This window comes from Marinobacter sp. BW6 (genome assembly GCF_008107725.1).
Classification (GTDB): Bacteria; Pseudomonadota; Gammaproteobacteria; order Pseudomonadales; family Oleiphilaceae; genus Marinobacter.
In genome coordinates this window covers 230687-692059 of sequence record NZ_VIRN01000064.1, presented here as the reverse complement: position 1 = coordinate 692059, position 461373 = coordinate 230687, and the positions used below count along the sequence as shown (strand labels likewise).

Sequence of the window (461373 nt, the reverse complement as noted above, 5' to 3'; positions counted from 1 at the left end):
GTGGGCCATCCGGAGTGAAAACAGGTGGGCGCGATGTGGCATAGCAGGGCTCGTTAATTGCAACTTTTACCTACAAACTATATGCTCATCATATCTGTATTCAATGTTAATCTGATTAACATACTTCGAAATCACCAGAGGTGAAGAACAACCCTATGGAAAACCGCACTGCCCGCCTGACGTTGCTGATCGATCCGGAAAAAAAGGCCGCCTTTGAGGAACTGTGCAAGCAGGAGGATGTAACACCCTCCCAGAGAGTACGCCAATTTATTCGGGAATATGTGGAAGAAAGATTGGGGCCGGACTGGCGCGAAGAACGCAAAAAAAGATCCTGACCGCGGTCGAAACGTAAGGACTACCATGAAACGTCTGTCGCCAGTCATGCTACTAGCCACACTGTCTGCCCTGAACGGATGCACCGCCATGCCTTCATCAAAAGTCCCGGATGCAATACTGACGGCACCGCAAACCCAGTACGATGCCCGGATAACAGACCCGGACAGCAACACCGCCCTGACTCTGGAACAGCTGGCGCAACGACTGACAGAGACCGATGTGGTAGTTGTTGGGGAATACCATGGACACCATGGCTCGCATCTTCTGCAATCCCGGCTTCAGACTGCAATGTATCAGCTTCGGCCAGCGCAAATTCTTACCATGGAACAGTTCAACCTGGACCGTCAGGATGAGCTAAATCGGTATCTGCAGGGAGAAACCGGCGAGACCGAAATGATTGAGGATGCCAGTGCCTGGGACAATTATCGCGCCTCCTATCGGCCACTGGTGGAGTTTGCACGCCGGCAGAATCTGCCCGTGATCGCGGCCAACGCACCAGCAGACGTTGTCCGCTGTGTCGGGCGTAGAGGCCCGGACTATCTCGACCGCATCTCAAACACTTTGAGACAGGAACTACCCACCGATCCCTTCATGGACACCCTTGCCTACCGGGAAAAGTTCATGGCTGCCATCGGCACCAGCCACCAGGCCGACAACACCATGAGCGAACGGATGGAGAATACCTACAAGGCTCAGTTGCTCCGGGACAACACCATGGCCACTCGCATTCTTCAGGCGCGGGCAGAGCATCCGGGACACCAGGTGCTGCACCTGACCGGCACGTTTCACAGTGAAGACGGCCTTGGAACCGTAGCACTGCTTAAACAGCGGGCACCGGAGATCTCTGTTGCCGTTGTCAGTCCGGTATTCTGGCGGTTGGAGGACAGCAAACAGCCACTGGAGCAGAATCGCGCTAAGGGTGATTTCATCTACTTTATCCAGCCCCTGCCCGATGAATTCCAGGACGCCGATCGGGAACGCGAAGCCATGAAGGCCCGCTTCCGCCAATCAACCGACAAGACCTGTGACTAGAAATCGCCGCTACCGGCCTGACAGGCCAGATTCCCGCTTAAGGGCCTCATCAAACATCGAAAGATCCTGATCGCTGAACAGGACAAACCGAACGAGATGAACAGACTTGAGTTCCTCCAGGGTGTCGGCAACCGCCTTCATGGCTACTGCGGCGGCATCCCGCACAGGATAACCAAAAACCCCGGTAGAGATGGCAGGAAAGGCAATGGACGCCAGCCCATGGCGGTCCGCCAGCAACAGGGCGTGATTGAAACACTCCGCCAACAAACGGTCCGATGGCTCATCGACCCCATAAACCGGCCCCAGGCAATGGATGACATGCTGGTTCGGCAGGTTGTGGGCAGAGCTGATTACGGCCTGGCCTGGACTTATGGGCGCCAGCGCCCGGCACTCCTCTGCCAATCCAGGGCCGGCGGCGCCGTGTATGGCGCCCGCCACGCCACTGCCAGGCAACAACTCGGCATTGGCAGCATTCACGATGACATCCATATCCTGCTGCGCGGCGATGTTGCCTTTGACGCACTCAACTTTCACAGCCGTCATGATTCCTCTCTTTTCGCTTGGGACGTGACACGCTAATCTTGATCATGACCTTCAGGATAGCAGCCATCAACCGGACGCTTTTCGGAACTTTCCGGTGACGTAATACAGGGACACCCCATGAAGCTTCTTGCCTCACTGATTCTCGGCATCAGCGCCATTATTTCCGCCGCCCTGATTGGTAATGGCCTTACTGACCTGCGCACCGGCGACCGCTATGTCACCGTCAAGGGTGTGGCAGAACGGGAGGTGAGTGCGGATCTCGCCTTGTGGCCCATCCGCTTTGTTGCGACCGGGGCATCACTGAGTGGGGCCCAGGACAAGGCCAGAAGCAGCCGGGATGCGATCATGGCGTTCCTGAAACTGCAGGCTATTGACGAGGATGCGGTCGAGCTCCAGCGCCTGGATGTAACCGATACCCGGGCCAATCCCTACCAGGCCAATAATGGCGAGCAGAAATTCATCATCAGCCAGACCCTTATGGTTCGCAGCACCGATATCGACCGAATCCGACAGGCGGCCCAGGCGGTCAGCGAACTGGTGGATTCAGGGGTGGTGCTATCTTCAGACTACGGCCCATCGGGCCCGACCTATCTGTTCAACCGCCTCAACGATATCAAGCCCGAGATGATTGCCGAAGCTACCGCGTCGGCTCGGGAAGCGGCCGCCCAGTTTGCCCAGGATGCCCAGGCGGAACTCGGGGGCCTGCGACGCGCCAATCAGGGCGTTTTCCAGATTCTCGCCCGGGATCAGGCGCCGGGCATCATGGAAGGGCAGCAACCGGTGAAGACCGTTCGGGTGGTCTCGACCGTCGAATACTATCTCAGGTAGCCCGCAGGCCTACTGGGTGGCCACCATCTCATCGGTCACCTGATACTCCCCCTGCAGCCAGCGCAAAATCTCACTGGCTGCAGGGTGGTCAAAAGCGTCGTAAGTGTGTTGCAGACTCTGCCGCTTTTCATCGCTGATCCGGCCAAGGCCGGCATCCTGCAGCACCAGTAAATCCGCATGCAACTGCGCAGCCAGCTCCCTGCCCAATACCTCCCGGGCCACGTGTCGGAACGCCTGACCGTATTGATAAAAGGGTCCGAGCCGATAGGATTCCGCCAGCGTAATCGCCGGGATTGCCGTCAAGGTTGGCTGCAGAGCCGGGTTGATACCATGGCCGGCCAGGTGCGCCGCGTTCGCCGCGGGTCGTCCGGTGAAGGCGCGCAGATGCAGGTGTTGTGACATCCGGTCACCATCGTTAACCGGGTAATTGTCCCAGAGTACCGGCTTGCGCCCGAGCAGATCCCCGATCCGTTTCAGATGGCCTGGAGAGACTTCCCGGGAACACACCTCCTCCCCGGTCCAAAACACATTCACCGAATGGTCCAGCTTGCGTCCCAGGGTTTCCAGGTAGTCCACCGGGCGCTCACCGAACACCCGGTCCAGCACCGGATCATCAGAATAGTAGCTGGGACAGACACTCAGATGCTTGATCTCGGTGTGTTCACGGATCCAGTGCACAATGTCCACCTGGGTGCTGGCCAGATCCGGAGTATCGGCCCGCATGTCGTCGAACAGAATCGCCAGCTCATCAATGCCAATACGTTCCAGTAAGGCGAGTTTGTTCGTCAGGGCTGCACGAGCCTCGTCGTCAAACCGATTGAATATCTCAAACGGGCTCAACCCAACCCCGAAACGCACCCCCTCATGCCGGCAGAAGCGCGAAAATTCCGCCAGTTCAGAGGCCGTTGCCGGTGGGTGGGGCTGCTGCCATTTGCGACGCAGGAAGGCATCGGCTTTAGGGGCATAAAGGTAAAACCCATACCCATGGGGTGCCAGAGCGCGGACCAATTGCCGGCGCTCCTGCCAGGTCCACATGGGACCGTAGAATCCTTCAATGATGCCAAGTGTCGTTGTCATGGCCAATTTCCGCTCCGCTGGTTCCCGGGCCCGGGTCAGGCACCCCACAACCTCCAATTTTGACTAGACTTACCGGTAATGCCAACTACAAACGATCCGCACGGCAAGGAGCAATTCAATGGAAATAAAAACCTTCGAGGACCTCATCGAATGGACGAGGCAACTGCATGCGCATCTGGCAAGGTGTCTGAAGGAGTCCGCAAAGCTCAACAACGATGAACGGTGCAGCGCATTACTCGACTATGTCGCCGGTCACGAAGCCATGCTCGAAAAAGCCGTTAAGGAGTTCGAGAAGCAGGCTGATCCCAAAGCCATGAACACCCGCATGTACGACTACCTTAATCACAAGCCAATCAAGGCCAGTGCCGACTCCTACACCCACTATGCCTCAATGTCATTTACAGACATCGCGAAAGAGATCTTCCAGTTCCATGATCAGGTGATGGATCTTTACGATTCACTGATCGGCAAGGCCGAAATCCCCGAAGCCAAGTCACTGCTTGAGGATTTGCTGTCCCTCGAAGAGCACGAGGCCATGCGGCTTTCGAGCCAGATCAGCCGGATGGACGACCTCTGATCCGTCGTACGACCAAGGTCGTACACCAAGCGGTTTTTGATTTCGTTTGTTAACGATAATTGCTAACGTGAACTAGCATCAAGAGTGGTTTTGCCCCAAACAGGGGAGGCCCTCGACCCACAAAAAAGATAAGAGGATAGAAGAGCAATGAAGATCCGTTCTGTTCTTTCCGCGGCTGTGCTGGCTGTGGCAACAACATTTGCCACCACACAGGCGCTCGCCCAAGAGACCTTTACACTCCGCCTTGCAGAAACCTGGGGACCAAATTTCCCGATTTTCGGTGACACCACCAAGCGGTTTGCCGAAAACGTCGAGAAAATGTCTGACGGACGCCTGAAAGTCCGAATCGATTCGTCCAACAAGCACAAAGCGCCCCTTGGCATCTTCGATATGGTCAAGGCTGGCCAGTACGACATGGGCCACTCCGCTTCCTACTACTGGAAGGGCAAGGTTCCAGAGACCCTGTTCTTCACCAGCATGCCGTTCGGCATGAATGCAATGGAGCAGTATGCCTGGTTCTACCACGGCGGCGGCATGGAGCTGATGCAGGAAGTCTACGAGCCCCACAACATGCTGTCTTTCCCGGGTGGTAACACCGGCGTTCAGATGGGCGGCTGGTTCCGCAAGGAAATCAACTCGCTGGAAGACCTCCAGGGTCTGAAGATGCGCATCCCCGGTTTCGCCGGTGAAGTCTTCGCAGAAGTTGGCGTTAACCCGACCAACATTGCTCCGGGCGAGCTGTACACAGCCCTGGAACGCAACACCATTGACGCGGTTGAGTGGGTAGGCCCGGCGCTGGATCTGCGTCTCGGTTTCCAGCAGATTGCTGACTACTACTACACCGGCTGGCACGAGCCCGCTACCGAACTTCAGTTCCTGGTAAACAAGCGGGTTTGGGAAAAGCTGCCGGCGGACCTGCAGGAAATCATGCGTGTCGCCATGCGCACTGCCTCCTACGACATGCTGGTTCACTCCCAGCACGCCAACGCCGAAGCCTGGGCCAACATTCGCGAGGAATATCCGAATGTCCAGATCAAGCGTTTCCCGGATGACATCTTCGACGCAATGTACGCGGCCAACAACAAACTGCTCGACGAAGCAGCGGCCGAAAGTGACATGGCAGCCAAGATCATCGAGTCCCAGCAGGACTACCTTGAGAAGAGCCGCGCTTACACCAACATTTCTGAGCGCGCCTACCTCAACACAATGGCAGAAGTCGAGTAAGATATAGGCTTTAACGGAGCCGGGATCGCTCTAGCAGTGATCCCGGTTTTGTCGTTTATAGCAACTGAAAAAACGCCAGTCCGCCTGGCGGGAGATCATCAATGCGGTGGATTATCAAACTGGACGACGGGCTTGCCCGGTTGTCCGTGTTCTGCGGCTGGGTTGCCTGTGTCGCAATGATACTGATGGCAGCCAACGTCTTTTACGACGTAGTGGCCCGCTACGCCTTTAACAACGTTTCGATCGGCATGCAGGAAATGGAATGGCACCTTTACTCGGTGGTATTCCTGCTTGGTATCCCGTACGCGCTAAGGACAGATGGCCATGTTCGGGTCGATGTTTTCTACACCCGCTGGAGCAACAAGGCCAAGGCCTGGGTCAACCTGATCGGCGCGTTCATTTTCGTCATTCCATTTGCCTATCTGATTGGCATTTACGGCTACGACTTTGCGATTGACTCCTACCAAATGGGTGAAGGCAGTGGCGACCCGGGCGGCCTGCCCCATCGGTGGATCATCAAGTCCGTGATCCCGGTCAGCGCCTTTTTCATCGGTGTAGCCGGCCTGAACATGGCTACGTACGCCCTGCGCGTAATGGCTGGCGACAAGGAATATGAAGGTGAACACAGCGCAGGAGGGCTCGCATGATCGGTATGATTATGTTCGGCGCGGCTCTGCTGCTGCTGATGCTGGGCTTCCCCGTAGCATTTACCTTCGGTGGCGTTGCGCTGTTTTTCGGTATTTTCGCCGAAGGCATGGATCTCTTTGCCTTCATGCCCTATCGCATCATGAGCGTGATGCAGAACACCGTACTGATGGCCGTTCCCCTGTTTATTTTCATGGGCGTGGTGCTCCAGCGGACGCGGCTGGCAGAACAGCTGCTGACGTCCATGGGCCGGCTGTTTGGCGGACTACCCGGCGGCCTGGCCATTTCGACCATCCTGGTCGGTGCGCTGCTGGCGGCTTCCACCGGTGTCGTGGGCGCCAGTGTTGTCGCTATGGGTCTGATCTCGTTGCCGGTCATGCTGGCGCACAAATACGACAAGCGGCTGGCCACTGGGACCATCTGTGCCTCCGGCACCCTCGGTCAGATTGTTCCGCCCTCGATCATTCTCATTATTCTGGGCGATGTCCTTGGCCTTCCGGTTGGTGATCTGTTCAAGGCCGCAGTTTGGCCAGGCGTTGTGCTGGTAGGCCTCTACATCACCTACATTCTGGTCCTGACCAGGCTCAAGCCTGAAACCGCCCCGGCGATGCCGGATGAACCCGGCGTTTCCCGCAAGAAGGAAGTCCTCAACGCCCTGCTGGCCATCATTCCGCCGCTGGCACTGATTGTGGTGGTTCTGGGATCGATCTTCACCGGCATTGCCACACCCACTGAATCATCCGCTCTGGGTGGCGTTGGTGCCGTGGTGCTGGCCATTATCTACCGCCAGTTCTCCTTCAAGATGGTGTGGGATGCATCCAAGGACACCGTCAAGGTGACCGCCATGGTCTTCGCGATCCTGATTGGTGCCACCGCCTTCTCCATGGTATTCAGCTACACCGGTGGCGACTACCTGCTGGAAGAGTGGCTGCTCCAACTGCCAGGTGAAAAATGGGGCTTTATCATCCTGGCCATGGCGGTCATCCTGGTACTGGGCTTCTTCATCGACTTCGTTGAGATCTCCTTTATCATCGTGCCGATCCTGGCGCCAGTGGCTGAAGCCATGGGTATCAACATGCTCTGGTTCGCCATCCTGATCGCGATGAACCTGCAGACCAGTTTCCTTACACCACCGTTTGGGTTCTCGTTGTTCTATCTGAAAGGCGTCGCACCACCGGAAGTGCGAACGACGGACATCTACAAAGGCGTCCTGCCCTTCATCCTGATTCAGGTGTTTGTTCTGGCGCTGATCGTGATCTTCCCCGAATGGTTCGGCATGAGCTCCTCTTACTAATCCAACCAGAATACCGGGCCTCAGGGCCCGGTATTTTTTTGCGCTCTCTCTACTCTTCGGTTTTTCTATCCGCATCATAGCTTTCCTCTATATAGCCCCAACCTGACAAAACCTGACTGTTTTCTATACTGAACGGACAACCGGCGATTCTCAGACTGGTATTCGGGAACCCTGGCGCGCGAACGGCGACAAAACATTGATGTTGAGGTTATCAAGGGAGAGCGGAGTCCATGAACCAGAGCACTGCCCAGAAAACCCGTGACAGCGGGCAAGAATCCAAAAGCCACGTGCTGACCTTGCCACTGGAAAACACCCACGTGGACCGGTCACCGCACACCTACGAGCGTTGGCTGATTGCCAAGCTGATGCGCATGGCAGGCTCGCCACCGCTCCGGTTCCGGCTCTGGAATGGGGATGTGATTGAACCGGAGGGTCAACACTCGCAATTTACTCTGCATCTGACCGACCCCAAGGCGCTTTACGCACTGGTCACCAACCCCAACCTGGCATTCGGGGATCTTTACAGTTCCGGCCGACTGGAGGTAGAGGGAGACCTGCCGGACCTGATGGAGGCTCTTTACCGTTCGGTTCACCAGGCGCGCCAGAAATGGCCGAAATGGCTGGAAGCGCTGTGGCGCAATCACAACCCCCGCTCCACCGGCATCTCCGAGGCAAAGGAAAACATCCATCACCACTACGACCTGGGTAACGAGTTCTACCAGCACTGGCTCGACAGTGCCGAAATGCAATACACCTGCGCCTATTACGAGAGCCCCGACCTGACACTCGAACAGGCCCAGTTGGCAAAGCTGGAGCACGTTTGCCGCAAGCTCCGACTCAAACCGGGCATGACCGTAGTTGAGGCTGGTTGTGGTTGGGGCGGGCTGGCCCGCTACATGGCCCGCAATTACGGCGTCAAAGTTCATTCCTATAACATCTCACGGGAACAATTGGTCTATGCTCGTGAAGAAGCCCGCAAGCAAGGGCTAGATCATCTGGTGGAATACGTTGAAGACGACTACCGCAATATCAACGGCCAGTATGATGCCTTCGTATCTATCGGGATGCTGGAACACGTGGGTAAGGAAAACTTCAAAGCTCTGTCCGAGCTGATCAAGCGAAGCCTGAAACCCGATGGCATCGCCCTGCTACACAGCATTGGCCGCAATCGCCCTATGCTCATGAATGCCTGGATCGAAAAGAGAATCTTCCCCGGCGCCTACCCACCGAGCATCGGTGAATTCATGGAGATCTGCGAGCACGGTGATTTTTCGGTGCTGGATGTAGAGAACCTGCGCCTGCATTACGCCCAGACACTGAGCCACTGGATGGAGCGGTTCAACGAGAACGAAGACAAGGTAACCGCCATGTATGACGGCCACTTTACCCGTGCCTGGCGCATGTATCTGGCCGGCTCCATCGCTGCCTTCCGGGCAGGCTCCCTGCAGCTATTCCAGGTGGTCTTCAGCCACGGTGATAACAACAAACTGCCGCAAAGTCGACAGTATCTCTACGACTTCCCTGCCGCACCTGAGGAGGCCTGATGGACTATTACGACCTGATCATCGTCGGCGCCGGCCCTGCCGGCTCCACCCTGGCCAGCGCCCTGGAAAACAGCGGCAAAAAAGTGCTGATCATCGACAAGCAGGACTTCCCACGGGACAAGACCTGTGCGGGCTGGGTGACCCCCGCCGTCATGGAAACCCTGAAGCTTAATCCCGATGAGTACTCAAAGGAGCGAACCCTCCAGCCCATTCGTCGTTTCCGCATCGGGATGATGGGTCAGCCGGCCGTGGAAAACGATCATGGCGATGTGGTCAGTTATGGCATCCGACGGTGTGAGTTCGACGACTACCTGCTCAGCCGTGTCAACGGCCCCAAGCAGCTGGCCACGCCGGTCAAATCCATCGTCCGTCGAGAGGGCAACTGGGTGGTCAACGACACCTGGGAAGCGCCCCTGGTGGTCGGGGCCGGCGGCCACTTCTGCCCGGTTGCCAGATTGCTTGGCGAAGGCCCCGGCAGCCATGAGACCGTGGTGGCCGCCAAAGAGGTTGAGTTTGAAATGACGCCGGAGCAGGCCTCAGCCTGCGAGGCCCGCGGCGATACACCGGAGCTCTGGTTCTGCCGCGATCTCAAAGGGTACGCCTGGGTGTTCCGTAAGGGCAATTTCCTGAATATTGGTCTGGGCCGGGAAGACAACCACAAGCTTACCGGGCATCTGGAGGCCTTTGTTGAAACAATGAAGTCAACGGGGCGTATTCCGGCGGATCTGCCGGGCCGTTTCAAGGGCCATGCCTATCTTCTATACGCCCATGCCGACAGGCCACTGGTGGACGACGGTGTCATGTTGATTGGCGATGCTGCTGGCCTCGCCTATACCCAGAGCGGTGAGGGCATTCGGCCAGCAATCGAATCTGCACTGCTTGCCGCGGATGTCATTCGGAATGCGCCGGACTATTCAGCGTCCTCATTGCAGGTATACGGCGATGCCATTGCCGAACGCTTTGGCACCCGGGCCTCGGAGGCAGATCAGGGCTGGCAGGTGCCTGACTGGGTCAAGATGCCGCTGGCCAGTAGCCTGATGCGCTCGCACTGGTTTACAAGAAAGGTGGTAACAGAGAAGTGGTTCCTGCATCAGGAAGTGCCGCCACTGCAAGTCGCAGTCTGAGGATGGCAACAAAAACCCGGAAGCGCCAATACCGATGCTCCCGGGTTGCTTTCGGGCCCTGAACTCAGTTCGCCGTCAGTTCGATGACGTCAATACCGTACAGGGTGGTGGTTCCACTGATTTCATTACCCACCGCCAGCAATGGCTGCCCATTTGGGCTGTCTTCTGCGGCGATAAATGCGACACCTTCCGGTCCAAGATCACCGGCCATACCCGCCTGCAAATCCGCATCCGACACCGAAAAATCACGGTTATTCAGGTACTGGACGAACTCCGGATTCTGGGGGTTGGTCACGTCGTAGACCATAATCCCGCCAATCCGCTCAAGACCGATAAACGCAAAGGTCTGTCCGTTGATCTTGCCAACCGTTACCGCCTCCGGCTCAGGCCCCTTGTCATCAGAGCGGTTATCGAAATTGTTCTCGTCATTGGTGGCATTGAAATTGTCCGGCAGGAGACTGGCGGTGATGCGTTCGAACTCGCTGCCACTGTCGAAGACCCGCTTGCCATCGGCTGACCAGATGGAGAATGACCGGGCGCCATAGGTGTAAATTTCGTTGTATTCGCAGTCAACCTCTACATCCGTAGCCAGATCACTGGGATCACAGCCATTGCTAACGCCCATGGTAGAGGTCACCTTGATCCGACCAAGGTTCTCATCCAACTGAAGATCAGCCGCATTCGGAAAAGCCGCGGCATCCAGGGTCAAATCACCCAGTCGGAACTCTTCGGAGAAACCATCATAATCCCTGGAATCTCCTTCATTGGCGGTGATGTAGTACGTCTTGCCATTGTAGCCGTAGCTGGTCATCGAATCCGGCATATACATGCCCTTGACCGGCCAGTTCCGGATATTGATGCCGCTGTCCCGATTACTGGCGTCCAGCTCGTTGCCAATCACACTGTGGTCTTTGAAGCCCAGCGGAAGGATCGCATTGATCACACCGGCTTCAATATCGAGTTCGGCAACCGCATTGTTTTCCTGCAGGGCGACCCACGCGGTCTGGTTGTCCAGTGAGACGGCAATGTACTCCGGCTCCATGTCCTGAGCCACGGATGCGCCCGGGCCAAACACCCGGACACCGCTGGCTTTCAGGGCTACCTCGTCGGCATTGAACCCTTCGAAACCCGCGGTGGTTACTGTGGCGCCGGCAACGCCCGCCGACAGATCAATAATGCTGACGGATCCGACCGGGTCATTGGTGTAGTCGTCGCTGGGCTCACCCTCGTTGGCGACCAGCACTTTCATACCGTCACGGGTAAAGGTGACCATATCGGGGAGCGCGCCAACAGTGGCCTCGCCGACTTTGCCAAGGTCTGTGGTGTTGTAGAACACGACTTTACCGTTGTCCTGCTTGGTTTCCGCCTCAATGGCCACCGCCACCAGGTCGCCGTAGACAGCCACGCTGTTGGCCGAAGCGCCCTCGGCCGTGGCATCAATGGTCTGCAAAAGAACCGGCTGGGAGGGATCCTGAATATCGAGCACGTCCACGGTGGATGCCCCGGCATTCACAACGAACAGACGCTGATTGGCCTTGTCGTGGGCAAGGATCTCGGCAGCCCCCACGTCAAATACATCGCCGGGGGCCTTATAGGTTCCCAGCACATTGAGTTCGATCAACGATTTACTGGTGCCGTTTGCCCCATCCGCGCCATCGTTACCGTCATCGGTACAGGCGCTCAGGCCCAGCATGGAAGAAACTATGGCTGCGGACAGCAGGGTTTTTCGGAACATGACAACGTGCCTCTGGGTTAGCTTGATGTAGAGAATCCCTACACACGCTAGGTCAAAGGCGTGACATTTCGGCGTCAGTTCCGAGTCACTAAGGTTACGAATTGATGAAAAGGACAAAAAATGGCGACCCAGAGGTCGCCATTCATTCAGTTCGCTCGACTCAGTGACCGAGATAGCTGCGATACATCCAGACCGTCTTCTCCTGCTGGGAAATGTAGTCGCTCATCAGGGCAACGGTGCCCTCATCTTCCGCTTCACCGGCCAGGCTGAGCAGTGCACGCTGTTTGCCGATCAGCTTGGCAAAACTTTCCACGATGTTCCCCATCGCTTCCTTGCCGTCGGACACATCCTTCCGCTCCGGCACTTCAGAGCGCTCAATGTAGGTGCTGTAAGCGTGAGCCGGTCGATGGCCCAAAGTGAGCACACGCTCGGCAATCTCATCAATCTTGAGCAGCAGGTCGTCGTAGAGCTCCTCGAACTTCACGTGCAGCTCGAAGAAGTTGTCGCCCTTGATGTTCCAGTGATACCCACGCACGTTCATGTAAAAAATCTGGTAGTTGGAAAGCAGATCATTCAGAGAGTCAGCGAGCTTTGCCGTTTTCTCGGTATCAAGACCAATAAAATTCTTACCCATAACGCATCTCCTTGGCAGTTATGTATTTGCGATTGCTGGAACTATAAGCCCAATCGCCGAACGCGAGGAAGTTTAGTTTGCTAATCTCGGCGATAGTAATGCTGCATAACTCTATGTGAACCGCCAAAAAGATAGCTCCACGCTATCGAACTTCTCAATGCAATTCATTTAACACTCATTCTCACCCGGCGTTTAATTGCAGTATCAACGATCGATACCGGAGACAACCATGAGCGCGTTAAAACTGTTCGTACACAACCATGGCACGAATGGCGACCAGTCGCTGATCAAGACGGTAACTTTCGCCCTCACTCATTTCACCGTCGCCTTTACCGTGGCTTACCTGCTCACTGGTGACCTCCTGATCGGAAGCCTGATCGCCATGGTAGAACCGGCAATAAACACGGTGGCCTATTTCTTCCATGAAAAGATCTGGGCCCGCCGTCAGCGTGATACAAGGGCTTCAACGGCACCTGTAATTCACACCCAGGCCCACACCTGTTGATTCCGATCAAGGGTCGGTTCAGACGCCCGGCCCACAATCGGTGCAGCCCTCTTCTGGCGCCGGTCCGATATTGAGGTTGCGGTTTAGATCTTTCAGGGCAGTCCTCAATCCTTCCTCAATGACCGGATGGTAAAACGGCATTTCCAACATTTCGGTGACCGTCAGTCTTCGCTGGGCGGACCATGCAAGCAGATGGGCAATATGCTCCGCCGCCGGGCCAAACATCTCCGCGCCCATAAAGAGCCCACTGCCATGTTCACCATAAACTCTCAGTAAACCCCGGTTTTTGCCGATCACCCGACTGCGGCCCTGATCCTCGAAGGACACCTCTCCCACGGCGAAACAGCCTCGACAACGCTCGTTCACTTCGTGAATGGTCAACCCGACCGTCGCAATCTGCGGATCGGTGAAAACCACAGCCAACGGCGTCCGGCGAAGGCCGGTTCGTACCTCCGGGTATGAGGCAGCATTGTCGCCCGCGATCCGGCCCTCGTCGGCCGCCTCATGCAACAGCGGCAAACTGTTATTGGCATCGCCGGCGATGAATATGTGGCTCTGGCCACAACGCAGGGTATGGGGATCAAACAGGGGCATGCCCTTTTCATCCAGCTCGATACCGGCATTCTGGATGTCCAACCCGTCAACGTTGGGCCGACGCCCGGTTGCCGCTAACAGGTAATCGAAGGTTTCCGTCGTTTCACCGGCAGTGCCATTCGCAAAGGTAATGGCAACACCGTCTTCGACTCGCTCAACTTTCGTTACATCCGAATCCGGGGCCAGCGGAAATTCGTTGTTAAACATTTTCAGTGCGTAGTCTCGAATGGTGTCATCCTGGATCGGACCGACCGCGCCGCCAACCCCGAACATACGGACCCGCACGCCCAGTCTGCTAAGGGCCTGCCCAAGCTCAAGACCAATTACGCCCGGACCGAACACCGCGACCGAGTCGGGGAGATCCTGCCATTCGAAGATATCGTCGTTTACCACCAGCCGGTCCTTGGCTTCAGTCAGAAACCCGGGAATGTTGGGCCGGGAACCGGTCGCGATGATGATCCGGACGGCCTCAACCTCGAGGTTGCCGTCAACCATCAGGCGATTCGGGCCGATAAATCGGGCGTGGCCCTTCAGACGGTGCGCTTCCGGAAACTTCTCAACCGAGTCAATCACCGAAGAGACGAAACGGTCCCGCTCAGTTCGCACCCGTTCCATAACCCGCGTGCCATCAATCCTGATACCTCCGGCAGACACACCAAAGAGATCCCCAAGCTGCATCTGATGGGCATTTTCGGCGGCGGCAATCAGCAATTTGCTGGGCATACACCCGACTCTGGCGCAGGTGGTCCCGTACTGATTGCCCTCGATTAACACGACCTTGTCAGTCGCTTTGCGCACACGCTGGTAAGCCACCATACCGGCGGTACCAGCTCCGATAATGGCAACGTCTACGGCTCGCTTTTCCATACAAGGTCTCCAGACAGGCATTCCCGGCATCGGGGAACAGGGAAGATTGGGAAGGGTGTGAACACAGTATAGAAGCCGTGGCAAGTTTCACCCACAGCGTGAAAAAAGCATGGATTCGGCCTATGCTGTCAGACTTTTCAGCCAACGGCAGGCACAGGAAAGGAGTTGGGGATATGCAGAGTTACTGGCCGGAATTTCTGACAGTCGCCCTTGTCCACTTGCTGGCAGTGGCAAGTCCGGGGCCGGATTTTGCCGTGATGCTCAGACAGGCACTCTGCCAGAGCCGGAGGAACGCGCTGCTAACGGCCATCGGCATCGGTGGTGGAATTCTTGTGCATGTTTGCTATTCCCTATTGGGGATTGGCCTGCTGATCCAGCAATCGATCATGCTCTTTAATGTGCTCAAGGTACTGGGAGCCCTCTACCTTGCCTGGATTGCCATACAGTGTCTGCGGGCCCGGGCCGGTGGCGTTCATGTGGATCAGGACCCGACCGGTGGACAATCCGGTCTCGCAGCCCTGCGACTGGGCTTTCTGACCAATGCTCTGAATCCCAAGGCAACGCTGTTTTTTGTCTCCCTGTTCTCTGTTGTGATCAGCCCCGGCACGCCCATCGCGCTCCAGGCCGGCTACGGCATTTACATGGCCCTGGCCACCGGGCTCTGGTTTGCCATGGTTGCCGTTTTCTTTACCCTGCCCCGGGTCCGCCGGGGGTTTAACCGGTTTGGCCACTGGCTCGACCGGCTGATGGGAGGCGTTCTGTTGTTGCTGGCCGGCCAACTGCTGCTGTCTACAGTGAGCGGATCAGAGCCTCCGTCTGGGCCCATCCCAGACACGGATCGGTAATCGAACAGCCGTAACGCAGGTCTTCGCCATCGTCCTGGCGGCCCGGCTCCAGGAAGCTTTCCAGCATCAGGCCGCGGATATGGCGGTTGCCGGCACGGCGCTGGGCTATCACTTCCCGGGCGATATCCAGCTGTCGCTCGGCCTGCCTACAAGCATTATCATGGCTACAGTCCACCATCACCGTTGTGGACAATCCCGCTTCCACCAGGCTGCCAACGGCTTGCTCAATACTTGCCGCATCGTAGTTGGTAATGCCGCGACCACCGCGCAACACCAGGTGGGTGTCAGGATTCCCCCGAGTGGTAATCATGACCGGCGCCCCGGTAGCAGACACGCCAAGGTGATGATGGGGATGCGAGGCCGACTTCATGGCATTGGTTGCCGCGGCAATGCCGCCATCCGTGCCGTTCTTGAAGCCGGTCGGCATCGGCAGTCCACTGACCATTTCGCGGTGAACCTGCGACTCGGTGGTCCGAGCACCAATAGCCGTCCAGCTCACCAGATCTCCCAGGTAATCCATGGCGAAGGGGCTCAGAGCCTCCGTGGCCAGGGGCAACCCCATGGCGGCCAGGTTCAGCAACAAGCGGCGGGAACGGCGCAGCCCTTCATTCAGATCTCCCGCTCCGGTGCGCTCAGGATCGTACAGCAGCCCTTTCCAGCCGACCGTGGTTCGGGGCTTCTCCAGATACGCCCGCATAACGATCAAGAAACGGTCACTGACCTCATCCGCCAGCGCCTTCAGCTTCTCCCCGTACTCAAGGGCAGCCACTTCGTCGTGGATGGAGCAAGGCCCCATCACGATCAGGGTTCTGCAGTCGTTACCTTGCAGAATCCCTCGGATTGCCTGCCTCTGCTCGTCTACCCGCCGGACGACAGAGTCGCTGGCAGGCATCTGCAACTTGAGCTCCGCCGGCGTTGGCAGAACCACTTCCTCTCTGTGGCTGAGTGGTGACTCCGCTTCCTGGTGCGACAGCTCAGTGTTCAAGGGCATGTTCATGTCAGTGTTTCCGTTTCCCTGGGTCAGAATCAAAAAAGCCCCGGCTGGGCTACCAGTCGGGGCTTTTTGAGTCCGGTGGCAGCCTGGGTGTTCTGCCGGGCTGCCTTCCTCGTTATTCGGTCGATGAAGATGCTATGGGCGGCCCCGGCTCTGGCTAAAATAAAAGCCATAACCAAACCACCAGAAAAACACAGCAGCGACTGCAGCCGCCGGCTTGGTGCCGAAAGCTTGCAAAACATTCAATTGACAGGTCGCGTGTGTCGTCTTCATGCTTTTCAATATATACCCCCGGTTTTCACCTTGGCAACCCGTGTGTCGGAGTTTTTTCAATACCGACGGAAGGATTGGGAGCACTCAATGGCCATTTTTTTTCGAAGATACCCTCTGCAGCTTGTTCTGGTTCTATTGCTGGGGCTTTTTTCCAGCCAGGCTCTGGCCCAGGCGGAATCCCGCGTTTACCAGCTCAATAACAGACCGGGCGACGATGTGGCCGTGCAGATCCGCGAACTCTATCAAAGCTCGCCGATGACCGTGACCGCCCGAGGCCAACAATTGGTGGTGCGCGGTGAACCTGACCTGCTGGACGAAATCGGACGGCTTGTTGAGACACTGGACGTGGCGCCAGTCCAGATCCGCATCACCGTTCGCTCCAGAACAGATAGCGGCGGCAAGCGCTCAGGTGCCGGCATTTCCGCTTCCGGAGGTCAGGCCGAAATATCGGCGGAGCGTCGGGTTACCACCACCGGCAGCGCCCAGGAACGAACACTGATTATGCAGGATGGCCAGTCGGCGCACATTACCTCAGGCCAGGTCCGGACAATTCCGGTTGCCGTTCGCGGTGGCCGGAACCCTGCAGCCTTCCTGCAACAGGTCGAGACTCGCAGCGGGTTCCTGGTCAGCCCCCAGGTAATTTCCGATCAGGCGGTAGAATTGAGCATTGTCTCATTCGAAGAGGAACCGGCAAACCTGGACGGTTATGAAACGGAGGCCGTCGTCACCATTCGGCGGGTGGAACCCGGACAGTGGGTGTCACTCGGCAGCACAGCGACCCGGTCAACCCAGGAACGGAGCGGCATTACTTATCAGGTGAACAGCAGTCGGTCCGATAATCGGAGCTTTGAAGTGCGGGTCGATCTTCTGCCCTGACGTCAGGCGTGTCGTTTGCCCAGAAGAATCTGCTTGGCTTCATTAAGTTTGGCTGCCAGGTAGTCGTTTCCGCCGCGGTCCGGGTGAAGCTTTTGCATCAGCCGGCGATGAGCCATCACGATCTCCTCTTCGGTACAGCCGGCTTTCACACCGAGGATATCGCAGGCCTCACGCTCTGACATCTGGCCAGTGAGATCCGTGCCCGGGCCAGAGTGATCGTTCGTCTGCCCTCGCCTTTCTCCCCGCTGCTTCCCTCCCATGAATCGGTTGATCTCCGGAGCAAATTTCAGCAAGGCTGGAAGCTTGCGCAACAGCGGAATCACGGCTGCCACAGCCGCGGTAAGTACATGAATCCGACCGGTCAGCACCATGAACACCAACAAGGCGCCGCCAATCACCAGGACAACTTTCCAGGTGGCCGCCTTTTTCTTTTCAGCGGATAACGCGCCCCACTGTTTCAGAATCACAAACACGGCGGCTGCCAACGCGATTCCCAGAATCCACTGCATGGTTGATCCTCACCCTGAATATCGTCGTAATTCTGTCACCGACGCCTGCTATATTACCAGTGTCCCGTGCGTAAACCGTTTACCGCGAATGCCACCATGACATTCATCAAAATCAGTGCCTCCAAGCCTAGATAGAAATACCTACAACCCGGTGACAATCGCGACCCCGATTTTGTAGGATGCTATGCTTCCCCAAATCTGACACAGATCCTCAGGACCCGAACCATGCGCACTGCTACCCGCTTTCTGATTGTCATTATTTTTCTCGGCGTAGTGCTCGGAGGCATCTTTGGCTACAAGTTCTACCAGTTTGGCCAGATGCAAGAGCAGATGTCCCAGCCCCAGCCACCGGCCCAGATTTCCGCAATTGAGGCCCGTCGCGAAGCCTGGACGCCGGCCATCAAGGCTGTAGGCAGTGTTGAAGCCGTCAACGGCATCCAGGTGGCGAATGAAGTGCCCGGCGTCATCGAGACCATCAATTTCGAATCCGGGGACCTGGTCAAGCGCGGCGACGTGTTGATCCGGATTGATGCAGCTATCGACGAAGCTGCCTTGCGCACCCGCCGCGCCGAGGCACAACTGGCCGAGCAGGAATTCAAGCGGGTGTCCGATCTGCTGCCCAAGCGCGCAGTCTCCCAGTCCCAGTACGATGAAGCCAAGGCCAACTTCGACGCTGCCCGCGCACGAGTTAACGAAGCCGAGGCCCAACTGAGCAAGAAGATCATTCGTGCGCCTTTTGATGGCACGCTGGGTATCCGGATGGTCGACCAGGGCGAATATATTGCCACCGGCACTCCCATTGTCGAGATCAACATGCTCGATCCGATCTATGTTGACTACACCCTGTCGGAGAAGAACCTGCCGAACGTGAAGACCGGCTACCCGGTAGTCGCTACCGTCGCAGCGGTTCCGGAGCAGGATTTTGAAGGGTCCGTCAGCGCCATCAATACCTCGGTTAACCCGGAAACACGAACGGTCAGAATCCGAGCCACACTCTCCAACCCGGACAACCTGTTGCGCCCGGGTATGTTTGCGACTGTTCTGACCCAGCAGCCTGAGGACAACGAAGTTGTGACCGTCCCGCGCACCGCCATCTCCTACAACACCTACGGCGACTTTGTGTTTGTGGTCAAGGAAAACGAAGAGGGCAACCTGGTCGTTAATCGCCGCACGGTAACCACCGGCGAAACCCGCAATACCCGTGTTGCCGTTCTGTCCGGGCTGGAGGCCGGCGAAACCATCGTCGAGAAGGGCTTGCTGCGTCTGCGAGCCGGACAGAAGGTTGCCATCCAGGAAGAAGATCAGAAGCAGGGGGCATCTGAGTAATGCGCTTCACTGACATATTTATCCATCGTCCCGTACTGGCGACGGTGGTCAGCCTGCTGATCCTGCTTCTGGGCGCACGGGCGGCCATGGAAATGGAAATACGGCAGTATCCGGAGCTCGAAAGCACCACGGTGACCGTGACAACGGCCTATCCTGGTGCCAGCTCTGATCTGATCAAGGGTTTCATTACCACCCCTCTGCAGCAGGCAATTGCCGAAGCCAGCGGCATCGACTACCTGACGTCCACCAGCTCCCAGGGCACTTCCACCATCGAAGCGAAGATGGTTCTGAACTATGACGCCAACGCGGCCCTCGCAGAAATCCAGGCCAAGGTGGCGAGCCAGCGGAACGTGTTACCGGCGGAAGCCCAAGACCCGGTGATCACCTCCACGACCGGTGACTCGACGGCCCTGATGTACATCGCCTTTTACAGTAACGAACTGGCCGTACCCCAGATCACCGATTATCTGACCCGTGTTGTCCAGCCCCGGCTTCAGGCACTGTCCGGTGTCGGCAAGGCAGAATTGTTGGGCCGTAAATTCGCATTGAGGGTGTGGTTGGATCCGGAACGTCTTGCGGCGGTGGATATGACACCCCAGGAAGTGGTCGCAAAGCTTCGCGCCAACAACTACCAGGCCGCTGTCGGAAACACCAAAGGTACCTATACCGAAATCAGCATGACCAGTGACACCGATGTCGCTGACCCGGACGCGTTCCGCAACCTGGTGGTCAAGCAGTCCGATGGCACACAGATCCGACTGCAGGACATTGCCCGCGTTGAGCTGGGCTCTGAAACCTACAATCAGCTGGCGCTTTATAAAGGCCAGCCGGCCACCTATGTAGCCATTGAACTGGCTCCCGGGGCCAACCCGCTGACGGTCGCCGGCCTGGTGAAGGACGAGCTGCCCGATATCGAAAGCCAACTGCCGTCCGGGCTGGATGTGCGTCTGGCGTACGATGCCTCTGACTTCATCGAGGATTCCATCAACGAGGTTATCCAGACGCTGCTGGAAGCCATGATCATTGTTCTGGTAGTGGTATTCCTCTGCCTCGGTTCGGTGCGGGCCTCAATTGTGCCCTCTGTTGCAGTTCCGCTGTCACTGGTCGGCGGTGCCTTCATCATGCTGATGTTCGGTTTCTCGCTGAACCTGCTCACCTTGCTGTCCATGGTATTAGCCATCGGCCTTGTGGTGGACGACGCCATCATTATGGTGGAGAACGTGCACCGGCATATCGAGCAGGGAGAATCCCGTTTTAATGCCGCTATAAACGGTGCCCGGGAAATGGCGATACCGATCATCGCCATGACCACAACCCTGGTTGCCGTCTATGCGCCCATCGGTTTCATGGGCGGACTGGTCGGCTCACTGTTTACTGAGTTTGCCTTCACCCTGGCCGGCACGGTGGTTATTTCCGGTATCGTGGCCCTGACACTCTCGCCGATGCTGTCGGGTATGGTTCTGAAGCCCCATGGTAACCCGGGGAAATTCGAGAATCTGGTCGAACGTTCTTTCAACGGAATCGCGTCCGGTTACAAATCGACGCTGTCGTCCCTGATGCAGACCAAATCGGTGGTGATCTTTTTTGCCCTGGTAGTGCTTGGCTCTATCTACTTCATGGTCATGATGAGCCAGAATGAACTCGCGCCCACCGAGGACCAGGGTATTCTGTTCTACCAGGGGCTCGGCCCACAAACCTCTACCCTCGATTACCTGACCGAACATGGTGACGAGGTTCAGGAGCGCATGTCGACGGTTCCGGGCTACAACGAAGACTTCATGATCATCGGTATCACCGGCCCTAACGCCGTGTTCGGCGGCTTCAAGATGGCGCCCTGGAGTGAACGGGAGATCAGCCAGTTTGAAGCCCAGCCGAAGCTGGATGCGGAGCTCAAGAACGTCACCGGCCTCCAGACTGCCGTCTTCCCGCGACCCTCCCTGCCCGGCTCAGGCGGTGGCCTGCCGTTCCAGTTTGTGATCACCACCGGCAGCAGCTATGAGCAGCTGGATCAGGTAGCGGATGAACTGCTAGGCAAAGCCATGGGCAGCGGTAACTTCATGTTCCTGCAGAAGTCCATCAACTTTGACCGCCCAATCACGCGCATCAACGTCGACCGGGACCGGGTGGCGGATCTGGGCCTGTCCATGCAGGACGTTGGCCAGAGCCTGTCGAGCATGCTGGGTGGCGGTTACATCAACCGGTTCAGCATGGAGGGACGTTCCTACCAGGTTATTCCACAGGTTGATCAGAAGTTCCGACTGGATGCCCAGGCGCTCAATGAGTATTACATTCGTGCGGATAACGGTGATCTGGTGCCACTGGGCAGCGTGGTCAGCTTCAGCCAAGACGTTGAACCGTCTAACCGCACCCAGTTCAACCAGCAAAACTCCCTGACACTCCAGGGTGTGGTCATGCCTGGCGTGGCCGCAGGCACCGCCATGGACTTTATGGAGCAGACCTCAGCAGAAGTCTTTCCCCAGGGCTTCAGTTACGACTACACCGGTCAAAGCCGCCAGTTGGCTACCCAGGGCAGCGCTCTGATGGTGACCTTCTTCCTCTCGCTACTGGTGATTTACCTGGTTCTGGCAGCCCAATTCGAAAGCTGGCGGGATCCGTTCATCATTCTGGTATCGGTACCCATGTCGGTGGCGGGAGCCATGGCGTTCATCGTGCTTGGTTTCGCCACCATGAACATATACACCCAGGTCGGCCTCATCACACTGATCGGGGTGGTATCGAAGAACGGCATCCTGATTGTCGAGTTCGCCAATCAACTGCAGAAGGATCGCGGGCTTAACAAAGTGGATGCGGTGATTGAAGCGGCGGCAATTCGCCTGCGGCCAATCATCATGACATCCCTGGCGCTGATCTTCGCCATGGTGCCACTGCTGATAGCCGTTGGCCCGGGCGCGGAGAGCCGCTTTGCCATCGGCCTGACCATCAGCGCCGGACTGGGTATTGGTACCCTGTTCACCATCTTTGTGTTGCCAGCGTTCTATATTCTGCTGGGCCGGGATCATCACGGTTCAGCTACCGAGGAATATGGCAAAGGGTCAGAACTTGAGGATAAGTCGGCTCCGGCCCACTGACCCGATCTAATACACCAGCCCCGGCCACGGAAACGTGAGCCGGGCTTTTTTGCTCTACGGGTCAGGACGACGCAAGATCAGGCTCGCCCAAAACCCTCTCGCCAGTCCCGCTACCCTGCAGGCTTCGCCGCCATTGCACCGTTTCACTGGGCAGCTCCCCGAAATGCTCCCGGTACATGGCTGCGAAACGGCCAAGGTGCGAGAAACCTTCATCTGCGGCATACCAGGAGATGTGTGGAACCTCACATTGACAGTCAACCAACCGCTCGCGGACCCGTATCAAACGTGCTCTCTGATAGAAACGATAGGGCGTGATGCCGGTTTCCCGCTTCATCAGGTAGTAGAGGTTACGCTCGCTCACCCCGGCATAACTCGCCAGCTCCTGAAGATCAAACTCCCAGGAAGGATCCACCATAATTCTCTCAACCACCCGCTGCAATCGGCGGTCAAGAGTCCGCTCTGAGCAAACCGCCGCCTTCTTGGGTGTCCAGGGTGATTTAATGGAATTGAAGAGACGAGTGGTCAATTGCCGGGCCTGAACATCATCACGAACGAATGGCAAACGTTCGAGATAGCAGCCGATCATCGCTTCCAGAATGGGCTGCCACTCGCCGAATGATTGCGGTAGCACATTATCCAGCGCACCATTTCCGGGCCTCAGCATCATAACCTCTGTCTCGGGTGCCAGACGGAGTTCAAACCTGTCTTCAGGACGAGCGAGGAACAGCCGATCCAGGGGGCGCCAGCCTCCTCCCCGAGTGGCAATTTCAGGATTTCCGGCTCTCGGCAAAAGCAGCACCGGATTCGATGCACGGCAGCCGGACACATCCATGCCTTTGCTGGCCCTGAGCGAAATCACATGCCCGCATTCACTGGCAAGCACCGACAGAGCACCTACACGACCGCTGCCCGAATGCAGGCGGCAGTTCATGTCGTCGCAGCCTGACAGCTCACGGAGCGCGGCAAGCCATTCATCCAATGAGGAATTGTTCAGCTTCAGGTATGCGCCCAGATCCAGGTTCGAAGATGTATGTCCCATAAATCCCTGCGTGGAAAGGTTGGGATATTTCTATAGGATGTCAGATTGTTCCACTAGCCATATCTTGCAAAACCTTACATTTCCTAGGGACATTTACCGTTATATTGACATTAATCAATCAGATCATCTTCCCATGCCCCCCAGGGGGCCGGTCGTGCCATCAGGTACCCCTGGCCCCGATGGCAATTCAGTTCCTGGAGTTTGCTGCGCTGCTCTTCGGTCTCGATTCCCTCCGCCACCACCTCCAGGCCAAGTGCCTCGGCAATCCCGAGGATCGCAGAGACGATCCGGGAATCGCCAGACTTACCGCCAAGGCGCCAGATGAATTGCCGGTCAATTTTCAACACATGCAAAGGCAGGGTATGCAGATAAGCCAGTGAGGAGTAGCCCGTCCCAAAGTCGTCAATGGCGACTACCACTCCTTGTTCACCGAACTCCCGCAGACGATTCAGGCACTGTCTCGAAAGGTTCATCAGGTGGGTTTCAGTAATCTCGATTTCAGGTGTCCAGCCAACACCGCGGATGCGGTCAAACAGTGGCTCCAATAAGGCTTCCAGCCGGGAATCGGTGATCTGGCGCGCAGAAATATTGATCGCCAGGCCAAGCCTCTGAGGCAGCTCGCCCAAGCGCTCAGGAAGATCGGCAAGTACACAGCGCACCAGGTGCTCGGTCAGTTCATGAATATGCCCCCGCTGCTCTGCAATGGGGACGAAATCCGCGGGCGATACCGTGCCGAATTCCGGGTGATTCCAGCGCAACAGTGCCTCCAACCCGGCAACCTTGCCAGTCGCAAGGTGGTACTGGGGCTGATAGACCACGCTGAATTCCTCCGGAGCAGTCTTCAAGGAGGCGATCAGCGCCTCAGACAGGCGTTGTCTGTGCCGCCCCCGCTCATTGTCCACAGCACTGTAAATACGGTAGCAGGCCCGGCCCGCCATTTTGGCCGAATACATGGCCCTGTCTGCGTTCTGCAACAGCTCCGCGCCGGTGCGGCCATGGTCAGGATATACCGCGGCACCAACAGAAGCAGACAGGAAGTACTCCCGGTAACTCACGATAATGGGCGCCTGAAAGACCTGTGTCATGCGCTGACAAACGCTCTCCAGATCGTCATCATTTTGCAGCTCGATGATGACCGCGAATTCATCTCCGGAGAGCCGCGCAACCACATCGCCCTTCCGCAGAACACTCTGGATACACTGGGCGGCCTGTTGCAGAACCTGGTCGCCACATTCGTGCCCGTGCAGATCGTTAATAGACTTGAAAAAATCGAGGTCCACATACAGCACAGCAAAACAGCCACCGTCACGCTCCCGCTGGGATACCCGAGCCTTGAGGAATTCCTGGAACAGAGAACGGTTGGGCAGCTGCGTCAGCGTATCGTAATAGGCCAGCGAGGCCAGGCGCTCATCAGCGGCGGCAATATCTCCGACATCGGTAAAGATGCCGGCAAAGAACTGTCGTCCCGCTCTCTGCACGGGATATATGGTCAACCATTGGGGATAGGTCTCGCCATTCTTGCGACGATTCCAGATCACCCCCTCCCAACGCCCCTGATCACTCAGACTCTTCCACATGTCCTGATAGAACTCAGGCGAATGCAGCCCGGAGCTCAGTACCGAAGGCGCCTGACCAAGCACTTCTTCTGCGTGGTAGCCGGTTACAGAGCGGAACATACGGTTCACGTAAGCAATTCTGGGTTCCGTTGTTGACAGCATGATTGCCCTGGGATGGTTATCCACCAGGGCCATGAAATCTTGTTGTTGTAATGCCTGCATGCACTGCTCACTCCTTTTCAGCAGCCCCTGAATCTGGTCCCACCAGCTCCAGTCACCAGCATAAGCAGTATCTGTCGCCAACCTAGCCACATATTGCAAAACCACGATTGTTACGACCAAAGCACAAGAAAAAGTGAAGAAACGTTCAATTATTGCAATAACCGGATATCGAACAGACTCAAGGCAGTCGATAGTTGGTCAACGCGATAACCACCGCTACAGAGGCAAGGACACTTCATGAGAATCAACGAACCCGTCAGCCAAAAAGAACGGGGATACCCAGAACACTATCACCTGATTACCACCACCGACCTCCGGGGCAAGATCACCGCCGCCAATGAAGAATTTGCCGAAGTGGCTGGCTATTCGATTGACGAACTGGTCGGCCAGCCTCACAACCTGATTCGGCATCCCGACATGCCATCGGGAGCCTTCGAGAACCTTTGGCAAACCATAAAATCCGGCGAATCCTGGCGCGGCATCGTGAAGAACCGCTGTAAGAATGGCGATCATTACTGGGTGGACGCCTTCGTAACGCCAATACGCAAAGATGGAGAGATTGTTGAATTCCAATCGGTTCGCACCCTTCCCCGACCCGATCAGGTTGCCCGGGCGGAGAAACTGTACGGGGCCTGGAATCAGGGCAAAGTGCCCAGGCGGTACCTGGCGATCAGCCCACCGCTGTCACTGAAACTCGGCTGCCTCTATGGAATTCTGGCAGCCGCTATTCTAGGGTTCGGCCTCTCTGAGCTGACTCTGCCCCACCTGCTGGTTTTGGAGGGTCTGGTGCTCTCGGTGTTTGCGGTACTTTTCTGGCTGACCCTGCCAATGATGCGCAACGCCAGAGCAGCCTGCTGCGAAGCTCACCCAGCCATGCCCTGGGTCTATACCGGCCGTCGGGATGAAGGAGCCTGGATCGAATTCGATCGTCAGAAGCGCGACGCGGTCCTTAGGGCGGTCTCCGCCCGCATGCACGCCAATGTCGGCACACTCCATGGCCGAAAACAGCGAACCGTGGAATGGGTCGCAAACTCGGTCGCCAGCATCCGCAACCAACAGGATGACATCAAGGACATAACCCGGGCTTTCGAGGAACTGGCGGAAAGCGTTCGCCGGGTCAGTGAACTGACCGCCCGTACCCACGAGGCAACAGACGATGCACGCCAGTCAGCCGGCCAGTGTCGCGGCCAGATGACGTCCATGAACAAGTCATTGTCGGAGCTCAGGGACCAGTTGTCCGTCGCCAACGAACGCATGCAGGCGCTGTCTGAGAAGAGTGATGCGATCGGGATGGTTCTGGACGTGATATCGGATATCGCGGAGCAGACCAACCTGCTGGCTCTGAATGCCGCCATCGAAGCCGCCCGGGCTGGCGACTCGGGCCGCGGATTCGCCGTGGTCGCCGATGAGGTGCGGGGACTTGCCCAGAGAACCCACGAATCGACCCGCAAGATTGATGAGATGATCGGCGCCTTGCAAACCGAGACCCGGGAAGTGGTTGAGGTGATCAACAACGGCGCCCACTGCTGTCAGCAAACCGCCGGAATCGCCAGTGAAGCCAGCGAAACTCTGGAGGCAACCCTCAGGGATGTCGATGTCATTGCCTCTTGCACCCATGAGGTGGCCGGCGCGACCGAGCAACAGGCCGCACTGAGCGTTCAGGTGGAGCGCCAGGCAGCACGGCTTCTGGAGCTCGGCAACCGCTCGGTCCAGAGCAGCGAAAACGCCCGTGAAGAATCGGAACACCTCGGCAATAACGTGGATCAGGCCCAGTTGCTGACCAGTCATTTCCTGCAAATGCTGTGTGATCGACTGTTACCGGCGCCGGTGCCAGAGAACCGTCAACGATTCCCCGAGCCGACACAATAAGGTAGGCTGGCGATCAACCCTCTGACCAACCGTGGAAGATCGCCGAAACCGTGACTCTTGGAACCCTCTTCTGGCTGTTCGTGGCCGGATTCGCTGTCTGGTATTGGTGGCGCGCCAAAGCCATCAAGGATTTCGTGCTTCAGGCCGCGCGCCGCTACTGCAAAAGCATGGACGTGATGCTGCTGGATGATGCCGTATTCCTCCGTGGCCTCTGGTTCAAACGCGACGATCAGGGCCGGATCCGCGTATGGCGCCGGTTCCTGTTCGATTTCACGTCTACCGGTGAAGAGCGCTACACCGGTCGCATCATCATGCTGGGCCAACGCATCCAGCACATGGAACTGGAACCCCACCGGTTTTCCTGAATACGCAGCCTCCCTGTCCTCACCCATTTGGGCGATTCCTGATCACGCCTTTCGAACCAATAATCGACAACGCATCGACGACCGTCGGCTGCCTGATGTAGCCGTCAACAAAAACAACAGGAGTCAAACATGCGTATTCGATTTACCACAGCAATTCTGCTGGGGCTGGCCTTGCTGTCCGCCTCGTTCTTCACTCACGCCGGCTATACCCAGACCCGCCATCCGATTGTGCTGGTTCACGGTGTCACGGGGTTCAACACCATTGGCGGCCTCGTAAACTACTTCCACACCATCCCATGGAATCTCGAGCGCAGTGGCGCACGGGTCTATTCCGCCAGCGTTTCCTTCGTCAACAGCAGTGAGCAGCGGGGCCAGCAACTGGCGAACTACGTCAACAGTCTCGGCCATTCCAAAGTCAACCTGATGGCCCACAGCCAGGGAGCGCCTACCTCCCGGGTGACTGCTGCCCTGATCCCCCACCGGATTGCCTCAATCACCTCCATCGACGGCGTCAACAAAGGCTCCAAAGTGGCCGACGTAGTCCGAGGGATCCTGCCCCCGGGTAGCTATGTTGAGGGCGGCGCCAATGCCATCGCCAACGCTCTGGGTGATCTGGTCAATGCCTTGTCCGGAGCGGACAACCCTCAGAACGGGCTGGCAGCGCTGGAAACCCTGACCACACCCGGCACCACAAGCCTGAATGATGCCCTGGGCTGGAAGGGGGTGAACCGGAATAGCTGCGCCGGCACCAGCGAGGACGTTTGGATCAACGGTAACCGCATCAAATTCTTCTCCTGGACCGGACGGGGCGTGTGGACCAATGTTTTCGACATCACCGATCCGTTCCTGGGCGTTACCGCCCTGGCCTTCGGCAGCGAGCCCAACGACGGCCTTGTGGGCGTCTGCTCCACCATGATGGGCCGGGTGATCGGCACCCACTACGACATGAACCATGTGGATGCCATCAACCACCTCCTGGGTGCCCGCTCCCTCTGGACCAACCCGATCACCCTTTACCGCACCCAGGCCAATCGGCTTAAGAATCGCGGGCTTTGAGGTGACCATGAAACGGACATCCATCGAAACCCGTCGATGGCTGTTTCCCAGCGCCCTGTCGGCCATTCTGGCCGGCAGTGGTCTCTGGTACGGCCTTGTCGGAACACCCCAGACAGACGCCAAAATGGCGGTTTCAAAGCCAACGCAGTCGGCCACCCTGGAGAATTCTCCGACACAGCCGACCGAATCCAGCGCTAAACTGGCCGCCGACAACGGTACTCAAGGGCCGGAGCAAGCAAAAACGCCGGAGTCACTCGGACCACAACCGTTTGCAGCCTCCCTTTCTGGCACGGAAATCGACGGAGCACTGACAGCCGATGCCAGCGGTGACTTGATTATCAACCTCCAGGTTCGGGACTTCTTCGATTACTTCCTCAGTACGGTAGGCGAAGTGTCTCCGGAAACCGCCATTCAACAGATCGAGGCAATGGCCCGGAACCACCTACCTCAGCCCGCTTCTGACCAGGCGCTGGCTTTGCTTGATGAGTACCTGGCCTATAAGCAGGCGTCACTGCAGGTCATGCAAACGCGCCTTGACCCTGCCAGGGCAGGCGATCCCGGCTATCAACTGGCAGCCCTGGGCGATGCCCTGACACAGCTGAAACAGCTGCGTGCGACCACCTTCAGCTCCGATGCGCACCAGGCCTTCTTCGGACTCGAAGAAGCCTACAGCGAATATACTCTTGCAACCCTTGCCATTCAGCAGCGCACGGACCTGAGCGAACAGGGCAAACAGGCTCTCGTTCAATGGCACCGCAACCAGCTTCCGGCACAACTGAGGGCAACCGAACAACACCTTCATGCCAGCAGCCAACAGCAACAGGCCCGGACAGCTGCTATTGAGTCTGCTTCTTCTCCAGAGGCAGCCGGACGGCAGCTTGCGGAACTGGGCGTGAATCAGGAAGGCGTCGAAAGCGTCGTCGGTTATCTGAAGCAGCGGGAAGGTTTTGACCAGCGTTTTCAGGACTTCCGGGAAGCGATGGACCGCGAAGGCTCATCAGGCCTGGCAGAGGCCGATCTGGAGAAGCAGCGGGAAGCGCTATTGGAGCGACATTTCCCCGAGGAACAGGACAGGATCTGGGCACGACTGAAAATGCTGGGCAACGGCTGACCAGAATGTGCTCGGGTTCCCGACGACTCGGGATGAGCCAGCTACAATCCAGAGACTTGCCCGACACTGGACACGGCCATGACGACCGAGCAGATCAGACAGCAGCAGGCAACCGGGTTCCGCAACCTGCGTTTCGCTCCGGTCCTAGAAGAAGCCTACCGGCAATCCCGGGCCAGCCTGATACGACAAAGGGCCCGACCGGTTTCGGTGGCCGGGCTGATCCTGTTTTTGATCTACGCGATTATGGACGCGCTGACCCTGCCGCCCGAGCTGGCAACCATCACGGTATCCATCCGGCTCGCCATCACCTGCCCGGTCATTGCCGTAGTGGTCTGGCTCGCCCACCGTACGGTTCCCTCCGACAGTACCTTTGAACGCATCTATACGCTCGCCTATCTCCTCGGTGGTCTAAGCGTTGTGGCGATCATCGCGGCAGCGCGGCAAATTGCGTTTCCACTGCCCTACGAGGGCATGATCCTGATGCTTATGTTCGGATACTTCGCCATGGGGCTGCCATTTTTCAGCGCGTCCATGGTCTCACTGGTGCTGGTGATCAGCTACCTGCTGACAGAGCTCTGGAGCGGAATGTCCGGCTCTGCCATTGCAACTAATCTGTTCTTTCTGACGACAGCCAACGTCATCGGCATGGTAGGCGCCTGGACCAGCGAATACCGCCACCGTGCGCACTTTCTGGACCGCCAGTTACTGAATCGAATGCACCAGGCGGCCCGTGACGAAAGCCGACGAAAAACCGAACTGATTACGGCAGCCAGCCATGACCTGCGCCAGCCTCTGAACGTGATCGACATAACGCTCGAAAGCTTGACGCCGGGCAAAGGCGGCTCAGGGGCAAACTCCGCCACCAGGCAGTTAAAGGACATGATCCGACACCTTCGCCGCCTGCTGGGCACCGTCTTCGACAGCGCCAGACTGAACGAGGGCATGATACAGGCCGATATCCGCCCCACGCCACTGGCGACGATTTTCCGGGATATCGGCGATCTACTGGCTGATTCTGTTGTCACCAGTGAGGTAAACGTCGAGATTGATCACAGCGCAGGCAACCTCCGGGTCATGGCCGATCCTTCCCTGCTGTCCCGTGTGCTTCAAAATCTTGTGTTCAATGCAGTGCAACACAGCGGTGGCAGTACCATTAACCTGTCTGCGCAAGGTCTGGACACTCAGGTGCTGCTGGAGGTCTCGGATAACGGCATTGGCCTGCCAGACGAGCTGAACGATACCCTGTTCTCACCTTACGTCAGAGGACAGGGCCAAACTGATTACCCGGGCCTGGGTCTGGGCCTGACTATTGTTCGGGAATTCGTTGCCCTGATGCGGGGAACCTGTGGCGTAGAAACTGAGCCGGGCCAGGGTTCGGTGTTCTGGGTACGTTTACCATCGGCCGTCACAACCACCCGCGGGCCCGAGCCAGATTCACGCACTCTGTCCGGTTGTGAACACCAAGCTGGGTGAAGATCGCCTTGAGATGGGTTTTCACCGTGTGTTCGGTCAGATTCAGACTCTGGCAGATGCGTTTATTGGGAAAGCCCTGCGCCAGTAGCAGGAGGACGTCCATTTGCCTCGGTGTTAACAACAGATCCGGCGCTACCCGTTGATCACCGCCCGGGAAATAACCCTCGCCACGACTGACAGACCGAACCATACTCACCAATGCCGACCGCCCGGCGGATTTCGCCAGAAAGCCACTGGCACCGGCAGCCCGTGCCGCCCGCACCGTCGCCTCGTCTTCGCTGCTGGAAATAATCACCACCGGGGGTGGTTTCCGGTAGCGTGCCAACCTTGGTAACAAGGCCAGCCCCGTCTCACCCTGAAGAGCAATATCGAGCAGGACAAGCTGAAAATCGTCCTGGCGGGCCAAAAGACTGGAGGCAAGCTGAACGGTGCTGGTCGTGATAACGGATTCGGCCAACCCCTCCTGCCGGATAAGACCCGCCAACCCCTGGGAAAACAGGGCATGGTCATCAACCAGCAACACCTTTTTCAGGGCTAGCGGCCGATTGGGACAAGCAACAGGCTGTCCCGATTCTGATGTGATGGCATCCATGGATTAGCCTCTACCCGCTGTGTTTATTTTTGTTACGGCGGAGCTATCACTATAGGCCAGCCGAGCCTTGCACTCCGCGGACTGCTTAACACTTTTTTACAGATTCCACTGAGCCGACCCCATGGTGCGCAGCCGATGAAACACAATTGTCATATTTTTGAATCATCCTTCTCGGCTCTCAATTACCTGTCTGGTAAAGGTTTTTCTAAAAATGCCGCGACTCACACGGATGACTGTCACACTATCGGGATTGCTACTGCCGGCCGTTCTGGCGTTTCAGGCCCAGGCCTATAATCTGGAAATTCACGGTTCCAATACCGTCGGCGCTACCCTGGCCCCAATGCTGGTTACCGGTTACCTGGCCGAACATGGCGACGAGCAAGTTGCATCCAGGGGCACAGGCGTGGAGAACGAACAGGTCCTGCAAGCGCCAGCGAACAAACTGGCGAGGGAGGTGCTGGTTGCGGCTCACGGATCAAGCACCGGCTTCAAGGCGCTGGCCTCCGGCCAGGCTGACATCTGGGCCTCTTCCCGCCCGGTAAAGCCGCGGGAGGCAGAACAATTCCGGGTCCGGGCGGACCTCACGGCGCCGGAGAGCGAGCACGTCATTGCGATTGATGGGCTGGCCATTCTGGTACACCCGTCCAACCCTGTAAGCACAATGAACATTGAAACCCTGGGCCGGGTATTCGCTGGCCAGATCCGTAACTGGTCCGAGCTGGGCGGACCGGACCGGTCGATCCACCTTTACGCCAGGGATGACCGTTCCGGAACCTGGGACACTTTCAAATCCCTGGTCCTGGGGAAACAGCTGGAACTCGGCAGCAACGTCAAACGCTACGAATCCAACGATCAGCTATCGGATGACGTTAGCCGGGATCCCTCAGGCATTGGTTTCTCTGGCCTGGCCTCGGTTCGAGACAGCAAACTGCTGGCCATCTCGGAAGGCAATGCACCGGCACTCCGACCTAACCAGCTCACCGTCGCCAGCGAGGATTACCCGCTGTCACGGCGTCTGTTCATGTACACACCCGGGAGCGACGTTCCACCTCTTGCCGCCGGCCTGATCGAATTTGCCCTTGGCCCGCAGGGCCAGGCGCTGGTTGCCGAGTCCGGATTCATCTCACAGAACCCCATCGCGGTAAAACCGGAGTTCGACGACTCGACCCCCGAGAGCTTTCGCCGCCTGACCGGCAACTATCACCGCCTGACAGTCAATTTCCGCTTCTCCGAAGGCCGGACCAAGCTCGATAACAAGGCCCGCCGGGACCTGCAACGACTTCAGCAGTACCTGATCCAGAACGGCCGATCGGCCGACGACCTGTTACTGATCGGGTTCGCCGACACCCAAAGCCACGAACTACGGGCCCAGATGATCTCCGAGCTTCGCGCCCTGTCGGTCCGCAAGGCTCTGCAGGAGGTGGACGTTCCCGACGTTGCCTACACCGGTTATGGCCAGTACATGCCGGTCGGCGGCAGTGGCAGCCCTCGCAATGGTCGCGTGGAAGTCTGGATCAAATCCCGCTAGTCGATACCAAAGTCTGACTCACAACTGCGGCAATCACTTATCCGCTGCAGCATCACAGCTATGTTTGGGTTTTCTATACTGAAGGATCACTTCCAACCAACAGACAGGGACAATGGACATCCAAAACGACCACCGTTACGCGATCAACCTCAACGTTCGGGGCATTCAGCCCTCGGCCACCCTTCGTATCAATGAGCTGAGCAACCAGCTCAAATCCGAGGGCAAGGACATTATCAAACTCGGGCTGGGACAATCCCCCTTCCCGGTTCCTGATCGCGTAGTGGACGCTCTCAAGGAGCATGCCCACGAGAAGGACTACCTGCCAGTAAAAGGCCTCAAAGGCTTACGCGAGGCTATTGCAGGTTATATCCGCCGAAGTGAGCGCATGCACTGTACCTGGGAAGACGTGCTGATCGGCCCGGGCTCCAAGGAGCTGCTGTTCATGCTTCAGCTGGCTTACTACGGGGACCTGCTGATCCCTCGCCCCAGCTGGGTTTCCTACGCCCCCCAGGCCCGGATAATCGGTCGCTCGGTGCACTGGCTGCCAACCCACGCCGAGAATAACTGGCAGCTTACCGCCGAGGAACTCGACATCATTTGTCGCGATGACCCCTCGCGTCCCCGCATCCTGATTCTGAACTACCCGTCCAACCCGACCGGCTGTACCTACACTGACGACCAGTTGCTGGCCATTGCCAACGTCGCCCGCAAATACAAACTTATCCTTCTGTCGGATGAGATCTACGGGGAGGTGCATTTTGAAGGCAGGCACAAATCCATCGCCCGTTACTACCCGGAAGGCACCATCATCAGTACCGGCCTGAGCAAGTGGGCCGGCGCCGGTGGCTGGCGCCTGGGCACATTCATCTTCCCCCGGGAGCTCCGGACGCTGCAGGACGCCATGGCGATTATCGCCAGTGAAACCTACACGGCAACCAGCGCCCCCATCCAGCATGCAGCCATCGCGGCTTTCAACGGGGGTGACGACATCGACGAATACCTCAAACAGTCCCGCCGGGTGCTGAAGGTGGTTGGCGAGTACATGCATCGTCGACTGAGCGAAATGGGCGCGGTGGTTCAGAAACCGGAAGGGGCGTTCTACCTCTTCCCGGACTTCTCGGGGTTCCGGGAACAGCTGGCCAGCAAGGACATCAAGACCAGCCAGGCCTTCTGTCAGGCCCTTCTGGAAAGCACCGGCGTGGCTATTCTGCCTGCCAGCGACTTTGGCTTCGTGCCGGATCATCTGGCAGCGCGCCTGGCCTTTGTCGACTTCGACGGCGCCGAATCCCTGGCGCTCGCCGGCGGCGACTATGCCGAACAGGAACTGGGCGACGACTTCGTGAAACAGGCGTGCCCGCGACTCGTCACGGCCATGGACAAGATGGATCAGTGGCTGAACAGCCTCTGATCCTGCCGTGCTAGACTGGCGCCCTCATTCTCTAACGGGATATCAACGGGGGCGCCATGTCTGATTCTGTTTCTCTACTCGAGATTACCGACTTTGCCGAAAACCTGGCCCGGGAAGCCGGCGAACTGATTCGCCGCGAGCGGGACAGCAACACCCTGCGCACCGACTACAAGCATCAGACCGAACTGGTAACCCACGCCGACGTGATGGCCGACGAATTCATCACCGGAGCCATCCGCAAACGCTTCCCCGGCCACCGAATTCTCTCCGAAGAAACCATGCCGGACCTTAGCCAGGCCGAGGAGCTGGACACCCCCCTCTGGATCGTGGACCCCATCGATGGCACCGTGAATTATGCCTACGGCCATCCCCAGGTAGCGGTTTCCATTGCCTATGCTGAAAAAGGTCGCGTTCAGGCCGGAGTGGTGCATGCGCCCTTCCCCGGCGAAACCTTCCGGGCGACTCGCTCCGAAGGTGCTACCCTGAACAACCGCCCGATCCGCCACAGCGGCGCCACCGTGCCCCGTGATGCCCTGTTTGCCACCGGCTTCCCCTACACCAAGGACGCCCTGGAACCGCTGGTCAAACGCCTGGATGCCATGATTCACCAATGCCGCGACCTGCGCCGTATAGGTTCCGCGGCACTGGATATCTGCTGGGTGGCCTGTGGCCGACTGGATATCTACTATGAAAACGTCAGCCCCTGGGACTTCGCGGCCGCCCGCCTGATCGCCCTGGAAGCAGGCGCCACAGCTGGCCATTTCAGTGAAGTGCCTGAGGGCTACCCTGCCGACCTCTGGGGCCGCGATATCCTGATCTCGGCGCCGGCTCTCTGGGAGCCTGTTCGGTCTATCCTTCGGTCTGCCTCGGGGTACGACTGATTATGCTTGTGATTGCCTTCGGGGGTTGTCACTAACCTGTTAACTTCGGGGCGGGCACAGGACGGGAACCCGCTCCGACATCGCTACGGTGATATCGCGAATTCATCTGGAGAAATTTGGTAGGTCGGATTAGACGAAGTCGTAATCCGACACAGTGAAAGTATTCCAAAAGTGTTTTGTTGGATTACGGCTTCGCCTAATCCAACCTACAGGCTTCGTGATTCTATCATTGGAGAGATATCGGAAAGCCCTTCCTGCCCTCGCCTAAACTCCAGGCCAAGCAGGCTAGGAATCTTTAAGAGGCGAACGAAAAACTCAACCCCAAACACCCTCGGCAACCAACCCCCAACTCTCGTCGAAGTCAGTGGAAGGCAACCGTGAGAACGACGAGCGGATAAACCGCTGAATCCGGCCTTCCACGAACACCAGGACGAAATCTGCGCCTCGAGCGGATGTGGTTCTTGGCCGCAGGCCCTGGCGGATCTCGCCTTCCTTGAGGGTTTGCCGAACCTGGGTTTCCAGGCGCTCGAAGAACTGGGAAGCACGTTTGCGCAGAGTGTCGTTTTCGCCCATCAGCGCGTCTCCGGTCAGCACACAGCACAGGCCAGGGTTGCGCTCCGCGAACACCAGTACCAGGTGCACCAGTTGCTGGAGGCGAACCCGCACGTCCTCCTGCTCCTGCAGGATCACCTGACAGCGGGAGAACACGGCCTCTTCAGCGAACTCGATGAGCGCCTCGAACATTTTCCGCTTGCTGGGAAAGTGACGATATAAGGCCGCCTCAGTAACGCCAACGGATTTGGCGAGGCCGGCGGTGGTGATGCGGGCACCCGGATCGGTCTCAAGGAGTTCCACAAGAGCATGGAGAATCGCCTCTCGGCGACTGGGTTTCTGATCAGTCATGGCAGGACAGCAGCGCTCTGATTTATCGTTTTCGGGGCCGGTCGTTCAATGCCGGCCCTCAGTTATCGTTAGTCAGGATTGTGCCCGAGATCAGAAGAAGGTGCCATCAATGGGCGAGGATGCGCTGGCATAGAGCTTCTTGGGCATCCGGCCCGCCAGGTAGGCTTCCCGGCCAGCCTCGATAGCCAGGCGCATGGCATTGGCCATCCTGATCGGGTCTTTGGCCTGGGCAATCGCGGTGTTCATCAATACGCCGTCGCAGCCCAACTCCATGGCGATGGTGGCGTCAGACGCGGTGCCGACACCGGCATCCACGAGCACCGGCACATTGGCGTTCTCGACGATCAGGCGAATGTTGTACCGGTTCTGGATACCCAGCCCGGAGCCTATTGGCGCGCCAAGCGGCATGATAGCCACACAACCCATGTCTTCCAGGCGCTTTGCCAGCAGGGGGTCATCCGAGCAGTAGACCATCACCTTGAAACCATCCTTGATAAGCTCCTCGGCGGCCACCAGCGTTTCGGTCATGTTCGGGTAAAGGGTCTTCTCTTCACCAAGGACCTCCAGCTTCACCAGATCATGACCATCCAGAAGCTCACGGGCCAGCTTGCAGGTGCGTACGGCATCTTTCGCGGTGTAGCAACCGGCCGTGTTGGGCAAAATGGTATAGCTGTCCGGGGAAATCACATCCAGCAGATTCGGCTCATCGGGATTCTGCCCAAGATTGGTACGGCGAACCGCAACGGTGACAATTTCCGCACCACTGGACTCGATGGCGTGACCGGTTTCCATCATATCTCGATATTTGCCGGTGCCGACGAGCAAACGGGATTGGTAGACCCGCCCGGCAATTTCGAGCGGTTTGTCTTCTGGAAGCTGGAATTCGGATGTCTCTGTCATAGTGTTCCTGAATAATTTGAATACTGAAGGATGGAAACCGCCGTGGTTGGCGGGTTTAGCGGACCGCCCTGTTCAGCCGCCGCCAATCGCGTGCACAACTTCAACACGGTCACCATCGCTCAGGGTAAATTCCGGGTGCCGGCTTCGTGGGACTATGTCCTCGTTCACCTCAACCGCCAGCCGCTTGCCTGCGAGAGCCATCTTTTCAATCAGCGTGGCAATGGTTGCGCCGTTCGGCAGCTCCATTGCATTGCCATTTACCTGAACCTGCATCGTGACTCTTGAACCTCTGTATTCATCACTTGTTCCGGCTTAGGCCGGCGGTTATTAACAGCGCCCAACCCACCATGAAGCATACTCCGCCCAGGGGAGTTATCGGACCGATCCAGCGGATGTCTGTCAGCACCAGCAAATAAAGACTGCCGCTGAACAACAGGATGCCGGCCAGAAAAAAACCCGCCGACCAACCCAGCAACTTTCTGGGGAGGCTCTGTCCGGCCAGCAATGCCAACAGAACCAGCGCTACGGAATGGTACATCTGATATGTGACGGCGGTCTGGAAAACTTCAAGGCTACGTTCACTGACCAGGTTGCGCAGCCCATGTGCCCCAAAGGCGCCAGCCATCACCGCCAGAAGCGCCAGGAAGGCTCCCGCAACCAGCGGAAACCCAAGCACACGGCCGGTCGCCTCTTGTACGGACTCAGCAGTCACAGTGGATCTTTTCTCCTGAATCCAGGTTCATCATGGTCAATGCGCCGCCCCAGACACATCCGGTATCCAGGCCTATAAACCGGTCGCTGCCGGTTTTTCCTTCCAGGGCTGCCCAGTGGCCAAACACCACTCGGACATCGTCATTCCGAGGGAAATGAAACCACGGCTCGAAACCTTCAGGGGCGCTGTCGACAGCTTCCTTGGCCGCCAGCTCCAGGGTGCCATCCTCAGCAATAAAGCGCATGCGGGTGAAATAATTGGTAATGACCCGCCAGCGGTCCATACCTTGCAGGGATTCGTCCCAGCGTTCGGGCTGGTTCCCGTACATCTGGGTGAAGTATTCCTCTGCTGCATCGCCCCGGATCACCGCTTCCACTTCCTGAGCACACGCCATGGCCTCGCCGACAGACCATATATGAGGCAAACCGGCGTGGGTCATCACCAGATTCCGGACTGGATCCTGAACGCACAGATTCTGCTGCCGGAGCCAATTCACCAATCGGTCGTAATCAGGTGCTTCCAGAATATCGGCAAGGGTGTCTTTGCGGCGCGTCTGATGACCACCCAGGGACACCGCCAGCAGATGCAGGTCATGATTGCCGAGCACCACCACCGCCGAATCACCAAGGCTTTCGATATACCTCAAGGTTGCCAGTGAGGACGGCCCACGATTGATCAGGTCGCCCGCTACCCACAAACGGTCACGAGAAGGAGAGAAATCCACTTTGTCCAGGACATCCCTCAGGCGTTCGTAACAGCCCTGAATATCGCCTATGGCGTAGTCAGTCATCACTTACCTCGTTGGCCGGATTAGTTGAGCCCTTCTCATCAACCAGCAGGTCTGCAATGGTCACGTAATCGGCCAATCCGAGGTTCTCGGGGCGCAGGCCATCATTGATGCCCAGACTCTGGAGCTGCTCGACCGACACCATACCGCCGAGCGCCTTGCGAAGGGTTTTCCGGCGCGCGTTGAACGCCGTGCGGACCACTGCCTGGAGCGTCACCAAATCCTTTGCCGGGTGGGGCAAGGTCTTGTGAGGTACCAGCCGGACAATAGCCGAATCCACTTTGGGCGCCGGGCGGAAAGCGCCAGGGCCCACCTCAAACAACGGCTGCACCCTGCAGAAGTACTGCGTCATGATGCCAAGGCGCCCGTAATTGTTGTCGCCCGGAACCGCGGCCATCCGCTGCACCACCTCTTTTTGCAGCATGAAGTGCATATCCTGCACAACGCCCGCCTGGGACAGCAGGTGGAAGATCAGGGGCGTCGATATATTGTAAGGCAGGTTACCGATGATCCTCAGGGGACGATCAACCATGAGCTGACTGAAATCAAACTTTAGTGCATCCGCCTCGTGAATCCGGAACTCGGGGTAGTTGAAGAACTTGGTGCGCAGCACCGGTATCAGGTCACGGTCCAGCTCCACAACCTGGAGCCTCGGGTTCACGGCCAATATTTCTTCGGTCAACGCGCCCAGGCCGGGCCCAATTTCCACGATGGAGTCATCGGGTTTCGGATGAATCGCACGGATGATCTGCTCTATGACCCCTGGATCATGCAGGAAGTTCTGGCCAAACCGCTTTCTGGCCTGATGGCCGGCTTTGTTACTCACGAACGGGTCTCTTCCATTGCAGATTTGCGACAACGAGCCATTTGCTCGCCCACCTTAAGGGCCGTATGCAGGCTGCCGGCATCAGCCCTGCCGGTTCCAGCCAGATCCAGAGCCGTACCATGGTCCACGGAGGTGCGGACAATTGGCAGTCCCAGGGTAATGTTCACAGCACGACCAAAGCCCTGAAACTTCAGTACCGGCAAGCCCTGATCGTGATACATGGCAAGAACCGCATCGGCCTGATCGAGCCAGTGCGGTGTAAACAGGGTGTCGGCCGGCAACGGCCCGGTCAGCGAGATTCCCTCGGCCCGCAGAATCTCCAGGGTTGGCTCTATGGTGTCGATTTCCTCCCGACCGAGGTGACCGCCTTCACCGGCATGGGGGTTCAGGCCTGTTACCAGTATTCTCGGCCCGGCAATCCCGAAGAACTTTTTCAAATCGGCATTGAGAATTCGCGTCACCTGGGTCAGGCGCTCCCGGGTAATGGCGGCAGATACGTCCTTGAGCGGTAAGTGGGTGGTTACCAGCGCGACGCGCAGCTCTTCGGTCGCCAGCATCATGACGACCCGCTCAACTCCGCAAAGGGCCTGCAGAAACTCGGTATGGCCACTAAACGCAATGCCGGCGTCGTTGATTACGCCTTTGTGGACAGGCGCCGTCACCATGCCGTCAAAATCTCCGCTCAGGCAGCCGTTGGCAGCAACTTCCAGCGTCCTGAGAACATAAGCACTGCTGCCGGTCTCAAGCCTGCCGGCCTCGTAGCTGGCGCACCCCTCCACATGCAACACCGACAACATGCCAGCTTCCATATGCGGCGACTCTCCGGGCCGCCACGGACGCAGCTCAACTGACAGGTTCAGTTGTCGCGCACGGGCTTCCAGCAACGGCCTGCTGGCAACCACGACGACACCAGCAGTCCGGGGCTCAAGCGCCAGCTGCAGGCACAGCTCGGGGCCGATGCCAGCGGGCTCGCCGGCTGTCAGCGCCAGCACTACGGGATTACTCATCAGGATACCGGCTCTTCTTCTGCCGGCGCGTCCTTCGCGTACTCGCCCTTGAACTCGATGAAGGCCTCATCGCGGATTTCCTGGAGCCAGTTCTGTAATTCGGTCTCGAATTTGCGGCGATAGATGGCCTGGCGAGCCTCGGCGTCGCGCACTTCGCCGCTGATGTCCTTTTGGCGGCGCTCCTGAACCTGCAGGATATGCCAGCCAAACTGGGAGCGGAACGGCCCGCGCAACTCGCCGATATCGGCATTCAGCATGGCCTGTTCAAACGCCGGAACCATCTGCCCAGGACTCACCCAGTCCAGATTACCGCCGTCGGAACCGGACACCGGGTCATCAGAATACTCCCTGGCCAGGGCACTGAAGCTGGCTCCGTTCTGAAGCTGTTGGTACAGGTCCCGGATCAAGGTTTCAGCCTGGCTGTCGGTGGTTGCTTCGGAAGGCCGAATCAGGATGTGACGGACACGATGCTGCTGTATCACCTGCTGCTGCTCGCCACCGCGCTTGTCCATCACCATCACCAGGTGGAAGCCACTGTTGTTCTCCAGAACTTCCGACGGTTCACCCACCGGCAACTCCGGTACAACCGGGGCAACCAGAGACGGCAGCTGGCCTTCCCCACGCCAGCCCATATCCCCACCTTCCAGGGCGTTACTGGCATCGGACTCGGCAACGGCTACCTCGCGGAAATCACGGCCACTGGCAATCTCATCGCGCAGACGCTCGGCCTTTTCCCTGGCCGCATCCACTTCCGCTTCATCCGACGGATCGTCAACGCTGACAAAGATATACGCCAGCCGGTACTGAGCGTTATCGCCACCCCGGGCCTCCAGGCTTTCCAGGTAGTTTTCAACTTCCCGATCGGTTACCCGAACGCGGTTGCCTACCTGGCGCTGCTGAACCCGACTGGTCAGCATCTCTTTACGGATCTGCTCGCGAGCCTGGTTATAGGTCACGCCTTCGACAGCCAGCTGGTTTTCAAACTGCGCCAGGGTCATACCATTGCGCTCGGCAATGTTGGCCATGGTTTCGTTCAGCTCGTTATCGCTGATGCGCATGCCGGCGCGGTCGGCCATCTGCATCTGGATCGATTCGGTGATCAGTTGGTCAAGCACCCGCTCTTCCAGGACCTGCCGCGGCGGCAGCGCCGTGCCCTGTGCACTGAGACGACTGGTAATAGTGCTGATTCGCGCCTCCAGCTCGGTCTGCAGGATGACATCCTCATCGACGATGGCCACCACCTGATCCAGCAGCTTACGCTCGGCCTGAACAGACAGCGGGGCCAGAACGGCAAGAAGAACCAGTAACGTTTGTACACCATGGCGAAGGGTCGCCTTCATAATCACCTCTGCAAATAGAATTTGAGCTTTTCTCGCGTTTTGGGGGCCTTAGTCCAGGATCCATTCAGGGAGTTCCAAAACGACGACGCTCCCTTTCATCAAAACCGTAAATGGCCTCGGAAATACTCGATGAGGCACCATCGCTGCCGCCAAGGCCCTTCAGCTGGATCTGGAACAGTATGCGGCTCTCAAGCTCCCGGTCATCGGTCAGATAGTTCTGGTGCACCACCTGAACACTCCAGCAGCAGTTATTGTATTCCAGCCCGGCAAGGGATCCGACAGTCCGGTCAAGATCCGAATCATAGACCCAGCGGCCGATCAGACTAACACGGTCCGATACCGGGAAAACCGCCGCTATATCGGACTGTTCCAGTTCATCCCTGCTGTACGTGTGCCCGACGCTAGCCAGGTAGCGATAATCACTGGAGTGGAAGGTCAGCTGGCTCCGGCCTTCCTCGGTATTGCCGGTATCTGGATCCCAGAGGCCGGACGACCGGATCTCCAGAGTATCGAGCGGGTTAAGCACCACTTCACCCGCTAGCGGTGAACGGCTCCGGGTGCCGGCACCTTCACCAAACAGGGTCACCTCGCGATCCTCAAAATACTGGACCTGGCCAATACTGAACCGGGCACGCTCTGCCCCGGTGAGCAGGTCATTGAAACGGCTGGTCAGGGCAACCGTCAACTGGTTGGCATCGCCCACCCGGTCACCGCCGGTAAAGCGGTCAGGGCGAAACAGCTGTTCAAAACGAAAGGTCTGAAGGTCGGTATCGAAATCCGGGATGTCGTTCTGGTCCGGATCGGCATCGGCCCAGGCGTAATAGAGCCGGGGCTCCAGAGTCTGGTTGTAGGGCACATCAAACAGGCTGCTCTGTCGGTCGAAATACAACCCGTTATCCCATTCGGCAACCGGCACAGTGCGATCAAAGGTACCATCGCCCAATTCGTAGTCATCCAGATCGTAGCGGGTGTAATCAAGGCTCACCGACGGCCGGCTGAACCCCCACAAGGCCCGCATCGGCAACGCCAGCTCCGGCCGCGCCCGGAAACGCTGGCCATTGGCCCGGTCCAGACCGGTCAGTGCTTCGTTCTCCCGGTAAAACACTGTGTACTGGCTTTCCAGATTGGCCTCCACAATACCGGCACCGGTCTGCCCCGCGTAGATGACTTCCGGCAACTGGGCATAGGGCTTGTCCACATCGGCTATGCGATCACTGATGGTCTGGTAGTCATTGAGGTAGGCATCGAAATACTGCTTGTCGCTTCGGTAGGTCACCCCGCCCTTTCTTTGCAAATGGGTTGCCTGGTTGATCTCCAGGCTGCGGTTCAGATCGCTGAGATAGTCCTCGTCGCTCACCACGGAAAAATCTCCGTAGCCCCGCCAGCCACGACCCAGGGCAGCGCGAGTGGTGGCATCGAGGGCCCAGCGCTCACCGGACTCACCGGGATTTTCCTCCCGGAACGCCGAATCATTGCCGATGTACCCAAGCTGCAGGGTAGTTTCCCCGAGAGAGCTGAGGTACCGGCCTTCGACTTCGTTGAACAGGCCCCGGCCATGAATGTACTGGGGCGTCAGCGTCGCGTCGTAATGGGGTGCCAGATTGAAGTAGTAGGGCACGGCAAGAAAGCCGCCGCTGCCGGCACTGGAAGAGCCGAACTGCGGGTAAAGGAAACCGGACTTGCGGCGATCATCAATGGGAAAGCTCGCCCACGGCCAATAGAACACCGGCACATCCAGGACTTCCAATCGAACGTGTTTCGCGGTACCAAATCCTTGCGCCCGATCCAGCCTGATATCCGAGGCAACAATGGCCCAGTCATTCTGGCTGGGGCCACAGGTGGTCAGAAAGCCATCTTCAATGACTACTTGTTCCTCGCTGATGCGCGACAGACTGCCTGCACGACCGCGCATTTCCGGACCATGAAGCAGGAATGTCGCAGTGTTGATGTCCAGGCGCCCACTATCGACGTCGTAGTTCGCGTTCTCACCAGTGAGAAGGAAGCCGTCGCCGCGACTGACCAGCGGCCCCTGCACCGATACTGCGCCCTCCTGCTGGCTGTAGCGGGCCTCTGAACCGGTTACCTGAAAGCCGCCCTGGCGAATGCGGACATCACCCTGAAGAAACAGCGTCCGGTCAATCTCGTAGCGGGCGTTCAAGCCGCTGGCTTCCAGCGGTTGCTCAGAATCGCTGCCAACGGCAAACGCACTGCCAACGCCATTAGTGCGACCGGAAGGCAGATACCCCCCTTCGCAGAAAAGGGGCAACGAGGACCGGGCCTCGGCTGGCAGCTCTGCTCTGGGCCGCCAGTCTATTTCCGCCGCTGACGGCGGTGTCTCGGCATACCCATCCGTAACGCCCAACCCAACAACCACGGCCAGCAACACACGGCCATTCCGGCTCTGCCACCGGCTTTCCGGCGATTGCAGTGGGCGTTCGGGACATGGCACGGTGGCTGGATCCTGTTCCGGGTGAATTGGAGGACGGGCAATATAGACCGCTGCCTAGTTTACACGTGCCCTCAAGGGTTGTTAACGGAAACTCCGCTGCAAAACCGATTTACCCTCTTTATACTCGTCTGCTAACTTTCGCTGTCAGCGACAACTTATTTTCAGGATCGCAACCCGAGCTATGGATACCCGCCTGCAGTTGCTGACCAACTGGGTCAGACAGTTCCCCGGCTTCGAACAGTGCGAAGCCGAACCGGTCTCCGGCGATGCCAGTTTTCGCCGCTATTTTCGAGTCTGGCAGCGCGCCAATGAGGCGATGGCTTCCGGTGGTGCCGTGCCTTTTATTGTCATGGACGCTCCCCCGGAACATGAAGACTGCGAGCCCTTCGTGGCCATCGCACGGCACTGGCACCGCCAGGGGATTGCCGTACCGGAGATCGTCCAGGCCGATCTGAAGGAGGGCTTCCTGCTGCTGGAGGATTTTGGCGACCGGCTGATGCTCGGCCAGTTGAACGCCGATTCAGCAGATCAGCTCTACCGGAATGCCCTGGCAGAGTTGACCCTCATTGCCCGCCAGCCTTCGCCCGAGGAATACCCCCTACCGCCCTACGATGCCACCCTGCTTGAGCGGGAAATGGCGTTGTTTCCGGACTGGCTACTGGAGCAGCATCTGGGCATGAGCCTCGAAAACAGTGAGCGAGCCCTGCTCGACACCACTTTTTCCATGCTGCGGGAAAGCGCATTGGCCCAGCCGGAAGTGACCGTTCATCGGGACTATCATTCCCGCAATCTGCTGGTCCGCCCGGACAAACCTCGACCCGGCGTCATCGACTTTCAGGACGCTGTCACCGGGCCGGTCACCTATGACGTCGTGTCGCTGCTGAAGGATTGCTACATCCAGTGGCCGGAAGAGCGCATCTGCGAGTGGCTGGAAGCGTATCGCCAGAGCAGCAGTGCCGCAGGCCTCCACCGGGCTGATCCGGAAACCTTCCGACAGTGGTTTGAGCTGATGGGCATGCAGCGCCACCTGAAGGCCGCCGGGATTTTCGCCCGGCTGTCCATCCGGGATGGCAAGCACAGCTATCTCAATGATATTCCCCGAACCGTTCAGTACCTGATCGTTGCCAGCAGCCGGCAGCCGGCCCTGCGCCACTTCCACGAATGGCTCAGCGACACGGTCATGCCCCGGATCTCGGCAAGCATTGGCCCGGCACCCGGCCAGGAGAATCCACCCCAGTGAAAGCCATGATTCTCGCCGCCGGCAAAGGTGAGCGCATGCGGCCACTGACTCTGGCCACACCAAAACCACTGCTCAGAGCCGCTGGCAAGCCTCTGATCAGCTACCATCTGGAGCACCTGCGCCGGGCAGGAATCCGTCACGTGGTTATCAACCACGCCTGGCTGGGAGACCAGATTGAAGAAACCCTGGGGAATGGCGACCAATTCGGACTGTCCATTCAATACTCCCGGGAAGGCGAGCCCCTGGAAACCGCTGGCGGCATCGTGCGCGCCCTGCCCCTGCTTGCCGATGAGGAGTCTGACTGGTTTATCGTGATCAATGGCGATATCTGGAGCGATTTCGACCTGTCACAGCTGACTCCGACGGTTGACGCAGACGCCCTATTGGTTGTCACCGACAACCCAGCACACCACCCTCAAGGTGACTTTAACCTGACCGATCTGGGGTCGCTGATTGACGATGGCCCGGATACGCTGACTTTTACCGGCATCAGTCTGTTGCACCGGCGCCTGTTCGAGGGCCTGACCGACCAGGCCGGAAAGCTGGGACCGGTGTTGCGCAACGCTATGCGCGAAGGCCGCGTGAAGGGGCTTTACCATCCGGGACAATGGGTTGACGTCGGCACCCCGGAACGCCTGCAGGCGCTGGATCGGCGACTGGCCGACAGGGAACCCGAAAACCATGACCGGCAGTAAGAGACAACCGGCGCTGCCGGCCCGGATGGAAGCCGAGTTCTCAAGCCTGATGCGGGAACTCTCGGCCTGCGGCCACCAGGCCCCGACTCTTATTGAGCGCGCCCACCTGCCCCGCTGGTGCCGGCGCCCCCTGTTCTTTTTCCTGGGTTACATCGCCAAGGCAGAGGGACGGGTGACTGAAGCCGACATTGGCCATGCTGAATCCCTGATCAAAGCCATGAGGCTGTCGAAGCGTCAGCGCCAGCGTGCCATTGACTGGTTCCAGCAGGGCAAGTCGGCCGAGCAACTGCCCTTCGTCCGCGGGCTGGCCATGCGCCTGTCCCGCCGTCTATGGCCAGCCCCGGCCCTGAAAGCCGCTATCTGCCTGTGCCACGCCAGTCAATTGAACGGCCGGCCCGGTAGGTCCAGACGCTACCGCTGCGAAGATGCTATCGACCAGATTGGTTTGCCTGTGACCGTCAGCGAGGACATTTTCGACAGCTATGCCAGCAAGGTCTGGACCCGGCACAGCGAGAACCTCTCCATACCCACCAGTTATCAGCAGGCCTGCGAACTCTTGGGAGTTACCCGACGGGATTCACTGGAGGTGATTAAACGGGCCTACCGCAAGAAGGTATCCGAATGCCATCCGGACAAGCTCGCCCAACAGCAGGTTGATGCCCGCGATCGAAGTCTGGCCAAGGAACGTCTGCTCAACTATCAGCAGGCCTGGGATCTGATCAAGCGCCACAACACCTTCCGCCAACCCTAGGGCTAGCGGGATTCCAGCCAGGCGGCAACGCGGCTGGCCACCCCGTCGCCCAGGCCTACCGGTGCAGGACTGAGCCAGGGAATCGGTTGTCGCTCAAAGCCACTCATCCCGGCGCGACGCAACCTCATCCCCATATTCCAGTCCGTTGGATTATCGACGGCTCCGGAGGGATAAAGCTCTAGCAATACAGTGCCCAGCGACGCCAGACGTTCCGGCAGCTCTGGCTGGTCAACGGGGTAAAACTGGGGAGCCACCCAGATAAGCGCGTCGGCATCGGCCCCCTCCAGTAAATAGTTGGTCACGTGTATGCTGGCTCGCCCGACCCCCAGAACAGCCGATGCTTCATAGCCCCGCTCAACCAACATAGCCAGTCCTGCCTGGAGCGCCTGGCTGATCCGGCCTCTGTAGCGCTCCTCAAGATCATCGGCATTCTCTGAGGCCATGACATCAATCATTACCGATTCCGAGGCTTCCTGCTCGACCGCACCCGGTTCAGCCGCCGGCTCCTCTAACGCGGGCCGCATCAGGACCTCGGTCAGAACCGGCGAGGGCGCCTCCAGGCCGAGCGTGAGCACGGCCCAGCCCCTGGAAGCCAACCCCGTTGCGATTGACCCAGTCACCCCGGAAGCGGCGGTTTCGCCTTCGTCCGACAGCACCAGCACCGCGCCACGGGCCGGCAACCTCGCTTCCGGGTAGAACAGCCCTAATGCCCGCTCGTTCTCCTCAAGCTCCAGCCACACCGCCGCCTCGGGAAAGGTCTGGCTCAGGGAGCGTTCGCCGGTTCCCGTCCAGACCAGGGACCGACTCGCAGACTCCGAGGCCGGTGCCGTCGTTCCTTCCGTCTCGTCCGCCGGCCCACCCTGTTCCTGGCCGAAAGCGGTGGACGTCAGCGTAAACAACGACACAAAGGCAAAAACCCAAAGCAGGCCAGGCCGGTAAATCTCGAATCTCTGCACAGATACTGATCCTTTGACTGCGAAAAAACGCGACTGAACTGTTAGACTAGCAGCCATTCTGAATGTGCGGCAGGGACCGCTGACCACGCCATTATCCATTGTTGTGAGAGAGCCGTCATGAACCCTTACCTGATTGCCCCATCCATCCTGTCCGCCGATTTCGCCCGTCTTGGCGAGGAAGTCGACAACGTATTGGCCGCCGGCGCCGATGTCGTGCACTTTGATGTGATGGACAATCACTATGTACCCAATCTCACCATTGGCCCCATGGTCTGCGAGGCGCTGCGCAAGCATGGCGTGACGGCCCCCATTGATGTACACCTGATGGTATCGCCGGTCGACGACCTCATCCGTATGTTTATCGACGCCGGCGCCAGTTACATTACCTTCCATCCGGAAGCGTCCAACCACATTGACCGCTCACTGCAGCTGATACGCGACGGCGGCTGCCAGGCCGGCCTGGTATTTAACCCGGCCACGCCACTGCATTATATGGATCACGTGATGGACAAGCTGGACATGGTGCTGATGATGTCAGTGAATCCCGGCTTCGGCGGCCAGAAATTCATTCCCGGCACCCTCGACAAACTCCGGGAAGCCCGCAAGCGCATAGATGCCAGCAACTTCAATATCCGGCTCGAAATCGACGGTGGCGTGAAGACCGAGAACATTCGGGAAATCGCCGAGGCCGGTGCCGATACCTTTGTGGCAGGTTCTGCCATCTTCAACACCGATGACTACAAAACCACCATCGATGCCATGCGCGAAGAACTGGAACAGGCCCGCAGGGTGATCAGCCAATGAGCCTGGCGGGTTTGTTCAATCCCCGCTGGCCGGGCGTTGCCCTGTTCGATCTCGACGGCACCCTGGTGGACAGTGCACCGGATCTGGCGGCCGCCGTGGACCAGATGCTGGCGCATCTTGGGCGCTCACCGGCGGGTATTGACCGGGTACGGAACTGGGTAGGCAATGGCGCCAGCGTTCTGGTGCGCCGGGCCCTGGCCGGCCAGGTGGACTGGGAACCGGCGAAGCCGAAAGACGACGCCCTGTTCAACGATGCCCTGGCGATTTTCTATCACGCCTACGGCTCCATCAACGGGCAGCATTCAGTGGTCTATGCCGGTGTCGAGGCCTGCCTCACGCACCTGAAGAACCAGGGCTGCCGACTGGGCATCGTCACCAACAAGCCGGAACAATTTGTGGCGCCGCTGCTTGAGCAGATGGGACTGGACCACTGGTTTGATCTGACCGTGGGTGGTGACACCCTCCCGGTCAAGAAACCTGACCCCGCGCCCCTGCTTCATGCCATGGAGACACTGGGGGGAACCCGCGGAACCACGGTAATGGTAGGCGATTCCGGGGCGGATATTAATGCCGCACTGGCAGCAGGCATTCCCTGCGTGGCCGTCCGTTACGGATACAATTATGGGCCCGCCGTGGATACCCTCGGTGCCGATGCGGTTGTTGATTCGCTGGCCGAGCTTTTGTAATCTCACAAGGAACTTACATTGAGCATGTCTTTACGGGAGATTCCTGCCGTGCAGGGACTGAATCTGACTGCAGCGCGAGGCATCCTGACTACCCGCGCAACACGATGGTGGCGATGGCGCACCGGCTGAGCAAGCCCGGAGGCTGACTGGCACCTGCCCGTATAGCCCGCAGCACCTGACGGAAGCGCAGGCTTCCGTCCACAATGCAGATCAGATTTCAGGAAACCGCACCATGACACCCGAGCAATTCGCCGAGCTCGCAGACGCCGGCTTTAACCGCATCCCTGTGTACCGCGAGGTTCTCGCCGACCTCGATACGCCTCTGAGCACCTATCTCAAACTCGCCAGCGGGCCCTACTCCTATCTGTTCGAGTCCGTCCAGGGCGGCGAGAAATGGGGCCGTTATTCGATCATCGGTCTGCCCAGCCACGAGGTGCTGAAGGTCTTTGACCACCGAGTGGAAATCAGCCGCGGCGGCGAGATTGTCGAAACCGAGGAAGTGGACGATCCGCTGGCCTTTGTCGAGGCCTACCAGAAACGCTTCCATGCACCGGACCTCGACGAGCTGCCACGATTCAATGGCGGCCTGGTGGGCTACTTCGGCTACGACACCGTGCGCTATATCGAGAAACGTCTACGCAAGAGCTGCCCGCCTGATCGCATCGGTACGCCGGACATCCTGTTGATGGTGTCCAACGAGATCGTGGTATTCGACAACCTGCGGGGCAAGCTGCATCTGATTGTCCATGCCGATCCGGCCATTGAGGGCGCCTTCGAAAAGGCACAGAGCCGCATTGACGAGCTGGAGAACCATCTGCACCGGCAAACCGCTGACGCGCCCCGGACCCCCGAACACCTTCGTGGCAAGGCCGTGGACGAAAGCGACTTCATCTCCGGCTTTACCCAGGACAAATTCGAAGCCGCGGTGGACAAGATCAAGGGCTACGTGCTGGATGGCGATGTCATGCAGACAGTGATCTCACAGCGCATGTCGATTCCCTTCGAGGCGCCACCGCTGAATCTGTATCGGTCGCTTAGGGTGCTGAATCCGTCCCCTTACATGTATTTCCTGGATCTGGGTGATTTCCACATCGTGGGCTCCTCCCCGGAAATCCTGGCCCGGGTTGAAGACGAGGAAGTGACGGTTCGGCCGATCGCCGGCACCCGCAAGCGCGGCGCCACCGATGCCGAGGACAAGGCGCTGGAAACAGAGCTGCTGGCCGACCCGAAAGAGATCGCCGAGCATCTGATGCTGATCGATCTGGGCCGTAACGATGCCGGCCGGGTGTCGGAAACCGGCACGGTCCGGCTGACCGACAAGATGATCGTGGAGCGCTACTCCCACGTGATGCACATTGTCTCCAACGTAACCGGCCGGCTGAAAGACAACACCAGCTGCCTGGACGTGCTGCGCGCCACCCTGCCCGCCGGCACCCTCAGCGGTGCGCCCAAGATCCGGGCCATGGAGATTATCGACGAACTGGAGCCGGTCAAGCGTGGGGTCTACGGCGGCGCCGTGGGCTATCTGTCGTTCAACGGCAACATGGATACCGCCATTGCCATCCGTACCGCCGTGATCAAGGACAACACCCTGCACATCCAGGCCGGCGCAGGCGTGGTGGCCGATTCGGTGCCCCGCCTCGAGTGGAAGGAAACCATGAACAAGGGCCGCGCCATTTTCCGGGCGGTGGCCATGACCTACAACGATTTCGACCACTGAGGCGGAGGAACAGATTATGTTGCTGATGATCGATAACTACGATTCCTTCACCTACAACGTGGTGCAGTATCTGGCCGAACTGGGTGCCGACGTGCAGGTGCACCGCAACGATGAAATTACCATCGAACAGATTGAAGCCCTGAACCCGGAACGGCTGGTGATTTCCCCCGGCCCCTGCACCCCGAACGAGGCTGGCATCTCCATGGACGCCATCCGGCACTTCGCCGGCAAGCTTCCGATACTGGGCATCTGCCTGGGCCACCAGGCCATCGGCCAGGTCTACGGCGGTGACGTCATCCGCGCCGGCCGGGTCATGCACGGCAAGGTGTCCCCGGTATTCCACAAAGACACGGGCGTGTTCCGGGGACTGAGCAACCCGCTGCAGGCGACCCGCTACCACAGCCTGGTGATCGACAAGGCCACCCTGCCCGACTGCCTGGAAGTGACCGCCTGGACCCGCAACGACGACGGTTCCATCGAGGAAATCATGGGGGTTCGCCACAAGACGCTGCCCATCGAGGGCGTGCAGTTCCATCCGGAGTCTATTATGACGGAACAGGGCCACGAGCTGCTGCGCAACTTTCTGAGAACACAATAAGAGGCCGACACATGGACATGAAAGAAGCTCTCAACCGCATTGCCTCCAACCTGGACCTGTCCCGGGAGGAAATGAAGGACGTGATGCGCATCGTCATGAACGGCGAGGCCACGGACGCCCAGATCGGCGCGTTTCTCATGGGGTTGCGTCTGAAAAGTGAAACCATCGATGAAATTACCGGCGCCACCGAGGTGATGCGCGAGCTGGCCACCAAGGTGACGGTCAAGGCCGAGCCACTGGTGGACATCGTCGGCACGGGCGGCGATGGCGCCAATCTGTTCAACGTCTCTTCAGCTGCCTCGTTTGTTGTAGCGGCTGCCGGCGGCTTTGTTGCCAAGCATGGTAACCGGGCGGTGTCGTCCAAGAGTGGTAGTGCCGACCTGCTGGAAAAGCTGGGGATCAACCTGAGCATGAAACCGGAAGAAGTGGCCCGCTGTGTCGAGGAAATCGGTGTCGGCTTCATGTTTGCCCCGGCCCATCACGGCGCCATGAAACACGCCATTGGCCCCCGCAAGGAACTGGGCTGCCGGACCATTTTCAACATCCTGGGCCCGATGACCAACCCGGCGGGCGTTAAACGCCAACTGGTGGGCGTGTTCAACCGGGAGCTGTGCCGCCCGATGGCGGAGGTGCTGCATCGCCTTGGGGCCGAGCACATCATGGTCGTTTGCTCCAAAGACGGCCTGGATGAGATCAGTCTGGCGAGCGCCACCCACGTGGCGGAACTGAAAGACGGCAAGGTCACCGAATACGACATCACCCCGGAGGATCTTGGCATCAAGAGCCAGGCTCTGGTGGGCCTGACCGTGGACACCGCCGACGACTCACTGAATCTCATCAAAGCAGCTTTCGGTCGTGGTCACGACGAAATGGCCGAGAAAGCCCGGGACCTGATTGCCCTCAATGCCGGCGCAGCGATCTATGTCGCTGGTTTGGCCAAGACGCCGAAAGAAGGTGTGGATATGGCCCTCGACGCCATGGGCTCTGGTCTAGCTGCCGGCAAGATGTCAGAGCTGGCTGATTTTTCCCAGTGTTTTTGAGCCTTTCAAAACGAAGGCAATAACCAAGCTCGACGGGTCGGTGGCGGGGACCTTTCCAAAACTGTCGTCAGCCATAGATGGCTGACGCCAAGCCCTACAGGGACGTATTCACGGGCGTGTTTTGGAAAGGTCCCCGCCACCGGCCCAATCACCTGATTTGCAGGCCGCTAATGACTGAACGACATTTGGACAAGACGCCGACGATTCTTCGAAAGATTGTTGATCGGAAGTGGGAAGAGATCGACGAGCGGAAACCGAGGGTTTCCATTGCAGACCTGAAAGCCATGGCTGGGGATCAACCTGCAGCCAGAGGCTTTGCCGACGCTCTGCGCAGCCGAATTGAACAGCGGGCTCCCGCTGTCATCGCAGAAATCAAAAAAGCTTCACCAAGCAAGGGCATTCTTCGGGATCCGTTCGAACCAGCAGTGATTGCCGAGAGCTACGAGAAAGGCGGCGCCGCTTGTCTGTCGGTACTCACCGACCGCGACTTCTTCCAGGGCCACGAAGACTATCTTGTCGCTGCCCGCAATGCCTGCAGTCTGCCGGTGATCCGCAAGGACTTTATGGTCGCGCCCTATCAGGTCTACGAAAGCCGGGCCATCGGCGCCGACTGCATCCTCCTGATTGCTGCGTGCCTGACCAAAGACCAGATGCAGGAACTGGAAGGTATTGCCCATGAGATCGGGCTGGATGTGTTGGTCGAAGTGCACGATGGAGAGGAACTGGACGATGCGCTGACGCTGACGACTCCTCTGGTTGGCATCAATAACCGCAATCTGCATACCTTCGATGTGTCGCTGGACACCAGCTTCGATCTGCACGAGTGGATTTCAAAGGATCGGCTGACCATTACCGAAAGCGGCATCATGACCAGAAATGATGTGGACGCCATGACCAGCCGTGGGATTTACGGCTTCCTGGTGGGCGAATCGTTCATGCGGGCGGAAGAGCCTGGTTCGAAACTAAGGGAATTGTTTTTCCCGGCAGGCTGACTCTCTTACCACCATCAGGCCTCAGGCTCAGCCAATGCCTCTTGCAGAAGCTCGAGCAGATGCGCCGGCATGCCTTCGGCCAGCTTTAGTGCCGCCCCGTGTCCCCGGGGCGACATCTTGCCCCAGGTCCGGCGGACGATGCGTAGCCACTTCTCCCGGTCGTAGTCCGCTTTTTCCTCGTAGAATTCCGCGAAATATCGTTCCAGGAACACCATACAGGCAACGTCTTCCAGCAGCTGGGTGTCTTCATCCTGCCTCAGCTGCCGCTTCGTCAGGATGGTCTCCACCCGCTCGCACTCCTCGGGCGGATAGCCACAGCCAGCCATGATTTCCGCAGCCCGACTGCCGTGCATCCGGCCACAGGCCTGGCGCCACTGGTAATAGGCTTTACGACCTTCCGGATAGCCCTTCCGCGGCATGGTCCAGCGCTCGATGTGCTGGGCCCGGCAGGCGATCTGCATGCGTTCGGAAGGGTCGGATTCAAGCTCGAACAGCCAGCGGGTCATATGCAGGCTGTAAGCGTATTCCTTCGGCAGACGTTCGTTGCCAAAAGACTCCTGATTGGGATCGGCCTGATTCGCTGTGTCGATCGCCGCCAGCGCACACTGGAGTCTTGAATCCGTTGTGGTCATTAAGGTCTCTCTTCCAGTTTTGGGGTAGCCTGGGCCTCATACCTGGGCAGAGGGGCGTTCCTTGATGCGGTCATACCAAGCCTGCAGGTTGGCCTGCTCCGGCTTGATCCGAATACCCACCACCCGGGCAAACGCCACCGTCGTGAAGGCATTGATATCGGCGGCGGTGAACCGGTCGCAGCAGATGTATTCTTTTCCGTCGAGCTGCTTGTCGAGAAAGTGCATGAACTTCTCCACGCTCTTGCCACACTCTTCGCCCCATTCCTTGATCGGGTTCATCCGGTCCTTGAAATAGCCGGTGGTGTGCTGGAAACACATACCAGTGGGCATAAAGAAGAACAGCTCGATCCAGCGCAGCCATTGTTCAAGCTGCGCCTTTTCCAGCGGGGTATCGCCCAGCAGGCTCGGCGTATCCGGGTAGCTTTCTTCGAAATAGCGGCAAATTGCCATGGTCTCGGCGATGGCGGTGCCATCATCCAGCTCCATCACCGGCACTTTCTTCATCGGATTACGGGCGACAAATTCCGGGGTCAGGTTTTCGCCCTTCTGCAGGTCGATTTCGATGAATTCGGCCTTGTCCAGCAGGCCCTTCTCGGCCATAAACATACGGACGCGACGGGGGTTGGGGGCGGTTTTGGTTTCGAAGATTTTCATTATTATCAGCTCCGTTCCTTATCAATGCCGGCTTTGGCGTTTGAAAACGAGAAGACTGACCGGAAAGAAGAGTTGCGTCAAGCAACCGGCGTTACCGGGGCAGCCAGTTGCGGATCTGCTGGATAATCCACTCCGGATCGTCGAGGGGAAGGTCATGGCCCGCATCCGGGTGCAGTTTCATGGTCCATTGCCAGCGATCCTCGAACGCGGCACTGCAGCGCCAGTGAACAATACGGTCGCCCCGGCTGGCCAGCAACAGGGCGTCTGACATCGGGCGTTTTTTACCGGGCTTGTAGCGGGCCGCTGCCGTCAACTGGTTGATGGCATTCCGGGAATTGACCGGGCGTTGCCGCTGAATGCTGTACCACTGCTTGGCCAGTGACAAGGGAACCTCACGATTGGAGGTGAGCCGAAGAATGTCGCGCTCGCGATCGAACAGCTCTCGGCGCCCCAATAGTCGCAGCACCCTGGGCCAGGCCCCGGGACGCATGCGTTGCCAGGGCGGGCTGAAGCCGGAACTGGTGTTGATCAGAACCAGATTCTGAATCTGGCCCTCGGGGGCATGCTGGGCCCAGTCCAAAGCCACCATGCCGCCCATCGAGAGTGCCAGGATGCTGAAGGGACCGGGTATATGGCTGACTTGCCTGGAAACCTTCTCCCGGATAGCCGCCACGGTTGACGGGCTGCTTTCCCGATAGTGCACACCTGTGCCAGGCAGGTCCACCGTGTGGAACTGGTGATCCGGAAAAACCTCCCGCAGCTGAGACGAAAAGCTTCCCCAGTGCGCGTGTTCCCGCGTGAGCCCCCGCAACAGAATCCAGTGCATACAAACGTTCCGATTGATGAATGCCCAGACCCACTGAATCGCTAGTGAGAATCGCGATACCAGTGCATGATCGCGGCTTCCCTCAGCATGGACTCCTCTTCCCGAACCGGCAACCAGTTTTCGTGGCTGGCCGCGGCGTTAACCAGGAAGTCCATCCAGGCCAGATGGCTGCGCAAAACCCGCTTGTGACGATGAGGCACCAGGGGATTGAAAAAACCATCCAGCCTCAGTAGCTGACGCGGGCGTTTTCGGATCCATCGCCAGGAACCCATCTCCAGGGTGAGAGGCAGGAAAACACCGGTGTTTTCACGATTGACCTGTTTGTAGAAGTAGTCCCACAGATCTCCGTGAGTGAGATAATGACGGGACTGAGGTTCGAAACGATAATCATGGTTGGGATAAGCCTGCTCCCAGATCAGCTTCAACGCCATGACCGAAGCGATTCGACGCATGGGTCGGCGCCGGTAGGCATAGGGAAACCAGATCTGATCCTGCATACCGAAACCGGAGTGGCAGTCCAGCGCTACACTAAACGGCCGCCCCGACAGCAGCTCCTTTATCACCGCTTCCAGGGCCTGGTTTTCGGGTTCCATACCCTGCTCAGGGTCTCCGGTGTACCAGGGCAAGCGAGGAGAGAACCGCTGCCCGCCAAGCAGGAACGCGCTTCGGTCCTGAGCAGTGATGGGCGCATTACGCATCAGATCCACGCCATTGGGATTACTGCGCTGATTCAGGTACATGCCGCCCGGATTGAGAATAGGCAACAGGGTAATCCGCACTTTCTGCAACAACCCCGCCAGATGTTCGTCCCAGGTCACTCTGGCGAGCAGCGACTTCAGCCAGGCCATCACCACCTGGCTGCCAATGCGCTCAAGCCCGTGCACACCACCAACAAGCAGTACCGCCGGCACATCCGGTCGGGATGAGCCAATATCAACCCGGTAGATAGGCAGTGAGAGATCCTTTATCGCGACCCGCTCAATTACTTGCGTGGTTATGAGTTCCGGCGCCTCTGCCAGCAGGCGTTCAAGACCGACCATCTCAGGCAGAAAGGTACGCAACAACCGGCGCTGCCGGCCGTCGCGACTGGCCTGCTCAACGGTAATCGATGTGTGCAGTGTCAGATCACGAAGCTCTGTCATGGCTTTTTCCGGCTTCCAAAACCGGGAGTTTAGCCCGCCATTGCTGCATTTTTTTGACAGTGAACTCCCTAAAAATATGTTCTTTTTGGTGACAGTTTTTGTTAACACCCTTGTAACTTGTTTATGGATGGTTATCCTATTAGCTACGTACTAACCGAGACGTCCCCGTTTTGCTGTATCACATTCGTGATCTGAACATCGCTTTCTACCCGATCTCTTTCGATCGCGACCCCGTAGTACCCGCTAAATTCGCCAAGCAACATAAACCCTAAAAAGGAGACGCGACTATGCGAAAGCTTACGTCTGCAGCATTGCTTTGTGCACTTTCAGCTCCCGGCCTGGCTCAGGCTGAGTGTGGAGAAGTTTCCATTACGGAAATGAACTGGGCATCCAACACCGTCGTTACCAACGTGGCCACCTTCATCATGGAACAGGGTTACGGCTGTGACGTCACCATTGTTCCTTCCGATACCGTCCCGGCGGTAACCTCGGTTGCCGAGAACGGTGAACCCGACATTGTTACCGAGCTATGGCTCAACTCCGCGGGCGAAGCCTATCTGCGTCTGGAAGAACAGGGCAAGGTGGAGCGGCTCGGCAAGGTTCTGGATCCGGGCGGCGTTGAAGGCTGGTGGATTCCCACATACCTCGCGGAAGAGCATCCGGAACTGAAGACCATAGAGGGCATCATGGCCAATCCTGAGCTCGTTGGCGGCCGTTTCAACAACTGTCCGGACGGCTGGGGTTGCCGCGTTGTCAGTGACAACCTGGTTCGCGCACTGGATCTGGAAGAGTCCGGCATTGACGTCTTCAACCACGGCTCTGGTGAAACGCTGGCATCTTCCATGGCTTCTGCTGTCCAGAACGAAGAGCCCTGGTTCGGCTACTACTGGGGTCCGACTGTTCCCCTCGGCAAGTACGACATGACCCGGGTTGACCTCGGCGAGATCAAGCCAGACGTGCACCAGAAAAACCAAACGCAGGACATCGACAACCCGGGCGTATCGGACTTCCCGGCGGCGACGGTTCTGACGTCCATAACCACCAGCTTTAAAGAGCGCGAGCCGGAAGTGGCCGAGATGCTCAGCAAGCTGACGTTCAAAACCGAGACCATGAGCGCAATACTTGCCTGGATGGATTCCAACAACGCTTCGGGCGAGGAAGCTGCGGTTTACTACCTCAGCAACAACAGTGACGAGTGGTCAACCTGGCTGAACGACTCTGCGAAAGAGCGGCTGGCCAAGATTCTTAACTGATTGACCTGCCCCTCCCGGGGCATCCTTGGGGATGTCCCGGGCCGTTTCCCGAAAACCGTTCTGATTTCAGACGTGCGCAGGAGAGACTGACCGCCCATGGCAACCTACGATTCCCTATTTTCTTCGTTAGGCCTTGAACAGTGGTGCTCGGAGGGTAAAAGTACCGGCCCCATGTCAATGGCTGACTTGCTGAACAAGACCAAGGGAGAGAGCGCCGAACCGGCCTCGATATGGGAACTCCCCTTCCCATCCATGGACGCCCTGAACGAATCCTGCGCCGCTTTTCCCCAGTCCCGGGAACTGACCAAGGGCCTGGAACAGGGATTTCTGGCAATAAAGGACAGTCTCAGCCTGGTTCTCGATCCGTTAACCCAACCGCTCAGCTGGTTTTTGGATGGGGCACTTTACGCCATGCTGAACACGCCCTGGTGGATCGTGATTCCACTGTTATTGGCGGTTGTTTACCTTGTCACCAAATCCTGGAAATTGATGCTGTTTGTTGGCGGCAGTATCGTGCTGCTGGCGTTCATCGACCATTATGATTACGCCATGCAAACCCTGGCGATCATATTCGTCTGCGCCTTCCTCTGTGTGTTGCTCGGTGTACCCATAGGCATCGCCATGGCCCGCAGCAATTCGTTGCAACGAATGATCATACCGGTTCTGGACATGCTCCAGACCCTGCCACCCTTTGTGTACCTGATCCCGCTTATCTTCCTGTTCAGTGTCACCGAGTCAAAGCTCTATGGTATCGCCATCATCCTCTACGCTATTGTTCCGGTCATCCGGCTGACCAACCTGGGTATCCGACTGGTGGACAAGGACGTAATCGAGGCTGCAGACGCCTTCGGCATGACACCCCGACAGAAACTCTACAAGGTGCAGATTCCACTGGCGCTGCCCAACATCATGGCCGGGGTCAACCAGACCATCATGATGAGTCTTGCCATGGTCGTGATTGCATCCCTGGTGTCCGCACCCGGGCTTGGCGTTCTGGTCCTCCGGGGTATCCGTAATCTGGAACTCGGTGTTGGCCTGGTATCTGGCCTTGGCATCGTAATCCTGGCGGTTATTCTCGACCGGGTTACCAAGGCGTCCCTGGCGCGCATCAACGTGTCTCAGAAGCAGTGAGGAAAGCCACCATGGCGAAAAACATCAAGATTTCGATCCGAAACCTGTACAAGATCTTCGGCCCGACCCCGGATGTTGCCCTGGAACATGTCCGCAAAGGCATGGGCAAAGCCGATCTGCTGGAACAGCAGAGACACGTCCTCGGTCTCAGGGATATCAACGTGGACATGAAAGATGGCGAAATCACCGTCATCATGGGGCTCTCGGGCTCCGGGAAATCCACTCTGATCCGGCACCTCAACCGACTGATCGACCCCACCGCCGGGGAGATCCGCGTCGACGACGAAGACATCATGAACTATACCGGGGAGCAGCTGCGCAAGCTGCGCCGGGAGCGCATGTCGATGGTGTTCCAGAAGTTCGCCCTCCTGCCTCACAAGACGGTTCTGGAAAACGCCGGCATGGCCAAGGATATCCGCGGCTACACCACAGCAGACTTTGAGGCCGATGCCCGCAAATGGCTCGCGCGGGTGGGCCTGGAAGGGAACGAATATCAGTATCCCCACCAGCTGTCCGGCGGCATGCAGCAGCGTGTGGGCATTGCCCGGGCACTGGTATCCGATGCGCCAATCATGCTGATGGATGAGGCGTTCTCGGCCCTCGACCCCCTGATACGTTCAGATATGCAGGACCTTCTGCTTGAGCTTCAGGAAGAACTGCAGAAGACCATCGTGTTCATCACCCACGATCTGGATGAAGCACTGAAACTGGCGGATCATCTGGTCATTTTGAAAGACGGTGAGGTGGTCCAGCAGGGGGATCCCCAGGAGATTCTGCTCAACCCCGGAGATCCGTATATTGTCGACTTCATCAGTGATATCAACCGGGCCCGGGTTCTCAGGGTTCGGTCTGTCATGAGTCAACCGGACGACGGTGACACGGACTTTGCCGGCGATATCGCCGAGAACGACAACCTGGAGTCGGTACTTTTAAAGTCAGAGGGCGACATGGCCCTGAATTTCCGCGTGGTAAGGGACGGCGAGCACATTGGCACACTGCATATGAAGGACCTGGCCCGTGCACTGGTGCCAACGGCAGCGTCCGCTGAAAGGAATAAAAACGCGGCGTAGTTCACTCCCGGACATTACAAACGCATTGCCAGGGTCTATGCTTTAGGTGCAGCCGTCGTTCGCGGCATACCGGTTTTATCACCATGGCAAAGACCCTGGCCTTCTTCCTGGCACTTTTTCTCGCCGGCTGTTCGCAGCCGGAAGACCCGCCAGACCTGGTTCCTGAAACAGTCGCCAAGGCAGCAGAACCCGCCCCGACACCGGCCCCGATTCAACCTCGTCAGAGTATCGTCGTTGCCGCAGACCCCTGGTGCCCGCACAACTGTGACGCAGGCTCCGAGCAGGAAGGCTATATGATCGACATCGCCAGGGAAGCCTTTGGCCTGGCTGGAATTGATCTGGAGTATGTCAACATGAGCTGGGCAAGAGCGCTACAGCAGGCCCGAGACGGCCATGTAGACGCGGTTGTCGGCGCACTGCCCGGCGATGCTCCGGATTTCGTGTTTCCCGATGCCGCCATTGGTTACTCCACCATTGCGCTCTACACCCACCCGGATAACAACTGGCAATATACTGGCATCGAATCGCTTGAAACGCTCACTCTGCTGGCGATAAACGGCTACGCCTACTCTCCGGATCTGGACGACTATATCGTCCGTTACCAGAACAGTCCCGAGCGGGTCTGGATTCTGTCCGGCCCCGCGCCTTTGAGCAGGGCTATTGAACTACTGGAACAGAGGCGCTCCGATGTGTTCCCGGAAGACCGCTATGTCATGGAAAGGCAACTGAAGCTGGACCGCAGCGAGACCTTGAAAATGGCCGCGGTGATACATGAGTCACCTCTTTATATTGCTTTTTCACCTGTTGGCAAGGACTCTCCCGAACTCGCAGCGCTCCTGTCAGAAGGAGCAAAAGCCCTGCAGCGTTCAGGGCGGGTAGCGGAAATACTGGCCCTTTACGGACTTCCATGGTCGGACTGAAAAGCCCGTATCGTCCCGCCGTTGGCTGTCGACAGAAGCAGCTCGCCGTGTTGGCCGATACGCACTGACGTCACCTGATCCAGCAGGGTGAGGAACCGATCCTCCTGATTCATCAGCGCGGGCGCGCAGGCCATCCGGGTTGATGCCAATGGCCCGATGGCAATGCCTTCGCCCCTGAGCTGATAGCTGCCGGTGTATCGGTTGCACGAAGCCCGACCGGCGATCCGGTTACCTTCAAGAAACTCAATGGTGATCCGCGAACGGTCAATGATGCCTGTGCCCGCAAGATCTTCAACAACCCAGACCGCTCCCTGAAAGAGGCGTTCGCGCTCGCCGCCACAGCCGGTGAATTCATCACTACCGACCACCAGGCGCACCTGCGCCGGGTATTGAGCTCCGGACATGCTGTCTTGACAGAGCTGTCTGGCCACCGTGAGCCTGATGGGCAGATCATCCAGGGTGGCCGCAAATTCCCGGCCGTGCCGGTTGGCTACTTTCAGTTCAACCGGAACACGGCGGGTCCTCTCTTCCTCGTAGGGGCGCGTTAACAACAGTTCGCCTCCCTCAATCGTCGCGTGCCAGAAAGGCTCATTGCCCCGCGCCTCAAACGGCATTTCCAGATCCCCGGCCTGCAAACATTCCGGATACGTTTGCCCCTGTATTGTCAGGGTCGCTTTTTCACCCTTACTCCAGAAGCGGGTCTGGTCATTGCCGGGGGCAACATACAATGCCCCCGAGGCGCTTACGTCGGGTTTAAGCAGAACCCTCCGATCCAGATAATCAACACTGATCAGATCACTGTCGTCACTACCGGATACGGCTATATCGAGCTGCCCGCACGCATAGCTGCCGGAAAACGGCTGGCTGGTTTCGGGTAGTGAGGAGCAGGCAGAGATGGCAAGGCCCGCCGCAGTGACGACGGACAACATCAAAACTCGTCGTGAGTACATGGTCAGTTCCCTTTAGGCATGTTTTCGGTCTTAAGTTTAAAACCCAACGACTGATGAGGCCACCGTGAGTATTCGACGAGGCTTCTTATACCGCCTCACCGGCAGTATGCTAGAACTCTGATTCAAGGAGATGACCTATATGGCGCTGAAACTTTACCAATTTGCCATTTCGCACTACTGCGAGAAGATCCGTTGGGCTCTGGACTACAAAGGGCTCAACTATGAAACGGTGAACCTGCTGCCCGGACAGCATGTAAAAACCATCCGGAAGCTGACCGGCGAGGCATCTTCGGTTCCAGTGCTGGAACACGATGGCCAGGTGGTTCAGGGATCAGCCGCCATCCTGGATTATCTGGATCAGACCTTCCCAGAGCATTCCCTGACACCAGCGGACCCGGAAATTCGCGAACAAGCTCTGGCCTGGGAGCGTCGGCTCGACGAGGAAGCGGGCCCGGCTATTCGCTGCTACTCCTACCACCACTTTCTGAAACGCCCCAAAATCGTGGTGCCGATGCTGGCTGCTGGTACGCCGTTCTATAACCGGATACTGCTTAGCCTGGCTTTCAGCCGGGTTGATGAAGTGATGCGCCAATGGATGAAAATCAACGAGAAAACGTCTGAAACGTCTCGGCAAGTGATGGAGGAATTACTCACCGAGCTTGCCGCTATATACGCTGAACGCCCTTTCCTGGCTGGCGACCAGTTCACCCGTGCTGACCTGACCGCGGCCGCTCTGTTTGCCCCCATGTTCCAGCCAGCACAGTACCCAGTGCCCTGGCCAAAATCTGCCCGGATTCCCAAAGACATCAAAAATTGGCTGCACCAATGGCAACCGCAGATCCGGACTCTGGAAAAGATCTACGGTGATAACCGTCAGCCAAACTGAGGCAACCGTGGCGGAATTCGTTAGCCAATCTGGCGTGAACCGACAGTCCGTTCCCCGGGTTACGTGCCAGAATAAGCGAACAGGATCAGGAAACCGGCAGGAACTCGATGGTTTTAACCGACATGATGCTGGCCGTACTGGAAGAAAGCGGTCTGCTTGCCCTCTGGAAGGTGGCGTCTCCCTGGCTGGCGCTGGATGAACGCCAACTGATTTTTGTGGTCGCCACCCCCATCTTCGTGGCCGTTACCCTGTGGGAGTATCTGAAGATTCGCCACGATCCGCAGCTAATGGATACCCGTGAAGCGTTCAGAAACTTTGCCCTTGGCGCCGGTTACCAGGTTACCGAGCTGCTCTTCGCCGGACTGATTGCGTTTCCTGTCTACGCCCTTTGCTATCACTATCGGCTATTTGACCTGGAGCTGAACGGGCTCACAGTCCTGCTGACCTTCCTGGGCGTGGATTTCTGTTTCTACTGGATGCACCGGGCCAGTCACAGGGTACGCTGGTTCTGGGCAGCCCATGTGGTACATCATTCCTCCGAGCGCATGAACTTCTCCACCGCCATGCGCCAGAACGCCACTAACATCTTCAACGGAATGTGGGTCTTCTACCTGCCTCTGGCAATGCTCGGCCTCAACCCCGTGTGGATCGGTGTCGCCTATGCCCTGTCACTGGTATACCAGTTCTTCATTCACACCACCCTGATCGGAAAGCTTCCCGGCTGGATTGAGCAGGTTTTCAACACCCCGAGTCACCACCGGGTTCATCATGGCCGCAATCCCGGCTACATCGACCGCAATTACGGCGGCACGCTGATTCTTTGGGATCGCCTGTTCGGCACATTCGTGGACGAAGACGCGCAACGACCGCCTGAATATGGCATCACCCGGCCAGTCCAATCCAATAACCTGATTGTGCTCTGGACACACGAATACGTGGACCTGTTCCGCGACATGGCCCAGCCCGGCAGATTATTGTCTCGCCTCACCCATTTGTGGAAACCGCCGGAGTGGCAACGCCCGGCAACGGAGAAAAATAACAAGGAACCGGGCCGTGACAATGAACGAACTTCCCCTGACCCTCGACGCACCTGATGGCCACCGGATAACCGGAACAATCTTCACTTCTGCCAACCCTGTCGCCATTCTCGTGATCAGTCACGGAATGGCAGAACACGGTGACCGTTACAGATCGCTGGCTCAATGGCTCAGCGAGAGCGGCATGGCTGTTGTCACCTTTCATCATCGTGGCCACGGGCCTCACTGCCCTTGGGAAAAGCGCGGGCACTATGCGGACCGGGACGGATGGGCCAACGTGATCGACGACCTGCACCAGGTGGTTGAATTCAGCCGCTCCAGGTTCGCTGGCCTGCCCCTGCACCTGCTGGGCCACAGCATGGGATCCTTTATTGCCCAGAGTTACGCACAGGAATACGGCGACACTCTGGACTCCCTGATTCTCAGTGCGACCAATCGCATTAGCCGGCGTCAGCTACTGGCATCCCGGGGTATGATCGGTCTGATCCGCCTGGTCTTCGGCAAGCAGCATCGAAGTCGGCTGGTGGCCCGAATGACCTTCGAGCAGTTCAACCGCACATTCAGCCCTAACCGGACTGGCTCGGACTGGCTGAGCCGCGACCATGCACAGGTGGACCAGTACGTCTCGGATCCGTTCTGCGGATTCGACTGCACTGTCGGCCTCTGGTGGGATTTTATCGGTGGCATGTTGAGTATTTCTCCCTCTACCTGGCGTAAAGACCTGCCCGTTCACCTGTTCTCGGGTACAGCCGACGCGGTGGGCGAAATGGGGCGGGGCGTCCGCCAGCACTTTCAGGCAATCCGGGAGGCGGGTCTGGATAAAGTCACTCTGCGATTGTTCGATGGCGGCCGACATGAGATGCTCAACGAAACCAATCGGGAAGAAGTCTGGGGTTATCTTCGGGCTATGTGCCTGACATCGGATTCGCCGTTGCAGGCAGGTTACCGGGAAGAGTCAACACAGACTCATGCCATCATTGATTGAACCTGTAAGGACACTGAATGGGTTACCTTCGAGCTCGTCACCTGCTCCGGGCCCTGGTATTACTTCTGGCTAGTGCCGGCATGACGGATGCCGTCGCAGGCGACGTCAGCATCGGCATTGCCGCCAACTTCACTGACGCAGCACGTGAGCTGGCCAAACAGTTTGAAGCCGAAACCGGCCACACAGTGTCCGCAAGCTTCGGTTCTACCGGCAAGCTCTACGCCCAAATCAGGAACGGAGCACCTTTCGACGTATTCATGGCGGCCGATGAGCGCAGGCCGGCGCTCATCGAAGCAGAGCAGGCAGGCGTGCCCACCACCCGATTCACCTATGCCAGGGGCAAACTGGCGCTCTGGAGCCCGGCATCAAACGTCTTCGACGATGCCGAGCGCTACCTGGCACAACAGTCCTTCGCCAGGCTCGCCATTGCCAACCCGAAAACCGCGCCCTATGGGCTCGCGGCAAAACAGGTACTTGAACGACTGGACCACTGGCAGACCCTTCAGGGCAAACTGGTTCGCGGCGATTCCATAGCACAGACATTCCAGTTCGTTGCCAGTCGTAACGCCCAGGCCGGCTTTTTGGCCCTGTCTCAGGTAAAATCCTGGACGGGAGAGGAAGGCACCCTCTGGCATGTGCCCGAGGCTTATTACCAGCCCATCGACCAACAGGTCATCCTGCTGAATCGTGGTGCCGACAATCAGGCGGCCGTGGCCTGGATCAACTTCCTCAAATCAGACACCGCCATAGCCATCATTCGGGATTATGGCTACGACACTGACAACTGATGTTTGAAACCTACTGGGACCCGGTCTGGCTGACACTCAGGCTGGCCGCGACAACGACTCTGCTCTTGCTGATTATTGGCACCCCGATCGCCTGGTGGCTGGCCCGCACCCGTCACTGGCTTCGGCAGCCAATTGCTGCGGTCATTGCCCTGCCACTCGTCCTTCCGCCAACCGTGCTCGGTTTCTATCTGTTGCTGGTCATGGGGCCGGAAGGATGGGTTGGACAGATGACCCAATCACTGGGTATCGGGCTACTGCCCTTCACGTTTGAGGGTCTGGTGGTGGCATCGGTCATCTATTCCCTGCCATTTACCGTTCAACCCCTGCAAAACGCCTTTGAAGGCATCGGCGACGGCTTCATGGAAGTTGCCTCAACGCTTCGTGCCGCACCCTGGGACCGGTTCCTGTTTGTTGCGGTCCCACTGGCCCGCAACGGTTTTCTGACTGCGTCGGTACTGACTTTCGCCCATACCATCGGTGAGTTCGGGGTGATCCTGATGATCGGCGGCAACATCCCGGGCGAAACCAAGGTGTTATCGGTGGCCATTTACGATCATGTGGAAGCTCTGGAATACACCCAGGCTCATTGGCTTTCCGCCGGTATGGTCGTGTTTTCCTTCGTGGTTCTGGTGACCCTCTACGCACTGAACGGCAAAGCCCGTTCAGGAGCCATAAGATGACCGCCAGCGATACCATCTGCGCCCGCTTCCAGTGCTCGTTTCCCGGCTTCAGCCTCGACGTCGACCTGAACCTTCCCGGCACCGGCATCACCGCCCTGTTCGGGCGCTCGGGCTGCGGCAAAACCACGCTACTAAGGTGCATGGCTGGCCTCCAAAGCGCCCCGGGTACCATGACCGTTCTGGGCGAACCATGGCAGACCGAGTCGTTCATCCGGCCCGTGCACAAGCGGCCCTTGGCCTATGTATTCCAGGAGACCCACCTTTTCCCTCACCTTAACGTGCGGAAAAATCTGGATTTCGGGTATCAACGGATTTCCCCTGCCGACCGACAGATCGGTTTCGACGATGCCGTTCGCTGGCTCGGTCTGGAATCACACCTGGACCGCATGCCCGCAGGCCTTTCTGGCGGTGAACGCCAGCGAGTCGCAATTGCCAGGGCCCTGCTGACCAGTCCCCGACTGCTGCTGATGGATGAACCCTTGTCCGCCCTGGACTTCAACAGCAAGCAGGAAATCCTGCCCTATCTGGAACGGCTGCACGACACCCTGGCCATTCCGATTATCTATGTGTCCCATTCAACCGCAGAAGTTGCCCGGTTGGCTGACCACATAGTGATGATGGAAGAAGGCCGTGTGGTCGGGCAGGGACCATTGCAGGAAACCCTGGCCAACACAGACAATCCTTTTCGCGTCCAGGACGACGCCGGTGCCTTGCTGGAAGGCCAGATTATCGATCTCGACGACTACTGGCATCTGGCGCTGTTCCGGTTTGATGGCGGCAAGCTCTGGCTGCGACATGACCGACGGGTGAAACCGGGAGACCGGGTTCGGGTACGGGTTCTGGCCCGGGATGTCAGCCTGGCCCTGTCCGAAAACGCCGACCAGAGCATCCAGAACCTGGTGCCGGCAGTCATTGACCAGATTGATCCCGATGTGGCTCCTGGCATCAGTCTGGTGCGGCTTCTGGCCGGACCGACGCCAGTCCTGTCGAGGCTGACTAGCCGAGCAGTCGCCCAGCTCGGCCTTGAGCCGGGCATAAGCGTATGGATGCAGATAAAATCAGCTGCCCTGGTCGCGTGAGACCTTTGGTGCTGCAAGTCGTTCTACTCGGGCCACAAAACGCAAAAGGCCGCTGATTTCAGCGGCCTTATCGTCACAGGACGGGATCGATTGTGAAGGTCAGCGGGTGCCGTAGACCACCATGGTCTTGCCCTTGACCCGGACCAGCCCCTGGTCCTCCAGGGTCTTCAGAACCCGACCAACCATCTCCCGGGAGCAGCCAACGATACGGCCGATTTCCTGCCGGGTAATCTTGATCTGCATGCCGTCCGGGTGCGTCATGGCATCCGGTTCCTTGCAAAGATCCAGTAGCGTACGGGCAACACGACCGGTGACATCCAGGAACGCCAGGTCACCTACCTTACGGGTTGTCTGCCGCAGTCGGGACGCCATCTGCTCGCCGATGAAGTAGAGCACCCTGGGGTCCTGCTGGGCAATCTCCCGGAACTTGGTGTAACTGATTTCCGCCACTTCACACTCAGTCTTGGCCTTCACCCAGGCGCTGCGGGAATCCATGTTGTCAAAAAGCCCCATCTCACCGAAGAAATCACCGGCGTTCAGGTAGGCCATGATCATCTCGCGACCATCATCGTCTTCGATGATAACGGTCACAGAGCCCTTGACGATGTAGAACAGGGAATCGCTCTTGTCCCCGGCATAGATGATTGTGCTCTTGGCTGGGTAACGGCGTCGATGGCACTGCGAAAGGAAATAGTCGAGATGCTTGGTTTTCTGCTCAACCGGCTTGACGATAGTGGCCATAATGCGAGTCGTGCCTCCTCAGATACTGGCGGGTCCCAATGTTTGTTATGCACCCGGCTTTCCGTGCGGGTTCGTTCTTTTTTATTGCAAAACTCCGCAACTTATAACAAGAAGGTCTGTTGCGGGCAACCGGAAAGAGTATACAACATGTATCCGCAATCAGCCTGCCCGGCAACGCCGGTTGTGCTAGCATCCAGCCTCATATCATCGCTATCGGGGCTACAAATGCCCTGACCCCAGATAATCACAAGGGAGAAGCACCATGAAAGCAACCGTAGACTGGACCGGCAACGCCAGTTTCAAGGCCACCAGCGGCAGTGGCCATAGCGTACAGCTTGATGGCCCGCCAGACCACGGTGGCGAGAACCTTGGCCCGCGCCCGATGGAAATGCTGCTGATGGGACTGGGCGGCTGCTCCGCTTTTGATGTCATGAGCATCCTGAAGAAAAGCCGCCAGAACGTAACCGCCTGCCACGCGGAGCTTGAGGCAGAGCGGGCCGACGCGGTACCCGCGGTGTTTACTCGGATCAACCTGCATTTTGTAGTATCGGGAAATGGTCTCAAGGAAAACCTGGTCAAGCGGGCGGTGAGCCTGTCAGCAGAAAAGTATTGCTCGGCGTCCATCATGCTCGAAAAAGCGGGCGTTGAAATCAGCCACAGTTATGAAATTCACGAGGCCGAGCAGGTCGCCGATTAACAGTCCGGATAAACCGCTTCAGGACCTCTTGTGCGCCGAATCTCCAGGGTCCGATGCAGCGGAAATCACGAATGCTAAAATGTCATTGCGAATACTATTCAACGTCACTTGCGGTGTGCATAATACGCACCCTCTCCGCCGGTCTGCGCAAAAGGTGAACAACCCGGTCAGTAGTCGGTGGCGGCCTCGGCAGAGCGCAGCAATGCAGCTCTGCAGTCATTCATCTCCACGATCCGGAGGGGCTGAGCATGGAATCAAAACTCCAGCTGCATGGTTTCAATAACCTGACCAAATCTCTGAGCTTTAACATCTACGACATCTGTTATGCGCAGACCGAAGAACAACGCAAGGCCTACATTGACTACATCGATGAGATGTACAACGCCGAGCGTCTGACCCAGATTCTGACCGACGTCGTCAAAATTATCGGCGCTAACGTTCTGAACATTGCACGCCAGGATTACGAGCCCCACGGCGCCTCGGTTACCATGCTGATTGCCGAGCATGAGCTCACCAATGGTGAAGAACCAGACAACGAAGAATCCCCGGGGCCGCTGCCGGACACCATCGTGGCACACCTGGACAAGAGTCACGTCACCGTGCACACCTATCCGGAGAGCCATCCCCATGATGGCGTGAGCACCTTCCGGGCAGACATCGACGTCTCCACCTGTGGTCTGATTTCACCGCTGAAAGTGCTGAACTACCTGATCCACAGCTTTGATTCCGATGTAGTGACCGTGGATTACCGGGTTCGCGGATTTACCCGCGATGTGGACGGCACCAAGCACTACATTGATCACGACATCAACTCGATCCAGAACTATCTGACCGAGGATACCCAGAATGCGTATCAGATGATCGACGTGAATGTGTACCAAGAAAATCTGTTCCACACCAAGATGATGCTAAAGAACTTCAACCTCGATAACTATGTGTTCGGGGTTAACGCAGGTGAACTTGATCCTGCCGAAGCGCAGTCCATCGAGGACCGTCTGCGCCGGGAAATGCTGGAGATTTTCTACTCCCGCAACGTGGAGTAATCGCCTCCGGTGGTGCCCTGAGACGGGTGCCACCGGTCCTTCAGTTTTTTTGATGTCTCCCGCCAGATTTCTGCGTTTTCTTCTCTCCGCCTATCCCGTTTTAATAAAGCCAAGAGCCAACGATAGGAGGACACCATGACCCTGCGCTCCCTGAAACAGATTATTCCAGCACTGGAAACCTCCGACGGAGCCGGCGTGCGCATCAAGCGTTCCATCGGCCAGCAGCAGAACATTCGCCTGGATCCGTTCCTGATGCTCGACGAGTTCGGTTCAGCCGAGGCGGCCGACTATATCGCCGGTTTTCCGTCGCACCCTCACCGGGGCTTCGAAACCGTGACTTATATGATTGAGGGGCACATGCTTCACGAGGACCATCTCGGGAATCGGGGTGACCTGCGCAACGGCGGTGTGCAGTGGATGACCGCCGGCCGAGGCATCATTCATTCGGAAATGCCCCAGCAGGAAGAAGGCGTGATGCGCGGCTTTCAGCTCTGGCTAAACCTGCCGGCGGCAGAAAAAATGACCGAAGCCGGCTACCGGGACATACAGCCGGAAGATATCCCCGAGATCAGCCTCGAAGGCGGCAAGGTGAAACTGATCGCCGGTTCTGTGGAGATCGATGGCCTGCACCGTGAGGGCGCCGTGGCGGGTGGCAGTACCCAGCCGATCTACGCTGACATCCACATGACACCCGGGGGAAGTCTTACCTTACCGGTCCCGGAAGGTCACAATGCCATGCTGTACCTGTACGAGGGCACCGCCAACCTGGGTGAGAGCTCTCTGCAGCGCAGCGCTGCCAATATTCTGACTGACCAGGGCGACCAGACTGCCCTCAGTGCCGGAGAATCCGGGGCGCGCCTGCTGCTGATTGCCGGCAAACCTATTGGTGAACCGGTGGTTCAGTACGGTCCGTTCGTCATGAACACCCGGGAAGAGATTGAGCAGACACTCCGGGATTACCGGGATGGCCGACTGACCGCCTGACCACTCAGGCAAACGGCTTTCTTGCCATCAGCCGCTGCACCATGGGTCTGACGATAAGGTCCATGGCCAGCGGCATTTTTGTGCCCGGGATCACCAGAGTATCGTGCCGCGACAGACTGCTGCCGGCAATCACCTGCAGCAGATAGGGAAAGTCCACTTCCGACTGGTCCCGGAACCGGATCACCAGCATGCTCTCGTCCTCAGTGGGGACATCCCGAACGACAAAGGGATTGGAGGTGTCCACCAGGGGAATACGCTGGAAATTGATGTGGGTATGGGAAAACTGGGGCACGATATCGTGAACATAGTCATCCATGCGGTTTATGATGGTTTCCACCACCGCTTCCTGACTGTAGCCCCGCTTATGGGTGTCCCGGTGGATCTTCTGGATCCATTCGAGGTTCACAATCGGCACCACACCGATGAGCAGGTCCACGTACTGGGCAATATTACAGGTCTCGCTGACCACACCGCCATGCAGCCCCTCGTAGAACAGCAGATCGGTATCGGCAGGTAAGGACCCCCACGGAGTGAAGGTTCCAGGTTTGTGCCCTGCCTCCACCAGTTTACGATCCTCATCGTGAACATATTGCCGGTACCGGCCATTACCCGTGTGACCGTAATCGTAGAAAAGCGCTTCCAGCTTGTCGATATGGTTGGCAGCGAGCGCAAAATGGTTGCGCTCACCGAACTGGCCTTTGGCCGCCAGCCTTGCCATCTGTTCGCGGTTGTATCGGTGGAAGCTGTCACCGCTGACCATGGCGGCATTCAGCCCCTCACTGGCGAACATCCGACTGAAAATCTGGCCGGTGGTAGTGGTTCCTGCGCCGGAAGAACCGGTAACCGCGATAATGGGATGGCGTTTCGACATGGGAGCAGAGTGCCGGAATCAGACGAGGCTGTCGAGCAGACGGGGTTTCTCCACCACGAAGCCCTGGGCGTAGTCGACACCCAGTTGCCGGAGCATGTCCAGGACATCCCGGGACTCAACCTGGGAAGCAATCACTTCCCGGTTCATGTAATGCGCCATATCCACCATGGAGCGGACCATCGCACGGTCGGTTTCGCTGGTCGTCAACTGGCCGGTAAAGGCGCTGTCGATCTTGATCAGGTCCACCGGTAACGAGCGCATGAACTCGAAGGAGCTGGGGCCACTGCCAAAGTTGCCCAGACAGAACCGACAGCCAAGCTCTTTCATCTCGACGATGAAATCCGCCACCGACTGAACGTCGTTGATCGCTGAGGCTTCAGTAAGCTCAAACCACAGTCTCTCAATGGGCGCATCCTTCTCACTCAGCTTCTCGTAGATGAACTCCAGCAGCGATTGATCGTTCATGGAGTAGCCCGACAGGTTGATGCAGACACCACCGAAATGCCGCGGGTCAGGCGCCTGCTCCCTGAGCCAGTCCAACATGTGGCCGACCACCCAGCGATCCACTGCCTGCATACGGTCATAGCGCTCGGCCATGCGGACAAAATCCCGACCGGTAATGAGGTTGCCATCGTCATCGTACATGCTGATCAGAACCTCATACTGGGCCGCCATGGAGGCCTTGGCGTGCAAAGGTATGATCTTCTGGCAACGCAGCAACATGCGTTCTTCATTCAGATCGCTGAGGCTGGCAACCTTGGCGGCAATCTGTTCCTGGCGAGCCTGATCCTCGGCACCCAACGCATACTCGGAAACTTTTCCATGGCCCTGCTGCCGGGACGCCGCCAGTGCCTGCTCAGAAGCCCGTAACCAGCGTTCGGCACTGACCAGTGCCGGTAATGTGGGGACGACGCCGGCACTGGCCGAAAGACGATAATCCCGGCCACCAAAACTGAACTCGGCGGCCTCCACGGCCCTGACAAGATCCTTTGCCGCATCGCTGGCGCTCTCGGAGGGGACCAGCATGGCAAATTCATTGCCTGCCAGTCTGGCCACGGGCATACCGTCACCGACGTGGCTGCGCAAGATATCCGCAACCCGCTTGAGGGTCTCATCGCCAGCCTGGTAGCCGGCGGTATCGTTCAACAGGCGGAAACGACGAAGATCCAGACGCACCAGGGAGCGCTCGTCTTCCTGGCGTGCCAGCTGCTGATCCAGCATACGTTCGAATTCGCGCCGCCCAAGAAGGCCGGTGAGTTCATCATGGGTGGAGGCCCAGGACAGCTGGTCGTAAACCTTGCGGACCATCCGATCGATACTCTCATCCACCAGGGGCCGCTCATACTGGCCGTCAGGAACGATGATGCCTTTGCGCATGTGCCGGGCCAGGGCCTCAAGCTCCAGTTCCACTACCCGCATGCCCTGGTGATTCACAAAGACAAAACGGCTGAAGCCACGGGCCACCCAGACCAAACGGATATATTGGGGCTCATCCGGTTTTTCCTGGTCCCGGAGCCAGTCACCGGTGCGCAGCTGCTGGGCCCGATTTATCCAGCGCTGAAGGCTCCTCTGTTCCCGGTCCGAAAGCTTCTTGGTATCCGGTTGTTCCGGCTTTGCCGGCGGCACTTCGACCAGCTCAGAGCTTTTTTCCGGGCTGCGAACCAGGAACTGCTTGAGCTCGTCCCGAATCTGCGAAGAGGGCATGTGGTTGCTGGAAATGGAACCGAGGCCATCCTGAATGACTCGCAGCAATTCCGGCAGGTTGATAGAACTATTGGGGTCGTCCGCGAAAGACAGCAAGGAATCAATCACCGCCAGGTAATCCTGCCAGAGCTGACTGTCCGGCCCCTGCCGGATCCAGGTCAGAGAGAGCAGATCCCGCCAGCCACCATCCAGCAGGCTGAGCACCGCCTTAGGTACCTTCCGCCCACCCAGTTTCTGGTCCAGCACATCGGCAACCGCCTGTTTCGATTCGGCTACCTTCTGGGCACCTTCCGCTGCGGCTGTAACGCGCTCGACGTTCCTGCGATACACAAGATTCTGGCGATCGATCAGGGAGTCCAGCTCCTGCACCGTCTGCTCAAAGACCCCGGTGTCCTGCTCGAAATCTGTGGTAATCCGCTGGACCAGCTCATCAACCCGACGCTGAACCACCGGGTTAATCCGGCCCCCCTTGACACCCAATTGCGCCAGCCGGTTCATCACACCCCGAACCGGGCTGTCCTGATCCTCAAAGAACGCGGGGTCCCTCATCACAACTTTCAGAACGGGCACTTCCAGTTGCCGCATACGCTGCTGTGCATACTCACTGAGCTTCGGGCTTTCCACCACGGACTTGAAAAACCGGTCGACCACATCAACGGTTTCCTGTTGCTCTTCATCGAGCCGGTTATCACCGCTTGCCTTTACCTTTTCTACCACCCGCTCCTTCAACGGCGCCAGCTCTTCGACGGCGTCAACAGGCTGTGCCTGCAACTGCTGGAGCTCTCGCTGGAACTCCCCGGAGGACAGTGGCCTGGCGTTGGGCTGAAACGGCAGAGGTTCCGGGTTGCCACGCGCCACGCGGCTCGCGCTGAGCGTATTGAGCAGATTGCGTACGGTTGCGAATGCAGTCTGGGCGGCCTGGGCATAGCCCCGAAACTCGCCGCCCAACATCCCGGGCTTCCTGCGCGCCTGAGCCGTTTTGGCAGCTTCGTCACCCGCCTTCGGTTTCGACTTCGGCGTCGGCTCCGCAGCAGCTTCCTCTGCAGCGGATTCTGGCTGAATCGGCGCCTCCTTTTGCTCCGGTTTTGCCCCGGCCTGCTCGCTCAGATATTTACTGAGATCCAGGTCTGGCAGAACGCCATGGCGGATCAGAATATCGTTGAGTTCCTTATAAAGGGGGCCCAACTGCTGCAAAACCGTCTGCTCGAAAACCCGCAAGCAGATCTTTTCTACCTCTCGGGACGCCTTGAGCTGATTGATTCCATTATGAAACGCTTCGCAGACAAGAGATGGCCCGAGGGGATTGTGGTGCCCCGTGGCATTGGCGATTCCGAGCTTGTCCAACCGAAGCTTGAGCTGCAGCAGGTCACCCCGATACTGGGTATCGGCCTTGGTCACCATCACCCGTATTGTCAGCCAGTCCTCGAATTCGCCCTTGTCGACCACCGACAGCTCGGATCCGGGAAATCCCTTGGGGGCAGGTTTTAATGGCGATTCGAGGCTTCGCGCCATCTGGTGCCAAATGACCCGTTGCCGGGCCTGGATCTGGCCCGAGGCATCCATGTATTCATTCGCCTGCTGGTCGTTTGAGGCTTTCTGGGCCGCCAGCTTCAAACCTTCCACCATCTGCACGAGACAGTCACTCATCAACGGCTCGATGAACCGAATCACCGCCTTGGCAGACTGGTGAAGGACAAACTGGACCTTGTCACTGGGGGCACGGAGAGAGGACCGATCCTGTCGCCGAGAGCCACCGCATTGCTGAAGCATGGCATCAACCGCTTCAGGGTTCGGACGGCTGAAGTTGACCCCCATGGCGCCATCAATACGCCGGACAATGGCGACATGAAGTTCATGGCGGCGGGCACCATCCAGACCCCGGAAACGTAACACCAGCTCCGGCGGCGTGCCAGAGGCAAACGCCCGGTCCAGCTTCTTCGAGGTTTCACTCGAATAGCGAACAAACAGGCCCTCCGCACAGAAATCGGCAATCTGGCACGGCCAGGCCTCACCGGTTCCCAGATCAATCTGAGCGGCAAGTTTGATAGGTTGGCGGGGGCTGCTACGACGTTCTCTCGGATCCATGAACTACCTGATTTCTCGCAAAGCCGGGACAGTCACCGAACACACTGTCCGATACCGACTCACGTCCCTGAAACGATGGCGGATGCCACCGGCTGCTACTATAGAGACCATGGTTGTACTATAGCGGTCTGGCCCCCACAGGCAAACCAATTCACTATAACAACCTGACCCATGAAACAGCTTAGTCAGATCTATCTACTTTTGCTACTGGTAACAACCCTTAACGGCTGTTCGACCATTGGCTACTATTCACAGGCTGTCAGTGGGCATCTATCCCTGATGATGTCCGGGGAACCGGTGGAGGAAGTCTTCTCCGACAATGCAACACCAGAGGAGCTGCGAAAAAAACTCGCTTTGGCACAACAGGCCCGGGAATTCGCCGGACAACGACTGGCCCTGCCAGTTGGCGAAGCCTTCAGCGACTACGTGCAGCTGGACAGACCCTGGGTGGTGGTGAACCTGGTGGCCGTGCCCGAGTTCTCGTTGGAGCCTCACCGCTGGTGCTACCCGATTCTCGGCTGTCAGGCCTACCGGGGGTACTTCAGCCTGGAGGATGCGCGCGCCGAGGAGGCACAATTCCTCAGTAACGGCTTCGACACGTTCATTGGCGGCGTGACCGCCTATTCCACCCTAGGCTGGTTTGATGACCCGCTGCACAGCGGGTTTACCCAACTGTCGGAGGACCGCATGGTGGCTCTGATGTTCCATGAACTGGCCCACAGAGTAGTCTATATCGCCGATGACACGGCATTTAACGAAAGTTTCGCCACCGCAGTGGAGCTTGAAGGGCTCAGACTATGGCTATCGGAGCAGGGCAAACCCGGACAGTTCCGGGAGGCGCTGAGCCGTCTTGCTCGTCGAAACCAGACCCTTGACCTGGTCGAAGAGTTCAGCGCCCGACTGGAGGCACTGTACGCCGGTCAGGACAGCTTGCCAGAAGAAGATATGCGAGACCTCAAGGCGGCCATCTTCGAAGACCTGGCCCGTACCTATCAAAAACTTTCCGCAGACTGGCCCGAACCGGGCCCGTTCGGCCCTGCCCCGGTCAGCCTGAACAATGCCAACCTGGCGCTGTTCCGTCAGTACAACCAGTATGTTCCGGCGTTCCGCCAGATGCTCCGGAACACAGAATACGATTTCCCGGCTTTTTACCAGGCCGTTGAGACGCTATCAAATGAACCGGAACCCCAGAGATCTGAACATCTGGCCGCCCTGTCAGAGCGGTTTGAAGAACACCTTTGAGTTCCGCTGGGTATTATAGGCAGCCAGCTTCGGCCCGGGCAGGGCCTGCACCGTGGAAGGCTGGAAGCCACGCTCCCGAAACCAGTGCTCGGTCTGGGTGGTCAGCACAAACAGCTTTTGGATGCCCTGCCCCCTGGCCAGCTTCTCGACCATCGCCAGAATCTCATCTCCCCGCCCGGCCCGGCGATAATTCGGATCCACGGCAAAACAGGAAAGCTCGCCGGCACCCTCCTCAGGGTAACTGTAGAGGGCGGCACAGCCCACGATGGTGCCGTCGCGCTCGGCCACAACAAAGCGGTCAATTTCGGTTTCCAGCATCTCCCGGGAACGGCGAACCAGAATGCCCTGTTCTTCCAGTGGTTGGATCAGCCCCAGAATCCCGCCGATGTCCTCGACCCTGGCCTGGCGAAACTGCTCGTAGTGATCGCCACTGACCAGCGTTCCGGCACCATCTCGTGTGAAAAGCTCCTTCAGCAACGCGCCGTCATCCACGTAGCTGATGATGTGCGCCCTTCGTACGCCCTTCACACAGGCATCACAGGCCGCCCTGAGCAGATCGGCATCGTGCCCGGTCACCGCGCCGGAAGCCAGACGCTCGGACGCCTGACGCGCCGACAGCTCCCGGATCAGGGCACCGTCCTCTTCCTGTAACCCGGGATCATCAATAAACACAATCAGCTTTTCGGCTTGCAGTGCCGCCGCCACCTGGCTGCCAACATCCTCGTAGGAGAGGTTGAAGGTATCCCCGGTGGGCGAATAGCCCATCGGCGGCAACAGGACAATGTGACCAAGCTCCAGCAGTTTCTCGATACCGGCCACATCGACCCGGCGCACCTTGCCGGTATGGCCAAAATCAATACCGTCCAGCACACCCACGGGCTTGGCGGCCACATAATTGCCGCCACTCACCCGGATCCGGGCATTGTGCATTGGTGAATTTACCAGCCCCATGGACAGGTGACTCTCCAGATAGGCCCGCAGGCCACCGATGGCCTCCATTACCATGCCAAGCTGGTCTTCAGGCGTAATCCGCAGACCTTTTGCAAACGACGATTTCACACCGGCTGTGTCCAGCCGTGTCTGGATCTGCGGCCGGGCGCCGAAGGCAACGACGAGTCGGACGCCAAGACTGCTCAGCAGCGCAATGTCATGGATGATGTTGATGAAATTCCCATGCTCAATGGCATCCCCCGGAATGGTCAGCACCACCGTACGCCCGCGGTGGGCGTTGATGTAGGGGGATGAATGGCGGAATCCATGCAGCCAGTCGTTTGATTTCAATTCGAATACTCCAAGCTTTTTTCTTTACGCGGCCTGCAATTCAGTCTGACGAACACTGTCGGGAGCCCTCTCCAAAACCGTGGAGCGCCAGGGATGGCGCGACCGAGCCCTACAGGGACGTATTTACGGGCGTGTTTTGGAGAGGGCTCCCGACAGTGTTCAGCCCCCCCTATTTGACCCGGACTCCAACCTAAAGGCAAAACTGTCGGATGAGCCCCTGCAGGACCTTCACGGTTGGTTCCAGTTGAGACAGCTCTATGAACTCATCCGGCTGGTGCGCCTGATCAATCGATCCAGGGCCCATGACCAGGGTTTCCAGGCCAAGCTTCTGGAGCCAGGGCGCTTCCGTGGCGAAAGCAACGGCGTGGGCGGTATGGCCAGTCAGTTTCTCACAGGCTTTGACCAGGGCCGCATCGGCCGGGGTTTCGAACGGTGGCACCCCGTCGAATAGGGGCTCGAATTCCAGGGACAGTTCCCGGCGTTCTGCGATCGGCTGGACCCTGCTAAGGATGCTCTGGCGCAGGGTCTCCATGTTCATGCCTGGCAACGGGCGCAGATCAAAGTGCAGTTCGCACTGGGCGCAGATGCGGTTAGGATTGTCACCGCCGTGGATGCAGCCGAGGTTCAGGGTTGGAAACTGTACCTCGAAGTTCGGGTTCCGGTACTTTTCCTGCCAAACCGACCGTAGCGCCAGCAACTCCGAAAGCGCCTCGTGCATCCCTTCCATGGCATTGCGGCCCAGGGCCGGGTTGGAGGAATGGCCGGACTGGCCCTCGAACTTCAGCCGTTCCATCATGATGCCTTTGTGCATGCGCACCGGCTTCAGGCTGGTGGGCTCGCCGATGACCGCGTAGCGGGCCTTGGGCTTGCCAGCCTCGGCCAGCGCCCGGGCGCCATCCATGGAACTTTCTTCGTCGGCCGTGGCCAATATGATCAACGGCTGCTTAAGCTCCTCGCCAACAAAGGCTCTGGCCGCTTCGATGGCCAGCGGGAAAAAGCCTTTCATGTCGCAGGTGCCCAACCCGTACCAGCGATTGTCCCGCTCGGTTAGCGTAAAGGGGTCGCTCTGCCAGCGTTTGTCATCAAAGGGAACCGTATCGGTATGGCCGGACAACACAAGACCGCCCGGTCCGCTGCCCAGGGTTCCGATCAGGTTGAATTTGCCGGGCATGCCGGGCACTTCCAGAATTTCCACGGAAAATCCGAGGGCTTCCAGCCACTCCGCCAGGGTTCGCACCACCGGCTCGTTGCTGTGATCCCACTTCGCCGACGCGCTGCTGATGGAAGGCAGCGATATCAGGCGGGCAAGCATGTCACGAATGCCCGGCACCGCTGCGGAGTTGCTATCGGACTGCGACATAGTTTCCTCTCAGATTCCCACTGGAATCATTGTGCACGGCCACGACGCCATACTTCAAAGTTGGTAATGGCCCGGATCAACATCGGATAGGCGACTTCGCCACCGGCAACGACACGGGCCACTTCAAGCTCACGTTCGCTGACGCTCACCAGCCGCCCCTCTACAACATTGTCGTTGGACAGCGTTACCCGAACCTGCCGATCAATCCATTGCCCGGCGCTCTCAAGTTCCGCCGGGTACCAGCTCTCGGTTTCTGGATCTTCCCTTGGCACCACCGGCTCAACCGCCACGTCCGGTGTTGCCTGAATGAAAGGCTCTGCCTCGGACAGATAGACGTCTGGCACGCCGGCACCATTGTATCGAACCGGCCAGCTCTGGCGCTCGCCATCGCTCTCACCCCCTATGACGGGCACACCGAACAGTGGCTGATCCGGCTGCACGCTCACAGTGACCTCACCGCCCTCAAGCAGCCACTGCCGGTAAAGCGCTTTCAACTGGTCACTGGCCGCCAGGCCCTGGGCTTCAAGTCCGGTGGCCAGCGCCTGCACCGCGCGCCCGGCCCATTCGCCGGTTTCGATTCCGGCTTCGCGGGCACAGTAGGCGGCAATGCGACGCATCAGGCCGCCATCGCGCAGGGTCACACTCATGGGCTCGGAACCACTGGAAACGGTCAGTTCCGAATCCTGAATCCGGATTCGAGCATCAGGCCAGTTCAGTTCAAGACTGCCAGTGCTGATGGTATTCAGCTCAGCATGGAGATTTCCCGGGGACTGGCGTACGAAGCCCTCGCCATCAAGTGCGGTGATGCCCATCCGGATCAGGTCTCCGCTTCCCAGTTGCTGGCGGGGATCTGGCGCACAGGAAAGGACAAACAGCGCCGGATCACCATCGCTGTTGGCGCCCTCTGCGGTAACCCAATTCCGAAGCATTGTCGGGTCAAGGGTCAGGCCAAGGCCATCAAGTCGCAGGTTCCACTGCGCCGGCAACCTGGCCGGCTCGAACAGGGCGGACAGCAAGCTGACAGGTGAGCCGGTATCAAGCTCTACCCTGGCTATATCCAGAGGCTGGGTAAGCTCAAAATCCTGCCAACTGGCGTCCTTGAGAACCAACCGGCCCTCAACGCCGGAACTGATGCTGCCTCGATGAAGCACACCATAGGGTTCCAGTGCCTGCCTGGCTTCGGCCATGCGCTGGTCTGCCAGCCACCAGACACCCGCCTTGAACGCGGCAAAGCCGACCAGAACCAGTACTACCAGCGTCGCAAGCAGGCGCTTCATCCGGAAACTCCTTGTCGGGTGCCGTCAGTTACGGGAAATCAGGGTGCCGACACCCTCATCGGTGAAGATCTCCAACAGGCACGCGTGAGCGACCCTGCCGTCGATAATATGGGACGTGCGGACGCCATTCTCCACCGCACTCAGTGCACACCGGATCTTGGGTAGCATGCCACCATGGATGGTGCCGTCCTCAATAAGGTCGTTTACCTGCTTCGCAGTCAGTCCGGTGAGCACCTTGTCGTCCTTGCTCTTCAGTCCGGACACGTTGGTCAGCAGAATCAGCTTCTCGGCTTTCATGGCCTCGGCCACCTTGCCCGCCACCAGGTCCGCATTGATATTGTAGGAGGCGCCGTCAGGCCCCACACCTATCGGTGCGATCACGGGGATCAGATTGCTGCGGGTGAGCATGTCAATCACGTCCACATTGACACTGGCGACTTCGCCAACATGACCGATGTCGATGATTTCCGGCCGCTCCAGCTCTGGGGAACGGTTGACCACCTCCAGCTTGCGGGCCCGGATCAGATTGGCATCTTTACCAGTGAGCCCTACCGCCATGCCGCCGTGGGAATTGATCAGGGACACGATTTCCTTGTTTACCTGGCCGCCAAGTACCATTTCCACCACATCCATGGTTTCGGAATCGGTAACCCGCATGCCGTTGACGAACCGGGACTGGATGTTCAGGCGCTCCAGCAGCTCTCCGATCTGGGGGCCACCACCGTGCACAACGATCGGGTTGATGCCCACCAGTTTCATCAGAACCACATCACGGGCGAAACTGCTTTTCAGGTCTTCGTTCTCCATGGCGTTACCGCCATATTTGATGACCACGGTCTTGCCGGTAAATCTTTGAATATAAGGCAGGCCGCGGCTCAGTACCGAAGCCACCTGCATTGCTGTTTCACGATCCAGCGCCATGTTTTTGCCTTGTTGATCCTGTATTGAAACTTGCCTGTGAAACTCAGTGACTGCGAATCAGAAATCCGCCACCAGATCCGGCGCTGCCTTCTGCAGCTGGTCCCGGAACACAGACTTGATACGCTCCAGTGCCTCGTCGGTCTCCGCTTCAAAGCGTAAAACCAGCACTGGGGTGGTGTTTGATGCCCGGCACAGTCCCCAGCCATCGGTGTAGTCCACACGGATGCCATCAATCGTACTGATGTTGCCATCACCGAAGTCGCCGGCCTCGCCGAGGCGCGCAATGATGTCGAACTTGGAGCTTTCGGTCACTTCGACATTCAGCTCTGGGGTGCTGATATCGTCCGGGAAATCCTCAAAGACTTCATCGCTGTGCCGGTCTTCAATGCCAAGAATTTCCAGCAGGCGGGCAGCAGAATAGAGACCATCATCAAACCCGTACCAGCGTTCGCCAAAGAAAATATGACCGCTCATTTCCCCGGCCAGAAGAGCGCCAGTTTCTTTCATTTTCGCCTTCATCAGGGAATGACCGGTTTTCCACATGATCGGTCTGCCGCCGGCTTCTGAAATCACACCGGCCAGCCTGCGACTGCACTTCACGTCGTAGAGAACGTCCGCACCGGGGTTCCGGGACACCACATCCCGGGCGAACAGCATCATCAGGCGATCCGGCCAGATAATCTTTCCGGAATTGGTTACCACGCCCAGTCGGTCGCCATCGCCATCAAAGGCCAGACCGATATCGGCGCCTTCCGAGTCAACCCTGGCAATCAGATCCGCAAGATTCGCCGGTTTTCCGGGATCGGGATGATGATTCGGAAAATCACCATCCACATCGCAGTACAATGGAATCACCTCACAGCCCAGCTCCTCGATAAGCATGGGCGCGAGTTCACCAGCAATGCCATTGCCGGCATCGACCACTACCTTAAGTGGTGCTGCTACCGCAATATCGCCAACAATCCGATCCAGATAGGCGCGACGAACGTCCTCGCTGCTCTGGCTGCCCCGACCGTTGGCAAAATCCCCGGTCTGAATGCGCTGATACAGTTTCTGGATGGCCTCACCCGAGAGGGTTTCCCCGCCGAGCATGATTTTCAGGCCATTGTAATTGGAGGGGTTATGGCTACCGGTCACCATGACGCCGGAGCCGGTCTGGAGTTCATGGGTGGCAAAATAGAGGACTGGCGTGGGCACGGCACCCACATGAATCACATTGCACCCGGTGGCCATTACGCCGCGTGCGAGAGCATCCGCCAGATCCGGGCTGGAGTGGCGACCGTCGTAGCCGATACAGAGGCTGTCGACGCCGCGCTCCAGGGCTTCGGAACCAATGGCCCGACCAATCACCTCCACCCCTTCGGAGGTCAGGGTCTCACCGACAATGCCCCGAATGTCATAAGCCCGAAAAATATCCGCGGAAAGCTCTACCTGAGGCAGGGCCACCTCGTCCACATCCGGCGTATCACCGGAACCAAAGACCGTATCGTCGCCACTGCCAAACCCGAGAACATCTTCGTCACCATCGAGCATGTCGATATCGGGCATGTCCTTGTCCTGAAACAGAGGCTCATCGCCGCCCTTGGCAGCACCAGCGCCAGACTTTCCGGAACCGGCTTGCCTGGGCTTTGCGGTTTCTCCGGCCTTGGCGACCCGTTTATCAACCACCTGGGACAATCGGTAGAGCACCTCACCGGTTGAGGCCACCATATCCCAACGGAAGGTCGGCAGTTTTACCCGCTCTCCGCCGAACACCTTGTGGGCCCACTGGATCAGGGCCGTCACGTCCTGGCGCAAACCCTTCTGGGCACCGCCCACCAGGACCCAGACGATGATGGCAGCGATTAGCGCGGGAACTCCTACCAGAATGGCAATCATCACCGTGTCCACCGGCGCTGCGGATGATTTGGCTGGGGTATAGGTCACGGTCCAGTCAGGGTTGGTTAGCCCTCGGGATTCAGCACTCCCGGAGCCAGTGCCTTTACTGACCACTGTGCGGGATGAACCGGACACGGTCTGCACCAGCGCCAGCTGGCCACCAAGACTGGAATTGACCACTTGCAGCAACGGCTGGATCTGGGTGGAGTCGAAAATGATCAGCAGGCTCCCGATGACCGCATTGCTTGTAGGGTTACGGACCGGGGTCGCCATCTGGACAAACCAGCGGTTATCCCGTGGAAACGCATCGGGGAACAGTCGTTGGCCGGTTTCAGCGCGCCGGGCCAGCTCAAGCCCCGAGAAGCCCAGCAGGCCCTCACTGCTGGAGGCGCGCGGAATGTCACGGTAGGGAAACAGATGAACCGCTTCGATGCCGGGCAGTGAATCCGCCAGTTGCACCTCGGTTGCCGGAATCTCGTTCCGGCTGTTCAGGGCCTGAATGACATGGGGCTGCGTGGCCAGACCATTAACGCTTTTCTGGACCTGATCAAAATATTGGTTCAGTCGAAGCGCAGCCGCATCCGCCTCCAGGACTTTCAATGACTCGAAGCGCTCCTTTGCCGACGGCTGGACCACCAGGAAATGAAGCAAGGCAACGGCAATCACACCCGCCAGAACAACGACCAGCGACTGGTTCACCGCCACGGAATTAAGTCGCTTCAGTTTTGTTCCCGAAGAACTGGTTTTTTCCTTTTTCACCGCTTTCTTCGCCGGCTTTTCATCAACGGACGCGTCGGCATCTTTCTTTTTACCCAGCTTCATAGTCCATCCTGCAGTTGTAATTTTATCGTCCTGGACAAGCAGTTACCCGCAAAGTATAGACGCCGGCGCGCGGTTCTGCGTGGCCGGCCCCAGGTCACCGCGTACCGGTGGAACCAAAGCCACCGTCACCACGGGCACTGGCGTCAAATTCCGAAACCACCTCAAAGTCGGCCTGAACAACGGGGACCAACACCAACTGCGCCAGGCGTTCGCCCACGTCCACGGTAAAGCTGGTGCGACCCCGGTTCCAACAGGACACCATCAACTCGCCCTGATAATCCGAATCGATCAATCCCACCAAATTGCCAAGCACAATGCCGTGCTTGTGGCCGAGCCCGCTTCGCGGCAGGATCATGGCCGCCAGAGACGGGTCGGCAATGTGGATCGACAACCCTGTCCTGATCAGTTGGGTATCGCCCGGCTCGAGAGTCAGCGGCTCGTCCAGGCAGGCCCGAAGGTCGAGGCCTGCAGAGCCTTCAGTGGCATACTCGGGAAAGGGAATCTGGCTGCCAATGCGATCATCCAGAATACGTACCTGAAGATTTTTCCTGCTCATGAGAGGTCCTGTCGATTGTGGTACGGGTACGCTTCGCTGAGTCAGCGGGCGGCCTGACCAAGATGTTCACCTATCATCGCCACAAGCTGTCGGGCAATGTTCGTTTTGCTGTCCGGCCCGATTGATGCCTGGCCACCGGGCCAGAAAACGGTTACCGCATTATTGTCACTGTTGAAGCCCAGACCCGGCGCCGAAACGTCGTTGGCCACTATCATGTTCAGTTTCTTGCGTTGCATTTTGTCAGTGGCGTAGTTCGCCACGTCGGTGGTTTCCGCCGCGAAACCCACGGAAAAGGGCGCGCCTTCACGACCGGCAATGGTTGCCAGCGTATCCGGGTTACGCACCAGCGAGAGCGTCATGGCTTCACTGGATTTCTTGATCTTGTCCCCGGCACAGGTCTCCGGCCGGTAATCCGCCACGGCGGCCGTCGCGATGAACAGGTCGCAGCCTTCATCCACTGCACCCGAGGCTTCCCGCAACATGTCCTCGGCTGTTAACACCTGGCGGACGTCGACACCGGTCGGTGGCGCCAGCGTCACAGGACCACTGACAAGAACTACCCGGGCGCCTGCCCTGCGTGCTGCATCCGCCAGGGCATAACCCATCTTTCCGGAACTGTGATTGCTAATGTAGCGAACCGGGTCAATGGGCTCACGGGTGGGGCCCGCCGTAATCACCACCGTCTTGCCGGAGAGGACTCCGTTGCTGGCGCGATCAACGAGACCGAGTATGTCCTCCGGTTCCAGCATTCTGCCCGGCCCGGTATCGCCACAGGCCTGGGCACCCTGTTCGGGCCCCCACAATTCAATCTGGGGATCCTCTGCCAGGAGCCGGATATTCCTCTGGGTGCGGTCATTGCTCCACATGGCCTGGTTCATCGCGGGCACCACCGCAATGGGCGCTTCGGTTGCGCAACAGACCGTGGCCAGCAAATCGTCGGCCATACCCTGGGCCAGACGGGCGATAAAATCGGCCGACGCCGGCGCAATCACCACCTGATCGGCCCATTTGGCCAACTCGATATGCCCCATGCCAGCTTCCGCCTCAGGGTCCAGCAAGGAGGTCCGAACCGGTTCGCCACTCAGTGCCTGGAAGGTCAGTGGCGCCACGAACGCTTCTGCCCCACGGGTCATGACAACCCGCACCTGATGGCCCGCTTTCTTCAGCTGGCGAACCAGTTCGGCGCTTTTATAGGCGGCAATACCACCGGTCACTCCCAGGAGGATTCGTCTGGCGGCCATAGGGGCTCCGTTTCCGCATAAAATGAAAGGCTTATAAGATAGCATGCTCAGGCCGCAGCGACAGCCTGCCAGGCCCGGCATACGTTTACCGATTGTTACTTTTTAAAGTAACCTTTGTAATCCTGAGATGCCCGTCTCGGCGCAGGAAGCGCCGGGGCCGGAAATAACCAATGCAAGGAAGCCAAGATGTCAGACTCCGCCTGGCCCACGGACGAACGTCCGCGGGAACGCCTGCTCGCCCACGGGCCGCAAACCCTCTCCGACGCCGAACTGCTTGCCATATTTTTACGGACCGGCACTACCGGCATGCCGGTTATGGCACTGGCCCGTCATCTGATTGAGGAGTTTTCCGGGCTCCGGGGACTGCTGACAGCTTCCCGCCGCCAGTTCTGCAACGTCAAAGGTCTGGGAACCGCCAAATATGCCCAGGTTCAGGCGGCCATGGAAATGGCCCGACGGGTCATGGACGAACCGCTTCGCCAGGGGGACCCACTGCGCTCGCCCGAAGATACCCGCCGGTTCCTCACCAGCCGGCTCGGCACCTATCCCCACGAAGTGTTCGCCGGCCTGTTCCTGGACAATCGCCATCGTGTCATCCAATACCGTGAGTTGTTCCGGGGCACCATCGACGGTGCTGCCGTCTATCCAAGGGAAGTGGTGCGACAGGCCCTGGAGGACAATGCAGCCGCAGTGATTTTTGCCCATAACCACCCCTCGGGAGTCGCAGAACCGAGCCAGGCCGACATTTCCCTCACCCGCCGGCTGAAAGAGGCCCTTGGGCTGGTGGATATCAGGGTTCTTGACCATATGGTTGTTGGCCATGGTGAGGTAATATCGCTCGCTGAACGGGGTCTGCTGTAAAGCCCGATCAATAAGAGTCCACGTCAATGCCGGAAAACTGGCCAAATTCCCAACAATTTTTTGCGTTGGGGGGCCAGTTCTGGTATAAAAGCGTCCCTTTCTGGCGGCGTCTGGCGAGCAGCGTTCAGTTTAGAGGCGCGAATGGGGGCCTAACGGCTCCTTAGCAACCAGAGACGCATTAAAAACGAATTCGTATTTTAGAGACCATTGCTCAGGTCGGAGGCAAGTATGTCCAGAGTTTGTCAGGTTACCGGTAAGCGTCCGGTATCCGGTAACAACGTTTCCCACGCGATGAACCACACTCGTCGTCGTTTTCTGCCGAATCTGCAGAACCATCGTTTCTGGGTTGAGTCCGAGAAGCGTTTCGTGAAGCTGCGCGTATCCACCAAGGGCATGCGCATCATCGATAAAAAAGGCATTGACGCTGTGCTGGCCGATCTTCGTGCCCGCGGCGAGAAATTTTAAGGAGCCGCATCATGCGCGAGAAAATCAAGCTGGTTTCATCAGCAGGCACTGGTCACTTCTACACGACCAAAAAGAACAAGCGTAACACCCCGGAAAAAATCGAGATCAAAAAGTACGATCCGGTTGTCCGCAAGCACGTTGCGTACAAGGAAGCCAAGATCAAGTAATTCCTGATCCGGCATCCACAAAAAAGCCCGGCCAATGCGCCGGGCTTTTTTGTGGCTTTTCTCCCGCTCAAAACTTTTCAAGATACCCTTCGGGCAGGGCCACATCCATAGCGATGGGCAGGTGATCAGACATCGGATAGCTCACCACTTCCGAACGTCGGATTTCAAGTGAAGGGCTTACCAGAATATGATCAAGAGCCTTCTCTGGCCGCCAGCTTGGAAAGCTGTGAGCAGTGTCTGGCAACGGCACCAGATCGGTCTCCTTCAGGGGTGTCTGGGTAAGCAGGTGCTCGGCGTGGGCATTCATGTCTCCCATCAGTACCACATGCCGGTAGTCGGCAATCAGCTCTCGAATGAATCCCAGCTGACGCTGCTGGGCCGTCTTGCTAAGGGAAAGATGCATCAACACCAGCACCAGGGGATCGTGCTCGGTTCCATACCTGGCGATGATCGCACCCCGCCCCGGAATCAGACCCGGCAATTTATGCTCGGTAACATCCAGGGGGCGATAACGACTTAAAAGGCCGTTGCTGTGCTGGGCAATCTGCCCGAGGTTCCGGTTCAGCTGCTGGTACCAATAGGGAATGCCCGCTGCTTCGGCCAGATACTGCACCTGATTGATATAGCCGCTGCGTAGGCTGCCACCGTCGCACTCCTGCAACGCCACCACGTCGTACCCGCGCAGCAGGGACGCAATCCGGTCGAGATTCTCGATGCGATTGCGGTGAGGCAGTATGTGTTGCCAGCTTCGAGTGAGGTAATGGCGGTAGGACGAGGTATTGATACCCACCTGGATGTTGAAGGTCAGCAGACGAATATGTCGCTGTGGCTCAAACTCGGGAACATGCTCGGTCCCTGAGCTGGCACCCCTGGGCCCACCGGCCGGCTTCAGGATGCCATTCAACTGTCTTCGGATATGCTTGTACATATGGCGGTCTCAACCGGCCGGCTGCTTGTTGGACTCGACTCTGGCGTCTGGGCGCGGTTTTACTCCGCTTCGCCCCGCTCTTTGGCAACAAGGTAGTCCACCACGTCCAGAACGGCCTCATGGCTGCCGGCCATAGATGCACTGACTGTGTACTTGCCATTAACCAGCATAGTCGGAGTTCCGGTGATCCGCGCGCCGCGGATTTTCGACTGGGCTTTCTGCATGCGAGCGTTCACACCAAAGCTTTTGTAGTTGCTGACAAATTCATCCGGATCGACGCCATAATCCGCCACAAAATCAGCAAGTGCTTCCGGCGTATTCAGAGGCCGGCGCTCACCAGCAAGCGCATCGAACAGGGCATCGTGCACCTTGTCCAGCTCGCCCATGGCCTCAAGCGCATAAAAGGCGTAGGCGTGGGGTTCCCAGTTTCTTCCCAGTGCAGCAGGAATCTTTACGTAATTGACGTAGTCAGGGGCATTGGCCGCCCACTCCTCAACCAGGGGCTTGAAGTTGTAACAATGGGGGCAGCCATACCAGAAGACTTCCGCTACCTCGATCCCCGAGTCGCTGTCGGTTCTTACCGGGTTATCCAACCGGTTGTAATGGGTTCCTTCTTTCCACTCTGCGGCATGGGCAAGGCCAGAGACAGACAGCGCCAAAAGGAGCAGGAAGGCCGTTCTGAAGGATCGAAACATGAAGAATCTCCGGTTATCTGTATGTCGTTTTGGGAGGATTATGACCCAGCGTACCTGAAAAGTTCCACAGGTCGGCAGTTACAGAAACGAAAGGCAACAAAAAACCCCGCATCAGGCGGGGTTTTCGGTACAGACCGGCGGTTTCAGTTCAGGCCGGAAATGTAGCTGGAGACCGCTTCGATCTCGGCATCGGTCAGCTTTGACGCTACATCCATCATGATCGATGCGTTGGCGCCAGAATCCCGAGTACCATCGCGGTAGGCATTCAACTGCTTGATCAAGTACTCTGCGTTCTGACCGCCGAGCGCCGGGTAACCGGCCGGCTCGTTGCCGACACCTTGCGGATTATGACAGCCGGCACAGGCTGGGACACCAGTCGCCATGTTGCCGCCACGGTACAATGCCGCACCCTGATCAACGAGATCCGGATCGGCCTGGCCAACAACCATTTCCTGGGCACTGAAGTAAGCTGCCAGGTCCTGCAGATCCTGATCGTTCATGTTGTCGAGAATGCCGGTCATTTCCGCGATATTCCGCTCTTTATCCTTGATCAAAACCAGCTGGCGATACAAATATTTTTCGCCCAGACCGGACAGCTTGGGATAAGCCCCCATAATGGGCTTGGCACCATTCTGGCCGTGACAACCGGCACATACCGCTGCGTTCTGTTCGCCTGCTTGAGGATCTCCCGCCCCGTGCGCCATCGCTGTGAGGCCAACGCCGAGAACTACTCCTGCGATCAGTTTTTTCATGCTCGCTCCGCTTCTCTCATCTTTTAAGGGTATTCTTCGTTGTGCAGCCGGCAGGCGCTGACCAGTCAGGCTCAAAACCGGGGCTGACAGCGGTCGCGCGCAGCGCGCCGCCCGGAATTGGTGTAGCATTATACATTAATCCCTGATAACTGAAATCCAAAGGAAAGCCAACCGCTGTGGACCCTGATCTGACTCAAAAAAGCCTCTCTTTTAACAGCGCCCGATTTCTCATCAGCGCTTCCCGTCTGGATGAGTGCCCGCCCGATTTCGGTGCCGAAGTCGCCTTTGCCGGCCGCTCCAACGCCGGGAAATCCAGCGCACTCAATGCGATCACCGCCAACGGCAAGCTGGCCCGGACCAGCAAGACACCCGGACGCACACGACTGATCAACTTTTTCTCTCTCAATCGCGAGCATTGTCGTCTGGTCGATCTGCCCGGATACGGCTACGCCAAAGTGTCCAGGGACATGAAAGACGACTGGCAACAACACCTGGGCCACTATTTGAACGACCGACGCTGCCTGCGCGGCCTGGTTTTGGTGATGGATATCCGCCATCCGCTGACCGATTTCGACCAAATGATGGTGGAATGGTGCGAACATAACAACCTGCCGCTGATGATTCTGGCCACCAAGGCAGACAAATTAAAGTTCGGCCAAGCCAAAACCGCCATGCTGGGCATTGCCAAGAACCTCAAGGCTTACTCCTGCGTGGAACACCTGATCATGTTTTCTGCAACATCAAAACGGGGCGTGGACGAATGCCGGGAGGCGTTGATCGAGTGGCTGGAGGGCGATGTCGGAGAACCAGAGACCACACTCTGAAGGCATAAAAAAACCGGCCTGCCAGATAGCAGACCGGTGAAACGTCAGGGTTTGCGACGTGCTAAAACCTGAGATCGCACTCAGGAGACGCAAGGAATGTCCGAATTCCCAACGTCACTCCCTATGACTGCGATATTCGATAAAAGTTCCAAAATAGATCGATTTTTAACCAGGTCTTCGGGTTTCACGTACACGAGTCTTCACCGGACTCCCCTTTTTCATGAAGCGCCGGGCGATATTTCTCTCTCAGCGCCATTACACGCTCGCGATAATCCGGAGTCAGATAGGGAATTTCCAGGGTGAGCACCTGATAGATGCCCTGTTTCAGCTCCGTGAGCGTTAGGCAGGCAGATTCCTCGGCCGCATGGGCCGTTTTCAGGAACGCCATCCAGTTGGTAATCACCAGCCACACGTTCAGCGACATGGCAGATCGAAGATCTTCTTCCTGGGGTTCAATAATACCCGCTTCCGCCAGCTTCTCGAAGATTCGACTGATGGATGCCAGACAGCGGTTGGTGAAATCTCGATAGTCCTGCCGCAGCCTCTGATCACTGTCCAGAAGGTACTCCAGGTCCCGGTGGAAGAACCGGTAACTCCAGAGACCGTCGAAGACCGACTCCAGATAAAAGGTCATGTCGTCCAGGGTCATGGCCCGCTCTTCCGGAATATCAAGGTAGAAATCCACCAGTTTTTCGTATTCCAGGAAGATCTCGTAAATGATGTCCGACTTGTTGCGGAAGTGGTAATAGAGGTTGCCCGGCGAGATGGCCAGGTGCGCGGCGATGTGATTGGTTGTGACGTTGCGCTCGCCCCGTTCGTTGAAAAGCTCCAGGCTGGAGAGCAGTATTTTATCTCTTGTCTTCATAGACCCGTCGGCGTTTGTTGTTGTACAGCTCACAGATGGCCTGATTCGCCACCCGCCTCCGCTTGACTCACTAGAGTATATACTCTAATAATACCCTCAGACGCAAATTGAACACTTTTTCGCCAGTCGTTCAATACCTGAAATAACAGGCCGCCGACGCAATCTGATCGGGACCAAAGAGGAGGAAACATCATGGGAGCCACTGTCGTCCAGCTCACCGAGAGCAAGAAACAGATCCAGCACACTCATCGTGTGTTTGAGGATCAGAAAAAGGCGTTCCGTAACAATCCCATGCCTTCTCTGGCCGAGCGGCAGGAGAACCTGAAACGTCTCAAACGGGTACTGCTGGGCAACCAGGACCGACTTCTGGATGCCATCGACCGGGATTTCAGTTGCCGTTCGAAAGATGAATCCCTGATTGCCGAAGTCATGCCATCAATCCAGGGCATCAACTACACACTGAAAAACCTGAGCGGCTGGATGAAACCGTCCAAACGACACGTATCCGTGCTATTCCAGCCCGCCAGCAACAAGGTCCACTATCAACCCAAAGGTGTCGTGGGTGTGATCGTGCCCTGGAACTACCCCCTGTATCTGGCGGTGGGCCCGTTGGTCGCATCCCTGGCTGCCGGCAACCGCACCATGATCAAAATGTCGGAATACACACCCCACACCTCGGCCCTGTTCAAGGAACTGATCGAAGCCAGCTTCCCGGAAGATCTGGTCTCAGTGATTAATGGCGAGGCCGACGTGGCGGCGGACTTCTCGTCGCGGCCGTTTGATCACCTGCTGTTTACCGGCTCCACATCGGTGGGCAAGCTGGTCATGAAGGCGGCAGCGGAGAACTTGACACCGGTCACCCTGGAACTGGGCGGCAAGTCCCCGGCCGTGGTCTCTCCGGATGTGCCCATGGAAGACGCCGCCCAGCGGATTGCCTTCGGCAAGGCGTTCAACGCTGGCCAGACCTGTGTGGCGCCGGACTACGTGCTGTGCCCCGCCGACCGGGTACAGTCGTTTGTCGACGAATTCCGCGCCCGCTTTTCCGAGATGTATCCGAGCCTGCGGGACAACGACGATTTCACCGCCATCATCAATGAGCGGCAATACGATCGTCTGCAGGGTTACCTTGAAGACGCCCGGGACAAAGGTGCCGAGCTGGTGGAGATCAATCCGGCCCGGGAAAACCTGAAGGATGGCACCCGCAAGATACCTGTGACTCTGGTTCTGAAAACCACGCCGGACATGAAGCTGATGCAGGATGAGATCTTTGGTCCGATTCTGCCGATCGTCAGTTACGGCAGCATGGACGAGGCCATCCATTACATCAATGATCGTCCGCGGCCGTTGGCGCTGTACTTCTTCGGGTACGACAAGACCCAGCAGCAGCATGTGGTGGATAACACCCACTCTGGTGGCATGTGTATCAACGATTCGCTGATGCACGTTGCCCAGGATGATCTGCCATTTGGTGGTATCGGCGATTCCGGCATGGGTCACTACCATGGCCGCGAAGGGTTCCTGACCTTCTCCCATCACCGGGCCATTTTCACCAAGCAGAAATTCAACAGCGGCAAGTTTGTCTATGCGCCCCATGGCACGACTGCGCACAAGATGGTTTATAAGTTTTTTATCCGCTAATTAGCCCTTTGCCTTCGCCCCTCTGGGCTGGCAGAGGCAGGTTTTGTAAAGGCACCGAACTAAAATAATAAGAGACGGATCCATGAACGATCATCCACCCCCTTCCAATTCTCGCGATTTCACAAATCTCGACCGCCGCAGCTTCCTGAAAACCGGACTGGGCGGTGCGCTTTTTCTGGGAACCGTCAGTGTTACTGCCGGGCTGAGCGGATGCGCCACGCAGCCGGCGGGCCGGCTCAGTGCGGTCGGCACCCGGATGGATGCCAGCTACCAGTTCCGGTTCTTGACCGCGGACGACATTGCGCTGTTCGAAGCCCTGCTGCCCGCCATGATCGGCCCGGGTTTGCCAGAGCAGCCTCAGGCCAGAAATACAGCAATTGCCGGGACGATTGAGCGTATTGACGCCGGTATCCACAAGTTTGGACCGGCCAACCAGAAGGAACTGCGGCGGCTCTTTGATCTTCTGAACTTCGGGCTGACCCGGGTGACCGTGGCCCGGGTCTGGTCCAGCTGGCCGAATGTAACCACGGCGGAAGCGGACGCTTTTCTGGAGCGCTGGCGCACCAGCCGCATCGGGCTTTTCAACAATGGCTACATTGCGCTGACCAAGATCAGCAACGTGGCATTTTATGGCTATCGGGATTTCTGGCACCTGTCCGGCTATCCCGGACCACCGCAGTACGCGGTCGACGCATTGCCACAATTCCAAAACGCCTGATTGCCAGCTGATCTGACGGAGCACAAACATGTCATTGACCGATCGTATTGCCCGGGGCCTGGAATCAGGCTGGAACGTCACCGATAGCGCCCTCCTGACGCAAAATCTGACCACGGAAGCGGACGTTATCGTAATCGGAACCGGTGCCGGTGGCGGCACCACCGCCGAGATCCTGGCCCGCAGTGGGCTGTCCGTGATCCTCGTTGAGGAGGGCCGACTCTACTACCAGAAAGACTTCAAGATGGACGAGCAGACCTCTTATGCCAACCTCTATCAGGAAGGCATGAGCCGGGTAACCCGGGACGGGGCGATCGCCATTCTGCAGGGCCGCTGCGTAGGCGGGTCCACCACCGTGAACTGGACCAGCAGCTTCCGGACCCCGGCGCCCACCCTCAATTACTGGGCCGAGCAGTTTGGCCTGGACGAACTCCGGCCGGACGCCATGGCGCCCTGGTTCGATGGCCGGGAAGAACGCCATTCCATGGCGCCGTGGCAAGTCGACCCCAACGTCAACAATGACATCTTGCGCCAGGGCTGCGAGAAACTGGGGTACAGCTGGCAGATCATTCCGCGCAATGTGAAAGGCTGCTGGAACCTGGGCTATTGCGGCGTCGGCTGCCCGACCAACGCAAAACAGGGCGCCCTGATGACCACCATTCCGGGGGCGCTCGATAACAACGCCCGGCTATTCCACAGCCTGCGCGCCGACCGCCTGGTCATGAACCAGGACCAGATCGACCATCTGGAAGCCTCTGCGTTTGCCGATGATGGCGTCACCCCAACCGGCATCAAGGTCAATCTCAAAGCCAGACACTTCGTGGTCGCCGCCAGCGCCATTGGCAGTCCCGGCCTGCTGCTTCGCTCCGAGATTCCGGACCCGAACCAGCGGATCGGCAAGCGCTCGTTCATCCACCCGGTCAATGCCACCGTCGCCCAGATGCCGCAACGGGTCGACCCATACTACGGCGCGCCACAATCCATCTACTCGGACGAATTCAACTTCCGCAACGGCGTTGACGGTCCGGCTGGCTACAAACTTGAGGTGCCACCGCTGCACCCAGGCATGTCCAGCGGCGTCATCCCCGGCCATGGCGAAAACCAGATCAACAACATGGCCGGCCTGCCCCACATGCAATCTGTTATCGCCCTGCTCCGGGACGGCTTCCACCCCGAAAGCCCCGGCGGCACGGTCTCCCTCCGCGACGACGGCAGCCCGGTACTGGACTACCCGGTCAGCGACTACCTCTGGAAGGGCATCCGCGAAGCCTTCCACACGATGGCCGAAATACAGTTCGCCGCCGGCGCCGAAAAAGTCCGCCTGATGCATCTGGATTCCGACTGGTACACCAACTGGGCCGACGCCAAAGCCGCCATCAACCAGCTCCCCATGGCACCCCACCGGGTCCGCCTGTTCACCGCCCACCAGATGGGCGGCTGCGCCATGGGCAGCAATCCGCAAAACTCGGTCGTCAACGGCTTTGGTGAACATCACCACGTTGGCAACCTCAGCGTCCACGATGCATCGATCTTCCCGACCAGCATCGGGGCAAACCCGCAGCTGTCGGTGTATGCGCTGGCGGCAAGAAACAGCACGAGGCTTGCACAAAGACTGTCTTGATCAACCGGCTAACGCTGCCCGTCGGGGAGACTGGCACTGGCACACCCGCACAGCAAACATGCATTTACCAATGCCCCGGCTGCCAACTACAGGTGGCCAAAAAATGCTGCTATCCTTGGCGCTTGTAAAGAAAGGAGCTGTGCATGTCCAAAGTCATCTACCCGGGCACCTTCGACCCCATCACCAACGGCCACACCGACCTGATCGAACGGGCCGGCCGAATGTTTGATGAAATCGTCGTCGCCATCGCCTACAACCCCAAGAAACAGCCACTTCTCGATCTGGAAGAACGCTGCGAACTGGTCCGCCAGGCGACCGCGCACCTCCCCAATGTCACCGTCACCGGCTTCAGCAACCTGCTCGCCGATTTTGTCCGTGAACAGGGCGCCACCGTGATCCTTCGCGGCCTCCGGGCGGTGTCGGATTTCGAGTACGAATTCCAGTTGGCCGACATGAACCGCCGGCTCGCGCCGGAAGTCGAGAGCGTGTTCCTGACACCGGCCAACCACTTGTCCTACATCTCCTCCACGCTGATCCGGGAAATTGCATCCCTGGGCGGCGACGTCTCGGAATTTGTCGATCCGGCGGTAGAAGCTGCCTTGAAAAAGAAGTTCAGCTGAACCTGAAGCCAAAAAAGCCCCGACCAGCGGGGCTCTTCATGGAGCTGAACCAGAGGGTTCAAAGCAACGGCGGCAACGGAATCTCCACCCCGTTCACGTCCAGCACAAGATCGTTCATACTGGCGTCAAGCACCAGCCGGTCGCCTTCCTCTACCAGCAGCCCCTGTTTGATCAGCGGCGCCAGCTGCAACCGGAATTCCGGGTATTCCTCCGCGAGCGCAAGTGGCAGACTAAGATCCATTTCTCCGGTCAACTTCTGCATCACCATCAGCATTTCGTCTTTCTGATCCGCTGTCAGCTCCGGATGGGCTATGCGGGCGCTGCCCTCCACCACGCCTTCCGGGGTGGTTACGGTCAGTTCCGGGAAACCCACCGAGAAGCCGGCAGCGGCGAGGTCACGTACGGCCGTATTTACCTGCTGCATGGCAGTCATCTGTTGTTCAAACTGCTGTGAACCACCGGAGCCCTGGCTAATGGCCAGTGCCTGCATGGATGACAGGCTCTCGGTCAGGCCGCTCCAGGCGGCTACATCCAGCCCCGACAATGCGAACACCAGCCGCTGGGGTCCATACCGCTCATCAGCCGCAGAAACGCTGGCAACCTCGAAAGTCATTCGTGAATCCAGGCGTTCGCCGTCATTGACCGGCTCGCTGCTGCTGCGAACCGAAATCTCCTCAAGCCTGAACGGCGCTTCCGCAGCCGGGGTCACTTCAAGCGATTCCACGACAATCTCGCCAGAACCGGTCCAGACCTCACCGGTCAGATGGCTCATGGTCTGCTCCAGGCGGAAGTCGCTGACCCGAATATCGAGGTCCGGGCCAGATAGGGTTACCGCTGGCCAGACCATCAAGGCATCGGCCTGAGAACCGGCGTCGCTGATCTCAATTCGTGCCAAACCGCCACTCGAGGCCAGGGTCTCCCCGGAATCCGGGTCCGTTAAGGTCATCTGGGGCGCGTCGAGCTCAAGCACTGCGGTACCCCAGAGACGGGTTTCCAGGGTCAGCCTCGGCTCCTCACCGGAGAACCAGTCCGTATCGCCGGCGGACCAGCCATCCTCAGGCTGGAAATCCATCAGACTGCCGGTCACGCCATGAGTCACATTGGCGCGATAGGCAAGCCTTTGGGATTCGCCGGTTTCCGGATTGATCAGGTTCACCGAACCGCTGAACCGGGCACCTAGAATACCCCTCTCATAGTTATCCGTTTCCATGCGTAGGAAAGGCTGCGCACTGTTTACCTCCGCTGTTGCCTGCTGCCACTGCTGTTCAGTAACGTATCCCACGGCCCAGGGCAGGCCGCCAGCTACAGCCAGCACACCGGCGCCAGCAATCATCCATTTTGCGTTCAAACGCGTTCTCCAGTTCGGGAATCAGGTCTTTCCGGTCAGCCGTTCCAGCAATACCAGCTGTGAGGCAAGGCGTTCTTCACCTTCTGCGGGCTTGTTCTGAATATAACTGCCGTCCGGTTGCAGCACCCAGGACTGACAATTGTCGGCCAGGTAGGTATCCAGGTCTTCTCTGACCCGGGCGGCCAGATCAGGATCATCCAGAGGAAAGGCGGTTTCCACTCGGCTGAGCAGGTTCCGTTCCATACCATCGGCACTGGAACAGTACACATCCGGACGGCCATTGTTGCCAAAATAGTAAACACGGGTGTGCTCCAGGAAACGGCCAATGATCGACCTCACCCGAATATTCTCGGAGAGGCCCGGCACCTCCGGCCGCAGACAACAGATGCCGCGGATGATCAGATCGATTTTCACGCCGGCCTGAGACGCCCGGTAAAGCGCCTTGATCAGCTGGATTTCCGTCAATGCATTGAACTTGAAGATAATCCGGCCTTTCTCGCCATAGCCTGCTTCCCGATCAATCAGGCTCAGGAGCCGTGGATGAAGGGTGAAGGGCGAATGGAACAGCTTCTTGATCTTCAGGGCCTTACCCATACCGGTAAGCTGCTGGAACAGCTTGTTGACGTCGTCGCTGATGGACTCATCGCAGGTCATGAAGCTGTAATCGGTATACAGACGGGCGTTACCGGCATGGTAGTTACCGGTGCCCAGGTGCACGTAGCGGCGCAGCCGTCCCTCTTCACGCCTCACAATCAGAATCATCTTGGCGTGGGTCTTGTAACCAACCACGCCGTAAACCACGATCACGCCCGCTTCCTGCAGCCGACTGGCCAGCTCGAGGTTCTCGGCCTCACTGAACCGCGCACGCAACTCGATAACCGCGGTAACCTCCTTGCCGCGGCGGGCCGCATCCGCCAGCGCCTCGACAATCTCCGAGTCTGCCCCCGTCCGATATAGGGTCTGGCGAATCGCCAGAACCTGAGGATCCTTGGCGGCCTGGCGCAGCAGATCAACGACCGGGCTGAAATTTTCGTAGGGGTGCAACAGGAGAATCGGGCGCTTGCGAATGGCATCGAACATCGATTCCTTGCTGCGTATCAGCTTGGGAATCGACGGCGAAAAACCAGAATAGGTGAGGTCCGGCCGGTCCACCAGCCCACCGACAGCCATCAATCGGGTCAGGTTCACAGGGCCATGGACCTGGTAAAGATCGCGCTCGGTCAGACCGAATTCCTTCAGCAGGAACTGAACCAGCTCTTCCGGGCAGTTGTCGGCAACCTCAAGGCGCACGCCGTCGCCAAAACGGCGGCTTAACAGCTCACCACGCAGGGCCGAGGCCAGGTCTTCCAAATCGTCTTCAAGTTCAAGGTCGGCGTTACGGGTCAGCCGGAACTGATAGCAGCCTTTCACCTCCATGCCTGGGAAGAGCTCGTCGGCATGGGCGTGGATCATCGACGACAGGAACACCAGGTTTTCGCCACCATTGCAGACATCATCAGGCAGCCGGACCAGGCGCGGCAATGAGCGTGGAGCCGGCACAATTGCCATGCCGGTTTCCCGCCCGAAAGCGTCCTTGCCGTCCAGCTCAACAATGAAGTTCAGGCTTTTGTTGACCAGACGCGGGAACGGGTGCGAAGGATCCAGCCCGATGGGGCTGACCACCGGCAGAATCTCCTCTTCGAAATAAGTGCGCACCCACTCCGCCTGCTCCGGCGTCCACTCCCGGCGCCGGACAAAGTGAATGTTCTGCTGTTCCATCTCGGGAATCAGCACATTATTGAGTATGTCGTACTGCTCGCGAATGTACTCGTGAGCAACACGGCTGATCTCCGCCAGGGCCTGGTCCGGCATCATACCATCGGCACCAACGGTCTCACGGCCATATTTCATCTGCTGCCGCAGACCGGCCACACGGATCTCGAAGAACTCGTCCATGTTGCTGCTGAAAATGCAGCAGAAAATCAGACGGTTGATCAACGGGTGAGTGGTATCCAGGGCCTGTTTGAGCACACGGTAATTAAACTGGAGCTGGCTCAGTTCCCGGTTAAAGTAATTTTCATTGGCATCCAGGTTGATTTCCTCACCAACCGGGGGCACATCCACCGGCGCAGGCACACTCCGGTCATCCCCTGCCGTCTGATTCTTCGCCGTTTCCGTTGTCATGATTCCTCGATCCCAGTGTGTTCGCCACCGCTGGCGAATGATTTTGGCCTTATCCGCGCTGACGATCCCGCATCAGTCGGGCCGCGCGCACGGCAAAGTAGGTCAGGATTCCGTCGGCCCCGGCTCTGCGCATGGCCATCAGGCTTTCCATCATCACCGCATCCCCGTCCAGCCAGCCGTTCTGGGCTGCGGCCATATGCATGGCGTATTCGCCGCTGACCTGGTAAACGAATGTCGGTACCCGCAATTCCGTCTTCACCCTGTGCACGATATCGAGATACGGCATACCGGGCTTGATCATCACCATGTCCGCGCCTTCGGCCAGGTCCATAGAGACCTCATGCAATGCCTCGTCGCCGTTGGCCGGATCCATCTGGTAGGTCGCCTTGTTACCTTTGCCGAGATTGGCGGCCGAGCCTACCGCATCACGGAAAGGTCCGTAATAGCTTGATGCGTACTTGGCAGAATAGGCCAGGATCCGTGTGTTCACATGGCCGCCGTTTTCCAGGGCTTCGCGAATGGCACCAATACGGCCATCCATCATGTCAGACGGTGCGACCACATCAGCGCCGGCGTCGGCATGTGAGAGCGCCTGATTGACCAGTGCCTCGACGGTTACGTCGTTGAGGACATAACCGTCATTATCGATGATGCCGTCCTGTCCATGGGTGGTGAACGGGTCCAGCGCCACGTCTGTAATCACCCCGAGTTCCGGGTGGGCCGATTTCAGGGCTCGAACTGCTCTCTGCGCCAGGCCATCGGAGTCCCAGGCCCCGGAGCCGGACAAATTCTTCTTCTCAGCCGGAACCACCGGGAACAGGGCAATCGCCGGAATACCCAATTCCACCAGCTCTGCCGCCTGCTCAACCAGGAGATCAATACTCAGACGCTCCACTCCCGGCATCGAGGGCACCTGTTCCCGCTGGCCCTCACCCTCCAGCACGAACACCGGATAGATCAGGTTGTCCGGCGTAAGCTGGTTTTCCCGCACCAGGCGACGTGAGAAATCGCTGGCCCGGTTACGGCGCAAGCGGGTGGCAGGAAAAGTACGGGGAGTCGGAATCGGCACTGACAACCTCCTGAATGGCTGAACAAAAAAGTCTGATGGGCCATCTCGGCATCCGCCGGGCGCCCTTTGCGCCATCATACACGGCCAACGCCGCTGGTTGCAGACTCCCTCAACAGGATGAAGCGATTAAATGACAGGGAGATTACCGGATCGAATCCAGCGCCTGCGCACGAATCCGTTCTGCTTCATTGAAGTGACTGGCTCTGAGTCGCTCAAGCGCCTGCTGACGTTCCGGCTCTGCGAGCCCGGAGGACAACAGCCGGTCCCGCTCCTGTGAATAGACTTGCCAGCGGCGGTCCCAGTCCTTTTGCTCCTCCTCAAGGCGACCAAGTCGGTCTGCCGCAGCTTCCCCAAAAGCCTCCTGACGCCAGGCATTGAGAGCCCGTGGATCGTCTGCCAGCTCCCGGCGCACCTGTTCATAGTCTGCAAACCGCCGAGTTTCCTCTCTGGCCTTGCGGAGGGGTTCCGGCAGGGAAGACTCAGCCTGTCGAAGAGCCTCTGCTCTCTGCTCATCGGTCAGGCTGTCATCGCTTGCGATCCTGAGCTTTTCAATCTGGAAACGGTCCACTGCCTCATCGTCGGCAAAGAAAGCGTCGGCGGTATCGGCGTCCAGCCAGGTCCGTCGGAGCGCCTGGATCTCTGCCATCCTCCGCTGCATTTCACCGGCGCCAAGCCCGGACACCTCCCCATAGCTTTGCTCCAGCTCAGAAACCGCCAGCTTGTATTCCAGATAGTTTCCCAGGGTTGCCAGGGCCTGGGATCTCGCCGGCTCTTTCAGGGCCGACAGAGCCGTTTCTATGCGCGCCACCAACTGTTCCAGCGATTCCTCTCCCAGAGCTGACAGGAAATACTCGAACAGCTGCCGCAGATGCGGGGTCGGGATGAGATTGCCGAGCCTGTCCGTCCGGGCCCACCCCTCCGGGACCGACGTGCCTGTCAGCGAGGCCGGCAACTGATCGGGAATATTAATCGAAGACGCTTTATTCACAAGATCAGAGGGAGCAGTAGCGGCGCCCTCGGGCGCGGGTACCGACATGGAAGGTTCGGCGACGGACACCGCATCAACCGGCCTGCCAGCTCCACCCGGGTCTGGGCCCATCAGCCAGAAGCTGCCAACAGCTGCTATTATCACCAGTAAAACAAGGAAAAGACGGATAGGGGACTTCATGGTCAAAGGGAGTCCGGATCATCGGGTGACTGGCGACTTGCCCCGGTTAACGGCGCAAAATCATACTGGACGAGGATAATCGACGCTGACAAGTCATACCGAGACAGGGATCAAAAACGGAGCCGGGGCGAACCGCCCCGGACTACCGTGTCAACATTCAGAGGGAACGGTTGTTAAAACCCACTTCCATCTTGCGCGGCGTGTCAGAACGGAAGGAGGTATCAACTTCCTGAATTTTCCCGCCCTGGCTCAGGAACGCTTCGATGTCTGCCTGCAATCGTGCACGAACACGCGCACGGCCGGCTATGGAATGGTTGTCGTCACTGTCGCTGGTCCAGCTTCCGGACGGCTCCAGGTTGCTTTCGTCGAATTCACTCATATTTTTTTCTCCATCAACGAAAACAGATGGACGAGTGTTGCGACCCCGCAGGGAACTTCACTCCGTATCGGCGAACGACCACCTGCGGCTTCGCCTTGGCGTCTTTATAATCTGCTTTTGGTGGCCACGCTATTTACCGGCAATGCTTTTTTTGTAATTTTTTGTAACCAATAACAAGGCATTGAATTGCATGCGGAAATTTTATATCAGTCAACACTTAAAAAATTGACACAAAGAATGAATGATGATTCACTACTTATAGGGAGCCGGAATGGCCTATCGGGAAACGGAGAAAATGCGCCAGCGCAAGGCCGAGGCGCGTAAACGGATCGTGGAGTGCACTTACGAGTGCGTTGCTGACGGAGGCTTTCGCAGTGCCAGAATAACCCGTATCGCCGGTCTGGCCGGCGTCGCGACAGGAACTATCTACCGGCATTTCGAGTCCAGAGAGGATCTGTTTGCGGAAATTTTCCGGCTGGCAACCCAGCGGGAAGTCGACAAGGTAGCCGAAGCCCTGGCTTCCGAAGGTACCGGAGGTGAAAGGCTGGAACGGGCCCTGCAACAATTCGCTGAACGGGCGCTGAGAGCCCCCATGATGGCCTGGGCACTGATCGCAGAGCCGGTCGACCCAAAAGTGGAGGAAGAGCGCCTGGCGTACCGCAAGGCCTACGCCAACCTTTTCGAGAAAGCGATCCGCGACGGCATCGAGGAAGGATGTATTCCGGATCAGGACGCTCGCCAGAGCAGCACCTGCCTGGTAGGCGCCATCGCGGAAAGCCTGGTTGGCCCTCTGTCACCGACCCAGACCAGCCAATCGAACAGCGCAACACAAGACAACAATGACCCGCTGGTCAATTCCATCATCCGCTTTTGTATGCAGGGGTTGACCGGTACCAGGAGATAGCTATGATCGCGCCGCAGCCCCGGCCAGAGATGCCATCAAAGGACCAGGAAGATCGCTACCTGGCCAACACCCACGAGGTCTTCAACCAGCCTCTGGCTTTGGAGGACTACAATCTCTTCGAGCAGGATGTTGCCCTCCAGGAAGCCACACTCCGCGAAGGCGCCGGCAAAGCCGCCGAAGACCTCAAGGCATTCGGAGCTCTGGCCGGGGCTGCGGAAACTATTGACCTGGGTTTTCGCGCCAACGCCAATAAACCAGCGTTCAATACCCATGATCGGTATGGCCACCGAATTGATGAAGTGGACTTCCATCCGGCCTATCACAAACTGATGCGCATTGCCTTCGATAATGGTCTTCACAGCAGTCCGTGGAGCCATCCCGGCCAGGGAGCCCATGTAACCCGGGCGGCCAAGTACTATATGCACTCCCAGGTGGAGGCCGCTCACTGTTGTCCCGTCACTATGACCTTCGCCGCCATCCCGTCGATCCGGAAACAACCGGAGCTGGCAGCGGACTGGGAAGCCCGGATACTGGCCGACAGCTACGACCCCCGCAACCTGCCGGACAGCCAGAAAACCTCGGTCACCATTGGCATGGCCATGACCGAGAAACAGGGCGGCAGCGACGTTCGCGCCAACAGCACCAGAGCCTATCCGGTCGGCGCGGGAGGCCCCGGCCAGGCCTACGAACTGGTGGGTCACAAATGGTTCGTCTCTGCCCCCATGTGCGACGCCTTCCTGGTCCTGGCTCAGACACAGGGAGGACTTTCGTGCTTCCTGATGCCCCGCTGGCGCCCGGACGGCACCAAGAATCCCTGGCAGGTCCAGCGCCTGAAGAACAAGATGGGCAACGTCGCCAATGCCTCCAGCGAAGCCGAGCTGCGTGGCGCCCTGGCCTGGATGGTTGGCGAGGAAGGCCGTGGTGTCCCCACCATCATTGAAATGGTGGCCATGACCCGCTTCGACTGCATGATCGGTAGCTCCGCCGGCATGCGTCAGGCCATCGCCCAGGCCAGTCATCACTGCCGCCACCGCAGCGCCTTCGGTGCCCGCCTGATCGATCAGCCCCTGATGCAGAATGTCCTGGCCGACCTGGCCCTGGAGAGCGAAGCGGCACTGGCCTACACCATGCGCATCGCCCGCGCCCTGGACAACCAGGACAAGGAACACGAACGACTGCTGGCCCGCCTGGCGACACCGATCGGCAAATACTGGATCTGCAAACGCACCCCGAACCATGCCTACGAGGCCATGGAATGCATCGGCGGCAGCGGCGTGATGGAAGACTGCATCATGCCCCGACTGTTCCGGGAATCCCCCGTCAACGCCATCTGGGAAGGCAGCGGCAACGTTCAGTGCCTGGACACCCTTCGCGCCCTGCAAAAAGAGCCTGAAACCCTCGACGCCTTCTTCAAGGAAGCCGCTGAAGCCAAAGGCGCCGATCGCCGCTTCGACCAGTTCCTGGCGCAGCTGCAACACGACTTCGCCGACATCAGCGATTTCCAGTACCGTGCCCGCAACCTGGTCGACAGAATGGCCCTGGCCCTGCAGGGCTCCCTGCTCCTGCGACACTCGGATGCCGCCGTCGCCGACGCCTTCTGCGCCTCGAGACTCGAGTCCAGTGGCGGCATGAACTACGGCAACCTGCCCTCGGGCACGGATCCGGCAGCCATTATCAAACGGGCAACGCCTGTAGTAGGGTGAGTCGTTGCTGTTAGCCAGACCTGTCGAATTACGCCTTCGGCTAATCCGACCTTCGGTTAACTTATTACTCGGACAAGTAGGTCGGATTAGCCGAAGGCGTAATCCGACATCTTTTCGGCCCATTTAAACCCTGGCGAACCAGACATGTCAGAAGCCCTGAGAAAACTCCTGCGGGAAGGCCAAAAGCCCCAGCAGCCGGTTATCACGCCGCACGTGGGCGTCCTGACCCTGCACTTCCAGCTCTACGGCTGCGACGACCTCAAAGCCAAGCGCAAAGTCTTCACCGCCTTGAAAGCCGTATGGGGCAAAGAACCCGACCTGGCCGTCGCCGAGACCGCCGACCAGGAGGCTCTCGACTGCGCCACCTGGACCATCGCGGCCCTGGGCACCTCCTCCCAGCAAATTACCCAACGCCTCGACCAGATCGAAAAAGCCATCGAAGAACGCGTGGATGCTGCCATACTGGATATACACCGGGAAATACTCTGACCGTATAACCCGGGCCGGGGGCGTGTGGCGTAACCTGTCGCCAGGCCGTATACTACGCCCCCTCAGGGATGCCAGTGCGCCTGCCAGCGGCAGGCGACCAGAAATTAATGCCGGATATGAATGCCGGCCGTATCCGCAGGGCATCCGGAACCGGCCCTTCGGATGACCACTGATTGTGAGTGGCGCCTATGACCGGAAAGAAAAAATCCGCCCAGGCCTCGGTAGAGGCCATGTATCGCGTATTCACGGTGCCTGAGGCGCCGGAATCGACGCTGAGCCGGATTGACCAGAACATCTCCCGCAATCTTGCAGGCTTCCTGCAGGAGCACATTGTTGCGGTTGAACGGGACCTCTCGGATGTTGAGAAAGACTTCTCCGACTACAGCATCCCCGAGAAGCCCGTCTTTGTGTCTGAACAGGCGCAGTTCCTGCTCGACAAACTGGTGGCCAACTCCGTTCACACCGCCTCGCCGGCCTTTATCGGGCACATGACCTCAGCGCTGCCGTATTTCATGCTGCCGCTGTCGAAGATCATGATTGCCCTGAACCAGAACCTGGTCAAAACCGAGACCTCCAAGGCCTTTACGCCCATGGAGCGCCAGGTACTGGGTATGATTCATCGCCTGGTATACGAGGAGGACGGTGCCTTCTACCGCAAGTGGATGCACGATCCCCGTTACGCCCTGGGGGCTATGTGCTCAGGCGGTACGGTCGCTAATCTCACCGCCCTGTGGGTCGCCCGCAACCGGGCCTTCCCGGCTGAGGGCAGCTTCCGCGGGCTGCATCAGGAAGGCCTGTTCCGGGCGTTGAAATACTACGGCTATGAAGGTGCCGCCATCGTCGTCTCCCGCCGCGGCCACTATTCCCTGCGCAAGGCCGCCGACGTGCTCGGGCTGGGCCGCGAATCCCTGATTCCGGTGGATACCGACGACGAAAACCGCATCAATACCGATGCCCTGCGGGACAAGTGCCTGGAACTGCAGCGCCAGAAGATCAAGGTCATGGCCATCTGCGGCGTGGCCGGCACCACCGAAACCGGCAACGTCGACCCGCTTGATGCCATGGCCGACATCGCCCGCGAATTCGGTGCCCATTTCCACGTGGACGCCGCCTGGGGCGGTCCAACCCTGTTCTCCCGCACCTACAAGCACTTGCTGCGCGGCATCGAGAAGGCCGATTCCGTGACCTTCGACGCCCACAAACAGCTCTACGTGCCCATGGGCGTGGGCCTGGTCGTATTCCGCGACCCGAGTCTGGCAAGCGCCGTTGAACATCACGCCCAGTACATCATCCGTAAAGGCTCCCGAGACCTCGGCAGTACCACACTGGAAGGCTCCCGGCCAGGCATGTCCATGCTGATCCATTCCGGCCTGAAAATCCTGGCCAGAGAAGGCTACGAGATCCTGATCGACCAGGGCATCGACAAGGCCAAGACATTCGCAGAAATGATCGAGGCAGAATCGGATTTCGAACTGGTGACAAAACCGGAACTGAACATCCTGACCTATCGCTACTGCCCGGAAAATGTTCAGGAAGCCCTGGCCTGCGCCGACCCACTGCAGGCGGAAAAGCTCAACACCTGTCTGAACCGGATCACCAAGTTCATCCAGAAAACCCAGCGGGAACGGGGCAAGGCGTTCGTGTCACGGACCCGACTGGAGCCGGCCCGTTACTACAACTTCCCGTGCATCGTGTTCAGGGTTGTGCTGGCCAACCCTCTGACCACCAAAGAAATCCTGGCCGACATCCTTTCGGAACAGAGGGAGTTATCACGGGATGAAGGGATCGAGGATGAGATCAGCATTCTCCATCAGATGGCAGATGCTGTATTAAAACAGGCGACGCCGAACGCGAGACAGGCTTAAAAACGGCGGCAAACACTGGAGCCTGAAGAGTCGGCGGGGGATTCACAGCGTGTTTTTGAACCATTCCCCGCCCGGCTCGCTTCTCCCAAGCCTGCAGACAGAGCCCTAGTAAAGCGCCTCTTCATCATCCAGAACATCGTGGATAATATCCAAAAACATCTTATCCGCCTCACTCCAGTTCTCCGGAATCCGGATGTTGGTGCTGGCACTGATCTCCTGTGCAATCAGCTCCTCGGCGTTCGGCTGACCACGATGCTTGCGAGCGATCTCCATGGATTTAACGGCAATGGTCGGATCGCTCAGAACCTTCTTGATAAAGGTCCTCAGCTCATCAATCATCTTCGCCTGACGGCTTTCAACGGATGAACTCATACTTCACTCCATGGACAAATAGGCTTGAGGGGTGAGACACCCCTTTTTAAAGATAGTATGACCAAACTCGGTATATACAACCAGCCCGGTCAGATCAACAAGCCTCGAAGGGTAAAGAAGAGTATCGCGGCCATAATGGCAGAAGCCGGCACAGTAATAATCCATGCCGCCGCAATGCGTACCAGGTGCGAACGCTTCACCAGCTCTTCCCGGTAGATCTTCTTCAGGCGTTTGCGCTCGGACTTGGACAGAGGTACCTGCTTTTTCTTCTTGGCCCGCTTGAGCAGATTCTCCATTTCCTCAACCGATGCGTTGCGGAAATCATCCAGGAAGGGCTTGAGACGCTCCTGCTCGGCAGGATCATGGTGCTCCATGATCTTGTGCAGCTGGGTTGCATAGTTGGACTTCAGGTACTCACGGAGGAAGCCCACACCGAACACGCCACCAATGGCGATATGGGTGGAGCTGACCGGCAAGCCCAGTTGAGACGCGAGGATTACCGTGAGCGCCGCCGAAAGGGCGATACAGAACGCCCGGGTTTTATCCAGTTCAGTGATTTCACTGCCAACGGTCTTGATCAGGCGCGGGCCGAACAGCATCAGGCCAACGGCCAGACCCAGGGCGCCCACCATCATCACCCACAGGGGAATATTCGCCGACATGACAACCGAATCAGCAGATAGGGCGTCGTTGATGGCTGCCAGTGGACCAATGGCATTGGCCACGTCGTTGGCGCCGTGGGCAAAACTCAGTAGCGCGGCGGCAAAGATCAGCGGCCAGGTGAAGAGGGTATTCACCCCCGCGGAGCTGTTTTCCATGGTTGAGGCCATGCGACCCACCAGGGTACGCATGACAAAGAACACCACGGCGGCGGCGGCAAGACCGATCAGGGTCGCTTCCATAAAATCGACTTTGACGATTTTCTTGACGCCCTTGATCATCAGATAGGTGCCGAAAGCCCACGCCATGATCGCTACCAGCCAGGGCACAAAGGTTCGTGCTGCCGGAATGACCTCCTTGCGGTAAAGCACGGTCTTCTTGATCGCGAACAGGAACAAGGCCGCAAGTGCACCACCGAGAACCGGCGAGATCACCCAGCTGGCGGCAATCTTGGCCATCACCGCCCAGTCAGCGATACCCCATCCGCCGGCAGCGATACCGGCGCCGAGAACGCCACCAACAATTGAGTGGGTCGTGGAAACAGGCGCGCCCATCCAGGTGGCCAGGTTCAGCCAGAGTGCGCCTGCCAGCAAGGCGGCCGTCATCAGCCAGACGAAAGCCCGGCCCTCTTCCAGATTCGAGGGATCGATGATGCCACCCTTGATGGTGGAAACCACGTCACCGCCGGCAATAATCGCCCCGCCGGCTTCAAAAATGGCAGCGATAACGACCGCCGCGCCCAGGGACAAGGCACCAGAACCCACCGCGGGGCCGACATTGTTGGCAACATCGTTGGCGCCGATATTGATCGCCATGTAACCGCCAATGACCGCAGCGGCCATGAGCAACATACTGTTGGGCATTCCCTGACTGAATGATCCGACAGTCAGCCATACACCAAGTAGGAAAAGCAGGCTGATGCCGACCCTGTATCGTTCCGTGGTAGGGCTGGTGAGGAGGGTATCCAGAAATCCGCTTGAACGGGCCATAACAGATCAGGTCTCGTTTAGTCTGTGAGGATTGGGGGCGAGCTCTGTCGCGCGGCAACTATAAATTTTTTGACATGAAAATGAAATAAAACGGTCACATTTCACACAGAGTAAACACATCACAGACGGGACTGCAAAAATTCACTAACTTGACTCATAATTCCGGCGAAAAGCGTCAAAATTATAAAAACACCAAACAAGGTCCCCATGCCTCATCCAACTTCCTCCGGGCAGATCGCTGCCGGCGAACGGGAAGACGCCCAGGTCTCGCGACTGCTCACCTGGCTTTCTGCAACCGCCATCGGCTTTCTGATTGGCATCGGCGCCAAGGCCTGGTTCGCCGGGCACACAACCCATGCCTGGGTACTCTGCTCTTTCATCGGCCTGATTGCCCTGAACATGCTGTACTTTGCCGGCACCGGCAACCGCGCCCGCCAGAAAGCCGGGATGATCGTTATTGTCGGACTGCTTTTCACCTACCTGATCGCCTCCGGCGGCGAGAGCAACACGGGACCACTCTGGTTTTATGTCTTCCCTCCTCTGTTGTTCTACCTGACCGATCTGAAAACCGGCACGGCGGTTTTGCTGTTTTGCTACCTCGTTGCCGTGGTGGTATTCCAGTTTCCCGGCCTCCCGCTGGTATCCGCGGAATACAGCATGGATTTCAAGATCCGTTTTTTTGCCGCCCTGACCTTCGAATCCATTTTCTGTTTCGTGCTTGAAGCCAGCCGCCTGAAGGCACGCAATGAACTTCTGGCGCTTGCCGAAACCCATGAGTATGCGGCACGGACCGACGAACTCACCGGGCTAGCCAACCGCCGTGACATGCACAACCGCCTGACCATGGAGTTTTCACGCTACCAACGCTCTGGCCACCATTTTTCCATTGCCCTGATCGACCTGGATCTGTTCAAGCAAATCAACGACCAGTTCGGCCACGATGCCGGCGACAATGTCCTCCGGGAGTTCTCTGCACTCATGAGAAACGTAATCCGGCAGGCCGATGTCGCGGCCCGGTGGGGCGGTGAAGAGTTTCTTGTCTTATTGCCTGACACCTCCCTGCTGCAGGCCCTTACTCTGGCAGAGAGGTTGCGGTCCGAAGTCTCCAGGCATCCGTTCCGGTTCCGGGATCAGGCGTTACCGGTGACCATAAGCGCTGGGGTTTGCTCTATTGCCAAGGCCCGCTCACTTGACGACCTGCTCAAACAGGCCGACCTGAACCTTTATAACGCCAAAGAAGCCGGGCGCAACCGGATAGCACCGCGGGTCCGAAGCCAGGAGACCTACTCCTCCCCCACGCCCTCTCCTTGAGGCGGCAAAGTACTCCCGCTATGATCGTGCGCCATCGAACGACCGTATGGTCAATTCTCAGGCAGCGAATGGGTAACCTATGACATCAATCAGAATCCTGGTGGGCAGCGTCTATGGTGGCGCGCTCCTGACGGCCAGAACTCTCAAGAAAGAGCTGGAACGCGAGAGCCACCACGTCACTGTGCTGGAGAACCCGGTACTGGATGACATCACGTCGAACAACGATGCGCTTCTGGTATGCACATCCACGACCGGACAGGGTGAGCTGCCGGCCAATCTACTGCCCTTCTACCTCGACCTGCGGGATCAGTTGCCGCAACAACCGGGCCGGCCGTTTGGCATCATCGTGCTGGGTGACAGCTCCTACGGGGACACTTTCTGTGGCGCCGGCGAACTGATGGAAGAAGCGCTTTACGAAACCGCTGCCCGCAAGGTCGGAGACACGCTCAGGATCGATGCCCTGGAAACCATGGAGCCGGAAGCAGAAGCACTGCCCTGGGTCCGGGGATGGCTGGAGCAGATCTGAGCCCTGGCTACAAAAATTTGCCAAACAGGCTCTGCCGGCGACTTGAGCCGCCAAAGACGACACGCCATACTCCTCTGGACAATGACAATTAAGCGGTACGACGTGGCATCCACTCACTGGCTTCGTTTTCTGATAGCTCTGTTGCTGTTATCGGGCCTGGCTGCCCCCTCTCTCGGGGCTGAGGTCTCCTATGTCCCGCAGATCGAATACCTGCGCGCCGCTCCTGATGACAACCTGACGGCTAGCGAGGCCCTGGCCTCCGGCGACTGGCAAGTCCTGCCCGAAGAAAGCCCCAATTTCGGCTACATCCGCGATACAGTCTGGCTCCGCTTTACGGTGGCCCATCCTGCCACCATCAATCTGCTGGAAGTCCGCTACTCACAGCTGGACAGGTTGACCTTCCATCTGCTGGAGAACGGCCGGATCGCCACGCGACTTGAGACCGGGGATCATGTGCCGTTTGAACAGCGGCCCATTCTGCACCGGCATTTTCTGTTCCCCTTCGAGCAGAGTATTGCCAGCGAATACCAAATTCTGCTGGAGGTGCGCACCGAGGGCGCCATGCAGATTCCGGTCAGGCTCTGGAACGCCCAGGCTTTTTTTGAGCATTCATCCACCGAAGACCAGATGCACGCGATCTATTACGGCATCCTGATCACCGTCATTTTCTTCAACCTGTTTATCTTTTCCGCTCTGCGGGAACCGGTTTACCTGCTCTATGTGCTCTCGACGCTGGGCTATCTTCTGCTCATCGGCACGTTGAACGGTGCGGCCTTCCAGTTCTTATGGCCGAAAAGCCCCGGTATCCAGAACCAGATCATGTTGGTGGCTGTGCCCCTGGCGGTACTGTTTACCCTGCTGTTCTCGCGCTCGTTCCTGAAGCTGCGGGAAACCGGTCCGACGCTCAACCGGTTGGTAGTTTTCGCAATATCCTTGAACGCAGCTGTTGCGTTGATGACCTTCTTCGTGGATTACAGCACCGGCAGCCGGCTGACCGTAGCCCTGGCAATACCCAGCTGCCTGCTACTCACCGTGCTGGGACCGGTTCAATGGTGGAAGGGAAACCCGCAGGCCGGTTATTACACGGTGGCCTGGGCGGCGCTGACCCTGGGCAGTGCAATAACGGCGGCCAACAAGTACGGCCTGCTGCCCAACAATTTTGTCACCACCTATGGCATGCAGATCGGCTCGGCTCTCGAAGCGATTCTGCTGACTCTCGCTTTGGCAGCAAGGCTATATCAGGAGCGGCAAGACAAGGTTGAAGCAAGGGAGGCAGAACTGAATGCCCTGGCCGCTCGGCGGTCGGCGGAGCTGAAACTGATGGATCATGCCCTGCACAACCCGCTCACTGGCCTTCCCAATCGGGGCAGTCTGGAGATGATGCTGAACGATCTGATGATTCGAAGCCCGGAGCGGCGCTATGGCGTTGTCATCATCCACCTGAACAACCTGCAGTCGGTCACCAAAACTCTCGGACATCGCAACAGTGACCGCATTCTTGAATTGGCATCCAAGCACTACAACGCAGTCGCGCGGGAACTCCCCGGCGCCATGCCTGTGGAAAAGAGTGACCAGCGTGATTTCTATTTGGCCTCACTCGACCCTCAGACTTTCGCATTCATTGTCGACGCCGATACAACGGGCTCCGTTCCAAGGGCCATTCTCAAGGCCCTGGAAGGCATACGCTATCCGATTGACTACCTGGGCATGCAGATCCCACTGGATCCTAGGCTCGGGGTGGCGATCTTCCCGGAGCACGGCACGGATGCCAACACACTGATCCGCCGTGCGGTGATCGCCGAAGGATCGGATTCTGCGCGAGAGCGGGGCATTGCCTATTACAAGTCCCAGAAAGACTCCTACAGCGCCGACCGGCTGACCATGGTGTCGGAGCTACGACATGCTCTCAACACCAACGAGCTGGCTCTGTTTATGCAGCCCAAACAGAGCCTTAGAACGGACCGGATTGTCGGAGTTGAAGTTTTGATTCGATGGCCCGGGCGGGCAAAACCGATCCGCGCCGATGAGATTGTCATTCTTGCGGAACAGACCGGGCTGATCAAACCACTGACCCGGTGGGTAATTGAGCAATCACTGGAATTGCGCTCACGACTGCTGGAGCGCGGCTGGCCCCTGAACATATCCATCAATATTTCACCCAACAATCTGCGGGAGCCGGACTTTCCTATCTTTGTCCAGCGTCTGATGAACAGTTATCACAGTCATCAGGGCAGCATAATTTTTGAGGTAACGGAAACCTCCATGATGCAGGACCCAGCCAACTCTCTGAGGGCGCTGAACTCACTCAGCGCCACAGGTATCCCGGTGTCGATCGATGACTTTGGGTCCGGCTATTCATCACTGTCCTACATCAAGCAGCTACCCGCGAGCGAGGTCAAGATTGATCGTTCACTGGTCACCGAGCTTACCACTGAGGCGGAAGACCGGGTGATTGTGCAGACTACCATTGATATGTGCCACAGCCTGGGCTATCAGGTGGTGGCCGAAGGCGTAGAGGATGACCTCACCGCCAACCTGCTCAGGGACATGGGTTGCGACATGATCCAGGGTTACCTGCTGACACCGCCCCTGCCCTTCGATGAACTGATGGATTGGTTGGATCAAAACCATAAGCAACCAGACCAGCGCAAGCTGGGGTAACCGCCTAGGACCTCTGACGGATCAGGGCTTCCTGAGTGGTGGATGCCACCAGCACACCGTCCTGATTGAAGAAATTGCCGCGATTGAATCCCCTTCCTGCCGAAGCACTGGGGCTGTCCTTGTCGTACAGCAGCCATTCGTCCATGCGGAAATCCCGGTGGAACCAGATGGCGTGATCCAGGCTGGCCACCTGCAGCCCCTTGCTCATAAACGTCAGGCCGTGGGGGTTCAGTGACGTACCGAGAAACTGGAAATCCGATGCATAGGTCAGCAGGCAGCGGTGCAGCACAGGATCATCCGGCAGATGGCCCTGGGCCCGGAACCAGCTCTGCTTGTGGGGCGGGCGCTTCTCCGGCTTTAACGGATTGACCGGGTTTACCGGCCGGATCTCGATCGGGCGGTCACGGGTCAGGATTGGCCGCATTTTTTCCGGTACCTGGGGCGCCAGCAGTTCGCCCCACTCCTGTTCCGAGCGAAGCGTTTCCGGGTCCGGCGCATCCGGCATGGTCAGCTGATGCTCAAAACCTTCCTCGGCCACCTGGAACGACATGGAACCGGTCAGGATTTCCTTGCCGTCCTGGCGGGCAATCACCCGACGTACCGAGAAACTGCCGCCATCACGGACGCGCTGGACCTCGTAGTCAATGGGCATGTCCTGGTTGCCGGGGCGCAGAAAGTAGGCATGGAGAGAGTGACAAAGGCGACCTTCGACGGTTCGACTGGCCGCCATCAACGCCTGGCCAAGAACCTGCCCGCCAAACACGTTGGGAAAGCCCAGATCCTCGCTGTCACCCTGGAAGTGGTCGTCACCGATGGGCGAGAGATCCAGCAACTCCACCAGTTTCTTGGTTACCTCAAGCATGCCTGCTCCTGTGATTTCGTTAGCACACGAAGGAGTTTTCTACCGCAAGCGGCGAAATTTCGCAATGAAAAGCCGTGGCCGGCCAACAGAAAACAGCCCCGTGGAACCGGGGCTGTCGAATGGAATAGGAGAATCAGCCGTGTATCGGCGGCACTTCCTTGGACAGGGCCTGCTTTTCCATGGCAAAGCTGCCGGTTACCGCAAACCCCAGAACATCGCCCCCGGGGCTCTTGAACAGCGCCTTGACGCTGGTGCCATCCTGCTCAACCTCCCAGCTGCCCTCGGCTTCGGACGGTGGTGGGCAAACTGCCGTGGGGCAACAGGGCGTCTTGATCATCACCGGCATGGTGCCATAGCTCACTTCGGTGCGCTCACCTAGTAACGTTTTGGCAAGCGCCCGGGAACAGGCCATCAGCGGCAACACATAAAGCAGGACGTGACCGTCGACTTCGGCGCAGTCACCGAGTGCGTAAACATCCGGCGCTGAGGTCTCCAGGGCGCGATTGACCACGATGCCTCGGGCCGTTTCAAGCCCCGCAGCCTGGGCCAGATCAATCCGCGGACGAAGGCCAACGGCCGACAATACCAAATCTGCGTCCAGCGCCTCGCCATTGGCAAGGGTCAGGCTGATGCCATTCCCCTTGCGGTCGACCCGGTCAACCACGGTTCCGAGGTGGAAACCAACCCCCAGATTCTCCAGCTCCTGCTGGACGGCGTTGGCCGCAGCCTCGGGCAGCAAACCGGGCATCACACCCTCGGAGGGAGCAATCACGTCCACTTCATAACCGCCGTTTCGGAGATCGTTGGCGAACTCACAACCAATCAGGCCGGCCCCCATGATTGCCACCCGTTTGCCCTCGCCCAGGGCCTTCCGGAAGGCGCGATAATCCATCAGGTCATTGATCGAAAACACGTGTTCCTGGCCATCACCATCAAGGCCAAGCCGGATCACATCGGCGCCCCAGGCCAGAACCAGCTTGCTGTAGGCAAGCCGCTCGTCACCAAGAATCAGTTCGTGGGCGTCGGCATCAATGCCGGTGACCGTGGCAAAGGTCCGGATCCGGACATTCAACTGCTCCGCCATGGCGTCGGTCGCGCCCTGGGCCAGTCCGTCGGCATCCTTTCCCTTGGTGAAGCCTGTGGACAACATGGGCTTGGAGTAACTCACGCCATCGTCGGCGGTCACCATCAGGACCGGTGAATCCTTGTCCTGCTTCCGGATTTCCCGTGCCAGCGAGTAGCCGGACAACCCGGTGCCAACGATAATGATGGGGGCCTGCTCAGTCATAACCGCGTTCCTGTTTTTAACGAACCTTGGCGGGTTTCACCTGCCGTGCCGGGCAATATCAACCGATCTCGATCATCTCGAAGTCTTCCTTACCGACACCGCAATCAGGGCAGACCCAGTCTTCCGGTACGTCTTCCCACTTGGTGCCCGGCTCGATGCCGTCCTCGGGCCAGCCTTCGGCTTCATCGTAAATCAGACCACAAACCACGCATTGCCACTTCTTCATAGGTTTTCTCCCAATATCATCCGGGCGCAATAGTAATTGTCAGACAATCAAACACGCAAGTGTTTTGTTCGCATTACAGATACGAACAACTGTCGAATCAGGCCATCATACCCATCGCCCCGGAATTGACCAATGCCAATGCCGACGGTCCAGTTCGGGGTTTTCTGCCAATAGCCACAATTACAGATCTGACAGCAGGGAACGCCCCTCCCTTCTGTCGCCCCTCTCCGGTATAATCGCCCGTTTTACGACAGGACCGACCGATATGACCGATACCGTCGCCGAAATGAACCAGGTAATGGCCGAAGCCGACTGTCTGGTCGATGAACAGCAGGTACAGACTGCAGTCGGCAACCTGGCCGACGATATTACCGCCCGACTGAAAGACAGTAACCCCCTGTTATTCTGCGTGATGAACGGCGGGCTAATCCTGACCGGACAGCTGTTGCCCCGGCTCCGGTTTCCGGTCCAGGCCGAATACCTGCACGCCACCCGTTACCGTCAGGAAACCACCGGCGGCATTCTTGAGTGGAAGCTGCAGCCCGAAGCCGATATGAACGGCCGCACCATTCTCATTGTCGATGACATTCTGGACGAAGGCACTACCCTGTGTGCGATCGCCGACTACTGCCGCGCCCACGGTGCCAGCGAGGTACTGACGGCCGTTCTGGTCGACAAGCAGCATGACCGCAAAGCCCGCCCGGACCTGAAAGCCGATTTCACCGGCCTGGAAGTGGAAGATCGGTTCCTGTTCGGCTACGGCATGGACTACAAGGGCTACTGGCGCAATGCGCCCGGCATCTATGCAGTCAAGGGTCTCTGACATCGACAGTCGCCTGACCATACCCCCGACGGACTGGTACCAATCGCTTACAGCTGCAGGCCTTCGAAATCCGGCGGTTCACGGGCCTGCACGGCATTGGCTGCAGGTAGAGGGCTCGTTTACCCGGGCCCTGCAGAAGCAATGTAGCCGCTCCTTTCATGTCGAGGTCCGCCGCGAAGGCTTTGCAACGCCGACACAGGAGGAAGCCCGACATCTCGACATCCCTCACCGCCAGTACGCCTGGATAAGGGAGGTCAGCCTCTGTGGTGACAACCAGCCCTGGGTGTTGGCTAGAACCATCATCCCCCTGGACTGCCTGGAAGGTGAGGGACGACGCCTGTTGCACCTGGGCAACCGGCCTTTGGGCGCCTACCTGTTCACCAGCCCCCACTGGCAACGGGGCCCGCTGGAAACCGGTCTCTGCAAACCGGGAATACCCGGCCAGCCGGAATTGGCCCGACGCTCTCTGTTCAGCGGCCACAACAGCTCCCTGCTGGTTGGCGAGTACCTGTTGCCAGCCCTGTTTCAGCGGAACATGCTTTAACCGGCCTCCTGCCACTGGCTATAATCCCACCACTCATTCAATTCTCAGAACACCAGACGGACGCACGCCATGCTGCCTGATGCTGTGCCAGAACCTATCCAGCGCCGGCTGGCTGATTATGCCAGCCTGCTCAGAATCGACCGCCCGATCGGAACCCTTCTCCTGCTGTGGCCGACCTACTGGGCTCTGTGGCTGGCGGGTGATGGCAGCCCCGGGCTTGGCAATGTGATCATTTTCACCCTGGGCGTCTTCTTCATGCGCGCTGCCGGCTGCGCCATCAACGATTTTGCTGACCGGGACTGGGACAAGCACGTCAAACGCACCAAGGACCGCCCGCTCACCGCCGGCCGGGTAAAACCCTGGGAGGCGGTAGCGCTGTTCGCCGGTCTGTGCCTGGTTTCCTTCCTGATGGTGGTTCTGTTCACCAACCCGCTGACTCTTTACCTTTCCTTCGGCGGAGCCCTGCTGGCGTTTATTTACCCGTTCATGAAGCGATACACTCACTTGCCGCAGCTGTTTTTGGGCGCCGCGTTTTCCTGGGCCATTCCCATGGCCTGGGCGGCGGAGGCCGGTGAACTGAGCCAGCTCACCTGGCTCCTTTTCACAGCCAACGTACTCTGGACCGTTGCCTACGACACCTTGTACGCCATGGTGGACCGTGACGACGACCTGAAAGTGGGCATCAAGTCCACGGCCATCCTGTTCGGCGATGCCGACAAAGCAATTATTGGCATTCTGCAGGGTATGGTCGTGCTGATTCTGATCATGGTGGGCCATCGTGCCGAGCTGGGTACGTTCTATTACCTGGGCGTCGTGGCCATGACCTGCCTGTTCGTGTACCACCAGTATCTGGCGCGGGAACGGGAACGCGAGGCCTGCTTCAAGGCGTTTCTGAATAACAACTGGGCCGGTTTCGCGGTTTTTGCAGGCCTGGTGATTGATCTCATCATTGGCTGAACCTGTCATATACTTGTAACACTTGGGCGTTGTAATGCAGCAACAATCCAAGGTCTGACACAGGTTAAAAGCTCATGACTGGAAAAACTGTCCTGATCGTCGATGACGAGGCCCCGATCCGCGAGATGATCGCGGTGGCCCTTGAAATGGCGGATTATGACTATCTGGAGGCAGCGGACGCCCGGGAAGCCCATGCCCTGATTGTCGACAAACACCCGGATCTCGTGCTCCTCGACTGGATGCTTCCCGGCACCAGTGGCGTAGAACTGGCGCGTCGTCTGAAAAAAGAGGAAGCGACCGCCGATATTCCCATTATCATGCTCACTGCCAAGGTTGAGGAAGACAACAAGATCCAGGGTCTGGAGGTTGGTGCCGACGATTACATTACCAAGCCGTTCAGTCCTCGGGAGCTGGTCGCCCGCCTGAAAGCGGTGCTGCGGCGAGCGACACCGCCCGGCGTGGACAGCCCAATTGAAGTGGAAGGCCTGACCCTGGACCCGGTCGGCCATCGGGTCACTACCCAGCAAGGAGCCCTCACCATGGGCCCCACCGAATATCGACTGCTTCAGTTCTTCATGACTCACCAGGAACGGGTATATACTCGCTCCCAGCTCCTGGACCAGGTCTGGGGAGGCAATGTCTATGTTGAAGAACGGACCGTGGATGTTCACATCCGCCGGCTCCGTAAAGCGCTCGGCGACCAGTATGACCACCTGATCCAGACGGTACGGGGAACCGGATACCGCTTCTCGACCAGAGCCGCGTAAGTAACTCCGGCCAGCTGAGCATCAGCCCCGGAACGGACACAAGGCAGTTTTTGATGCAACACAACTGGTCACGATACCTACGCTACATTATCGGTGGCCTGATTGGCTCCACCCTCGTCGGCCTCTACTTTGGTGAGCCCGTCTACGGCCTTACCTTCGGGCTGATTGTCTACCTGTGGTGGACGCTGGTTCAGGCCCGGCGTCTTTACCAGTGGCTGGCCAACCCAAGCGCCACCGACGAAGCGCCTCAGAGCATCGGGCTCTGGGGAGATATCTTCGACAATCTCCACAAACTGCACCAGAACCACCTCAGATCCCAGGACCGGTTGAGGGCCCAGATTAACCGGGTGCAGGAGTCCACCAACGCCATGCGCGATGGTGTGATCATGACCGATTATCGCGGCGCGATGGAGTGGTGGAACGGCTCCGCCGAGTACCTCCTGGGTTTTCGCCGCAACACCGATCAGGGCCAGTACATTCATAACCTGATCCGGACTCCGGCGTTCAAGACCTACTTCGATTCCCGGGATTACCGTGACCCCCTGGAAATACATTCGCCTGCCAAACCGCACATTCACCTGCAGATTCAGATCAGCCTGTTCGGTGATGACGACCGACTGATCGTCGCCAAGGACGTGACCCGCCTGTACCAGCTGGAACAGATGCGCCGTGACTTCGTCGGGAATGTTTCCCACGAGATGCGCACCCCCCTCACCGTCATCAGTGGTTACCTGGAAACCCTGGTGGACAACGCCGCCGACCTGCCACCGAAGTGGCGCCGGGCCATTAACACCATGGCCGCGCAGTCATCACGGATGGAAGCCCTGATCACCGATCTGATCTTGCTGTCACGAATCGAAACCGGCGAACAGACAGTTAACGACACCCTCACGGACGTGGACCAGCTTCTGGCACAGATCTGCCATGACGCCCGGGCGCTCAGCGGCGAAAAACAGCATGAGATTACCGTAAATATCGGCGACCACCGACTACTGAAAGGGGATGAAAGCCAGCTGCGTAGCGCTTTTTCGAACCTGATCTTCAATGCGGTGAAGTACACGCCTGCACACGGTCAGATCACCGTATCCTGGTCCACCAACCGGGAGGGTGCGCACCTCTCGGTAAAGGACACCGGTATCGGCATTGACCCGGTCCATATCCCCCGCCTGACGGAACGCTTCTACCGGGCCGACCCCAGCCGCCATAAGGACACCGGCGGCACCGGTCTTGGTCTGGCAATCGTCAAACACGTGTTGCTCAACCACGATGGCAATCTGGAGATTCGCAGCCGGATTGGAGATGGCAGTGAGTTTATCTGTCATTTCCCCAGGGAACGTTTGGTCGAACGTGTCCCGGAGAAAACGGAAAACTAGCGCACACCTGCCCGGAAACGGGCGATAAACCTCGATAATTCCTCGAGCTTTTTCGGGTCTTCATCGACAAAACGGATGGTGACGCTGACAAAATCGGTGTCCTGACGCTTGTCCACCGCCTGAAGCTGATGTACATAGCCGTTCAGCCGGGCCATCTGACCCTCGCCTGTCTCGATGTCCACCACCGCCTGGTCAAGAATCCCGGGAAACACCTGATCCCGCTTGGCAATCACCCGGACCTCTGTCAGGTTGATATCCTTCACCACCGATTTCAGGGTGCTTTCAGCAAAACGCACAGATGCAAGACTCATCGAACCGCGGGACGATGCCTGTTTGGAGGTTGCAGAAGGGGCTGCCTGCGAGGATGACGAAGGTGTTGGAGAAGCAAGGCTCTCTGCCCCTGGCTCCGACTTACGGGTCAGCAGGTTGGCCGACTCCTTGAAGGCATCAGCGGGGCTGGCCATGGACTTGCCGCCCCGATCCATGGCGTCTTTCAGTTTTCGGCCCATCACCTTGATAATCTTCTTACTAAGTCCGTCAGGGCTGAAGGGTTTGCCAAGGTATTCGGAAACACCCCCCTTGACCGCTTCAATCACGTGATCCTTGTCACCCCGGCTGGTGATCATGATGAAGGGTACGTTTTCGTACTGGGGCTGCTGACGCATCCACTGCAACAATTCCAGACCCGACATCTCGGGCATTTCCCAATCGCACAGAATCAGGTCAAACGCCGTCCGGGACATCAGTGACTGGGCCCGCCGGCCGTTCTGGGCATCGGTTGTCTCGATCACCGGAAAACGCTGGCGCACGGTTCGTTTGACCAGATCACGTACAAAGCTGGCGTCATCCACGACCAGCGCTTTCAGCATTGCCATATTTCAGACCTTCCCCTATCCACAACCCGGTTCTATGGTGCAACTATAGAACAAACGCCCTCGCCATATACCTGTCGGCAACAAAAAGACGACAATCGCCATTTCCCGGGAACCGGCAGGTTAAAGAATTGTCACTCCACCTGGCCCCGGACAGTGTTTCTCCGGCTGGAAAACGCGCTAACATGGGGACAGGATTATCCACCACCATCAGCCTGATAGAGGTTTTGTGTGCTGACCACACCTGCAAGGATTCTTCGCCAAGGCGGCCTTACCCGCGGCTTATTGTTTTCCGGTTTTCTGTCCCTCCTGCCACTGTCTGCCATCGCCCAGGACAACGCTGAAGCTGAGCCGGCGGGGTTTGCCGAGTGCAAGGCCCGGCTTCAGGATCAGGCCATTGCCGCCGGGGTCAGCAGCAAGACCGCCGGCGAGGTGATGGCCGAAGTTCAGCATCTGGCACGAGTGATCGAACTGGACCGGCGGCAACCGGAGTTCACCACGACGTTCGCCGACTATCTGAACCGGCGGGTTAACGATGCCCGGGTAAGCAGGGGCCGGGAACTACTGCAGGAACACCAAAATCTGCTGGCCAGAGTCACCCGCGAAACCGGCGTACCCGCGCCCTATCTGGTGGCGTTCTGGGGCCTGGAAACCAATTTTGGCAGTTATTTCGGCAAGATGCCGGTACCCAGCTCCCTGACAACCCTGGCCTGCGATCCCCGCCGCAGCACCTTCTTCACCGAGCAGCTGATCGCCGCCCTTCGCATCATTGATGAAGGCGCCATACCGGCTGACCAGATGGAGGGTTCCTGGGCCGGCGCTATGGGCCATGTACAGTTCATGCCCACCGTCTTCCTGAAACACGCTGTCGATGCCGATGGAGATGGTCGCAGGGATCTGTGGAACAGCCTGCCGGATGCCATGATGTCGGCCGGCAGGTTCCTGGAATCCATGAATTGGAACGGCGACTATCGCTGGGGGCGTGAGGTGCTTCTGCCCGAGAATTTCGACTATTCCCTGGCGGACGGGCGCCGTTTGCCGCTGGCGGAATGGCGAAAAATGGGAATAACGGATGCCTTTGGCAATGCGCTGTCCCGTGAACCGATTGATGCCGCCCTGGTGGTACCCGCAGGACACCGTGGCCCGGCGTTTCTTGCCTATGACAACTTCCGCGTGATCATGGGCTGGAACCGCTCCGAATTCTACGCCATTGCGGTTGGTCATCTGGCAGACCGGATTGCCGGTGCCGGGAAGTTGCAAAACCCGCCACCCGAGGATGCCCCGGCACTGTCCCGTGACAACATCATCAGCCTGCAGCAAGCCCTGCAGCAACGAGGCTATGAGCCTGGCAAGCCTGATGGCATCATGGGTCCTGCAACCCGGTCTGCCATCCGGCAGTTTCAGACCGCCAACAATCTGGTGGCCGATGGTTATCCCGGCGAGTCGGTGCTGGCAGAGCTGGAGATACCTGCAGGCCAGTGATCCACCAAAGTGCTAGTGGCCTAATACTGCAGGTAACCGTTTTGATGCGAGACTGATCTGACATGGATTCCATAACCCAGGCCGCCCTGGGCGCCTCCCTGGCCGGCGCGGTCGCCGGCAAGACCCTTGGCCGCTCAGTTTTACTGACCGGCGCTGTGCTGGGCACCCTGCCGGATCTTGATGTGGTCATCGACTACGGGACGGCCGTTGCCAATTTCACCCAGCATCGCGGATTCAGCCATTCGCTGTTCATTCTGGCCCCTCTGGCAGTGGCCCTGGCCTGGCTACTCTGGCGCTGGAAACCACAACTAAGTTTTCAGCGGTGGCTTGCCTTGACGGGGCTGATCCTGATTACCCATCCTTTGCTGGACGCCTTCACCACCTATGGCACCCAGCTGTTCTGGCCAATCGGGCCACCCGTGGCCATAAGCAGCATTTTTATCATCGACCCGCTCTATACCCTGCCACTGCTGGCCGGCTGCCTCTTTTTCCTGGCCCGACCACCAGCCAAGTCAGCTGTAATTGCAGGACTGGCTGTGTCCACCCTGTACCTGGGCTGGAGTGTCCTGGCCCAACAGGTCATTACCCAACGGGTGCAACCGGCGCTCGCGGAAGCCGGGCTTGAAAACCCCGATCTGCTGGTTCAACCCATGCCTTTCAACACTCTGTTATGGCGCGCCACGGCTCTGCAGGGGGATCAGCGGGTAGAAATTGTTACCGGCTTTCTGGACGGCGATGCGCCTTTGAATCTTGAATACTTTCCGCGCCGTCCGGATCTGGCGAAGACAGTCTCGGACCTGCCCGAGGCCCAGCGCCTGGAATGGTTTACCCGGGGATTCCTGGATTACGATCAGGTCGACGACCGCATTACCGCCACCGACATCCGGCTCGGCATCCCCGGTGCACACCCTTTTACCTTTGTTCTGGCGACCCGGAATGGTAGCGGTATCGATCCTACGGCGAGCTACCGGACTCCACGCCCCGATGTAAACACAGAAGCACTGGCTCTGCTCTGGTCCCGGATGACTGGAGAAACCCCGGTGCTTTGTCTGGCCAGCCTGAGCTCGCCGGCACCGGGACAACGCTGCTGAATATCATGCGACTGGACCAGTTTATTGCCAACAGCACCGAACTCTCCCGAAAGGAGGCCAAGCGGGCCATCAGCAGGGGAGAGGTAACGATCAATGAACAAATCTGTAAGGGCGCCAACACTCAGTTGGTCGGCGATGAACGGGTAGCCTGGTCGGGCACCCGGCTGTCTTTGCCGGGCGAACGCTATCTGATGATGAACAAGCCAGCAGGTGTCGTGAGCGCGACAACCGACAGCGATCACCCAACGGCGCTGGACCTGTTGCCTGCAGACATTACCCGAAACCTCCACATTGCCGGCCGCCTGGACGCAGACACCACCGGCTTACTGTTACTGACCACCGATGGCCAATGGTCCCACCGGGTCACCTCACCGCGAACCGACTGCCCGAAGACCTACCGGGTAACGCTGAGCGAACCACTGACCGACGCAGCCACACAACAACTGGAACGCGGGGTGGATCTGCACAACGACCCCAAGCCGACGCGACCGGCCCGGATACAGATTCTGGACGGCGGGGTCATTGAACTTACCATTTCGGAAGGACGCTACCATCAGGTCAAGCGCATGCTGGCGGCCGTTGGTAACCACGTCAAGGCGCTGCATCGTGTGCGGATCGGGCAGGTTGAACTGGATAAGGCCTTAAAGCCCGGCGAATATCGGGAACTGACCTGTCAGGAGAAAGACAGCCTGGCCTGAAGCTCAAGTCCGTTCGAAACGTTGCGCCTGAAGATTCTTGCGCACGGCGCCGGCCTCGAACACTTCACCATTCATGGCGATATAGACACCCGGTGGCAGCAATTGCACCGCGGCCCAGGCAAACCCTACATTGAATACCGCATCGGTTCGGCGCATTCGAGCCGGCTGCATGGCGCCGGTCAATACGATGGTCTTGTCCTTCAGGCTGGACAGCACCGCCGCAGTATCGGCCATGGTATCCGTGCCGTGGGTGATAATGATTCGGCCACAATCGCATTCACTGGCCGCCGCCAGTACCTGCTGGCGATCGTCATCGGTCATCTCCAGGCTGTCCTTGCGCATCAGCTCCCGCAGGCGATAGCCCTCATGGATATTGGATTCCGACAGCAACTCCGGCAATAGACTGTGGCCCACTTCGAACTCGCTGTTGGCATCGAAGTAAACCTTATCGATAGTGCCACCGGTGGTGAGGATCTGGATCATAGCGGGATTCCTGTCAGGGTCAGTTCACACTGACCGTGCTGTTGCCTGCGGTCGCGTAGGCTGCGTTCTTTTCCTGCTCGTAACGCCGGGCCGCCGCGGCCACCGAACCCCGGGCTCCGGTGTCCAGCCAGCGTTTGATTCGCCCGGCATCGCCCATCGGCGAGCGGGTGCCCAGTGAATCCAGCAGCACGGTAACCACCTCTTTGCCGTTCATCTTCGAGATCATCACCAGACAGCGCCCGGCCTCGGAGAGATAGCCGGTCTTGCTGAGGGCCACGCCCCAGCTGTCGCGATGAACCAGGGCATTGGTGTTACCGAATGACAGGCTGTAACGGGGCTGGCGGAACTGTCCCCGGAAATAACCGGTCGTGGAGTATTCCCGGATTTCCGGGTAGTCCGCTGCGGCGTTCACCAGCCTGACCAGATCTGCCGCGGTTGAAAGGTTCTCCGACGACAGTCCGGTCGGATCAACAAACCGGGTGCCGGTCATACCCAGGGCCACGGCCTTGGCATTCATGGCCTCGATAAAGGCATCGAATCCACCCGGATGGCTCCGGGCCAGGGTATAGGCGGCAAAATTTTCGGAGGACATCAGCGCGATGCGCAGTACATCTTTACGACGCATCTCTGAGTCGATGCGGATCCGACTGTAAGCGTTCGCGGCGGCGGGCGTATGCCGCTCATGAAAGGTCAGCCATTCATCCAGCGGCTCGCCGGATTCCAGCACAACCAGCGCGGTCATGACCTTGGTGACAGAGGCAATGGGTACGGAACGGTCGGCATTCTTGCCGAAAATCAGCTCGCTATCACCAGTCACAGCAACCGCGGCATTCACCGAAGCTAGCCTGGGTCCACTTTCTGTTTCTGCGTCCCGCTTTTGGGATTCGCCCCCCGTTTGATGGGCCATAAGTGATCCAGGCAGCCAGAGCAACATCAAGATCACGAAAGGGGAAAAGCCGGCGAGTCTCATTTGTACAGATCCTGTGGTTTATTCATGTATCGCGCTACCGGTCCGGAAATAGACTTCGACAGATATGATGGTCAATACTAACTATACCAGCGAATGCTTTGTTTGATCAGGTGAAAAGTTTCTTGCGCCAATTTCACATAGCAAATGCAAGTGAACTGAAAATCCATTAAAATTCTTCCTGATTCATTGAGTTAGAAAACACCACTCAGCGGGAATGTCGCTTCATATGGATGACGGCACACATCAGTCTGAAAAAGCCGTGCTGTCAGAACTCCGAGCCCAGTCCGGGCTGACACCATTTCGACGGTGGCTGCCATTCCTGTTTCTTTTCGCTGCTATGGCATACGGCCTGCTCGCAGCGCTGTTCCATGTACCTGAAAATCCGCTTTCCCCGCTGTCGCAAGTCGGCTCTCCCGCTTCAGCGCCTCAGCCCTCCCGCATTGTTCAGATCGACTATCTGGTTGCCCCTTTGAAACATGTTATCGAGGACGAGAACTGGCGGCAGAAAAACTGGCAAACGGCCCCATCAGAGAACTCGGGCATTGGCTATTACGACGGGCCTGTCACCTTCAAGGTGACCGTGGAAAACCCCGGAACCTCAAACGTCGAACAGTGGGCGCTCGTATCTGCGCCTTACATCGACCGGCTCCGGCCCGCCATTCTCGATGAGAACGGCGTTTTCCAGCGTCTTCGCGAAATGGGAGACGTTTACCCATTCGGTAATCGGCTGATTTCACTACCACCGTGGATCTGGCCAGTTTCATTACCAACGGGCACTTCCACACTATTGTTCGAGGTTCAAAATGCCGGCCCCACGCTGCTTCCCATTACCATTCTGGAACCGAACAACGTTGTGAGCAGCATCGCAGGAACCATGGCCTGGAAGGCGTTCATCACTGGCCTCCTGGTCTTTGCGTTGCTGCTGAACCTCAGCTTCATGATGAAATTCAGGCTCCCGGGGTTGGCGTGGCTGGGCGTTCTCACTCTATCCGTTATTCACGTGCAGCTTGTTATGGAGGGATTCGGGCTCTGGTTAATCTGGCCAAACTTCCCGGAAATTAACGCAGTACTGAACATCAGCCTCTGTCTTTGCCTCATCTCACTTTGCCAAATCACACCAAACTTTATCTACGTCTCCAAGCTCCCGAGACTGCTACTGAATGCGACAAGTGTGCTCGGCCTTTTACATCTGCTGGCAATGCCACTGCGACTTCCGTTGGTCGGTCAGGACTCCTTCCTGATACTTGCTCTGACAGGCGGCTCAATGATTCTGGCCCTGACGCTCAAACAGGCCCGACACGAGGTGTATGCCCGCTACTTTGCGTTATCACTGCTCTGCATTCTCCTGGGTACAATTATCTCGGCGGCACGGACTGTCGGCTGGGCCCCGGTGAACAGCTTTACCGATTCCGCATTCTTTATCGGTGCAGCGGCCGCCTCTCTGATACTGACCAGCGGCATTGGCCGTCAGATACTGGAAGAGCGCAAAAAAAGGCTGGCTTCGGATATCCGGGCCCGCCAGGAACAAAAGCTGCGAACTCACGTTGAGCAAAATTACAAACAACTCCTCAAAACCCACAGTGTTACCGGCAAACCCAATCGGGCCATGTTGGAGGAGTCACTGGATCAGCTTGATAGCCAACAGCAGCCCTACACCGTCGCCATGATTCAATTGAGCCGTTTTAACGAAATCGAGCAGGTGCTCGGCCATCGGACGGCGGAGGATCTGCTCAGAAGTTATCTGTGGGAGCTCGACGGATTCCTGAAACGGATCATGGGCGATCAGCTGATCATGATTGACGGCTACGCTCTCGCCAGCATTGATACCAGCAATCATGCCTTCGCCTTTTACCACAGCGATGCTCCGGACACTTACCCGGAAAAATTGAAAACGCTCATGAACTGGTTGGGAGAGAACTTCCGCGAAGGCCGATTCTCCCTGTCCTGGAGCTCTTCTGTGGGTATTGCTCATGCTCCGGAGCATGGCGTCGATGCGTCAGAAATCCTTTCATCCGCAGGCTTTGCTGCTCTGGATACGCGTCAGCCCCTGACGGTTTACGACCCGGCTATCGCTGACTGGCAGTACCAGCAGCAAATGCTGATGCTGGATATCGAAGAGGCGCTGGGTAATGGCTGCATATGGCTGGAGTACCAACCAACCGTGCGAATACAGGACGCAAGTATCGCCTCAGTGGAAGCCCTGATCCGCTGGCAACACCCGGACTTCGGCACGGTTGCCCCGGATCGATGGATCCCGCTAGCCGAACAGGTCGGGATGATTCACCACGTTACGCTTTGGGTGGTCGAACGCGTCTGTGAAGATATAAGCGCCCTGAAGGCCTGTCACGGAGAGCACATTGCAGTTGCGGTCAATATTTCTACAAACGATCTTACCTACCCGGACTTTCTTGAAAAGGTGAAGGCGATTGTTCACTTCCATGGGGCACAACCTTCCGACCTGATTCTGGAGATTACCGAAACAGCGATGATGGCTGACACAGCCTTGGCACAAGAAGTCATTCGGACCCTTAGCCACAGCGGTTTCAGAATTGCCGTCGACGATTTTGGAACGGGGCACTCTTCGCTGGGAACCCTTGCCGCATTCGAGCTAGACGAGTTAAAAATCGATCGGAGTTTTCTCAGTGACATACTCACCCAACCCGCCCGACAGCGAATATTCCGAGCGGCGCTGGATCTGGGTGAAGCCCTGAACCTGGATGTCGTGGTCGAAGGTGTGGAGGAGGAGGCTATCGCCCGCTGGCTCCAGCAGTTCCCCCGCCTTTATGGCCAGGGATACTACTGGGGAAAGCCAGAAAAACTGACGATTCGAGCGCCAATTTAATCAGGGCAGGTCGGTTACAGCCCCTTTTGAGGCGGAGCTTACCGTTCGCGAATACTTCGCCAGTGTGCCCCTCGTAAAACGCGGAGCCGGCTTTTGCCAGGCCTGGCGCCGACGCTCCAGCTCCTCATCGGTGACATCCAGCTCAATCCGGTTGCTGATGGCATCAATGGTAATGGTGTCGCCATCTTCAACCAGCGCAATGGGGCCGCCCTCGGCCGCTTCCGGTGTGATATGGCCAACCACGAATCCGTGACTGCCTCCGGAAAACCGGCCGTCGGTAATCAAAGCGACGTCGCTGCCCAAGCCCTTGCCCATAATGGCGGAGGTGGGGCTGAGCATCTCCCGCATACCCGGCCCCCCTTTTGGACCTTCATAACGAATGACCAGCACATCGCCGGCCACCACCGTGCCATCAAGAATCCGCTCCTGGGCCTCTTCTTCGGAATGGAACACCCGGGCTCGACCGGTAAAGTGAGTGCCTTCCTTGCCGGTGATCTTGGCTACCGCGCCAGTCGGAGACAGGTTTCCAAACAGTATACGCAGATGGCTGTCCGCTTTGATCGGATTATCAAAGGCGTGAATGATGTCCTGCCCTTCCGGATAGGGCGCAACGTCGGCCAGGTTCTCGGCCAGAGTCTGACCGGTTACGGTCAGACAGTCGCCGTGCAGCAGCCCACGGTCCAGCAACATTTTCATAAGCGGCTGGATACCGCCAATGGCCACCAGCTCCGACATCATGTAGTGCCCGCTCGGGCGCAGATCCGCCAGCACCGGCACCCGCTTGCCAATCTCGACAAAGTCTTCCAGCTCCAGGTCGACACCAACCGTACTGGCCATGGCCAGCAAGTGCAGTACCGCGTTGGTGGAACCGCCCAGGGCGATGACCACCGTAATGGCATTTTCGAAGGCTTTCCGGGTCATGATGTCGCTGGGCTTGATGTCTTTCTCCAGCAGGTTCAGCACGGCCGCTCCGGCACCACGACAATCGGCCGCCTTGATCTCCGACACCGCATTTTGGGCGGAGCTGCCGGGCAGGCTCATGCCCATGGCCTCGATAGCCGAGGCCATAGTGTTGGCGGTATACATGCCGCCGCAGGAGCCCGGCCCCGGAATCGCGGTTTCCTCGATCTGCTTGACCTCAATCAGGTCCAGGTCGCCCCGGGCATGGGCGCCCACGGCCTCGAAAACCGAAATGATATCGGTATGGTTCTCACCGGGCATGATCGTACCACCATAAACAAACACCGACGGCCGATTCAGACGAGCCAGACCCATAACGCAACCGGGCATGTTCTTGTCGCAGCCACCGATGGCCACCAGGCCATCGAATCCCTCACAGCCGGCAACCGTCTCAATGGAATCGGCAATCACCTCCCGGGACACCAGTGAATACTTCATGCCCTCGGTACCATTGGCAATACCGTCCGATACCGTGATGGTATTAAAGATCAGCGACTTGCCGCCCGCTTCATCGGCACCTGCGGCTGACTCTTCGGCCAGCTGATTAATATGCATATTGCAGGGTGTGAGGTTACTCCACGTAGACGCAATGCCGATCTGGGGCTTCCTGAAATCCTCATCGGTAAATCCGACCGCCCGAAGCATGGCGCGACTGGCCGATTTGCCAATGCCATCAACAACCGGTGCCGAATATTTCCGGCGCTTGTCCTGATTCTTGTCTTGCGTCATGGGAGTCTCCTTTTCAGATGCCTTATCCGACCAGACTCTCAGAAACCATGGCATTCGGCAACGTGCACGCGAGCATGCCCACACACTCGCCTACCCGTGAAGGGCCTCAGAAAGATGCAGTTTCGACTGATCTGCATCAATGGCAGCTCACACCGGTGGTTCTAAAATCCACTGACACACTGACGCCATGGAGACATCCCATGCCATTGCCCATTCATACAGCACCGGTGGATCCCACCGCTTCAGACTGTCCGGATTACCGGCGCTGGTGCGATGGCTATGGAGCAATCCAGCATACCGATGCCACAAAACATCAGGTAAGACTTCTCGCAGAACATCTGGTTTCCGCCGGTCACCAGCCTGATTCAGCGACAGTCTATCGGAGGCTCGCAGACCTGGACCGGCTGACCAGCGCCGGGATGTGGCTGGTGGTTCATATGACTTATACCCGCAGGGTCGATGTCTCCGGTCAGCCCCTGGCGCCTCAGGACTTCAAGACCAATCCGGAAGGCCACACCGGCGGCGCACTGAATATGGTACCAGCGTATGCCGGCTATCTGGCGCTGAACAATCTGACCGGACGCACACGAAGCTGGCTGATGGGCCAGGGCCACTGCGTGGCAGCAGTGGACGCCCTGAATGTCCTCACCGGAAACCTTCATCGGGAACAGGCGGAACGTTATCGAGGGCCCGACGGGCTCTCAACTCTGGTGTCCGATTTCTACAGTTACCGGCAGAAGCCGGACGGCACCATGGCCGCCCCCCTTGGCAGCCATGTCAATCCGCACACCGCCGGTGGCATTCTCGAAGGTGGGTATCTGGGATTTGCCGAGCTCCAGTATGCCCACATGCCCCTTCCTGGTGAGTCTCTCGTGGCCTTCCTCTCAGACGGCGCTGCCGAGGAACAACGCGGCAGTGACTGGGTTCCGCGCTGGTGGCGGGCTGAGGACTGCGGCGCCGTAGTGCCCGTCATGATTGCCAATGGCCGGCGTATTGAACAGCGTACCGAGTTGGGCACCCGCGAGGGCCTTGAGCGTTTTGAGGCCCATCTTGAGCATCGGGGCTTCGTACCCTTCCGATTCGATGGAAGGGACCCCGCTGCCTTTGTCTGTGCCATGTATGAAATGGAGCAGGCGCTTGCCACCAATGGAGAGGCCGCTTTGAGGGGCGAAAGCAGCTATCCCATTCGTGTGCCCTATGGCATTGCGGAAACCACCAAAGGCTACGGCTTCTATGGTGCGAGCAGCAATGCGGCCCACAACCTGCCACTGCCCGGAAACCCTCGCATGGACGCCCGTGCCAGGGAGCTGTTTAACGAACATGCAGCCAGATTATGGGTGGCTCCGGACCAACTTCAGAACTGTATCGCTCAACTGAACCAGCACGCCGGGCAATCACGTCCCCTGGAGCGGGATCATGCCCTCGCGACCCGTAATCCGCCGGACCCCATAATCCCCCGGCTACCGGCCAATCCCGACCGCAGTTCCCCAATGAGGGCCGTGGATGACTTTTTCAGGGCACTGGTTGCTGAAAACCCGGGGCTCAGGGCCCGAGTGGGCAATCCGGACGAGCTGGCAAGCAACCGGCTTGGCGGTGTCCTCGAATATCTGAAGCACCGAGTAAACGACCCCGAGAACGAAAAGGAATCGGTCCACGGCAGGATCATAACCGCGCTCAATGAAGAGGCCGTGGTATCAGCCTGTCTGGCTAACAAGGCGGGGTTGAACCTGGTCGCCAGCTATGAGGCTTTCTGCGTAAAGATGCTTGGCGCCATCCGCCAGGAGCTGATCTTTGCCCGGCACCAGAAAGAAGTGGGTCGACCGGCACGCTGGCTTGGTCTGCCGGTTATTGCCACCTCACATACATGGGAAAACGGCAAGAACGAGCAGTCCCACCAGGACACCACCTTCTGCGAAAGCATGCTCGCGGAGATGAACGACGTATCCCGGGTTCTATTTCCGGCCGACTACAACAGCACCCTGGCAACGCTGCCATCGGTGTTCAGTGATAGAGGCAGAATTACCTGTATGGTGATCCCCAAACGGGATCGCCCCTGTGTCTTTGACACCCGGGAAGCAGAACTTCTGGCCAGGCATGGAGCGCTTGTGGTGGACGAGGACACTTCTTCCGGAGAGCCGTTGCTGCTCATGGCCAATGGCGCCTATCAGTTATCAGAGGCTATTCGGGCGTGTGAGCGCCTGCGGGAGACCGGCACCCCCTTCCGGCTGGTCTATCTCCAGGAACCCGGGAGGTTCCGCCAGCCCAGAGATACGATGGAAGCCCAGGTTTGCCTGTCAGAATTCGAAAGGGAGCGCCTGTTCCCCCACCGCATTCACCGGCGGGTTGCACTCACGCATATGCGCCCGGAGGTATTCCGTGGGCACCTCTATCCACTGTTCCCGGAACCGTCACAGGCCCGGGTCCTGGGTTACATCAACCGCGGCGGTACTCTGAATGAGGCAGGCATGCTATTTGCCAACGGTTGTTCCTGGGGCCATGCCCTGGCCGCTTGTGCCAGCGTTATGGACAAGCCCCCGGGTGCATGGCTCTCCAGTGCGGAGCTGGCAGCGGTAGAGGGCCGGGGCGATCCTGCAGTGATTACTCGGGGCCTGCCCTGAGCAAACGATTTCTCAGCGCGGTCTCGATTTCGAGAATCACCAGCAGCACCAAGCCAGCTATAACTGCAAACCCCAGCATTTCAAGGCTGAGCGCCTGTGTGCCAAAGGTATCGTTAAACCAGGGCAAATAGGTGAACAGCAGCTGCAATGCAATCACCGCAACAACCGCCAACAATACAACAGGTGTACCCAGCACCCCACGCAAGGTAATCGACGCTGAGTCCAGGTAGCGCACTGCAAACAGGTAAAACATTTCCATGGCCACCAGGGTATTGACCGCTAGCGTCCGCGCGGTTCTCTCGTCCCCGTAGTGGTGGATTGCCCAGTACCAGGCCGCAAAAATGCCGGCCAGGAACAACAACGAAACAAAGAGCACACGCCAGACCACGAACCCCCGCAAAAGGGATTCATTCCGGGCCCTCGGCGGATGCTTCATGACATCAGGCTCTGCGGGTTCAAACGCCAGGGTCATGGCCAAAACCACCGAGCTGACCATATTGACCCACAGAATCTGCAGGGCGGAGATGGGTAGAGTCAGTCCCAACAACAGGGCAGTGACCAGGCTGATGGACTCGCCGCCGTTAATGGGCAGCACAAAGGCAATGCCTTTTTTAAGGTTGGTATAAACGGTTCGGCCCTCGCGCACGGCTGCGGCAATACTGGCAAAATTATCATCCAGCAATACTACCGAAGACGCTTCGCGGGCCGCTTCCGACCCCTTTACCCCCATGGCGATCCCAACATCCGCCCGCTTCAGGGCCGGCGCATCATTGACCCCGTCACCGGTCATCGCCACAACTCCATGCAAAGCCTGAAGTGCTGCCACCAGCCTCAATTTGTGCTCCGGGCTGGTGCGGGCAAAGACATCCACCTCGCCAACGAGGTCGCGAAGCTGGTCATCATCCAACTGGTCCAGCTCCTTGCCGGTCAGCACCCGTTCGGTGTTTTTTAGCCCCAACTTGCGGGCAATAGCCCCGGCGGTGACCGCGTGGTCACCGGTAATCATCTTTACCCGGATTCCGGCATCGTGACAGTCCGCAATCGCCCGAATGGCTTCCTGCCGTGGCGGATCCAACAGCCCGACCAGACCGAGCAGTTCTGCACCCTGTTCGAGATCCTCAATCGCCAGTTCGCTGATGCCCCGCTCTGACGGTTTCCGGGCCAGGGCCAGAACTCTGAGGCCATCGGATGCCATCTCAGTGATGACCTGCTCCCACAAATCCCGGCGCAATTCACCGGCCTCCCCGGATTCGGCAACCTCGCTGGCACACATATCCAGGATCCGCTCCGGTGCTCCTTTCAGGTAGATCACGCTGTGGCCGTGGTGGTCATGGTTGAGCGTGGCCATAAAGCGATTCTGGGTATCGAACGGAATTTCATCTTTCCTGGGCCAGTCGACGGCACTGCGGTCGGCATCAAACCCGGCTTTGCGGGCGAACACCGAAAGCGCCGCCTCCATGGGATCGCCATTGATCCTGACCCTGCCGGAATCGTGATGGACATGAGCGTCATTGCAAAGCGCCGCTGCCCGCGCGAACTCATCCAGCAAATCTGAGTCCGCCAGTTGCCCCCGCTCTCCGTTCACGGCGCCATCAAAATCATAGCCTTCACCGGTCACGTCCAGCCAGACACCAGACAACACCGCCCGGGTTACCATCATTTCGTTTCGGGTCAGAGTTCCGGTTTTATCCGAACAGATCACCGAGACAGCACCCAGAGTTTCGATGACCGGCATTCGACGGACCACGGCCTGTCGACGGGCCATCTGGCGCACACCGATGGCCAGGGTAATGGTGAGAATCGCCGGCAGACCCTCGGGAATAGCTGCAACCGTAAGGCCAACCACGGCCATAAACAGCTCCCGGAATGGCAGACCACTGAAGACAGAACCACCAACGAAAATCGCAGCGCCGGCGATAATAACGACGATGGACAGGATTCGCGCAAACTTGTCCATCTGTTCCAGTAAAGGGGTTTTGAGTGTCGTGGTCTGGGCAAGCAGGCCGGAAATACGGCCAATTTCAGTACTGGCACCAGTGCGGACCACAACGCCTCGGCCGGTCCCGGTCGCAACCATGGTGCCAGAGAATGCCATACCGGACTGGTCCCCCAACGGGGCATCTGCAGCAACTACCTCTGTCGATTTATCAACAGCCTCGGATTCACCCGTGAGAATAGCCTCGTCGATTTTCAGGTTGTGGGATTTCTCCAGACGAAGATCGGCGGGCACACGATCTCCGGGCTCAAGCAGCACCGTATCACCCGGAACCAGGTTCGCAGCGTCTATCTGATGCTGGCCATCGGACCGCACAACCCGGGCTTTGGGCGCGAGCATGTGACGAATGGCCGACAGGGCCTGCTCGGCCTTCCCTTCCTGGATAAAGCCGACCAGTGTCTGGATAACAACGACGGCGAGAATAACGCCTGCATCTACCCAATGGCCCAGGCTGGCCGTAATCACGGCGGCCCCCGACAGCACATAAATCAGGAAATTTTTGAGTTGTCGGCCCAGCCTCGCCCACGGCCCCTTTGCACGAGCCTCCGACAGCGCATTGGGGCCATGGCTGGCCAGACGAGCGCGAACCTCGTCATCAGACAGAGGCGCCTCTGCTTTCAGTTGCCGCCGGGCATCATCAGGCTGAAGCACATGCCATTCAGGCTCCCGCTGCTCGCGCTCGCTGCGTTTAAGTTCCACCGATTCGGACATGCTTTCAGAGCTCCCTGCCGTTGCAACTTCACCATTTAACCCCGGAGGACGCCCGGAGCGGCTTGTGCTGCATCAAGGACAGGATAGCTAATGGCCGGTCCGTCACCCTATACGGCGGTTACGGGCTCCACAGTACGATTGCCCTGTCCGGGCAACACCCTGCGGGAGGCGGTGCGGGCCGCATCGATCTGATAATCCTTTGACTTGATAGTGTCCACGAAGTACCAGTCCGCTCTCGCTTCTTCCGGAGTGAATGTAACCATCATGTAGCCACGCTGATTCACATTCAGGTAATCCAGATCATCGACCAGCAGACTGATGGCCTGTTCCGCACCCTGAATCATGTCATCAGGGATACCCAGATACTCCTCCAGACCGGGTGATGTAACCGACGCTGTGGCGAACTCCACGCCAATCTGGTCCCCCTGGATGTCTTTCAGATTATTGGCCCAGGCATTATGGGTATCCCCCGCCAGCACCACCAAGTTCTTGTTCAGCGCTTTTGCAGTGCCCAGAACCACTTCCCGTTCATACTGGTAGCCATCCCAGGCGTCCAGGTTGTAGGGGGCAACGGTGTTGATGCGCGCCAATTCCGCGTCGGTCAGGGACGGATCTCCCTGAAGAGCCCGACCCTTGAGTTGAGCGAGTTCCGCGAGGTTTTGCGGCAGGCCTTCAAACTGTTCAGTAGCTATGGCCACCAACAGTTCAGCGGGCAAATTCATTCGGCCCATCAGTACCTGCTGCCCCAACACCTGCCATGTGGCGGTGGAATAGTTCAGGGAAGACTGCAGCCAGAGCAGCTGCTCCGCGCCCAGCAGGGTGCGGTTCTGACTGCCAACATCTACAGTGAAGCGGGCGGCATCCAGCCCTTCTCCTGTGAAATAGTCCATGTAGTCCAGTTGCTGGTCTCGGCCGATAATGCGGGTATCCAGCATGTGCAGGTCCACCAGATTGCCGAACCGGAAGGTCCGGAAAATGGCTTCGTCGCTGCCTTCGATAACCGGGCGGATCGGCATCCACTCGAAATAGGCTTTGAGGGCATTGAGCTTGCGCTCGGTGAAATCTCCCTCTCCGTCGTTATGGTTTTCAGCACCCTCCTCCCAGGTGTCATTAGCCACTTCATGGTCATCCCAGACCACAATGAAGGGCACTCTGGCATGGAGGGACAGAAGATCCGGGTCGGCCCGGTACGCAGCGTAACGCCTGCGATAATCCACCAGTTCAATCAGCTCAAGGTTGTTGTCGTCCGGGAAGGTACGGCCCAGCGCCTGAGCATCTTGCGCCGCATAACTGCTGCTGTCGGAGCTGTATTCATAGATGTAGTCACCCAGATGCACCACAGCATCCAGGTCGCTCTGTTTACTGATTTCCCGGTAGACGTTGAAGTAACCGGCCGGGTAGTTCGAGCAGGACACAACAGCCAGGCGCACGGAATCGATACTGCCCTCTGGCAATGTCCGCGTCACGCCCACCGGTGACTGGCGATCAGTCGTCTGGAAGCGGTAATAGTAGGTTTGCCCGGACGCCAGCCCGCGCACATCAACTTTGACGGTGAAATCATGGGCTTCGGCGGCCTCTGCCGTTCCGGAATGCACCAGATTCTCGAAATCCTCATCCGTCGACACCTCCCAGGCTACGCCGACAGGAGCCCCACCGTTTGCCGGCGCCGCCCTGGTCCAGAGCATGACGCCGTCGGCAAGCGGATCGCCACTGGCCACACCGTGAGTGAAGCTGATTGTGCGCTCGTCGGAACTATCCAGCACACAGCCGGCCAGGCCGGTAGAGACTACCACGGCGCCCATGCCCATGGCGGATGCTTTCAGAAAATCCCGTCGTGTCAGTCGTTTCATTGTCGTGTCTTCCCCTGCGTTCTTCCTTTGTAGCCTCGGCGTCCTTCGATCTTTGCCGTTACTACTCCAACTGAAGAACCTAGTCGGGCTTCGTTAAGAACGCATTGCCAAATTACGACAGGGCGGTGGCAAATCACGACAGGTGCGCGGAAAATGCCGGAAACCATAAAAAAGGGGAACTCATAGCTCCCCTTTTCGCTTAGTTTGAACTCAATCTATCCGCTGATGAAAACAGGTCCCACGCCAAGGTTCCACAGAATGACAGAACCGACCCGGGTTGACACCAGAATCACCAGTGCAACGGTCAGCAGCGCACCTGCGTACATCACCGCACGCTCTTTCTCAATACCCATGACAATCGGCAGCCCGTCGTACATAAGCCATGCGCCATAACAGGACGCAACCAAAAAGACGATGGCGTTGAACCAAGGCACCGGATACAACAGGGCAAAACCCGCCAGGAACAGAGGCGTGCAGGAATAGGCCGCCAAGGCAATGCCGTTGGAGGGCACGTGCTCTTCCTTGGCGCCATAGGTTCTCGCCATCCAGTTAATGGCATAACCCAGCGCAAAGACACCGACGAGCATCGCCAGATAGGTCAGCACACTGAGCTGCATCGCACTGATTTCGGTTAGCTTGATCAGCCGCTCATTACCAACCGTCCAGCCGAAATAGGCTGTCGATATGTAAGCGCAAATGGGTGCAATAGCCGCCAGGATAAAGACATAGGCAACATAAACCCGGCGTGGTGTTTCATGTTCTTTTCGTATGGAAGCCCACTCTTCATCAGGATGGGTGAAGAGACCGAACGCATGTGACAGGAGCATGGACAACCCCCTTCTTCGCTGTTGTTGGTTTTGTAAGTTACGGGATTCGGAGACTGTCAGATCAGCAACCGTTCCTTAATCTTAACTATAGTCAAGAACAGCAATCAGGAAAGGGAAATTCATCAAAAACCGTCCCGGCCGTTGGGGAGGTGCCAGGCGACCGGCGATTGCCGGTCGCCGGAAATCAGGAGAGGCGGGGATCAGTCTCGGCAACCCAGGGGTAATCCCTGTGGCTGTCACGATAGGACAACAGGCTTTCCACACCCGAAAAATCCACCAGATCCCTGAAATCCAGCCAGTCCACCAGGCAGTAAAGACAGATGGCAGGGTAATTCCAGCTTTCGAACTGACCCTCCTCCACCATCGCCACCAGCGTGCGTAGGGTGGTCATGATCCGCTCGCGCTGCAGGTTGTAGAACATCAGGTCCTCGCTGGTATCAATGCCTGATTTTTCTGAGAGCAGCATGGTGACTGCGGAGTCATTGGCACCGTCAATCATGGTCAGCTGGTTTTCCTGATCCCAGGTTAGCGGATCACGGCCCTGCTTGGCACTGACGTATCGCGCGATGATACGAGAATCGTAAAGCTCCTGACCGCCGTCTTCGAGTACCGGAATTTTCAGGGTCGGATTGTTACGCCGCAACTCGTCCCGGCCTTCACCATAGATATTGAGATTGACGAATTCATAGGGCTCTTCATCCAGCAGGATACGAATGCGCCGAACGTAAGGTGAAGTGGTGGATCCGATCAGTTTCATGGTTTCTCCGAGGGTTTCACACTCAGGATCCCAACAGGGATTCAGGGTTTGTGTATGGGTGCCCGGTCGCTTCTGCCACTTCCCTGTAGGTCACCTTGCCTGCAGCCACGTTTAGCCCGGCCCTGAGGTGGGGATCTTCCTTCATCGCCCGGTCCGGACCCTTATTGGCCAGGGCCGCCACAAAAGGCAAAGTCACGTTATTCAGCGCCAGTGTCGAGGTACGCGCCACAGCACCCGGCATATTTGCCACGCAGTAATGTACCACACCATCAACAATATACGTGGGGTCGTCGTGGGTGGTGGCTCGGGAGGTTTCTGCACAGCCACCCTGATCAATGGCAACGTCTACGATAACACTACCCTCCGGCATACGACGGATCATGTCACGGGTGATCAGTTTCGGCGCCGAGGCACCCGGAATAAGAACACTGCCAATCACCAGATCCGATTCCGTGACCGCCTGGTCGAGGGTCTGGGCAGTGGAAAACAGCGTCGTTATGCGGTTACCGTAGAGGTGGTCCAGGTATCGGAGTACCTCCATATTCCGGTCCAGAACTGTAACCTGGGCGCCCAGGCCCACAGCCATGGCAATGGCATTCTGACCGACGACACCACCACCAACCACCGCGACCCGGGCCGGGCTGACGCCCGGTACACCACCCAGGAGCACGCCGCGACCACCCATGGCCTTCTCAAGACAATGGGCCCCGGCCTGAATCGACATACGCCCTGCTACTTCCGACATTGGCGCCAGCAGAGGCAAATGGCCCCCACGATCGGTGACTGTTTCATAGGCAATACAAGTGGCTCCCGACTTCACCAGATCGTCCGTCTGCGCCTTGTCCGGAGCCAGATGCAGATAGGTAAAGAGTGTATGTTCCGGCTTCAGCATTGCCCGCTCTTCGGCCTGGGGTTCCTTGACCTTGACGATAAGCTCGGCAGTGTCGAAAACTTCCTTTGCGGTATCAAGAATCCGGGCCCCCGCCTGGCGATAATCCTCATCGGAAAACCCGATGGCAACGCCCGCGTCGGTTTCCACAAACACCTCATGATTGTGGCCACACAGCTCATGAACTGCCGCCGGCGTCATGCCAACACGGTATTCGCGGTTCTTGATCTCCCTGGGCACACCGATTTTCATAAACAACCTCCAAAACGGTCCGGATTCGCGAGTTTCTGAATGTAGTGTAGTCAAAAGGTCCTATACTGGATTTGCAACTGATTGCATCGGTTTACCGGTTCCGGGCGTAGATGTTCGGACAAAAAACAATCCGACCCAAAAGGAGCAGGACAGATTATGACACCCCTGAAAACTGCAGCGGCTGCTGCAACCCTGTCACTCACTCTCGTAAGCACGCAGGTACTGGCAGAAATGCAAACCAAGACCGTCGAATACAAGGTCGGTGAGACTACCTTTACCGGTTACATGGCCTGGGATGATGATTTCGAGCAGAAGCGTCCGGGCGTGATTGTGGTCCACGAGTGGTGGGGACACAATGAGTTTGCCCGGGACCAGGCAGAACGACTTGCGGCAGCCGGCTACACAGCGTTTGCCCTCGACATGTATGGCTCTGGCAAGCAGGCCGACCATCCAGATACCGCTCAGAAGTTTATGCAGGAAGCGACCAAGGACATGGATCAGGTCAAGGCGCGCTTCATGAAGGCGATGGAAATCCTGCAGAATCATGAAAGCGTTGATGCTTCACGCATCGCCGCACAAGGTTACTGCTTTGGCGGCGCAGTTGTCCTGAATATGGCGCGTATGGGCGTGGACCTGGACGGAGTCGTCAGCTATCACGGAGCTCTTGGCAGCCCGATCACCGCGGAGGCCGGAACCGTGAAGGCGAGGGTTCAGGTCTACACCGGCGGTGCCGACAAGATGGTTCCTTCAGAGCAGGTCGCCGGCCTGGTGAAAGAAATGCAGGACGCGAAAGTCGACCTTACGTTAGTGAGCTTCCCCGGAGTACTCCACTCATTTACCAACCCGGGCGCCGACAAGGTCGCCGAGCAATTCGGTATGCCGATTGGTTATGACGAAGCGGCCGCGAATCGTTCCTGGGACGGCACCATGCGTTTCTATGAGGCCATTTTCGCCCAGTAACAAAAGCACGCTCTCTGAAAACAGGAACCCGGTCTGACGGCCGGGTTTTTGTGCTTCAGAGGGAAGACGCGATGCTGTTACGAACGTCCATCATCAGGTCATCCAGAGGCAGCGTTCCAGAAGCCATCGGGGGATGGATGACGATTTCAATCTCACCAGTGGTGAACACCGCACTTCCCTTGGGCAGACGCTGGTGAGAACCACAGATAGTTACGGGAAGTATCGGAAGCTGGCCATCCTGGGCAATAACGAAAGCTCCCTTCTTGAACGGCAGCAGCTTGCCATCCCATGACCGGGTCCCTTCCGGAAAAATTAGTATGCTGGTGCCATCCGGCAGCTGGTCAACACCCCGCTTGATGCTCTCCAGCGCGTCGCTACCTTTGGAGCGATCAATAAACAGGTTCCGGGAAGCCTCCAGGGCCAATCCGAACAGCGGCACCTTGCGCAGTTCTTTTTTTATAACCCACCGATACTGAAGGCCAAGGGCAAGCACCAGCGCAGGGGGATCAAAGTAGGAAGCATGATTGCTCAGAATCACGTAGCGCTGGCCGGGCTCGATGTTTTCCTCGCCACGCACTTTGAGCCGAATACCGCAGAGTTTCAGTATTATCCAGGCATAAATCTGGGTTCCGTGAAACGCCGCATCACCGCGCTTCCCAGACAGGGCAGTAATCACGATCGGAAGAAACAGGATCAGGGTAAGCAGTATCGCCCAGAACAGGATCCAGGCAGCCTTGAGCAGTCGGAGCATGCAATGATTCCTGGAGATCTCGACATCCGGTTAAACGAGCAGCAGGTCGGTAAAGATTACACAAAGAAGGGAAAATGACAAAAGCGGGGCTTCGTGCAAGGCGTTTTTCAGCCATTAAAAAAGGCAGCCGAAGCTGCCTTTTTGGCGGTTATTGCCGAATCCATCAGGGATTACAGGGCAACAACGTTCTCCGCCTGAGGACCTTTCTGGCCCTGGGTAACGGTGAACTCAACCTGCTGGCCTTCTGCCAGAGTTTTGAAACCGCTGCCCTGAATAGCGCTGTAGTGAACAAAAACGTCCGGGCCGCCTTCACGAGTGATAAAGCCAAAGCCTTTTGCTTCGTTGAAGAACTTAACAGTACCGGTAGTAGTAGACATACTTAAACTTCCTGAAATCAATCATATTATCTGCCGCCATACACCTTCGTGGTGCAAGGTCGACGTTTTACGGAAATACAGAACTCGCGGAATCAAAAACAGGACGGTCACTACTAACTGCGGAGTACGTCTTATTCATGAAATGCTTTGCTGAATCTTTCCTACGACTTCAACTCTACTCCTGAATACGAGGCTTGCCAAGGGCATTTTCAAGAAAATATGTAGGTAGTGGTACCCATCAGCCTTTTACCAGGCCAAACGTATAAATTCCCAATGCAGTCATGAGGATGGAGCCAACAACATGGGCCAGAATTCCGGTAATCGCCATCGCCCATTTGCCTTCCTGTATGGCGGCAAACATCTCAAGTGAAAATGTGGAGAAGGTCGTGAGGGCACCGCAAAGACCGGTGATGGCAAACAGCCGCCATTCCGGCGCCAATGTGGTGCCATGACTGAAGTAACCAATCAGGAGTCCAATCAGCCAGCCCCCACTTAAGTTAGCGACCAGCGTGCCATACGGAACGGCGTGGTAGGTGGTATTGAGCCACAGGCCCAGAGCCCAACGAAGGTTGGCGCCGATCACGGCGCCAACACTCACTGCAAGAAACGACAACCACATGTCAGGGCATGTCTCCTGTTAGGCAGGGTTGTGGTCAATAACAGACTCCTTGTTCTGCGCAAAAGCATCAAACGGGAAGTCATCGACCGTCAGCATTTCCAGCACCACAGTTTCGTACTGGCGCATGAAGTCCGCCTCTTCCTTGGTGTAGACACCGGCCTCAAGCGCCGCTTCAAACCGCTCTTCCGGATGTAGGGCAGTCATGGGCAGCTCACCCTTGGCATAGGCCTTGGTTGCCTTCCGGTAAAGCTGCTCGGCCTTGTCGTAATCTTTCAGCAAACCATTGTAGCGGGCAATCGGGTTTTCCACCGTGCCCTCACCGTTGGTGGTCCATACACTCGCGATCAACTTGTGACGGATCGGCGTATCGGTGGAAATCGCACGAGCCAGCTTACGGGCCAGGTCATCATGGGGGCTGTCCCAACGACGACCCAGCGGCATGGTGATGCCACGCAGAACCAACGCCACCGCGCGGTTCGGCAGGTTCTGCAGAAACTCATCCAGTGCGTTTTCAGTACGGTGCAGCAACAGGCTCAGGCTGTATTCCATCACCTCCTTTTCACCGTCTACCGGCTGGGTTTCGTGCCAGTTCTTCAGCACCATAGACGCCAGGTACAGGTTGGACAGCATGTCCCCCAACCGCGCGGAGATCAGCTCGCGCATCTTCAGCTCGCTGCCCAGAGTGGTCATCGCCGCATCAGAGCACAGACCGAAGGCTGCGCTAAAGCGGGCAACCGCCTGGGCGTACCTGCGGCTCGCGCTGTCGAACGGTACGTCCGCCCGGCCCAGACCCAGGGCCTGGGTAAAGGCGCGAGCCGCGTTGCCGAAGATCAGGCCAGCATGGCCGAAGAAGGCGTCATCGAACGCCTTGATATCATCATTATCCTTGGCCGCCAGCTCCTTGAGCACATAGGGGTGACAGCGGATCGCACCCTGACCGAAGATCATCAGGCTGCGGGTCATGATATTGGCACCCTCAACGGTGATCGAGACAGAAGCGCCGCTGTAGCCAATACCGAGGTAATTGCGGGGGCCCAGTGTCACGGTCTTGCCACCGTGAACGTCCATGGCGTCGGTAAGCACACCGCGCTGGAACTCGGTAAGGTGGTATTTGAGAATTGCCGAGGGAACTGCCGGCTTCTCGCCTTTATCAATCATGTTAGCCGTGTGGTTAACAGCCGCCTGAGAGATATAAGTCTTGGCTGCGATCCGTGCCAATGGCTCCTGCACACCCTCCATATCCGCAACCGGTGTATTGAACTGGCGGCGGATACGGGTAAAGCCACCGGCTGTTCCAACTGAAGAGGCAGCTGCACCGGCCGCACCGGACGGCAATGTAATACAGCGACCCACCGACAGGCATTCAACCAGCATGCGCCAGCCTTGGCCGGCCATCTCCACACCGCCGATGATGTAATCCAGCGGAATGAAAACATCTTTACCCTTGATCGGGCCGTTCAGGAACGGACTGCCTATCGGGCAGTGACGACGGCCGATTTCCATACCCTTCGTATTCCGCGGGATCAGGGCACAGGTTATGCCGTGGTCCTCGGTATCGCCAAGCAGACCATCCGGGTCAAACATCCGGAAGGCGAGCCCGACAACCGTGGCAATCGGAGCAAGGGTGATCCACCGCTTCTCGAAATTGAGCCGGATACCGACCACTTCTTTGCCGTCAACTTTCTGTTTGCACACGATACCCGTATCAGGCAGCGATGTGGCATCAGAGCCGGCCCTGGGGCCCGTCAGACCAAAACAGGGGATCTCGCGGCCGTCAGCAAGACGCGGAAGGTAATGGTTCTTCTGTTCCTCGGTCCCGTATTTCAGGAGCAGCTCGCCAGGGCCGAGCGAATTGGGCACACCCACGGAGACCATCAGCGTCTCGTTGGAAGCCAGCTTCTGCAGAACCGCGGACTGGGCCTTGGCGGAGAATTCGAGACCACCATATTCCTTGGGAATAATCATCCCGAAGAAACCTTCCTTTTTCAGAAAGTCCCAGAGCTCTTTGGGCAAATCCGCCCTTTCAACCGCCACATCCCAGGCGTTGCACATGGAAATTGCCTGAGTGCACTGGTTGTCGACGAACGCCTGCTCTTCCTCGGTCAGGCCGGTGTTGCGATTGATCAGCAGGTTGTGCCAATCCGGCCGCCCGGTGAAAAGCTCACCGTCCCAGCCGACGGTCCCTGCTTCGAGAGCAACTTTTTCAGTGTCGGAAACCTTTGGTGCGACTTTCTTGAACATCGCGAAAATACGGGGAGTGAGCCAGCTTTGCCGGAAACCTGGCAACCCAGCGGCAGCCGTTACGGCGGCGCCGATAAACAGAACGAGGGCCAGCCAACCGGAGGCAAAGATCAGCGACAGCAGCCCGGTGACGGCCATTACGCCAATCGCGGACGTTGCACCAGACTCGCGCCGCATCACAATCAGCAGGCCAGCCAGTGCCACTACAAACAGTATGAAAGTCATCATAGGTTCTCTCTGTCATCCATGGTTCGGGAATGTCGAAGACTATAAACCGTTACGTTTACGGTACCGCATCAGATGAGGGCTGACCAGCAAATGCCGCACAGTCAGCCAGTTACGGTCATCCCATCGTTTGTTATGCGGTCACGATCACGCGAATGCCTTCCAACGCCAAGCTGGCATGACCTATGGCATCCTTCGCGGCCTCGAACTGGTTGCGGAAAAAGTCGATTTCCTCCTCACGGATCGCCGGATTCACTTTCTGCAACGCCTCCAACCGCCGGATTTCCGGTTCAAAACTGACGGACAACTGCTCCAGTGCCTGGGCTTTCAAGGGCTCCAGGTGAGGCTCCGACAACCGCTCAACGTGATCCACCATGGTTTCAACCTGCGGGCGGATCTGGGGCACGATGGCCTGGGCGGTGCGCCGGCGGATATTCGAGCACAGGTCGTTCAGACGATCGTGCGGCAGAGCCCCCGACAGTTCCTTGCCATTCACGTCAACCAACAGCCGCAACGGTGAAACCGGCAGGTAGCGGGTCAACTGCAGGGCTTCTGGCGCCGGGCAGTGCACGGTAAACAGGGCTTCCATCAACAGCGTTCCCGGAGGCAGAGCCTTTACGGAAAGGCTGGCAAGCGCTGCCTTGCCGAGACCGGAACTGGTGACCGAGTCCATCACACCGGTGACCATCGGATGCTCCCAGCTCATGAACGCCAGATCTTCCCGCTCCAGGGCGTTCTTCCGATCCCAAGTCACGGTCACCCCGTCTTCGGGCAACTCGGCGACATGGCCGGCCTGATATTGTTCGCCGGGGCGCAGAATATCGGAGTGATCGGCATGGTCCTCGACATCCACCCCGAGTATGTCGAAGGCTTCCATCATGTAATCGCGAACCCGAGCCTCCCCTTCTTCGTCTTCAATGGCGGCAATCAGCTCCTCCGCCACTTCCGAGCGACAGGAATTCAGCTCGATGAGAGCATCACGCCCATTCTGCAGCAGCGTTTTAAGCCGTTTTGACTCTTCCGCGGAGGCGTTCACCAGCTCATCAGTGACATCAGCGTCGCCATCGATGGCCTGCTGCCATTGCGCCTCGACGGCTTCCTGAACCGCAACACCCACGGCGCAGCTCTCTGCAAAGGCGTTCAGACCCTCATGGAACCAGCGGAACTGGACCTCCTGACTGGTATCACGCAGATAGGGAACGTGAATATCAATGGCTTCTGTCTGGCCGATCCGGTCCAGCCGTCCGATGCGCTGCTCGAGCAAATCCGGGTTTGCGGGCAGATCGAACAGCACCAGGTGATGGGCAAACTGGAAGTTACGGCCTTCGCTGCCAATTTCAGAACAGATCAGCGCCTGGGCACCCTGTTCCGTGTCTGCGAAGTAGGCCGCAGCCCGGTCTCGCTCAATCAGGCTCAGATGTTCATGGAAAGCGGCACTGCGGATGCCGGCCCGCAACTGGAGATAGTGCTCCAGGGCCATTGCGGTCTCCGCGCTGGCACAGATGACGACGACTTTTGCGGGACGCAGGCTGACCAGTTTTTTCTCAAGCCACGCCACCCGGGGATCGTCCGACAGCCATTGCTCCTCTGGCACCCCTTTTTCTGGCGTCAGCCCCTCAATTCCTGAAGCATGCGCTTCATACATAGCCGGGCACGGCAAGGGCTCCGGATTGGGGCGGCGCTCGGGGAATCCCTGGATGGCCGCCCGGGTGTTCCGGAACAGCACCCGACCGGTACCATGGCGATCCAGCAAGGCATCGATTACCGATTGCCGTGGACTGTCCCCCGTCAGTAGCTGGTCCAGTTCTTCTCCCAGCCATTCCCGCAGCAGTGCCTGGTCCCCGGCTCTGATCTCGGACTCTTCGTCCAGCAGCCGGCGGACAACGGAGTTGATCGTCTCGTACTGTTGCTCCTCTTTCCGGAAGGCTTCAAGGTCGTGAAAACGGGCCGGATCGAGCAGACGCAACCGGGCGAAGTGGCTGGCAATCCCAACCTGCTCCGGCGTTGCCGTCAGCAGCAGCAGCCCCTGACTGATCGCCGACAATTCCTCAACGATCTGGTATTCAGGACTGACCTCCTCCGGGCTCCAGACCAGGTGGTGGGCCTCATCCACAATCATCAGATCCCACTCGGCCTTGAGGGCATCGTCCCGTGCTTTCTGGCTTTTCTTCAGGAAATCGAGGCTGCAGAGCACTAGCTGCTCGCTCTCAAAGGGATTGACCGCGTCTTCGTCGCCGAATATATGGTTCACCAGGGCGTCAACGTCGCTTTCCTGCTCTTTCAGGGCATCGTAGCGCCCCTGATCCACGATCGAGAACCGCAAATTGAAGCGACGAAGCATTTCCACCAGCCATTGGTGCATCAGGGAGTCCGGCACCACGATTAGGGCGCGTTTTGCCCGCCCCGTGTGCAGCTGATAGTGAAGAATCAGACCCGCCTCGATAGTTTTACCGAGACCAACTTCATCGGCCAGGAGCACTCGTGGCGCGTGACGCCGGGCAACCTCATGGGCAATATAGATCTGGTGCGACAGATGCTGGGTGCGCGCACCGATCAGCCCCTGGGCGGGGGACGCCCGCAGACGGTTCATGTGCTGAAGCGTTGCATACCTCAGGCGAAAGGCGCCGTTGCGATCGAACTGGCCCGCGAACAGCCGCTGGTGCGGCGCTGAAAAATTCACAGATCCGGCGAGTTTTACTTCGGAAATTTCATGCAGGTCGGAGCCATCGTCGGCGTGGTACATGAGCACACCGCCGATGTCCTCAACCGCGCGAACCGTGTACCGCTCGCCGCCAAAGGTCTCAATCTCCTCGCCCAGCTGATAGATAATGCGGGACAAAGGGGCGTTATCAATCGCGTAGGTACGCTCCTCATCGGCGGCGGGAAACCCGAGGGTCACCCGGCGCCCGGAGATATCCGTGACGATCCCGAGCCCCAGGCCGGTATCACTGTGGCTGACCCAACGCTGACCAATAACAAATTCCGATGTATCCAAGAAACCTCCAGACCAATTAAGTTCTTGTGGCGCCGTTCTCACGCACCCAGTAAGCCGTTGCCCCGCACACCGCCGCCGGCACCACAAACAGGTTCAGCACCGGCACCATGGCGGCCAATGCCACCGGTAAGCCGAACCCGAAGGCAGACAACCGAGTGTCACCCAGCAAACGACGCAAGGCAGGGAAGCTGACCTTATGGTTATCTGCGGGATAATCCACATATTGCAGGGCCATCATCCAGCTGTTGAAAAGAAACCACAGAACGGCTGCAACCAGGTTAACAACCGGGATCAGACCAATAATGAGCAGACCGATGGCACGGGGCAGGTAATACAGAATCTTCTGAACCTCACGCCAGAGTGCGCGGGGGATATCCTTGATGATGGAGGCCCAGCTGTCGTCAGTGTTCACCTCCTGACCAGTCAGGTGCTTTTCCGTCAGTTCGGCGAGATAACCATAGAAGGGGGAACCAATCAGATTGGCAACGATCACGAAGCCATAGGCCAACATCAACACGATGACCGCGCCGTATAGAATCCAGAACAACCAATCCAGTGCCTGAAGCCAGGCCCAGTCCGGTAACCAAGACATCGCGGCGGCGATCAGGCCTGCGAACAACTCCCCCATAAAAAAGAAAAGCAATCCGAAGAGCAGAATGTTGATTACCAGTGGAATGATGACAAACAGCCGCAGGCCGGGCTGACGAATCAGACGGAAACCCTCACCCAGGTAGCCCAGTCCACGAAAAAAATTACCCTTGAGCATAGCTGGCAGGACCTCCGCTTCAATGACAATGACGGGGCGCAAAGCATATCATGTTGGCAACATTCCCACAGCCCGAGAACGCTCAGTGACTTCCCCGATGGATACTTTGAAACAACAAATGACCAGCCTGTTGCAATACCGCCCCCTCTGGCAGGCAGCCTTTGTGGTTTCCGTGCTGGCCATCGGGTTTCTTGCCACAACCGATAGCCCTCACCCCATACCGTCATCGTCCAACGATAAGGTGAATCACCTGATCGCCTTCCTCGAGCTCACCATCCTGACCCGTCTGGCCTGGCCAGAGCTCCGGGCAATCTGGTTTGCACCTGCGCTACTGGGTTTTGGTCTCGGCATTGAGCTTATCCAGGCAACCCTGCCCTATCGGGAATTTTCCCTGGCCGATCTGGCCGCAGACGGCGCCGGCATTGCCATCGGACTTCTTCCCTGGCCCGGCATCCGGAACGCCGGAAAACCGGATTTGCGAAATTCGCCAGGATCTCTGTGAGATATCTCTCACAAGGACGTGAGATCTTGCGGTGATATCGCGTGCGCAGCGGTGCCAACAACCTGTTAGGAAAAGCGTAACTTACTGATACGTATATTTTATTGAATGCACCTACGTTAAAATCTCGTGCGGCGCGTGCACAATTCACACGTTTGTCAGAATCCAATTGGTATAGTCTTTACATCAAGGATGACAGGGAAATGGATGACGCACTGGATGCACCCCGGCACGGATTGCAGGGAGAGGCAAGGATACATGGACGCCTCGCTTAAGGGATAACTATTCGGATAGCCGGCTCGGATGCCGGCACCATGGAGTGGCTCAAGGATCTCGCAACATGGCTGTTGCCCAATGCGCAAGGATGCGCCGACCTGTTCCGAGAAAGGGTAACCGCATGGTTGCCCTTTATTTTTTGTATCCCCCCTTTTTTCACTCCTGATTCGTTACTGGTTTCTCTCGGCCAGATAGATGCGAACCTGATTGAACTCCTCGAATTCGTTCAGATCCGGCCAGGTCCGGGCCTCAATCGCTGTCTGCCTGCGATAGGCACTATCACCCAACACTTTCATCCGCGAATCCGCCAGTAGCACCCGGGGGGCCGCCTCGCGAAAAACGCCGAGTAACGGTCGATTTTCGGGATCGTAAAGCACATCCGCCGCTGTCACGACATCCAGGTCCTTCGGTCGATCTGCCCAGTCACCGCAAAGTCCAACGGATACGCCGTTGAGAGCCGCGTTGGCACGGGCTGCATACAGGGCCGCCGGGTCAATGTCACAGGCAATAGCTTCCCGAGCTCCCGCCATCGCCGCAGCCACGGCCACTATTCCGGATCCAGAACCAAAATCCAGGACCCGCTTACCCTCGACCCACTTGGGGTTGTCCAGAATCCAGCTGGCGAGCACCTGGCCGCTGGCCCAGCAGAACGACCAGTAGGCAGGTTCGGCGACCACCGCCTGTGCCTCCTCGTGGGATAACGGTCCCTCAAGCACCGTCGGATCAAAGAGATACAGGGCGATTCGCTCACAGCCGGCGGGGCGGGACACGGCAACCCGGCCCCGGGCCAGGGTTTTGCGCAGGTGCTGATTCAGACAGTCCTCTGACATGGGGTATCCAACCTCGAATTTCACGGACGCGCCATTGTACCCAAGCCCCTGTCGGGAAACACGGCGCGGCAAGCAGAAAACAGTCATTTCCGCTATACTGCCGCCTCCATCTGACAACTGGTTTATCGCTGAAATGGCAAGCAGACCTGACACCGACGACTACCTTTCCCTGTTCCTGAACGATGTGCCGCTAATGGACGTCCGGGCACCGGTGGAGTTCAGTCGTGGCAGTTTTCCGAATACCGAAAACGCGCCACTCATGAACGACGAGGAGCGCCACCGGGTCGGCATCTGTTACAAGGAAAAAGGCCAGGACAAGGCCATCGAGCTGGGCCATCAACTGGTATCCGGCGACATCAAGGCCCAGCGAATTGAAGCCTGGAAGCGCTTTGTTGCCCGCCATCCCGAGGGTTATCTGTTCTGCTTCCGGGGCGGCCTGCGTTCCCGGCTTACCCAACAGTGGATCCGGGAGGCCGGCATTGACTATCCGCTGGTCAAAGGCGGCTACAAGGCACTGCGCCGATTCCTGATCGACAGCCTGGAAGCGCAGATCGAATCCGGCGAATTCCGCATACTCAGCGGTCGTACCGGAACAGGCAAGACGCGGGTTCTGAAACAGCTCCCGAATCCGGTGGATCTTGAAGGCCTGGCCAACCACCGGGGCTCTAGTTTCGGACGCCAGGTGACGCCCCAACCCTCACAGATCGATTTCGAGAACCGGCTGGCCGTGGCCATGCTCAAAGCCCATCATTTCAACGGTGGCCCGGTTTACCTGGAAGACGAAAGCCGTCTGGTGGGACGCTGCGCCCTGCCCGAATCCCTCAAGGATCGCATGGCCGAGTCGCCACTGCTGATCCTTGAGCAACCCATGGAGGAGCGCATCACTATCATCCGGGAAGATTACGTCGAGGGCATGTTCGCGGATTACGTGGATCGCGACGGAGCCGACGCAGGCTGGTTGAATTTCCGGGACTATCTGCTGAGCGCCATTGACCGCATCCGCAAGCGCCTGGGCGGAGAGCGACACAAGCAGCTGCGCGGCCTGATGGAACAGGCACTTTCTCAGCAGGAAACGACCGGAGAGACTCTTGCCCACAACGCCTGGATTCAGTCGCTGCTCCAGGACTATTACGACCCCATGTACGACTATCAACTGAGCCACAAACAGGGCCGGATTCTTGTCCGCGGAGGCCCCAAAACCATTCTTGATTGGGCCAGTGAGCGCTCAATTGCGTAAGCACTAACTGAAAATCTTTCCCGCAATATACGCCCCTGACATTTGTCTGCTATATAAAGAAGTAGACGAATCACGTTGTTGCAGGATTTTGTCCGTTAATCCGACACTTATGAAAAATACCAACGAACAAGGAGTCCCTTATGGAAGACCTATTTGGCGCTGACGGAGGTGCCTCGGAACTCATGAATCAGGCCATGTCCCTGGTCATGACTTACGCACCGAAGGTGGTGCTGGCCATTGTCACACTGATTATCGGCATGTGGCTGATAAACCGGTTTGTCGGTGTACTCGATAACAAGCTGGGCAAAAAAGACCCAACACTGAACAAGTTTCTCTGTGGTCTGATCGGGGCAATCCTCAAGATTCTGCTTCTGATCTCCGTGGCCTCAATGGTTGGCATTGCTACCACATCGTTCATTGCCATTATCGGTGCTGCCGGTCTGGCTGTAGGCCTTGCGCTGCAAGGCAGCCTCGCTAACTTCGCTGGCGGTGTACTGATCCTGATATTCAAGCCGTTCAAGGTTGGCGACACAATTGATGCCCAGGGCTATCTGGGCTCCGTCCGTGAAATCTCGATTCTTTACACCATTGTCGACACCTTCGATAACCGCAGGATCGTGATTCCCAATGGTCAATTGGCCAACGCCAGCCTGACCAACCTGAGCGCCTATGAAACCCGTCGTTGCGACATGAGCTTCGGCATCGGCTACGGTGATGACATCGACAAGGCCAAGGCCGTCTGCAAGCGTCTTATCGAAGAGGATGAGCGTGCGCTTAAAGACCCCGAGCCCCTGATCGTTGTTGGCGCCCTGGGTGAAAGTTCTGTCGATTTGACCGTAAGGGCCTGGACCAAGTCCGGTGACCTGTGGCCGTTCTACTGGGACATGCACGAGAAGGTGAAGAAAGCCTTCGACGCCGAGGGCATCAGCATTCCGTTCCCCCAGCGCGATGTGCATATGATTAAAACCGACTGAGATTCGCGACCGATTTCTCATTGATACATCCGGTTACTCGCAAACTGCGTAACCTCAACTAAGCTGACCATTAATGGCGGGGTCTAACGATCCCGCCAGGCCATCGGGGCCAGGCAATCTGAATACGACAGGCTCCGGAACGCTGTCATTGCTGGTAGGAGGTTGTCACGATGCCGGTACAGCAGTTGAAGGAATTCCTCGACGAGGCAGGTGTTGAATACATGTGCCTCTCACACCCCCCTGCATTTACTGCCCAGGAACTGGCCCACCACGTCAAGATTGCTGGCGACCGCGTCGTTAAAACGGTGATCATCGAGCTGGATGGCAAAATGGCGATGCTGGTAATGCCGGCTACGTGGAGAATCCGCTGGGACAGGCTATCCCGCATTCTGGACACCGACTTTATCGATCTTGCGGATGAGCTGGAATTCAAAGACCGCTTCCCGGATTGTGAAGTAGGCGCCATGCCTCCCTTTGGCAACCTGTTCGGAATGACTGTTTACTGTGCGGAAGCCTTGACCGAACAGTCAGAGCTGGCGTTTGCGGCGGGCAGTCACAGTGAATCGGTCCACATGAAAACCGCCGATTTCATCAACCTTGTGCAACCTATGGTACTGAATCAGGGATTCAACAAGCCTGGAGCCCAGAAGCCTGCCTGGCTGGTCAAGGGCCGTCGCCGGCCAGACGACGTTGCCAAACAGCGAGTATCAGGAATGGCCGGGTACTGAGGCTTTTACTGCCGGCTTGATCCCGGTCTCTTGTCTGGCTGCCGTCATCGCGTAAACTGAGGGCATCAGACAGGAAACCGATATGACTCAAGCCTTTGATATTGTGGTAGTTGGTGCCGGCATGGTCGGTGCCGCTCTCGCCACTGGCCTCGGCCAGAATGGCTTCCGCGTTGCCCTGGTTGACCGGGCTCCGCCGCCCGCCTTTGATCCAGACAACGCCCCGGACCTAAGGGTATCTGCACTGAGCGTCGGCAGTGAGCGCTATCTTCAGAATCTGGGCGCCTGGGATGACATACTTCGCATGCGGGCAACGCCCTACAAACGCCTGGCCGTGTGGGATGAAACCCGCTATCCACTGCAGAACCTGATGCCCCGGAAGCTGGCGGAAGTCCAATTCGACGCCACCGAGTTGGGCGCACACCACCTGGGACATATTGTCGAGAATTCAGTCACCCAACAGGCACTTTGGCAAACCGCCGAGGCCTGCCCCCAGGTGACCCTGTTCCATGGCCATGGTGTTGCCTCGCTGGCGCAATCCGGTGACGCAGCCACGGTCTCATTGGAGGACGGCCGCGAGCTAATCGCAACCCTGGTAGTTGGAGCCGATGGAGCCCAGTCCCGGATCCGCGAGCTGGCCGGTATTGGTACCATCCGGAACCAGTATGACCAGCAGGCGATGGTAATCTCGGTTCGTTATCAGGGGCCAGTTGCAGACATTACCTGGCAGGGCTTTCACCCTTCAGGACCACGAGCCTTCCTGCCATTGCACAGTGCCGGTCCGGAACATCCGGGTGAAAGCTGGGGCTCCCTGGTCTGGTACGATTCGCCCGATGAACTGGCACGCCTGAAAACCCTGGACGACAGCACCCTGATGAGCGAAATCCAGTCGTCGTTTCCCGCGAGTTTGCCCTTGCTGACCCACATCGACAGCAAAGCCTCGTTCCCCATCGCCCGCCAGCACGCCAAACAATATCACTCTGGACGAGTTGTCCTGGCCGGTGATTCTGCCCATACCATCAACCCGCTGGCCGGCCAGGGGGTGAACCTGGGATTCCAGGATGCGCAAGCCCTCCAGTCAGCCCTCAAAGAGGCCAAGCGCGCCGGCGATGATCTGGCAAATCCGAAGTGGCTGAACCTCTACGAACAACAGCGCCGGCCGGCGAACCGCAGAATGATGCTGACCATGGATCTGTTCTACCATCTGTTCAGCAACCGGATCCCACCCGTCCACCTGCTGCGCAACCTCGGCCTCGGCGCCGCCCGCGCACTGCCCTTTGCCCGCAACCGTGTGGCACGCTACGCCATGGGCATCGATGAGGAACTTCCAGCCGTGGTCAGGCAGATAGCTTCCCGGATTCCGGGCCTGAATCAGCTTTAACACCGAACAACAATCCCAAGGACAATCCAAAAGGAGCCACCATGTCAGAGACGATTTTCACCAAGATCATCAACCGGGAAATTCCCGCGGACATCCTCTACGAAGACGACATCGCGCTCGCCTTCAGTGACATCAATCCTCAGGCACCGGTGCATTTTCTGGTCATCCCGAAGAAGGCCATCGCCACCATCAACGACATTACCGAAGAAGATCGGGAGCTGGTGGGGCACCTGTATCTGGTGGCTGCAAAAATCGCCAAGGAGAAGGGGTTTGCCGACGATGGCTATCGCGTTGTCATGAATTGCGGGGAAAATTCAGGGCAGACGGTGTTCCACATCCACTTGCACGTTCTTGGCGGCAAACCGCTGGGTTGGCCGCCTTATACCGACAAGATGAAGCAAGCCTGATTTGTTGCTTGGGTCCCGGCAAGCGGCCCAGCAATGCCCAACGATCGCTTTCGTTAACTTAGCAGGCTGACTCCCAGCTCTGATAGGACGGCGTGTGGTGCGGCTTTCCGGGACTGTCTTTCGCCAAGGATGGCGAAAGCCAAGCGACCATGGACGGCTCGAGCGTGTCCCGGAAAGCCGCACCACATGCCGGCCCTCCACCGAAGTTGGATAAATCAGCGGCCGACTACTTTTTCAGCCTCTTCCACCGGCGTGTGACGAACGTCCTCACCTTTGACCATGAAGATTACGTTCTCGGCAATGTTGCAGGCGTGGTCACCCACCCGCTCCAGGGCACGGAGTACCCACATCACGGACATGCACCGTGAGATGTTGCGGGTGTCTTCCATCATGAACGTCAGCAGAGTACGGGCCGCTGCCTGATATTCCTCATCGACGCGCTTGTCTTCCTTCATGATCCGCAATGCCTGCTCCGAATCCAGACGGGCAAAAGCATCCAGCGCATCGTGGAGCATGCTGAGCACGTGGGTGCCGATGTGGCGCACTTCCACGTAGCCGCGCGGGGCCTGGCCTTCTTCCTGCAGCTTGATCGCAAGCTTGGCGATCTTCTTCGCCTCGTCACCCACACGCTCCAGATCGGCGACCATCTTGATGACCGAGATCACCAGACGCAGATCCCTTGCCGTCGGCTGGCGACGGGCGATGATCAGGGTGGCTTCCTCGTCGATTTCCACTTCCATCCGGTCGACTTTCTTGTCGTTGGCGCGGATTTCGTCGGCCAGATGACCATCGCCATCCACCAGGGCCTGAATGGCGTTCTCGACCTGGGATTCCACCATACCACCCATTTTCAGGAACTCGGTCTTGAGTTCCATCAGTTCGTTATTGAACTTGTGGGAGATGTGATCCCCGTAAACTTCGTCCTTCTTCGTAGGCATACTGTTCTTCTCCAAAATTCCTCAGGTCCGGAATCAGCCGAAACGGCCAGTGATGTAGGACTCGGTCAGTTCATGTTCCGGCGAGGTGAATACCTTGTTGGTCTCGTTCACTTCCACCAGGTGTCCCAGGTGGAAGTAGGCTGTGCGGTGCGATACCCGGGCCGCCTGTTGCATCGAGTGGGTCACGATGACGATCGTGTAGCTTTCGGACAGCTCGGCAATCAGCTCTTCCACTTTTGCCGTGGCAATAGGATCCAGGGCCGAGCAGGGCTCATCCATCAGTACCACTTCCGGGCTGACGGCAATAGCGCGGGCAATGCAAAGACGCTGTTGCTGACCACCGGACATACCAGTTGCGTTGGCGTCCAGACGATCCTTCACCTCTTCCCAGAGGCCGGCCTTGCGAAGGCTGTTTTCCACAATCTCGTCCAGATCCGACTTGCGGTTGGCCAGGCCGTGAATGCGGGGGCCGTAGGCCACGTTGTCGTAGATGGACTTCGGGAACGGATTGGGTTTCTGGAACACCATTCCGACCCTTGCCCGCAGTTCCACCACATCCCGCTTGGGGTCGTAGATGTCATGGTCGTCCAGTTGCAGGGAACCCTTCACACGACAGATATCGATGCTGTCGTTCATGCGATTCAGACAGCGCAGGAAGGTGGATTTCCCGCAACCGGATGGGCCGATGAAGGCAATGACTTCGTTGCGGCCAATATCGAGGCTGATCTTCTTGATCGCGGGGGCATCGCCGTAGAACACTTCGACATCACGAAGCTTGAACTTCGGGTCGTCCGAGAACGGCTTACCGACGGTTTTGCCCTCTTCAATGATGGTTTCAGCGGGCTTTGATTCCTGAACTGGCACGGCGACCTCATCCGGTTGGGTAACTTCACTGGCAATGGTTGTATTCACACTATTCATCTTGATTCTCCTTACCACCGGCGCTCGAGACGTTTACGCATCCAGATGGCCAATGCGTTCATACTGATCAGGAAGGCCAACAGCACCATAATGGCTGCCGACGCTCGCTCAATAAAGGCCAGCTCCGGGCTGCCCGCCCACAGGAAGACCTGAACTGGCAGAACCGTGGCCGAATCGAAGAACCCGTCCGGCACATCCACAATGAACGCCACCATACCGATCAGCAGCAGCGGCGCGGTTTCACCCAGGGCCTGGGCCATACCAATGATAGAACCGGTGAGCATGCCCGGCATGGCCAGCGGTAGCACATGATGCAACACCACCTGCATCTTGGAGGCGCCGATACCTTCCGCCGCCTCTCGGATCGAGGGCGGTACGCTTTTGATCGCGGCCCGGCTGGAAATGATGATGGTCGGCAGCGTCATCAACGTCAGAACCAGACCACCAACCACAGGAACCGAACGTGGCATCCCGAACAGGTTGATAAATACCGCGAGGCCAAGCAGACCAAAGATGATGGACGGCACCGCCGCCAGGTTATTGATGTTGACCTCAATGAAGTCGGTGAACTTGTTCTGGGGCGCAAACTCCTCCAGATAGATCGCGGCAGCGACACCGATCGGGAACGACAGGATCAGGGTAACGAACATGGTCAGCAGGGAACCGACAATGGCGCCGAGAATACCTGCCTTGGACGGATCACGGGAATCGCCACCACTGAAGAACACGTCGTTAAAGGAAGTCTCGATAACGCCCCGCTCCTGCAGTTCGTCCACCCAGGCCTTCTGTTGGTCGTTCAGCTTGATCGAATACGCGTCGTCGCCTGCATGCTTCACGTAGACATCCACGTCGGTGTGACTAAGGAACGTCATGGTCCGGGAGGTATCCAGCCACTCGGGATTTGCCTTGAGAGCATCCCGGAGTGCAACTGAAGCATAAGGGTTGATCAGTTCCCGGATCTGCTTCCGGTCCTCTTCGGTTGCCCCGGGGACCTCCTTGATCAGCGCCTGAACCAATGGCTCAACAAAATCAGCCATCTTTATCTGGCGCTCGTCCTTTGGGTCATCCAGATACATCATTTCACCATCCAGTTGCACTTCCATGGTGATGGTGGTTTTGAGGAAGCCGGTGTAACCCTTGCCGATGATATCCGTGAACAGGGTTAACAGGGCCCCGAGAGCAATGGCGATAGCCAATATGCCGTAGGCACGGAAACGGCGCTCCTTACGGTAACGGCGCTTGAGCGACTGGCGGACGATCTCCGCCTGTGAACGTTGATCAGTCATACTGTTCCCGATATTTGCGTACGATTTTCAGTGCAATGACGTTCAGCAACAGGGTTGCCAGGAAGAGCATGGCGCCCAATGCGAAGGCGGCCAGCGTCTTGGCGCTGTCGAATTCCTGGTCACCGGTGAGCAGGGTCACGATTTGCACTGTCACGGTAGTAACCGTTTCCAGAGGATTGGCGGTCAGGTTCGCCGCCAGTCCTGCGGCCATGACCACGATCATGGTCTCGCCGATGGCCCGGGAGACCGCCAGCAGGATGCCGCCCATGATGCCCGGCAGTGCAGCCGGGAAAATCACCTTCTTCATGGTCTCGGACTGGGTGGCTCCGAGCGCCAGAGAACCATCCCGCATGGCCTGGGGAACGGCATTGATCACATCATCCGACAGGGACGACACAAACGGAATAATCATGATGCCCATAACGGCACCCGCGGCCAGGGCACTCTGGGAAGACGCCTCGATACCCATGGAAGCGGCCAGATCGCTGATAAACGGCGCGACGGTCAAAGCGGCGAAGAAACCGTAAACCACGGTGGGAATACCGGCCAGCATCTCCAGCAACGGTTTGACCACGCCGCGAACCTTCCGGCCGGCGTACTCGGACAGGTAAATCGCCGAAAGCAGCCCCACTGGCACGGCCACAACCATGGCAATGGCAGAGATCAAAAGGGTGCCGGTAAAAAGGGGAATCATGCCGAACGCACCCTCAGACGCAACCTGATCGGCCCGAAGAGCAGTCTGGGGACTCCAGTGGCTACCAAAGAAGAATTCGGTGAACGGAACCTTCTCGAAGAATCGGAACGTCTCGAAGGCCACCGAGAAGATTATGCCGACGGTGGTCAGAATGGCCAGGGCCGCGCAGGCGAAAAACACCCATTTGAGAATAGACTCAACCTGCGCACGGGCATTCAGGCGCGGCCGGATTCTCAACCACCCAAGGAAACCAGCCAACACAGCAACCGAGATAACCAGTCCGGACATCAGGAACTGGCTTTGACTGCGCAAGGCCTTCAAACGCTCGGCAGCCTCGGCGATTGGTGCCTCAACAAAACCAGGGGGTAACGCCCCACTGGCCACGTTACTGATTTTACTCAGCAGCAGGCTCGCCTCACCCTCGGTCGCCGGCATCATGCCGTCCGGCAAGCCACCAATCACAATCAGTTGAATGACTTTGCCCTGGAATGCCGCCCATAATCCGAGCACGATCAGCGCGGGAATACCACTCCACAACGCCGCCCGGGCCCCGTAGTAGAACGGAAGGGACTTGAGATGACGAATCCCACCCAGCGGCATTGCCAGCGACCGGGAGCGGGCATACCCAAGCCAGTAGGCTACGATCGCCAGCACCAGAGTCAGTAATAGAAGATTAGCCGGTTGCATGAAAATTCCTGTATTCAACTTCGGATTGGCGCACAGTTTACAGGTTCAGCTCTGTACTGGCACCGGATCCTCCAAACGTGCAAAAGGTGCGGGCCTCCATCGAGACCCGCACCTCTGTTCTTGACCGGACGGCGGTCTTACTTGAGCTCGTCCAGGGTCAGGTTCGGCATGCTTTCTGCCTTGTCCATCAGATCCATCAGCGCAGAACGGGGCGGTACGATCAGGCCAACATCTTTCAGGTAGCCGTTCTGGCCCATCGCTGCGTTGCTGGTGAACTCGCTGACGTACTCCTGGATACCCGGAACGACGCCAACGTGGGCCTTCTTCACATAGAAGAACAGGGAGCGGGCCACCGGGTACTCATCCGCAGCAATGCCTTCTGCGGTCGGAACCATGCCATTCAGGGTAGCGGCCTGGAGACGGTCTGCATTCTCTTCCAGGAAGCTGTAACCGAAGACGCCATACATACCGGTATCACCGATCAGCTTCTGAACAATCAGGTTGTCGTTTTCACCCGCTTCGATGAAGGCACCGTCTTCACGAACGCTTTCACAGATGGAAGCGTGTTCGTCTTTGCTCAGGCTGGCAGCTTCAGGCAGCTCATCGCAACCGGCAGCCAGGGCCAGCTCGTTGAACGAGTCACGGGTACCGGAAGTCGGGGGAGGACCCATAACACGGATCGGCTTGTTCGGCAGGCTGGAGTCAACATCGCTCCAGTTCTCATTCGGGTTCTCAACCCACTTGCCATCTACCGGAACCTTTGAGCCCAATGCGAGGAACAGCTGCTCCAGAGTGATATCCAGGTTTTCCGCGTTCTTGGAGCTGGCAATCACAATGCCGTCTGAACCAATACGGAACTCGGTGATGTCTTTAACGCCGTTGCTCTGGCACAGCTCGAACTCGGAGGTTTTCATCCGACGCGAAGCATTGGTGATGTCAGGATGCTGGGTACCGATACCCTGGCAGAACAGCTTGAGACCGCCGCCTGAACCAGTGGATTCCAGCTTGGGCGTGCTGAAGTCGGTCTTGGTGCCGAAGCGCTCGGCAACAACCGTGGCGAACGGATAAACAGTGGAAGAACCCACGATGCTGATGGTGTCACGGGCCATGGCCGGTGCAGACATGGCGGCTACGGAGCCGGCCAGCGCAACAGTCGCGAGTGCTTTGTTCAGTTTCATCACGTCAAGTCTCCATTATTCGGTTTGGACGTTGTGTCGGATGTGTTTTACCGATGAATGCAGACTAAAGGCACTCTGTGACAACTTTGTTACAGTTTCTGAAATATAGTCTGGAATGTTCAAATTTGCTTGCAGCGGCGCTTCAGCCCGCTACCATGCGAGTTAAAACAATTCCAGGCTCGCAAGAAGGCAGTACTATGACAGCGCTAGACGATGACAAACCCATGCCCCGTGGCGAACTCACCCTGCAGATAATCCCGCTTCCTGCCGACACCAATGCCAATGGCGATGTCTTCGCCGGCTGGCTGGTAAAACAGATGGATCTCGCCGCCAACACCATGGCCGGACGGATTTCCCAGGGCCGTAACGCCACCGTGGCCATGGACCGAATGGAGTTCCTGTCACCGTTACGCGTGGGATCTCAGGTAGGTTGCTACTGCGAACTCGTCGATATCGGTCGCAGTTCCATGAAAATCAGCGTGGAAGTGTGGACCCTTGACCGTACCGCCAAGAATCCACGCAAGGTAACCGAGGGCCTGTTCGTCTACGTCGCCATTGATGAGCACGGTCGTATCCGCGAGGTGCCGGAGCAGGTTCTCTGAACCTTCACCGCTCTATTTCCAACCATGCAGAAGGCGGGCGTAATTAAGACGCTCCCAGGTTCGGGCATTGGGGGCGTTCGCCATTGACAGAACGCCCCGTGCTTCGGCCAGCGAGCGGTATCCCATTCCGGATAGCCGAGCAGTCATTTCCCGGGTAATCCTCGACAGGGCGCCGGCACCCTCCGAAAGCACGGCCGAGACCACCTGCACTGCAGAAGCCCCCGAAAGAATCGCTTTTGCCGCATCGTCACCACTATGAACGCCACCTGAAACCGCCATCTCCAGCGTTGTCTGGCCATACAACATGGCGGCTGCGTGTAACCGCAAGGGCAGCTCGGCACTGGTCGACAGCACCACCTCCCGGCTTAACTCCAGCTCATCCAGATCCATATCCGGCTGATAGAACCGGTTGAACAACACCACGCCCCGGGCCCCTGACTCTTCGATACCAGCGACGAACGCAGGCAAGGCCGAGTAGAAAGGCGATAACTTGACGCTGACCGGAATGCTCACCTGCTCAGCCACTGACCTCACAACCGAAAGTTGCCTCTGTTCCAGTGCCTCCGATGTTTCCTCCGGATCCGAGGCCAGGTCGTAGAGATTCAGTTCGATGGCATGGGCGCCCGCCGCTTCCAGCTCACGTGCATGCCTGGTCCAGCCACCCGCTGAAATACCGTTGAGCGAGGCAATCACCGGCACCCCCAGTGAGTGTCGCAACAGCTCCAACCGCTGCAGGTAGCTGTCCGATCCCATCTCGAACAGTTCGGATTCGGGGAAAAACGATCGGGCCTCGGCGTCCATGTTTATCCGCGAATCAATAAACCGATGGGCCGCCATCTGCTCCTCCACCAACTGTTCCTCAAAAAGGGAATGCATCACCACGGCACCGGCGCCAGCGTCGACACAGGCTTTCAGCGCGTCCAGGTCATCGCTGAGGGGGCTGGCACCGACCACCAGGGGCGAGCGAAGTTCCAGCCCCAGCCAACGGGTTGCCAATTCAGTCATGACGTTCACCCTTTTCGTTGTCAGCGTCGGAAGTTTCGTGGGGCTCAAAGTGGATCCCCGCCAGCTGCTTGTAGAGCTCACGCTGCTCAGTCGCCGCCTCAGAAGCTGCGGCCACCAGCTGTTCGTAGCGTTGGGGGGCCCGCAGCTCCAGCATCCGGAACCGTGCTTCTTCCTGCATGTAGGCTTTCATGGTGACTTTCTGGCGCAGAGAGTCCAGTTGCAGGGGCGGCAGCCCTTCGTGGATGCGTCGGGGATCAAACCGGTACAGCGGCCAGGCCCAGCTGTCTACGGCTCGCTTCTGCTGTGCCGGCGAGTGCACCAGGTCATAACCGTGAGCGATGCACGGGCTGTGGGCGATGATCAGTGCCGGGCCGTCAAAGCTCTCGGCTTCCTGAAGGGCCTTGGTGGTGTGGTTGCTGTGGGATTGCATGGCAATCTGGGCCACGTAGACGTGACCATAACTCATGGCCAGCAGGCCCAGATCTTTCTTGCGGGTGGCCTTGCCGGCAGCGGCGAACTTGGCAATCGCCCCCATGGGTGTCGCCTTGGATTGCTGACCGCCCGTGTTGGAATAGACTTCGGTGTCGAGTACCAGCAGTTTCAGGTTCTGACCTGAGGCCAGGGCGTGGTCGAGACCGCCATAACCAATATCGTAGGCCCAGCCATCGCCGCCAATTACCCAGACACTCTTCGGGCAAAGCTCGTCGGCCAGACTCTCCAGCTCCCGGGCCTCTGGCGTTTGCTTGTCCGCCAGCCAGTTCCGGAGCTGCTCAATCGCTGTGCGTCTGGATGCCATTGCCGACTCATCAACGGTGGTGCAGGCACTGGTCAGCTCCGGGTAGAGCCCGTGGGGTAGTTCTTCCCGGAACCCTTCCAGTAACTGCCGGGCCCGACCGACAAGCTTGTCCAGCCCCAGACGCATACCCAGGCCCAGTTCCGCCGCGTCCTCAAACAGCGAGTTGTTCCAGGTAGGACCACGGCCGTCGGCGTTCACTGTATACGGAGTGGTCGGCAGATTGCCGCCATAGATCGAGGAACAGCCGGTGGCGTTAGCGATCAGCAGACGGTCACCCACTAGCTGGGTCAGCAGCCGGATGTAGGGTGTCTCTCCGCAGCCGGCACAGGCGCCGGAATATTCGAACAGGGGAATCAGCAGCGGCAGGGACTTGAAGTCCCGGGGGATACGATCTCTGGGCACATCCGGCAATTGCCGGAAAAACGCCAGGTTCTCTGCCTCCACCTCACGGTGCGATTCGATCGGCTGCATATTAATGGCTTTGCGTTTGGGCTGGGTGCGGTCCTTTGCCGGGCAGACCTCGACACACAAGCCACAGCCGGTGCAGTCATCTGGCGCTACCTGAATCCGGTAATCCAGACCTTCCAGTTCAGACGTCTGGGTTTCCGACACCACCTCGAACGCCTCCGGCGCCCCTTTGACCGACTCGGGCTCAAACACCTTGCTGGTGATCGCGGTATGCGGGCAAATCATTGCGCAGAAGTTGCACTGCACACAGAGGTCGGACTCCCAGATGGGTATTTCCAGGGCGATGGTTCGCTTCTCGTACTGGCTGGTTCCCGTTGGCCAGGTTCCATCCGGCGGGAACGCGCTGACCGGCAGTTTGTCCCCCTGCCCTTCCAGCAACAGGCGAGTGACTTTCTGCACAAAGTCCGGGGCATTCTCGGGCACCCTCGGCGGTCGGGTACGAGTTGCCGTTACCTTATCCGGGACCGGCACCTCGTGCAGGTTATCCAGGGCCGAGTCCACCGCTTCCACGTTGCGGCGCACCACCTCCGGCCCGCGGCGGCCCCAGGTTTTGCGAATGGATTCCTTGATGTGGGCAATGGCCTCTTCCCGGGGCAGGATATCCGCCAGGGCGAAGAAGCAGACCTGCATCACGGTGTTGATCCGCCGTTCCAGACCAGCCTTTTCCGCCACCTCGGCGGCATCAATCACGAACAGCCGGGCCTTGCGCTCGACCAATACCCGCTGGACCTCGACCGACAGCCGATCCCAGACCTCTTCCTTTGACCAGGGCACATTGAGGAGCACCGTGGCACCCTCGGCAGCGTGTTCAAGCACATCAAACCGCTCCAGAAACTGGGGCGCGTGAATGGCCACGAACTGGGCCCTGTTGATCTGGTAACTGGAGCGGATGGGCAGCGGCCCGAACCTCAGATGGGAGACAGTGGTAGCGCCGGATTTCTTGGAGTCATAGACAAAATGGCCCTGGGCGAACAGCTCCGTGCCCTCTCCCAGGATCTTGATGCTTGCCTTGTTGCTGCTGACAGTGCCATCCGCACCCAGACCGAAGAACAGCGCCCGGCGGGTTTTCGGGGATTCAATATCCAGTTCGTTGTCCACGTCCAGCGAGAGATGGCTGACATCGTCGCGCACGCCAACGGTGAAGCGGGTTTTCGGTGCTGCCGCTTTCAGTTCGTCAAAAATGGCGCAGACCATGGCCGGCGTAAACTCCCGCGAGGACAGTCCATATCTGCCGCCGATCACCCGGGGCAGCACCTTCCGATCCCCTCGGCTCCAGGCTTCCATCAGGGCACCGCTGACTTCCAGTAACAAGGGCTCACCCTGGGCGCCGGGTTCCTTGGTGCGGTCCAACACCGCGAGATGTTCGACGGTATCGGGCAAAGCGTTGAGGAACCGCTCCGTGGCGAAGGGCCGGAACAAACGAACCTTGAGCAGCCCCACCTTCTCGCCCTGCTCCAGCAGCCACTCCACCGTTTCATGGGCGCATTCGGCGCCGGAGCCCATCAGGATAACCACCCGGTCGGCCTCGGGGTGGCCGACATAGTCGAACAGCCGGTACTGGCGGCCGGTAATACCGGCGAAACGGTCCATCACGGCTTCAAGCTTTTCCGGGAACACCTGATAGAAAGGGTTGATGGCCTCCCGGGCCTGGAAAAAGGCGTCCGGGTTCTGGGAGGTGCCTCGAACTACTGGCCGATCCGGTGTCATCCGGCGGCTGCGATGTTCTTCCACTCCTTCGTGCGAGACCAGCGTCTGCAAATCCTCGTCACTGAGCGCTGCAATCTTGGAAATTTCATGGGAAGTCCGGAAGCCGTCGAAAAAGTGCATCACCGGCACCCGGCTTTCGAGGGTTACGGCATGGCCGATCGCAGCCATATCCTGAGCTTCCTGAACCGAGCCCGACGCCAGCAGGGCAAAACCGGTACCGCGGGCACTCATTACGTCGGAATGGTCGCAGAAGATGGACAGGGCGTGGGTGGCAATGCTGCGGGCCGCAATGTGCATGCAGAACGGCGACAACTCACCGGCAATCTTGTACAGATTGGGCAGCATCAACAGCAGCCCCTGGGAGGCGGTAAAGGTCGTTACCAGCGAGCCAGCCTGCAGAGCTCCGTGCATCGCCCCAGCGGCACCGGCCTCGGACTGCATTTCAACGACACTGGGCACCTGCCCCCAGAGGTTGGGTTTGCCCAGAGCCGCCCAGTCATCGGCGTGTTCGCCCATAACCGAGGCGGGCGTAATCGGATAGATGGCAATGGTCTCGCTCAGGCGGTAAGCCACCGAGGACACCGCTTCATTGCCGTCGAGGGTATGGAACTCCATGGCCACGACTCCCTGTGATGAGGCCGACAGACAGTTCTGAGTCTAGTATCGACGAGGACAACCGCAAGGGGGCGGGTTTGATCTGAGACAGGTTTGGGGAAGAAACAGGATCAGGACTTGCCCACCCCGTTTTTGATCAGACGGTGAAACAGGGACAGGTAGTCGCCGGCCAGGCTGGATGCCCGCCAACCTTCTGGCGGACAGGCTGACGCCCTTTTCTCCAGAAGGTATTCAAGGCAATCGGCGGCTGCTTCAGCCTCTCGCTCCGAATCCTGTTCATGGCTCCCATAGCGACACGAGTCCGGCACGTATTCCTGATAGGCCAGCCGGTCCGGCGCCAGGGGAACGCAACCTGAAGCCATGGCTTCGAGCATCGACAGACCCTGGAAATCGTGCAGTGCCGTGGAAACCACAATATCCGCCTGGCGCAGCAGCTGATCATAGTGGTCACGGCTTTCCAGGAATCCCCAGTGTTCGATGCAAGAATCAAACTGTTCCCGGATCCGGTCAAATGCCTTCGGATAACTGCGAAACCGCTCGCCCACCACACTCAGCCGGAACGGCACCGAGCGCTGTTCCAAAACCTGCAGGAAATTCAGCAGGCGATCGGGCCCTTTGTCGTATTCCCAGCGATGGTTCCAGAGCAGGTGCGGACAGAACCGGTCCACCAGTGAGGGGCGATAGGTAAACAACCGATCTTCAATCGGTACTGGTATGACCCGGGACTTCTGACGCAGAGTTTCGATCAGTCCCTCGGGCACTCTGTCAGGCAGTTTCTGGCAGAAAGAATCGACGCCGTCCAGAAAACTGTCCCGGTTCCAGCCACTGTTGAACACCACGCAATCGGCAGAAAGCGCGCTGTAGAGGTTCACCATCTGTGGGTCTGCACTGCTGTTCTGACCACGGGACACCGGAAAGGCGAACTGGTTTTCGTGCATGTACAGCAGGCAGGGTGTACTGGCCAGGCGCGGATGCAGGCCGCGCAGAGTTGCCAGATCCACCATGGACGTAGCGACAATCAGATCCCAGCGTTCCTGCAGGAGCGGCTCATTCAGCCAGCTCAGTGGATTGCCTCGGATGCGCCAGCGAAAGAACCGCGCCGGCAATACCAGACTGTGCCATTCAAAACCCGAAAACAGGGCGGTCAACTGTTCGCGCCAACGCCTGTGGCTGGCAGCATCGTAACCGGAAAGCATAAGGATTCTCGGTGCTTCGCCACGAGGGTTATGCAATGGAGGTCCAGCCATAATAGGATTGGGTTAGGGGGAGAGCGTAAGAGCCTAGCAAAGGCCCAAAACCAGATCAAAAGCCTTTTCAGTACAGAGCTACTCCACAGTAGCCATCCATCGACAGTTGGATTTCGAAGTAAAGCCTTTGGCGGACAATCTAAAGTATCCTTTCAGGCAGCTATTCGCCTTCAGGTTATGAGGTTTCATTAACAAAGGTGCAAACTGGCAATGCTTGATTACTTTTCTGATCTTGCCACCTGGCTGACCTACGACATTCTTGGACTGGATCCGGCCACAAAGGCAGGCACTTCAATTCATTTTTTCATTGAGGACACCACCAAGATTTTATTCTTGCTGGTGGTGATGATTTACATCATTGCCCTCGCCCGCGCCACACTGGACCTAGAGCGAGTACGTGCCTACATACAAAGCAAAAACCGCCTTGCCGGCTACGTTTTTGGTTCCGGCTTCGGGGCGATAACACCGTTCTGCTCCTGCTCCAGCATCCCGCTGTTCCTGGGCTTTACCAGCGCCGGGATCCCCCTGGGCATCACCATGGCATTTCTGTTCACATCGCCAATCATCAATGAAGTTGCAGTGATCATGCTCTGGAGTCTGCTGGGCTGGAAGTTCACTCTCGCTTACGTGGTGGTCGGCATGACCGTTGGCATTGTTGGCGGGATGATACTCGACAGCCTGAGAGGCGAGCGCTGGCTCAAAGACTTCGCCGCCAAAGCCTATCAGAAGGCCGCAAAGGCAGCTCATGAACAGCCGGATAACACAGAGGTCCCCGAATCCCGCAAGATGACGTTTGCCGAGCGCCATCAGTTCGCAAAAACTGAACTCGGTGAAATCGTCGGGCGAATCTGGAAGTGGGTATTGATCGGCGTCGGCTTGGGCGCGGCCCTGCACGGCTTCGTACCCGAAGGCTGGTTTGCCGACAACCTGGGTTCCGGCCAATGGTGGAGCGTGCCGGCGGCGGTTTTCGCCGGTCTCCCGCTCTATTCCAACGCCACCGGCGTCATTCCGGTGATGGAGAGCCTAATCGTCAAGGGACTGCCAGTGGGCACCACTCTCGCCTTCTGTATGAGCACCGTGGCGGCCAGCTTTCCCGAGTTCATCATGCTCAAACAGGTGATGACGTTTCGCCTCCTTGCGCTGATTTTTGCAATCCTGCTGGCCAACTTCATGGTGGTGGGCTGGGTCATCAATGCCATAGAACCCTGGCTATTTGCCGGGTTCTGAAGGCAAATTCAGTGTTAACGAATATCAGGAGAAAACCGATGAAGACCTTTGAAGTGCTGGGAACCGGCTGCAAAAAGTGCGTAAAGACAGCCGAAAGTATCGAACGCTTGGCCAAAGAACTGGGGCAGACCGTGAACGTAGAAAAAGTAACTGATCCGGCCAGAATTATGGAGTATCAGGTCATGGCGACGCCTGCCGTAGCGGTTGACGGCAAGTTGGTGCATAGCGGTTCCATTCCCGGACGAGATGAGATCGCCGGCTGGCTGGGATCATGATCTTTCGGGGGTAGAAGGTTTTCTTCCGAGCGACCACAAACCCAGCACTGGCCCGGGAACCAACACAAGCACTACCCATGCTCCCAGCTGCCCCCAGAGGCCGCTGGTGAGCCAGATGGCCGGCAATGTCAGGCCAAACCCGACCGCATTCATGACTGCCAACGAGGACCCTACAGATTCACGAGGCGCGGTCTCAGCCGCCAGTGCTGAAAACTGCGGCGAATCCGCGATCACGGCAACACCCCACACAAGTAGCAACGCAATCAGAAAAATCGGGGGCATGCCGCTCAGCCAGGGATATAACAGACAAACGGCACCAGATACCATCAGCGCCCGCCGGGCCACCCACTCGCTGCCCAGGGTTCGACTGAGCCGTCCGCCACCGACGCAACCCGCGGCGCCAATGCCAATCACCGCGAACGACAACCAGGGAACCAATGCATCACCCTGCCCCAGGCGCTGAAGTTCCCGGCCGATGAGCAGGGGCGTTAACGTCCAGAAGGCATAAAGCTCCCACATATGACCAAAGTAACCGCCGGCCACCGCCCGGAATCTCGGGATACGCAAGGCCGCCAGACCCTGGCTGAGGGGCAGCCGGCCACTACTTTTCGGCAGGTGCGGCCCGTCGCCAAGCAGGAAAACAAGCAGCCCTCCGGCCAGGGCGAGGCAGGATGCTGCCATCAGCGGCCACTCCCAGGGCATACCCTGGGTTGCGCCTCGCATCATGTGTGGCAAGGCAGTACCCAGGGTAAGCATGCCCACCAGCCAGGCCAGTGCCGCACCGGCGTATTTTGGAGTCCAGGCGATGACCATTTTCATGCCCAGAGGGTAGATGCCAGCCAGGCAAAGACCGGTGGCGAATCGCAGGAGAAAATCGACCGGTGGCCAACCTGCGGCGACAACAAAACCGCCATTAACCACGGCACCCAACAGACTCGACAGAGCAAAGATACGGCTCGCGCCAAAGCGGTCTGCCAGGCCGGTCACAGCGATGGTCAGGGTACCCGCGATAAAGCCTGCCTGAACCGCCAGCGTCAACCGGCCCAAATCGGTTTCTGTCAGGCCTAGTTCCCTCGACAGTGACAACCAGACACCGTTGATACTGAACCATAGCGAGGTACCGAAAAGCTGGGCCAGAACAATCACAGGGAGGGGATAACGTCGTAGCAGGTCGATCATTGTTGTTGTCTTTTATGCGAACGATGGATTAAGCCTAGCCTCGCGATGCCTGCTTCGCCCATGCGACTTTGGTACCTGGTTGACATCGAGCCCTACCCTCAGGGTTTTACCAATCGATCCAGCCGCAAACGCTCCCGGTCATCGAAGAGTTTGCGGCCTCCCCACGAAACCGCCATCAAAGCGCCGAATCCGGTGCCGACGGTAATGATCAGCATCACCAGAATCTGGTATTTCACCGCCACCGCCGGCGGGCTCCCCGCGAGAATCTGGCCAGTCATCATGCCCGGCAGACTGACAATACCGGCGGCGGCCATGGCGTTGATTGATGGCATCATGCCACTGCGCATGGCCTCCCTACGGATATCCTCCATCGCCTGCTGCCAGGTCTGGCCCAGCATCAAACGGTTCTCAATGACCGCCCGCTGGCGCCAGACCGATTCATTCAATCGATCCAGCGCCAGACTCACGCCAGTCATGGTGTTGCCAAGCATCATACCTAACAAGGGAATGGCGTATTGCGGGGCGTACCAGGGCTCGGGGCCAATCACCACAGTCAGGGCCAGCACCGTAACCGTGAAGGACGACACGAACATTGCACTGGTGCCGATACTGAACGCCCACCATCCCCGCAGGCGTCGGCCTTGTCGAGCCACTACCTCCCGGCCAGCAACCATCAGCATGACCAGCGCCAGCAGGGCAATCCAGTAGAACTCAGATGACGCGAACAGCGCTTCCAGTACCAACCCGATCAACGCCAACTGAATGACCGTGCGGAGTGCGGCGATCAGAAGACTTCGGGTGACGCCGAGCCGGGCCAGATACCCAGTTGCCGCCAGCGCCAGTACCAGCAAGGCCGCAAGCCCCAACTTCCACCAGGCCAGATCAATCACTTCCATGGTCGCGCTCCAGCCTGGTGCCAAGGATCCGGTAATGGGCGTCGGCCACCCGATGAATCTGGGCCGGATCATGGGCGACCCAGAGCACCGCGATCTGCCGACGACGGATCTCGTCAAGTAACCAGGTTTCAATGACTTCCGTACTGTCGTTATCCAGATTGGCGGTGGGCTCGTCCAGCAACAGAGCTTCCGGCTGAACGGCAAGGGCCCGCCAAAGCGCAAGGCGCTGTCGCTCGCCCGAGGACAGTCGACTCACAGACCAGCCCATCACCCCGGGCGGAAAGCCCAGAGCGGAGGGGAGTCTCGAGGCCGAATCACCCGAAAAATGACCACCCACGTCATCAAACCACCACTGACTGTCTGCGGGCACCATCACCACCCGGCTTCGCCACGTGTGGGCAGCAACATCGAACTGGGCTGTATCACCCAGAGAAACCCTGCCTCCGTGCGGCTCCAGGTCAGCCACGGCCCGTAACAGGCGACTCTTGCCGCTCCCCGAAGGGCCGGAAATGCAGAGAACCTGTCCACTTGGCACTGTCAGGGACAGGTTATTGAGAGTCCCAACACTGAGACTTTCCAGCACAAGATCTGTCAAGATACTATCACCAGGGCTCGCCAATATTTGTCACGAACATACCATTGCACAGTGTCCTGCCAACAACCAGCCGCACAGGCCAGGGATGTATGAAGTTTCGACCTTTTATAGCGTTAGCTCTCGGATCGGCACTGTTCGCCTCTCCGGTTGTCGCCGACGTCAGCCTTTCACCGTTTGCAGGGGTTCGGGCAAGTAGTTCGGTGGACATCAAAACCGCCGGTGCCAGCACCTCAGACCAGATCGACTTCCGGGATTCCGCAAGCCAGGGGCTGGTATTCAATTTTGATCTTGCGGAGCCCGGCAAGCAGGGGGAACTTTATTTCGGTCGGCAGCACACCTCGGCCAGGCTCGACAACGGCCTCTTCGCCCCGGGCGTCGAATCCATCGACCTGACGATCTACCAGCTCCAGTTCGGCGGGCTGTATTTCCCGGGTGGCAACAACTACGGCGGATTTGTCTCCGGCGTGTTCGGGGTGACCCGGCTGGAACCGGACGATTCCAGGTACGAAACCCACCACCGGGCAGCCCTGTCCCTGGGTGGTGGATATCAGTTCTTTCTGACTGACCACCTGCGCCTCAGACTGGATCTGCGCGGCGTTTACACCGCCCTGAATTCGGGTGGCTCCGCATTCTGCTCCGGCGGGTGCGAACTCAGCTTCGACAGCAGCGGCTACTTGCAGGTGGAAGCTGGTGCCGGGTTGGTCATTCGCTTCTGACGGGAACTCAAGCCACAACTGGTCGCCGCTCGGGCAACAGCACGGACAGCAACGCTGCCATGGTCACCAGACCCGACGATATCCAAAGACAGGCCTCCAGGCCCCAGGCCTGGTAGACCCAACCGGACAGGATCGTTCCCAGCAGCCGGCCGGCGGCATTGGACATGTAATAGAAACCCACATCCAGCGACACACCATCGCCTCTCGCGTAACTGACAATCAGGTAACTGTGCAGCGACGAGTTGACGGCAAACAGCACGCCAAACAACAGCAGACCACCAACAATCACGAACTGGGCTGACCAGCCCGCCGTCAGGCCAATGGCTATTGCTGCGGGAATCAATGCCAGTGCGGCCGCCCAGAGCACAGCAGGCTGTTTGCCTTCCATGTTGCCGGTTATGCGCGGCGCAACGGTCTGAATAAAGCCATAACCGATAATCCAGGTGGCCATAAAGCCACCCACTTTCCAGAAGTCCCAGCCAAAGACCGTGTGCAGGTAGACGGGCAAAGCCACCACAAACCACACATCCCGAGCACCGAACAGAAACATGCGGGCCGCAGACAAAACATTGATGGCCCGGCTCTTGGAGAGGATCTCGCTGAACTTCGGCTTGGCCTTGCTCTTGCCCAGATCCTGCCCCAGCAGAAACAGGCTGGCCAGCCAGACCAGTCCCAGCGCCACCGCCATGATAATGACCGCACCCGTAAAGCCTGCAGCCATCAAAAGCACACCACCGAGGAAGAATCCCACGCCCTTGAGGGTATTCTTGGAGCCGGTCAGAATGGCCACCCACTTGTACAATGTGCCCTGCTGCTCATCCGGCACCAGCAACTTGATACCGCTCTTGGCGGACATCTTGTTCAGGTCCTTGGCAATCCCGGAGAGCGCCTGCGCGGCCATTACCCAGGGCACCGTCAGCATCGCCGCTGGCACTGCCAGCATAGCCAGCGCCACAATCTGCAGAAACAGCCCGATGTTCATGGTGCGGTTCAGCCCCATACGGGCGCCCAGATAACCACCCACCAGATTGGTCACCACCCCGAAAAACTCGTAGAAGATGAACAACAGGGCGATTTCGAGGGGCGAATAGCCCAACTGGTGGAAATGCAGCACCACCAGCATCCGCAGGGCACCATCAGTGAGTGTAAAAGCCCAATAGTTACCGGTGATCACCAGGTACTGTCGGATGGCAGCGGTCATATCAGGCAGAACCCACTCTGCGAGCCAGTTCCGCGGTGCGGTTGGCGTAGCCCCACTCGTTGTCGTACCAGGCGTAGATCTTCACCTGGGTGCCGTTAACTACCATGGTGGAGAGGGCATCAACTATGGAAGAACGCGGGTCGGTCTTGTAATCGATCGATACCAGCGGTCGCTCCTCGTAACCCAGGATGCCTTTGAGCTCACCTTCAGCGGCTTCTTTCAGCAACTGATTTACCGCCGCACGGTCGGTCGGTGCTTCCACCTCAAACACGCAGTCGGTCAGCGACGCATTCGTCAGTGGCACGCGCACGGCGTGGCCATCGAGGCGCCCTTTCAGTTCCGGGAATATTTCGATAATTGCCGTGGCTGAACCGGTACTGGTGGGAATCAACGAACTGCCGCAGGCCCTCGCCCGGCGCAGATCCTTGTGGGGCGCATCGATAATGGTCTGGGTATTGGTCAGGCTGTGAATGGTAGTGATGGAGCCGTGCTTGATGCCAAGTTTCTCATGAATCACCTTCACCACCGGTGCCAGGCAGTTGGTGGTGCAGGACGCGGCAGTGACAATGCGGTCATTGGCCGGGTCGAAAATATCATCGTTCACACCGAGGACGATATTCTTGGCGCCCGGCTCTTTCACCGGTGCCGTCACCACCACCCGTTTCACGCCCTGGTCCAGGTAGGCCTGCAGCGCACTGACCTTCTTGTTCACACCACTGGCCTCAATCACCAGATCGCAGCCGGACCAGTCGCTTTCACCGATGGTTCGGTTATGAGTCACCCGAATACGCCGGCCCTCAATAACGATCTCCGTTCCATCCGCGGTTGCTTCCTGGCTCCAGCGACCATGGATGCTGTCAAAGTTAAGCAGGTGAGCCAGGGTGGCGGCATCTGCGCCCGGATCGTTAATGGCAATAAACTCCATGTCCGGCCAATCCCAGGCCGCCCGCAACGCCAGCCGACCGATTCGGCCAAATCCGTTAATTCCGATCTTGATCTTGCTCATGATGCGCTCCTGATGAACCTCTTCCGTCGTTTTGATCGCCAGCGGATTACAGGCATTGGACAGACGGACGGTCTGCCATGGTCTGCAATCGCGCAAGCGGGTTCTCTATCAATCGGCCGTTATGGCTGGCGGTTTCATCCAGCACCCGGGCCAGCCACTGAGGAATATCGGGATTAACAGAATAGTAAATCCACTGGCCCCGACGCTCCGTTGCCAGCAGACCAGCCTCCCGTAACGTCGCCAAATGCCGGCTGACCTTTGGCTGAGGTGCTTCAAAGGCTTCGGTAAGTTCGCAGACACAAAGCTGTTCCTGGCTGCGAATCAGCAGCAAAGCTGCCAGGCGGAAGTCGTCGGCCAAGGCCTTGAACACGGCGACCGGGTCATAGCTGGCGGGTTTCGGTCCGGTTTCTTTCTGGTGCACCAGCGCAAACAGCGCAATGCGCTCTCTGATTTCCCTGAGAGTGAGTGCAAAGGTAGCGTGGCGGTTTGCCGGTACCGGATCGGCAAAATCCCAGGCAATCTGCTGGGCCGGCTGGCAGACTGTGCCGCACTCATCGGCTGCTTTTTCGCAAAGGGTAATGACATAATCCCAGTATTGCTCCCGAACCTCCGCCAATTGCTTGCTGTGCAATCCTTCCGTAGCAACACCGGCTTCCTCAAGCACCTGTAATGCCATCGGGTGGGGCCTGGTTGGCTCGGTGCCGGCGCTGGCCACTTCAAACCGGTCTCCGGCCATGTCCCGGAGCAAGGCTTCTGCCATCAGGGAACGGGCACTGTTGGCGGTACAGACGAACAAAACGCGGCGCTTCATATCTGAACTTCCGTATATTCGGCTTTATGAATATCTATTTTTGTGCATAATAGATCCAGCGTCGCCACGAGTAAAGGAATCCTCCAGCACAATGAGCACCAACACAGAAATAAACCAGGCAGAAGACACCCGCGAAGGAATGGACCTGTTCGGCAGGTATCTGTCGGTGTGGGTGGCCCTTGCCATCATCGCCGGCGTAGCCCTCGGCCAGCTCGCGCCCGTGGTACCGGAAACCCTTTCCCGTTTCGAATACGCGCAGGTCTCCATTCCGATCGCCATTCTGATCTGGGCGATGATTTTCCCGATGATGGCGCAGATTGATTTCAGTGCGGTGGTCGGTGTACGAAAAGAACCGAAAGGCCTGGCGATCACTACTATCGTCAACTGGCTGATCAAGCCCTTCACCATGTTTGCCATTGCCTGGTTCTTTCTGATGGTGGTGTTCGAACCCTGGATCGCGCCGGAGCTGGCCAGCGAGTACCTGGCCGGCGCGATCCTGTTGGGTGCGGCGCCTTGCACCGCCATGGTGTTCGTGTGGAGCTACCTGACCAAAGGCGATGCCGCCTACACCCTGGTTCAGGTATCGCTGAACGACATCATCATGCTGTTCGCCTTTGCGCCGATTGTTGTTTTCCTGCTGGGCATTTCCGACATCCAGGTACCCTGGGATACCGTGCTGCTGTCTGTAGTCCTGTATATCGTGATTCCGCTAACGGCCGGCTACCTGACCCGCCGCGCACTGATCTCGCGCCACGGCCAGCAGTGGTACGACGACGTCTTCATGAAGCGGCTCAGCCCGGTCACCCCGGCGGCATTGATCGTCACCCTGGTGCTATTGTTCGCCTTCCAGGGCGAAGTAATCCTGAACAATCCCCTGCACATCGTGCTGATCGCCGTGCCATTGATCGTTCAGACCTTCCTGATTTTCTTCCTGGCCTACGGCTGGGCAAGGCTCTGGAAAGTTCGCCACTGCATTGCAGCTCCGGGTGCCATGATCGGTGCCAGCAACTTCTTCGAACTGGCCGTAGCCGCCGCCATCGCCCTGTTCGGCCTGCAATCCGGCGCCGCCCTCGCAACCGTCGTCGGAGTTCTGGTGGAGGTGCCACTGATGCTGGTGCTTGTGCGTATCGCCAATAAAACCCGGGATCGTTTCCCGGCATAATTCGCGGCTGCCAACGCCGGACATTGGTTACGGCGTTGGCCTCATTCGCATTATCTGTTCAGCTCACCCCCACCCTGCTAATATCGCGACCACATTTCTGACGCACTGAATCTGACGGAATCCACGCAATGGACGTTTTCCAGGCCCTATTCCTTGGCCTACTCCAGGGACTGACCGAATTCCTGCCCATCTCCAGCTCCGCCCACCTGATCCTGACCCCGGCATTGTTCGGCTGGACCGATCAGGGCGTGGGCTTCGATTTGTCCGTGCATGTCGGGACCTTATTGGCGGTTGTGCTCTATTTCCGGCAGGACGTCTTCGGTATTGCCCGGGACGGACTGATTTCTGTCAGCCGCCGTAAAATCATTGGCCAGGGCGCCCTGGCGTGGTATCTGGTGATCGGCACCATCCCGGCTGGCCTCGCCGGCCTGGCGTTGTTGGACATGATCGATAACGAACTGCGAGCCGTGGAAGTCATCTTCTTCACCACCCTGTTTTTCGGTCTGCTCCTGGGCGTTGCAGACTGGCTGCCCAAACGCCAGCGCACCCTGGACAAGCTCAACTGGAAAGACGCCGTCCTCGTCGGCATCGCCCAGGCCATGGCCCTGGTCCCCGGTACGTCCCGCTCCGGCGTTACCATCACCGCCGGCTTGTTTCTGGGCATGAGCCGGGAAACTGCCTCCAGGTTCTCTTTCCTGCTGGCAATTCCCATCATCGTGCTGGCATCGGCCGTTAAACTGCTGGAAGTGGCGACTTCGGATGTTGTGGTGGACTGGAATGGCTTCCTGATCGGCGGAGTGACCTCATTCCTGATGGCCATCACAGCGATTCACTTCTTCCTGAAGTGGCTGAACAAGGTGGGGATGTGGCCGTACGTGATTTATCGGATCGCATTGGCGGGTGTGATTTACGCCGTTCTGATGTAGGCCTGCTTACAATTAGCAGGCCTCGAGAGGCGCATAAGCCAGAACCAGCCACTTGGCGCCCTCATCAAAGTTCACCTGCACCCGAGTATGGTGCCCGGTACCCTCGGAATTCATCACGATACCCTCGCCAAACTTGGGATGACGCACCCGTTGCCCCAGGCTGAACCCGGATTGCTGGGCCGAATCCTGGCTGAACATGCTTTCGTTAGGGCGCTCCACCATAGCCGGCCGAGTCACCGTGTTTCGCAGGCGCACTTCCTGCAGACAGTCGCCCGGAATCTCCCGAACGAACCGGGATAACGCATTAAACTTTTCCTGCCCGTACAAACGCCGGGATTCGGCGTAAGTAAGCACCAGCTTTTTCATGGCCCGTGTTATGCCGACATAAGCCAGGCGACGCTCCTCTTCCATGCGGCCCGGCTCCTCCAGGGACATGCCGTGGGGGAACAGCCCCTCTTCCACGCCGGCCAGGAACACCAGCGGAAACTCCAGCCCCTTGGCAGAGTGCAGGGTCATCAGCTGAACGCTGTCTTCATGGTCCTCGGCCTGGGATTCACCAGCATCCAGAGCCGCCTGGGCGATGAACTCCGACAGCGCGTCCACGCCATCCTCTACCTCGTAATCAGACAGGGCATTCACCAGTTCCTCGAGGTTCTCCACCCGGGCCTGACCCTTCTCACCTTTCTCGCTGGCGTGATAGTCCTTCAGGCCGCTGTTTTCGATGGTCTGCTTCATCAGACCATGCAATGAAGCCTCGCCCACCATTTCGGAGAGGCCCTCAATAATGGCGATGAAAGACTGCAACCCGGTTTTGGCCCGGCCTTTCACCTGCCCGGCTTCCAGCAGACGCTCGGCGGATTCCCACAATGAGATACTTTGCTCGGTCGCGTATTCACGGAGCTCTGCGAGACTCTTCGCACCAATGCCGCGAGGCGGCACATTGACCACCCGTTCGAAAGCCGCATCGTCCCGCCGATACTGGACCAACCTCAGGTACGCCAGAGCATTGCGGATTTCCTGGCGATCATAGAATCGCAGGCCTCCGTAGACCCGGTAAGGAATACCCTGGCGCATCAGCGACTCTTCCAGCACTCGGGACTGCGCATTGGAGCGATAGAGAATGGCGGATTCACTGCGCAGGTTACCGTCCTGCACCCAGGCGGAAATGCTGTCGGCAATGTAATTGGCTTCGTCCTGTTCGTTGAATGCCGCGTACAGGCTGATCGGCTCGCCTTCCGGGCCGTCGGTCCAGAGCTCCTTGCCCAACCGGCCCTGGTTGTTGGCGATTACCGCGTTGGCCGCCCTCAGGATCATCTGGGTGGAGCGGTAGTTCTGCTCCAGACGCACCAGCCGGGCATTGGGGAAATCCCGCTGGTACTGCTGGATGTTTTCGACCTTGGCACCCCGCCAGCCGTAGATAGACTGATCGTCGTCCCCCACCACCGTCATTGGCACGCGATTGCTGGCCAGCACCTGCAACCAGGCATATTGAATGGTGTTGGTGTCCTGGAACTCGTCCACCAGGATGTGCTGGAACCGGCTCTGGTAATGGGCCAGCAGCTCCGGGCGATGCAGCCAGAGTTCGTGGGAACGCAGCAGCAGCTCGCCAAAATCCACCAGACCGCCCTGCTGGCAGAGCTTCTCGTACTGGCGATAGATCTTCAGCATGATCGACAGGAAATGGTCGCCCGGATTCTCCTGGATGTGATCCGCCCGCAGCCCTTCGTCCTTCTGGCTACTGATAAACCACTGGGCCTGCTTTGGCGGCCACTTGCTCTCATCAATCTGGTTTTCCCGCATCACCCGCTTGATCAGCCGCAACTGATCGTCACTGTCCAGCACCTGGAAGTTCTCTGGCAGGCCGGCGTCTTTCCAGTGCGAGCGCAGCAGACGGTGCGCAATGCCATGAAAGGTGCCGAACCAGAGGCCGCGAGCTGGAATGTCCATCATCTGCTCAATGCGGTAACGCATCTCCTTGGCGGCCTTGTTGGTAAACGTAACCGCCAGGATGCCAGTGGGCGGCACCCGATCCACGGTCATCAACCACGCAATCCGATGGACCAAAACGCGGGTTTTGCCGCTGCCCGCGCCGGCAAGCACCAGCAAGTGGTCATTCTGGGCAGTTACAGCTTCGCGCTGGGCATCGTTCAACGGATCGATGATGTGGGAGACGTCCATAAAGAATTGGTTCGCTACTGGTTAAATAAACAGGTCTGAGAGTATAACAGGAGAAATGCGGGATTTCTTTTGGGCTTGGGTTAGCCCTTTTCTTGACGGGGAAAGCACGAGGGCGGGGCTCTGTTCAGGACACGCTACGAGCACATCCATGTGCGCTTGGCTGTGGCCATCCCTGGCCACAGACAGTCCTGAACAGAGCCCCGCCCCCGCGCTTATCTCGCTTCGGAGATGGCTTCTCTATTAAAAGCCTCTTGGTACAGTCTGCGCTTCAACAAACTCGAACAGACCTTCCAGGCCACCTTCACGGCCAATACCAGAGGCCTTCATGCCACCAAACGGCGCTTCCGGCGTCGGGCCGGTGCCAGTGTTCCAACCGCAGTGACCAAAGCGAAGGCCGGCAGCAACGCGTTGGGCACGCTCGGCATCGTTGGTGAACACGTAGGAGGCCAAACCAAACTCGGTGTCGTTACCGGCTTCGATGACTTCCTCTTCCGTGCGGAACAGGGCCATGGGCACCAACGGACCGAAGGTTTCTTCCTGATAACAGCACATATCCCGGTTTACGCCGTGCACCACGGTGGGCGGGAAGAACAGGTCGTTGCCCAGATCTTCCGGTTTCTTGCCGGCAACCAGGGTCGCGCCTTTTTCAAGGGCATCCTGTACGTGACGTTTAACCTTGTCATAGCCGGCCTGGTTGATCAGGGGGCCAAGATCCACGTCGCCGTTGATACCGTCGCCGACGGTCATCTTGTTGACCCGCTCGGCCAGCTTCTCACCGAAGGCATCGGCCACTTTCTCATGCACGAAGATCCGGTTGGCACAGACGCAGGTCTGGCCCCCACCGCGGAATTTGTTGGCGATGAGGTTGTCGGCTGCGGCATCCAGATCAGCATCGTCGAAGACGATGAACGGCGCATTGCCACCCAGCTCCAGGGCCAGTTTCTTGACCTGTTCCGCTGTATCGACAATCAGCTTGCGGCCCACTTCGGTGGAGCCGGTAAAGCTGAGCATGGGCACATCCGGGCTCTCGCAGAGAACCTTGCCGATCACGCTGGCTTTACCCATCACCAGGTTAACCATGCCGTCGGGTATGTCGGTGTGCTTGTCCATCAGGCTGAACAGGGCAATCATGGTCAGCGGGGTTTCGCTGGCCGGTTTGATCACCGATGGGCAGCCTGCCGCCAGCGCAGCCGAAAGCTTCTTCGCGATCATGCCAATGGGAAAGTTCCAGGGCGTGATCAGGCCCGTGACACCGATGGGCCGGTAGTGGACAGTCCAGGTGCAGTCCTTCGGTTTTTCCGGGATGGTGTGGGCATCCAGGGCCTGGATGTGCTTGGAGCAATAATCGAAGAACCCGGCGGCGTAATCCACTTCACCCTGGGCCTCCTGCAGCGGCTTGCCATGCTCCATGCACAGGATCCGACCGACTTCCTCCTTGTTGGCCTTGAGTGCGTCCCGGATGTCTTCCAGCCACTTACGGCGGGTCTCGATGCTGTAGGGACTGGTCAGTCGCAGTGCCGACTTGCCGGAAGCAACGGCGGCGTTCACTTCGTCTTCCGACATGGATGCGACCTGGGCGATCACCTTGCCCGTTGCCGGGTTGTAAACATCGAAGGTGTTGCCATGCTCATTATCAGTCCAGCGACCACCGATATAGCCGGTCAGCTTTTCCAGCAGGGGTGACTCGATCATCTCGGCTCCTCTTCTGTGATTGGCTCCGCCCCCGTGTGGGGCGCAGTCCAGGTAATCTGGTTGCGTCAGTGTTTTATGTCTTTCATAGTGGATGTTGTATCCCACCCTGTAAAGTCAAGGGCAGGCTTTTGATCATCGCCTGAGTGTGCCTATACTCGGGGGATCAGACACCCAGGAGACCGGACAATGAAGGCATTTTTCCATCCCGCACAGGATGAGCACATTCCACAGACGTACTTTACCCGGGGACAGATGCGCCAGCCCCAGGAGATCCCTGCTCGAACCGGTGAAATGCTGGGCGGACTGAAAGAAATGGGCATCTCCGTGCTACAGCCCGCCGACCAGGGCGCGGGGCCGATCTCAAAAGTTCACGATCTGGGCTACTTGCGTTTTCTGGAATCCGCCCATCGGCGCTGGAAAGCGATGGATGACTGGGGCGAGGAAGTTATCTCGAATATCTTTGTGCGCTCCCCCAACCATCTGACTGGCATCCTGGCGGAGGCTGCGCGGTACCAGGCCGATGGCAGTTGCCCGATTGGCGAGCATACCTGGCATGCCGCCTACTGGTCGGCCCAGAGTGCACTGGGTGCCGCCGACGCGCTGATTGCCGGCGACCGCACTTCCTACGCTGTCTGTCGCCCGCCGGGGCACCATGCGCGCCGGGATGCCGCAGGCGGGTTCTGCTACCTGAACAATGCCGCCATCGCCGCCGAGCACATGAAAACACGGTTCCCCAGGATCGTGATCCTGGATACCGACATGCACCATGGCCAGGGCATTCAGGAAATCTTCTACGATCGAAGCGATGTGCTGTACATCTCCATCCATGGCGACACCACCAACTTCTACCCGGTCGTCAGCGGCTTTGAGAACGAACGTGGTGAAGGGGAAGGTTTTGGCTACAACATCAACATGCCGATGCCCCACGGATCAACGGAAGACGATTTCTTCGCAAAACTGGATGAAGCCCTGGCGGCCATCAAACTTTTCCAGCCGGATGCCCTGATACTCGCCCTCGGTTTCGATATCTACAAGAATGATCCCCAGGCCAAGGTGTCGGTATCCTCGGAGGGTTTCTGCAAGCTTAGCACCCATGTGCGTCAGCTGGGGCTGCCGACGCTGGTAGTGCAGGAAGGCGGTTACGATCTGGAGGCTCTGAGCGAGAACGTCCAGCAGTTCTTCAAAGGTCTGGCAGGCTGACGCATCAGGCTGCGGGCACGTAAACCTTCACGTTTTCGTGCCCTTCGGCCTTCAGATGCCCGGCGTGCATGCGGCTCATCGTGCCGCGATCGCAATACAGCAGGTACTGCCGGTTTGCTGGCAACTCCGGAAGCTGCTGATTCAGCTCATAGAACGGGATCTTAAGAATTTCATTGTTGGTCAGCTTCAGCGGAGACTGTTCGCCCTCGGCGGGATGACGGACGTCAATAATCACGTCCTCCACCGACGGCGTCTGAACCATTTCCACTTCCTCAGGGGTCACGGTCGTTTCCAGCAAACGGCTTACCGGCGTTTCCTCCCGGGCCTGAATTGCGTTAGCAAGCACTGACGTATCCATCTGGGCCTCGTCTTCCTCGACGCGGTGGAGCTTGGCGCGGGTCGCCGGTTTCTGGGAGATCACGCCACAGTATTCGGGCATATTGCGGGCATAAACCTCTGTGCCAATTTCCCGGGCGATACGAATGATGGCCTCTTTGTCCATGGACACCAGGGGCCGCAAGACCACCTCGTCACTGGCCCGATCCACCACATTGAGGTTGCTCAGGGTCTGGCTGGACACCTGGGCCACGGCATCCCCTGTCACCAGACCCACTGCGTTGTTCTTGCGGGCAATCTCGGCCGCCGCCATCAGCATCTGGCGCTTGAGCACTACGCCCCAGTGGCGGTGACTCACCGAACGCATGATTTCGGCGACGACACCCTCGAAGGGCACCGAGATAAACTTCGCGCTGTGGGAGGCGCCATAGCGATCCCACAGGTAGTGGACTACCTGGCGCACACCGACCTCATGGGCTGTGCCCCCGAGGTTGAAAAACAGGAAGTGATTGCGCAAACCCCGACGCATCATCAGGTAGGCGGCCACGGACGAATCATAGCCCCCGGAAATCAGGGTTAGCACATTTTCGACGCTGCCCAGGGGGTAACCGCCCAGCCCCCGGTGCTTACGATGGGCGATGTGATAGCGATCGTCGTTGACCTCAATCCGCACCTCAACCTGCGGGGATTTGAGATCGACTCCACTGGCACCCGATGCCTGAATAAGCGCGGCACCCACCGTCCGTTCCAGATCGATGGAGCGGAAACTGTGCTCACCGTGACGGCGGGCCCTGACTGCGAAGGTTTTGCCAGTCAAACGGTCGGCAAACGCCTCAACGGCTCTGTCAGCAACGTCGTCAAGGCTGACAAACGGAAACGCTCCGATTTCCTGAATCGTGGAAATACCCGGTATGCGCAGAAGCACCTCAAGGGCGGGCCCGGACAGCCCGCGGCCGTCAGGTACCTCCACGTCTACCCTATCCCAGCTGCCTTCGACCCGAATCTCCGCATCCAGCCGGGCCAGCAATTTTCGGATGTTCTGCCGCAGGTGTCGCATCTGCTGACGGCGGACAGGTTTACTCTTGATAGCAACTTCCGGAGCGGGACGAATAAGCAGTTTCATAAATCGGAATTTTGTCGGGTGGCGTATTGTCATGAAAGGCCTTAGTCTACTCTTTTGAAGGCGTGCCTCAAAATCGGGCATTTCCGCAACATCCAGGAGTTTCACCGTTAATGCAGGAAACGACCATCAATGCCCTGGTTTCCCCCGAGGGCAGCCTTGAAATTCTTTCCAATCATGAGGTCAACCGCCTCAAGGACCGCAGCGAGGGAGGCCTGTATCGGCTGTTTCGCCAGTGTGCCCTGGCGGTTCTGAATACCGGGGTAGAAACCGACGACTGTCAGGCATTGATGGAATCCCATGCTGACTTTGACGTCCGTCTGGTTCCTCAGCCACGGGGTCTCAAACTCGAACTGATCAACGCGCCCGCACATGCGTTCGTTGATGGACAGATGCTTCGAGCGATCCGTGAACACCTGTTCTCGGTTCTCAGGGATATCATCTACTCCCATTCGATTCCCCAGTCAGCCGCAGGTTTCCGGCGGGACGACCCGGAAGACCTCACCAACTACGTTTTCCACATCCTGCGCAATGCCCGGGTACTCCAGGCGGGAAGACAACCGGATCTGGTCGTTTGCTGGGGTGGCCACTCAATCGGGCATGACGAATACCAGTACAGCAAGGATGTAGGTCATCAACTGGGGCTGAGAGCCCTGAGCATCTGTACCGGGTGTGGCCCGGGGGCCATGAAAGGCCCTATGAAAGGCGCAACCATCGGCCACGCCAAGCAGCGGGTCAAGAACGGCCGCTACATCGGCATCACCGAACCGGGCATTATTGGCGCAGAAGCACCGAACCCCATCGTCAATGAGCTGGTGATCATGCCGGACATTGAGAAACGGCTGGAGGCCTTCGTGCGCTGCGGGCATGGTGTCATTGTTTTCCCGGGCGGTGTCGGCACCGCCGAGGAAATTCTCTACCTGCTGGGCATCCTGCTGCATCCGGACAACGCCGACCTGCCCTTCCCGGTGGTGTTTACCGGCCGACAGGAGAACGCGGAGTATTTCGAGATGATCGACAAGTTCATCCGGAACGCCCTCGGGGACGAAGCTGCCAGCAAGTACGAGATTATCATCGACGATCCGGTGCGGGTGGCCCAGACCATGAAAAAGGGCATGAAGGAGGTCGAGACGTTCCGGCGCGCCATGCAGGATGCGTATTATTTCAACTGGATGCTGAAGATCGACCCGGTGTTCCAGTTACCGTTCGAGCCCAATCACGACAACATGCGGGCGCTGGAGCTGCATCGGGATCAGCCGGTGCACCTGATCGCCGCGAATCTGCGGAAAGCGTTCAGCGGTATCGTTGCCGGGAACGTCAAGGAAGGTGGTATACGGCAGGTTCAGGAGAAGGGGCCGTTCGAGATTGCTGGCGATCCGAGCCTGATCAAACCCCTTGAGGCCATGCTGGAGCAATTTGTCACCCAGAACCGCATGAAACTACCTGGCTCTTCGGCCTACAGACCAAGCTATCGCATAGTCAGCGGAGCGGCCTGAGCCGCTTCGCTGACACGGTAAAACTTACTTGCCGCCGTCTGCGGGAAGACTGGCGTAATAGGCCGCCAGGTTGGCGATATCGGCGTCACTCAGGGCAGCAGCCTGACCCTGCATGATGGCCGCCTGGCCGCCGGACCGCTGCTTGTTCTTGTACGCCTTAAGGGCAGATACCAGGTACTGCTCATTCTGGCCCGCCAGGTTCGGGTAAGTCGGGATTTGCGCCAGACCGTTCTGGCCATGACAGGCAGCGCACACAGCCGCCTTGGCCTTACCCGCTTCGGCATCCGCAGCAGAAACTACAGCAGGCACTGCAGCGCCAAGCGCAAAAATTCCCGCAACAGCGTAGTGTTTCAGATTCATTGTCATTACCCTCTCATCATCGTTTTCAAGATTTTCAGCCCGGTTTGGAAGCCGGACAGTAAACTGACTAGCACTTATAGCACAGAGCCGGGGAACCTCAAATGCGATAGGTCAAGGACTTCCTTTCGACGTTCGTCCTCTTTTCTGTTCTGGCTATTAGAGTGAAAGTACGTTCGATTCCGTATGCAAGATCGATTTCATTATCCGGAGATAACGTCAATGTCTGTAGAGGCCCAGGAACTTGCCTGTCGCGAAGGCCATATCGGAGTTCTGACGCTGAACTCCCCGGGCACGCTTAATGCACTTTCCGAGCAAATGATCCAGCAGACCCAGGACATTCTGGATCGTTGGGCCAATGATGACCGGATCTGCATCGTGGTTATTCAGGGAGCAGGCGAAAGAGCCTTCTGCGCCGGCGGTGATATCCGCGAACTTTACGATGCGATTCTCGATCCGGAAGACAGAGAGAAACCGATACGCTTTTTCAGCCGCGAATACCGGATGGACTACACCATCCATCGTTTTCCGAAGCCGGTATTGGGTATAGCCCACGGCGTGGTAATGGGCGGTGGTCTTGGTGTGTTTTCCGGCTGCCGGTATCGGTTGATAACACCGGATGTCACCCTGGCGATGCCCGAGATCGCCATCGGTCTGTTTCCGGATGTGGGTGCCAGCTGGTTTCTGAAACGGCTGCCCGGTCGACTCGGCTTGTTCATGGGCTTAACCGGCGCTCGCCTGAACGTAAGCGATGCACTGCGGGTTGGCCTCGCGGACATGGCGATTCTGCCGGAAGATCGGGACCGCCTGCTCGACCGCCTGGCGTCGGAACGCTGGACCGGGCAGACTGCCGCGGACGACAACCGCCTGTTCCGCTTGCTGAATCAGTTCCAGACACCGGATTACCGGGCACTGCCGTCCAGCCACCTTGCAAAGCACGAACAGCGAATTGCCCGGCTCAGCGCTGGCGATGAACTACCCGAAATCGTCGACCAATTGCTCACGGCGGAGGTGGACTGCGACTGGTGGCATGCATGCATGAATACGCTGAGGACCGGCTGCCCGGTGTCCGCCTGGCTGGTCTGGAGCCAGTTACAAAAAGCCCAGCAGATGTCCCTGAAGGACGCCTTCCGTATGGAGCTGGCCATGGTCTCGGAATGCATCCGCCGTCCTGACCTGGCAGAAGGCATACGGGCTCTGGCTATCGACAAGGATCGCCACCCCAAATGGAGTTATCCGGGCGTTGCCGATGTCCCGGAAGATGTCGTCGCGGCCCATTTCACCCCGGAGTGGGATGACGAGACCGATCCGATGGGCCTGGAATAGCCCCCGGACACTAGAGTTGAGCGCCCGCCTGCACCAACAACATTTCCAGATCCCGATTGTTGGTGGTGCGAGCGATGTCCAGCGCGGTCTGGCCGTCCTTGGCCCGGTAATTCACATCGGCCCCCGCGGCCACCAGCCGTTCCGCGGTCAGCAAGTCACCATTGGCGACTATCTTCATAAGCAGTGACTCTCCGCCCTGGCTGACATTGACGTTGGCGCCGGCTGCCAGTAGCACTTTGACCACCGATAGATGGCCGTTCTCTGCTGCCCGCATCACAGGGGTATAGCCGTTGCGGTCGCTGGCGTTTACATCGGCGCCGGCGGACAGCAGCAGCTGCACGCGTCTCTTTTCACCATTCCCGGCAACTGAAATCAAAAGCGCATCAGCCTCGGCCAGCGCCTCGGGGCTGAGAGTAACCGGCTGGCGTTGGGAAGCGCAGCCAGACAGAAAAACAAAAAGCGGAAGCAAAATCAGCAAAACACGGAGGGCGCCGGTTCCCTTGGCCATAACAAACAGTCTCTATGGAGTCTCGGTGGAAAGATAGGTGGACCTATTCTGGGCAGACACCATCGGAAATTAAATCGAGCGAGTCACAAACCCGGGCCATCCTTGAGACGATCGCGAACCAGCAGCCTCAGCCGGTCTTCACCTTCTCTTTGCCCCAGGCACAGCTTTTGAGCCTGAAGCGACGACCATGGCCAACCCTGCAGTACGCTGCCGCACCACACGGCCAGGTCTTCATGGTCCCTCAGCCACGCCATGGTTCCCCGCGCCTGGCTCAGCTTCCGCAGAACCGGAACCATAACCTGAAACCCCCGGTGGCCGTTGGCGAAATTACGAAGATCCCGCAGATCATCACTATCAAGCCCGGGCCCCGGGGGCAGATCGGCCGTTATCTCCGCCAGCAGATCCGGTTCCAGCCCGGGCCAGTTGTCGGGCAACAGGGTAAGCCAGTGGCCGGCGAGTCGTTTGCGAATGCGCCCTTCCAGATCCAGGGCCGTCTGAGAGATGCCTTTGATCATCTGCAACGGATATTCCCCACTGGTGGCTTCCTGCTGCAAGCCGACCCTGAGCACATGAAGACCGCAGGTCTGCCAGAAGGCCAGCAGGTCGGTGCTGCCGCCAAAGCTGGTTCCAAGATAATCAACACCTTGCGCGACGCTATACGCCAGTGCGGCCTCGACCAGGCTTCGGCCAATAGCCTGCCGCCTGACGTCGTCTGAGATCGCAATGCGCACCACACGAAGACCTTCCAGGACAGCGGCTTCCGGATAGCCGCTGTGGCTGGCCAGCGATTGCGGCAGGAGATGTCCGCGAATTCGACGGGTGCCCAGGCTGACCTGTTCGGCCAGCTCCGGTGAAAGGCCACCTTCGAGCGCACACCAGAGGATTCCAACCGTCCGGTCACCAATCCGTGCACGCCAGCTCCGAGCAGCCGGATCGTCCAGCCATTGCCGAAGATCGGCCGGACTGGTCCGGTAATGGGCATCCACCAGCAAACCAAAGGCATGAGACAGCGCCTCATCGCCGGCAGTTGCCGGGTGCCAGGCTTCGATGACCAGCTCTCCGGCGCTGCTTTCGGTTTTTCGGGGTGGCACACTGCCATCGGCAGCCAGCAGAAAGAGCTGACTGACCAGTGCTTCCAGCGGATCATTCACGGCCCAGCGCACCGGCTCGGTCAGTGTCATCGCCTGCCAGTGAGGCGTCGACTGTTCAAGTACCTGTCGAAAGCGTATGGCGAAGCCCCGGCCGGCGCCCTCGTAGCCATGCACCGTGGTGGCAAATGCCACCCTGGGCCAGCCCAGCAGAACCGATTTCAGCAGGGATGCCTGGACCGCAGCGGCCTCGTCCACCAGAACCACCTCGGCCTCCGGTCGCAAGGCCAGAAGCTCCCTGACCGGAATAAACCTCAGGCGCCCGCCCGACCGGGTTGTCAGCGTACCGGCGCTGACATGGTCCAGCTGATCTGAGAGAGCTTCCCGGGCGTGGCGGAACAGGGTGTCTACATTCTGTTCCGATGGCGCAGTAACAACGATTTCCCGCCTGCCTTTCTCCAATAACTCCGCCGCAGCCATTCCCAAAGCGGCAGACTTGCCCCGCCCCCGGTCTGCGGTCACAACCAGCGGTCGGCGTCTTCGGCCCAGGCCAAACCGGACCAGGCGCTGAACCAGTTGTTCCTGGTCACGGGTTGCGCCGATTCGGAAGCTTTGCTCCGGTACAGCGGGAATGGCGGGCACGGTTGATGGCAATTTGCCCGGAGAGATCCGGATCACGGCTTCATGATCGACAAGAATATCGGCCATACGGGCCGCAAAGGGATGCTCTCCACCATGGTCAAGACCGGTCCTCGGGTAGTCCGGGTCAGCAAACCGGTGCCACTCATCCAGCGGCGGCATCAACCAGAACAGCAAGCCGCCGGCGGTCAATGCCCCCGAGAGAGCAGCGAAGGCATCGGGCGGGTTTCCCTGCCAGCCGTCCCAGATAATCAGGGAGACTTCCCGGCCAAGCCATTGTCGGGCCTCGCCCGGGACAATCCGGGTCAGGCGCGGATCGGGGCACTGGCCCGTAGGCCCGGTCCAGAGGCTGGTTTGAAGCTCGAGTTCAGATAGCAGGGCAGAAAGCCACTCGAGATTTTTTTCCCGACTACCTTCAAGCAGGACCAGACGGCGTTCGCCATTGGCGGCAAGACTGGCCTGCAGAGTGCGCCAGACAGCGGCATCCGGCGCGGCGTCGGGTCCAGGATGACTCATCAGCTAAGGTCGGCACCATGGGCTTTGAGGTCGTCGAGGGCGCACTTTTCCAGAGCGGCCTGGTGCGTGGCGCGCAGGCGGACTCGTGGCGCGCTGCCGGCTTCGAAGGCTTCCTGCCAACGAGCCGCGCACAGGCACCAGCTGTCACCCGCTTTCAGGCCTTCGAAGCCGAATTCCGGTCTGGGGGTGCTGAGGTCATTGCCCTGGGCTTTGGAGAATTCAAGGAATTCGTCGGTGACCACGGCGCAGACGGCATGCAGACCAAAGTCATCCGGGCCGACGTTGCAGCAGCCATCGCGGTAGAAGCCGGTGATCGGGTCTTTGCCGCAGGTTTCCAGTTTTTCGCCCAGTACGTTTACCGATTCGGACATTTCCATGTTTAAGACCTTTTAGCTTTCATGTTTTGATCGCAATTATGCGGGAGCGGTATCCGCTCTACCAGCAGGCCGTTACAATACCGGCCATGCCGACCGAACCCCAAATTCCCGATAGCACCAACCTGCCGGATTACCTTACCGATGAACAGCGGGCGATTATTACTGCCGGCTATGAGCATTCGGTAATTACCGCTGTGGCTGGCAGCGGCAAGACCTCGACGCTGGCGTGGCGTATCCGGTATCTGCTGGAACAGGGCCATGATCCGGACCGGATGCTGGTGTTGATGTTCAACCGGAGCGCCCGGGTGGATTTTGAGCGCAAGCTGCAGGACGTTTGCGCTCAGAACGGGCTGGCGCTGCCGGAGATTCGGACGTATCACGCCATGGGCCTCCGCCTGTATAAACGGTTTGTGCGGGAGGGTTATCTGCCAGGATTCTCAGAGAAGATTCTGACCGAGCAGGAGATCAGTTTTCAGGCCTGGCAATTGACGCGGCGGCTGGCGCCGGAGGATCTGGCGGATGAGATACGGCGCAACAAGAAGGATTTTGTCGAGACGGCGACGGGGTTTATTGATCTGGTGAAAACAACCCTTTCACCGGCAGAGATTGTGTTTGAGGAGCTGGGGTATTCCGACAAGCACAAGTATCTGGTCGATCTGTTCCACAGTTTTGAGCAGTGGCGGAAAAGCCAGGGCCGGATCAGCTACGCCGACATGCTGTACGAGCCGGTGATGGCGATTCACCAGAATCCTCCGTTGCAGCGGCTGGTGGGCAACAAGATGGATCTTATTCTGGTGGATGAGTACCAGGACACCAATGAGATCCAGCACCTGCTGCTGCGCTACGTGGCTGGAGACCGGGCCCGGGTGACGGTTGTTGGCGACCCGGACCAGACAATCTACGAGTTCCGGGGCGCAAAGCCCGAGTTTATTCTCAAACGGTTCAGCGATGAGTTTGAAAGCCCGCTGGAGCAAACCCTCAGCTACACCTTCCGCTACGGTCACCGGGTGGCGTTGCTGGCAAACCATCTGATCTGCCATAACACCGGGCGCAAGGATGTGCTTTGCCATTCCCACCCTTCCACTCCCGGCACAGAGATCACCCTGCATCGGGCGGAGAGCGATGCCGATACGGTGCTGCAAATTCTACAGGGCCAGTCAGAACCGGCCCTGGCCGGCACCGCCATTCTGTTCCGGGTCTGGAGCCAGAGCGTACCCATTGAGCTGAAGCTGCTGGCGCGGCAGATTCCCTATCGGATTGATGCCGGCAAGGGCGCCCTGTTCAGTCGGGAAGTGCAGGCCATCACCGCCTTGTTGATGGTGGTGACGGGAAAGCTGGAGAATCTTCCGGACGAGGATCGGCTGGAACTTGCACGGCAGTTGTTACGTTTTCCCCACGTCGGGTTGAAGGAGTCGGAGCTGGAACAGCTGGCGCGTTTCCTGTCGGGGTTTTCCGGCGGCTGGCATGAACGACTGTTGGCTATGGACTTCGACGCCCTGGCGCCCATGGCCGCTCGCAAGCTCAGGAAGCTGGGCGAGGTGCTTGCCCAACTGCGCAGCTACGGCGGCCCAGTGGCCGGGCTGATCAGTGTCTACGCAGAGCACACCGATCTTTACGAGGGCATCCGCAGCCTGGCGCTGACTCATGAAAGTGCCGAGGAACGGATTGATACCGTGCAAGGATTCCGGCAGTACCTGAAAAGCCTGGATGTCACAGCCGAAGGCGCACTGGAGCATCTGAGAACTCTGAAGCAGCAGGCGGGTGAAAAGCAACTGGGAGGCGTGCTGCTGTCGACCATTCACCGCACCAAGGGGCTGGAATGGCCGACTGTGATCATTCCCGGCCTTCAGGAGAAATACCTGCCTTACAGCCCGCGCCCCCAGGACGATGCCAGAGGATTTCTGGAAAGCGAGCGGCGGCTTCTCTATGTCGCCATGACTCGAACCCGTCAGCAGCTGCATGTGATCACCCGACCGGCCAGCAAGCAACCGCACCTGGATGGCGATCTGGGCCCCAGCCGGTTTGTGGAGGAGTGCTGCTTCGAGCTGGCCGAGGAGTTTGGACACTGGCTGGATGAACGGACCCCGGCCGAAGCTTCAACAATCCGGTTGAGCGCTCCCCTCACGGCGGTCAGCCAGCGCTATGCCGACCGGGAAAGTGTCACCCTGGAAGGCCAGGCCGCAACATCCAAAAGTTCGATGGAACCGCTCTGGCATCACCAGCGTCTTAGCCACGCGATTTTTGGCTCCGGCTCGGTGGTTGCCGAGGATGAAAGCTCGTTCGAAGTGCACTTCGACAACGGCGAGATTCTCAATTTCAGCAAGAAGAGCGCGCATCTGTATTTTACGGCTCTGGCCTGAAACGACTTCCGGCACGTAAACGTACACTGGGTACAATTGCGGACGTAACAATCCGTATCATTTTTTTGTCTTTTTTGGCCTACTGGCCTAAATTCCGGGTATAAAAGCACTTTTCATGAAGAAGTGCGGTACCACAACGACAATGAACAGGAGGTTCTGCATGAACATCATGCGTCCGATTTCCGCGGCTGTACTGGCCGCAACTCTGGCATCCCCGGCCCTGGCCGACCGCCAGGAAACCATCTATATCAATCCGTTTGCCGGCTTCCAGCTATTTGACGACAAACGCGATCTGAGCGAGACCGGGACCTTCGGCGTTGGTGTGGAATACCGCTTCCGCCCCCACTGGTCAGTTGAGGCACTTTACTCACGCGCCGACGCCGATCGCAAATACGTGGCCGGCGAATCCGAATTTGATGAAGTTCGGGTTGATGGTACCTACTACTTTGCAGGCCCAGAGGAGGCCTGGAACCCATACGTTTCTCTGGGCGCAGGCCATGCAGACTTTGGTTCGGACAACAGTGGTGTTCAGACCGCTGGCAGCAACCATGACGAGACTCGGGTCAATGTAGGTACCGGTTTCCGTTACAACATCAGCGATGCCGTATCACTGCGCGGCGATCTCCGCGAGTTCCACGGGATCGATGAGAGCACGTTTGATACCCAAGTCTCTCTGGGCATCAGCTTTGCCTTTGCCCGCACCGTGGCCCAGGCCGCTCCAAAGCCCGCAGACGCTGATGGCGATGGCGTCCCGGATTCAAGAGACCAGTGTCCCGGCACTCCGGCTGGAGCACCCGTTGACAGCAATGGCTGTGAGCCGGATGAGGATCGCGACGCCGTTGCTGACAGTCGCGATCAGTGCCCAAATACCACACGTGGTGCTGAAGTCGACAGCCGTGGCTGTGAACTGGACAGCGATAACGATGGCGTAGTGAACAGCCAGGATCTGTGCCCCAACACCACCGCCGGTGCAGAAGTGGATGACACCGGCTGTGAGGGTGTAACGGAAACCATCCAGACCTTCACCATCGAAGTGCAGTTCCCGACCAACAGCTCTGTGATCGGCAACGCCTACGACAGCGAAATCAGTCGGGTTGCTGACTTTATGCAGGAAAACCCGGAAACCATCGTGGAAATTGCCGGTCACTCCGACAGCCGCGGTGACGCCGACTACAACCAGTTCCTGTCCCAGCGTCGCGCTGAGGCGGTTGCCGGTCGTTTGACCGGACCTCTGGGCATTGATCCATCACGGGTGGAAGCCGTAGGTTACGGTGAAGAGGCGCCAATTGCGTCTAACAACACAGCAGACGGCCGTGCTGCCAACCGCCGGGTTGAAGCGCGCATTCAGATTCGCCGCTAACCACCGGTTGATATCTGAGTGGATTGTTGAAAAGGCGCCCTCCGGCGCCTTTTCTGCTTCTGGAAAAGCGAGAAACCAATGCTCCGACCTATTGGCCTGATGACTATCATGCTTGCCCTGGCAGCGCCGGCAGAAGCTCAGGTTTTCCGCTGCGATAAAGAGGGCAATACCGTGTTCTCCGACCAGCCATGCGGGGAGGATGCAGAATCGGTTGAGCTGAGGGATAACCGGATTGGTGGCAGCTTTGACCAGAACCTCCCGGCGCTGGAGGCCCCGGATTCCCGAGAACAGTCCGAAGAGCAGGAACCCAAGGAAGAGGCCGGCACCTGCCGGTTTATCAACTCCACCGATTTGCGTCGTTATCTGGTCCGCGAGCAGGTCGTCCAGGGCATGACCCGAGAGCATGTGCGCCGGGCCTTTGGCAATCCGCCTGAAACCTACACCAGCCCTCAGGAAGTCTGGATCTACCAGACCCGCTATTACGGCGCGCTGTACGAGCTAACCTATGTGTATTTCAGGGATGGCTGTGTTGACCGGGTGGAGTATCGGAAACCCTGACCGCATCGAGCAGCAGATTCCGGGGCGTCAGTGCCCGGTCGCAGAACTGCCCGAGTTGTACCCGGTAACCCTGCTCCTCCAGGAACAGCGCGTAATCCAGCACCATCCAGAGCTCCAGAGGACGTCGGAATAGATGTCTGACCAGCTCATGGCGGCGAACCTCCGCCAGCCGACGCTCGCCGCACGCAAGCCAGTCATCGAAGTCCACGCTGCCGGGTAATTCGAGGTGTTTTTTCGCCGCCGCCCAGCGGCAAAAAGCCTCAAAGCCCTCATTAACCAGCCGTGCCGGATGAGACGGCACTGGAAGGTATTCGTCCCGCCCTCGCAAGGACCGCTGCAGGCCATCAAAGCCGAGGCGCCACTGACTGATCAGACGGGTCTGTTTACGGACCCGCGCTGGCGCGGTCACTGTTTCCTGAACCGCCAGCCGCAAGTCGGTTCGGCCTGGTTGCAGTGTCTCCCGATAACCCGACGCTCGGTCAGAAAGGGGCTGGTAGATATCCTGGTCGGTCAGGTGGTAACAACAAGGTGAGATACTCAGTCTCGGCAACCCGGCTTCGCTGCCTCGCTTCAGTAACTGCCGATGCAGATCGCCGCAGGCATGGAGTGCAACACCATGGTGACGTTTCGGAAGCGACAGATCCGTTGCCATGACGTCCTGGCAGCGGATCGACACACGATCTCCGAACTGTTGGGCCAGTCGATTGCCGTCCCGCGCCAGCTCCTGATTCCACTCGAAACCCTGTATCTCACCGGGGCAAAGCGGCGCCAGTGTCCGGGACAGATGGCCCTTGCCACAACACCAATCCAGCACAGAATGCCCCAGGGGAACGATAGCTGCGGCAAACGCACCTGACTGCAATCGTTTCCGGCCCGGCATGTCCGTGGCCCGGATTTCCGGCAGGGTCGCCTCCGAAACCTTTTCGGCTGACGGCAAAAGCTGGGGAAGTAGCACCATTTCCGAATAACCTTCCAGGGACGACAGCCACCGGGATGCCCTGGCGGCCAGCTCAACCGGAGCGTCATCCAGGTGCCGGCATTCGTCATCAGTAAGCCCTGCCAGCATTGCGGCCAGTTCCGGATAATGGCGTGTCCACGCTGGTTCCGGTGTCATGAACGGCGCCGGTTGCCAGAACTCCCGGTGCTCAACAAGCCAGTCGTTCAGCTGCTGCCACCGCTGGTAAAAAGATTCCGCGTCGTGGTGTAAACTCGCCGCCGGAGGTAACGTCATGCAACTGGCCTTTGTACTTGTTGAACCCAAGGTTCCGGAAAATGTCGGAGCGGCCGCCCGCGCCCTGTGCACCATGGGCTTCGGCGAACTCTGGCTGGTCAACTCGGACCTGCACACGCGTCCGGAAGCCCACTGGCTGGCCCATGGCAGCGACCACATCCTGGACAATGCGCGCATTTTCCCCGATCTGGCGGCGGTAAGAAACTCCGTAGACCTGCTGATGGGGACCTCAGCCAAGCCACGGCACCAGCGTAAGGACTGGCACACGCCCCCACGCCTGCGGGAAGCATTGGCAACCAAGGGTTCATCCGTGGCCACGGCAGCTCTGGTATTTGGCCGCGAGGACCGAGGGCTGTCCAATGACGAACTGGCGCTCTGCGATCTGCTGACTGGCATTCCCATGAAGGTGGCCTACCCGTCCCTGAACCTGGCTCAATCCGTGATGCTCTATGCCTGGGAAATGTCCGGGCTTTCGGAAACCAAGGATAGCCTGAGCGAGCCTGCCGATGAGAACCGTCTTGGCGCACTCCGCGGCCGACTTGAAACCTTGCTACCGGAGCTGGATACACCGCCCGCAGGGAAGTTATCCCAGTGGGTTTTCGAGCGGCTGCCGTTATTGTCTGATCGGGATATCGGGTTTGTTCATACGCTGTGCTCGAACGTTGAGCGCGTTGTGGAATCTAGTTCTCCAGCGCACTCTGATTCTGAGGATGAGCCAGCCGGATAAGCCTTCCCGGGCCTTTTGCGCGCACCGATTTACTGAAACTACTCCTGGAATCTTCCTGGCCGGAAGGCATCCAGACAGATGGCGGGTTCCTCGCCGTCGATTACCTGGGCGATGACATCAGCACTGCCCGCGGACAGGGTCCAGCCGAAGGTGCCGTGGCCGGTGTTCAAAAAGAGGTTCTCTCTAGTGCCACGGCCGATAATCGCCGGGCCGTCCGGGGTCATTGGGCGGAAGCCGGTCCAGGTTTCGGCAGCATCAAGATCCGCGCAGCCGGGGAACCGGGATTCGACCGACTTCTTGATAGTTGCCAGTCGGGCTTCGGGAATATCCCGGTTGAAATCCGCCAGCTCGACAAACCCTGTGGCACGTAACCGATTGCCCAGACGGGTAGAAACGACTTTGTAGTTGTCGTCATGGATGGTGGAAGCCGGTCCTCGCTCGGGGTCTTTCATAGGAACCGTCAAGCTGTAGCCCTTTACCGGATAGATGGGCAGTTGCAGGCCCAGGGCTTCCACAAGATGGTTAGACCAGCAGCCGGCGCTGATCACGAAGGCATCCGCTTCCAGTGTTTCCATGACCCCATCATTGTTTCTGACAGAAATTGCACTGACTTTGTGGTCATCAGCAATCAGCTTTTCCGCTTCCACGTTGTAACGAACGAGCACTCCCTTTGCCTCGCAGGCTTTCGCCAGCTCCCGGGCGAACTGGTGACAATCGCCGGTACCGTCTGTGTCGTAGCTCAAGGCACCGAAGAGCGGACCGTAGCCGACCATGCCGGGTTCGGCTTCGCGTACCTGTTCCGGGGTGAGCAAACGGGAAGGGATACCCAGCTCGTTCAGCAAGTCATGAGTCGCCCTGTAGCCTTCCAGTGCCTCCGGAGTACTGGCCAGGTGCAGAAGGCCTTGATGGTCGCCATCGAAGGACAGGTCAAGCTCCTTCTCAAGCGCCAGGAACCGTTCCCGGCTGTGGATGCCGAGGCGCAACATGGCGCGGCGATTCAATCCGAACAGCCCTGGCGACCAGGCGTAACGGAGCGTGGAAAACATGAACTTGAGTGTTTCCACAGACGGCGGGAAGCGAAGCTTCAGGGGGCCGTCCTGCTTGAGGATCCAGGGGATGGCCTTGAACACAATCGCGGGATCGGCCCAGGGGTACACCACGCCATAGGATCGCTGGGCCGCGTTGGCCTTGCTGGTTTCATTACCGGCCACGGCATGGCGCTCCAGCACAGTAACCTGGTGGCCTCGGCGATTCAGCTCGTAGGCGGTGGTCATTCCCACCACGCCGCCACCAACGACAACAACGTGCATGCATTCCTCCCCAGTGTTTATTTCACGCCGCTTTTCGCCAGCAGGCGACGGTACTCTTTCAAAACATTCTCGTCTTCTTTCGGGTAATCCGGCGCCAGTTTCTGCAACTGCTCAGCCAGAATGGCCGCGACAATCGCGCGCGCCTGGGGCTTCCGATCACCCGGCACGATAAACCAGGGCGCCTGTTCTGCGTGGGTCGCGGCCATGGCTTCCTCGGCAAACGCTTCGTACTCTCGGCGTTTTTCCCAGCCGTCAATATCCGACTTATCAAACTTCCAGCGTTTGCGCGGTTTGTCGAGGCGTTTCAGCAGACGCTGACGATGCTCGTCCTCAGACAGGTTGAGCCAGACCTTGATCACCATGGTCCCCTCCTGCACCAGGTGATTTTCGAAGTTCCGAATGGACTGGTAACGGTTTTGCCAGTTGTAGCTGTCAGGCGTGTGGACCGGCCATACCCGCTCGGCGATCACTGCTTCATGATGGCTGCGATTGAAAGCGACCATCTGGCCAAAGCCGGGCAGAAACGGCGTAACCCGCCAGAGAAAATCGTGCCGGATTTCGGGGCCCCTGGGCCGGCTGAACGACCAGGCGTGAAAACCGGCGGGGTCCGCGTAGGTTGCCAGGGTGCGGATCAGGCTGTCTTTTCCGCTGGTGTCCGGGCCGTGGGTAACCAATAGAACCGCCCTGGCCTGGTTGGCCCAGAGCCGGCGCTGGTATTCACCGATCTGATCCAGACTGGCTTCCAATCCTGGCAGGGTGGTGTCATCGCCATCCAGAAAAGTCGGGTAATCCCGGAATCTGGGCTTTCCAGGGTCGTAAAGAAAAGAACTGGCAAACGCCGACAGCTTCATCAAGGTGCTCCGTGCAAGTCCCTATTAAGGTAATACAGGTCAACAATCGTACAAGCTGGTAAACTTATGAGCCTGAATTCACAGAATAGCAGCCCAAACGCAGGTTGCGATGGAGTGTAGTACCCGGCAATGAGTAAAAAACGTCGCGAGATTCCCGTATTCGATCATCCGATCATAGAGACCCACTGTCACCTGGATTACCTCAAGGACCGTCCGCTTGAAGAGACTCTGGAACAGGCCCAAGGGGTCAATATCGAGAAAGTGATCACCATTGCGGTGTCCCCGGATAACCTTGCCAGGGTACGAGAGCTCAGCCAGGTTGCCCCCTGGGTCTACGGTACCCAGGGAATCCATCCCCACGATGCTGAAAGCTATTCCGATGACGTAGAAGCCGAAATCCGCGCCCACGCCCGGGACGAGAAGATCGTTGCCGTGGGCGAAATCGGGCTGGATTATTTTTACGACAACGCTGACCGGGACGTACAGCGGGACGTGTTCCGGCGTCAGCTGCAGATCGCCTGTGACACAGACCGCCCCGTGGTTATCCATAGCCGTGAAGCCGACGAAGACACCATCGCCATTCTCGGTGAATTTGAAACCACTTTGAAACGCCGTGGCGTGATCCACAGCTTCACTTCCGGCCCGGGGCTCGCCCGGTATGCTTTGGATCACGGCTGGTGTCTGGGTTTCAACGGCATTACCACGTTCAACAAGGCCGAGAACGTTCGGGACATCGTGCGGATGGCACCCATCGACCAGATTCTCCTGGAAACCGACTCTCCGTTCCTGACCCCGGTTCCCTACCGCGGCAAGGAAAACGCACCGTTTTACCTGCCCTTTGTGGCCGAAAAAATCGCCGAGGTGAAAGAGCTTCCCCTTGATGAAGTAATCGCTAAAACCTACAACAACAGCTTGCGGACGTTTTTCCCGACTGAATGATCAAACGCGTTCCCATCTCCGCACTCAAGGTCGGGATGTACATAACCGACCTGAACAACGACTGGATTCCTCATAACACCCAGCGCAAGCGCGGTGTGATCAAAAAAGAGGAAACCATCGATAAAATCCGGCGCATGGGCGTGGCGTTTGTATACATCGACGCCTCGAAAGGTATCGATACCCAGGACGCCGAGACCGCCACCGAAGTCGATCGGCGCAATGAGTCGGCCCTTCAAAGGGCTGGCGAACTGACGCCGGGCCTGCGCCCCCATGTGCCACTCGCGGAAGAAATGGTGATCGCCCAGCAAGTCCACAGCCAGGCCCAGGGGCTGGTGGGCGAGTTCATGAACCACGCCAAGGTCGGCGGAGCTATCGACGTTGCGCCCATCCATCAATTGGCGGATGAACTCCAACATTCTGTGCTTCGCAATGCCAATGCCCTGAGCTGTCTGGGACGAATCCGGGAGAAAGACAATTATCTGCTGGAACACTCGGTCAACCTGAGTGTACTCATGTCCCTGTTTGGCAATTACCGCGGCCTTTCTTCTGATGTCCTGCACCAGACGATCGTCGGCGCACTGCTCCATGATCTTGGCAAGATCCTTACACCCGATGAGATACTGCACAAACCTGGTCGCCTGACGGCCGAAGAGTTCGAGGTGATGAAACTTCACGCTCGCCACTCACGGGACATCCTCGCCACCACCGAAGGCATTGGTGAGCTCACCGTCATCACGGCGGCCCAACACCATGAGCGCCTGGACGGCACGGGCTATCCGGAAGGCCTTAAGGGCGACGAGATCTCGGAATATGGTCGCATGGTGGCCATCAGCGACGTCTATGACGCGATCACCGCAGATCGGGTTTATCACAAGGGCATGACACCCACACAGGGCCTGAAGAAGCTCTTGGAGTGGAGCGGCAGTCATCTGGACCCCAGCCTGGTCAAACAGTTTATCCGGTGCCTGGGCCTCTATCCGGTGGGCTCTCTGGTACTTCTGGAAAGTGGACGACTTGGCGTGGTAATCGAAGCCAACGAGAGCGACCAGAGACTGCCGACTGTGCGGGTGATGTACCACACCAAATTCCGCATGCCGATCACAGTGGACACCATCGATCTCGCCAAACCGAGCACCCAGGATCGAATCCTCCGGGCGGTGGACCCGGATAAGTATAAAATCGATGTCCGGAAATTCCTCGCGTGAGTAACCGCCGCCCCGCTAGCCCCGGGCTCTGCTAAGCTCAGAGTAACCCCGTTTTCAGTCAATAAGTTCTGACATGACTGCAACTATCTTCCAGATTCTTGGTGGCCTGGCCCTGTTCCTGCTGGCCATGGAAATGATGACCAACGGCCTGAAAAGCGCCGCGGGGCACCAGTTGCGCCATATGCTCGGGCATTGGACCCGCACGCCCCTGCGTGGCTTCGGAGCCGGAGTGTTGATCACGGGGATCGTTCAATCCTCCAGCGCAGTGACGGTTGCCACCATCGGTTTTGTAAACGCCGGTTTGCTGAGCCTGAGTCATTCTCTGGGTGTGGTTTTCGGCGCAAATGTCGGCACTACCATGACCGGCTGGCTGGTCAGCCTGGTGGGTTTCGGATTCAAGATCGAAGCCTTTGCCATGCCACTGCTTGCGACGGGTGTTGCACTGAAACTGCTTGGCCGCGGGCAAAGAAATCAGTCTTTGGGGGAGGCCCTGGCAGGATTTGCCCTTTTCTTTCTCGGACTCTCAGTACTAAAGGACTCTCTCGGACAGCTGACCGTAGGCCTTGATGGCTCCGATGTTCTGGGCGAGGGGCTCGCGCTGCCGCTGTTCGTTCTGTTCGGGTTTCTGGCCACCGTTCTGACCCAATCCTCCAGCGCTGCACTGGCTATCATACTCAGTGCCGCAGCCAGTAATATACTGTCCCTGCAGGATGCCGCTGCTGCAGTAATCGGGGCCAACCTGGGAACCACATCCACGGCCGCTATCGCGGTACTCAAGGCAACCGCAAACGCCAGGCGCCTTGCTCTTGGTCACGTTATATTCAATCTGGTCACCGGTGCTATCGCTATACTGATTCTGCCGGTGATGCTTTGGATGGTGGCAGTCGTGACCGGCTGGCTGGAGTTGGACACTAACGCCGCCATGTCCCTGGCCATCTTCCACACCCTGTTCAATCTGCTTGGCGCTGCCATTATGCTGCCGCTGCTCAGGCCATTCGCTCGAATCCTCGGGCGGATGTTCCGAAGTAAGGAAGAGGATAACGCGGAGCCCCGTTATCTGGATGACACCCTGATCAATACCCCGGAGCTGGCCGTGGGCGCCGTTGACCAGGAAATGAAACGATTGATTGGTCTGACCCGTGGCCTGTTGAGGGTCTGTCTCGACCGGGAGGATCTGATGCCGGAGCAGATTCAGGCAAGGTCAGAAGCGGCGCTGAGCCTCAATAGCGCGGTCACCGAGTATATATCCCGGCTTCGGGCAGAAAAGATGCTACCTGTCACGGTAGATACCCTGACATTGTCCATTCGCACCTGTCGATATCTTACCGAAGCAACCAGCCTGGCGCCTGCACTCCTGAAATTTCGCCAATCCGGTAAACTGCCGCAACTGGCACCGTTAGCACGCGAAATTGAGACATATATCCAGTTGCTGCGCGAGCTGGTGTCGTCTGAGGAGCCACCAGCGCCGGAGACCTTGAACAGAACTGAGCAGATCTACCATCTGTTAAAATCCCGGATGCTCGCCATGATTGTTACCCGCGAGTTGCCGGCCCTTTTAGGGGAAAGGACCCTGGATGACCTGAGTTCGGTGCGGCGCCTCTGCGATCAGTGGTATAAGTCGCTGGACTGGGTACCCTCTACGGAACGACTGAACCGAGATGCTCAGCCGGTAGGTGCAGAAAACCGCACGTAACGGTTACGGCCCCGGTGCTTGGCCTGATACATGGCCTGGTCGGCCTGTCGCAGAAGCTGGTCACCGTCCAGATCTTCTGGCTGCGGGAACAGGGTGTAACCGATACTCGCCGACACTTCCAGGCTGTGGTCGGCTACCCAGACCGGTTCGGCCACGCGCGCCAGCATCCGCCCAAGCAGGCTTTCCAGAGCGGATTCCTCCTGAATATTAGTCACAATAGCCGCGAATTCATCACCCCCGATACGGGCCAGAGTGTCCTCTTCCCGGAGCTCCGAGCGCATTCGAGCGGCGATCGCCACCAGCAACTGGTCTCCTGCGTCATGGCCAAAAGCGTCATTAACTGGCTTGAACTTGTCAAGATCGATATAGACCACAGCTAACTGGCCATTCTGCCTGCGTGCCAGCGCCATGGCCTGGTGTAGTCGGTCAGCAAAGAGAACCCGATTCGGCATCCCCGTCAGGGAATCGTAATGGGCCATGATACGCAGTTTACGTTCCTGCTCCTTGAGCCGGCTGATATCACTGAAAATACCAACAAAATGAGAGACGTCACTGTGCTCACCAAGGACACTGCTGACGGTTACCGATAAGGTAATGGACATACCATCATAGCGTCTGCTGGCGAATTCCCCGGACCAGAAGCCCTGGGCTCGTGCACTGGCAAAAATGCCGCTGCCCTCATCCACCGGTAGTGGCGGTAAACGGCCGATAGCCTGGTTGCGTGGCCGGCCGGTAATCGCCAGATACGCATCGTTCACATCAATCACCATACCGTGATTATCAGTAATGAAAATGGCCTCGCGAGCATACTCGAACACGCTGGCAGCCAGGCGCTGGCGCTGTTCCGCGCGCTTTCTTCGGGTGATGTCGTATAGCGAGCAGAGGATGAACGCCTCCCGTTCGTCCTGGGTGTGGACAGGTGCCATGGTAAGTTCCACCCAGACTTCCGTACTGTCAGAGCGATTCAGAACCCACTCACATTGCTCCACTTGGCCACTGGAAACCCGCGTCAGCATATGCGTCAGTTTATGACGGGAGAATTGTCCATCTGGCTGGTACTCGGGAGAAAAAACAGAAAGATCCTTGCCGATCAACGACTCACTGGAGCGATACCGGAGCAGATCTACGGAAGCACGGTTGGTATCACTGAACCGACCATCCTGAATGATCAGGGCTGGCTGCGGCCAGCCCCGGATCAATTGGCGTAAACGACGCTGCTCCGCTGCGAGCTGGCGCTTGCTCCGGGCAAGCCACAAAGACGAGGTAAACAACAGCATAACCAGGACCAGAATGGTAAATACCCAGAGCCGATATTGGTGCAACGCATCGACCCAGGTTAATTGTGGCACCTGATCGTAGGGTGGCACCCGCAAAGTGCGGGCGAGGTGCTCAACGGCCTGGTAATCCGCAGGTGGCGAAAAGCCGGCAATGCCCACGGCCATCGCAACATCATCCTCGGGTTCGATGGCAAAAAGCGCCGAGGCGATCCTTCGCACAACCCGCTCGTTCACATGGGGAAGCGCCACCAGTGGCCATTCCGGGTATAGACGGGTTGAAACAACGTACGGGAACCCCGACAGCCTCTGACGATTCAGAACCTTCACCCGGGTAAACAGATCGGGGTCCGCCTGTGCCAGCTGTTCCAGGATGCTGGTACGGATGAAACCCACATCCGCATCACCTGACAGTACCGAACGAACGACTCGGTCGTGAGTTCCGAGGAAACGAATCAGGTTCACTCTCCGGATATCAATGCCGGCATCCAGAAGTTCCAGAACCTGAGTCTGGTACCCACCAAGAAAATGAACACCGGGTGAGGCAATAGTTTTGTCATGGAGGTCGGCAAGATGCTCAATGTCGTCGCGTCCGGCCCTGGTAAAAACAACACCGCCAAGACTTGCGGTCGACGATTCTCCGGAGCGCCTTACCAGCGTAGCCAGCACACCGGTCAAACTGCGTTCGCTGCGGATCAGCAGAAAATGACTGGGGTTGGTGAGGAAAATATCCAGCCGGTTGGCGGCAATCGCCCGGCTCATATTCTCCTGGTTGAGAACCTCCAGCCTGATAGTGATGCCGGTTTCCCGGGACAGGTAGTCGGTCAGGGGTTGGTAGCGTTCCTGGAGCACATGGTCTGGCCGATAGGCAAAGACGCCCAGGGTCAGCGTTTCATCAGCATTGGCTGCGGCAATCGCCAGTAACTCCGTGACGACCAGCAGACACAGACTGATAGCAAACCGGCGACCGTTCAAGGGACTCTCGCTGGCAAAAACGAGGGGTCTGACAGACTCTGGATGCCCGGATTCTGATCAATCATCCCTTCGGAAAGCATCAGACGGGAGAGTGACTTGGCCATAGCTTCGATGGGTCCGGCTGCGCTCAGGTAGCGTTGGTTTGCGGCCAGATCCGGCAGCATAACATTGGCTAACGCAGCCCGGACCTCATCCGGGCTGATGCGCTGACGGGTCGCAATTCTGTATACCGAATCGTGCATACTTCGCACCAGATGCTGCAGACCGGTAAAGTGCCCTATCACCAGATCGCGGACGGCGCGGGCATTCCTGTCTGCTGCTTCCCGAGTCACCGCCAGCACATCGAAAATGGTTTCCGGAATGTCACTGCTATCAAAAAGCCGAACGCCACCGGCGTTTTCGATTACCGAAGCTGTTGGCTCGTAGCATACCGAAGCATCCACTTCCCCCCGGGCCCAGGCCTCCGCATGCCGGCTTACCGGCAAATCCACCTTAACGACATCGTTCTGGCCAAGCCCCGCTACCTCAAGGATTTCCATCAGCATAATGCCTGAGACACCCTCCAGCTCCACCGCAATTCGCTGCCCCTTGAGGGCCGACAGCTCCGGGATCGATGGTTTGACCATGAGTACATCAGCACCCGCAGATACATCGGCGACAGCAACCACAACCAGCTCCAAACCTCTGGAACGGACCCGTATGACTTCATCCAGAGTCAGTGCCGCCCCATCAAGCGCTCCGGACAACAACCCTTCCATGGATTCTTTTGCAGATGTACCCGGTTTAAGGCCGACCGTAGGCGGCAGCCAGTTAAAATCGTCGGCGAGATAGAGCGGCTCGTAGCCAACCCAGGGGTGAATTCCGAATCTTAGAGGGCCGGAATCGCTGCAACCCGGCAATCCGGCGGCGGACAGTCCGGCTGCTATCGATAAACCAAGGAATTCACGGCGTTGCATCAGGCTCCGGACCGGGCTAAGACATTAACATTTGTCAATAGAGCTAGTTTACTGTTTCACATACTACCCGTAAAACCGCAACTTGCATTGCACCGCGTCAATTTAACCTAAAGACAGGAATACCCCCATCAGCACCGGCGACAGAAAAGACAGCAAGAAACCGGAGGCGATAGCCACCGGAACACAGGTCAGCCCGCCACTGCTGCGGATTACCGGTAGGGTGAAGTCCATGGCGGTAGCGCCGCCATAACCGATGGCCATTGCCGGTCGGTTGGCGATCAGCAGCGGAATAATGGCCAGCGCTACAATCTCCCTGAGCACATCATTCAGGAAAGCGACACCGCCCCAGGCTGGCCCGAGGGCCTCGCCAATCACAATGCCGGACAGCGAGTACCACCCAAACCCGGAAGCGACCGCCAGGGCGTCATGCCAGGGCAGCCCAAGCCAGGGTATCAATAAAGCCCCGGCCGCCAGGGAGCTGAGCGTCAGAGCCAGGGCAATACCCAGGCCCTGACGATTCATCAGTAGCTTGCGCAACGACAGGCCAGCATTACGCAACTGAAGCCCAATCAGGAACAACAGAAACATCAGAGCCCAGGTGGCCAATTGTTCCGCCATGGGCATGTCCGGCAAGAGATAGTACCCGGCCAGAAGGCCGGCGATGACCGCCACCAGGGGTTTCAGGCCGGCAAGGAACAGCCTTCGGTAACCCGGGTTGACACTGCCTTCCACCCGCTCAACCGACATTGGCTGCCAACGGTGAAACAGCCAGAGCCCGATCATGTTGGCAATAAACAGCACCAATACCAGCGCCAGCACCTGGCCAGCCATGCCGCCCAGCTGCGCCGCCAGCCCCTCCATCTGGCCAAGCCCGAGGCCGAGCAGCAACAGGATAAAGTAGACCAGGCCCTCTACCGTGTAATGGATCATGGTCATGGCCCAGCGATTCTTGAGGGCGATGGCAAACCCCAGGAACAGGGGAGCAAGAATGAGCAGGGCTCCGGTCAGCATGGTGTCCTCAAACAACAGAAGGGATGGATATCAGGTAAGGGGTTTGAACTGGTCGAGGTCGGATTCGGGGCTGGCTTGTTCCGCCTCAGGGGTTCCGATGGTGCGGGCAAGGCGCTGGGCAGAAACGGACCACACCACATAGTCACCGGGCTTTGGATCATAGCCTTTTCCCATCATCGTGCCGGCAACGCTTCTCAGAACCGATTCAGCGCGAGCCTGGGTTGGCCAGGGGCCCCGGCAGAACTGGCCATCAGGCCGCCCCCTATCAGGCCCCGCCAATGCCACCAGCCCCCAATGACCATCGCCAACAGGCCGGATATGCAGCTCAACCCGCTGGCCGTCATTCACCATCACAAGGTCCCGGAGCGGGCTACGGCCGTGGAAATAATGGAGCTTCATGGCGCTGGGCTGTCAGTGCAGAACATGACCTGACCTGTCCTGAACCAGAACCCAGGGCGCGATGACCACCGCCCAGAGCTCCGCATTGCGGTCATACCAGATTTGCGCGGTATCCGGCGCCACTTCGCCCACAAGGCCGTCGTTCATCCATTGTTCGAAACGTGTCTTGTTGTCCGCTGCCAACTGGGTGGCAACCTCAAGCAGATCCAACTCGGGAGCCACCCTGACCACCTGCCCGCGGGCAAAATAGGTCTGTAATTCCTGCCAGTGGATGCGGGAAGTCTCGAGATTCAGCTTGGCTTTCAGTTCGTCCCGGGACGGGGAGGATGACATAGCTACCTCATCAATCAAACATGGCTCGGGCCGGCCAGACTACCGGAAATTAGCCGTGTTCGCACCTTTCCAGAGCAGGCGAGGCACTCCTGTTCTAATCCCGGGCGTCCCGCAGAATCCGTGAAATCTGGTCCGAGAGGGTCATCGGATCGAACGGCTTCGGGATCACACCCAAGGCGCCCAATTCCCGGTATTCGCGAATTTCCGAGTTTTGCAGCCGTGCCGTCATAAAGATCACCGGGATTTCGGCCATCCCATCGAGCTCTCGCAAAGCTTTAAGGGTCGAGGGCCCGTCCATTCCCGGCATCATGACATCCAGTAGAATAAGCTCTGGCTCGAAGCTTGGCGCAGTCTCGACAGCGACCGCGCCGGACTCGCAGAGAGCGGCTTCAAAACCGCCAATTTCCTGGAGAGCGATTTCAGCAATTGCGCGAATGTCGGGATCATCTTCGACGTAAAGCACTCGGGTGATTTCACGGTCGCTAACAGCACTCATACATCAGTCCTTGATTAATTCTTCAGTGTCCATGCCCAGCCTTCTGAGAAGCCTTCGACACTCTTCAGCATCCTGCTTCCCGCCAGCCAGCAAGGCCGCCGCACGCATGGTAATTCTGTCTTCCCGCGTGCAGTCGTTTGGTAAATGGTGCACCGACCCTATCAATTCGCGCAGGCCCAGCGGTAAACGCCACTGCACTTTGAGTCGGTTGCCGTAAGGCTGGGCCCACTGTTTCAAAAGTTGCTCTGCCTCGTCAGCTTCCAGGGTCCCGCCCAAGCTCAGGTATTGGTTCAAAACCTTCAACACTGCCAGCTCTCCTAGCCGACTCAGCAAACCTGCCTTCTGAAGGATAACCGGGGGGGCTTTTAACCGGATTGCCAGCCGATGCGCCTCTTTGCCGACGTCTAAGGCTTCCTCGTGGTGTTTCTTTGCCAGATCGCGGAGCGCATCGTGCTTCAGCTTATTGGACACATCCAGGGACAGCGCCAGGGCCTGATTCAGGGCCAGAGCCACGCCCATTGACGATATCGCATCCCTGAGCGTTTCTACCGGTTTTCCCGTTCGTCGAAACGACGTGCTGTTAGCAACATCCATCAACCGTGCAATAAGACTGGCCTCTTCACGCCAGCGCTCAGCAAGCTGGGCAGGAGACAACTCTTCCTGGCGGTCCATTAGCTCGAGAACATCCGCCGGGTCCATATCGGAGGGTAACTGCACGACTTCTTCCAGAGAATTTTTCAACAATACCGAAACATCTTGCGGCGGCGCGTTCGAGGGCTTAAGCAGCTTTACCAGTCGTTCATGGAGTTGCTGGACATCAAACGGTTTGGTCATGTATCCATCAATGCCGAAATGCGCAGCCTGAAGCACGGAATCACGGTCAGAGCGGCCGGAAACCATCACGATGGGCACGTCCCGGTCGGTTTTCCGGATCTTTTTAACGAGATCAAGACCCGCCCCGTCTGGCAAGTTCCAGTCGGTGATAAACAGGTCAAAAGAGCTGCGACCAACCTGGACGACAGCCTCACCCAACGTGTCAGCGACCTTTACCACTGCACCGGGATACAATCCGGCAACGACGGTCTCGAGCAGCTCGGAAACCAGATCATCATCTTCCAGGATTAGCGCTTTCAAACGACCACCACTCACTGACAGCAAACACCCTTAATCCGGGCGATAAATGGTAACGCCATTGCGCCCCTCCCGCTTCCGATGGTAAAGCGCCTGGTCCGCTGCCTCCAGAGCGTCGTCTCCGTTGACGAAATCATTGATTTCCGAGACTCCCGCACTGAGGGTCACATGAAAAGCGCTGTCGCCAACAGAAAAGGCCAGTTCGGAAAAGCTCTCCCCAATTCCCTTAATGACAGCCATTGCAGCCTGCACCGAACAATCGGGAAGCACCACCGCGAACTCTTCACCACCGTAGCGACCAATGATATCGGTTTCTCTCAGGCGGTTCCGTAACAGATTTGCAAGCGCCCGTATCACAATATCGCCCTGTCGATGACCCCAGGTATCATTGACCTGTTTGAAGTGATCGAGATCAATCATGACAACGCTTGAAGCGTGCCCGAAGCGGCGGCACCGAGCCAGTTCTTTTTCCAGCTCCTGCTTGATCAGGGAATGCTTGAGCAGTCCTGTGAGACTGTCGCGATTCATCAGATCAGAGAGTTGTCGTGCCCGATAGCAACGGATGCGCACTGAACGAACCAGGTAGTCATCCGAAACAGGCTTGACAAGAAACTCGTCTGCCCCCTGGGACAGGGCCTCCAGTTGATTGTCTCGATCGTCCTCGGACGAAAGATAGATGATCGGCAGGCTTAGCCAGCGGGATTCAAAACGGATGAGCCGGGCGAGATTTACACCCGAGTAGGCACCAATCTGGACATCCATGAGTACGATGTCCGGCTGAAACGCGGAGAGCTCTGCCATCAGGCGGTCAGGCCTGGTCAGAGGTTCAGCCTCTATCCCCGCCGAGCGAAGGACCAGACAATAGTGTTCCGCCAGCTCAATGTCGTCCTCAACAATCAGAACGCGACCATTGACGCCAGAGCTTCGCTCAATAGCCAGAGACTCTATACGCTCTGCTAGTTCAGGCACGTTGATCGGCGCTGAAAAAAATGCCGACGCGCCAGCTTTTGCCACAAGGTAGTTGTTATCAAATGTGTCGTCATCGCCTATGGCGACCACCGGTAGCCGGCGACGCGAACCCTCTCCTCTCTGGCTGATAACCAGAGGCATGATTGTTGGTAAGATCGAATCCCGACAAAGAACGGATGCAGCACTGCCACTTTTAGACACAGCGGTTTTCAACGCTTTCTCGTCCCGTTCGTCCACGAATTGACAGATAAAACCGTACCGGGCCAATTCAGCCGAGAGAGAACCGACAGCTCCGCTGGCATCAGCATCAATAAGCAGTATACGAACCTGCATACCGTGGCTGCCATCAATTCGGTTCTCCGCGACCAACGTGGTTTGTTTCGCTGCCGGGTTTCCGGAACTCTCCGCCTTTACCTCAACAAGCTCAGCAAGAGTATCGATACCGTCGGCGAAATCTTCGGGCACCTCAATCGACTGGCGATGAACTTCAGGTGTGTCCCCCAACTGTTCGGCCTGGCTTTTGAGCTTTTTTTCGAGTAAGCGGGCTTCCTGCCCCAGCTTTGGGAGCCCAAAAGTACCTGCCGAGCCGGCCAGCCGATGCAGAGACTGATAACAGCGAATAAGGGCTTCTGCGGAAAGCGTGCCAGACCGGGTCTGTTCCGCATAGGTACTCAATTCCCGGATATCCTCACGTGCCCGTTTGAGAAATTTCTCCCTGAGGGCCTTCAGTTTCTGGGAAACTTCGTTATCTGACTGCGAAACCACTCACTATCTCCCGGCAATTACGGTTTGCCGCTCCGTTTAAATCCATTATTCTCGCTCTAATGAAATCATGTTATGGCCTGCAAGGCTATTACTACTCCAAGGAAGTGCTTTGAAAAGTCTGTCCCTCGGTACTCGCATTGCCCTGATTACCGTCCTCACCAGTGTTGTAACCGTTATAGTTCTGCTGGCAACCGCTTACAACGAGTTACTCGGGGATTTTGAGCGGGTTCTTACCCAGAAACAGCTTGTCGAAACCCAAAGTAGCGCCGACCAGGTCAATCGCTCTCTGGAGGCAAGATTGGTCGCTCTGCAGGCCTTTTCGACGACGCTCACCGATGGTGACAGCCTCGTTTCCCGGCAACAGATCAATAGCCTGCTTGGCCGTCAAACCACCCTGAACGACTACTTCCCGGAAGGCCTGACCATCATGGACGAAAATGCCGTCGCCATTGCGGAGAACATTTTCGTACCTGGGCGGATCGGTACATCCTACGCCGACAGGAGCCACTTCAAACGCGCTCTCACTGAAAGAAAGCCGGTTATCAGCAGCCCCATTATCGGCCGCCGCACCGGCCTGCCGCTGCTGTCATTTGTCGCACCCATCGAAAGTGACGATGGCGATCTACTGGGCTTTGCCGGCGGCATTATCAATCTTAAGGAATCCCAGCTCATTCCTTCCTCCGACAATCAAAACCAACAGGCGCTGTTCAAAGTTCTCGATACCGAACGTTTCATCCAGGTGGATTCACTTGCATCCAATGCCCCAATGCCAGAATTGCCGGCACCGGGTGAAAACCTGATCATCGATGCAGCGCTGTCGGGTGTCACTTCGGGGGTGGTCACCGACCGGGATGGCCAGAGATGGATCTACGCAACAGAACACCTGAGCCGGATAGGATGGATGTTCCTTCGTGCGTTTCCTTACGAACTGGCAACTGAGCCGGCATGGGCATCGTTCCAAAAATTTCTGGCAATCAGCGTCTTCGCTACCCTGTTTCTGGCCGTCGCCGCTTTGGCGCTTACCCGCGCAACAACCCGGCCCTTGCAGCTCATGTCCGAGAAAATCCGTGCAATGTCCGGGGACGGCGCTGTCTCAAGCCGTGTCTCTGAGTCCGGGCCGTCTGAAGTCCGCAACCTTGCAGTGGCATTTAACACCCTCATGGAAGAGCGGGAAGGACTGGACCGGCTGAAGGACGAGTTTGTCTCGACCGTCAGCCATGAACTGCGAACACCGCTCACCTCTGTCAACGGCTCGCTCAAGCTGCTCCGCTCCGGTGCAGCTGGTGAATTACCGCCCAAAGCTAACGCCATGGTGGATGTCGCCTACCGCAACAGCGAACAACTCCAGCACCTGATTTCAGATCTGCTTGATTTCAACAAGTCGGTGGCAGGTCAGATGCCGGTCTTTCCGGAGACGGTCAACCTGCAAAAAGCCATCCGTCAGGCCTGCGAGGGTATTGAAAGCATGGCAAATCATTATCGGGTTCACCTGGAGCAGAATCTATCAAAAGATCAAACGGTTATTGCTGATCCGGCTCGACTTCGACAAATCCTCGACAACTTCATTAGCAATGCCATCAAATTCTCTCCGGCGGGGGGCACCTTAAAAATCTGGTCGAGCCCGGCCCCCCACAATCAGGTAAGAATCACGGTAGCAGATGAAGGCGATGGTGTGCCCGCGACCTTTGTTGACCGGCTCTTCCAGCGTTTCGCCCAGGCAGAATCCGGAACCGACCGTGCCAGGGCAGGAACCGGTCTCGGCCTCGCCATCACCCGGGAGCTGGCGAGATTGATGGGAGGTGAGGTCGGGTACTATCACGAGAATGGAGCGCATTTCTGGGTGGAATTGCCCGCGCCAAAGTCCCGAAGCGAAACCTTTGGAGACAACCATGAAAACGCCTGATCTCCCGCCAGATGAATCCCACCGCCTGTCTGCCCTGGATGAACTGGCACTTTTAGACACAGCGCCCGAGGAACGCTTCGACCGTTTGACCCGACTGGCCGCCCGGTCACTCAGCGTTCCCATTGCATTGGTATCACTGGTCGACAGTAATCGGCAGTGGTTCAAATCCCGTCATGGGCTGGATGCCCCGGAGACTGCACGGGATATCTCATTCTGTGGTCATGCCATTCTGCGGGAAGAGACTCTGGTGATCGAAAACGCCCTTAACGATGAACGGTTCCACGACAACCCTCTGGTGACTGGAGACCCCAGCATACGGTTTTACGCAGGCGCCCCGCTGCACGACCGTCATGGTCACAGGGTCGGTACTTTATGCATTATCGATCGCAAGCCACGCTCCCTCACAGAAGAGGATCAAGCAACCCTCCGTGATCTGGCAGATCTTGTCGAACGGGAGTTCGCTATCGGTGAAATCCGGGACCACCACGATGAACGCAATCGTGCCCTCAACATCCTGACCGAAATCGCCATGGATTTCGACGGCGAAACAGATGAACGGGCCGCAAAAGCCCTGGAGATCGCCTGCGACTACCTTGGTATGGAGACTGGCATCGTCAGCCGGGTAACCGAACACGTCTACACCATTCACTGGAATTTCACCCACCAGGCTGAACCAATCGCCAATGGCACCAATCTGCCACTCGACCAGACTTACTGTGCCCTACTTCTGGATTCGAGCGAGAAGGTGGTAGCCATTGAACATATGGCAAACTCCAATTTCAGCAACCATGCGTGCTATGGGGTTTTCGGGCTTGAAGCCTATATAGCAGCGCCTATCTGGGTTGATGGGGAAATCTTTGGAACCGTTAATTTCTCGTCACGGGCTCAACGCACCCATAAATTCAGTGCCACAGAGAAAATGTTCGTAACGCTTTTTGCAGACTGGGTAGCCGATACGCTCTACCGCATTCAGCAAACCGAAACCCTCAACAAACTGGTAACCCAGGCTCCTGGCATGCTTTACCAATACCGGCTATGGCCGGACGGAAGGAGCAGTTTCCCGTACACCAGTCCTGGTATTCAGAGCATTTACGGCATTGATTCTGAGGAAGCAGCGATAGATGCAACCAAGGCAATTAATCGCGTACATCCGGAAGACCTTCCTGGCGTACTTACTTCCATCCAGAAGTCTTCGGAGTCTCTCGAGGAGTGGCGGCACCAATACAGGGTTAGTCTTGATACCGGCGGCTGGAGCTGGGTTGAAGGGCTTGCTCAACCCGAGGCCCTGCCCGACGGCAGCACGCTTTGGCATGGCTACATCACCAATATCGATGAACGCCGAAAAATCGAAGAGATGAAAAACCAGTTCATCTCTACCGTCAGCCATGAACTTCGAACACCACTCACCTCGATCTCTGGTTCCCTGGAGCTGATTCTTGGCGGCGCAACCGGCCCTATCAGGGAAAAAACCGAGCAGATGCTTGATATTGCCCGACGCAACAGTAAGCAACTCCGCCATCTGATCGATGATCTGCTCGATATTGAAAAGCTGGTCAGCGGCAATGTTACCTTCGAGGTCTCGGTCCAGAAGCTCGACCTTGCAGCTGTGGCCGCCGTTGAAGAAATAGAGCCCATGGCAGATAAACGCGATGTTGAGATCAGACTGAGTATCATCACACCAGACCTTTACGCTCGCTGTGACAGCAGAAAACTCACACAGGCCATGACGAACCTGCTTTCAAATGCCATCAAGTTCTCTCCGAAAGCAGGTGTCGTTGATGTCTGCCTTCGTCAGGCTGGTACTCGGGCAAGACTGGAGGTAACTGATCAGGGACCGGGCGTTCCCAACGCCTTTCGGGATCGGATCTTCCAGAAATTCGCGCAGGCAAATTCATCTTCTTCTCGGTCCAAGGAAGGGACAGGTCTGGGGCTGGCTATCACAAAAGAAATTATGTCTCAGATGGGCGGCGAGGTTGGATTCGAGTCCCATGAAGGCAAAGGCTCAACTTTCTGGCTTGAGCTGGAACTGGCACAGGCGCCCTTATAAGTGGCCATACCAACTAGAGACCGAGCGTTTTTCTTACTTATCTGGTCTGCACGCGCCGTCGTCCTGGCGTTACTACTCCTGGTCGCCATCGTGCTTGACAACGCCGGTACAGAAAGCCACCGAGCCGATGTACGCCAGGAATGGCAGACCCGACTCAACGACTTGAGCCTGAAGCTCCAAGGCACCATTCTTCAGAACGTCCAGACCGTCTGGGGACTTGCCGCCAATGTGGCGGTTCAGCCAAATATCACGGAGACCAGATTCCAACAGCTTGCTTCCGTCATTTTCGAGCTAGCGCCACAGCTTCGTAACATTGGGCTCGCTCCTGACCTTACCATTCGCAACATCTATCCTCTGGCTGGTAATGAGGCCGCCATCGGCCTCGATCTGACCCGGCAAAGCATCTCCCCGGCACAGGTTCAGATGTTGCAGACATCGGGACGAGCCCTTTTTAGCGGTCCCATCAATCTGGTTCAAGGCGGCCAGGGCATGGCTGCTCGCGTTCCGATTTTCGAAAAAGACTCTGGCCGATTTTGGGGCGTTATTTCCGTGATTCTTGATCTTAATCGCCTGTATAACGCGATCGAGTTGCGGTCATTTATGGGAAACGGCCAGCTCGCACTGTTCAGAACCGACGCCACAGAGACCCAAGCCGAACCTTTTTTTGGCGATGTCACAGTTGAATGGCGAGAACCGGTAAAAGCAGAGCTCGATATGTCCGGGGTTAGCTGGACGCTGCGCGCACAACCTGAACAGGGGTGGCCAAATCAGCCCGAGTCACCAATGCTGGTTCGATCTATTCTCGGCTTATTGGTGGCACTGATATTCGCAGTCACCTTCTGGCTGACCAGTCTTCTGCTGCGCGATCATCAGATGCAACGTCGCTTCTGGGGGCTATTTGAACTGGCGCCGTTCGGCATCGGACTGTACGACTCCCACAACAACAGACTCTTGCGTGCTAACAACAGTTTCAAAAATATCTTCGGAAACAAGGCCGATGATCTGAATTTCTTTAACAACCATTACGACCCGGCAGGCCGAGAATGCCCCTCCGTCCGGGATATTGTTGGCGATCTCCAGAGAGACCTGAGTTTTCGCGGGTTGGAGGGGTACTACCCGGGAACAAACGATCAGTTGACCCCGATCCTCCTTCAAGGCCTCACACTGGACACCGAACATGGTGAACCTGTTATCTGGTTGATTGCAGGGGATATGTCAGAGCAAAAGAAGGCAGACCGTGTAAAAAACGAGTTCATTTCCATTGTCAGTCATGAATTGCGAACGCCTCTTACGTCTATTGCGGGCTCCCTGGGATTACTCTCGAACAACGCCGTTGGCGAGCTCCCGCCAAAGGCATCCAGGCTCGCCCAGATTGCCTACCGAAATACCCAGCATCTGGCCGCTCTGATCAACGACCTGCTTGATGTCGAAAAACTGATGGCCGGAAAAATGGTTTTCCAGATGTCTGACTGCCACGTGGCAGAGCTCGTGCGGGAATGTGTGGAAGGGATCGAGAGCTTTTCACTGGAAAAGGGAGTCACGTTGAAAACGGAGTGCCTGCATAATGACATAGTACGGGCGGACCACGGTCGTCTTTGCCAGGCTCTCAACAACCTGCTATCCAATGCCATCAAGTTCTCGTTCGACAACTCTGAGGTGACAGTTTTTACTGAGAAATCAAACGGCGCGATCCAAATTTACGTCTGCAATCAGGGCCGGGGAATCCCCTCTGAGTTCAAGGACAGGATTTTTCAGAAATTTTCACAAGCAGACGCCCCGGATCGAAACTCAAGGGCTGGCACAGGTTTGGGGCTGGCCATCACTCGCGAGCTGATGCATGGAATGGCCGGGGAAGTCGATTTCAACTCTGAAGAAGGCGAAGGCGCCTGCTTCTGGTTGAGCTTGCCACTGGCAGACCAGACTTAATCTCAGGCATCTGGCCGCCAGTGAACCAGGTTTTCTACTTAGCCCCTATAATCGGGGATTAGCCATCCAAGCCTTCCAGCAGACCGGCCATATCGTCGGCGTGTTCCTCTTCCTGAGCCAGGATTTCCTCAATAATCCGCCGGGAAGTAGGGTCCTGGTCTCCGAGGTAGCGGGCAATCTCGCGGTAGCTGTCAATCGCGATCCGCTCCGCCACCAGGTCCTCGACCACCATGTCCCGGAGGGTTTCGCCTTCGACAAACTCCGCATGTGATCTGGTCAGCAGGCCTTCCGGTGAAAAGTTGGGCTTGCCACCCAGCTGCACAATACGCTCGGCCAGCCAGTCCGCATGCTGCTGCTCCTGGTCCGCGTGCTCCAGGAACTCCTGGGCAGCAACATTGGCGTTGATCCCATCGGCACGGAAATAATGGCTCTTGTAACGCAGGGTGCAGACGATTTCGGTCGCCAGCGCTTCGTTAAGAATCTTCACCACATTATCGCGGTTGGCACCATAGCCCTCGGTCAGAGCCCCTTCTTCAATATGTTTGCGGGCCCTTTCGCGAAGGGTTTTGACGTCTGTCAGAAACGGTTGATCGGTCATAATCTCTCTCTCGTTTCTCTCTGGAATGTAACTGAAATTTGGCTTTGCAGATGAGTCTGGCATAGCGGCGGACCGCTATGCCTTACCAACTCATTCAATCAGGCGTTTCGCAGCATCTCTCTCACAACATAATGGAGGATGCCGCCATGCTTGAAGTAAACGGCTTCGTTGGCGGTATCAATCCGCGACTTCAGCTCACAGGTCTCGGTGGAACCGTCCTTGTATTTCACCGTCATCGTCAGGGTCTGGCCCGGCTTGATCTCGCCAGACAAGCCCTCGATGCTGATGGTTTCCTCACCGGTGAGCTTGAGGCTCTTGCGGTCCGTGCCTTCCGGGAACTGAAGTGGCATTACGCCCATACCGATCAGGTTCGAGCGGTGGATGCGCTCGTAGGATTCGGCCACCACGGCTTTGACACCCAACAAGCGGGTGCCCTTGGCCGCCCAGTCACGACTTGAGCCGGTACCGTATTCCTTGCCGGCAATGACCACCAGCGGCGTGCCCTGCTCCTGATACTTCATGGCTGCATCGTAGATCGCCATCTGGTCGCCGGTGGGCACGAATTTGGTGTAACCGCCTTCCACGCCGTCGAGCATCTCGTTCTTGATACGCACGTTGGCAAAGGTACCGCGCATCATGACTTCGTGGTTACCCCGGCGGGAGCCGTAGGAGTTGAAGTCTTTCGGCTCAACACCGTGTTCCTGCAGGTATTTACCGGCAGGAGTGTCCGGTTTGAAGGAACCGGCCGGGGAGATGTGATCGGTCGTTACCGAGTCTCCCAGCATCGCCAGGATGTTCGCATCCTGGATGTCCTCAATCGCATCCGGCTGTTCCTTGAGGCCCTCGAAGAACGGAGGATGCTGGATGTAGGTGGACTTGTCGGACCACTCGTACACCTTGCTTTCCGGCACCTTGATGGACTTCCAGGTGGCATCGCCGTCAAAGACTTCCGCGTACTCCTTGCGGAACATGTCGGTTTTCACCTTCTCTACTGCCTCGGCGATTTCCTGCTGACTGGGCCAGAGATCCTTCAGGTAAACCGGATTGCCATCCTTGTCTGCACCCAGCGGATCTTTGGAGAGATCCAGGCGAACGTTGCCCGCCAGCGCATAGGCCACCACCAGGGGCGGTGACGCCAGCCAGTTGGTTTTCACCAGCGGATGCACACGGCCTTCAAAGTTACGGTTACCGGAGAGTACCGAGGCCACGGTCAGATCACCGTCGCTGATGGCTTTCTCAACCGCGTCCGGCAAAGGCCCGGAGTTACCGATGCAGGTGGTGCAGCCATAGCCCACTAGGTTGAAGCCCAGCTTATCCAGATCATCCTGGAAACCGCCCACTTTCAGGTAATCAGTGACAACTTTGGAGCCCGGCGCCAGCGATGTCTTGACCCAGGGTTTGGTATTCAGCCCTTTCTCAACCGCTTTCTGGGCGATCAGACCGGCAGCCATCATCACGCTGGGGTTTGATGTGTTCGTGCAGGAAGTAATGGCGGCAATGACCACGGCGCCCGGATCCAGCCGGCTTTTCTCGCCGTTCATCTCAAGCGGTTGGCTGGCATGGTGCTCGTAGCTGTCATCGACGCCTACGGCAGTCTGGCCGCCCTCAGACTCAAGATTCGCCTCACGATTCTCCGCCGGTCCCTCGGCCGTTTCCATCAGCAGCTCAAAGGACGACTTCATGTTTTTCAGGGCAACACGATCCTGCGGGCGTTTAGGGCCGGCAAGGCTGGCCTCAACTTCGCCCATGTCGAGCTCCAGGTTGTCGGTATACACCGGCTCATGGCCGGGCTCTCGCCACAACCCCTGGGCCTTGGCGTAGGCTTCCACGAGTTCGAGTTGCTCTTCCTCGCGACCGGTCAGGCGCATGTATTTGATGGTCTGCTCATCCACCGGGAAGAAACCGCAGGTGGCGCCGTATTCCGGAGCCATGTTGGCGATGGTCGCCCGGTCTGCGACCGGCATGTCTTTCAGACCGTCGCCATAGAATTCCACAAACTTGCCCACCACGCCTTTTTTGCGCAGCATTTCGGTCACGGTAAGCACCAGATCTGTGGCGGTGATGCCCTCCCTGAGTTTGCCGGACACCTTGAATCCCACCACTTCCGGAATCAGCATGGAAACGGGCTGGCCCAGCATGGCGGCCTCCGCTTCGATACCGCCAACACCCCAGCCGAGGATGCCAAGGCCATTGATCATGGTGGTGTGTGAATCGGTGCCCACCAGCGTATCCGGATAGGCGATGGTCTTGCCATCCTGGTCCTTGTGCCAGACGGTCTTGCCGAGGTATTCCAGGTTCACCTGGTGGCAAATGCCGGTACCCGGCGGCACCACACGGAAGTTGTCGAAGGCCTGCTGCCCCCAACGCAGGAATTCATAGCGCTCCTGGTTGCGCTCCATTTCGATGGCCACGTTGTCCTTGAACGAGGACGCATCACCAAACTTGTCCACCATCACCGAGTGATCGATCACCAGATCCACCGGCGACAGCGGGTTGATCATGGCCGGGTCCTTACCAGCGGCTTTTACCGCCTCGCGCATGGCGGCCAGATCGACAACCCCCGGCACACCGGTGAAATCCTGCATCAACACACGGGCAGGCCGGAACTGGATTTCAGTGTCGGAATGACGATCCTTCATCCACTGAACCATGGCGTCAATGTGGCTTCTGTCTACGGTGGTGCCATCCTCATTGCGCAGAAGGTTTTCCATCAGCACTTTGAGCGAAAACGGCAGGCGATTCAGGTCGCCGAGGGTGTCCGCAGCCTTGGGCAGGCTGTAGTAATGAAAGGTTTTACCGCCAGCATCCAGGCTGGAAAGGGTATTCAGACTGTCTTTGCTGAGACTTTCGTTCGACATGTGGTGCCTCCTTTTTCGTCGTTATCCGCGTATTCCGGAAGGCTCTTTCGAAGCCCTTTCAGCAACGCATCGACCGGGAAAGCAATCCCATACCGGGCAATAGCCTGATGAAAGGACTCCACAGCGTGAAGTCACCTTTAACTATTGCAGCAATTAACGAGAGTTCAACCGCGGGCCAGTGAATGTTCGGCATCAGCGCGGTGAATATCAGACCAACGTCGGAGAGCCGGGCGACTCTCCGACATCAGTTCCTGGAAGGCTTAGATGCGATAAAGCTTCACCAGTTCATTCAGTTTTTCGGTGACCGACTCAAGCCCCGTCGCCATGGTTCCGACCCGCTCAGCCTCAGACACCACATCGTTGTTGCGGTTAGCGATGGAATGAATATTCTCGTTGATCTGAAGCGACGTTGCTGCCTGTTCCTCCGAGGCCGAGGCAATCTGGTAATTCATTCTGGAAACCTCGTTAATGGCAGCTTCAACCTCGCGGATTGCCTCGCCGGTTTCCCGTATCGCCCGCGTGGATTCCGCAGACCGGGTCCTCCCCATCGCCATGGATGCCTTGGTGGCTTCGGAGATCTCGCTCAGTTCGCCAACGGTCGCTCGAATCTGGTCAGTAAACTCCTGTGTGCGAAGCGAAAGCGCTCGGACCTCATCCGCTACCACCGAGAACCCACGGCCATGCTCGCCTGCCCTGGCTGCTTCAATGGCGGCGTTCAGGGCCAGCAGATTGGTCTGCTCGGAAATCGCGTTGATCGAACCGACCACAGAGGCAATGGATTCAATTTTTTCGCTCAGCTCATCGACCCTGCTGGCGCTGCTTTCGAGCGCTTCATCCGTGGCCTCGGTCAGTTTCGACGCATTGATCATGGCTTCACCACCCCGGCCGGCAGCACTGGACGCATTGCTGGCCGCATCGGACGCTTGCTGCGCGTTACTGGCCACTTCCTGGATACTGGCAGACATTTCGTTGGTTGCCGTGGCCGCCTGATCGGTCTGGACCTGCTGCTCATTGGCGATCTGCGTGGTGGCATCACTGACGCCGGTCATTTCATCAGCGTTTGCGCGCAGTTGCTCTGACAATTCTCTGAGCTTGGCAATCAAGTCAACGAACCGCTCAAGCATGTTATTGAACGAACTGGCGGTCACGCTCTTGTCCGTATCATCAAGACGGGACGTCAGATCGTTGTTGCTGTCGAACCCCCGGATAATCTCGATAATCTGGATAGACTGCTTTTGCTCCGCACCCATTCGAATTGCAAAGAACACAAGAATCGCCGCCTCAAACACCACAAAGGCAGCGTGCAGAAACGCCATTGACCAGCTGCAGTCGTAGTTGTAGATCATCAATGGCATATCACCCAGCGATGCCCCGCTGAGCTGAAGACCTGTTAACACCAGGTGATGAACGGCGATGGTACCCGCCGCCACCACGACCGGCAGCCAATCCCGATAAATGATGACCAGGGCAAGGGCGGCAAAAATGTGGAAGTGCATTTCAATACGCCCCATCTGGGCCTGGATCATGATGGCGGAGAGGAGCATCAGGCAGGCTGCAAACAGCAACGAGAGCGGGCGGGTTCCACGCATGGTGACGAACCCGGCTACTGCAAGACCGCCAACCAGTAACGATGCAACCAGAGCAAAGGTCGTTGTCCCATAGCCCATGGGCACCAGCAATCCGACCACCGGCACATGGGCCAGCAGGATCATCAGCATCTGGCGATCGGTGCGCTCCCGGATTTCAACTTCATAAGATTGACTGTTTACCGCTGTAGTCATGTAGAACTCTCGCTATTGTTTTCTTTCAACAAGCGGCGAATATCCTGTTCAACCAGCTCAAGGTTCAAATCTGGCGTGGTGTAAACCAGCCTTCTATAAAAATCCGATGTCACCACATGCAGTCTTGCGCTGTGGGCGATTAAATCGTTCGCTTCACCACCATTCTTAACGGCAAAATCGTTGTAAGCTGAAGCCAGTTCTTGGGCAGCCCGGTGATTATCCGGCCGGTAGGCCCGGAACGAATGACCAAGTCCCGCGACCGTTTGCCGAAGCGCTTCTGCCGTGTCGTTTTCAGGGTCAAGGGTGACAAACAGGAATTCGACTTTCGCGCCCTTCAAACGCTGGCTCAGATCAATCAGATTGACCAGTTGGACCGGACAAACGGTCCCGCATTGGCGATAACCAAAGAAAATAACGGCAAGTCCATTCTCGGGAGGCCGATAGCCGTTCAGGTTCTCACCGGGCTCATCGATCGCCATGCCGTAGAAGCCGCTGTTGTTGAGCAACGACGGCAGCACGGGGAGCGCGAGCGCCAGCAGGAACGCTGCGGCGAAAAGCAGAATAGTTGGGGTTTTCCTGTTCACGTGTCCTATCCATCAGAGATCGCCGCAAGTTTGCAGAGAAAGTTAAGATCGGACTATAGGTGCATTACACAGCACTACGACCAAACAACTTGCAGTTGCAATCTTTTACGGACGCAAAAAGCGACAGATCAATTTTTGTTGTAAGGAAAAGTAAGCTTTAAGGAGGCTGATTACATCTGACGTTCGCCGTAGAGCTGGGCGTACAACCCCTCCCTGGCAATCAGCTCATCGTGATGGCCTTCTTCAATGATTCTACCGTCCTCGAAAACACAGGCACGACCTGCCTGTTTAACGGCGCTGAGGCGATGGGCAATGATCAGGGTGGTGCGCTGTTTCAGGAACGCTTCAAGGTCCCGATGCAGCTGGAACTCGGTTTCCGCATCCAGCGCTGAGGTGGCCTCATCCAGGATTACTACCGAGGGTTCGGACAGGATCATCCGGGCAATGGCCAGCCGTTGACGCTGGCCGCCAGACAACCGCACGCCCTGACGGCCGATCACCGTATCGAGCTGGTCATGCATGGCCGCAACTGTGGAATCCAGCTGGGCAATTCGCAGGGCGTCCCAGAGTGCCGCGTCGGGCTTGTCCCGCCCAAGAGTCAAATTCTGGCGAACGGTATCGTTGAACAGCGCCGGGTGCTGGAGCACCGTCGCCACATGCTCCCGAAGGCACGGCAAGCCGATACGCTGAACCGGCACGCCATCAATCAGCACCTCACCCTGCTGGGGCGTATACATGCCCAGGATGACCTGAATCAGGGTGGATTTACCGCCGCCACTGGCCCCCACCAGCGCCACCTTTTCGCCGGGCGCCAACTCCAGGTTGATGCCCCGAAGGACCTCTTCCTCGCCGTAGGCAAAGTGGATATTCCGTAGGGTGAGCCCCACGGTATGCCGGTCGCGAAACGGGTTCTCAAGCGCGGGATAGCGGGGCTCTTCTTTCAGTTCCAGCAATCGGTTAATCCGCGCCAGGGCGGCATTGGCGGCGAACCAGGCGTACTGCATGTTCAGCATTTCCTGAACCGGCGTCAGCATAAACCAGAGATAGCCGAAAATGGCGAACATCATGCCGATGCTCAGGTCGCTGAACAGCACGGTGATCATGGCCGCAGCGCGGAACGCATCGACACCGAACTGGAACAGGGCAAAGCTGGCCCGGCTGGCCGCGTCACTGCGCCATTCAAACTGTATGGCGTGGTCACGGACGTTGCGGGCGCGGTCGATCAGCTGGCGCAGGTAATGCTTTTCCCGGTTGGCAGCCCGCAGTTGATGAATGGCATCCAGGGTTTCCGTGAGGTCCCCCTGGAATTCCTCGTAGGCACTGTTTTCCCGCCGCTTCAGTTCCTTGACCCGCTTGCCGATCAGAATCGTGGCGAAGATCACCAGCGGGTTGAACAGCAGAATCAGAAGGGCCAGCTGCCAGTGCACCCAGAGCAGCACCAGAGCGGTACCGAATACCGTGAGACTGGCCACCAGGAAACGGCTGATGGTGGTGCCCAGAAATTGGTCAACGGTATCCAGATCGGTAATAAAGTGACTGCTGATTCCGCCAGAACCGCGAGTCTCGTACTCCGACATGGCAACTCGCTGCAAACGCCCCAGCAGGCGGGACCGGATGCGGAACACCACATCCTTGGAAACCTTGGAAAACTCCCGGGACTGCAAGACGTTGAACGACAGTGCCGCCACACGAAGCAGAAATGCCACCACAACCATCAGGCCGATATAGACCACCGGTGTTTCCCAGCTCCCCGGCAGGAAGGAATCCATAACCGGTAACACCGGGCCAGGCTCGTCCAGCAGCACTTCGTCCACCAGAACCGGCAGCAGCAGCGGCACCGGCACACTCATAACGGTGGCCATGATGGCCAGCAGATTGGCGCGCACCAGTCTGGGCTTGTGCTTGAGCGCAAGACCGAAGATACCCCGCCAGGTGTACTGCTGCCGGGTTCCACGGGTGTCGATACCCGTTACGCTGTTCTGGGGGTGTTCCAAGCAACCTCCGGATAATGAAATGTGCCGGGTTGGATACGCCCGGGAACTCGCAATAGTCTACCTGTTAACTGGTTTGCTGCGCTCAAAACCGACATCTGTCATCATGAGCCAACGATTTTCTGATGGACCAGGACACAAGCACCTGTGAAACACGATTGCCACTACCATCCCGGCGACCCCGCCAAATGGCACTGCGGAGAGTGCCAGATTCACTATTGCAGCCGTTGCATGCCCGATGCCGACACCCGGCAGCGACGCGCGTTGTGCCCACACTGCAGCAAGGCCATGCGCTACCTGGGTGCCGCCACCGAGGTGGTCCCCTTCTGGCAACGGCTCGGTGCCTTTTTCCGCTACCCGTTCCATACCGATCCGCTGATCGTTATCGCCATCTGTACCCTGGTGCCGGTGGTTGCCCCCGCCAACCTGATTGGTGTTCTGATCTGGCTGGTGCTGGCACTGGCCCTGTTCAAGTACACCTATGCGGTGATCAACCACACCGCAGAAGGCCATCTTAAACCGCCGGCCGTGTCCGTCGCCTTCACCGGCAGCGGGTTTGATATTGTCATCCTGCAGTTACTGGTGTTCGTGCTCATGGGCGGGCTGGTTGGCGCTGCCGCCATGCTCGGCGGCCCGGTCCTGATGCTGCTGGCGCTGGCGTTTGTGGTCCTCGCGTTGCCGGCCAGCATCATGGTACTGGCCATGGAGCGCTCGGTTGGCGCGGCGGTGAATCCAATGAATCTGGCGGTGCTGATCTCGCGAATTGGCACTCCCTATTTCCTGCTCTACGGTTACCTGATCCTGCTGACCCTCGCCTCCGGCGCTGCCCAGGACTTTGCCGTCAATCACTTCCCGTTCTGGGTGGCCCAGCCCCTGGCCGGTTTTCTGAACAGTACCTTCACCCTGATCCTGTTCCACATGCTCGGCTATCTGCTGTTCCAGTATCAGGAAGAGCTGGGGTTCGCCTCGGATATCCAGGGTGAAACCAGCGGCCAGGACACCCATCAGCGCGACCGCACCGCCCGCTTCGATGCCGATATCGACATGAACCTGAAAGACGGCAACTACGACCGGGTGCAGAGTATGCTGAAGGAAGCGCTGAAACGGGACCGGGACAATGCCGTGAGAATCGGTCAGCTTTACCAACTACTAACGGCCCGCCAGGACACCGAGGAACTTTACCGCTACCACCCACGCATCCTGGGCTGGCTGGCCGACCGAAACGACGGGGAAGGCATAGCCGGTGTTCTGGCTACGCTCCAGCAGGCGGAGCCCGGCTTCAAACTGGAGGACCCGGACCTGCTGGTGCGCTGCGCCAGGGCCCTGTATCACCGGGGCCAGTTCAAACCGGCCTTACGATTGCTGCAGGATTTCCACAAGCGCTTCCCGGACAGCGAACAGCTGGCCCCAGCCTATCTGCTGGTGGCCCAGACTCTGGCGAACGGTTTGTCCCAGTGGGAAAAAGCGACGGCCTTTCTGACGTTTATCCAGAAAAAGTGCGTGAATCATCCGCTGCATGAGCAGATCACGGTTTATCTGGAACAGGCGCAGAATAAAGAGCCGCTGAAGGGGCCCAAGGCGTCTTTTTCGGTTCAGGAGTAAGACTAGGTCAGTTGGCCTGCAATAATTGACGGTAATGACGAGCCTTGGGCGCCATCTGGCGCTTTTCAAACTCTTCCACCAACAACCGACAGGCCTCGGTTGTCAGCATGTCATCGCCCGTGCTTCTAAGCCGCTCGAAGGCTTTCTCCGCAGACTTGAGATCGTGCTGTTTGAGACTCGTGAACAAGACGCGGTTGTGATCCTCCGGAGCCAATGGCTGATAGCTCTCCCCTTTGCCCAGGTATTCCTGCCAGATGGCAATCATCTGCTCCGGCTGGCGGCGACTAAGGGCGTCGTTCATTAGCTCTTTGGCACGCTCACGGTAGGCGGGCAGGTCCGGTCGGAGTTTGGCCAACTGGTAGAGATGCTCGAGCAGAATGTGGCGTTCCGGGTAGTGCTCACGCAAAGCCTCGAATTGCCGCCGTGCCAGATCGAATTCCATCCGGCCCAGGCTGGCCATGGCCTGGGCGTAGCCGGTGGTAAAGCGGGCATCCTGCTCTTCCTCTTCCGGCTCGAAGAATTCCTCGCGGACCTGCAGCCAGCTCTTGCCCAGCAGCCAGACCAGCCCGGCGCCGGCGATCAGACCGCCCGCATGGGCCATGTAGGCGATACCGGTGGCGCCGGCATACCAGTAATCGTAGATTTCCTTGCCAACCCAGACAGGAAGCAGGGCAATGGCGGGTGCCCGGAAGTAGTTGAAATAGACACCCAGAAAATAGAAGAAACGGATTTTCTGTAACCCGTAGATGGCCACGTACATGCCCATCAGTCCCGAAATTGAACCTGAGGCCCCCACCAATGGCACATAGCTGCCCGCAGAAACTGCGGTAAACATCAGACCTGAAAGGGCACCACATACCAGGTAGGCAATCAGGTACCGGCCGGGCCCGAGGGCTTTTTCAACGGTAAAGCCGAGCAGGAACAGGAAGATCAGGTTCCCGATGATGTGGCCCCAGCCACCGTGTAAAAACTGGTAGGTAATCAGGGTATACAGCGACAGATCGGCAGGGACCAGCCCGAGCTGGTTGGCACTCAGTTTCTGGAGGTACTGCTGCTCGATGGCACTGCGCTGTTCCTGCCAATGCGCCCTTTGTGCTGGCGCCCAGATGACATCCTGATTCTGTCGGAGGTATTGGTAAAACTCCCGATCCATCATCAGGTTGATGGCGAGCCAGAAGTTTTCGTTCTCTTCCCGGAGTTGTTGGAACTGCTGAAGCTCGTAGACCCGGCTTTCTTCCCCCTGAAACTGGATTTGCCGCTGCAGGTAATCCTCGTAGGCCGGCGCCTCCAGCTGATGGAGATCGGCGTCCAGGTATTGCTCAACGGCTTGCTCAAGCTTGCCGCTGTCGTCTCCCTGATAGAACAGAAAAACCAGAAGGCAGGCCATGATCAGGCCAAGGGTGACCCAAGGCGGACGTTTCCAGTTGATGGCGTTTTCGGCGGGGATAATCAGCATGGGCGGTCACAATTCATCATAATCTGTCCCTGAAAGTCTGCTTTTTACCACAGCCGCGCCTTCTTTTCGCGTTCAAATGGAATCCAGCGCAAAGGTCGTTGTGGGTCAATCCCGGAAATGTGGCACACACCACAGAGTCGGAAAAGCCCGAACAACCGGCCCGACTGTCATTGGGACGTCACACAAATGACATTTAATCGCTTCCATCGACGGACTGTGCCGGGACACGTATCGACCTTTCGCCAATTGCCGTTATTCCTGCTCCGGCCAATAGTGAGCGTGAATAACAAGAAAAACCGGATACCGAACCAAGGATTTTTCAGATGACCGTACTTGTATTGGATAACCCGGGCCTGATTGCCAACGCTGCGATAGCCGCAGGCTTCACACCTGCCACCTTCGAGACCGGAGCCCGGCGCCCTCACCGCATGAAGTTCCATTACGGCTTCAATAAACACTCTGTGGACAGCGATGACATTGCATTCCTGCAACAACATGCCGCATACCTGAAGGAACATCCTTCAGTAAGCGTCAGAATTCATGGCCACTCCGACAACTTTGGCTCGGAAGACTACAACCGGTTTCTCTCGCGATTGCGGGCCAATACAGTGGCGCGGATTCTCATGCAGGAAGGCGTTCCGGAATCCCGGATTCTTATGAGTCACTGGGGCTCAGCCCGACCACTGGCAAGACCGGAAGACCGAGCAGCCAACCGGCGCGTTGAGCTCGAATACCTGGCTCTGGACGTGGCTCAGGCGCTCTGAACCGAGGCCCCCGCCAAACAGACCGCCCCGGCTTCCTGTGCAGCGGGGGCGGATGCAGTTTTTGCGAATATGGAAAGCCCAAACGGGACAGAGCTGCCCTTCTCCCGAAATCTAAACTATTCCCATTTTAATGGCATTAAACAGATAACTCCCATTAAGAGTGGAAATTATTATTCCAACAAATCAACGACTTAGTTACAAAAAAGAAAGCAAACTTACGTTTATTTAACGAACCTTTTGCCCCAAATCCTCGTCTTAGTGATGTATCCAGGGTTCAACTACCTGACTAGAGAGGTCACTATGAACGTAAAACCCTTCATCTCTGCCGCACTCATTGGTTCGATGTTTTTTACCGGCGCCGCAATCGCAGCGGGCGGCCCCCGCAATGGCGACGGCGGAGGTCGATCGGCAGACACCGCCACATCGGAAGACCTGACCACCATTGAGGTCAGCGACCTGCAGTTCATGCGGGAAGAGGAAAAACTGGCCCGGGACGTTTATCTGACCATGGACCAGTACTGGGGAGACAGAACGCAGGTCTTTGCCAAAATCGCACTTTCTGAAGAAACCCACACCAGCTCAGTGAATTACCTGTTGGAAAAGTTCGATGTTGAAGATCCGGTCGTGAACGACACGATCGGCGTATTCACCAATGAGGAACTTCAGGCTCTTTACGACGAACTGGTGGCCAAGGGCAAGAACTCGTTTATTGATGGCCTGTATGTCGGAGGTCTGATTGAGGAAAAGGATATGATAGATATCCTGGCCGCCATCAACCAGACCGATGAGCGCGCCATCATCCTGGCTTACTCCAACCTGCTGGATGGTTCAAAAAGCCACCTGAGGGCCTTTGTAGACGTCATTGAGGCCCAGGGTCTGACGTATGAGGCTCAGGTCCTGGATGAGGAGGAAGTGGAGCTGATCCTTGAGGACGAGAGCCAGGTTGAAGACTGATCGGTCGTAGACTCGGGCTCCCATAACCAACAGGGGGCGGCCACTGGCCGCCCCCTGCTTTTTTACCTTTAGCCGTAAACCTGCCAGACGTTCCATAGCAGCATCAACGCTGCCAACAGAATCGCCAGCCAGGTCAGCAGAATACCCACCATTCGGGCCCAGTGGGGGCCGCCGCGACCATTGATCATGCCAAAGGCATGCAGAATACGGCCAACCACTAATCCCATGCCGGTCCAGTAGATCAACCCACTGGCAACGCCGTTTAGCTCAGCGATTGCCAGCATGATCAGGCCAATTGGCGCGTACTCCACCAGGTTGGCATGAGCCCTTACAGCAGCTTCGAAGTCCCGATCATCGGTGATGCCCAGGCCCTTTTTGTATTTCAGACGAAACTTGACGACCTGAGCCGACAACACCAGCAGAAGAATGCCGATGACTGCGGCGAACACTCCGGTTACGGGAACGATCATGCTCAGCCCTTCTTGATTGCACTGACGATCGCGAGGAGTAGCACAGCGCCTACCGTCGCGGTCACCAGCTCACCGACAGCGCCCTGGGCCGCCAGACCCAAAAGCCGGAAAACGAAACCACCAATGAAAGAACCGACAATACCAATACCGATGTTGGCCAGGACGCCAAAACCACGGCCTTTCATGATCAGGCCCGCCAGCCAGCCGGCTACACCGCCAATAATCAGAAACAGAATCAGATTCATCTCTTGCCTCTCCCTGAGGGTCGTTGAACGAAACGATCAGTCCCGCAAGACTGCCCTGTTTACCGAAGTGCTTCAAGCACTTCCAGACGAGGCGATTACAGTGTGGCAATCGTCTCCGACATTTTTTTGTGGCAACGCTCGATCAGCTCCGGAATATCGTCAGCCGTGAGACCCTCGGTTTCAATGGGCGGCAGTACCCGAATGGCCACTGACTCACGCCGGCCGGTCCAGCCGACGGCCTCATCGGCGTACTCCTGAACACAGACCATGGTGATGGGAGCGCCCGATGCTACCGCTGCGTGAAACGCGCCTTTCTTGAATTTCTGCAGTCCCCGACCTCTGCTGCGAGTGCCTTCGGGGAAAACCCAGAGACTTTTCCGATCCCGGGCAATGGCACTGCTCGTGGCCTTCATAACCGCAATGGCCTTATGGGAACGTCCGCGATTGAGGATAACGTTGCCGCCCAGCCAGAACACTTGGCCAAAGAAGGGCACCCACACCAGTGATGATTTGCCGACTGTCACGGTGCGAGGCGGCAACAGGTCGCCCACAACAAACAAATCGTCATTGTGCTGATGATTGGCAATGACGACGGTGGGCCGATCCTGAGGCATGTTTTCCCAGCCTTCCAACGGGCGCTCCATACCCAGGACTGCCCGCCCGAAACGGGCCACAACACGCGCCAGGATACGATTGTTATCCGGATTGAACGGCCTTGCCGCGTAGAACACCAGCGCAAACAGGCAGATGATCGGCACGCTCAGCCACGCCAGCAGTTTTCTGATAATACCCATGCAACCAAACTCTGCAGCCAAATTCTGGCGCACAAGTGTACGCCAACTTTATATTCCGGCAACAGTGTCAATTTGTTCCCTTTGTTTGCCTTTTGCCGAGGCCCTGACGACATATCGTAGCGGTCCGCCGGCGTCGACACTGTCGAACGGGTAACAGGTAACCAGCAGAAGCGTTCCCTCCGGCAAACGCTGGGTATCAATCAGCTCTGAACGGCTGTCCACCACCCGGGCGCCCTCGACAAGGTAACTCTGCCAGCGGCCATTCCGGGCCTGCAAACGAACCTCATTGCCGGTCTCCAGCGCTTTCAGCCTCCGGAAATGCGTATCCCGGTGCCCGGCAATGACCACGGTTCCGCCATCGCCGCTACCGGTTAACCGACCCGGCCCGAAGGCCAGGCTCTCGCCATGGGTATCGGCCAGAACAATCATTGAGTCGTTCAGCTCCGGAATAGCCAGCCGGGCTACCGGCCAGGTGTCCGCCCACGGCCAGGGGCGCGATTCCATCTGCCGGGCCTGGCTTTCCGCCCAGGCGATTTCCAGTAATTCCTGGGCGATAACCGCCTTGAGCGGAATCCATAACCCGAATACCAACAAGGTAGCAGAGCTGGTCAATAACAGAAGCAGCAGCCGTGTCATGAGAATGCCCTCCTCTGCAGCAACACAATCGCCAGGGAGAACATCAGCCCGACCAGCCCGAGCGCGATCAGCAACGGCGCTGATGTCGCCGTCTGCGGATAACGCAGCATGCCGGCCTGGCTGCCCGCTGGCAGAAGAGTGGGCAAATTATCCGATTCCATTGGCGCCTCTGAAGTTCGAGCGGTTGTGGAATCCACCGCCACAAAACTGGTGTAGGCAGACATCAACCCGTGGGTGACTGCCAGTTCGGTAATGCCTGACTTGTCCGGCTCCCCACCCGTGACTTTCGCTTCATCCTCCAGGCTGTCGATCTTCTCACGCGCCCAGTGCCGATGCAGCCCCGTTGCGGAAGCGGCCTGCTGAAGGTCCAATGCCCTGCTCCAGTTCTTGCCACCCGGCAGGCGACCCGATACCTCAAGCTCCCCCATGGGCGGGACTCCCCGAACCACGTGAATCAGTGGTTCGCCCTGAAACAGATCACCAGGGCGCTTCGGGAAAGACTCCTTACCTGTTTTCTGCCCTGGCCAGTCGACCCGAATATCCGTCAAAACCGGCGACTCCATGGCGGAAAACAAGGCCTGCAGAGGACCGTCCACATCAGAAGGCGAGTGGATCGCCGTGTAGGTACCGCGACCCCAGCGGGCGGCCTCACGCATGAAATGCCGGTTTGGCGCAGTACCAATCCCCACCGTGAACAATCGCTGGTTGCCCAGCTGCTGGCGGATCTGGCTGAAAAGCGCTGCCTCATTACCCACTGCGCCATCAGTAATAAAGATCACCTGACGCACCCGCGCCCCGTCTTCAGTCTGGCTTTCACTTTCAAGAGCCCTGGACAGAGCGGGCGCCATCTCCGTACCGCCGTCAGCCCTTAGCCGATCAACATACTGGCGGGCCCGGGCGAGGTTATTGCCGGTGGCCACTTCCGGCTGCATGAACAGGGAATGGGTCTGGCTGTTGAACTGGATCACGTTAAACCGGTCTCGCGGCGTCAGCGTTTCCAGACCGGCCTGAAGGGCACTTCGGGCCTGGCGGATCGATTCGCCCGCCATGGACCCGGAGGTATCGATCACGAAGACCAGATCCCGGGGCAGCGCCATGGTGCCGTTTTCACCTGGCACCAGCATGGCCATGAGGTAGTTCTCCCCTTCCCAGGACTGGTGAAATACCGCTGCGGAGGGTTCCTGCCCGGCGACCGGGCGCCACCGCACCACGAAATCACGATTCATCAGGATCTCGCCGCCATCGGGACGCACCGTGAACGTCTGGCCATCCTGACGGGTAGCAAGACGGTGCGACGGGCTGGAGACACTCTCCAGCGGCAGCCCGGAATCAATCACCAGATTGATCAGCGCCCGGTGGCTGTCGGCCGCCACATCAGCTGGATTTACCGTAAACGGACTGATGGCACCGGCATCCGGCACCTCGGTCGTCGGCAGTGCCCAACCGCCTTGCCACTGATCGGGTGCATTGCGAACTGGCGCTCCCGGCATGAAACGCGGCGTCAGCGTGGTCGGAACAGTGAGCTCGAACACGCCGGCCTGATACTGCACCGGTTGCTGATATTTCAGCTCCACCGACACCGTCTCCCCCGGCGGTATGTTGGCAACTCGGGCAGTGAACAGGTTCGGACGCTGCTGCTCAACATTCGCCGCATGCTGCCCGGCCTCTTTTGCCTTCTCATAGGTCCGACGCGCCGTCTCTTTCGGCTGCACCTTGCCCTCAACGGTCCGCTCCCCCACCTTCATGGTCAGACCATAGACACTGGCCTTTTCGGGCAACGGGAACACGAAAATGCCCTCCCGCCACTGGTCACTGGTATTCCGGAAACTGCGCAGCAACCGGGTGTCGGCAATCAACCCACTGACCTGTATGTCGAACTCGCTGTCCAGCACCAGCGCCGGTTCCTGCCATTGCCCCTGGCCGTCGACAAAATGCAATTGGCCGACGTTGTCTGCCTCATTGGCTTCGGCATAGAGGGGGTGAACAAACAGCATCAGCAAAACTGCCAGCCAGAGGCTGACACCCTCCAGAAAGCGCTTGAACCGCAGTCGCTGGCGTCTGGTAACTGGGGCTGGAGCACAAAGCCTGAGAGGAGAACTGGAAATAATCATGAGAGAATCCTTGTGACTGCATGACTGTGCGAAACACCGCCATTTCAGCAATCCGGAAAGGAACTCCCATGGCAGAAAGCGACAAACCGCCCTCAAAAAATGATGAATTATGGCAACAACGCCCTTCGCCCTTGTTATCAAAACCTGCCGTGGTTAAATAGGCACACACCGGCAAGGGGACGCAGCCGCCACCATGAAGAAACACATTGTACTGATCGAAGACGAACCGGCTATCCGCGACAACTACCGCGCCGCATTCGAGCGCCGGGGCTATCGTGTGACTGCCCATGGCGACCGGTCTTCTGCCTGGCAGGTGCTGCGTCAGTCACTGCCGGACCTGGCCATCATTGATGTCGGCCTGGGCGACGAACCGGAAGGCGGCTTTGCCCTGTGCCAGGATCTGCGGTCACTGTCCCAGACCCTGCCCATCATCTTCCTGACCGCCCGTGACAGCGACATCGATTCCGTCCACGGCCTTCGTCTTGGCGCCGACGACTATGTCACCAAGGACATGAGCCTCGACCACCTACTGGCGCGGGTTACCGCCCTGCTCAGACGGGCCGATGCCTGGTCCGAAGCCCTCCAGAAGCCGGACGAAGTTCTCCAGCGGGGCAAACTCACCCTTAATGTGGATCGCATGACGGTCGCCTGGGAGGAAACGCCCATCGACCTGACCGTCACCGAATTCTGGATGCTTCACTCGCTGGTCCAGCACCCGGGCCATGTCCGCAGTCGGGAGCAGCTGATGGAAGCGGCCAGCACGGTGCTGGACGACAACACGGTCACTTCCCACATTAAACGCATCCGCCGCAAATTCTCGCAGCTGGATGAGACCTTCGATGGTATCCAGACCGCCTACGGCATGGGTTACCGCTGGAACGCCCGTGAGGTCTGAGTCTTGAACCTCAAGCGCCAGCTTTTCGTTGCCAGCCTGCTGATGCTGCTGATTCCCTGGGCAGGCCTGCAGTTTGTCCTGGAGCTGGACGATGCCCTCCGACAACAGGCCCGGCAGCAACTGCAGGCCCAGGCCGTGAGACTGGCCGAGACTGCCGGCGATCAGATCCTCGGCACCCCGGTTGTCAGGGCAGGTGAACCAGCCATCTACGTTGAACCGCTGACCGGCAACCTGAACCTGGATGGTTATGGCGACGACTGGCCGGGGTATGATGAGGAAAACCAGGCAAGAAACTGGCAAGGCCAAACCAGCATCGAAGCCGGAGAACCTTTCCTCCAGTGGCAGGCGGTCACCGACCGACGGAACCTGTATCTGCTGATTCGTGTGAACCAACGACAACCCGTGTTCTTCAACCCGGGCAATCCGGATCAGCCCTATGACCGGCTCAGACTTTGGCTGGAGGCGGCTCCCGGCAGCCTTGCGCCCGAAGCCATCCGCAAATCCTGGCTGCTGCGCACCCCGGCTCCGGGCCAACTTTATGGCCTGGAAGAGTCCAGCCTGCAGCCAGACTACCGCATCTCCGGCTTTTTGCAGGGCACCGGCGAGGGTTGGCAACTGGAAGTGAAACTGCCCATGCCTGCCGACCGTAGCCGCCTCGGCTTCGCAGCATTATGGAGCCAGGACCAGACAACAGGTGTCTCCACGCCGCTCGACCCGTTGCCGGTTCTGGTCAGTCGCAACCTCGCCCTTGAACGTCAGCTGGAACCACAACTGAACCAGGGCCAGCGGGTCCGCCTGGTTGAACCGGCCGGCTGGGTGATCGCACGACAGCAGTCTGGCCCGACCACGACCGCGCCCGAGTTCGATAGCCTCAGCCCGTTACAGGTGGTCGAGCAGATCAGCCTCAATGCGCTCCGGGGTCTGGTCCGCCTCTACCAACCAGAGCCCACCTCAATCGAAACCGGCTCCAACCGTGTTGCAGTTGAAGCGCTCCCGGAATCGGATCTGGTCCGTCACGAAGATGACAGCGTCTGGTTGCTAGCCACCCGGCAGGTATTCGGTGGGCGCACGCTGATTCTGGAGCAGTCACTGGACCAGCTTCTGACCCTGTCCGGCTCTGCCCTCGGCTCGGTCATTGCCCGCAGCACCCTGATTATTGTCGCGCTTACCCTGGTTCTGCTTGGCTATGCCAGCTGGCTCTCCTGGCGGATCACACGGCTGCAGCGCGCTGTGAGCGCCAGCATTGACGAAGACGGTCGGATCACCGGCAGGGTGCCAGGTGCCCGAAGCAAAGATGAATTGGGTCAGTTGCAGCGGCACTTCAGCCTCATGGTGGACCGCCTACACGGCTACAACCGCTACCTGGAAAGTTTCTCCAGGCGACTCTCCCACGAGCTGAAGACACCTGTCGCTGTGGTTCGTTCCTCGCTGGAAAATCTCAGCCATAGCGACTCGGAAGAAGAACGCAGGCAATACATAGAACGGGCCGCCTCTGCCACCGAACGCCTCCGCCAGATACTCCACGGTATGAGCGAGGCCGCACGACTTGAGCAAAGCCTGGACCATGCAGATAAGGAAACGTTTGATCTGGCGGAAGTGGCCGCCGAAGCCACAGCCGCCTACCAGGCCCTCGATAGCAGCCACCAGATCCGTTACTCAGGACCGGATGCGGGCTGTGCGATTACCGGTTCTCCGGAGCTGATGGTGCAGCTGCTCGATAAACTGGTGGACAACGCACGGGATTTCACACCGCAGGATGGGTTGATTGAGGTAGGGCTAACAACCACGCCAGAGAGCCTGTGCCTGTCGGTTTTCAACCAGGGATCAACACTACCGGAAGACGCCTCAACCGACATCTTCAGCCCGTTTGTCTCTATGCGGGACGGACAGGAGCAAGGCCATCTTGGGCAGGGTTTGCTGATCGTCAGCCTGATTGCCGACTACCATGGTGCCCGGGTGGAAGCCCGGAACCACACCCAAGGTGGCATTGACGGCGTATGCTTCCGGGTTATTATCCCAGCCATCCATTCTTGAAAACAGGAACTGCCTGCCGTGAGCGCACGCCTGGACTCCCTCGACATTCATCCGCTTCGTAACGATCTCTACAACGAGCTGCATTCACGGCCGTTTCAGGTCCTGCCGACACCGGCGCGGGTCACCCAGATGGCGGTTCTGACCACACCGGAGCAACGGGCACAGCAGTTCCGGCACCTGCAGGAACTGCACCGGCTGATGGGACACCCGGTGCCGGAAAAAGAGGTGGGCTGTTTTGAGCACACCTTTGGTTCGCTCCGGGTGCGACGCGAGATGCACATGGAATTCGCGTCTTACACCTTTATCAATCTGGACGCGAGCGATGAAACACCCTTTTCCGAGACCGGTATCACCCCGCTACCCGAAGGCTGGCTGGAGCAACTGACTGGAACCGTAATCGCGGCATTCCACCTCGAAGTTCAGCCCGCCGCTGACGGAACCGAGGGCGATCTGGACTATGTGCGCAAGCACTTCGAAGGCATGCGACTGGTTGGCAGTAGCCCGCAGGAGGGGGCCGCCCGGGTATGGGGCACCTTCCGACTGCACAGCGATGGCTTTGGCCGCTTCATGGTGATGAACCACCACATGTCAGACAGCCAACTGGGCCGACTGGCCCAGCGACTGATGGAGATCGAAACCTATCGCCTGATGTCACTGCTGGCGCTACCGGTTGCCCGGGAAATCACCCCGTCCCTGAACGATATGGACGAAAAACTGGCGGTGATCACCCGGTCGCTGGCTGAAAACGAGGATGTGGACGAAGAAAAGCTTCTGGCCCAGCTGACCAACATTGCAGCCCGCATCGAAGCCTTCCGGGCCCATTCCACTTTCCGCTTCTCCGCCACCCGGGCCTATCACCAGCTGGTACTGACCCGCCTGGAAGAACTGCGGGAAGACGAACTCTCAGGCCACCTGACTCTGACCGAGTTCATGACCCGCCGACTGACACCGGCGGTGAAAACCTGCGAAGCCGTGAGCGAACGGCTGGAAGACTTGTCACGCCGTATAGACCGGGCGTCGGACATGATGCGCACCCGGGTGGAACTGGCCATTCAGAGCCAGAACCAGCAACTGCTCAGTTCCATGGACCGGCGCTCCAAGATTCAGCTGATGATGCAGCACACCGTGGAAGGCTTCTCCGTGGTAGCCATCACCTACTATCTGATCGGTCTACTCAAGTTCGGGCTGGATTCGATTTACGAAGCCGGTTTCGCCTTCAACAAGACCCTGGTTCTGGGCATCGCGATTCCTGTCGTAATGGCCCTGGTATTCCTGGGAGTTCGGGTGGTACACCACCACTTCATCAAGATGGCGAAGCGGCAGTAGCCGCCTAGCTGCCCGGCTCCCTGGCTCCGGCAAACTGCCGGTAAAACTGCTGCGCCGTGCGACCGTTGCGCACACCTTTGGCGGTGGCGAAGCGAATCGCCTCCCTGTGCAGGCTGTCGCGATCATCAACGTCTGGAAACAGCGCGTCTACCGCCTGCAGGTATACCTCCTGCGAGAAGGCATAAAATGACAGTTGCAGGCCAAACCGGTCCGCCAGGGAAACCTGCTCCTCAATGGCTTCGGCCGGATGCAGTTCCCCGTCGCGCATCTCGCTCTTTAGATTATCGGACATGAACTCCGGCATCAGGTGGCGGCGGTTGGAGGTGGCGTAAACCCGCACGTTCTCGGGCGGTAGTTCCAGGGAGCCCTCAAGCACGCTTTTCAGTGCCTTGTAACCGGACTCCCCAACATCGAATGACAGGTCGTCGCAGAAAATAACGAACCGGAACGGCAGATCGCAGATGTCATCGACAATTTCCGGCAAGTTCACCAGGTCGTCCTTGTCCACCTCAATCATCCGAAGCCCGCGCTCCTGGTACCGATTCAGCAGCGCCTTGATCAGGGACGACTTGCCCGTGCCTCTGGAGCCCCAGAGCAAGGCGTTATTGGAAGGCTCACCGGCAAGAAAGCGCTCGGTATTGCGGGCCAGGGCCTGTTGCTGTCGGGCGATACCGGTCAGATCCTGCCATTGAACCGGATCGAGCCGGCGGATGGGCCGGAGCCCCGAGCGATGTCGACGCCAGACAGCGGCTGGCGTGGATTGCCAGTCAAAGGATGCAGTTTCGGACATAAACCTCTTTCCTATTCCGAACCGGGCCAGCCTGTGAAACACTGGCCCTGAAAAAACCATGACAACAGGAGACTTTACCCCAAATGGCCGTAAAATCCGTCGCTTTGGTGGCACACGACAACAAGAAAAAAGAACTGGTGGACTGGGTTGCCGAAAACCGCACCCGTTTTGCCCCACTGAAACTCTACGCCACCGGCACCACCGGCCGGCTGCTCCGGGACAACCTGGAGCGGGATGACATCCATTGCCTGCTCAGCGGTCCTTTGGGTGGTGACCAGCAAATCGGCGCCAAAATTGCCGAAGGCGAAATCGACCTGCTGGTGTTCTTCTGGGATCCCCTGGAACCGCAACCCCATGATCCGGATATCAAGGCATTGCTGCGTATTGCCGCTCTCTGGAACATTCCCGTGGCCTGCAACCGGGCAACCGCGGAATTCATTCTGACCTCAGCTTATATGACCGACGATCAGCATCATCCAAAAAAGCCCGACTTCTCCGATTACACCGGCCGCTCGGTCAGCGCCTGATTAATGTGAAATCACGTCGGTTACAGCTACACTAAAGACGAAGCTGTAAAGGATCGCCGGCCTGCCGATGGACACTCGCGCTACTAACAAAAAAACCCGATGCCGGAGCGTGGCCGCGACAATTCTCTGGGCACTCTGCCTTTTGCTGGCATCCCCACTGGCAGTGTCCGAACAGCCGGATGATACCGTTACCGTCGGGATCGTGGGCGACAACAAACCCTACTCTTTCGATGATGGCCCAGGCGCCTCCGGTTTTTCTGTTGATATTCTCCGGGAGGTGGCACGACAGACCGATCTGGATTTCCGATTCCGGGCTGGCAGCTGGCCGGAAATCTACGATGCGTTCCTGCGAGGTGAGCTGGATGTCATCGATGGCATCTCGTTCAGTGCCGAACGCGCGGAAAACATACTGTTCACGGAGCCCTATCACCTCCGCCAGACCTATCTGATGCACAATACCCAGACGCCACTGGGAAAAATCAGCACCCTATCGGATCTCAGGGACCTTCGCGTGGGCGTGGTTCGCGACGTGTACTACCGCGAAGCACTGGTCGCGCAAGGGATGCCCCTGACAAGCTATGATTCCCTCCACAGCCTCATTCGCGCTCTGGCGTTCGGCTGGGTCGATGTCATTATTGGCCCGAGGCTGACGCTTCAATACTATGCCAACAAGGCTGGCTTCGGTTTCCTTGAAATTGCCGGAACCGCGCCCCTGGGAGACCTTGCTACCGAGGATCTTCGCATAGGCGTTCTGAAAGCCAACGACGATCTGTACCAGAAAATCGCCTCTGGTCTGGAGAGTATCCCGGACGAACGAATCGGCGAACTGCTTCAACGTTGGCGAGAACTGGGCGGTGACAGCCTTTCCAGTGATGCCAGCTTTTCCCTGACTCCGGATCAACGTGAGTTTATCGCTGAAACCGGCCCTGTTCGCGTTGGTTTGATGCGGGATTACGCCCCCTACAGCTTTGAAAGCGCCACCCGGATTCACGGGTTGAGCGTTGACGTGCTTGGCCGGATATCGGACCTGACCGGATTACAGCTAATCCCTGTCGAGGGCCAGTGGATAGAACTCCTCCCGCTGTTCCGGGACGGTGAAATTGATGTGCTGGCCAATATGTCCTTCCGGCCCGAACGTCAGGGTTTTACCCGCTTTACCCAGCCGTACCACACCATCCCCAACGTCGCTTTTACGCGAGACCCGGCCTTAAGAATCGAGAGTCTGGAGGATTTGAAAAACCTGCGCGTTGCCCTGGGTTCCGGCATTTATTACGAGGAACAAGTCAGCGACGTGCTCGGTGACAATGCCCGGATATTCACAACCCAGGACGCCATGTTCCAGGCCCTGGCCAGAGACGCAGTGGATGTTGTGCTCGCTGCGTTGCCCAACGGCAACTTCTGGATCCGGGAGATGGGTATCCCGGGCGTCAGAATCGCGGGCGAGCTGGTTATCGAAGGCCAGACCGGGGAAGACCTTCGGTTCGGTGTCAGACCCGGCCTGGCACCTTTGGCCACCATCCTCGATCAGGCCCTGTCGGCAATCACCCCTGAAGAGATGCACACCATCGAGAACCGCTGGCTCGGAGCAAGCGTTGACCTGGAAATTCAGGAAACCGGTGAGGTAACCCTGAACGCCGTTGAGCTGGCCTGGCTTGAGGCCCGAAACAATCAAATCAATACCTGTATCGATCCACAATGGTTTCCTCTTGAGGGGTTGGACACCGAGGGTAAACACGTCGGTTTATCAGCGGAAGTGGTCCGTCTATTTTCGAAAAGGTCTCCGGTTCAGTTCGAGCTAGTCCAAACAGACACCTGGACGGAATCCATCCACAGCATCAAAGAAGGCCGGTGCGACATTTTCACCATGGCGATGAAAACGCCAGAGCGGCTGGAATTCCTGAACTTTACCGAACCCTATCTCGAAGTGCCGACGGTTGTGCTTGGCCGGATTTCAGCGCCCTTCATAGAGCGAGTCGGCGACTTGCGCGGGCAGAGAATCGGCGTTGTCGAGGACTATGCCTTCGCAGAACTTCTGCAAAGCCGCTATCCCTCGTTCAATCTGATCGAAGTCGCCAACGAGCGGACAGGCCTTCGCCAACTGCAAAACGATGAGCTGGACGGCTATATTACAACCCTGGCAACAGCCAGCTATTACATGCAGGAGCTCGGCCTTGCCGATATAAAAGTCATCGGCCGCATTCCCGCCGACTGGTCGCTTTCGGTAGCAACGCGCAAAGATGAGCCCATTGTTCTGGGCATCATGCAGAAGCTGGTATCCAGCCTTACCGCAGAAGAGCGGAAAAATCTCGAACGGCAATGGCGCAATATCCGGCTGAAGCAGTCGATGGATTACACCCTGTTCTGGGAGTTGGCCATTGCGGCGATACTGATTACCGCCCTCCTGTTCTATTGGAACCGGAAGCTCAATCGCCTCAACAGAGACCTGACCAACGCCAACGAAACGCTCGCACGGCTGAGCGTGACAGATGATCTGACCAAACTGGGCAACCGGAGCTACTTTGACCAGGAGTTTCGCAAGAGTTTTCAGTGGTGCCAACGGCACCATTCAGGCTTTGCCGTCGCCATGGTGGACGCCGACCATTTCAAGATGATCAACGATAGCTATGGCCATGAAGCAGGAGACGTCTGCCTGAAAACACTCGCCGACCTGATGCGTGAGCACTTCCGACGCGAAACTGACAGGCTTTCCCGTTTTGGTGGCGAGGAGTTTGTGATTTTTGCCAGCTACGAGGACAGCAGTGAAATCAAGAACAGGCTGGAAAGCTTCCGTCGGGCTGTCGAAGACAGCTGCTCGGTATGCGGCGAGAACAAAATCAATATAACCATCAGCATCGGCCTTGCCACAGGCACGCCAGGCCCCGACGACTCACCCGCAGAATTTCTCAGGCAGGCAGACCAGGCTCTCTATCAGGCAAAACAGAACGGCCGTAATCGGCTGGAAGCACGTTCGGTGGGTTCCTGAGTGGTGCTAGACTGGGTAAAAACAATGGAATAAGGAGAACCCCATGGCACGTATTTACGAGGACAATTCCCTGTCCATAGGCAACACCCCGCTGGTAAAACTGAACCGTGTTAATGACGGCGCCACCATCTGGGCCAAGATTGAAGGCCGAAACCCGGCCTATTCCGTCAAATGCCGGATTGGTTCAGCCATGATCTGGGATGGCGAAAAACGCGGCACCCTGAAGCCTGGCATGACCATTGTCGAGCCCACCAGCGGCAATACCGGTATTGCACTGGCCTACGTGGCCGCCGCCCGGGGCTATAAACTGATTCTGACCATGCCTGCTTCGATGAGCCTGGAGCGCCGCAAGGTGCTGAAAGCCCTGGGAGCGGAACTGGTGCTAACGGAGCCAGCCAAAGGCATGCCTGGCGCCATTGCCAAAGCGGAAGAGATTTACACGTCCGATCCCGACAATTATTTCCTGCCCCAGCAGTTCCAGAACCCGGCCAATCCCCGTATCCACGAGGACACCACCGGCCCTGAAATCTGGGACGATACCGACGGTGAAGTCGATATCTTCGTGGCAGGCGTAGGGACCGGCGGCACGTTAACCGGCGTTTCCCGCTACATCAAAGGCACCAAGGGCAAACAGATCGCCACTATTGCCGTCGAACCCGCCGACTCCCCGGTGATCACCCAGGTGATGAACGGAGAAGATCCCAAGCCATCGCCCCACAAGATTCAGGGCATCGGTGCGGGCTTCGTGCCTAAAAACCTGGATATGGAAATGGTCGATCAGGTGGAGACCGTCACCAACGAAGACGCCATGGACATGGCCCACCGGCTGATGCAGGAAGAGGGCATTCTCTGCGGCATTTCCTGTGGCGCGGCCGTAGTGGCTGCGGTGCGGATCAGCAAGCAGCCGGAATACCAGGGCAAGAACATTGTGGTGGTGCTTCCCGATACGGCGGAACGGTACCTTTCCTCGGCACTGTTCGCCGACCGGTTTGGTGAACAGGAAAACGTTCAGTAAACCCGAAAAGGCGCAGCCTTACGCTGCGCCTTGCTCCTGTCAAAACTGGTATTTCAGGCCGACCCGACCGGTATCGAACTCCGGCCCACTGTTCGTTACCTGGCCGTTGAAATCCTCTTTATCAATGTCGACGTTGTAGCGATTGTATTCCGCGAATGCCGTCAACTGGGGCGTTACCCGGAAATCCACACCGGCACCCACGAAGGGCGACACCTCATCATAGGTTTCACTCTCATTGAACGCATCCACATCGAAAGCGGAAGCAAAGGCACCCGCTTTACCGTACACGCCGAAGCTGTCAGTGAGTGGCAGGCGGCCTACGGCGCCCAGGCCAAAGCCTTTCAGCTTGCCTTCAACGTCATCCTCGCCAAAGTTGCCAAAATCAATGTACTCCGCCTCCAGGGCGAAAAACGAATTGAACTGATAACCCAGGGCGACACCTAGCAGATCATTCTCATCTTCGAACTCCCCACCATGGGACTTGTAGCCACCGTAGCTGCCGCTAATGTAGGGGCCTGACTGGTCTCGCGCCACGCTGTCCTGAGCCATGGCGGCAGGAACTGTGAAAACAGAGGCGGTAAAAAGTGCAGCACTGGTAAAACGGATAGCGGAATTCATAGGGCGTTCCTCCTAATGAGTTCAAATGTCCTTTCATTCCATGGCAATCGAAAGCTGCCTCTCAATTACCTGAACTCACCCTACAAGAAATGATCGCCCAACCGGGTTAAAACAGAACTAAGATCTGGTAATCCGAAATTAACTTTTCAAAAACAATGACTTCGAATTAGAGAGTGGATCCGGGACCTGAAGAGGTTGTCTCATCGGGATCAGCAACGTCAGTGGCTCCGGGCGCATCAGGTTCTGTGGATTCCGCCTGTTTCATCAGCACCATGCCCCCCTCCAAAAGCAATGCTTTGAGCCGGGGATCTTTCTGCTCTGCGATACCCACCGCGAAGGCCATCAAAGCCGCTTCCATGGGGTTTTCTTTGATCAGATTGCGAACGGCATCGATACCTGAGCTTGCCTGGCCATCTTCTGCCTCTCGACGTTTCTTGGCGGCAACCGGGCGTGTCAGGCGCTGGAACACCAGCGCGAGCAAAAGCAGACAAACGAAACCTGCCAACGCCATGGCACCGGCCTCGCCGAGCCATGGGGATAGCGCGAGAACCGCTGCCTGAATAAGCAGATAAAACCCGGAGAGTAGCAGGGCGGTGAGCAAGACCATCGCCAACACCAGGCCGATGACCGCAGCGGCAGCCTTACGCACCGCACCCTGTATCTGAGCGGAATCAAGCATGATCAGCGGTCAAGCATCTTGCCCACCAGAATGCCCGCCAAAAACATGATGATGATACTGAGGAACGGCCGCTCCTCAATCTTGCTCTCAACATCGTGAAACGCTTTATCGCCGGCATCCTTGGCACGGTGCAGGGCCTCATCGCCCCTTTGCCTGACCTGATCGAGAGCCTCACGACTCTCCCTACGGATTTCATCACGCAGACTGCTGATGTTGCTTTTCTGGCTTTCCGATACCGTACGGGTCAGCTTTGCCAGATCCTCGCGCAGTTCCTGAAGATCACGCTTGACCTGGTTATAGTCGTCCTGAGTAGATTTAGCTTCCATGTTCTGCCTCCTTAAACAATATATTTACTGCTAATTTGGCGCTTCCAGTATAAGAACAAGCCCCCGCCCGTGATTGATATTGGCGGAGGCTCTTTCAGAGTAGCACATGAAATTCAGGCACGAGTTACCAGCCTTTAGCTCACCGGCTCGCCTTCGAAGGGCCTCCCGCCAGCCCCATGCAATTGGCGTAAAACGTGGTGGTGGCCGGCCAGTCCGAGAAGATACCGATCACACCGACTTCACCGGCCAGAACATCGATCACGTGAAATATATCGCCGTCATTGTTAATGGCATCGGTCACTGTCTGGTAATACCAGCCACCGCCATTCTCCAGTGGACCGCTGCGCTCAACCGTCCACGCGATAAGGTCCAGACCGGCGGTGCGGGCATTCTCCGCGTACTCCGACGGAACAATCTCACCGTAGCTGTCGAGCGTCAGCATTTTCCAGAGGGCCGGCGCCAGAATATTCACGCCCTGTGCCTTAAGACTCTCCATGTAAGCCAATGACGTGTTTTTCGATGTGGGCGCTGACTGATCAAGGAAAACTGCCTGCCGGCCAAACCGGGGCACCTCATTCACCCAGAACAGCACATCCTCCAGATTGAACGACTGGGGCCACACATTCCCCGGCTCAACTCCGGCATCAATGTAATCCTGGATCATCTGGCGAGCATAATCCTGCTGGCTGTAGTCACCCTCAAACGGCATATCCACCACCGGCGATTTCAGCTCCGGGGTGAACTTTACCCCCAGCGCCTTGAACAGCTCGATGCTTTCCTTATGGGTCATCAGCGTACCCCGGCTGGCATAAAGATCGGTGCGCCAGTCGGCTGTACCAGCCAAATACTCCTCCGGGGTGGTTGCCATGGGGTTGTAGGCATCCATCTTGCCCTTCAGGGACTTGAACTCGGCCAAGGTAATATCACTGGTGCGACACTCCGCCTTGGCCGGAGTACCGGAAGCGGGATCGGCCGGGACAAATGGCTGGGTACACTTGGCGTTCAGCTCGGGCACCGCAACAATGTTGGTGGTTGTGTGCAAGTCGTTCTGGGCGTGCCGGCACACCAGCTTACGGTCCTTGGTAAAGGCCACATCGCATTCAACAATGCCCGCGCCCATCTGCGCGGCGGCAACGTAGGACTCCAGAGTGTGCTCGGGAAACTGCAGAGGGGCGCCACGGTGGCCTATGGAGAAATTCGAACGCTTGAGATGGCGGGTAGTGCAGGACTGCAGGCGCTCCTTCAGCGGGCTCTCATCCATGTTCTCAACCAGCCAGAACGGCCGCGGCCCGAGTTGGATAGGCTGCTTTCCGCCAGCGCGGTTATGCCAGGATTGAGAAGGAACATCCTTCCACTCATCCAGACCGGGTGGAACCCAGGATTCATGATGAGACTTACCCGGCGCAGCTTGCGCCGTTGAGAAGGCAACTGTGCAGAGCAACAGGCCCAGGATCGTGCGTAGCTTCATAACCAGCTCCTTGTGAAATGAATGATACTGCATCATCAGTGTTCACAAGGAGGGTTACGACGGAACGACGTTTTTGTGACGAGGGCGTGATGCTCAGCCGGCCGTTGAGGCTTCGTATTCACGAATCATCGCGAACAGCTGGTCCTTCAGGTTCAGTCGCTTCTTCTTGAGGGTTTCGAGGTATTCATCGGACGTGTTTTCAGCGCCCGTTTCAATGCGATGAACGGCATGGTCCGCCTCATGATATTCATCAAACAGCTTGGCGAAGTGATGGCTGTTGGTCTTCAGCAGATGAATGGCTTCTTTGGATTCCGGCAGTTCGTGAATCAGATCGTGTTTTTCCAGGGACATTCGCGCAGTCTCCGTGACTGTGGGGGATCAGATGTATTTGACTCATCCCAGTGTATGGCTCGCTGTCCTCGTCAGTCTTGATCCCCGTCAAGCGCCGGCAATGATCGAGTAAAGGTAGGCACTATCCTTTACCGCAGGTTTTCCGAACCTTGGCGCGAAACTCTTCGCGAATCTGAGCGTTCTCGGCCTCATTCACATAGACCTTCTCACCCTGATCGTTGAGGTTGTAAAAGGTCGAAACGCTAGCGAGAAATTTAAGACGCGCCCGAAGATTTTTGCACTGTTCAGCACGTTTCTCTGCTTTCTCCTCAGCCTTGGCATTCGCAACTTGCCGCGCCTCACGCTCCTCCTGCTGCTGCTCCAGGAACTCGGTCATTTTCTGGTGGCGTTGCCGAACATCCGCATCCACGCTGGCTGGAGCGGCCTTCACCGCGACTTCACTTGATGCCGCTTTAGCCGGTGGACGGTCTCCAAAGTGGGTCTGGCCGCTGGAATCGACCCATTTGTAGACGCCGGCATTTGCAGCAAGGGGAATAAGGCAAAGAGAAAACAAAACTATGAATGCTTTCAAGAGGACTTCCTTTTCAAACGATTGCTTCCCTGGTGCCTTTACGGGCGAAAGGCTCCTGATTCAGAACAAAACGTTATCACCGAGGCCCCCGAAAACACTATGAACTGTTCAACAAAGGCACCACTTGTGTGTGGGATGCAGGCGTTTGGACTACCCTGCCGTTATGGATAACGATAGAGTTATACGAATGCGTTCGCAAAGCTCCGGGGGGAGACCGGGGAATGACCGATAACCCTCTGATATAGAGCGGAAACGGCGCGGAAGCTCTAGAAGATATACGCCCCCACGAAACTGTCTCAGAGGCGAGTGGGCGTATTTCTCAGGCATTGAGGGCTGGAATCCGGTAGTTAAGCACATGACTCTATTGAACAAAATGTTTCCAATAGGGCCAACGCTGTGAATCTCCCAAATGCGTGATAGGCGAACACGTTCGTATAATTAGCTGTTAAAACGAAAATACAGGAGGTCATATGCAACGGATCGCATCGCAAATTACTCTGCTTTTTCTATCTTTGATCCCCAGTATTGCCCTTGCCGAGAACTCGGCTCCTGATGACTATCTCGCTAAAAAACCGCTGGTATTGGAGGTTCGGTACTGTGAGTGCTTGGCCACCAAAACCGATGGCGCACCCTCCGACCTGCTGCCAAGTTTTCTCAGGGAGTCCAGTCTCTTAAAGGTTAGTGTGTCGAGCAAGGATAATGGCTTTGCTTCTTCAAGAGAGTTGGCCATAGGTTACGAATTCAAGCCAGTTGCGGGCTCGCCCGACCAATTTCAATTCAACTATGCTGGCAATTACAGTACGAGTAATGGGAACAGGGCTGGCAATGGGGAGTTGCTTTTGGTTCAGGGTCAGTGGGTCAATCTTTTCGGCTCACAGCATGAGACCCAAGCTGGATCGCAACACAGCAACGTTGCGGTGCGGCTGGCTAAGCCCGGTGGTTCCTGATGGCAGGTTTTAACAAGTCGATTAAGTTCGTTCCGGCCGTTGGCCTCCACCGGACGTCCCTGTCGGGCCGCCGCTTATCTTCGCGTTGATCGTCCAAACATAGACCATCAATGCCTGATGGCATCCTATTCGCCTTCTTTAGAGCCCCTTAGCCAAAATCAGCCAATGACGCTCGAACAGCGGCTAGCTATACTCGCGCAACAAACAGGACCAAAGTAAAACCATACGGAGATCAACATGAGTGACCTGAAAACCCGCTTCGAAGAAGCCGTCAACTACATCCAGACTGCCGAGGGCGACTTCAAACCCTCGAACGAGATGAAACTGGAATTCTATGCGCTCTATAAGCAGGCTACTGAGGGCGATGTGTCCGGCAAGCGCCCGGGCATGATGGATTTTGTCGGTCGTGCCAAATTTGATGCCTGGGAGAAGGCCAAGGGCATGTCCAGCGATGAGGCCATGCAGAAGTACATCGACAAACTCGAAGCCCTTAAGTAATTGGTTTTCGGCCCAGACTCTGGTCGAAAAATGACCAGAGTCAATCTTCCTGAATAAAGCTTTGCGCTGGTAAATCGCTTGTCATAAGATGCGCGCAAAATAACAATACCAATTCATCAGGAAGAGTTATTTATGGACATCACCGAGGCGCTGGAACAATCCCAGCCAGGCCTTGTGGGCCGGGTCAAGGACGCAATCCACAAGCACAAGCTCAATCAACGCTCAGAGCAAACCTACCTGCACTGGATCACCCGATTTGTGCTGTTCAACGATCTGAAGGATCCGGACGCACTGGCCAATGAAGACCGCCAGCAATTCCTGGAGTACCTGAGAGATCGTATGAGCGTATCCAGGGCGCGGTTCAATCAGGCCAGCCAGGCCCTGACATTTTTCTATGAGGATGTACTGGGCAAGACGTCTGCCGAGAACAATGGCTGCGCCGCTGCCTGATACCTGTCTCAGCGCTCGTTCATATTGACGTTTAGAGCGTCGTAGGTGCGGTTCGCGGGTGGACGGATCACGTAGTTGTTGCTGTGGGTCTGCCCGGGAATGGACTTGGGGTTGCTGAACCGGAACTCCACCGGAATCTGGGAACGGCCAAGATCGGTTCGATTGTCGCCCGGGCGAAGCCCAAGCGGATCCAGGTAAAAGTCGTCCTCCACCCGGGGCTTCAGCGGAACACCTGCGGCCGGCGCCGACAAACCACCCTCGATTACCGTGTTGGCCAGGGTCTCCTCCTCCATGGAATTCAGGTGGATGGTATCGATGGTCGAGCGCTCCTCATACTGAAACGCACTGCCCTGAACGTTGCTCTGCGCAAACGCTCCGCCCGTAAAAACCGGAACCGCAAGCAGGCCCACCACCAGCGGTGTGCTCACCCTGCTCTGGACGTTCCTGGCCCTTCCACGCATACCCATGGCAATTACCCCGGCAGACTATCCTGTCTGCATACAGTTGTGACAAATTTTGATCAGTCTATCGACAAATCACACACGCTGCCCGGCCACTCGCCAATTTTGTGACATCATTCACTTGTCGTCGGCTGGTGCCTGATAGCGGATACCAACCACAAACACCGACTTCCAGCCCTCCGGGGTTCGAACGCCCACTTCATCGTCCAGGCGTTTGCCAATCAGGGCTCGGGCCAGCGGTGAATTGATGCTGAGATAGCCTTTGGTCAGATCAAACTCATCCGCACCTACCAGCCGATAGGTCTGTTCATCACCGTCCTCGTCTTCCACCGTCACCCAGGCACCGAAAAACACCTTGTTCCGGTCATCCGGCAAGCGGTCAACAACGGTCAGCTCTTCCAGGCGTTTACTCAGGAAACGAACCCGACGATCGATTTCCCGTAACTGCTTCTTGCCGTAGATGTACTCGGCATTCTCCGAGCGGTCGCCAAGAGCAGCGGCCTCACGGACGGCCTGGGTGACTTCCGGGCGCTTTACCTTCCACAGATACTGCAATTCATCACGCAAGGCACGTTCGCCTTCCGGAGTGATGTATTTCGGGCGCGGGCCGCCACTACCGGGAACCTGGGTCATTGGTTTCGCAACGTCCTCTGCCAGTTGGGAATCAGAAATCGGAAGGGCATAAAAAAACCCCGTAAAAACGGGGTAAGGCTAGCGCTGTGCTGGAGGGAGAAGCAAGCAACAAATCTGCAGGCTTCCAAAGCTACAGTTTCAATTATGCACATCCTTGATTACACCGGCGTGGCCGAGGAATTACCTTTTAGTCAGGGAAACTACGAGCGCTGGCCTTCGGAATTAGGTTGCAGACTCTAGGATCGAAGCATAGCTTAGGGAGATATTACTTCTTACAGATTCGTTTTTCGGAGAAACCAACATGAATACCCAAACGTTGCTGAACATCGCACTGAATGGCGTGGATGCCCTTGGCTATCGGCTGGACCAGTACGGAATCACCGGCAAGGTCAACCGTCACAACATCGCGGCTTTTCTGGCGGCAGAGCAGAGACACCTGGAAGGTGAATGGGACAGCATTCAGGTACGAGTAAACCGTCGCCGCTCCCAGGTTGAACGGATTACCCACGAGATCGAGTCCCGCAAAGACGCCCTGATCGGCCCGGTGCTGTCGAAGATCAACCGGTTCCGCGCCAGTCAGTGAGTATTTACGCCCGTGGACTGAGAGTCGGTTCGGGGTTCCCCGGTCGCTGACTCCGTCCGCTGTTCGGCCTGGGCCGCGCGAATTCGTTTGCGGGCTTCGGTAAAGGCGGGCATTTTCACAGCCACGGTCAGCCCCGGCGACTCTTCCCCGGGGTGAGTATCGCTCAGTATAATCCGTCCCTGGTGGATTTCCGCCACAGCACTTACCAGGCTGAGCCCCAAACCATTACCCGGTAGTGAACGACTCTTGCCAACCCGGTAAAAGCGCTGGAAAACCTGGTCTTTCTCGGCATCGGGAATACCGATACCACTATCCCGAACTTCAAAGACTGCCTCAGCACTCTCACGCCGAACGGCAACGCCGATGACTCCCTGCTCCGGCGTGTATTTGATCGCATTATCAATAAGATTGCTGACCATCTGAAACAGAAGGTCGCGGTCCCCCTCAATCATCACCCCGCTTTCCAGGGCCTGTTCAAACGACTGGTCTTTATCCTCGGCCAGCGCCTCGTAGAGCTCACAGGCATCAGTTACCAGCTCGTCCAGCGACACCGGTTTCATGTCTGCGGCATTGCCACGGGTTTCGAGCCGGGCGATGCGTAGCAGCGCATTAAAGGTAGCCAATAACTGGTCGGCTTCGGCCACGGCGCGGCCGGCCTGCTCTCTCGCCTCGTCGTTATCCACCGACATCAGGGTGTTTTCAAGCTGGTTGCGGAGTCGGGTCAGGGGCGTGCGCAAATCGTGGGCGATGCTGTCGGAAACGTGCCGGATGCCCTCCATCAGATACACAATCCTGTCCAGCATCTGGTTCAGGTTTTCCGCCAGCTGGTCGAAATCATCTTCGGTGCCACGGGTTGGTATCCGCAGGGACAGGTGGCCGTTCATGATCCGACGTGAGGTGTTGTTGATAACCTCGATACGCCGGGTCGTACTTCGGCTCATCAGGAAGCCACCAAGCAGCGCAAGCGCAAGGGTGATCCCCATACCCCAGTTGATCGCGGTTTCAATCACCCGCTTGAGGCTGGTGAGTTCGTCGACATCCCGCCCGACCAGCAGGCGCAAACCACCCTGAACCTCGAAGATTCGGGCACGGGCCAGGCGTTCTGGACCGCTCCAGCCCACGGATTCATTCAGGGTGAAATTGATCCAACCGCTCTCAGAACGGCTGCCTTCTGGCCAGGTTTCGATATTGCCAGCCAGTTTCAGGAAGTCGTCGGTGGCCAGCAGGTAAATGGATTTGGCGTTGGGGTCGCGGGCAACACGCTCACGGATGATGGTAATCAGGCCGTTTACGCCACGGCCACGATACTGCTCCGCCAGGCCGGCGATTTCCGCTTCAATGGTTTCGTCGGTCTGGGCGGTCATGAACCCCGCCGTACGCCAGTAGATAAAGGCCAGTAAGAGAAATACCGAGGTGGCAAACACCACCATGTACAGCAGGGCTAGCTGGAAGGACGAGGTCCTGAGCTGGCTAAGCAGTTTCACGTAACATGTACCCTGCACCCCGGATGGTCTGCAGTAAGGGTGTATCGAATTCCTTATCGATCTTGGCTCTCAGCCGGCTGATGTGCACGTCAATTACGTTGGTCTGGGGATCAAAATGATAATCCCATACTTTCTCCAACAGCATGGTGCGGGTCACCACCTGGCCGGCGTTGCGCATCAGGTATTCCAGCAAACGGAATTCCCGGGGCTGAACATCAATGTTCTGGCCAGCCCGCTTGACGGTGCGGGCCAACAGATCCATTTCCAGATCCGCCACCCTCAAAACCGTCTCGGTTTCCGCCGACTGGCGATTACGCCGTACCAGGGATTCGATACGCGCCAACAGCTCGGTGAATGAAAACGGCTTGGTAAGGTAATCGTCGCCGCCGCCGCGCAAGCCTTCGACACGGTCGTCTACATCACCCAGGGCGCTGAGAATCAGAACCGGCACCTGGTTTCCCGTGGCACGCACTGTCTTGATGATGGACAGACCGTCCATTCCCGGCAGCATTCGGTCTACAATCATGATGTCGTAATCTTCACTGGCCGCCATCATCATGCCTTCCTTGCCATCGGCTGCGTGATCGACCACGAAGTCGGATTCCTTCAGCCCTTTGACAAGATAATTTGCAACGTCCTGATCGTCTTCGATTACCAGCGCTTTCACCGGCTCTCCTCCCGATAGCGGATTACATTAACCACAAGGGTACGAATAAGTTGGCAACCCGGCCAGTTACGATCTTGTAAGAGGGTGTCGCCAATGGCGACGGTCAGACTTTCCTCGGAAACCAGTCCAGACTGTCACCGGTGGCCCCGGTGGGCCGATATTCCGCGCTCACCCAGCCGTCATAACCCATGGCGTCGATAGCTGCAAAAACATTCGAAAAGTTAATCTCCCCGGTACCCGGCTGGTGTCGTCCGGGGTTGTCGGCAAACTGGATATGGCCAATCCAGGGCAGCAGGCATTCCATCGAACGTACCAGGTCCCCTTCCATGATCTGCATATGGTAAAGGTCGTATTGCAGGCGCGCGTTGTCTGCATCCACCTCCTCAATCAACGCGAGCACCTTGCCGGTGGTATCCAGAACGAAACCGGGCATGTCCACCCGTGAGTTAATGGCTTCCAGGCAAAGTGTGATGCCCTCCTCCGACAGCCTTGCCGCAGCCCAGGAAACATTATCCACGAGCGTTTGCCAGGCAACGTCATCTGCGACGCTCTCCGGCTTCAGCCCTGCCAGGCAGTTCAACTGCCGGCAGCCCAGAGCTTTGGCATAGTCAATTGCCTGATGAACCCCAGCCTGGAACTCCTCAACCCGATCCGGCAGGCAAGCGATCCCCCTCTCACCGGCGTCCCAGTCGCCGGGCGGCAGATTGAACAGCACCTGGGTCAGCTGGTTGTCACTCAACATCTGACTGAGCAGGTCTTTGGGATAGGCGTAAGGGAACAGGTATTCCACTCCCTCAAAGCCGGCGGCACGGGCCATGGCAAAGCGCTCGGGAAAGTCCACTTCCGTGAACAGCATGGACAGGTTGGCAGCAAAACGGGGCATGGCGTGGTTACTCCTTCGGGCCGCGGCCAAGAGAGCCAAGCAGGGCACCGTTCAGATGCTCCAGCTCCAGCAGCAGGCCACTGTGGTCGACATCACTGTGACCATTGGCCACCAGCGACAGGTATTCATTGTGAGTCTGCTGGGCCAGGGGCAGGGTTAACCCTTCTGCGCGGGCCTCATCCAGAATCATCCGCATGTCCTTAAGCTGAATCCGCGCCGGCGCGCCGGGTGCGAAATCCCGGTCGATCATGCGCTGGCCATGCAATTCCAGAATCCGGCTACCGGCAAACCCACCCAGCAACGCCTCCCGCACGGCCGCAAGATCCGCACCGCCTTTCGCCGCAAGCAACAGCGCTTCCGACACAGCACCAATAGTGATTCCAACAATAGCCTGATTGGCCAACTTCGCCAGTTGCCCGGCGCCAACAGGACCGATCCGCGTGCACTTGCCGAGCGCCTCGAACACCGGTCGGGCACGATGCACATCCGTTTCCGAACCGCCAGCCATGATACTCAGGCGAGCTTCTGCCGCGCCCACCGTGCCACCGGACACCGGCGCATCGACATAGCCAGCACCCCGCTCCGCAGCCAGCTGACCATGGCGACGGGCTGAAGAAGGCTGAATCGAGCTCATATCAATCACCAGCGCCCCCGGTTTCAGAGCATCAATCACGCCCTGAGCCACCAACACCTGCTCCACCACATCGCTGTTCTCCAGCATGGTGATCACCACATCGGCATCGGAAACCGCCTCTGCCGGGGATTCGGCAATGGCTGCCTCCGATGAAAAGGGCTCGCACTTGCTGGACGTGCGATTCCACAGCGTCATTGGAAAACCCGCGTTCAGGAGGTTACGGGTCATGGGCGCACCCATCAGGCCGATGCCAAGAAATGCGATATGAGGGAGTTTATTGGTCATTTTTCACGCCTTAACACCAGAAGTAAGAGAAGAAAATTGGGAGGCTTGGTTTTCGATTATACAAACAAAAACGCCACCAACCGTAACCGGTGGTGGCGTTCTTAAGGGCCTTGTCGCAGAGCTAGCCGACCAATCAGGCCGCCTCGGACATCTGCACGCGAATCTTTTTCATCGCATTCTTCTCAAGCTGCCGGATACGCTCGGCCGAGACGCCGTACCTGTCGGCCAACTCGTGCAAGGTCGACTTACTTTCAGACAACCAGCGCTCCCGGAGAATATCCTGGCTGCGCTCATCCAACTGCCCCAGAGCCTGCATCAGCCGACCATTGGAGTCGTCGGACCAGTCAGCATTTTCAAGCTGGGTCGCCGGGTTGCTGCGCGCGTCTTCCAGATAATACGCAGGTGCCTGATAGGCGTTGTCGTCGTCATCGTCTTGCGGACCGTCGAAGGCTGTGTCCTGGGAAGCCAGTCGGCCTTCCATTTCCCGCACAACCTTGGGCTCAACGCCCAGATCCTCGGCCACCGCGTTCAGCTCGTCATGGCTTAGCCAGGCAAGCTTCTTCTTCTGGCTGCGCAAATTAAAGAACAGCTTACGCTGGGCCTTGGTAGTGGCCACTTTCACAATCCGCCAGTTGCGCAGGATAAACTCGTGAATCTCTGCCTTGATCCAGTGAACCGCAAAGGAAACCAGACGCACACCGTATTCCGGATTAAAGCGTTTAACCGCTTTCATCAGGCCAACATTGCCTTCCTGGATCAGGTCGGCCTGTGCCAGACCATAACCCGAATAGCTCCGGGCAATGTGAATCACAAAGCGCAGGTGAGACATGACCAGATGACGGGCAGCTTCCACGTCGCCCTCATAATGCAACCTTTCGGCGAGGTCGCGCTCTTCATCCACTGTGAGCACCGGAATGCGGCTCGCAGCCTGAATGTAAGACTCGAGATTCTGACCCGGAACCAGTCTGTCAACCAGTTGTAAACTCGTACCCATGCTCTAACCTCCGAACCCAACGGCCCATAAATATACCAATTGCTACTTAGACCGCCAAGAACCCTGAAAGTTCCCGAAATCTCCAGTAAAACGTTTCAAATCAACTATCTGGAAATTCCACTGTGGCTTTACTGGCTCTAAACCTACTCCAATACAAGCTGTTTCTTCAATACGGTTTTCCCGCTATCCGGATCATCCTCCTCCGGCAATATCACCCGGCTCCATGTCATCCAGATGACGCTTCACCGCTACCCAGGCGCCTAGCCAGCCTAGCAGCATCGCGACAATTATCAACGCCAGGGCACCATCAAACTGCAGCCCGTCGAGGGAAAAGTCGCTTCGGTACAGGCCCGCCAGCCGCTCTATGGGCCCGCTGAGCCACCACAGTGACAACTGCAACAGAATCAGCGCCACCAGCCCACCACCGAGCCCAAACCAGGCGCCGGTGTACAGAAAAGGCCTGCGGACAAAACTGTCTGTTCCGCCCACCAGTTTCGCAACCAGAATTTCATCACGGCGGCTCTCAATCGAAAGGCGCACGGTATTTCCGATCACCAGTACAACCGCGGCCGCCAGCAGGATCGCCAGCGCACAGACGGCACGGGCCAACAGATCGGTCATGGCATTCAGGCGCTGCAACCAGCCCAGATCTACCTGAACTCTCTCGACGCCCTCCATACCGTCAATAAACCGGACGAGCCCTTCCACACCCTCAGTGGACCGCGCGCCTTCCTCCGGGGTAATCAGCAGGGTGTGCGGCAGCGGGTTGTCTTCGAGATAATCCAGGGCATCTTCCAGGCCCGATGAGGCCCGGAACTCCGCCAGGGCCTGAGCCCGATCAACCAGCTCAACGTCAGCCACCCGACCGTCTCCGGCAATGTCATTGCTCAGCACCCGTGCCCGCTCAAGCGGCACGTCCAGCTCGATGTAAGCGGTCACCCGGGCACTACTCTCCCAACCGGCGCTGACTCCCTGAAGGCTGGTTAGCAGTAACAACAGCGCCACTGGCAAGGCCAGGGCCACCCCCATCACCGTCCAGGTCATCAGACTGGCCACCGGCGTGCGCCAAAGACGACGAGCGCTATCCTCGGCAACCTTGCGGTGATGAGTGAAATAGCTTTCTGCCTGCTCACGCCAGGGCGAACGGGCCTTGTTGGCACCGCGGGCAGATTCTGACCTTTTGCGTGGATCAGCGGCCACTGGCACCTCCACCAATAACCGAGGTGCCGCCGGTAACCAGGCGGCCATGATCCAGCTTCAGCGTCCGCCGTCCCATCTCGTTAATCAGGGCGATATCGTGGGTTGCGATCAACACGGTCACGCCCACCTGGCTGAACTGTCCGAACAGATTCATGATGTCGGCAGACAGGGCCGGGTCCAGGTTACCTGTCGGCTCGTCCGCCAGCAGTACCGGCGGCTTGTTAACCACCGCCCTGGCAATACCGACTCGCTGCTGCTCCCCTCCGGAAAGCTGCATCGGGTTCATTTTTTCCTTCTGCAGCAGTCCCACCTTGTCCAGGGCAGCCCGGACACGCCGGCCCGTGTCTCTGGGAGACGCACCCATAACTTCCAGCGGCATGGCAACGTTGTCGAAAACGGTACGGTCGAACAACAGCTGGTGGTTCTGGAAGACCACGCCGATGTGGCGGCGAATGTAGGGGATCTGACGGCGGGGCAAGCGATTCAGAACCTGCCCACCTACCACGACCTCGCCGGCACTGGGGCGCTCCATCACCATGATCAGCTTCAGCAGGGTACTCTTGCCGGCACCGGAATGGCCGGTCAGAAACGCCAGCTCCCCACGCTCCAGGCCAAAATTGACCTGGCGAAGGGCGGTGTGATCACTGTCATAACGCTTGGTGACCTGACGAAACTCAATCATGGGCGGCTTCCGCGCGGTTATATTCCGGGCTACTCGTCAAACAGGGCGTCCACAAAGGTTTCGGCATCAAAGCTGCGCAGGTCGTCCACCTGCTCGCCAACACCAATAAACCGGATGGGCAACTGCAATTGACGGGCAATGGCAAACACGATACCGCCTTTGGCCGTGCCGTCCAGTTTCGTTAAGGTAATGCCGGTCACGCCGACGGCCTGCTGGAACACCTGGGCCTGGCTGAGAGCGTTCTGGCCCGTGCCTGCATCCAGCACCAACATAACTTCGTGCGGCGCGGATTCGTCCAGCTTCTTCATCACCCGGACGACCTTCTCCAGCTCCTGCATCAGGTTGTCCTTGTTCTGCAGTCGTCCGGCGGTATCGGCGATCACCACGTCGACGCCACGGGACTTGGCAGACTGAATGGCATCGAAAATGACCGAGGCGCTGTCGGCACCGGTGTGTTGGGCGACTACCGGCACGTTGTTGCGTTCACCCCAGACCTGCAACTGCTCGACCGCTGCCGCACGGAAGGTATCGCCAGCGGCCAGCATCACCGACTTTCCTTCGTTCTGGAATTTTTTGGTGAGCTTACCAATGGTGGTGGTCTTACCCACGCCATTTACACCCACCATCAGTATGACGTAAGGGACCTTGCCGGAGTCGATCTGCAGCGGCTTGGTCACGTCCTTCAGCAGACCATGCAGCTCATCCCTCAGGGCCTTGCGCAGGGCTTCCCCATCCTTGAGTTGATTACGCTCCAGCTTTTCGGTGAGCGAATCAATGATTTCGGAAGTGGCGGTGACGCCAACGTCTGCCATCAGCAGCGTGGTTTCGATTTCCTCCAGCAGGTCCTCATCAATTTTCTTGCCAAGCGAGAACATGTCGGACAAGCCACCGGTCAGGCTCGCCCGGGTTTTGCCCAACCCCTTTTTGATTCGCTCGAAAACGCTGACCTGAGGCTCAGGTTCCGGTGCTTTCTGCGGCTCTTCTGCGGGTTCAGGCTCTGGGGCCGGTTCCGGCTCAGCCACCGGCTCGGGTTGCGGCTCGACAGCGGCAGGCGCTTCGCTCTCGGCCTTATCCGGCGCAGGCGCAGGCCCCTTGGCAACTTCCGGCTTGCGCTGAGGTACCGGCTTCGGGCGCGGCGCACGGCTTCGGTTACCAGCGATATCCAGGACAAATACGAGCACAAGAAGGGCCAGAAGGCCGATTGAAATCCACTCTGCCGTCATAAAAGTCAATCCATCAGTCTGAATGGGCGGGACAAAGAAAGCGGACATTCTATCAGACTGTCCCGGTGAAGTGAGGGTCGCCCGGATTATCACGCCAGTCCCGGTTTCCGGTAAGATGCGCGCAGACACCCCGAACCCAGCACACTCCCGGAGCCGCGACTATGGCGCGCCGAAAAGCTGCAAGCCAGAGCCCTACAAAAAGAACGCCACCGAATCGCGGTACGGCTGCGACGCGCAACGACACGGGGACCGGTGAATTGCGAATCATCGGTGGCGACTGGCGCAGCCGGAAACTGCGATTTCCGGATGCCGGTGGCGTGCGACCAACCCCCGCCCGAACCCGGGAAACCCTGTTCAACTGGCTTGCCTTCCATCTTGCAGGCAACGACTGCCTGGACTTGTTCGCAGGCTCTGGCGCTCTAGGGCTGGAGGCGCTGTCCAGAGGTGCCGGACGGGCGACCCTGGTGGATCATACGCCTGCCCTGGCAAAGGCACTCCGGGACAACCTCAGGCTGTTGAAATCCAACAACGGGGACGTGGTGTGCTCAGACGTCGAGAGCTATCTTCGCCAGAGAACCCGACCGCCATTCGACATCGTATTCATGGATCCTCCGTTCCGTCAGGGATGGCTGGAGAAACTGTTTCCGTTACTGGAAGAGCAGGCCTGGATCAAACCCGGCGGATGGGTCTACGTGGAACACGAAAGCGAATTGCCAACCCCGGCCGTGCCTGCCTCATGGCGCCTGCACCGTCAGAAAAGCGCCGGACAAGTCACCTACTCTTTGTTCCGGGTAGCCCCTGGAACGGAACAACACACGCCCTAAAACGAAAAAGGGCCAGATGAAAGAATTCATCTGGCCCCGAATTCAGCAACCTGACTGACTCAGCCAGCAGGACGCAACGAGTATGCCCGGAGATGCTCGGCAAACTCTTCAAGATACCGGATGCCGCTGGCTTCCGCCTCTCGGCACCATTCCATCAGAGCATTCAGTTTATCCTGCGGTTTGAGCCCACGCTGACGCCAGAGCGCCTGCAGCTCGTGGCTCTTCTCGTAGATCTGGCGCAGCACCGCGTTACGCTCCAGCACAGACTCGAGAGTTTCCTTCTCCTTCGGGTGGATCAACGTAATTTCGCGTGACAGCAGCTGCTTGAGCTTCCGGTACCGTGGACGGATCTCATCGTCCATGAGCGACTTCTGCTGGCGCAGCACCGGCTCCATAACGCGCTTTCGGTACTGGCGCATGATATCGAACCGGTTATTGGCAATCGCCTGAACGGTCTCTACATCCACCTCAAGCTTGCCCGGTACATGGTGGGCAATGGGCCGGTAGCCCTTGGGCTTGGCCAGACCGAACAACTGGAACAGGCGGATGTAGCCCCAACCAACATCCACTTCGAACCAGCGACGGGACAGCTTGGAGGAGTTCGGGTAGGTGTGGTGATTGTTGTGCAGCTCTTCGCCGCCAATCAGAAGACCCAGCGGGCTGATGTTACGGGCATTATCAGCACACTCGTAGTTCCGATAACCCATCCAGTGACCAATGCCGTTAACCACACCGGCCGCCCACACCGGGATCCACATCATCTGTACCGCCCAGATCCAGATGCCATGAACGCCAAACAGAGCCAGGTTGATTACCGCCATCAACGCGATGCCCAGCATCTTATAGCGGCTGTAGACATTTCGCTCTACCCAGTCTTCCGGGGTCCTCTGGCCATAGCGTTCAAGCGTTTCCGGGGTGGCCGATTCAGCGTAAAGTTCGGCTCCCTGGAACAGAACCTTGCGAATACCCAACACCACCGGGCTGTGAGGATCTTCCTCGGTTTCACACTTGGCATGGTGTTTACGATGGATGGCCGTCCACTCCTTGGTGTTCTGGGCAGTGGTCAACCACAACCAGAAACGGAAGAAGTGTTTCAGAACCGGATGCAGATCCAGTGAGTTGTGCGCCGAATGGCGGTGAAGATAAAGCGTTACACTGACAATCGTGACGTGGGTCATTCCAAGTGTTACCAGAATGAGCTGCATCCACGACAGGTCAAGAAGACCATTAAACCACATAGAAAATCCTCAAAATCATTATCTTTGGCGCGAGGCCAACCCGCCAACTTTAGCGTACAGCTGTAAGCCAAAACAACAGCATTTGGATGCAAAATTGTTACTGATTACACTTATTCGCTTTATCTCGGAGACTCCCACACGTGCCCGAACTGCCTGAAGTAGAAACCACCCGCCGTGGCATCGCCCCTCACTGCGAGGGCGAAATCATTGCCCGTGTAACCGTGCGCAACGCCAGCCTGCGCTGGCCTGTTCCGGCAGATCTTGGCGAGAAACTGGAAGGTCAGGTCATCAGAAGTATAGACCGACGGGCCAAGTATTTGTTCCTGAACCTGGACCAGGGCTCGGTGATTGTTCACCTCGGCATGTCCGGCAGCCTGCGCATTATCACCGACGACACGCCACCACTGACCCATGATCATATCGACCTGGCGTTACAGTCAGGCGTCATTCTGCGATTCAATGATCCCCGCCGGTTTGGCTGCTGGCTCTGGGCCGACTCTGCCAATGAGCATCCTCTGATCAGCCATCTGGGCCCCGAACCCCTGTCCCCCGAATTCAATGGCACGTACCTGTTCCGGGTGTCCCGCGGAAAAAACACCCCGGTGAAGTCGTTCATCATGGATAATCATGTGGTGGTCGGGGTTGGTAACATCTACGCCAACGAAGCGCTGTTTAAATCGGGCATCCACCCTCGCCGCAAAGCCGGGCGAATCAGCCTGGACCGCTACCACAGACTGGCCGAGGCGATCCGTGAAACCCTCAGCGCCGCCATTCTGATGGGCGGAACTACTTTGCGGGATTTCGTGAACAGCGATGGCCAGCCCGGCTATTTTGCCCAGTCCCTTCTGGTCTACGGACGAGGTGGTGAACCCTGCAAAGAGTGCACAAATCCATTGAAGGAAATCCGAATGAATAATCGCGCGACGGTTTATTGCCCACGCTGCCAGCGCTGAATGCTTACGAGATGGCACATTCAGCAACGAAAAATCGTTTGAAAATGCGCAAATATGATTCATAGTTAACAGAGGATTAACGCCCAAGATATACAATGGGATGGTATTCACTTGATGCGATTCCGGTGCTGTCGTCTTCGAAGACAGTACCTATTAGGGCAAAAAAGCTCAGGAGACAGTACGATGACCCGCAATATTTCCCGCACTCTGGTGGCCACTTTGGCGGCCTGCCTGATGGCATTCTCTTCTCTAGGACATGCCCAGGCTGTGGATGAAACCCCGTCCGCACTGGCCATGACCGGCGATGCCATTTTTGTACGCCCGGCCCTGCTGGCAACCACCATTGTGGGCAGTGCAGTCTACCTGGTATCCCTGCCCTTCTCTCTGCTGGGCGGCAACGCCGATGAAGCCGGCGAAGTTCTGGTGATGGGCCCTGCCAAAGCGACCTTCGTGCGCTGCCTGGGCTGCACCCGCACTGGCAAAAAACCTGAAACGGTTGAACAGGGCAGCAACTGATCCGCGTTCCCCGGGCAGGCCTCCGTACTATCACGGCTTGCCCCGACGAGAGAACTCCGGCAGCCTGAAGAAAATTCTTCGGGCTGTTTTGCTTTATGGTTGACTGGTCTTCTCTCAACACGGTGTTCCTGGATATGGACGGGACACTGCTGGATTTGCATTTCGATAACCACTTCTGGCTCGAACACCTGCCAGCTCGCTACGCCGAGCACTATGACCTCCACCCCCAGGAAGCGAAAGATCGCCTGATTCCGATGATCATGGCTGAGCGTGGTTCATTGAACTGGTACTGCACCGACTACTGGAGCGAGCGGCTGTCCCTGGACATCACCGGCCTGAAGGCGGAAGTGGGCGACCGGATTGGTTACCGGCCCCACGTAACCGATTTTCTGGACGCACTCAGGCACTCCGGGCTTCACTCGGTGATTGTCACAAACTGCCACCCGGATCCCCTGGCCCTGAAGCTCCAGCGCACCGGCCTCGATAAGCGAGTGGATGCCATTGTCTCCAGCCATCAGCTCGGCAAGCCCAAGGAAGACCCGTCATTCTGGGACGACCTCCAGCGTCTGACACCTTACGAAGCCGAAAAGACCCTGATGGTCGATGACAGTTTCCCGGTACTGGAAAGCGCTCTGACTGCAGGCATTGCCCAGTGCCTGGCCGTATTAGCGCCGGACAGCCAGCAAGAGGCCCGAAAACGGCACCCGGAAATTCCCTGCATTCACCACTTCAACGAAGTTCTCCCGGCCCTTCGCCAACGGTCGCCCCTGCCATCCGGCCGATGACAGGGTTATAATTGACCTACAAGCCCATCAGGTGAGGAGACATGACGGCATCAACCGCTGACGACCAACGTGTAAGACTCGATAAATGGCTCTGGGCCGCCCGCTTCTACAAGACCCGGTCCCTGGCCAAGGAAGCGATCGAGGGTGGCAAGGTCCACTACAACAGCCAGCGCTGCAAGCCCGGTAAGCTGGTGGAGACCGGCGCAAAGCTGACGCTGCGCCTGGGCTGGCAGGAAAAAATCGTTATTGTTGATGACATCAGTGACCGGCGCCGCGGTGCGCCAGAAGCTCAAACGCTTTACCACGAAACCGAAGAGAGCGTTAAGAAACGCGAGGACATGGCCTGGCAGCGTAAAACCATGCAGGCGGCGCAGCTTCCTCCGGCCAGACGGCCCTCAAAGAAAGACCGTAGGGATATTCAGCGCTTCCGCGAACAGAACGGCCTCTGAACCCTTTTACATCCCCGCCCTCAGTCAACGTGCAACGACCGGCATTCAGCATTCAGGAGACACAACATGGCATCCCGCGACCAGTTCCAGCGCTTTATTTTTGAACACAGCCAGGTGCGGGGAGCCTGGGTACAATTGAGAGACAGCTATCAGGAAATCGGCAGCCAGGCGCCCTATCCGGACACTGTTCGCGAACTCCTGGGGGAAGCGCTGGTGGCCAGTATTCTGATGAGCAGTACCCTGAAGTTTGAGGGCACGCTGTCCGTTCAGGCCCAGGGGGAAGGCCCGTTGCGCACATTGATGGCCGAGTGCAGCCACGATCGGCACATTCGCGGCCTGGCCCGCTTTGATGAGCATGCGGTCAGCGAAGACAGCTTCCACGATCTGCTCGGTGAGGGCCGTATGGCCATCACCATTACGCCAAACCGCGGCAACCGCTATCAGGGAGTTGTACCCCGGGATCAGGACACGCTTGGCGGCTGTCTTGAGGAATACTTTGATCGCTCTGAACAGATTCCCACCAGCCTGTTTCTGTTCGCCGATGAAAACGGCGCGGCCGGACTGATGCTCCAGCGCCTGCCGGGCGCAACGGAGGAAGACGAAGACCTCTGGGACCGGGTAAACCATCTGGCCCGGACCGTGGAAGCCGGCGAGTTACTGGAGCTGGACAGCGAAACCCTGCTCCATCGCTTGTTCCATGAGGAGACCGTGCGGCTGTTCGACGCCGAACCGGTCGCCTTCCAGTGCAGCTGTTCCAGGGAGCGGACCCTCGGCGCACTGGAAGCCATAGGCAGCGAAGAATGCTACAGCATTCTGGAGGAACAGGGCTCTATCGAGATGGATTGCCAGTTCTGTCACGCTCACTATCGCTTCGATAGAAATGATATTGATCATCTTTTCACCGGTCATACGCTACACTAGGAGCAGGTTCGATTAGCCGGAAAAGCACTGATAGCAAGGCTTTCCGGGCAGTCGTTTTTTACCGGCGTGTCTGGCATAATAGCGCGCCTGAATTGACCCGATTGCTCAGATTTCCGTCAATGTTGGGGGGCGGCCTGAGCAATCACTAAGACATCCCGAGGGCGAGGTCGAAGTGAGCAACACTTATCATGATCTGAGTACAGCACAACTGGTTGAGGTGGCACTGGCACGCGAGGAAGGCCAGCTGGCAGCCAACGGTTCCCTGGTTGTAAAAACCGGTGACCGCACGGGCCGGTCTCCCAAGGACCGTTATATTGTCGAGGAGCCGAGCACCTCGGACGATATCCACTGGGGTCCGATCAACCGTCCTTTCGACGCCGAAAAGTTCGACGCTCTCTGGGACCGTGTTGAAGCTTACATCGCCGAGAAAGACCAGTTCGTGTCTCACGTCCATGTCGGTTCCGACCCGGAACACTATCTGCCCGTTAAAATGACCACCGAGACGGCCTGGCAGAATCTGTTCGGCCGCAACCTGTTTATCCGCCCGGAAAGCTACAACCCGGCTGACAAACAGGAATGGCAGATCCTGAACGCCGCCAACTTCGAGTGCGAGCCCGAGCGCGATGGCACTAACAGCAACGGCTGCGTGATGATCAACTTTGCCAAGCGCAAGGTTCTGCTGGCTGGCATGCACTACGCTGGCGAAATGAAGAAGGCCATGTTCTCGGTGCAGAACTTCCTGCTGCCGGAGAAAGACGTGCTGCCCATGCACTGCTCGGCCAACGTTGGTGAAGATGGCGAGACCTGCCTGTTCTTCGGCCTGTCCGGTACCGGCAAAACCACGCTCTCCGCCGATCCCCACCGCTTCCTGATTGGTGACGACGAGCATGGCTGGGGCCCGGGCACCGTATTCAATATCGAAGGCGGCTGCTACGCCAAGTGCATCGACCTGTCCCGGAAAAACGAACCGATCATCTGGGACGCTATCCGCTTCGGCGCCATCGTCGAGAACGTGACGATCGACCCCGAGACCCGTGAACCGGATTACACCGATGTATCTCTCACCGAAAACTCGCGCTGTGCCTACCCGCTTGAGCACGTTGAAAAACGGGTTATCGAGAACCGTGCTGGTGAGCCGTCTCACATCGTATTCCTGACCTGCGACATGACCGGCGTTCTGCCGCCAGTGTCTATCCTGAGCCGCGAAGGCGCCGCTTACCACTTCCTCAGTGGCTACACCGCGCTGGTCGGTTCCACCGAAATGGGCTCTTCGTCCAAGCTGAAGTCCACTTTCTCCACCTGCTTCGGCGCGCCCTTCTTCCCACGCCCGGCCGGCGTATACGCCGAACTGCTGATGAAGCGGATGGACGAGTTTGGCAGCAAGGTCTTCTTGGTAAACACCGGGTGGACCGGCGGCCCCTACGGCGAAGGTCAGCGATTCAGCATTCCGACCACCCGAGCCATCATCGCCTCCATCCAGAACGGCGACCTGGACGACGTGGAAACCGAGCACCTGCCAACCCTTAACCTGGATGTGCCCAAGCATGTTCCGGGCGTGGATACCGAGCTTCTGAACCCGCGCAACACCTGGGTAAGCCCGGACTACTACGATGGCAAGGCCCAGGAACTGATTACCCAGTTCGTCGAGAACTTCAAGAAGTTCGACGTGGCGGACTCAATCGTCGAAGCCGGTCCGAAATTGAGCTGAGTCGATTCCTGTAAGTAAGAAAAGCGCCCTGCGAAAGCACGGCGCTTTTTTTGTATGATAGGGGGCAACACATTCTAGGAAATGGCTACATGAAACAGCGCCTGAGACGACTCTTCTCTCCCATCCTCAAACCACTGGAATCCGGTAAAGTCGGTCCCAGCTACAAGGATTCACATCGGACTGTCCTGAACGTGGTAGGGGTGTTATTCCTCTTTCTGGCAACGGTTTCTGCCATTGCACTGGTGTACACCGGGAAAGCCGGTGCCCTGATTCCGGTGCTGGTGTTCCTGGGCATTGGGGGCGTGTCGGTGATCGTCGGAACCCTGGGCTCGGATGCCGCCGTTTCGAAGATGTGGGGCAATCGCTAGCGGTCAGGCCACATCTTCGGATCAGGCGTAGAACAGCAAAGGAACAAAGGCCACCAGCACCAGCGAAATCCCCATGGCAATCAGCGGCATGATGATGCGTTCATGACGCTGGTAAAACGTTCCCGTTTCCTGTTGCGCCGCCAGCACTTCCGCCTCTCCGACCACCTGCCGGGTCAGTAGATGATTCAGGGCCACCGGCGGGCTCAGGTAACCCAGCTCGAATGCCACCAGGGTCACCATCCAGAAATGGATCGGATGAATCCCGCTCGAGTAGGCAATCGTGGCAACGGTGGCCGTCACCAGGATCACCGCACCGAACGCGTCCATGATCATGCCCAGTATCACCAGAATAACCACCATTAGCAGCATCGCCGACCAGGCACTGTCAAACGACTGCGGGAAGGCCTCCATCAGGTGAGCCCGTTCGATCACCCCACCGATGCTGACGGACAGCCCCAGCAACAGCAACAGCGCGCCAATTTCCGCCGTGGTATCGTTGGTGGCACCACGAAGACTTCGTTCCAGCCCCTGATGATTGATCTCCCCCGAGGCTTTTCCTTTCCGGTTTTTCAGGCTGACATGCTCATACACAAGGATTGCGAGCATGATCACCGGCAGCAGCCTTGGCGCCGAGAATTCATCCATGCTCACGTCAAGCGCCAAACGATAGAACAGCACCACGGCAGCGATTACCAGCACGTAGGGAATCAATGGTTTGAGCGCCTGCGTCATGGCAGGGAAGGCTTCGGCTGAAGGCGCCAGGTTGAACTCACTCTGGCGGTTCACACTCAGGGCCACGATCGCAAACATAGTGGCGGTCAGCACGAACACCCAGATACCCCAGCCGAACAGTTCGTCGGTGGTGACTTCCCGGTTCAGATAGGCAATCACAACCACCAGCAGGCAGGGCCTTAACACCACGCCCAGGGAGCCGGACATGGCGGTCGCCGCCAGGGCCAGATGGCGACGGGCCCCGGCCGCACGCAACTCACTGTAGATTACTGCGCCGGCGGCGATCACGAAGATGCCGGAAGCACCGGTATACGCTGTTGGCACGGCAGCAACCAGAACCGCCACAACCGCCAGCATTTCAGGCGGCATGCGCCAGGGCCGGAAGACATTGAACACCAGGGTGGCGAGGCGGGTCTGCTTGAGCATCATGCCTACCCACACATACAGACCGACATTCAGGAACATGTCGGACAGCTCCATCATCTTGCCCAGATAGATGCCGATTCCGGAGGCGTGCCCAATCAGGGCGAAATAAGTGCCGGAGATCAGACACATTACGGTGTAGAGGGGCACGGCCAGAAAGGCCTTGTTCAGGCTGCCGCCGTCCTGAAGGTCATTCGGCACCCGGAACAGCCGGTACAGGCTGGCCAACGTCAGGCAGGCAAAACCGACAATCCAGAAATTATGCAGCAACAGCTCTTCCGATGAGACGGCGGTCTCTGAGCCCAGACTGGACTGGCGAAAGATCGCGCTGGAGCCCAGCAGCATGGCGTTGGCAATGGTTTGCAGCGTGTGAGAAACCGTATAGTCCAGCCGGGTCTCCATGGCACGCATGGCGATGTGATGGCGGGTCAGGGTGGCGGTCACCGCACACAACATGACCAGAATCACCAGAATAAAACGCTGGGACTCGAGGCCAAAGGCAATCAGGTCAGCTATGAACAATTCGACAGCCCGATAGGCCTTCACACCCGGTGTCAGTTGCTCCCTGAGACTCTCAAAATTCTGGTGGGCCTCGCGGCAGTCAGTAACCGCCCGTTCGATAGCAAGCCGGACATCGGCCGGGTCCTTTTCTTCGACCCCCAGCAGCGCCGCCATGGGGTCATCCGCCTCGGCATCAGCCGCCATTTCTGCAGCCACCGCTGCCTCAATATCCCGGTTCGGGTCGCAGGTGGGCTGAACCGGATCCATGCGCAATTTGTAGTAGCCACTCCAGAGCTGTTCGCCTCCACGCAACATCTGGTTATGGATGTCACTGCTCGTGGAGAAGATGACCACCGCCAGTAACAGCAGGCATGCGGGCAGTGATGAAAACCACTCCAGCCCGCTACGATGAAAACCGCCCTTCGACATAACTGATTACTCTGGGTAGAAAGTGGTTAAAGCAGATCGTCCAGATCCATGGTTTCGACCTCTTCCCGCTGGTCATCCCAGAAGGTGCCAAGCTGGCCCATGGGCGTACGATGCCCAGTGTTCTCGACCCACAGACGATCAGAAACCGCGACAATCATGTCGGTTGCCATGGCGTCCACGAATCGCCAGTCTTCGTTGGCCGGAGTATTCTCGATGGACTCAGCGTGCTCCCGAATCACGTTCCGTACCATCACCTCGTCCCCCTTGTTCAAAGCCGCGATGGCATGGAATACGTGAGGCAGGCGAACACCTGCCGCATCACCCTGATCGCCGGCAATGGCCAGACGCTCAAAAGCGTCCTCGCCTTCTGGCTCGGCGCCCGGGATCATGGCCCAGACCGTTGCTCTCAGAGCCATAGGCGCACCCCACCATTTCTCATTATCGAGACAGCTGGTGGCCCGGGCGGCAATGGAACCAACGTTGGCCGGCACCCCTATAGAGGAGGTGGACTGGATCTGGGCGTTCAGGGCCTGCAGACCGGACAGCAGGCCGGCCATGTAGATAAACTCGTCCATGTCGTCATCGAAATCCGGACACTCGCCATCGGCAGGATTGCCGTAATAGGCATTATGGTGCTGCCAGGCCGTGTAATAACGCCGGGCGGCAACGGTATGGGCCCGCTTCTGGCGGATCATGGCATCTTCCGCGGCATTCCCGTTCATGGCGTGCAGGGCGGCAAGAGCGGCCAGCTCCTGTTCCCTGGCCTCTTCCTCGGCACAACCGCCGGCAGAGAGGTAAAGCATCACCGCCAGTTGGTCCGGCTCATTGGTGACACGACCGAAAGACATCAGCAATGGCGCGGTTGCCTCGCTCATGGCGCAACCCATGGCCAAATCATTGCTCTCCATCAGAAAGGGCACCGTGTGATCCCGGGAGAAGCCCTGCATCACATCTCCGGTGGTCTTGTACATCACGTGATTCACCGCGCCACAGCCACTCAGGACCATGCTGGCCATAAAAGCCGCCATGAGGTTACGTACATGGCACCCGGAAAAAAGCGCCTTGCGGGAGGGATTCCGGAAATGGGTCATACCTTCTTCACCTTTTCGTTTTTTGTTCTGATGCAGTCCTGCTGCGATCGCACGGGCCAGACTCCGGCGGACAAACCGGTTTGTTACAGACTGTAACCAGGCACGCATTATGGCGTACGACGCCCGGTTTTTATGCGACCGATGCCGCAAATGACGCCGAATGACACACACTTCCCCGCCCGGGGGTTTGCACAATGAGCCCGGAGCCACTATAGATTGAGCAACCGTGAGTCGTTGTGATTCCGGCCAGGACCAGACTGAACCAATAGAAATACAAAAAAGGAGTATCCGATGCGCAAACCTGAACTCGCCGCGGCCATTGCCGATCGCACAGGCCTTACCCGGGACAAGGCCAGCGAAGTGATTACCGCGTTTACCGACCAGGTGTCGGCCGCCGCCTCCCGTGGCGAAGACACCACCCTGATTGGCTTTGGCACCTTCAATATCCGCAGCCGCGAGGCGCGGGACGGACGCAACCCACAAACCGGCGAGACCATTCGCATCCCTGCCAGCAAGACCGTGGGCTTCAAAGCAGGCAAGGCTCTGAAAGACGAAATCCGCTAATCAGGCACAGGCCCGCAGACGCGGGCCTGCTTCACTCCGGCCTCAGGTTCCGGCAACGGAGGCACACTCGGAACGGGCTGCATCTACCCGGCACCGAATCGCTTTCATTAACTTGATGGCCCGCTCATCGTAAACACCGTCTTCCAGTAACGACAGGCGCACCTTTCGCAGCATCTTGTCATATTCGGCGGTGTCTTCCTGGGGAAGCTGCATCCAGACCTCTTCCGGAATCTCCGCCTCTGCCTGGGCGATGATTTCGTAAGCCTCGTCAATGCGCTTGATGGCCTGGTCGCGCACCATCTGGCCGGCGGAATCCGGGAACCGATCGCGGTGGATGATCACCTGAAAATTCATGTACCCCAGAGCATATTTCACCACTGCGCCGTTGGGCTGAACACCCTTGTAAAGTTCCAGCGGGGTGTAGGCGACGGCCGGGGCATAGGCCAGGTCAACGCTGCCGTTATTGAACTTGCCGGCAAAGTTCGCTGAATTGGAGCCCACCACGGATGCGCCCACATGGCGAACCATCCGCACCGATGCCTGATCGTAATCCAGGGTAGCAATCCGTTTACCCTGCAGCTTCTCGACCGAATCGATACTGCGGTCACGGGTGTGCAGGTAAATGGCGCCACCCGGGAACACGCCGGCCACTTCGTAGGGGCCGTCAATCAGAAACGGCCGGGCCTTGGGTTGGCTCAAGGTGTTGTAGAGCAAGCGCATTTCCTCTTCGCCGGGCACAGCTCCCATGGCTTCAAGACTGCCAGTGAACTTGTTGAATTCCCGGGCCCGGGTGCCGGTGAGCAGAACGGCGTCGCACTGCCCTGCCTTGAAGTCTTCGGCGGCAACTTTCTCATCGGTATAGGCACGAAGATCCAGCTTGATGCCGTTTTTCAGGGCCACCGGCTGGAAGGTCTTGGTGATGGCAAACAGGGGGCCATTGGCACCCACCGGGTCAAAAACGCAAAAACTGCGTTCCAGAGGCTCGTTCTGTGCCTGCGCCTGACCCATCGAGGGAAAGACCAGAGTGGCACAGAGGGCAGCCGCCATGGCTACCCGCTGGGGGAGATTTGCTGATTTCACGGGATGACTCCTGGTTATTATTGTCGGGCGCCGGTCCATAGATAGGCACCGGCCAGGCCACGCTTTCCTTGGTCGACCATAGGGCGACGGCTACAAGAATACGTTGGCACTGGTGCCTGCCATCAAGGGTTTTTCAGCAACAGGGGAAGATTCTGTGATGGTGTCGACAGAGGTTCCGCAACCTCTGCCGCACTTTGAGACAGTAAGCCAGGATCAGATCTCTGGCTGAGGCCAGGCCTTTCGACCCTCACTGAGGGTGAGTCGGATGACGCCAGGCAGTTCGCGGTCAATCACCGGAGCATGACGACCGGCCGAAACCAGTGTCGTTGCTCCCGGAGTCCAGAAGGCATCGGGATCGAACAGGCAAATATCGGCCGTTTCTCCCTCCGCGAGCCGGGCCGTCCGGCCAAGCACGGAGGCCGGGCCCCTGGTCAGCGCCCGGATCAGGTCAGCCAGTGCCAGTTCATTCATCTCCACCAGCTCCAGACCCAGCGACAGCACGCTTTCGATGCTGGAAAGACCCGGCTCGGTGGCCGCCATAGGCGCCTGCTTGGCGGCGGTATCATGGGGCTGGTGCTGGCTGACAATGGCATCAATAACGCCTTCCCGGACGCCCGCAATCAAGGCCTTTCGGTCGCTCTCGCTGCGCAGTGGCGGCCGGACATGAAACCGACTGTCAAACCCGGCGAGGGCATCCTCAGTGAACACCAGCTGATGCATGGCCACATCGGCGGTCACCGCGATACCGCGACTTCGGGCATCAGCCAGCATTTCAACGCTGCGAGCGCAGGACAACTGGCTCAGGTGCAAACGAACCCCGGTTTCCTCCGCCAGCAACAGCATTTCCATCACCGCAGCGGTTTCCGCCACTTCCGGAATACCGAGCAAGCCAAGCCGCGAGGTCACCAGACCATCGTGGGCATAGCCGTCGGCGGCCAGGGCCTGGTTCTCCGGGCTGAACATCACCGTCAGACCGAAGGTCTGGGCGTAGGCCATGCACCGGCGCAAAATACGAGCATTGCGCACGCCCCGGGAGCCATTACCGACTGCGACACAGCCAGCTGAAGCCAGGCCAGCCATGTCGCTGAGCAGATCGCCCTCAAGACCCCGGGTAATGGCACCAATGGGCAAAACCTGGATGGGCGACCGGCTGGCAGCACCATCACGAATCAGATGGGTGACGGCACTGGAGTCGTTCACCGGTGACGTTTCCGGCGAGGCACAGACCGTGGTGAAACCGCCATGGGCCGCTGCGAGGGTTTCCGAGGCAATATTACCCTTCTGGCCATTGCCCGGTTCGCGGAGGTTGCAGCAAAGATCCACAAACCCCGGCGTGATCACGCCGTTTTCTGCGCTGATGGTCTCGTCGGCCGCTTCCCGGGCAGCGGCTTCGCCCATCGCCGCAATCCGGCCATCCCGAATCAGCAGTGCGGTGTTTTCCTGTTCGGCGCCCTGACCATCGAACAGTCGGCCTCCGGTGATCTTCAGACTGCTTCCGGATGTGTTGACACTGCTCATGCCTGGCCCCTCTCACTCAGTTTCTGCTGGCGTTCTGCTACCTGCCCCCCCATCGCCATGGACATGACCGCCATCCGGATGGCGATGCCGTTGGTGACCTGGTTCAGAATCACCGATTGCGGCCCGTCGGCCACCGCCGATTCAATTTCAACGCCCCGATTGATGGGACCCGGGTGCATCACGATGCATTCCGGGTGCGCCAGGGCCAGTTTCTGCTGGTTAAGACCATAGAGCCGGTAGAACTCCCGCTCACTGGGCAGCAATGCCCCTTCCATACGCTCTTTTTGAAGACGCAGCATGATCACCACGTCCAGATCCTGCATTCCTCGGTTCATATCGTATTCGACGGTACAGCCCAGACTTTCCACGTCTTTGGGCAACAGGGTACCCGGGGCAATGACGCGAACTTCTTCGGCACCGAGCTCGTTCAGGGCCCGGATCTGGGAGCGTGCTACCCGGGAGTGCAGCACGTCACCGACGATGGCGACTTTCAGACCTTCAAACTGCCCCTTGTGCTGACGAATGGTGAGCATATCCAGCATGGCCTGGGTCGGGTGCGCATGTCGCCCGTCACCGGCGTTGATAATGGCCACCCCCGGGGTAACGCTCTCGGCAATAAAATGCGGTGCACCACTCTGGGAGTGCCGGACCACGAACATGTCGCTGGCCATGGCTTCAAGGTTCAGCAGGGTGTCAGACAGGGATTCACCCTTGGAGGTAGCCGAGGTGCTGATATCCAGATTGAGCACATCCGCAGACAGTCGCTTGGCCGCCAGCTCAAAGGTGCTGCGAGTCCGGGTACTGGACTCGAAAAACAGGTTTACCACGGTCCGGCCCCGGAGCAACGGCACTTTCTTGATGGTGCGTTCACCGACCTCGATAAAGGAATCTGCAGTATCCAGAATGTCGGTCAGCAAGGCGCGGTCAAGGCCGTCGAGGGTGAGAAAGTGCCGCAACTGACCATCCCGGGTCAGCTGCAAGTGGTGCGGGGAAGAGTCGTTCGCGGTCATGGGTCGCCTGTTATCTGATTCGGAGGTTTATTGTCCGGCTTCCTGAAGCTCAATTCGGAGCGGGTCGGGGCCACGCAGCTTGACGCGCTGATGGGACTCCAGCGCCATTGTCTTGCCTGCCACATCCGGCTGGATGGGCAGTTCCCGGGCGCCAAGGTCAATCAGGGTGGCCAGTATAATACTGGCTGGACGGCCATAATCGAAGATCTCATTCATGGCGGCCCGGATGGTCCGGCCGCTCATGATGACATCGTCAATCAGGATGATGTCCCGGCCTTCGGTATCGAAGGGCAGGCTTGAGGGTTTGACCCGGGGATTCAGACCAATGCGGCTAAAGTCATCGCGGTAGAAGGAGATGTCCAGTTCGCCGAACGGCTCTTCGATTCCCAGGCGTTTGCTCAGCACATCCGCCAGCCAGACGCCTCCGGTCCGTATACCGATCAGAACCGGAGATTCCACGCCCCGTTGCTCGAGCGCCTGACTCAGCCCGGCTTCCATCTGGTCAAGCAACTGGTCAATATCAAGCAATGCCGTCATTCGGTCCTCACTGTTGAAAAAAGGTTTCCAGGATCAGCACCGCGGCCCGGTCATCCACACCGTGACGACCAAAATCACGACTGCCTCCGGCGGCCATCACTTCACCCTTGGCCTCGAAGCTGGTGAGCCGCTCGTCCACCATCTCTACCGGCACATGGTAGCGCCCATGCAGGCGCTTGCCGAACTTGCGCGCCCGGGCACACATGTCGTTTTCGGTATCGTCCATATTGAGAGGCAGACCGACCAAGACCAGGTCCGGGCGCCACTCTTCGAGCAGGGATTCAATCTGTTGCCAATCCGGGATACCGTCTCGGGCGGGAATCAGCGCCACCGGTTGCCCGGTGCCCAGCAATTCCTGGCCGACGGCAACGCCAATCCGGCGGGCACCAAAATCAAACGCCATCACGCGACGGCTGGCCGGCTCAGGCATGGCCGACCGATTCACTGAGCTGGTTGAGGTCAATGCCGATCAGCTCAAGCACCGCCTTGTAGCGCTCTTTCCAAGGGGTACGAAACAGGATATCGGTGGTGGCCGGGCAAGTCAGCCAGGCGTTGCTGCCCAGCTCCTCTTCCAGCTGCCCCTCACTCCAGCCGGAATACCCAAGGGCCACCAGGTATTCATCGGGGCCCTCAGCGCGGCCAATGCCCGCCAATACGTCGCGGGATGTAGTCAGCAAAACATCGTCGGTGACCTTTGCCGTGTTCTGCCAGCTGGTTCCGGGAGGATGCAGCACAAAACCCCGTTCCGGCTGCACCGGACCCCCGCTGAATACCGGCAGATCCAGTTCACCCCCTGGCAGATCCAGTTGTTCCAGAATCTCGCCCAGATGGATATCCAATGGGTGATTGATCATCAACCCCAGGGCGCCATCGTCGGAGTGCTCACAAATATAGATGACGCCGCCATGGAATCGCGGATCATCGAGATAGGGTGATGCCACCAGGAAATGGTGCCGCAAGCTGTGGGGAGAATGTTTTGATGCTGTCATCCGGATGTCAGCCCCCGACGCTGGAAGGACCAGGTACGTATGATTTCGAGTTGATCCACCTCTTGCCGCATTTCGTCCGGAAACGGTGCAAAAGGCGCGGCCATCCTGACAATGCGGATTGCTGCATCGTCCAACACGGTACTGCCGGAAGACTGCAGAATAGCCACCTCCTTGATGGTGCCGTCTTTCTTCAGCGACACCAGCATTCTCAGTGTGCCATAGATTCCGGCATTGCGCGCCTCGGTTGGGTAATTGATATTGCCCACCCGGGTTACCTTGCTTACCCAGTTCTGAACATACCAGGCGTTGCTGGACTTGAGCGTGGAGGCAGCGGTAACACGCATCACCCTGGGTTTTCGGGCATAGGCCTGCTGTTGCGCATCGAAGCGGGCCTCCAGGCTGGCAATTTCGAGGCTGCGCTCCATCAGGCTCTTTTTCTCCCGAACCGGCAGAGGTTCCTCTTCCGGCTTGGTGCGCTTCTCAGGCTGCTGAACCTTCTGACTGGACCGACTCTCGGTCTGTACCACCTGCTTTTCCTGACGCGGCTGCGGTTCGGTCTGGGCCGGCGGCTCGGGCTGAACCTGAGCCACCTCCGGCTGGCTGACCTCCGCCGGTTGAGGCGTGGTCATTTCCCGGACCTCTTCCTGAGTACCGCTGCCCTTCTGACTGGTCTGGGCCAAAAAGTCCGCTTTCTCCGGGGCTTGCTCGTCGTCAAACTGCGACAGAGTGATTTCCATCGTCTGGGCGGAGGAACGGGGCGGCTCGGGCGCAAAGGTGATTCCAAGCACCACAATGGCGTGCACCGCCAGCGCCATGAAAAGGGTGAAGGAAAACCGGTCGAAGTCGCTTACCTGAACTGCCATTCCTGATACGGATCCTGTCGTTAAACCTGCCCAGCCGTCATCACCGGGTTATGCCTGGCCCAGGCGCTTTGCAATCGCTTCCATTAATAGGCCACCAATATCGATTCCGAAGGCCGCATCGAGTTCCCGGATGCAGGTCGGGCTGGTGACATTGATTTCAGTAAGATAATCACCGATCACATCCAGGCCGACAAAAATGAGGCCTTTCTCTTTAACCACCGGCGCAACGCGTTCGCAGATTTCCCGATCCCGGGCAGTCAGTTCCCGACCTTCGCCCCGGCCGCCAGCGGCAAGATTGCCCCGATTCTCTCCATGGGAGGGTATTCTCGCAAGGGAGTAGGGTACCGGCTCGCCGTCGATCAGCAGGATACGCTTGTCGCCATCGCTGATTTCCGGAATGTACTTCTGGGCCATGGCCTGGTGGGCGCCATAGTTGGTGAGGGTTTCGATAATGACCCCCAGATTGAAATCGTTCTCCCTGATACGGAAGATCGAATGCCCCCCCATACCGTCCACCGGTTTCATGATGACGTCACCGTGTCTGGCATAGAACTCCCGGAACCGGCTTGCCGAGCGGCTGACCAGCAGCGGTGGTGTCAGGTCCTCGAACTGGGTGGCAAACAGCTTCTCGTTACAGTCACGGAGCGTTGACGCCGGATTGACCACCAGCGCGCCCTGCTGCTCGGCCGCCTCCAGTATATAGGTGGCCATCAGGAACTCCCGGTCTACCGGCGGATCCTTGCGCATGAGGATGACATCCAGGTCGCCCAACGCCCGATCCCGAGCAGCCCCGAAGCTGTACCAGTTTTCCGGATCCATATGAACGGTCAGATCCCGGGTGCGGGCCATGGCCCGACCGCCATCGAGATACAGGTCCGGTTGCTCCATGTACTCGATTTCCCAACCACGGTTCTGGGCTGCCAGCAACATGGCCAGTGAGCTGTCTTTCTTGAAGTGGATATCTTCAATCGGATCCATCACGATCCCGAGTCTGACGGTCATGGGCGTTCCTGCACTCCTGAGGGTTAAAAACACGAACCGGTCTGCAGAGCCGACCGGGCATTAAGTGCTATGCTGTGATCTCAGATGGTATTGTACCCGAGCCGCAAATGCATCCGGAGAAATCCTCAGTCAGTTACGTGACGTTGCGGGCAGAAGTACATTTGGTCACAAACTAATACTTTTTATCCGGCCATTGATAATCTATAAATGAGCGGGGTTTATAGAAGAACCTTAAGGTTTGTGTTAAAACCCCCGTTTTAAAATAACGACAGTCGCTGAGCGCAAGGCAGTTGGACAATGGATGACAACTTCGAGAACTTGAAGATCATGGTGATCGACGACAGTAAAACCATACGTCGCACCGCAGAAACCCTTCTGAAAAAGGTCGGCTGTGAGGTCATCACCGCGACTGACGGCTTTGACGCTCTTGCCAAGATTGCCGATTCCCAGCCGAACATCATTTTTGTTGATATCATGATGCCCCGACTGGACGGCTACCAGACCTGCGCACTTATCAAGAACAATTCCTCCTTCAAAAAGACGCCGGTTATCATGCTCTCCAGCAAGGACGGGCTGTTCGACAAGGCCAAAGGCCGAATCGTCGGCTCGGACCAGTATCTGACCAAACCGTTCAGTAAGGATGAGCTGCTCAATACCATCCGCCAGTACGTTCCACAGGCGGAACAGTAAACCTGCTGACCCCAAGAACCATCGAGGAAACCATGGCCCGCATTCTGATTGTTGACGATTCCCCTACCGAGGTTAAGAAAATTTCCACGATCCTGGAAAAACACCAGCACGAAGTGCTGACCGCCGACAACGGCGCAGACGGTGTTGCCAAGGCCCGTGCCGAGACCCCGGATCTGGTTCTGATGGATGTGGTTATGCCCGGCCTTAACGGCTTCCAGGCAACCCGCCAACTGACCCGCGCACCGGAAACCGCTTCCATCCCGGTGGTGATCGTCACCACGAAGGATCAGGAAACCGACCGCGTATGGGGCACCCGTCAGGGCGCCAAGGGTTACCTGGTCAAGCCGGTTAACGAAGACGATCTGATCAAAACAATCAACAGTCTGATTGCCTGATCCCCAACTGTGGAGTACGCATGTCCGCCCAGGCCGCCCCTTTTGCCGTTCTGACGGATATCGCCGCGCGCAGCCGGTCCATGGCTGCCGGCCTGCCGGAACAACAGGAAGCCGTTGAACTGTGGAACGGCATCGGCTTCGTTCTCGCAGGTGAACGCTACGTTGCCCCCATGGGCGAAGTCACTGAAATCCTCCATGTCCCCCGCTTCACCCACATACCGGGGGTTCGCCCGTTTCTGCTTGGCGCGGCCAATGTCCGCGGCCGCCTCCTGCCCCTGGTTGATCTTGCCGGCTTTTTTGATATCCCCCGCTCTTCCCGAAGCCAGCGGGAGCGGCGCGTACTGGTAGTCGAACAGGGTGATATTTTTAGCGGGCTGGTGGTCGACAGTGTCTTGGGCATGCAGTATTTCGCGACTGACAGTTTCAAGGATTCGCCCGAGGGCGTGCCTGAAAACGTTCGACCGTTTGTCTCAGGCGGTTACGAACGCAACGAGGAAGTCTGGAAAGTGTTTTCGGCCGTCGATCTGCTCGATGACGAACGATTTCTGGACGTCGCACAGTGGTAAGGGTGGTGACAATGGCAGGAACATCACTCTGACCGCCTGAAACCCGAAAAAACAAACTTGCCAATTTCTTGAAGAGGCCGGGAGCCAGAAAATGAAGAACAGAGCCGGAAGACTCAGTATGGGACAGGGAGGCAACAAGCTGGTTGCCGGCCTGATCGCCGCGCTGATCGCACTCACCATCCTGCTCGTTGCCGTGCTGTTCATTATCAACAACGACAGCCAGAACGATCAGGAATACATCGCCAACACCGCCGAGCTGAGGGTGCTTTCTCAGGAGATTGCGAAGAACGCGACTGAGGCTGCCGGCGGAACCGCCGAGGCCTTCAACCAGCTGCGCCGCTCCCGTGACGAATTCCAGCAGCTCTGGACCAACGTAACCGAGGGTAACCCGGAAACCGGTCTGCCGCCGAGTGAACTGGCTCAACAGAGTGGCGTTCAGGAAAACTGGAACACCGTGCGGGAAAACGCCGACAGCATCCTATCTACCCAGGATGCGGTGCTCGGCCTGCATGAGGTCGCCCGGACCCTGAACGAAACCATTCCGCAGCTGCAGGTTGAGTACGACGATATCGTACAGATCCTGCTCGACAACGGCGCACCCGCCGAACAGATTGCACTGGCCCAGCGCCAGTCACTTCTGGCGGAGCGTATTGTTCGCTCGGTCAACAACGTACTTTCCGGTGATGAAGATGCGGTTATTGCGGCCGACCGTTTCGGTCGCGACGCAAGCCTGTTCGGCCGAGTGCTCGAGGGCCAGCTGAACGGCAACCCGGCCATGGGCATCTCCCAGGTAAATGATGAAGACGCCATCTACGGCCTCGAAGCCGTCGATGAACTGTTCCAGTTCGTTTCCCAGAACGTAGACGCGATCCTTGAGGCCTCTCCCGACCTCTTCAAGGTTCGTACTGCGGCCAGCGACATCTTCCAGAATTCCGAGATTCTGCTTTCCGAGCTCTCAGTACTGGCCGAGAACTTCCGGACCCAATCCGGCTCACGACTGGTCAGCCCGACTCTGGCCTTTGCCATCCTGGCAGCCATGGTCGCGATTGTTGTGTTCATTGGTCTGGCTCTTTACCGCGAAGCCCAGGCCCGACTCGCCACGACGCAAGAGCAGAACGAGCAGAACCAGAACGCGATCCTGCGACTGCTGGACGAACTGGCTGACCTGGCTGATGGTGACCTGACTACTGAGGCCACGGTAACCGAGGACTTCACCGGTGCCATCGCCGACTCCATCAACTACGCGATCGACCAGATGCGCGGATTGGTACAGGCGATTCGTGGTACTGCCGTACGGGTAGCGTCAGCGGCCCAGGAAACCCAGGCCACTGCGATGCATCTTGCCGATGCTTCCGAGCACCAGGCCCAGGAAATTGCCGGCGCCTCCGCTGCGGTGAACGAGATGGCCGTGTCCATCGACCAGGTATCCTCGAACGCTGCCGAATCCTCTGCGGTTGCGGAGCGGTCGGTTGCGATCGCGAAGAAAGGCGCGGAAGTGGTACAGAACACCATCCGCGGCATGGACAACATCCGTGAACAGATCCAGGAAACCTCCAAACGGATCAAGCGTCTGGGTGAATCTTCCCAGGAAATCGGTGACATCGTATCGTTGATCAACGACATTGCCGACCAGACCAACATCCTGTCTCTGAACGCCGCAATCCAGGCCTCCATGGCCGGTGACGCGGGCCGGGGCTTCGCGGTTGTTGCGGACGAGGTTCAGCGCCTGGCGGAACGTTCCTCCGCCGCAACCAAGCAGATTGAAGCACTGGTTAAGACGATCCAGTCGGATACCAACGAAGCAGTTATCTCCATGGAACACACCACCGCCGAGGTGGTCCGTGGTGCTCGCCTGGCCCAGGACGCGGGTATCGCCCTCGAGGAAATCGAGAACGTATCCATGTCTCTGGCGGAACTGATCCAGAACATCTCCAACGCCGCACGTCAGCAGTCGTCGTCGGCCGCACACATTTCCAACACCATGAACGTTATCCAGGAAATCACGTCTCAGACGTCTTCCGGTACCAATGCGACTGCGAAGTCTATCGGTAACCTGGCAGAAATGGCGTCCGAGCTGCGGTCCTCCGTTGCCGGCTTCACCCTGCCGGAAGAAGACGTGGCGGATCACGAAGAAGAGGAAGACAGCGACGTTCCGGTGGTGGGCTGATTTCCGTTCCAGGGCTGTTGACGGTTTATGGCACAAATGCATAACAACCTGTCACCTGCCGAGGGCATCTGGTCACTGCGCCGACTCCCGGATATGGACGAGGCGCAGTTCAACCAGTGGCAAACCCTGCTGGAACACCGAACCGGCATAACCCTGTCGGCCGAGCGCCGTTCGTTTCTGGAAACGAATCTTGGCATCCGCATGCGGGAAATCGGCTGCAGCAGCTATCAGGCCTATTACGAAAAAATCGTATCCGGGCCCGATGCGATCAGGGAATGGTCAACGCTGGTGGATCGACTCACGGTTCAGGAGACCCGGTTCTTCCGGGATCCGGACGCTTTCCGCCTGGTTTCCGACTATGTCCTGACACGGCCAAGGGAACAGTTGAAAAAGCGTCCCCTGGAGGCCTGGAGTGTTGGATGTTCCACCGGTGAGGAACCCTATACCCTGGCCATGGTGCTGAATGAATGCATGAGCCAGTTGGCGTTGCAGCCGCTGTTCGGTGTTACGGGCTCTGATATCAGCAAGCCTGTGATCGAAAAAGCCCGGAACGGTCAGTTCAATCCCCGCAAACTGCTGGGAATGGATGAGGACATGAAAGCCCGGTATTTCCGCCCGGCCGAGCGGAATACCGTAGAAATTGTGAACAGCATCCGGGACCGGGTGTGCTTTACCAGACTGAATGTTCTGGATCTTGATAAGGCACCCATGCACGGGATGAACATTATCTTCTGCCAGAATCTGCTGATTTATTTCCGTCGCTGGCGCCGACGGGAAATTGTCAAGCGACTTGCAGAGCGGCTGGCGCCCGGGGGGTTGCTGGTTCTGGGCCAGGGAGAGCTGACCGACTGGCAGCCTCCCGGGTTACAGAGAGTCCCCTCGGAACATGTGCTGGCGTGGATCAAACGCCAGACTGACGAAGAATAACCGGAGTGGTTATGGGCAATCACCATGACAGCATCGCCCTCGACTGGGTTCGGGGAGAGATACAGGACACGCTGACCCAGGGTCAGCATGCACTGGAAGCGTATGTCGAGAATCGTGACGACACCGCGCGCCTGCGCTTCTGCCTGAATTATCTCCATCAGGTACACGGCACGCTGCAAATGGTCGAGCTCTACGGTGCAGCTCTGCTCACCGAGGAAATGGAAAAGCTCACCCAGGCAGTGCTCAACGAAACCGTTGCCAATATCGACGAAGCCGTTGAAGTCCTGATGCAGGCCATCCTGCAACTGCCCCAGTACCTTGAGCATCTGGCCAGCAGCCAGGACGATTTTCCGATGGTGCTGTTGCCGCTGCTTAACGACTTGCGGGCCGCCCGTGGCGAATCTCTGCTGTCTGATACCTCGCTGTTCAAACCGGACCTGGCCCCGTCACGAATCACCGTGACCGGGAAGGTATCCCAGCGCCTGCAAGACCCAACGGTCCTGGGCCACATCCGAAAGCTGCGCCAGATGTATCAGTTTGCGCTGGCCGGCGTCATCCGGGAAGCGGATCTTGATGCCCATTTCGAATACATGCAGAAGGTGCTTCAACGACTGATCCGATTGTGTCAGAAAACCCCCCGGGGCGAGCTCTGGAAAGCGGCCAGTGCCTTTGTGGAAACACTGCAGGCACACGTTAATCCGGTGAATGCGGCGGTTAAATCCCTGCTCCGTGAGCTCGACAGTGAAATTCGCCGACTGACCGACGAGCACGCCGATATTCTTCAGCAGCCAGCGCCGGAAGCGCTGCTCAAACACCTGCTCTACTATGTCGCCCGGGCCCGGGATCTGGATTCTCCCCAGGTCAGTGCCCTGCGGGATGCCTACCAGCTGAACGAAGCGCTGCCCTCAGAAGACGATGTTGACGCCGCCCGAACCCGGGTATCCGGCCCAGGCCGTGATGCCATCCATTCGGTTGTCGGCGCGCTTAATGAAGAACTGGCCAAACTGAAGGACCAGCTGGACCTCTTTGTCCGGTCAGAGCTGCGCCAGAACGGCGAGCTTGAAGACTTGTTGCCGGGATTGCGCCAGGTGGCCAATACCCTGGCGGTGCTGGGGCTGGGTATACCGCGGAAAGTCGTAACCGAGCAGGTCGAACTGGTTGAAAAACTCAGCACTCAGACCGAACAGGTTGACGATGGCACCCTGATGGACATCGCCGGCGCGCTGCTTTACGTCGAAGCCAGTCTCGCGGGCCTGGATAGTGACGGTCAACAGGACTCGTCCGCAGACGAATCCTCAGATGCCCCGGTGAACCTTGGCTCCAGGGAGCTGGGCGAGGCCAGCGGCGCGCTGCTCCGTGAATCCCGAAATACCCTGGAACAGGTTAAATCCGCCATTGTGAATTTCATTGCTTCGCAATGGGATACCCGTGAAATCGAACACGTTCCAGGCTTGCTGCACAGCATTCGCGGCGGGCTCAGCCTGATCCCGCTGGATCGGGTTGCCGGTATGCTGGGCTCGGCTGAGCGCTACATTACCGATGTTCTGCTGGGCAGCAAACAGGTCCCGGACTGGAAGCAGCTGGACATCCTGGCCGATGCGGTCACCAGTATCGAGTATTACCTCGAGCGCCTTGCCGAGGGAATTGGCGAAAACGATTCGATTCTCAGGGTTGCGGAAGACAGCCTCGCGTCCCTTGGCTTCCCGGTCGGGGCCGAACCCACCTGGACAGAAACCGCCGCGGAAGACGTACCCGTTGTTGAGCCGGTTGAAGAGCAGCCGGAAACCGACGTCCCGGCTGCTCCCGAAGAAAGCAAGAGCTCGGATGCGGATCTTCTGGACGATGAGATTCTCGGCATATTCGTTGAGGAAGCCGAAGAGGTTCTCGAAACCATCCATGAGTTCTATCCCCGACTGCGCCAGAATCACGATGATCGTGAGGCTCTGACCGAGGTTCGTCGTGCTTTCCATACGCTCAAGGGCAGTGGACGATTGGTTGGCGCTACCAGTATTGGCGAGCTGGCATGGTCTGTTGAAAATCTGCTGAACCGCGTGATTGACCAGACCGTTCGACCCACCGACGACATGTTTACTCTGGTGGACGAGGTGAATGCCCGTATTCCCTCATTGATCCGTGAATTCAAGCAAGGCCAGACCGCCGGCGACGTGGAAGAGCTCATCAATCGGGCCGAAGCGATGGCAACGACCCGCCGAACAGACGATGAAGTCGTGGCGGAACCGGAAGTCCCCGAGGTAGAAGACACAACCGCCTTTGCGGGAGATGAAGAACAGGAAACACAAACCCCCGTCGAGGACGAAGACACCGCTGAAGCCGTCTCTGAAGCGTCTGATGAAGACGACCTGATCGACGATGAAATACTCGAGATCTTCGTTGAAGAAGCCGGTGAGGTGCTGGACACCATTCGCGAATACCTGCCGATGCTTCTGCGTCAGCACGATGACCGTAGCGCTCTGTCGGAAGTCCGCCGTGCCTTCCACACACTGAAAGGCAGTGGCCGGATGGTCGGTGCACTGGTTGTCGGGGAGCTGGCCTGGTCCGTTGAAAACATGCTGAACCGCGTCATAGACGGCAGCATTTTCATGAACGATGACATTGCCAGCCTGTTGGAGGACGTTACCACCAATCTGCCGGCCTTGGTCGAAGATTTTGAAAAACACCGGGCGCCGTCGGTCGACACCTCCAGCCTGGAAGCACGAGCCAATGCTCTGGCCAACGGCGAGATTCCCGATGCCAGCACGATGCCCGCCGCCGACTCGGATGGCTCAGAAGCCGTGGCTGAGAGCGACACGGGTGCAACCGACGCTGAAACCGGAGTCGCCGACGAAGATGCGGTCGATCCCGTGTTGCTGGATATTTTTGAGAGCGAAACCGAGACCCACCTTCAGACACTCAAGGACTTCCTCTCAGCGGCCGGAGATAAAACCTCGGTTACCTACACCGACGATCTGTCCCGGGCCCTGCACACACTCAAGGGCAGCGCACATACAGCCGGAATCGGCCCGATCGCTGCCGTAATCACACCACTTGAGCGATTCGTCAAGGAATCCCGGGCCCAGAACAAACGTGCCAACCGCGACGTGCTTTCACTGATCGACTCCGCCTGCGATTTCCTCACCCAGGGACTGGCCCAGATCCGTGAAAACCCCCAGGCCTCGCTGCCGGGCACCGAAGCCTTCCTCGAAAAGCTGGATCACCTGACGGATGAAACACTCCGCAGCCACAGTGAGGAGGCTCCGCGCCAGCATCCACAGCAGGCGCCGTCACAGTTGGTTCAACTGTTCCTGAACGAAGGGCTAGACATTGTTCTTGATGCCGACCGGATCCTTGATCACTGGGCGGGCAACCCCGGTGAAATGGAATCGTTGGACCCGCTACGTTCCGAACTGGAGCAACTGACCTCCGGCGCCTCCGAAGCCGGGCTCGGCGACGTTGCGGCGCTCTCGGGTGCACTGAAAGAAACCTATGACGAGGCCGCCAGGCACGACGAAGCGCCAGACGATACTTTCTTCGAGACCGTCCGGGCCGCTCACGAACAACTGATCAACATGATGGACCAGGTCGCAGCCGGGCTTGCCACTGAGTCCAGCGATGACATCGTCGCCGCCCTTGAGGGACTGAAACAGGCGTCGACCCCGGAGAATCAGGCACCAGATGCCTTCGAGCAGGAGTTCACCGGAGACCTCGAGGAAATCGATCTCAGCTTTGAGATGGACGAGACCGAAACGCCGGCAAGCGACGAGCCAGCAGCCGCAGAACAACCTCCGCTTCCGGAAACGTCCGAATCCGATGACGAAATGGATGAGGAACTGGCGGAAATCTTCCTGGAAGAAGCCCGCGACCTCGTAGATAGCAGTGCAGAAGCGCTGCAGAACTGGAGTGAGGATACCCGGAATCTGGATATCCTGCGCCTGCTCCAGCGGGATCTGCATACCCTCAAGGGTGGCGCACGACTGGCGGACATTCCGGCAGTGGGTGATCTCTCTCATGAACTGGAAAACCTTTTTGAAGGGCTGACCGAACAGCGGCTGTCAATCAACGATGAACTGTCCGACTTGTTGTTCCGCTGTCACGACCGTTTGGCGGGCATGGTCGAGAATCTGGAAGCCAAGGAGCCACCACGCCCGGCTCCGGATCTGATCGGTGAAATCCAGGCTTACATGGACAATGCGACCGGAACACGGCCAGTCACCAACGTTGCCAGCCAGGATGACGACTCCGAACCGGATACCAACGAAGAGGAACAGGCTCCGCTCCCGGACGTTGATGAACCGGTCGATTCCGATCTTGCCGCGACAGAAGCCGATCAAACCGCTGAGCCGGAAGATGGTGTTGCCGACCTCTCTCACCTGGATCCCGAACTGGTAGGTATCTTCCTGGAGGAAGCCTACGATTTGATCAACTCCACCGGCAGCGCCCTGCATACCTGGACAGAGGACCCTTCGGATCGGTCCGTTGCTGCGGAACTTCAGCGCGATGTCCACACGCTCAAGGGTGGCGCCCGAATGGCCGGCGTCGAGGCCATCGGCGACCTGACGCATGTGCTTGAAGACCTCTTCGAAAAGGTTGCGGAAGGTCAGCTGGAAGCCAGCGATTACATGAACGACCTGCTGTTTGCCTGCCATGACAGGTTGGCCCAGATGGTCGAGCAGGCAGCCACCCAGAAGCCCTGTCCGCCTGCCGATGAGCTGGTCGCTCGCGTTCAGTCTATCCTTCGGGGCGAGGCAATGCCCACTGATACCCGTGAGGAAGAGCCGGAACAACCGGCAGAGGCTGAACAAGAAGTGTCTGCGGCCGAGGAAGCTCCAGAGGTCTCCAGTTTCAACGAGACCCTGACGCAGGCCAGTGATGACGACTTGATCGGCATCTTCCTGGACGAAGGCCTGGAAATCTACGACGCCATTAACGAGTGTCTCAACCAGTGGCGAGACGAGCCGGAGGAACTGACCGGCCTGACCCAGCTGCAGCAGGAACTGCATACCCTCAAGGGCGGTGCGCGGCTCTCTGACGTTGATCCGATTGCCAACCTGGCAGAGGCCTGGTCGGACGCCCTTGATCCCCTGATCTCCGGGTCCAACAACCAGAAGACGATGCTCGGCCTCAGCGACCGTGCACTTGGCAGCCTGAAAGCCATGCTCAATAGCCTGGAAGAAGGCAACAAACCCTCACCGGATACCAGGCTCATTGAGGAGTTCCAGGCAGCCCATGAGGTTGCCTCCGAGGAAACCGCTGCCCCCCGTGAAGAATCCGAACAGGAAGCGATCGATCCGGAAGTACTGGAAATCTTCCTTGAGGAAGCCGGCGAGATCATGGATCAGCTTGAGCAGCTGCTCGACGATTGGCGCAAAGACCCGGCAAACCACAACTTCAACCAGGAAGCCCAGCGAGCATTACACACCCTCAAGGGCGGTGCCCGTCTGTCCCAGTTGACCCAGCTTGGCGACAAGGCCCACGCGTTTGAAACCCGGTTGATTGATCTGGGCGGCAATGCCCCGGATGAATCACAGTGGCAGGCCATTACCGAAGACCACGACGCCATCATTGCCCTGGTGGCCGATATTCGTAAAGGCTATGAGTCCGGCTCAGGCGTGCCGGAACCGGCAAAGGCCGAACAGCCAGCACAGGCTCCCGCTGCGCCGGAACCGAAGAAGCCCGAAGCGTCGGCACCGCCCGCCAAAGCGGAAAAACCGGTGGCCCCGGCGCCGAAATCAGGGAAATCCCCGGCCAAGGCCCGCAAACAGGCGGCCGACGCCCAGCGCGCAGCCCAGGAAACCATCCGGGTATCCGCGCCGCTGCTGGATGAACTGGTCAACCTCGCGGGCGAAACCAGTATTACCCGTGGTCGGCTGGAACAGCAAAGCAGCGACTTTGGCCATACTCTCGATGAAATGGCCGCCACGATCGAGCGTCTGCGAGAACAGCTGCGCCGGATGGAAATCGAAACCGAAGCACAGATCCTGTTCAGTGCCGAGAAGGAGCACGGTCCGGACTACGGCGACGACTTCGACCCACTGGAGATGGACCGTTACTCATCTATCCAGCAGCTTTCCCGGGCCCTGACAGAGTCCTCTTCGGACCTTGCGGACCTGCGTGAGACTCTGTCTGACCGGGTCCGGGACACGGAAACCCTGCTGGTACAGCAATCACGGATCAACACGGAACTCCAGGAAGGTCTCATGAAGACCCGGATGATTCCGTTCGCCTCGATGGTGCCCCGACTGCGCCGGATCGTGCGTCAGATCAGCGGCGAGCTAGGCAAGAAGGTGGACTTCGATGTCCGCAACGCCGAAGGCGAGATGGACCGGAACATCCTCGAGCGCATGATCGCGCCGCTGGAACACATGCTCCGGAACGCCCTCGACCACGGCATCGAGAACCCCGCAGACCGCAAAAAAGCCGGCAAGCCGGAAACAGGCGAGGTGACCCTGTCCCTGACCCGGGAAGGTGGCGACGTTGTTCTGCGCATGATTGACGATGGCGCCGGTATTCCATCGTCGGTCATTCGCGACAAGGCGATCCGTCAGGGCATGTTGCGGGAAGATGAAGACCTGTCCGAGCGAGAAGTCCTGCAGTTCATCCTGCAGCCAGGCTTCTCGACGGCCCAGGCGGTAACCCAGATTTCCGGCCGCGGCGTGGGCATGGACGTGGTTGCCAGCGAGATCAAGCAGCTCGGCGGCAGCCTGGATATCGATTCTGCAGTGGGCCGCGGGACTACCTTCACCGTGCGCCTGCCGTTCACGGTTTCCGTGAACCGTGCCCTGATGGTTTCTACCGGCGAGGACTTCTACGCGATCCCGCTGAACACCATCGAGGGTATTGTTCGGGTCAGTACCTACGAGCTCGAGGAATACTACAAGCCCGATGCCCCGCTGTACGAATACGCCGGCCAGGAATACCGGCTCCAGTACCTGGGCAGCCTGCTGAACAGTGACCATCATCCGAAGCTGCAGGGACAGGCTCTGCCGCTGCCGGTGATTCTGGTGCGCGGCGCCGAGCAGCCCATGGCCCTGCAGGTAGACAACCTGATGGGCAGCCGGGAGATTGTTGTTAAATCCCTCGGTCCGCAGTTCAGTACGGTCCGGGGTGTTTCCGGTGCCACCATTCTGGGTGACGGCAACGTGGTCGTCATTCTCGACCTGCCAGCGATGATCCGTTCCGACATCCTGTCCGAGCGTCAGCGCCTGGCCAATCTCGAGAAGGCTCGCGAATCGGCCCGTTACGAGGAACAGGCTACCGTAGTCATGGTAGTGGACGACTCGGTAACGGTGCGGAAAGTCACCTCACGACTACTGGAACGCAATGGCATGGAAGTCATCACCGCCAAAGACGGCCTGGATGCGGTCGCACAGCTTCAGGACCATAAACCGGACATTATCCTGCTGGATATCGAAATGCCGCGGATGGATGGGTTCGAGGTCGCCAGCTTCGTGCGCCACGATGACAACCTGCGGGAAATCCCGATTTGTATGATCACCTCCCGGACCGGCGAGAAACACCGCGAGCGGGCCCTGGCCATTGGTGTCAACGAGTACCTCGGCAAGCCGTTCCAGGAGACCGAGCTGCTTGAAACCATCGAGCGGCTGACCGGACGTCAGTGATGACCGGCCAGTCTGGCCGGCCACAGGTCGGGATCGTCTCGGATGTCGTCCTGCAGCGCCATCGGCTGCAGGCCGCGACTGCCAAGTTCGGTCTGGAGGTCCGTTTTTCCGGGGCCCCGGACCGGTTGCTTGGCTATCCGGAATTTCCGGATGCCAGCCTCTGGCTGGTTACCCTTGAGGATGAGGCCGATCACCCGCTACTGTTCGATCACCTGCTTGAAAACACTGAAGCACCGGTGCTGTTCGGACTGGACGAAGCACCCAAACCCGGAAGCACCGAGTATTTTCGCTGGGAAAGACGGCTGCTGGGCAAGCTCGAGCAGCAACTGGGGCATCTGGAGGAGCTGGATTCCGAGGCGACACTGGCACAGCTGGAGCAGGATACGCCGCCAGCAATACCTTCACCGGATCTGCCACACTGGATTCCACCAGCTGTTCCCGGATCGGTAGCCGAGGAAGTCTGGATTCTGGGTGCCTCTCTGGGTGGCCCGGCGGCGGTAAAAACGTTTCTGGATCACCTGCCTCCGAATCTGCCCGTGGGCTTTATCTATGCCCAGCACATTGATGGCAACTTCACCGAGGTTCTGACCCGGGTACTGGGCCGCCACGCCCACTACCAGCTCAAGCGGGCGGAAGAGGGTTATCAGGTTCAGAATGGTGATGTCGTGCTGATGCCGGTAGAGCACGAGTGGAAGCTGGGCGAACAGGGCGCCCTGACAGAGACCAGCAATGCCTGGCCGGGGCCTTACGGCCCTTCCATTGATCAGGTCCTGCTGAATGTCGCAGATCATTACGGCCAGCGCTGCCATGCTATTCTTTTTTCGGGCATGGGCAATGATGGCGCTATTGCGGCACCTTTGCTGAAAGCCTACGGTAGCAGAATCTGGGTTCAGGAAAGCACAAGCTGCGGTAACAGCTCTATGCCCGAATCCGTGGCCGCCACTGGGTGCGCTGGCTTTTGTGGCACCCCGGAGGAACTTGCCCGGGAACTGGTAAAAACCATTGAAGAATCCTGCCTTCTCAAGAGCCGGCAGAAACGAGACTCCGCCTGAGGTAACAAGCAATGAATGACAACAGCCAATCCCTCTCCTGCGTCATGATTCCCATGAGCGGACGGCAACTGTTGCTCCCAAACGTCTCGATTGCGGAAGTGGTGGACTACGCCAGCTCTGACGCGGGCGCCAACACACCGGAGTGGCTGGTTGGCTATCTGGACTGGCGTGGCCTTCAACTCCCCGTGATTTCCTACGATGCAGCGAACGGCGGTTCCCTCACCGTTCCGGGCGACAATCGTGGCCGCATTGTTGTGCTCAATACGATCGGAGACCACCACAAGGAAATTCCGTTTATGGCACTGGTTACCCAGGGTATTCCCAGCCAGGCCCGCCTGACCGAGGAACAGGTCAGGAAACTGGACGGCGAGCCAGGCCCGGCGGATCTCATGCTGGTTGAGGTAGAGGGCGAGAACGCCTGGATCCCGAACCTGGAATTTCTGGAATCCCTGGTTTTACAGTCTCGACACTGACCGTTTTTCGTTCCACTGCCGGGCATGGCAGACCTTCCTGGAAATGTTATAATGTTTCAAATTCTGCAGGATCTCCACCATGTCCGCCCGCGCCATTCCCTATCGGCCCCACAATCACGACGCCTGTGTCAGCCAGGCCCTGAGTGACGCAAGAGCCATTTGCCAGCGCCAGAATGCCCGCCTCACACCCATCCGGGAACGGGTACTGGAACTGATCTGGCAGTCCCATAAGCCTCTGGGTGCCTATGACGTGCTCGCGGAGCTGTCCTCAGATGGTCATAACGCAGCCCCGCCCACGGTTTACCGCGCCCTGGATTTCCTCCAACAGCATGGTCTGGTGCATCGCATTGCCTCACTCAACGCATTTATGGGCTGTACCCACGCGGGTGAAACCCACACCGGCATGTTTCTGATCTGTCGCGCCTGCGGCAATGTTCTCGAATTGACGGCACCATCAGTCTCGGAGGAAGTCCGCAAAGCGGCTTCCGAGGAAGGCTTCCAGGCGGAGAACACCACGCTTGAGATTGCCGGCCTTTGTCCCCGCTGCCAGGTGGAGCCAGACCATGACTGATGCGCTGGTCAGCCTCGAGAATCTCACTGTCCGGCTCGACGAACGGCCCGTGGTTGACCGGGTCAACCTGAAGATTCACCGCGGCGACATCATTACCATCATCGGCCCCAACGGGGCGGGCAAAACCACGCTGATCAAGGCATTGCTGGGCATCCAGAAGGTGTCCGCAGGCCGAGTGTCTGTGGAAAAAAACCTGGTGATTGGCTACGTTCCTCAGCATCTGACTCTTGAGGCCACGCTGCCCCTGAGCGTCAAGCGGTTCATGCTGCTCAGCGGCCGGGCGCTCAGCGAATGTGAGTCCGCTCTAGCCCGCACCGGCGTCGGCCACCTGCTGCACGCCTCGGTACATCATCTTTCCGGCGGCGAGAAACAGCGGCTGTTGTTGGCCCGGGCTCTGGCCCGCAAACCGGATCTTCTGGTACTCGATGAACCGGCCCAGGGGGTCGACATCAATGGCCAGGCATCGCTGTATGATCTGATCCGCCAGCTGCGAGACGACCTGAATTGCGGTGTCATCATGATCTCCCACGACCTGCACCTGGTCATGGCAGCAACCGACAAGGTTATCTGCCTGAACCAGCATGTGTGCTGCAGCGGTTACCCTGCAGACATCTCCCACGACCCGGCCTTCATAGAGACATTTGGCCGACCGGTGGCAGAGTCCCTCGCGGTCTATCACCATCACCATAACCACAGTCACGATCTGCACGGGGATGTGGTGGACGGCAATTCCCAAAATGCCTCATCCGGGCATGGCGGACACACGGAGTGCAGTCATGCCCATCATTGATGCCGTCCTGGACGATTTCTTCTGGCGCGCCCTGATTGGCGGCCTCGGCGTCGCCCTCGTGGCGGGACCACTGGGCTGTTTCGTGGTCTGGCGACGAATGGCCTATTTTGGCGATACCCTGGCGCACTCGGCTCTGCTGGGCATTGCCCTGAGCTTTCTGATCAGCGTGCCGCTGAACCTTGGTGTCATCATCACCTGCGTGATCCTGGCCATGGCGCTGGTGCTGCTATCCCGAACGAAGACCCTGGCAACGGATACCCTGCTTGGCATACTGGCTCACAGCGCGCTGGCCATCGGCCTGGTAACCCTGAGCTTTATGCCAGATGTCCGCGTGGACCTGACCGGCCTGCTGTTCGGGGACCTTCTTGCCATGAGCCGTGAAGACCTGCTGTGGATCTATGGCGGCGCGGCACTGATTCTGGTCCTTCTGGCGGTGCTCTGGCGCGGATTGCTGATGAGCACGATCCACGAAGAACTCGCCCGGGTGGAGGGTGTTGCCGTGGAGCGTCTCCGCCTGGTTCTCATGCTGATGTTTTCACTGGTCATAGCGGTGGCCATGAAAATCGTCGGCGTGCTGCTTATTACCGCATTGCTTATCATTCCTGCGGCGACCGCCAGACGACTGGCCCACAACCCGGAAATCATGGTCGCCATGGCGGTGGCGTTCGGGTTTGTTGCGGTAAGCGGCGGTCTGAGTCTGTCCTGGCACCTGGACACGCCCGCCGGCCCGTCCGTTGTCGTGACGGCTTTCGCCGTATTTCTCCTGGTATACGGCACAGCCGGCAAGGTCCGGACCTGAGCATTTCCCTCTCTTCCAGAGCTGGACTAAAGTAAAGGAGTACAAGTGGTCTGAACTCAAGGTGCAGACCGAGACGCAAAGGACGCCCGGCATGGAAAGCTCAGCTCCAGCCCGGTTCCGCAGACCGGTACTCTGGCCAGGGCTCTGGATCCCCCTGCTAATGGTCACAGCCGGGTTGGTGGTAACCGGAATCACCGCAAATATCGAAGGACGGCGGGCCATGGCCCTCGCTGAAGCGCGCTACTATGCCCAGCATCAGGCTCTGGTCAATCACTTGCTGGCCAACGTCCCGGATCAGCCGGGGCTGATCGACAGCCGCCAGCCCGTCTCGGACTGGCTCCAGACGTTGTTTAGCGACACCCTGCCTGATTCCCTCGGCCTGCGCATTGATACCCTCGAACGACACACCAAGATGCCACTGCTGGAGATACGCACCAACGGTTCGGTGGACCCGACCCGGGCATTGCGTACTGAAGTTTCGCCCCTGGATCAGAACTGGATACTGACCACCGTGCCCTCACCCGGAGGGCTGGAAGAGGTCGCCCGTGCGGCCGCGCAAACTGTCTGGATAGCCGGTTTCGCCCTGTCCGTCTTCGCTGCCTCTCTTGCCCTGCTCCTGAACCGTCGGCTTCATTTGCAGACGCTCCATATTTGTGGCCTGGAACAGAGGGAAATCGGGGCTGACCATCAGATCGCCAACTTTCAGGTCGAGAAGTCGATACTGCGTCGGGCGCTGAATGACAGCGAACAGCGAAGCCGCGATCTGGTGGCACTGTCCGGAGCCGTGATCTGGGAGTTGGACGAAAATGGCAGGATCGGTTTTGTGTCACCCCAAATCGCCGAACTTCTGGATCGAGCGCCCGCCGACCTGGCGGGGCAGTCGCTGGAGGAGCTGGTTGCACCCGACTTTCAGGCCAATTACCGACGGGCCCTGGCGGCCGCTCGCAGTGACAGCTCGATTGAGCGGATCGATCTTCCGCTGCTCTACCGGGATCAGGAAAACGAGGTTCCCGTGGTGCTCAGGGTCCGGGCTCTGAAGGACCCGGTCCACGGCCTTTCAGGCTTCAGGATAAGCACACTGCAACGCTTGGCGGTCTAGTCGAGGGTCTTGTGGGTGCCATCGCAAAGGGGAGCATTGCCCGTTTGTTTGCATCCGCAGAACCAGACCCACTCTTTCTTTTCCGCCTCATACTTAACCGGGGCTATACCGGTTCCCTTATGGGAGCCGTCACAGAATGGCTGGCTGCCACTTCGACCACAGGCACACCAGAAGTAATTCTTTCCTGCCTCCACCATGACAGAGAAAGGCGTCTTGCTGGCGACTACCGGTTTTTCATCGGACATAATCTGTTCCCCAAGTCATGACTGTACCGAACCAGTATAGACACTCTTGAAGAAACTCTGCGCTCAGAGAGGCCTGACGATATCGGGCAGGCGCCCGGTTTCGATGACTTCCATAAACTCATCACCCAGGCGGTCACTCTCGGCAATGGCCGATCGCCAGACACGTTCCCGGCCAGCATCATCGCCGACATAGCGCTCGAAGTCCTTCCGATCCGGGAGTTTACGGTCAGGCAGGGACTCCAGATAGGTTTTCGAAGGTGCAACCAGCAGTACATCCTGCAACCGGGTGGCGTCACCCCTCCTCCAGGGCAGGGATTTGTCGAACCAGCCGGGCACCACCTTATCGGTAAAGTGCGGGTAAAGAACCACACCCGGCTGTTGGTAGGGCAGATCCAGATGATAATCCAGAAGACCACCATCACGATAAACCCCTTCGGGTGCGTCGGGAATATTGCGGACACCGGACATCACCAGCGGGATAGACGCAGACGCCAGAAGGGCAGGCAGCAGGTTCTCGCGGGTCAACGCAACCTCATGACTGGGGAAATCCACCAGCTTCGACACAGGCGCTTTCAGACGAGCGTCGTGGATGATGCCCCGCTCCATAAACCGGCCCAGATGCCGGCGACTGACCATGTTGGCGCTGATGGCGCTCATCAGGCCCAGGCCCAACCGTCCCCGGGCATCCTCTGCCAGCATGCCGAGGCTGCGAACGACCACAATGTTAAGCCGGTACCAGGGGTGGTTCAGGATGGCATCTTCCCGCCCACCGAGCAGCTCTTCCAGAAACAGCACACTCTTACGGCTCACCTCAGCAGCACTGACACCCTTGGCAAACCGCTGGGTGGTATACAGTTCAGCCAACCGGTCGAGCTGGGCTTTCGGGTCATCGGAAGAGGCCACAGCGGCAAAGCGCCAGCTACCAATGGAAGAGCCGATCAGCGACCGCTCCTGGGGAACCCGCGGCAGCCAGTCGCCGAATATGGCCTTATCCAGGCCGCTTATTCCCAGAGCCTTGGGACCACCGGCAGCGCCCGGAATCACGTGCACGTCCTCCGGCGCCAGCGGTTTTTCCTTGAGGCGCTGCAACGCGCGCCGGCCGGCCCGGATGATCAAAGCCGGTTCTCGGGTGTGAATAGCAGTCATAGGGTGGTCCCTGGGCATGTCCCTGAATTAATCTCGCGAAGTTTAGCGAAGTGGACAAGGCCCGGCCAACTGAACAAAACTAATGAGGGCCATAAATGATGCCGTCTACTTCATTAAATGAACGGCCATGCTAGACTTCGAGACTGACCCGCAAGAGGACGCGGGCGGATTCGACTCAGACAGCGGGAGTATGCTGTGAATTTCTCGGTAGCACCCTCTACCCTTGCAACCAACCCGACCCTCGCGGTGCTGGGTTTCAAACGCCAGCTGGTCTACCATCTGCATTTCTGGGCGTTCGTAGCGGTAGCGCCTCTGATCGTAATCCAGTGGCAGCAAGCTCATTTCCTGCTCTCTGCGATACTGCTGCTTTTCGCAACCAACGCGCTTCTGGTGATCGCGTTTCTGAAGTTTCGTGGCACCTATTTCCTTAAAGGCCGCCTTTTCCCGCTACTTGCCGTTGTCAGTGCCGCCTACTCCACGCATATCAATGGCCACGCCGGTCTCTACTGGGCGTACCCTGCTGCCATGGCCCTGTTTTTCCTGCTGCCCCTGAGAGAAGCAATCGGAAGCAACATCATTTTCGTGGTTGTCATGGCTGTCGTCTCCTTCCTGCGCTTTCCCGAGGCCGACTTCTGGCGGATCACCTTTTCGCTTGGCCTGACCTGCCTGTTTGCCATGATCTTCGCCTGGCTGGTGGGCCGGCTTCAGCAGGAGCTCACCCGGCTGGCAACCACAGATCCCCTGACCGGCTGTCTTAATCGGTCGCAGCTGGCCGATATTCTCAACAGCCAGATCCAGATGCGGGAGCGTTATGAGCGGGTTTCCAGCCTCGTCCTTCTGGACCTTGACTACTTCAAGACCATCAACGATCAGTGGGGCCATCTGGCCGGCGACAAGGTGCTTACAGAAATGGCACTGCGCCTGCGATCCCGATTGCGGGAAAGCGACCAGCTGTTCCGGATCGGTGGCGAGGAGTTCATGATTGTTTTGCCGGAAACCCGTCAGAAGGATGCAGACATTCTTGCGAATCAGCTTCTCACCAGCATCAGTGCCCGGCCCTTCCTTGAGAATATCAAGGTGACGGCCAGCGCCAGTGTCGCGGAAGTCAGCAAGGGCGAGACCTGGTCCGTCTGGCTGAACCGGGCAGACCAGGCGCTGTACGAAGCGAAATCCCGGGGTCGCAACCAGGTGGTCAATGCTGCCCGGCCGCTACCGGTTGTAGGCCGGGGTGCCGAAGACATGCCAGATTCCGCATCGGGCTAACGCACGCAACGAACCCGCGGCGTCTACCGATCGCATCGCTTGCGAAACTCTCGATAGGCGCTGAAGACGTCCCAGGGGCACTCAAATTGCGGGTAGTGCCCGATGTTCCTCAGAGTGACTACATCGCCATCGGGTATCAGTTCCCGGTACCGCCTTACCATACCGGCACCAGAGACCGGATCAGCGGTGCCGGAAATCAATCGCATCGGCTGCGTTGCCTTCTGCAGCGCGCCAACCCAACGGTTGCGATGACAACGGCGCTCTTCCATAAACTGAATCAGATGGTGCAGGATGCCTCGCCCATTGTTGTAGGTCAGCAGATACCAGAAGTCCTCCATATCCTGACGATCCGGGGGATTCTGGTTACCGAACAACCGGCGGAAGTTGCGCTCGAAACTGCGTCGGGTAAGGCCTCGGCTGATCAGACCGCCAAAGGGGCTTCTCAGCAGCTTCTGAATCAGCAACGGGTTGTGGACTTCCGGGAACAGGGCACCATTGAGAAAGCAGACACTGGCAATCCGGAAAGGCAGCGCGCCTTCCTGCTCCCGGGCCAGAAGTTCCTGGGCCACACTGCACCCATAATCGTGGACCAACAGGTGCACAGACGGCAGGCCAAGCCCCTCAATCCAGCCCTGGAACAGGTCGGCCTGGTCTTCGATGCTGTAATCGTAGTCGGAAGGCTTGTCGGAAAAGCCGAAGCCCAGCATGTCCAGAGTCAGCACGTTATGCTGCTGAACCAGCATCGGCCAGAGGCGATTCCAGTCCCAGCTCGCGGTGGGAAAACCATGAATCAGGATCAGCGGTTCTCCCGAGCCTGCCATCCGGCTGAAAATGGCATGCCCCTCGAAGCTGAACCACTTACCTCCCTGTTGCCACCCTTCAAGGGTGCCTTCCGCGCGCTCCGCGGCGGAAACCCCACCGACAGTAGGCATCACATCTTCCATGTATTGTCCCCGGCGAACATTCACAGCCTGAAACTTTAGAACAAACCAGCCCCCACTGCCATAGCCCTACCGCCCAAACCACAGGGCGTGACAGCCAAAGTGGTCTTTTCCGACAATGCCTCCGTAAACGTAGAGATGGCGGGCAAATTGCCTTAAGCTTTGGGCCTCGTAAGACACTGCTAACCGGAAAAGACTATGAGCAAACTCCTTGACGACCTCTCCGGGCACTTTCGTGCCATTATCGATGGCCTGGGCGAAGACCCGGACCGCGAGGGTCTGCAAGACACTCCAATGCGCGCGGCCAAGGCCATGCAGTTCCTCACATGCGGGTACCAGCAGGATCTTGGCGACCTGGTGAACAATGCCGTATTCGAATCAGCCATGGACGAAATGGTGGTCGTACAGGACATCGAGCTTTATAGCATGTGCGAGCACCACATGTTGCCGTTCATCGGCAAGTGCCACATCGCCTACCTACCCCAGGGCAAAGTGTTGGGTCTGTCAAAATTCGCCCGCATCGTCGACATGTATGCCCGGCGTCTGCAGATCCAGGAAAACCTGACCCGACAGATTGCCGAAGCGGTCGAAAGCGTCACCGGAGCGAAGGGCGTGGCCGTCGTTATCGAGGCCCAGCACATGTGCATGATGATGAGAGGCGTGGAGAAACAGAATTCCCGCATGAAGACGTCGATGATGCTCGGGCAGTTCCGAAAATCCCAGGCAACTCGAACCGAGTTTCTGACCCTGATCAGCAACAATCGCTGAAGCACCTTACCCTAGGGAGGCCGCATGACAGACGTCCACGGGAATCACCTCGCAAAAGTCCGCATCAAAGATCTTCTCCTGAGAGCCTACATCGGCATAAAGGAGGAGGAAATCAACAATCAGCAGGACGTGTTGATCAACGTCAGCCTGACCTATGATGCGGCCGAGGCGGTCAACCAGAATGAAATCGCGGCCGCCCTGAATTATCGCACCATCACCAAGCAGATCATTCACCATGTGGATGGCAACCGGTTTGCACTGCTCGAACGCCTGACCCACGAGGTCCTGACCATCGTGATGGAGCATGAGGCAGTGCAGTGGGCCGAAGTGGAAATCGACAAGCCACACGCGCTACGCTATGCGGAATCCGTGTCTGTCTGTCTTCAGGCACACCGTTAATTCAGCGAGGTTTCCCAGCACCATGCCCAGCAATACCCCGGACCAGATGCGTGACATCCTGACCACGGTCAGGACCATTGCCCTTGTTGGCGCCAGTGAGAAGACCAGCCGGCCTTCCCACGAGGTCATGGAATACCTTCAGGCCCACGGCTACCGAATCCTCCCGGTGAATCCTCGTCTGGCAGGCCAGACGGTGCTTGGCGAAACCGTTTACGCCGATCTGAATAGCCTGCCGGAACCGGTGGACATGGTTGATCTGTTCCTGGCTCCAGAGCGCACCGATGCGATCATTGACCAGGCCATCGATTTCAATATCCCGGTTGTATGGTTGCAGATAGGTGTTATCAATGAGGAGGGTGCTGCCCGGGCTGAGGCTGCAGGGCTTACGGTGGTGATGGACCATTGTCCGAAACAGGAAATACCCCGCCTTGGCATCCCCAGGGTTTCGCAGCGCCCCTGAAACCTGACCTGAATCAGGAACTGCGTCACACTTTCGGCACTCTTCTGTAACCGGTCTGTCAGGTCTGACATAATCACCGGATATAAACAGAAGACTGGTAGAGCCATGTGGTTCCGACGTAAATCCAGCAAACAGCACCGACAATCAGTATCGGCGCCGACGGCGTTCGCTACCCATTCTGAAATCCCGGTTTCGACCCTCCAGCGTGTGAGGCTCCCGGTGGACCTGCTCCAGCCCGGCATGCGCATTGTCAGTCTGGACAGGCCCTGGACCCAGGTGCCAGTTCTGTTTCAGGGTTTCACCCTGAGTGATGACAGCCAGGCGCAGATTCTGCGGCAGTACTGTGAGTGGGTGCTGGTAGAGGATGAGGAAAAGCGCCTGATTCCCGTGCTTGATCAGATTTCCGCACTCAAGCGGCGAACCACCGAACCACTGCCGGAAACCCGTTCACTCCAGCAGGAACTGCCTCGGGCGCAGGCAACCTGGAGCCGGACCCAGGCCTTTGTGGAAGAAGTCACCCGACAAATCGAAGCCGGCAACGACCTCAATCTCCAGAGCGCTCGCCCCATCATTCGGGAATGCGTCGACAGCGTGAAGGCCAACGCCAGCGCCATGTTCTGGATGAGCCGGATAAAGTCCCGGGATGCCTACACCGCAGAGCATTGTCTCAGGGTGGCTATTTTCTGCGTCGCCTTTGCCCGGTTTTTGGGAATGCCGGACGAGGATCTGGAAACCGTTGGCATGTGTGGACTACTGCACGACCTCGGAAAACTCAAGGTGCCAGACGAGATCCTCAATAAGCCGGGTGCTTTGACGCCTGAAGAACACAGCATCATGCGTCGGCACACAACGCTGGGTTACGAATTGCTTCGTGCCGATCCCCACCTTGATCCGATCATCAGTGATGTCTCCTGTCACCACCACGAACGCATGGATGGCCGCGGCTACCCGAAACAACTGGCAGAGTGGCAGATCAGCCGGTTTGCCCGCCTGGTTTCCATCGTTGACGCCTTCGATGCCATCACCAGCGACCGAAGCTACCGTGACGGACTTCCGGCTTCCGATGCTATCCGCATCCTCTTCAGGAACCGCGGCCAGCAATTCGACGCCACCATGGTGGAAGCATTCATACGAATGGTTGGTGTGTATCCACCCGGCAGTCTGGTAGAACTGTCCACAGGCGAGGTGGCAATTGTGTTGGCGACTCACCCGGGGCGAAAGCTCAAACCCAGGGTGGAGATTTTGCTGGATCGCGATAAGCGGGCAGTAGCACCTCGGGTAGTGGATCTTGGATCGACTGGTTCAGAACCTGGTCAAGGTACGCCGGGTATTGCCCAGCCACTGCCCGATGGCGCCTTCGGAGCCTCGCTTCGGGACCGAATCAAGCAACTGATGGCGGTAGCGGATAAAAATGCCTCATAATTGCGCGGGCGGTGCCAACTGCCTGGCACCACCATTCCCAATCACGGAGTAACCTGTGGATCGACCAGCATCACCCCCTAAAGCTGTTGTTTCGGGCCTTTTGAGCCCGGCGTTTCCGGTGGTGATCTTCCTGGTTTTCCTGGGCCTGGCGGCCGGCCTGCGCTACGGACTGGTCCAACAGGATAAAAGTCAGATAGAAACGAACCTGGCCAACGAAGCCCGGGCTATGACCAACCACCTTGAGCGGGAATTCCTGGTCCACGCCGAGGCGATCCGGCGCATGGCCAAACGCCTGGAGGCAGCCCCTACCCAAACCGAGCAAGAGTGGCGACGGGATGCCCGCAATTATCTCGACGACTTCGGCGTTTACCAGGCCATCGAATGGATTGACCAGAACTTTATTATCCGCTGGCTCGAGCCATTTACAGACAACGAGGAGGTCATCGGCTTCAACGTCGCTTTCAATGAGGAGCGCCGGCAGGCACTTCAACAGGCCAAGGAATCCGGCACCTGGGATCTCTCGGGGATCATTGAACTTCATCAGGGCGGCAAGGGCATGGTGATCTATGCGCCAGTGGGTGCTGGCCCTGAGAACAATGGCTTTATGGCCGGCGTGTTCAGAATGGAAGTACTGGCCCGCCAACTGCTCACTGAACGGGTTCTGGAGTCTTTTCGGATTGAAATCCGCGAGGCCGGCGAATTGAGCTATGAACTGAACGTATCACAGTCAGTTAGTCGCGACTTCTCCCATACCCAGACCGTTAATCTGCCGACACTCGCTTGGACGTTAACCCTGCGCCCATCCACTGAGTGGGTGGAGAACCAGTCTAGCTACTGGCCGGGCATGACGTTCACAACCTTTTTGCTGATGGGCCTGCTGACCAGTCTGACCACGCTGCTTGTGCAGCTCATCTTGAAACGCAATCGCGCCCTGCTGAAGACCCGCCGGGAACTGGATCAGGAAATTGCACAGCGAACCGCCATTCAGAAAGACCTGGCACGACTGGAATCCACCGACACCCTCACTGGTCTGGCAAACCGTCGGTTCTTCATGGAAGATTTGTCCCACACCCTGAATATTGCCGATCGCCAGATGCGCCAGGTGGCGCTGGTCATGCTGGATCTGGACCGCTTCCAGACCCTCAACGACTCCCTCGGCCACCAGTTCGGGGATGAACTGCTGATCAAGGTTTCCGAGCGACTGAACCGTTTGAGCAACGAACGCCTGCTGGTTGCCTACTCCGGCGGCGATGAGTTCATGTTCTGTCAGCAACAAGTAGACGACATTGACGACATTATTCACTTGCTAGGCCAGATCAAACAGTGCTTTGACCAGCCCTTCGATGTTCAGGGGCAATCCCACAGCATTACCGCCACCATGGGCGTGGCGGTTTACCCGCAGAGCGGCCTGGACGCCGATACGCTGCTACGCAATGCGGACATTGCCCTCTACCGGGCCAAGGAACAGGGCAGGAATACCTACCAGTTCTACACCGAAGGCATGCAGGAACGGGAAGTCATGCGTCTGGAGCTGGACAAGGACCTGAGTCAGGCCCTCGCCAACAACGAGTTCGTGCTCTTCTACCAGCCCCAGTTGAATCTGGACACCGGTGAAATTCAGAGTGTTGAGGCGCTGATTCGCTGGCGCCATCCCCGCCGTGGACTGCTGCCGCCGGTGGAATTCATCCCTCTGGCAGAAGAGAGCGGCCGGATTACTGATATTGGTCGCTGGGTGGTAATGGCGGCCTGTCGGCAGCTGGCGGCTTGGCAAGGCACGCCCCAGGAAGGCCTGCGCATCGCGGTTAACCTCTCCGGTCGGGAGCTGGACGACGAAGACCTCGTCGACCACATCCGGGAAGCCCTCGCGGCGGAGAATGTACCCGCAAATCGTCTGGAGGTTGAACTCACCGAGGAGATCTTCATCCAGAATATCGAACACAACCTGAATCAGCTTTCCCGCCTGCACCAGTTGGGTATTCACCTGGCCATTGATGACTTCGGGGTGGGCTACTCCTCTCTCGGTTACCTGCGGGATTTCCCGGTCGATCTGCTGAAAATCGATCGCTCGTTTATCACCGAAGTCACCGAACGCCATGACGATGCGGTGATCACTCGGGCGGTGATCAATCTGGCTCACAACCTGGGTATTGAGGTAGTTGCAGAGGGTGTGGAAACCGAGGAGCAACTGAGTTTCCTGAAGAATCACCGCTGTAACTTTGCCCAGGGTTATCTGATCAGTCGACCGATTCCGGTCTCAGATCTTGAACAGGCACTTGCCTCCGGCGTTCTGGTAGCGGGCATTACCGCCGATTCCGGATTGTAATTGCCGCGACCCATCCCCAAGATAGAATCAAATTCTCCAGGTGATTTTGTATGGCCAGGCAATACCTGACTCCGGAACAGGACGAGAAGCTTCGCCAGTGGGAACGCTGGAACCGGAACTATTTCATTTTTGCGTTTGTGGCGCTGACCATCATTCTGGTGTTCAGCAGTCAACTGGGGTTGTCCAGCGGTGAAAGCTGGGCGCCTCTGGGCGTTCTGATTGCCGCCCTGATCACGCCCATCATTGCTCTGCAGCTGAAGCTGGCATGCCCGGCCTGTGGCCACAAGATTGGCTGGCAGGCGAAGCTGATGGCGCCAGACCAGTGCAAGACCTGCGGTACCTTCCTGCGCTCCCGGAACCAATAGCCCTCCCAGGATTATTCCTCTCAAAAAAGCCTTTGACCTGTGAGTTGCTCACAGGTTTTACGCTATGGTTACCATATGGCGTTTGCCGTGCCGCAGCGGGGTGATAAAGGCTCATGAAAGTTAAAGAGATTGCAGAAGCCGCTGAGGTAAATCCGGATACCGTCCGGTTTTACACCCGCGAGAACCTGCTCAAACCGACCCGTAACCCGGATAACAACTACCAGCAGTACGATGCCGAGGACCTACGCCGGCTTCGGTTTGCCCGAAAAGCACGACAGTTGGGATTCTCCTTGCCTGAGATACGGCAGATTCTGGATCAGGCGGACGATCATCATTCGCCGTGTCCGATGGTTCGGGATGTGTTTCAACACCGGTTGGCAGAAGTTGAGCGGGAAATTCGGGAGCTGCAGCAGCTGCGCAAGCGGATGACCGCTGCGCTGGCAGCCTGGCAGGACATGCCGGATGGCACGCCGGATGGCCATACCATTTGCCGGTTGATTGAACACTGGGATGATCCGGCGCCCTGTTGCGGGGCAAGCGAACAGAACGAGGAGTGATTCTGGATGACTGACATACCTGTTTTACAAACCACTCTCAGCATTTCCGGGGCTTCATGTCAGGGCTGTGCGAAGAAGATTCGCAACGCGCTGGAGCCGTTGACTGGTGATGCTGAGCTGGTTGAAGTCGATCTGGAAAAGCAGACGGTGGCCCTGCCTGAGGGCGTGGATGCCGGTGAGGCGGCTCGGATCGTTACCGAGACCGGTTACCCTGCTGAGCCTTTCGAGGATGACGCCGAACCCGCCAGTTGCTGTTCTTCAGGCAATAAAGGTGAGGCCGATACCTCCCGCCACTCTGAAGATCAGGCAACCGACGCAGATTCCGCTCCGGCTGGTTCTGCGACAGCGACCGGTGCGGACGGGCAGATTCATCTGTCGGTCACGGGTGCCACCTGTGCTTCCTGTGTAAACACCATTGAGAAAGCCCTGATGTCGGTCTCGGGTATCAGCCATGCCCACATGAACCTGGCCGATAACACCGCCACAGCTACCGGCAGTGCCAATCCCGAGGCGCTGGTGAAGGCGGTTGAGAGCGCCGGTTATGGCGCCAGCGTGATTGAGGACGAAGACGAAGCGGATGATCGCAAGCAGGAGGAAGACCGCAAGCAGTACAAGACGCTGCTGGTAAAGATGGCAGTGAGTCTGGGCCTGGGTCTCGGGCTGATGGTCTGGGGTATGGGCTTCGGCACCATGATGGTGACCGACGCCAACCAGGGCACCTGGCTCGGGCTGGGCGTGCTGACACTGATCGTGATGGCCGCCACGGGTGGACATTTTTATACCGGGGCGTGGAAGGCGTTCCGGCACCACAATGCCAACATGGACACCCTGATTGCCCTGGGTACCGGCACCGCCTGGCTCTACTCCATCGTAGTGGCCAGCATTCCCGGTGCGCTGCCGGAGATGGCGCGCCATGTCTACTTTGAGGCCTCGGCAATGATCATCGGTCTGATCAACCTGGGCCAGGCACTTGAGTTGCGAGCTAAAGGCAAGACGTCAGAAGCGGTGCGCCGGTTGCTGGACCTGCGGGCGAAAACCGCGCGGGTGATTCGCGATGGTGAAGAGCAGGACGTTCCAGTCGAGGAGGTGCTCAAGGGCGATCACATCCGCGTGAGACCCGGGGAAAAACTACCAGTCGATGGCGTGATTGCCGAAGGGTCGACCCGCATTGATGAGAGTATGCTCACGGGCGAGCCAATGCCGGTCAGCAAATCGGAAGGCGATGAGGTGTCTGCCGGCACCCTGAATACCCATGGCTCTATTGTTTACGAGGCCACCCGGGTAGGCAGTGACACCGCGCTGGCGCAGATCATCAAGCTGGTGAAAAAAGCCCAGGGTTCCAAACCTGCCATCGGGCGACTGGCGGACAAGATCTCATCGGTGTTCGTACCCACCGTCATGCTGATTGCCGTGGTGGCCGCGCTGGTCTGGTACAACGTCGGGCCGCAACCGGCGGTGGTTCATATGATGGTGGCCGCTACCACGGTGCTTATCATCGCCTGTCCCTGCGCACTTGGTCTGGCCACACCCATGTCGGTGATGGTCGGGGTTGGCAAGGCCGCCGAATACGGCGCCCTGATTCGTCAGGGCGATGCCCTGCAGACCGCGGGCAAACTGGACCTGGTTATTCTGGATAAAACCGGCACCATTACCGAGGGCCACCCTGCAGTCACCCGGATTCATGCCAGCGACGGTGATGAACAGCGTCTGCTGGCGCTGGCCGCCGGTCTTGAGCAGCACTCTGAACACCCTCTGGCCGAGGCCATTCTGGAGAAGGCGAAGGAGGAAACTGTTCAAGCTGAAAAGGTGAACGGTTTTGAGGCCCTGAATGGCAAAGGCGTGCAAGGTCAGTTTGACGGCCAGCCACTGCGCCTGGGCAACAAGCGTTGGTTGGAAAACGAAGGGGTGGCGCTTGGCGACCTCGCCGAGGCCGCCAGCTCAATTACAGATGAAGCCGGCACGCCACTATTCCTGGCATTGGGCACCGAAGCTCTTGGAGTCATTGGTGTTGCTGACGCCATCAAACCCGATTCGAAGGCCGCGATCCAGCGCCTCCACGCGACTGGTATCAAGGTGATGATGGTCACCGGCGATGTCGACGCCACCGCCAAGGCCATCGCCAAAAAGGCCGGTATTGATGATTATCGCGCGGAAGTCTTACCCGAAGACAAGGCCGAAGTAGTCAGCGAAATGCGCGGCAAGGGCCACATAGTCGCTATGGTCGGCGACGGTATCAACGACGCCCCGGCCCTTGCGGCAGCGGACGTCGGTTTTGCCATCGGCACCGGCACGGATGTGGCCATTGAGAGCGCTGGCATCACTCTGATGCGAGGCTCGCTCCACGGCGTGCCCGATGCCATCGAGATCTCCCGGGCCACGGTGAAGAATATTCACCAGAACCTGTTTGGCGCGTTCGTATACAACACTATGGGTATTCCGGTGGCCGCCGGCCTGCTCTACCCTGTCTGGGGAATACTGATGAGCCCGATTCTGGCCGGCGCTGCCATGTCCCTTTCTTCGGTGACGGTGGTGTCGAACGCCAACCGTCTGAGGTTGTTCCGAACCAGCCACCGCTCGGAAAAGAAAGTCAGGAATAGTGATCCAACACAGCAAAAGGAGCGGAACTGATGGAAACACTGCTGGTCAACGTCGGAGGACTTGCCCTGATGGCAGCCATCGTCTGGTGGTTCTGGCTTTCCGGCTCTGACGACACAGGCTCGAGTGAGCATCAACATCACCACTGAGGTACTTGCCATGAAAAAACACACCCTGGCTTTTGGCCTGATGGCAGCACTGGGATTCAGCACCACGGCTCTCGCAGCTGGCGCAGCCCAGAGCATCCACGTTTACAAATCCCCGACCTGCGGCTGCTGTGGTGACTGGATTGATCACCTGGAAGAGAACGGTTTCGAGGTCAAAGCGACCAATACGAACGACATGGGTCGAATCAAGGCGGACGCCGGCCTGATTGCCGGTCTTGGCAGTTGCCATACCGCTTTTGTCGGCGATTATGTCATCGAGGGTCACGTACCGGCCGACGACATCAAACGTCTGATCAGTGAAGCGCCCCAGGCAAGGGGTCTGAGTGTGCCAGGCATGCCCATCGGGTCGCCCGGTATGGAGATGGGCGACCGGAAAGACCATTACAAGGTCATCCTGTTCAACGAGGCAGGACAGACCCGAATCTTTTCCCAACACAATTAAGGTTGGGCGATGAACAGGGGCCGTCTAGAACGGCCCTTGAGATCAATTTTTCTCCAGTCACACCCCAAACCCTGTCCGTTTTCCCTACACACTGGTCAACCAGTGTTCTATCATTGGCGCCCAGAAACCCAGAAAATCCGAGAGGGATCTTCGTTGAGCCTCAGAACCCGAATCCTTGGCCTGGCCGCCAGCCTGATTATTGTGGCATCCGTGGCTTCGTGGCTGGCCTATCGGGAGCTATCCGAAAGCATTATCGAGCGCTGGGGCCAACAGGTCGCGGAGATCCAGGTGCGCTATGACAGCGCCCGTCTGCTGCAGTCCCTGGAGCGCGAGATTGGATTGGCCAAACAAATGGCCAGTTCCTCCGCCCTGATCAACTGGGCCGCCAATCCGGATGGTGCGACGCTCGAATCTGAAGCCATCCGCCAGATGGAAAGTTTTCGTTCCAATTTTCGGGACAACAATTACTTCGTTGCCCTCGTCGAGAACGGCCACTATTACTACAACAACGAGGAAAACGAATACGCTGGCAGCCAGTTCCGATATGTTCTCGATAAGGAGAAACCCGATGACGCCTGGTTTTTCCAGCTGATTGAGGAAGGTCGTGATTTCCATCTCAACGTAAATCCAGACACAGAGCTGGGCGTCACCAAACTCTGGATCGATGTGCTGATGCGCGACGAGGCCGGCGAAATTGTCGGCATGGTCGGTACCGGTCTGAGTCTTGACGCTTTCCTGCAGGATATAGTCGACATCGGCCAGGAAGGCATCACCACCCTGTTCGTGGACTACAACGGCGCCATACAGCTATACCGTGACCGGAACTACATCGATTTCGCCAGCATCATCAAACCCGAAGGTCAGAAGAACACTGTTGACCTGCTATTCGATGATCCCCAGGACAAGCAGCAGATCCTCGGAATGCTGCAACTGCTGAAAAAGCGCGGAGACAGGGCTGGCGAGGTAGAAAGCGGTTTTGTGACTGTCGATGGCCGCAAGCACCTGGCGGGGGTTGCCTTCCTGCCAGCCATTGGCTGGTTCGAGATCACCCTGCTCGACCTCAATACACTCCTGCCAACCAGCTACCTGTGGCCCCTTGTGGCCGTGTTCCTGACGACACTGCTGGTCACACTGGTTTTATTCCACCTGATTATTCAGTCCCGTATTCTCAAGCCCATCATGAGTCTGGAACACGCCGTGGAAAAAGTCCGGGAAGGCAGCTTCGACCTGCCACGGCTGGATAAACCCGATAACGAGATCGGCTGGCTGGCCGATCACTTCGAGAAAATGACCCAGAGCCTGGGTCACTCTACCCGGGAGCTGGAAGAGAAAGTCGCGCAAAGAACGGATGAATTGAACCGTCTGGCCCGGATCGATCCCCTGACTGGCCTGAAAAACCGTCGCGGCCTGGACGAGGTACTGGATGAGGAAATCCAGCGGGCACGCCGCCAGGAAAGCGGCTTTGGCGTAATCTGGCTGGACATCGACCATTTCAAGAGCATCAACGATAACCTTGGTCATCAGGCCGGCGATCAGATTCTGTGCCGGGTAGCTCTCTGGCTGAAAGCCGGCGTCCGCCCCTACGATCATCCGGGGCGATGGGGAGGCGACGAGTTCGTGGTTTTATTATCGCCCTGTGACCACGGCACGCTGGAACAGATTGCCCGACGGATTCGGGAGCTGGTTGAACAGGAGAGCCGAAAAACCGGTACCCCTGTAACGGTCAGCGTAGGGGCCTTCTTTGCTGGACCCGGCGACAGCAGCGACACTATCCTCAGACATGCCGACCGCGCGCTTTATCGCGCGAAAGCCGCCGGCCGTAACCAGGTCTGCATCGACACACTGGATGACGAAGAAGCCCTTTCCGAGGACTGACGGGAAAAGCCGGGGCCCAACACCAGAGGCCCCGGCCAACACCACGAATCAGTAGAGGAATGGCGCCAGAGCCAGTTCCAGGCGAGCCTGGGCCGAGTAGACGTTCGCTACAGGAACTGCAGGCTGCTCGGGCGGCACGGCTGACGGCCAGGCTTTTTGGAGCTCGTCCAGTGCCTTCACGGCATCACGCCAGGCTTCCTTGTTCTGCTTTTTCAGTGTCACCTGGTGGCTATCCAGATAGTCACGTGCGGAACTCACAAAGCCGCGCCCGTCCTGATATTCGTGCACGGCAACAAAGCGCCCTTCGTCCAGCGCCTCGTCATACTCAAGCACGGCCTGCTTGGTCAGCGAGAGGACCACTCTCGAGACGGTTCCGGCACTCTGTGCGCGCTTGCTATCGGCAGCATTGACCGCTTTCTCGAGAGCCACCCAGGCCGCCTGGAACTCCTTATTGATGTCGCTCCAACGCTCAACCCCGCCGGCCTGATTCGCCAACAACTCCAGACGCTCACTCACGTCGTTTTGACCCCGGCTCTCCAGGCCCGGTTCAACCATGCCGTAAAGCTCAACCCAGGGATGGGTCAGATGTGGACGCCCGTCAGCGACTTTGCCTGCCTTGATCAATTCCCGAGCCGCCATCAAATGACCCTGCATCATCTGCAACATGGCAACATAGGCGCCGTCAGAGTCGACAGGAGAAACAGCGGCTGATCCGCCCTCTCCGCCCTCTCCGCCCTCTCCGCCTTCTCCGCCTTCGCCACCGGCGGCAAAGTAACTGAACGCCGCTCCTGCTCCGTGTTCACCGCCTTCACCTCCATGGTGTTCACCGCCTTCACCACCGTGATGTTCTCCGCCCTCACCGCCTTCTGCTGAGCCCGAGGTCATCATGTCGTCGTAATGCTTTTCTTTATGCTCGCTGGCAACAACTCCCGAACTGGCAATTAGCGTAGCCATGCCGATGCCGGTCCAGAGCTTCTGCTTTTCATTCTTCATTCCGTTCTTTCTCCTGTTAAAAACCGCCTGCTGCTCTTCGTCAACAACGGTAGAATTGATGGCATGTCCATAGTGGTGCATGATGCGCCACAGCAAACACTGATTGCAAATTATTCGTATTAAGAGTTGAGCTAACCATGATTATCTGTATCGACCAGATCCTGACCCCTGAACAGCTCAAGCGAATCCGCAACGCTCTGGACGGCGGCCAGTTTCAGGACGGGCGGAGCACAGCCGGGTGGCATGCAAAGCTGGTCAAGAACAACGAGCAATTGAAGGTGTCCGGGGGCCAGGCGGAAGGTCTTCGGGCCGAGGTGGAAAAAGCCCTGACTGAACACCCCCTGTTCCAGATGGCAGTGCGGCCTGCCAAGGTCACACCTCTTATATTCAGTCGCTACCGGGATGGTATGACCTACGGCAATCATGTGGACGATCCCGTGATGGGCCGGGGGGCCGGCAGGTTGCGGACCGATGTTTCCTTCACGCTGTTCCTGGACGATCCTGACAGCTACGACGGGGGCGAACTGGTTACCGAGACCACGGCGGGCGAGCATTTCTACAAATTACCGGCCGGCGCGGCAGTGGTCTATCCGTCCTCAACCCTGCACCGGGTTGATCCGGTCACACGGGGCCAGCGCCGTGTCGCTATCGGTTGGGCTCAGAGCACCATTCGGGAACCAGCCCAGCGGGAAGTGCTATTTGATCTGGACACGGCCCGGCGACAACTGTTTGAACGTGAGGGCAAAACGACCGAATTCGATCTGCTCACCAAATCACTGGCCAACCTCCAGAGATTCTGGGCAGAAATCTGATTTGCGTATTCTGCTATCTGACGCATAGAGCCATAACCGTTATACTCCGCCCCATCATTCATTATTTACCAGCCAGGTTACTTCATGCTCAAAGCCGACGCCCTCAGCCAGTTGCGCCAGCTGAAATCGGATATCAAGGAAAACAAGGTGGTTTTCCCCGGTACTGTCAAAGCCACCAATGGCCGCTTCGGGTTTGTTGCGCTCGAAGAGGGTCGGGATGTCTTCCTGCCGCCCGAGGAGATGCAGAAGGTGCTGCCGGGCGACCGGGTGAACGTCACCGAGCAGGAAGTTGAGAAAGGCAAGACCCAGGGCGTGGTGGACGAACTGCTGGAAACCCGCCTGAATACGTTTGTTGGCCGTTACCTGGTCAAGGGCAAAGGGCACTTTGTGGTACCGGAGACCCCGGGCATCAACCGCTGGATCTTCATCCCGCCCAAAGAGCGAATGAATGCCCAGCCGGACGACTTCATCTACTGCCAGATTCACAAGCATCCGATCAAGGACGGCAAGGGCCAGGCCAAGGTGTTGCGCGTGATTGGCAAGGCCGGGGAACCCGGCATCGAGCGTTCCTTCACCCTCGCAACCTTTGACCTGGCGGACACCTGGCCGGACGCAGTGCGCACACAGGCCGACAGCCTTAGCGAAAGCGATATCGAATCCCGGGAAGCCGGACGGGAAGACCGAACGGATCGCCCCTATGTGACCATCGACAGCCCGGGCACCCAGGACATGGACGATGCCCTGCTGGCCGAACCCAACGCCACCGGCTGGTCGTTGTCGATTGCCATTGCCGACCCGACCGCCGTGATCGACACCGACAGCCCGGCGGAACAGGAGGCGTTCAACAGGGCCACCGCCATCTACTTCCCCGGCGAGCCCCTGCCCATGCTGCCTGACAGCATAAGCACCCGCCTGTGCTCGTTGATGCCAGACGTAAAGCGGCTGACTCTGGTATGCGACCTTCAGGTCAACAACGATGGCAGCCTTGGCGACTACAGCTTTCACCAGGCGGTCATTCAGTCCAAGGGCAAGCTCAGCTACGAGCTCGTTTCCAACCTGATCGAAGGTCGGGAAGACGATGAGATCAAAGCACTGCCGGACACCGTCGCCAACAGTCTGGATCAACTGCACCAAGCCGCGACAGCGCTCAGAAAATGGCGTAGCGAGCACGCGCTGCTGAGCGGCGACCGCCCGGAATTCCGCCTCCGGCTGGACGAAAACAAACGTATCCGACTGATTGAGCCGTCCATCCAGAAAGAAGCCCACCGCCTGGTGGAAGAGTGCATGGTCGCCGCCAATCGCTGCGCCGCGGACTTCCTGACCAACCAGACCGCCGGTCTGTTTATCCAGCATCCAGGACTGCGGGATGATCGCGCCGACAACATCCGGGCGCTGATCGACAGTCACGCACCACACCTGTCCGGGGTTGATGCCCATCAGGCCGAGGGCTTCCGAAAGCTGATGAAGGAAACCGACGCCCTGGAGGCAGAGGTTCCGGTCAAGGCCATACTGTCCCGCCAACTGGCCCGGGCCGAGTTAAGCTTCAAGCCGGCTCCACACCATGGTATGGGACTGGATGCCTACACCACCTTTACCTCGCCACTGCGCAAGTTCTCGGACTTCTACGTGCATCGGCTGATCAAATCGGCGCTGTGGGATACCCCCATGAAAGCCTTGAGTGAGGATCAGCTGGAGGCCCTCCAAGCTGCCCAGATCCGCGCCCGTCAGGCCGCCAACAGTCTCGAAGCCTGGCTCAAGAGTGACTTTGCCAAAACGCTCGGCGAAGAGCCCATGCCCGGCGTTATCAGCCGCACCGTGCCTGCCGGCTTCTTCGTCCGCCTGGATGCCAATGGCCTGGAAGGGTTCGTCAGCTGCAAGGATCTTGATGGCAAGTACAGCTTTGATCCGGTTACCCTGCGCCTGATCCACAACAAGAACGGACGCATCTTCCAACTGGAACAACCGGTAACGGTAAGCTTTTCAGGGGTGGACGAGGAACGCAGGCAAATCAATTTCAAGCTGGTGGAAGCCCAGGAGATCCCGACCGGGACGAGCTCCGACAACGGTTGAAAAACCACACGGGCAGGCGCATCGTATCAATCAGGACATGATCCGATGATGGAGGTGCGCCATGCCCATCACGCCCGATGAATTTCTGAAAAAATACGGTTTCGACAAGGAAGACGAAGAGCGGGACCACAGTCTCCGCCACAACGCCATGGAGCACGCAAAACATCTGCGAAGGCCCCATGCGGGAACGCCCCACGACTGGGAAGAGTGGGAGCGTTACAAGCAGGAACATCCGGATGAAGTGGAGGATGATTCCGACGGCTGATGCCCGATCATTATCGGGCCAGCATCCTTTCCAGCCGTTCGTCTTTGGCCTGCCATTGCTCCCCCAGCCAGTTTTTAACGTTCCGGCGGTGCTCAGCATTCGTTGAGTAGTCCCGGCCTTTCAGATGGTCCGGGATATCAACGGTGTGGATTTCCATTTTGACTTCCTTTACCCGGCCACAGATAAAGTCCCAGAACGTGGGCGCCCCTCCCGGATAGGCGATAGTCACGTCCACCAGCGTCTGAATCGAATCGCCCATGGCGTCTAGCACGAAGGCGGCACCGCCAGCCTTGGGTGTCAGCAGGTGCTTGTAGTGCGATTTCTGTTTATCGTGTTTGGCCTGGGTAAAGCGGGTCCCTTCAACAAAGTTCATCACACTGACCGGGGTATGGCGGAACTGCTCGCAGGCCCGACGCGTTGCCCGCAAATCTTCACCGCGTTTCTCCGGGTGTTTGATCAGGTACTCCCTCGTGTAACGCTTCATGAACGGGAAATCGAGGCCCCACCAGGCAAGACCGATTACCGGTACCCAGATGAGCTGCTGCTTGAGGAAGAACTTGAGAAACGGGGCACGGTGGTTGAAGACCCGCTGCATGGCGAAGATATCCACCCAGCTCTGGTGATTGGCCAGCACCAGGTACCAGCTTTCCCGCTTGAGGTTCTCGGCGCCTTTCACCTCCCATTTCGTGCCATGGGTAAGCTTCATCCAGCCGGTGTTGCAGGCCACCCAGGCTTCGGCGATCCAGATAATGACTTTGGTGCACAGAACCCGGAAGCCGGTGATGGGGATGATGAGTTTCAGGATGGCCGGTATGTAGAGCAGTATGCACCAGAACAGGGTGTTGATTCCCAGCAGAATGGAATTGAGTACGCCGATTACGGGGGCGGGAAGGAAACTGAGCATGGCGATCCTGTTTCTGGTTATTGTGTGCAAATAGGGGCTAATGATAGCAACCACAGGCCTCGTTGGGCAGTGGCCTGAAGTGACCGGTTTGCCCACGGGATTGGACACTTCTGCCATGGTGCTTTGCGCCTCACCATGGATAATCTCGAATTCTGGCCTGCGGGACTCGACGTTCGGTAATCAGTAAAGTGAGCCTCAAATTATCCATGGACATTCCTATGCCCAATCTCTTCAAATCAGCCTCTGACCGCGCTACAGGAGTTACCCGGCAAACAGCCCTTTATGCCGGTAATGCCTTCGACCGGGTGTTCCGGGCCGCCAGTCTGGTTCAGGCCGGACAGACGCCATTCGAAACCCTGCACACCGATGGGCTGGTCAGCCTGCGTTACTATCCGCCGCTGGCCGAGGATTTCATCGAGCTGGAAGGTGAGACCATTCCGGTTGAGAGAACGGCCCATAAGACACCGATTGTGATCGTGCCGCCCCTGGCGGTGAATATGCTGATCTACGATCTGTTTCCCCAGCGCAGTCTGGTTCGGTTTCTGCGTGCCAAGGGGTTTGAGGTGTATCTGATCGACTGGGGCATGCCAACGCGGAAGCACAGTCACTACAACCTGCATACCTACGTGGCCGAGCTGTTGCCAGCCTATCTGAACCGGGTTCGGGAGCACAGCGGTGAGCAGGAGTTATCGCTGCATGGCTGGAGCATGGGTGGCATGTTCACGCTGTTCTATTCCGCCCTCAGCAACGATCAGCACGTTCGCAATGCCATCGTGCTTGGCTCGCCGATCGACAGCCATGCGTCCGGGATTATTGGGCTTCTGAATCAGCGCATGGCAGATGTGGCCGGGTTTATCCGGAAACGAACAGGGTTCCGGCTTCACGATGTCAAACCTCACTGGTTTCATACTCCGGGCTGGGCCAACACCATCGGTTTCAAGCTGACCAATCCGATTGCCAGCGTAATGAGTTACTGGGAGCTGATCATCCGGCTGGGTGACCGGGAGTTTGTCACCAACCACGCCACTACGTCGGCGTTTCTGGATCGTATGGTGGCCTACCCTGGCGGGATCATTCAGGATACGGTGGTTCGCGTCTGGATCGACAACCAGCTGTCGAAAGGTGAAATCCAGATCGGCGAGGATATCGCCAGGCTGGACAATGTGAGTGCCAACTTACTGGCCATCGCTGGAGGCGACGATACGCTCGTGACATCGGGTGCGGCCAAGCGGGTGATGGATCATGTGAGCTCTACAGACAAGACGTTTCGGGTTGTGCCGGGTGGCCATATGGGCATTCTTGCCGGGAGCAAGGCGCCTCGTCAGAGTTGGCTGGAGTTGGCGGAGTGGCTGGCTTTGCGGTCGGACTGATTCTTTGAGCTCGGTGATTGCCGGCAGGTATCGGGGAGGGCTGTCCAAAACACGCTCCTTGCGGCACGTCCCTGTGACGCTTGACTGTCGCCATCCATGGCGACAGACAGTTTTGGACAGCCCTCCCCGATACCTGCCTCCGCTGGCTTCAAAGGTTCTTCAGGGTCTTCTTTAGTTCTGAGAGACTGTCGATCACTGCAGAGGGTTGAATGCCCCAATCCTCGAAAACCTTGTTCCGGTCTCTCTGCACCCAGACTGCCAGCAATCCCGATGCGCGCGCTCCAATCACATCCCAGGCATTGCTCGAAACCAAACACAAAGGCTTCTCCCAACAGCCCGTCGCCCTTCTCGCATAGGTGTATACAGCCGGATCGGGTTTGAAACTCTTGATATCGTCTACCGATACCAGACCTTCAAATTGGTCGAGCAAGTCGTTGTGTCCCAGCACTTTCTCCAGTGCCGGATAACCACCGTTGGAGAATGCGAAAAGCGGATAGTCGCCTCTGAGACTTTTTAACGCTGGCAAGGCATCGTCGAACGCGGGCAGAGACAGGTAGGCCGCCATCAGGGCGTTTTCGCGCTCTTCGGACAGGGTCAGTTTGTGGGTGGCCATGGCGTAGCGCAGGGCTTGTCGGGTGCATACGCCGAAGTCTTCGTAGACTTTCATCAGGCCCTTTCGGAATGAAAACTCCAGTTGCTTCTCCCGCCACAGAGCGGCCACGGCTTCTGCACTGTCGCCGGCATCTTCCGCCAGCAGGCGGGACATGCCCATGGGGTCTACCAGGGTTCCGTAGACGTCGAAAGCCAGGGTCATGGTCATCGGTGGGGCTCCTCATCCGGAATGGCGTTTGGGATCGTATACTGCAACCACAGTATCGGGGTTTGAACGATCACTCAACACAGTCAGCAATGACGACAGTTATGATAAGAGGAGCGAATCTCACTCGCCGGCTATGACTATTCTCAGGAATTTGCTCGTTTTACTGGCACTGGCCTCGACCGCCGCCTGCGCCACCAGCACTCAATTCTACAGCCCCGGGCCATCAACCTTGAGCGCGGAACCGGTTACTGATTTCGACCGCTATGTGGAATCTGTCAAAGCCTATGTCGATACCAATCTGGTTCCGGTGGAAGGGTTTGAGAGAGAACAGCAGGTGTTGTGGAACCTGCCATACAGGCTTGCACCGGCGGCCGGCTGCAGCCCCGGCGATCGCACCGGGCTTTTGCTGGTGCACGGCCTTAGCGATTCGCCTTTTGTGTTCCGTGATCTGGCCCGTTACCTGGCGGATCAGTGCGTTGAAGTCCGGACCCTGTTGCTGCAGGGACACGGCACCCGTCCAGGCGATATGGTGACAGCCAGCGCCGATGTTTGGCGCGATCAGGTACGCAATCACTTCGTCGCCCTTTCCCAGGACGTGGACCTGGCCTTTATCGGCGGATTCTCCCTCGGCGGTGCATTGGCCACAGAATACGCCCTTTCGGAGACCGGACCGCGACCGGCGGGCCTGATTGCAGTCGCGCCCGCCTGGCAGCTTAACGGTCTTCGGGATTACCTCTGGCTGGCACCCATCGCCGACGTTTTTGGTGATTTCGTGGAAAAAGAGCCCGAGCTTAATCCGGTCAAGTACGAGTCGTTTTCCTTTAACGCTGGCAGCCAGATCGGCGATGTCATCTCGTCGGCGCAGAGTCGGATAAGGCAATATGAAAGCCTTGAGATACCTTTGTTTCTGGCGGCAACCGAGGCCGACTCGGTGATCAATCTCGAGTATCTTGTCACGCAGTTCCGGAAGCGGTTCACCAATCCCCGGAACGCCATGATGACTTTTCGGGATACCCGTAAACCCTGGCCCGACGCACAGGCCGATGAACGCATCCGTTTCCTGAACAGCTATCTGCCTGACGCCAATATCCTGGAGTTCTCTCACCAGTCCCTGCTGATTGCGCCTGACAACGAACTCTATGGCCTGGGCGCGCCGCTGCAACGATGTCTGGAACCGAACAACATTTCCCTGGAGGGGTGCCGGGAATTGCCGGAGCAGGATCTCTGGTTCAGCGCCTGGCACGACACGGAGCGGCCAGTATTTACCAGCCGGCTGACCTATAACCCCTGGTTCGATGATCTGGCTCAGGCCATTGGGTCCTTCATCCAGGCAAACGAGTCCAGCAAGGCGCCGTAGCGCCGCCGGAGTCATCGGGTTACACTGCCATTCATGAACCCGATTGATACATTCAACCTGGATTTCCGTGCCCTGAGCACCTTTTTGGCAGTGCTGGATGAAGGCAGCGTGTCCCGTGCCGCGGTCCGGCTGGGTGTTACCCAGTCGGCAGTGAGCCACACGTTGGAACGCCTGCGTCAGGCCCTCGGAGATCCCCTGTTCGTGAAGTCCGGGCGTGGCATTGTGCCAACCCGCTACGCACTGCAGGCCGGCCCGCATATCCGCCAGATCCTGGATGACCTGCAGTCGCTGTCCTCCGGCCCGCCGTTCAGCCCCGCCACGGCTGAGTTCACTTTTACGATTGCTGCCAATGACTACCAGCGGGACCTGCTTTTGCCAGGGCTGGTGCGTACCTTGAGGAGCGAAGCCCCTGGTATCAGTCTCCAGGTGATTCCGTCTGGCATTCCCCGGGCCGACCTGTTGCGAAAGGATGTCTGTGATCTGGTTATTTCTCCGCACGCGCCGGAAGCGACGGACATTATGCAGCGGGGCCTGATGGCCGATCGAATGGTGGTGTTCTATGATCCCGAATACCGGAAACCGCCTGCGGATCTGCCGGAATACCTGAAGGCGGATCATATCGCCTTGTTGTTTGCCACCGGCGAGAAGCCAACGGTGGAGACCGCCATGGACACCCGTGGCCTGGTTCGCCGCAATGTGGTGACAGTTTCCAACTTTTCGGGCCTGCCGGAATTCCTGCGGGGCACGGATATGCTGGCCACGGCGCCGGAAGGCATGAGCAAACACTTACTCCGCGATTTCGCCTGGGTTCCCCTGCCCTTTGATTTCAAACCCTTTACCCTGCTGATGTTGTGGCACCGCCGCAACCAGAACGACCCCGCCCACAAATGGCTGCGTAATCAGGTGAATGCGGTTGCCGCTACGCTCAACGGTCTGAAAAGTTAATCAATTAGTTTTGCTCATAGGTTGTATGAGCTTTGCTGGCGTTATCTTCTGACCTCCCCTCACCTAGACTGCCATTACTCGGCGGTCGGCCAGGTTGGGAAAGGCTTTCCAAAACACGCTACGAGCACATCCATGTGCGCTTGTTTCGGGCCATCCTTGGCCCTCTACAGTTTTGGAAAGCCTTTCCCAACCTGACCTGTCGTAACTCTTTTGGTAACTCTCTGATAACGCATTAGGAAATCCATGCTGACTTTGACCAGTGTCTGGACAACGGTACTTCTCGCCGCCGCTGTGGCCCTTGGGCCGCTGGCGACGGACATGTATTTGCCGGCACTGCCACAAATAGGTTCTGACTTTGGCACCGGTACCGATCAGGTTCAGCTGACGCTGAGTCTGTATATGGTCGGTTTTGCCATTGCTCAGCTGATTTGCGGTCCGTTGGCGGACCGTTTTGGTCGCAAACCGATCATGATCGGTGGTTTCGTCCTTTTCGCCATTGCCAGTATTGGCTGTGCCCTGGCGTCGAACATCGAAACGTTGATTCTGTGCCGTTTCCTGCAAGCGCTTGGTGGTTCTGCCGGCCCGGTTCTGGGTCGGGCGGCAATTCGGGATATCTACACGCCCCGTGAGGCCGCCAAGATCCTGGCAATACTGGCCAGCATCATGGCCCTGGCGCCGGCGGTCGCGCCTACCATCGGTGGCCTGCTGACGGCCAGCCTGGGCTGGGCTTCGGTATTCCTGGCATTGGGCGGTTATGCGCTGGTAATGGCCGTGGTGGTGGCCTTTGGTATTCCAGAGCCCATGCGCCCGGAGCATCGCCAATCGCTGAAGCTCTGCAGCCTGCTGCGGAACTATCGGATCATCGCGAAGGACATCAGCTTCGTCGGCTACACCCTGACCAATGCCCTGATCTTCTCCGGCCTGTTCGCCTTTCTGTCGGGCTCTTCGTTCGTGCTTATTGATTTCCTCGGCGTGCCGACAGAACAGTTCGGTCTGTACTTTGCCTGCATGGTGGCCGGCTACATTATCGGTAACCTGACCGCCGTCCGTCTCGGCCGTCGCCTGCTTCCGGACCAGATCCTGGTTCGCGGTCTGATCATTGCGGTGGCTGGCGGCAGCCTCATGGCCGTGCTGGCACTGAGTGAAGTGTTCAACGTCTGGGCCGTCATTTTGCCTCAGGCCCTGTTCATGATCGGCACCGGGATGGTCCTGCCCCAGACCATGGCCGGCGCCCTGGCGAACTTCCCCACCATGGCCGGCTCCGCCTCTGCCCTGTTCGGCTTCACCCAGATGGCCGTAGCGGCTGTTGCCGGCATGCTCGTGGGTCACCTGCACGATGGCACGTCCCTGGTGATGGCCTTGATCATTGCCGCCTGCGCAGCACTCGCGATGGCCTGTTATCTGCTGCTGGTTCAGCGTTATCCTGCGAAAGGTTTCGAACCACAATCAATAACCAGTAATTGAAGTCTAATGGCCTCAGGGGAAAAGACTCTGATGCTAGGAGGCTGATGCGGGAGGGCTTTCCAAAACTGTCTGTCGCCATGGATGGCGACAGCCAAGCGTCACAGGGACGTGCCGCAAGGAGCGTGTTTTGGAAAGCCCTCCCGCATCAGCCCAACCGCCAAAGCCAACAGGCAAAATCATCCAAAGTGGTCTACACAGAGTACGTAAGACTCTAAACCAGACACCGAGGAGCAAATACCATGAGCAGCGTTAACCTGGACGGCAATCCCATTGAGTTGAGCGGCAAATTCCCCGAGACAGGCGACAACGCGCCTCCCTTTACCCTTACCAACAGCGGGCTGGAAGAAGTCAAACTCGAGAACTGGGCCGGCAAGCGCAAGATCCTGAACATCATCCCGAGCATCGACACCGGCGTCTGCGCCGCCTCCACCCGGAAATTCAACGAAAAGGCCGGCAGCCTGGACAACACCGTGGTCCTCGTGGTCTCCGCCGACCTGCCCTTCGCGGCCGCCCGATTCTGCGGCGCCGAAGGCCTGAAAAACGTCGAAACCCTCTCCACCTTCCGGAACTACAGCTTCCAGCAGGACTACGGCGTCGCCATTCAGGATGGCCCCCTGGCCGGTCTCTGCGCCCGGGCGGTGGTCGTACTGGATGAGAACGACAAGGTCATCCACAGCCAGCTGGTCGATGAGATCAAGGACGAGCCGGATTACGATGCGGCGCTGAAGGTGCTGTGAAGCTTCTTATCTCCCTGAGCGCCGGACATATCACCGGTTTTCGGGGCAGTTGGATGGGGGCGGGCTTCTGAAACCGTGCGGAGCCATGGATGGCGGAGCCGAGCGTACAGGGATGTATTCACAGCGTGTTTCAGAAGCCCGCCCCCAGCCGACTGCATGCTCCAAAACCAGAACCTGTTAGAATCCCCGCCCAAAGCCCGAATCCTAACCGAAGGCCCCTGACGCCCCGTGCAGACCACCACCCAAAACCCATCCCTGGCCCGCCAGCTCTACAGCATGACCTGGCCCATGCTCTTCGGGGTGCTGTCCCTGATGACCTTCCAGCTGGCCGACAGTGCCTTCGTGGGTCAGTTGGGGCGGGATCCGCTGGCTGCACTGGGCTTCACCCTGCCGATGCAGCAACTGATCATCGGCCTTCAGGTGGGTCTGGGGATTGCGACCACGGCGATCGTCTCCCGCACACTGGGTGCTGGCGATGAAATTCGGGCTTACCGGCTGGGCGGATTGATCATTACCGTGGGCGGCAGCCTTGTTTTCGTCATTTGCATGGCGCTGTGGTTCCTGCAGAGCCACATCATGACCGCCCTGGGCGCTGAAGACTCACTACTGCCACTGGTCCGGCAGTACTGGGTCCCCTGGCTGATGGCGGCCTGGACCGGGGCCTTCCTGTACTTCGGCTACAGCGTTTGCCGGTCCCACGGTGACACTAAATTGCCGGGGTACATGATGGTGGCCACGAGCCTGACCAACATCGCCCTGGACCCGCTCTACATCTTTGTTTTCGGCTGGGGACTGCCCGGCGCCGCCTGGGCGACCATCACCTCGTTCGGAATCGGCTGTCTGGTGATCTATCCGAAACTTCTGAAACGCCGCTGGATCCGGTTCGACCTGCGCGAGCTTGCCCTGTGGAAGGCCCTTAAACAGCTCAACGGCATCATGGCCCCGGCCATGGTGAGCCAGCTGATGCCGGCTGTCTCGGCCATGCTCGCAACGGCCCTGGTGGCCGGGTTCGGCTCGGCAGCAGTGGCCGCCTGGGGCCTGGGCACCCGTCTGGAATTTTTCTCTATTGTGGTGGTGCTCGCCCTGACCATGTCGATGCCGCCGATGATTGGCCGCATGCTGGGTGCCGGCGATATCGAGCAGATCCGGAAACTGGTGCGCCTTGCGGTCCGGTTTGTGGTGGTCTGGCAGTTGGCCATTGGCCTCACCTGGGTTGTCGCTTCCGGATTGGTATCGGAGCTGTTCTCCAGCGACAGTGATGTTCAGGAGGTCTTGGCCGGCTATCTGGTGCGGGTGCCTCTCAGTTACAGCGGTCTGGGCGTGTGCATGCTGATGGTGTCGGTTTGCAATGCCCTGGGCCTGGCCATGCGGGCCCTGCTGGTGTCCACCCTGCGCCTGTTCCTGTGTTTCCTGCCCCTGCTCTGGATCGGCAGCCAGGTCAACGGCCTCTACGGGCTGATGAGCGGCGCCCTGGTGGGCAATCTGTTTGCAGGCGCCATGGCTTACAGCTTTTACCGTGCCGGCATGACGCGCCTTAAGGCCGAGATATCCTCAGGCAAAGCGTGAGCGGAAGCTCTCGGGCACCGGCACCACTTCCTTGCGGTGGTAGTTGAAGAAGACGAAGCCATACTTCGCCAGTGCCACCGGCTGGCCGCTCTCGGCCTTGGTGACCCGGAATACGAAATCCCCGCCATACTTGTTGAAGTCCATCAGACCCACTTCAAAGCGCAGCATTTCCGGGAAGAAGGACTCGGACTGGTACATGGTGGCCAGGTCGGTCACGATAATGCCGGTGCCGTCCTTGCTGGCTTCCTGGATGCCATAGCTGACCAGGAACTGGGCCCGGGCCTCGGAGAGCATGGAGATGAGGGCGTCGTTGCCGAGGTGGTTGGCGCCGTTGATGTCGGTGATTCTGACGGGCATCCTGGTTTCGAAGCAGAAGACGTCATCCGGGAATGAGAGTTTGATTCGGGCCACGGGGGTTCCTGTTTTCACTGGGTATCTTGGGGCAAATCATACGCTGTTCGACTTTAGTGTTCATCTCGGGATCTTCTGAGTTAAATCAGTTATCTTGCTGTCAGACCTCTGCGCATCGAGCCTGGTGGAGCGACGGCTGGGAAAGGCCTTCCAAAACGCGCTCCTGGCGGCACGTCCATGTGACGCTTGACTGTCGCCATCCATGGCGACAGACAGTTTTGGAAGGCCTTTCCCAGCCGTCGTTCGTACTTTGTTCGCGCACTGAATAAAAAAGATCGTATTTGGAGTCCTATGGATATTCGCCCTGCTGCCACACTAGTTCTGGTTCGAGATACGGCCGACGGCCTTGAGGTCCTGCTGCTGCAACGTACCTGGGACGCCGTGTTTATGCCCGGCTATTTTGTGTTCCCCGGTGGGAGGGTCGAGGAAAATGAGACCCACGGCCAGGATCATATTATCGGCACCGCAGACGCCGAGATCAGTCAGACCATGAGCGTTGATGAAGGCGGCGCGGACTATATGTTGGCGGCGGTTCGGGAGTGTTTTGAGGAGTCCGGGGTTCTGGTTGCGGTGGATGAGCAGGTCAACCCGATAGCCGGGGATCACCCCGCCCATGCGGACCGGAAATCGGTGTTCGACGGCGATCTGTCTTTGGCCAGTCTGTGCAAAAAACACGGTTTGGCGATTCCCCTGGACAGGTTGGCTTACCTGGGCCACTGGATTACGCCGCCGGGACCGCCACGGCGTTTCGATACGCGGTTTTTCGTGACGCCGGCTCCTGAAGGACAATTGGCCGGGCATGACGGGGTGGAAACCATTGATCATGTCTGGATCCGCCCGGAGCAGGCGCTTGAGGACCATCGGAAGGGCCAGCGGTTGCTGGGACTCCCGACAATCCGGACGTTGCGGGTTCTGAACGGGTTTGAGACCACCGATGCGCTGATGCGCTATGCCCATGCGAACCCGCCCGAGCCGTACCCCGATCAACCATGGCCGGCGATGAAAAAGGGCAAGCCGGTAACGCTGGAGCCGGGAGCGCCTGCCTATGATGAGGCCGCGAAGCTGGATCCGGAAGGTGAAGGCTCGACCCGGGCGGAGATTATTCCCGGTGAGCCGGTTGAAGTCGCGGCCCGGGTCACTCGGCTGACGGCGCCCAACCCGGGCATGATGACCGGGCCGGGTACCAACACTTACATCCTGGGCCATGAACGCTTTACGGTGATTGATCCCGGCCCCGCCAACGAGTCCCATATCGAGCGGATTCTGGAGGTGACCGGTGGGGTGATTGACCAGGTTCTGGTGACCCACACGCATCAGGACCATTCACCGGCGGTTGCTGCCCTGAAAGAGCGCACCGGGTGCCGGGTATTCGGTTGGCCGGCACCCCCGGGTGCCGGCCAGGACCAGACGTTCCGGGCCGACGACGAGCCGGAGCACGGTGATCTGATTGTGACCGAAGCCGGGGTCCTGAAGGTGCTGCATACCCCTGGCCATGCGTCGAACCACCTGTGTTTTCTGCTGGTCGACCAGAACCTTCTTTTTTCCGGTGACCACATCATGCAGGGCTCAACGGTGGTGATTAATCCGCCGGACGGCGACATGAAGGCCTACATCGAATCGCTCTACGAGTTGCTGGCCGAGTCTGTTCGTTACATTGCGCCGGCCCACGGGTTCCTGATGGGGCATCCCGAAGCGGTGATCGACTTCCTGATTACCCACCGCCTGTCCCGCGAACACAAGGTGGCCCGTGCGCTGGAAGCCCTCACTCCGGTGGACCTGAAAGCCCTGACCGCCAAAGCCTATGACGATGTTCCGGCGGCCATCCATGGCCTCGCGGCACGGTCCGCCCTGGCGCATTTGCTGAAACTGGAGGCCGAGCACAGGGCGTTCCGGGAAAACGACCTCTGGCATGCCGTACACGACAGCTAACGCGGGAGTAACGAAAGCACACCAGATTTCGCAAAACACCCATATTGTTAATCGCGTTTCCGGCGTATAAATGTCTTCGTTATAACTTGCCCGGATTTCATGAAAGTGGCATTAAACCTTTGTCACAGCAGTATTCATGACCGCCAGCGGCACTCTATCCTTGAGCGCACACTGACGAACCGTGAGGAAATATGCTGTTTGAGCGGCTTAAAAAACCGTCCCCCCGGATCCTGCTGATCGGCCTGGTTATACCCTGGCTGTCGGCACCGCTTTTGGCCGAAACCGATTCGGCAAAGGCCAGTAAAAAATCCGAAGTGCTGATCGCGGAACTGGCCGAGGACGAGAGCGTCGAAGACGTTGAGCAGTCGGCCCCTCTGCAGACCAAAGGGAAGGACAACAAAGCCCCTAAGCCGAAAGCCCCACAGGGCGGAGCCGGTATCGATACGCCCTCAGCCGGTTCCCGCAAAGTGGCCCCGAATATCGATCTGAAGCAGGTTGCACCACCACCGGAGGCACAGGTTTCTGCGCCCGCTGATACCGATGCGGATGCCGCAGAATCCGAGGTCATGGCAACCGAAGCGGTGGCCGAACCCGAGCCGCAACCCGAGATTCGCAAGGGCAAGGTTTTCACCCTGCTCGACAATGATGTCATGCCGGGCACGTCTACCCGCCTGGCCTGGACGCCCGGCATCCAGATTGCCGGGCTATCCCAGACCACGCCGGTACTGGTGGTTAACGGTATCAACGCCGGCCCCACCCTGTGCCTCACCGGCGCAGTCCACGGGGATGAGCTGAACGGCATCGAAATCATCCGTCAGACCATGTACGACCTGAACCCGGAGAAACTGTCAGGCCGGGTTGTCGGTGTGCCAATTGTAAACCTGCCGGGGTTCCAGCAGGGCAGCCGCTATCTGCCCGATCGTCGGGATCTCAACCGGCATTTCCCGGGCAGCCCCAACGGCAGCCTGGCGGACCGGATTGCCCATTCCCTGTTCGAGAACGTGATTCGCAAATGCGACATGCTGGTGGACATCCACACCGGCTCACTGAAGCGCACCAACCTGCCGCAACTTCGTGCCGACATGAACAACCCGGACGTGGCGGAATTCACCCGGGGCTTTGATCGCATGGCAGTGGTTCACAGCTCTGGTTCTGGGGGCATGTTGCGCACGGCCGCTGTGGAAGCCGGTATTCGCACCGTCACCCTGGAGGCCGGAGAATCCCACCGCATCCAGCAACACCAGATCAGCGCCGGCGTGAACAGCCTCACCAGCCTGATGGAGCGCCAGGGCATGATCTCCCGGATGTTCGTATGGGGCGATCCGGAGCCGGTCTACTACGATTCCGACTGGATCCGCGCGGACCACGGCGGGATCCTGTTCAGCGAAATTGAGTTGGGGGCAAACGTATCGGAAGGGGAGATTCTCGGTTACGTCTCCGATCCGATCACCAATGCCCAGCACCCCATCCGGTCCACCACCGATGGCCGGGTTATCGGTATGGCTGTGGACCAGGTAGTGATGGCCGGTTTTGCCGCCTACCACATTGGTACGGAGGCAGAAGTTCTCGGAGAGTAGTATGCTAGGCTTTTTTCGGGCATCACCAATCTCACAGGAGCCTTTGTGTCTTCCGAGAATGCCGGAGTCTTGTCACGAATTCCCGGCCTGGCCTACATCGGGCTGGTTCTTACCCCGCTTTTCTGGGCCGGCAACGCAGTGGTCGCCCGGGGCACGGTTGAGAACATCCCGCCGCTCTCCATGTCGTTCTGGCGCTGGGTAATCGCTCTGGCTATCCTGCTCCCTTTTGGCCTTCCGGGAATCTGGCGCCATCGGCAGGTTATCCGCCAGCGGTTCGGTTCCATGCTGGCCCTGGCGACCTTCAGCGTGGGGGCGTTCAATACCCTGCTATACCTGGCGGCGACCACAACTACCGCGACCAATATTGCCCTGATTAACGCCACTATTCCCATTTTCGTCGCGCTGCTGGCCTGGGTGCTGCTTGGCGATCGGACCCGTCCGATCCAGGCCCTCGGGATAGCGCTGGCGATAACCGGTATCGTCACCGTTATTGCCCGCGGTGATCTCTCGGTGCTGACCAGCCTTAAGGCCCAGCCGGGGGATCTGATTATGGTGGCGGCGGTATTCAGCTGGGGCCTGTTTTCGGTGTTATTGAGACGACAGGCTGTGCCTCTGCCTGCGCTCACCTTTCTGACCACACAGATCCTGCTGGGAACGCTGGTTGTCCTGCCGTTCTACCTGATGGATCTGGTCTTCTTCTCCGGTGGCTTCAAGCTGTCGGAGAGCACCGCACTGCCGTTGCTGTACTTCGCAATTTTTCCGGGAATCCTCGCCTATGGATTCTGGAACCACGGTGTGCATAAAATTGGCCCGGCCAGGGCGGCCATCTTTATGTATCTGACCCCCGTCTTTGCCTCGATTCTGGCGGGCATTTTCCTGGCAGAATCACTCGGGCTGTTTCATGTTTTCGGCGGTGCGCTGATCCTTGCCGGGCTGGTGCTGGCCACACAAACCCGAAAACGCACCCACTATCCATCCCCAGAGCAACTAGCAAAAGGAGACACCCATGATTGAACGTATCCCAGGAAACTCTCGCAGCTTCTTTTGCCTGGTTCTGGTCCTGTTAACCGCCGGCCTGTCTGCGCCGGCTGCCGCAGCCCCCTGCGACCCGGACGTGGCCACGTGGAACCCTGAGCACTATTACCCCGAAGACGCCGTGGTTTTCCACAAAGGCCACTGGTACGAATCCAGAGAAATGCACAGGGGACTGGAGCCGGGTATCACGTTTGACTGGATCAAACTGGACTCAGTGCCCGATTGCAGCAACCGGCCCGAGAGCGGAAAAAGGGCCGATGCAAACGACAAACAGAATGACGGAAAGCCGGGATTCAATCCGACCGACGAGAAATCCCATCGGGGCGAAACTGCGTCAGGGATGTGTGTAAAGCCGGAACAATGGCTGTTTTCAAAAAGCTACGAAGAGGGCGACCTGGCCAGCCACGGTGGGCAGATCTGGGAAGCCACCGGGCCAACGCGAGGAGACATGCCAGAGATGGACGAGCCGCCGCACTGGAAGCTAGTCCAAGAGCATTGTGCCCTGCAGAATCAGTGATCCGGCCGGTGCTTGCCCAGGGCCGCTTCTATGCGGCCTATGACCTCCTCAAGTACTGATCTGGCGCAGCCGATATTCAAGCGCATAAAACCACTCCCCGGGTCGCCAAAGGAAATACCCGGATTCATGCCCACACCGGCTTCCCGGACGAAAAAACGTTTCAATCCAGCGTCGTCCAGATCCAGTTCGCGGCAATCCAGCCACATCAGGTAGGTGCCCTCAGGCGCTGACACCCGGATGCCGGGCAGGCGCCGGCCAACAGCCTCAACGACATAGTCCCGATTTGTCTGCAGGTAGGCCAGCAGGTCGTCCAGCCAGGGGCCGCCGTGGCGATAGCCGGCCTCAAACCCCGCGATACTGAACGGATTACACTGGGGCAGATGCATGGATTCGAACACGGCCTTCATCGCCTTGCGCCGGTCAGGGTCGGGAATAACCAGGGCCGACAAACCCAACCCCGGCATATTGAAACTCTTACTGGGCGCGACCGCCGTTACCAGCGCGTCTTCGGGGCCAGCCAGGTTCGCCAGCATCGTGTGGCCAGGTTTATCAGGGAACGTGAGGTCGCAATGGATTTCGTCAGACACCACCACCAGCTGGTGCCGGCGTGCGATATCCAGCACCTCCCTCAGCTCCTCCTCTGACCACACGCGACCCACCGGGTTATGGGGCGAACACAGCAGCAGGATTCGGGCATCCGGCCGGGCGGCACACTGCTCAAGGTGATCCAGATCCATGCGGTAGTGACCCGGGTCCCCGGTGTCCGGATCCTCCGGCACCAGCGGGTTCTCGATCACCACCCGGCCACTGTGGCGCACCGAGCTGAAGAACGGCGGATAGACCGGAGGTTGTATGATGACCCCCTCGCCCGCCCCCGCGTAAGCCATGCACGCGGCGTTGATTGACGGCACCACACCCGGTGCCATCAGGATCCATTCCCGCTTTATTTCCCAGCCATGGCGGGCAGAAAACCAGTCAATCATCGATTGATAAAGACTGTCCGGAAACAGGGTGTAACCGTAGACCGGGTGAGCGGCCCGCGCAGTCAACGCACGGGTGACAGCCTCGGGTGCCGCGAAGTCCATATCGGCCACCCAGACCGGAACCACGTCCTCGGTGCCAAAAACCGCCTTGCGGGCATCAAATTTGACGGAACAGGTATTTTCCCGGGAAACCGGATGATCAAACGGACTGGACACAAGAACTCTCCAGGGCAGATAGCATCATTGGAAACCGGTATTGTGGTGTCCCCAACCTGGCACCGCAAGCGTCTCCCCCCAGAGGGCCTCTACGTTTGTCTCCGGCTTTGGTCGAACATTGGTGATTAATACTTGCCCAAGCGGGCCGGTACTTGCGAACCTAACGGTTTATTCAATAAAAACATCTACCCCTTTTTCGGAGCCTGTTTAATGATTGGCCAGATTCTGTCCACCATGTTGCCGGTTTTCCTGATCGCCGGTTGCGGTGCTCTTTACGGTCGTTATCGGACGCCCGACATCCAGGGACTCAACGTTCTCAACATGGAACTGTTTGTGCCCATGCTGGTCTTCGCCGTACTGGCTGACCAGCAGGCGCCACTGCAGGACTACGCCAAACTGGCCCTGGCAGCCACGGTGGTCGTACTCGGCTCCGGGATTGTGCTTTACCCCATGGCGAAGGTTCTCAAACTGAACCTGAAAACCTTCCTGCCACCGATGATGTTCAACAATTCCGGCAACATGGGCATCCCTCTGCTGGTGCTGGCCTTCGGTGATGAAGCCCTGCCGGCCGCCATTGTGCTGTTCATCGTGGAAATGCTGCTGCACTTTTCGGTGGGCCTGTACATGCTCGACCCCCACACGTCCATCGTCAAACGGCTCAAGCTTCCCATCGTGTTTGCCAGTATTGCCGGGCTCTCGGTCAATCTCGGGGGCGTGCCTCTTCCGGAGTGGCTGCTGGAAACCCTGAACATGCTGGGCGGTGTCTGCATCCCGCTGATGCTGTTTGCCCTCGGGGTACGCATGCTTGATATTGATTTCAGTGACTGGAAACTGGGCATGCTGGGCGCCATCGCCTGCCCCGCCAGCGGGCTGATACTGGCCTGGCCGATGATTGCGATTCTCGATCTTCCGGGGATGCAGGTGGCGGCATTGTGGGTCTTCGCAGCCTTGCCCCCGGCCGTACTCAATTACATGGTGGCGGAACAGTACCAGCAGGAGCCACACAAGGTCGCCTCGCTGGTATTATTGAGCAACCTGGGCAGTCTCGTGGTCATTCCGGTTGTGCTCGGGCTGGTGTTTGCCGCCGGCTACGTTTGATCAGAGGAAGGACCCGATGCCTGAAACCGTTGCGGTGGTGCGCGCCTCCCGCCCGAACTTTCTGATACTCGCACCACTGTGTGCCGGCCTTGGTGTGGCCCTTGCCTGGCAGCAGGGCGCATCGCCGGCCCTGATTGACACCTTGTTGGTTCTGATTGGTGCCCTGCTGGCCCATGCCGCCGTCAACCTGCTTAATGAATACGAAGACTTCATCTCCGGTCTGGACCTGATAACCCGGCGCACGCCGTTCTCCGGCGGCAGTGGCGCTCTGCCCGACGTTCCCTCCGCCGCCCGGCAGGTCCTGTTGGCCGCATCCGGTACGCTGGCACTGGTTGTGGCCATTGGCCTCTACTTTCTGTGGCTCCGGGGCCTGCCCATGCTGGTGCTGGGTGCCGCAGGCGTGGTGCTGGTACTTACCTACACCCGCTGGATTACCCGTTCGCCACTGATCTGCCTGCTTGCTCCCGGGCTGGGATTCGGCCCCGTGATGATCCTGGGCAGCCTGATTGCCCTGGGGGCGCGGCTCGATGCTGCGGCCGTTGCGGCCTCTGCCATCAGCCTGCTGTTGGTAAGTGAGTTACTGCTGATCAATCAGATTCCGGATGCCGATGCAGACCGGAAAGTCGGCCGGCGGCATCTGGTCATTACCATGGGCCAGCCGGCCGCTGCCCGCCTGGCAGGCCTGCTGTTACTTGGCAGCTACGGCCTACTCGGCTCGGCAATCTGGGTCGGCTGGTTGCCGACCTGGACGGCCATCGCCCTTGCGCCATTACCGGCAGCGGTCTGGGTTAGCACCAGGCTGCGGGGCGCCCTGAGCAATCCCGCACAGCTGAACACCCTTCTGGGTATCAACGTCGCGGTGCTGTTGACCACTCTCGCGTTGTTGATCTGCGGGCTCAGCCTTTAAACCGGAAGACACTGACCCGCGAACGCAGCTGCCCGGCAAGCACCGCCAGATCCCGACTGGCCCCGGCCACCTGCTCGGAACCGGCTGACGTTTCCACGGTAGCGTCGTGGATGCGGCTTATGTTGCGGTTGACCTCTTCCGCAACGGAACTCTGCTCTTCCGAGGCACTGGCAATCTGGGCGTTCATGTCGTTGATGGCGCCGACTTCATTGCGGATTCTGGCCAGGGCAGCTTCCGCCTCGCTGGTCTTGTCCACCGTGTTACGTGCCAGTTCACGACTGCTTTCCATCACGTTGGTCGCCTCGCCGGCACCGGTCTGCAGGTTGCCGATCATTTCCTGGATCTCCCGGGTGGAATCCTGGGTCCGCGACGCCAGGGAACGCACCTCGTCCGCCACCACCGCGAAGCCCCGCCCGTGAGTACCCGCGCGGGCGGCTTCAATGGCAGCATTCAGTGCCAGCAGGTTGGTCTGTTCGGCGATGGCATTAATCACTTCTATGATCTTCTCGATGTTGGCACTGTCCTCAGACACCCGCTGCACGGTCCGGGTTGCCTGTTCCAGGGTTTCCGCCAGCTCGCCGATGGAGGCAGCGGTTTCCTGGACCACGCGATTCCCGCTTTCAACCTCGGTATCGGCCTTCTGGGTAGCGGTGGCCGCGCTGGCCGCGAAACCGGCCACTTCGTTTACCGTGGCGGCCATCTGGTTGACGGCCGTGGCCATCTGTTCCGCTTCGCTGGCCTGTAGACGGATCTGACGGCTGTTGTTGTCGGAGGTCGCCTCCAGTTCAGAAGACGAGCTGGACAGTTCCTCCGCCGCTGAGCGGACCTCCCGGATAATGCCACCCAGTCGCTCCACGGTATCCTGCAACGCGCCCATCACGCTGTCCGGGTAGCGAGTTTGAATATCCTGGTCCAGCTCTCCGTCGGCCAGCTGACGAATCGCCTGGGCAACATCCTCCGGTTCACCGCCAAGAATCTTCTTCAACCTGCGGATGATTACCAGTGCCACAAGTGCACCCAGAACGACCGCAAGACCCGTTACTGACAGGTTCAGGGCATTAAATGTGCTCGCCGCCTCACGCACTTCATCAACACCGGTGGTCACCACGTCTTCCTGGTAGTCGATAAAGGCGTTGACCCGTTTGAGCCACTCCGAATAGGCGCCGGAGACATCGCTGAGAAGAAATGCCCCGGCCTGATCGATGTTGCCGGCCAGTCGCAGCTCAAGCAGTTCGTCCGTTAACTTGAGGGCCCTGAGTTCAATGCCTTTTATCGCCGCCAGCAGTTGCTTTTCCCGGCTGGTAGCGCCTTCTTCCCGGAACATTTCATCCATGGGGCCAGCAGAATCCCGGTAAAACGCCTTCAACCGCTCAATGTCAGCGAGGTGTGTTTGCAGGGCACGCTCGTTCTCCACCAGCACCGCATCCCGAATGGCTATCGCCCGATCGTGGACACTGCCGCGAAAGTTGATAGCGTACCGCTGTTTCACGGCAGCGCCGTCACCCACATCGGTCAGGGTCCTGTCGATGAAACCGACCCGCTGATTACCAATCAGACTGACCGCGATTACCAGGGACAGAATCAGTCCAAAACCAAGGGCTAGGCGTTTCGCAACGGTGAAATGACCAAACATCAGTAGGCTCCGGGGCAGATTTTTATTGAATGAGCCTATGACTTCTTTAAAAATGGCAGATTAGATCAATCAATAGAGCCTTCACCCCGGTTTTTTGACAATCCTTTTCATTACTGCAATCAATCTTTACATCTCACGCCCTGAACCCTTGCAACTGCCTGAACTTTAACCGATGGTTAAAGCAGCTTCTGAGCAATTGCATTCACGATACGGAGGTCTCCCCATGAGTGTTCTTCTCCTGCTGATCAGTGCCCTGCTGCTGATCTATCTTGGTATTGGCGGCACCACAGCCGCTGCGGTCATGTCCATTGCGACCGTTGTGGGTCTGTTCCAGGATGAATGGCATCTGATCAGCATTCTTTGTGGCGGTGTTCTGCTGGCGCTGGCATTGATTCTGGTTATCCCCGGCGACTTGCGGCTCGACAAGCTCAGCCGCCCCCTGCTTGGCTGGGTGCGCAGCCGACTTCCAAAACTCTCGGACACCGAGGCTGAAGCCCTGAAATCCGGCTCAGTGGATTGGGACGGGGAGCTCTTCTCCGGCAAGCCAAAATGGAACAAGTTGCTGGACGCCAAACCGGCCCATCTCACCAGTGAGGAGCAGGCCTTCCTGGATGGACCGGTGGAAAAGCTCTGCGCCATGCTCGACGACTGGAAGATCACCCACGAGCAGTACGACCTGCCGGACAAGGTCTGGAAGTTTATCCGTGAGAACGGTTTTTTCGGACTGGTAATTCCGAAAGAAGACGGTGGCCTGGGTTTCTCCAATACCGCCCATTCCGAAATCGTGATGAAAATTTCCACCCGCAGCGTATCGGCCGCCGTGACCGTGATGGTGCCCAACTCCCTCGGCCCCGGTGAATTGCTGATGCACTACGGCACCGATGAGCAGAAACACCACTATCTGCCCAGACTGGCAGGCGGCGACGAGATTCCCTGTTTCGCCCTGACCTCGCCGGTGGCTGGCTCCGACGCCGGTGCCATTCCCGACAAAGGTATCGTCTGCAAGGGCCAGTGGAATGGCAAGGAAGTGCTGGGTCTGAAAGTCACCTGGAACAAGCGTTACATTACCCTTGCGCCGGTGGCGACACTGATTGGCCTGGCCATCAAGGTCTATGATCCGGACAAGCTGCTGGGCGATTCGGATGAGATCGGCGTGACCTGTGTGCTGGTGCCGAAGGACACCGACGGCGTCAACGCCGGTGCCCGCCACCTCCCCATGAACACGGTGTTCATGAACGGCCCGACCTGGGGCACGGATGTGTTCATCCCCATGGAACAGGTCATCGGCGGTCAGGACATGCTTGGCAAGGGCTGGACCATGCTGCTGGAATGTCTGTCCATCGGCCGCTCCATCTCGCTGCCGGCCCTGGGCACTGGCGCCGGCAAGGTGGCCAGCCTGGCCACCGGCTCCTACGCCTACACCCGGGAACAGTTCGGCCGTACCATCAGCCAGTTTGAAGGGGTTCAGGAAGCACTGGAGCCCATCGCCGGCTACACCTACATGATGGACGCAGCCCGGCTGCTTACCTCCGGCATGCTGGACCGTGGCGTAAGGCCCTCGGTACCGTCCGCCGTGCTGAAATACCGCAACACCGATCTGATGCGGGAAGTCATCAACCATGCCATGGACGTAGTCGCCGGCCGCGGTGTTATCACCGGACCTCGCAACTTCCTGGCCCGGGCCTACCAGGCGGTGCCCATCGGGATCACCGTCGAAGGCGCCAACATTCTCACCCGCAGTCTGATGATCTTCGGCCAGGGTTCCATCCGCTGCCATCCTTTCATCGTTGAGGAAATCGAAGCGGCTGGCATGGAAGATGAAGACAAGGCGGCGAAGAAATTCGACGGCATCTTCTATCGGCATCTGGCTCATACCACCCGCAACGCCCTTCGGGCTCTGCTGCTGGGACTGACCAAAGGATGGGCCGAATCGGTGCCACGGCAAGGCAACATTAAGTCCAGCTACCGACAGCTGGCGCGGTTCTCAGCAGCCTTCGCCTTGATGACCGACGTCACTCTGCTTACCGTTGGCGGTGGCCTCAAAGCCCGGCAACGCCTTTCAGGGCGCATGGCCGACTGCCTGGTGCAACTCTATTACGCGACCGCCGTCATCAAGCAGTGGCATGAGGAAGGTTACCCCGATGACCAGCGGCCATTGGTAGAGTGGTGCTTGCAGACCTGCCTCCGGGACCTACAGGGCTCCATGCGCGAAGCCATCATCAATTTCCCGGTGCCGGCCCTGCGCTGGCCCCTGCGTTTGCTGGTGTTCCCGCTGGGCGCCACTGGCCTGAACGGTCCGGACGACAAGTTGGGCGCAAAGGTCGCAGAATCTATCGTCAAGGACACCCCGGTGCGCCAGCGCATCAGTCGCGGTGCCTACACCACCATGGACCCGGACGATCCGCTCGGGCGGGTACTCAACGCCTACAAACTCGCCAACGAGACGGCGGACATGCGCAGCCGGCTGCATGACGCCATGCGTAACCGGGATGAAGACGAACTGGGCGGCATTGACTTGCTGATGGGCCATCAGCGCAAGGAACTGGTTGACTGGGCCTGTGCCCAGGGCGTGGTCAAGGCAGACGAGTGCGACAAACTGCTGGAAGCACTGGAAGCGCTTTATGATGTGATCCGCGTGGATGCCTTCGATGCCGATGGCCTGAAAGCACTCTCACGCTGTGCCAAGGGCAAGCGCAAGGTGGTCGAACGCCCACCCAGAGACGAGAAATAAGGTACGGGCCGGTCGATGAGCGATCGTGCAGATTTGCGCCCCAATGAGCAAGCAGTGGAACTGGAACCGGCCTCTGATGCCACATTGCGCTTCATTGGTACCATCCGGACTCCCTGGCGCGATCGCAAGGATTGCCCGCGCCAGGGCAATGCAGAAGGCCCGGAGTGTCGGCTGGTTCTGGATCCTGTCTGGCACGAAGGGCTGAAGGGGCTGGAAGACTACGACACCATCGAAGTGCTCTATTGGCTGGACCAGAGCCGACGCGATCTGATCCGGCAAAGCCCCAGAAGCGACGGCCAGACCTTCGGCACCTTTGCCCTGCGCTCCCCGGTTCGACCTAATCCGATTGGCACGTCCATGGTCAAACTGGTTCGCGTAGAACAGGGAACGCTGATTGTGCGCGGCCTGGACTGTCTGGACGGCACGCCACTGTTGGACATAAAACCCGACCGCTGCTCCTTCAGCCCGAAAGCGCCGGATAAGTCGGGCGGTGAAGACTGACCCGTTACTGGTCGAGAATGTTGATGATTTCCCGAGTGTCCTTGATGACCGTGTAAATGCGGTCTTCCACTCTCACTTCTTCCCGACCATCGCCGATGTAGCGAACATCGCCGTAATCGTAAAGCTCGCGATGCAAACGGTCGCCGCGACCAATATCCACTTTTTTCTGCCAGCCAGGGGGCAGCGGCTTACCCTGCTCGAGTTTCTTCTGCAGTCCGGGCGGCAATGCATCGCTGTGGTTGCCAGCGTTGACGTGCATGGTCGCACCAAGCAACAGAACGATTGCGACAGCGGACAGGGTTTTGTACATAATCTTATTGCTCCTCTCGAACATGGATCAGGGACGAACTTGATGGCTCGTCGACTCCAGAGAACTCTGTGTACACACGCTCAGTGTCGGGCTTCCGTTCCGTCGCAGGAGTAACATCCTGCTCTCCTGCCAGGCTAATCGGATACCTCTTCCGGACGTAGCCCTGAAGTGATCGCCTCCGAGACCAGCCAACGCCGCAGAAGCTGAATCCCTCTTTCCCGACGGCGGCTGGTTTTCCACGCAAGATAAAAAATGTCGCCCGTCATCACGGAATGGCAGGGCAGGCGCACGAAGTCGCCGGAATCCTTACGGGTGCTGAGCATGTAGTCGTTGGTCAGCGCGATGCCCTGGTGAAAGCGCGCGGCTTCCAACGACAGCAGCATATGACTCGAATGCAGCAAGCGGCACGACCCGGGCAGCGCCAGGCCGGCCTCACGGTACCAGGCCTCCCAGTCCCCACCCTGACGGTCGTAGATGCTGTAGGTCGACAGCAACGGATACTCCGCCACCATTGCCGGCGTTAATAACACCGACGCCGGGTCGCCGGAGACCTCCTCCAGCGCCAGCTCCCGGCGAATCTTCTGCCAATAATCCTGACTGCACACCGGGAATAGACGCTCCTCATAAAGCAGCTCATAACTGAACGCCGGCGACGTAGGTTTGACGGTAATAAAACAATCCGCCACCCGATCCGATAACACCGGATTGCCACTGCTCATTTCCAGCGCCAGATCCAACTGTGGATGCAACCGCTTCAGATCCGGCAACCGAGGCACCAGCCATCGCACGGCAAACGAACTGAACACCGAGAGCCTTAGCAAGGACTCCTCATGCCCCAGCAACTGCTCACTGGCCCGCTCAATCTGCAACAGCGCTGAGCTGATTGCCTCCAGATACTGCCGCCCCTCATCGGTCAGCGACAGCGTCCGCCCGCTGCGCCAGAACAACTGCTCGCCCAGGTAGGTTTCCAGCTGCTTGATCTGATGGCTGACGGCACTCTGGCTCACCGCCAACTCATCGGCAGCGAGCGAAAAGCTGTTGAGACGGGCAACGGCTTCGAAGACAGGCAGGGCTTTTAGAGGTGGGAGCTTCATTATCTAATTTTCTAATGGTTGCTGGATAATGATCATTTTATCGGATATTAACACCCGCTTAGACTGCCCTCCATGTTACGGGAGCAGATCGTGTGGCTCCCTCCGAAAATGCTCGGAGCCATGGATGGCGGAGAGCAAGCGTACAGGGACGTATTCACAGCGGTTTTCGGAGGGAGCCACTCGATTTGCTCTTGCACCAGAACTTAAAGAGCAAAGGAGAAAAACATGTCAGGAAAAACCGTAAACAGCTCCATCCTGCTGCTGGTGATCGGCAACGCCATGGCATTGATCTCTGACGTGTTCATCAAACTCCTCGAACCCGGCGCCCCGATCTTCCAGTTTGCCTTCCTGCGCTGCCTGATCACCCTGGCCCTCCTGCTGCCAATGGCCGGGCAACTGGACCGGAAAAACCTGTTCGCCGGCCTGAAAATCCACACCTTCCGGGCCCACATCCACCTGGCCGGCTTGCTGTGCATGGTGATCGCCCTGGCCAACCTGCCGCTGGCGACCGCCAACGCCGTTTTCTACGCGGCGCCCATCCTGGTGATGGTGCTCTCGGTATTCCTGTTCCGGGAAAAGCTCACTCCGCTGAGTGTCAGCGCTGTGTTCAGCGGCTTTGCCGGTATTGTGCTTATCCTTCGACCGGTGGAATTCAACTGGGCGGCCGTTGCTGCGCTTGGCTCTGCCTTTGCGCTGGCTATCAACGCCGTGCTGGTCCGGAAACTGCCGAAACAGCAGAGTACCGTCCACAAGCTGTTCCTCAATTATCTGCTGATTCTGCCAGCGGCCGGCGCCCTGGCCTGGTGGGAAGGCGCCCAATGGGATTCTGGCATCCTGATCGGTGCCATGGGCTCGGCGCTGTTTATTCTCGGCTACAACATCACCGTACTGCTGGCCTACCGCCAGGTGGACGCCAACCAGGTCACCAGCGCCGAATATACCGGTCTGATCTGGGCCGTGGGGATAGGCTGGATCTGGTTCGGTGAAGTACCCGACCTGTGGTTCCTGGCGGGCAGCCTGATGATTGTGGTGCCTTTGCTGCTGATTGGGCTACAGCACCGGCGCAAGGAGCCTGCAAGGGGATTCAATCCGGTTCCGGAGCAACAGGAGCTCCGGAACCAGAGGATTTCATTCAGTGCCGGGAGGATTCAATCAGCACGTGAGTGTCGTGAATGATCCGACCGATACGGGCCTCTGGTGGCAATCCGTCACCGTAGCCCAGTTTGATGCGGTAATGGCCGGAATGGTGGCGATGCCAGTCACGCCGGCGGTCGTGCCTGTCCCGATAGAGATCACGCTTATGCTTCTTGCCCCAGTGGCGCTTGTCACCATGGTAGCGGTGGCGATCATAACGATTATGGTGCTTGCGGTCCCATTTGTGCTGCTTGTAGTGCCGGGGCTTGTGATGGCGCCGGTCATAATGGTCGTTGCGATAATGGGCTTGCAGGAACTTTTTCTGGTGACCCGGAGGAGAGGCTTTGCCCCGCTCATGATGCTTCTGCCAACCCTGACCCCGGCGGTCATCGCCATCGGCCATCACTGGAGCAGATACCATCAGGAAAACCGTGACCAGGCTTCCTATCAATAATCGCTTCATGATGATTCTCCCGTCCTGTTCAGAGACAGATGTCGCATCCGGACCCAATACCGGATGCCTCTGAAACCAGATTATCGAACCGGGAGAGAATGTCAGTGCCCTGAAGCGGGCTTTGCAGGATCTTTACGAAACGCCCTGTCTGCTTGACGTTCTAGTGTCCATGCGTGTCGTTTTTGGGGGCAGACTTCAGGTGAGACTCAATGGCAAAGGTGTGTGGACAGTCTGCACCGAGCGCACGAAGGGATTCAGCCAGCCTCAGCAGATACTCGGCATTCGGGCCGCTGGGGCCGGAGGCAGAGGCGATCTGGCTAGCGATCTCCGCATCGGGCGCATGGCCCAGGAAAGCCTCGTTGTCTTCGGTGGCAATGTACACCAGCCCCTCGGCATGGCTGCCATTGTCGAAGGTAAGCTGGGTGCTCAGGCGCAAATAACCGTTTTTTTCACGGACATCCAGATGCTCGAACACATTGGGCGATACCCGGAATGCCATACCTTTACAAACAGCATCAGGCTTCTCTACCAGGGTCACCACCCGGCCCGGCGCTTCCGGGGTTCCCCGGTGATCGTGCGAACCTTGCCAGAATCGCCGCTCCCAGCCACGAATCGACGCCGGGCGCTGCTCCAGAAAGGGGAAATCGACCTTGTAGATCAGGGAGCCATAGCCAAACAGCCAGACCGACTCAACACCGGAGAAATCGTATCGTTTGCGATTGTGCTCAATGGTATTGGCAGACATCAGACACCCTGCAGTGTAGCCCTACTCCCGCGATACTCTAGGTGGAGGCAATGAAACCCGCAATGCCCGTCAGCACAATTTCGGCCGCCATGGCAGAAAGGATCAAACCACTGATCTTGGACATGATATTCAGCCCTGTCTTGCCGAGCACCTTTTCGAGGTAGCCCGAAAGGTGCAGCAGCAACCCCAGGATCAGCAAGCTCGACACCAGCCCAAAAAGTCCACCGGCCACTTCGGATACCCGGTTGAGTTCGGCACCGTAGACCATAATCGCACCAATGGTGGCCGGACCAATCATCACCGGAATGGCCAGAGGCACAACGGCAATATCATCTCGGTCCTCGTCAGGCAGTCCCGTGGCGTGATTCCGGGTACCGCTGGTCACCAGGCTGATAGCGGTCAGGAACAGCAGACTGCCGGCGCCAATTCGGAACGAGTTGAGCGTGATGCCGATGGCACTGAACAGAAGCGGGCCGGCAAAAAACAGAATGACGCCCAGAATAAACGCCGAAACGCAGGCACGGCGGATAATCGAAGTCTTCTCAGTTGCCGGCAGCCCTCTGGTCAGCGCCAGAAACATGGTTACCACGAAAAACGGTGCCAGCAGGAACAGGAAGCGGATAGTGCTGCTGATATAGGTTGAGAAAAAGGTTTCAAGCATTCAGGGCGGTCCAGCGGATCAGTGAAAGCCGGCAAGCATAGCCTGCAATGGTTTTTTCTGCCGTACGGAAGTGAACGTATGGAACGGATTACACCGCCATGGGCGTCACATAACTGAAGCGCTTGCGATACTGTTCCATGGTACAGCCAACAGTTCGTTTGAAGAGGCGACGGAAAGAGCTGGCGTCCTCGTATCCCACGGCCCAGATAATACGGGCCGTCTGCTCCCGGCTCGACTCCAGCTTATGTTTTGCCGCCTCGATCCGGAGATGTTGTAGATAGCCTATGGGCGTCTCACCGGTGGCCTCTTTAAATCGGCGCTTGAAGGTTCTTGTACCCAGCCCGGCCACGCCGGCGACGTCGTCAATGCTAATCGGTTCCGCGTAGTGCTGCTCCAGCCATGCCTGAGCCTTTCGGATTGAATCATCCTGATGAGCCTTGCTGCTGTAAAACGCCATGTAGGGCGTCTGCTCTACCCTCCGGCCATCCAGAACCAACATCTTGCTACAGGCGAGTGCTACCGAAGGTGAGGCAAATCGCTCCACAAGGTACAGACACAAATCCACAAACGCCGTTGCCCCTCCCGCACAAACAATCTGACCGTTATCCACAAGGAGCTGGTCTTCCTCCAGACGAATATCCGGGTAACGGCTACGAAACAAAGGCGCGGCACGCCAATGGGTGGTGGCTACCTGATCATCCAGCAAACCGGCCTCGGCAAATACGAAACTGCCGGTACAGACACTGGCCAACACCACGCCTTCGTCAAAAGCCTGCCTCAACCAGGAGTGCAGCGGTATAGCCGGCGCTAGGGTACGTTCCAGGAGGTCAGAGCTGACCGCCGCCTCGACAGAAGAGCCCACGACAATCAGATCCGGATGAAAGTCCTCACGACGGATCGTCGGCACCACCGTGGCTCCACTGTAACCACGGACCGGTTCGTTATCGACAGTCACCACCTGGCAGTTGAACACCGGGTGCTTCGGCGTTCCGGGCATCTGACCGCAGTAGTTTGCGACTGTAAAGAAGTCCATAACGCCGTGTACACCGGAAGCGTGACAGTTCGGCAAGGCAACGACCGCAACGTTTATCATGTCGGAATGACTCATTTCGCACTTTATATGTCAAATATGACACTCCTGATGGAGGCCCGCAAGCCTTAATCTGAACCTGTCATCCATCACAGTACGAAGAAGGACTTTCTCCATGACTGCACAATTGAACTCTCAACCCGAGATAGTCACCACCTCCAGGGCACCAGTCACAATGGGATTCTCTGCCACCCGGCTGGCACTGCAAGCCTATTCACGGCTGTCACCCCGGAAAGCCGGGCGATTGGTAAACCGAATGGCCTTCAGGCCCTCCCGTCTGTCTCTGCCAATACGCTACGAGCATTGGCTGGATAACACCGACAGCTATACCCAGCTTCAACACGGCGCACGAACCATTCCAGTCTATTCCTGGGGAGAAGGCCCGGTGATTCTTGGGGTCCATGGCTGGGGAGGCGCGGGCATCCAGTTCGGCGCCTGGATTGAACCGCTGGTTGACGCCGGCTACCGCGTGGTTCTCTTCGATGCCCCGGCCCACGGCCGGGCTCAGGGGGAGAGCACGGATCTGTTCGAAATGGCGGAGGTAGCGGCCCATGTGTCTGCCAGCGTAGGCGGGGCCCGGGGTGTACTGGCGCATTCCCTCGGATGTATCGCAGCCGCGCGTGCCATCACCGACGGGGTACAGACCGACTACCTGGTTATGCTGGCTCCTCCGGTCAGCCTGAGGGCCGTTATGGCTAACCTCGGCAGACAGCTGGCACTCAGTCCCGACGCACTGGCCGTTCACCTCGAACTCATGGAAGAACGGTTCGGCCCGGCCATTTGGGAGCAACTGAATCTTGAGACGCTGTGCCGCGGGCTTAACCAGCGCGGCCTGATTGCCATCGACGACACAGACACGTCCATTTCACCGGAAGAAAGCCAACGCGTGGCTGAAACCTGGGTTAAGGCAGCACTTCTGCGCACCAGTGGCCTTGGCCATCATCGGATTCTCTCAAGCCCGATGGTCCTGGAAACGGTGTTGAACGGTTTGGGTCGGGATTGATGCCGCGTCTTTATGCCATGGTCATTCTGGAGACAATTCTTCCAGGTAGGTTTCGCCATCAGCATACAACGAGGCGAACTCCTCCTCCGGAACCACGGTTACAGCAATCTCTGGTTCGTGCTCACCGCCTCCGAGGAGCACGCCCCGCATCGGTGTGATATCCGAGAAGTCGCGGCCCCAGCCAAGCGTGATGTGTTCCAGATCCGGCCGCAGGGCATTGGTCGGGTCCAGCTCCAGCCAGCCGAAATCCGGCACGAACACAGCCACCCAGGCATGGGTGGCATCGGCACCGACCAGACGCTCTTTGCCCTCCGGCGGATGAGTCAGGATATAACCGCTCATGTAACGGGCGGCCAGGCCCACCGAGCGCAGACAGGCAATCATGATGTGGGAGAAATCCTGGCAGACGCCACGACGGGCCTTGAAGGCCTGCTCGACCGGGGTAAAGGTTTCCGTGGCCGTCGCATCAAAGCTGAAATCACGATGAATCATCCGCATGAGCGCATCCGCCGCCTCCACCAGAGGCCGGCCCGGAAGAAACGCCTCGCGGGCATAGGCGGCATACTGCGAATCAATGGGCACATTGGTGGAAACAAACCGGAAGGCCGTGGCCTGCAGATGGTCCGGCGGGAATTTCCTGTCTGCCCGGTACCGGAGTCGGTCGCGCACGGTCTCCCAGGGGACGTTTGCAGCGGACGCCGAAGGTTTTGGCCGGTTTCGAAGCTCCACCCAGAACTCGCTGACGATTTCCAGGTACTCGTGGTCGGCGGTGAAATGGATTTTGGTGATCCGATTTCCAAAACAATCGAGGAACGAACGTCTTACCGAAGGTTCGGGTGCGATGGCCAGATGATGCTCGAGATTCCTCTGCCAGGGCAGCGCCCGAGGGGTAAGCCTCAACAAATGATGGGACTCCCCCACCACCTGATCGTACTGGTACAGGGTCTCATGACGTACATGGTAACGGACAAATGTCATGACAGACGCCTCAATCCGGTTTCACAGGTCGATCGGAATACCGGGTGTGAATAAAACACTGCCGCTGGATTTCATCCGAAACACGATAGACCTCGGAACGGATATCACACAACAGTTCCGCCAGAGCCTCACAGGCTTTGTCCGGGCGTTTTCGCTCAAATGGATGTAAATCAACCGCTTGCAGACGTTGCAGGGCTTCGCCGAGATCGGGCGGAAACAGTTGGCCGGTTTTCCGCCCCATCTCCGGCAGGTCCTTCTGAAGTTGCCTGAGCTGGAACATCACCGAGTGGGGGTTGCTCGCGTCCATGACCAGGGTATGGAGTACGCCCAGAAGCTCCGGTGTACGGCGGTATCGGGTGCGGTAGGTGACTTCCGAGTTCGCCACCTCCAGCAGCCACTCAAGCATGGCATGGCGGCTGAACCGGTCGCTGAACAACGGCACGCAAATCAAGGTACAGAGGTTGGCAAGGCGCTCGAGACGTCGGCCGATCACCAGGAAAACCCAGCTGGCGTCCCGGGTAATATCATCCATCGCAAATCCGGCCAGTGAGACGCAGTCCAGCAACACCAGGTTCAGTGCCCGGATCGACTGGTCCGGCGTGGCGGGTGCCGGGCTGAGGGGTTTGCCAACCCGGTTGAGCGTATGCCAGTTGTCGGAAGACAGCCGGTCACGGACCTGACTGGCGTTGAACAGCAAAGCCTGAAGAATGGAAGCGACGGAACCCGGAAACTTCAGATCGCTGACCGCCTTCAGCAGCGCTTCAGGAAGCGGCTCGGGCACCGCGTCCTCTTCTGCCTCCGGAAGGGTTCCAAACTGCTCAGCCGCCTGCTGCAAACCCAACAGGGCTTCTTCGCTTGCCTGATCATGACCCGACAACCGGTTGAAGGCTGCCCGCAATAGCCGTGCAGTACATTCCGCCCGCTCCGAGTGGCGCCCCATCCAGAACAGGTTTTCACCCACGCGCGACGGCGTGTCTCTCTCACCGTCCAGCAGATCCGAAACCTGCAACCGCTTCTTGATAAGGGAGGTTGACGGCCCCGTATAGCGGGCCTGCACCCAGGTGTCTTTCGACAATCCGCCCCGCTGCATGGAGATGACCTCCACGCCTTCGTCCATGGCCACCCGGGTCAGTCCACCGGGCATGACCCGCCAGCCCGAAGGCGTGGCCGCGGCGAACAGTCGTAGACCGATGGATCGCGTTGCCAGCGGCTGGTCCCGCTCGCCCTTCCAGACCGGCGCCTGGGACAGGTGCACCAGCTCCTGGCCCACGAAGGCATGGGGGTGAGCGTGCATTTTCTTGATAAGAGCGTCTCGCTCTTCGCCCTTCACCTGATAGCCGAAAACCGGCTCCATACGCATGCTCGCGAACGCCGGTTTGATCACCAGTTCGTCCAGGTGCTCGATCACATAGTCCAGGGCCGGCTTTTCTCCACACCACCACGAGGCCACCGATGGCATGGCCAAAGGCGAGCCCAGCAGTTTCTTCGAAATCTCCGGAAGGAAACCGAACAACGCGGCGCTCTCCAGCACACCTGAGCCCAACGCATTGGCCATCAGAACCTTGCCCGCCCGCACAGCACCCAATAAACCGGGAATGCCGAGAACAGAATCCGCACGAAGCTCCAACGGATCACAGAAGCCATCATCCAGCCGACGGTAGATAGCGTGAACACGACGCAGTCCCTGAAGGGTTTTCAGGTAGACGGTATCGTCACGCACGGTCAGGTCCTGGCCCTCAACTAAGGGCAAGCCCAGATAACGGGCGAGAAAGACATGTTCGAAATAGGTTTCGTTGAAACGGCCGGGGGTCAACAGAACACACAGCGGCGACTCGGTTCCAGCGGGCGACATGCCCGCCAGGCTGTTCTGGAATCCCTGGAAGAACTCCGACAAATTGGTTACCGGAAGATTGTGGAACGGTGCCGGGAACGCCCGGGAAATCACCAGCCGGTTCTGCAAGGCATAGCCTGCGCCCGAGGGAGCCTGGGTCCGGTCTGCCATTACCCACCAACCGCCGTCCGGTGCCCGCGCCAGATCCAGGGCATAGAGATGCAGGAACCGGCCACCGGCTGGCTGAATTCCCTGGCAGGGCCACTGAAAACCCGCTTGCCCGTATACGAGGGCCGGAGGCATCAGCCCCTCTTTTAACAGCGACTGGTCGCCATAAAGGTCTGCCAGAACCCGGTCCAGTAGCTCTGCACGCTGAGCCACGGCTTTGGAGAGCCATTGCCACTCATCCGCGCCCAGCACCAACGGCAAAAGATCGACTTCCCAGGGCCGGGAATCTCCGCGAGGGTCTTCGTAAACGTTATAGGTGACACCGTCTTCGGCAATCGCGTTGGCAACGGCCTGGGACCTGAGGTTGAGGCTGTCCACCGATTCAAGGTTGAGCTGCTTCAGCAAGGGCCGCCAATGGGACTTCGGCCCGGAACCCATGGAGCCAAGCTCATCAAACCGATCCGGCACCGGGTGGTACTGGCGGAGGATGTCAGTTACTGCACGCTGCTTCGCCACCTTGAATTCAGGCTCCGTTAATCAGTGAGCTGGAAGCATAGCCGCTTTCTACTCTCCGGAGCCAGCATCAAACCACACGTCCAGGCATCTTATTTGTGATATCGCAGATCCAGGGTGAACGGGAATTCCCGGTGCTCCGGAACCGGTCGCAGGGGCTGTTGGCCGGAGCTGTGACCGGTTCTGAAGAAGCGCGCCATCCGCCGGCCCTCTGCCTCGAATGAATTCACCGGCAGGGTCTCGAAATTACGGCCGCCGGGGTGTGTTACGTGGTACTCGCAACCACCAAGGCTGCGTTCGTTCCAGGTATCCACGATATCGAAAACCAGCGGGCCATCGACGCCAATGGTTGGATGCATACACTGCGAAGGCTGCCAGGCACGGTAGCGCACGCCGGCCACAGATTCACCCACCATCCCGGTAGGTTGCAGCGGCAACGGCACCTCATTGCAAGTGATCTGGTATCGATCCGGCGCAGCACCACGAACCTTCACCTGCAAGCGCTCCAGAGAGGAGTCCACGTAGCGGGCCGTGCCGCCAATGGCGCCATGCTCGCCCGTGACATGCCAGGGCTCAAGGGCAGAACGCAGCTCAAGGGTAATGCCCTTGACCTTGTAGTCGCCGATTCGTGGGAAGCGGAATTCGAAATGGGGTGCGAACCATTCGCTCTCAAGCGGGTAGCCGTGCGCCTTCATGTCGTCGATGACGTCCTCGAAATCCTGCCAGACATAGTGGGGCAGCAGGAAACGGTCGTGCAGTTCCGTGCCCCAGCGCACCAGACCGGAAGGCTTGTAGGGTTGCTCCCAGAAGCGGGCCACCAGGGCCCGCAACAGCAGTTGCTGGGTCAGGCTCATCCGGGCGTGAGGCGGCATCTCGAAGGCCCGCAGCTCCAGTAACCCGTGGCGCCCGCCGGGGCCATCCGGGGAATACAGTTTGTCGATGCAGAACTCGGCCCGGTGGGTATTGCCGGTCACATCCGTGAGCAAATCACGGAGCAGACGGTCCACCACCCAGGGCGCGACTTTTTTGCCCATAGGGCATAACCGCTCCATCTCCCTGAAGGCCAGCTCCATCTCGAACACATGGTCGTTGCGAGCCTCATCGATCCGTGGCGCCTGGGAACTGGGACCGATAAACAGGCCCGAGAACAGGTAGGACAGGCTGGGATGGTTATGCCAGTAACTGATCAGGCTGCGTAACAGGTCGGGACGTCGAAGAAAGGGCGAATCCTCCGCCTTTTGGGCGCCCAGTACGAAGTGGTTGCCGCCACCGGTGCCGGTATGGCGCCCGTCCATCATGAACTTCTCGGAGGTCAGCCGGCACTCATAGGCGTCCGCGTACAGAGTCTCTGTCTGTTCAACCAGCTCATCCCAGGTTCGCACCGGCTGCACATTCACTTCGATCACCCCGGGGTCTGGCGTGATGCGGAAATGACTCAACCGGTGGTCCGAGGGCGGTTCGTAACCCTCAAGCAGGACCGGCTGCTGTAGCTCTTCAGCGGTTTTTTCAATGGCTGACACCAGGGCAAGGTAGGGTTCCAGATCCTCCAACGGCGGCATAAAGATGCGAAGGATGCCATCTCGGGGCTCCACACACAGGGCCGTACGGACAACCTCGGGTGCCGACTTTCCTTTTTTGGGAGGTTCCAATTCCGGGGACGTTTGTCCCGCCTGGCTGCGGCTGTTCCATTGCCGGATTTCCTCGTTCCCGGGCAACGGGCCACGGGGCGCAAAGGGGTCCTGCTCGTGTATCCAGGGGTAATCGGCCTCTTCTACCCAAGGCTGACTATCCAGAGGCAGACGATGCCCCATGGGGGAGCCGCCGGGAACCAGGTAACAGCGTTCACTGCGCAGGAACCAGGGGCCCGTCTCCCATTCCTGTCCCTTTTCGGTGACCCGCAGGGGCAGCACGTAGCCAACGGGCTCATCGAGACCGCGACTGAAAATCTCCTGAAGCTGCTTCCGTTCCAGGGCATTCTCGAGTTTGGCGTCAAATGGGTCGACGTTGACCGGCAAGCGACGTTCCCGCCACAGGTAATAGAAGGCATCTTCAAACGCCGGGAACATCTGTTTTTCATCAACGCCCAGCTGTTTCGCCAATCCCTGCAGAAACCGATGAGCCGCTTCCGGGGTCGCCCCACCTGCAGAGCGTTCATCCGCCAGCCAGCGCTCATCATGCCAGAGTGGCTCGCCATCCTTGCGCCAGTAACAGTTCAGGGACCACCGTGGCAGCGGCTCGCCCGGGTACCACTTACCCTGGCCGAAATGAATCAGCCCGCCGGCACCATAACGATCCCGCATCCGGTGATAGAGTTCGATGGCCTTCAGCCGCTTGGTCGGCCCCATTGCCTCGGTGTTCCACTCTGGCTCGTCCCGGTCATGATTGGCCACGAACGTCGGTTCGCCGCCCTGGGTCAGGCGCACATCCAGCTCGGCCAAACGCTGGTCCACATCATGACCGAGGCCGACGATGCGTTGCCACTGGGCTTCGGTATAGGGTTTGGTTACCCGCGGGGCCTCCCAGATGCGCTGGACGCTCATCTGATGCTCAAACTCGACTCCGCAGTCCTCCACCATGCCGGTAATCGGAGCGGCAGAAGACGGATCGGGACTGCAGGCCAATGGAATATGGCCTTCCCCGGCAAACAGTCCGGAGGTTGGATCCAGACCTACCCAACCCGCCCCAGGCAAAAAGACCTCACACCAGGCGTGCAGATCCGTAAAGTCCTCCTCTGCACCAGACGGGCCGTCCAGCGCTTTCTGGTCAGCTTTGAGCTGAATCAGGTAACCGGATACGAACCGTGCCGCCAGGCCAAGATGGCGAAGCGTCTGGACCAGTAACCAGGTGGAATCCCGACAGGATCCGGAGCCTTTCTTCAGCGTCTCTTCCGGCGTCTGTACACCCGGCTCCATCCGTATCAGGTAGTCGACCCGGTCGGCAATACGCTGGTTCACACCCACCAGGAAATCCACACTGGGCATTTCCTTGCGGTCTATGGAGGCCATCCACTTCTGAAACTCCTGAGTCTCCGGCAACTTCTGTAAATAGGGTGCAAGCTCTGCCGTCTGCCATTCCTCGTAGTCGAAGGGGATTGTCTCCGCCCAAGGTTCCAGAAAGAAATCGAACGGGTTGATCACGGCCATCTCGGCCACAAGATCCACGACGATCTTCAGCTCCCGGGTTTTCTCCGGGAACACCAGACGGGCCAGATAGTTGGCCTGCGGGTCCTGTTGCCAGTTAAGGAAGTGGTCTGCCGGCTCAACCTTTAGCGAGTAGCTCAGGATGCGGGTACGCGCATGGGGACAGGGCCGTAGCCGAACCACCTGGGGCCCCAGAGTAATGGGGCGCTCATAGCGATAGTGGGTGGTATGACTCAGAGCAACATGGATCGACATGGAACCTATCTCGCAGGCGAAAGAAAATGGCAGTTTCAGGCTATCTCGTAGACAGGAAACCAGGTCTCTGCAATATCCTCGTGAAGCTCACCGATCTCCAACTGCAGGTTTTCCAGGAACAGGATCACGTCTTCCTTACGGATCAGTGCATCCACATCGCCCTCCCGGGTGTGACGTACTGCCTGCAATGCCGTGCGTAACGGAATCTCGTTCCTGGGCAGGCGACCGAGAGCATTGGCCACTTCGCCGAGACTGTGCAGCACCGACCGCGGAAACGGCTCGTTCTGCAGCAGGAAGCGGATGACCAGAGGCCCGCTGACCTTGCGCCGGACGTTGTGGCGGTACATCTGGAACGCACTCTGATAACGCAGCACACTGGTCCACAAAAGCCCGCCGTAGGTTTCTGTGCCATCCCAGCCATCCAGGAACTGCAGGGCTCCGACCTCAATTTGCCGCGTGGCCATATCCGCCCTCTCAAGGTTGCGACCGACCCGAATAAAATCGTACCCCGCATCGTGACTCATACACCCGGCCAGCAAGCCATTAAGCATCTGGCAGCGACCCACGATTTCGTTCAGAAATTCATATCGCGCCCGTTTACCAACCCCCTGGTCTATATGCTCGAGAATATAACGGTAGAGCTCATTGATGACCTCCCAGGCGTCGGTCGGAATCTGATCCCGGGTAGTGCGCACGTTCTCCCGGGCGGCCTTGATGCAGGAGGCTATGGAGCTAGGGTTGTAGCCGTCCGCCATCAGAAACTTGACGCAGTTGCGCTCATCGGCCTTCTGATGGTGCTGATCAAACAACGCGCCCATGCCGGTAACCGCCACCAGTCCCTTCCAGGACAGTTGGGTTTCCCGGGGCATATCCAGCGCCAGGGAATTGAAGGCCATGATCATTCGGGCGTTGTTCTCGGCCCGCTCAAGGTATCTGGCCATCCAGTACAGTCGTTCCGCTACACGTGACAGCACATCAATTCTCCTCGTCCACGATCCAGGTATCCTTGCTTCCACCACCCTGGGAAGAATTCACCACCAGGGAGCCTTTTCTCATCGCCACCCGCGTGAGCCCGCCAGCCGTGACGTAGGTTCTGACGCCCTGCAATACAAAGGGCCGCAGATCCAGATGACGGGGCGCCAGGCCTTCGTCACAAAGGGTTGGCGCCACGGACAGATTCAGCGTGGGTTGGGCGATGTAGTTGCGCGGGTTCTTCTTGATCAGGCGGGCAAACTCGGTGCGCTGCTTCTTGGTTGAATGCGGCCCCACCAGCATGCCGTAGCCCCCGGACTCGTTCGCCGGCTTGACCACCAGTTCATCAAGGTGTTCAAGAACGTACTCCTGGTCCTGTTTGTTCACACACATCCAGGTGGGCACGTTCGGGATGATGGGCTCCTCGTCCAGATAGTAACGAATCATATCCGGAACAAAGGCGTAGATAACCTTATCGTCGGCCACGCCAGCGCCGGGCGCATTGGCCAGGCCAACCTTGCCGTTGCGCCAGGCCCGCATCAGCCCCGGTACGCCCAGGGTAGAGTCGGCGCGGAACTCCTCCGGGTCGAGGAAATCGTCATCAATGCGCCGGTAGATCACATCCACACGTTCCAGACCCTCGACCGTCCGCATGTAGACACAGTCATCCTCGCCAACCACCAGGTCGGCCCCCTCCACCAGCTCCGCGCCCATCCGTTGCGCCAGGAAGGAATGCTCGAAATAGGCGGAATTGAATATACCCGGCGTCAGCACCGCAATCTTCGGGTGATCCTGTGGCCGGGGCGAAATCGACGCCAGCATGTCGAACAGCTGGTTTGTGTAGTCATCCACCGGCAGGATGCTGGTGTTATCGAACAGCTCCGGGAACACCCGCTTGGTCAACTGTCGATTCTCCAACATGTAAGAGACACCGGAAGGAACCCGCAGGTTATCCTCAAGAACGTACACGGTGCCGTCCTTGTCCCGAACCAGATCCGACCCGCAGATATGGGCCCAGACGCCCAATGGCGGGGTAAACCCCCGGCACTGTTCACGGAAGTTCTTGGAGTTGGCGAACACGTACTTCGGGATCACCTTGTCCTTGACGATGTTCTGGTCGTTGTAGATGTCATTGATGAACATATTGAGGGCGGTCAGGCGCTGGGCCAGGCCCTGCTCGATGGTCTCCCATTCCCTGAGCGATATCACCCGTGGGATTATATCGAAGGGCCAGGCCCGATCTATGTTTTCACCCTCGCTGTAGATGGTGAAGCTGATCCCCATCTCCAGAATGGCCAGTTCGGCAGCCTGCTGGCGCGCCTGGATCTCCTCGGAACCAAGATTGCCCAGGTAGTCGGTAATCGCTGTGGCCGCAGACCGGGGCTTGCCCTTGGCGGCAATCAGCTCATCGAAGAAGTCGTTGGGATCGTAGTTTTTCCAGTCTATCGATTTGTTCTTTTTCATTTGGGGTCCTTTCGTTAACCACCGTGAGCTATTCGGTGTACCAGGCGGAGTTTCTCCACCACCGGAGCTGCCAGCACAAAAGGATAGGCATCCTCATGTCCCATGCTTCGGTTAAGACTGTTGAGCGCAAGCGTCAGAGGTAACCAGTGCTTGATCAGTGCCTCGAAATCATCAACCTGGTAGGGATCAAACGCAGGGTCCGGTTCGCTGTGCATTACCGGGCGCTGCCTGGCATTCACTCGCATCCCGAACTGCCAGGCTGTTTCTAATGTATCCACCATATGCAGGTAGTGTGCCCAGGTCTCTGCCCAGTCTTCCCAGGCATGGCTGCTGGCATAGGCGCTGATGTACCAGCTTTGCCAGTCAGCGGGCGGGCCGTACTGGTAATGCTGGTCCATGGCCTGTCTGTAGTCTCGGGTGTCATCCCCGAAAACTTCACGGACTGGACCCAGCCATGGCCCGGTCCGGACCAGCACATCCCAGTAGTAATGGCCGGATTCGTGGCGAAAATGCCCCAAAACAGTGCGATAAGGTTCGGCCATCTGGCTCCGCATCCGCTCCCGTTCCACCGGGTCCGCCTCGGCAATGTTCATGGTAATCACACCATTGGCGTGGCCGGTTTTTACTTTCGCCCGCTCGTCAAACATCGCCGGCTGATCGGCCAGAAAATCAAACGCCAGTCCATACTGGTCTTCATTCCGGGGTTCGCAAGGCAGCTTGAGACGCAACACGGAATACACCAGCCGACGTTTATCTTTTTCCAGACGCAGCCATAGAGCGTGATTTTTCGGGACACTGAGGTCGGGGATGGTGCGATTCAGGCGACAGGCGACGCAGTATGTGTGGGAGTCCGGATAGGGTATCAGCCAGTTGCAGGCGCCCTGGCTCTGATAGTTGCCACAAAGCCGGTAAAGGTCCCCCTGGGCGACGTTCGCCCAGGTGCCACTATCCTTTGGCTCGATGGCCAGCAAGTCCATGACATCCGGGGCAAAGCCCAGGCCAGACCCGCAACTGGTACAACGACTGTTTTCAAAATAAAGCAGGTTGGCGCATCGGCCGCAGTGGAACAGCTTCATCGGGGGGCATCCTTGGCCGATACCGGCAAGACCATTGCTTCAAGTATTGGCCATCCGGGCCAAAACGCAACTTATCCACCGTTAAAAACCCGGCCTTGTGCCCCGTCCAGTCGGACACTAGAGGGCCAGGGCAGGCTCATCCCCGGAGACGATTTCCCCGGCACCTGTGCACTCGTATTGCTCAGCGTCAAAACGTCGTGTCTGGTGGCGAAACTGCCAGGTAAAGCCCGGCCACAGGGTGGTGTTCTTACCGTTTTCGTTGACGTACCAACTCTTGCACCCGGTTTGCCACACGGAGTCACCGAGCTTGGCGTGAATGGAAGCGTTGTACCGGCTCTGGGCGTCCGGCTTCACTTCCATACTGCTCCATTGCTGCCGGCGCATCTGTTTCAGGGCATCCAGCACGTACTGAATCTGACTCTCGATCATATACACCATGGAGCTGTGGCCGAGGCCGGTATTTGGTCCCATCAGCATGAAGAAATTCGGAAAACCACTAACGGTGGTGCCTTTATAGGCCTCGGCGCCGTCCTTCCAGGCGTCCAGCAGGTCCTGACCATTGCGGCCAAACACCATGCCCGCAGGAATCGGATCCTGGGCCCTGAAGCCCGTACCGTAGATGATGCAATCCACCTGGCGCTCGTTGCCCTGCTGGTCGATGACGGTATTGCCCTGAACCTCTCGGATTCCCTCAGTCACAACGTCCACATGATCCTGTGCCAGCGCCGGATAGTAGTTGTTGGAAATCAGTACCCGCTTGCAGCCAAAATGGAAATCCGGGGTAACCTTTTTGCGCAACGCCTTGTCCGGAATCTGGTTGCGAATATGTCGGCGGGCCTGCAGTTCACCCAGCTTCAGAATACGGGGGTTACCCACAAAACCCAGCACTCGCGCCTCAAGCGACCAGTAAATACTCTGACGGAAGGCATTGAGTGTTTGCGGGAACACCCGGAACAGCCGCTTCTCCAGCGGCCGGATGGCGCGATCCGGCTTGGGCATGATCCAGGGTGGCGTGCGCTGGTAAAGGTCCACCCTCGCGGCCTGCTTCGTAACTTCCGGCACAAACTGGATGGCAGAGGCACCGGTACCAATAACCGCTACCCGCTTGCCCCGCAGGTCGTAGTCGTGGTCCCAGTCCTGGGAATGAAAACGTTTGCCAGTGAAGGATTCGATCCCCTTGATCTCCGGATAGGCCGGGGTGCTCAGTCCCCCCATCCCGGAAACAAGGATATCCGCCCTCAACGTACTGAATTCCGGCAGTTCCTTATCGGTGCGATCCAACCGTTCTCCCGGCTTCAAGCCCTTCTCCTGCAGGTAGGCCCACAGCGCCGGGCCGTCACAGGTTTCAACAGTCCACCGTTGGTTGGCCTCATCGAAGCGCGCTCCCGCCACATGGGTATTCAGCCGGATGTGCTTCATCAGCCCGTATTTCTCGGCGCAGTGCTTCAGGTAGGCCTTGATCTCGTGCTGCTGGGCGTACATCCGGCTCCAGTTCGGGTTCTGTTCGAAGGAGAAGGAGTAGAGTGCAGACTGCACATCACAGGCACACCCCGGGTAGTGGTTCTGGTGCCAGGTGCCACCAATGTCGTCACTCTGCTCCAGGATCACAAAGTCGTTGTAGCCAGCTTCCTTGAGTTTTATGGCCATGCCCAGGCCGGAGAAGCCGGTGCCGATGATGGCGATCTGTGTGTTCAGTGTCATTGCTGCACTCCTGCGTTGGCCTGCCCGACCTTGTCTGTTGTTGTCCGGTTGGTCATGATGACCGGTAGACACATGTATACACAGATTGGTATACAACCGTATACTCCTGGCTCGGTGATTGGCCTGAGGTGACTGATCGTTGGCCTCTGCGGCGGGCTCTGGCTGGGGGGGGGCTGGTCATTTGTGGGAAGGGCTTCCAAAACGCGCTCCTTGCGGCACATCCCTGTGGCGCTTGGCTCTCGCCATCCATGGCGAGAGACAGTTTTGGAAGCCCTTCCCACAAACGACCGTCAGACTCACAGTGGCCCACCCTCAGAGATTCTTTTGAAATCTGGCAGGCCTATTCCAATATCCGACAGCCGCTCTTGCACCCAACCAGAGGAAAAGATGAACGGATTAACCGGCGGAAAGCTGAAACTCATCCAGGCGGCGCTTCGGCTGATTACCGAAACCCGGAGCCTGACATCGCTGGGACTGCGGGAGCTTGCCCGGGAAGCGGGGCTGAACCCGAATACGTTTTACCGACACTTCAAGAGCCTGGATGAATTCGGCCTGCAGGTACTGGGTTACATTGCCGAGGAGATGAAAGCCGGGGTCCGGGATCTGCGGCAGATGGCGGACTCTTCCGAACAGGCATCGCGGGATACGGTGGCGTTTGTGTATCACTATTTCCTGGCCAATCCGGCGGCAACTACGGTGGCCGTGCGGGAACTCCACGGCCCCTCCCCAATACTGCGCCGGGCCCTGGAATCACAGCTTGATGCCAGCGCCCGGGAAATGGCCGAAGATATTATCGAGCGACAACTGGTAAGCGCCGTGCCGCCGGAGACCATTCATGAAATCTCCCGAATGACCATCCGCTACATCCTGTTCCGGGCCATGGATTACATCGAGAAGCCCGCCCAGCGCCAAACCATCCAGACCGAAACCGAACACTTCATCAACCGGCAATTCCGGGGTGCGATGCTCGATCACCTGTCCCAGACGGAAGTCGAACGCCTCGCCCTGAGACATAGCTGAAATACATCGGATTACTCCGCTTTCCGGGCAGATCTGGCAACCTGCACTAGTATGTAGATAACCAGAACAAGTGATTGATCGGGAAATCCGGAGGCACTCCAATAATGAAAATCGGTATCCCTAAGGAAATCTTCGAGGATGAGCGGCGGGTCGCCGCAACGCCCCCCTCTGTTCACAAACTGATCGGGCTCGGTTACGACGTCATCGTCGAAGGCGGCGCCGGCGAAGCCGCTAACTATTCCGATGCCGCCTATGAAAAAGTGGGCGCAGCCATCGCAGCCGATACCAGCTCGCTGTGGAAAGAAGCCGACTTTATCCTGAAAGTCCGCGCCCCCATGGAGAATCCGGCGCTGGGCAAGCACGAAGCGGATCTGATGAAAGAAGGGGCGTTTCTGGTCAGCTACATCTGGCCGGCCCAGAACCCCGAACTTCTGGAGAAACTGGCCGCCAGAAAGATCACGTCTTTTGCCATCGACAGTCTGCCCCGCATCAGCCGCGCCCAGAAGATGGACGCCCTCAGCGCCATGGCCAACATTGCCGGCTATCGAGCGGTGATCGAGGCGGCGAACCACTTCGGGCGCTTCTTTACCGGCCAGGTAACGGCTGCAGGCAAAGTCCCACCCGCGAAAATTATGGTGATCGGTGCCGGGGTAGCGGGCCTGGCGGCCATTGGCGCCGCCAACAGCATGGGCGCTATCGTTCGGGCTTTCGATACCCGTCTGGAGGTAAAGGAACAGGTCGAGAGCATGGGAGCGGAGTTCCTGGTTCTGGACTTCGATGACGAGGATGGCAGCGGCAGCGGTGGTTACGCCAAGCAGATGAGCGACGAGTTCATCAAGGCGGAGATGGCGCTGTTTGCGGAGCAGGCGGAAGAAGTGGATATCATCATCACTACCGCCCTGATTCCCGGTAAACCGGCGCCGAAACTGATCACCGCTGACATGGTGAAATCCATGAAGCCCGGTAGCGTGATTGTCGATCTGGCTTCCGAGCGGGGCGGTAACTGCGAACTCACCGAACCCGGCAAGGTGGCGCATCATCATGGCGTAACGCTGATCGGCTACACCGACCTGCCCAGCCGCATGGCCAAGGTCGCCAGTGAGCTCTACGCCACCAACCTGGTGCACCTGCTCACCGAGCTGACACCCGAAAAGGACGGGGCCCCAGTGGTCAACATGGAAGACGACGTCATCCGTGGCCTCACGGTGGTGCACAAAGAAGACATCACCTGGCCACCACCAAAACCGGAATCCCCGGTCAGTCCCAAGCCCGCACCGGGCACCGAGGAACCGTCGGCCGCTGACAAGGCAGCAGCAAAGAAAAACGCCGATCGCCGCAGCCTTATTGGCAAAGGTGTTCTTCTGGTCGTGACCGCCCTGGCACTCTATGGCGTTGGCGCGCACGCGCCAGAAAGCTTCTTGCAAAACTTTACCGTGTTCGTGCTGGCCTGCTTTATCGGTTGGCAGGTTATCTGGAACGTAACGCCTTCCCTGCACACCCCCCTGATGAGCGTCACCAACGCCATCAGCGGCATCATCGTGATCGGCGCCATTCTGCATCTGGCCCAGGCGGAAAACATTGCCGTCGGCATCATGGCGTTTGTCGCGGTGCTGATAGCCAGCATTAACGTGGGGGGCGGCTTTCGGGTCACCCATCGCATGCTCAAAATGTTCCGCAAGTAGGAGACGCCCGATATGAGCACAGGACTGGTGAGCGTGGCCTACGTGGTCGCAAGTATCTTGTTTATTCTCAGCCTCGGTGGCCTCAGCCACCAGGAATCGGCAAGGCGCGGTAATCTCTATGGCGTTGCCGGCATTATCATCGCCGTGGGAGCCACCCTGGCCAGCGTTGACGGAGGCATCGTCTCGATCGTGATTGCCGTGTTGCTGGGTGCCGGCATTGGCATTGCCATCGCCAACAAGGTGGAAATGACCCAGATGCCACAACTGGTGGCCCTACTCCACAGCTTTGTCGGCGCGGCAGCCGTGTTTGTCGGCTTTTCAGGCTACATCGAGCCGCTGATTGAGACCTCCGGAGCCGAGCACACCATCAAGCTTGTGGAAGTCTTCGTAGGTATCTTCATTGGCGCGGTCACCTTCACAGGTTCGCTGGTGGCCTGCGGCAAGCTCGACGGCCGGATCGACAGCAAAGCCCTTACCCTGCCCGGCCGGCACCTGATGAATCTGGTGGCAATCATTGTCTGCGTATTCCTCGGGGCCTGGTTCCTGGGCACCGACAGCATGGCCCTCGGCATCGTGGCGCTGGCACTGATGACCGCCATTGCCTCGGTGCTCGGTGTTCATCTGATCATGGCCATCGGCGGCGCCGACATGCCGGTGGTGGTGTCCATGCTGAACAGTTACTCCGGGTGGGCAGCCGCTTCCATCGGTTTCATGCTGGGCAATGATCTGTTGATTGTCGTTGGTGCCCTGGTGGGCAGCAGCGGTGCCATTCTCAGCTACATCATGTGCAAGGCCATGAACCGGTCATTCATCAGTGTCATCCTGGGTGGCTTCGGCCAGACCAGCAGCAGCTCGGCGGTCGCGGATGCCGACCAGACGGTGCACGAATCCAGTGTTGATGATGTCTGTGAAGAGCTGCGCAACGCGCAGTCAGTCATCATCGTGCCCGGTTATGGCATGGCGGTCGCCCAGGCGCAGAACGGCGTCAGCGAAATGACCAAGATCCTCCGGGACCGGGGTGTGAACGTGCGTTTTGGCATCCATCCGGTGGCCGGCCGCCTGCCGGGGCATATGAACGTATTATTGGCCGAGGCCCACGTGCCCTATGACATCGTTCTGGAAATGGACGAGATCAATGATGATTTCCCGGACACCGACGTGGTGCTGGTAATAGGTGCCAACGACACAGTGAACCCGGCCGCCGCTGAAGACCCGGGCAGCCCGATTGCCGGCATGCCGGTACTGGAGGTCTGGAAGGCCCACCAGGTGGTTATCCTCAAGCGGGGCATGGCCACCGGTTATTCCGGCGTGGAGAACCCGCTGTTCTTCAAGGACAACGCCCGCATGCTGTTCGGCGATGCCAAGGACAGCATCGATAAGCTGGTAGGAGGTTTGCGGGGCTGAAGGCCGCCCCGCGCCTGTTTACTTGCGAAGTTATTCGGTGGTGTTGTACACGTAGGACGACACGGTTCCGTCCTGGTTGAAACGCACCACCAGGTCGGTGGTTTCCGCATCACCGAAGGCAGACCACTTGTACTTGCCATAGGTCCAGGTGCGTTTGCCGTCCTCGATTCCGGTGCGCCACGGCTCGCCGAACATCTCCTGGATATCGGCCCGGGTGGTTTCACCCATCTGGATCTGGTCCACGTTGTGGGTGGCAAAATCTTTCCCGACGGTCGCACAGCCCACTATGACTGCCATCATAAGTGCCACGGACAGAGCTCTAATCGAACCAATCATCGACATACTAATGCCTCACATTCGGATGAATTTCACCCATCATAACGTGTCTCAGTTCAGACGCGATTACGAAGACGACAGGTTGACCGGAAACAAAAAAGCCGCAGGCCAGAAGGCACTGCGGCAAGTGTCGATCGTCCGATCAAAGCGTATTGGTCAATACAGTTTGGCGAGGGACTTCTTGGCGAAGGACTCCACCTCGTTCAGGCGACCTTCTTTCACCTTGATCAGCCACTCGGGATCCTGCAGAAGTGCCCGGCCAACGGCGATCAGCTCGAACTCGTGGTTATTCATCCGCTCCACAAGTTCATCGATACCGGCTTTCTCAACCGCTTCCTGTTTGCTGGCGAAGGTCCCGCTGATGAAATCTTCCGTCAGTCCGACGCTGCCCACGGACATGGTCGGCTTACCGGAAAGTTTCTGTGTCCAACCTGCCAGATTCAGATCAGAGCCCTCAAACTCCGGCTCCCAGAAACGGCGAGTGGAGGCGTGGAAAATGTCCACACCGGCTTCCACCAGAGGTTTCAGGAGCCGCTCGAGTTCCTCGGGGCTATTCACCAGTTTGGCTTCGTAATCCTGCTGCTTCCACTGGGAGAATCTCAGCATAATCGGGAAGTCCGGGCCTACCTGATGACGCACCGCTTCAACGATTTCGACTACAAAACGCAGACGGTTTTCCAGGCTGCCGCCGTACTCATCGTCGCGCTGGTTGGTGCCTTCCCACAGGAACTGGTCCAGCAGGTAACCATGAGCGCCATGGATCTCGACACCGTCAAAACCGAGGGCTTTGGCATCCTGAGCCGCATCGGCAAACGCGGTGACGACGTCCTCGATGTCTTCTTTGCTCATGGCCTTGCCGTTAGGCTTTCCGGGTGCGAACAAGCCGGAAGGACTGTATCCGGGGACCGACGGATCCGGAGGAGTGCCCTCCTTCCTTACGGCGCCCACGTGCCAAAGCTGCGGGAAAATCGCGCCTCCGGCCTCATGGACTGCGTCGACCACATGTTTCCAGCCCTCAAGAGCGTCGGTGCCGTGAAATGCCGGAACATTCGGATAGCCATTGGCGGCCTGGTGGTTGACGGTCGTTCCCTCAGTAATGATCAGGCCAATGCCCGCTTCGGCCCGGCGGCGGTAATAGGACACCACGTTCTCTCCCGGGACACCATCCGGCGAAAAGTTACGGGTCATGGGCGCCATAGCCACACGGTTTCGCAGTTTGAGGTTGTGGAGTTCAAACGGTTCGAAAAGCGGGCCAAGATTCATGCTCATGGTAGTATGCAACCTCACTAATTTGGTTTCGTTAAGCAACCCTATTAAATCTGGTTTTAAAATGCAACCCTATTCGGTACACTCCCGTTATGGCCAGAAAACGTTTTGATGACTCCAGCTGTTCCGTCGCCCGCGCCCTCAATGAAGTGGGTGATTGGTGGTCCCTCCTGATTGTGCTGCACGCAATGTATGGCACCCGCCGGTTCGTGGATTTCCAGCAGGAACTGGGTATCGCCAAGAATATCCTCTGCGATCGCCTGGCGCGGCTGGTGGATAATGAAGTGCTGCGCAAGGTCGATGTTGGCGAGCATGGGTCTCGCTTCGAATACCGCCTGACCGAGAAAGGCCGGGACCTTTTCCCGGTGGTTATCGCCCTTCGTCAGTGGGGAGACAAATGGAATCCCGCCCCGGACGAGGCCCCGCTGGACCTGCGTGACCGCGCCACCGGTCGCCCGATACACACGGTGGAAGTCCAGGACGCAGACGGCCGAGCTTTGTCCATTCGGGACGTGTTTGTGCCAGACGAGAGCCTGCCTGCGAGAAAAAAGAACTCGGCCTGACCATCCGCAATAACCGCAGTCACCGCACCACCGTCCGTTTTTTTGAGTTGAATCAATCCGCTGATCAAACCCGCTCACCTGCCCGGGCATTCTTGCGCTAAATCAAGTTTCCATCTCCCGATGTCATTAATCTGCAGTCATCAACGATTCAGGTTAAGGAGATGGATATGTCCCGTACATTCAAACTTGGTGTTCTGGCTGCAGCGGTTATGGCTGCGGCTCCGGCTGTTCAGGCGTACGAAGCTGGTGATTTTATCGGCCGCGTTGGTGTGGCAACGGTTGATCCGGACTCCTCCAGCGGCAATCTAAAGTCCGAGGCGGTGGGCGAAATTAATGGCGCTAACGTCAGCGTCGATTCCAACAGCCAGCTGGGCCTGACCGCCAGCTACATGCTGACCGACCAGCTCGCTATCGGCGTGTTGGCCGCAACCCCGTTCAAACATGACATTGAGGGTGACGGTGCAGTCCTGGGTGGTACTGGCAAACTGGCAGAAACCAAACACTTACCGCCAACCATCACGCTGCAATACTTCCCGATGCCAAGCGGTAGCAAATTCCAGCCATACGTCGGTGCGGGCGTAAACTACACCAACTTCTTTGAAGAGAAGACCACCAGCACTCTTACGGGAGTCTATGACGGGGTTGCGCAAGCCAACCTAGGAACCCCGGCCGGCACCATCACCGGCACCGACATTAAGCTGGATGACAGCTTCGGTCTGGCAGCCGAAATTGGTCTTGACTACATGATCACCGAAAACGTGGGTATTAACGCCGCAGTCTGGTGGATCGACATCGACACCGAGGCCACCATCAACGCCTACGCGGGCAATGCGGTAGCCGATACCAGCACTATCGACGTGGATATCGACCCCTGGGTCTACATGGTAGGCGTTTCCTACAAGTTCTGATCCCCGTGCCTCCGCCAGTCGCCACGGTCTGTTGGCTGGCGGAAGGTGCGTGTTCCTATGCGGGGCTTCTCCGGCCCCGCCTTTTTGTGTCCATTCCCCCATCACTAAACCGCTCTTCCCTGAGCCAGTTATCAGAGCCTACTCAACCTGGAAGCTCAGCTCGGCCATCACCTCGGCAGGCGGTGGGTTCAGTCTGGCAATTGTCTGGAACTCATCAACCCATTCGTGCTCCCCGTGCAAACCATCGATAAAGGTCGGCCGGATGGACTGGTAGTAAAGAGTCGTTTCCACCTGTAAGGGCAATGCCACGGCTGTGCTAACCGGAATCCGATATCGAATGGTGTCCTGGCCCGCATTATCGGCGTTGAAATCGCTGTCCCCATTCAGTCCGACCGGACGGACATCTTCTGGCACCGACGCTACGTGGAACCCCCTGGGAGGAATACGGTTATCCTTCAGGTAGTTCGCCGCATAAAGCAGGATATGGGTGATCTCACCGGTAGTAGAACCCAGAACGGCCTCATAAACAGGCACATCCTGTTCGGAGGTGACTTCGCTGACATGTGGGAGGTAACACGCCGAGGAATCAAACCCGAAGGGCTTTTTCGCTGCCAGACAGGCATCGGAGGCGAATACCTCATCCATGGGCAACCGGTAGGTTTCATCCGGGATTCCGTTGGCAAATACCACCGTGCCATTGGCATCAACAATACGCGTCCCCACCCAGATTCTGCGCGCAGGGAAGCTGGTTGGCAATTTGTGACCGCTGTTGTTCTGGATGGTCAGATCAAAGGCCAGCTCGCCGCTGGAAAACGTCTGTCCGCTGATTGATATGGACGCGGCTGTTTTCAGGAACTCCCGGGTCAGCTCTGCCGTCGCCGCGAATTCCCCTGCCTCATTGATATCGCCCCGGCCGAGCCCCTCTCTGAACAGCTCCAATGTTTCCAGCAACCAGGTATTACCGCCAAGCATGACATGCGGAGAGTATGGCTGCCTCTCCGGCCAATTGGCGTTTACCGACCCGTTCGGTCTTACCGCCAGACGGGTCAGGAAGTCCTCACTGATCTCTTCCCGCGCCATATGGCACTGCTGACAGGACCGTGTGTTGCTGCCATTGGGCCCGAAATCACTGTTGGCCCATTCGGTGTACGGCGTCTGTTCAGGGAAATCCTCGCCGTTGGGCTGATCCGTCTCCGTGTCGATGGTCGGGGTATACAATTCATGGCAGGTCGCGCATTGCCGGGAGTCCGACATATGCTGACTAAAAGCCGGTCTGAAACCGACCTGATTCTGCATCGCCTGACCCTGGGGATTCTGGTAAGGCCCATGGATAGTGAAGGCCCCCGGATCACCCTCTGCAGGAATCTCATAATCCCCGGAATGAACGCCGTCGGGGTAGGCATTCCCATCCATGACGGAATCGGTTATCTGGTGGCAGACTGTGCAGCTGATGCCCTCGCGTGCGTGCGAATCATCCACGGCCTGTTCAGCCCGGTAAAAGCCAGCTTCAAGTCCCGCCCCCGTCTGATGAGCATGGGTCCTGGCCATCGGGCTATGACAGGTCAGGCATGTGTCTTCAATAAAGCCGGCGAGATGGGGGAAGGTTTCTGACTCATGGACCATGTTGGCCCGGAAATAGGGATCGGTGAACGAATTGGCCATGACACTGCTTTTCCAGTCAGAGAAGGGACTTATGTCCTCGCCCTGCGGAGAGGGCTGATTCGCCGAAATCTGGATATCAGGCGCCCGCAACACAGCTGGAGTGTCACCCGGAGCGCTGGCTGTATGGCACTGACCGCAATCGACCGCCGCCAGGAAAACGCCGGTCGGGCTCCAGTGCTCAACCTGGGTAACCAATGAGGGCAGAACGTTCTCATACCCAGAATCCGGTTCGATCTCGTCGCTGACATCAACTACCGGTCCACTACTATCACTGCATGCCGCCAGAACAGGTAATACCGTTACCCAAAATGCTGATGATGCGAGTTCTCTGAAATAACGACTATTCGCCATATAAACCCTCCCAATGTCTTTCATAACTATGGAACGGTATGCAGTCGCCCAGATTGACACTGGTCAGTTTTCGATCGCACGGTCAGCGTCGTCGTCTTCACTTGCTCCAGGGACTTACAAGAAAAACCAACCCGGCAGAAGCGACATGTTATAGGCCGCATGGAGAATGACACAGGGCACCAGAGAGCCATGCCGATCCCGGAAATACCCGAAAACCAGCGCAGGCACCAACACCAGCCAGGCCATCAGATCGGTTCGATAGACAAGATGCCAAGCGGTAAACAGAAGCGCTGTGATCAGGTTCGCGCAGGACAGGCCGGCAAAACGTCTTTGACCCACCGAGGTAGTGACCAGCCAACCCTGCACCACACCGCGAAACGCCAGTTCTTCGATGATCGGTGCCCAGAGTACCAACGAAAGAATGGACAGCAGGTCGGCATCCTGCCAGCCACTGCCACCGGCAAGCACTGTCAGCAGAACGCCGATCAGACAGCCGACAACCAGAGCGAGCACGAACTGACCGTCGGCCATGGACCGCGTTGGTCGGTTCAAGCCCAGCTTTGCCCGGAGAGAGCTGGATTGATGCATAGAAGGAAACACCCCGGCTGGACTGGATTCAGACTCTGAATACTAGAGCATCCGTTGTTAAAAAGTCAGGCCACCAGAAACAGAAAAGCGGAGCCTTGGCTCCGCTTTTCTAAAAGGTCTTAACCTGCCTCAGGCACTCTGGCGCTGAGCTGGCCGACTCCGCTGACCACCACCATTCTGGCTACGGCCACCGCTGCGACCACCCGGCTTGGCGCCGAAGCTCTTCGGCTTTCCGCCGGGACGACCATTGCCGCCGCCATTACCATTACGGTTACGGGCGCGACTGGGATCGGCCTTCGCCTTGGGCTTCAGCGGCAGGTTGTTGGTAGGTTCGAAACCTTCCACTTCCGTGCGCGGCAACTGCTTTTTGATCAGTCTTTCGATACCGGCGAGCATCTTGCCTTCATCGGCACTGACCAGTGACAGGGCGTGACCACTTTCACCGGCACGGCCCGTACGGCCAATACGGTGCACGTAATCTTCCGGCACGTTGGGCAGTTCAAAGTTCACCACCTGGGGCAGCTGCTTGATGTCCAGGCCACGGGCGGCGATATCAGTCGCCACCAAAACACGTACTTCGCCAGCTTTAAAATCCGCCAGCGCGCGGGTACGGGCACCCTGTGACTTGTTGCCATGGATGGCAGCGGCGGTAATACCGTCCTTCTCCAGCTTCTGGGTCAGGCGATTGGCACCATGCTTGGTGCGGGTGAAAACCAGCACCTGATCCCAGCTGTTATCGCGAACCAGCTTGCTCAGCAGCGCTGTTTTCTGGCTCTGATCTACCGGGTAGACAGACTGCTTGATATTTTCGGCAGAGGTATTTCGAGCCGCGACTTCAACCTGAACCGGGTTATCCAGCAGACCTTCTGCCAGAGTGCGGATCTCGTTGGAGAAGGTGGCGGAGAACAGCAGGTTCTGGCGCTTGGCCGGCAACAACGAAAGGATCTTGCGGATGTCGCGGATAAAGCCCATGTCCAGCATGCGATCGGCTTCGTCCAGAACCAGGATTTCCACTTCGTTGAAGCGCACAGCATTCTGCTGGTACAGGTCCATCAGACGGCCCGGTGTTGCCACCAGCACGTCCAGGCCTTTGCGCAGCTTCATCATCTGCGGATTGATTTTCACACCACCGAAGACCACGGCGGCCTTGGTGGGAATGTATTTGCTGTAAAGATTCACGCTGTCATGAACCTGCGCCGCCAGTTCACGGGTGGGCGTCAGAATCAGGGCGCGGGGGCCTTTTCCGGTGCGCGGGTTTTCACCCAGACGCTGCAGCAAGGGCAAGGTAAAACCGGCGGTTTTGCCGGTGCCGGTTTGGGCAGCAGCCATAACGTCCCGGCCAGAAAGCACGGCGGGAATGGCTTGGGCCTGGATGGGAGACGGGGTTTCATAACCCTGGTCAGACGTGGCACGGACCAGCTGCTCGGACAAACCGAGTGAAGAAAAACTCATATAAGATCAACTCTTGATTATTCTGCCTCCACGACCACCGTTATCGGCGAATGCGGGCAGATGCCATGAACATTCATGGAATAAAAGACGACTACGGTCACGCGCCGTTATCGGGGTGACGTCCTCTGACAGGTCGTATGGAAAGGTCGCACGGGCTTAAAGCCTTAAACTGCGGAATCCCTAGAGGCAGGATGCAGGCACATTAACAGAGGCCCGGCGAATTAGCCATAGGTGATTATAATAAGCATCCGAAGGAACCTGGACTGCATCTTCGAGTCAGACTGCCTTCACGAAACCGAACCACAGAGGGATTTGTCAGAATGAGCGTCAGTATCGGCCCCTTGAGCCTGTCCATCGGCCACCTGCTCCTGGTTATCGCCTTCGGCCTGGCTCTGCTGGTTGGAGGGGTACTCGGCCGCAAATATCGGGTGCCGGTGGCCGGATCGGTGGCCGATATCTTTGTGGTAGCGATGCTGAGCGCCCGGATCGGTTTCGTGATCAGCTACTTCGAGCATTACCAGAACGACCTGCTGGGCATCATTGATATCCGGGACGGCGGTTTCGATGCGCTCTGGGGTGTCATCGGCGCCATCATCTTCACCGGCTTTCTGATGTGGCGCAGGAAAGCACAACGCAAGCCACTGGCCACGGCCGCGTTAACAGGCGCCCTGTTCTGGGCCGGCACCGCAGGCACCATTACACTGATCGAACAGCAGGCCCGCGGCATGCCGGACGTTACCCTGCGCTCGCTCAATGGTGAAGTGATCAACATGTCCCAGTTGGCTCCGGGCCAACCCCTGGTAGTGAATCTCTGGGCGACCTGGTGCCCACCCTGCATCCGGGAAATGCCCGTGCTGCAGGAAGCCCAACACATCTATCCGGATATCGCGTTTGTGTTTGCCAACCAGCGGGAACAGCCCGAGACCATCCGTTCCTTTCTCGAGGAAAACCGCCTGAACCTGAACAATCTCTACCGGGACGATCAGGCCCAGCTGGCACGAGCCGTGGGCAGCAATGGCTTGCCAACCACGCTTTTCTACAATGCTCAGGGCGAACTAATTGATTCCCACATGGGCGAGCTGTCACGGGCAACACTGGCCAGGGGCCTGGAAAAGATCCGGGCACCCGACGAGTGAACCAGGCCCGCTGTTCCCGTTAGCCGAGTGGCGTTTTTATCTACTGGGTTGCCGCTTTGGCAAAATTTCCCAGTGCGCCGCTCACTTTTCCGAGCACCTCATCGCATCCTTCAATGCCATGGCGGCTCTTGAGGTATTGCGGGTCGTTGTATCCCAGCCACACGTCTCCGTTGGCATCCTCCCAGATCAGGGCTTTCTGGGGCAGGTCAATGGCGACACTCTGGGCGCACTGCATCAGTGGCGTGCCGACTTTGGGGTTGCCGAAGATCAACAATTCGGTCGGACGCATTGCAAGCCCGGCATTCGCGGCGCCCTGCTGGTGATTAATGCGGGCCATGACCGTCATGCCCTTCTCTTTTAGCACAGACTCGAGTTTGTCGGCCGTGGCTTTGACATCGTGACTGCTTTTGACCGCGACCAACCCATCTGCAGCATGAGTGAGCGTGGCGAACAACAGAGTCGATGCCACCAGAACCAGTCTGAAAACGCAGCGCATAGTATCCTCCGGAGGGTTTGCCGACGTTTTAAGCATAGAACAGCCGCCAGCGTTACGCATGAAACAACATCAGTAAATCGCTGCCGCACCTTCCGGCCTGCTCTTGAATCGCTTGTGCAGCCACAGATACTGATCGGGCTGCTCCCGAACGGTGGCTTCAATAAAGCGGTTCCAGACTTTGGCGTCCTGTTCTGGATTTTCACCGAAGGATTCCTGAATCGGAGAGAACACGACCCGGTAACTGCCATCGGGCATTCGAAGGTGACTCACGCAGATGACGGCAGCGCCCGATTCCCTGGCAATAAAGCTCGGTGAGGTAATGCAGCCAGCACTGATCCCGAAAAAGGGAACAAACACCTCCGACTTTTTGCCGAAATCCTGATCACAGGCGAACCAGACCTGGCCCCCTTCTTTGAGAAACGACAACATTGGCCTTACTTGACGCTTGGTGAAGGGGCGGATACCAAAATGCCGCCGGCGGCCACGTTCGATCATACGGTCGATCACCGGATTGTTGTTGGGGCGATACATGTAACCCGGCTTATCGAGCTTGCAGGCGATCAAAGGCAGTGCAAAATCGAAAATGCTGTAGTGCCCGCCGATCAGCAGCACACCCTTGCCTCGTTGTTTAGCTTCTTCAAGATGCTCCGAGCCATACACCGAGGCGCTCTCGCAATAGGGGGTCATGTCCTGCCACCAGGCATGAATGCTTTCCAGAATGCCACGCGCCGAGGCGACAAAGGAATCCTCGACCAGTTGGCTGCGGGTTGCCTCGTCCAGTTCCGGCATACAGGCAGCAAGATTGGCATCCGCGACCCTGGCTCGGGACCGCATTCTTCTGGAAAGCAGCCTTCCCAGCCAGCGACCAAAACGCTGTTTGATTCCCATCGGAAGAAACGACAATAGCCAGAGCATAAAGACCAGAATCCAGGCACCCCAGAAGACAGGATGCCAGAGAGGGCGTTTTCTACTTTTTCTACCGGACGCCATACAACGGTTGCCTATGATGAGGAAGAGGTTGGCCAGCCTGACACATTCCAGGTCAGCTGGATACTTGAGATCCTCACCCACCCTGATTGACAAAAGGGGATCCAATTCCGGAATTCTAGAGTATGGTTTAGAGGAGATACGTGTTTATACGTAGAAGTCATCCCAAAAGACAGGAAATTCCTCGTTATGTCCCGATGGAAGTTCGCCCACGGCCTTCTGCTCCTGCCGCTTGTATTGGCCGGTTGCAGTGAAGACACCAGCCAACCGACGACAAACGATCTCAAATCACCGTCCGAAACCGGGACACTCAAGGTAGCCACCCGCAATGGCTCAACCACCTACTACCTGGATCGCCATGAAAATCCCGTTGGACCCGAACACGCCTTGATCAGTGCCTACGCCGAGCAACGGGGCTGGCAGGTAGAATGGAACATGCTGGAGTCCACCAGCGAGGTGCTTGCGGCGCTGGAGTCCGGTGAAACGCACCTGGCGGCAGCCGGCCTGACCCACCTGGCCTCCCGCGATGAACACTTTGTTCGAGGCCCTGCCCACACCGAGATTACCGAACAACTGGTCTGCCATCGCGATGCGCGGCCCATGCCCCGGAAGCCTGAGGACATTCCGGGCACCGATATTGTCGTGACCGCCGGCTCCAGCTACGTCGAAACCCTGAACAAACTTAATGAGCAACACCCGGGCATCGGGTTTCAGGAAGATGCAGACCGCACTACAGAAGTGATTCTCTCGGATGTTGCCGAACAGGACGTCGGCTGCACCGTCGCTGACTCCAACATTGTTCAGGTGATGCGCCGGCATTTCCCGCATCTGGAAGTGGCAATGACGCTCACAGAGGGCCGCAATCTGGGCTGGTATCTACCCAAGGGTTCAGGAGATCTGGGCTCGGATGCCCACGAGTGGATGAACAGCGTGGATGGCGATGAAGCCATAGGCCTGATGGAAAACCAATACTACTCCTACATCGGTGATTTCGATTTTGTCGATCTGCGGGCACTGAATCGTCGGATTGAGGATCGGCTACCCGAATTCATTGATCAATTCCGGGAAGCGGAGGCCAAAACCGGGATGCCGGCAGACTTGCTGGCCGCCCTGGCTTACCAGGAGTCCCATTGGGACCCGGCGGCAAAATCCCCCACCGGAGTTCGTGGCATCATGATGCTGACCCGACGGACCGCTGAATCCTTGGGCGTGACCAACCGGCTGGACCCCGAGGCCGCCATTGATGGCGGCGCACGTTACCTGGCCGACCGGCACCGCCGCCTGCCCGAGACCATTCCGGAGCCGGACCGCACCTTTCTGGCGCTGGCCAGCTACAATATTGGCCGGGGACACCTGCTGGATGCCCGGCAACTGGCCCGGACACTGAACAAGAATCCGGATTCCTGGCAGGAAATGACCGAGGTTTTACCCCTCAAAGCGGACAAGCGATACTACCCCAGCACCCGCTACGGATACGCCCGTGGCTACGAGCCCGTGCACTACGTGCAGCGCATCCGCAACTACCGGGACGTCATACGTTCGGCCTTTCAGTGATCAGGTCCCGAACAGGGCCGAGCGCAGGGGTCTCAGGAAGCCGCCGGACTCCTTGTGGCTCGCGTGAGTCCGCTTCCCGTCGAATTCCAGGTAGCCATCCTCAATCGGCTCGAAACGCAGAATTTTCACATCTTCGAGGTAGTTCTGAGACGATTTCCAGGGCCCGTGAGTACCCTGACGAGGCAAACGATCGGCGGCCCGCTGAATATAGCCCGCATTGAGGGAGCCAAGCACGGTGTCGTCGCCGCGACTGTTCTCAGTATCTCTGGCCACCACGGTATGATAGCCACGCTTGTCCATCAGGTTCATAAGTCGGCACAGATACTCGGCGGCAATGTCCACCTTCAGGGTCCAGGAGATGTTGGTGTACCCGAAGATCATGCCGGCATTGGGCACGCCCTCCACCATGACGTTCTTGTAGATAATCTTGTCTTTCATCACGACTTCCTGGCCGTCCACGGTCGGCCGGATTCCGCCCAGCATCTGGATATCCAGACCTGTTGCCGGGATGATGATATCCGCTTCCAGTTCCTCGCCCGATTTCAGGCGGATGCCGGTTTCCGTGAAGCGGTCAATATGATCGGTGGCAATGGACGCCTTGCCCGCTTTCATGGCCTGGAAAAGGTCCCCGTCTTTTACCACGCACAGGCGCTGGTCCCAGGGATTGTAATCCGGGGTGAAGTGCCGCATGTCGGCGGTGTCCCCAACCTTGCGTTTGATAATGCCCAGGAACAGCCGGCGCATGAACTGCGGGCTCTTTCTGGAGCGCTGGTAAAGGAAACGGGAAATGGAAATATTCCGGGCCCTGGTCAGCCGGTAGGCGGTCTTCTCGGGCAGAATTTTCTGCAGGAACAGGGTCACCTTGTCGGTGGAGGGCAAAGGCATCAGATAGGTCGGTGAGCGCTGGAGCATGGTTACATGCGAGGCCTTCTCGGCCATGGTCGGCACCAGGGTAATCGCAGTTGCGCCGCTGCCAATGACCACGACCTTTTTATCCGTATAGTCGAAATCCTCCGGCCAGTGCTGCGGGTGCACAATCTGACCGCGGAAATCGCTTTCGCCCGGAAAGTCCGGTTTGTAGCCCTGATCATAATTGTAGTAGCCGGTACAGCCGACCATGAAGTTGGCGGTGTAGTGTTCTGTTTCGCCGGTGGCTTCGTTCAGGGCCGAGAGCTTCCAGCACTCGTCGACGCCCGACCAGTCCGCCGTCTTGACCGCCAGGCCAAAACGAATGTGGCGCTCAACGTCGTGTTCCCTGGCGGTCTCCGCCACATACTTCTTGATTGATGCACCATCCGCCAGCACCTTGCCACCGGTCCACGGACGGAAATTGTAGCCGAAGGTGAACATGTCTGAATCCGAGCGGATACCCGGGTAACGGAAGAGGTCCCAGGTGCCACCCAGGGACTGCCGACGCTCGAGGATCGCAAACGACTTCCCGGGGCACTCACGCTTCAGGTGACACGCCATGCCAATGCCGGAAACGCCGGCGCCGATGATCAGTACATCGAAGTGCTGGTAACTCATTACCCGTCCTCTCGGATTCCAATCCGCTTTTTATAGTTAATGGTCTGGAATCAAGATAGCTCAGGCAAGGCTGCGCGGGAATTGGCCAAAGTGGTCCGGGCCCCTGGTTGTTTCAGTCAGTCGTCCAGCGGGGCGTAGTCAGACCCAGGAACAGCCGATCTCAAAACCGCGATCAGTGACCCGACGTGAAATCCGGGTATTTTTGCTGCAGCCGGTAGAGCCGGATAATGGTGATGATGTTGGTGACGAGGACCATACCCTCGGCCAAGGTGCCACCTACGGAACCGATAACGATGTTGTTGAGCATCCAGGCCAGAGCTGCCAGTCCGAGCACAATCCGCAGAGGAATACCCCGGAGCATGAACATGCCCACGGTGCCGCAAACCGCGGCGGCAAGGGGGAACACGTCGGTGATCGATTTCCAGGTCGCCCAGGCGACCACCAGGTTCACCGCCAGCATGCCCAGCATGATGGGCCAGTTGCCCTGGTATTTGCGGGCAAGGGTAATGCGCAGGATCACCAGGACCGTCAATGCCGATGCCGTCCAGCTCTCGAAAAGCGCAAACATCAGGGCAAAGGCAACGTTGGCGGAGATCAGCAGCACCATCAGCCGATCGTCGTTCTTGTTGGCGAAACCGGCGATGCAGAAACCCAGGGCTACGAGACCGCACACCTGGCCCAGCGCCTCGGCGAGGGTCATATCCGCGATCAGATCAATCATCCTTCACCGGCCTGTCGCTCGTCGCCATATCGGTAATCCCCTCTGCCCGCAAAAGCTCTCAGCCTGCCACAATCAGGGCTTTTGAGCCATGAAGCTCCCTGTGCCAAAGTGCTCACGTCATTCAGCAAGGACCACCCAAGACCATGAAAACCGTATTCTCGCCCCTGCACAGCCGCCGACATGTCAAAACCGAACTGGATGGCGGACTGCTGATCGAGCCCCACGAGAAGCCTTCCCGTGCCGAAACCATCCTGGCACGGGTGAAGGACCAGGCCCTTGGAGAGATTCTTGAACCGGAAGAATTTGGTCTGGAACCTGTCAAACGGGTGCATACGGCCGATTATGTGGCTTTCCTGGAAACCTGCTGGGGGGAATGGCTCGCTGCCGGCAAACCGGGCGAAGCCATCCCGGCAGTCTGGGCCGGGCGTGGCATGCGCCATCGGCTACCCAAAGACATTGACGGCCGTCTGGGCTACTACAGCTTTGCAGCGGAGACGTCGATCTCGGATGGCACCTGGGAAGCCGCCCGGGCATCAGCCAATGTGGCCCTTACCGCCCAGAAACTGGTTGCCGAAGGCGAGCGCGCCGCCTTTGCCCTGTGCCGGCCGCCCGGACATCATGCCCACGCCGATCTGTTCGGCGGTTACTGTTTCTTCAACAATGCCGCGATCGTGGCCCAGGCCTTTCGTGACCAGGGCTATGGCAAGGTCGCCGTGCTGGATGTGGACTTCCACCACGGCAACGGCACCCAGGCGATCTTCTACGATCGCAACGACGTGCTGACAATCAGCCTGCATGGCGATCCGGACCTGGTATTTCCCCATTTTCTGGGCTTTGAAGATGAAACTGGAGAGGGCGCCGGAAAAGGCTACAACCTGAATATAGTCTATCCGCCCAACACGCCCTACAGCGTCTGGAGTCAGGGGTTGGAGAAGGCCTGCGAGCGGATAAAGGCATTCCAACCGGACGCCCTGGTGGTTGCCCTGGGTGTCGACACCTTCGAAGAAGACCCGATTTCGTTCTTCAAACTGACCTCCGGCGACTACCTGACCCTGGGCCAGTGTCTGGCCCGGCTTGAACTGCCGACGGTCTTTACCATGGAAGGCGGGTATGACGTCGATGCCATCGGCGTCAATGCGGTGAACGTCATGCAGGGGTTCGACCGGGCTGCAGATTGATCAGCCCTTGAAGCCCTTGCCAAGGATGTAGACTTCCCGGGAGCGCGAGCGGGAGGAATCCGGCTTGCGCACCACAACCTTGTCGAAGACGGCGCGGACCGATTTCAGGTACTCGTCGTACCCTTCCCCCTGAAACACCTTGGCCAGGAAGCTGCCTTTGGGCTTTAGCACCTGGCTTGCCATGTCCAGGGCCAGTTCCACCAGGTACATGGATGAGGCCTGGTCGGCAACCGTCACGCCGCTGATGTTCGGAGCCATGTCGGAAATCACCACGTCCACCGGGTCATCACCGAGGGTGGCCATGATCGACTCGAACACGTCGTTCTCGGTGAAATCACCCTGGATAAAATCCACACCGGCAATGGCATCCATGGGCAGAATGTCGGAAGCAATGACACGGCCCTTATGGCCCACCAGTTTGGCCGCCACCTGGGACCAGCCACCGGGCGCCGAGCCCAGATCCACAACCACCATATTGGGATGGATCAACCGGTCCTTCTTGTTGATTTCAAGAAGCTTGTAACTGGCGCGGGAGCGGTAGCCATCTACCTGCGCCTGTTTCACGAAGGGGTCGTTGACGTGCTCTTCAAGCCAGCGGTTACTGCTTTTGGATCGGGCCATGGGGTCTCTTCACAACGGGAAAGCCAGACGCCAATTGTACGTGCCGCGCCGGGCGGCGGCAAAATCCTGACAACCGGGCCGGCCACACGTACAATCCTGCCTGAATTCTGTGATTTTTCAGAACCCACCACGCCCACCTGACGGGAGACCGCCCTCGTGAATCTGGCCGACATCAAAAAGCTGCACCAGAAAAAGTACCGGCAGTCGTTTGGCCACTACCTCGTTGAGGGCGAACACCTGATTCTTGAGCTGCAAAAAGCAGCCGCCCGCCAACCCGCGCTGGGGGCCTCGGAGCTTTACGTCAACGGTGCCTATGAGCACTGGCAGAGCCCGTTCAGGACTCATGTGATCAGCGATCGCCAGATGGCGCAGCTCGCCGACACCCGAACACCCCAGGGAATTCTGGCGGTGGTGCCCATCCCCGAACGCTCGACGGAACCCGTGCCCGGCGAAAAAGCAATCTATCTGCACGAGGTTCAGGACCCCGGCAACCTGGGTACGATACTGCGCACCCTCGCCTGGTTTGGCGGTTTCCGGTGTCTGTTGAGCCCGGGCAGTGTGGATCCGTTCAACCCGAAGGTAGTGCGTGCCAGCATGGGCGCGCTCTTTCACGTCCCCCTTGAGACAGACGTCGATCTGGCCAGCCTTACTGACCGATACCAGAGCCTTGCGTGTCTGGACCTCAATGGGGGATCGATGACATCACAGGCCTTCCGCCAGCACGACTGTTATCTGTTCGGTAACGAAGCCCGGGGGGTACCGCGCGAGACCCTGGACCAACTTCGGGCGTTGCCTTACAGCATCCACGGCCAGGGGCAGATCGAATCCCTGAACCTGGCCTCGGCGGTAAACATGTGCACCTACGAATTAATGCGGGACCAGTAGACTGCAAATCTCATGCTATGAGCACTTTCGGCAATCGTTCTGGCGGATACCGCCATTGCCTGTCCGTGGCGAATTGGGGACGATCAGGGGCTGATCCCGAGACCGGACTGATGACTATGGAACGCTATCTCCAGCCAACCGCCTTTTTCGACTATGACCATCCCCGGCTGAAAGCCTGGATCGAGGCACAGCTGGAGCGCGTGCCCGAGGAGCCGGTGGAGCGGGTCAAGGCGCTCTATCTCGCTGTTCGTGACAGCATCAGCTACAACCCATACGTGTTCCGGACCGACGCCAACACGTTCAGTGCCAGTTACGCTCTGGAGAGCGGCGAGACCTACTGCATCCCCAAGGCGGTTCTTCTGGGTGCCGCCGCCCGCTCCATTGGCATCCCCAGCCGGCTGGGGCTGGCCGATGTCCGCAACCATCTCTCAAGCCCGAAGCTGATTGAATGGCTGCAGTCGGACATTTTCCGGATGCACGGGTTTATCGAGCTATACCTGAACGGACAATGGGTAAAGGCAACTCCGGCGTTCAACCGGCAACTCTGCGAGCTGATGAACGTGGAGCCGCTGGAATTCGATGGCATTCACGATTCGATCTTTCAGGAGTACACAGAATCCGGTGAGGCCCACATGGAATACGTCAACGACCATGGCCTGTTCGACGACGTGCCCCACGAGTTCATCGTCTCCGGTGTGCGGGCGGCCTATAGCCATCTCTTTGCCGGGGAGGAGGAGCCTGAAGCTCCCGAAGGTAGTCTGGTGCAGGACATATCGAGTCCCTAGAGCCTGCTCGAATCCAGCAAGGCCTTACTTTCTACTCGCTACCGTGTCTGCTCCCTGCCTTGCCAGCGCCCCCGTCATCGCATCCAGCAGGGCATCAGGATCAGGCACCGCCTTCCCAGCCCCCATTTCGCCGACGCGACTGAACCGCCCGAAATCAACGGCGCTCCAATTCTCCGGGTCCAAAATACGCTGCACCTGGTCAACATTGTCCCGGGTTGCAGGTTCCAGCTCGTAGCGGAAAATATAGTCCGGTGACATATCACTGAAATCCCGGCCATGGTGGTAGTCATGCAGCAGGAGCAAGGCAAGTCCACCGCCCATGAAATGTCGGCCCAGGCTGACAAGCAACTCCCCCTGCCGGATTTTTTCCAGCGCCTCTGGTTCCCAATCTACGCTGCCCACCAAAAGATTTTCCCCCGGAGCCCAGCCCGCATTTCGGGCGGCTTCTATGGCGCCCAGTGCCATGCCATCGCTCGCGCTCCAGATAGAGACAGTATTCGGATAGCGTTTCAGCAGGACTTCGGTTTTTTCCCGGGCCAGCTCACGACTCCAGTTGGCATACACCAGCTGCCGGAGCTCACTGCGCTGCTGGACCGCAGCCGCCAACAAACCCCGGTCCCTATCCTTGGTGGCAGAGGAATCCAGTGTTCCCGAGAGGGCCACCATGGGAATGCTGGCTTCGGGGGCGAGGCCCAATTTTTCGGCCTGTTTGCCCAGCAGCGTAACAAGGGCACGGCCGGCGGCAATATTGTCCGGAGAAAGGTGGCCGAGCCAGCTCGGTAAGACGGTTCGGGGCATACCGATGCTGGCTCGGGCGGCGTCAGGCACATCGGTATTGAAGGTAAACGTCCTTACACCGGCCCCATCCGCGAGCTTGAGCATGGATTCGGTGACATGCTCCTTGCACATGAATAGCAGGTAGTCCGGCTTTTCTTCACGACTCAGCACGTCCTTCGCCATGCGAAGGTAGCTGAATCGATGACTCTCCCGATCGTATTGAACTTCCAGGTCAACCTCTAGATCCGTCGCGACCGCCTCCATGAAACCGGCAACCAGTTGCCAGAAACGGGAGTCGTCCGGTGACAGAAAAACAACACTGGGCCTTGGGCCGGCGTCTGCGAAAGGACCTGTGAACAGGAGCAGGCAACTAATCAGCAAGCGGGCTGGAAAGGACTTCATGTGATGAATCACCCTCTGGACGACCTGGCAGGGTTGGCTTGTGAGGGGACTAAACTACCGACCTGTCGTGTAACAGACAAGCGGAGATCCGTAACCAATGTCTCAGTTCAGAAGGGAATGTTCAGCGGCCGGAGCGGGGTCTTCAAACTCAACATACAGCTGGCCAGCCAATTGTTTGTAAATGCCAGCTTCTTTCAGGCCTTTCATCTGAGCCGAGAGGTTGCTCAGGAATTGCCGGTTGGCCTCGTTGTTGTGGCAGGTTAGCCGATCGTAACTTTCAAGCAGAGGTGTTTTCGAATCGTAGCTGAGCTCGTCCATGAAAGGCCGGACGTCCGGAACCGCTGCAATCATAGCGCCGAATCGCTGGTGCTCGAGCATGGCCACGTTCTGGGCATCGCTCTTCGACCAGATCACGTTAACGTCGTGGCCCTCCAGTACCCCGTCCAGATAGGTTTCATGACCAATGACCGCACCCACGGTTTCCCCCTCCAGCTGCGACAGTGAACTGATGGGGTCTTCGTCCTGCGGGGTAAACAGGTAATAGGAGAATTTGCCGAGCGGAAAACTGGCGATAACCGCATCTTCGCCCAGTCGCCGCTCCAGAACCTCGGTAAAGGAATAGATGCAGTCTGCGCCATGCTGCTCGAACACCATCATGGCCCGTTTGTAGGGAAAGAACTGCTCGGTCACAGTCACATCAAGGTTTTCCAGGGCCCTGTGCAGGATTTTCTGGTAAACACCGTCCCGGTTTTCGGTAAGCAGACTGGTGATATCCGGAACCGCGATCCGGACCACCGGATCGGCCACTGCAGGCGCACTCAGTATGATTGCGCCAAACAAGAGCACCCGAAAAGCATAATAGAGGAAGCGTTTCATGAGTCGCTCGTCAGTCCATGGCACAAAGAAGTGACTATTTTTCATACAGGTCCGGCAGTATGGCAATGTCGTTTCCCACACGCCAGAAAAACCTTGTCAAATCTGTGGGCATAGCCATAAAAAAAGCACCGGATCACTCCGGTGCTTCTCTCTCATCAGGCGGCACTTTTTCGGTTATGCCGCTTCGTCTTCGCTTTCATCCACGGAATTGCGGATCAGGAAGTCAAAAGCGCTAAGCGCAGCTTTGGAACCTTCACCCATGGAGATCACGATCTGCTTGTAGGGCACGGTCGTCGCGTCACCTGCCGCAAAAACACCCGGGATGGAAGTTTCATTGCGATCGTTAACGATAATCTCGCCATGCTGGCTCAGTTCGATGTCGCCCTTGAGCCATTCGGTGTTGGGAACCAGGCCAATCTGCACAAACACACCTTCCAGGGAGATGTGATGCTGCTCACCGGAGGTACGATCAGTGTAGTTCAGACCGTTGACCTTGCCATTCTCGCCAGTGATTTCAGTGGTCTGTCCGGAGGTGACGATCTCCACGTTCTTCAGACTGCGCAGTTTCTTCTGCAACACCTCGTCAGCGCGCATCTCGGCACCAAATTCGATCAGAGTCACGTGGCCCACGATACCGGCCAGGTCGATGGCCGCTTCCACACCGGAGTTACCACCGCCAATCACCGCAACGCGCTTGCCTTTGAACAGGGGGCCATCACAATGCGGGCAGTAAGCCACACCCTTGTTGCGATACTCTTCCTCTCCCGGAACGCCCATCTGGCGCCAGCGCGCTCCGGTAGACAGGACCAGGCTGCGGGCCTTGAGAGTCGCACCATTATCCAACCGCACCTCGTGGGGCATGCCCGGACGTGAAGCCGGAATCAGCTTCTCAGCACGCTGCATGTTCATGATATCCACGTCGTACTCCTTGACGTGCTGCTCCATGGCCGCCACCAGTTTCGGGCCTTCGGTGTAAGGCACAGAGATCAGGTTCTCGATGCCCATGGTATCAGCCACCTGACCACCAAAACGCTCGGCCGCGATACCGGTTGAGATCCCCTTACGAGCCGCGTAGATAGCAGCGGAGGCGCCGGCCGGGCCGCCACCAATCACAAGAACCTCGAAGGTCTCTTTCTGGTTGATCTTCTCGGCGTCTTTCTCGCTGGAGCTGGTGTCCAGTTTGGCGACAATCTCTTCCAGAGTCATACGGCCCTGGCCCCAGGGCTCGCCGTTCATGTAAACGCTGGGCACCGCCATCACTTCACGCTGTTCCACTTCATCCTGGAACAGGGCACCGTCGATGGAGGTGTTCTTGACGTTCGGGTTCAACACGCTCATCAGGTTCAGGGCCTGAACCACATCCGGGCAGTTCTGGCAGGAGAGCGAGAAGTAGGTTTCAAACTCGAACCGGCCTTCCAGAGACTGGATCTGCTCGATCACATCCTGGGAAGCCTTGGAGGGATGGCCGCCCACCTGCAGTAGCGCCAGCACCAGCGAGGTGAACTCGTGGCCCATGGGAATGCCGGCAAAGCGAACGCCAATATCGGTGCCTACACGGTTGATGGCGAAAGACGGACGACGCACGTCATTGGACTCTTCAGTACGGAGGCTGATCTTGGAAGACATGGGTTCCAGCTCTTCCAGCAGCTCCCGGAGTTCCTGGGACTTCTTGCTGTCGTCGTAAGCCGCGACCAGCTCAATCGGCTGCTGCAACTTGTCCATGTAGGCTTTCAACTGTTCCTTGATATTGGCATCCAACATAGTCTGACTTCTCCTTTAAATCTCGAAACTAAGTATTTGAATCAAATACGGTGGTTAAGTTGAGTTGGTGCAAAGATACGGCCCCGCAACCCAATGCTCAAATTAATTGACCCAAACTGTTTGATAGGACTTTGCTATACCTTCAGACTCACCGCTGCTCGGGGCTTGACCAATAGCGCATATCCACCGAAAGCCTGCCGCAGTATGATGTTGTCATATCGTCGCAACATCATTCTCTGGTACCCAGAATAGGCAACGCATGTTTCTAGACCGTTTCCACTCCGTCCAGGACGGACACGTCGTAATTTCCGCCCTGCAAGCCAGCCAGTTCGCCAAGGAAATTGCCGGGGATTTCAATCCCATCCACGACCCGGATGCCCGTCGTTTCTGTGTTCCCGGCGACCTGCTTTTTGCCATCGTACTGGCGCGCTTCGGGCTGTCGGAAAACATGACCTTTCGGTTCCGCAGCCTGCTCGGAGAGAATGTACCACTCAAGTTCGTTGAAACCGGGGACACGATTGACGTCTGCGACGATGCCGGCAAAGTCTATATCGAGGTGGTTCGCAGTGGCGCGACCACCGACGATGAACAGCTGATCGAGACCATTTCCCGAGCCTATGTGGCCGCCTCCGGAAAAAACTTCCCCCATACTCTCAAACCGTTAATGGAGTCGAACGGGGTAATGTTCAATCCCGACCGGCCCATGGTGATGTATGAGAGCATGAGCCTGGCCCTGGATAACCTGGATCTGCCCTCCCCCGGTCTGGAATTGCACAACGCCACGCTCGAGGCAGCCGGCAAGCGTGGGAACGTTCTTCTGGAATACCGCCTGACCGCAAACAACAAACCGGTGGGCGAAGTGACCAAACGGCTCGTATTAAGTGGCTTGCGGCCCTATTGCGCAGAGGCGATGGCAGGCGTGATTGAAGAGTTCTATCGCCTCAAGGCCCGTGGCGCCGATTATTTCAACGAGGACAACAGTGGAGACCACAAGAATGCCAATTCAGCCCGGTGATACCCTGCCAGACATCGAACTTCAGGTAATGGGCGAGAAGGGCCCCGAGAAAGTCCGCACCAGCGAACTCTTTGCCGGCAAGAAAGCCGTCCTGTTTGCCGTACCAGGTGCTTTTACCCCCACCTGTTCAGCCGCCCATTTACCCGGTTTTGTGGTAAATGCCGACAAACTGCGCGCCAAAGGCGTGGACAGCATCGTCTGCACATCGGTCAACGATGCCTTCGTAATGGACGCCTGGGGCAAGGCCCACAATGCCGAAGAGATCGTCATGCTGGCCGATGGCGTGGCAGAGTTCGCCAAGGCTCTGAACCTGACCCAGGATCGGACCGCGAACGGTATGGGCATTCGCAGCCAGCGCTACGCCATGATCGTGAACGACGGTAAGGTTGAGCTGCTGAATATCGATGCCCAGGGATTGGACCAGACCAGCGCCGAAAGCATTCTAGAGGCTCTCTGAGCTTCACTTTTTCGTCAGACACAAAAAAACCCCGGAAATTCCGGGGTTTTTCGTTCATAAGCTTTCCGGAAGGAGAAGCTTAGATCTTGCCAACCAGGTCCAGAGACGGAGCCAATGTTTCTTCGCCTTCTTTCCACTTGGCCGGGCAGACTTCACCCGGGTGCTTGCGCACATACTGGGCAGCCTTGACCTTGTCCATCAGGTAGTCAGCGTTACGACCAACGCCTTCAGCACTGATTTCTACGGACTGGATGATGCCATCCGGATCGATCAGGAAGGTAGCGCGGTCTGCCAGGCCCTGGCCTTCACGCATTACACCGAAGTTGTTGGTGATGGTGCCGGTCTGGTCGCCTACCATGTAGTAGTTGATCTTGCCGATGGTCTCGGAGCTGTCGTGCCACGCCTTGTGGGTGAAGTGCGTGTCAGTGGACACGGAGAACACTTCAACGCCCAGCTTCTGGAGCTCTTCGTACTTGTCGGCCACGTCGCCCAGCTCGGTCGGGCATACAAAAGTGAAGTCGGCCGGGTAGAAGAAAAATACCGCCCACTTGCCTTTCACGTCTGCTTCGCTGATTTCAACGAACTCGCCGTTTTTGAAGGCGGTGGCGTTGAACGGCTTGATCTCGCTGTTAATGATGCCCATTAAAAACTCCTTGTTGATGGATTCATAAGTTGATGAATTGATGGCGCATACAATACGGATATTGGAGGTGCGGATAAAATTGATAATTCCCAACCCGGGGATAGGAAAAACCTATCTGTGGGTTCCGACCGGGAATTTCTTTCCGCCACCCCCTTTATTGGGCCTTAGCCCGCCAGTTCAATCTTTCCAAAGTCCAGAATATTCTCTTTCGGTGACGCTTTAATGGCAGCCACTTCCGCCCGTTTCTTCGCCAGGATATAGACGAAACAGCCGAAATACAGCGCAATCACCAGGGCGCCAACCCACTGAATCCTCAAAAAATCCAGCTGGAACAGCATGGTCAGGCCGACCATAGCGAGGAAATTGAACACCACATAGTTCGCCCTCCCCAGGCGCTGGGCCGTGAGATTGAGATTGTCGGTGTACAGCCGGATCAGTGAATCCAGCGAGTTCACCACCATCAACACACCCACGGAGATCATGGCGAGATTGGTAAACGCCGCAATCTGCAGGCCTTCCGCATGGTAGTGATAAAGCACGGTAAACCACACACCAATGGCGATGGACGGTACCACCAGCATGGCAATCAACAGCTGCCAGGTACGGATACCGCTTACGAAACGCGCAGTGAACTGGCCGATCATGATGCTCCAGGCAAACCACCAGAACAGGTAGAACTCGTGGTAGTCATTGATGGGCAGGGCAAACTGGTGAATGTTGGCGAAGTACTCACTGATCAATCCGGCGGTGCCCAAGAAATCCGCCGGCGAGCCGGCGCCCATGACAAACGCACGGAACCACATGCCCACAATCAGGGCGATAAACAACAGACTCGAACCCAGGCTGAGGATGCGCACATACTTGATCTTGGAACTGGAGTAGACCGCCAGCGCAATCGCCGCAAACACGATGAAGTAGAACGCCGGCACCACGGACTCGCCATCACCCAACATGGGCAGATACCAGGGCAGATTCACCAGCAATAGATAGGCGGTAAACGCACAGGTGCCGATGATCACCACGTTGTTCACAATTTTCACCAGCGGAATTTCAAAGAACTGTACCCGTGGCTCGATGATCGCAAAATAGAAACAGGTCAGGAAATAGAATCCCCAGATCAGGAATGCCCAGAACCCGAACTCAATGGCCAGCGGGTTGGCAAAGCCGTACTCAGGGCTGGCAGACAGATCGCCATAGCCACCGAACTCGGTGAGCGGGAACATGATCAGCCCCACATCCAGACCGGAGGTGAACAGTATGGCAATAAAGGTGAAAGTTCTGACCGGCGTTACGCCGATGCACTGGATGTCCCACCATTTGTACAGGATCAGCACAATGGCGGCGAAGGTGAAGATCAAACCTGCAGATAACCAGAGTGTCATAACGTCCTCCGGTTGCTTTGTTTCTTTGTAATGAACAGCATGGGTGTTCCTCCTCTACTTTGTAAGCGCTGCTTCTTTCGAATCGGACACAAACCCAGGACTTGCCTATCGGGCGCCCGAAAACGGCAGAACACCGTCGCGCTGATAGGGAAATCCTGAGGGCTTGCAAAACCCCGGGCGCATTGCACGCCCGGGTGGGATGACGACGCGCTAGACCAGCGCGCGCTTTGCCTGTCCCGGTCGCTGACGTGCCTGCCACTGGTCGTCCATCACCACAGGCGCGTCAGAGGGTTGGAGGGGCTCCCTGCCCCGGATCAGGTCGGCTGCCCGCTCGGCCACCATGATGGTGGGCGAATTCAGGTTGCCATTGGGTATGGTCGGGAAAATGGACGAATCCACTACCCTGAGATTTCGTATGCCGTGTACCCGCGTGTCCGGGTCCACCACGGCCAGCTCGTCGGTGCCCATCTTGCAGGAGCAAGACGGGTGATAGGCGCTCTCCACCGCCTGGCGGACAAAGGCATCGATTTCCTCGTCGGTCTGGACCTCGGCACCGGGCTGGATCTCCGCTCCCCGATACTCGTCCATGGCCGGCTGACTGATGATTTCCCGGGTCAGGCGTACACAGTCGCGGAAGCCTTCCCGATCTGCCTCGTGCTCCAGATAGTTGAAGCGGATAGTCGGCGCCTGTTTCGGATCAGCGGATTGCACATGCACGAAACCACGGCTCTTGGGCTTGTTGTGGCCAATGTGCAGCTGAAAACCGTCGCCATCGAAGGCCTCCTTGCCGTCGTAGCGCATGGCCGCCGGCAGGAAATGGTATTGGAGGTCCGGCCACTCGACACCGGCCTTGGAACGGATAAATCCACAGGACTCGAAGTGATTAGTGGCGCCCAGACCGTCCTTGCACAGGATCCAGCGCACGCCAATCTTGAGCTTGTTCCACCAATCCAGCTTGCCGTTAAGAGACACCGGCTGTTTGCATCGGTACTGGAAGTAGAACTCAAGATGGTCCTGCAGGTTTTCACCGACACCGGGTAACTCGTGGTTTACCTCAATACCGGCCTGCTCCAGCACCTCACGCTTACCAATACCGGACAGCTGGAGCAGGTGCGGTGAGCCGATAGAGCCGGCCGACAGGATGACTTCTTCGGTGACCTTCGCCTCGTGCACCTTGCCACCCTGCTCGTAACGGACACCGGTGGCGGTCTTGCCATCCAGCAACACCTTGTGAACCAGGGCGTGGGTGACCACGGTCAGGTTCGGGCGCTCCATGGCCGGGCGAAGATAGGCATTGGCGGTGGACCAGCGACGACCGTTCTTGACGGTCATGTGCATGGCGCCGAAACCTTCCTGCTGGGTACCGTTGTAATCATCGGTCTCAAAGTAACCGGCATCGGAACCCGCGTTGATAAACGCCTTGTAGAGCGGGTTCTGCATGTTGTTGCCGTTATTCACGCCGAGCGGGCCTGTATCCCCCCGGTAATCATCGGCGCCAAACGCCCAGGTTTCGGCCTTCTTGAAATAAGGCAGGACGTTCCGGTAATGCCAGCCTATAGCGCCTTCGGAATCCCATTCGTCAAAATCCCGGGCGTGGCCACGGACATACACCATCCCGTTGATGGAGGAGGAACCGCCCAGAACCTTGCCCCGGGGGCAGTGCATGCGGCGGTTGTCCAGGTACGGCTCCGGCTCGGTCTCGAACTGCCAGGCGTATTTCTTGGTGTTCATGGGAATGGACAGGGCGGTGGGCATCTGGATGAAGATGCTCTTGTCACTGCCGCCGGTTTCCAGCAGCAGCACCCGGTGGCGCGCGTCCTCAGTTAGTCGGTTGGCAAGCACGCAACCGGCGGAACCCGCACCCACAATGATGTAGTCGTATCGGTTTTCTGTCATACGCGTTCTCCTGTGTCGAGTGCGGGCTTAAAACGGGGCGTCCAGATCCTGCATTCCGATATAAACGGACTTGATCTGGGTGTAGTGAGCGATGGTCTCGCGCCCGTTTTCCCGGCCAATACCGGAGAGCTTGTAGCCGCCCACCGGCATTTCCGCCGGGGAGGCACCGTAGCTGTTGATCCAGCAGATGCCGGCCTCGATCTGGTGAATCACGCGGTGAGCCCGGCGGATATCGTTGGTGAACACGCCAGCGGCCAGACCGGTATCGGTGTTGTTGGCCCGGGCAATTACCTCGTCTTCGTCGGAGAAGGTCAGTACCGACATCACTGGCCCGAAGATCTCTTCCTTCACGATGGTCATGTCATCGGTGCAGTCGGTGAAGATGGTGGGCTCAACGAAATAGCCCCCTTTCGAATCCTCCGGCTCAAAGGCCCGGCCACCGTGGCTGAGGGTGGCGCCTTCGGAAAGGCCTTTGGCGATGTAATCGAGCACCAGATCCCGATGTTTTTCAGAGATAAGAGCGCCATAGTTGGTGTCCGGGTTCATCGGGTCACCGGGCTTGATGTTCTTGCGGATACGTTCCAGCAGCCGCTCCATAAAGCGCGGGTAAAGGTCTTCATGAACAAACACCCGGGTGCCGTTGGTGCAGATCTCGCCCTGGGTGTAGAAATTGCCCACCATGGCGGCGGAGATGGCGTTTTCCAGATCCGCATCGTCAAAGATGATCAACGGAGATTTTCCGCCGAGTTCCATGGTGACGTCTTTCAGGGTGGAGGACGCCGCTGCCATCACCTTCTTGCCAGTGGCAACTTCGCCGGTGAAGGATACCTTGGCAATCTCCGGATGATGGGTCAGCCACTGGCCCACTTCGGCGGCGCCCTGCACCACGTTGAACACACCCGCCGGCACGCCCGCTTCGGTAAAGATTTCCGCCAGCTTCACCGCGCCCATGGGGGTTTCCTCAGAGGGCTTGAAGATCATGGCGTTGCCGCAGGCCAGGGCCGGCGCGGATTTCCAGCAGGCAATCTGGATCGGGTAGTTCCAGGCGCCAATCCCGGCGCAGATGCCCAGAGGCTCCCGACGGGTGTAGTAAAAATCGCCACCCAGATCCTGCTGGTTACCTTCAATGGATGGCGCCAGACCGCCAAAGAACTCAATGGCGTCTGCGCCGGTAACCACGTCCACAGCTTCGGCTTCCTGCCAGGGCTTGCCGGTATCTCGCACTTCCGCGGCGGCCAGCTCATCATTGCGCTCTCTCAACAGCGCAACCGCCCGCAACAGGATCCGGCTGCGCTCAATGGCAGTCATCGCAGACCACTCGGCAAAGCCGGCGCGGGCACTTTCAATGGCGGCTTGCTGCACGGACTCATCCGCCACCTCCACCTCGTAAATAACCTGACCGGTGGCCGGATTCACCACGGGGAAGGTCTCGCCGGTGCGGTTGGCCAGGAAACGGCCATGGACGAAATTCTGAACAACAGGAAGAGATGCAGACATAGTCGGTAGATAACCTCGGTTCGGTGTCTTCAGGCCTTGTGGGCCGTTCGAATCAATCCCGGCTTAGGCAGTTGCCTGCGCCAGTGTCTCGTGGACAAATTTCTTGCAGAGCCGCTCGCCGGCTTCAAAACTCTCTGACGGGTCCAGGCTCAGGGCGCTACGCAGCCAGAACCCGTCGATCATCGCTGCGGTCTGCCGGGCCGCTTCGGTCGCTGCGTCTGGCGCCAGCACCTGGGCAAAGGAGTAGCGCAGGTTGCTGTACAAGCGGGCGTTGTTGATCTGCTGCAACCGCTTGAGCCCTGGCTCATGCATCGAGCGAGCCCAGAAGCTCAACCAGGTCTTGGCCGCCAGCGCCGAGCGTTGAAACTCGGAAAAATTCGACTCGATGATGCAATTCAACCGCTGCTCGGGGGAGCGGTCGGTTTTTGCCATGCGCTCCCGCAACTCCTTGCCCAGTTGATCCAGCAAATAACGCAGGGCCGCTTCAATCAGCCCCTGCTTGCCACCGAAGTAATGGCTGATAATCCCGGAGGACATCCCCGCGCGTTTGCTGATACTCACAATGGTGGTGTTCTGCATGCCCAGCTCGGCGATGGACGCCATGGTGGCTTCAATCAACTGCTGTTTACGTGTGTCTTTTACTCCAACAATCGGCATGGCGGCTTCGGTTACTCGTCTTGATTCCGGTGTTAAAAAGCAGCGCGAATTAGCCCAGCTTTTGTTAATTGAACGTTCAATTAACAAAAAGGTTACAGAAGCCGGACGAGGAATTCAAACCTGTTTAAAAAACGGACAAGATGAGGGCCACGCTAACGTGGCCCTCATCAAGGATGCAGCAAGGGAAAGCTAATATCAGCTATGGCGCCGGTAGTCGGGGTCTGTCCAGCAGATTGGCAGAGCTTCGCCGGAAGGAAAAGCCAGCTCGGATTTGGAATAGGGTTCAGGATCCTGCGCCTCCTCCCCGTAATGAAGACTGCCACTCACCTGCTGGATATGGGGATCAAACAGTGCCTGAATGTCCAGTACCTCAATCAGGTGCCCGGTTGCTTTTTCAGCGACAAACATAGAGGCCTCCGTGGGAAAGGATTTATCCTTTCAACGTAGCAGAAAGGCCGCGATCCAGACAGGCGCCCCTGGGCCATCGGTAGCACCAAAGAAACGGAACGCAGCGCCTGGAAACTCGAAATATGAGACATTTCGCTACATTAAATATCGGTTCTCGGCTTTTCACAGGGGGAAACATTGTTAAGCTGAACCGTACGATAAAAAGAAAAGCCTGATGGCGATAAAACGGGGTCTACTGTTCGTGATCCTCAACAATGCTCTGCGTATCCTTGTTCTGATCCTGGTTTCCTGCGCGTTCCAGTTTGCCCGTGCGGATGCCGGCCCGATTACACTTGCCCCTGACGAACCGATCGAAAGCCATTTCCAGTATTGGGAAGACACCAGTGCCGAAGCCACCCTGGAAGCTGTCCGCGCCCTTCCCGCGTCGGCATGGCAGGCAAGACCCTCCAGCAAGGCCACCTTCGGCATCACAGATTCCGCCTACTGGTTGCGACTTCAGGTGCGTAACCATACAGAACATGATCAACTGCTGATCGCGGAGCTGGCCTACTCCCAGCTCGATGACGTGGTGTTCCACGAGCTCTCCGGAGACACTGTACTTCGCGAATACCAGACCGGCGACACCCATCCCTTCTATCCAAGGGACGTAGACCATCCCAACATGCTGTTGAGATTCCAGGTAGCCCCGGACACCTTGAAAACGCTCTACATTCGGGTCGCTACCCAGGGCACCATGGTCGTGCCGTTGCGGATATGGCAACAGAATGATTTTTACGAGGCCGCTGCCAACGAGCAGAAACTGCATTTCTTTTACTACGGCAGCCTGGCAGTCATCATTCTGATCAACCTGGCCGTGTTCCTGACACTTCGCGAAAAGCTGTACCTGTACTACGCCCTGGCCATCTTCGGGTATTTCCTGTTCTTCGCCGCTCTCCGCGGCTACACGCTTCAGCATATCTATCCGGATGCACCAGCCCTTCACGCCCATCTGCTGATGCTCAGTATCCCCTTCCTGGCGATGTTCTCAATCCTGTTCTGCATGGAGTTCCTGAAAGTTCGCTCACACAGTCCGCGGCTTTACCGGGCCCTGCAAGCCATGCTGACTTTCGAACTCCTGTACTTCCTGAGCGCCCCGCTTTTGAACTATGACACCGGCATCCGGGTGGCGGCGGTCTCTGCGTTCGGGTTCTTCTCGCTGCTGCTGCTGGCAGGCCCAGTTGCCTGGGCTGCCGGTGTGCGAGCCGGTGTGTTCTTCACAATCGCCTGGACACCTCTCACGGTGGGGGTATCGGCAACGGCAGGCCGGGCGCTCGGTCTGTTGCCAGAGAATTTCTTTACCGAATACGCCATGCAGATTGGCTCCGGACTTGAAGCCTTCATTCTGACCCTTGCCCTGGCGGACCGCCTGTACCGGGAAAGAGAACAGAAGATCCAGGCCCAAGCCGACATCCTTCAGCAGCAAAAAGCCCGGAACCAGGCCCAGAACAAGCTAAACGAAGCACTTACCCATGACCCCGTTACCGGTCTTCCCAACCGGAACCGGTTCGAATGGATGGTCGATGAGCAGTTGCAACAGCATCCCAATGGCCGCTACCTGGTGGGGGTCACCCGCGTAACCCAGTTAACAGAAATCAACCGGACCCTGGGCCTTGAGCGCAGTGAGCGCTTGCTAAAAGCGATGGCCGAACAGATGACAAGACTGGCAGGCGCCCTGCCTATGGTGCACTCTGCCGTCAACTCCGATGGTAAAGAGGAGCGTGTCTATCAGCTGTCCGGGGACAGCTTTGGCCTGCTGGTGGATGTCAGCAAAACCGGAGACGACTTCAGGTCGCTGGATAATGCTCTGAAGCAACTGGCAGAACCGGTTTTGCTGGATAACATCGCCATCGAGCCCAATCCTCGGTTCGGCGCGGCCAGCTACCCGGAACATGGCAAAAAAGCGGCCCTGTTGATCCGGAATGCCCATGTCGGGATGGAAATGGCGCCCCTCGGCCCCTATCAAACCGGCCTGTATTCCAGGAAGAACGACATCTACGACGAAAGCCGACTAACGTTGATGTCAGACCTGCGAGAGGCGCTGCACAGAAACCAGACCCAACTCCACTATCAGCCCAAAATCAGCAGTCTGACAGGCAAGGTGGTGGGTGTTGAAGCCCTGATCCGCTGGTACCACCCGGATCGAGGCTGGGTGCCGCCTATTGAGTTTGTTCCGATGGCGGAGAAAACCGGTGTGATCAAACATCTGACACGATGGGTCGTGGATCAGGCTCTGAACGATCTGAAGGAACTCCATAGCCTCGATCCGGCTCTGAGCGTTTCGGTGAATATCTCTGCCCGGGATCTAAGCTCATCGGAACTGACAGGCCTGTTCGAAACCCGCATAAAGCGATATCAGCTGCGAGCAGAACAGGTCATCGTCGAGCTCACCGAAACCGCGGCCATGGACGATCCCCATAGAGGCCTGAAAGCCCTGAACGAATTGACGGCTATCGGGCTGAAGCTCTCGATTGACGACTTTGGTGCCGGCTACTCCTCGCTCTCCTATCTCAAGAAACTGCCCGCCAGCGAAATCAAACTGGACCGGGCCCTGTTACAGGACATCGAATCCAGCGAGAGCGCCAGGATGATTGTTGAAACCGCCATAAGGATGGGCCAGGGCCTGGGCTATCAGGTTGTGGCCGAGGGCGTCGAAACCGAAAAGTCGGCCCGCCTTCTGAACCAGTTGGGGGCGGAAATGCTGCAGGGCTACTGGATCTGCCCGCCAAAGGCGCTTGAGGAGCTGAAGGTTTGGATGGAGGCCGAAAGCGAAGTAAACCGGCTGATAGCGGTAACCTGAATTGCTTACTCCAGGCCGCGTTAAATCATTAGCCTTCACAGCCAACGACGAACTTCCCTGCTGTACCTGAGATATGACTCTCCAAACTTTTCCCCCATAAACCGCTCCTCGGGGATGATTTGAAAGCGATTCATATAGCTTACAAAGGCCGCAAGAAATAGCATTGAAAGAACACTGCCCAGAAACAACGCCCACCCGACCAAAACCAGCAGGAACCCGAGGTACATCGGGTTCCTGCTGTGTCGATAGACCCCCGAGACCACAAGGCTTTCAGACTGGTCCGGCACCCTCGGGTCTACGGTTGTTCCTGCAGTCCTGAAGGCCAGCACACCCAGGATAGCGACGAGAACGCCAAGTAGTGCGATGCTGGAGGACAGCCAGACCACGCCTGGAACATCAAAAGAAAGAGTTGGGAACAAAGCTGAAACACTCCACATCCCGGCGGCTGCAATCAAAACCAGTACAACCGGGGGTATTTTCAGCTCCAGCACTTTCAAGCCATTCACGTCAGTTGCCATAATCTTTTCCGAGCCCAGTCTGTGTGAAATTTATGCGTCCGTAGCAAACTGAATGCCGTAGGCTATACTCAAAAACAGCGTATTTTACACTATTTGACAATATGGCTAGTGCCGTCGCGCTGCGGATCATGTTGTGAACCAAGGAGGTCCTCATATGAAACCGCACCTTTCACTGCCACGCACTCTAACTACCCTCGCGTTGGCGACCCTTATGACTGCCTGCGCCGGACCGGGGCCGAAACCCGATAGCGAGCTGCAATCTGCAGAATCCGCCATCAAGCAGGCCGAGGCTTCAGACGCCCGACAATTTCAGCCCGTATTGCTGAATGAAGCAATGAATAAGGTAGCCGATGCCCGCGCTCTTATCGATGAGGAGCAATACACCCAAGCCAGACGCTTGCTGGAGCAAGCCGAGGTCGATGCCCAACTGGCAGGCGCCCGCTCTGAGACCGAAAAGGCCCAACGAGCGGTTGCCGAAATCAACAACAACATCGAGAACCTACGCCAGCAGCTGAATTCAAATCAGCAGTAGGCGCGGCGGAAGGAGACACGCCAAATGAACTCTACATTATCAATCGGTTTCGCGCTCGGGCTATCCGTACTGATGGTTGGCTGTGCAAGCACCCCTCAACAGAATGCCAGCGTCGACGAGGCCAGAAGCGCTTACATGGCAATAGAGCAGGATCCAAACGTAGCGCGCAGTGGTTCTGCACAACTACGCCAAGCCAAACTCGAACTGGATAGAGCCCAGGCTCTGCTGGAGGATGGCGCTGACATCAACCAAGTCGAGCATGTCGCCTATCTGGCACAGCGTCACGCCGAGATAGCCCTGCAACAGGGGAAGCGTGCGGATCTGGAGGAAGAGATCAGTTCTGTGGAAGAGCGCCGCAAGCAGCTCATGTTGCAAATGAAGTCCAATGAGGCGAACGAGGCCCGTATGGAAGCCGAAGCGCTGCGAGCTGAAATGGCGGCGCTGAAAGCTGAGCAAACAGAGCGTGGCATGGTACTCACGTTGGGTGATGTACTCTTTGATCTGAACAAGGCCGACCTGAAAGATGCAGGCAAGCGCTCCGTGGAGCGGCTGGCTGATTTCATGAAGCAGTATCAGGAACGCCGGGTACTCATTGAAGGCTACACGGACAGCACGGGCGCTGCCGAATACAACCAGAAGTTGTCGGAGAGACGCGCCGTATCGGTTCAGCAAGAGCTAATGGATCAGGGAATACCGGGCAGCCGGATTGAGGTGGAAGGCTATGGCGAGGCCTACCCCGTTGCCACCAACGACACCAGTGCAGGCAGACAACAGAACCGACGGGTAGAGATCGTCATTTCGGATGAATCCGGCAGTATCAGTACCCGATAACCGGTTAGGACAAACCGACCACAGCCATCGGTGACAGGGACCTGGCGGATCAGAAGGCTTTGCAATCTGTGGCCTTGCGATCCGCCTGTCTCTAGCGCCAGGCTGCTCTTAGCGCAGCTCCCAGTGCATTGTAGTACGCCCTGAAGGCACAGTTGATCCGGTTGCGTTGATCACCCATCGGGTACAACCCCATTCTGGCCTCTTCCGTTTCCCGGGTTCCGCTCACCAGGAAGGCATTCTTGCAGTCGCTGTCCTGCACAAAAGCTTCAAAGGCCCGGGCACAAAGCTCTTCTGGCAGGCTGAAATACTGGACTCCTGCAGCTTTGTCGGCCTGCACCGAGCATCGAAAGAGCTCACTCGGCTCTGCGCCTTTTTCATCCAGAAGAATCGCCTTGAAGCAGGCCTGCAGGCGATCATTCAACGGATGTCTGACCACGTCGTCGCGGCTTAACCACAGTTTCGAAGCAAACTGGCCTCTCTGGGTCTCGCCGAAAAGCTTCTCGCCGATGTAATGGTCGAAAGCGTGAAACCACTCATGGGCAATACTGCCTGGGCCGGCGTTCTTGGCCAGGGAGAAACTGCGGGTGGCAGGCGTGTAGTGGGCCGACACACCGGGTCGGCCGCCAATGCCATACTGTAAAGCCAGGGTGCCACGCAGGGAAACCAGCGACTCGGTGCCACCAAGAATGGTCATCAGGTCGCACAGGGCATCGTAGAACAGCGACGCACTGCGCTGTTTTTCCGGCTCTGTGACCCAGCGGCCAATCTCGATGGAACGAAACTGGAAACGACGGCGGACGTCGAGAAACGTAACAGGCGCTCCGGCTCGATGGTCCGGGCCCCGGCGGTAGAAGGTTCTGGCCATGGCGCTATTGTACGATGAAAAACCGAGCTGTCTTTCAGCGGTCGCCAGAAAGATTATTTGGCGGGATTGACCGGTTTTATGTGAATTATGACCGTCTGATTTTTTGCCGGCTTGTGCCACACTGCCAGAACCAATAATGACAATATCCGGACCGAGTGTTTGCTATGACCGACACCCAGACCCATTACCGCACCTGCAACATTTGTGAAGCCATGTGTGGCCTCGAAATCAAGCATCAGGGTAACGAGATCCTGTCCATCAAGGGCGATAACAACGACCCCTTCAGCCATGGCCATATCTGCCCGAAAGCCGTCGCACTCCAGGATTTCTACAACGACAAGGACCGCCTGAAAACACCCATAAGGCGCACCGCCGACGGCTGGCAGGAAATCAGCTGGGATGAGGCTTTCGGGGAAATCGCCTCCCGTTTCCGGGGCATCCAGCAGGAGTATGGGCAGGATGCGGTCGGGGTTTATCTGGGCAACCCGAACGCCCACAACTTTGGCAACGCCATCATGCTGCCGCGGTTCTTCAAGGCTCTGGGCACCAACAACCGCTACAGCTCTGCCTCTGCCGATCAGTTGCCACACCATGTGGCCTCCAATTACATGCTCGGCGCCGGCATGCTCATTCCGGTGCCGGACATCGACCATACGGATTTCATGCTGATCATTGGCGCCAACCCGATTGTCTCCAACGGCAGCCTGATGACCGCGCCGGGGGTGGGTAAACGGCTGAAAGCCATCCAGCAACGGGGTGGCAAGGTAGTGGTGGTGGATCCGCGTCGTACTGAAACCGCCAAAAAAGCCGACCAGCACCTGTTTATCCGCCCGGAAACCGATGCCCTGTTCATGCTGGCCATGGTACACACCCTGTTCGAGGAACAGCTGGTAACCCTGGGCCACCTGGAGGACCGGATCGACGGACTGGAGCATCTGGCCCAGGCCGTCAAACCCTATTCGCCCGAGACCGTGGCCGATGCCTGCGGTATGACCGCGGAGGCGATCCGAAAGCTGGCAAGAGATATGGCCGCCGCAAAAAGCGCCGTTTGCTATAGCCGTATGGGCGCCTCAACCCAGTCATTCGGGGGGCTTTGCCAATGGCTTAACAACGTGTTGAACATTCTCACCGGCAACTTCGATAGCCGCGGTGGCGCCATGTTCCCTCAGCCGGCCTTTGATCTGGTGCGGGACAAGAAGGGCAAGCCCAGCTCTTATGGCCGTTATGAGTCCCGGGTGCGAAAACTGCCCTACTTCAACAACGAGTTCCCGGTCGCTACCCTGGCTGATGAGATCCTGACCCCGGGCGAGGGACAGATTCGCGCGATGATTACCGTCGCCGGCAACCCCGTGCTATCGGCACCCGGCGGAGCTCGCCTGGAAGAAGCCTTCGATGCGCTGGATTTCATGGTGTCGGTGGATATCTATCTGAACGAAACCACCCGCCATGCGGACATCATCCTGCCGGCCACGACCGGACTGGAAGTGCCCCACTTTGATGTCTTCTTCAACTCCTTCGCGGTTCGCAACACCGCCAAGTTCTCCGAACCGATGTTCGAGAAAGCACCGAACCAGAAACACGACTGGGAAATTCTTCGGGATCTGGCCCTGCAGCTGACCGGCCTGGAAGACGACGGCGTGACCCCGGAAGCAATGCTGGATCTGGGCCTGAAACACGGCGCCTACGGCAAAGAGGGCATGAGCCTGGAGACCCTGAAAGCCAGCCCCCATGGCGTGGACCTGGGACCGTTGCAGCCCTGTCTGGAGCAGCGCATCCAGACCGAGGACGGCAAGATCCGGATTGCCCCGGAGCTGTACCTGGACGATCTGAAACGCCTGAATGACTCGGGCCTGTTGCAGGCAAATCAGAACAGCGACTATCCCTTCACCCTGATCAGCCGCCGCCTGCCCCGAAGCCACAACACCTGGACCCAGAATTCCCACCGGCTGGTAAAAGGCAAGAACCCGTGCACGTTGCAGATGAACGCCGCTGATGCCGGCAGGCTCGGCCTTGAAGACGGCCAACTGGCAGAGGTCCGCTCGGTGACCGGTAACATCCGGCTGCCGGTCGAGATCGACGACGATATGTTTGAAGGGGTGATCAGTATTCCCCAGGGTTGGGGCCATAACCGCGCCGACACCCGCATGTCGGTTGCGGAGTCGCAACCTGGTGCCAGCATGAACGATGTGACGGACTCCCAACGAATTGACTCTCTGACAGGCAACGCCGCCTTCAACGGAACACAGGTAGCGGTAAGCGCCGGTTAAACACACCGATATCGGGGCCCTGACAAAGCCCCGAAATAACGCATGCCGCATCTTACCGCACCAATATCGACCGATATGCGCTGGTCATTCTGACCCTGGCCGGCGCTTCCCATTTCATTACAACACCTTGTTTTTACACTGTAATTTGTTCGTTTTCTGCACAAAGCCCGCCATTTCTCGTCATCGCACGGTACAAAACCTGCAAGCACTCTGACCAGGGTCCCCGGTTCAGCAATGCGCTTTGCCTTCACTGAGTGGTTACCCATCTCTGTGCATCGGTGCGCTGAACCACTGGACAAAAGGAAACACTCACACAGGAGTGCACCACCATGTTGCTTGCCACCGATCTCGACGGAACCTTTCTTGCGGGTGATCCGGGCGATCGTCTCAGGCTGTACCAGCTGATTTCGGCCCACCCGGAAATCCAGCTGGTGTTCGTGACTGGTCGAGGGCTGGAGTCGGTATTGCCCCTTCTCTCAGACCCCACCATTCCCCAGCCTGACTACATTATCTGCGACGTTGGCTGCACTGTGGTGCACGGCGAGTCCCAGCAGGCCATCCAACCGTTACAGGGCGAGATTGACCGGATCTGGCCAGGTGAACAGGTGGTCGAAGCGGCACTTTCTTCGTTTGCAGGTCTGCAGCGTCAGGAAGTGCCCCAGGAACGCCGGGTTTCCTATTTCTGCGACGTTTCCGCGGTTGGTGAAGGCCTGATCGAAAAGGCAGACGAACTGTCCTGCGAAGTCCTGTTCTCTGCCAGCAAATACCTGGACATCCTGCCCCGTGGCGTCAATAAAGGCAGCACCCTGACTCGCCTGGTTGAACACCTGGAGGCGGATCCTGAATCGGTCCTGGTGGCAGGCGACACTCTGAACGACCTGTCGATGTACCAGCAGAGCTTCAAGGGTGTCTGTGTCGGTGCCTCCGAGACCGGCCTGCTCGAGGAGACCGAGCTCCAGGCACGGGTGTTCCATGCCGAGGCCACCGGCTGTGGCGGCATTCTGGAGGCCTTCGAACACTTCGGTTTCCTCGGTCATGCCGGTATCGATGCCGAGATTCCGGATCCCATGCGCTCGGGCAAATCCGACCTGGTCATCGTTTACCACCGGTTGCCCTACGAAGAGGTGATCGAGAACGGAGAACTGATACGGCGCCGGCCCCGATCTCCGAATGGCATCATCCCTACCCTGTTGAGCTTCTTTGCCGACGGCAAGGCCGGTTCCTGGGTGGCATGGTCCATCGATGACCCTGATCTGGGGCCTTTCCAGACTCACACCGAAGTCGACACCGGCCGCTATGAAAAACTGGTCGCCGCCCGAGTACCGCTAAGCGCGGAAGATGTCGATATTTTCTACAAACGGTTCTCCAAAGAAGCTTTCTGGCCAACCCTGCACACCTTCTGGGAACGGGCCACGTTCCGGGATGATCACTGGCAGGTATTCCTGAAAGTAAACCGGCTCTTTGCTGAACGCACCGCAGCTGAGGCGGCGGAGAACGCCGTGGTCTGGATCCACGATTACAATCTGTGGATGGTGCCGGCATTCCTCCGGGAACTGCGTCCGGATGTCACTATCGCTTTCTTTCACCACACTTACTTTCCTTCGGCCGATGTATTCAACGTGCTGCCCTGGCGCCGGGAGATTATCGGCAGCCTGCTGCAGTGCGATCACATCGGATTCCATATTCCACGGCAAGCCGAGAACTTTGTTGACGTGGCCCGCGGCGTTACACCCCTGGAAGTGACCCAACGGGCCGGATGTGCACCGCGTTTTCTGACTTATGGCTGTGCAGTGGGACTGGATGAGATGAGCACCGAGATCAAGATCAATGACCGGACGATCGGTCTCGGGGCTCACCCTGTTGGTCTCGACCTGAGCCGGGTTCGAAACGCCCTGACTGATAACGACGTTATCGCCCGCATGGAAAGCCTTCGGGAAGAACTGGACGACATACGACTGATTCTCTCCGTGGAGCGACTCGATTTCACCAAGGGTATCCTCGAGAAACTCCACGCCTACGAGCGCATGCTGACCGAGCACCCTGAACTGGAAACCAAAGTCACCCTGATGATGGTGTGCGTGCCGGCTGCGAAAGGGATGACCATCTACGAGGAACTGCTGGCCCAGATCGAACAGACCGTGGGGCGTATCAACGGCCAGTTTGCCCAGGTGGGCTGGACCCCGGTGCAGTTCTTCTTCCGCGCCCTGCCGTTCGAGGAACTGGTTGCTTATTACACCATGGCGGATGTCATGTGGATTACCCCCCTTCGGGACGGTCTCAACCTGGTCGCCAAGGAATACATCGCCACCCAGGGGCTGACCAAAGGCCGTGGGGTGCTCGTGCTCTCGGAATTTGCCGGCGCCGCCGCCGAACTGCGGGGCGCCATCCTGGCCAACCCCCACCATCCACAGGATCTGGCCGACACCTGTTACTACGCGCTGGCCATGAGCCGAAGCGAAGCCCAGAGCCGACTGGCCGAGGCATATGGGGCCGTGTGTCGATATGACATCGAATACTGGGGCCGGGAGTTTATAGAGGCTGTGGAAGAGCGGCGTGACACCAAGCTAAAGAAGATCGTACCGCTGGGGAAAAACGCAGCCTGAACTGGCCGCCACCTATAAGCTGACAACCAGGAGCAACGCCATGCTGCTCAAAAACGCAGTGCAGCTGATCTGCTATCCGGACCGGATTGGTAAAGATCTCAAAGACCTCCACACCATGGTGGAAAAACACCTCTCGGAGGCCATCGGCGGTCTTCACATTCTGCCGTTCTTTCCCTCGAACGCCGATAGCGGTTTCTCCCCCCTCACCCACAAGGAAGTGGACCCTGACTTCGGAACCTGGGATGACATCGAAGCCTTTACACAGAAATACGACCTGTGTGTGGACCTGACCGTCAATCATATCTCCGATGAGTCGCCGGAGTTCCGCGATTTCATCGCCAAGGGATTCGACTCGGAACACGCCGATCTGTTTGTCCACGTCGACAAGTATGGCGAGATCTCCCCGGACGACATGGCCAAGATTCATATCCGCAAGGAAAAGGAACCTTTCCGGGAAGTGACGCTGGCCGATGGCACCAAAACCCGGGTCTGGTGCACGTTCACCGAACAGCAGATCGACCTGAACTACGATTCCGATCTGGCCTATCGCCTGATGGAGAGCTACATCGGATTTCTCACCTCCAAGGGCGTAAACCTGCTGAGGCTGGATGCGTTTGGCTACACCACCAAACGCATCGGCACCAGTTGTTTCCTCGTGGAACCGGAGGTTTACCGGATTCTGGACTGGATTAACGAGGTGGCCCTCAAGCATGGAGCTGAATGCCTGCCAGAGGTGCACGATCACACCAGTTACCAGTACGCCATCAGCCGGCGCAACATGCATCCCTATGGTTTTGCCTTGCCACCCCTGCTTCTCTACTCGCTGCTGGATGCGAACAGCACCTACCTGAAAAACTGGCTACGCATGTGTCCGCGTAACATGGTGACGGTGCTGGATACCCACGATGGCATCTGCATACCGGATGTCGAAGGGGTGCTACCGGATGAAAAAATAAGAATACTCATCGACAACATAGACGCACGCAGTGCCGACCCGATTCTGCGCCGATCAGCGGCGAACATTCACAGTGTAGGGGCGATCTACCAGTTAACCTGCACCTTCTACGATGCCCTGATGCAAAACGACGATGCCTACATCGCCGCCCGGGCGATCCAGTTCTTCGCTCCCGGCATTCCTCAGGTGTATTACGTTGGCCTGCTGGCCGGGTGCAACGATCATGAACTGATGGAACAGACCGGCGAGCTGCGGGATATCAACCGGCACTATTACACCCTCGAAGAAGTGGACGAGGAGATGCAAAAACCGGTGGTACAACGCCTGCTGAGTCTGATGAAGTTCCGCAGCAACTATCCGGCCTTTGATGGCCATTTCGAGCTGAACTACTCCAATGACTCCAGCGTGGCCATGGCCTGGCGCCATGGTGATTTCTACTGTCACCTGTTTGTCGATCTGAACTTCAAGACCGTAAAGATTGAATACGTCGACGTGGAGTCCGGGGAGAGAAAGCGCCTGGAGTGCTAGGCGGCACTGACTGTACTCTGACGACCGCACTCCGGCTGGTCTTGATCAGCATGACATATGACAAGTTCCGAATTTGCCTATATTCTAGCCAATTCGGCGAAAACGAGTACATTGCATAGTGCGATCGCAGGGCCTTCTCTTTCTCCTCCTGACACTTCTGGGTCTGGCGACACACGTTTTGGCTGAATCGCCTCCCGGTGATGGCTTGGTTCCGGTTATCGACGCGCAAACCGACCATCAGGGCTCCATAGTCGATCGCATGGCTTTTCTGGTTGAACACGAGCAGCCTCTCTCATTTGATGACGTGCAGTCCCTCATCCGTCGAAATCCCGCTGTTCTGCAAAAGCCCGAATCCAGTGTATTAACCCGTGGCATCAATTCCGAGGCGGTCTGGGTGGTGGCTAACGTTATCAATTCAACCAACGACACCATCGTACGGCGCGTGTCCGTCGGAACCGGCTGGCTCGAGCATGTGGATTTCTTCCTGTTGGCTGACAACCGTCTGCTGCAGCACTTTGTTGCCGGTGACCGTATTGCGCTGAATGAACGCTCCCTTGCCAAGCGCCTGCCGAGCGCGGATTACTCGTTTCCACCCGGCAAGACGCGTCTTTTGGTGCGGGTGGAAACGGCGGACCCCATGAAACTGCCGCTTTATTTTTCGAGCATTGCCAGTAGCCACAACCAAGAGCAGGCACAAACCGCATTCTACAGTTTCGTCTACGGCCTTATGTTCGCACTTTCCGCCTACACGCTGATGCTGTTTGTCAGCCTTCGGCAGCGGCGTTACCTGTACTATTCACTGTACACGGGCACGTTTGTAGCCATGACGGCCTCCTACAACGGGATCGGAATGGTCCTGCTCTGGCCCGAGGCGGTCGTCTGGCAGCAGTGGGCGCCTCCCCTGTTGATGCTGTGTTTCGCCAGCTCCGGACTGGCGTTTGCAACAAATTTTCTCCGCACCAAACTCAACCGCCCACGACTTCACAGAGTCATCCAGGTCCTGTGCATATCTTACTTCGTGCTATTTGGCATCTGTTTCGCACTAAACGAACAGGGCCCGGCACTGCGCCTCGCATTCCTGATCGTGCCGGTGTTCAGTGTATTGATGCTGTATATGGGAGTGTCGAGCTGGATGTCCGGCAACGAGTCTGCACGGTATTTTATGCTGGGCACTCTGGCCTCCGCCGTGGGTGCTACCATTACCGCTCTTACGGTAACCGGTACCATTTCCTATACCCAGGTTGGCTATTACGCCGTGGACATCGGCATGGTGGTGGACGCCATGCTTTTGATGTTGGCCCTGGCCGATCTTGTTCGTAAAAACGTCGATGCCCGTGTGATAGCCGAACGAACGGCCCAGGTTGATCTGCTGACCGGCCTGAACAATCGGCGCGGTTTTTTGCCTGTTGCGCAGTCACTCTGGAGTCTGGTCACACGAAACCATCGGAACATCTGTGTGGCGATGATCGATATCGATAACTTCAAGAGTATCAACGATCGATACGGACACGCCGCTGGCGACAGAATTCTGAAAAAAATTGCCAGCGAGCTTGATCGCTCTCGTCGCCATGGCGATCTCCTCGCTCGGTGGGGAGGAGAGGAGTTCACTCTGTTACTGCCGGAGACAGATCAGGCCGAAGCCCACAAAGTGGCCGAACGTTACCGCCGGAGTGTTGAGCAACTGGTGATCAATGACCACGGCAAAGTAATCCAATGCACCATCAGCGTGGGCGTCGCCAGCCGCCATTCCGAACACGTCACCCTGGAGCACGCCATTGCAACGGCCGACCAGAGGCTCTACCAGGCCAAGGTCCAGGGGCGGAATCAGGTCTGCATTGGCAGCACATCGGACGAGCCGAAGAGACGCTCACCGCCACCTGAAAAGAGTAGTTGACGTCTTAATCAGCCAGCCCTTGTAGAGCATAGACTTCCGGTTTTGAATCGACTCGTACCTTTGCACAAGTTCGGAAAGCCGCCGCATGGAGCTTGCGGCACATGGAGCAGTGGCAGTTGTCCCCGGAGTTTTGCGACACCTTTCGCTGCACTCCGGGCCTAATCCGCTACCACTCCAACTGAGCCCCGGTCTGGTATTCAATCACCCGTGTCTCGAAGAAGTTCTTCTCCTTGCGCAGGGTGGCCTGCTCGTCCAGCCAGGGCGAAACATTCTTCGCACCCGGGAACGGCTCTTCCAGGCCCACGGTACGGGCACGGCGGTTGGCCACGAAGCGGAACTGCTCGCTGTGATATTCCGCCGAGTAACCGAGAATCGGATCGCGCAGGATGTAGTCCGCATAGGCTCTCTCGGCGGCCTCGGATTCGTCCCACATATCACGCACGGCTTTCGGGTCGAAAGTAATTTTTTCCTCCTCTACGATCTGGTTCACCACCTTCAAGCCGAAGGAGAAGTGCATGGCCTCGTCCCGCAGGATGTACTGCAGCTGTTCGCCAGTGCCGCGCATCAGGCCCCGGCGCTGCAGGGCAAAGATGGGGCTGAAGCCGTTGTAGAACCAGGTGCCTTCGAACACCGCCGCGAAGAACAGGTAGGACATGATGAATTCCTGCAGGTCGTCCTTGTTGCGCAGGTTCATGTCCGGGCGCATGGCGGCGTCCAGCCTTCGGTTGGCGATCTGGATCTTGCCGTTGATGGCGGGCACCACCCGGTAGCGGTTGTAGATCTCGCTCTGGTCCAGGTTCAGGGTTTCGATGCAGTGCTGGTAGGCCCAGGTGTGCATGGCCTCCTCGTACACCTGCCGGGCCTGGTAGATCTGCAGTTCCGGCGCGCTCATCTTCTCCATCACCGCCAGGCCGATGTTGCGCATGGCCAGGATGTCGGAGGTGGTGAGGTAGGCCAGCACGTTCTCGTACACATGTTTTTCCGGTGCGGTGAGCCGGTGGTGGTAGTCGTGAACGTCTTGGGCCATGTTCACGTCCAGCGGCGTCCAATGGTTCTTGTTGGCGTTCATGAAGTACTCCCAGGCCCAGGGGTACTTGAATGGCGCCAGCTGGTTAATGTCGGTCTCGCCGTTGATGACGCGTTTGTCGTCGACGTTGACCGGAGCCGGGGCTGCTGGGGCTTCGGGTCTATTCTGAGTGATCTGATCGTCTTCCCAATTGAGCATTTTCTTACCTTCACATTCAATTCATCGTAGGTCGGACTAGCGCAGCGTAATCCGACTTAGTTCCTGAACTCTGGCTTGGTTGTCGGATTACGCTGCGCTAATCCGACCTACGGCACCAAAACTTACTGACAGGCTTCGCAGTCCGGATCGTCGATGCTGCACACCTGGGGCTGCGGCGCGGCGACCGGGGCGGTTTTCTCGGCGCCGGTGGCACCCAGGGAGCGCAGGTAATAGGTGGTCTTAAGGCCACGCTCCCAGGCCAGCTGATACAGGGCGTCCAGCTTTTTACCGCTGGGCTCGGCCATGTACAGGTTCAGGCTCTGGGCCTGGTCGAGCCATTTCTGGCGCCGGGCGGCGGCTTCCACCAACCATCGCGCATCGATCTCGAAGGCAGTGGCGTAGCGGGCTTTCAGCACATCCGGGATACGGTCGATCTGCTGCACGGAACCGTCGAAGTATTTGAGGTCGTTCACCATCACGTTGTCCCACAGGCCTTCGGCCTTGAGGTCTCGGACCAGGGAGGGATTCACCACCGTGAACTCGCCGGAGAGGTTCGATTTCACGAACAGGTTCTGGTACGCCGGCTCAATAGACTGGGACACACCCACGATGTTGGAAATCGTGGCAGTCGGGGCAATCGCCATCACGTTGCTATTGCGCATGCCGTTTTTTGCGATCAGTTCGCGTACCGGGGACCAGTCTAGCCGGGCGTTGGTATTTACAGACAAGTCCCCTTCCCTGCGGTTTTCCTTCAACAGGTGGATGGAGTCGATCGGCAGAGTGCCCTGCTGCCAGAGTGAGCCCTCATAGCTCTCATAGGCGCCGCGCTCACCCGCCAGCGAAGCCGAGGCACGGATGGCAAAGTAGCTGAGTTGCTCCATGGCAACGTCGGCAAACTCCACCGCTTCCGGGCTGGAATACGGCAGGCCCAGTTGATAGAGCGCATCCTGGAAGCCCATCAGACCGAGCCCCACGGGGCGATGCTTGAGGTTGGAATTGCGGGCCTGGGGCACGGCGTAATAGTTAATGTCGATAACGTTATCGAGCATGCGCACGGCCGTGTTTACCGTTTGTTCCAGTCGCTGCACATCCATCTCACCATGGGCGATATGGGCCGCAAGGTTCACGGAACCCAGGTTGCACACGGCAATTTCGTCAGCGCTCGTATTCAGGGTGATTTCCGTGCACAGGTTGGAGCTGTGCACCACGCCCCGGTGCTGCTGGGGGGAGCGCAGGTTGCACGGGTCCTTGAAGGTGATCCAGGGGTGGCCGGTTTCGAACAGCACCGTGAGCATCTTGCGCCAGAGCTGCTTGGCCGGGATTTTCTTGAACAGCTTGATCCTGCCCTGCTCGGCCAGGGCTTCGTAATGCTCGTAGCGTTCACGGAAGGCGTTGCCGTACAGGTCGTGCAGATCCGGTGCATCGCTGGGTGAAAACAGGGTCCAGTCCCGGTCTTCACGCATGCGTTCGATCAGCAGGTCCGGCACCCAGTTGGCGGTGTTCATGTCGTGGGTGCGGCGGCGTTCGTCGCCGGTGTTCTTGCGCAGCTCCAGGAACTCTTCAATATCCATATGCCAGCTTTCCAGATAGGCACATACGGCGCCCTTGCGCTTGCCACCCTGGTTCACCGCCACGGCAGTGTCGTTCACCACTTTCAGGAACGGCACCACGCCCTGGCTCTGGCCGTTGGTGCCTTTGATGTGGGAGCCAAGTGCCCGTACCGGAGTCCAATCGTTGCCCAGGCCGCCAGCCCATTTCGAGAGCATGGCGTTGTCACGGATGGCGCCGTAGATGTCTTCCAGGTCATCACCCACAGTAGTCAGATAGCAGGAAGACAGCTGTGAATGGCGGGTCCCACTGTTAAACAGGGTGGGCGTGGAGGCCATGTAGTCAAAGGACGACAACAGGTTGTAGAACTCGATGGCGCGGGCATTGGGGTCGTCTTCGCGCAGGGCCAGGCCCATGGCGACGCGCATGAAGAATACCTGAGGCAGCTCCAGGCGAGCCTTGTTCCAGTGCAGGAAGTACCGGTCGTACAGGGTTTGCAGACCGAGAAAACCGAATTGAAGGTCACGCTCCGGTTTCAGGGCAGCGCCAAGGCGCTCCAGATCGAAAGCGGCAAGTGCATCGTCCAGCAACTCATAACGAATACCTGCCTCGATGAAGGCCGCCAGGGCCTGAGGGTAGATCTCCGCCAGAGGCAGGCTGATAGGCAGGCCCAGGGCAGCCGCATTCTCCAGACGCAGCTGTTCCAGCAGTAGACGAGCGGTGACCGCGCTGTAGTCCGGCTCCCGCTCAATCCGGCTGCGGGCCGTCATGATCAAGGCCGACAGCACGTCTTCCTCGGCGATGCCGTCGTAAAGGTTGGTCAGGGCATCGTCCACCAGGGAATCACCATCAATGCCTTCCAGCCCCGTGGCCGCCTGTTCTACCTGCAGCTTCATCAGACCCAGATCCAACGGAGCGATCTCGCCGCTGGTCTTTTTCACGGTCAGGTGCGGGTGGGCCTCCACCGGGGCATGGCGGGCACGCTCACGGGCATGCTCTTCCCGGTAAAGCACATAGGCCCGGGCCACCTTCTGCTCTTCAGCCCGCATCAGAGCCAGTTCCACCTGGTCCTGAATGTCTTCGATATGCACCTTGCCGCCGGCTTTAAGGCGACGACCAATGGCCTGGATAACCTGGTCGGTGACACGGTGCACCGCGTCGTTGATACGGGCGGAGCCGGCGGCTTGGTCACCTTCGACGGCCAGGAACGCTTTGGTCACGGCAATGCTGATCTTCGACGGGTCAAAGCCCACGAGGGTGCCGTTGCGTTTGATGACCTGAAGGGATTCGGTATCGGTGTGCGAGGTTGGCCGGGGTTCGGCCAGGGCTGAGGCAGACATGCTGTGTTCTCCTGAATACGCGTTGGAATCCTTTCACCATCGCGTAGGCAGAGAAACGGAACGCCACCGTAGGTCGGATTAGCGAATGCGTAATCCGACGAAAGCGGCTTAGCGCAGGCAGGGATGTCGGATTACGCATTCGCTAATCCGACCTACGAGTCTGGCCTGAGTCCGGTCTGCTCACCTTGAAACGCGAAGGTGCAGTTTTCTCCCTGGCAGGTCTTCGGACTCAGGGGCGTGAATCTATAGATTCGGCCTTGCGTGGCGACTTCCCGGCTTGCGCCAGTGTCTTGATGCCACGCTTGTTCCCCAATACCGCTGCGCGTCAGTTCCGGAGTCTCACCGGATTCCCGATACCAGAATGCCAAAGATGATCACACGTTGACCGAGTTGGTTACGCACTGATCACTACATCTGGTATTTGACCAAGGATGGAAACACTATATACACGATATCTGGAAGGGACAAGGTGGGCAGACACAAAAAAAGGCCCCCATGAAGGAGGCCAAACACGTGACAGCATCTACTCAGCCGATCAGTGGCTGATCATCCAGGGCCGCATGGAAGGAAACATCTTCTTCCCGTCTGCGGTGTAAAACAGCATGGACTTTCCGGGCTTCGGAGAGCCACAGCCGCAGGCACGGCTATGCTCCTTATCATTCGCCCTCCGGTCTGCGCTGGAGAACACCGGTTCATGCCGCGACCGTTCGTTCCTGTCCTCAGCTGCCCTTTGGGCCGGGTCCATGGCCGCAATGTGCGAGGGCAGTACGATCACCCGTGGCGACAGGGCCTTGCAGCTAGGGCACTCTGCCGGCTTGGCGGCATCGTCCATGGTTGCCAGGGTGTTAAACAGGCCGTGCTCGCGGCACTTGTAGTCATACACAGGCATGGTGATTACTCCTTATCTTTCGACAACGGTACGTCCATGCCCCCACTGACTTTCTTCTGGGGCCCATCAGCGGACGGGTTGATGTCGAAGTCGAAGATGCCCGTTGGCAGCCAGAGCGTGGCGCAGGCGTTGGGGATATCCACCACGCCGCTGATGTGGCCTTCCACGGGCGCACAGCCGAGAATTGCGTAGGCCTGGGCCTTGGTGTAACCGAACTTGGTCATGTATTCGATGGCGTTCAGACACGCCTGGCGATAAGCCACGTGTACGTCCAGGTAATGCTGGCCGCCGTCCTCGTCCACCGAGATGCCCTCAAAGATCACGTAATCGTCGTAACGGGGCTTGATCGGGCTGGGCTTAAACACCGGGTTCTTGATGCCGTATTTTTTCACGCCATCCTTGATCAGGTTTACCCGCAGGTGAATCCAGCCGGCCATTTCGATGGCGCCACAGAACGTGATTTCACCGTCGCCCTGACTGAAGTGAAGGTCGCCCACGGAGAGGCCGGCCCCGTCCACGTACACCGGGAAATACACCTTGGAGCCACGGGACAGATCCTTGATGTCACAGTTGCCACCGTGTTCCCGTGGCGGCACGGTACGCGCGGCTTCGGCGCCGGCAGCTTTGGCCGCGTCACCGGTCATCTGGCCCATATGGGCGGTCTCACCGTTGGGCAGTGTTGCCAGTTCCGGCACACGCTCCGGATCGGTCGCGACCAGTCCGGCCTCACGCTTGTTCCAGGTGTCCAGCAATTCTTTGGAGGGCAGGCAGCCGATCAGGCCCGGGTGAATCAGGCCGGCAAATTCCACGTTGGGAATGTGGCGGGATTTGGTGAACATGCCGTTGAAGTCCCAGATGGATTTCTGGGCCTCCGGGAAGTGTTCGGTCAGGAAGCCACCGCCGTTCTGCTTGGAGAAGAACCCGTTAAAGCCCCACTGGCTCTCTTCGAAGGTGCCGATGTCGAGGATGTCGACTTCCAGCAGGTCGCCCGGCTCCGCGCCCTCGACCCCGATCGGTCCCGACAGGAAGTGAACCTGGCTGAGATCAACATCGCGCACGTCGTCGGCGCTGTCGTCGTTCTTGATCTGGCCGCCGGTCCAGTCATAGCACTCGACGATGAAATCGTCGCCCGGCTTGACGGTGGCCACCAGCGGAATATCCGGGTGCCAGCGGTTGTGAATTTTGTCGTTCTCATAGGCCGACTTGTTCAGATCAATCTTGATAATGGTTTCAGCCATAGCAGGCGCTCCTTGGTGTTGGCTTACACGATTAGGTAACGGCTTTACTATCCGAAATCCCGACCCTGTGAGGTATTCGCGAAATGCCCCCGGTGCCTACGTCATTCGACGTATTGGTGCACCGTGACCTTCCTGCCCTGCAGGCCGGCTTCAAACCGGCGACAGTCCGGATACGCCAACAACGCCCGGGCAACGGCGGGTTCCAGCCGCTGGCGAAAAGCCCGCAGCAGTTCCCGGGCCCCATAGCGAGCGTCGTAGCCACGGCACAGTTCCTCTCGCAGCTCAGGCGACAGCGACAGCTCGGCGTGCTTTCTGGACAACCGGCGATTGAGGCCCGCCAGCTCAATGTCCAGCAGGGCTTCCAGCCAGTTGTCGGTAAGTCGGTTGAAGGTGAGGATCTGATCAATCCGGTTGAGGAATTCCGGGTCAAAGTGCCGGCGCAGGGCGGTATCGCGAATGGCCTCGCCGTTGCCGGCTGATAACCGGAGCCAGCGGCGCCAGCCCCGCTGGTAGTTCTGCTCATGCGCCTCCGCATCCAGCGCACCGGCGTTGCTGGTCATGAAGATCAGGGTGTTGCGGAAGTCGATCTCGCGGTTACCGGAGGGAAACACCAGCCGACCGGTGTCCAGCACGTTCAGCAGCGTGCGCACCACTTCCTTGCTGGCTTTCTCGATTTCATCAAACAACACAATGCCGGGTTTGCTGAAGGAGCCCTGTACCTTGTCCAGATCAAACAGGCTGTGGCCTTCCTTACTGCCCACGTAGCCCGGCGGTGCACCGGTCAGGGCAGCGGCGTAATGCTCCTGGGCCAGGGTGTTCATGTCGATACGGCACAGGCCATCGCGATTACCGTGGATGGCTTCGGCAATGAGGCGCACGGTTTCGGTTTTGCCCACGCCGGTGGGACCCAGGAACAGATGCACCGCCAGCGGCCGGCTGTCCTCGCCGATATCGGCTTTCACCCGCACCAGCATGGATTCCATGGCGGCCAGGGCCTCATCCTGGCCGACGATATTTTCCCGCAGTCTGGCCATCACGGCCTCGGGCTCGAAGCGGAACCGGGAAGCACGAACCGGGCCTGAGGCGGCCCGATTCTTTTCAATGGTTTCCCGATTGGCTTCCAGCCGTTCGTTGATAAACGGCATGAACGCCTCCCGGGCTTAGGCCCCTGCGGATTTTTCCTTGCCGTCGAACGGCAGCTCGCCCACCGGGCACTCGGCGGTACCTACCGTCTTCCGGGTCATGGCCTCCACATTTTCCTGCGCCTTCTGGGCGTCCATCACCCAGGTACGGTAGAACTCGAACGGACAGTCGGCCACTCCCTTGTCGCCGTCCCCGGAGGCATGCACACCGGTGTAGCCCCGGTGCAGCAGCTTGAACAGGTGATTCTGGGACTGGTCGTTCGCACGGGCATCACGGATCTGGCTTACGGACAGCTGGGCATACTGAATGCCCATGTCTTCCTCACCGCATTCCCCGAGGGTACGGCCATCGAAGCCAATGATCGCGGAGTGGCCGAAGTAGGAATACACGCCGTCAAATCCGGCGGCGTTGGCCACCGCAACGTAACAGTTGTTGGCCCAGGCCATGCTCTTGGCCATCATCACCTGCTGTTCCTTGGCCGGGTACATGTAGCCCTGACAGCGAACAATCAGCTCCGCCCCCTTCATGGCGCAATCGCGCCAGATCTCGGGATAGTTGCCGTCGTCGCAGATGATCAGGCTGATCTTCATGCCCTTTGGACCCTCGGTGACATAGGTAGTGTCACCCGGATACCACCCCTCGATCGGACACCAGGGGATACACTTGCGGTATTTCTGGACGACCTCACCCTCGTTGTTGATCAGAACCAGGGTGTTGTACGGCGCCTTGTTGGGGTGATCCTCGTGTCGTTCTCCGGTCAGCGAAAACACGCCCCAGGTGTTCGCCTCACGACAAGCGGCGGAGAAGATGGCCGTTTCGTCACCGGGCACGGTGGCCGCGGTTTCCATCATTTCCTCGTTGTCGTACATGATGCCCATGGTGCTGTATTCCGGGAACACCACCAGATCCATGCCGGGCAAGCCGACTTTCATACCCTTGATCATGTCAGCGATGTTGCGGGCGTTGTCCAACACCTCGGCTTTGGTATGCAGCCGCGGCATCTTGTAGTTCACCACCGCTACGCCGACGGTATCGTTGCTGCTTGAAATATCACCGTGTCTCATCGTTCTGCTCCTCGTTAAACCGCCAGATAGCTCGCAATCTTGTCCTGATCCGCTTCTTCCCGGCTCTCTTCGTGCACAATCGCGCCCTTTTCAATCACCAGAATCCGGTCTGCCGCATCCATTACAAAGCTGAGTACCTGCTCCGAAACCACAATCGACAGGCCCCGCTCATCCCGGATGCGCCGAAGGGTCTGCGCGATTTCCTTGATAATGTTGGGCTGGATACCTTCCGTGGGTTCGTCAAGCAGCAGCACCTTGGGCCGGGTGGCCAGTGCCCGGGCAATAGCCAGCTGTTGTTGCTGGCCGCCGGAGAGGTTGCCACCACGCCGGTTCTGCATTTCCTTCAGTACCGGGAACATCTCGTAGAGGTCCTCGGGTACCTTCTTTTCACCCACGGCGGCCAGGCCGGTTTCGATGTTCTCCCGTACCGTCAGTGTCGGAAAGATCATCCGCCCCTGCGGCACGAAACCGATTCCGGCGCGCACACGCTGGAAGCTCTTCAGGCCGGAAAGGTCGTTCCCATCCAGGCTGACCTCACCGCCTCGCGTGGGGGTCATGCCCACCAGGGATTTCATCAGCGTGGTCTTGCCCATGCCGTTACGCCCCACCACGGCGACAATTTCGTTCTTTGCCACGTCGAGGTTGAGGTCATCGATGATGGTGCTTTGGCCATAGGCCACCGAATGATGTTTGATGCTCAGCATGATCAGTGCCCCAGGTAGACTTCGATGACTTTCGGGTCCGATTTCACGTGCTCGATTGACCCTTCGGAAAGAACTTTGCCCTGATGCATGACCGTGACCCGGTCAGCGATATCACCGACAAACTGCATGTCGTGCTCGATCACCAGCACCGTATGGTCCCTGGTAATCACCCTCAGCAGCTCGGCGGTTTTCTTGCGCTCGGTGACGGACATCCCGGCCACCGGCTCATCCAGCATCAGCAGGTCCGGTTTCTGGATCAGCAGCATGCCGATCTCCAGCCACTGCTTCTGGCCATGGCTCAACGATGCAGCCGGCTCATTCAGGGCCTCGGTCAGGAAGATGGTTTCAGCCACTTCCTCCACAGCCTTGATCACCTCCGCGTCGCGCTTGAATCCAAGCGCGCCCATCACGCTGTGTCCCTTTGGGTAGGACACTTCAAGGTTTTCGAAGACGGTCAGGTCCTCGAACACTGACGGGGTCTGGAATTTCCGGCCCACACCCGAGTGAACAATCTGGTGCTCCTTGAGCTTGGTAAGCTCCTTACCGTCAAACTTGATGGAGCCGGACGTGGCCTTGGTCTTGCCGCAGATCAGGTCCAGAACCGTGGTTTTACCGGCACCGTTGGGGCCGATGATGACCCGGATTTCCTTGGGATCCAGGTAGAAGGACAGGTCATCCACGGCCTTGAAGCCATCGAATGACACGGTCAGGCCTTCGACCGCCAGCAGGAAATCCCCACTTTTGCTTTTGGCTGCACTCATCACGATTTCTCCGGGCTGTAGGAATCGATCATCGGATCGTAATCAGAAGTCTTCTCAGCGGTCGGCTTTGGCTCTGCGGCTTTTTCCGCGGGCTTGGCCTCCAGCTGTGCACCCTTGTTGCGCTTGAAGATCTTGTCTTCCAGGGGCATGACGTAGGTCTGATACAGGCCGGCCAGACCGTTCGGGAAGGCCAGTACGACACCGATAAACAAGGCACCCATGGCAAACGGCCAGAGTTCCGGGAAGGATTCCGAGAAGCCACTCTTGGCGGCATTCACCAGCAAGGCACCGTAGACCGCGCCGAGGATGGACAACCGGCCACCCAGGGCACAGAAGATGACCATCTCGATGGACGCGACGATGCCGATGAACGACGGCGACATGAAGCCAACAATCAGGGTGAACATGGCACCACCGACGCCGGCAAAAGCCGCTGCCAGGCAGAACACGAAGATCTTGAAGGCGGCAACGTCATAGCCAGAAAAACGCACCCGGTTTTCCTGGGCGTTCATGGCCACCAGGATGCGGCCCAGCTTCCGGTTCTGGACAAGGCGCGCCACAAACAGGCAGAGGAACAGCATGCCAACACAGACAAAGTACAGGATGGTCCGGGCTTCATCGGTGCGGATGTCCCAGCCGTTCAGCGTCTGCAGATCGGTAATGCCGTTCACACCGCCGGTATAGCCCTGCTGTCCGATAATCAGAATCGTCAGGATTGCGGCGATAGCCTGGGTGATGATGGCGAAGTACACGCCCCCCACCCGCCGGGTAAACATGGCGAAGCCGATAACGAACGCCAGCAGAACCGGCACACCGATCACCGCCAGCAAGGTAAAGGAGAAGCTGTGGAACGGTTCCCAGAACCAGGGCAGCTCGGTGAGCTGGTTCCAGTCCATGAAATCCGGGATGCCGGGGGTGGACTGGATGGCGGTGGCCTCCGGAGTGGAGGCCTCCAGCTTCAGGAACATGGCCATGCAGTAGCCGCCAAGACCAAAGAACACACCCTGGCCCAGGCTGAGAATGCCAGCCTTGCCCCAGCACATCACCAGGCCAATGGCGACAAAGGCGTAGGTCAGGTACTTGCCCACCATGTTCAGGCGGAATGGGTCGAGCGCCAGTGGCAAAAGCACCACCAGCAACACGGCAAGTGCGACGTAATACAGTCCCTCGCGGGTGGCAAACCATTTCAATGGGGATGAACTCTTCATGACAATCTCCTAGCGACGGACCTTGAGGGCCATGAGTCCTTCTGGACGCAGCATCAAGATGCCGACGACGACCAGCAGGGTGAGCACCTTGGCCATGGAACCACTGAGGAAGAACTCCATGGTGGACTGGGCCTGGGATATACCGAAGGCGGACACAATGGTGCCGATCAGGCTCTGGGCACCGCCAAACACCACCACCAGGAAGGTGTCTACGATATAAGCCTGGCCAGAGGACGGACCGGTGGAACCGATCATGGTGAAGGCAGCACCCGCGACGCCGGCGATGCCACACCCGAGGGCAAAGGTGGCTCGGTCGATACCGGCACTGTTGATACCAACGGCTTCAGCCATGGGGCGATTCTGAACCACCGCCCGCACTTTCTTGCCATAACCGGATCGGTACATCAGGAAATACACGCCCACGGCAATGGACAGCGCGATGATCATCACGAACAAGCCGTTGATGGGCAGCTCCACCAGGTCAGTGACCTGGATCGCCCCCATCATCCACTCGGGCAGGTCCACACCCACTTCCCGGGCGCCAAAGATGGATCGGTAAGCCTGCTGCATGATCAGGCTCAGACCCCAGGTGGCCAGAAGGGTATCCAGTGGTCGGTGATAGAGTCGCCGTATCATGAGCCATTCGACGAATGCCCCCAGGGCAGCACAAATCAGGAAAGCCAGAACCATGGCGACGAAGAAGTAGCCGCCGAACAGGCTCGGCAGATAGGACTGGAAAAAACCGGATGTCAGGTAGGTTGTGTAGGCGCCGAGGATCATGAACTCCCCGTGGGCCATATTGATCACCCCCATCTGACCAAAGATGATGGCCAGGCCCAATGCCATCAGTACGAACACTGAAAACAGGGAGAGCCCGGCAAACCCCTGCATGGCAAATATCGACATCAATTCACTGCTGGTGTAGCCATCAAACATGACCCTTACTCCCCTTTAGACCAACTTACCCTTCAAACCCTTAATCTCGTGTTGCAGAGGCAACGGATGCTGGCGCCCGGGGGCGCCAGCAGTCCGGGCTTATTGGTAGCCTTCCGGGAACGGGTCCGGTTCCATCAGTTCTTCGGTCTCATAGACAACCTTGTACTGGCCGTCAGGTTGAGCCTGGCCGATACGGGTCTTGGACCATAGATGATGGTTTTCGTGGATGCGCACGTAACCTTCTGGCGCTTTCGTGAACTCGATGCCTGCGAACTCTTCACGGATCTTGTCGATGTCGAATGAGCCGGCTTTTTCAACCGCTGCTTTCCACAGCCATGGGCCGAGATAAGCCGCCTGGGTCACGTCACCGATGACCATGTCATCGCCGTAGGCTTCCTTGAAGGCCGCAACAAATTCCTTGTTGTTGGGGTTATCGAGGCTCTGGAAATACTTCATGGAGGCGTAGATGCCGTCCACATTCTCACCGCCGATACCGCGGATCTCGTCCTCGGTCACGGAGATGGTCAGCAGAAGGGGCTTCTCATCGGTGAAATCGATACCGGCCGCTTTCATCTGCTTGTAGAAGGCCACGTTGGAGCCACCGACAACCGAGGCAAAGATCACGTCCGGCTTGCGCAGCTTGATCTTGTTGATAACCGAGTTGAACTGGGTGTGACCCAGCGGATAGTACTCTTCGCCAGAGACCTTGAGGCCCAGCTTGTCCTCGATGTGCTTGCGGGCGATCTTGTTCGAAGTACGGGGCCAGATGTAGTCCGATCCGAGCAGATAGAAGCTTTTGGCACCCTTGGTTTCTGCGGCCCAGTCGATACTGGCAAGGATCTGCTGGGTCGCTTCCTGGCCGGTGTAGACCACGTTGGGCGACTGCTCCAGACCCTCATAGAAGGTGGGGTAATAGAGCATGCCGTTGTATTGCTCGATAACTGGGAGAACGGCCTTGCGGGAAGCCGAGGTCCAGGCGCCGAAGATCGCAGCAACGTTGTCCTGGCGCAGTAGCTTCCGGGATTTTTCAGCGAAGGTCGGCCAGTCACTGGCGCCGTCTTCCTGGACGAATTCAATCTGGCGGCCCAGGACACCACCGGAGGCGTTGATCTGGTCAATAGCCAGCTTTTCCGCCTGAACCGAGCCAATCTCACTGATCGCCATTGTGCCGGTGATGGAGTGCAGAATGCCGACCGTAACGGTGTCATCCGTCACCGCCAGACCAGTCGTGTTGACCTCTGCTGTGGCCGGCACTGCCGCCTGTGCCGACGTCGCAAGCATGACGGAAGCCGCCAGCGTCATCAGGCTCTTTTTCAGCCCCAGTCCCTTACCAAACGACCGCCCGTTGGCGGCTTGATCTGTCGTATCCATGGTGATTCCTCGCAGTTTTTGAAGTCCGGATCCGCGCTTCCCTTCGAAAGCACAGCGCCCACGAGAATCATTCTGCTCGGCGCCCGTACAGGTGCCCATTCGGCAATCGCCCCAGCGTGCTACGTCATTTGACGCATTCCTGTAACCAACAGGACAGGCTAAAACGCAGGCATGCAGAAGAAGAACATCCCTGCACCGGTCTATGGCACGGATATTGTTCCGGTTTTCTCATCCGGTGCATTTCAGCTTGAAGCTGCACTAACGCGGGGCACTCAAACACCAAAGGCAAGGCAGTCATGGCGGCAAGACAGAATATTTTTCGGGTTCGGCGCAGCTACAACCAGTGGGTAGCCAACCAGACCCTGGAAGACTATGCGCTTCGCTTTACCGCCAAGAGTGCCCGGCGCTGGTCGGCGGCCCGGGTAAGCAACACCGCCCTGGGCGCCATCTCCTTCCTCGCGCTGGAAGCCATCGGCGGCTCCATTACCCTCCACTACGGATTCGACAATGCGGTCGCCGCCATACTGGCCGTCAGTCTGGTGATTTTCCTCACCGCCATCCCGATCAGTTACTACGCGGCCCGTTACGGCGTCGACATCGATCTGCTGACTCGCGGTGCCGGCTTTGGCTATATAGGCTCCACCATCACCTCGCTGATCTACGCTTCGTTCACGTTTATCTTTTTCGCCATCGAGGCGGCCATCATGGCCATGGCATTGGAAATGCTGTTCGGGGTTCCCCTGGTTCTCGGCTACCTGATCTGTGCCGTGGTCATCATTCCACTGGTTATACATGGAATCACCACGATCAGTCGGTTCCAGGTCTGGACCCAGCCGGCTTTCATCCTTTTGCAGCTGATACCGTTTGTTTTTATTGTTTACGCCGATGCCTCTTCAGTCAGCGACTGGACACAGTTCAAGGGAGTTAACCCGGTTAATTCCGATGGATTCAGCATCGTCATGTTCGGGGCTGCGGCGGCCGTGGTTTTCTCTTTAATTGCCCAGATCGGCGAGCAGGTGGATTTCCTGCGCTTCATTCCAGAACCCCGCAATGCCCGGGAAAAGCGACGTTGGTGGGCCGCCGTGATGGCAGGCGGACCTGGCTGGATTGTGATCGGCATGTTGAAAATCCTGGCGGGCTCCTTTCTTGCGGTTCTTGCCCTGAAACAGGGCGTTACCGCCTCGGAGGCGGCTGATCCGACCCAGATGTATCTGATCGCCTTCAATTACATTACCCATTCGCCCGAGATCTCCCTGGCGATGGCGGGCATTTTCGTCATTCTTTGCCAGCTCAAAATCAACGTTACCAATGCCTATGCCGGCTCCATCGCCTGGTCCAACTTCTTCTCGCGACTCACCCACAGCCACCCCGGACGAGTTGTCTGGCTGTTTTTCAACGTCGCCATTGCCCTTCTGGTGATGGAACTGGGGGTTTACCGGGCGCTGGAGGAAACCCTGGGTTTCTATGGCATCGTCGCCATTGCCTGGGTTGGTTCGCTGGTGGCGGATCTGGTGATCAACAAACCACTGGGGCTCAGTCCCGCACACATTGAGTTCAAACGTGCCCACCTGTACGACATCAACCCGGTCGGGGTTGGTGCCATGCTGACGGCCTCTGTAGTAGGCATCATCTGCCATACCGGCATACTGGGCGTTTATCCGGAGGCTCTTTCCCATTTTATCGCCATGGGAGTCGCGCTGATCATGGCGCCTCTGATCGCCTGGAAAACCGGTGGCCGTTTCTACACAGCACGGCCATTCGTCCCCATCGCTACTGACCATCAGCTCGTGCAGTGCACGATTTGTGAACATCACTTCGAACCGGAAGATCTCACCCATTGTCCCGCGTATGACGGCACCATCTGTTCACTGTGCTGTTCACTCGATGCCCGTTGCGCAGACGCCTGCAAACCGGGGGCAGGATATCAGGAACAGCTCAATCAGTTTCTCGGGAGCCTGATGCCAAAACCGGTGTTGGCCGGTCTGCGCTCAAGGCTCGGGCATTTTCTGAGCCTGCTGGTGCTCATCAACGGCCTTTCCGGCCTGCTGCTGTCCCTGATCTATTTCAAGACGCCGGTCGCTTCACCCGCTGAAGGCATTCTTTTGTCGGTCACCCTGTGGAAAGTTTTCTTTATCCTGGTCATCGTCACGGGCGTAATCTGCTGGCTGTTCGTGCTCGCCCATGAGAGCCGGGTGGTGGCCGAGGAAGAGTCCCGGCGCCAGAACCGTCTGTTGATGGAAGAGATCGTGGCCCATGAACGAACAGACCAGGCCCTGCAACAGGCAAAAGAGCAGGCAGAGGCAGCAAATGGGGCGAAAAGTCGCTATTTGACTGGAATTAGCCACGAATTACGGTCACCCCTCAATGCCATTCTCGGTTATGCCCAGCTGATGGAAAACGACGAGACCATCCCCTCACACCGCAAGGAAGCCCTGGGTGTGATTCGCCGCAGTGGTGAGTACCTCGCGGATCTGATTGAGGGGTTGTTGGATATTTCCAAAATCGAAGCAGGCCGACTGGACCTGCACCGAGATCAGGTCCGGATTGAGCTGTTGATGGAGCAACTTGTAACCATGTTCCGCCTGCAGGCAGAAGACAAGGGCCTGGCCTTTGATTACCACTGTCCCAATCCGCTGCCAGAGATGGTGACCACCGACGAGAAGCGGTTGCGCCAGATTCTGATCAACCTTCTGTCCAACGCCATCAAATACACCGACCGGGGTGGCGTCTCCCTGACCCTTCGCTATCGCAGTCAGGTCGCTGAGTTCACCGTGCGCGATACCGGCGAGGGCATCGCCCCGGAGAACGTGGAACGCATCTTCCGGCCCTTCGAACGTATCCGGACTCCTGGGCAAAGCCGGGCCGGCACAGGTCTGGGTCTGACCATTACCCGCCTGCTCACGGAAATCATGGGAGGTGACATCACGGTAGAAAGCGAACCCGGCCAGGGCAGCGTATTCCGGGTGAGCCTGATGCTATCAAGCCTGCATTCCTCAACACCGCGCTCCATCTCAACCCCCACCCGGCGGATCTACGGCTATCACGGTACCCGGCGCAAGGTGCTGCTGGTGGACGACGACGTTTCCCACCGTCAGGTCATGCGCGCCATGCTCTCGCCGCTGGGCTTTGAAATCATCGACATCGGCAATGCGCTGCAGGTACTGGAGACCGTTGAGGCCGAGCACCCCGACCTTGTGCTTCTCGACGTATCCATGCCGGGCATGAGCGGTTGGGAAGTGCTGACATTGCTGAGAGAACAAAAGCATTCCATCCCGGTCGTGATGGTCTCGGCCGACGCCAATGAGGGTCACCACGCGGCGGATTCCCCACGTTTGCATGATGGCTACATCATAAAACCGGTGCGACTGAACCTGCTACTCGACACCATTGCCGGCGTACTGGATCTGGGATGGCGTTTTAACAAGAGCGCGGACCCCCTTGCCGCTATCCCTGCCCCAGAGCACGGAGCCCTACCCTTACCCGATATAGAGCACCGCCTGGCGCTGGCTGATCTGGCCCGGATCGGTCACCGGAAAGGTCTGCTTGAAGCACTCCATGCCCTGAAACACAGCGGCGATGCCACCGAATCCTTTACGCTTGAGCTCACAAGACTCACCAACGATTTCCAGTTTGAGAAAATTCTTGAACTCCTCGAGGTAGCCGAACATGAAGCTTCATAATGACCGGAAGACTGTCGTGATGGTCGTGGATGACGCGGTCGACTCCATTCGAATGATCAACGATGCCATGGAAGAGGCAGGCATGACCGTGCTGGTTGCCCTCGAAGGCAACCAGGCTCTGACCATCAGCCAGAACATCACGCCGGACGTTGTGCTGATGGACGCCCTGATGCCCCATATGGACGGATTCGAAACGTGCCGTCGGTTGAAAGAGAACCCGGCGTTTGCAGACATCCCCATCATCTTCATGACCGGGCTCAGCGACACCGAGCATGTCGTCATGGGGCTCAACGCCGGTGGCGTGGATTACGTGACCAAACCCATCAACACCACAGAACTGCTGGCCAGAATGGATGTGCACCTGACCAACGCACGCATGACCAGAAGCGCTCGCAGCGCTCTGGATACCGCCGGTCAAAACCTGTTTGCGGTGGATCGTGAGGGAAACCTGCTTTGGGGAACACCGCAGGTCTGTCAGTACCTGCCCGACGCTGCACATGCAGAGTTTTCCGACGTTCGGGCCCGACTGGGGGAATGGCTGGGCCATAGCCCTGATCCGGGACACAGCATGCCGTTGGAGATCATGGGCGTTGCCCGCTCTGTAGAGTTCCTGGCCCTGGTGGATAACCGGGAATACCTGCTGCGACTAAAAACACCACAAAACCAGAACAGCGCCACGGCCGCCTTGCGGCAACGGTTCGAACTGACCATGAGAGAATCCGACGTGTTACTGTGGATCGCCAATGGCAAGACCAATCGGGAAATTGGCCAGATACTGGATATGAGTCCACGCACCGTCAACAAACACCTGGAGCAGGTATTCCGGAAGCTGGGCGTGGAGAACCGGACGGCAGCGGCGGCCAGTGCAATCCGCTTGCTGGCGATCCAATAATCGCCTCGGGCACTTTTGCTCCTAACGTCTGTCCATCGGGGTACTGTGAACCTGAAAGCGAGAAGCTGGATGAGAAAGACTGCCACATTTCTATCAGTGCTGGTTCTGATGGGCCTGTCAGGACTCCTGTTGGCACAGACACCATCCCCCCTCACACCTTTCTCGAAAATGCAGTCCCTGAACGATGGCTGGGAGCCTCTGGAATTCCCCAAGATAGATCAGCTCAGCCGCTATGAACTGACAGCCGAAGACGGTCAGCAGGTCGTGCGGGCGACCACGGACGGCGGAGCGTCTGGTCTGATCGCACGGGTCAGACTGGAGCCAACGGATTCGCTGATTCTGCAATGGCGCTGGAAGGTCTCGAATGTGTTCGAAAACGGGGATGCCCGGGAAAAGTCCGGGGACGATTATCCGGCGAGAATCTATGTGGCATTCGAGTTCCAGCCAGAGAAGGCGGGTTTTTTCGAGCGCGCCAAACGCAAGACCGTCGAGGTGTTATTCGGTGAGTCCCTGCCTGGCAATGCCCTGAACTACATCTGGGCCAATACGCTGCCGGAGGGCGAGATTGTGCCCAACCCGTACACCGAGAAAACCATGATGATTGCCGTTAATTCCGGATCGGAAAAGGTCGGCGAATGGGTCACGGTGGAGCGAGATATCATGGCCGACTATCGGGAAGCTTTTGGCGAGGAACCACCGCCGGTGGTGGGCATTGCCATCATGTCGGACTCGGACAACACCGGGGAAAAGGCCACGGCCTGGTACGGCGATATACGGCTGCGGCCGGGCTCTTGAATCAGACCGGCATGCTAGCGGTATTGCTCCGGAAAACCGGGGACCACAAAACCTTGGTTTAGTTTCCTTAGTGGCGGGACCTCGCCCTTCTCTGCAAGACGGATATAAGCGTCGTCAAACGCATCCCGGAGTAACGCCGCCCGCGGATTGGCCAGCGAAAACAGCCAGGCAAGGTTCCTGGAACGGATCTCGGATTCACGAACCATGCTGTCAGCCGGCATCTCGAGTGTGTCAATCACCGGTTGCCGGTAGTCCAGCAAATAATCTCCGCGCCCACGCTTGAGCATATCCAGAGCCGAGCGATGGTTAGGCGCTTCGGTAACACGAATCGACCCCTCACTCTCCAACCATGAGAGGAGACCACCATAGGTGTAGCCACCAATAACAATGACCGTTTTTCCCAAAAGCCTGTCGAAGTGATCAACTGGCGGGGTTTGCTCCAGATACCAGGCGCTGAGCTGGACCGGCAGAGGACTTGCCCAGCTTTCGAGTACCTCCCCATCAAGTGCAGGGATACTTGTCACGCCCGGCCAGGCATCAATTTTACCATTGGTTAGATACAGATAAGCCCGTGTTACCGGCAGATAGAGAAATTCTGGTTCGAAACCCGCTTCACGAGCCACTTTACGGGTTATTTCAATGAAAGATCCTTCGGCCTTGCCGTTTTCGCCACGATAGGTGATAGGGGGAAACTCGACGTAGGCAATGCGAAGGTTTTTTCCAGCTGATTCCGGTTCAGAGAGGGTGGCCGACGCAAACAGTAATCCCGCTAGCAAAATCCAAAGCCGGAAACCGCCAAAATGCATGGCTTCAAACATTGAGGAGCGACGGTCTGAGCAGTTTCTGAACATGGAATCCGTATTGTTGGCGTCAGATTAAGCAAAGATTACCAGACCCGGGAAAATCTGCACTGACACTGCCCGCAAAAATCCGAACAGAATGTCAAATATGGTTAATCACCATGTACAAACCTACGCCGCCCATCACCAGCATGTAAGGAAACGCCATCACTACCATCTTGCCGTAGGAAAGCCGAACCAAGGGCGCAATGGCAGATGTCAGCAGAAACAGGAAAGCCGCCTGACCATTCGGGGTCGCCACACTGGGAAGATTGGTGCCGGTGTTGATGGCAACTGCCAGCTTCTGGAAGTGTTCGTAACTGATAGCACCGGCATCCAGGGCCTGCTTCACTTCGCTGATATACACGGTGGCCACAAACACATTATCGCTGATCATCGAGAGCACGCCATTGGCGATGAAGAACATGCCAGGCTGACGGGCTTCCGGAAGCGACAGAACATAGTCAATGATCGGCTTGAACAGATGCTGTTCGTGAATCACCGCAACCACCGCGAAGAACACCACCAGCAGTGAGGTAAACGGCAGGGATTCCTGGAAGGCCTTGCCAATCTGGTGCTCGTCGGTAACCCCGGTAAAGGAGGTAATCAGGATGATGACGAGCAGGCCAATCAGACCGACCTCGGCGAGATGGAAAGCCAGGCCCACCACCAGGATCGCAGCGGCAACAGCCTGTACCCAGAGCGCGGCCTGATCAGCCTTGGTACGCTTGGTCCGCTCGTTCTCCGCAAACTCTTCCAGAACCTGACGCACAGGCTTGGGCAAGCGCCCGCCATAGCCAAACCAACGCAGCTTCTCCAGAGCCCAGCAGGTGAATAATCCGGCCGCCAATACCGGCAAACTCACTGGCGCCATGTGCAGGAAGAAACCGGCAAAGTCCCAACCCACGACTTTGGCAATCAACAGATTCTGGGGCTCGCCCACCATGGTGGCAACGCCACCCAACGCGGTACCGATAGCACCGTGCATCAAAAGGCTGCGCAGGAACGCCCGGAAGTTCTCCAGATCTTCCCGATGCAGCTCGATGACCTCGTCATCGCTACCGGTGTTGTGATCCTTGTGCTGATAGCCCTTACCGGAGGCCACCTTGTGGTACACCGCGTAGAAACCCACCGCTACGCTGATGATCACCGCAGTAACCGTCAGTGCATCCAGAAAGGCCGAGAGAATCGCTGCCGCGCAGCAGAACAGAAGAGACAACGCCGATTTGGAACGCACCCCCACCAGAATCTGGGTGAAGGTCACCAGCAGAAGCTCCTTCATGAAGTAGATGCCCGCCACCATGAACATCAACAACAGGATCACCGGGAAGTTGGTGAGCACTTCCAGATACACTGCATCCGGCGTGGTCAGCCCGATCAGCAGTGCCTCCACTGCCAGCAGGCCACCAGGCAGAAGGGGGTAACACTTCAGGGCCATGGCCAGGGTAAAAATAAACTCGGCAATCAGAAGCCAGCCAGCCGTTCCCGGCCCCAGGGTCCACATGACAATCGGGTTGGCGACAAGAAACAGCAAAATGACCTGCTTGTACCAGACGGGCGCCTTGCCAAGGAAATTGTGGGTAAAGCCGGAGATAACGGTATTGGGCATTGCAGGAGTCTTCTGAAAAAACGGGTTATTGGTATTGTGTCGTGAAGCGCCCGCATCTTCCTTGATATTTACGTACCGGGGTATTGGTCAAAGGTACAAATGGGAGACCGCTTTTGGTCTCACTAACCAAAGAAAGGGAGTTGGACGCCGAAAAACACAGACAGTGAGCGTGAAATTGCTGAACAAAACAGCAGCACCAAGCCCACATTTTAACCGATTCGAGCCCTAAAAAGACTGCCTAGTAAAAAAATAACTGCCTGGAACCTAGACAGACAGCAAAAATCCGCCAACAGGCGGATTCTTTGGCAACCGATAAGCTTTCCATGAGGACGCTTATTCCACGGTAACACTCTTGGCGAGATTCCTCGGCTGATCCACATCAGTACCCTTGAGCACCGCCACATGATAGGACAGAAGCTGCAGTGGCACGGTGTAGACGATCGGAGCCGTAATCGGATGCACTGACGGAAGCTGCATCACATGAATACCGTCTTCCGCTTTCACATCGGCTTTTTTATCAGCGAAGACAAAGAGCTCACCGCCGCGGGCACGGACCTCTTCCAGGTTGGACTTGAGCTTCTCAACCAGGTCGTTGTTCGGCGCCACGGTGACCACCGGCATTTCGCTGTCGACCAGGGCCAGGGGGCCATGCTTGAGCTCGCCGGCCGGGTAAGCCTCGGCGTGGATGTAGGAGATCTCCTTCAGCTTCAGCGCACCTTCAAGGGCGACCGGGAACTGGGAACCGCGACCCAGGAACAAGCTGTGGTTCTTGTCCATGAAGGCCTTGGACATTTCGGCAATTTCGCCATCCAGGGCCAGAACATCGCTCACTTGGCCAGGCACGAGATGGAGGGCCTCGACGATCTCCGCTTCCTGCTCTTCAGGCAGTCCATTATGGCGAGCCAGAGCAAGCGTGAAGATCAACAATGCCGTGAGCTGGGTGGTGAAGGCCTTAGTTGAGGCCACACCTATTTCCGGCCCTGCCTGGGTCATGATGACCAGGTCGGACTCCCGAACCAGGGAACTACCCGGCACGTTGCAGATGGCCATCGCCGCCCGGAAACCGGCTTTCTTGGCCTGGCGCAGAGCCGCCAGGGTATCGGCGGTTTCGCCGGACTGGGAAATGCAGAGAAACAGGGTGTCCTGCTGGATTACGTGTTTGCGATAGCGGAATTCGGAAGCCACTTCCACCGAGCAGGCGACGCCGGCCAGCTCCTCAATCCAGTAACGCGCGACCATACCAGCATGATAGCTGGTGCCGCAGGCAATAATCTGGACGTGACGAACGTTCTCCAGCAGGTTTGCAGCTTCGGTACCGAGGGCCTGTTCCAGAACCCGTGTTTTGGTGACCCGGCCTTCCATGGTGGCCTTGATCACTTTGGGTTGCTCGTAGATTTCCTTGAGCATGAAGTGACGGTATTCGCCCTTGTCTGCAGAATCAGCGCCGTGTTCGAAGCGGGTTACTTCCCGCTCGACTGCCTGACCTTCACGATCCAGGATGGTCATTCCATCCTTCTTAATGTCGGCAATGTCGCCTTCTTCGAGGAACATGAAACGGTCAGTCACCGGCAACAGCGCCAACTGATCGGAGGCGATGAAGTTCTCACCGATACCCACGCCGATCACCAGGGGGCTGCCCTCGCGGCACACCACCAGATGGTTGGGTTCATCGGCGTGAACAACGGCCAGGGCATAGGCACCACGAAGACGGGCAATGGCAGCCCGTACCGAATCGTGAAGGTTACCCAGGGCGCGGTAGTTCTTCTCAATCAGGTGGGCAACGACTTCGGTATCAGTCTGTGAGGTGAACTCGAAACCGTCCGCCCGGAGCTCTTCCCGAAGCTCCTGATAGTTCTCAATAATACCGTTATGGACGATGGCCAGACGCTCGCCGGACATGTGCGGATGGGCGTTGATCTGCGACGGCTCGCCATGGGTTGCCCAGCGGGTATGAGCAATGCCCAGGTGACCCGCGAGCGGGTTTGCTTTCATGGCATCCCCGAGTGCGGCAACCTTACCCACTTCCCGTGCGCGCTGGACGCTGTGATCGCCACCGATCACGGCCATGCCCGCAGAGTCATACCCCCGGTATTCCAAACGGCGCAGACCCTCAAGAAGGATGCCCTGAACGTCCCTTTCCGAAACCGCGCCTACAATTCCACACATGCTGTTCTACCTGTCTGTCGATCGTTTATATCAGTGTTTCTTTGGCTTTTCCCAGCCGGCGATGTTCCGCTGCCGGCCCCGAGCGACGGCCAGCTCGTGGTCGGCCACGTCACGGGTGATGGTCGATCCTGCGCCAATGGTTGCCTCGGCCGCAACGGTAACCGGGGCGACCAACGCCGTATTGGAACCCACGAAAACCCCGTCACCGAGCACCGTCTGGTACTTGTTCACACCATCATAATTACACGTGATGGTTCCTGCACCCACATTCACATTACGGCCCACGGAGGCATCACCGACGTAACTCAGATGGTTGATCTTGCTACCCTCACCGACGATGGCCTTTTTGGTTTCCACAAAGTTGCCCACTTTGGTATTCGCCGCCAGCTCCGTACCCGGACGGATGCGGGCAAACGGTCCGATCTGCGCATTGGCGCCAATCACCGCGCCTTCAATCACACTATTGGCCTTGATCTCGGTGCCATCAGCAATGGTTGCATCTTTGATGACGCAACCCGGACCAATGGACACGTTGCTGCCGAGGCTGACATTCCCCTCGAAGACCACGTTCACATCGATCCAAAGATCATTGCCAATACTGAGCTCGCCACGGACATCAACCCGGGCAGGATCCGCGAGCGTCGCGCCCTCTGTCATCAGCCGGTCAGCCTGACGACGCTGGAACCAGCGTTCCAGTTCCGCCAGTTGCAGGCGATTGTTGACTCCCTGAACTTCATAGGGATTCTCTGGCTGAGACACCAAAACGCACAGACCCTGCTCCACCGCCATGGCAATAATGTCGGTAAGGTAGTATTCACCCTGGGCATTGCTGTTGGAGAGCGTCGGCAACCAGGATTTCAAATGCTTCGCTGACACCGCCAGGATGCCAGTATTCACCTCGCGGATCTGCTGCTGCTCTGGCGAAGCATCTTTCTGCTCAACAATGGATTGCACGTCGCCATCGGCATTCCGGACAATCCGTCCGTACCCCTGGGGGTTGTCCATGGTCACCGTCAACAGGCCCAGGGTGTTTTCATCCAGGGTACCAACCAGCCCATCGAGGGTTTCATGGCGAGTCAGAGGCACATCCCCGTAGAGCACCAAAACCCGAGCGTCATCGGGAAGATCCGGCAGGGCCTGAGCCACAGCGTGGCCGGTACCCAGTTGCTCGCTCTGGGTGACCCAGTTTACCGAGGCTTCAGCCGTCGCTTCACGGACCTTGTCAGCTCCATGGCCGATCACCGTATGGATCTTTTCGGCACCAAGTTGTTTAGCCGTTTCGATGACGTGATGGAGCATCGGGCGACCGGCAATCGGATGCAGTACCTTGGGCAGTGCGGATTTCATTCTGGAACCCTGGCCGGCGGCCAGAATGACAACGTGTAGCGGGCTCATGGAAAAGTCAGGCTCCCGGAGTGTTCACTCTCTGAATGCTGAAAATAAAAAAACCGCACCCTTCAGGGCCGGATGGCCAACGCAATACGTTGGTCTTCCAGCCGCTCAGGATGCGGCTTCGGTGTTCGGCAAACCCGAAACGGAAATGCTTAGCGCATTTTGTTACGCAGCTGCTGGATGGTACGAAGCTGCGCAACAGCCTCGGCCAGCTCTGCAGCTGCACGGGAATACTCGAATTCACCAGTCTTGTTGGCAAGTGCTTTCTCGGCTTCTTTCTGAGCTTCGAGCGCGGCTGCTTCGTCCACATCCTTTGCACGAACCGCGGTATCCGCCAACAAAGTCACCAGATTGGCCTGGACCTCCAGATATCCGCCAGACACGTAAAGAATTTCTTCTTCACCGCCCTGCTTGATGATCCGAATAGGGCCCGGCTTCAGCTGGGTCAGCAGCGGCGCGTGGCCCGGGGCAATGCCCAGGTCACCTTCGGAGCCCGCTGCGATCAGCATTTCTACCAATCCGGAATAGATCTTTGTTTCGGCACTTACCACATCACAATGCACGGTCATACCCATGTCAGTTGCCTCTTTGATCGATCCGGAAACAAGTGCGTCGGCTCAGATTAGCTCTTTGCCTTGCTCTTCATTTCCTTCGCTTTCTCGACCGCTTCCTCAATGGTACCAACCATGTAGAACGCCTGCTCAGGCAGTTCGTCATAGTCGCCATTCAGAATGCCCTTAAAGCTGCTGATGGTTTCCTTGAGGGAAACGTACTTACCGGGAGAACCGGTGAATACTTCAGCAACGTGGAACGGCTGGGACAGAAAACGCTCGATCTTACGGGCACGGGCTACAGTCAGTTTGTCTTCTTCTGACAGTTCGTCCATACCCAGGATGGCGATGATGTCTTTCAGTTCCTTGTAGCGCTGCAGGTTAGTTTGCACGCCACGGGCCACTTCGTAATGCTCCTGACCGATGACCAGCGGATCCAGCTGACGAGAGGTGGAATCCAGCGGATCAATCGCCGGGTAGATACCCTTGGAGGCGATATCACGGCTCAGTACAACTGTAGCATCCAGGTGCGAGAACGTGGTCGCAGGCGACGGGTCAGTCAAGTCATCCGCCGGTACGTAGACCGCCTGGATGGACGTGATGGAACCGTTCTTGGTGGAGGTAATACGCTCCTGCAGCTCACCCATCTCCTGGGCCAGAGTCGGCTGGTAACCTACCGCAGACGGCATACGGCCGAGCAGTGCGGATACTTCCGTACCGGCCAGGGTGTAACGGTAGATGTTGTCCACGAACAACAGTACGTCACGACCTTCGTCCCGGAATTTCTCAGCCATGGTGAGACCGGTCAGGGCCACACGCAGACGGTTTCCGGGAGGCTCGTTCATCTGACCGTAAACCATCGCTACTTTGTCGAGGACGTTGGAGTCCTTCATTTCATAGTAGAAATCGTTACCTTCACGAGTCCGCTCACCAACACCCGCGAATACGGAGAGACCGGAGTGCTCTTTCGCGATGTTGTTGATCAGCTCCATCATGTTTACGGTTTTACCAACACCGGCACCACCGAACAGGCCAACCTTACCACCCTTGGCGAACGGGCAGATCAGGTCGATAACCTTGATGCCTGTTTCCAGCAGGTCCGCAGACGCTGCCTGGTCGGCATAGCCCGGGGCCTTACGGTGAATCGCCCAACGCTCTTCTTCGCCGATATCGCCGGCTTCGTCGATGGGTCGACCCAGAACGTCCATGATACGGCCCAGAGTCTGGGTGCCGACCGGTACCGAAATCGGCTTGCCGGTATTTTCTGCTTTCAGGCCACGCTTCAGGCCCTCTGTGCTGCCCATTGCGATGGTACGAACAATGCCGTCACCCAGCTGCTGCTGGACTTCCAGAGTTGTTTCGCCACCTTCAAGCAGCAGTGCGTCATATACTTTGGGTACGGAGTCACGTGGGAATTCCACGTCGATAACCGCGCCAATGATCTGAACGATTTGTCCGCTACTCATGCTCGGTTCCTCGTTATCTTGATAGTCAATAAAACCAGTTGGATTGTGGGCTGGATCAAACCGAAGCGGCGCCGCTCACAATCTCCGATATCTCTTGGGTAATGGCTGCCTGACGCGCCTTGTTATAAGCCAACTGAAGTTCGTCGATAATGCCACCGGCGTTATCAGTTGCGCTCTTCATGGCGATCATCCGGGCTGCCTGTTCACATGCCAGATTTTCTACCACACCCTGGTACACCTGGGATTCAATAAAACGTGGCAGAAGGCCATCGAGGATCTGCCTGGCATCGGGCTCGTAGAGATAATCCCACTGGTTCTTGATCTCTTCCTCGTCTTCGCTCTCAGGCAGGGGCAACAATTGCTCCACCTTCGGGCTTTGGGTCATGGTGTTGACGAACTCGTTGTTTACCACGTAAAGGCGATCAATCTTGCCTTCCGAGAACGCATCCAGCATAACCTTGACGTTGCCGATGAGTTTTTCAGAGCTCGGGCTGTCCCCCAGATGGGTCAACGCCGCGACGACATTGCCGCCGTAGCTCCGGAAAAAGGAAGCCCCTTTCTGCCCGATGGCGCACAGATCGGTTTCCACTCCTTTTTCTTTCCACGCTTTCATTTCACGGACAAGCGCTTTGAACAGGTTGATGTTCAGACCACCGCAGAGGCCACGATCAGTTGACACCACGATATAGCCCACGCGCTTTACCTCGCGCTCGACCATAAACGGGTGCTTGTACTGAGCGTTCGCCTTGGCAATGTGCCCGATCACCTGACGCATCTTTTCGGCATACGGGCGTGTCGCCTGCATCCGCTCCTGAGCCTTACGCATCTTACTCGCAGCCACCATTTCCATGGCGCTGGTGATTTTCTGCGTGCTCTTGATGCTTGAAATCTGGTTACGTATTTCTTTGCCGACGGCCATAACTCACTGCCTTCTCAAGTTAGACACTCGTTGCTACGAAAAGCGGCCCGCGACAGTCGCCGCAGGCCCGTTTTCTTACCAGCTCTGAGTGGTCTTGAATTTCTCAAGTGCAGCTTTGAGGCCGGCAGCGATTTCGTCGTTGTAATCGCCTTTCTCGTTGATCTTGTCGAGGAGGTCTTTCTGCTCGGAGCGCATCCAGTCGAGCATCTGCGCTTCAAACTTCACTACCTTGTCGACATCAACGTCGTCCAGGAAGCCTTCGTTGGCTGCGAACAGAACCGTACCCATTTCAGCCACAGACATCGGGCTGTACTGGTTCTGCTTCATGAGTTCCGTTACACGCTGACCGTGCTCAAGCTGCTGACGGGTTGCTTCGTCGAGATCGGAAGCAAACTGTGCGAAAGCGGCCAGTTCACGATACTGGGCCAGAGCCAGACGAATGTTACCGCCAAGCTTCTTCATGATCTTGGTCTGGGCCGAACCACCTACCCGGGATACGGAGATACCGGCGTTCATCGCCGGACGAATACCGGAGTTGAACAGGTTGGTTTCCAGGAAGATCTGACCGTCGGTAATGGAGATTACGTTGGTCGGTACGAACGCGGAAACGTCACCAGCCTGGGTTTCGATGATCGGTAGGGCGGTCAGGGAACCGGTCTTGCCTTTCACTTCACCGTTGGTCAGCTGTTCAACGTAATCGGCGTTTACACGGGACGCACGCTCCAGCAGACGGGAGTGCAGGTAGAATACGTCACCCGGATATGCTTCACGGCCCGGCGGACGACGCAGCAGCAGGGAGATCTGGCGGTAAGCCACAGCCTGCTTGGACAGATCATCGTAGATGATCAGGGCGTCTTCGCCACGGTCACGGAAGTATTCACCCATGGAGGTACCGGAGTACGGCGCCAGGAACTGCATCGCTGCAGGATCGGCGGCACCGGCGGCAACCACAATGGTGTGGTCCATGGCACCGTGCTCTTCCAGCTTGCGCACAACGGCGGCAATGGAAGACTGCTTCTGGCCAACGGCAACGTAGATACACTTGATGCCGGTGTTCTTCTGGTTGATGATCGCGTCGATGGCGACAGCAGTCTTACCGATCTGACGGTCACCGATGATCAGCTCACGCTGGCCGCGACCGATCGGCACCATGGTGTCGATCGCTTTCAGACCGGTCTGAACCGGCTCATCAACCGACTGACGTGCGATAACGCCCGGTGCAACCTTCTCCACCGGAGAGGTCAGGTCGGTACCGAGGTCACCCTTGCCGTCGATGGGGTTACCCAGACCATCAACAACACGGCCCATCAGTTCCGGACCTACCGGCACTTCCAGGATCCGACCGGTACAACGAACTTTCTGACCTTCCGCCAGATCTTCGTAGTCACCCAGCACAACGGCACCGACAGAATCGCGCTCAAGGTTCAGCGCAATACCGAATGTGCCGTTGGCAAATTCAATCATCTCACCGTACATAACGTCGGCAAGACCGTGGATCAGAACGATACCGTCGGAAACCGACAGGATCGTACCTTCGTTCTTTGCTTCGGAAGAGATGTCGAGTTTCTCGATTCTCTTCTTGATGATGTCACTGATCTCGGATGGATTCAGTTGCTGCATGCCAATATCCTCAAACCTTGTGCTGAAATCAGGAGCCCAGAGCGTCGGCCAGCTTGGTCAGCTTTCCGCGTACAGATGCGTCAATGACCATATCGCCGGTGCGAATAATCACACCGCCAATAAGAGACTTGTCCAGTGACGCTGCGAGTGACACTTGCCGCTCGAGTTTCTTCGAAAGTGCCTGGGCGAGCTTCTGTTGCTGTTCGTCCGTCAGCTCGAAAGCCGCGGTGACTTCGATATCAACAGTGCGCTCCAGATCAGCCCGGTACGTGTTGAAGAGCGCTGCAATCTCAGGAAGAAGAGTCAGCCGGCGGTTTTCAGCCAGTACAGCGAAAAAGTTGCGGACCTGATCGGTGACGCCATCTTCAGCGACCTCCAGAATCAGCTCTGCCTTCTTCTGCTCTTCCAGACCCGGATTCGCGAGAAGCTGTCGAATGTCTTTGTTCGCGGTGACCTGCCCGGCAACTGTCAGCACCTGGGACCACTCAGCCAGCTGTTCATGCTCCTGAGCGGCATTAAATGCTGCCTTTGCGTAGGGACGGGCCAGCGTTCTCAGTTCTGCCATGATGAACCTCGTCGTTTAAAGTTCTGCCGCCAGTTTTTCCAACATCTCGTTGTGCTTGGAGGCATCGACAGAGGTTTCCAGGATCTTCTCAGCACCGGCAACGGCAATGGTGGCAATTTCTGCACGCAAAGCGTCACGAGCCTGATTGCGCTCCTGTTCAATTTCGGCCTTGGCCTGCTCAATCAGCTTCTGGCCTTCCTTGCGGGCGTCATCCTTGGATGCTTCCACAATCTGGGCCGCGCGCTTGTTGGCCTGTTCAATCAGGCCAGCAGCTTGCTGCTTGGCTTCACGCAGTTCCTGAGCTGACTTTTCCTGAGCCAGTTCCAGATCGCGCGCAGCGCGGTCTGAGGCAGCCAGTCCGTCAGCGATCTTCTTTTGACGCTCCTGCAGTGCGGCCATGATTGGCGGCCACACGTATTTCATGCAGAAGACGACAAAGATAAAGAACGCGATGGCTTGACCAATCATCGTCAAATTAATGTTCACGTCTTCACCTCTCGCCTGTTTTGTTAAGAATCATCTGACCGGGGCAAAACCCCGGCTCTGGCGACTCGATTAACCGGCGATCTGGCCGACAAACGGGTTGGCGAAAGTGAAGAACAGAGCGATACCAACACCGATCATGGTTACGGCGTCCAGCAGACCTGCAACGATGAACATTTTAACCTGCAGCATCGGGGTCATTTCCGGCTGACGCGCAGCGCCTTCCAGGAACTTGCCACCGAGGATACCAAAGCCAATCGCAGTACCCAGGGCACCCAGGCCAATCAGCAGTGCAACGGCAATAGCGGTCATTCCAACTACAGTTTCCATGATAACTCCCAGTTTTCAGTTAGGTTTTTCAGTTTAAGGGTTTAGGGTTTAGAACTACGGCTTAATGGTGTCCGATCAGTGACTGTCTTCGTGAGCCATGCTCAGGTACACGATCGTCAACATCATAAAGATGAATGCCTGCAGGGTGATAACCAGAATGTGGAAAATCGCCCAGGGAACAGACAGTGCCCACTGTGCCCAGAAAGGCAGCAGTGCAATCAGGATAAAGATCAGCTCGCCTGCGTACAGGTTACCGAAGAGACGCAGAGCCAGCGAGATCGGCTTGGCGATCAGGCTCACACCTTCCAGCAGGAAGTTGATCGGGACAAGCAAAATCTTCAGGAACAGATTGTCAGAAGAGAAGGGGTGCAGGGTCAGTTCACCGACGAAGCCACCCACGCCCTTCACTTTCAGACTGTAGTAGATGATCAGTGCGAATACCGACAGGGACATGCCCAGAGTAACGTTAACATCCGTGGTCGGAACGACCTTCATGTATTCCAGACCCATCAGATGGAACAGCTGGGGCAGGAAGTCCACTGGCACCAGGTCCATCAGGTTCATCAGGAACACCCAGCAGAAAATGGTCAGCGACAGCGGCGCGATCACCTTGTTCTTGCCGTGGAAGGTTTCCTTGACGCTCTGATCGACAAACTCAACCATCACTTCAACGAAGTTCTGGAGCCCACCAGGCTGGTCCGAGGTAGCACGCTTCGCGGCCAACCGGAAAATAAACAGGAACAGGGCACCGAGCGCGACCGCCCAGCCCAATGAATCAATGTGCAGTGCCCAGAAGCCCATGTCGGATGCTTCCCTGCCGGTGTGAGCCAGCGTCCAGGTTGCATCTTGAAGTACGGTTCCGTCGGCACGCTCATAGCCTGCCGGAAGTTTACCGTAGGTGAGGTTCTGGAGGTGATGCTGGATATATTCTGATGCACTTCCTGCCATAACGGTTTCCCAGGTCCAGTTAGCTTTGCTGCGTATTGCTGCCCGCCAGAAGCGGTGTCAACCAGTTGGTGACCAGCATGATCGCAAATGTTAAAAAAAGTGCCGCTATATCAAGCGGCTGAATCCATTTGAACACCATCGTAAAGAGGATGGCGCACAGGATGAGCTTGCCGGCCTCACCCTGATAAAAAGAAGTCATAATCTTCTTGGCAGACCGCGCGCCGGAGAAGCGGAATGCCTTGAGCGCAAAATAACCATGGGGGATCAGAAAGATAAGTCCGCCCAGCAGCGCTGAATAGCCGGAAACCTGGCCTCGCAAGAGAAACGCCAGGCTAACGAAGACAAGTACCACACTTTCTATTGCAAACCATCTTGCGATGGGCGGGCGGCCAATACCGCCTGATGCTGCCTTCGTCATGTTCGTCCCGGAAGTACGGTGCTTTTCGCTCGATGTCGTCTAAAAAGTAAGCAAATACACCGATACGAGCGCCGCAGATTATATGTGTTCAATGTGCACGAATCAACAAAACCGGGCACCGGCTGATCCGTCAAAAGCGGCGGAATAACTGGGTTTTGGCAATTTAAGTCACAAATAGACGGCCGTTCAGTTTTTCACCACTACATGTTGTGTACATGGCCAGGTACGAACTTTCGTAGGGGGGCCGGAAGGCCGATAAAACCCCGACGTTTTTATTTGATATGGCCAAGAATGCCGTCCAGTTCGTCCAGCGAGCTGTATTCGATTACCAGCTTGCCTTTGCCACGCTGACCGTGATCAATGGACACCCTTGCCCCCAGTCGCTCAGCCAGATCATCCTGCAGGGCGCGAATGTTGGGGTCCACACTCCCCTTTTTCCGGGATTTGCTGTCCGGGGTTTCCTGTTGCACCCGCCGCACCAGAGCCTCGGTCTGACGAACCGAGAGTGATTTTGCCACCACCTGTTTGGCCACCTGCATCTGCAGCTCCGGTGCCAGGGTCAGCATCGCGCGGCCGTGGCCCATTTCCAGATCACCATGCTCCAGCATGATACGAACATCTTCAGACAAACCGATCAGTCGCAGCAGGTTGGTAATGGTCGTGCGGGATTTACCAACGGCTTCGGCTACCTGGGCCTGGGTCAGGCCAAACTCGTCCTGCAGGCGCTGGAGGGCGAAGGCTTCTTCAATAGGATTGAGGTTCTCGCGTTGGATGTTCTCGATCAGCGCCATGGCGATGGCGGCTTCATCGGGGACATCCCGGATGATGGCCGGGATACTGTCGAGGCCGGCCATCTGGGTAGCACGCCAGCGGCGCTCGCCGGCGATCAGCTCGTACCGACCTTCAGCGATGGGACGAATCACTACCGGCTGCATCACACCCTGTTGGCGAATGGAATCCGCCAGTTCCTGCAGGGCGGCAGGGTCCATATCACGCCGGGGCTGGAACCGACCACGCTGGATCAGATCAATGGGAACTTCGCGGAGCTCACCGTCGTGGTCTTTCAGCTCCTGGTCAAGATTGACCTTGGAGCCCGCCAGCAGGGCGCCCAGTCCACGTTCACCCAATCCTCGTTTCTTCGCCGCCATGGTGTCAGTCATTCTTCCCGTTGAAAATCGTTGTGCTTAAGTGAGTGACAGGGCGGTATGTTACACCGCAACCGGCGCGGATGTCTTTTTTGAGCCATGGCGGCGGACCATCTCGCCGGCCAGGGCCAGGTAGGCGATGGCGCCCTTGGAGGCCCGATCGTATTTCAGGGCAGGTACGCCGTAGCTTGGCGCCTCGGCCAGGCGGACGTTGCGGGGGATCACTGCACGATACACCTTGTCGCCGAAATACTCGCTCAGCTGGCCAGAAACGTCCAGGGTGAGGCTGTTCCGGGGGTCGTACATGGTACGCAGAATGCCTTCCACCTGCAGATTGGGGTTAACCGTTTCCTGGATCTGCTCAACGGTGTTCATCAGCGCTGCCAGTCCTTCCAGTGCATAGTATTCGCACTGCATGGGAATCAGCACCGAGTCTGCCGCCGACAAAGCATTCACGGTCAACAGGCTGAGGGAGGGCGGGCAATCAATGAGGATGTAATCGTAGTTGTCACGAACGGTGTTCAGCGCCAGTCGCAGGCGATGTTCACGACCAATCTCGTTCATTAGCTCGACTTCGGCGGCCGTCAGGTCGCCGTTGGCCGGCAGGATATCGAAACCGGAGGCCTCGGCGGGGATGATCACCTCGGCTGCGCTGGCGCGCTTGGTCAGCATGTCGTAACCGGACAGTTCGAGAGCGTTCTTATCCACACCGCTGCCCATGGTGGCGTTGCCCTGAGGATCCATGTCCACCAGCAGCACCCGGCGCTTGGTGGCGGCCAGGGAGGCAGCAAGGTTGACGCAGGTGGTGGTTTTACCCACACCGCCTTTCTGATTGGTCACTGCAATCACGCGCGCCATGTCCTGCCTCCTTGTTTATGGGTTAGCGGTTCAGAAACTCGACTGCCGAGCTACCGGGAATTTCCCGCCCGGGCGACAACCAATAGATGGCGTTCGCCATCAGCGCCGGGTACGTCCAGGGAGTGGCTGGATTTTACCTGCCAGCCAGCCGGGAGGGCAGCCACTTCATCATCCGGAAACTGACCTTTCATGGCAAGGAACTCACCGTCATTTGCCAACAGATCGCCGCACCAGTGCACCAGATTCTCCAACGCGGTAAAGGCGCGACTGCTGATCTGGGCAAAGGGTTCTGCGGGGCTGCAATCTTCCGCCCGACCGTGAATAACCTCGACGTTATCCAGGCCCAACTCCAGCACACATTGGTGGAGGAAGCGGGTTTTCTTGCCGTTGCTGTCGAGCAGGGTAAAGCGCGTCTCGGGCAGGGCAATGGCCAGGGGAATACCAGGCAGACCGCCGCCGGCTCCCACATCCAGCAGATGCTGCGTGGTTACCCAGGGCAGAATGCTCAGGCTGTCGAGCAGCTGCCGGGACACCATCACACGCTCATCACGCACAGCAGTGAGGTTATAGGCCCGGTTCCATTTGTTGAGCAGGCCCAGGAAAGCCAGCAGTTTTTCCTGCTGATCCTCCGTCAGGGCCATGCCCATCACTGCCAGTCCGTCCCGGAGCTGGCTATGCCAGAGTGACTTGGTCATGCGCTAGGATCAGGCCGACTGTTTGCGCAGCAGATCGCGCTTCTTCAGATGCACCAGGATCTGGCTTACCGCCGCCGGAGTCACACCCTGAACGCGCGAAGCCTGGGCCACGGTTTCCGGCCGCACGGTCTTGAGCTTCTGCCTGATCTCATTGGACAGGCCACCAATCACGTCATAGTCCAGATCCACCGGCAGGGCGGTGTTTTCATTTCTACGCAGCCGCTCGATCTCATCAGTCTGACGGGAAATATAGCCCTCGTACTTGATCTCGATTTCCACCTGGTCTGCGACCACCGGATCATCGGCCTTCTCGGCACCAATCGCGGCGATATGGCTGTAGACAATCTCGGGGCGACGCAGCAGCTCGGCCAGGGACTGATCCCGGGTCATAGGCTGCTTTAGAAAGCCGTTGGCCCGCTCACCGGCCTCGGTATTCGGATGAATCCGGGTGGCCTCGAGGCGGCTGCGCTCGGTGGCGATCGCCTCACGCTTGTCGTTGAACTTCTGCCAGCGCTCGTCATTCACCAGGCCAAGCTTGCGACCGGTTTCGGTCAGACGCAGGTCGGCATTGTCCTCGCGCAGGATCAGGCGGTACTCAGCGCGGCTGGTAAACATGCGGTAGGGCTCCGAAGTGCCCATAGTGATCAGGTCATCCACCAATACTCCCAAATAGGCCTCATCCCGGCGCGGGTACCACTCGTCTTTTTCCTGGGACCGCAGGGCAGCGTTTATCCCCGCCAACAGCCCTTGGGCACCGGCTTCTTCATAACCGGTGGTGCCATTGATCTGACCGGCAAAATACAGGCCCTGGATGAACTTGGTTTCCAGGGTGTGGCGCAGGTCCTGTGGGTTCAGGTAATCGTATTCGATGGCGTAACCCGGCCGGGTAATGTGGGCATTTTCAAAGCCGGGAATGGAACGCACCGCCGCCAGCTGTATATCGAACGGCAGACTGGTGGAAATCCCGTTCGGATAAAGCTCGTTGGTGGTCAGGCCTTCCGGCTCCACAAAGATCTGATGGGAATCCTTGTCGGCAAACCGGTTCACCTTGTCCTCAATGGAGGGACAATAGCGTGGCCCCACCCCTTCGATGCTGCCGGCAAACATCGGCGAACGATCGAAACCGCTGCGAATAATATCGTGGGTCTGTTCAGTGGTTCGGGTCACGTAGCAGCAGACCTGTTCCGGATGCTGACTACGGCTGCCAATAAAGGACATCACCGGCGTGGGGTCATCACCCCACTGCTCCTGCATCAGCGAGAAATCCACAGACCGGGCATCGATTCGCGGCGGCGTTCCGGTTTTCAGGCGGCCAACATTGAACGGCAGCTCCCGAAGACGCTGTGCCAAGGCGTTGGCCGGAGCGTCACCGGCACGGCCGCCGGCATGGTGTTGCATACCGATGTGGATAACTCCGCCCAGGAAGGTGCCAGTGGTGAGCACCACCGTCCTGGCGTTGAACCGGATTCCGGTCTGGGTAACAACACCGGTCACCTGATCGTTTTCCACAATCAGGTCGTCGGCCGCCTGCTGGAACAGGGTCAGGTTCGGCTGGCTCTCCAGGGTATGGCGGATGGCGGCCTTGTAAAGAACACGATCAGCCTGGGCACGGGTGGCGCGGACCGCCGGACCCTTGCGGCTGTTCAGTACCCGGAACTGAATACCAGCCTTGTCGGTGGCCTCCGCCATGGCGCCACCCAGCGCATCAATCTCCTTGACCAGATGGCTTTTGCCAATACCACCGATGGCTGGATTGCAGGACATCTGGCCCAGGGTCTCAATGTTGTGGGTCAGCAGCAGGGTCTGGGAACCCATGCGTGCGGCCGCCAGCGCGGCCTCGGTACCGGCATGGCCACCACCAATGACAATGACATCGAAACGGGTCGGAAAATCCACAGCTCACCTCGGAAATCGGGGGATAAAATAGGGCGGCGAGTATAACGCCTCACCCAACAAATTGCAGTCAGAATGTGCAAATTTTAACCAGAGACAACCGCGGTTGAAAGCTGCAGGGTCGTCACAGACACTCGACAGGCGCTTTTTCAGAAGCCAGACGGATAGTGGAAAACCGAAATCTACAGATTTTCATAGGCTTGGGTCACTCTTCTGAGAAAAGTTTTCAAGAAAGTTATCCACATGCAAGACTACTTATTAATCACCCTAAAAAAACAATTAACTCATTGTTTTTATTAAACTTAACAAAATTCATCCAGAACCTTTCCGTAGGTTGTCCAACTAATTATCCACAGAACCTGCGGCCGTTTTACGCCTGAGCCGCCAGACCACAAGCAATACCAGGCCGTTCAGAAGTGAAAGCAACAGGAAAAACCCAGGAATACTGATGCCCAGCACACCGAGTACCACAATCCCGGCGAGGGCACTGACCACCATGAACAGCGCATTGATGACATTCAGCGCAGCAATGATACGGGCGCGCTTGGGCCGCGGTGTTTCGTGCTGGATAAAGGCGTACAGGGGCACGATGAACAGACCGCCGCAGATCCCGATTCCCACCAGATCCATCAACACCCTCAGGTAAACGGGATCGGTCAACAGGGTCCACCAGGTCGAAGCCACCGGATCGGCTGGCACAGCAAAATACAGATCTATACCGAACAGACTCAGACCCAGGGCTCCCCAGGGCACAGGGGCCAGGGTGATCCGGTGTTTGGTAAGCCGCTCACACATCATGGATCCAATGGAAATGCCGATCGTAAACATGGCCAGAAGCAGGGTCACAACCGTCTCATCGCCAAGCAGATTAGTACGTGCGAAATTTGGAAACTGGGTCAGGTAGGCCGCACCAAGAAACCAGAACCAGGAGATGGTCAACACGGCCAGCAACACCTGGCGACGCTCAGCGGCTAGGGCCATCAGCCTCCAGGTTTCCATCACCGGCCGGAAACGTACAGTAACTCCGGAACCGTCGGGTTCGGTTGCCGGCACCTGGCGTGCCGCCAGATAGCCAAGTACCGCGAACACAAAAACGGCAATCGCCGTTAAGCGCGCGGCCGTCTCAAAACCCATCAAAAGGCCCGCGGCAATCGTGCCCAAAAGAATTGCGACAAAAGTGCCCATACCGACCAGACCATTGCCCCCCACCAGTTCATCGTCTGCCAGTACCTGAGGCAAAATGGCGTATTTCACCGGGCCAAAGAAGGTGGACTGGGTACCCATCAGGAACAGCAGTACCAGCAACAACTCAAACCAGCCAAACCAGAGCCCGAGCGCGGCAACGAACATAATCACGATTTCCGCCAGTTTCACGTTCCGAATGATCCGGGATTTTTCATAGCGGTCCGCCATTTCACCGGCAATGCCAGAGAACAAAAAGAACGGCAGGATGAACAGGAAGGCCGCCAGGTTAACCACCACATTCACGGACAGGCCCATCAAACTGCCGGCGCTGTAAGTGATCAACAGCAGCAAGGAGTTCTTGAACAGGTTATCGTTGAAGGCGCCGGAGAACTGGGTCAGATAGAACGGCAGGAACCGGCGTTGGCCAAGCAAACGGAACTGACTTTTTGATGGCATCAGGAAATCCTGTTTTGGTGCATTGCCAACGTTCCCGCTCATAATCTGCCCGTATCCGGTGCAAGAGTGCGGAAACCGGCGGCACAGCTCAATTATTTGACGGGGTTAAGCAAAGCTAAATGCTTGATTTTTGACTGTCTGGTACGGAATTCGCTTAATCTCCCTGTTCAGACACTCTTTTATCATCAGGCCAGGATGGCCAGACCATTGGCAGTATAAAGGTTCCTGACCATGAGCAGCGTAGTCCGACTTCCCCGGCGCATCTATCGCGGAGCCGAAATAACCCGGGCTCCCAAGATCATCGACGACTATGATTTCAGTTCTGTTTACCAGCCGATCCTGAGCCCGACCCATCGAAAACTGGTTGGCTACGAGGCGCTGGTACGGGTCAGAAAGAACAACGAAAGCATCTCTCCCTTCACCCTTTTCGAGGAAGCCGAAGAAAATAATCAGACTCCGATATTGGACAGACATCTGTTGCAGCTTCACCTGGACAACTTTGCTGCTAGCTCAGAGTCTGTTTGGCTGTTCCTGAATATTAATCCCGGCACCTGCATCCACCCGGAAGCCTCCCTCGAGAAACTCGCTCTACAATGCCAGAGTAGCGGAATTGATCCCGAGAAGGTGGTGCTGGAACTGGTAGAGACGGCATCGGACAATCCGACTGCACTTCTGGAATTCATTCTTAAAGCCAAGGCTCATGGTTTTCAAATTGCCATTGACGATTTTGGTATGGGCGATTCCAATTTCGAGCGCTTGTGGCGCATCAATCCGCTCATCGTAAAACTCGACCGCAGCCTGTTGGTGAACGCCGAGAACAACAGTCGCGCCCGAATGCTTCTGGAAAGTCTGGTGAAGATGATTCGCGAGAGCGGCAGTCTTGTGCTTCTGGAAGGAATAGAGAACAACACCCAGGCCCACATCGCTCTTCAGACTGACGCTGATCTTCTGCAGGGCTTCCTGTTTGCCCGGCCAACCTGCCTGAAAGAGCATGAGCCGGAACTCACGGAACAGACGTTGAAGCGAATCATTGCCGATTCCAGTGAGTCTTCCGCCCAGGACATCCGGGACCAGGAGAGCTATTTTCGCCTTCTGAGATTCGAAATACTCGAAGCCTGCCATTCCCTGAGCCGGGAGCTACCGTTTAGCACCGCCTGTAACAAGCTGTTGGAAGTGGACGGCGTGAAACGCTGTTTCCTGCTCAACCCACAGGGCATACAACAGGGCAACCTCGCACGGGCCAATCCGGACAAACATCGCGGAAAGTTCAATCCCCTGTATCATTCGGCCGGGGCTCGCTGGACGCACCGGGAGTACTTTCGCAATGCCCTGGAACGGCCCCAGCAGATCAGCAGTTGTCGGCCCTATGTCGGTCTGCCGGACGCAAAACGAACGGTAACTCTTTCGACAATGCTGCCGGGCCAACAGGTCTTTTGTGTCGACATCCATCCAGATGAAATGTTCGGTGGCCAGCTTGAATTCCCGGCCACCCTATAATCTTCCAATCGGTCAGAAGTCATCCGCGCGTTTCTGTGGCGCCGCTGCCAGCCCGGTTCCACCAGCCTGGCCCGAAGCCTGGCGTTCCAGTTCCTTCTCAACCGCATTGGAGGACTTGGCAAATCGGGCCAGCAAGTTATAAAGCACGGGAATGATAAACAGGGTCAGCGTGGTGGCAAAGATCAGCCCGCCCAGTATCACCATGCCAATGGCCGCCCGGCTTTCTGCACCCGCGCCGGTGGCGATCACCAGAGGAATCGCACCAAAAATCGTCGATATCGTGGTCATCAGTACCGGACGGAAACGCAGGCAGGCGCCCTCGAGAATCGCCTCCCGAACCTCGTAGCCCTTGTCCCGAAGCTGATTGGCGAACTCCACAATCAGTATCCCGTTCTTGGCCATCAACCCCAGCAACATGATGATGCCAATCTGGCTATAGATGTTAAGACTGATACCGGTCCACCAGAGCGCTAGTAGCGCGCCGGTTACCGCCAGCGGCACCGACAGCATGATGATCAGCGGATGGATCCAGCTTTCAAACTGGGCTGCCAACACCAGGAATACGATGACAAAGGCCAGCGCAAAGGTAACGTAGATGGCAGCCGAGGATTCCTGGAATTCCCGGCTCAGCCCCTTGTAACTGACCCGGGCCTCCGGCGGCAGGTTATCCACAGCCAGGTTGTTCAGGTAGTTCAGTGCCGAGCCCAGATCATAACCATCTGCCAGGGAGGCACTGATCACCACGGCCGGGAGTCGGTCAATACGGCGCAGATCCGGGTTGGCACCGATTTCCTGCATTGAGACCAGCGCCTGCAATGGAATCAGATTACCGCCCTCCCGGGGCCTCAGAAAAATCTGCCCCAGATCCTCCGGGGTTGCCCGATTGGCATCTTCCGCCTGGATAATCACATCGTATTCCCGGCCCCGATCGATGTAGGTTGTCACCTGCCGGGATGCCAACATGGTCTGCAGGGTAAGCCCCACATCTTCAATGGTGATATCCAGGTCCGCCGCCCGCTCCCGGTCTATGTTGACCCGCAGCTCCGGCCGGGTCAGCTCAAAGTCGGTATCAAGATTTTGTAGATTCGGGTTTTCCTTGGCCCGCTCCACGATCTCCTGGCTCCATGCCTGCACCGATTCATAGTCCGGACCGGCTACCACAAATTCGACCGCCTGGCTGAATCCCCGCTGGCCCAGACCCGGTGGGTTCACAGCCACCGTTCGGATGCCGGAGACATCGGCCAGCTTCTTGCGAATTTCGCTGGTCACCTCCTGCTGCTTGATGTCCCGCTCTTCCCAGGGCACGAGCCCCATGATCATGAACGCGTTGTCCTCTTCGTCGCGAAATCCGACGATGGCGAGCAAACGATTGGCGATGCCTTCATCAAGATACGGCAGCAACGACTCTTCCACCTGGCGGACGTAGTGATCGGTGTATTCAACCGTTGAGCCCCGCGGCGCGCTGGTGGGCATGATGATCACCGCCCGGTCCTCGGTCGGCGCCAGTTCCTGGGGCAATTTGGGGTACACCACAGCCGCAATGACCAGACCCACCAGCCCCAGGCCAAGTAGCAGCCCTGGCTGTCTCAGGGAAAACTGCAACAGCCTCCGGTAACCATTGGTCAGGCCATTCAGGACGTTCTCGCTCGCCGCCCAGAACCGGTGACCTTCTGCCGATTCCGGACTGTGTCTGAGCCACTTGGAACACAGCATGGGTGCGAGGGTCAGGGCAACCAGGCTTGAAAACACCACCGCCGCCGCCAGGGTGAAACCGAACTCGGCAAACAACCGACCGATATTGCCGCCCATAAAGGAGATGGGGACAAACACGGCCACCAGGGTCAGGGTGGTGGCAATGACGGCGAAAGCGACCTGTTTTGCGCCCCGGTATGCAGCCAGCAATGGCGGCTCACCCTCATCAATCCGGCGCTGGATGTTTTCCAGCATCACAATCGCGTCATCCACAACCAGGCCGATGGCCAGAATCACCGCCAGCAGGGTCAGCACGTTGATGGAAAAACCCAGGAAACCCAGACCGATGAAGGCGCCAATCACTGCGACCGGAATGGTCACCGCCGGGATCAGAGTGGCGCGCCACGAACGCAGGAACAGGAAGATAACCAGGATAACCAGGGACACTGCGATGGCGAGCGTCGTTACTACTTCCTTGATGGACGCGCGGATGAAGATGGATTCGTCGTAGCTTTCCGCGATGGTGACTTCCGGTGGCAGGGTCTCGCGGATCTTCTCCAGCTCGGCACGTACGGCATCGGAAACAGCTACGGTGTTGGCCTTGGACTGACGGATGATGCCCATGCCGATTGCGGTCTGACCATTCGCACGCAGACGGCTGACATCCGACTCAACCCCCATCTGGACATTGGCAACCTCGCCGAGACGCAGCAGATCGTTACCATCGCGACGAATCACCAGCTCCCGGAATTGTTCCACGTTCGACAACCGGCCCTCGGCCCGAACGGTAAAGTTTCGGGTGGAGGAATCCACCGACCCAGCCGGTAATTCAATATTGTTGGCTCGCAGCGCCCGTTCAACCTCCGCCACAGTGATATCGCGAGCGGCAAGCCGCTCCCGGTCCAGCCAGACCCGGATGGCATACCGCCGCTCGCCACCAATGCGCACGTCCGCCACGCCATCGAGCACCGACAGCCGGTCCGCCAGAACCCGGTCAGCAAAGTCACTCAGCTCGGCGCTGTCCCAGACATCACTGCGAAGTGTTATCCACATCATCGGCCGGGCGTCGGAATCGGCTTTCTGAACGACCGGAGGGTCTGCTTCTTCCGGCAGCTGGTTGGCGATTCGAGACACCGAATCGCGCACGTCATTGGCGGCAATGTCGACATCCCGGGCCGTGGTAAATTCGATGCTGGTTCGGGATTCGCCCTGTTCTGTGGAGGATTCGATGGAGCGAATACCCTCGATGCCACTGATGGCACCCTCGATCACCTGGGTAATCTGGGTATCCACGACCTCGGCCGCTGCCCCGGTATAATCGGTGGAAATGGAAACGACGGGTGGGTCAATATCTGGATATTCGCGCACCGGCAGGCCCATCAGGGCGGCCAACCCGAATACCACGATCAGAAGACTGAGAACCGTCGCGAACACCGGCCGCTTGATGGAAATGTCAGAAAGGACCACCGATTACGACTCCCTGGCCGTGATAAAACGGTTTTCGGGAATGGTTTTGTCATCTTCCAGCACCCGAATCCGGTCCCCGCTGCTGAGCCGGTCCTGACCAGTCACTATTACCCGATCGTCCTGGTTCAAACCACTCGCAACCTCAACAAACCCGGGTGTGCGCGACCCCAGCTTGACCGAAACCCGCCGGGCAACACCGTCTTCGGCCACAAACACATATTGTTCATCACCGCGGATCATGACTGCCTGCTCCGGAATCACCAGTGCTTCGCGTTCCCGCAGCGTCAGGGTGGCGGACATGAACTGCCCGGGTCGGAGCAGGCCGTCCAGGTTGTCGATAAGCGCCCGTACCGGCAATGATCGACTCAGCTCACTGACCCGGGAACCCAACTCTACCAGTTGACCGGAAAAGGCCTGATCCGGATAGGCCGGGGATTCGCCGCGGACCTGTTGTCCGAGACTCACCTGCCCCAGGAAACGTTCCGGAATTGAAAAACCCAGTTCCATACGGTCGGTGGTGTCCAGAGTGGTCACCGAGGTTCCTGCGGTAACATAGGCTCCGACGCTGATGTCACTCAGCCCGACCACACCGGAAAACGGCGCTTCGATCCGGTGGTTCTCCAGACGGACCCGCGCCGACTGGCGCTGGGCTTCGCCAACGTCGACAGCCGTTCTCAGCTCATCCACCTGGGACTGGGAAATACTGTTGTTGGAACGCAAGCGCCGTGCCCTTTCGTATTTCCGACGGGCATCCGCCAGTTGAGCCTCGATTACCTGGAGGTCCGCCCGTGCCTGACGATCGTCCAGTCGTAAAAGGACCTCGCCCTGCTCTACCCGCCGGCCAGTTTCCAGATTCAGTTCCACCACCCGACCACTCACTTCCGTCGTCAGTTCCACCGCATTCAGGGCCTTGAGGCTGCCAACGGCATTGACCACATCGCGCACTGTCTCCATCTGCGGAAGCATGGTGTTGACCGCGCTGGCGGGACGCTCACGACCGTTCTGGGCGGCATCGCCGTTGTCCAGGTTCTGATACACAAAGGCGCCGCCGATGCCTACAGCCACCAGCACCAATGCAATCAACCACTGCTTCCACATAGGATTTCCAGATGTTTCGGGTCTTGATTAGTCGTCTGTTACTTTTTCTGGATGACCAGAACCACTTCGCCCACGTCGATTCCCCACTTGCTCATGGTGGTCTGGTTAATCAGCGTGTCGGGCGTGATCAGATACATCCAGTCGTCCATCCGCACATCCAGCGTACCGTCACCGTAGGCCACGCGGAGGACGTAATTCATATGAATGGCGTTACCGCTCCAGCGCATGGTTCCGGGTTCAACCACGTCACCGGCGTCAGCATGGTAGCCGTCGTCCGCGGGAGTCAGGGTCCAGACCCGGGTCTGGACCTCGCCGTCATTGAAACGGAATACCTCATCCAGGGTGCCCACTCCCTCATCATCCCACGACGCGCTGATATCGGCATCAAAGGTACGAATCACCTCACCGGAGAAATTCTTGACCACCCCCCGGGCGGAAAGTTCGCCGGTGAAGAACTCTTCAGGGACCAGTTCCGGTGTGCGGTCTGCGTAGTCCTCGAGCGAAGGGCTGGCACAGCCACTGAGCAGCAGTGCCGAAGACAGTACCCAGAGTATAGGTGTCGACAGGCGTTTCGATATCTCAGTTAACAGGCTTTGCATGACTTTTACACTCTCTGAACGGGGTTGTAATGGGAATTCGGCGCAAAGGGATACGCCAAAACCGTGTTAAGCGATCATCGCCGGGACTCACCCGGGGCTGTTACGTCATCTCGGCCAATTGTCCATTCTGACAGTCTGCAGGGCGCTTTTCGTCAATGGCAGTGCCCGAGTATTGGCGTAAAACAATAAAAAATGGGCGGTGATTGCCCAGTGACAATTCCGAGAAAGACACAGAGGATTCCGCTATGCCGGTTTACAAGGCGCCCTTGCGCGACATGAAATTTCTGCTGAACGACGTGTTCGACTATCCGGGCCATTACGCCACCCTGGCCAGCGGTGAAAATGCCACACCGGATATCGTGGATGCGATACTCAGCGAATGCGGTAAGTTCTGTGAAGAAGTACTTAGCCCGCTCTACCTCTCGGGCGACGAGGAAGGTTGCAAACTCGACGACGGCGAAGTCACCACACCCACCGGTTACCGTGAGGCCTACCAGCAATATGCCCTGGGAGGCTGGCAGGGGCTCTCCGCACCCGAGGAATATGGCGGCCAGGGCCTGCCTGCGTCCATGGGACTTCTGAAGCAGGAGATGATGGGCACAGCCAACTGGCCTTTCTCCATGTACCCGGGTCTGTCTCTGGGTGCCATGAACACCATTTTCCTGCACGGTTCCGAGGATCAGAAACAGACCTACCTTGCACCACTAACCGAGGGCCGCTGGGCCGGCACCATGTGCCTGACTGAACCCCAGTGCGGCACCGATCTGGGCCAGGTGAAGACCAAAGCCGAGCCACAGGCCGACGGCAGTTACCGGCTCACCGGGACCAAGATCTTCATCTCCTCCGGCGACCACGACCTGACCGAGAACATCGTCCATATTGTCCTGGCCCGTCTGCCGGATGCGCCCAAAGGAACCCGAGGCATCAGCCTGTTTATCGTGCCCAAGTTCCTGCCGGACACCAAAGGCGATGTCGGCGAACGCAACGCTGTGGTCTGCGGCAGTCTGGAAAAGAAAATGGGCATCAAGGCCTCGGCCACCTGTGTGCTGAACTTCGACGAGGCTACCGGTTATCTGATCGGACCCGAAAATGAAGGGCTCAATTGCATGTTCACCTTCATGAACACGGCCCGAATCGGTACCGCGATCCAGGGTGTCGGGCCGGCAGAACTCTCCTATCAATGGGCTCTGGCCTATGCCAAGGATCGACGCTCCATGCGAGCGCTCTCGGGTAAGAAAGAACCGGATCAGGTGGCCGACAGCCTGATCCATCATGCCGATGTACGCCGGATGCTGCTGACCCAGAAAGCAATCGCTGAAGGGGGCCGGGCCATGCTCTATTACGCCGCACGATTGGCCGATCACATGGTGGAAGGCTTCACCGAAGGCGACGAACAAAAGGCGGAAAAATACGATGACAAACTCGGCTTCCTGACACCGATACTGAAGGGCTTTCTGACCGAACTCGGGTGCGAAGCCGCCAACCTGGGGGTTCAGGTCTTTGGCGGCCACGGTTACATCCGGGAGCACGGCATGGAGCAGATTGTCCGGGATACCCGCATCGCCACCCTGTACGAGGGCACCACGGGAATCCAGGCGCTGGATCTGTTGGGTCGAAAAGTTTTGCTGATGACCCAGGGCGGCGCGGTCCGCGAGTTTACCCTGAAGGTTGCCAATTTTGCCCGCAAACAGCTCACCGACAAACGGCTACGCCCCTGGGCGCTGGAACTGCTCAAACTGACGGGCCAGTGGAACCTGCTGACGGTCCGGATCATGCTCGCGGCCCGCAAGGACCGGGATATGGTCAGCTCGGCAGCCTACGATTTCCTGATGTACAGCGGCTACGTCACCATGGCCTATATCTGGCTGCGCCAGGCCGCCGTGGCTGTGGATAAACTCGATAACGGAGGTGAGGAGTCGGCTGGCTTCTATCAGGCCAAGCTGGCCACCACCGAGTTCTATTTCGAACGTTTGTTGCCCCGGGCCCAGAGCCACGCCGCCACCATGTTGAGCCCCAGCAACAACCTGATGCAGCTCGATGCCGAGGATCTGGCCTTTACCGGATAAGCTATCCGGCCTCTCTTACTCCCGGGCAAGGCCCGGGACTTTTTTGCCCTTGAAATACGCCCGCCTGAACCCATCTAACAGGTGCATTTCCGCTTTGGAGTTATTAACTAACTGAATTAAAAAGAAAACCTTTGATATCGAGAATAAAAGAAGGAGGTTCGAATATGGAAACTCGTGCTGACGACTTTTATCCAACCCGCCTGGAACGTCCCACTGAAAGCTTTGAGCGCCAAGACCCTGTCGTGCACAGCAAAGGATCGGGAACCGATGGACCACTGAGTGAAACCGAACTGATGCAATATGAGCGCGACGGCTTTCTCGTCTTCAACAGTTTTCTCGACCAGGCCACTGTTCGCCAGTTCCGGGAAGATCTGCGGGCCTACGAAGACAATGAGAGCATTCTTCGCTCTGAGGGCACCATTACCGAACCCGGAAAACAGGAAATCCGCTCGATTTTCGGCATTCACGAACTGTCTGATCGATTCGACCGGCTGACCCGGGATCCGAAGATTCTGGCGATGGTACGCCAGCTTCTGGGCAGTGAAGCGTATATCCACCAATCCCGGATCAATTTCAAACCCGGCTTCCATGGCAAGGGCTTTGACTGGCACTCCGATTTCGAAACCTGGCACGCCGAAGACGGCATGCCCCGGATGCGGGCAGTCAGCTTTTCCATTGCCCTCACCGACAACACGCCCTTTAACGGGCCCTTGATGCTGATTCCCGGCTCCCACAAGACCTTTGTGCCCTGCGTCGGCCGCACGCCGGAAGACAACTACCAGTCATCCCTGAAAAAACAGGAACTGGGCGTTCCCAACGATCGGGACCTTGCAGCCATGGCTGACGAATACGGTATCAAAGCCCCCACCGGTCCCGCCGGCTCGCTGATTATCTTCGAGTGCAACACTCTGCATGCCTCGAATGCCAATATGTCGCCCTGGCCTCGTAGCAATCTGTTCTTTGTCTACAACAGTGTAGAAAACCAGATCCAGGCACCATTCTGTGGCAACAAACCACGACCGGATTTCCTCGGCAATCGGAGTAACACCGAAGCCCTGGAACCAGTTGGTCAGAACGAGTGGCGTACAACCGGCTAACACTACCCTGTGAATTAAACCGGAAAGGGAAGCGCGAAGGCTTCCCTCGGCCTAGGCTTTTTTATTTACCGCGGCTGTTTGGCCAAACAATAATTTCTTTCCTTCATCGGTGACGGCCGATCGTTTAGACCAGGGTGCACCTTTCTCGTAGGCAGTCACAACGGCAGGCCTCGCCTGCATCGAATGGAACCACCGCTCAAGGTTGGGAAAGTCAGACAGGGTTTGCCGTTGCCGTTCGTGGGGGACGATCCAGGGGTAAATGGCCATGTCGGCAATGGAATAATCGTCGGCAACCCAGTCCCGACCGCTCAGGCGGTTATCGAGTATACCGTACAGACGGTTGGTTTCATTGACGTACCGATCGATCGCATATGGAATTTGCTCAGGGGCATACTGGACGAAATGATGATTCTGGCCCGCCATGGGCCCCAGCCCCCCCATCTGCCACATCAGCCATTCCAGCACTGTTTTTCTGCCAAGAAGATCGGTTGGCATAAAGCGGCCTGTCTTTTCCGCGAGATAAATAAGGATGGCACCAGACTCGAACACCGTAATGGGTCCACGGCCTTCTCCGGGGTCGTGGTCGATGATGGCCGGCATACGGTTGTTTGGCGAGAAGGCTAGAAATTCCGGCTTGAACTGGTCTCCGGCACTGATATCTACAGGATGAATCTGGTAGTCCAGCCCGGCCTCTTCAAGGAATATGGTGATCTTGTGGCCATTGGGTGTCGGCCAGTAATAGAGATCAATCATCATTTCGCTCCGGATTCCGATTCCAGCGTCTCTGCCAACAACTCAACCCGATCCTGCCCCCAGAACTGCTCACCATTCAACAGGTAGGCCGGGGCTCCCAGCACGCCCTGGCTGACGGCCTCTTCGCTGTTAACGTCGTACTGGTCAGCCATAGCGGATGAACCGGCTGCCTCAATTAAAGCGTCGGCATCAAGTTCGAGGCTATTCAGAATGCCACGAATGACTCCTTCGTCGGCAATGTTTTTCTCCTCTGCCCAACAGGCGGCCAATGCTTGCTGAACAAACTCACCAGGGTTTTCACCGGCCTGCTGCAGGGCAATAACGCAACGGTCTGCAAGCCCGGGGTCTGTTGGAAAGTGCGCTGGCTTCAGGTTTACTTTCAGGTCCCGTTTTCTTGCCCAACGTTCGATTTCAAGGAGACGATACTCCTGTCGACATACCGGACGCTCGGGGACGGGCTTCGCGCCCGAATTGGCAAATACTTTTGCCAGTTTCACGGGCTTGAAATTGACTTCAGCGCCGGCCTTTCGGGCTGTTTCCAGGAATACCCGGTGGCCAAGGTAAGTGAACGGGGAAATGCAGGTGAAGTAGTAATCGATCTTGGGACTCATCGCTTATAGCTCCTGGACGATTGCGTTTGTTCTTGAACCTGTCCAGTACTCTAGTCTTTATTGAGTGATCGCTCAATAAAAATTCAGCAGGTTGTTGCCGAGAATCAGTGCAACTGAGAGGCTTGCTGATTACTTCCCGATGCAGAAGCTGCTGAATATCTTGCCCAACAGCTCATCCGGGGTGAGGTGTCCGGTGATCTCTCCCAGGGCATCCTGGGCGGCCCGCAAGTCCTCTGCCAGGAGCTCGCCTGCACCAAACCCTTCCAGCTGGCTCTGACCCTGAATAAGCAGGGCCTGCGCACGCTCCAGGGCATCCAGGTGCCGGCGACGGGCCAGGAAACCACCCTCTGTGGTGCTGGCAAACCCCATACACTGCTTGAGGTGGTCCCGGAGAATCTCCAAACCTTCGGCAGACTTTGCAGCCAGACGGATAACCGGCGCGCTCTGGTGGTCCTCGGCAGTCATGCCAACCGTTTCACCGGAAAGGTCCACCTTATTGCGAATAACCGTCACGGGCGCATTGGCTGGTAACTGATCAATGAAATCCGGCCAGATTTCATGGGGACTGATTTTATCGGTCGTGGTGGCATCCACCATCAGAAGGATGCGATCGGCCTGACGGATTTCCTCCCAGGCCCGGGCAATACCGATCTGTTCCACTTCATCCGGACTGTCCCGAAGACCGGCTGTGTCGATAATGTGCAATGGCATACCATCGATGTGGATATGTTCCCTCAGGACATCCCGGGTCGTGCCCTCAATAGCCGTAACAATGGCAGCTTCGCGACCGGCCAGGGCATTCAGCAGACTTGATTTACCGGCGTTAGGTCTTCCGCCGATCACTACTTTCATGCCGTCCCGCAGAATGGTTCCCTGCTGGGCTTCGGCCAGGATTTTCTCGAGACGGTCCAGCAGGTTCTGAAGATCACTGGCCACCTTGCCATCGGCCAGAAAATCGATCTCCTCCTCGGGAAAATCGATTGCCGCCTCAACATAGATCCTAAGGTGCGTAACCGCATCCACCAGATCTTCTATCTGGCGGGAAAACACCCCCTGCATGGAACGAACAGCACAGCGGGCTGCCTGTTCCGAGCTGCTTTCGATCAGATCGGCTATGGCTTCGGCCTGGGCCAGGTCCAGTTTGTCGTTCAGAAACGCCCGCTCGGAAAACTCACCAGGCCGGGCCAGTCTTGCCCCCTGGCTGCACACCTCCCGCAGCAGAAGATCGAGAATCACCGTGCCACCGTGGCCCTGCAGTTCAAACACATCTTCACCGGTGAATGAATGCGGGTTGGGGAAAAACAGCCCGATGCCCTCATCAATCAACTCGCCACGGCTGTCGTGGAACGGGCCGTAATGGGCATATCGGGGTTTAGGCTCAAAGCCCAGCATCTTGTGTGCAATGGCCCCGGCCTTGGGACCGGACACGCGAACGATCCCGACCCCGGCCTGTCCGGGTGCGGTGGCGATGGCTGCGATGGTTTCAGAACTCTGGCTCATGCTTTTTCCACAGGCTGAAAACAACAAAGGCTCCACAGAGGAGCCTTTGCCGGGACGGTTCGGGCACCGGTCAGTGCTTCTTACCGGCCATTTCTGCTTCGATCTTGCGGGTAATGTACCACTGCTGGGCAATGGACAGAATGTTGTTCACCAGCCAGTACAGTACCAGACCTGCCGGGAACCACAGGAAGAACACTGTGAAGATCAAGGGCATCATCTTCATGATCTTGGCCTGCATGGGATCCGGTGGAGTCGGATTCAGACTCATCTGTAGGAACATGCTGGCGCCCATCAGAATCGGCAGGATGAAATACGGGTCCATGACCGACAGATCCTGAATCCACAGCATGAACGGCGCATGGCGTAGCTGCACACTTTCAAACAGTACCCAGTATAGGGAAATGAACACAGGCATCTGCACGAGTATTGGTAGGCAGCCACCGAGCGGATTGATTTTTTCCCGCTTATACAAGCCCATCATTTCCTGGGACATTCGCTGGCGGTCGTCACCATAGAGCTCTTTCAGCCGGGTCAGCTGGGGCGCTACCGCGCGCATCTTGGCCATGGATTTGTAACTGGTGGCGGACAGATGGAAGAACACCCCCTTGACCAGTACGGTCAGCAGGATGATGGAAACACCCCAGTTGCCAACGATACTGTGGAACCAGTCCAGAATGATGAACAGCGGCAAGGAAATAAAGAACAGCCAGCCGAAATCAACGGTACGGTCCATGTTCGGAGCCACGGCTTCCAGACGCTCAATGATCTTCGGTCCGACATAAGCCCGTGCGCCGATCTCGGCAGCCTCACCCGGGGCTATTGTGGTGGCCGGGTAGACAAACCCCATGACGTAGTTCTGGCCACGTTGTGTGGTCTGGTATTGGGCAGAGATGTCGCGTTCCGGTACCCAGGCAGACAGGAAGTAGTGCTGGAGGAAGGCCAGCCATCCGTTGGTAACGGACTGGTTGATCTGGGTTTCCTGCAAGTCGCTGAAATCAAATTTTTCGTATGGATCCTCCGGGGAGCTGATCACCAGACCAAGGAATGCCTGAATTCCCATGCTGGTCTGAGAGGTCGGATCCGGAGACTGGTCACGGACGATTTTGCCCGTGAAATTCGCCTGCCAGTTGTCACTGGACTGGTTTTCAACCAGGTACTTAACGTCGATCTCATAACTATTGCGTTCGAACTGGTAGCGCTTGGTGATCTGGACACCGTTGTCAGTGGTGTAGGTCAGATCGACCTGAAGCTGGCTGTCACCTTCAGCTAGCTCATAGCTGGAGGCATCAGCACTGTAAACGGGAGCGGAACCATTCTTGCGACTATCGGGACCGTCACGACCAATCAGACCACTTTCAAGAACGTACAGGCGGTTCTGGGTGTTGTTCAGGAGGGTTAACGGCTCCTCGCTGTTCAGGGAGTCGTCGTAATCAAGCAGCTGGGCTCTTACCAGGTTACCACTGACGCGATCTATCTTCAGGTCGTAGACGTCAGTGCGGACAGTAATGAACTGATCGCTAACTGAAGTGTTGTTTGCAGTCGAGCTTACGACAGCCTGGCCTGTTTCGGGAGTCGTGAACTCGCCATCACCGTTCATCTGAGCAGCACTGTCCTCCGGAAGCACCATATCGTCTGAATTGCCCATGCTGGCGGTGTTCTGCGACGGCTGTGATTCAGCGACTTGAGCCGTTTCCGGCTGCTGATGGTAATCCTCATTCCAGGCAAGCACCATCAGATAACTGACAATAGCCAGGCCGGCAAATAATACGATGCGTTGAATATCCATAGAGTTACTGTCTGGTCTGGGTTGTTGTATGGGAGTGATCAGCGTGTACGCAGGCTGTTACGGTTTCCTGAACCCCGGGTTCTGTTGTTCCTGGCACGGGATCATAACCGCCTTCCGCCCAGGGATGACACCTTAACAGACGCCGGATTGCGAGAAATAATCCTTTAAGCGCACCATGGTGGGTTATGGCTTCAACGGCGTATTGTGAGCAGGTGGGATAGTGGCGGCAGTGACTGGCCATCAGGGGACTGATTGCATACTGGTAGAAGCGGATGGGCAGAAGCAGAAGCTTGCGCATTAACCCGTTCCTCGACCGGCAGTTTCGGATGTTGCTGCCCGGGATGGCTGAGATTGAGCGTACTTTTTCCTGAGACGTCGCCAGAGGTCGTCCATGGATGCCCGAACCGTATGGTTATCAAGGGAAACCAGCCCCTGACGTCCCAGAACTACGAGGTCGACACCGGGCAGATCTGTCTGGTGCCGGAAGCTTTCTCTGACCTGGCGTTTTATCCGGTTCCTCTGGACTGCAAGCTTCAGGTTCTTCTTCGAGAAGATCAAACCGATCCTGGCGTGACCGAGGTTATTCGGTGTTGCCAGGATCAGAAAATTCCGGTGCGGAACTTTCAGCTGCACGTCGTTGAAGACTTTGCCGTAATCAGCAGGTCGCAAAAGACGATGTGATTTCGGGAAACTCAAAGCCTTCATGAGGCGATCAGAGCTTACGCGGACAGACGTGCGCGGCCTTTGGCACGACGACGGGAAATAACCTTGCGACCGTTGGCAGTGGCCATACGGGCACGGAAACCGTGAACGCGCTTACGCTTCAGGACGCTTGGTTGAAACGTTCTTTTCATGGTGATGATCTCACAATTCGTAAGTTGGAAATTCAGTAACTGGCTGGAAAATGAACAGCCAAAACAGGAGCGGCATTCTATGCAAATACCGGGGGGAATTCAATGCTTATTGCTAGGGGGTTGTGCGCATCCCGAAAATTCATGAGCGCGCTGGCCAGGTAATAAATTCAGTAAGTCTTTTTAGAATTCTTTTAAGGATTAATTATTACTGTTATTAGGATCGAAGGTTTCTGTGGATAAGCGAAAAAAAATATTGAAAAACAAGTTTCTGAGCGGTTTATAAGGGTATTGATAAGGCGCCTTGAGGGCTGTGGACGACGGCAGGGGGAAATGTGGGTAAGTTGGTTTTGTGTGATGGATCCAAGTTATCCCCGGTTGCGTCCCGTGGTTCCTAACAGGGTTAAACCCGGGCTGTACACACAGGGCTGTGGGTAACTTTCAGAGAAGTTATTTTCTGTACACAAGGCTGTAGGTAAGTTTGTAAAAAACTGAAATATAAAGAAATAAATTTCCACAGGCTGTTCATGAACCGGCTACGGCTCTTTCACTGCGGGGCCGGTCGGGTTAGAATCCGGGGTCATCTCACTGGACAGGATGTCCCTTGTCCGTTCAGAGACATTTCAGGGTTATCGGGAGCAGGCTGTCGTGCCAAACAGTATGTGGCATCAATGTCTTGAAGTACTCCGGGACGAGTTTCCCGCACAACAGTTCAATACTTGGCTCAGGCCCCTGCAATCCGATCACCGGGAGGGGCAGCTGATGCTGTTCGCACCCAACCGTTTCGTGATGGATTGGGTTAATGAAAAGTACCTGCGGCGTATCGAAGAGGTGCTCAAGGATCTGAATGGCGGTCAGGCTCCCCGGGTCAACATGAAAGTGGGTTCGGCACCTCGGGAAAGCGAACCGGTCAAACGCTCGGATGCACCTGCCCGCGTCAATGGCCAGGCTCATGAAGAGACCGGCGGTCGGGTTACCGAAGAAGAGAAAGGGGTGGCTGCTACGGTGGCCAGTTCACCCTCTGTCCGCCCGAAAAGTGGCAATGAGCGGCGGTCGGTTCAGGTTGAAGGTGATATCAAGCATCAGAGCTTCCTGAATGAAGGCTTCACCTTCGAAACTTTTGTGGAAGGTAAATCCAACCAGCTGGCACGAGCCGCGTCCATGCAGGTGGCGGAGAATCCGGGCGGTGCCTACAATCCTCTATTTCTTTATGGCGGTGTTGGTCTCGGTAAAACACACCTGATGCACGCTATCGGGAACGAAATTGTCCGTCGCAACCCCAATGCCAAAGTGGCGTATCTTCGCTCGGAACGGTTTGTGGCAGACATGGTTAAGGCGCTGCAGCTGAACGCCATCAACGAATTCAAACGCTATTACCGGTCTGTGGATGCCCTGTTGATCGACGACATCCAGTTTTTTGCCCGGAAGGAGCGCTCCCAGGAAGAGTTTTTCCACACCTTTAATGCGTTGCTGGAAGGCGGTCAGCAGGTCATCGTGACTTGCGACCGGTTCCCGAAAGAAATTGTCGACATGGAAGAGCGGCTGAAATCCCGGTTTGGTTGGGGCCTGACTGTGATGGTTGAGCCGCCGGAACTGGAAACCCGGGTGGCCATTCTGATGAAAAAGGCCGATCAGGCCAACGTGAAGCTGAGCAGCGAAGCGGCCTTTTTTATTGCCCAAAAGATCCGTTCAAATGTTCGAGAGCTCGAAGGGGCGCTTCGTTTGGTGATAGCGAATGCTCACTTCACTGGTTCGGAAATTACTCCCCCCTTTATCCGGGAGAGTCTGAAAGACCTGCTGGCTCTGCATGAGAAACAGGTGAGTATCGACAACATTCAGCGCACCGTGGCGGAGTATTACAAGATTAAGGTCGCCGATTTGCTCTCCAAGCGCCGGACTCGAACAGTCACCCGGCCCCGACAGGTCGCGATGTCGCTGTCCAAGGAGTTGACCAATCATAGCTTGCCGGAGATTGGGGACGCTTTTGGCGGTCGTGACCACACCACCGTATTGCATGCGTGCAAGAAAATCGTGGAGTTGCAGGAGACTGATCCGGGCATCCGCGAGGATTATCAGAATTTTATGAGACTGCTGACCACCTGATGCCGGGCGTTGGCGAATAACATTCACCCTTCCAACATAAAGAAAGCTGAGTGCCATGAAACTGACGATCAGCCGTGAATCCCTGCTTACCCCGCTGCAAAGCATTGCCGGCGTGGTGGAAAAGAAACAGACCATGCCCGTGCTCTCCAACGTGTTGCTGGTGGCCGAGGACAATACCCTGACCCTCACCGGTACCAATATGGAAGTGGAACTGGTGGCCCGGGTTACGCCGGTCCATGTGGATCAGCCCGGCCGGATTACCGTTCCGGCCCGCAAGCTGTCCGATATTTCCCGGGCTCTTGGCGACGAGGCGCCGATGGAACTGTCGCTTGAAGGCGATCGGTTGCACCTGCGCTGTGGCGCCAGTCACTTCACGTTGTCGACACTGCCGGCGGAGCACTTCCCCAACGTGGAAGACGAAGATGAAAGCTTCCGCCTGGAGTTGCCCCAGAAAGAACTGGGTCGGATGCTGGATGCCACTGCATTTGCCATGGCTCAGCAGGATGTTCGCTACTACCTGAACGGTCTGTTGCTGGAAGTGGACAAAGATCATGTACGGACGGTGGCGACGGATGGTCACCGGCTGGCGATGGCACATCTGGAGCTGCCGACCAATTGCCCGGAGTTGCGGCAGGTTATTGTCCCGCGTAAAGGGGTCCTTGAGCTGGCCAGGTTGTTGGATGATGTGGAAACACCGGTCACCCTGGTGATCGGCGACAATCATCTGCGGGCGACGGTGGGTTCGTACACCTTTACGTCGAAACTTATTGAAGGGAAATTCCCCGATTACAACCGGGTCATTCCGAGAGGTGGCGACAAGGTTGTTTTGGCGGACCGCGCCACATTGAAGAATACCCTGCAACGGGCGGGGATCCTGTCTCACGAGAATATCCGTGGTGTACGACTTAACCTGGCATCGAATGAACTCCAGGTCTTCGCCAACAACCCGGATCAGGAACAGGCCGAAGACGCGCTTCCGGTGGACTATCAGGGCGAATCCCTGCAGATCGGTTTTAATGTAGGCTATCTGGTGGATGTCATGAACGCGCTGGATGAGGATCAGGTAAAGATTACCCTGTCGAATCCGAACAGCAGTGCGTTGATAGAGGCGCAGAATGATAACCGCTGCCTCTACGTTGTCATGCCCATGAGGCTGTAGGAGGAGATGAGATTGATGAGTACCGTAACGAATGGAATCAAAGGCGCGTTCAGGATTGGCCAGACTGTGTCGGTACTCGGGCGCACCGGGATCAATTGGCTGAGAGGGGAGCGTCCTCCCACGCCAAGGCTGCTGAGGCAGACGTTTGAATCCCTTGGTGCGACCTACATCAAGCTGGGACAGTTTATTGCCAGTTCTCCTACGTTTTTCCCGAAGGAGTATGTGGAGGAGTTCCAGCACTGCCTGGATAGAACGCCTAACCTGCCCTTTGGCGTGATCAAGAAGATTATTCGGGAGGAACTGGGTCGGCCGCTGGATGAGGTCTATGCGGAAATCGATCCGGTTGCGTTGGCATCGGCTTCGATTGCCCAGGTTCACGCCGCCAGGTTGCTATCCGGTGAAGATGTGGTCATCAAGGTGCAGAAGCCGGGAGTCGAGAACATCCTGCTGACGGATCTGAACTTTCTGTATGTGTCCGCCCGCATTATTGAAACCCTGGCGCCAAAACTGTCCTGGACCTCGATGTCCGGTATTGTCGAAGAAATCCAGCGGACCATGATGGAAGAGTGCGACTTCATCAAGGAAGCCAACAACCTGAAGGTATTCCGGGATTTCCTGCATGACACCCATAATGAAGACGCGGCAGTGCCGAGGGTGTTCGAACATTGCAGCACTCGCCGCATTCTGACAATGGAGCGCTTTCATGGGGTTTCGCTGACGGATCTGGAAAGCATTCGCGGTTACGCCCGTGATCCGGAGCGGACCCTGATCACCGCGATGAACACCTGGTTTGCCAGTCTCACCCAGTGCGAGTTTTTCCATGCCGACGTTCACGCCGGAAACCTGATGGTGTTGAAGGATGGCCGTGTCGGTTTTATCGATTTCGGCATTGTTGGCCGGATCAAGCCGGATACCTGGCAGGCAGTCAGTGATTTTATTTCGGCGGTAATGGTTGGCAATTTCGAAGGGATGGCCGACGCCATGATTCGTATCGGCATTACCCACCAGACGGTCCGGGTGGATGATCTCGCGGCTGATCTCAGAAGGCTGTATCAGCAGATGGACAAGATGGTGCCGGATGAAGTTCCTTATGAGGCGGATCAGGCAGAGGACGATGTTAATCATATTCTGATGGATATGGTTAAGATCGGGGAAAGCCACGGGCTGCATTTTCCGAGGGAATTTGCCCTGCTGCTGAAGCAGTTCCTGTACTTCGACCGGTACGTTCATATCCTCGCGCCGGAGATGGATGTGTTTATGGACGAACGGTTGAACATGCTTCACTGAGGCTGTCGCCTTGAGCGATTGGCTTTTGTACACTAGGGCGGCGTTACTGAAGGGAGGTAACGCCGCCTTTTTCGTTTGACGGGTTTCATTCGATTTTCTCCCCTCCTGCCCCTTCGAGTTTGCTTTTCTATGGCGCTTGTAAAATTCCAGACTGAAAATTTTCGAAACCTGTCTTCCGCGCCTGTGAGCTTTTCGCCTTCCTTCAATCTGTTGTACGGAGAAAATGGCAGCGGCAAAACCAGTGTCCTGGAAGCCATAGGTTACCTGGGGTTGGGTCGTTCGTTTCGTGTGAACCGACATCAGGCGGTGGTGAGTCACGGTCAACAACGACTTACGGTCTTTGGCGGGTTGGATCACGGTCTGGAGGAGAGTGACCGCGCGAAGAATTCCGAACTCGTGCACCGGCTCGGAATATCTCGGGATGTTGGGCAGAAAGAAACGGTTTTGCGGGTCGATGGGGAAGCGGTGCGTAGCCTGTCTGGTCTCGCGAAACATCTGCCCGTATCGGTAATCGATCCGGGAGTGTTTGATGTAGTCGCCGGAGGACCAGGAAAGCGGCGACAGTTTCTCGACTGGTTAGTGTTCCACGTGGAACCTTCTTTTGGATCGCTTTGGCAGCAATGTCAGCGGGTGACATCACAGCGGAATCAAACGCTGAGAAATGGTA

Annotated in this window: 408 protein-coding genes, 1 pseudogene and 1 riboswitch (2 of these 410 only partly in view); of the genes and pseudogenes, 190 read left to right on the top strand and 219 right to left on the bottom strand. The window is 57.9% G+C overall.

Going from position 1 to position 461373, the window contains the following annotated elements:
* Positions 1 to 42 carry the beginning of a C4-dicarboxylic acid transporter DauA gene (dauA, locus tag FMN52_RS11715; RefSeq protein WP_148608784.1) on the bottom strand. 1710 nt of this gene lie to the left of the window's left edge, so 42 of the gene's 1752 nt are visible here — the first part of the coding sequence; the start codon lies at positions 40 to 42; the stop codon falls past the left edge of the window.
* A gap of 113 nt (positions 43 to 155) precedes the next feature.
* Here dauA and FMN52_RS11710 point away from each other — a divergent pair, with 113 nt between their 5' ends.
* Together FMN52_RS11710 and FMN52_RS11705 are read left to right on the top strand one after the other, a co-directional pair.
* Positions 156 to 335 carry a CopG family transcriptional regulator gene (locus tag FMN52_RS11710; RefSeq protein WP_148608783.1) on the top strand — a complete coding sequence of 60 codons (180 nt, stop codon included), beginning with the start codon at positions 156 to 158 and terminating at the stop codon, positions 333 to 335.
* 25 nt (positions 336 to 360) lie between these two features.
* Positions 361 to 1368, top strand: a complete 1008-nt coding sequence (locus FMN52_RS11705; protein ID WP_240339469.1) for a ChaN family lipoprotein — start codon at positions 361 to 363, stop codon at positions 1366 to 1368.
* A gap of 9 nt (positions 1369 to 1377) precedes the next feature.
* Here FMN52_RS11705 and FMN52_RS11700 read toward each other — a convergent pair whose 3' ends face one another.
* Entirely contained in the window at positions 1378 to 1911 is a 534-nt protein-coding gene (locus FMN52_RS11700) for a macro domain-containing protein (protein ID WP_148608782.1), read from the bottom strand.
* A 117-nt stretch (positions 1912 to 2028) separates the two neighbouring features.
* Here FMN52_RS11700 and FMN52_RS11695 point away from each other — a divergent pair, with 117 nt between their 5' ends.
* Entirely contained in the window at positions 2029 to 2739 is a 711-nt protein-coding gene (locus FMN52_RS11695) for an SIMPL domain-containing protein (RefSeq protein ID WP_148608781.1), read from the top strand.
* A 9-nt stretch (positions 2740 to 2748) separates the two neighbouring features.
* Here FMN52_RS11695 and FMN52_RS11690 read toward each other — a convergent pair whose 3' ends face one another.
* A complete protein-coding gene (locus FMN52_RS11690) occupies positions 2749 to 3816 on the bottom strand; it encodes a beta-N-acetylglucosaminidase domain-containing protein (RefSeq protein WP_148608780.1) in 1068 nt (355 codons plus the stop codon).
* Between the two features lie 118 nt (positions 3817 to 3934).
* Here FMN52_RS11690 and FMN52_RS11685 point away from each other — a divergent pair, with 118 nt between their 5' ends.
* The 6 genes from FMN52_RS11685 to FMN52_RS11660 all read left to right on the top strand — a co-directional run bounded on the left by FMN52_RS11685 (position 3935) and on the right by FMN52_RS11660 (position 10224).
* Positions 3935 to 4393 (top strand): ATPase, encoded by a 459-nt coding sequence (locus tag FMN52_RS11685; protein WP_148608779.1) that lies wholly within the window; start codon positions 3935 to 3937, stop codon positions 4391 to 4393.
* A gap of 147 nt (positions 4394 to 4540) precedes the next feature.
* Complete coding sequence (locus FMN52_RS11680; protein WP_148608778.1) at positions 4541 to 5617, top strand: TRAP transporter substrate-binding protein; 1077 nt, start codon at positions 4541 to 4543, stop codon at positions 5615 to 5617.
* Positions 5618 to 5718: 101 nt separating this feature from the next.
* Positions 5719 to 6264, top strand: a complete 546-nt coding sequence (locus FMN52_RS11675) for a TRAP transporter small permease subunit (protein WP_148608777.1) — start codon at positions 5719 to 5721, stop codon at positions 6262 to 6264.
* Positions 6261 to 7556 carry a TRAP transporter large permease subunit gene (locus tag FMN52_RS11670; RefSeq protein WP_148608776.1) on the top strand — a complete coding sequence of 432 codons (1296 nt, stop codon included), beginning with the start codon at positions 6261 to 6263 and terminating at the stop codon, positions 7554 to 7556. Before FMN52_RS11675 ends, FMN52_RS11670 begins: the two co-directional genes overlap by 4 nt.
* 230 nt (positions 7557 to 7786) lie before the next feature.
* A complete protein-coding gene (locus FMN52_RS11665; protein ID WP_148608775.1) occupies positions 7787 to 9100 on the top strand; it encodes a cyclopropane-fatty-acyl-phospholipid synthase family protein in 1314 nt (437 codons plus the stop codon).
* A complete protein-coding gene (locus FMN52_RS11660) occupies positions 9100 to 10224 on the top strand; it encodes an NAD(P)/FAD-dependent oxidoreductase (protein WP_148608774.1) in 1125 nt (374 codons plus the stop codon). Before FMN52_RS11665 ends, FMN52_RS11660 begins: the two co-directional genes overlap by 1 nt.
* Positions 10225 to 10288: 64 nt before the next feature.
* Here the strand turns inward: FMN52_RS11660 and FMN52_RS11655 are convergent, their stop codons facing one another.
* Together FMN52_RS11655 and FMN52_RS11650 are read right to left on the bottom strand one after the other, a co-directional pair.
* Positions 10289 to 11959: a choice-of-anchor I family protein gene (locus tag FMN52_RS11655; protein WP_148608773.1), complete on the bottom strand. Its 1671-nt coding sequence runs from the start codon at positions 11957 to 11959 to the stop codon at positions 10289 to 10291.
* Between the two features lie 160 nt (positions 11960 to 12119).
* Positions 12120 to 12593 (bottom strand): Dps family protein, encoded by a 474-nt coding sequence (locus FMN52_RS11650; RefSeq protein ID WP_148608772.1) that lies wholly within the window; start codon positions 12591 to 12593, stop codon positions 12120 to 12122.
* A gap of 229 nt (positions 12594 to 12822) precedes the next feature.
* Here FMN52_RS11650 and FMN52_RS11645 point away from each other — a divergent pair, with 229 nt between their 5' ends.
* Positions 12823 to 13098: a DUF2061 domain-containing protein gene (locus FMN52_RS11645; RefSeq protein ID WP_148608771.1), complete on the top strand. Its 276-nt coding sequence runs from the start codon at positions 12823 to 12825 to the stop codon at positions 13096 to 13098.
* A gap of 18 nt (positions 13099 to 13116) precedes the next feature.
* Here the strand turns inward: FMN52_RS11645 and FMN52_RS11640 are convergent, their stop codons facing one another.
* Positions 13117 to 14559, bottom strand: coding sequence for a dihydrolipoyl dehydrogenase (locus tag FMN52_RS11640; protein ID WP_148608770.1), 1443 nt, complete (start codon positions 14557 to 14559; stop codon positions 13117 to 13119).
* Positions 14560 to 14732: 173 nt separating this feature from the next.
* Between FMN52_RS11640 and FMN52_RS11635 the strand changes: the two genes are divergently transcribed.
* The gene (locus tag FMN52_RS11635; protein ID WP_148608769.1) at positions 14733 to 15404 is read left to right on the top strand and encodes a LysE family transporter; all 672 of its coding nucleotides are present in this window, start codon (positions 14733 to 14735) and stop codon (positions 15402 to 15404) included.
* On the opposite strand, the gene FMN52_RS11630 is transcribed toward FMN52_RS11635, so the two are convergent.
* The gene (locus FMN52_RS11630; protein WP_148608768.1) at positions 15349 to 16401 is read right to left on the bottom strand and encodes a 3-deoxy-7-phosphoheptulonate synthase; all 1053 of its coding nucleotides are present in this window, start codon (positions 16399 to 16401) and stop codon (positions 15349 to 15351) included. The genes FMN52_RS11635 and FMN52_RS11630 overlap by 56 nt on opposite strands.
* 357 nt (positions 16402 to 16758) lie before the next feature.
* On the opposite strand from FMN52_RS11630, the gene FMN52_RS11625 reads away from it, so the two are divergent.
* Positions 16759 to 17547 (top strand): secretin N-terminal domain-containing protein, encoded by a 789-nt coding sequence (locus tag FMN52_RS11625; RefSeq protein WP_148608767.1) that lies wholly within the window; start codon positions 16759 to 16761, stop codon positions 17545 to 17547.
* 2 nt (positions 17548 to 17549) lie between these two features.
* Here FMN52_RS11625 and FMN52_RS11620 read toward each other — a convergent pair whose 3' ends face one another.
* Positions 17550 to 18056 (bottom strand): DnaJ domain-containing protein, encoded by a 507-nt coding sequence (locus FMN52_RS11620; RefSeq protein WP_148608766.1) that lies wholly within the window; start codon positions 18054 to 18056, stop codon positions 17550 to 17552.
* Between the two features lie 225 nt (positions 18057 to 18281).
* Between FMN52_RS11620 and FMN52_RS11615 the strand changes: the two genes are divergently transcribed.
* Together FMN52_RS11615 and FMN52_RS11610 are read left to right on the top strand one after the other, a co-directional pair.
* Positions 18282 to 19382 (top strand): efflux RND transporter periplasmic adaptor subunit, encoded by a 1101-nt coding sequence (locus FMN52_RS11615; RefSeq protein ID WP_148608765.1) that lies wholly within the window; start codon positions 18282 to 18284, stop codon positions 19380 to 19382.
* Positions 19382 to 22471, top strand: coding sequence for an efflux RND transporter permease subunit (locus tag FMN52_RS11610; RefSeq protein WP_148608764.1), 3090 nt, complete (start codon positions 19382 to 19384; stop codon positions 22469 to 22471). The genes FMN52_RS11615 and FMN52_RS11610 overlap by 1 nt, the downstream gene beginning before the upstream one ends.
* A 61-nt stretch (positions 22472 to 22532) precedes the next feature.
* On the opposite strand, the gene FMN52_RS11605 is transcribed toward FMN52_RS11610, so the two are convergent.
* Entirely contained in the window at positions 22533 to 23510 is a 978-nt protein-coding gene (locus tag FMN52_RS11605) for an AraC family transcriptional regulator (RefSeq protein ID WP_148608763.1), read from the bottom strand.
* 110 nt (positions 23511 to 23620) lie between these two features.
* The gene (locus FMN52_RS11600) at positions 23621 to 25288 is read right to left on the bottom strand and encodes an EAL domain-containing protein (protein ID WP_148608762.1); all 1668 of its coding nucleotides are present in this window, start codon (positions 25286 to 25288) and stop codon (positions 23621 to 23623) included.
* A gap of 237 nt (positions 25289 to 25525) precedes the next feature.
* Here FMN52_RS11600 and FMN52_RS11595 point away from each other — a divergent pair, with 237 nt between their 5' ends.
* The 5 genes from FMN52_RS11595 to FMN52_RS11575 all read left to right on the top strand — a co-directional run bounded on the left by FMN52_RS11595 (position 25526) and on the right by FMN52_RS11575 (position 31162).
* The gene (locus tag FMN52_RS11595) at positions 25526 to 27157 is read left to right on the top strand and encodes a PAS domain-containing methyl-accepting chemotaxis protein (RefSeq protein ID WP_148608761.1); all 1632 of its coding nucleotides are present in this window, start codon (positions 25526 to 25528) and stop codon (positions 27155 to 27157) included.
* A gap of 50 nt (positions 27158 to 27207) precedes the next feature.
* Entirely contained in the window at positions 27208 to 27522 is a 315-nt protein-coding gene (locus tag FMN52_RS11590) for a DUF3301 domain-containing protein (RefSeq protein WP_008173344.1), read from the top strand.
* Between the two features lie 129 nt (positions 27523 to 27651).
* A complete protein-coding gene (locus FMN52_RS11585) occupies positions 27652 to 28578 on the top strand; it encodes an alpha/beta fold hydrolase (RefSeq protein WP_148608760.1) in 927 nt (308 codons plus the stop codon).
* Positions 28579 to 28585: 7 nt separating this feature from the next.
* Positions 28586 to 29689: a lipase secretion chaperone gene (locus FMN52_RS11580; RefSeq protein ID WP_148608759.1), complete on the top strand. Its 1104-nt coding sequence runs from the start codon at positions 28586 to 28588 to the stop codon at positions 29687 to 29689.
* Between the two features lie 78 nt (positions 29690 to 29767).
* On the top strand, positions 29768 to 31162 hold the full coding sequence (locus FMN52_RS11575; protein WP_148608758.1) for a HAMP domain-containing sensor histidine kinase: 1395 nt from the start codon (positions 29768 to 29770) through the stop codon (positions 31160 to 31162).
* Here the strand turns inward: FMN52_RS11575 and FMN52_RS11570 are convergent.
* Positions 31095 to 31754, bottom strand: coding sequence for a response regulator transcription factor (locus tag FMN52_RS11570; RefSeq protein WP_148608757.1), 660 nt, complete (start codon positions 31752 to 31754; stop codon positions 31095 to 31097). The genes FMN52_RS11575 and FMN52_RS11570 overlap by 68 nt on opposite strands.
* Positions 31755 to 31983: 229 nt before the next feature.
* On the opposite strand from FMN52_RS11570, the gene FMN52_RS11565 reads away from it, so the two are divergent.
* The 3 genes from FMN52_RS11565 (at position 31984) to FMN52_RS11555 (ending at position 35571) form a co-directional block, all read left to right on the top strand.
* Positions 31984 to 33282: a substrate-binding domain-containing protein gene (locus tag FMN52_RS11565; RefSeq protein WP_240339468.1), complete on the top strand. Its 1299-nt coding sequence runs from the start codon at positions 31984 to 31986 to the stop codon at positions 33280 to 33282.
* Between the two features lie 112 nt (positions 33283 to 33394).
* Positions 33395 to 34690 (top strand): aminotransferase class I/II-fold pyridoxal phosphate-dependent enzyme, encoded by a 1296-nt coding sequence (locus FMN52_RS11560; protein WP_148608756.1) that lies wholly within the window; start codon positions 33395 to 33397, stop codon positions 34688 to 34690.
* Between the two features lie 56 nt (positions 34691 to 34746).
* Positions 34747 to 35571: an inositol monophosphatase family protein gene (locus FMN52_RS11555; protein WP_148608755.1), complete on the top strand. Its 825-nt coding sequence runs from the start codon at positions 34747 to 34749 to the stop codon at positions 35569 to 35571.
* A gap of 315 nt (positions 35572 to 35886) precedes the next feature.
* On the opposite strand, the gene slmA is transcribed toward FMN52_RS11555, so the two are convergent.
* The 9 genes from slmA to lptD all read right to left on the bottom strand — a co-directional run bounded on the left by slmA (position 35887) and on the right by lptD (position 44432).
* Positions 35887 to 36474: a nucleoid occlusion factor SlmA gene (slmA, locus tag FMN52_RS11550; RefSeq protein ID WP_008173360.1), complete on the bottom strand. Its 588-nt coding sequence runs from the start codon at positions 36472 to 36474 to the stop codon at positions 35887 to 35889.
* A 90-nt stretch (positions 36475 to 36564) separates the two neighbouring features.
* Entirely contained in the window at positions 36565 to 37374 is an 810-nt protein-coding gene (locus FMN52_RS11545; protein ID WP_148608754.1) for a thiazole synthase, read from the bottom strand.
* Positions 37375 to 37446: 72 nt separating this feature from the next.
* The gene (gene thiS / locus FMN52_RS11540; protein ID WP_148608753.1) at positions 37447 to 37647 is read right to left on the bottom strand and encodes a sulfur carrier protein ThiS; all 201 of its coding nucleotides are present in this window, start codon (positions 37645 to 37647) and stop codon (positions 37447 to 37449) included.
* 25 nt (positions 37648 to 37672) lie between these two features.
* Complete coding sequence (locus tag FMN52_RS11535) at positions 37673 to 37999, bottom strand: DUF423 domain-containing protein (protein WP_148609741.1); 327 nt, start codon at positions 37997 to 37999, stop codon at positions 37673 to 37675.
* A gap of 76 nt (positions 38000 to 38075) precedes the next feature.
* A complete protein-coding gene (locus FMN52_RS11530) occupies positions 38076 to 38876 on the bottom strand; it encodes a symmetrical bis(5'-nucleosyl)-tetraphosphatase (protein WP_148608752.1) in 801 nt (266 codons plus the stop codon).
* Positions 38869 to 39699, bottom strand: a complete 831-nt coding sequence (rsmA, locus tag FMN52_RS11525; RefSeq protein WP_148608751.1) for a 16S rRNA (adenine(1518)-N(6)/adenine(1519)-N(6))-dimethyltransferase RsmA — start codon at positions 39697 to 39699, stop codon at positions 38869 to 38871. Before rsmA ends, FMN52_RS11530 begins: the two co-directional genes overlap by 8 nt.
* Positions 39696 to 40706 carry a 4-hydroxythreonine-4-phosphate dehydrogenase PdxA gene (pdxA, locus tag FMN52_RS11520; protein WP_148608750.1) on the bottom strand — a complete coding sequence of 337 codons (1011 nt, stop codon included), beginning with the start codon at positions 40704 to 40706 and terminating at the stop codon, positions 39696 to 39698. Before pdxA ends, rsmA begins: the two co-directional genes overlap by 4 nt.
* Positions 40706 to 42046, bottom strand: coding sequence for a peptidylprolyl isomerase (locus FMN52_RS11515; protein ID WP_148608749.1), 1341 nt, complete (start codon positions 42044 to 42046; stop codon positions 40706 to 40708). Before FMN52_RS11515 ends, pdxA begins: the two co-directional genes overlap by 1 nt.
* A 64-nt stretch (positions 42047 to 42110) precedes the next feature.
* Positions 42111 to 44432: an LPS assembly protein LptD gene (gene lptD, locus FMN52_RS11510; RefSeq protein ID WP_148609740.1), complete on the bottom strand. Its 2322-nt coding sequence runs from the start codon at positions 44430 to 44432 to the stop codon at positions 42111 to 42113.
* Positions 44433 to 44676: 244 nt separating this feature from the next.
* Here lptD and FMN52_RS11505 point away from each other — a divergent pair, with 244 nt between their 5' ends.
* The 3 genes from FMN52_RS11505 to FMN52_RS11495 are packed head-to-tail and all read left to right on the top strand — an operon-like array spanning position 44677 to position 47181.
* A complete protein-coding gene (locus tag FMN52_RS11505; RefSeq protein ID WP_148608748.1) occupies positions 44677 to 45735 on the top strand; it encodes a phosphotransferase in 1059 nt (352 codons plus the stop codon).
* The gene (gene murU, locus FMN52_RS11500) at positions 45732 to 46430 is read left to right on the top strand and encodes an N-acetylmuramate alpha-1-phosphate uridylyltransferase MurU (protein WP_148608747.1); all 699 of its coding nucleotides are present in this window, start codon (positions 45732 to 45734) and stop codon (positions 46428 to 46430) included. The genes FMN52_RS11505 and murU overlap by 4 nt, the downstream gene beginning before the upstream one ends.
* Positions 46417 to 47181 carry a DnaJ domain-containing protein gene (locus FMN52_RS11495; protein ID WP_162851869.1) on the top strand — a complete coding sequence of 255 codons (765 nt, stop codon included), beginning with the start codon at positions 46417 to 46419 and terminating at the stop codon, positions 47179 to 47181. The genes murU and FMN52_RS11495 overlap by 14 nt, the downstream gene beginning before the upstream one ends.
* Positions 47182 to 47183: 2 nt before the next feature.
* Here the strand turns inward: FMN52_RS11495 and FMN52_RS11490 are convergent, their stop codons facing one another.
* Positions 47184 to 48137 carry a DUF3530 family protein gene (locus tag FMN52_RS11490; protein ID WP_148608746.1) on the bottom strand — a complete coding sequence of 318 codons (954 nt, stop codon included), beginning with the start codon at positions 48135 to 48137 and terminating at the stop codon, positions 47184 to 47186.
* A gap of 117 nt (positions 48138 to 48254) precedes the next feature.
* Here FMN52_RS11490 and rpe point away from each other — a divergent pair, with 117 nt between their 5' ends.
* The 6 genes from rpe to trpC all read left to right on the top strand — a co-directional run bounded on the left by rpe (position 48255) and on the right by trpC (position 53977).
* Positions 48255 to 48941: a ribulose-phosphate 3-epimerase gene (gene rpe / locus FMN52_RS11485; RefSeq protein ID WP_148608745.1), complete on the top strand. Its 687-nt coding sequence runs from the start codon at positions 48255 to 48257 to the stop codon at positions 48939 to 48941.
* Positions 48938 to 49627, top strand: a complete 690-nt coding sequence (locus FMN52_RS11480) for a phosphoglycolate phosphatase (protein ID WP_148608744.1) — start codon at positions 48938 to 48940, stop codon at positions 49625 to 49627. The genes rpe and FMN52_RS11480 overlap by 4 nt, the downstream gene beginning before the upstream one ends.
* A 232-nt stretch (positions 49628 to 49859) precedes the next feature.
* Complete coding sequence (gene trpE, locus FMN52_RS11475; protein ID WP_148608743.1) at positions 49860 to 51347, top strand: anthranilate synthase component I; 1488 nt, start codon at positions 49860 to 49862, stop codon at positions 51345 to 51347.
* Positions 51348 to 51363: 16 nt separating this feature from the next.
* Positions 51364 to 51945: an aminodeoxychorismate/anthranilate synthase component II gene (locus FMN52_RS11470; RefSeq protein ID WP_148608742.1), complete on the top strand. Its 582-nt coding sequence runs from the start codon at positions 51364 to 51366 to the stop codon at positions 51943 to 51945.
* 11 nt (positions 51946 to 51956) lie between these two features.
* On the top strand, positions 51957 to 52985 hold the full coding sequence (trpD, locus tag FMN52_RS11465) for an anthranilate phosphoribosyltransferase (protein ID WP_064229824.1): 1029 nt from the start codon (positions 51957 to 51959) through the stop codon (positions 52983 to 52985).
* Between the two features lie 170 nt (positions 52986 to 53155).
* Entirely contained in the window at positions 53156 to 53977 is an 822-nt protein-coding gene (gene trpC / locus FMN52_RS11460) for an indole-3-glycerol phosphate synthase TrpC (protein WP_148608741.1), read from the top strand.
* 14 nt (positions 53978 to 53991) lie between these two features.
* On the opposite strand, the gene FMN52_RS11455 is transcribed toward trpC, so the two are convergent.
* The 4 genes from FMN52_RS11455 to FMN52_RS11440 form a co-directional block, all read right to left on the bottom strand.
* Entirely contained in the window at positions 53992 to 54609 is a 618-nt protein-coding gene (locus FMN52_RS11455) for a DUF4202 domain-containing protein (protein WP_148608740.1), read from the bottom strand.
* Between the two features lie 36 nt (positions 54610 to 54645).
* The gene (locus FMN52_RS11450) at positions 54646 to 55263 is read right to left on the bottom strand and encodes a glutathione S-transferase family protein (RefSeq protein WP_148608739.1); all 618 of its coding nucleotides are present in this window, start codon (positions 55261 to 55263) and stop codon (positions 54646 to 54648) included.
* A gap of 91 nt (positions 55264 to 55354) precedes the next feature.
* Complete coding sequence (locus FMN52_RS11445; RefSeq protein WP_148608738.1) at positions 55355 to 56089, bottom strand: alpha/beta hydrolase; 735 nt, start codon at positions 56087 to 56089, stop codon at positions 55355 to 55357.
* Between the two features lie 41 nt (positions 56090 to 56130).
* Positions 56131 to 57231 carry a M14 family zinc carboxypeptidase gene (locus FMN52_RS11440; RefSeq protein ID WP_148608737.1) on the bottom strand — a complete coding sequence of 367 codons (1101 nt, stop codon included), beginning with the start codon at positions 57229 to 57231 and terminating at the stop codon, positions 56131 to 56133.
* A gap of 287 nt (positions 57232 to 57518) precedes the next feature.
* Here FMN52_RS11440 and FMN52_RS11435 point away from each other — a divergent pair, with 287 nt between their 5' ends.
* The 4 genes from FMN52_RS11435 to FMN52_RS11420 all read left to right on the top strand — a co-directional run bounded on the left by FMN52_RS11435 (position 57519) and on the right by FMN52_RS11420 (position 61605).
* Entirely contained in the window at positions 57519 to 58484 is a 966-nt protein-coding gene (locus FMN52_RS11435) for an ABC transporter substrate-binding protein (protein WP_148608736.1), read from the top strand.
* Positions 58485 to 58580: 96 nt separating this feature from the next.
* On the top strand, positions 58581 to 59615 hold the full coding sequence (locus FMN52_RS11430) for an ABC transporter permease subunit (RefSeq protein ID WP_148608735.1): 1035 nt from the start codon (positions 58581 to 58583) through the stop codon (positions 59613 to 59615).
* Between the two features lie 11 nt (positions 59616 to 59626).
* Complete coding sequence (locus FMN52_RS11425) at positions 59627 to 60685, top strand: betaine/proline/choline family ABC transporter ATP-binding protein (RefSeq protein WP_148608734.1); 1059 nt, start codon at positions 59627 to 59629, stop codon at positions 60683 to 60685.
* A gap of 83 nt (positions 60686 to 60768) precedes the next feature.
* Complete coding sequence (locus FMN52_RS11420; RefSeq protein WP_148608733.1) at positions 60769 to 61605, top strand: transporter substrate-binding domain-containing protein; 837 nt, start codon at positions 60769 to 60771, stop codon at positions 61603 to 61605.
* Here the strand turns inward: FMN52_RS11420 and FMN52_RS11415 are convergent.
* Positions 61581 to 62555: an META domain-containing protein gene (locus FMN52_RS11415; RefSeq protein ID WP_240339467.1), complete on the bottom strand. Its 975-nt coding sequence runs from the start codon at positions 62553 to 62555 to the stop codon at positions 61581 to 61583. The genes FMN52_RS11420 and FMN52_RS11415 overlap by 25 nt on opposite strands.
* A 139-nt stretch (positions 62556 to 62694) precedes the next feature.
* Between FMN52_RS11415 and FMN52_RS11410 the strand changes: the two genes are divergently transcribed.
* From FMN52_RS11410 to modC, 6 genes are all read left to right on the top strand, one after another.
* Positions 62695 to 63441 (top strand): glutathione S-transferase family protein, encoded by a 747-nt coding sequence (locus FMN52_RS11410; RefSeq protein ID WP_148608732.1) that lies wholly within the window; start codon positions 62695 to 62697, stop codon positions 63439 to 63441.
* 107 nt (positions 63442 to 63548) lie between these two features.
* Complete coding sequence (locus FMN52_RS11405; RefSeq protein WP_148608731.1) at positions 63549 to 64535, top strand: sterol desaturase family protein; 987 nt, start codon at positions 63549 to 63551, stop codon at positions 64533 to 64535.
* Entirely contained in the window at positions 64501 to 65463 is a 963-nt protein-coding gene (locus FMN52_RS11400; RefSeq protein ID WP_148609737.1) for an alpha/beta fold hydrolase, read from the top strand. The genes FMN52_RS11405 and FMN52_RS11400 overlap by 35 nt, the downstream gene beginning before the upstream one ends.
* Before the next feature lie 80 nt (positions 65464 to 65543).
* The gene (modA, locus tag FMN52_RS11395; protein ID WP_240339509.1) at positions 65544 to 66251 is read left to right on the top strand and encodes a molybdate ABC transporter substrate-binding protein; all 708 of its coding nucleotides are present in this window, start codon (positions 65544 to 65546) and stop codon (positions 66249 to 66251) included.
* The gene (gene modB / locus FMN52_RS11390) at positions 66251 to 66931 is read left to right on the top strand and encodes a molybdate ABC transporter permease subunit (RefSeq protein WP_148608729.1); all 681 of its coding nucleotides are present in this window, start codon (positions 66251 to 66253) and stop codon (positions 66929 to 66931) included. Before modA ends, modB begins: the two co-directional genes overlap by 1 nt.
* Positions 66928 to 68010 carry a molybdenum ABC transporter ATP-binding protein gene (gene modC, locus FMN52_RS11385; protein WP_148608728.1) on the top strand — a complete coding sequence of 361 codons (1083 nt, stop codon included), beginning with the start codon at positions 66928 to 66930 and terminating at the stop codon, positions 68008 to 68010. The genes modB and modC overlap by 4 nt, the downstream gene beginning before the upstream one ends.
* Before the next feature lie 99 nt (positions 68011 to 68109).
* On the opposite strand, the gene crp is transcribed toward modC, so the two are convergent.
* Entirely contained in the window at positions 68110 to 68751 is a 642-nt protein-coding gene (crp, locus tag FMN52_RS11380; RefSeq protein WP_007153756.1) for a cAMP-activated global transcriptional regulator CRP, read from the bottom strand.
* Positions 68752 to 69013: 262 nt separating this feature from the next.
* Between crp and FMN52_RS11375 the strand changes: the two genes are divergently transcribed.
* From FMN52_RS11375 to FMN52_RS11365, 3 genes are all read left to right on the top strand, one after another.
* Positions 69014 to 69448, top strand: coding sequence for an OsmC family protein (locus FMN52_RS11375; protein ID WP_148608727.1), 435 nt, complete (start codon positions 69014 to 69016; stop codon positions 69446 to 69448).
* 248 nt (positions 69449 to 69696) lie between these two features.
* Entirely contained in the window at positions 69697 to 70491 is a 795-nt protein-coding gene (speD, locus tag FMN52_RS11370; RefSeq protein WP_148608726.1) for an adenosylmethionine decarboxylase, read from the top strand.
* A 135-nt stretch (positions 70492 to 70626) separates the two neighbouring features.
* On the top strand, positions 70627 to 71475 hold the full coding sequence (locus tag FMN52_RS11365) for a pirin family protein (protein WP_148608725.1): 849 nt from the start codon (positions 70627 to 70629) through the stop codon (positions 71473 to 71475).
* A 4-nt stretch (positions 71476 to 71479) separates the two neighbouring features.
* On the opposite strand, the gene FMN52_RS11360 is transcribed toward FMN52_RS11365, so the two are convergent.
* Together FMN52_RS11360 and FMN52_RS11355 are read right to left on the bottom strand one after the other, a co-directional pair.
* Complete coding sequence (locus tag FMN52_RS11360; protein WP_148608724.1) at positions 71480 to 72346, bottom strand: phosphoribulokinase; 867 nt, start codon at positions 72344 to 72346, stop codon at positions 71480 to 71482.
* Between the two features lie 18 nt (positions 72347 to 72364).
* Positions 72365 to 76135, bottom strand: coding sequence for a DUF1631 family protein (locus FMN52_RS11355; RefSeq protein ID WP_148608723.1), 3771 nt, complete (start codon positions 76133 to 76135; stop codon positions 72365 to 72367).
* Between the two features lie 171 nt (positions 76136 to 76306).
* On the opposite strand from FMN52_RS11355, the gene FMN52_RS11350 reads away from it, so the two are divergent.
* Positions 76307 to 77377 carry an aminopeptidase gene (locus FMN52_RS11350; RefSeq protein ID WP_148608722.1) on the top strand — a complete coding sequence of 357 codons (1071 nt, stop codon included), beginning with the start codon at positions 76307 to 76309 and terminating at the stop codon, positions 77375 to 77377.
* Here FMN52_RS11350 and argA read toward each other — a convergent pair.
* The 7 genes from argA to coaBC all read right to left on the bottom strand — a co-directional run bounded on the left by argA (position 77351) and on the right by coaBC (position 86713).
* Positions 77351 to 78658, bottom strand: coding sequence for an amino-acid N-acetyltransferase (gene argA / locus FMN52_RS11345; protein WP_148608721.1), 1308 nt, complete (start codon positions 78656 to 78658; stop codon positions 77351 to 77353). The two genes, FMN52_RS11350 and argA, sit on opposite strands and share 27 nt — an antisense overlap.
* A gap of 190 nt (positions 78659 to 78848) precedes the next feature.
* Entirely contained in the window at positions 78849 to 80018 is a 1170-nt protein-coding gene (gene argE, locus FMN52_RS11340) for an acetylornithine deacetylase (protein WP_148608720.1), read from the bottom strand.
* Positions 80019 to 80044: 26 nt separating this feature from the next.
* Positions 80045 to 81295 carry an acetylornithine deacetylase gene (locus tag FMN52_RS11335; RefSeq protein ID WP_148608719.1) on the bottom strand — a complete coding sequence of 417 codons (1251 nt, stop codon included), beginning with the start codon at positions 81293 to 81295 and terminating at the stop codon, positions 80045 to 80047.
* 24 nt (positions 81296 to 81319) lie between these two features.
* Positions 81320 to 82216, bottom strand: a complete 897-nt coding sequence (argB, locus tag FMN52_RS11330) for an acetylglutamate kinase (protein WP_064229789.1) — start codon at positions 82214 to 82216, stop codon at positions 81320 to 81322.
* A gap of 57 nt (positions 82217 to 82273) precedes the next feature.
* Entirely contained in the window at positions 82274 to 84916 is a 2643-nt protein-coding gene (locus tag FMN52_RS20105) for a phosphomannomutase/phosphoglucomutase (RefSeq protein WP_148608718.1), read from the bottom strand.
* A 94-nt stretch (positions 84917 to 85010) separates the two neighbouring features.
* Positions 85011 to 85472 carry a dUTP diphosphatase gene (dut, locus tag FMN52_RS11320; protein ID WP_014578508.1) on the bottom strand — a complete coding sequence of 154 codons (462 nt, stop codon included), beginning with the start codon at positions 85470 to 85472 and terminating at the stop codon, positions 85011 to 85013.
* 41 nt (positions 85473 to 85513) lie between these two features.
* The gene (coaBC, locus tag FMN52_RS11315; protein ID WP_148608717.1) at positions 85514 to 86713 is read right to left on the bottom strand and encodes a bifunctional phosphopantothenoylcysteine decarboxylase/phosphopantothenate--cysteine ligase CoaBC; all 1200 of its coding nucleotides are present in this window, start codon (positions 86711 to 86713) and stop codon (positions 85514 to 85516) included.
* A gap of 186 nt (positions 86714 to 86899) precedes the next feature.
* On the opposite strand from coaBC, the gene radC reads away from it, so the two are divergent.
* The 3 genes from radC (at position 86900) to rpmG (ending at position 88206) form a co-directional block, all read left to right on the top strand.
* Positions 86900 to 87574 carry a DNA repair protein RadC gene (radC, locus tag FMN52_RS11310; RefSeq protein ID WP_148608716.1) on the top strand — a complete coding sequence of 225 codons (675 nt, stop codon included), beginning with the start codon at positions 86900 to 86902 and terminating at the stop codon, positions 87572 to 87574.
* Positions 87575 to 87802: 228 nt separating this feature from the next.
* Positions 87803 to 88039, top strand: a complete 237-nt coding sequence (gene rpmB, locus FMN52_RS11305) for a 50S ribosomal protein L28 (protein ID WP_008173462.1) — start codon at positions 87803 to 87805, stop codon at positions 88037 to 88039.
* 11 nt (positions 88040 to 88050) lie between these two features.
* On the top strand, positions 88051 to 88206 hold the full coding sequence (gene rpmG / locus FMN52_RS11300; protein ID WP_008173465.1) for a 50S ribosomal protein L33: 156 nt from the start codon (positions 88051 to 88053) through the stop codon (positions 88204 to 88206).
* Between the two features lie 67 nt (positions 88207 to 88273).
* Here rpmG and FMN52_RS11295 read toward each other — a convergent pair whose 3' ends face one another.
* From FMN52_RS11295 to FMN52_RS11285, 3 genes are all read right to left on the bottom strand, one after another.
* Positions 88274 to 89134, bottom strand: coding sequence for an endonuclease/exonuclease/phosphatase family protein (locus FMN52_RS11295; protein WP_148608715.1), 861 nt, complete (start codon positions 89132 to 89134; stop codon positions 88274 to 88276).
* Positions 89135 to 89193: 59 nt separating this feature from the next.
* Positions 89194 to 89829 carry a thiol:disulfide interchange protein DsbA/DsbL gene (locus FMN52_RS11290; RefSeq protein WP_148608714.1) on the bottom strand — a complete coding sequence of 212 codons (636 nt, stop codon included), beginning with the start codon at positions 89827 to 89829 and terminating at the stop codon, positions 89194 to 89196.
* Between the two features lie 143 nt (positions 89830 to 89972).
* Positions 89973 to 90581 (bottom strand): c-type cytochrome, encoded by a 609-nt coding sequence (locus FMN52_RS11285; protein ID WP_148608713.1) that lies wholly within the window; start codon positions 90579 to 90581, stop codon positions 89973 to 89975.
* 176 nt (positions 90582 to 90757) lie between these two features.
* Here FMN52_RS11285 and yihA point away from each other — a divergent pair, with 176 nt between their 5' ends.
* Positions 90758 to 91405: a ribosome biogenesis GTP-binding protein YihA/YsxC gene (yihA, locus tag FMN52_RS11280; protein ID WP_148608712.1), complete on the top strand. Its 648-nt coding sequence runs from the start codon at positions 90758 to 90760 to the stop codon at positions 91403 to 91405.
* 184 nt (positions 91406 to 91589) lie between these two features.
* Here yihA and FMN52_RS11275 read toward each other — a convergent pair whose 3' ends face one another.
* Positions 91590 to 92270 (bottom strand): TetR/AcrR family transcriptional regulator, encoded by a 681-nt coding sequence (locus FMN52_RS11275; protein ID WP_148608711.1) that lies wholly within the window; start codon positions 92268 to 92270, stop codon positions 91590 to 91592.
* A 192-nt stretch (positions 92271 to 92462) separates the two neighbouring features.
* Here FMN52_RS11275 and FMN52_RS11270 point away from each other — a divergent pair, with 192 nt between their 5' ends.
* The 4 genes from FMN52_RS11270 to coaD all read left to right on the top strand — a co-directional run bounded on the left by FMN52_RS11270 (position 92463) and on the right by coaD (position 96864).
* Positions 92463 to 93908, top strand: a complete 1446-nt coding sequence (locus FMN52_RS11270; protein WP_148608710.1) for a coniferyl aldehyde dehydrogenase — start codon at positions 92463 to 92465, stop codon at positions 93906 to 93908.
* Between the two features lie 82 nt (positions 93909 to 93990).
* Complete coding sequence (locus FMN52_RS11265; RefSeq protein ID WP_148608709.1) at positions 93991 to 94626, top strand: hypothetical protein; 636 nt, start codon at positions 93991 to 93993, stop codon at positions 94624 to 94626.
* Positions 94627 to 94654: 28 nt separating this feature from the next.
* Positions 94655 to 96244, top strand: coding sequence for a GMC family oxidoreductase (locus FMN52_RS11260; protein ID WP_148608708.1), 1590 nt, complete (start codon positions 94655 to 94657; stop codon positions 96242 to 96244).
* Between the two features lie 143 nt (positions 96245 to 96387).
* Entirely contained in the window at positions 96388 to 96864 is a 477-nt protein-coding gene (gene coaD / locus FMN52_RS11255) for a pantetheine-phosphate adenylyltransferase (RefSeq protein WP_062786015.1), read from the top strand.
* Positions 96865 to 96922: 58 nt separating this feature from the next.
* On the opposite strand, the gene FMN52_RS11250 is transcribed toward coaD, so the two are convergent.
* The 5 genes from FMN52_RS11250 to FMN52_RS11230 form a co-directional block, all read right to left on the bottom strand.
* Complete coding sequence (locus FMN52_RS11250; RefSeq protein WP_148608707.1) at positions 96923 to 98212, bottom strand: DUF945 family protein; 1290 nt, start codon at positions 98210 to 98212, stop codon at positions 96923 to 96925.
* A gap of 21 nt (positions 98213 to 98233) precedes the next feature.
* Entirely contained in the window at positions 98234 to 100375 is a 2142-nt protein-coding gene (ppk1, locus tag FMN52_RS11245) for a polyphosphate kinase 1 (protein WP_148608706.1), read from the bottom strand.
* 49 nt (positions 100376 to 100424) lie between these two features.
* A complete protein-coding gene (gene hemB / locus FMN52_RS11240) occupies positions 100425 to 101444 on the bottom strand; it encodes a porphobilinogen synthase (RefSeq protein WP_008173501.1) in 1020 nt (339 codons plus the stop codon).
* Between the two features lie 142 nt (positions 101445 to 101586).
* On the bottom strand, positions 101587 to 102612 hold the full coding sequence (locus FMN52_RS11235) for a lipase secretion chaperone (RefSeq protein WP_148608705.1): 1026 nt from the start codon (positions 102610 to 102612) through the stop codon (positions 101587 to 101589).
* Between the two features lie 157 nt (positions 102613 to 102769).
* Positions 102770 to 102991 carry a hypothetical protein gene (locus tag FMN52_RS11230; protein ID WP_148608704.1) on the bottom strand — a complete coding sequence of 74 codons (222 nt, stop codon included), beginning with the start codon at positions 102989 to 102991 and terminating at the stop codon, positions 102770 to 102772.
* Between the two features lie 271 nt (positions 102992 to 103262).
* On the opposite strand from FMN52_RS11230, the gene FMN52_RS11225 reads away from it, so the two are divergent.
* From FMN52_RS11225 to panP, 4 genes are all read left to right on the top strand, one after another.
* Positions 103263 to 103895: a TetR/AcrR family transcriptional regulator gene (locus FMN52_RS11225; protein ID WP_148608703.1), complete on the top strand. Its 633-nt coding sequence runs from the start codon at positions 103263 to 103265 to the stop codon at positions 103893 to 103895.
* Between the two features lie 2 nt (positions 103896 to 103897).
* Positions 103898 to 105598 carry an isovaleryl-CoA dehydrogenase gene (locus tag FMN52_RS11220; RefSeq protein WP_148608702.1) on the top strand — a complete coding sequence of 567 codons (1701 nt, stop codon included), beginning with the start codon at positions 103898 to 103900 and terminating at the stop codon, positions 105596 to 105598.
* 144 nt (positions 105599 to 105742) lie between these two features.
* A complete protein-coding gene (locus FMN52_RS11215) occupies positions 105743 to 106087 on the top strand; it encodes a DUF503 domain-containing protein (RefSeq protein ID WP_053113183.1) in 345 nt (114 codons plus the stop codon).
* A 188-nt stretch (positions 106088 to 106275) separates the two neighbouring features.
* On the top strand, positions 106276 to 107952 hold the full coding sequence (gene panP, locus FMN52_RS11210) for a pyridoxal-dependent aspartate 1-decarboxylase PanP (RefSeq protein ID WP_148608701.1): 1677 nt from the start codon (positions 106276 to 106278) through the stop codon (positions 107950 to 107952).
* A 105-nt stretch (positions 107953 to 108057) separates the two neighbouring features.
* On the opposite strand, the gene FMN52_RS11205 is transcribed toward panP, so the two are convergent.
* Positions 108058 to 108324: a hypothetical protein gene (locus tag FMN52_RS11205; RefSeq protein WP_069182143.1), complete on the bottom strand. Its 267-nt coding sequence runs from the start codon at positions 108322 to 108324 to the stop codon at positions 108058 to 108060.
* Between the two features lie 89 nt (positions 108325 to 108413).
* Positions 108414 to 109973: an inorganic phosphate transporter gene (locus tag FMN52_RS11200; RefSeq protein WP_148608700.1), complete on the bottom strand. Its 1560-nt coding sequence runs from the start codon at positions 109971 to 109973 to the stop codon at positions 108414 to 108416.
* 207 nt (positions 109974 to 110180) lie between these two features.
* Here FMN52_RS11200 and FMN52_RS11195 point away from each other — a divergent pair, with 207 nt between their 5' ends.
* The 3 genes from FMN52_RS11195 to FMN52_RS11185 all read left to right on the top strand — a co-directional run bounded on the left by FMN52_RS11195 (position 110181) and on the right by FMN52_RS11185 (position 114471).
* Positions 110181 to 111284, top strand: coding sequence for a GGDEF domain-containing protein (locus tag FMN52_RS11195; RefSeq protein ID WP_148608699.1), 1104 nt, complete (start codon positions 110181 to 110183; stop codon positions 111282 to 111284).
* A gap of 79 nt (positions 111285 to 111363) precedes the next feature.
* Positions 111364 to 111810 (top strand): flavodoxin, encoded by a 447-nt coding sequence (locus FMN52_RS11190; protein WP_148608698.1) that lies wholly within the window; start codon positions 111364 to 111366, stop codon positions 111808 to 111810.
* Positions 111811 to 111891: 81 nt separating this feature from the next.
* Positions 111892 to 114471 carry an EAL domain-containing protein gene (locus FMN52_RS11185; RefSeq protein WP_148608697.1) on the top strand — a complete coding sequence of 860 codons (2580 nt, stop codon included), beginning with the start codon at positions 111892 to 111894 and terminating at the stop codon, positions 114469 to 114471.
* Positions 114472 to 114475: 4 nt separating this feature from the next.
* Here the strand turns inward: FMN52_RS11185 and FMN52_RS11180 are convergent, their stop codons facing one another.
* The 3 genes from FMN52_RS11180 to FMN52_RS11170 form a co-directional block, all read right to left on the bottom strand.
* Complete coding sequence (locus FMN52_RS11180) at positions 114476 to 115333, bottom strand: acyl-CoA thioesterase II (RefSeq protein WP_148608696.1); 858 nt, start codon at positions 115331 to 115333, stop codon at positions 114476 to 114478.
* A 133-nt stretch (positions 115334 to 115466) separates the two neighbouring features.
* Positions 115467 to 116621, bottom strand: coding sequence for an FAD-dependent oxidoreductase (locus tag FMN52_RS11175; RefSeq protein ID WP_148608695.1), 1155 nt, complete (start codon positions 116619 to 116621; stop codon positions 115467 to 115469).
* A gap of 58 nt (positions 116622 to 116679) precedes the next feature.
* Positions 116680 to 116847, bottom strand: a complete 168-nt coding sequence (locus tag FMN52_RS11170) for a rubredoxin (protein WP_008173532.1) — start codon at positions 116845 to 116847, stop codon at positions 116680 to 116682.
* A gap of 265 nt (positions 116848 to 117112) precedes the next feature.
* On the opposite strand from FMN52_RS11170, the gene FMN52_RS11165 reads away from it, so the two are divergent.
* The 5 genes from FMN52_RS11165 to phoR all read left to right on the top strand — a co-directional run bounded on the left by FMN52_RS11165 (position 117113) and on the right by phoR (position 121311).
* Positions 117113 to 117670, top strand: coding sequence for a hypoxanthine-guanine phosphoribosyltransferase (locus tag FMN52_RS11165; protein WP_148608694.1), 558 nt, complete (start codon positions 117113 to 117115; stop codon positions 117668 to 117670).
* A complete protein-coding gene (locus tag FMN52_RS11160; RefSeq protein ID WP_148608693.1) occupies positions 117651 to 118214 on the top strand; it encodes a chorismate lyase in 564 nt (187 codons plus the stop codon). Before FMN52_RS11165 ends, FMN52_RS11160 begins: the two co-directional genes overlap by 20 nt.
* Positions 118215 to 118283: 69 nt before the next feature.
* Positions 118284 to 119171 (top strand): 4-hydroxybenzoate octaprenyltransferase, encoded by an 888-nt coding sequence (gene ubiA / locus FMN52_RS11155; RefSeq protein WP_148608692.1) that lies wholly within the window; start codon positions 118284 to 118286, stop codon positions 119169 to 119171.
* A 74-nt stretch (positions 119172 to 119245) separates the two neighbouring features.
* The gene (phoB, locus tag FMN52_RS11150) at positions 119246 to 119938 is read left to right on the top strand and encodes a phosphate regulon transcriptional regulator PhoB (protein WP_148608691.1); all 693 of its coding nucleotides are present in this window, start codon (positions 119246 to 119248) and stop codon (positions 119936 to 119938) included.
* Positions 119939 to 119991: 53 nt separating this feature from the next.
* Positions 119992 to 121311: a phosphate regulon sensor histidine kinase PhoR gene (gene phoR, locus FMN52_RS11145; protein ID WP_148608690.1), complete on the top strand. Its 1320-nt coding sequence runs from the start codon at positions 119992 to 119994 to the stop codon at positions 121309 to 121311.
* Here the strand turns inward: phoR and FMN52_RS11140 are convergent.
* Complete coding sequence (locus FMN52_RS11140) at positions 121308 to 122186, bottom strand: response regulator (protein WP_148608689.1); 879 nt, start codon at positions 122184 to 122186, stop codon at positions 121308 to 121310. The two genes, phoR and FMN52_RS11140, sit on opposite strands and share 4 nt — an antisense overlap.
* 228 nt (positions 122187 to 122414) lie before the next feature.
* Between FMN52_RS11140 and FMN52_RS11135 the strand changes: the two genes are divergently transcribed.
* The 3 genes from FMN52_RS11135 to rsuA all read left to right on the top strand — a co-directional run bounded on the left by FMN52_RS11135 (position 122415) and on the right by rsuA (position 125454).
* Entirely contained in the window at positions 122415 to 123665 is a 1251-nt protein-coding gene (locus FMN52_RS11135; RefSeq protein WP_148608688.1) for a lytic murein transglycosylase, read from the top strand.
* 62 nt (positions 123666 to 123727) lie between these two features.
* Positions 123728 to 124756 (top strand): metal-dependent hydrolase, encoded by a 1029-nt coding sequence (locus FMN52_RS11130; RefSeq protein ID WP_148608687.1) that lies wholly within the window; start codon positions 123728 to 123730, stop codon positions 124754 to 124756.
* Positions 124757 to 124761: 5 nt separating this feature from the next.
* Complete coding sequence (gene rsuA, locus FMN52_RS11125) at positions 124762 to 125454, top strand: 16S rRNA pseudouridine(516) synthase RsuA (protein WP_148609736.1); 693 nt, start codon at positions 124762 to 124764, stop codon at positions 125452 to 125454.
* A 3-nt stretch (positions 125455 to 125457) separates the two neighbouring features.
* Here the strand turns inward: rsuA and FMN52_RS11120 are convergent, their stop codons facing one another.
* A complete protein-coding gene (locus tag FMN52_RS11120) occupies positions 125458 to 125937 on the bottom strand; it encodes an asparaginase domain-containing protein (RefSeq protein WP_148608686.1) in 480 nt (159 codons plus the stop codon).
* A gap of 19 nt (positions 125938 to 125956) precedes the next feature.
* On the bottom strand, positions 125957 to 126871 hold the full coding sequence (pbpG, locus tag FMN52_RS11115; protein ID WP_275898194.1) for a D-alanyl-D-alanine endopeptidase: 915 nt from the start codon (positions 126869 to 126871) through the stop codon (positions 125957 to 125959).
* Between the two features lie 262 nt (positions 126872 to 127133).
* Between pbpG and FMN52_RS11110 the strand changes: the two genes are divergently transcribed.
* The gene (locus FMN52_RS11110; RefSeq protein ID WP_148608684.1) at positions 127134 to 129749 is read left to right on the top strand and encodes an EAL domain-containing protein; all 2616 of its coding nucleotides are present in this window, start codon (positions 127134 to 127136) and stop codon (positions 129747 to 129749) included.
* Here FMN52_RS11110 and ilvD read toward each other — a convergent pair whose 3' ends face one another.
* The gene (gene ilvD / locus FMN52_RS11105) at positions 129750 to 131438 is read right to left on the bottom strand and encodes a dihydroxy-acid dehydratase (RefSeq protein WP_148608683.1); all 1689 of its coding nucleotides are present in this window, start codon (positions 131436 to 131438) and stop codon (positions 129750 to 129752) included.
* Between the two features lie 200 nt (positions 131439 to 131638).
* Here ilvD and FMN52_RS11100 point away from each other — a divergent pair, with 200 nt between their 5' ends.
* Positions 131639 to 134056 (top strand): xylulose 5-phosphate 3-epimerase, encoded by a 2418-nt coding sequence (locus tag FMN52_RS11100; protein WP_148608682.1) that lies wholly within the window; start codon positions 131639 to 131641, stop codon positions 134054 to 134056.
* Here the strand turns inward: FMN52_RS11100 and FMN52_RS11095 are convergent.
* From FMN52_RS11095 to ald, 5 genes are all read right to left on the bottom strand, one after another.
* Positions 134037 to 136763: an HAD-IC family P-type ATPase gene (locus FMN52_RS11095; RefSeq protein ID WP_148608681.1), complete on the bottom strand. Its 2727-nt coding sequence runs from the start codon at positions 136761 to 136763 to the stop codon at positions 134037 to 134039. The genes FMN52_RS11100 and FMN52_RS11095 overlap by 20 nt on opposite strands.
* 107 nt (positions 136764 to 136870) lie before the next feature.
* Positions 136871 to 138613, bottom strand: a complete 1743-nt coding sequence (locus tag FMN52_RS11090) for an alkaline phosphatase D family protein (RefSeq protein ID WP_148608680.1) — start codon at positions 138611 to 138613, stop codon at positions 136871 to 136873.
* Between the two features lie 215 nt (positions 138614 to 138828).
* Complete coding sequence (locus FMN52_RS11085) at positions 138829 to 139440, bottom strand: Yip1 family protein (protein ID WP_148608679.1); 612 nt, start codon at positions 139438 to 139440, stop codon at positions 138829 to 138831.
* A 184-nt stretch (positions 139441 to 139624) separates the two neighbouring features.
* A complete protein-coding gene (locus FMN52_RS11080; RefSeq protein WP_148608678.1) occupies positions 139625 to 140197 on the bottom strand; it encodes a glutathione S-transferase N-terminal domain-containing protein in 573 nt (190 codons plus the stop codon).
* Between the two features lie 22 nt (positions 140198 to 140219).
* Positions 140220 to 141338 carry an alanine dehydrogenase gene (gene ald / locus FMN52_RS11075; protein ID WP_148608677.1) on the bottom strand — a complete coding sequence of 373 codons (1119 nt, stop codon included), beginning with the start codon at positions 141336 to 141338 and terminating at the stop codon, positions 140220 to 140222.
* A gap of 156 nt (positions 141339 to 141494) precedes the next feature.
* Between ald and FMN52_RS11070 the strand changes: the two genes are divergently transcribed.
* Positions 141495 to 142298, top strand: coding sequence for a dienelactone hydrolase family protein (locus FMN52_RS11070; RefSeq protein WP_162851868.1), 804 nt, complete (start codon positions 141495 to 141497; stop codon positions 142296 to 142298).
* A gap of 55 nt (positions 142299 to 142353) precedes the next feature.
* Here FMN52_RS11070 and FMN52_RS11065 read toward each other — a convergent pair whose 3' ends face one another.
* The 6 genes from FMN52_RS11065 to cysZ form a co-directional block, all read right to left on the bottom strand.
* Entirely contained in the window at positions 142354 to 143049 is a 696-nt protein-coding gene (locus FMN52_RS11065) for a lysophospholipid acyltransferase family protein (protein ID WP_148608676.1), read from the bottom strand.
* A gap of 170 nt (positions 143050 to 143219) precedes the next feature.
* The gene (locus tag FMN52_RS11060; protein WP_008172950.1) at positions 143220 to 143426 is read right to left on the bottom strand and encodes a cold-shock protein; all 207 of its coding nucleotides are present in this window, start codon (positions 143424 to 143426) and stop codon (positions 143220 to 143222) included.
* Between the two features lie 238 nt (positions 143427 to 143664).
* A complete protein-coding gene (gene crcB / locus FMN52_RS11055; protein ID WP_064229731.1) occupies positions 143665 to 144045 on the bottom strand; it encodes a fluoride efflux transporter CrcB in 381 nt (126 codons plus the stop codon).
* Positions 144046 to 144063: 18 nt separating this feature from the next.
* Entirely contained in the window at positions 144064 to 146514 is a 2451-nt protein-coding gene (locus FMN52_RS11050; protein WP_148608675.1) for an acyl-CoA dehydrogenase, read from the bottom strand.
* A gap of 130 nt (positions 146515 to 146644) precedes the next feature.
* A complete protein-coding gene (rapA, locus tag FMN52_RS11045; RefSeq protein WP_148608674.1) occupies positions 146645 to 149506 on the bottom strand; it encodes an RNA polymerase-associated protein RapA in 2862 nt (953 codons plus the stop codon).
* Positions 149507 to 149522: 16 nt separating this feature from the next.
* A complete protein-coding gene (cysZ, locus tag FMN52_RS11040; protein WP_092030554.1) occupies positions 149523 to 150272 on the bottom strand; it encodes a sulfate transporter CysZ in 750 nt (249 codons plus the stop codon).
* Positions 150273 to 150390: 118 nt separating this feature from the next.
* On the opposite strand from cysZ, the gene FMN52_RS11035 reads away from it, so the two are divergent.
* Positions 150391 to 150774, top strand: coding sequence for a VanZ family protein (locus tag FMN52_RS11035; RefSeq protein ID WP_346341310.1), 384 nt, complete (start codon positions 150391 to 150393; stop codon positions 150772 to 150774).
* A gap of 443 nt (positions 150775 to 151217) precedes the next feature.
* Here FMN52_RS11035 and FMN52_RS11030 read toward each other — a convergent pair whose 3' ends face one another.
* On the bottom strand, positions 151218 to 151877 hold the full coding sequence (locus FMN52_RS11030) for a 50S ribosomal protein L11 methyltransferase (RefSeq protein WP_148608672.1): 660 nt from the start codon (positions 151875 to 151877) through the stop codon (positions 151218 to 151220).
* 133 nt (positions 151878 to 152010) lie between these two features.
* Between FMN52_RS11030 and mnmH the strand changes: the two genes are divergently transcribed.
* The 5 genes from mnmH to FMN52_RS11005 all read left to right on the top strand — a co-directional run bounded on the left by mnmH (position 152011) and on the right by FMN52_RS11005 (position 156601).
* Positions 152011 to 153114 (top strand): tRNA 2-selenouridine(34) synthase MnmH, encoded by a 1104-nt coding sequence (gene mnmH / locus FMN52_RS11025; protein ID WP_148608671.1) that lies wholly within the window; start codon positions 152011 to 152013, stop codon positions 153112 to 153114.
* A gap of 140 nt (positions 153115 to 153254) precedes the next feature.
* On the top strand, positions 153255 to 154088 hold the full coding sequence (locus FMN52_RS11020) for a mechanosensitive ion channel domain-containing protein (protein WP_148608670.1): 834 nt from the start codon (positions 153255 to 153257) through the stop codon (positions 154086 to 154088).
* 170 nt (positions 154089 to 154258) lie between these two features.
* Positions 154259 to 154816 carry a YbaK/EbsC family protein gene (locus FMN52_RS11015; RefSeq protein ID WP_148608669.1) on the top strand — a complete coding sequence of 186 codons (558 nt, stop codon included), beginning with the start codon at positions 154259 to 154261 and terminating at the stop codon, positions 154814 to 154816.
* Between the two features lie 82 nt (positions 154817 to 154898).
* Complete coding sequence (locus tag FMN52_RS11010; RefSeq protein ID WP_148608668.1) at positions 154899 to 156194, top strand: FAD-dependent monooxygenase; 1296 nt, start codon at positions 154899 to 154901, stop codon at positions 156192 to 156194.
* A 41-nt stretch (positions 156195 to 156235) separates the two neighbouring features.
* On the top strand, positions 156236 to 156601 hold the full coding sequence (locus tag FMN52_RS11005) for a histidine triad nucleotide-binding protein (RefSeq protein ID WP_148608667.1): 366 nt from the start codon (positions 156236 to 156238) through the stop codon (positions 156599 to 156601).
* Positions 156602 to 156816: 215 nt separating this feature from the next.
* On the opposite strand, the gene phoU is transcribed toward FMN52_RS11005, so the two are convergent.
* From phoU to FMN52_RS10980, 5 genes are all read right to left on the bottom strand, one after another.
* On the bottom strand, positions 156817 to 157539 hold the full coding sequence (phoU, locus tag FMN52_RS11000; protein ID WP_088558819.1) for a phosphate signaling complex protein PhoU: 723 nt from the start codon (positions 157537 to 157539) through the stop codon (positions 156817 to 156819).
* Positions 157540 to 157572: 33 nt separating this feature from the next.
* On the bottom strand, positions 157573 to 158460 hold the full coding sequence (pstB, locus tag FMN52_RS10995; protein WP_088558818.1) for a phosphate ABC transporter ATP-binding protein PstB: 888 nt from the start codon (positions 158458 to 158460) through the stop codon (positions 157573 to 157575).
* Between the two features lie 11 nt (positions 158461 to 158471).
* Complete coding sequence (pstA, locus tag FMN52_RS10990) at positions 158472 to 159746, bottom strand: phosphate ABC transporter permease PstA (protein WP_148608666.1); 1275 nt, start codon at positions 159744 to 159746, stop codon at positions 158472 to 158474.
* Positions 159739 to 161127: a phosphate ABC transporter permease subunit PstC gene (pstC, locus tag FMN52_RS10985; RefSeq protein ID WP_148608665.1), complete on the bottom strand. Its 1389-nt coding sequence runs from the start codon at positions 161125 to 161127 to the stop codon at positions 159739 to 159741. Before pstC ends, pstA begins: the two co-directional genes overlap by 8 nt.
* Before the next feature lie 137 nt (positions 161128 to 161264).
* On the bottom strand, positions 161265 to 162308 hold the full coding sequence (locus FMN52_RS10980) for a substrate-binding domain-containing protein (protein ID WP_148608664.1): 1044 nt from the start codon (positions 162306 to 162308) through the stop codon (positions 161265 to 161267).
* A 194-nt stretch (positions 162309 to 162502) separates the two neighbouring features.
* Between FMN52_RS10980 and FMN52_RS10975 the strand changes: the two genes are divergently transcribed.
* Positions 162503 to 162907 carry an acyl-CoA thioesterase gene (locus FMN52_RS10975; RefSeq protein ID WP_148608663.1) on the top strand — a complete coding sequence of 135 codons (405 nt, stop codon included), beginning with the start codon at positions 162503 to 162505 and terminating at the stop codon, positions 162905 to 162907.
* 12 nt (positions 162908 to 162919) lie between these two features.
* Here FMN52_RS10975 and FMN52_RS10970 read toward each other — a convergent pair whose 3' ends face one another.
* The 3 genes from FMN52_RS10970 to FMN52_RS10960 all read right to left on the bottom strand — a co-directional run bounded on the left by FMN52_RS10970 (position 162920) and on the right by FMN52_RS10960 (position 168694).
* Complete coding sequence (locus FMN52_RS10970) at positions 162920 to 163912, bottom strand: dihydroorotate dehydrogenase-like protein (protein WP_148608662.1); 993 nt, start codon at positions 163910 to 163912, stop codon at positions 162920 to 162922.
* Positions 163905 to 167498 carry a pyruvate:ferredoxin (flavodoxin) oxidoreductase gene (gene nifJ, locus FMN52_RS10965; RefSeq protein ID WP_148608661.1) on the bottom strand — a complete coding sequence of 1198 codons (3594 nt, stop codon included), beginning with the start codon at positions 167496 to 167498 and terminating at the stop codon, positions 163905 to 163907. Before nifJ ends, FMN52_RS10970 begins: the two co-directional genes overlap by 8 nt.
* Before the next feature lie 110 nt (positions 167499 to 167608).
* On the bottom strand, positions 167609 to 168694 hold the full coding sequence (locus tag FMN52_RS10960; protein ID WP_205424943.1) for a DUF3524 domain-containing protein: 1086 nt from the start codon (positions 168692 to 168694) through the stop codon (positions 167609 to 167611).
* Between the two features lie 261 nt (positions 168695 to 168955).
* On the opposite strand from FMN52_RS10960, the gene FMN52_RS10955 reads away from it, so the two are divergent.
* Together FMN52_RS10955 and FMN52_RS10950 are read left to right on the top strand one after the other, a co-directional pair.
* Complete coding sequence (locus FMN52_RS10955; protein WP_148608659.1) at positions 168956 to 169972, top strand: permease; 1017 nt, start codon at positions 168956 to 168958, stop codon at positions 169970 to 169972.
* A gap of 38 nt (positions 169973 to 170010) precedes the next feature.
* Positions 170011 to 170247: a thioredoxin family protein gene (locus FMN52_RS10950; protein WP_148608658.1), complete on the top strand. Its 237-nt coding sequence runs from the start codon at positions 170011 to 170013 to the stop codon at positions 170245 to 170247.
* Here FMN52_RS10950 and FMN52_RS10945 read toward each other — a convergent pair.
* The 3 genes from FMN52_RS10945 to FMN52_RS10935 all read right to left on the bottom strand — a co-directional run bounded on the left by FMN52_RS10945 (position 170242) and on the right by FMN52_RS10935 (position 172917).
* Positions 170242 to 171426, bottom strand: coding sequence for an MFS transporter (locus FMN52_RS10945; RefSeq protein WP_148608657.1), 1185 nt, complete (start codon positions 171424 to 171426; stop codon positions 170242 to 170244). The genes FMN52_RS10950 and FMN52_RS10945 overlap by 6 nt on opposite strands.
* Positions 171427 to 171524: 98 nt before the next feature.
* Entirely contained in the window at positions 171525 to 172322 is a 798-nt protein-coding gene (gene fetB / locus FMN52_RS10940) for an iron export ABC transporter permease subunit FetB (protein ID WP_148608656.1), read from the bottom strand.
* Positions 172309 to 172917 (bottom strand): ABC transporter ATP-binding protein, encoded by a 609-nt coding sequence (locus FMN52_RS10935; protein ID WP_148608655.1) that lies wholly within the window; start codon positions 172915 to 172917, stop codon positions 172309 to 172311. Before FMN52_RS10935 ends, fetB begins: the two co-directional genes overlap by 14 nt.
* A gap of 89 nt (positions 172918 to 173006) precedes the next feature.
* Between FMN52_RS10935 and FMN52_RS10930 the strand changes: the two genes are divergently transcribed.
* The gene (locus FMN52_RS10930; protein WP_148608654.1) at positions 173007 to 173633 is read left to right on the top strand and encodes a hypothetical protein; all 627 of its coding nucleotides are present in this window, start codon (positions 173007 to 173009) and stop codon (positions 173631 to 173633) included.
* Positions 173634 to 173640: 7 nt separating this feature from the next.
* Here FMN52_RS10930 and arsJ read toward each other — a convergent pair whose 3' ends face one another.
* From arsJ to FMN52_RS10915, 3 genes are read right to left on the bottom strand one after another with little or no spacing between them, the layout of a single operon-like run.
* On the bottom strand, positions 173641 to 174834 hold the full coding sequence (gene arsJ, locus FMN52_RS10925; RefSeq protein ID WP_148608653.1) for an organoarsenical effux MFS transporter ArsJ: 1194 nt from the start codon (positions 174832 to 174834) through the stop codon (positions 173641 to 173643).
* A 1-nt stretch (position 174835) separates the two neighbouring features.
* Positions 174836 to 175840, bottom strand: coding sequence for an ArsJ-associated glyceraldehyde-3-phosphate dehydrogenase (locus FMN52_RS10920; RefSeq protein ID WP_148608652.1), 1005 nt, complete (start codon positions 175838 to 175840; stop codon positions 174836 to 174838).
* Between the two features lie 46 nt (positions 175841 to 175886).
* On the bottom strand, positions 175887 to 176651 hold the full coding sequence (locus tag FMN52_RS10915; protein ID WP_148608651.1) for a metalloregulator ArsR/SmtB family transcription factor: 765 nt from the start codon (positions 176649 to 176651) through the stop codon (positions 175887 to 175889).
* Positions 176652 to 176742: 91 nt separating this feature from the next.
* Here FMN52_RS10915 and arsB point away from each other — a divergent pair, with 91 nt between their 5' ends.
* Positions 176743 to 177813: an ACR3 family arsenite efflux transporter gene (gene arsB, locus FMN52_RS10910; RefSeq protein ID WP_148608650.1), complete on the top strand. Its 1071-nt coding sequence runs from the start codon at positions 176743 to 176745 to the stop codon at positions 177811 to 177813.
* A gap of 128 nt (positions 177814 to 177941) precedes the next feature.
* On the top strand, positions 177942 to 178739 hold the full coding sequence (locus FMN52_RS10905; RefSeq protein WP_148608649.1) for an undecaprenyl-diphosphate phosphatase: 798 nt from the start codon (positions 177942 to 177944) through the stop codon (positions 178737 to 178739).
* A 12-nt stretch (positions 178740 to 178751) separates the two neighbouring features.
* Here the strand turns inward: FMN52_RS10905 and uvrD are convergent, their stop codons facing one another.
* Positions 178752 to 180917: a DNA helicase II gene (uvrD, locus tag FMN52_RS10900; RefSeq protein WP_148608648.1), complete on the bottom strand. Its 2166-nt coding sequence runs from the start codon at positions 180915 to 180917 to the stop codon at positions 178752 to 178754.
* A gap of 240 nt (positions 180918 to 181157) precedes the next feature.
* Positions 181158 to 182609, bottom strand: a complete 1452-nt coding sequence (locus FMN52_RS10895) for an NAD-dependent succinate-semialdehyde dehydrogenase (RefSeq protein WP_148608647.1) — start codon at positions 182607 to 182609, stop codon at positions 181158 to 181160.
* A gap of 186 nt (positions 182610 to 182795) precedes the next feature.
* Between FMN52_RS10895 and FMN52_RS10890 the strand changes: the two genes are divergently transcribed.
* Complete coding sequence (locus FMN52_RS10890) at positions 182796 to 183809, top strand: histone deacetylase family protein (RefSeq protein ID WP_148608646.1); 1014 nt, start codon at positions 182796 to 182798, stop codon at positions 183807 to 183809.
* Between the two features lie 4 nt (positions 183810 to 183813).
* Here FMN52_RS10890 and thiI read toward each other — a convergent pair whose 3' ends face one another.
* The gene (gene thiI, locus FMN52_RS10885; RefSeq protein WP_148608645.1) at positions 183814 to 185268 is read right to left on the bottom strand and encodes a tRNA uracil 4-sulfurtransferase ThiI; all 1455 of its coding nucleotides are present in this window, start codon (positions 185266 to 185268) and stop codon (positions 183814 to 183816) included.
* 110 nt (positions 185269 to 185378) lie between these two features.
* On the opposite strand from thiI, the gene ppnN reads away from it, so the two are divergent.
* The gene (ppnN, locus tag FMN52_RS10880; protein ID WP_148608644.1) at positions 185379 to 186761 is read left to right on the top strand and encodes a nucleotide 5'-monophosphate nucleosidase PpnN; all 1383 of its coding nucleotides are present in this window, start codon (positions 185379 to 185381) and stop codon (positions 186759 to 186761) included.
* 24 nt (positions 186762 to 186785) lie between these two features.
* Here the strand turns inward: ppnN and FMN52_RS10875 are convergent, their stop codons facing one another.
* Entirely contained in the window at positions 186786 to 187121 is a 336-nt protein-coding gene (locus tag FMN52_RS10875; protein ID WP_148609734.1) for a c-type cytochrome, read from the bottom strand.
* A gap of 219 nt (positions 187122 to 187340) precedes the next feature.
* On the opposite strand from FMN52_RS10875, the gene FMN52_RS10870 reads away from it, so the two are divergent.
* Positions 187341 to 188444 (top strand): enoyl-CoA hydratase/isomerase family protein, encoded by a 1104-nt coding sequence (locus FMN52_RS10870; protein WP_148608643.1) that lies wholly within the window; start codon positions 187341 to 187343, stop codon positions 188442 to 188444.
* Positions 188445 to 188454: 10 nt separating this feature from the next.
* On the opposite strand, the gene FMN52_RS10865 is transcribed toward FMN52_RS10870, so the two are convergent.
* The 3 genes from FMN52_RS10865 to FMN52_RS10855 form a co-directional block, all read right to left on the bottom strand.
* Positions 188455 to 188952 carry an ankyrin repeat domain-containing protein gene (locus tag FMN52_RS10865; protein WP_148608642.1) on the bottom strand — a complete coding sequence of 166 codons (498 nt, stop codon included), beginning with the start codon at positions 188950 to 188952 and terminating at the stop codon, positions 188455 to 188457.
* 83 nt (positions 188953 to 189035) lie between these two features.
* Positions 189036 to 191195 (bottom strand): GNAT family N-acetyltransferase, encoded by a 2160-nt coding sequence (locus FMN52_RS10860; protein WP_148608641.1) that lies wholly within the window; start codon positions 191193 to 191195, stop codon positions 189036 to 189038.
* Entirely contained in the window at positions 191195 to 191572 is a 378-nt protein-coding gene (locus FMN52_RS10855; protein ID WP_148608640.1) for a DUF2237 domain-containing protein, read from the bottom strand. The genes FMN52_RS10860 and FMN52_RS10855 overlap by 1 nt, the downstream gene beginning before the upstream one ends.
* Before the next feature lie 38 nt (positions 191573 to 191610).
* Here FMN52_RS10855 and FMN52_RS10850 point away from each other — a divergent pair, with 38 nt between their 5' ends.
* From FMN52_RS10850 to FMN52_RS10840, 3 genes are all read left to right on the top strand, one after another.
* Complete coding sequence (locus FMN52_RS10850) at positions 191611 to 193932, top strand: ATP-dependent helicase (RefSeq protein ID WP_148609733.1); 2322 nt, start codon at positions 191611 to 191613, stop codon at positions 193930 to 193932.
* 160 nt (positions 193933 to 194092) lie between these two features.
* Positions 194093 to 195292, top strand: a complete 1200-nt coding sequence (locus FMN52_RS10845) for an OmpA family protein (protein ID WP_148608639.1) — start codon at positions 194093 to 194095, stop codon at positions 195290 to 195292.
* A 78-nt stretch (positions 195293 to 195370) separates the two neighbouring features.
* A complete protein-coding gene (locus FMN52_RS10840) occupies positions 195371 to 195850 on the top strand; it encodes a DUF4124 domain-containing protein (protein ID WP_148608638.1) in 480 nt (159 codons plus the stop codon).
* Here the strand turns inward: FMN52_RS10840 and FMN52_RS10835 are convergent.
* Positions 195807 to 197081 carry a methyltransferase gene (locus FMN52_RS10835; RefSeq protein WP_148608637.1) on the bottom strand — a complete coding sequence of 425 codons (1275 nt, stop codon included), beginning with the start codon at positions 197079 to 197081 and terminating at the stop codon, positions 195807 to 195809. The genes FMN52_RS10840 and FMN52_RS10835 overlap by 44 nt on opposite strands.
* On the opposite strand from FMN52_RS10835, the gene FMN52_RS10830 reads away from it, so the two are divergent.
* Complete coding sequence (locus tag FMN52_RS10830; RefSeq protein ID WP_148608636.1) at positions 197080 to 197808, top strand: tRNA/rRNA methyltransferase; 729 nt, start codon at positions 197080 to 197082, stop codon at positions 197806 to 197808. The genes FMN52_RS10835 and FMN52_RS10830 overlap by 2 nt on opposite strands.
* A 38-nt stretch (positions 197809 to 197846) precedes the next feature.
* On the opposite strand, the gene FMN52_RS10825 is transcribed toward FMN52_RS10830, so the two are convergent.
* Positions 197847 to 199118: a D-amino acid dehydrogenase gene (locus FMN52_RS10825; RefSeq protein WP_148608635.1), complete on the bottom strand. Its 1272-nt coding sequence runs from the start codon at positions 199116 to 199118 to the stop codon at positions 197847 to 197849.
* A 17-nt stretch (positions 199119 to 199135) separates the two neighbouring features.
* Positions 199136 to 199969 carry a polyphosphate kinase gene (locus FMN52_RS10820; RefSeq protein WP_148608634.1) on the bottom strand — a complete coding sequence of 278 codons (834 nt, stop codon included), beginning with the start codon at positions 199967 to 199969 and terminating at the stop codon, positions 199136 to 199138.
* Between the two features lie 129 nt (positions 199970 to 200098).
* Between FMN52_RS10820 and FMN52_RS10815 the strand changes: the two genes are divergently transcribed.
* The 3 genes from FMN52_RS10815 (at position 200099) to FMN52_RS10805 (ending at position 203806) form a co-directional block, all read left to right on the top strand.
* Positions 200099 to 200908, top strand: a complete 810-nt coding sequence (locus FMN52_RS10815) for a TatD family hydrolase (protein WP_148608633.1) — start codon at positions 200099 to 200101, stop codon at positions 200906 to 200908.
* Positions 200905 to 202113, top strand: a complete 1209-nt coding sequence (locus tag FMN52_RS10810) for an HD-GYP domain-containing protein (RefSeq protein ID WP_148608632.1) — start codon at positions 200905 to 200907, stop codon at positions 202111 to 202113. The genes FMN52_RS10815 and FMN52_RS10810 overlap by 4 nt, the downstream gene beginning before the upstream one ends.
* A gap of 73 nt (positions 202114 to 202186) precedes the next feature.
* Complete coding sequence (locus tag FMN52_RS10805; RefSeq protein WP_148608631.1) at positions 202187 to 203806, top strand: Na/Pi symporter; 1620 nt, start codon at positions 202187 to 202189, stop codon at positions 203804 to 203806.
* On the opposite strand, the gene FMN52_RS10800 is transcribed toward FMN52_RS10805, so the two are convergent.
* From FMN52_RS10800 to FMN52_RS10765, 8 genes are all read right to left on the bottom strand, one after another.
* Positions 203776 to 206055 (bottom strand): diguanylate cyclase, encoded by a 2280-nt coding sequence (locus tag FMN52_RS10800; RefSeq protein WP_148608630.1) that lies wholly within the window; start codon positions 206053 to 206055, stop codon positions 203776 to 203778. The two genes, FMN52_RS10805 and FMN52_RS10800, sit on opposite strands and share 31 nt — an antisense overlap.
* Positions 206052 to 207011, bottom strand: coding sequence for an ABC transporter substrate-binding protein (locus FMN52_RS10795; RefSeq protein ID WP_148608629.1), 960 nt, complete (start codon positions 207009 to 207011; stop codon positions 206052 to 206054). The genes FMN52_RS10800 and FMN52_RS10795 overlap by 4 nt, the downstream gene beginning before the upstream one ends.
* Before the next feature lie 102 nt (positions 207012 to 207113).
* Positions 207114 to 208022 (bottom strand): lysine exporter LysO family protein, encoded by a 909-nt coding sequence (locus FMN52_RS10790; RefSeq protein ID WP_148608628.1) that lies wholly within the window; start codon positions 208020 to 208022, stop codon positions 207114 to 207116.
* A gap of 30 nt (positions 208023 to 208052) precedes the next feature.
* Positions 208053 to 208421 (bottom strand): hypothetical protein, encoded by a 369-nt coding sequence (locus FMN52_RS10785; RefSeq protein ID WP_148608627.1) that lies wholly within the window; start codon positions 208419 to 208421, stop codon positions 208053 to 208055.
* Between the two features lie 12 nt (positions 208422 to 208433).
* A complete protein-coding gene (locus tag FMN52_RS10780; protein WP_148608626.1) occupies positions 208434 to 208754 on the bottom strand; it encodes a DUF2288 domain-containing protein in 321 nt (106 codons plus the stop codon).
* Between the two features lie 94 nt (positions 208755 to 208848).
* Entirely contained in the window at positions 208849 to 209250 is a 402-nt protein-coding gene (locus tag FMN52_RS10775) for a response regulator (RefSeq protein WP_148608625.1), read from the bottom strand.
* 3 nt (positions 209251 to 209253) lie between these two features.
* The gene (locus FMN52_RS10770; RefSeq protein WP_148608624.1) at positions 209254 to 210384 is read right to left on the bottom strand and encodes a response regulator; all 1131 of its coding nucleotides are present in this window, start codon (positions 210382 to 210384) and stop codon (positions 209254 to 209256) included.
* A 30-nt stretch (positions 210385 to 210414) separates the two neighbouring features.
* The gene (locus tag FMN52_RS10765; protein WP_148608623.1) at positions 210415 to 212115 is read right to left on the bottom strand and encodes a diguanylate cyclase; all 1701 of its coding nucleotides are present in this window, start codon (positions 212113 to 212115) and stop codon (positions 210415 to 210417) included.
* Between the two features lie 109 nt (positions 212116 to 212224).
* Between FMN52_RS10765 and FMN52_RS10760 the strand changes: the two genes are divergently transcribed.
* From FMN52_RS10760 to FMN52_RS10750, 3 genes are all read left to right on the top strand, one after another.
* On the top strand, positions 212225 to 214018 hold the full coding sequence (locus FMN52_RS10760) for a sensor histidine kinase (protein ID WP_148608622.1): 1794 nt from the start codon (positions 212225 to 212227) through the stop codon (positions 214016 to 214018).
* Complete coding sequence (locus FMN52_RS10755) at positions 214005 to 216065, top strand: GAF domain-containing protein (RefSeq protein WP_148608621.1); 2061 nt, start codon at positions 214005 to 214007, stop codon at positions 216063 to 216065. Before FMN52_RS10760 ends, FMN52_RS10755 begins: the two co-directional genes overlap by 14 nt.
* 90 nt (positions 216066 to 216155) lie before the next feature.
* Complete coding sequence (locus tag FMN52_RS10750) at positions 216156 to 217991, top strand: ATP-binding protein (RefSeq protein ID WP_240339465.1); 1836 nt, start codon at positions 216156 to 216158, stop codon at positions 217989 to 217991.
* Between the two features lie 58 nt (positions 217992 to 218049).
* Here FMN52_RS10750 and FMN52_RS10745 read toward each other — a convergent pair whose 3' ends face one another.
* The 5 genes from FMN52_RS10745 to FMN52_RS10725 form a co-directional block, all read right to left on the bottom strand.
* Positions 218050 to 218589, bottom strand: a complete 540-nt coding sequence (locus FMN52_RS10745) for a ferritin-like domain-containing protein (protein ID WP_148608619.1) — start codon at positions 218587 to 218589, stop codon at positions 218050 to 218052.
* Positions 218590 to 218687: 98 nt separating this feature from the next.
* Positions 218688 to 221447 (bottom strand): aconitate hydratase AcnA, encoded by a 2760-nt coding sequence (gene acnA / locus FMN52_RS10740; protein ID WP_148608618.1) that lies wholly within the window; start codon positions 221445 to 221447, stop codon positions 218688 to 218690.
* Between the two features lie 260 nt (positions 221448 to 221707).
* Positions 221708 to 223228 (bottom strand): methyl-accepting chemotaxis protein, encoded by a 1521-nt coding sequence (locus FMN52_RS10735; RefSeq protein WP_148608617.1) that lies wholly within the window; start codon positions 223226 to 223228, stop codon positions 221708 to 221710.
* Positions 223225 to 223812 carry an SCO family protein gene (locus FMN52_RS10730; RefSeq protein ID WP_240339464.1) on the bottom strand — a complete coding sequence of 196 codons (588 nt, stop codon included), beginning with the start codon at positions 223810 to 223812 and terminating at the stop codon, positions 223225 to 223227. Before FMN52_RS10730 ends, FMN52_RS10735 begins: the two co-directional genes overlap by 4 nt.
* Before the next feature lie 170 nt (positions 223813 to 223982).
* Positions 223983 to 225776, bottom strand: coding sequence for an ABC transporter ATP-binding protein (locus FMN52_RS10725; protein WP_240339508.1), 1794 nt, complete (start codon positions 225774 to 225776; stop codon positions 223983 to 223985).
* 174 nt (positions 225777 to 225950) lie between these two features.
* On the opposite strand from FMN52_RS10725, the gene FMN52_RS10720 reads away from it, so the two are divergent.
* Positions 225951 to 227405: a hypothetical protein gene (locus FMN52_RS10720; protein ID WP_148608615.1), complete on the top strand. Its 1455-nt coding sequence runs from the start codon at positions 225951 to 225953 to the stop codon at positions 227403 to 227405.
* Positions 227406 to 227412: 7 nt separating this feature from the next.
* On the opposite strand, the gene FMN52_RS10715 is transcribed toward FMN52_RS10720, so the two are convergent.
* Positions 227413 to 228861: a rhomboid family intramembrane serine protease gene (locus tag FMN52_RS10715; protein WP_148608614.1), complete on the bottom strand. Its 1449-nt coding sequence runs from the start codon at positions 228859 to 228861 to the stop codon at positions 227413 to 227415.
* 323 nt (positions 228862 to 229184) lie between these two features.
* Between FMN52_RS10715 and FMN52_RS10710 the strand changes: the two genes are divergently transcribed.
* The gene (locus FMN52_RS10710; protein WP_148608613.1) at positions 229185 to 229625 is read left to right on the top strand and encodes an OmpA family protein; all 441 of its coding nucleotides are present in this window, start codon (positions 229185 to 229187) and stop codon (positions 229623 to 229625) included.
* Positions 229626 to 229925: 300 nt separating this feature from the next.
* Complete coding sequence (locus tag FMN52_RS10705; protein WP_162525032.1) at positions 229926 to 230579, top strand: DUF2202 domain-containing protein; 654 nt, start codon at positions 229926 to 229928, stop codon at positions 230577 to 230579.
* 68 nt (positions 230580 to 230647) lie between these two features.
* Here FMN52_RS10705 and FMN52_RS10700 read toward each other — a convergent pair whose 3' ends face one another.
* The 5 genes from FMN52_RS10700 to FMN52_RS10680 form a co-directional block, all read right to left on the bottom strand.
* Positions 230648 to 231049: an MAPEG family protein gene (locus FMN52_RS10700; protein ID WP_148608611.1), complete on the bottom strand. Its 402-nt coding sequence runs from the start codon at positions 231047 to 231049 to the stop codon at positions 230648 to 230650.
* 2 nt (positions 231050 to 231051) lie between these two features.
* Complete coding sequence (locus FMN52_RS10695) at positions 231052 to 231294, bottom strand: GlsB/YeaQ/YmgE family stress response membrane protein (protein ID WP_148608610.1); 243 nt, start codon at positions 231292 to 231294, stop codon at positions 231052 to 231054.
* 95 nt (positions 231295 to 231389) lie between these two features.
* The gene (locus FMN52_RS10690; protein WP_014578620.1) at positions 231390 to 232088 is read right to left on the bottom strand and encodes a 1-acylglycerol-3-phosphate O-acyltransferase; all 699 of its coding nucleotides are present in this window, start codon (positions 232086 to 232088) and stop codon (positions 231390 to 231392) included.
* Positions 232089 to 232136: 48 nt separating this feature from the next.
* Positions 232137 to 232724 (bottom strand): class GN sortase, encoded by a 588-nt coding sequence (locus FMN52_RS10685; RefSeq protein WP_148608609.1) that lies wholly within the window; start codon positions 232722 to 232724, stop codon positions 232137 to 232139.
* On the bottom strand, positions 232721 to 234835 hold the full coding sequence (locus FMN52_RS10680; RefSeq protein WP_148608608.1) for a marine proteobacterial sortase target protein: 2115 nt from the start codon (positions 234833 to 234835) through the stop codon (positions 232721 to 232723). The genes FMN52_RS10685 and FMN52_RS10680 overlap by 4 nt, the downstream gene beginning before the upstream one ends.
* 193 nt (positions 234836 to 235028) lie before the next feature.
* Between FMN52_RS10680 and pdsR the strand changes: the two genes are divergently transcribed.
* Genes pdsR through FMN52_RS10665 form a run of 3 tightly spaced genes read left to right on the top strand, consistent with a single transcriptional unit; the run spans position 235029 to position 239090 of the window.
* On the top strand, positions 235029 to 235730 hold the full coding sequence (gene pdsR / locus FMN52_RS10675; RefSeq protein WP_148608607.1) for a proteobacterial dedicated sortase system response regulator: 702 nt from the start codon (positions 235029 to 235031) through the stop codon (positions 235728 to 235730).
* Positions 235731 to 235733: 3 nt separating this feature from the next.
* The gene (locus FMN52_RS10670; RefSeq protein WP_148608606.1) at positions 235734 to 237764 is read left to right on the top strand and encodes an ATP-binding protein; all 2031 of its coding nucleotides are present in this window, start codon (positions 235734 to 235736) and stop codon (positions 237762 to 237764) included.
* Between the two features lie 18 nt (positions 237765 to 237782).
* A complete protein-coding gene (locus FMN52_RS10665; RefSeq protein WP_148608605.1) occupies positions 237783 to 239090 on the top strand; it encodes a DUF3422 domain-containing protein in 1308 nt (435 codons plus the stop codon).
* A 4-nt stretch (positions 239091 to 239094) separates the two neighbouring features.
* Here FMN52_RS10665 and FMN52_RS10660 read toward each other — a convergent pair whose 3' ends face one another.
* Positions 239095 to 239880 (bottom strand): ATP-binding protein, encoded by a 786-nt coding sequence (locus FMN52_RS10660; protein WP_148608604.1) that lies wholly within the window; start codon positions 239878 to 239880, stop codon positions 239095 to 239097.
* Between the two features lie 83 nt (positions 239881 to 239963).
* Here FMN52_RS10660 and FMN52_RS10655 point away from each other — a divergent pair, with 83 nt between their 5' ends.
* From FMN52_RS10655 to cysK, 3 genes are all read left to right on the top strand, one after another.
* Positions 239964 to 240407 (top strand): methylglyoxal synthase, encoded by a 444-nt coding sequence (locus FMN52_RS10655; protein ID WP_088826677.1) that lies wholly within the window; start codon positions 239964 to 239966, stop codon positions 240405 to 240407.
* Positions 240408 to 240516: 109 nt separating this feature from the next.
* Complete coding sequence (locus tag FMN52_RS10650) at positions 240517 to 243390, top strand: transporter substrate-binding domain-containing protein (RefSeq protein WP_240339463.1); 2874 nt, start codon at positions 240517 to 240519, stop codon at positions 243388 to 243390.
* A 43-nt stretch (positions 243391 to 243433) separates the two neighbouring features.
* Complete coding sequence (cysK, locus tag FMN52_RS10645) at positions 243434 to 244405, top strand: cysteine synthase A (RefSeq protein WP_148608603.1); 972 nt, start codon at positions 243434 to 243436, stop codon at positions 244403 to 244405.
* A gap of 39 nt (positions 244406 to 244444) precedes the next feature.
* Here the strand turns inward: cysK and FMN52_RS10640 are convergent, their stop codons facing one another.
* From FMN52_RS10640 to FMN52_RS10615, 6 genes are all read right to left on the bottom strand, one after another.
* On the bottom strand, positions 244445 to 245023 hold the full coding sequence (locus FMN52_RS10640; protein ID WP_148608602.1) for a porin family protein: 579 nt from the start codon (positions 245021 to 245023) through the stop codon (positions 244445 to 244447).
* 166 nt (positions 245024 to 245189) lie between these two features.
* The gene (locus FMN52_RS10635; RefSeq protein ID WP_240339462.1) at positions 245190 to 245702 is read right to left on the bottom strand and encodes a hypothetical protein; all 513 of its coding nucleotides are present in this window, start codon (positions 245700 to 245702) and stop codon (positions 245190 to 245192) included.
* 2 nt (positions 245703 to 245704) lie between these two features.
* A complete protein-coding gene (locus tag FMN52_RS10630; protein WP_148608600.1) occupies positions 245705 to 246028 on the bottom strand; it encodes a hypothetical protein in 324 nt (107 codons plus the stop codon).
* A 139-nt stretch (positions 246029 to 246167) separates the two neighbouring features.
* A complete protein-coding gene (locus FMN52_RS10625) occupies positions 246168 to 247496 on the bottom strand; it encodes a glycerophosphodiester phosphodiesterase family protein (RefSeq protein ID WP_148608599.1) in 1329 nt (442 codons plus the stop codon).
* A gap of 93 nt (positions 247497 to 247589) precedes the next feature.
* Entirely contained in the window at positions 247590 to 247847 is a 258-nt protein-coding gene (locus FMN52_RS10620) for a DUF465 domain-containing protein (RefSeq protein WP_064229650.1), read from the bottom strand.
* Positions 247848 to 247968: 121 nt separating this feature from the next.
* Entirely contained in the window at positions 247969 to 248418 is a 450-nt protein-coding gene (locus FMN52_RS10615; RefSeq protein WP_240339459.1) for a DUF4124 domain-containing protein, read from the bottom strand.
* A 470-nt stretch (positions 248419 to 248888) separates the two neighbouring features.
* Between FMN52_RS10615 and FMN52_RS10610 the strand changes: the two genes are divergently transcribed.
* From FMN52_RS10610 to FMN52_RS10600, 3 genes are all read left to right on the top strand, one after another.
* Positions 248889 to 249365: a hypothetical protein gene (locus FMN52_RS10610; protein WP_148608598.1), complete on the top strand. Its 477-nt coding sequence runs from the start codon at positions 248889 to 248891 to the stop codon at positions 249363 to 249365.
* A 237-nt stretch (positions 249366 to 249602) separates the two neighbouring features.
* Positions 249603 to 249863, top strand: coding sequence for an acyl-CoA-binding protein (locus FMN52_RS10605; RefSeq protein ID WP_088558750.1), 261 nt, complete (start codon positions 249603 to 249605; stop codon positions 249861 to 249863).
* Between the two features lie 132 nt (positions 249864 to 249995).
* On the top strand, positions 249996 to 250313 hold the full coding sequence (locus tag FMN52_RS10600; RefSeq protein ID WP_148608597.1) for a site-specific integrase: 318 nt from the start codon (positions 249996 to 249998) through the stop codon (positions 250311 to 250313).
* An 8-nt stretch (positions 250314 to 250321) separates the two neighbouring features.
* Here the strand turns inward: FMN52_RS10600 and FMN52_RS10595 are convergent, their stop codons facing one another.
* Both FMN52_RS10595 and greB read right to left on the bottom strand, forming a co-directional pair.
* Positions 250322 to 250741 carry a hypothetical protein gene (locus FMN52_RS10595; protein ID WP_346341309.1) on the bottom strand — a complete coding sequence of 140 codons (420 nt, stop codon included), beginning with the start codon at positions 250739 to 250741 and terminating at the stop codon, positions 250322 to 250324.
* Positions 250742 to 250891: 150 nt separating this feature from the next.
* A complete protein-coding gene (gene greB, locus FMN52_RS10590) occupies positions 250892 to 251407 on the bottom strand; it encodes a transcription elongation factor GreB (protein ID WP_148608595.1) in 516 nt (171 codons plus the stop codon).
* Between the two features lie 301 nt (positions 251408 to 251708).
* Here greB and FMN52_RS10585 point away from each other — a divergent pair, with 301 nt between their 5' ends.
* Positions 251709 to 251990 carry a hypothetical protein gene (locus FMN52_RS10585; RefSeq protein WP_148608594.1) on the top strand — a complete coding sequence of 94 codons (282 nt, stop codon included), beginning with the start codon at positions 251709 to 251711 and terminating at the stop codon, positions 251988 to 251990.
* On the opposite strand, the gene FMN52_RS10580 is transcribed toward FMN52_RS10585, so the two are convergent.
* From FMN52_RS10580 to ftsY, 8 genes are all read right to left on the bottom strand, one after another.
* On the bottom strand, positions 251984 to 253474 hold the full coding sequence (locus FMN52_RS10580; protein ID WP_148608593.1) for a HAMP domain-containing sensor histidine kinase: 1491 nt from the start codon (positions 253472 to 253474) through the stop codon (positions 251984 to 251986). The two genes, FMN52_RS10585 and FMN52_RS10580, sit on opposite strands and share 7 nt — an antisense overlap.
* Positions 253461 to 254141: a response regulator transcription factor gene (locus tag FMN52_RS10575; protein ID WP_008175694.1), complete on the bottom strand. Its 681-nt coding sequence runs from the start codon at positions 254139 to 254141 to the stop codon at positions 253461 to 253463. Before FMN52_RS10575 ends, FMN52_RS10580 begins: the two co-directional genes overlap by 14 nt.
* A gap of 103 nt (positions 254142 to 254244) precedes the next feature.
* Positions 254245 to 255024 carry a hydroxypyruvate isomerase gene (gene hyi / locus FMN52_RS10570; protein WP_148608592.1) on the bottom strand — a complete coding sequence of 260 codons (780 nt, stop codon included), beginning with the start codon at positions 255022 to 255024 and terminating at the stop codon, positions 254245 to 254247.
* A gap of 7 nt (positions 255025 to 255031) precedes the next feature.
* Positions 255032 to 255943, bottom strand: a complete 912-nt coding sequence (locus tag FMN52_RS10565) for an NAD(P)-dependent oxidoreductase (RefSeq protein WP_148608591.1) — start codon at positions 255941 to 255943, stop codon at positions 255032 to 255034.
* A gap of 133 nt (positions 255944 to 256076) precedes the next feature.
* A complete protein-coding gene (rpoH, locus tag FMN52_RS10560) occupies positions 256077 to 256937 on the bottom strand; it encodes an RNA polymerase sigma factor RpoH (RefSeq protein ID WP_148608590.1) in 861 nt (286 codons plus the stop codon).
* 192 nt (positions 256938 to 257129) lie between these two features.
* Positions 257130 to 258137, bottom strand: coding sequence for a permease-like cell division protein FtsX (ftsX, locus tag FMN52_RS10555; protein ID WP_148608589.1), 1008 nt, complete (start codon positions 258135 to 258137; stop codon positions 257130 to 257132).
* Entirely contained in the window at positions 258127 to 258819 is a 693-nt protein-coding gene (ftsE, locus tag FMN52_RS10550; RefSeq protein ID WP_148608588.1) for a cell division ATP-binding protein FtsE, read from the bottom strand. The genes ftsX and ftsE overlap by 11 nt, the downstream gene beginning before the upstream one ends.
* Positions 258820 to 258848: 29 nt before the next feature.
* Complete coding sequence (ftsY, locus tag FMN52_RS10545) at positions 258849 to 260042, bottom strand: signal recognition particle-docking protein FtsY (protein ID WP_148608587.1); 1194 nt, start codon at positions 260040 to 260042, stop codon at positions 258849 to 258851.
* 161 nt (positions 260043 to 260203) lie between these two features.
* Between ftsY and rsmD the strand changes: the two genes are divergently transcribed.
* Positions 260204 to 260866, top strand: coding sequence for a 16S rRNA (guanine(966)-N(2))-methyltransferase RsmD (rsmD, locus tag FMN52_RS10540; RefSeq protein WP_148608586.1), 663 nt, complete (start codon positions 260204 to 260206; stop codon positions 260864 to 260866).
* Between the two features lie 59 nt (positions 260867 to 260925).
* Here rsmD and FMN52_RS10535 read toward each other — a convergent pair whose 3' ends face one another.
* A complete protein-coding gene (locus FMN52_RS10535) occupies positions 260926 to 262104 on the bottom strand; it encodes a fatty acid desaturase (RefSeq protein WP_148608585.1) in 1179 nt (392 codons plus the stop codon).
* A gap of 140 nt (positions 262105 to 262244) precedes the next feature.
* Here FMN52_RS10535 and mutM point away from each other — a divergent pair, with 140 nt between their 5' ends.
* The 7 genes from mutM to FMN52_RS10500 all read left to right on the top strand — a co-directional run bounded on the left by mutM (position 262245) and on the right by FMN52_RS10500 (position 267804).
* The gene (mutM, locus tag FMN52_RS10530) at positions 262245 to 263057 is read left to right on the top strand and encodes a bifunctional DNA-formamidopyrimidine glycosylase/DNA-(apurinic or apyrimidinic site) lyase (RefSeq protein WP_148608584.1); all 813 of its coding nucleotides are present in this window, start codon (positions 262245 to 262247) and stop codon (positions 263055 to 263057) included.
* A gap of 183 nt (positions 263058 to 263240) precedes the next feature.
* Positions 263241 to 263573, top strand: a complete 333-nt coding sequence (locus FMN52_RS10525) for a hypothetical protein (protein ID WP_148608583.1) — start codon at positions 263241 to 263243, stop codon at positions 263571 to 263573.
* Between the two features lie 95 nt (positions 263574 to 263668).
* A complete protein-coding gene (gene yrfG / locus FMN52_RS10520; protein WP_148608582.1) occupies positions 263669 to 264358 on the top strand; it encodes a GMP/IMP nucleotidase in 690 nt (229 codons plus the stop codon).
* Between the two features lie 41 nt (positions 264359 to 264399).
* Complete coding sequence (gene hslR / locus FMN52_RS10515) at positions 264400 to 264807, top strand: ribosome-associated heat shock protein Hsp15 (RefSeq protein ID WP_148608581.1); 408 nt, start codon at positions 264400 to 264402, stop codon at positions 264805 to 264807.
* Positions 264808 to 264873: 66 nt separating this feature from the next.
* Positions 264874 to 265728 (top strand): Hsp33 family molecular chaperone HslO, encoded by an 855-nt coding sequence (gene hslO, locus FMN52_RS10510; protein WP_148608580.1) that lies wholly within the window; start codon positions 264874 to 264876, stop codon positions 265726 to 265728.
* A gap of 172 nt (positions 265729 to 265900) precedes the next feature.
* Positions 265901 to 267436 (top strand): phosphoenolpyruvate carboxykinase, encoded by a 1536-nt coding sequence (locus FMN52_RS10505; RefSeq protein ID WP_148608579.1) that lies wholly within the window; start codon positions 265901 to 265903, stop codon positions 267434 to 267436.
* Between the two features lie 89 nt (positions 267437 to 267525).
* Positions 267526 to 267804, top strand: coding sequence for a hypothetical protein (locus FMN52_RS10500; RefSeq protein WP_148608578.1), 279 nt, complete (start codon positions 267526 to 267528; stop codon positions 267802 to 267804).
* Positions 267805 to 267825: 21 nt separating this feature from the next.
* Here the strand turns inward: FMN52_RS10500 and FMN52_RS10495 are convergent, their stop codons facing one another.
* Positions 267826 to 269889 carry a TRAP transporter large permease subunit gene (locus FMN52_RS10495; RefSeq protein ID WP_148608577.1) on the bottom strand — a complete coding sequence of 688 codons (2064 nt, stop codon included), beginning with the start codon at positions 269887 to 269889 and terminating at the stop codon, positions 267826 to 267828.
* A 26-nt stretch (positions 269890 to 269915) separates the two neighbouring features.
* On the bottom strand, positions 269916 to 270980 hold the full coding sequence (locus FMN52_RS10490; protein ID WP_148608576.1) for a hypothetical protein: 1065 nt from the start codon (positions 270978 to 270980) through the stop codon (positions 269916 to 269918).
* Between the two features lie 291 nt (positions 270981 to 271271).
* Here FMN52_RS10490 and FMN52_RS10485 point away from each other — a divergent pair, with 291 nt between their 5' ends.
* The gene (locus tag FMN52_RS10485; protein ID WP_148608575.1) at positions 271272 to 271544 is read left to right on the top strand and encodes an HU family DNA-binding protein; all 273 of its coding nucleotides are present in this window, start codon (positions 271272 to 271274) and stop codon (positions 271542 to 271544) included.
* A 42-nt stretch (positions 271545 to 271586) separates the two neighbouring features.
* Here FMN52_RS10485 and FMN52_RS10480 read toward each other — a convergent pair whose 3' ends face one another.
* The 8 genes from FMN52_RS10480 to gshB all read right to left on the bottom strand — a co-directional run bounded on the left by FMN52_RS10480 (position 271587) and on the right by gshB (position 278543).
* Positions 271587 to 272552, bottom strand: a complete 966-nt coding sequence (locus tag FMN52_RS10480; protein ID WP_240339507.1) for a putative solute-binding protein — start codon at positions 272550 to 272552, stop codon at positions 271587 to 271589.
* A gap of 285 nt (positions 272553 to 272837) precedes the next feature.
* Entirely contained in the window at positions 272838 to 274142 is a 1305-nt protein-coding gene (locus FMN52_RS10475; protein ID WP_148608573.1) for a dihydroorotase, read from the bottom strand.
* On the bottom strand, positions 274139 to 275152 hold the full coding sequence (locus tag FMN52_RS10470; RefSeq protein WP_148608572.1) for an aspartate carbamoyltransferase catalytic subunit: 1014 nt from the start codon (positions 275150 to 275152) through the stop codon (positions 274139 to 274141). Before FMN52_RS10470 ends, FMN52_RS10475 begins: the two co-directional genes overlap by 4 nt.
* 27 nt (positions 275153 to 275179) lie before the next feature.
* A complete protein-coding gene (pyrR, locus tag FMN52_RS10465) occupies positions 275180 to 275689 on the bottom strand; it encodes a bifunctional pyr operon transcriptional regulator/uracil phosphoribosyltransferase PyrR (protein ID WP_148608571.1) in 510 nt (169 codons plus the stop codon).
* A 7-nt stretch (positions 275690 to 275696) separates the two neighbouring features.
* Positions 275697 to 276119 carry a Holliday junction resolvase RuvX gene (gene ruvX / locus FMN52_RS10460; protein WP_148608570.1) on the bottom strand — a complete coding sequence of 141 codons (423 nt, stop codon included), beginning with the start codon at positions 276117 to 276119 and terminating at the stop codon, positions 275697 to 275699.
* Positions 276112 to 276678 carry a YqgE/AlgH family protein gene (locus tag FMN52_RS10455; RefSeq protein ID WP_205424922.1) on the bottom strand — a complete coding sequence of 189 codons (567 nt, stop codon included), beginning with the start codon at positions 276676 to 276678 and terminating at the stop codon, positions 276112 to 276114. Before FMN52_RS10455 ends, ruvX begins: the two co-directional genes overlap by 8 nt.
* On the bottom strand, positions 276675 to 277541 hold the full coding sequence (locus FMN52_RS10450) for an energy transducer TonB (protein ID WP_148608569.1): 867 nt from the start codon (positions 277539 to 277541) through the stop codon (positions 276675 to 276677). The genes FMN52_RS10455 and FMN52_RS10450 overlap by 4 nt, the downstream gene beginning before the upstream one ends.
* Before the next feature lie 48 nt (positions 277542 to 277589).
* Positions 277590 to 278543 (bottom strand): glutathione synthase, encoded by a 954-nt coding sequence (gshB, locus tag FMN52_RS10445; protein ID WP_148608568.1) that lies wholly within the window; start codon positions 278541 to 278543, stop codon positions 277590 to 277592.
* A gap of 297 nt (positions 278544 to 278840) precedes the next feature.
* Here gshB and pilG point away from each other — a divergent pair, with 297 nt between their 5' ends.
* The 12 genes from pilG (at position 278841) to FMN52_RS10385 (ending at position 295688) form a co-directional block, all read left to right on the top strand.
* Complete coding sequence (pilG, locus tag FMN52_RS10440; RefSeq protein ID WP_007154228.1) at positions 278841 to 279233, top strand: twitching motility response regulator PilG; 393 nt, start codon at positions 278841 to 278843, stop codon at positions 279231 to 279233.
* Positions 279234 to 279265: 32 nt separating this feature from the next.
* Positions 279266 to 279628: a twitching motility response regulator PilH gene (pilH, locus tag FMN52_RS10435; RefSeq protein WP_008939836.1), complete on the top strand. Its 363-nt coding sequence runs from the start codon at positions 279266 to 279268 to the stop codon at positions 279626 to 279628.
* A 20-nt stretch (positions 279629 to 279648) separates the two neighbouring features.
* Positions 279649 to 280194: a chemotaxis protein CheW gene (locus FMN52_RS10430; RefSeq protein WP_148608567.1), complete on the top strand. Its 546-nt coding sequence runs from the start codon at positions 279649 to 279651 to the stop codon at positions 280192 to 280194.
* 91 nt (positions 280195 to 280285) lie between these two features.
* On the top strand, positions 280286 to 282361 hold the full coding sequence (locus tag FMN52_RS10425) for a methyl-accepting chemotaxis protein (RefSeq protein WP_162851867.1): 2076 nt from the start codon (positions 280286 to 280288) through the stop codon (positions 282359 to 282361).
* 27 nt (positions 282362 to 282388) lie between these two features.
* Positions 282389 to 283288 (top strand): protein-glutamate O-methyltransferase CheR, encoded by a 900-nt coding sequence (locus tag FMN52_RS10420; RefSeq protein ID WP_148608566.1) that lies wholly within the window; start codon positions 282389 to 282391, stop codon positions 283286 to 283288.
* An 11-nt stretch (positions 283289 to 283299) separates the two neighbouring features.
* On the top strand, positions 283300 to 290904 hold the full coding sequence (locus FMN52_RS10415; RefSeq protein ID WP_148608565.1) for an Hpt domain-containing protein: 7605 nt from the start codon (positions 283300 to 283302) through the stop codon (positions 290902 to 290904).
* Positions 290904 to 291956, top strand: a complete 1053-nt coding sequence (locus FMN52_RS10410) for a chemotaxis protein CheB (RefSeq protein WP_148608564.1) — start codon at positions 290904 to 290906, stop codon at positions 291954 to 291956. Before FMN52_RS10415 ends, FMN52_RS10410 begins: the two co-directional genes overlap by 1 nt.
* A gap of 11 nt (positions 291957 to 291967) precedes the next feature.
* A complete protein-coding gene (locus FMN52_RS10405; RefSeq protein WP_148608563.1) occupies positions 291968 to 292429 on the top strand; it encodes a chemotaxis protein CheW in 462 nt (153 codons plus the stop codon).
* Between the two features lie 79 nt (positions 292430 to 292508).
* Complete coding sequence (locus tag FMN52_RS10400) at positions 292509 to 293000, top strand: Fur family transcriptional regulator (protein ID WP_148608562.1); 492 nt, start codon at positions 292509 to 292511, stop codon at positions 292998 to 293000.
* Entirely contained in the window at positions 292993 to 293790 is a 798-nt protein-coding gene (gene znuC, locus FMN52_RS10395; RefSeq protein WP_148608561.1) for a zinc ABC transporter ATP-binding protein ZnuC, read from the top strand. Before FMN52_RS10400 ends, znuC begins: the two co-directional genes overlap by 8 nt.
* The gene (gene znuB / locus FMN52_RS10390; protein ID WP_148608560.1) at positions 293777 to 294589 is read left to right on the top strand and encodes a zinc ABC transporter permease subunit ZnuB; all 813 of its coding nucleotides are present in this window, start codon (positions 293777 to 293779) and stop codon (positions 294587 to 294589) included. Before znuC ends, znuB begins: the two co-directional genes overlap by 14 nt.
* Positions 294590 to 294680: 91 nt before the next feature.
* A complete protein-coding gene (locus tag FMN52_RS10385; RefSeq protein ID WP_148608559.1) occupies positions 294681 to 295688 on the top strand; it encodes a PAS domain-containing protein in 1008 nt (335 codons plus the stop codon).
* Here FMN52_RS10385 and FMN52_RS10380 read toward each other — a convergent pair.
* Positions 295685 to 295933: a CDGSH iron-sulfur domain-containing protein gene (locus FMN52_RS10380; RefSeq protein ID WP_148608558.1), complete on the bottom strand. Its 249-nt coding sequence runs from the start codon at positions 295931 to 295933 to the stop codon at positions 295685 to 295687. The two genes, FMN52_RS10385 and FMN52_RS10380, sit on opposite strands and share 4 nt — an antisense overlap.
* A gap of 63 nt (positions 295934 to 295996) precedes the next feature.
* Positions 295997 to 297079, bottom strand: a complete 1083-nt coding sequence (locus FMN52_RS10375; protein WP_148608557.1) for a patatin-like phospholipase family protein — start codon at positions 297077 to 297079, stop codon at positions 295997 to 295999.
* A 195-nt stretch (positions 297080 to 297274) separates the two neighbouring features.
* Between FMN52_RS10375 and FMN52_RS10370 the strand changes: the two genes are divergently transcribed.
* The gene (locus tag FMN52_RS10370) at positions 297275 to 298342 is read left to right on the top strand and encodes a GGDEF domain-containing protein (RefSeq protein ID WP_148608556.1); all 1068 of its coding nucleotides are present in this window, start codon (positions 297275 to 297277) and stop codon (positions 298340 to 298342) included.
* Between the two features lie 23 nt (positions 298343 to 298365).
* Here the strand turns inward: FMN52_RS10370 and FMN52_RS10365 are convergent, their stop codons facing one another.
* Complete coding sequence (locus FMN52_RS10365) at positions 298366 to 299286, bottom strand: alpha/beta hydrolase (protein ID WP_148608555.1); 921 nt, start codon at positions 299284 to 299286, stop codon at positions 298366 to 298368.
* Between the two features lie 195 nt (positions 299287 to 299481).
* Between FMN52_RS10365 and folE the strand changes: the two genes are divergently transcribed.
* The 10 genes from folE (at position 299482) to FMN52_RS10315 (ending at position 310656) form a co-directional block, all read left to right on the top strand.
* Positions 299482 to 300051 (top strand): GTP cyclohydrolase I FolE, encoded by a 570-nt coding sequence (gene folE, locus FMN52_RS10360; protein WP_148608554.1) that lies wholly within the window; start codon positions 299482 to 299484, stop codon positions 300049 to 300051.
* A 24-nt stretch (positions 300052 to 300075) separates the two neighbouring features.
* Complete coding sequence (gene folX, locus FMN52_RS10355) at positions 300076 to 300450, top strand: dihydroneopterin triphosphate 2'-epimerase (RefSeq protein WP_148608553.1); 375 nt, start codon at positions 300076 to 300078, stop codon at positions 300448 to 300450.
* 22 nt (positions 300451 to 300472) lie between these two features.
* Entirely contained in the window at positions 300473 to 300910 is a 438-nt protein-coding gene (locus FMN52_RS10350; RefSeq protein ID WP_148608552.1) for a CoA-binding protein, read from the top strand.
* A 105-nt stretch (positions 300911 to 301015) separates the two neighbouring features.
* Positions 301016 to 302332 carry an HD-GYP domain-containing protein gene (locus tag FMN52_RS10345; RefSeq protein WP_148608551.1) on the top strand — a complete coding sequence of 439 codons (1317 nt, stop codon included), beginning with the start codon at positions 301016 to 301018 and terminating at the stop codon, positions 302330 to 302332.
* 55 nt (positions 302333 to 302387) lie between these two features.
* Entirely contained in the window at positions 302388 to 304655 is a 2268-nt protein-coding gene (locus FMN52_RS10340) for an EAL domain-containing protein (RefSeq protein ID WP_148608550.1), read from the top strand.
* Positions 304656 to 304705: 50 nt separating this feature from the next.
* Positions 304706 to 305020, top strand: coding sequence for a hypothetical protein (locus FMN52_RS10335; RefSeq protein WP_148608549.1), 315 nt, complete (start codon positions 304706 to 304708; stop codon positions 305018 to 305020).
* 113 nt (positions 305021 to 305133) lie between these two features.
* The gene (locus FMN52_RS10330) at positions 305134 to 305577 is read left to right on the top strand and encodes a MerR family DNA-binding protein (RefSeq protein ID WP_148608548.1); all 444 of its coding nucleotides are present in this window, start codon (positions 305134 to 305136) and stop codon (positions 305575 to 305577) included.
* Between the two features lie 6 nt (positions 305578 to 305583).
* The gene (locus tag FMN52_RS10325; protein WP_148608547.1) at positions 305584 to 308205 is read left to right on the top strand and encodes a heavy metal translocating P-type ATPase; all 2622 of its coding nucleotides are present in this window, start codon (positions 305584 to 305586) and stop codon (positions 308203 to 308205) included.
* A 126-nt stretch (positions 308206 to 308331) separates the two neighbouring features.
* The gene (locus tag FMN52_RS10320) at positions 308332 to 308781 is read left to right on the top strand and encodes a DUF411 domain-containing protein (RefSeq protein WP_148608546.1); all 450 of its coding nucleotides are present in this window, start codon (positions 308332 to 308334) and stop codon (positions 308779 to 308781) included.
* A gap of 153 nt (positions 308782 to 308934) precedes the next feature.
* On the top strand, positions 308935 to 310656 hold the full coding sequence (locus FMN52_RS10315; RefSeq protein ID WP_148608545.1) for a diguanylate cyclase: 1722 nt from the start codon (positions 308935 to 308937) through the stop codon (positions 310654 to 310656).
* A 48-nt stretch (positions 310657 to 310704) separates the two neighbouring features.
* On the opposite strand, the gene FMN52_RS10310 is transcribed toward FMN52_RS10315, so the two are convergent.
* The gene (locus FMN52_RS10310; RefSeq protein ID WP_240339522.1) at positions 310705 to 311649 is read right to left on the bottom strand and encodes a hypothetical protein; all 945 of its coding nucleotides are present in this window, start codon (positions 311647 to 311649) and stop codon (positions 310705 to 310707) included.
* A gap of 137 nt (positions 311650 to 311786) precedes the next feature.
* On the opposite strand from FMN52_RS10310, the gene FMN52_RS10305 reads away from it, so the two are divergent.
* The 3 genes from FMN52_RS10305 (at position 311787) to FMN52_RS10295 (ending at position 314796) form a co-directional block, all read left to right on the top strand.
* The gene (locus tag FMN52_RS10305; RefSeq protein WP_148608543.1) at positions 311787 to 312461 is read left to right on the top strand and encodes a Fe2+-dependent dioxygenase; all 675 of its coding nucleotides are present in this window, start codon (positions 311787 to 311789) and stop codon (positions 312459 to 312461) included.
* An 84-nt stretch (positions 312462 to 312545) separates the two neighbouring features.
* Entirely contained in the window at positions 312546 to 314531 is a 1986-nt protein-coding gene (locus FMN52_RS10300; protein ID WP_148608542.1) for a VacB/RNase II family 3'-5' exoribonuclease, read from the top strand.
* Positions 314532 to 314592: 61 nt separating this feature from the next.
* A complete protein-coding gene (locus FMN52_RS10295; protein ID WP_148608541.1) occupies positions 314593 to 314796 on the top strand; it encodes a hypothetical protein in 204 nt (67 codons plus the stop codon).
* 10 nt (positions 314797 to 314806) lie between these two features.
* Here the strand turns inward: FMN52_RS10295 and FMN52_RS10290 are convergent, their stop codons facing one another.
* Positions 314807 to 315700 carry an acyltransferase gene (locus FMN52_RS10290; protein ID WP_148608540.1) on the bottom strand — a complete coding sequence of 298 codons (894 nt, stop codon included), beginning with the start codon at positions 315698 to 315700 and terminating at the stop codon, positions 314807 to 314809.
* A gap of 218 nt (positions 315701 to 315918) precedes the next feature.
* On the opposite strand from FMN52_RS10290, the gene FMN52_RS10285 reads away from it, so the two are divergent.
* Positions 315919 to 317070, top strand: coding sequence for an alpha/beta fold hydrolase (locus tag FMN52_RS10285; protein WP_148608539.1), 1152 nt, complete (start codon positions 315919 to 315921; stop codon positions 317068 to 317070).
* Between the two features lie 148 nt (positions 317071 to 317218).
* On the opposite strand, the gene FMN52_RS10280 is transcribed toward FMN52_RS10285, so the two are convergent.
* Positions 317219 to 317890 carry a haloacid dehalogenase type II gene (locus FMN52_RS10280; protein WP_148608538.1) on the bottom strand — a complete coding sequence of 224 codons (672 nt, stop codon included), beginning with the start codon at positions 317888 to 317890 and terminating at the stop codon, positions 317219 to 317221.
* A gap of 229 nt (positions 317891 to 318119) precedes the next feature.
* Here FMN52_RS10280 and FMN52_RS10275 point away from each other — a divergent pair, with 229 nt between their 5' ends.
* The 5 genes from FMN52_RS10275 (at position 318120) to FMN52_RS10255 (ending at position 323959) form a co-directional block, all read left to right on the top strand.
* Positions 318120 to 319247, top strand: coding sequence for an alpha/beta fold hydrolase (locus FMN52_RS10275; protein WP_240339457.1), 1128 nt, complete (start codon positions 318120 to 318122; stop codon positions 319245 to 319247).
* Positions 319248 to 319280: 33 nt separating this feature from the next.
* Positions 319281 to 320192: a LysR family transcriptional regulator gene (locus FMN52_RS10270; RefSeq protein ID WP_148608536.1), complete on the top strand. Its 912-nt coding sequence runs from the start codon at positions 319281 to 319283 to the stop codon at positions 320190 to 320192.
* Positions 320193 to 320435: 243 nt separating this feature from the next.
* Positions 320436 to 321656 carry a Bcr/CflA family multidrug efflux MFS transporter gene (locus FMN52_RS10265; protein WP_148608535.1) on the top strand — a complete coding sequence of 407 codons (1221 nt, stop codon included), beginning with the start codon at positions 320436 to 320438 and terminating at the stop codon, positions 321654 to 321656.
* A 239-nt stretch (positions 321657 to 321895) separates the two neighbouring features.
* Complete coding sequence (gene tpx, locus FMN52_RS10260; protein WP_148608534.1) at positions 321896 to 322393, top strand: thiol peroxidase; 498 nt, start codon at positions 321896 to 321898, stop codon at positions 322391 to 322393.
* Positions 322394 to 322621: 228 nt separating this feature from the next.
* Complete coding sequence (locus FMN52_RS10255) at positions 322622 to 323959, top strand: MATE family efflux transporter (RefSeq protein WP_240339455.1); 1338 nt, start codon at positions 322622 to 322624, stop codon at positions 323957 to 323959.
* Here the strand turns inward: FMN52_RS10255 and FMN52_RS10250 are convergent.
* Positions 323945 to 324370 carry a thioesterase family protein gene (locus FMN52_RS10250; protein ID WP_008172718.1) on the bottom strand — a complete coding sequence of 142 codons (426 nt, stop codon included), beginning with the start codon at positions 324368 to 324370 and terminating at the stop codon, positions 323945 to 323947. The two genes, FMN52_RS10255 and FMN52_RS10250, sit on opposite strands and share 15 nt — an antisense overlap.
* Positions 324371 to 324661: 291 nt before the next feature.
* Here FMN52_RS10250 and FMN52_RS10245 point away from each other — a divergent pair, with 291 nt between their 5' ends.
* From FMN52_RS10245 to FMN52_RS10230, 4 genes are all read left to right on the top strand, one after another.
* Entirely contained in the window at positions 324662 to 326299 is a 1638-nt protein-coding gene (locus tag FMN52_RS10245) for an MBL fold metallo-hydrolase (RefSeq protein WP_148608533.1), read from the top strand.
* A 191-nt stretch (positions 326300 to 326490) separates the two neighbouring features.
* Positions 326491 to 327876, top strand: coding sequence for a succinylglutamate desuccinylase/aspartoacylase family protein (locus tag FMN52_RS10240; protein ID WP_148608532.1), 1386 nt, complete (start codon positions 326491 to 326493; stop codon positions 327874 to 327876).
* A gap of 45 nt (positions 327877 to 327921) precedes the next feature.
* Positions 327922 to 328890 (top strand): DMT family transporter, encoded by a 969-nt coding sequence (locus FMN52_RS10235; protein ID WP_148608531.1) that lies wholly within the window; start codon positions 327922 to 327924, stop codon positions 328888 to 328890.
* Positions 328883 to 329428: a carbohydrate-binding protein gene (locus FMN52_RS10230; RefSeq protein WP_148608530.1), complete on the top strand. Its 546-nt coding sequence runs from the start codon at positions 328883 to 328885 to the stop codon at positions 329426 to 329428. Before FMN52_RS10235 ends, FMN52_RS10230 begins: the two co-directional genes overlap by 8 nt.
* Here the strand turns inward: FMN52_RS10230 and FMN52_RS10225 are convergent.
* Entirely contained in the window at positions 329422 to 330627 is a 1206-nt protein-coding gene (locus FMN52_RS10225; RefSeq protein ID WP_148608529.1) for a PatB family C-S lyase, read from the bottom strand. The two genes, FMN52_RS10230 and FMN52_RS10225, sit on opposite strands and share 7 nt — an antisense overlap.
* A 210-nt stretch (positions 330628 to 330837) precedes the next feature.
* Here FMN52_RS10225 and FMN52_RS10220 point away from each other — a divergent pair, with 210 nt between their 5' ends.
* Together FMN52_RS10220 and FMN52_RS10215 are read left to right on the top strand one after the other, a co-directional pair.
* The gene (locus FMN52_RS10220) at positions 330838 to 331725 is read left to right on the top strand and encodes an AEC family transporter (RefSeq protein ID WP_148608528.1); all 888 of its coding nucleotides are present in this window, start codon (positions 330838 to 330840) and stop codon (positions 331723 to 331725) included.
* 16 nt (positions 331726 to 331741) lie between these two features.
* Entirely contained in the window at positions 331742 to 332632 is an 891-nt protein-coding gene (locus tag FMN52_RS10215; RefSeq protein ID WP_148608527.1) for a prenyltransferase, read from the top strand.
* Here FMN52_RS10215 and FMN52_RS10210 read toward each other — a convergent pair.
* Positions 332622 to 334265, bottom strand: coding sequence for a methyl-accepting chemotaxis protein (locus FMN52_RS10210; protein WP_148608526.1), 1644 nt, complete (start codon positions 334263 to 334265; stop codon positions 332622 to 332624). The genes FMN52_RS10215 and FMN52_RS10210 overlap by 11 nt on opposite strands.
* A gap of 223 nt (positions 334266 to 334488) precedes the next feature.
* Here FMN52_RS10210 and FMN52_RS10205 point away from each other — a divergent pair, with 223 nt between their 5' ends.
* On the top strand, positions 334489 to 336996 hold the full coding sequence (locus FMN52_RS10205; protein ID WP_148608525.1) for an acyl-CoA dehydrogenase: 2508 nt from the start codon (positions 334489 to 334491) through the stop codon (positions 336994 to 336996).
* A gap of 15 nt (positions 336997 to 337011) precedes the next feature.
* Positions 337012 to 337443, top strand: a pseudogene (tsaA, locus tag FMN52_RS10200) (tRNA (N6-threonylcarbamoyladenosine(37)-N6)-methyltransferase TrmO); the annotation flags it as partial.
* Between the two features lie 58 nt (positions 337444 to 337501).
* On the opposite strand, the gene FMN52_RS10195 reads toward tsaA, so the two are convergent.
* Positions 337502 to 337807 carry a hypothetical protein gene (locus FMN52_RS10195; RefSeq protein ID WP_104270933.1) on the bottom strand — a complete coding sequence of 102 codons (306 nt, stop codon included), beginning with the start codon at positions 337805 to 337807 and terminating at the stop codon, positions 337502 to 337504.
* A 134-nt stretch (positions 337808 to 337941) separates the two neighbouring features.
* Positions 337942 to 338901 carry a LysR family transcriptional regulator gene (locus FMN52_RS10190; protein ID WP_148608523.1) on the bottom strand — a complete coding sequence of 320 codons (960 nt, stop codon included), beginning with the start codon at positions 338899 to 338901 and terminating at the stop codon, positions 337942 to 337944.
* A gap of 225 nt (positions 338902 to 339126) precedes the next feature.
* Here FMN52_RS10190 and FMN52_RS10185 point away from each other — a divergent pair, with 225 nt between their 5' ends.
* Positions 339127 to 340077: a DMT family transporter gene (locus tag FMN52_RS10185; RefSeq protein WP_148608522.1), complete on the top strand. Its 951-nt coding sequence runs from the start codon at positions 339127 to 339129 to the stop codon at positions 340075 to 340077.
* Here FMN52_RS10185 and FMN52_RS10180 read toward each other — a convergent pair.
* The 4 genes from FMN52_RS10180 to FMN52_RS10165 all read right to left on the bottom strand — a co-directional run bounded on the left by FMN52_RS10180 (position 340034) and on the right by FMN52_RS10165 (position 342988).
* Positions 340034 to 340498, bottom strand: a complete 465-nt coding sequence (locus FMN52_RS10180; protein WP_148608521.1) for a hypothetical protein — start codon at positions 340496 to 340498, stop codon at positions 340034 to 340036. The two genes, FMN52_RS10185 and FMN52_RS10180, sit on opposite strands and share 44 nt — an antisense overlap.
* 151 nt (positions 340499 to 340649) lie before the next feature.
* Positions 340650 to 341234 carry a gamma-glutamylcyclotransferase gene (locus FMN52_RS10175; RefSeq protein WP_148608520.1) on the bottom strand — a complete coding sequence of 195 codons (585 nt, stop codon included), beginning with the start codon at positions 341232 to 341234 and terminating at the stop codon, positions 340650 to 340652.
* Positions 341235 to 341271: 37 nt separating this feature from the next.
* Complete coding sequence (locus tag FMN52_RS10170) at positions 341272 to 341895, bottom strand: MarC family protein (protein ID WP_148608519.1); 624 nt, start codon at positions 341893 to 341895, stop codon at positions 341272 to 341274.
* Between the two features lie 88 nt (positions 341896 to 341983).
* Positions 341984 to 342988 (bottom strand): helix-turn-helix domain-containing protein, encoded by a 1005-nt coding sequence (locus tag FMN52_RS10165; protein WP_148608518.1) that lies wholly within the window; start codon positions 342986 to 342988, stop codon positions 341984 to 341986.
* Between the two features lie 112 nt (positions 342989 to 343100).
* On the opposite strand from FMN52_RS10165, the gene FMN52_RS10160 reads away from it, so the two are divergent.
* Complete coding sequence (locus FMN52_RS10160) at positions 343101 to 343988, top strand: alpha/beta hydrolase (RefSeq protein ID WP_148608517.1); 888 nt, start codon at positions 343101 to 343103, stop codon at positions 343986 to 343988.
* A 21-nt stretch (positions 343989 to 344009) separates the two neighbouring features.
* On the opposite strand, the gene FMN52_RS10155 is transcribed toward FMN52_RS10160, so the two are convergent.
* The 7 genes from FMN52_RS10155 to FMN52_RS10125 all read right to left on the bottom strand — a co-directional run bounded on the left by FMN52_RS10155 (position 344010) and on the right by FMN52_RS10125 (position 356086).
* On the bottom strand, positions 344010 to 344966 hold the full coding sequence (locus FMN52_RS10155) for a transglutaminase family protein (RefSeq protein ID WP_148608516.1): 957 nt from the start codon (positions 344964 to 344966) through the stop codon (positions 344010 to 344012).
* 10 nt (positions 344967 to 344976) lie between these two features.
* Positions 344977 to 347481: a circularly permuted type 2 ATP-grasp protein gene (locus tag FMN52_RS10150; RefSeq protein WP_148608515.1), complete on the bottom strand. Its 2505-nt coding sequence runs from the start codon at positions 347479 to 347481 to the stop codon at positions 344977 to 344979.
* Between the two features lie 89 nt (positions 347482 to 347570).
* Complete coding sequence (locus FMN52_RS10145; RefSeq protein WP_148608514.1) at positions 347571 to 350873, bottom strand: transglutaminase family protein; 3303 nt, start codon at positions 350871 to 350873, stop codon at positions 347571 to 347573.
* Between the two features lie 35 nt (positions 350874 to 350908).
* Entirely contained in the window at positions 350909 to 351847 is a 939-nt protein-coding gene (locus FMN52_RS10140; protein WP_148608513.1) for an alpha-E domain-containing protein, read from the bottom strand.
* A 1-nt stretch (position 351848) separates the two neighbouring features.
* Positions 351849 to 353309 carry a circularly permuted type 2 ATP-grasp protein gene (locus FMN52_RS10135; RefSeq protein WP_148608512.1) on the bottom strand — a complete coding sequence of 487 codons (1461 nt, stop codon included), beginning with the start codon at positions 353307 to 353309 and terminating at the stop codon, positions 351849 to 351851.
* A 14-nt stretch (positions 353310 to 353323) separates the two neighbouring features.
* The gene (locus tag FMN52_RS10130; RefSeq protein WP_148608511.1) at positions 353324 to 354385 is read right to left on the bottom strand and encodes a putative zinc-binding peptidase; all 1062 of its coding nucleotides are present in this window, start codon (positions 354383 to 354385) and stop codon (positions 353324 to 353326) included.
* 117 nt (positions 354386 to 354502) lie between these two features.
* Positions 354503 to 356086: an NAD(P)/FAD-dependent oxidoreductase gene (locus FMN52_RS10125; RefSeq protein WP_148608510.1), complete on the bottom strand. Its 1584-nt coding sequence runs from the start codon at positions 356084 to 356086 to the stop codon at positions 354503 to 354505.
* Between the two features lie 387 nt (positions 356087 to 356473).
* On the opposite strand from FMN52_RS10125, the gene FMN52_RS10120 reads away from it, so the two are divergent.
* The 3 genes from FMN52_RS10120 to pntB all read left to right on the top strand — a co-directional run bounded on the left by FMN52_RS10120 (position 356474) and on the right by pntB (position 360192).
* Positions 356474 to 357106: a TetR family transcriptional regulator gene (locus FMN52_RS10120; RefSeq protein WP_148608509.1), complete on the top strand. Its 633-nt coding sequence runs from the start codon at positions 356474 to 356476 to the stop codon at positions 357104 to 357106.
* A gap of 104 nt (positions 357107 to 357210) precedes the next feature.
* Positions 357211 to 358788 (top strand): Re/Si-specific NAD(P)(+) transhydrogenase subunit alpha, encoded by a 1578-nt coding sequence (locus FMN52_RS10115; protein WP_148608508.1) that lies wholly within the window; start codon positions 357211 to 357213, stop codon positions 358786 to 358788.
* A 12-nt stretch (positions 358789 to 358800) separates the two neighbouring features.
* Positions 358801 to 360192, top strand: coding sequence for a Re/Si-specific NAD(P)(+) transhydrogenase subunit beta (gene pntB / locus FMN52_RS10110; RefSeq protein ID WP_148608507.1), 1392 nt, complete (start codon positions 358801 to 358803; stop codon positions 360190 to 360192).
* Between the two features lie 30 nt (positions 360193 to 360222).
* Here pntB and bamE read toward each other — a convergent pair whose 3' ends face one another.
* On the bottom strand, positions 360223 to 360528 hold the full coding sequence (bamE, locus tag FMN52_RS10105) for an outer membrane protein assembly factor BamE (protein ID WP_148608506.1): 306 nt from the start codon (positions 360526 to 360528) through the stop codon (positions 360223 to 360225).
* Positions 360529 to 360684: 156 nt separating this feature from the next.
* Positions 360685 to 361797, bottom strand: coding sequence for an NADH:flavin oxidoreductase (locus tag FMN52_RS10100; protein WP_148608505.1), 1113 nt, complete (start codon positions 361795 to 361797; stop codon positions 360685 to 360687).
* An 89-nt stretch (positions 361798 to 361886) separates the two neighbouring features.
* Here FMN52_RS10100 and FMN52_RS10095 point away from each other — a divergent pair, with 89 nt between their 5' ends.
* Positions 361887 to 362357: a helix-turn-helix domain-containing protein gene (locus tag FMN52_RS10095; protein ID WP_148608504.1), complete on the top strand. Its 471-nt coding sequence runs from the start codon at positions 361887 to 361889 to the stop codon at positions 362355 to 362357.
* A 167-nt stretch (positions 362358 to 362524) separates the two neighbouring features.
* Positions 362525 to 363265 (top strand): OmpW family outer membrane protein, encoded by a 741-nt coding sequence (locus tag FMN52_RS10090; RefSeq protein WP_148608503.1) that lies wholly within the window; start codon positions 362525 to 362527, stop codon positions 363263 to 363265.
* Positions 363266 to 363403: 138 nt separating this feature from the next.
* Here FMN52_RS10090 and FMN52_RS10085 read toward each other — a convergent pair whose 3' ends face one another.
* The 3 genes from FMN52_RS10085 to FMN52_RS10075 form a co-directional block, all read right to left on the bottom strand.
* Positions 363404 to 365278 (bottom strand): hypothetical protein, encoded by a 1875-nt coding sequence (locus FMN52_RS10085; protein ID WP_148608502.1) that lies wholly within the window; start codon positions 365276 to 365278, stop codon positions 363404 to 363406.
* A gap of 114 nt (positions 365279 to 365392) precedes the next feature.
* Entirely contained in the window at positions 365393 to 365866 is a 474-nt protein-coding gene (gene mrtJ, locus FMN52_RS10080) for a JDVT-CTERM system glutamic-type intramembrane protease (protein ID WP_240339452.1), read from the bottom strand.
* Positions 365867 to 365995: 129 nt separating this feature from the next.
* Entirely contained in the window at positions 365996 to 367318 is a 1323-nt protein-coding gene (locus tag FMN52_RS10075) for a DEAD/DEAH box helicase (protein ID WP_014578759.1), read from the bottom strand.
* Between the two features lie 320 nt (positions 367319 to 367638).
* On the opposite strand from FMN52_RS10075, the gene FMN52_RS10070 reads away from it, so the two are divergent.
* The gene (locus tag FMN52_RS10070; RefSeq protein WP_148608501.1) at positions 367639 to 368454 is read left to right on the top strand and encodes a TlpA disulfide reductase family protein; all 816 of its coding nucleotides are present in this window, start codon (positions 367639 to 367641) and stop codon (positions 368452 to 368454) included.
* Between the two features lie 40 nt (positions 368455 to 368494).
* On the opposite strand, the gene FMN52_RS10065 is transcribed toward FMN52_RS10070, so the two are convergent.
* Complete coding sequence (locus FMN52_RS10065) at positions 368495 to 368950, bottom strand: DUF302 domain-containing protein (protein WP_148608500.1); 456 nt, start codon at positions 368948 to 368950, stop codon at positions 368495 to 368497.
* A gap of 69 nt (positions 368951 to 369019) precedes the next feature.
* Entirely contained in the window at positions 369020 to 369940 is a 921-nt protein-coding gene (locus FMN52_RS10060) for a lysophospholipid acyltransferase family protein (RefSeq protein ID WP_148608499.1), read from the bottom strand.
* A 186-nt stretch (positions 369941 to 370126) separates the two neighbouring features.
* Here FMN52_RS10060 and mltF point away from each other — a divergent pair, with 186 nt between their 5' ends.
* Positions 370127 to 371491, top strand: a complete 1365-nt coding sequence (gene mltF, locus FMN52_RS10055; protein ID WP_148608498.1) for a membrane-bound lytic murein transglycosylase MltF — start codon at positions 370127 to 370129, stop codon at positions 371489 to 371491.
* Here mltF and FMN52_RS10050 read toward each other — a convergent pair whose 3' ends face one another.
* On the bottom strand, positions 371492 to 373018 hold the full coding sequence (locus FMN52_RS10050) for an NAD(P)/FAD-dependent oxidoreductase (protein WP_148608497.1): 1527 nt from the start codon (positions 373016 to 373018) through the stop codon (positions 371492 to 371494).
* 172 nt (positions 373019 to 373190) lie between these two features.
* Positions 373191 to 373739, bottom strand: coding sequence for a YgjV family protein (locus tag FMN52_RS10045; RefSeq protein WP_148608496.1), 549 nt, complete (start codon positions 373737 to 373739; stop codon positions 373191 to 373193).
* 143 nt (positions 373740 to 373882) lie between these two features.
* Here FMN52_RS10045 and FMN52_RS10040 point away from each other — a divergent pair, with 143 nt between their 5' ends.
* Positions 373883 to 374917 carry a histone deacetylase family protein gene (locus FMN52_RS10040; protein ID WP_148608495.1) on the top strand — a complete coding sequence of 345 codons (1035 nt, stop codon included), beginning with the start codon at positions 373883 to 373885 and terminating at the stop codon, positions 374915 to 374917.
* Here the strand turns inward: FMN52_RS10040 and rlmE are convergent, their stop codons facing one another.
* On the bottom strand, positions 374918 to 375538 hold the full coding sequence (gene rlmE / locus FMN52_RS10035) for a 23S rRNA (uridine(2552)-2'-O)-methyltransferase RlmE (RefSeq protein ID WP_014578767.1): 621 nt from the start codon (positions 375536 to 375538) through the stop codon (positions 374918 to 374920).
* A gap of 156 nt (positions 375539 to 375694) precedes the next feature.
* Here rlmE and FMN52_RS10030 point away from each other — a divergent pair, with 156 nt between their 5' ends.
* A complete protein-coding gene (locus FMN52_RS10030) occupies positions 375695 to 376423 on the top strand; it encodes an RNA methyltransferase (protein ID WP_148608494.1) in 729 nt (242 codons plus the stop codon).
* Between the two features lie 116 nt (positions 376424 to 376539).
* Positions 376540 to 377208, top strand: coding sequence for a transglutaminase-like domain-containing protein (locus FMN52_RS10025; RefSeq protein WP_148608493.1), 669 nt, complete (start codon positions 376540 to 376542; stop codon positions 377206 to 377208).
* A 24-nt stretch (positions 377209 to 377232) separates the two neighbouring features.
* Here the strand turns inward: FMN52_RS10025 and FMN52_RS10020 are convergent, their stop codons facing one another.
* The 3 genes from FMN52_RS10020 to ahpF form a co-directional block, all read right to left on the bottom strand.
* On the bottom strand, positions 377233 to 378387 hold the full coding sequence (locus FMN52_RS10020; protein WP_148608492.1) for an ABC transporter substrate-binding protein: 1155 nt from the start codon (positions 378385 to 378387) through the stop codon (positions 377233 to 377235).
* 102 nt (positions 378388 to 378489) lie between these two features.
* Positions 378490 to 379263: a transporter substrate-binding domain-containing protein gene (locus FMN52_RS10015; RefSeq protein WP_148608491.1), complete on the bottom strand. Its 774-nt coding sequence runs from the start codon at positions 379261 to 379263 to the stop codon at positions 378490 to 378492.
* A 174-nt stretch (positions 379264 to 379437) separates the two neighbouring features.
* Positions 379438 to 381024 carry an alkyl hydroperoxide reductase subunit F gene (gene ahpF, locus FMN52_RS10010; RefSeq protein WP_148608490.1) on the bottom strand — a complete coding sequence of 529 codons (1587 nt, stop codon included), beginning with the start codon at positions 381022 to 381024 and terminating at the stop codon, positions 379438 to 379440.
* 259 nt (positions 381025 to 381283) lie between these two features.
* Here ahpF and FMN52_RS10005 point away from each other — a divergent pair, with 259 nt between their 5' ends.
* Positions 381284 to 382039, top strand: a complete 756-nt coding sequence (locus FMN52_RS10005; protein WP_148608489.1) for a DUF3581 domain-containing protein — start codon at positions 381284 to 381286, stop codon at positions 382037 to 382039.
* Positions 382020 to 382496 carry a peroxiredoxin gene (locus FMN52_RS10000; RefSeq protein WP_148608488.1) on the top strand — a complete coding sequence of 159 codons (477 nt, stop codon included), beginning with the start codon at positions 382020 to 382022 and terminating at the stop codon, positions 382494 to 382496. Before FMN52_RS10005 ends, FMN52_RS10000 begins: the two co-directional genes overlap by 20 nt.
* A gap of 79 nt (positions 382497 to 382575) precedes the next feature.
* Here FMN52_RS10000 and ahpC read toward each other — a convergent pair whose 3' ends face one another.
* The 5 genes from ahpC to betI form a co-directional block, all read right to left on the bottom strand.
* A complete protein-coding gene (gene ahpC / locus FMN52_RS09995) occupies positions 382576 to 383139 on the bottom strand; it encodes an alkyl hydroperoxide reductase subunit C (protein ID WP_088828136.1) in 564 nt (187 codons plus the stop codon).
* Between the two features lie 164 nt (positions 383140 to 383303).
* The gene (locus FMN52_RS09990) at positions 383304 to 384521 is read right to left on the bottom strand and encodes a BCCT family transporter (RefSeq protein WP_148608487.1); all 1218 of its coding nucleotides are present in this window, start codon (positions 384519 to 384521) and stop codon (positions 383304 to 383306) included.
* 210 nt (positions 384522 to 384731) lie between these two features.
* Positions 384732 to 386417 carry a choline dehydrogenase gene (gene betA / locus FMN52_RS09985; RefSeq protein WP_148608486.1) on the bottom strand — a complete coding sequence of 562 codons (1686 nt, stop codon included), beginning with the start codon at positions 386415 to 386417 and terminating at the stop codon, positions 384732 to 384734.
* 27 nt (positions 386418 to 386444) lie between these two features.
* The gene (gene betB / locus FMN52_RS09980; protein WP_148608485.1) at positions 386445 to 387914 is read right to left on the bottom strand and encodes a betaine-aldehyde dehydrogenase; all 1470 of its coding nucleotides are present in this window, start codon (positions 387912 to 387914) and stop codon (positions 386445 to 386447) included.
* Between the two features lie 63 nt (positions 387915 to 387977).
* On the bottom strand, positions 387978 to 388571 hold the full coding sequence (gene betI / locus FMN52_RS09975; RefSeq protein WP_148608484.1) for a transcriptional regulator BetI: 594 nt from the start codon (positions 388569 to 388571) through the stop codon (positions 387978 to 387980).
* On the opposite strand from betI, the gene FMN52_RS09970 reads away from it, so the two are divergent.
* Positions 388516 to 388764: a hypothetical protein gene (locus FMN52_RS09970; RefSeq protein ID WP_162525030.1), complete on the top strand. Its 249-nt coding sequence runs from the start codon at positions 388516 to 388518 to the stop codon at positions 388762 to 388764. The genes betI and FMN52_RS09970 overlap by 56 nt on opposite strands.
* Positions 388765 to 388766: 2 nt before the next feature.
* On the opposite strand, the gene FMN52_RS09965 is transcribed toward FMN52_RS09970, so the two are convergent.
* Entirely contained in the window at positions 388767 to 388979 is a 213-nt protein-coding gene (locus FMN52_RS09965; RefSeq protein ID WP_148608482.1) for an acetyltransferase, read from the bottom strand.
* Positions 388980 to 389193: 214 nt separating this feature from the next.
* Here FMN52_RS09965 and FMN52_RS09960 point away from each other — a divergent pair, with 214 nt between their 5' ends.
* Positions 389194 to 391815 (top strand): EAL domain-containing protein, encoded by a 2622-nt coding sequence (locus FMN52_RS09960; protein WP_240339450.1) that lies wholly within the window; start codon positions 389194 to 389196, stop codon positions 391813 to 391815.
* A gap of 35 nt (positions 391816 to 391850) precedes the next feature.
* Here the strand turns inward: FMN52_RS09960 and FMN52_RS09955 are convergent, their stop codons facing one another.
* Positions 391851 to 392333: an isoprenylcysteine carboxylmethyltransferase family protein gene (locus FMN52_RS09955; protein WP_240339449.1), complete on the bottom strand. Its 483-nt coding sequence runs from the start codon at positions 392331 to 392333 to the stop codon at positions 391851 to 391853.
* Between the two features lie 154 nt (positions 392334 to 392487).
* On the opposite strand from FMN52_RS09955, the gene FMN52_RS09950 reads away from it, so the two are divergent.
* Both FMN52_RS09950 and FMN52_RS09945 read left to right on the top strand, forming a co-directional pair.
* Complete coding sequence (locus tag FMN52_RS09950) at positions 392488 to 392865, top strand: DUF4398 domain-containing protein (RefSeq protein ID WP_148608481.1); 378 nt, start codon at positions 392488 to 392490, stop codon at positions 392863 to 392865.
* A 24-nt stretch (positions 392866 to 392889) separates the two neighbouring features.
* Positions 392890 to 393696, top strand: coding sequence for an OmpA family protein (locus tag FMN52_RS09945; protein ID WP_148608480.1), 807 nt, complete (start codon positions 392890 to 392892; stop codon positions 393694 to 393696).
* A gap of 91 nt (positions 393697 to 393787) precedes the next feature.
* On the opposite strand, the gene FMN52_RS09940 is transcribed toward FMN52_RS09945, so the two are convergent.
* Positions 393788 to 394561: a CLCA_X family protein gene (locus FMN52_RS09940; RefSeq protein ID WP_148608479.1), complete on the bottom strand. Its 774-nt coding sequence runs from the start codon at positions 394559 to 394561 to the stop codon at positions 393788 to 393790.
* A gap of 164 nt (positions 394562 to 394725) precedes the next feature.
* On the opposite strand from FMN52_RS09940, the gene FMN52_RS09935 reads away from it, so the two are divergent.
* The 4 genes from FMN52_RS09935 (at position 394726) to FMN52_RS09920 (ending at position 402808) form a co-directional block, all read left to right on the top strand.
* Entirely contained in the window at positions 394726 to 396828 is a 2103-nt protein-coding gene (locus tag FMN52_RS09935; RefSeq protein WP_148608478.1) for a molybdopterin-dependent oxidoreductase, read from the top strand.
* 329 nt (positions 396829 to 397157) lie between these two features.
* Complete coding sequence (gene ggpS, locus FMN52_RS09930; RefSeq protein WP_148608477.1) at positions 397158 to 399431, top strand: glucosylglycerol-phosphate synthase; 2274 nt, start codon at positions 397158 to 397160, stop codon at positions 399429 to 399431.
* A 40-nt stretch (positions 399432 to 399471) separates the two neighbouring features.
* Positions 399472 to 400914, top strand: coding sequence for a sucrose phosphorylase (gene gtfA / locus FMN52_RS09925; protein ID WP_148608476.1), 1443 nt, complete (start codon positions 399472 to 399474; stop codon positions 400912 to 400914).
* Between the two features lie 178 nt (positions 400915 to 401092).
* Complete coding sequence (locus FMN52_RS09920; RefSeq protein ID WP_240339448.1) at positions 401093 to 402808, top strand: diguanylate cyclase; 1716 nt, start codon at positions 401093 to 401095, stop codon at positions 402806 to 402808.
* Between the two features lie 166 nt (positions 402809 to 402974).
* On the opposite strand, the gene FMN52_RS09915 is transcribed toward FMN52_RS09920, so the two are convergent.
* From FMN52_RS09915 to urtA, 11 genes are all read right to left on the bottom strand, one after another.
* A complete protein-coding gene (locus FMN52_RS09915; protein ID WP_148608474.1) occupies positions 402975 to 404033 on the bottom strand; it encodes a ribonucleotide-diphosphate reductase subunit beta in 1059 nt (352 codons plus the stop codon).
* Between the two features lie 122 nt (positions 404034 to 404155).
* On the bottom strand, positions 404156 to 406921 hold the full coding sequence (locus FMN52_RS09910) for a ribonucleoside-diphosphate reductase subunit alpha (RefSeq protein WP_148608473.1): 2766 nt from the start codon (positions 406919 to 406921) through the stop codon (positions 404156 to 404158).
* A gap of 196 nt (positions 406922 to 407117) precedes the next feature.
* Positions 407118 to 407305, bottom strand: a riboswitch (cobalamin riboswitch).
* Between the two features lie 151 nt (positions 407306 to 407456).
* The gene (locus tag FMN52_RS09905; protein ID WP_148608472.1) at positions 407457 to 407810 is read right to left on the bottom strand and encodes a zinc ribbon domain-containing protein; all 354 of its coding nucleotides are present in this window, start codon (positions 407808 to 407810) and stop codon (positions 407457 to 407459) included.
* Between the two features lie 5 nt (positions 407811 to 407815).
* Positions 407816 to 409048: a formamidase gene (fmdA, locus tag FMN52_RS09900; RefSeq protein WP_014578800.1), complete on the bottom strand. Its 1233-nt coding sequence runs from the start codon at positions 409046 to 409048 to the stop codon at positions 407816 to 407818.
* A gap of 101 nt (positions 409049 to 409149) precedes the next feature.
* Positions 409150 to 410193, bottom strand: coding sequence for an AAA family ATPase (locus tag FMN52_RS09895; protein WP_148608471.1), 1044 nt, complete (start codon positions 410191 to 410193; stop codon positions 409150 to 409152).
* Positions 410194 to 410208: 15 nt separating this feature from the next.
* Entirely contained in the window at positions 410209 to 411255 is a 1047-nt protein-coding gene (locus FMN52_RS09890) for an aliphatic amidase (protein WP_014578802.1), read from the bottom strand.
* 14 nt (positions 411256 to 411269) lie between these two features.
* Positions 411270 to 411959 carry an urea ABC transporter ATP-binding subunit UrtE gene (urtE, locus tag FMN52_RS09885; protein ID WP_014578803.1) on the bottom strand — a complete coding sequence of 230 codons (690 nt, stop codon included), beginning with the start codon at positions 411957 to 411959 and terminating at the stop codon, positions 411270 to 411272.
* 2 nt (positions 411960 to 411961) lie between these two features.
* Positions 411962 to 412720 carry an urea ABC transporter ATP-binding protein UrtD gene (gene urtD / locus FMN52_RS09880; RefSeq protein ID WP_162851866.1) on the bottom strand — a complete coding sequence of 253 codons (759 nt, stop codon included), beginning with the start codon at positions 412718 to 412720 and terminating at the stop codon, positions 411962 to 411964.
* On the bottom strand, positions 412720 to 413928 hold the full coding sequence (gene urtC / locus FMN52_RS09875; protein WP_148608470.1) for an urea ABC transporter permease subunit UrtC: 1209 nt from the start codon (positions 413926 to 413928) through the stop codon (positions 412720 to 412722). The genes urtD and urtC overlap by 1 nt, the downstream gene beginning before the upstream one ends.
* A gap of 9 nt (positions 413929 to 413937) precedes the next feature.
* On the bottom strand, positions 413938 to 414864 hold the full coding sequence (gene urtB, locus FMN52_RS09870; RefSeq protein ID WP_014578806.1) for an urea ABC transporter permease subunit UrtB: 927 nt from the start codon (positions 414862 to 414864) through the stop codon (positions 413938 to 413940).
* A gap of 99 nt (positions 414865 to 414963) precedes the next feature.
* On the bottom strand, positions 414964 to 416235 hold the full coding sequence (gene urtA / locus FMN52_RS09865) for an urea ABC transporter substrate-binding protein (protein ID WP_014578807.1): 1272 nt from the start codon (positions 416233 to 416235) through the stop codon (positions 414964 to 414966).
* A gap of 296 nt (positions 416236 to 416531) precedes the next feature.
* Between urtA and FMN52_RS09860 the strand changes: the two genes are divergently transcribed.
* From FMN52_RS09860 to FMN52_RS09850, 3 genes are all read left to right on the top strand, one after another.
* Positions 416532 to 419915 (top strand): ATP-binding protein, encoded by a 3384-nt coding sequence (locus FMN52_RS09860; protein WP_148608469.1) that lies wholly within the window; start codon positions 416532 to 416534, stop codon positions 419913 to 419915.
* Positions 419902 to 420807: a DNA-binding response regulator gene (locus FMN52_RS09855; protein ID WP_148608468.1), complete on the top strand. Its 906-nt coding sequence runs from the start codon at positions 419902 to 419904 to the stop codon at positions 420805 to 420807. The genes FMN52_RS09860 and FMN52_RS09855 overlap by 14 nt, the downstream gene beginning before the upstream one ends.
* A gap of 108 nt (positions 420808 to 420915) precedes the next feature.
* Entirely contained in the window at positions 420916 to 421602 is a 687-nt protein-coding gene (locus tag FMN52_RS09850) for a DUF3047 domain-containing protein (RefSeq protein ID WP_148609723.1), read from the top strand.
* Between the two features lie 14 nt (positions 421603 to 421616).
* On the opposite strand, the gene FMN52_RS09845 is transcribed toward FMN52_RS09850, so the two are convergent.
* From FMN52_RS09845 to FMN52_RS09760, 18 genes are all read right to left on the bottom strand, one after another.
* On the bottom strand, positions 421617 to 422453 hold the full coding sequence (locus FMN52_RS09845; protein WP_148608467.1) for a transporter substrate-binding domain-containing protein: 837 nt from the start codon (positions 422451 to 422453) through the stop codon (positions 421617 to 421619).
* 91 nt (positions 422454 to 422544) lie between these two features.
* Entirely contained in the window at positions 422545 to 424050 is a 1506-nt protein-coding gene (gene nhaB / locus FMN52_RS09840; protein WP_148608466.1) for a sodium/proton antiporter NhaB, read from the bottom strand.
* A 333-nt stretch (positions 424051 to 424383) separates the two neighbouring features.
* Positions 424384 to 426216, bottom strand: a complete 1833-nt coding sequence (gene glmS / locus FMN52_RS09835) for a glutamine--fructose-6-phosphate transaminase (isomerizing) (RefSeq protein ID WP_148608465.1) — start codon at positions 426214 to 426216, stop codon at positions 424384 to 424386.
* A gap of 30 nt (positions 426217 to 426246) precedes the next feature.
* A complete protein-coding gene (gene glmU / locus FMN52_RS09830) occupies positions 426247 to 427611 on the bottom strand; it encodes a bifunctional UDP-N-acetylglucosamine diphosphorylase/glucosamine-1-phosphate N-acetyltransferase GlmU (protein WP_148608464.1) in 1365 nt (454 codons plus the stop codon).
* A gap of 149 nt (positions 427612 to 427760) precedes the next feature.
* Positions 427761 to 428183 (bottom strand): F0F1 ATP synthase subunit epsilon, encoded by a 423-nt coding sequence (locus FMN52_RS09825; protein WP_088826497.1) that lies wholly within the window; start codon positions 428181 to 428183, stop codon positions 427761 to 427763.
* A gap of 47 nt (positions 428184 to 428230) precedes the next feature.
* Positions 428231 to 429625 carry a F0F1 ATP synthase subunit beta gene (atpD, locus tag FMN52_RS09820; protein ID WP_088826496.1) on the bottom strand — a complete coding sequence of 465 codons (1395 nt, stop codon included), beginning with the start codon at positions 429623 to 429625 and terminating at the stop codon, positions 428231 to 428233.
* Between the two features lie 55 nt (positions 429626 to 429680).
* Positions 429681 to 430544 carry a F0F1 ATP synthase subunit gamma gene (atpG, locus tag FMN52_RS09815; protein WP_148608463.1) on the bottom strand — a complete coding sequence of 288 codons (864 nt, stop codon included), beginning with the start codon at positions 430542 to 430544 and terminating at the stop codon, positions 429681 to 429683.
* Between the two features lie 75 nt (positions 430545 to 430619).
* Entirely contained in the window at positions 430620 to 432164 is a 1545-nt protein-coding gene (gene atpA, locus FMN52_RS09810; protein WP_104321064.1) for a F0F1 ATP synthase subunit alpha, read from the bottom strand.
* A 28-nt stretch (positions 432165 to 432192) separates the two neighbouring features.
* Positions 432193 to 432729 (bottom strand): F0F1 ATP synthase subunit delta, encoded by a 537-nt coding sequence (locus FMN52_RS09805; RefSeq protein ID WP_148608462.1) that lies wholly within the window; start codon positions 432727 to 432729, stop codon positions 432193 to 432195.
* A gap of 15 nt (positions 432730 to 432744) precedes the next feature.
* Positions 432745 to 433215 (bottom strand): F0F1 ATP synthase subunit B, encoded by a 471-nt coding sequence (locus FMN52_RS09800; RefSeq protein ID WP_174805021.1) that lies wholly within the window; start codon positions 433213 to 433215, stop codon positions 432745 to 432747.
* 69 nt (positions 433216 to 433284) lie between these two features.
* Positions 433285 to 433542: a F0F1 ATP synthase subunit C gene (gene atpE, locus FMN52_RS09795; RefSeq protein WP_012138088.1), complete on the bottom strand. Its 258-nt coding sequence runs from the start codon at positions 433540 to 433542 to the stop codon at positions 433285 to 433287.
* Between the two features lie 75 nt (positions 433543 to 433617).
* Positions 433618 to 434490 carry a F0F1 ATP synthase subunit A gene (gene atpB, locus FMN52_RS09790; protein WP_008172580.1) on the bottom strand — a complete coding sequence of 291 codons (873 nt, stop codon included), beginning with the start codon at positions 434488 to 434490 and terminating at the stop codon, positions 433618 to 433620.
* Positions 434491 to 434509: 19 nt separating this feature from the next.
* On the bottom strand, positions 434510 to 434908 hold the full coding sequence (locus FMN52_RS09785; RefSeq protein ID WP_148608461.1) for a F0F1 ATP synthase subunit I: 399 nt from the start codon (positions 434906 to 434908) through the stop codon (positions 434510 to 434512).
* A gap of 272 nt (positions 434909 to 435180) precedes the next feature.
* Positions 435181 to 436056: a ParB/RepB/Spo0J family partition protein gene (locus FMN52_RS09780; protein WP_148609722.1), complete on the bottom strand. Its 876-nt coding sequence runs from the start codon at positions 436054 to 436056 to the stop codon at positions 435181 to 435183.
* A gap of 60 nt (positions 436057 to 436116) precedes the next feature.
* Positions 436117 to 436911 carry an AAA family ATPase gene (locus FMN52_RS09775; RefSeq protein WP_008172572.1) on the bottom strand — a complete coding sequence of 265 codons (795 nt, stop codon included), beginning with the start codon at positions 436909 to 436911 and terminating at the stop codon, positions 436117 to 436119.
* Positions 436912 to 436961: 50 nt separating this feature from the next.
* Positions 436962 to 437606, bottom strand: a complete 645-nt coding sequence (rsmG, locus tag FMN52_RS09770) for a 16S rRNA (guanine(527)-N(7))-methyltransferase RsmG (RefSeq protein WP_148608460.1) — start codon at positions 437604 to 437606, stop codon at positions 436962 to 436964.
* A gap of 9 nt (positions 437607 to 437615) precedes the next feature.
* Complete coding sequence (gene mnmG / locus FMN52_RS09765) at positions 437616 to 439502, bottom strand: tRNA uridine-5-carboxymethylaminomethyl(34) synthesis enzyme MnmG (RefSeq protein WP_148608459.1); 1887 nt, start codon at positions 439500 to 439502, stop codon at positions 437616 to 437618.
* 339 nt (positions 439503 to 439841) lie between these two features.
* Complete coding sequence (locus FMN52_RS09760; RefSeq protein ID WP_148608458.1) at positions 439842 to 441140, bottom strand: MFS transporter; 1299 nt, start codon at positions 441138 to 441140, stop codon at positions 439842 to 439844.
* A 231-nt stretch (positions 441141 to 441371) separates the two neighbouring features.
* Here FMN52_RS09760 and FMN52_RS09755 point away from each other — a divergent pair, with 231 nt between their 5' ends.
* Positions 441372 to 442637 carry an EAL domain-containing protein gene (locus FMN52_RS09755; protein ID WP_148608457.1) on the top strand — a complete coding sequence of 422 codons (1266 nt, stop codon included), beginning with the start codon at positions 441372 to 441374 and terminating at the stop codon, positions 442635 to 442637.
* Between the two features lie 12 nt (positions 442638 to 442649).
* Here the strand turns inward: FMN52_RS09755 and FMN52_RS09750 are convergent, their stop codons facing one another.
* Genes FMN52_RS09750 through FMN52_RS09740 form a run of 3 tightly spaced genes read right to left on the bottom strand, consistent with a single transcriptional unit; the run spans position 442650 to position 447493 of the window.
* Positions 442650 to 445796, bottom strand: coding sequence for an efflux RND transporter permease subunit (locus FMN52_RS09750; RefSeq protein ID WP_148608456.1), 3147 nt, complete (start codon positions 445794 to 445796; stop codon positions 442650 to 442652).
* Between the two features lie 3 nt (positions 445797 to 445799).
* Positions 445800 to 446894 (bottom strand): efflux RND transporter periplasmic adaptor subunit, encoded by a 1095-nt coding sequence (locus FMN52_RS09745; RefSeq protein ID WP_148608455.1) that lies wholly within the window; start codon positions 446892 to 446894, stop codon positions 445800 to 445802.
* A gap of 38 nt (positions 446895 to 446932) precedes the next feature.
* A complete protein-coding gene (locus tag FMN52_RS09740) occupies positions 446933 to 447493 on the bottom strand; it encodes a DUF3833 domain-containing protein (RefSeq protein ID WP_148608454.1) in 561 nt (186 codons plus the stop codon).
* Between the two features lie 245 nt (positions 447494 to 447738).
* On the opposite strand from FMN52_RS09740, the gene FMN52_RS09735 reads away from it, so the two are divergent.
* Entirely contained in the window at positions 447739 to 449559 is a 1821-nt protein-coding gene (locus FMN52_RS09735; protein ID WP_148608453.1) for an acyl-CoA dehydrogenase C-terminal domain-containing protein, read from the top strand.
* A gap of 164 nt (positions 449560 to 449723) precedes the next feature.
* Positions 449724 to 450656 carry an ectoine hydroxylase gene (thpD, locus tag FMN52_RS09730; protein ID WP_148608452.1) on the top strand — a complete coding sequence of 311 codons (933 nt, stop codon included), beginning with the start codon at positions 449724 to 449726 and terminating at the stop codon, positions 450654 to 450656.
* Positions 450657 to 450707: 51 nt separating this feature from the next.
* Here thpD and FMN52_RS09725 read toward each other — a convergent pair whose 3' ends face one another.
* From FMN52_RS09725 to rpmH, 7 genes are all read right to left on the bottom strand, one after another.
* Entirely contained in the window at positions 450708 to 451409 is a 702-nt protein-coding gene (locus tag FMN52_RS09725; RefSeq protein ID WP_148609721.1) for a glutathione binding-like protein, read from the bottom strand.
* Positions 451409 to 452020: a 2-hydroxychromene-2-carboxylate isomerase gene (locus FMN52_RS09720; RefSeq protein WP_148608451.1), complete on the bottom strand. Its 612-nt coding sequence runs from the start codon at positions 452018 to 452020 to the stop codon at positions 451409 to 451411. The genes FMN52_RS09725 and FMN52_RS09720 overlap by 1 nt, the downstream gene beginning before the upstream one ends.
* 129 nt (positions 452021 to 452149) lie before the next feature.
* Entirely contained in the window at positions 452150 to 453520 is a 1371-nt protein-coding gene (gene mnmE, locus FMN52_RS09715) for a tRNA uridine-5-carboxymethylaminomethyl(34) synthesis GTPase MnmE (protein WP_148608450.1), read from the bottom strand.
* A 70-nt stretch (positions 453521 to 453590) separates the two neighbouring features.
* Entirely contained in the window at positions 453591 to 455306 is a 1716-nt protein-coding gene (gene yidC / locus FMN52_RS09710; RefSeq protein ID WP_148608449.1) for a membrane protein insertase YidC, read from the bottom strand.
* 4 nt (positions 455307 to 455310) lie between these two features.
* Entirely contained in the window at positions 455311 to 455604 is a 294-nt protein-coding gene (gene yidD / locus FMN52_RS09705) for a membrane protein insertion efficiency factor YidD (RefSeq protein ID WP_148608448.1), read from the bottom strand.
* Entirely contained in the window at positions 455604 to 456011 is a 408-nt protein-coding gene (rnpA, locus tag FMN52_RS09700) for a ribonuclease P protein component (protein ID WP_148608447.1), read from the bottom strand. Before rnpA ends, yidD begins: the two co-directional genes overlap by 1 nt.
* A 14-nt stretch (positions 456012 to 456025) precedes the next feature.
* Positions 456026 to 456160 carry a 50S ribosomal protein L34 gene (rpmH, locus tag FMN52_RS09695; protein WP_008172542.1) on the bottom strand — a complete coding sequence of 45 codons (135 nt, stop codon included), beginning with the start codon at positions 456158 to 456160 and terminating at the stop codon, positions 456026 to 456028.
* Positions 456161 to 456805: 645 nt separating this feature from the next.
* Between rpmH and dnaA the strand changes: the two genes are divergently transcribed.
* The 4 genes from dnaA to recF form a co-directional block, all read left to right on the top strand.
* Entirely contained in the window at positions 456806 to 458260 is a 1455-nt protein-coding gene (dnaA, locus tag FMN52_RS09690; RefSeq protein ID WP_148608446.1) for a chromosomal replication initiator protein DnaA, read from the top strand.
* Positions 458261 to 458315: 55 nt separating this feature from the next.
* Positions 458316 to 459419 (top strand): DNA polymerase III subunit beta, encoded by a 1104-nt coding sequence (gene dnaN, locus FMN52_RS09685; RefSeq protein ID WP_088826473.1) that lies wholly within the window; start codon positions 458316 to 458318, stop codon positions 459417 to 459419.
* A 15-nt stretch (positions 459420 to 459434) separates the two neighbouring features.
* Positions 459435 to 460706 (top strand): AarF/ABC1/UbiB kinase family protein, encoded by a 1272-nt coding sequence (locus FMN52_RS09680; protein ID WP_148608445.1) that lies wholly within the window; start codon positions 459435 to 459437, stop codon positions 460704 to 460706.
* 129 nt (positions 460707 to 460835) lie between these two features.
* Positions 460836 to 461373, top strand: partial view of a DNA replication/repair protein RecF gene (gene recF, locus FMN52_RS09675; RefSeq protein ID WP_148609720.1) — the beginning only. Its footprint extends 590 nt past the window's final position; 538 of the gene's 1128 nt are visible here — the first part of the coding sequence; its start codon is at positions 460836 to 460838; its stop codon lies beyond the right edge, outside the window.

Excerpts from the sequence above, each read along its gene's own strand:
- FMN52_RS11710 (WP_148608783.1), top strand. The coding sequence starts at position 156 with ATGGAAAACCGCACTGCCCGCCTGACGTTGCTGATCGATCCGGAAAAA.
- FMN52_RS11705 (WP_240339469.1), top strand. The coding sequence starts at position 361 with ATGAAACGTCTGTCGCCAGTCATGCTACTAGCCACACTGTCTGCCCTG.
- FMN52_RS11700 (WP_148608782.1), bottom strand. The coding sequence starts at position 1,911 with ATGACGGCTGTGAAAGTTGAGTGCGTCAAAGGCAACATCGCCGCGCAG.
- FMN52_RS11695 (WP_148608781.1), top strand. The coding sequence starts at position 2,029 with ATGAAGCTTCTTGCCTCACTGATTCTCGGCATCAGCGCCATTATTTCC.
- FMN52_RS11690 (WP_148608780.1), bottom strand. The coding sequence starts at position 3,816 with ATGACAACGACACTTGGCATCATTGAAGGATTCTACGGTCCCATGTGG.
- FMN52_RS11685 (WP_148608779.1), top strand. The coding sequence starts at position 3,935 with ATGGAAATAAAAACCTTCGAGGACCTCATCGAATGGACGAGGCAACTG.
- FMN52_RS11680 (WP_148608778.1), top strand. The coding sequence starts at position 4,541 with ATGAAGATCCGTTCTGTTCTTTCCGCGGCTGTGCTGGCTGTGGCAACA.
- FMN52_RS11675 (WP_148608777.1), top strand. The coding sequence starts at position 5,719 with ATGCGGTGGATTATCAAACTGGACGACGGGCTTGCCCGGTTGTCCGTG.
- FMN52_RS11670 (WP_148608776.1), top strand. The coding sequence starts at position 6,261 with ATGATCGGTATGATTATGTTCGGCGCGGCTCTGCTGCTGCTGATGCTG.
- FMN52_RS11665 (WP_148608775.1), top strand. The coding sequence starts at position 7,787 with ATGAACCAGAGCACTGCCCAGAAAACCCGTGACAGCGGGCAAGAATCC.
- FMN52_RS11660 (WP_148608774.1), top strand. The coding sequence starts at position 9,100 with ATGGACTATTACGACCTGATCATCGTCGGCGCCGGCCCTGCCGGCTCC.
- FMN52_RS11655 (WP_148608773.1), bottom strand. The coding sequence starts at position 11,959 with ATGTTCCGAAAAACCCTGCTGTCCGCAGCCATAGTTTCTTCCATGCTG.
- FMN52_RS11650 (WP_148608772.1), bottom strand. The coding sequence starts at position 12,593 with ATGGGTAAGAATTTTATTGGTCTTGATACCGAGAAAACGGCAAAGCTC.
- FMN52_RS11645 (WP_148608771.1), top strand. The coding sequence starts at position 12,823 with ATGAGCGCGTTAAAACTGTTCGTACACAACCATGGCACGAATGGCGAC.
- FMN52_RS11640 (WP_148608770.1), bottom strand. The coding sequence starts at position 14,559 with ATGGAAAAGCGAGCCGTAGACGTTGCCATTATCGGAGCTGGTACCGCC.
- FMN52_RS11635 (WP_148608769.1), top strand. The coding sequence starts at position 14,733 with ATGCAGAGTTACTGGCCGGAATTTCTGACAGTCGCCCTTGTCCACTTG.
- FMN52_RS11630 (WP_148608768.1), bottom strand. The coding sequence starts at position 16,401 with ATGAACATGCCCTTGAACACTGAGCTGTCGCACCAGGAAGCGGAGTCA.
- FMN52_RS11625 (WP_148608767.1), top strand. The coding sequence starts at position 16,759 with ATGGCCATTTTTTTTCGAAGATACCCTCTGCAGCTTGTTCTGGTTCTA.
- FMN52_RS11620 (WP_148608766.1), bottom strand. The coding sequence starts at position 18,056 with ATGCAGTGGATTCTGGGAATCGCGTTGGCAGCCGCCGTGTTTGTGATT.
- FMN52_RS11615 (WP_148608765.1), top strand. The coding sequence starts at position 18,282 with ATGCGCACTGCTACCCGCTTTCTGATTGTCATTATTTTTCTCGGCGTA.
- FMN52_RS11610 (WP_148608764.1), top strand. The coding sequence starts at position 19,382 with ATGCGCTTCACTGACATATTTATCCATCGTCCCGTACTGGCGACGGTG.
- FMN52_RS11605 (WP_148608763.1), bottom strand. The coding sequence starts at position 23,510 with ATGGGACATACATCTTCGAACCTGGATCTGGGCGCATACCTGAAGCTG.
- FMN52_RS11600 (WP_148608762.1), bottom strand. The coding sequence starts at position 25,288 with ATGCAGGCATTACAACAACAAGATTTCATGGCCCTGGTGGATAACCAT.
- FMN52_RS11595 (WP_148608761.1), top strand. The coding sequence starts at position 25,526 with ATGAGAATCAACGAACCCGTCAGCCAAAAAGAACGGGGATACCCAGAA.
- FMN52_RS11585 (WP_148608760.1), top strand. The coding sequence starts at position 27,652 with ATGCGTATTCGATTTACCACAGCAATTCTGCTGGGGCTGGCCTTGCTG.
- FMN52_RS11580 (WP_148608759.1), top strand. The coding sequence starts at position 28,586 with ATGAAACGGACATCCATCGAAACCCGTCGATGGCTGTTTCCCAGCGCC.
- FMN52_RS11575 (WP_148608758.1), top strand. The coding sequence starts at position 29,768 with ATGACGACCGAGCAGATCAGACAGCAGCAGGCAACCGGGTTCCGCAAC.
- FMN52_RS11570 (WP_148608757.1), bottom strand. The coding sequence starts at position 31,754 with ATGGATGCCATCACATCAGAATCGGGACAGCCTGTTGCTTGTCCCAAT.
- FMN52_RS11565 (WP_240339468.1), top strand. The coding sequence starts at position 31,984 with ATGACTGTCACACTATCGGGATTGCTACTGCCGGCCGTTCTGGCGTTT.
- FMN52_RS11560 (WP_148608756.1), top strand. The coding sequence starts at position 33,395 with ATGGACATCCAAAACGACCACCGTTACGCGATCAACCTCAACGTTCGG.
- FMN52_RS11555 (WP_148608755.1), top strand. The coding sequence starts at position 34,747 with ATGTCTGATTCTGTTTCTCTACTCGAGATTACCGACTTTGCCGAAAAC.
- slmA (WP_008173360.1), bottom strand. The coding sequence starts at position 36,474 with ATGACTGATCAGAAACCCAGTCGCCGAGAGGCGATTCTCCATGCTCTT.
- FMN52_RS11545 (WP_148608754.1), bottom strand. The coding sequence starts at position 37,374 with ATGACAGAGACATCCGAATTCCAGCTTCCAGAAGACAAACCGCTCGAA.
- thiS (WP_148608753.1), bottom strand. The coding sequence starts at position 37,647 with ATGCAGGTTCAGGTAAATGGCAATGCAATGGAGCTGCCGAACGGCGCA.
- FMN52_RS11535 (WP_148609741.1), bottom strand. The coding sequence starts at position 37,999 with ATGGCTGGCGCCTTTGGGGCACATGGGCTGCGCAACCTGGTCAGTGAA.
- FMN52_RS11530 (WP_148608752.1), bottom strand. The coding sequence starts at position 38,876 with ATGACTGACTACGCCATAGGCGATATTCAGGGCTGTTACGAACGCCTG.
- pdxA (WP_148608750.1), bottom strand. The coding sequence starts at position 40,706 with ATGAGTAATCCCGTAGTGCTGGCGCTGACAGCCGGCGAGCCCGCTGGC.
- FMN52_RS11515 (WP_148608749.1), bottom strand. The coding sequence starts at position 42,046 with ATGAAGGCGACCCTTCGCCATGGTGTACAAACGTTACTGGTTCTTCTT.
- FMN52_RS11505 (WP_148608748.1), top strand. The coding sequence starts at position 44,677 with ATGGATACCCGCCTGCAGTTGCTGACCAACTGGGTCAGACAGTTCCCC.
- FMN52_RS11495 (WP_162851869.1), top strand. The coding sequence starts at position 46,417 with ATGACCGGCAGTAAGAGACAACCGGCGCTGCCGGCCCGGATGGAAGCC.
- rpe (WP_148608745.1), top strand. The coding sequence starts at position 48,255 with ATGAACCCTTACCTGATTGCCCCATCCATCCTGTCCGCCGATTTCGCC.
- FMN52_RS11480 (WP_148608744.1), top strand. The coding sequence starts at position 48,938 with ATGAGCCTGGCGGGTTTGTTCAATCCCCGCTGGCCGGGCGTTGCCCTG.
- trpE (WP_148608743.1), top strand. The coding sequence starts at position 49,860 with ATGACACCCGAGCAATTCGCCGAGCTCGCAGACGCCGGCTTTAACCGC.
- FMN52_RS11470 (WP_148608742.1), top strand. The coding sequence starts at position 51,364 with ATGTTGCTGATGATCGATAACTACGATTCCTTCACCTACAACGTGGTG.
- trpD (WP_064229824.1), top strand. The coding sequence starts at position 51,957 with ATGGACATGAAAGAAGCTCTCAACCGCATTGCCTCCAACCTGGACCTG.
- trpC (WP_148608741.1), top strand. The coding sequence starts at position 53,156 with ATGACTGAACGACATTTGGACAAGACGCCGACGATTCTTCGAAAGATT.
- FMN52_RS11455 (WP_148608740.1), bottom strand. The coding sequence starts at position 54,609 with ATGACCACAACGGATTCAAGACTCCAGTGTGCGCTGGCGGCGATCGAC.
- FMN52_RS11450 (WP_148608739.1), bottom strand. The coding sequence starts at position 55,263 with ATGAAAATCTTCGAAACCAAAACCGCCCCCAACCCCCGTCGCGTCCGT.
- FMN52_RS11445 (WP_148608738.1), bottom strand. The coding sequence starts at position 56,089 with ATGCACTGGATTCTGTTGCGGGGGCTCACGCGGGAACACGCGCACTGG.
- FMN52_RS11440 (WP_148608737.1), bottom strand. The coding sequence starts at position 57,231 with ATGACAGAGCTTCGTGATCTGACACTGCACACATCGATTACCGTTGAG.
- FMN52_RS11435 (WP_148608736.1), top strand. The coding sequence starts at position 57,519 with ATGCGAAAGCTTACGTCTGCAGCATTGCTTTGTGCACTTTCAGCTCCC.
- FMN52_RS11430 (WP_148608735.1), top strand. The coding sequence starts at position 58,581 with ATGGCAACCTACGATTCCCTATTTTCTTCGTTAGGCCTTGAACAGTGG.
- FMN52_RS11425 (WP_148608734.1), top strand. The coding sequence starts at position 59,627 with ATGGCGAAAAACATCAAGATTTCGATCCGAAACCTGTACAAGATCTTC.
- FMN52_RS11420 (WP_148608733.1), top strand. The coding sequence starts at position 60,769 with ATGGCAAAGACCCTGGCCTTCTTCCTGGCACTTTTTCTCGCCGGCTGT.
- FMN52_RS11415 (WP_240339467.1), bottom strand. The coding sequence starts at position 62,555 with ATGTACTCACGACGAGTTTTGATGTTGTCCGTCGTCACTGCGGCGGGC.
- FMN52_RS11410 (WP_148608732.1), top strand. The coding sequence starts at position 62,695 with ATGGCGCTGAAACTTTACCAATTTGCCATTTCGCACTACTGCGAGAAG.
- FMN52_RS11405 (WP_148608731.1), top strand. The coding sequence starts at position 63,549 with ATGGTTTTAACCGACATGATGCTGGCCGTACTGGAAGAAAGCGGTCTG.
- FMN52_RS11400 (WP_148609737.1), top strand. The coding sequence starts at position 64,501 with ATGAACGAACTTCCCCTGACCCTCGACGCACCTGATGGCCACCGGATA.
- modA (WP_240339509.1), top strand. The coding sequence starts at position 65,544 with ATGACGGATGCCGTCGCAGGCGACGTCAGCATCGGCATTGCCGCCAAC.
- modB (WP_148608729.1), top strand. The coding sequence starts at position 66,251 with ATGTTTGAAACCTACTGGGACCCGGTCTGGCTGACACTCAGGCTGGCC.
- modC (WP_148608728.1), top strand. The coding sequence starts at position 66,928 with ATGACCGCCAGCGATACCATCTGCGCCCGCTTCCAGTGCTCGTTTCCC.
- crp (WP_007153756.1), bottom strand. The coding sequence starts at position 68,751 with ATGGCCACTATCGTCAAGCCGGTTGAGCAGAAAACCAAGCATCTCGAC.
- FMN52_RS11375 (WP_148608727.1), top strand. The coding sequence starts at position 69,014 with ATGAAAGCAACCGTAGACTGGACCGGCAACGCCAGTTTCAAGGCCACC.
- speD (WP_148608726.1), top strand. The coding sequence starts at position 69,697 with ATGGAATCAAAACTCCAGCTGCATGGTTTCAATAACCTGACCAAATCT.
- FMN52_RS11365 (WP_148608725.1), top strand. The coding sequence starts at position 70,627 with ATGACCCTGCGCTCCCTGAAACAGATTATTCCAGCACTGGAAACCTCC.
- FMN52_RS11360 (WP_148608724.1), bottom strand. The coding sequence starts at position 72,346 with ATGTCGAAACGCCATCCCATTATCGCGGTTACCGGTTCTTCCGGCGCA.
- FMN52_RS11355 (WP_148608723.1), bottom strand. The coding sequence starts at position 76,135 with ATGGATCCGAGAGAACGTCGTAGCAGCCCCCGCCAACCTATCAAACTT.
- FMN52_RS11350 (WP_148608722.1), top strand. The coding sequence starts at position 76,307 with ATGAAACAGCTTAGTCAGATCTATCTACTTTTGCTACTGGTAACAACC.
- argE (WP_148608720.1), bottom strand. The coding sequence starts at position 80,018 with ATGTCGCAGTCCGATAGCAACTCCGCAGCGGTGCCGGGCATTCGTGAC.
- FMN52_RS11335 (WP_148608719.1), bottom strand. The coding sequence starts at position 81,295 with ATGAAGCGCCTGCTTGCGACGCTGGTAGTACTGGTTCTGGTCGGCTTT.
- argB (WP_064229789.1), bottom strand. The coding sequence starts at position 82,216 with ATGGCGCTGGATCGTGAAACAGCAATGCAGGTGGCTTCGGTACTGAGC.
- FMN52_RS20105 (WP_148608718.1), bottom strand. The coding sequence starts at position 84,916 with ATGAAGCTGGGTAAAAAGAAAGATGCCGACGCGTCCGTTGATGAAAAG.
- dut (WP_014578508.1), bottom strand. The coding sequence starts at position 85,472 with ATGAGCAGGAAAAATCTTCAGGTACGTATTCTGGATGATCGCATTGGC.
- coaBC (WP_148608717.1), bottom strand. The coding sequence starts at position 86,713 with ATGGCCGCCAGACGAATCCTCCTGGGAGTGACCGGTGGTATTGCCGCC.
- radC (WP_148608716.1), top strand. The coding sequence starts at position 86,900 with ATGTCAGACTCCGCCTGGCCCACGGACGAACGTCCGCGGGAACGCCTG.
- rpmB (WP_008173462.1), top strand. The coding sequence starts at position 87,803 with ATGTCCAGAGTTTGTCAGGTTACCGGTAAGCGTCCGGTATCCGGTAAC.
- rpmG (WP_008173465.1), top strand. The coding sequence starts at position 88,051 with ATGCGCGAGAAAATCAAGCTGGTTTCATCAGCAGGCACTGGTCACTTC.
- FMN52_RS11295 (WP_148608715.1), bottom strand. The coding sequence starts at position 89,134 with ATGTACAAGCATATCCGAAGACAGTTGAATGGCATCCTGAAGCCGGCC.
- FMN52_RS11290 (WP_148608714.1), bottom strand. The coding sequence starts at position 89,829 with ATGTTTCGATCCTTCAGAACGGCCTTCCTGCTCCTTTTGGCGCTGTCT.
- FMN52_RS11285 (WP_148608713.1), bottom strand. The coding sequence starts at position 90,581 with ATGAAAAAACTGATCGCAGGAGTAGTTCTCGGCGTTGGCCTCACAGCG.
- FMN52_RS11275 (WP_148608711.1), bottom strand. The coding sequence starts at position 92,270 with ATGAAGACAAGAGATAAAATACTGCTCTCCAGCCTGGAGCTTTTCAAC.
- FMN52_RS11270 (WP_148608710.1), top strand. The coding sequence starts at position 92,463 with ATGGGAGCCACTGTCGTCCAGCTCACCGAGAGCAAGAAACAGATCCAG.
- FMN52_RS11265 (WP_148608709.1), top strand. The coding sequence starts at position 93,991 with ATGAACGATCATCCACCCCCTTCCAATTCTCGCGATTTCACAAATCTC.
- FMN52_RS11260 (WP_148608708.1), top strand. The coding sequence starts at position 94,655 with ATGTCATTGACCGATCGTATTGCCCGGGGCCTGGAATCAGGCTGGAAC.
- coaD (WP_062786015.1), top strand. The coding sequence starts at position 96,388 with ATGTCCAAAGTCATCTACCCGGGCACCTTCGACCCCATCACCAACGGC.
- ppk1 (WP_148608706.1), bottom strand. The coding sequence starts at position 100,375 with ATGACAACGGAAACGGCGAAGAATCAGACGGCAGGGGATGACCGGAGT.
- FMN52_RS11235 (WP_148608705.1), bottom strand. The coding sequence starts at position 102,612 with ATGAAGTCCCCTATCCGTCTTTTCCTTGTTTTACTGGTGATAATAGCA.
- FMN52_RS11230 (WP_148608704.1), bottom strand. The coding sequence starts at position 102,991 with ATGAGTGAATTCGACGAAAGCAACCTGGAGCCGTCCGGAAGCTGGACC.
- FMN52_RS11225 (WP_148608703.1), top strand. The coding sequence starts at position 103,263 with ATGGCCTATCGGGAAACGGAGAAAATGCGCCAGCGCAAGGCCGAGGCG.
- FMN52_RS11220 (WP_148608702.1), top strand. The coding sequence starts at position 103,898 with ATGATCGCGCCGCAGCCCCGGCCAGAGATGCCATCAAAGGACCAGGAA.
- FMN52_RS11215 (WP_053113183.1), top strand. The coding sequence starts at position 105,743 with ATGTCAGAAGCCCTGAGAAAACTCCTGCGGGAAGGCCAAAAGCCCCAG.
- panP (WP_148608701.1), top strand. The coding sequence starts at position 106,276 with ATGACCGGAAAGAAAAAATCCGCCCAGGCCTCGGTAGAGGCCATGTAT.
- FMN52_RS11205 (WP_069182143.1), bottom strand. The coding sequence starts at position 108,324 with ATGAGTTCATCCGTTGAAAGCCGTCAGGCGAAGATGATTGATGAGCTG.
- FMN52_RS11200 (WP_148608700.1), bottom strand. The coding sequence starts at position 109,973 with ATGGCCCGTTCAAGCGGATTTCTGGATACCCTCCTCACCAGCCCTACC.
- FMN52_RS11195 (WP_148608699.1), top strand. The coding sequence starts at position 110,181 with ATGCCTCATCCAACTTCCTCCGGGCAGATCGCTGCCGGCGAACGGGAA.
- FMN52_RS11190 (WP_148608698.1), top strand. The coding sequence starts at position 111,364 with ATGACATCAATCAGAATCCTGGTGGGCAGCGTCTATGGTGGCGCGCTC.
- FMN52_RS11185 (WP_148608697.1), top strand. The coding sequence starts at position 111,892 with ATGACAATTAAGCGGTACGACGTGGCATCCACTCACTGGCTTCGTTTT.
- FMN52_RS11180 (WP_148608696.1), bottom strand. The coding sequence starts at position 115,333 with ATGCTTGAGGTAACCAAGAAACTGGTGGAGTTGCTGGATCTCTCGCCC.
- FMN52_RS11175 (WP_148608695.1), bottom strand. The coding sequence starts at position 116,621 with ATGACTGAGCAGGCCCCCATCATTATCGTTGGCACCGGGTTGTCCGGC.
- FMN52_RS11170 (WP_008173532.1), bottom strand. The coding sequence starts at position 116,847 with ATGAAGAAGTGGCAATGCGTGGTTTGTGGTCTGATTTACGATGAAGCC.
- FMN52_RS11165 (WP_148608694.1), top strand. The coding sequence starts at position 117,113 with ATGACCGATACCGTCGCCGAAATGAACCAGGTAATGGCCGAAGCCGAC.
- FMN52_RS11160 (WP_148608693.1), top strand. The coding sequence starts at position 117,651 with ATGCAGTCAAGGGTCTCTGACATCGACAGTCGCCTGACCATACCCCCG.
- ubiA (WP_148608692.1), top strand. The coding sequence starts at position 118,284 with ATGCTGCCTGATGCTGTGCCAGAACCTATCCAGCGCCGGCTGGCTGAT.
- phoB (WP_148608691.1), top strand. The coding sequence starts at position 119,246 with ATGACTGGAAAAACTGTCCTGATCGTCGATGACGAGGCCCCGATCCGC.
- phoR (WP_148608690.1), top strand. The coding sequence starts at position 119,992 with ATGCAACACAACTGGTCACGATACCTACGCTACATTATCGGTGGCCTG.
- FMN52_RS11140 (WP_148608689.1), bottom strand. The coding sequence starts at position 122,186 with ATGGCAATGCTGAAAGCGCTGGTCGTGGATGACGCCAGCTTTGTACGT.
- FMN52_RS11130 (WP_148608687.1), top strand. The coding sequence starts at position 123,728 with ATGGATTCCATAACCCAGGCCGCCCTGGGCGCCTCCCTGGCCGGCGCG.
- rsuA (WP_148609736.1), top strand. The coding sequence starts at position 124,762 with ATGCGACTGGACCAGTTTATTGCCAACAGCACCGAACTCTCCCGAAAG.
- FMN52_RS11120 (WP_148608686.1), bottom strand. The coding sequence starts at position 125,937 with ATGATCCAGATCCTCACCACCGGTGGCACTATCGATAAGGTTTACTTC.
- pbpG (WP_275898194.1), bottom strand. The coding sequence starts at position 126,871 with ATGTTGCTCTGGCTGCCTGGATCACTTATGGCCCATCAAACGGGGGGC.
- FMN52_RS11110 (WP_148608684.1), top strand. The coding sequence starts at position 127,134 with ATGGATGACGGCACACATCAGTCTGAAAAAGCCGTGCTGTCAGAACTC.
- ilvD (WP_148608683.1), bottom strand. The coding sequence starts at position 131,438 with ATGACGCAAGACAAGAATCAGGACAAGCGCCGGAAATATTCGGCACCG.
- FMN52_RS11100 (WP_148608682.1), top strand. The coding sequence starts at position 131,639 with ATGCCATTGCCCATTCATACAGCACCGGTGGATCCCACCGCTTCAGAC.
- FMN52_RS11095 (WP_148608681.1), bottom strand. The coding sequence starts at position 136,763 with ATGTCCGAATCGGTGGAACTTAAACGCAGCGAGCGCGAGCAGCGGGAG.
- FMN52_RS11090 (WP_148608680.1), bottom strand. The coding sequence starts at position 138,613 with ATGAAACGACTGACACGACGGGATTTTCTGAAAGCATCCGCCATGGGC.
- FMN52_RS11085 (WP_148608679.1), bottom strand. The coding sequence starts at position 139,440 with ATGCTCCTGTCACATGCGTTCGGTCTCTTCACCCATCCTGATGAAGAG.
- FMN52_RS11080 (WP_148608678.1), bottom strand. The coding sequence starts at position 140,197 with ATGAAACTGATCGGATCCACCACTTCACCTTACGTTCGGCGCATTCGT.
- ald (WP_148608677.1), bottom strand. The coding sequence starts at position 141,338 with ATGAAAATCGGTGTGCCCAGGGAGATCAAGAACCGCGAATACCGTGTT.
- FMN52_RS11070 (WP_162851868.1), top strand. The coding sequence starts at position 141,495 with ATGACACCCCTGAAAACTGCAGCGGCTGCTGCAACCCTGTCACTCACT.
- FMN52_RS11065 (WP_148608676.1), bottom strand. The coding sequence starts at position 143,049 with ATGCTCCGACTGCTCAAGGCTGCCTGGATCCTGTTCTGGGCGATACTG.
- FMN52_RS11060 (WP_008172950.1), bottom strand. The coding sequence starts at position 143,426 with ATGTCTACTACTACCGGTACTGTTAAGTTCTTCAACGAAGCAAAAGGC.
- crcB (WP_064229731.1), bottom strand. The coding sequence starts at position 144,045 with ATGTGGTTGTCGTTTCTTGCAGTGAGTGTTGGCGCCGTGATCGGCGCC.
- FMN52_RS11050 (WP_148608675.1), bottom strand. The coding sequence starts at position 146,514 with ATGATGACTTTCATACTGTTTGTAGTGGCACTGGCTGGCCTGCTGATT.
- cysZ (WP_092030554.1), bottom strand. The coding sequence starts at position 150,272 with ATGCTCAAGGGTAATTTTTTTCGTGGACTGGGCTACCTGGGTGAGGGT.
- FMN52_RS11035 (WP_346341310.1), top strand. The coding sequence starts at position 150,391 with ATGACCAGCCTGTTGCAATACCGCCCCCTCTGGCAGGCAGCCTTTGTG.
- FMN52_RS11030 (WP_148608672.1), bottom strand. The coding sequence starts at position 151,877 with ATGTCAGAGGACTGTCTGAATCAGCACCTGCGCAAAACCCTGGCCCGG.
- mnmH (WP_148608671.1), top strand. The coding sequence starts at position 152,011 with ATGGCAAGCAGACCTGACACCGACGACTACCTTTCCCTGTTCCTGAAC.
- FMN52_RS11020 (WP_148608670.1), top strand. The coding sequence starts at position 153,255 with ATGGAAGACCTATTTGGCGCTGACGGAGGTGCCTCGGAACTCATGAAT.
- FMN52_RS11015 (WP_148608669.1), top strand. The coding sequence starts at position 154,259 with ATGCCGGTACAGCAGTTGAAGGAATTCCTCGACGAGGCAGGTGTTGAA.
- FMN52_RS11010 (WP_148608668.1), top strand. The coding sequence starts at position 154,899 with ATGACTCAAGCCTTTGATATTGTGGTAGTTGGTGCCGGCATGGTCGGT.
- FMN52_RS11005 (WP_148608667.1), top strand. The coding sequence starts at position 156,236 with ATGTCAGAGACGATTTTCACCAAGATCATCAACCGGGAAATTCCCGCG.
- phoU (WP_088558819.1), bottom strand. The coding sequence starts at position 157,539 with ATGCCTACGAAGAAGGACGAAGTTTACGGGGATCACATCTCCCACAAG.
- pstB (WP_088558818.1), bottom strand. The coding sequence starts at position 158,460 with ATGAATAGTGTGAATACAACCATTGCCAGTGAAGTTACCCAACCGGAT.
- pstA (WP_148608666.1), bottom strand. The coding sequence starts at position 159,746 with ATGACTGATCAACGTTCACAGGCGGAGATCGTCCGCCAGTCGCTCAAG.
- pstC (WP_148608665.1), bottom strand. The coding sequence starts at position 161,127 with ATGCAACCGGCTAATCTTCTATTACTGACTCTGGTGCTGGCGATCGTA.
- FMN52_RS10975 (WP_148608663.1), top strand. The coding sequence starts at position 162,503 with ATGACAGCGCTAGACGATGACAAACCCATGCCCCGTGGCGAACTCACC.
- FMN52_RS10970 (WP_148608662.1), bottom strand. The coding sequence starts at position 163,912 with ATGACTGAATTGGCAACCCGTTGGCTGGGGCTGGAACTTCGCTCGCCC.
- nifJ (WP_148608661.1), bottom strand. The coding sequence starts at position 167,498 with ATGGAGTTCCATACCCTCGACGGCAATGAAGCGGTGTCCTCGGTGGCT.
- FMN52_RS10960 (WP_205424943.1), bottom strand. The coding sequence starts at position 168,694 with ATGCTTTCCGGTTACGATGCTGCCAGCCACAGGCGTTGGCGCGAACAG.
- FMN52_RS10955 (WP_148608659.1), top strand. The coding sequence starts at position 168,956 with ATGCTTGATTACTTTTCTGATCTTGCCACCTGGCTGACCTACGACATT.
- FMN52_RS10950 (WP_148608658.1), top strand. The coding sequence starts at position 170,011 with ATGAAGACCTTTGAAGTGCTGGGAACCGGCTGCAAAAAGTGCGTAAAG.
- FMN52_RS10945 (WP_148608657.1), bottom strand. The coding sequence starts at position 171,426 with ATGATCGACCTGCTACGACGTTATCCCCTCCCTGTGATTGTTCTGGCC.
- fetB (WP_148608656.1), bottom strand. The coding sequence starts at position 172,322 with ATGGAAGTGATTGATCTGGCCTGGTGGAAGTTGGGGCTTGCGGCCTTG.
- FMN52_RS10930 (WP_148608654.1), top strand. The coding sequence starts at position 173,007 with ATGAAGTTTCGACCTTTTATAGCGTTAGCTCTCGGATCGGCACTGTTC.
- arsJ (WP_148608653.1), bottom strand. The coding sequence starts at position 174,834 with ATGACCGCTGCCATCCGACAGTACCTGGTGATCACCGGTAACTATTGG.
- FMN52_RS10920 (WP_148608652.1), bottom strand. The coding sequence starts at position 175,840 with ATGAGCAAGATCAAGATCGGAATTAACGGATTTGGCCGAATCGGTCGG.
- FMN52_RS10915 (WP_148608651.1), bottom strand. The coding sequence starts at position 176,651 with ATGAAGCGCCGCGTTTTGTTCGTCTGTACCGCCAACAGTGCCCGTTCC.
- arsB (WP_148608650.1), top strand. The coding sequence starts at position 176,743 with ATGAGCACCAACACAGAAATAAACCAGGCAGAAGACACCCGCGAAGGA.
- FMN52_RS10905 (WP_148608649.1), top strand. The coding sequence starts at position 177,942 with ATGGACGTTTTCCAGGCCCTATTCCTTGGCCTACTCCAGGGACTGACC.
- uvrD (WP_148608648.1), bottom strand. The coding sequence starts at position 180,917 with ATGGACGTCTCCCACATCATCGATCCGTTGAACGATGCCCAGCGCGAA.
- FMN52_RS10895 (WP_148608647.1), bottom strand. The coding sequence starts at position 182,609 with ATGATCGAGTCACCCCTGCTGGAAAAGCTGACCGGCTATATCGGTGGT.
- FMN52_RS10890 (WP_148608646.1), top strand. The coding sequence starts at position 182,796 with ATGAAGGCATTTTTCCATCCCGCACAGGATGAGCACATTCCACAGACG.
- thiI (WP_148608645.1), bottom strand. The coding sequence starts at position 185,268 with ATGAAACTGCTTATTCGTCCCGCTCCGGAAGTTGCTATCAAGAGTAAA.
- ppnN (WP_148608644.1), top strand. The coding sequence starts at position 185,379 with ATGCAGGAAACGACCATCAATGCCCTGGTTTCCCCCGAGGGCAGCCTT.
- FMN52_RS10875 (WP_148609734.1), bottom strand. The coding sequence starts at position 187,121 with ATGAATCTGAAACACTACGCTGTTGCGGGAATTTTTGCGCTTGGCGCT.
- FMN52_RS10870 (WP_148608643.1), top strand. The coding sequence starts at position 187,341 with ATGTCTGTAGAGGCCCAGGAACTTGCCTGTCGCGAAGGCCATATCGGA.
- FMN52_RS10865 (WP_148608642.1), bottom strand. The coding sequence starts at position 188,952 with ATGGCCAAGGGAACCGGCGCCCTCCGTGTTTTGCTGATTTTGCTTCCG.
- FMN52_RS10860 (WP_148608641.1), bottom strand. The coding sequence starts at position 191,195 with ATGAGTCATCCTGGACCCGACGCCGCGCCGGATGCCGCTGTCTGGCGC.
- FMN52_RS10855 (WP_148608640.1), bottom strand. The coding sequence starts at position 191,572 with ATGGAAATGTCCGAATCGGTAAACGTACTGGGCGAAAAACTGGAAACC.
- FMN52_RS10850 (WP_148609733.1), top strand. The coding sequence starts at position 191,611 with ATGCGGGAGCGGTATCCGCTCTACCAGCAGGCCGTTACAATACCGGCC.
- FMN52_RS10845 (WP_148608639.1), top strand. The coding sequence starts at position 194,093 with ATGAACATCATGCGTCCGATTTCCGCGGCTGTACTGGCCGCAACTCTG.
- FMN52_RS10840 (WP_148608638.1), top strand. The coding sequence starts at position 195,371 with ATGCTCCGACCTATTGGCCTGATGACTATCATGCTTGCCCTGGCAGCG.
- FMN52_RS10830 (WP_148608636.1), top strand. The coding sequence starts at position 197,080 with ATGCAACTGGCCTTTGTACTTGTTGAACCCAAGGTTCCGGAAAATGTC.
- FMN52_RS10835 (WP_148608637.1), bottom strand. The coding sequence starts at position 197,081 with ATGACGTTACCTCCGGCGGCGAGTTTACACCACGACGCGGAATCTTTT.
- FMN52_RS10825 (WP_148608635.1), bottom strand. The coding sequence starts at position 199,118 with ATGCACGTTGTTGTCGTTGGTGGCGGCGTGGTGGGAATGACCACCGCC.
- FMN52_RS10820 (WP_148608634.1), bottom strand. The coding sequence starts at position 199,969 with ATGAAGCTGTCGGCGTTTGCCAGTTCTTTTCTTTACGACCCTGGAAAG.
- FMN52_RS10815 (WP_148608633.1), top strand. The coding sequence starts at position 200,099 with ATGAGTAAAAAACGTCGCGAGATTCCCGTATTCGATCATCCGATCATA.
- FMN52_RS10810 (WP_148608632.1), top strand. The coding sequence starts at position 200,905 with ATGATCAAACGCGTTCCCATCTCCGCACTCAAGGTCGGGATGTACATA.
- FMN52_RS10805 (WP_148608631.1), top strand. The coding sequence starts at position 202,187 with ATGACTGCAACTATCTTCCAGATTCTTGGTGGCCTGGCCCTGTTCCTG.
- FMN52_RS10795 (WP_148608629.1), bottom strand. The coding sequence starts at position 207,011 with ATGCAACGCCGTGAATTCCTTGGTTTATCGATAGCAGCCGGACTGTCC.
- FMN52_RS10790 (WP_148608628.1), bottom strand. The coding sequence starts at position 208,022 with ATGCTGACCGGAGCCCTGCTCATTCTTGCTCCCCTGTTCCTGGGGTTT.
- FMN52_RS10785 (WP_148608627.1), bottom strand. The coding sequence starts at position 208,421 with ATGAAGCTCCATTATTTCCACGGCCGTAGCCCGCTCCGGGACCTTGTG.
- FMN52_RS10780 (WP_148608626.1), bottom strand. The coding sequence starts at position 208,754 with ATGTCATCCTCCCCGTCCCGGGACGAACTGAAAGCCAAGCTGAATCTC.
- FMN52_RS10775 (WP_148608625.1), bottom strand. The coding sequence starts at position 209,250 with ATGAGTGCTGTTAGCGACCGTGAAATCACCCGAGTGCTTTACGTCGAA.
- FMN52_RS10755 (WP_148608621.1), top strand. The coding sequence starts at position 214,005 with ATGAAAACGCCTGATCTCCCGCCAGATGAATCCCACCGCCTGTCTGCC.
- FMN52_RS10745 (WP_148608619.1), bottom strand. The coding sequence starts at position 218,589 with ATGACCGATCAACCGTTTCTGACAGACGTCAAAACCCTTCGCGAAAGG.
- acnA (WP_148608618.1), bottom strand. The coding sequence starts at position 221,447 with ATGTCGAACGAAAGTCTCAGCAAAGACAGTCTGAATACCCTTTCCAGC.
- FMN52_RS10735 (WP_148608617.1), bottom strand. The coding sequence starts at position 223,228 with ATGACTACAGCGGTAAACAGTCAATCTTATGAAGTTGAAATCCGGGAG.
- FMN52_RS10715 (WP_148608614.1), bottom strand. The coding sequence starts at position 228,861 with ATGCTGATTATCCCCGCCGAAAACGCCATCAACTGGAAACGTCCGCCT.
- FMN52_RS10710 (WP_148608613.1), top strand. The coding sequence starts at position 229,185 with ATGACCGTACTTGTATTGGATAACCCGGGCCTGATTGCCAACGCTGCG.
- FMN52_RS10705 (WP_162525032.1), top strand. The coding sequence starts at position 229,926 with ATGAACGTAAAACCCTTCATCTCTGCCGCACTCATTGGTTCGATGTTT.
- FMN52_RS10700 (WP_148608611.1), bottom strand. The coding sequence starts at position 231,049 with ATGATCGTTCCCGTAACCGGAGTGTTCGCCGCAGTCATCGGCATTCTT.
- FMN52_RS10695 (WP_148608610.1), bottom strand. The coding sequence starts at position 231,294 with ATGAATCTGATTCTGTTTCTGATTATTGGCGGTGTAGCCGGCTGGCTG.
- FMN52_RS10690 (WP_014578620.1), bottom strand. The coding sequence starts at position 232,088 with ATGGGTATTATCAGAAAACTGCTGGCGTGGCTGAGCGTGCCGATCATC.
- FMN52_RS10685 (WP_148608609.1), bottom strand. The coding sequence starts at position 232,724 with ATGACACGGCTGCTGCTTCTGTTATTGACCAGCTCTGCTACCTTGTTG.
- FMN52_RS10680 (WP_148608608.1), bottom strand. The coding sequence starts at position 234,835 with ATGATTATTTCCAGTTCTCCTCTCAGGCTTTGTGCTCCAGCCCCAGTT.
- pdsR (WP_148608607.1), top strand. The coding sequence starts at position 235,029 with ATGAAGAAACACATTGTACTGATCGAAGACGAACCGGCTATCCGCGAC.
- FMN52_RS10660 (WP_148608604.1), bottom strand. The coding sequence starts at position 239,880 with ATGTCCGAAACTGCATCCTTTGACTGGCAATCCACGCCAGCCGCTGTC.
- FMN52_RS10655 (WP_088826677.1), top strand. The coding sequence starts at position 239,964 with ATGGCCGTAAAATCCGTCGCTTTGGTGGCACACGACAACAAGAAAAAA.
- cysK (WP_148608603.1), top strand. The coding sequence starts at position 243,434 with ATGGCACGTATTTACGAGGACAATTCCCTGTCCATAGGCAACACCCCG.
- FMN52_RS10640 (WP_148608602.1), bottom strand. The coding sequence starts at position 245,023 with ATGAATTCCGCTATCCGTTTTACCAGTGCTGCACTTTTTACCGCCTCT.
- FMN52_RS10635 (WP_240339462.1), bottom strand. The coding sequence starts at position 245,702 with ATGCTTGATTCCGCTCAGATACAGGGTGCGGTGCGTAAGGCTGCCGCT.
- FMN52_RS10630 (WP_148608600.1), bottom strand. The coding sequence starts at position 246,028 with ATGGAAGCTAAATCTACTCAGGACGACTATAACCAGGTCAAGCGTGAT.
- FMN52_RS10625 (WP_148608599.1), bottom strand. The coding sequence starts at position 247,496 with ATGAAGCTACGCACGATCCTGGGCCTGTTGCTCTGCACAGTTGCCTTC.
- FMN52_RS10620 (WP_064229650.1), bottom strand. The coding sequence starts at position 247,847 with ATGTCCCTGGAAAAACACGATCTGATTCACGAACTGCCGGAATCCAAA.
- FMN52_RS10610 (WP_148608598.1), top strand. The coding sequence starts at position 248,889 with ATGCAACGGATCGCATCGCAAATTACTCTGCTTTTTCTATCTTTGATC.
- FMN52_RS10605 (WP_088558750.1), top strand. The coding sequence starts at position 249,603 with ATGAGTGACCTGAAAACCCGCTTCGAAGAAGCCGTCAACTACATCCAG.
- FMN52_RS10600 (WP_148608597.1), top strand. The coding sequence starts at position 249,996 with ATGGACATCACCGAGGCGCTGGAACAATCCCAGCCAGGCCTTGTGGGC.
- greB (WP_148608595.1), bottom strand. The coding sequence starts at position 251,407 with ATGACCCAGGTTCCCGGTAGTGGCGGCCCGCGCCCGAAATACATCACT.
- FMN52_RS10585 (WP_148608594.1), top strand. The coding sequence starts at position 251,709 with ATGAATACCCAAACGTTGCTGAACATCGCACTGAATGGCGTGGATGCC.
- hyi (WP_148608592.1), bottom strand. The coding sequence starts at position 255,024 with ATGCCCCGTTTTGCTGCCAACCTGTCCATGCTGTTCACGGAAGTGGAC.
- FMN52_RS10565 (WP_148608591.1), bottom strand. The coding sequence starts at position 255,943 with ATGACCAATAAACTCCCTCATATCGCATTTCTTGGCATCGGCCTGATG.
- rpoH (WP_148608590.1), bottom strand. The coding sequence starts at position 256,937 with ATGGGTACGAGTTTACAACTGGTTGACAGACTGGTTCCGGGTCAGAAT.
- ftsE (WP_148608588.1), bottom strand. The coding sequence starts at position 258,819 with ATGATTGAGTTTCGTCAGGTCACCAAGCGTTATGACAGTGATCACACC.
- ftsY (WP_148608587.1), bottom strand. The coding sequence starts at position 260,042 with ATGACGGCAGAGTGGATTTCAATCGGCCTTCTGGCCCTTCTTGTGCTC.
- rsmD (WP_148608586.1), top strand. The coding sequence starts at position 260,204 with ATGGCGCGCCGAAAAGCTGCAAGCCAGAGCCCTACAAAAAGAACGCCA.
- FMN52_RS10535 (WP_148608585.1), bottom strand. The coding sequence starts at position 262,104 with ATGTGGTTTAATGGTCTTCTTGACCTGTCGTGGATGCAGCTCATTCTG.
- FMN52_RS10525 (WP_148608583.1), top strand. The coding sequence starts at position 263,241 with ATGACCCGCAATATTTCCCGCACTCTGGTGGCCACTTTGGCGGCCTGC.
- yrfG (WP_148608582.1), top strand. The coding sequence starts at position 263,669 with ATGGTTGACTGGTCTTCTCTCAACACGGTGTTCCTGGATATGGACGGG.
- hslR (WP_148608581.1), top strand. The coding sequence starts at position 264,400 with ATGACGGCATCAACCGCTGACGACCAACGTGTAAGACTCGATAAATGG.
- hslO (WP_148608580.1), top strand. The coding sequence starts at position 264,874 with ATGGCATCCCGCGACCAGTTCCAGCGCTTTATTTTTGAACACAGCCAG.
- FMN52_RS10500 (WP_148608578.1), top strand. The coding sequence starts at position 267,526 with ATGAAACAGCGCCTGAGACGACTCTTCTCTCCCATCCTCAAACCACTG.
- FMN52_RS10495 (WP_148608577.1), bottom strand. The coding sequence starts at position 269,889 with ATGTCGAAGGGCGGTTTTCATCGTAGCGGGCTGGAGTGGTTTTCATCA.
- FMN52_RS10490 (WP_148608576.1), bottom strand. The coding sequence starts at position 270,980 with ATGACCCATTTCCGGAATCCCTCCCGCAAGGCGCTTTTTTCCGGGTGC.
- FMN52_RS10485 (WP_148608575.1), top strand. The coding sequence starts at position 271,272 with ATGCGCAAACCTGAACTCGCCGCGGCCATTGCCGATCGCACAGGCCTT.
- FMN52_RS10480 (WP_240339507.1), bottom strand. The coding sequence starts at position 272,552 with ATGGGTCAGGCGCAGGCACAGAACGAGCCTCTGGAACGCAGTTTTTGC.
- FMN52_RS10475 (WP_148608573.1), bottom strand. The coding sequence starts at position 274,142 with ATGAGCAGTGTCAACACATCCGGAAGCAGTCTGAAGATCACCGGAGGC.
- FMN52_RS10470 (WP_148608572.1), bottom strand. The coding sequence starts at position 275,152 with ATGACCGCGAACGACTCTTCCCCGCACCACTTGCAGCTGACCCGGGAT.
- pyrR (WP_148608571.1), bottom strand. The coding sequence starts at position 275,689 with ATGACGGCATTGCTTGATATTGACCAGTTGCTTGACCAGATGGAAGCC.
- ruvX (WP_148608570.1), bottom strand. The coding sequence starts at position 276,119 with ATGCCTGAGCCGGCCAGCCGTCGCGTGATGGCGTTTGATTTTGGTGCC.
- FMN52_RS10455 (WP_205424922.1), bottom strand. The coding sequence starts at position 276,678 with ATGACAGCATCAAAACATTCTCCCCACAGCTTGCGGCACCATTTCCTG.
- FMN52_RS10450 (WP_148608569.1), bottom strand. The coding sequence starts at position 277,541 with ATGGCAGTTCAGGTAAGCGACTTCGACCGGTTTTCCTTCACCCTTTTC.
- gshB (WP_148608568.1), bottom strand. The coding sequence starts at position 278,543 with ATGACCGTCAGACTCGGGATCGTGATGGATCCGATTGAAGATATCCAC.
- pilG (WP_007154228.1), top strand. The coding sequence starts at position 278,841 with ATGGATGACAACTTCGAGAACTTGAAGATCATGGTGATCGACGACAGT.
- pilH (WP_008939836.1), top strand. The coding sequence starts at position 279,266 with ATGGCCCGCATTCTGATTGTTGACGATTCCCCTACCGAGGTTAAGAAA.
- FMN52_RS10430 (WP_148608567.1), top strand. The coding sequence starts at position 279,649 with ATGTCCGCCCAGGCCGCCCCTTTTGCCGTTCTGACGGATATCGCCGCG.
- FMN52_RS10425 (WP_162851867.1), top strand. The coding sequence starts at position 280,286 with ATGAAGAACAGAGCCGGAAGACTCAGTATGGGACAGGGAGGCAACAAG.
- FMN52_RS10420 (WP_148608566.1), top strand. The coding sequence starts at position 282,389 with ATGGCACAAATGCATAACAACCTGTCACCTGCCGAGGGCATCTGGTCA.
- FMN52_RS10415 (WP_148608565.1), top strand. The coding sequence starts at position 283,300 with ATGGGCAATCACCATGACAGCATCGCCCTCGACTGGGTTCGGGGAGAG.
- FMN52_RS10410 (WP_148608564.1), top strand. The coding sequence starts at position 290,904 with ATGACCGGCCAGTCTGGCCGGCCACAGGTCGGGATCGTCTCGGATGTC.
- FMN52_RS10405 (WP_148608563.1), top strand. The coding sequence starts at position 291,968 with ATGAATGACAACAGCCAATCCCTCTCCTGCGTCATGATTCCCATGAGC.
- FMN52_RS10400 (WP_148608562.1), top strand. The coding sequence starts at position 292,509 with ATGTCCGCCCGCGCCATTCCCTATCGGCCCCACAATCACGACGCCTGT.
- znuC (WP_148608561.1), top strand. The coding sequence starts at position 292,993 with ATGACTGATGCGCTGGTCAGCCTCGAGAATCTCACTGTCCGGCTCGAC.
- znuB (WP_148608560.1), top strand. The coding sequence starts at position 293,777 with ATGCCCATCATTGATGCCGTCCTGGACGATTTCTTCTGGCGCGCCCTG.
- FMN52_RS10385 (WP_148608559.1), top strand. The coding sequence starts at position 294,681 with ATGGAAAGCTCAGCTCCAGCCCGGTTCCGCAGACCGGTACTCTGGCCA.
- FMN52_RS10380 (WP_148608558.1), bottom strand. The coding sequence starts at position 295,933 with ATGTCCGATGAAAAACCGGTAGTCGCCAGCAAGACGCCTTTCTCTGTC.
- FMN52_RS10375 (WP_148608557.1), bottom strand. The coding sequence starts at position 297,079 with ATGACTGCTATTCACACCCGAGAACCGGCTTTGATCATCCGGGCCGGC.
- FMN52_RS10365 (WP_148608555.1), bottom strand. The coding sequence starts at position 299,286 with ATGGAAGATGTGATGCCTACTGTCGGTGGGGTTTCCGCCGCGGAGCGC.
- folE (WP_148608554.1), top strand. The coding sequence starts at position 299,482 with ATGAGCAAACTCCTTGACGACCTCTCCGGGCACTTTCGTGCCATTATC.
- folX (WP_148608553.1), top strand. The coding sequence starts at position 300,076 with ATGACAGACGTCCACGGGAATCACCTCGCAAAAGTCCGCATCAAAGAT.
- FMN52_RS10350 (WP_148608552.1), top strand. The coding sequence starts at position 300,473 with ATGCCCAGCAATACCCCGGACCAGATGCGTGACATCCTGACCACGGTC.
- FMN52_RS10345 (WP_148608551.1), top strand. The coding sequence starts at position 301,016 with ATGTGGTTCCGACGTAAATCCAGCAAACAGCACCGACAATCAGTATCG.
- FMN52_RS10335 (WP_148608549.1), top strand. The coding sequence starts at position 304,706 with ATGGCCAGGCAATACCTGACTCCGGAACAGGACGAGAAGCTTCGCCAG.
- FMN52_RS10330 (WP_148608548.1), top strand. The coding sequence starts at position 305,134 with ATGAAAGTTAAAGAGATTGCAGAAGCCGCTGAGGTAAATCCGGATACC.
- FMN52_RS10325 (WP_148608547.1), top strand. The coding sequence starts at position 305,584 with ATGACTGACATACCTGTTTTACAAACCACTCTCAGCATTTCCGGGGCT.
- FMN52_RS10320 (WP_148608546.1), top strand. The coding sequence starts at position 308,332 with ATGAAAAAACACACCCTGGCTTTTGGCCTGATGGCAGCACTGGGATTC.
- FMN52_RS10310 (WP_240339522.1), bottom strand. The coding sequence starts at position 311,649 with ATGAAGAATGAAAAGCAGAAGCTCTGGACCGGCATCGGCATGGCTACG.
- FMN52_RS10305 (WP_148608543.1), top strand. The coding sequence starts at position 311,787 with ATGATTATCTGTATCGACCAGATCCTGACCCCTGAACAGCTCAAGCGA.
- FMN52_RS10300 (WP_148608542.1), top strand. The coding sequence starts at position 312,546 with ATGCTCAAAGCCGACGCCCTCAGCCAGTTGCGCCAGCTGAAATCGGAT.
- FMN52_RS10295 (WP_148608541.1), top strand. The coding sequence starts at position 314,593 with ATGCCCATCACGCCCGATGAATTTCTGAAAAAATACGGTTTCGACAAG.
- FMN52_RS10290 (WP_148608540.1), bottom strand. The coding sequence starts at position 315,700 with ATGCTCAGTTTCCTTCCCGCCCCCGTAATCGGCGTACTCAATTCCATT.
- FMN52_RS10285 (WP_148608539.1), top strand. The coding sequence starts at position 315,919 with ATGCCCAATCTCTTCAAATCAGCCTCTGACCGCGCTACAGGAGTTACC.
- FMN52_RS10280 (WP_148608538.1), bottom strand. The coding sequence starts at position 317,890 with ATGACCATGACCCTGGCTTTCGACGTCTACGGAACCCTGGTAGACCCC.
- FMN52_RS10270 (WP_148608536.1), top strand. The coding sequence starts at position 319,281 with ATGAACCCGATTGATACATTCAACCTGGATTTCCGTGCCCTGAGCACC.
- FMN52_RS10265 (WP_148608535.1), top strand. The coding sequence starts at position 320,436 with ATGCTGACTTTGACCAGTGTCTGGACAACGGTACTTCTCGCCGCCGCT.
- tpx (WP_148608534.1), top strand. The coding sequence starts at position 321,896 with ATGAGCAGCGTTAACCTGGACGGCAATCCCATTGAGTTGAGCGGCAAA.
- FMN52_RS10245 (WP_148608533.1), top strand. The coding sequence starts at position 324,662 with ATGGATATTCGCCCTGCTGCCACACTAGTTCTGGTTCGAGATACGGCC.
- FMN52_RS10240 (WP_148608532.1), top strand. The coding sequence starts at position 326,491 with ATGCTGTTTGAGCGGCTTAAAAAACCGTCCCCCCGGATCCTGCTGATC.
- FMN52_RS10230 (WP_148608530.1), top strand. The coding sequence starts at position 328,883 with ATGATTGAACGTATCCCAGGAAACTCTCGCAGCTTCTTTTGCCTGGTT.
- FMN52_RS10220 (WP_148608528.1), top strand. The coding sequence starts at position 330,838 with ATGATTGGCCAGATTCTGTCCACCATGTTGCCGGTTTTCCTGATCGCC.
- FMN52_RS10215 (WP_148608527.1), top strand. The coding sequence starts at position 331,742 with ATGCCTGAAACCGTTGCGGTGGTGCGCGCCTCCCGCCCGAACTTTCTG.
- FMN52_RS10210 (WP_148608526.1), bottom strand. The coding sequence starts at position 334,265 with ATGTTTGGTCATTTCACCGTTGCGAAACGCCTAGCCCTTGGTTTTGGA.
- FMN52_RS10205 (WP_148608525.1), top strand. The coding sequence starts at position 334,489 with ATGAGTGTTCTTCTCCTGCTGATCAGTGCCCTGCTGCTGATCTATCTT.
- FMN52_RS10195 (WP_104270933.1), bottom strand. The coding sequence starts at position 337,807 with ATGTACAAAACCCTGTCCGCTGTCGCAATCGTTCTGTTGCTTGGTGCG.
- FMN52_RS10190 (WP_148608523.1), bottom strand. The coding sequence starts at position 338,901 with ATGAAGCTCCCACCTCTAAAAGCCCTGCCTGTCTTCGAAGCCGTTGCC.
- FMN52_RS10185 (WP_148608522.1), top strand. The coding sequence starts at position 339,127 with ATGTCAGGAAAAACCGTAAACAGCTCCATCCTGCTGCTGGTGATCGGC.
- FMN52_RS10180 (WP_148608521.1), bottom strand. The coding sequence starts at position 340,498 with ATGAAGCGATTATTGATAGGAAGCCTGGTCACGGTTTTCCTGATGGTA.
- FMN52_RS10175 (WP_148608520.1), bottom strand. The coding sequence starts at position 341,234 with ATGTCTGCCAATACCATTGAGCACAATCGCAAACGATACGATTTCTCC.
- FMN52_RS10170 (WP_148608519.1), bottom strand. The coding sequence starts at position 341,895 with ATGCTTGAAACCTTTTTCTCAACCTATATCAGCAGCACTATCCGCTTC.
- FMN52_RS10165 (WP_148608518.1), bottom strand. The coding sequence starts at position 342,988 with ATGATAAACGTTGCGGTCGTTGCCTTGCCGAACTGTCACGCTTCCGGT.
- FMN52_RS10160 (WP_148608517.1), top strand. The coding sequence starts at position 343,101 with ATGACTGCACAATTGAACTCTCAACCCGAGATAGTCACCACCTCCAGG.
- FMN52_RS10155 (WP_148608516.1), bottom strand. The coding sequence starts at position 344,966 with ATGACATTTGTCCGTTACCATGTACGTCATGAGACCCTGTACCAGTAC.
- FMN52_RS10145 (WP_148608514.1), bottom strand. The coding sequence starts at position 350,873 with ATGTCGATCCATGTTGCTCTGAGTCATACCACCCACTATCGCTATGAG.
- FMN52_RS10135 (WP_148608512.1), bottom strand. The coding sequence starts at position 353,309 with ATGAAAAAGAACAAATCGATAGACTGGAAAAACTACGATCCCAACGAC.
- FMN52_RS10130 (WP_148608511.1), bottom strand. The coding sequence starts at position 354,385 with ATGAAGCTGTTCCACTGCGGCCGATGCGCCAACCTGCTTTATTTTGAA.
- FMN52_RS10125 (WP_148608510.1), bottom strand. The coding sequence starts at position 356,086 with ATGACACTGAACACACAGATCGCCATCATCGGCACCGGCTTCTCCGGC.
- FMN52_RS10120 (WP_148608509.1), top strand. The coding sequence starts at position 356,474 with ATGAACGGATTAACCGGCGGAAAGCTGAAACTCATCCAGGCGGCGCTT.
- FMN52_RS10115 (WP_148608508.1), top strand. The coding sequence starts at position 357,211 with ATGAAAATCGGTATCCCTAAGGAAATCTTCGAGGATGAGCGGCGGGTC.
- pntB (WP_148608507.1), top strand. The coding sequence starts at position 358,801 with ATGAGCACAGGACTGGTGAGCGTGGCCTACGTGGTCGCAAGTATCTTG.
- bamE (WP_148608506.1), bottom strand. The coding sequence starts at position 360,528 with ATGATTGGTTCGATTAGAGCTCTGTCCGTGGCACTTATGATGGCAGTC.
- FMN52_RS10100 (WP_148608505.1), bottom strand. The coding sequence starts at position 361,797 with ATGAGCATGAATCTTGGCCCGCTTTTCGAACCGTTTGAACTCCACAAC.
- FMN52_RS10095 (WP_148608504.1), top strand. The coding sequence starts at position 361,887 with ATGGCCAGAAAACGTTTTGATGACTCCAGCTGTTCCGTCGCCCGCGCC.
- FMN52_RS10090 (WP_148608503.1), top strand. The coding sequence starts at position 362,525 with ATGTCCCGTACATTCAAACTTGGTGTTCTGGCTGCAGCGGTTATGGCT.
- FMN52_RS10085 (WP_148608502.1), bottom strand. The coding sequence starts at position 365,278 with ATGGCGAATAGTCGTTATTTCAGAGAACTCGCATCATCAGCATTTTGG.
- mrtJ (WP_240339452.1), bottom strand. The coding sequence starts at position 365,866 with ATGCATCAATCCAGCTCTCTCCGGGCAAAGCTGGGCTTGAACCGACCA.
- FMN52_RS10075 (WP_014578759.1), bottom strand. The coding sequence starts at position 367,318 with ATGAGTTTTTCTTCACTCGGTTTGTCCGAGCAGCTGGTCCGTGCCACG.
- FMN52_RS10070 (WP_148608501.1), top strand. The coding sequence starts at position 367,639 with ATGAGCGTCAGTATCGGCCCCTTGAGCCTGTCCATCGGCCACCTGCTC.
- FMN52_RS10065 (WP_148608500.1), bottom strand. The coding sequence starts at position 368,950 with ATGCGCTGCGTTTTCAGACTGGTTCTGGTGGCATCGACTCTGTTGTTC.
- FMN52_RS10060 (WP_148608499.1), bottom strand. The coding sequence starts at position 369,940 with ATGGCGTCCGGTAGAAAAAGTAGAAAACGCCCTCTCTGGCATCCTGTC.
- mltF (WP_148608498.1), top strand. The coding sequence starts at position 370,127 with ATGTCCCGATGGAAGTTCGCCCACGGCCTTCTGCTCCTGCCGCTTGTA.
- FMN52_RS10050 (WP_148608497.1), bottom strand. The coding sequence starts at position 373,018 with ATGAGTTACCAGCACTTCGATGTACTGATCATCGGCGCCGGCGTTTCC.
- FMN52_RS10045 (WP_148608496.1), bottom strand. The coding sequence starts at position 373,739 with ATGATTGATCTGATCGCGGATATGACCCTCGCCGAGGCGCTGGGCCAG.
- FMN52_RS10040 (WP_148608495.1), top strand. The coding sequence starts at position 373,883 with ATGAAAACCGTATTCTCGCCCCTGCACAGCCGCCGACATGTCAAAACC.
- rlmE (WP_014578767.1), bottom strand. The coding sequence starts at position 375,538 with ATGGCCCGATCCAAAAGCAGTAACCGCTGGCTTGAAGAGCACGTCAAC.
- FMN52_RS10025 (WP_148608493.1), top strand. The coding sequence starts at position 376,540 with ATGGAACGCTATCTCCAGCCAACCGCCTTTTTCGACTATGACCATCCC.
- FMN52_RS10020 (WP_148608492.1), bottom strand. The coding sequence starts at position 378,387 with ATGAAGTCCTTTCCAGCCCGCTTGCTGATTAGTTGCCTGCTCCTGTTC.
- FMN52_RS10015 (WP_148608491.1), bottom strand. The coding sequence starts at position 379,263 with ATGAAACGCTTCCTCTATTATGCTTTTCGGGTGCTCTTGTTTGGCGCA.
- ahpF (WP_148608490.1), bottom strand. The coding sequence starts at position 381,024 with ATGTTGGATGCCAATATCAAGGAACAGTTGAAAGCCTACATGGACAAG.
- FMN52_RS10005 (WP_148608489.1), top strand. The coding sequence starts at position 381,284 with ATGTTTCTAGACCGTTTCCACTCCGTCCAGGACGGACACGTCGTAATT.
- FMN52_RS10000 (WP_148608488.1), top strand. The coding sequence starts at position 382,020 with ATGCCAATTCAGCCCGGTGATACCCTGCCAGACATCGAACTTCAGGTA.
- ahpC (WP_088828136.1), bottom strand. The coding sequence starts at position 383,139 with ATGGGCATCATTAACAGCGAGATCAAGCCGTTCAACGCCACCGCCTTC.
- FMN52_RS09990 (WP_148608487.1), bottom strand. The coding sequence starts at position 384,521 with ATGACACTCTGGTTATCTGCAGGTTTGATCTTCACCTTCGCCGCCATT.
- betA (WP_148608486.1), bottom strand. The coding sequence starts at position 386,417 with ATGACAGAAAACCGATACGACTACATCATTGTGGGTGCGGGTTCCGCC.
- betB (WP_148608485.1), bottom strand. The coding sequence starts at position 387,914 with ATGTCTGCATCTCTTCCTGTTGTTCAGAATTTCGTCCATGGCCGTTTC.
- FMN52_RS09970 (WP_162525030.1), top strand. The coding sequence starts at position 388,516 with ATGGTGGCTTCAATCAACTGCTGTTTACGTGTGTCTTTTACTCCAACA.
- betI (WP_148608484.1), bottom strand. The coding sequence starts at position 388,571 with ATGCCGATTGTTGGAGTAAAAGACACACGTAAACAGCAGTTGATTGAA.
- FMN52_RS09965 (WP_148608482.1), bottom strand. The coding sequence starts at position 388,979 with ATGTTTGTCGCTGAAAAAGCAACCGGGCACCTGATTGAGGTACTGGAC.
- FMN52_RS09960 (WP_240339450.1), top strand. The coding sequence starts at position 389,194 with ATGGCGATAAAACGGGGTCTACTGTTCGTGATCCTCAACAATGCTCTG.
- FMN52_RS09955 (WP_240339449.1), bottom strand. The coding sequence starts at position 392,333 with ATGGCAACTGACGTGAATGGCTTGAAAGTGCTGGAGCTGAAAATACCC.
- FMN52_RS09950 (WP_148608481.1), top strand. The coding sequence starts at position 392,488 with ATGAAACCGCACCTTTCACTGCCACGCACTCTAACTACCCTCGCGTTG.
- FMN52_RS09945 (WP_148608480.1), top strand. The coding sequence starts at position 392,890 with ATGAACTCTACATTATCAATCGGTTTCGCGCTCGGGCTATCCGTACTG.
- FMN52_RS09940 (WP_148608479.1), bottom strand. The coding sequence starts at position 394,561 with ATGGCCAGAACCTTCTACCGCCGGGGCCCGGACCATCGAGCCGGAGCG.
- FMN52_RS09935 (WP_148608478.1), top strand. The coding sequence starts at position 394,726 with ATGACCGACACCCAGACCCATTACCGCACCTGCAACATTTGTGAAGCC.
- ggpS (WP_148608477.1), top strand. The coding sequence starts at position 397,158 with ATGTTGCTTGCCACCGATCTCGACGGAACCTTTCTTGCGGGTGATCCG.
- gtfA (WP_148608476.1), top strand. The coding sequence starts at position 399,472 with ATGCTGCTCAAAAACGCAGTGCAGCTGATCTGCTATCCGGACCGGATT.
- FMN52_RS09915 (WP_148608474.1), bottom strand. The coding sequence starts at position 404,033 with ATGCTCAATTGGGAAGACGATCAGATCACTCAGAATAGACCCGAAGCC.
- FMN52_RS09910 (WP_148608473.1), bottom strand. The coding sequence starts at position 406,921 with ATGTCTGCCTCAGCCCTGGCCGAACCCCGGCCAACCTCGCACACCGAT.
- FMN52_RS09905 (WP_148608472.1), bottom strand. The coding sequence starts at position 407,810 with ATGCCTGTGTATGACTACAAGTGCCGCGAGCACGGCCTGTTTAACACC.
- fmdA (WP_014578800.1), bottom strand. The coding sequence starts at position 409,048 with ATGGCTGAAACCATTATCAAGATTGATCTGAACAAGTCGGCCTATGAG.
- FMN52_RS09895 (WP_148608471.1), bottom strand. The coding sequence starts at position 410,193 with ATGCCGTTTATCAACGAACGGCTGGAAGCCAATCGGGAAACCATTGAA.
- FMN52_RS09890 (WP_014578802.1), bottom strand. The coding sequence starts at position 411,255 with ATGAGACACGGTGATATTTCAAGCAGCAACGATACCGTCGGCGTAGCG.
- urtE (WP_014578803.1), bottom strand. The coding sequence starts at position 411,959 with ATGCTGAGCATCAAACATCATTCGGTGGCCTATGGCCAAAGCACCATC.
- urtD (WP_162851866.1), bottom strand. The coding sequence starts at position 412,720 with ATGAGTGCAGCCAAAAGCAAAAGTGGGGATTTCCTGCTGGCGGTCGAA.
- urtC (WP_148608470.1), bottom strand. The coding sequence starts at position 413,928 with ATGAAGAGTTCATCCCCATTGAAATGGTTTGCCACCCGCGAGGGACTG.
- urtB (WP_014578806.1), bottom strand. The coding sequence starts at position 414,864 with ATGTTTGATGGCTACACCAGCAGTGAATTGATGTCGATATTTGCCATG.
- urtA (WP_014578807.1), bottom strand. The coding sequence starts at position 416,235 with ATGGATACGACAGATCAAGCCGCCAACGGGCGGTCGTTTGGTAAGGGA.
- FMN52_RS09860 (WP_148608469.1), top strand. The coding sequence starts at position 416,532 with ATGGCGGCAAGACAGAATATTTTTCGGGTTCGGCGCAGCTACAACCAG.
- FMN52_RS09855 (WP_148608468.1), top strand. The coding sequence starts at position 419,902 with ATGAAGCTTCATAATGACCGGAAGACTGTCGTGATGGTCGTGGATGAC.
- FMN52_RS09850 (WP_148609723.1), top strand. The coding sequence starts at position 420,916 with ATGGGCCTGTCAGGACTCCTGTTGGCACAGACACCATCCCCCCTCACA.
- FMN52_RS09845 (WP_148608467.1), bottom strand. The coding sequence starts at position 422,453 with ATGTTCAGAAACTGCTCAGACCGTCGCTCCTCAATGTTTGAAGCCATG.
- nhaB (WP_148608466.1), bottom strand. The coding sequence starts at position 424,050 with ATGCCCAATACCGTTATCTCCGGCTTTACCCACAATTTCCTTGGCAAG.
- glmS (WP_148608465.1), bottom strand. The coding sequence starts at position 426,216 with ATGTGTGGAATTGTAGGCGCGGTTTCGGAAAGGGACGTTCAGGGCATC.
- glmU (WP_148608464.1), bottom strand. The coding sequence starts at position 427,611 with ATGAGCCCGCTACACGTTGTCATTCTGGCCGCCGGCCAGGGTTCCAGA.
- FMN52_RS09825 (WP_088826497.1), bottom strand. The coding sequence starts at position 428,183 with ATGGGTATGACCGTGCATTGTGATGTGGTAAGTGCCGAAACAAAGATC.
- atpD (WP_088826496.1), bottom strand. The coding sequence starts at position 429,625 with ATGAGTAGCGGACAAATCGTTCAGATCATTGGCGCGGTTATCGACGTG.
- atpG (WP_148608463.1), bottom strand. The coding sequence starts at position 430,544 with ATGGCCGTCGGCAAAGAAATACGTAACCAGATTTCAAGCATCAAGAGC.
- atpA (WP_104321064.1), bottom strand. The coding sequence starts at position 432,164 with ATGCAGCAACTGAATCCATCCGAGATCAGTGACATCATCAAGAAGAGA.
- FMN52_RS09805 (WP_148608462.1), bottom strand. The coding sequence starts at position 432,729 with ATGGCAGAACTGAGAACGCTGGCCCGTCCCTACGCAAAGGCAGCATTT.
- atpE (WP_012138088.1), bottom strand. The coding sequence starts at position 433,542 with ATGGAAACTGTAGTTGGAATGACCGCTATTGCCGTTGCACTGCTGATT.
- atpB (WP_008172580.1), bottom strand. The coding sequence starts at position 434,490 with ATGGCAGGAAGTGCATCAGAATATATCCAGCATCACCTCCAGAACCTC.
- FMN52_RS09785 (WP_148608461.1), bottom strand. The coding sequence starts at position 434,908 with ATGACGAAGGCAGCATCAGGCGGTATTGGCCGCCCGCCCATCGCAAGA.
- FMN52_RS09780 (WP_148609722.1), bottom strand. The coding sequence starts at position 436,056 with ATGGCGGCGAAGAAACGAGGATTGGGTGAACGTGGACTGGGCGCCCTG.
- FMN52_RS09775 (WP_008172572.1), bottom strand. The coding sequence starts at position 436,911 with ATGGCGCGCGTGATTGCAGTGACCAATCAGAAAGGCGGTGTGGGTAAA.
- rsmG (WP_148608460.1), bottom strand. The coding sequence starts at position 437,606 with ATGACCAAGTCACTCTGGCATAGCCAGCTCCGGGACGGACTGGCAGTG.
- FMN52_RS09760 (WP_148608458.1), bottom strand. The coding sequence starts at position 441,140 with ATGCCATCAAAAAGTCAGTTCCGTTTGCTTGGCCAACGCCGGTTCCTG.
- FMN52_RS09755 (WP_148608457.1), top strand. The coding sequence starts at position 441,372 with ATGAGCAGCGTAGTCCGACTTCCCCGGCGCATCTATCGCGGAGCCGAA.
- FMN52_RS09745 (WP_148608455.1), bottom strand. The coding sequence starts at position 446,894 with ATGTGGAAGCAGTGGTTGATTGCATTGGTGCTGGTGGCTGTAGGCATC.
- FMN52_RS09740 (WP_148608454.1), bottom strand. The coding sequence starts at position 447,493 with ATGCAAAGCCTGTTAACTGAGATATCGAAACGCCTGTCGACACCTATA.
- FMN52_RS09735 (WP_148608453.1), top strand. The coding sequence starts at position 447,739 with ATGCCGGTTTACAAGGCGCCCTTGCGCGACATGAAATTTCTGCTGAAC.
- thpD (WP_148608452.1), top strand. The coding sequence starts at position 449,724 with ATGGAAACTCGTGCTGACGACTTTTATCCAACCCGCCTGGAACGTCCC.
- FMN52_RS09725 (WP_148609721.1), bottom strand. The coding sequence starts at position 451,409 with ATGATTGATCTCTATTACTGGCCGACACCCAATGGCCACAAGATCACC.
- FMN52_RS09720 (WP_148608451.1), bottom strand. The coding sequence starts at position 452,020 with ATGAGTCCCAAGATCGATTACTACTTCACCTGCATTTCCCCGTTCACT.
- mnmE (WP_148608450.1), bottom strand. The coding sequence starts at position 453,520 with ATGAGCCAGAGTTCTGAAACCATCGCAGCCATCGCCACCGCACCCGGA.
- yidC (WP_148608449.1), bottom strand. The coding sequence starts at position 455,306 with ATGGATATTCAACGCATCGTATTATTTGCCGGCCTGGCTATTGTCAGT.
- yidD (WP_148608448.1), bottom strand. The coding sequence starts at position 455,604 with ATGCGCAAGCTTCTGCTTCTGCCCATCCGCTTCTACCAGTATGCAATC.
- rnpA (WP_148608447.1), bottom strand. The coding sequence starts at position 456,011 with ATGAAGGCTTTGAGTTTCCCGAAATCACATCGTCTTTTGCGACCTGCT.
- rpmH (WP_008172542.1), bottom strand. The coding sequence starts at position 456,160 with ATGAAAAGAACGTTTCAACCAAGCGTCCTGAAGCGTAAGCGCGTTCAC.
- dnaN (WP_088826473.1), top strand. The coding sequence starts at position 458,316 with ATGAAACTGACGATCAGCCGTGAATCCCTGCTTACCCCGCTGCAAAGC.
- FMN52_RS09680 (WP_148608445.1), top strand. The coding sequence starts at position 459,435 with ATGAGTACCGTAACGAATGGAATCAAAGGCGCGTTCAGGATTGGCCAG.